General features: G+C 57.6%; 300 protein-coding genes and 5 pseudogenes. 126 read left to right on the top strand and 179 right to left on the bottom strand.

Annotated features, from left to right (window positions below):
* Positions 1 to 261, top strand: a 261-nt coding sequence (locus tag BVK86_RS29985; RefSeq protein WP_208609345.1) for a hypothetical protein, incomplete at its 5' end; no start/stop codon positions are given.
* Between the two features lie 116 nt (positions 262 to 377).
* Here the strand turns inward: BVK86_RS29985 and BVK86_RS14775 are convergent.
* Positions 378 to 1,598: a CaiB/BaiF CoA transferase family protein gene (locus BVK86_RS14775; protein WP_075947121.1), complete on the bottom strand. Its 1,221-nt coding sequence runs from the start codon at positions 1,596 to 1,598 to the stop codon at positions 378 to 380.
* A gap of 13 nt (positions 1,599 to 1,611) precedes the next feature.
* On the bottom strand, positions 1,612 to 2,793 hold the full coding sequence (locus BVK86_RS14770) for an acyl-CoA dehydrogenase (protein ID WP_075947120.1): 1,182 nt from the start codon (positions 2,791 to 2,793) through the stop codon (positions 1,612 to 1,614).
* A 157-nt stretch (positions 2,794 to 2,950) separates the two neighbouring features.
* Here BVK86_RS14770 and BVK86_RS14765 point away from each other — a divergent pair, with 157 nt between their 5' ends.
* The 10 genes from BVK86_RS14765 (at position 2,951) to BVK86_RS14720 (ending at position 12,807) form a co-directional block, all read left to right on the top strand.
* Positions 2,951 to 3,850 (top strand): LysR family transcriptional regulator, encoded by a 900-nt coding sequence (locus BVK86_RS14765; protein WP_075947119.1) that lies wholly within the window; start codon positions 2,951 to 2,953, stop codon positions 3,848 to 3,850.
* Between the two features lie 435 nt (positions 3,851 to 4,285).
* Positions 4,286 to 5,407 carry a Re/Si-specific NAD(P)(+) transhydrogenase subunit alpha gene (locus tag BVK86_RS14760; protein ID WP_075947118.1) on the top strand — a complete coding sequence of 374 codons (1,122 nt, stop codon included), beginning with the start codon at positions 4,286 to 4,288 and terminating at the stop codon, positions 5,405 to 5,407.
* A gap of 15 nt (positions 5,408 to 5,422) precedes the next feature.
* Positions 5,423 to 5,746 carry an NAD(P) transhydrogenase subunit alpha part 2 gene (locus BVK86_RS14755; protein ID WP_003187010.1) on the top strand — a complete coding sequence of 108 codons (324 nt, stop codon included), beginning with the start codon at positions 5,423 to 5,425 and terminating at the stop codon, positions 5,744 to 5,746.
* On the top strand, positions 5,746 to 7,179 hold the full coding sequence (locus BVK86_RS14750) for an NAD(P)(+) transhydrogenase (Re/Si-specific) subunit beta (RefSeq protein WP_075947117.1): 1,434 nt from the start codon (positions 5,746 to 5,748) through the stop codon (positions 7,177 to 7,179). Before BVK86_RS14755 ends, BVK86_RS14750 begins: the two co-directional genes overlap by 1 nt.
* Positions 7,180 to 7,393: 214 nt before the next feature.
* The gene (locus tag BVK86_RS14745) at positions 7,394 to 8,887 is read left to right on the top strand and encodes an acetyl-CoA hydrolase/transferase family protein (RefSeq protein WP_075947116.1); all 1,494 of its coding nucleotides are present in this window, start codon (positions 7,394 to 7,396) and stop codon (positions 8,885 to 8,887) included.
* Between the two features lie 319 nt (positions 8,888 to 9,206).
* On the top strand, positions 9,207 to 9,422 hold the full coding sequence (locus BVK86_RS14740) for a DUF1127 domain-containing protein (protein WP_007902752.1): 216 nt from the start codon (positions 9,207 to 9,209) through the stop codon (positions 9,420 to 9,422).
* A 335-nt stretch (positions 9,423 to 9,757) separates the two neighbouring features.
* Positions 9,758 to 10,075 (top strand): DUF2388 domain-containing protein, encoded by a 318-nt coding sequence (locus BVK86_RS14735; RefSeq protein ID WP_075947115.1) that lies wholly within the window; start codon positions 9,758 to 9,760, stop codon positions 10,073 to 10,075.
* Positions 10,076 to 10,182: 107 nt separating this feature from the next.
* A complete protein-coding gene (locus tag BVK86_RS14730; protein ID WP_075947114.1) occupies positions 10,183 to 10,500 on the top strand; it encodes a DUF2388 domain-containing protein in 318 nt (105 codons plus the stop codon).
* A gap of 28 nt (positions 10,501 to 10,528) precedes the next feature.
* Complete coding sequence (locus tag BVK86_RS14725) at positions 10,529 to 10,849, top strand: DUF2388 domain-containing protein (RefSeq protein WP_075947113.1); 321 nt, start codon at positions 10,529 to 10,531, stop codon at positions 10,847 to 10,849.
* Entirely contained in the window at positions 10,846 to 12,807 is a 1,962-nt protein-coding gene (locus BVK86_RS14720; RefSeq protein ID WP_075947112.1) for a DUF7844 domain-containing protein, read from the top strand. The genes BVK86_RS14725 and BVK86_RS14720 overlap by 4 nt, the downstream gene beginning before the upstream one ends.
* Before the next feature lie 115 nt (positions 12,808 to 12,922).
* On the opposite strand, the gene trpA is transcribed toward BVK86_RS14720, so the two are convergent.
* Both trpA and trpB read right to left on the bottom strand, forming a co-directional pair.
* Positions 12,923 to 13,735 (bottom strand): tryptophan synthase subunit alpha, encoded by an 813-nt coding sequence (trpA, locus tag BVK86_RS14715; protein ID WP_075947111.1) that lies wholly within the window; start codon positions 13,733 to 13,735, stop codon positions 12,923 to 12,925.
* Entirely contained in the window at positions 13,735 to 14,955 is a 1,221-nt protein-coding gene (gene trpB / locus BVK86_RS14710) for a tryptophan synthase subunit beta (RefSeq protein ID WP_075947110.1), read from the bottom strand. The genes trpA and trpB overlap by 1 nt, the downstream gene beginning before the upstream one ends.
* 124 nt (positions 14,956 to 15,079) lie before the next feature.
* Between trpB and BVK86_RS14705 the strand changes: the two genes are divergently transcribed.
* Positions 15,080 to 15,997, top strand: coding sequence for a LysR family transcriptional regulator (locus tag BVK86_RS14705; protein ID WP_075947109.1), 918 nt, complete (start codon positions 15,080 to 15,082; stop codon positions 15,995 to 15,997).
* Here the strand turns inward: BVK86_RS14705 and BVK86_RS14700 are convergent.
* Positions 15,970 to 16,296 carry an ElaB/YgaM/YqjD family protein gene (locus BVK86_RS14700; protein ID WP_075947108.1) on the bottom strand — a complete coding sequence of 109 codons (327 nt, stop codon included), beginning with the start codon at positions 16,294 to 16,296 and terminating at the stop codon, positions 15,970 to 15,972. The two genes, BVK86_RS14705 and BVK86_RS14700, sit on opposite strands and share 28 nt — an antisense overlap.
* 157 nt (positions 16,297 to 16,453) lie before the next feature.
* Between BVK86_RS14700 and BVK86_RS14695 the strand changes: the two genes are divergently transcribed.
* Entirely contained in the window at positions 16,454 to 16,669 is a 216-nt protein-coding gene (locus BVK86_RS14695) for a dodecin (RefSeq protein ID WP_075947107.1), read from the top strand.
* Between the two features lie 119 nt (positions 16,670 to 16,788).
* Positions 16,789 to 17,010: a DUF1161 domain-containing protein gene (locus tag BVK86_RS14690; protein ID WP_075947133.1), complete on the top strand. Its 222-nt coding sequence runs from the start codon at positions 16,789 to 16,791 to the stop codon at positions 17,008 to 17,010.
* A gap of 70 nt (positions 17,011 to 17,080) precedes the next feature.
* Here the strand turns inward: BVK86_RS14690 and BVK86_RS14685 are convergent, their stop codons facing one another.
* Complete coding sequence (locus tag BVK86_RS14685) at positions 17,081 to 18,082, bottom strand: LLM class flavin-dependent oxidoreductase (RefSeq protein ID WP_075947106.1); 1,002 nt, start codon at positions 18,080 to 18,082, stop codon at positions 17,081 to 17,083.
* A 241-nt stretch (positions 18,083 to 18,323) separates the two neighbouring features.
* Here BVK86_RS14685 and BVK86_RS14680 point away from each other — a divergent pair, with 241 nt between their 5' ends.
* Together BVK86_RS14680 and BVK86_RS14675 are read left to right on the top strand one after the other, a co-directional pair.
* Complete coding sequence (locus tag BVK86_RS14680) at positions 18,324 to 18,755, top strand: OsmC family protein (protein WP_075947105.1); 432 nt, start codon at positions 18,324 to 18,326, stop codon at positions 18,753 to 18,755.
* A gap of 172 nt (positions 18,756 to 18,927) precedes the next feature.
* Positions 18,928 to 19,161, top strand: coding sequence for a DUF1161 domain-containing protein (locus BVK86_RS14675; RefSeq protein WP_075947104.1), 234 nt, complete (start codon positions 18,928 to 18,930; stop codon positions 19,159 to 19,161).
* A gap of 6 nt (positions 19,162 to 19,167) precedes the next feature.
* Here the strand turns inward: BVK86_RS14675 and BVK86_RS14670 are convergent, their stop codons facing one another.
* Together BVK86_RS14670 and BVK86_RS14665 are read right to left on the bottom strand one after the other, a co-directional pair.
* Positions 19,168 to 19,587, bottom strand: a complete 420-nt coding sequence (locus BVK86_RS14670; protein ID WP_075947103.1) for a PA0061/PA0062 family lipoprotein — start codon at positions 19,585 to 19,587, stop codon at positions 19,168 to 19,170.
* A gap of 40 nt (positions 19,588 to 19,627) precedes the next feature.
* Positions 19,628 to 20,050 (bottom strand): PA0061/PA0062 family lipoprotein, encoded by a 423-nt coding sequence (locus BVK86_RS14665; RefSeq protein WP_075947102.1) that lies wholly within the window; start codon positions 20,048 to 20,050, stop codon positions 19,628 to 19,630.
* Positions 20,051 to 20,108: 58 nt separating this feature from the next.
* Here BVK86_RS14665 and BVK86_RS14660 point away from each other — a divergent pair, with 58 nt between their 5' ends.
* The gene (locus BVK86_RS14660; RefSeq protein WP_075947101.1) at positions 20,109 to 21,200 is read left to right on the top strand and encodes an aminopeptidase; all 1,092 of its coding nucleotides are present in this window, start codon (positions 20,109 to 20,111) and stop codon (positions 21,198 to 21,200) included.
* A gap of 39 nt (positions 21,201 to 21,239) precedes the next feature.
* On the opposite strand, the gene BVK86_RS14655 is transcribed toward BVK86_RS14660, so the two are convergent.
* Entirely contained in the window at positions 21,240 to 21,890 is a 651-nt protein-coding gene (locus BVK86_RS14655; protein WP_075947100.1) for an HAD family hydrolase, read from the bottom strand.
* Positions 21,891 to 21,918: 28 nt separating this feature from the next.
* On the bottom strand, positions 21,919 to 22,464 hold the full coding sequence (locus BVK86_RS14650) for a gamma carbonic anhydrase family protein (protein WP_075947099.1): 546 nt from the start codon (positions 22,462 to 22,464) through the stop codon (positions 21,919 to 21,921).
* Between the two features lie 89 nt (positions 22,465 to 22,553).
* Between BVK86_RS14650 and prlC the strand changes: the two genes are divergently transcribed.
* Positions 22,554 to 24,605: an oligopeptidase A gene (gene prlC, locus BVK86_RS14645; RefSeq protein WP_075947132.1), complete on the top strand. Its 2,052-nt coding sequence runs from the start codon at positions 22,554 to 22,556 to the stop codon at positions 24,603 to 24,605.
* Positions 24,602 to 24,883 carry a YheV family putative zinc ribbon protein gene (locus BVK86_RS14640; protein WP_075947098.1) on the top strand — a complete coding sequence of 94 codons (282 nt, stop codon included), beginning with the start codon at positions 24,602 to 24,604 and terminating at the stop codon, positions 24,881 to 24,883. The genes prlC and BVK86_RS14640 overlap by 4 nt, the downstream gene beginning before the upstream one ends.
* 48 nt (positions 24,884 to 24,931) lie before the next feature.
* Here BVK86_RS14640 and BVK86_RS14635 read toward each other — a convergent pair whose 3' ends face one another.
* Together BVK86_RS14635 and BVK86_RS14630 are read right to left on the bottom strand one after the other, a co-directional pair.
* Positions 24,932 to 25,576 (bottom strand): tyrosine-protein phosphatase, encoded by a 645-nt coding sequence (locus BVK86_RS14635; RefSeq protein ID WP_075947097.1) that lies wholly within the window; start codon positions 25,574 to 25,576, stop codon positions 24,932 to 24,934.
* A gap of 105 nt (positions 25,577 to 25,681) precedes the next feature.
* The gene (locus tag BVK86_RS14630) at positions 25,682 to 25,984 is read right to left on the bottom strand and encodes a hypothetical protein (RefSeq protein WP_075947096.1); all 303 of its coding nucleotides are present in this window, start codon (positions 25,982 to 25,984) and stop codon (positions 25,682 to 25,684) included.
* A 220-nt stretch (positions 25,985 to 26,204) separates the two neighbouring features.
* Here BVK86_RS14630 and BVK86_RS14625 point away from each other — a divergent pair, with 220 nt between their 5' ends.
* The 3 genes from BVK86_RS14625 (at position 26,205) to BVK86_RS14615 (ending at position 29,852) form a co-directional block, all read left to right on the top strand.
* Entirely contained in the window at positions 26,205 to 27,263 is a 1,059-nt protein-coding gene (locus BVK86_RS14625) for a PA0069 family radical SAM protein (protein WP_075947095.1), read from the top strand.
* A 242-nt stretch (positions 27,264 to 27,505) separates the two neighbouring features.
* The gene (locus BVK86_RS14620) at positions 27,506 to 28,237 is read left to right on the top strand and encodes a carbonic anhydrase (RefSeq protein WP_075947094.1); all 732 of its coding nucleotides are present in this window, start codon (positions 27,506 to 27,508) and stop codon (positions 28,235 to 28,237) included.
* 88 nt (positions 28,238 to 28,325) lie between these two features.
* On the top strand, positions 28,326 to 29,852 hold the full coding sequence (locus BVK86_RS14615) for a SulP family inorganic anion transporter (RefSeq protein WP_075947093.1): 1,527 nt from the start codon (positions 28,326 to 28,328) through the stop codon (positions 29,850 to 29,852).
* Between the two features lie 58 nt (positions 29,853 to 29,910).
* Here BVK86_RS14615 and BVK86_RS14610 read toward each other — a convergent pair whose 3' ends face one another.
* Positions 29,911 to 30,561 carry a hypothetical protein gene (locus BVK86_RS14610; RefSeq protein ID WP_075947092.1) on the bottom strand — a complete coding sequence of 217 codons (651 nt, stop codon included), beginning with the start codon at positions 30,559 to 30,561 and terminating at the stop codon, positions 29,911 to 29,913.
* A gap of 381 nt (positions 30,562 to 30,942) precedes the next feature.
* On the opposite strand from BVK86_RS14610, the gene coxB reads away from it, so the two are divergent.
* From coxB to BVK86_RS14590, 4 genes are all read left to right on the top strand, one after another.
* Positions 30,943 to 32,070, top strand: a complete 1,128-nt coding sequence (coxB, locus tag BVK86_RS14605) for a cytochrome c oxidase subunit II (RefSeq protein ID WP_075947091.1) — start codon at positions 30,943 to 30,945, stop codon at positions 32,068 to 32,070.
* An 82-nt stretch (positions 32,071 to 32,152) separates the two neighbouring features.
* Entirely contained in the window at positions 32,153 to 33,739 is a 1,587-nt protein-coding gene (ctaD, locus tag BVK86_RS14600; RefSeq protein WP_075947090.1) for a cytochrome c oxidase subunit I, read from the top strand.
* Positions 33,740 to 33,868: 129 nt separating this feature from the next.
* Positions 33,869 to 34,420, top strand: coding sequence for a cytochrome c oxidase assembly protein (locus BVK86_RS14595; RefSeq protein ID WP_075947089.1), 552 nt, complete (start codon positions 33,869 to 33,871; stop codon positions 34,418 to 34,420).
* Positions 34,421 to 34,445: 25 nt separating this feature from the next.
* Positions 34,446 to 35,333, top strand: coding sequence for a cytochrome c oxidase subunit 3 (locus BVK86_RS14590; RefSeq protein WP_075947088.1), 888 nt, complete (start codon positions 34,446 to 34,448; stop codon positions 35,331 to 35,333).
* Between the two features lie 3 nt (positions 35,334 to 35,336).
* Here BVK86_RS14590 and BVK86_RS14585 read toward each other — a convergent pair whose 3' ends face one another.
* Positions 35,337 to 35,540: a twin transmembrane helix small protein gene (locus BVK86_RS14585; RefSeq protein WP_075947087.1), complete on the bottom strand. Its 204-nt coding sequence runs from the start codon at positions 35,538 to 35,540 to the stop codon at positions 35,337 to 35,339.
* A 70-nt stretch (positions 35,541 to 35,610) separates the two neighbouring features.
* Here BVK86_RS14585 and BVK86_RS14580 point away from each other — a divergent pair, with 70 nt between their 5' ends.
* The 5 genes from BVK86_RS14580 to BVK86_RS14560 are packed head-to-tail and all read left to right on the top strand — an operon-like array spanning position 35,611 to position 39,513.
* Positions 35,611 to 36,351, top strand: a complete 741-nt coding sequence (locus BVK86_RS14580) for an SURF1 family protein (protein ID WP_075947086.1) — start codon at positions 35,611 to 35,613, stop codon at positions 36,349 to 36,351.
* A complete protein-coding gene (locus BVK86_RS14575; protein WP_075947085.1) occupies positions 36,317 to 36,910 on the top strand; it encodes a hypothetical protein in 594 nt (197 codons plus the stop codon). The genes BVK86_RS14580 and BVK86_RS14575 overlap by 35 nt, the downstream gene beginning before the upstream one ends.
* Before the next feature lie 10 nt (positions 36,911 to 36,920).
* Positions 36,921 to 37,994, top strand: coding sequence for a COX15/CtaA family protein (locus BVK86_RS14570; RefSeq protein ID WP_075947084.1), 1,074 nt, complete (start codon positions 36,921 to 36,923; stop codon positions 37,992 to 37,994).
* Complete coding sequence (gene cyoE, locus BVK86_RS14565) at positions 37,982 to 38,881, top strand: heme o synthase (protein WP_075947083.1); 900 nt, start codon at positions 37,982 to 37,984, stop codon at positions 38,879 to 38,881. The genes BVK86_RS14570 and cyoE overlap by 13 nt, the downstream gene beginning before the upstream one ends.
* Positions 38,878 to 39,513, top strand: coding sequence for an SCO family protein (locus BVK86_RS14560; RefSeq protein WP_075947082.1), 636 nt, complete (start codon positions 38,878 to 38,880; stop codon positions 39,511 to 39,513). Before cyoE ends, BVK86_RS14560 begins: the two co-directional genes overlap by 4 nt.
* 119 nt (positions 39,514 to 39,632) lie before the next feature.
* On the opposite strand, the gene BVK86_RS14555 is transcribed toward BVK86_RS14560, so the two are convergent.
* The 3 genes from BVK86_RS14555 to BVK86_RS14545 form a co-directional block, all read right to left on the bottom strand.
* The gene (locus BVK86_RS14555) at positions 39,633 to 39,908 is read right to left on the bottom strand and encodes an HU family DNA-binding protein (protein WP_003213368.1); all 276 of its coding nucleotides are present in this window, start codon (positions 39,906 to 39,908) and stop codon (positions 39,633 to 39,635) included.
* A gap of 194 nt (positions 39,909 to 40,102) precedes the next feature.
* On the bottom strand, positions 40,103 to 41,251 hold the full coding sequence (locus BVK86_RS14550; RefSeq protein ID WP_075947081.1) for an NAD(P)/FAD-dependent oxidoreductase: 1,149 nt from the start codon (positions 41,249 to 41,251) through the stop codon (positions 40,103 to 40,105).
* A 20-nt stretch (positions 41,252 to 41,271) separates the two neighbouring features.
* The gene (locus BVK86_RS14545; protein ID WP_007954349.1) at positions 41,272 to 41,439 is read right to left on the bottom strand and encodes a rubredoxin; all 168 of its coding nucleotides are present in this window, start codon (positions 41,437 to 41,439) and stop codon (positions 41,272 to 41,274) included.
* A gap of 199 nt (positions 41,440 to 41,638) precedes the next feature.
* On the opposite strand from BVK86_RS14545, the gene BVK86_RS14540 reads away from it, so the two are divergent.
* Positions 41,639 to 42,190, top strand: a complete 552-nt coding sequence (locus BVK86_RS14540) for a chorismate--pyruvate lyase family protein (RefSeq protein ID WP_075947080.1) — start codon at positions 41,639 to 41,641, stop codon at positions 42,188 to 42,190.
* The gene (gene ubiA, locus BVK86_RS14535) at positions 42,190 to 43,080 is read left to right on the top strand and encodes a 4-hydroxybenzoate octaprenyltransferase (RefSeq protein WP_075947079.1); all 891 of its coding nucleotides are present in this window, start codon (positions 42,190 to 42,192) and stop codon (positions 43,078 to 43,080) included. The genes BVK86_RS14540 and ubiA overlap by 1 nt, the downstream gene beginning before the upstream one ends.
* 43 nt (positions 43,081 to 43,123) lie before the next feature.
* Here the strand turns inward: ubiA and BVK86_RS14530 are convergent, their stop codons facing one another.
* Complete coding sequence (locus tag BVK86_RS14530; RefSeq protein WP_075947078.1) at positions 43,124 to 43,510, bottom strand: COG4315 family predicted lipoprotein; 387 nt, start codon at positions 43,508 to 43,510, stop codon at positions 43,124 to 43,126.
* Positions 43,511 to 43,662: 152 nt separating this feature from the next.
* Here BVK86_RS14530 and phoB point away from each other — a divergent pair, with 152 nt between their 5' ends.
* The 3 genes from phoB (at position 43,663) to BVK86_RS14515 (ending at position 47,215) form a co-directional block, all read left to right on the top strand.
* Positions 43,663 to 44,352, top strand: a complete 690-nt coding sequence (gene phoB / locus BVK86_RS14525; RefSeq protein WP_075947077.1) for a phosphate regulon transcriptional regulator PhoB — start codon at positions 43,663 to 43,665, stop codon at positions 44,350 to 44,352.
* A 112-nt stretch (positions 44,353 to 44,464) separates the two neighbouring features.
* On the top strand, positions 44,465 to 45,751 hold the full coding sequence (gene phoR, locus BVK86_RS14520; protein ID WP_244160019.1) for a phosphate regulon sensor histidine kinase PhoR: 1,287 nt from the start codon (positions 44,465 to 44,467) through the stop codon (positions 45,749 to 45,751).
* A 123-nt stretch (positions 45,752 to 45,874) separates the two neighbouring features.
* Entirely contained in the window at positions 45,875 to 47,215 is a 1,341-nt protein-coding gene (locus tag BVK86_RS14515) for a hemolysin family protein (RefSeq protein WP_075947075.1), read from the top strand.
* Between the two features lie 20 nt (positions 47,216 to 47,235).
* On the opposite strand, the gene BVK86_RS14510 is transcribed toward BVK86_RS14515, so the two are convergent.
* The 10 genes from BVK86_RS14510 to BVK86_RS14465 form a co-directional block, all read right to left on the bottom strand.
* On the bottom strand, positions 47,236 to 48,135 hold the full coding sequence (locus BVK86_RS14510) for a peptidoglycan DD-metalloendopeptidase family protein (protein WP_075947074.1): 900 nt from the start codon (positions 48,133 to 48,135) through the stop codon (positions 47,236 to 47,238).
* 188 nt (positions 48,136 to 48,323) lie between these two features.
* Positions 48,324 to 48,635 carry a helix-turn-helix domain-containing protein gene (locus BVK86_RS14505; protein ID WP_075947073.1) on the bottom strand — a complete coding sequence of 104 codons (312 nt, stop codon included), beginning with the start codon at positions 48,633 to 48,635 and terminating at the stop codon, positions 48,324 to 48,326.
* Between the two features lie 4 nt (positions 48,636 to 48,639).
* Positions 48,640 to 48,963: a type II toxin-antitoxin system RelE/ParE family toxin gene (locus tag BVK86_RS14500; RefSeq protein ID WP_075947072.1), complete on the bottom strand. Its 324-nt coding sequence runs from the start codon at positions 48,961 to 48,963 to the stop codon at positions 48,640 to 48,642.
* A gap of 261 nt (positions 48,964 to 49,224) precedes the next feature.
* The gene (locus BVK86_RS14495; protein ID WP_075947071.1) at positions 49,225 to 50,139 is read right to left on the bottom strand and encodes a response regulator; all 915 of its coding nucleotides are present in this window, start codon (positions 50,137 to 50,139) and stop codon (positions 49,225 to 49,227) included.
* A 168-nt stretch (positions 50,140 to 50,307) separates the two neighbouring features.
* A complete protein-coding gene (gene phoU, locus BVK86_RS14490; RefSeq protein ID WP_008150055.1) occupies positions 50,308 to 51,069 on the bottom strand; it encodes a phosphate signaling complex protein PhoU in 762 nt (253 codons plus the stop codon).
* Between the two features lie 71 nt (positions 51,070 to 51,140).
* A complete protein-coding gene (gene pstB, locus BVK86_RS14485; protein WP_075947070.1) occupies positions 51,141 to 51,974 on the bottom strand; it encodes a phosphate ABC transporter ATP-binding protein PstB in 834 nt (277 codons plus the stop codon).
* Positions 51,975 to 52,106: 132 nt separating this feature from the next.
* A complete protein-coding gene (gene pstA, locus BVK86_RS14480) occupies positions 52,107 to 53,777 on the bottom strand; it encodes a phosphate ABC transporter permease PstA (protein WP_075947069.1) in 1,671 nt (556 codons plus the stop codon).
* A 16-nt stretch (positions 53,778 to 53,793) separates the two neighbouring features.
* Positions 53,794 to 56,076 carry an ABC transporter permease subunit gene (locus BVK86_RS14475; RefSeq protein ID WP_075947068.1) on the bottom strand — a complete coding sequence of 761 codons (2,283 nt, stop codon included), beginning with the start codon at positions 56,074 to 56,076 and terminating at the stop codon, positions 53,794 to 53,796.
* A 162-nt stretch (positions 56,077 to 56,238) separates the two neighbouring features.
* Positions 56,239 to 57,240 carry a phosphate ABC transporter substrate-binding protein PstS gene (locus BVK86_RS14470; RefSeq protein WP_075947067.1) on the bottom strand — a complete coding sequence of 334 codons (1,002 nt, stop codon included), beginning with the start codon at positions 57,238 to 57,240 and terminating at the stop codon, positions 56,239 to 56,241.
* Between the two features lie 200 nt (positions 57,241 to 57,440).
* Complete coding sequence (locus BVK86_RS14465) at positions 57,441 to 58,739, bottom strand: MFS transporter (protein WP_075947066.1); 1,299 nt, start codon at positions 58,737 to 58,739, stop codon at positions 57,441 to 57,443.
* 362 nt (positions 58,740 to 59,101) lie between these two features.
* Here BVK86_RS14465 and BVK86_RS14460 point away from each other — a divergent pair, with 362 nt between their 5' ends.
* Complete coding sequence (locus BVK86_RS14460) at positions 59,102 to 59,506, top strand: acyl-CoA thioesterase (protein ID WP_007896491.1); 405 nt, start codon at positions 59,102 to 59,104, stop codon at positions 59,504 to 59,506.
* Between the two features lie 72 nt (positions 59,507 to 59,578).
* Entirely contained in the window at positions 59,579 to 60,478 is a 900-nt protein-coding gene (locus BVK86_RS14455) for a D-hexose-6-phosphate mutarotase (protein ID WP_075947065.1), read from the top strand.
* A 75-nt stretch (positions 60,479 to 60,553) separates the two neighbouring features.
* On the opposite strand, the gene BVK86_RS14450 is transcribed toward BVK86_RS14455, so the two are convergent.
* The 5 genes from BVK86_RS14450 to BVK86_RS14430 form a co-directional block, all read right to left on the bottom strand.
* A complete protein-coding gene (locus tag BVK86_RS14450; RefSeq protein WP_075947131.1) occupies positions 60,554 to 61,090 on the bottom strand; it encodes a DUF3299 domain-containing protein in 537 nt (178 codons plus the stop codon).
* Between the two features lie 82 nt (positions 61,091 to 61,172).
* Positions 61,173 to 61,418 (bottom strand): GlsB/YeaQ/YmgE family stress response membrane protein, encoded by a 246-nt coding sequence (locus BVK86_RS14445; protein WP_027926291.1) that lies wholly within the window; start codon positions 61,416 to 61,418, stop codon positions 61,173 to 61,175.
* A 111-nt stretch (positions 61,419 to 61,529) separates the two neighbouring features.
* Positions 61,530 to 62,612, bottom strand: a complete 1,083-nt coding sequence (locus BVK86_RS14440; RefSeq protein ID WP_075947064.1) for a 5-(carboxyamino)imidazole ribonucleotide synthase — start codon at positions 62,610 to 62,612, stop codon at positions 61,530 to 61,532.
* An 11-nt stretch (positions 62,613 to 62,623) separates the two neighbouring features.
* On the bottom strand, positions 62,624 to 63,115 hold the full coding sequence (gene purE / locus BVK86_RS14435) for a 5-(carboxyamino)imidazole ribonucleotide mutase (RefSeq protein ID WP_034149342.1): 492 nt from the start codon (positions 63,113 to 63,115) through the stop codon (positions 62,624 to 62,626).
* A 249-nt stretch (positions 63,116 to 63,364) separates the two neighbouring features.
* Entirely contained in the window at positions 63,365 to 64,273 is a 909-nt protein-coding gene (locus BVK86_RS14430; protein ID WP_075947063.1) for a LysR substrate-binding domain-containing protein, read from the bottom strand.
* A 180-nt stretch (positions 64,274 to 64,453) separates the two neighbouring features.
* Between BVK86_RS14430 and aspA the strand changes: the two genes are divergently transcribed.
* From aspA to BVK86_RS14400, 6 genes are all read left to right on the top strand, one after another.
* Positions 64,454 to 65,878, top strand: coding sequence for an aspartate ammonia-lyase (gene aspA / locus BVK86_RS14425; protein ID WP_075947062.1), 1,425 nt, complete (start codon positions 64,454 to 64,456; stop codon positions 65,876 to 65,878).
* Between the two features lie 406 nt (positions 65,879 to 66,284).
* Positions 66,285 to 67,733 carry an alanine/glycine:cation symporter family protein gene (locus BVK86_RS14420; RefSeq protein ID WP_075947061.1) on the top strand — a complete coding sequence of 483 codons (1,449 nt, stop codon included), beginning with the start codon at positions 66,285 to 66,287 and terminating at the stop codon, positions 67,731 to 67,733.
* Positions 67,734 to 67,899: 166 nt separating this feature from the next.
* A complete protein-coding gene (locus BVK86_RS14415) occupies positions 67,900 to 68,904 on the top strand; it encodes an asparaginase (protein WP_075947060.1) in 1,005 nt (334 codons plus the stop codon).
* Between the two features lie 179 nt (positions 68,905 to 69,083).
* Complete coding sequence (locus BVK86_RS14410; protein ID WP_075947059.1) at positions 69,084 to 70,082, top strand: AraC family transcriptional regulator; 999 nt, start codon at positions 69,084 to 69,086, stop codon at positions 70,080 to 70,082.
* Positions 70,083 to 70,335: 253 nt separating this feature from the next.
* Positions 70,336 to 71,367, top strand: coding sequence for a histone deacetylase family protein (locus tag BVK86_RS14405; RefSeq protein WP_075947058.1), 1,032 nt, complete (start codon positions 70,336 to 70,338; stop codon positions 71,365 to 71,367).
* A gap of 12 nt (positions 71,368 to 71,379) precedes the next feature.
* Positions 71,380 to 72,480, top strand: coding sequence for a polyamine ABC transporter substrate-binding protein (locus BVK86_RS14400; RefSeq protein WP_075947057.1), 1,101 nt, complete (start codon positions 71,380 to 71,382; stop codon positions 72,478 to 72,480).
* Between the two features lie 224 nt (positions 72,481 to 72,704).
* On the opposite strand, the gene pdxR is transcribed toward BVK86_RS14400, so the two are convergent.
* Positions 72,705 to 74,258 carry a MocR-like pyridoxine biosynthesis transcription factor PdxR gene (gene pdxR, locus BVK86_RS14395; protein WP_075947056.1) on the bottom strand — a complete coding sequence of 518 codons (1,554 nt, stop codon included), beginning with the start codon at positions 74,256 to 74,258 and terminating at the stop codon, positions 72,705 to 72,707.
* Between the two features lie 92 nt (positions 74,259 to 74,350).
* Between pdxR and BVK86_RS14390 the strand changes: the two genes are divergently transcribed.
* From BVK86_RS14390 to BVK86_RS14375, 4 genes are all read left to right on the top strand, one after another.
* On the top strand, positions 74,351 to 74,974 hold the full coding sequence (locus tag BVK86_RS14390; RefSeq protein ID WP_075947055.1) for an FMN-binding negative transcriptional regulator: 624 nt from the start codon (positions 74,351 to 74,353) through the stop codon (positions 74,972 to 74,974).
* Between the two features lie 11 nt (positions 74,975 to 74,985).
* Positions 74,986 to 75,432, top strand: a complete 447-nt coding sequence (locus BVK86_RS14385) for a GNAT family N-acetyltransferase (RefSeq protein WP_075947054.1) — start codon at positions 74,986 to 74,988, stop codon at positions 75,430 to 75,432.
* A gap of 17 nt (positions 75,433 to 75,449) precedes the next feature.
* On the top strand, positions 75,450 to 76,121 hold the full coding sequence (locus tag BVK86_RS14380) for a GNAT family N-acetyltransferase (protein WP_075947053.1): 672 nt from the start codon (positions 75,450 to 75,452) through the stop codon (positions 76,119 to 76,121).
* A gap of 262 nt (positions 76,122 to 76,383) precedes the next feature.
* Positions 76,384 to 78,414, top strand: a complete 2,031-nt coding sequence (locus BVK86_RS14375; RefSeq protein ID WP_075947052.1) for an autotransporter outer membrane beta-barrel domain-containing protein — start codon at positions 76,384 to 76,386, stop codon at positions 78,412 to 78,414.
* A gap of 210 nt (positions 78,415 to 78,624) precedes the next feature.
* Here the strand turns inward: BVK86_RS14375 and oadA are convergent, their stop codons facing one another.
* A complete protein-coding gene (gene oadA, locus BVK86_RS14370) occupies positions 78,625 to 80,433 on the bottom strand; it encodes a sodium-extruding oxaloacetate decarboxylase subunit alpha (protein WP_075947051.1) in 1,809 nt (602 codons plus the stop codon).
* A gap of 11 nt (positions 80,434 to 80,444) precedes the next feature.
* The gene (locus BVK86_RS14365; protein WP_056854322.1) at positions 80,445 to 81,860 is read right to left on the bottom strand and encodes an acetyl-CoA carboxylase biotin carboxylase subunit; all 1,416 of its coding nucleotides are present in this window, start codon (positions 81,858 to 81,860) and stop codon (positions 80,445 to 80,447) included.
* A gap of 190 nt (positions 81,861 to 82,050) precedes the next feature.
* Here BVK86_RS14365 and BVK86_RS14360 point away from each other — a divergent pair, with 190 nt between their 5' ends.
* Complete coding sequence (locus tag BVK86_RS14360; RefSeq protein ID WP_075947050.1) at positions 82,051 to 83,013, top strand: LysR family transcriptional regulator; 963 nt, start codon at positions 82,051 to 82,053, stop codon at positions 83,011 to 83,013.
* Here the strand turns inward: BVK86_RS14360 and BVK86_RS14355 are convergent.
* Together BVK86_RS14355 and hexR are read right to left on the bottom strand one after the other, a co-directional pair.
* Positions 82,955 to 83,167 (bottom strand): PA3496 family putative envelope integrity protein, encoded by a 213-nt coding sequence (locus tag BVK86_RS14355; RefSeq protein WP_075947049.1) that lies wholly within the window; start codon positions 83,165 to 83,167, stop codon positions 82,955 to 82,957. The genes BVK86_RS14360 and BVK86_RS14355 overlap by 59 nt on opposite strands.
* Before the next feature lie 161 nt (positions 83,168 to 83,328).
* Positions 83,329 to 84,195, bottom strand: coding sequence for a transcriptional regulator HexR (hexR, locus tag BVK86_RS14350; RefSeq protein WP_007954250.1), 867 nt, complete (start codon positions 84,193 to 84,195; stop codon positions 83,329 to 83,331).
* Positions 84,196 to 84,535: 340 nt separating this feature from the next.
* On the opposite strand from hexR, the gene BVK86_RS14345 reads away from it, so the two are divergent.
* Positions 84,536 to 84,850: a hypothetical protein gene (locus tag BVK86_RS14345; RefSeq protein ID WP_075947048.1), complete on the top strand. Its 315-nt coding sequence runs from the start codon at positions 84,536 to 84,538 to the stop codon at positions 84,848 to 84,850.
* Positions 84,851 to 84,920: 70 nt separating this feature from the next.
* Here the strand turns inward: BVK86_RS14345 and BVK86_RS14340 are convergent, their stop codons facing one another.
* The gene (locus BVK86_RS14340; RefSeq protein WP_075947047.1) at positions 84,921 to 87,791 is read right to left on the bottom strand and encodes an EAL domain-containing protein; all 2,871 of its coding nucleotides are present in this window, start codon (positions 87,789 to 87,791) and stop codon (positions 84,921 to 84,923) included.
* Between the two features lie 258 nt (positions 87,792 to 88,049).
* Here BVK86_RS14340 and uvrD point away from each other — a divergent pair, with 258 nt between their 5' ends.
* The 3 genes from uvrD (at position 88,050) to BVK86_RS14320 (ending at position 91,941) form a co-directional block, all read left to right on the top strand.
* Entirely contained in the window at positions 88,050 to 90,233 is a 2,184-nt protein-coding gene (gene uvrD, locus BVK86_RS14335) for a DNA helicase II (protein WP_075947046.1), read from the top strand.
* 283 nt (positions 90,234 to 90,516) lie between these two features.
* Positions 90,517 to 91,395: a Tim44 domain-containing protein gene (locus BVK86_RS14325; RefSeq protein ID WP_075947044.1), complete on the top strand. Its 879-nt coding sequence runs from the start codon at positions 90,517 to 90,519 to the stop codon at positions 91,393 to 91,395.
* A 138-nt stretch (positions 91,396 to 91,533) separates the two neighbouring features.
* Positions 91,534 to 91,941, top strand: a complete 408-nt coding sequence (locus BVK86_RS14320; protein WP_075947043.1) for an SMI1/KNR4 family protein — start codon at positions 91,534 to 91,536, stop codon at positions 91,939 to 91,941.
* A 21-nt stretch (positions 91,942 to 91,962) separates the two neighbouring features.
* On the opposite strand, the gene BVK86_RS14315 is transcribed toward BVK86_RS14320, so the two are convergent.
* Positions 91,963 to 93,726, bottom strand: coding sequence for a cation:proton antiporter (locus BVK86_RS14315; RefSeq protein ID WP_075947042.1), 1,764 nt, complete (start codon positions 93,724 to 93,726; stop codon positions 91,963 to 91,965).
* A 287-nt stretch (positions 93,727 to 94,013) separates the two neighbouring features.
* On the opposite strand from BVK86_RS14315, the gene BVK86_RS14305 reads away from it, so the two are divergent.
* Entirely contained in the window at positions 94,014 to 94,496 is a 483-nt protein-coding gene (locus BVK86_RS14305) for an acyl-CoA thioesterase (protein ID WP_075947040.1), read from the top strand.
* Positions 94,497 to 94,610: 114 nt separating this feature from the next.
* On the opposite strand, the gene pdxY is transcribed toward BVK86_RS14305, so the two are convergent.
* A complete protein-coding gene (pdxY, locus tag BVK86_RS14300) occupies positions 94,611 to 95,483 on the bottom strand; it encodes a pyridoxal kinase PdxY (RefSeq protein WP_075947039.1) in 873 nt (290 codons plus the stop codon).
* Between the two features lie 118 nt (positions 95,484 to 95,601).
* Here pdxY and BVK86_RS14295 point away from each other — a divergent pair, with 118 nt between their 5' ends.
* Positions 95,602 to 96,015, top strand: a complete 414-nt coding sequence (locus tag BVK86_RS14295; RefSeq protein ID WP_075947038.1) for a DUF3301 domain-containing protein — start codon at positions 95,602 to 95,604, stop codon at positions 96,013 to 96,015.
* A gap of 3 nt (positions 96,016 to 96,018) precedes the next feature.
* Here the strand turns inward: BVK86_RS14295 and BVK86_RS14290 are convergent, their stop codons facing one another.
* The gene (locus BVK86_RS14290) at positions 96,019 to 96,984 is read right to left on the bottom strand and encodes a CobW family GTP-binding protein (RefSeq protein ID WP_075947037.1); all 966 of its coding nucleotides are present in this window, start codon (positions 96,982 to 96,984) and stop codon (positions 96,019 to 96,021) included.
* A gap of 26 nt (positions 96,985 to 97,010) precedes the next feature.
* Here BVK86_RS14290 and BVK86_RS14285 point away from each other — a divergent pair, with 26 nt between their 5' ends.
* Positions 97,011 to 97,367 (top strand): NADH:ubiquinone oxidoreductase, encoded by a 357-nt coding sequence (locus BVK86_RS14285; RefSeq protein WP_075947036.1) that lies wholly within the window; start codon positions 97,011 to 97,013, stop codon positions 97,365 to 97,367.
* Between the two features lie 4 nt (positions 97,368 to 97,371).
* Here the strand turns inward: BVK86_RS14285 and BVK86_RS14280 are convergent, their stop codons facing one another.
* Both BVK86_RS14280 and zigA read right to left on the bottom strand, forming a co-directional pair.
* A complete protein-coding gene (locus BVK86_RS14280; protein ID WP_075947035.1) occupies positions 97,372 to 98,028 on the bottom strand; it encodes a DUF1826 domain-containing protein in 657 nt (218 codons plus the stop codon).
* Positions 98,028 to 99,233 (bottom strand): zinc metallochaperone GTPase ZigA, encoded by a 1,206-nt coding sequence (zigA, locus tag BVK86_RS14275; protein WP_075947034.1) that lies wholly within the window; start codon positions 99,231 to 99,233, stop codon positions 98,028 to 98,030. Before zigA ends, BVK86_RS14280 begins: the two co-directional genes overlap by 1 nt.
* A gap of 141 nt (positions 99,234 to 99,374) precedes the next feature.
* On the opposite strand from zigA, the gene BVK86_RS14270 reads away from it, so the two are divergent.
* From BVK86_RS14270 to BVK86_RS14240, 7 genes are all read left to right on the top strand, one after another.
* On the top strand, positions 99,375 to 99,752 hold the full coding sequence (locus BVK86_RS14270) for a glutamine synthetase (RefSeq protein ID WP_075947033.1): 378 nt from the start codon (positions 99,375 to 99,377) through the stop codon (positions 99,750 to 99,752).
* A gap of 134 nt (positions 99,753 to 99,886) precedes the next feature.
* Positions 99,887 to 100,783 carry a GTP cyclohydrolase FolE2 gene (gene folE2, locus BVK86_RS14265; RefSeq protein ID WP_075947032.1) on the top strand — a complete coding sequence of 299 codons (897 nt, stop codon included), beginning with the start codon at positions 99,887 to 99,889 and terminating at the stop codon, positions 100,781 to 100,783.
* Positions 100,780 to 101,448 carry a metal ABC transporter ATP-binding protein gene (locus BVK86_RS14260; protein ID WP_075947031.1) on the top strand — a complete coding sequence of 223 codons (669 nt, stop codon included), beginning with the start codon at positions 100,780 to 100,782 and terminating at the stop codon, positions 101,446 to 101,448. The genes folE2 and BVK86_RS14260 overlap by 4 nt, the downstream gene beginning before the upstream one ends.
* The gene (locus BVK86_RS14255; RefSeq protein WP_075947030.1) at positions 101,448 to 102,314 is read left to right on the top strand and encodes a metal ABC transporter permease; all 867 of its coding nucleotides are present in this window, start codon (positions 101,448 to 101,450) and stop codon (positions 102,312 to 102,314) included. Before BVK86_RS14260 ends, BVK86_RS14255 begins: the two co-directional genes overlap by 1 nt.
* 11 nt (positions 102,315 to 102,325) lie before the next feature.
* On the top strand, positions 102,326 to 103,201 hold the full coding sequence (locus BVK86_RS14250; protein ID WP_075947029.1) for a metal ABC transporter substrate-binding protein: 876 nt from the start codon (positions 102,326 to 102,328) through the stop codon (positions 103,199 to 103,201).
* Entirely contained in the window at positions 103,198 to 103,758 is a 561-nt protein-coding gene (locus BVK86_RS14245; protein WP_075947028.1) for a gamma carbonic anhydrase family protein, read from the top strand. Before BVK86_RS14250 ends, BVK86_RS14245 begins: the two co-directional genes overlap by 4 nt.
* A gap of 95 nt (positions 103,759 to 103,853) precedes the next feature.
* Complete coding sequence (locus BVK86_RS14240) at positions 103,854 to 104,771, top strand: His/Gly/Thr/Pro-type tRNA ligase C-terminal domain-containing protein (protein ID WP_075947027.1); 918 nt, start codon at positions 103,854 to 103,856, stop codon at positions 104,769 to 104,771.
* Positions 104,772 to 104,823: 52 nt separating this feature from the next.
* Here BVK86_RS14240 and BVK86_RS14235 read toward each other — a convergent pair whose 3' ends face one another.
* Positions 104,824 to 105,345, bottom strand: coding sequence for a DUF3617 domain-containing protein (locus BVK86_RS14235; protein WP_075947026.1), 522 nt, complete (start codon positions 105,343 to 105,345; stop codon positions 104,824 to 104,826).
* A 133-nt stretch (positions 105,346 to 105,478) separates the two neighbouring features.
* Here BVK86_RS14235 and cls point away from each other — a divergent pair, with 133 nt between their 5' ends.
* Positions 105,479 to 106,918, top strand: a complete 1,440-nt coding sequence (cls, locus tag BVK86_RS14230) for a cardiolipin synthase (protein WP_075947025.1) — start codon at positions 105,479 to 105,481, stop codon at positions 106,916 to 106,918.
* Here the strand turns inward: cls and cfaB are convergent.
* The 5 genes from cfaB to hflK (BVK86_RS14205) form a co-directional block, all read right to left on the bottom strand.
* Positions 106,915 to 108,102 (bottom strand): C17 cyclopropane fatty acid synthase CfaB, encoded by a 1,188-nt coding sequence (cfaB, locus tag BVK86_RS14225; protein ID WP_075947024.1) that lies wholly within the window; start codon positions 108,100 to 108,102, stop codon positions 106,915 to 106,917. The genes cls and cfaB overlap by 4 nt on opposite strands.
* 230 nt (positions 108,103 to 108,332) lie before the next feature.
* The gene (locus tag BVK86_RS14220) at positions 108,333 to 110,243 is read right to left on the bottom strand and encodes a cation-translocating P-type ATPase (protein WP_075947023.1); all 1,911 of its coding nucleotides are present in this window, start codon (positions 110,241 to 110,243) and stop codon (positions 108,333 to 108,335) included.
* The gene (gene hflK / locus BVK86_RS14215) at positions 110,240 to 111,298 is read right to left on the bottom strand and encodes a protease modulator HflK (RefSeq protein WP_075947022.1); all 1,059 of its coding nucleotides are present in this window, start codon (positions 111,296 to 111,298) and stop codon (positions 110,240 to 110,242) included. The genes BVK86_RS14220 and hflK (BVK86_RS14215) overlap by 4 nt, the downstream gene beginning before the upstream one ends.
* A complete protein-coding gene (hflC, locus tag BVK86_RS14210; RefSeq protein WP_075947021.1) occupies positions 111,295 to 112,335 on the bottom strand; it encodes a protease modulator HflC in 1,041 nt (346 codons plus the stop codon). The genes hflK (BVK86_RS14215) and hflC overlap by 4 nt, the downstream gene beginning before the upstream one ends.
* Positions 112,332 to 114,290 carry a protease modulator HflK gene (gene hflK, locus BVK86_RS14205; RefSeq protein ID WP_075947020.1) on the bottom strand — a complete coding sequence of 653 codons (1,959 nt, stop codon included), beginning with the start codon at positions 114,288 to 114,290 and terminating at the stop codon, positions 112,332 to 112,334. The genes hflC and hflK (BVK86_RS14205) overlap by 4 nt, the downstream gene beginning before the upstream one ends.
* Positions 114,291 to 114,504: 214 nt before the next feature.
* On the opposite strand from hflK (BVK86_RS14205), the gene lpdA reads away from it, so the two are divergent.
* Positions 114,505 to 115,905, top strand: a complete 1,401-nt coding sequence (gene lpdA, locus BVK86_RS14200) for a dihydrolipoyl dehydrogenase (RefSeq protein WP_075947019.1) — start codon at positions 114,505 to 114,507, stop codon at positions 115,903 to 115,905.
* A 44-nt stretch (positions 115,906 to 115,949) separates the two neighbouring features.
* On the opposite strand, the gene BVK86_RS14195 is transcribed toward lpdA, so the two are convergent.
* Complete coding sequence (locus tag BVK86_RS14195; protein ID WP_075947018.1) at positions 115,950 to 116,423, bottom strand: Lrp/AsnC family transcriptional regulator; 474 nt, start codon at positions 116,421 to 116,423, stop codon at positions 115,950 to 115,952.
* A 146-nt stretch (positions 116,424 to 116,569) separates the two neighbouring features.
* Here BVK86_RS14195 and BVK86_RS14190 point away from each other — a divergent pair, with 146 nt between their 5' ends.
* The gene (locus tag BVK86_RS14190) at positions 116,570 to 117,196 is read left to right on the top strand and encodes a LysE family translocator (RefSeq protein ID WP_075947017.1); all 627 of its coding nucleotides are present in this window, start codon (positions 116,570 to 116,572) and stop codon (positions 117,194 to 117,196) included.
* 3 nt (positions 117,197 to 117,199) lie between these two features.
* On the opposite strand, the gene BVK86_RS14185 is transcribed toward BVK86_RS14190, so the two are convergent.
* From BVK86_RS14185 to BVK86_RS14150, 8 genes are all read right to left on the bottom strand, one after another.
* Entirely contained in the window at positions 117,200 to 119,317 is a 2,118-nt protein-coding gene (locus BVK86_RS14185; RefSeq protein ID WP_075947016.1) for a hypothetical protein, read from the bottom strand.
* A complete protein-coding gene (locus BVK86_RS14180; protein WP_075947015.1) occupies positions 119,304 to 120,500 on the bottom strand; it encodes a DUF3142 domain-containing protein in 1,197 nt (398 codons plus the stop codon). The genes BVK86_RS14185 and BVK86_RS14180 overlap by 14 nt, the downstream gene beginning before the upstream one ends.
* Before the next feature lie 110 nt (positions 120,501 to 120,610).
* The gene (locus BVK86_RS14175; RefSeq protein WP_075947014.1) at positions 120,611 to 122,641 is read right to left on the bottom strand and encodes a 2Fe-2S iron-sulfur cluster-binding protein; all 2,031 of its coding nucleotides are present in this window, start codon (positions 122,639 to 122,641) and stop codon (positions 120,611 to 120,613) included.
* Between the two features lie 62 nt (positions 122,642 to 122,703).
* Positions 122,704 to 123,330: a glutathione S-transferase family protein gene (locus tag BVK86_RS14170; protein WP_075947013.1), complete on the bottom strand. Its 627-nt coding sequence runs from the start codon at positions 123,328 to 123,330 to the stop codon at positions 122,704 to 122,706.
* Positions 123,331 to 123,465: 135 nt separating this feature from the next.
* Positions 123,466 to 124,362 (bottom strand): LysR family transcriptional regulator, encoded by an 897-nt coding sequence (locus BVK86_RS14165; RefSeq protein ID WP_075947012.1) that lies wholly within the window; start codon positions 124,360 to 124,362, stop codon positions 123,466 to 123,468.
* 587 nt (positions 124,363 to 124,949) lie between these two features.
* The gene (locus BVK86_RS14160) at positions 124,950 to 128,102 is read right to left on the bottom strand and encodes a phosphoribosyltransferase-like protein (protein ID WP_075947011.1); all 3,153 of its coding nucleotides are present in this window, start codon (positions 128,100 to 128,102) and stop codon (positions 124,950 to 124,952) included.
* Between the two features lie 207 nt (positions 128,103 to 128,309).
* Complete coding sequence (locus tag BVK86_RS14155; RefSeq protein WP_075947010.1) at positions 128,310 to 129,743, bottom strand: UvrD-helicase domain-containing protein; 1,434 nt, start codon at positions 129,741 to 129,743, stop codon at positions 128,310 to 128,312.
* Positions 129,736 to 131,442 carry an ATP-dependent nuclease gene (locus BVK86_RS14150; RefSeq protein ID WP_075947009.1) on the bottom strand — a complete coding sequence of 569 codons (1,707 nt, stop codon included), beginning with the start codon at positions 131,440 to 131,442 and terminating at the stop codon, positions 129,736 to 129,738. The genes BVK86_RS14155 and BVK86_RS14150 overlap by 8 nt, the downstream gene beginning before the upstream one ends.
* 453 nt (positions 131,443 to 131,895) lie before the next feature.
* Between BVK86_RS14150 and BVK86_RS30155 the strand changes: the two genes are divergently transcribed.
* Entirely contained in the window at positions 131,896 to 132,171 is a 276-nt protein-coding gene (locus tag BVK86_RS30155) for a BPSL0761 family protein (protein ID WP_075947008.1), read from the top strand.
* Positions 132,168 to 132,929, top strand: a complete 762-nt coding sequence (locus BVK86_RS14140) for an SIR2 family NAD-dependent protein deacylase (protein WP_075947007.1) — start codon at positions 132,168 to 132,170, stop codon at positions 132,927 to 132,929. Before BVK86_RS30155 ends, BVK86_RS14140 begins: the two co-directional genes overlap by 4 nt.
* Before the next feature lie 44 nt (positions 132,930 to 132,973).
* On the opposite strand, the gene BVK86_RS29060 is transcribed toward BVK86_RS14140, so the two are convergent.
* Genes BVK86_RS29060 through BVK86_RS14125 form a run of 3 tightly spaced genes read right to left on the bottom strand, consistent with a single transcriptional unit; the run spans position 132,974 to position 137,311 of the window.
* The gene (locus tag BVK86_RS29060; RefSeq protein ID WP_083659333.1) at positions 132,974 to 134,326 is read right to left on the bottom strand and encodes a transposase; all 1,353 of its coding nucleotides are present in this window, start codon (positions 134,324 to 134,326) and stop codon (positions 132,974 to 132,976) included.
* Positions 134,319 to 136,352 carry a transposase gene (locus tag BVK86_RS14130; RefSeq protein ID WP_075947006.1) on the bottom strand — a complete coding sequence of 678 codons (2,034 nt, stop codon included), beginning with the start codon at positions 136,350 to 136,352 and terminating at the stop codon, positions 134,319 to 134,321. The genes BVK86_RS29060 and BVK86_RS14130 overlap by 8 nt, the downstream gene beginning before the upstream one ends.
* Positions 136,349 to 137,311 (bottom strand): PDDEXK family nuclease, encoded by a 963-nt coding sequence (locus BVK86_RS14125; protein WP_231977965.1) that lies wholly within the window; start codon positions 137,309 to 137,311, stop codon positions 136,349 to 136,351. Before BVK86_RS14125 ends, BVK86_RS14130 begins: the two co-directional genes overlap by 4 nt.
* Positions 137,312 to 137,992: 681 nt before the next feature.
* Between BVK86_RS14125 and BVK86_RS14120 the strand changes: the two genes are divergently transcribed.
* Entirely contained in the window at positions 137,993 to 139,636 is a 1,644-nt protein-coding gene (locus BVK86_RS14120; RefSeq protein ID WP_075947005.1) for a TnsD family Tn7-like transposition protein, read from the top strand.
* A gap of 623 nt (positions 139,637 to 140,259) precedes the next feature.
* On the opposite strand, the pseudogene BVK86_RS30145 reads toward BVK86_RS14120, so the two are convergent.
* The 12 genes and pseudogenes from BVK86_RS30145 to BVK86_RS14055 all read right to left on the bottom strand — a co-directional run bounded on the left by BVK86_RS30145 (position 140,260) and on the right by BVK86_RS14055 (position 150,893).
* A pseudogene (locus BVK86_RS30145) lies at positions 140,260 to 140,828 on the bottom strand (tyrosine-type recombinase/integrase).
* A 288-nt stretch (positions 140,829 to 141,116) separates the two neighbouring features.
* A complete protein-coding gene (gene dmeF / locus BVK86_RS14105) occupies positions 141,117 to 142,040 on the bottom strand; it encodes a CDF family Co(II)/Ni(II) efflux transporter DmeF (protein WP_075947003.1) in 924 nt (307 codons plus the stop codon).
* 19 nt (positions 142,041 to 142,059) lie between these two features.
* Entirely contained in the window at positions 142,060 to 142,335 is a 276-nt protein-coding gene (locus BVK86_RS14100; protein ID WP_075947002.1) for a metal/formaldehyde-sensitive transcriptional repressor, read from the bottom strand.
* Between the two features lie 174 nt (positions 142,336 to 142,509).
* On the bottom strand, positions 142,510 to 142,950 hold the full coding sequence (locus BVK86_RS14095; RefSeq protein ID WP_075947128.1) for an EamA family transporter: 441 nt from the start codon (positions 142,948 to 142,950) through the stop codon (positions 142,510 to 142,512).
* 58 nt (positions 142,951 to 143,008) lie between these two features.
* Positions 143,009 to 144,382: an ATP-binding protein gene (locus BVK86_RS14090; RefSeq protein ID WP_075947001.1), complete on the bottom strand. Its 1,374-nt coding sequence runs from the start codon at positions 144,380 to 144,382 to the stop codon at positions 143,009 to 143,011.
* The gene (locus tag BVK86_RS14085; protein ID WP_075947000.1) at positions 144,358 to 145,023 is read right to left on the bottom strand and encodes a response regulator; all 666 of its coding nucleotides are present in this window, start codon (positions 145,021 to 145,023) and stop codon (positions 144,358 to 144,360) included. Before BVK86_RS14085 ends, BVK86_RS14090 begins: the two co-directional genes overlap by 25 nt.
* Before the next feature lie 94 nt (positions 145,024 to 145,117).
* A complete protein-coding gene (locus BVK86_RS14080; protein ID WP_075946999.1) occupies positions 145,118 to 145,552 on the bottom strand; it encodes a hypothetical protein in 435 nt (144 codons plus the stop codon).
* A gap of 28 nt (positions 145,553 to 145,580) precedes the next feature.
* Positions 145,581 to 146,345 carry a COG4705 family protein gene (locus BVK86_RS14075; protein WP_075946998.1) on the bottom strand — a complete coding sequence of 255 codons (765 nt, stop codon included), beginning with the start codon at positions 146,343 to 146,345 and terminating at the stop codon, positions 145,581 to 145,583.
* Positions 146,346 to 146,444: 99 nt separating this feature from the next.
* Positions 146,445 to 147,131 carry a response regulator transcription factor gene (locus BVK86_RS14070; protein WP_075946997.1) on the bottom strand — a complete coding sequence of 229 codons (687 nt, stop codon included), beginning with the start codon at positions 147,129 to 147,131 and terminating at the stop codon, positions 146,445 to 146,447.
* A gap of 79 nt (positions 147,132 to 147,210) precedes the next feature.
* The gene (locus BVK86_RS14065) at positions 147,211 to 148,281 is read right to left on the bottom strand and encodes an ABC transporter ATP-binding protein (protein WP_075946996.1); all 1,071 of its coding nucleotides are present in this window, start codon (positions 148,279 to 148,281) and stop codon (positions 147,211 to 147,213) included.
* A complete protein-coding gene (locus tag BVK86_RS14060) occupies positions 148,278 to 149,858 on the bottom strand; it encodes an ABC transporter permease (RefSeq protein ID WP_075946995.1) in 1,581 nt (526 codons plus the stop codon). Before BVK86_RS14060 ends, BVK86_RS14065 begins: the two co-directional genes overlap by 4 nt.
* Before the next feature lie 21 nt (positions 149,859 to 149,879).
* Positions 149,880 to 150,893 carry an iron ABC transporter substrate-binding protein gene (locus BVK86_RS14055; protein WP_075946994.1) on the bottom strand — a complete coding sequence of 338 codons (1,014 nt, stop codon included), beginning with the start codon at positions 150,891 to 150,893 and terminating at the stop codon, positions 149,880 to 149,882.
* A gap of 340 nt (positions 150,894 to 151,233) precedes the next feature.
* On the opposite strand from BVK86_RS14055, the gene BVK86_RS14050 reads away from it, so the two are divergent.
* Positions 151,234 to 153,171: an LTA synthase family protein gene (locus BVK86_RS14050; RefSeq protein ID WP_075946993.1), complete on the top strand. Its 1,938-nt coding sequence runs from the start codon at positions 151,234 to 151,236 to the stop codon at positions 153,169 to 153,171.
* Between the two features lie 529 nt (positions 153,172 to 153,700).
* Here the strand turns inward: BVK86_RS14050 and BVK86_RS14045 are convergent.
* On the bottom strand, positions 153,701 to 153,898 hold the full coding sequence (locus tag BVK86_RS14045) for a hypothetical protein (protein WP_075946992.1): 198 nt from the start codon (positions 153,896 to 153,898) through the stop codon (positions 153,701 to 153,703).
* 18 nt (positions 153,899 to 153,916) lie between these two features.
* On the bottom strand, positions 153,917 to 154,576 hold the full coding sequence (locus BVK86_RS14040; protein WP_075946991.1) for a carbonic anhydrase: 660 nt from the start codon (positions 154,574 to 154,576) through the stop codon (positions 153,917 to 153,919).
* A gap of 221 nt (positions 154,577 to 154,797) precedes the next feature.
* Between BVK86_RS14040 and BVK86_RS29805 the strand changes: the two genes are divergently transcribed.
* The gene (locus BVK86_RS29805) at positions 154,798 to 154,938 is read left to right on the top strand and encodes a hypothetical protein (RefSeq protein WP_157720449.1); all 141 of its coding nucleotides are present in this window, start codon (positions 154,798 to 154,800) and stop codon (positions 154,936 to 154,938) included.
* Positions 154,939 to 155,106: 168 nt separating this feature from the next.
* Positions 155,107 to 155,433 carry a hypothetical protein gene (locus BVK86_RS14035; protein WP_075946990.1) on the top strand — a complete coding sequence of 109 codons (327 nt, stop codon included), beginning with the start codon at positions 155,107 to 155,109 and terminating at the stop codon, positions 155,431 to 155,433.
* Between the two features lie 299 nt (positions 155,434 to 155,732).
* Here the strand turns inward: BVK86_RS14035 and BVK86_RS14030 are convergent, their stop codons facing one another.
* Positions 155,733 to 155,987 (bottom strand): DUF1652 domain-containing protein, encoded by a 255-nt coding sequence (locus BVK86_RS14030; protein ID WP_075946989.1) that lies wholly within the window; start codon positions 155,985 to 155,987, stop codon positions 155,733 to 155,735.
* 245 nt (positions 155,988 to 156,232) lie between these two features.
* Positions 156,233 to 156,406: pseudogene (locus BVK86_RS30140) on the bottom strand (DUF2188 domain-containing protein); the annotation flags it as partial.
* Between the two features lie 527 nt (positions 156,407 to 156,933).
* Between BVK86_RS30140 and BVK86_RS29980 the strand changes: the two are divergent.
* Positions 156,934 to 157,326, top strand: a complete 393-nt coding sequence (locus tag BVK86_RS29980) for a hypothetical protein (protein ID WP_075947127.1) — start codon at positions 156,934 to 156,936, stop codon at positions 157,324 to 157,326.
* Between the two features lie 184 nt (positions 157,327 to 157,510).
* Here the strand turns inward: BVK86_RS29980 and BVK86_RS14015 are convergent, their stop codons facing one another.
* The 7 genes from BVK86_RS14015 to BVK86_RS30135 form a co-directional block, all read right to left on the bottom strand.
* A complete protein-coding gene (locus tag BVK86_RS14015) occupies positions 157,511 to 158,617 on the bottom strand; it encodes a TniQ family protein (protein ID WP_075946988.1) in 1,107 nt (368 codons plus the stop codon).
* A 451-nt stretch (positions 158,618 to 159,068) separates the two neighbouring features.
* A complete protein-coding gene (locus BVK86_RS14010; RefSeq protein WP_083659331.1) occupies positions 159,069 to 159,707 on the bottom strand; it encodes an antitoxin Xre/MbcA/ParS toxin-binding domain-containing protein in 639 nt (212 codons plus the stop codon).
* A gap of 488 nt (positions 159,708 to 160,195) precedes the next feature.
* Entirely contained in the window at positions 160,196 to 160,546 is a 351-nt protein-coding gene (locus BVK86_RS14005; protein WP_075946987.1) for a copper-binding protein, read from the bottom strand.
* Positions 160,543 to 163,701, bottom strand: a complete 3,159-nt coding sequence (locus tag BVK86_RS14000; protein ID WP_075946986.1) for an efflux RND transporter permease subunit — start codon at positions 163,699 to 163,701, stop codon at positions 160,543 to 160,545. The genes BVK86_RS14005 and BVK86_RS14000 overlap by 4 nt, the downstream gene beginning before the upstream one ends.
* Positions 163,698 to 165,182, bottom strand: coding sequence for an efflux RND transporter periplasmic adaptor subunit (locus BVK86_RS13995; protein ID WP_075946985.1), 1,485 nt, complete (start codon positions 165,180 to 165,182; stop codon positions 163,698 to 163,700). Before BVK86_RS13995 ends, BVK86_RS14000 begins: the two co-directional genes overlap by 4 nt.
* On the bottom strand, positions 165,179 to 166,435 hold the full coding sequence (locus tag BVK86_RS13990; RefSeq protein ID WP_075946984.1) for a TolC family protein: 1,257 nt from the start codon (positions 166,433 to 166,435) through the stop codon (positions 165,179 to 165,181). Before BVK86_RS13990 ends, BVK86_RS13995 begins: the two co-directional genes overlap by 4 nt.
* 99 nt (positions 166,436 to 166,534) lie before the next feature.
* Complete coding sequence (locus BVK86_RS30135) at positions 166,535 to 166,870, bottom strand: hypothetical protein (protein WP_075946983.1); 336 nt, start codon at positions 166,868 to 166,870, stop codon at positions 166,535 to 166,537.
* Between the two features lie 76 nt (positions 166,871 to 166,946).
* On the opposite strand from BVK86_RS30135, the pseudogene BVK86_RS13980 reads away from it, so the two are divergent.
* Positions 166,947 to 167,950 (top strand): annotated as a pseudogene (locus BVK86_RS13980) (arsenic resistance protein).
* A gap of 30 nt (positions 167,951 to 167,980) precedes the next feature.
* On the opposite strand, the gene BVK86_RS13975 reads toward BVK86_RS13980, so the two are convergent.
* Positions 167,981 to 168,307, bottom strand: coding sequence for a hypothetical protein (locus BVK86_RS13975; RefSeq protein ID WP_075946982.1), 327 nt, complete (start codon positions 168,305 to 168,307; stop codon positions 167,981 to 167,983).
* A gap of 916 nt (positions 168,308 to 169,223) precedes the next feature.
* On the opposite strand from BVK86_RS13975, the gene BVK86_RS13970 reads away from it, so the two are divergent.
* Positions 169,224 to 170,549, top strand: a complete 1,326-nt coding sequence (locus BVK86_RS13970) for an OprD family porin (protein WP_075946981.1) — start codon at positions 169,224 to 169,226, stop codon at positions 170,547 to 170,549.
* Positions 170,550 to 170,925: 376 nt separating this feature from the next.
* Here the strand turns inward: BVK86_RS13970 and BVK86_RS13965 are convergent, their stop codons facing one another.
* From BVK86_RS13965 to BVK86_RS13945, 5 genes are all read right to left on the bottom strand, one after another.
* Positions 170,926 to 171,258 carry a DUF2790 domain-containing protein gene (locus tag BVK86_RS13965; protein WP_075946980.1) on the bottom strand — a complete coding sequence of 111 codons (333 nt, stop codon included), beginning with the start codon at positions 171,256 to 171,258 and terminating at the stop codon, positions 170,926 to 170,928.
* A 151-nt stretch (positions 171,259 to 171,409) separates the two neighbouring features.
* Positions 171,410 to 171,604, bottom strand: a complete 195-nt coding sequence (locus BVK86_RS13960; RefSeq protein WP_075946979.1) for a co-regulatory protein PtrA N-terminal domain-containing protein — start codon at positions 171,602 to 171,604, stop codon at positions 171,410 to 171,412.
* A gap of 142 nt (positions 171,605 to 171,746) precedes the next feature.
* Complete coding sequence (locus BVK86_RS13955) at positions 171,747 to 174,914, bottom strand: CusA/CzcA family heavy metal efflux RND transporter (protein ID WP_075946978.1); 3,168 nt, start codon at positions 174,912 to 174,914, stop codon at positions 171,747 to 171,749.
* Positions 174,915 to 174,940: 26 nt separating this feature from the next.
* Positions 174,941 to 176,173, bottom strand: a complete 1,233-nt coding sequence (locus tag BVK86_RS13950; RefSeq protein WP_075946977.1) for an efflux RND transporter periplasmic adaptor subunit — start codon at positions 176,171 to 176,173, stop codon at positions 174,941 to 174,943.
* Positions 176,174 to 176,261: 88 nt separating this feature from the next.
* On the bottom strand, positions 176,262 to 177,491 hold the full coding sequence (locus tag BVK86_RS13945) for a TolC family protein (RefSeq protein WP_408002984.1): 1,230 nt from the start codon (positions 177,489 to 177,491) through the stop codon (positions 176,262 to 176,264).
* A 494-nt stretch (positions 177,492 to 177,985) separates the two neighbouring features.
* Here BVK86_RS13945 and BVK86_RS13940 point away from each other — a divergent pair, with 494 nt between their 5' ends.
* The 5 genes from BVK86_RS13940 (at position 177,986) to BVK86_RS13920 (ending at position 184,783) form a co-directional block, all read left to right on the top strand.
* A complete protein-coding gene (locus BVK86_RS13940) occupies positions 177,986 to 178,660 on the top strand; it encodes a heavy metal response regulator transcription factor (RefSeq protein ID WP_075946976.1) in 675 nt (224 codons plus the stop codon).
* Complete coding sequence (locus tag BVK86_RS13935) at positions 178,657 to 180,084, top strand: heavy metal sensor histidine kinase (protein WP_075946975.1); 1,428 nt, start codon at positions 178,657 to 178,659, stop codon at positions 180,082 to 180,084. Before BVK86_RS13940 ends, BVK86_RS13935 begins: the two co-directional genes overlap by 4 nt.
* A 539-nt stretch (positions 180,085 to 180,623) precedes the next feature.
* Entirely contained in the window at positions 180,624 to 181,883 is a 1,260-nt protein-coding gene (locus BVK86_RS13930) for an OprD family porin (protein ID WP_075946974.1), read from the top strand.
* Between the two features lie 792 nt (positions 181,884 to 182,675).
* On the top strand, positions 182,676 to 183,350 hold the full coding sequence (locus tag BVK86_RS13925; RefSeq protein ID WP_075946973.1) for a heavy metal response regulator transcription factor: 675 nt from the start codon (positions 182,676 to 182,678) through the stop codon (positions 183,348 to 183,350).
* A complete protein-coding gene (locus tag BVK86_RS13920) occupies positions 183,347 to 184,783 on the top strand; it encodes a heavy metal sensor histidine kinase (RefSeq protein WP_075946972.1) in 1,437 nt (478 codons plus the stop codon). Before BVK86_RS13925 ends, BVK86_RS13920 begins: the two co-directional genes overlap by 4 nt.
* 147 nt (positions 184,784 to 184,930) lie before the next feature.
* Here BVK86_RS13920 and BVK86_RS13915 read toward each other — a convergent pair whose 3' ends face one another.
* The 5 genes from BVK86_RS13915 to BVK86_RS13895 all read right to left on the bottom strand — a co-directional run bounded on the left by BVK86_RS13915 (position 184,931) and on the right by BVK86_RS13895 (position 189,964).
* Entirely contained in the window at positions 184,931 to 185,842 is a 912-nt protein-coding gene (locus BVK86_RS13915; protein ID WP_075946971.1) for a cation diffusion facilitator family transporter, read from the bottom strand.
* A 47-nt stretch (positions 185,843 to 185,889) separates the two neighbouring features.
* A complete protein-coding gene (locus tag BVK86_RS13910; RefSeq protein ID WP_075946970.1) occupies positions 185,890 to 186,231 on the bottom strand; it encodes a DUF3703 domain-containing protein in 342 nt (113 codons plus the stop codon).
* 14 nt (positions 186,232 to 186,245) lie between these two features.
* Positions 186,246 to 188,339: a heavy metal translocating P-type ATPase gene (locus tag BVK86_RS13905; protein ID WP_075946969.1), complete on the bottom strand. Its 2,094-nt coding sequence runs from the start codon at positions 188,337 to 188,339 to the stop codon at positions 186,246 to 186,248.
* A gap of 543 nt (positions 188,340 to 188,882) precedes the next feature.
* On the bottom strand, positions 188,883 to 189,527 hold the full coding sequence (locus tag BVK86_RS13900) for a DsbA family protein (RefSeq protein ID WP_075946968.1): 645 nt from the start codon (positions 189,525 to 189,527) through the stop codon (positions 188,883 to 188,885).
* Positions 189,524 to 189,964 carry a disulfide bond formation protein B gene (locus BVK86_RS13895; protein ID WP_075947124.1) on the bottom strand — a complete coding sequence of 147 codons (441 nt, stop codon included), beginning with the start codon at positions 189,962 to 189,964 and terminating at the stop codon, positions 189,524 to 189,526. The genes BVK86_RS13900 and BVK86_RS13895 overlap by 4 nt, the downstream gene beginning before the upstream one ends.
* A 101-nt stretch (positions 189,965 to 190,065) precedes the next feature.
* On the opposite strand from BVK86_RS13895, the gene BVK86_RS13890 reads away from it, so the two are divergent.
* Entirely contained in the window at positions 190,066 to 190,473 is a 408-nt protein-coding gene (locus BVK86_RS13890) for a MerR family transcriptional regulator (RefSeq protein ID WP_075946967.1), read from the top strand.
* Between the two features lie 647 nt (positions 190,474 to 191,120).
* Here the strand turns inward: BVK86_RS13890 and BVK86_RS30520 are convergent.
* The 27 genes from BVK86_RS30520 to rpmH form a co-directional block, all read right to left on the bottom strand.
* Positions 191,121 to 191,513 (bottom strand): DUF6957 family protein, encoded by a 393-nt coding sequence (locus tag BVK86_RS30520; protein WP_075946966.1) that lies wholly within the window; start codon positions 191,511 to 191,513, stop codon positions 191,121 to 191,123.
* A gap of 522 nt (positions 191,514 to 192,035) precedes the next feature.
* Positions 192,036 to 193,706: a TnsD family Tn7-like transposition protein gene (locus BVK86_RS13880; RefSeq protein ID WP_075946965.1), complete on the bottom strand. Its 1,671-nt coding sequence runs from the start codon at positions 193,704 to 193,706 to the stop codon at positions 192,036 to 192,038.
* Between the two features lie 273 nt (positions 193,707 to 193,979).
* Positions 193,980 to 195,704 (bottom strand): TnsD family Tn7-like transposition protein, encoded by a 1,725-nt coding sequence (locus BVK86_RS13875; RefSeq protein ID WP_075946964.1) that lies wholly within the window; start codon positions 195,702 to 195,704, stop codon positions 193,980 to 193,982.
* 15 nt (positions 195,705 to 195,719) lie between these two features.
* Positions 195,720 to 197,189 (bottom strand): ATP-binding protein, encoded by a 1,470-nt coding sequence (locus tag BVK86_RS13870; protein WP_075946963.1) that lies wholly within the window; start codon positions 197,187 to 197,189, stop codon positions 195,720 to 195,722.
* A complete protein-coding gene (locus BVK86_RS13865; RefSeq protein WP_075946962.1) occupies positions 197,189 to 199,354 on the bottom strand; it encodes a Mu transposase C-terminal domain-containing protein in 2,166 nt (721 codons plus the stop codon). The genes BVK86_RS13870 and BVK86_RS13865 overlap by 1 nt, the downstream gene beginning before the upstream one ends.
* Positions 199,351 to 200,208: a TnsA endonuclease N-terminal domain-containing protein gene (locus tag BVK86_RS13860; RefSeq protein ID WP_075946961.1), complete on the bottom strand. Its 858-nt coding sequence runs from the start codon at positions 200,206 to 200,208 to the stop codon at positions 199,351 to 199,353. The genes BVK86_RS13865 and BVK86_RS13860 overlap by 4 nt, the downstream gene beginning before the upstream one ends.
* A gap of 280 nt (positions 200,209 to 200,488) precedes the next feature.
* Positions 200,489 to 202,321: a glutamine--fructose-6-phosphate transaminase (isomerizing) gene (gene glmS / locus BVK86_RS13855; RefSeq protein ID WP_075946960.1), complete on the bottom strand. Its 1,833-nt coding sequence runs from the start codon at positions 202,319 to 202,321 to the stop codon at positions 200,489 to 200,491.
* A 1-nt stretch (position 202,322) separates the two neighbouring features.
* Positions 202,323 to 203,102: a DeoR/GlpR family DNA-binding transcription regulator gene (locus BVK86_RS13850; RefSeq protein ID WP_173668871.1), complete on the bottom strand. Its 780-nt coding sequence runs from the start codon at positions 203,100 to 203,102 to the stop codon at positions 202,323 to 202,325.
* A 201-nt stretch (positions 203,103 to 203,303) separates the two neighbouring features.
* Positions 203,304 to 204,671: a bifunctional UDP-N-acetylglucosamine diphosphorylase/glucosamine-1-phosphate N-acetyltransferase GlmU gene (gene glmU / locus BVK86_RS13845; protein ID WP_075946958.1), complete on the bottom strand. Its 1,368-nt coding sequence runs from the start codon at positions 204,669 to 204,671 to the stop codon at positions 203,304 to 203,306.
* A gap of 114 nt (positions 204,672 to 204,785) precedes the next feature.
* The gene (locus tag BVK86_RS13840) at positions 204,786 to 205,211 is read right to left on the bottom strand and encodes a F0F1 ATP synthase subunit epsilon (RefSeq protein WP_075946957.1); all 426 of its coding nucleotides are present in this window, start codon (positions 205,209 to 205,211) and stop codon (positions 204,786 to 204,788) included.
* A 45-nt stretch (positions 205,212 to 205,256) separates the two neighbouring features.
* The gene (gene atpD / locus BVK86_RS13835) at positions 205,257 to 206,636 is read right to left on the bottom strand and encodes a F0F1 ATP synthase subunit beta (protein WP_075946956.1); all 1,380 of its coding nucleotides are present in this window, start codon (positions 206,634 to 206,636) and stop codon (positions 205,257 to 205,259) included.
* 27 nt (positions 206,637 to 206,663) lie between these two features.
* Positions 206,664 to 207,524, bottom strand: coding sequence for a F0F1 ATP synthase subunit gamma (atpG, locus tag BVK86_RS13830; protein WP_075946955.1), 861 nt, complete (start codon positions 207,522 to 207,524; stop codon positions 206,664 to 206,666).
* Positions 207,525 to 207,574: 50 nt separating this feature from the next.
* Complete coding sequence (gene atpA / locus BVK86_RS13825) at positions 207,575 to 209,119, bottom strand: F0F1 ATP synthase subunit alpha (RefSeq protein ID WP_030132553.1); 1,545 nt, start codon at positions 209,117 to 209,119, stop codon at positions 207,575 to 207,577.
* A 21-nt stretch (positions 209,120 to 209,140) separates the two neighbouring features.
* Positions 209,141 to 209,677 carry a F0F1 ATP synthase subunit delta gene (locus BVK86_RS13820; RefSeq protein ID WP_060540275.1) on the bottom strand — a complete coding sequence of 179 codons (537 nt, stop codon included), beginning with the start codon at positions 209,675 to 209,677 and terminating at the stop codon, positions 209,141 to 209,143.
* Between the two features lie 12 nt (positions 209,678 to 209,689).
* Entirely contained in the window at positions 209,690 to 210,160 is a 471-nt protein-coding gene (locus BVK86_RS13815) for a F0F1 ATP synthase subunit B (protein ID WP_075946954.1), read from the bottom strand.
* A gap of 58 nt (positions 210,161 to 210,218) precedes the next feature.
* On the bottom strand, positions 210,219 to 210,476 hold the full coding sequence (gene atpE / locus BVK86_RS13810; RefSeq protein ID WP_003097235.1) for a F0F1 ATP synthase subunit C: 258 nt from the start codon (positions 210,474 to 210,476) through the stop codon (positions 210,219 to 210,221).
* 133 nt (positions 210,477 to 210,609) lie between these two features.
* Positions 210,610 to 211,479 carry a F0F1 ATP synthase subunit A gene (atpB, locus tag BVK86_RS13805; protein WP_015097443.1) on the bottom strand — a complete coding sequence of 290 codons (870 nt, stop codon included), beginning with the start codon at positions 211,477 to 211,479 and terminating at the stop codon, positions 210,610 to 210,612.
* Positions 211,480 to 211,495: 16 nt separating this feature from the next.
* Positions 211,496 to 211,903 (bottom strand): F0F1 ATP synthase subunit I, encoded by a 408-nt coding sequence (locus BVK86_RS13800; protein WP_075946953.1) that lies wholly within the window; start codon positions 211,901 to 211,903, stop codon positions 211,496 to 211,498.
* A gap of 148 nt (positions 211,904 to 212,051) precedes the next feature.
* Positions 212,052 to 212,924: a ParB/RepB/Spo0J family partition protein gene (locus tag BVK86_RS13795; protein WP_075946952.1), complete on the bottom strand. Its 873-nt coding sequence runs from the start codon at positions 212,922 to 212,924 to the stop codon at positions 212,052 to 212,054.
* A gap of 9 nt (positions 212,925 to 212,933) precedes the next feature.
* On the bottom strand, positions 212,934 to 213,731 hold the full coding sequence (locus BVK86_RS13790; RefSeq protein ID WP_075946951.1) for a ParA family protein: 798 nt from the start codon (positions 213,729 to 213,731) through the stop codon (positions 212,934 to 212,936).
* A gap of 18 nt (positions 213,732 to 213,749) precedes the next feature.
* Positions 213,750 to 214,394 (bottom strand): 16S rRNA (guanine(527)-N(7))-methyltransferase RsmG, encoded by a 645-nt coding sequence (gene rsmG / locus BVK86_RS13785; RefSeq protein WP_075946950.1) that lies wholly within the window; start codon positions 214,392 to 214,394, stop codon positions 213,750 to 213,752.
* Positions 214,391 to 216,289 carry a tRNA uridine-5-carboxymethylaminomethyl(34) synthesis enzyme MnmG gene (mnmG, locus tag BVK86_RS13780; protein WP_075946949.1) on the bottom strand — a complete coding sequence of 633 codons (1,899 nt, stop codon included), beginning with the start codon at positions 216,287 to 216,289 and terminating at the stop codon, positions 214,391 to 214,393. Before mnmG ends, rsmG begins: the two co-directional genes overlap by 4 nt.
* A 551-nt stretch (positions 216,290 to 216,840) precedes the next feature.
* Entirely contained in the window at positions 216,841 to 218,211 is a 1,371-nt protein-coding gene (gene mnmE, locus BVK86_RS13770) for a tRNA uridine-5-carboxymethylaminomethyl(34) synthesis GTPase MnmE (RefSeq protein ID WP_075946948.1), read from the bottom strand.
* Between the two features lie 79 nt (positions 218,212 to 218,290).
* Positions 218,291 to 219,973, bottom strand: a complete 1,683-nt coding sequence (gene yidC / locus BVK86_RS13765; RefSeq protein ID WP_075946947.1) for a membrane protein insertase YidC — start codon at positions 219,971 to 219,973, stop codon at positions 218,291 to 218,293.
* A gap of 2 nt (positions 219,974 to 219,975) precedes the next feature.
* Positions 219,976 to 220,221 (bottom strand): membrane protein insertion efficiency factor YidD, encoded by a 246-nt coding sequence (gene yidD, locus BVK86_RS13760; protein WP_010207715.1) that lies wholly within the window; start codon positions 220,219 to 220,221, stop codon positions 219,976 to 219,978.
* Entirely contained in the window at positions 220,214 to 220,615 is a 402-nt protein-coding gene (rnpA, locus tag BVK86_RS13755; protein ID WP_197677877.1) for a ribonuclease P protein component, read from the bottom strand. Before rnpA ends, yidD begins: the two co-directional genes overlap by 8 nt.
* Before the next feature lie 16 nt (positions 220,616 to 220,631).
* The gene (gene rpmH, locus BVK86_RS13750) at positions 220,632 to 220,766 is read right to left on the bottom strand and encodes a 50S ribosomal protein L34 (RefSeq protein WP_003213577.1); all 135 of its coding nucleotides are present in this window, start codon (positions 220,764 to 220,766) and stop codon (positions 220,632 to 220,634) included.
* A 566-nt stretch (positions 220,767 to 221,332) separates the two neighbouring features.
* Between rpmH and dnaA the strand changes: the two genes are divergently transcribed.
* The 4 genes from dnaA to gyrB are packed head-to-tail and all read left to right on the top strand — an operon-like array spanning position 221,333 to position 227,540.
* Positions 221,333 to 222,850: a chromosomal replication initiator protein DnaA gene (dnaA, locus tag BVK86_RS13745; protein WP_075946945.1), complete on the top strand. Its 1,518-nt coding sequence runs from the start codon at positions 221,333 to 221,335 to the stop codon at positions 222,848 to 222,850.
* Between the two features lie 39 nt (positions 222,851 to 222,889).
* Positions 222,890 to 223,993: a DNA polymerase III subunit beta gene (dnaN, locus tag BVK86_RS13740; RefSeq protein ID WP_075946944.1), complete on the top strand. Its 1,104-nt coding sequence runs from the start codon at positions 222,890 to 222,892 to the stop codon at positions 223,991 to 223,993.
* A 20-nt stretch (positions 223,994 to 224,013) separates the two neighbouring features.
* Complete coding sequence (recF, locus tag BVK86_RS13735; RefSeq protein WP_075946943.1) at positions 224,014 to 225,117, top strand: DNA replication/repair protein RecF; 1,104 nt, start codon at positions 224,014 to 224,016, stop codon at positions 225,115 to 225,117.
* Between the two features lie 5 nt (positions 225,118 to 225,122).
* Positions 225,123 to 227,540 carry a DNA topoisomerase (ATP-hydrolyzing) subunit B gene (gene gyrB / locus BVK86_RS13730; RefSeq protein ID WP_056854376.1) on the top strand — a complete coding sequence of 806 codons (2,418 nt, stop codon included), beginning with the start codon at positions 225,123 to 225,125 and terminating at the stop codon, positions 227,538 to 227,540.
* Between the two features lie 61 nt (positions 227,541 to 227,601).
* On the opposite strand, the gene BVK86_RS13725 is transcribed toward gyrB, so the two are convergent.
* Positions 227,602 to 228,318, bottom strand: coding sequence for a response regulator transcription factor (locus tag BVK86_RS13725; RefSeq protein ID WP_075946942.1), 717 nt, complete (start codon positions 228,316 to 228,318; stop codon positions 227,602 to 227,604).
* Between the two features lie 129 nt (positions 228,319 to 228,447).
* On the opposite strand from BVK86_RS13725, the gene BVK86_RS13720 reads away from it, so the two are divergent.
* On the top strand, positions 228,448 to 229,980 hold the full coding sequence (locus tag BVK86_RS13720) for a sensor histidine kinase (protein WP_075946941.1): 1,533 nt from the start codon (positions 228,448 to 228,450) through the stop codon (positions 229,978 to 229,980).
* Positions 229,981 to 230,162: 182 nt separating this feature from the next.
* Here the strand turns inward: BVK86_RS13720 and BVK86_RS13715 are convergent, their stop codons facing one another.
* From BVK86_RS13715 to glyQ, 4 genes are all read right to left on the bottom strand, one after another.
* Positions 230,163 to 230,942, bottom strand: coding sequence for a lysophospholipid acyltransferase family protein (locus BVK86_RS13715; protein WP_075946940.1), 780 nt, complete (start codon positions 230,940 to 230,942; stop codon positions 230,163 to 230,165).
* A gap of 84 nt (positions 230,943 to 231,026) precedes the next feature.
* Positions 231,027 to 231,566: a D-glycero-beta-D-manno-heptose 1,7-bisphosphate 7-phosphatase gene (gene gmhB, locus BVK86_RS13710; RefSeq protein ID WP_167371508.1), complete on the bottom strand. Its 540-nt coding sequence runs from the start codon at positions 231,564 to 231,566 to the stop codon at positions 231,027 to 231,029.
* A 4-nt stretch (positions 231,567 to 231,570) separates the two neighbouring features.
* On the bottom strand, positions 231,571 to 233,625 hold the full coding sequence (gene glyS / locus BVK86_RS13705; protein WP_075946939.1) for a glycine--tRNA ligase subunit beta: 2,055 nt from the start codon (positions 233,623 to 233,625) through the stop codon (positions 231,571 to 231,573).
* Positions 233,622 to 234,575, bottom strand: coding sequence for a glycine--tRNA ligase subunit alpha (glyQ, locus tag BVK86_RS13700; RefSeq protein ID WP_003187265.1), 954 nt, complete (start codon positions 234,573 to 234,575; stop codon positions 233,622 to 233,624). Before glyQ ends, glyS begins: the two co-directional genes overlap by 4 nt.
* Before the next feature lie 81 nt (positions 234,576 to 234,656).
* Between glyQ and tag the strand changes: the two genes are divergently transcribed.
* The 3 genes from tag (at position 234,657) to BVK86_RS13685 (ending at position 236,454) form a co-directional block, all read left to right on the top strand.
* Positions 234,657 to 235,214: a DNA-3-methyladenine glycosylase I gene (gene tag / locus BVK86_RS13695; protein ID WP_075946938.1), complete on the top strand. Its 558-nt coding sequence runs from the start codon at positions 234,657 to 234,659 to the stop codon at positions 235,212 to 235,214.
* Between the two features lie 40 nt (positions 235,215 to 235,254).
* On the top strand, positions 235,255 to 236,142 hold the full coding sequence (locus BVK86_RS13690) for a lysophospholipid acyltransferase (RefSeq protein ID WP_075946937.1): 888 nt from the start codon (positions 235,255 to 235,257) through the stop codon (positions 236,140 to 236,142).
* Positions 236,143 to 236,214: 72 nt separating this feature from the next.
* On the top strand, positions 236,215 to 236,454 hold the full coding sequence (locus BVK86_RS13685) for a PilZ domain-containing protein (RefSeq protein ID WP_075946936.1): 240 nt from the start codon (positions 236,215 to 236,217) through the stop codon (positions 236,452 to 236,454).
* On the opposite strand, the gene BVK86_RS13680 is transcribed toward BVK86_RS13685, so the two are convergent.
* From BVK86_RS13680 to def, 5 genes are all read right to left on the bottom strand, one after another.
* The gene (locus BVK86_RS13680) at positions 236,445 to 236,741 is read right to left on the bottom strand and encodes a tetratricopeptide repeat protein (protein ID WP_167371507.1); all 297 of its coding nucleotides are present in this window, start codon (positions 236,739 to 236,741) and stop codon (positions 236,445 to 236,447) included. The genes BVK86_RS13685 and BVK86_RS13680 overlap by 10 nt on opposite strands.
* A 138-nt stretch (positions 236,742 to 236,879) precedes the next feature.
* Complete coding sequence (gene trkA, locus BVK86_RS13675) at positions 236,880 to 238,256, bottom strand: Trk system potassium transporter TrkA (protein WP_075946934.1); 1,377 nt, start codon at positions 238,254 to 238,256, stop codon at positions 236,880 to 236,882.
* A 21-nt stretch (positions 238,257 to 238,277) separates the two neighbouring features.
* Positions 238,278 to 239,588, bottom strand: a complete 1,311-nt coding sequence (gene rsmB / locus BVK86_RS13670; RefSeq protein WP_075946933.1) for a 16S rRNA (cytosine(967)-C(5))-methyltransferase RsmB — start codon at positions 239,586 to 239,588, stop codon at positions 238,278 to 238,280.
* The gene (gene fmt / locus BVK86_RS13665; protein WP_075946932.1) at positions 239,585 to 240,544 is read right to left on the bottom strand and encodes a methionyl-tRNA formyltransferase; all 960 of its coding nucleotides are present in this window, start codon (positions 240,542 to 240,544) and stop codon (positions 239,585 to 239,587) included. Before fmt ends, rsmB begins: the two co-directional genes overlap by 4 nt.
* Positions 240,545 to 240,613: 69 nt before the next feature.
* Positions 240,614 to 241,120 carry a peptide deformylase gene (gene def, locus BVK86_RS13660; protein ID WP_075946931.1) on the bottom strand — a complete coding sequence of 169 codons (507 nt, stop codon included), beginning with the start codon at positions 241,118 to 241,120 and terminating at the stop codon, positions 240,614 to 240,616.
* Between the two features lie 171 nt (positions 241,121 to 241,291).
* On the opposite strand from def, the gene BVK86_RS13655 reads away from it, so the two are divergent.
* From BVK86_RS13655 to tsaC, 3 genes are all read left to right on the top strand, one after another.
* Positions 241,292 to 242,317: a LysM peptidoglycan-binding domain-containing protein gene (locus tag BVK86_RS13655; protein ID WP_075946930.1), complete on the top strand. Its 1,026-nt coding sequence runs from the start codon at positions 241,292 to 241,294 to the stop codon at positions 242,315 to 242,317.
* An 81-nt stretch (positions 242,318 to 242,398) separates the two neighbouring features.
* Entirely contained in the window at positions 242,399 to 243,505 is a 1,107-nt protein-coding gene (dprA, locus tag BVK86_RS13650) for a DNA-processing protein DprA (RefSeq protein WP_075946929.1), read from the top strand.
* A 54-nt stretch (positions 243,506 to 243,559) separates the two neighbouring features.
* Positions 243,560 to 244,117 (top strand): L-threonylcarbamoyladenylate synthase type 1 TsaC, encoded by a 558-nt coding sequence (gene tsaC / locus BVK86_RS13645; protein WP_075946928.1) that lies wholly within the window; start codon positions 243,560 to 243,562, stop codon positions 244,115 to 244,117.
* Positions 244,118 to 244,233: 116 nt separating this feature from the next.
* Here the strand turns inward: tsaC and BVK86_RS13640 are convergent, their stop codons facing one another.
* On the bottom strand, positions 244,234 to 245,211 hold the full coding sequence (locus tag BVK86_RS13640; RefSeq protein ID WP_075946927.1) for an NADPH:quinone reductase: 978 nt from the start codon (positions 245,209 to 245,211) through the stop codon (positions 244,234 to 244,236).
* Positions 245,212 to 245,376: 165 nt separating this feature from the next.
* Here BVK86_RS13640 and hemF point away from each other — a divergent pair, with 165 nt between their 5' ends.
* Positions 245,377 to 246,291 carry an oxygen-dependent coproporphyrinogen oxidase gene (gene hemF / locus BVK86_RS13635; RefSeq protein ID WP_075946926.1) on the top strand — a complete coding sequence of 305 codons (915 nt, stop codon included), beginning with the start codon at positions 245,377 to 245,379 and terminating at the stop codon, positions 246,289 to 246,291.
* A gap of 13 nt (positions 246,292 to 246,304) precedes the next feature.
* On the top strand, positions 246,305 to 247,126 hold the full coding sequence (gene aroE / locus BVK86_RS13630; protein WP_075946925.1) for a shikimate dehydrogenase: 822 nt from the start codon (positions 246,305 to 246,307) through the stop codon (positions 247,124 to 247,126).
* A 63-nt stretch (positions 247,127 to 247,189) separates the two neighbouring features.
* Here the strand turns inward: aroE and BVK86_RS13625 are convergent, their stop codons facing one another.
* The 3 genes from BVK86_RS13625 to betC all read right to left on the bottom strand — a co-directional run bounded on the left by BVK86_RS13625 (position 247,190) and on the right by betC (position 251,422).
* Positions 247,190 to 248,758: a SulP family inorganic anion transporter gene (locus BVK86_RS13625; protein ID WP_075946924.1), complete on the bottom strand. Its 1,569-nt coding sequence runs from the start codon at positions 248,756 to 248,758 to the stop codon at positions 247,190 to 247,192.
* A 215-nt stretch (positions 248,759 to 248,973) separates the two neighbouring features.
* On the bottom strand, positions 248,974 to 249,891 hold the full coding sequence (choX, locus tag BVK86_RS13620) for a choline ABC transporter substrate-binding protein (RefSeq protein ID WP_075946923.1): 918 nt from the start codon (positions 249,889 to 249,891) through the stop codon (positions 248,974 to 248,976).
* Positions 249,892 to 249,907: 16 nt separating this feature from the next.
* Positions 249,908 to 251,422 (bottom strand): choline-sulfatase, encoded by a 1,515-nt coding sequence (gene betC / locus BVK86_RS13615; protein WP_075946922.1) that lies wholly within the window; start codon positions 251,420 to 251,422, stop codon positions 249,908 to 249,910.
* 114 nt (positions 251,423 to 251,536) lie between these two features.
* Between betC and BVK86_RS13610 the strand changes: the two genes are divergently transcribed.
* The gene (locus BVK86_RS13610) at positions 251,537 to 252,487 is read left to right on the top strand and encodes a choline sulfate utilization transcriptional regulator (protein WP_075946921.1); all 951 of its coding nucleotides are present in this window, start codon (positions 251,537 to 251,539) and stop codon (positions 252,485 to 252,487) included.
* A gap of 24 nt (positions 252,488 to 252,511) precedes the next feature.
* Here BVK86_RS13610 and BVK86_RS13605 read toward each other — a convergent pair whose 3' ends face one another.
* Positions 252,512 to 253,171: an NAD(P)-dependent oxidoreductase gene (locus tag BVK86_RS13605; protein WP_075946920.1), complete on the bottom strand. Its 660-nt coding sequence runs from the start codon at positions 253,169 to 253,171 to the stop codon at positions 252,512 to 252,514.
* 85 nt (positions 253,172 to 253,256) lie between these two features.
* On the opposite strand from BVK86_RS13605, the gene BVK86_RS13600 reads away from it, so the two are divergent.
* From BVK86_RS13600 to BVK86_RS13555, 10 genes are all read left to right on the top strand, one after another.
* Positions 253,257 to 253,583, top strand: a complete 327-nt coding sequence (locus BVK86_RS13600; protein ID WP_075946919.1) for a DOPA 4,5-dioxygenase family protein — start codon at positions 253,257 to 253,259, stop codon at positions 253,581 to 253,583.
* Between the two features lie 380 nt (positions 253,584 to 253,963).
* Entirely contained in the window at positions 253,964 to 255,271 is a 1,308-nt protein-coding gene (locus BVK86_RS13595; protein WP_075946918.1) for a CitMHS family transporter, read from the top strand.
* An 85-nt stretch (positions 255,272 to 255,356) separates the two neighbouring features.
* The gene (locus BVK86_RS13590; protein WP_075946917.1) at positions 255,357 to 256,124 is read left to right on the top strand and encodes a TerC family protein; all 768 of its coding nucleotides are present in this window, start codon (positions 255,357 to 255,359) and stop codon (positions 256,122 to 256,124) included.
* Between the two features lie 221 nt (positions 256,125 to 256,345).
* Entirely contained in the window at positions 256,346 to 258,004 is a 1,659-nt protein-coding gene (locus tag BVK86_RS13585; protein ID WP_075946916.1) for a Na/Pi cotransporter family protein, read from the top strand.
* Between the two features lie 56 nt (positions 258,005 to 258,060).
* Positions 258,061 to 259,437 carry a M16 family metallopeptidase gene (locus BVK86_RS13580; RefSeq protein ID WP_075946915.1) on the top strand — a complete coding sequence of 459 codons (1,377 nt, stop codon included), beginning with the start codon at positions 258,061 to 258,063 and terminating at the stop codon, positions 259,435 to 259,437.
* Between the two features lie 96 nt (positions 259,438 to 259,533).
* Entirely contained in the window at positions 259,534 to 260,562 is a 1,029-nt protein-coding gene (locus tag BVK86_RS13575) for a DUF5924 family protein (protein WP_075946914.1), read from the top strand.
* Between the two features lie 54 nt (positions 260,563 to 260,616).
* The gene (locus BVK86_RS13570; RefSeq protein ID WP_075946913.1) at positions 260,617 to 261,765 is read left to right on the top strand and encodes an ABC transporter permease; all 1,149 of its coding nucleotides are present in this window, start codon (positions 260,617 to 260,619) and stop codon (positions 261,763 to 261,765) included.
* Positions 261,762 to 262,565: an ABC transporter ATP-binding protein gene (locus BVK86_RS13565; RefSeq protein WP_075946912.1), complete on the top strand. Its 804-nt coding sequence runs from the start codon at positions 261,762 to 261,764 to the stop codon at positions 262,563 to 262,565. Before BVK86_RS13570 ends, BVK86_RS13565 begins: the two co-directional genes overlap by 4 nt.
* 1 nt (position 262,566) lies before the next feature.
* Positions 262,567 to 263,505 carry an MlaD family protein gene (locus BVK86_RS13560; RefSeq protein WP_075946911.1) on the top strand — a complete coding sequence of 313 codons (939 nt, stop codon included), beginning with the start codon at positions 262,567 to 262,569 and terminating at the stop codon, positions 263,503 to 263,505.
* The gene (locus BVK86_RS13555; protein ID WP_075946910.1) at positions 263,502 to 264,128 is read left to right on the top strand and encodes an ABC-type transport auxiliary lipoprotein family protein; all 627 of its coding nucleotides are present in this window, start codon (positions 263,502 to 263,504) and stop codon (positions 264,126 to 264,128) included. The genes BVK86_RS13560 and BVK86_RS13555 overlap by 4 nt, the downstream gene beginning before the upstream one ends.
* A gap of 91 nt (positions 264,129 to 264,219) precedes the next feature.
* Here BVK86_RS13555 and BVK86_RS13550 read toward each other — a convergent pair whose 3' ends face one another.
* The 5 genes from BVK86_RS13550 to BVK86_RS13525 form a co-directional block, all read right to left on the bottom strand.
* Positions 264,220 to 265,449: a nucleoside recognition domain-containing protein gene (locus BVK86_RS13550; RefSeq protein WP_075946909.1), complete on the bottom strand. Its 1,230-nt coding sequence runs from the start codon at positions 265,447 to 265,449 to the stop codon at positions 264,220 to 264,222.
* A gap of 128 nt (positions 265,450 to 265,577) precedes the next feature.
* Complete coding sequence (gene gltP / locus BVK86_RS13545; RefSeq protein ID WP_075946908.1) at positions 265,578 to 266,909, bottom strand: glutamate/aspartate:proton symporter GltP; 1,332 nt, start codon at positions 266,907 to 266,909, stop codon at positions 265,578 to 265,580.
* A 711-nt stretch (positions 266,910 to 267,620) separates the two neighbouring features.
* Complete coding sequence (locus BVK86_RS13535; protein WP_075946906.1) at positions 267,621 to 268,085, bottom strand: inhibitor of vertebrate lysozyme family protein; 465 nt, start codon at positions 268,083 to 268,085, stop codon at positions 267,621 to 267,623.
* Between the two features lie 2 nt (positions 268,086 to 268,087).
* The gene (locus BVK86_RS13530; protein ID WP_003170804.1) at positions 268,088 to 268,252 is read right to left on the bottom strand and encodes a DUF1328 domain-containing protein; all 165 of its coding nucleotides are present in this window, start codon (positions 268,250 to 268,252) and stop codon (positions 268,088 to 268,090) included.
* A 69-nt stretch (positions 268,253 to 268,321) separates the two neighbouring features.
* Positions 268,322 to 268,609, bottom strand: a complete 288-nt coding sequence (locus BVK86_RS13525; protein WP_075946905.1) for a hypothetical protein — start codon at positions 268,607 to 268,609, stop codon at positions 268,322 to 268,324.
* A gap of 379 nt (positions 268,610 to 268,988) precedes the next feature.
* Between BVK86_RS13525 and algB the strand changes: the two genes are divergently transcribed.
* Together algB and BVK86_RS13515 are read left to right on the top strand one after the other, a co-directional pair.
* Positions 268,989 to 270,335 (top strand): sigma-54-dependent response regulator transcription factor AlgB, encoded by a 1,347-nt coding sequence (gene algB, locus BVK86_RS13520; RefSeq protein WP_075946904.1) that lies wholly within the window; start codon positions 268,989 to 268,991, stop codon positions 270,333 to 270,335.
* Between the two features lie 10 nt (positions 270,336 to 270,345).
* Positions 270,346 to 272,136, top strand: a complete 1,791-nt coding sequence (locus BVK86_RS13515; RefSeq protein WP_075946903.1) for a KinB sensor domain-containing domain — start codon at positions 270,346 to 270,348, stop codon at positions 272,134 to 272,136.
* A 3-nt stretch (positions 272,137 to 272,139) separates the two neighbouring features.
* On the opposite strand, the gene BVK86_RS13510 is transcribed toward BVK86_RS13515, so the two are convergent.
* The 7 genes from BVK86_RS13510 to BVK86_RS13475 form a co-directional block, all read right to left on the bottom strand.
* Complete coding sequence (locus BVK86_RS13510; RefSeq protein ID WP_075946902.1) at positions 272,140 to 273,753, bottom strand: EAL domain-containing protein; 1,614 nt, start codon at positions 273,751 to 273,753, stop codon at positions 272,140 to 272,142.
* Between the two features lie 76 nt (positions 273,754 to 273,829).
* Positions 273,830 to 274,609: an N-acetylmuramoyl-L-alanine amidase gene (locus BVK86_RS13505; RefSeq protein ID WP_075946901.1), complete on the bottom strand. Its 780-nt coding sequence runs from the start codon at positions 274,607 to 274,609 to the stop codon at positions 273,830 to 273,832.
* 104 nt (positions 274,610 to 274,713) lie between these two features.
* A complete protein-coding gene (locus BVK86_RS13500; RefSeq protein ID WP_075946900.1) occupies positions 274,714 to 276,750 on the bottom strand; it encodes a diguanylate cyclase in 2,037 nt (678 codons plus the stop codon).
* Positions 276,747 to 277,625 (bottom strand): endonuclease/exonuclease/phosphatase family protein, encoded by an 879-nt coding sequence (locus tag BVK86_RS13495; protein ID WP_075946899.1) that lies wholly within the window; start codon positions 277,623 to 277,625, stop codon positions 276,747 to 276,749. The genes BVK86_RS13500 and BVK86_RS13495 overlap by 4 nt, the downstream gene beginning before the upstream one ends.
* A 14-nt stretch (positions 277,626 to 277,639) precedes the next feature.
* Entirely contained in the window at positions 277,640 to 278,281 is a 642-nt protein-coding gene (gene dsbA, locus BVK86_RS13490) for a thiol:disulfide interchange protein DsbA (protein ID WP_075946898.1), read from the bottom strand.
* Between the two features lie 200 nt (positions 278,282 to 278,481).
* A complete protein-coding gene (locus tag BVK86_RS13480) occupies positions 278,482 to 279,111 on the bottom strand; it encodes a c-type cytochrome (RefSeq protein WP_075946896.1) in 630 nt (209 codons plus the stop codon).
* 46 nt (positions 279,112 to 279,157) lie between these two features.
* Positions 279,158 to 279,448 carry a c-type cytochrome gene (locus BVK86_RS13475; RefSeq protein WP_046818664.1) on the bottom strand — a complete coding sequence of 97 codons (291 nt, stop codon included), beginning with the start codon at positions 279,446 to 279,448 and terminating at the stop codon, positions 279,158 to 279,160.
* A 191-nt stretch (positions 279,449 to 279,639) separates the two neighbouring features.
* On the opposite strand from BVK86_RS13475, the gene yihA reads away from it, so the two are divergent.
* Complete coding sequence (yihA, locus tag BVK86_RS13470) at positions 279,640 to 280,284, top strand: ribosome biogenesis GTP-binding protein YihA/YsxC (RefSeq protein WP_075946895.1); 645 nt, start codon at positions 279,640 to 279,642, stop codon at positions 280,282 to 280,284.
* Between the two features lie 323 nt (positions 280,285 to 280,607).
* Here yihA and polA read toward each other — a convergent pair whose 3' ends face one another.
* Complete coding sequence (gene polA, locus BVK86_RS13465) at positions 280,608 to 283,412, bottom strand: DNA polymerase I (RefSeq protein WP_075946894.1); 2,805 nt, start codon at positions 283,410 to 283,412, stop codon at positions 280,608 to 280,610.
* 74 nt (positions 283,413 to 283,486) lie between these two features.
* Here polA and BVK86_RS13460 point away from each other — a divergent pair, with 74 nt between their 5' ends.
* Both BVK86_RS13460 and BVK86_RS13455 read left to right on the top strand, forming a co-directional pair.
* Entirely contained in the window at positions 283,487 to 283,774 is a 288-nt protein-coding gene (locus BVK86_RS13460; RefSeq protein WP_075946893.1) for a DUF2782 domain-containing protein, read from the top strand.
* A gap of 60 nt (positions 283,775 to 283,834) precedes the next feature.
* Positions 283,835 to 284,788 carry a homoserine kinase gene (locus BVK86_RS13455; protein ID WP_075946892.1) on the top strand — a complete coding sequence of 318 codons (954 nt, stop codon included), beginning with the start codon at positions 283,835 to 283,837 and terminating at the stop codon, positions 284,786 to 284,788.
* 47 nt (positions 284,789 to 284,835) lie between these two features.
* Here the strand turns inward: BVK86_RS13455 and znuA are convergent, their stop codons facing one another.
* Positions 284,836 to 285,756 (bottom strand): zinc ABC transporter substrate-binding protein ZnuA, encoded by a 921-nt coding sequence (znuA, locus tag BVK86_RS13450; protein WP_075947122.1) that lies wholly within the window; start codon positions 285,754 to 285,756, stop codon positions 284,836 to 284,838.
* Between the two features lie 66 nt (positions 285,757 to 285,822).
* Between znuA and zur the strand changes: the two genes are divergently transcribed.
* Genes zur through BVK86_RS13430 form a run of 4 tightly spaced genes read left to right on the top strand, consistent with a single transcriptional unit; the run spans position 285,823 to position 288,625 of the window.
* Positions 285,823 to 286,305 carry a zinc uptake transcriptional repressor Zur gene (gene zur, locus BVK86_RS13445; protein ID WP_075946891.1) on the top strand — a complete coding sequence of 161 codons (483 nt, stop codon included), beginning with the start codon at positions 285,823 to 285,825 and terminating at the stop codon, positions 286,303 to 286,305.
* On the top strand, positions 286,305 to 287,090 hold the full coding sequence (gene znuC, locus BVK86_RS13440; protein WP_008064713.1) for a zinc ABC transporter ATP-binding protein ZnuC: 786 nt from the start codon (positions 286,305 to 286,307) through the stop codon (positions 287,088 to 287,090). The genes zur and znuC overlap by 1 nt, the downstream gene beginning before the upstream one ends.
* The gene (gene znuB / locus BVK86_RS13435) at positions 287,083 to 287,871 is read left to right on the top strand and encodes a zinc ABC transporter permease subunit ZnuB (protein WP_075946890.1); all 789 of its coding nucleotides are present in this window, start codon (positions 287,083 to 287,085) and stop codon (positions 287,869 to 287,871) included. The genes znuC and znuB overlap by 8 nt, the downstream gene beginning before the upstream one ends.
* Positions 287,872 to 287,908: 37 nt before the next feature.
* Positions 287,909 to 288,625, top strand: a complete 717-nt coding sequence (locus BVK86_RS13430) for a PA5502 family lipoprotein (protein ID WP_075946889.1) — start codon at positions 287,909 to 287,911, stop codon at positions 288,623 to 288,625.
* Positions 288,626 to 288,664: 39 nt separating this feature from the next.
* Here BVK86_RS13430 and katE read toward each other — a convergent pair whose 3' ends face one another.
* On the bottom strand, positions 288,665 to 290,824 hold the full coding sequence (gene katE, locus BVK86_RS13425) for a catalase HPII (RefSeq protein WP_075946888.1): 2,160 nt from the start codon (positions 290,822 to 290,824) through the stop codon (positions 288,665 to 288,667).
* A gap of 187 nt (positions 290,825 to 291,011) precedes the next feature.
* Between katE and BVK86_RS13420 the strand changes: the two genes are divergently transcribed.
* Genes BVK86_RS13420 through BVK86_RS13410 form a run of 3 tightly spaced genes read left to right on the top strand, consistent with a single transcriptional unit; the run spans position 291,012 to position 293,527 of the window.
* Positions 291,012 to 292,019, top strand: a complete 1,008-nt coding sequence (locus BVK86_RS13420) for a methionine ABC transporter ATP-binding protein (protein WP_075946887.1) — start codon at positions 291,012 to 291,014, stop codon at positions 292,017 to 292,019.
* A complete protein-coding gene (locus BVK86_RS13415) occupies positions 292,019 to 292,693 on the top strand; it encodes a methionine ABC transporter permease (protein WP_075946886.1) in 675 nt (224 codons plus the stop codon). Before BVK86_RS13420 ends, BVK86_RS13415 begins: the two co-directional genes overlap by 1 nt.
* 60 nt (positions 292,694 to 292,753) lie before the next feature.
* On the top strand, positions 292,754 to 293,527 hold the full coding sequence (locus BVK86_RS13410; protein ID WP_075946885.1) for a MetQ/NlpA family ABC transporter substrate-binding protein: 774 nt from the start codon (positions 292,754 to 292,756) through the stop codon (positions 293,525 to 293,527).
* 74 nt (positions 293,528 to 293,601) lie between these two features.
* Here the strand turns inward: BVK86_RS13410 and BVK86_RS13405 are convergent, their stop codons facing one another.
* From BVK86_RS13405 to BVK86_RS13380, 6 genes are all read right to left on the bottom strand, one after another.
* The gene (locus tag BVK86_RS13405; protein ID WP_075946884.1) at positions 293,602 to 294,219 is read right to left on the bottom strand and encodes a GAD-like domain-containing protein; all 618 of its coding nucleotides are present in this window, start codon (positions 294,217 to 294,219) and stop codon (positions 293,602 to 293,604) included.
* A 49-nt stretch (positions 294,220 to 294,268) separates the two neighbouring features.
* Positions 294,269 to 294,886 carry a GAD-like domain-containing protein gene (locus tag BVK86_RS13400; protein ID WP_075946883.1) on the bottom strand — a complete coding sequence of 206 codons (618 nt, stop codon included), beginning with the start codon at positions 294,884 to 294,886 and terminating at the stop codon, positions 294,269 to 294,271.
* A gap of 36 nt (positions 294,887 to 294,922) precedes the next feature.
* Positions 294,923 to 295,540, bottom strand: coding sequence for a GAD-like domain-containing protein (locus BVK86_RS13395; protein WP_075946882.1), 618 nt, complete (start codon positions 295,538 to 295,540; stop codon positions 294,923 to 294,925).
* A gap of 15 nt (positions 295,541 to 295,555) precedes the next feature.
* Positions 295,556 to 296,902, bottom strand: a complete 1,347-nt coding sequence (locus BVK86_RS13390) for a DUF6861 domain-containing protein (RefSeq protein WP_075946881.1) — start codon at positions 296,900 to 296,902, stop codon at positions 295,556 to 295,558.
* A 324-nt stretch (positions 296,903 to 297,226) separates the two neighbouring features.
* Positions 297,227 to 298,009, bottom strand: a complete 783-nt coding sequence (locus tag BVK86_RS13385; protein WP_075946880.1) for an SDR family oxidoreductase — start codon at positions 298,007 to 298,009, stop codon at positions 297,227 to 297,229.
* Complete coding sequence (locus tag BVK86_RS13380) at positions 298,006 to 298,332, bottom strand: nuclear transport factor 2 family protein (protein WP_075946879.1); 327 nt, start codon at positions 298,330 to 298,332, stop codon at positions 298,006 to 298,008. The genes BVK86_RS13385 and BVK86_RS13380 overlap by 4 nt, the downstream gene beginning before the upstream one ends.
* Before the next feature lie 103 nt (positions 298,333 to 298,435).
* Here BVK86_RS13380 and BVK86_RS13375 point away from each other — a divergent pair, with 103 nt between their 5' ends.
* Complete coding sequence (locus BVK86_RS13375; RefSeq protein WP_075946878.1) at positions 298,436 to 299,365, top strand: LysR family transcriptional regulator; 930 nt, start codon at positions 298,436 to 298,438, stop codon at positions 299,363 to 299,365.
* 81 nt (positions 299,366 to 299,446) lie between these two features.
* Here BVK86_RS13375 and BVK86_RS30130 read toward each other — a convergent pair.
* The 8 genes and pseudogenes from BVK86_RS30130 to exbB form a co-directional block, all read right to left on the bottom strand.
* A pseudogene (locus BVK86_RS30130) lies at positions 299,447 to 299,769 on the bottom strand (cell filamentation protein Fic); the annotation flags it as partial.
* Entirely contained in the window at positions 299,766 to 300,023 is a 258-nt protein-coding gene (locus BVK86_RS13365) for a hypothetical protein (RefSeq protein WP_075946877.1), read from the bottom strand. The gene BVK86_RS13365 and the pseudogene BVK86_RS30130, both read right to left, overlap by 4 nt.
* Before the next feature lie 124 nt (positions 300,024 to 300,147).
* A complete protein-coding gene (locus BVK86_RS13360) occupies positions 300,148 to 301,548 on the bottom strand; it encodes an aminoacyl-tRNA deacylase and HDOD domain-containing protein (protein WP_075946876.1) in 1,401 nt (466 codons plus the stop codon).
* Positions 301,549 to 301,626: 78 nt separating this feature from the next.
* On the bottom strand, positions 301,627 to 303,702 hold the full coding sequence (recG, locus tag BVK86_RS13355; protein ID WP_075946875.1) for an ATP-dependent DNA helicase RecG: 2,076 nt from the start codon (positions 303,700 to 303,702) through the stop codon (positions 301,627 to 301,629).
* Between the two features lie 9 nt (positions 303,703 to 303,711).
* Positions 303,712 to 304,641, bottom strand: a complete 930-nt coding sequence (locus BVK86_RS13350; RefSeq protein WP_075946874.1) for a hydrogen peroxide-inducible genes activator — start codon at positions 304,639 to 304,641, stop codon at positions 303,712 to 303,714.
* Between the two features lie 197 nt (positions 304,642 to 304,838).
* Positions 304,839 to 305,588, bottom strand: a complete 750-nt coding sequence (locus BVK86_RS13345; protein WP_075946873.1) for an energy transducer TonB family protein — start codon at positions 305,586 to 305,588, stop codon at positions 304,839 to 304,841.
* A complete protein-coding gene (gene exbD / locus BVK86_RS13340; protein WP_075946872.1) occupies positions 305,585 to 306,013 on the bottom strand; it encodes a TonB system transport protein ExbD in 429 nt (142 codons plus the stop codon). The genes BVK86_RS13345 and exbD overlap by 4 nt, the downstream gene beginning before the upstream one ends.
* Before the next feature lie 6 nt (positions 306,014 to 306,019).
* Positions 306,020 to 306,994 (bottom strand): tonB-system energizer ExbB, encoded by a 975-nt coding sequence (gene exbB, locus BVK86_RS13335; RefSeq protein WP_075946871.1) that lies wholly within the window; start codon positions 306,992 to 306,994, stop codon positions 306,020 to 306,022.
* 189 nt (positions 306,995 to 307,183) lie between these two features.
* On the opposite strand from exbB, the gene BVK86_RS13330 reads away from it, so the two are divergent.
* Positions 307,184 to 308,041: an SDR family oxidoreductase gene (locus BVK86_RS13330; protein WP_075946870.1), complete on the top strand. Its 858-nt coding sequence runs from the start codon at positions 307,184 to 307,186 to the stop codon at positions 308,039 to 308,041.
* Positions 308,042 to 308,180: 139 nt separating this feature from the next.
* Here the strand turns inward: BVK86_RS13330 and BVK86_RS13325 are convergent, their stop codons facing one another.
* The 6 genes from BVK86_RS13325 to BVK86_RS13300 form a co-directional block, all read right to left on the bottom strand.
* Positions 308,181 to 308,921 (bottom strand): hypothetical protein, encoded by a 741-nt coding sequence (locus tag BVK86_RS13325; RefSeq protein ID WP_075946869.1) that lies wholly within the window; start codon positions 308,919 to 308,921, stop codon positions 308,181 to 308,183.
* A 68-nt stretch (positions 308,922 to 308,989) separates the two neighbouring features.
* A complete protein-coding gene (locus tag BVK86_RS13320; protein ID WP_003229509.1) occupies positions 308,990 to 309,370 on the bottom strand; it encodes a RidA family protein in 381 nt (126 codons plus the stop codon).
* Between the two features lie 25 nt (positions 309,371 to 309,395).
* Positions 309,396 to 311,501, bottom strand: a complete 2,106-nt coding sequence (gene spoT / locus BVK86_RS13315; protein WP_075946868.1) for a bifunctional GTP diphosphokinase/guanosine-3',5'-bis pyrophosphate 3'-pyrophosphohydrolase — start codon at positions 311,499 to 311,501, stop codon at positions 309,396 to 309,398.
* Positions 311,502 to 311,558: 57 nt separating this feature from the next.
* A complete protein-coding gene (gene rpoZ / locus BVK86_RS13310; protein WP_003177259.1) occupies positions 311,559 to 311,822 on the bottom strand; it encodes a DNA-directed RNA polymerase subunit omega in 264 nt (87 codons plus the stop codon).
* A gap of 167 nt (positions 311,823 to 311,989) precedes the next feature.
* A complete protein-coding gene (gene gmk / locus BVK86_RS13305) occupies positions 311,990 to 312,610 on the bottom strand; it encodes a guanylate kinase (RefSeq protein ID WP_007975181.1) in 621 nt (206 codons plus the stop codon).
* A gap of 11 nt (positions 312,611 to 312,621) precedes the next feature.
* Positions 312,622 to 313,485, bottom strand: coding sequence for a YicC/YloC family endoribonuclease (locus tag BVK86_RS13300; protein ID WP_075946867.1), 864 nt, complete (start codon positions 313,483 to 313,485; stop codon positions 312,622 to 312,624).
* Between the two features lie 267 nt (positions 313,486 to 313,752).
* Between BVK86_RS13300 and rph the strand changes: the two genes are divergently transcribed.
* From rph to gltS, 3 genes are all read left to right on the top strand, one after another.
* Positions 313,753 to 314,475 carry a ribonuclease PH gene (gene rph, locus BVK86_RS13295; protein WP_047535109.1) on the top strand — a complete coding sequence of 241 codons (723 nt, stop codon included), beginning with the start codon at positions 313,753 to 313,755 and terminating at the stop codon, positions 314,473 to 314,475.
* A gap of 28 nt (positions 314,476 to 314,503) precedes the next feature.
* Positions 314,504 to 314,872 carry a DUF4870 domain-containing protein gene (locus BVK86_RS13290; RefSeq protein WP_075946866.1) on the top strand — a complete coding sequence of 123 codons (369 nt, stop codon included), beginning with the start codon at positions 314,504 to 314,506 and terminating at the stop codon, positions 314,870 to 314,872.
* Positions 314,873 to 315,196: 324 nt separating this feature from the next.
* Complete coding sequence (gltS, locus tag BVK86_RS13285) at positions 315,197 to 316,405, top strand: sodium/glutamate symporter (protein WP_075946865.1); 1,209 nt, start codon at positions 315,197 to 315,199, stop codon at positions 316,403 to 316,405.
* 102 nt (positions 316,406 to 316,507) lie between these two features.
* Here gltS and BVK86_RS13280 read toward each other — a convergent pair whose 3' ends face one another.
* Complete coding sequence (locus tag BVK86_RS13280; protein WP_053163881.1) at positions 316,508 to 317,287, bottom strand: exodeoxyribonuclease III; 780 nt, start codon at positions 317,285 to 317,287, stop codon at positions 316,508 to 316,510.
* An 82-nt stretch (positions 317,288 to 317,369) separates the two neighbouring features.
* Between BVK86_RS13280 and pyrE the strand changes: the two genes are divergently transcribed.
* Positions 317,370 to 318,014 carry an orotate phosphoribosyltransferase gene (gene pyrE / locus BVK86_RS13275; RefSeq protein ID WP_075946864.1) on the top strand — a complete coding sequence of 215 codons (645 nt, stop codon included), beginning with the start codon at positions 317,370 to 317,372 and terminating at the stop codon, positions 318,012 to 318,014.
* Positions 318,015 to 318,252: 238 nt separating this feature from the next.
* On the opposite strand, the gene argB is transcribed toward pyrE, so the two are convergent.
* The 4 genes and pseudogenes from argB to coaBC form a co-directional block, all read right to left on the bottom strand.
* Entirely contained in the window at positions 318,253 to 319,158 is a 906-nt protein-coding gene (gene argB, locus BVK86_RS13270; RefSeq protein WP_008047078.1) for an acetylglutamate kinase, read from the bottom strand.
* Between the two features lie 17 nt (positions 319,159 to 319,175).
* A pseudogene (locus BVK86_RS13265) lies at positions 319,176 to 320,552 on the bottom strand (phosphomannomutase/phosphoglucomutase); the annotation flags it as partial.
* A gap of 230 nt (positions 320,553 to 320,782) precedes the next feature.
* Positions 320,783 to 321,238, bottom strand: coding sequence for a dUTP diphosphatase (dut, locus tag BVK86_RS13255; protein WP_075946861.1), 456 nt, complete (start codon positions 321,236 to 321,238; stop codon positions 320,783 to 320,785).
* A gap of 5 nt (positions 321,239 to 321,243) precedes the next feature.
* Positions 321,244 to 322,452 (bottom strand): bifunctional phosphopantothenoylcysteine decarboxylase/phosphopantothenate--cysteine ligase CoaBC, encoded by a 1,209-nt coding sequence (coaBC, locus tag BVK86_RS13250; RefSeq protein WP_075946860.1) that lies wholly within the window; start codon positions 322,450 to 322,452, stop codon positions 321,244 to 321,246.
* Between the two features lie 135 nt (positions 322,453 to 322,587).
* Here coaBC and radC point away from each other — a divergent pair, with 135 nt between their 5' ends.
* Positions 322,588 to 323,262, top strand: a complete 675-nt coding sequence (gene radC, locus BVK86_RS13245; protein ID WP_075946859.1) for a RadC family protein — start codon at positions 322,588 to 322,590, stop codon at positions 323,260 to 323,262.
* 66 nt (positions 323,263 to 323,328) lie between these two features.
* Here the strand turns inward: radC and BVK86_RS13240 are convergent, their stop codons facing one another.
* Positions 323,329 to 324,915: an ABC transporter substrate-binding protein gene (locus BVK86_RS13240; RefSeq protein ID WP_075946858.1), complete on the bottom strand. Its 1,587-nt coding sequence runs from the start codon at positions 324,913 to 324,915 to the stop codon at positions 323,329 to 323,331.
* A gap of 446 nt (positions 324,916 to 325,361) precedes the next feature.
* Here BVK86_RS13240 and rpmB point away from each other — a divergent pair, with 446 nt between their 5' ends.
* Both rpmB and rpmG read left to right on the top strand, forming a co-directional pair.
* Positions 325,362 to 325,595 (top strand): 50S ribosomal protein L28, encoded by a 234-nt coding sequence (gene rpmB / locus BVK86_RS13235; protein WP_034147715.1) that lies wholly within the window; start codon positions 325,362 to 325,364, stop codon positions 325,593 to 325,595.
* Between the two features lie 11 nt (positions 325,596 to 325,606).
* Positions 325,607 to 325,762: a 50S ribosomal protein L33 gene (rpmG, locus tag BVK86_RS13230; RefSeq protein WP_007894709.1), complete on the top strand. Its 156-nt coding sequence runs from the start codon at positions 325,607 to 325,609 to the stop codon at positions 325,760 to 325,762.
* Positions 325,763 to 325,950: the final 188 nt, after the last annotated feature.

Raw genomic sequence — 325,950 nt, 5'->3', positions numbered from 1 at the left:
TCTACAGCAGCCTCATTTGCTGTCAAGTGGTTATTTTCAGAAGTTTTCAAGGATTTCCTCAACAACTTCAACCACTTGCGCTTTCGATCTCTCGTCAGCGGGAGGCGAATTCTACAGCGTTACACGCCGCTGTCAACACCTCTTTTTCAACTTCCTTCTGGCTTCGATGACCTGAAGCTACTTGCTGCCGAAAACTGCGTAACTCGTTGTTTACCAAGGAGTTTTCCGTTTCGACTGCGCCGGAAGTGGGGCGAATTATAGACATCTGAAATCTGCCGTCAAGCACTGATTTTGGTTTTCTATCAATAAGTTACGAAGGGGCCGAAAATGGCCCCCGCTACTGACAGCAAAATCGAGCCTCTATATAGAAGGCACCCTCAGAGCACTCCCGCTTCTTTGAAAGCAGCCACCACCCCGGCATCAAGACCAAGGACCCTCTGCAGGACCTCCAACGTGTGTTCACCCAACAATGGCGGCGCATGGCGATACTGGACCGGTGTCTCGGACAAACGAATCGGGCTCGCCACCTGGGGTACCATTCCCGCCAGCGCATGCGGCAATTCAATAGCCAGCCCACGCGCCTTGACCTGCGGATCGGCAAACATCTGCGCCAAATCGTTGATCGGCCCGCATGGCACACCTGCCTGCTCCAGCTGAGCCACCCATTCAGCAGTGGTCTTGAACACCGTCACCTGACGGATCAGCGGAATCAGCACTGCCCGGTTTGCCACCCGCACCTTGTTGGTTGCGAAGCGAGGGTCATCTGCCCATTGAGGCTGTCCAGCCACCTCCGCGAACTTGCGGAACTGCCCGTCATTACCCACGGTAAGGATGAAATCGCCGTCAGCTGTAGGAAAGTCCTGATAAGGCACGATGTTCGGATGAGCATTGCCCAAGCGTTTCGGCGCATTACCCGTCGTCAGGTAATTCATCGCCTGGTTGGCCAGGCAGGCCACCTGTACATCCAGCAGCGCCATATCGATATGCTGCCCGCCACCGTCATGATCCCGGTGCGCAAGCGCAGCGAGGATTGCTACCGTGGAATAGAGCCCCGTCAGGATGTCAGTCAGCGCAACGCCGACTTTTACCGGGCCGGCACCCTCCTCGCCTTCAGGTCGCCCCGTCAGACTCATGAGACCACCAAGCCCCTGAATCATGAAGTCGTAGCCCGCGCGCTTGGCATAGGGCCCGGTTTGACCAAAGCCGGTGATCGAGCAATAGATCAGATCCGGATTAATCGCCCTAAGCGTCTCGTAGTCCAGCCCATACGCTGCCAGACCACCTACCTTGAAGTTCTCGATCAGGATGTCCGACTTGGCGGCCAACTCACGCACCAGCCTCTGTCCCTCCGGACGCGTGAAGTCGATAGTCACCGATTGCTTGTTGCGATTGGCTGACAAGTAATAGGCAGCCTCACTGGTGTTCTCGCCATAAGCGTCCTTTAGGAATGGCGGACCCCAGGCGCGCGTGTCATCGCCATTACCCGGGCGCTCGACCTTGATCACTTCGGCGCCAAGGTCGGCGAGGATCTGCCCAGCCCACGGCCCGGCCAGTACCCGCGATAAATCCAGTACCCGCAGATGCGAAAGCGCGCCCATGGCCGTTCTCCTATTAATAGAACGCCTGAATGCCGGTTTGTGCGCGACCGAGGATCAGCGCGTGGACGTCATGCGTACCTTCATAGGTATTCACCACTTCCAGGTTGACCAGGTGACGGGCAACACCGAACTCATCGGAAATACCGTTGCCACCCAACATGTCGCGAGCCATGCGCGCGATGTCCAGGGACTTGCCGCACGAGTTACGCTTCATCATCGAGGTGATTTCGACAGCCGCAGTACCCTCGTCCTTCATGCGCCCCAGACGCAGGCAACCTTGCAGCGCCATGGTGATTTCAGTCTGCATGTCGGCCAGTTTCTTCTGGATCAGTTGAGTGGCAGCCAATGGGCGGCCGAACTGCTGACGATCCAGGGTGTACTGGCGAGCGGTATGCCAGCAGAACTCGGCAGCACCGAGCGCGCCCCACGAAATGCCGTAACGCGCGGAGTTGAGACAGGTGAAAGGACCTTTCAAGCCACGCACATCCGGGAAAATGTTCTCTTCCGGCACGAACACGTTATCCATGACGATTTCACCGGTGATCGACGCGCGCAGGCCAACCTTGCCATGAATCGCCGGAGTGCTCAGGCCTTTCCAGCCCTTCTCCAGAACGAAGCCGCGGATATCACCCGCATCGTCCTTGCCCCAAACCACAAACACGTCGGCGATCGGGCTGTTGGTGATCCACATCTTGTTGCCGGTCAGGCTGTAACCGCCTTCGACTTTGCGCGCACGAGTAATCATCGCACCCGGATCGGAGCCGTGGTTTGGCTCAGTCAGGCCGAAGCAGCCAATCCACTCGCCCGTGGCCAGCTTCGGCAGGTATTTCTGCTTCTGCGCTTCGGTACCGAATTCATTGATCGGCACCATCACCAGCGAGGACTGCACACTCATCATCGAGCGATAGCCGGAGTCGACACGCTCGACTTCACGGGCAATCAGGCCGTAGCTGACATAGTTCAGGCCGCTGCCACCGTATTGCTCAGGAATGGTTGCCCCCAACAGGCCCACTTCACCCATCTCGCGAAAGATCGCCGGATCGGTCTTTTCATGGCGGAAAGCTTCGAGAACGCGCGGTGCGAGCTTCTGCTGAGCGAATTGTGCAGCAGTGTCGCGAATCATGCGTTCTTCTTCGGTGAGCTGTTGATCCATCAGCAGGGGATCAATCCAGTTGAAGCTAGCTTTACCGGCCATGAGTGTGTCCTCTCGAAACAGGTCAAATAACGTGGACTGATCCTAGGCCGGGCTCGGTTTCTGGGCAAACGAGGATTTCGCATACTGTTGTGCTAATTTCTCACTCCGAAACGTCGCTCAACGCATTTAAGGCGATGTATTAGTGAGGTTGACGTACATGCGCAGGAAGATACCCAGCACAACCGCCCTGATCAGTTTTGAAGCGGCAGCGCGACACGAAAGCTTTACCAAGGCAGCCGAAGAGCTTTCGCTGACCCAGGGAGCTATTTGCCGACAGATCGCCAGCCTGGAGGAGTTCCTTAACGTGGAACTCTTCCGACGCTCACGGCGCGGAGTAAAGCTGACCGAAGCCGGGCTTTCCTACAGCCGCCGGGTTGCCACTCAGCTAGACGCAGTCGAGCGCGATACCTTGTCAGTGATGGGCCAGCAGGGAGCCAACGTGATCGAATTGGCCGTGGTGCCAACCTTCGGCACCCAGTGGTTACTGCCGCGGCTTAAAGACTTCCAGCACAAGCATCCGGAAGTGACGGTCAACCTGACCAACCGTACGCGCCCCTTCCTGTTTGCCGACACCGACTTCGATGCCGCGATTTACTTCGGCGACGCGGATTGGCCGGGTACAGAATCCCACCGCTTGATGGGCGAGAATCCGATGCCCGTATGCAGTCCCGTCTTACTCGGAAAGAAGACCACTCTGACTCCCAGCGAAATCGCAGAATTCCCCCTCCTGCAACAGACCACCCGGCCCTACGCCTGGCGACAGTGGTTCAACTCTCAGCACCTGAATATCCCCCGCGACATGACAGGCCCGCGCTACGAGCTATTCTCCATGCTCGCCCAAGCGGCGATGCACGACATGGGAATTGCGTTGATTCCGCCCTTCCTGATTCAACGCGAGTTGGCCGAGAAACGCCTGGTCATCGCCAACCCTCAGGCGCTCTCCAGCATCAAGGCCTATTACTTGATGATTCCTGAGCGAAAGGTCGAATCTGCCTCTTTAAGGGCTTTTCGAGATTGGCTGGTCAATCAAGCGCATAGCTACAGCCTAGAAGGATAGAGGCCTAGCGCCGCTAGCTGACCCCGTAGTCAATAAATATTTAACCCTACAGATATACGGATATGTCGCATTAACACAAACTGTTTGACGAAGCAGTACAAACGTCCCACAAGCGCCTGATGACGCGGCTTTGCGCCACTATTTAGGGTCAATGCCGCGTCATTCATATGAACGATGTGTAAATTCCTGAATTTCGGCCAGAATCCTTACAAGGCGCGGCCTGCAAGGGATTGAACCGGCCAGTTGCGACATTCGGTCACGGGGTGACTTGTAGTTAATTTTCCGTCACCCGTCATAATCCCTTGAAGGGCACAAAGTTCGCCTGCAAAATGCCGCGCCCCGCCCTGATTTGGCGGGATCGTGCTGATCGGCCGCCCCAGCCGCACCATCCGTAGTGCATGGGTTTACTCAATAAGATCACGCAGGAGATTTGACGTGCACATTGGTGTTCCTCTCGAAACCCAGACGGGTGAAACACGGGTTGCTGCAACCCCGGAAACCATCAAGAAGCTGATCGGCCAGGGTCATAAGGTCACTGTACAAAGCGGCGCCGGCATCAATGCCAGTGTTGTCGACAGTGCCTATGAAGCGGCAGGCGCAAGCATTGGCAGCGCCAGCGATGCGTTTGATGCAGAGCTGATCCTTAAGGTAGTCGCCCCCAGCGACAGCGAGCTCGCACTGATCAAGAGCGGCACCGTTGTGGTGGGCATGCTCAATCCGTTCAGTAATGAAACCATCGCCAAGATGGCCGAATGCGGCATTACCGCGTTTGCGCTGGAAGCTGCGCCACGTACTTCCCGCGCCCAGAGCCTGGATGTGCTGTCGTCGCAAGCCAACATCGCCGGCTATAAGGCTGTGTTGCTGGCAGCCCATTACTATCCGCGCTTCATGCCGATGCTGATGACCGCTGCAGGAACCGTGAAAGCGGCGCGCGTGCTGATTCTCGGCGCCGGTGTTGCCGGCTTGCAGGCAATCGCTACGGCGAAACGCCTGGGTGCGGTGATCGAAGCGTCAGACGTGCGTCCTGCGGTAAAGGAACAAATCGAATCCCTCGGCGCCAAGTTCGTCGACGTACCGTACGAGACCGACGAGGAGCGTGAGTGCGCCGTTGGAGTGGGCGGTTACGCACGCCCCATGCCAGCCAGCTGGATGCAGCGCCAGGCCGTGGCCGTACACGAACGCGCCAAGCAGGCCGACATCGTCATCACCACCGCGCTGATTCCGGGCCGCAAGGCACCGACTCTGTTGAGCGCGGAAACCGTGGCGCAGATGAAACCAGGCTCGGTGGTCATCGACCTTGCCGCGGCCCAAGGTGGTAACTGCCCGCTGACCGTGGCTGACCAGGTGGTTGTCGAGAATGGCGTGACCATTGTCGGCCCGACCAATCTGGCCGGCGCCGTGGCGGCTGACGCTTCGGCGCTGTACGCCCGCAACCTGCTGGACTTCCTGAAGCTGGTCTTCACCAAGGAAGGCCAGTTCGAGATCAACCTCGAAGACGACATCGTCGCCGCGTGCCTGATGTGCCGCGACGGCCAAGTCATCCGCAAAAACGCCTAAGCAGGGATTCAGACGATGGAAGAGCTTATCTCCCCCGGTATCTACAACCTGATCATCTTCGTGCTGGCGATTTATGTCGGTTATCACGTGGTCTGGAACGTTACGCCTGCGCTGCACACGCCCCTGATGGCCGTGACCAACGCCATCTCGGCGATCGTAATCGTCGGCGCCATGCTCGCTGCCGCTCTGACCGTGACGCCACTGGGTAAAACCATGGGCACGCTGGCGGTGGCCCTGGCCGCGGTGAACGTGTTCGGTGGCTTCCTGGTCACCCGCCGCATGCTTGAGATGTTCAAGAAAAAAGCCCCGAAAGCCGTAAAAGAAGAGGCGCCGAAGTAATGAGCATGAACCTTGTAACGACGCTCTACCTGATCGCGTCGATCTGCTTCATTCAGGCCCTCAAGGGCCTGTCGCACCCGACCACTTCGCGTCGCGGCAACCTGTTCGGCATGCTCGGCATGGCATTGGCCATCCTGACGACCGTTGGCCTCATCTATAAGCTGGGCGCCGAGCTGGCCACGGCGGGTATCGGTTACGTAATAGTCGGCCTGCTGATCGGCGGCACCGCCGGTTCGATCATGGCCAAGCGCGTTGAAATGACCAAGATGCCGGAACTGGTTGCGTTCATGCACAGCATGATCGGTCTGGCCGCGGTGTTCATTGCCATTGCGGCGGTAGTTGAGCCGCAATCGCTGGGCATCGTCAAGCAACTGGGCGACTCGATTCCGGCCGGTAACCGTCTGGAGCTGTTCCTTGGCGCAGCCATTGGTGCAATCACCTTCTCCGGTTCGGTGATCGCATTCGGCAAGCTGTCGGGCAAGTACAAGTTCCGTCTGTTCCAGGGCGCACCGGTACAGTTCAGCGGTCAGCACAAACTGAACCTGCTGCTTGGTGTTGCCACTCTGGTCCTGGGCGTGACCTTCATGTTGACCGGCAGCCTGACCGCCTTCGCCTTGATGCTGGCTCTGGCCTTCATCATGGGCGTGCTGATCATCATCCCGATCGGTGGCGCCGACATGCCGGTGGTGGTGTCGATGCTCAACAGCTACTCCGGCTGGGCGGCGGCGGGTATCGGCTTCTCGTTGAACAACTCGATGCTGATCATTGCCGGTTCGCTGGTAGGCTCGTCCGGTGCGATCCTCTCGTACATCATGTGCAAGGCGATGAACCGCTCCTTCTTTAATGTGTTGCTCGGCGGTTTCGGCAATACCGCTGACGCGGGTCCAGCAGGCGCCAAGGAAGCCCGCCCGGTGAAATCCGGCTCGGCTGACGACGCGACCTTCCTGCTGACCAATGCCGACACCGTGATCATCGTCCCGGGCTATGGCCTGGCGGTAGCACGGGCGCAGCATGCGCTGAAAGAACTGACCGAGAAGCTGACCCACCGCGGCGTGACCGTGAAGTACGCGATCCACCCGGTTGCCGGGCGTATGCCGGGTCACATGAACGTGTTGCTGGCCGAGGCCGAAGTGCCTTACGACCAGGTGTTCGAGATGGAAGACATTAACTCCGAGTTTGGCCAGGCCGACGTGGTCCTGGTGCTGGGCGCCAACGACGTGGTGAACCCTGCCGCGAAGAACGATCCGAAATCGCCGATTGCCGGCATGCCGATTCTCGAAGCGTTCAAGGCCAAGACCATCATCGTCAACAAGCGCTCGATGGCCAGCGGCTATGCCGGCCTGGACAACGAACTGTTCTACCTCGACAAAACCATGATGGTGTTCGGCGACGCCAAGAAAGTCATCGAAGACATGGTTAAAGCCGTCGAGTAATTCACCTGGCACTACTGGAACGCCCCGATTCGTCGGGGCGTTTTTGTTTGTGCAAAACATCAGACAATCTGCGCCTTTGTTACCGATCCGGTAACGGTGTTTTGCTTGAAAACCCCGGAATAGACGCCTCGTTTGCGACCTTGGTAGCGGGACACGAGCGAGGAAAATTAACTAGACTGCGCGTCCTGATACCCGTTGCCCGAGATAACAATCCATGTACCGTGACCGTATTCGCCTGCCATCGTTGTTGGACAAAGTGATGAGCGCGGCCGAAGCCGCCGCTCTGATTCAGGACGGCATGACCGTTGGCATGAGCGGCTTCACCCGCGCCGGCGAAGCCAAGGCCGTACCCCACGCACTGGCTGAACGAGCCAAGGTCACGCCGCTGAAGATCAGCCTGATGACCGGCGCCAGCCTGGGCAACGACCTCGACAAGAAACTCACCGAAGCCGGCGTCCTGTCACGACGCATGCCGTTCCAGGTCGACAGCACCCTGCGCAAGGCGATCAACGCCGGCGAGGTGATGTTCATCGACCAACACCTTTCGGAAACCGTCGAGCAACTGCGCAACCAGCAACTCAAGTTGCCGGACATCGCAGTAATCGAAGCCGTAGCGATCACCGAGCAAGGCCATATCGTACCGACCACGTCCGTGGGCAACTCCGCCAGCTTCGCGATTTTCGCCAAGCACGTGATCGTCGAGATCAATCTGGCGCACAACCCGAATCTCGAAGGCCTGCATGACATTTATATTCCGACCTATCGCCCGACCCGCACGCCGGTTCCATTGGTAAAGGTCGACGATCGCATTGGCAGTACCGCCATCCCTATTCCTCCGGAAAAGATCGTCGCCATCGTGGTCACCCATCAGCCGGACTCTCCGTCCACCGTGCTGCCGCCCGACACTGACACCCAAGCCATCGCCGACCATTTGATTGGCTTCTTCAAGCAGGAAGTGAAGGCCGGGCGCATGACCAACAAGCTCGGACCGTTGCAAGCCGGGATCGGCACGATCGCCAACTCGGTGATGTGCGGCCTGATCGACTCGCCTTTCGAAGACCTGACGATGTATTCCGAAGTGCTGCAGGACTCGACGTTCGACCTGATCGACGCCGGCAAGCTGAGCTTTGCATCGGGCAGTTCGATCACCCTCTCCAGCCGCCGCAATGCCGATGTGTTCGGTAACCTGGAGCGCTACAAAGACAAACTGGTGCTGCGGCCCCAGGAGATTTCCAACCACCCTGAAGTGGTGCGTCGCCTTGGGATCATCGGTATCAACACGGCGCTGGAGTTCGACATCTATGGCAACGTCAACTCCACCCATGTCTGCGGCACGCGGATGATGAACGGTATTGGCGGCTCGGGCGACTTTGCGCGCAATGCGCACCTGGCAATCTTCGTGACCAAGTCGATTGCCAAGGGCGGCGCGATTTCCAGCGTGGTGCCGATGGTCAGCCATGTCGATCACACTGAGCATGACGTCGACATTCTGGTCACCGAAGTCGGACTGGCCGACCTGCGAGGCCTGGCGCCTCGCGAACGCGCCCGGGTCATCATCGACAACTGCGTGCACCCGGACTATCGCCAGGCCCTCAACAGTTACTTCGAAACCGCTTGCGCGGCAGGCGGACACACTCCGCACATTCTGCGCGATGCCCTGAGCTGGCACATGAACCTGGAAGAAACCGGGCGCATGATCGCGGTGTAATTGGTACAGATTGCCGCTGACGCAAACACAGTTTCGTCAGCTGGCGATCATCAACCCTATTTTTCTAAAAAACTGTACTTCTGTACTGGTCAATTCCTACAGCCACACCCTACAAAACCCAGGCCAACGCCCAAAAATGCACCAATATGGCGCCGATAGGTACAGTTGCCTCAAATTCGACCAGTACACCCCCTATAAACAGTTAACTGAGCCCTCACAATACAGATGAACTGTATCTACAGAGACTAGGCAAACGAGAGGATCATGGGCACCAGTTAAACCACTACCTAATCCCGCCACAAGCGGAAGGATGTCAACCATGGAACGTACACTCAGTTCCGAACTGTTCTTCGAAGACACTGCTGCAAAAACCCAGGCTTCCATGCCTCTGCGCGTTATCGCCAACCTGATGTTGTGGCAGCGCCGCATCTCCAGCCGCCACCAATTGGCTCGCCTGGATTCGCGTCTGCTGGCTGATGCCGGGATTAGCGAAGCACAACGCTACGAAGAGCTGAGCAAGCCGTTCTGGCGCTAAGTTAGCGTCGCTGGCTCTGACCTGAAGGGTCAATCGCCAGCAACCCGAATTGAAAAAGCAAAACCCGTCGTGAGAAATCACGACGGGTTTTGTCGTTTCCGGGTCCGGAAAAGCAAACCAGTACAGCTTCCAGGATTACCAATAAAACCAGAACAGTTTACTGCTCACCTTGATCTACGCCATCTGGCTTAGTAAGTGTTTTTTCTCCAAGACTGTTCGAACCCGCATACTCCAGCCTAATATCAAGTCAGAACGTGGCGAACGCCGGGTGTCTGGCGTCTGATTGCTCAGTTACTGCGCCATCTCTCTATCCGTTTATCCAAAGGAGTTACACCATGACCCGCCTTCGCCTGCTCAGCGCTGCAGCCCTGCTTGCCGTGGCTGCCAATGCCCACGCCACCAGCTTCATCGTGACCACCGATGCCGTCGTCGGTGCACTCAAAGCCACCTCCGATGCGACCTCCGACGTCACGTCTTCCTTTAAAGACGACAAGATTGTGCTCGCGGCCCGTGACGACGCCGCCAGCTTCGTCGCCAGCGAAGGCGCGATCCGCGGGGTAAAACTGGAGAGCGCGATGGACCACATTCGGCACCAGGCGCCACAACTGATGGCTACCGATGCGCAATTGGCGCAGGCGATCCTGACGATCTAAGCGTTTGCCTTGATTTGGGACACGTCCAACGTGTCCCAATGTTTCCAGGCTGGCTCCAGACCGGGCGTTGCGCTAGCCTTGGGACTCACTTTCAATAGTCGAGTCCCATGGGTTTTCTTTCAAAGACATTCGTCCTCCCCGTGTTTTTTGCGGCCACCTGCTCGGGTTCGGCCTACGCTTTTGACGCTTTCAATCTGTCGACCCAAGGCACCGTAGCCAGTGGTTACGCCACAAGCTTGGTGACCTCCGCGCCCTTCGACCATAAACTGCTGCTCGCCGCCCGGGATGATGCTGCGGCATTCATTGCCAGTGACGGCCAACTGAGAGGCGCACAGCTGGAGTCGGCCCTGTCTTACCTGCGCCGGACCCAGCCAAAACTTCATGCCAGCGACCTTGAACTGGCACAGGCAATTCTCGTCCAATAGCTATCCCAAGTTTCTCCGGAGTCGTTCCATGCGTAGCCCGCTGATTGCCGCCACCCTTGGCCTGCTGTTGTTGGCTGATGTGGCCCAGGCCCATACCCTGGTTGCCACCAGTAACATTCTTATCCGCGCGACTCAGCGCTCACTCGATTTTACGTCCGATACCACCACGTCCATTCGCGATTCGAAAATCGTCCGCGAAGCTCAAGACGACGCCGCCAGTTTCGTCGCCAGCAACGGAGACATCCGTGGTGCGCACCTGGAGTCGGCTTTCAATTTGTTGCGCACGCGCGTTCCGGAAGCCCGAGACGCCAGTGATCAGGATCTCGCTGAAGCCATCCTCGCACTGTGAGGTCTCCAGCAGCCTGGCTGTTGGCCGGCGCCATGTTGCTGCTCGGCAACATGGCCCACGCCGACCTTGAACTCCACCTCAAGACCGAAGGCCTGAGCCCCGCGCAACAGCAGGCCAGCCAGACGTTGCTTGATGAAGCGATGCAGGCCTTGCCGCCGCATTTCATCAAGCAGCTCGACCGGCGTATCGACGTCGGCTGGACCGATAAGATGCCCGCCAACGCCTACGGCCAGGCATCGCCGGTGTCTGAGCTCGATCTGAACCGCAACCTGCTGGCGAGCCTTACGGATGGCAGCGCCGCAACCAAGAAAACCAATCGCCCCCACGGCACTGTGCGCCGCGAAATGCTGGCCACCGTGCTGCACGAACTCACCCACATCTATGATCGCTCGCGCCTTTGGCCCCAGGGGCAACGCACGCTGATTCAACGTTGCACCCGGCAAGACAGCAGCTCAGGACTGGTCGGTATTGCAGATCAATGCCGAGGCCAGTCAGGCCGCCGCTTCACCCTCAGCGACGATCCCCGCCTGCTCGACCTCGCCGGCTGGCCGCAATACGTCGGTCGTCGCGGCGAGCGCGAACAGCACAACCGTCAGATCGCCCGCAGCCCGGACATCTACGAGACCAGCAGCCCCAAGGAGTTCGTCGCGGTCAATATGGAGTATTTCCTCCTCGACCCGAGCTACGCCTGCCGTCGTCCCGCGCTGTACCGCTATTACAAAGAACACTTTGGCTGGGCCCCAGCCGCCAAAAGCGCCTGCGGCAAAACCTTCGCCTTCCTCAACGCCGGCAATGACTTTGCCAAAACGCCACTGGGCCAGGTCGATCCGGAGCGGGTGTACGCCGTCGACTATTTGTTGGCCGAGGCCAATCAGAACTGGGTCAGCCGTTGGGGTCACAGCATGTTGCGCCTGGTGATCTGCGCACCGGGCCGACCACGCGGGCCGGATTGTCGGTTGGATCTGGACCAGCATCTGGTCCTGTCTTACCGAGCCTTCGTCGGCGACGTGCAGTTGTCGAGCTGGGATGGCCTGGTGGGCAAATATCCCTCACGCCTGTTTGTGTTGCCGCTGGCCCAGGTCATCGACGAGTACACCAAGACCGAATTGCGCAGCCTGGCGTCCGTGCCATTGAACCTCTCGCGCAGTGAGATTGAAGGCGTGGTGGAACGCGCCGCCGAAATGCACTGGAGTTACGACGGCAACTACTTTTTCCTCTCCAACAACTGCGCCGTCGAGGAACTGAAGCTTCTGCGCAGCGGCACCAACAACTCAAAACTGGTGTCTCTGGACAACATCATGCCCAACGGCCTGCTGGAAGTGCTGAAAGGGCGCGGGCTGGCGGATACCAGCGTGCTGGACGATCCAAGGGAAGCACTGCGCCTGGGCTATCGGTTCGACTCGTTCCGGGATCGCTATCAAGCGATGTTCGAAGTTTTGAAAAAGCACTTGCCGGTGAAACAGGAAACTGTCGAGGACTGGCTGGACTTGAAGGCTGCGGAACGTCGCACGTGGTTCGAACAGGCCGACTTGCGCACCAGCGCGGCCCTGTTGCTGCTGGAGCAAGCGAGTTTCAGACGTCAGATGTTGCTGGCTCAGGACGAAGTCAAACAGCGTTATCTGGGCGCTCGTGAGCTGAAAAACGGCGGAATGGACAAGGCCAACGCGACGCTGAGGCAAATCCTCGACAACAGTGGCTTTCTTAGCCGACCGGCAGAACTGCTTGGCAGCGGCGGGTACGGCTTGCCGCAACCGCATGAATGGCAGCGCCTGGAGTCGGAAACCAGCCTGCGGCAAAAGCAGCTTCAGGCTTTGACCGGGGATCTGGACAAGGAAGTACGAGCATTGCTCGAGCCGTCTCGAGCAGCGGAAATGGCTGCTAACGAAGCCAACGTGAAACAGATTGGCGAGCACTTGCGCAAGTTGCACAAAGCGTCGGGTGGGCTGGAGTTGCCTTGAGGTTAAAAAAGCAAAGATCGCAGCCTTCGGCAGCTCCTACATGGAAATGTATTCCCTGTAGAAGCGGCCGAAGCTGCGATCTGGCTTTAATTCCTCTGTATCAGGAGCTATATCTTTAGCTGACGCGGGCCTTACGCACGCCGTCGGCCAGCGCCGAGCACAGGCTCAATACGCCATCGATTGCCTGATCCGGCGTTGCGGCATTGGCGATGTGATCGATCAACGCCGACCCCACCACCACACCATCGGCCAGACGTGCGATAGCCGCTGCCTGTTCTGGCGTGCGAATGCCAAAACCGATACTGATCGGCAGATCGGTATGGCGACGCAGGCGAGCGACCGCCTCTTCGACGTGTTCCAGCGTAGCCGCGCCAGCACCGGTCACCCCGGCAACCGACACGTAGTACACGAATCCGGAACTGCCATTGAGCACGGTTGGCAGCCGCACGTCATCGGTAGTCGGCGTGGTCAGGCGGATGAAGTCGATGCCGGCTGCCTGAGCCGGGTCGCACAGTTCGCCGTTATGCTCGGGCGGCATGTCGACCACGATCAGACCATCGACACCGGCTTCTTTCGCTTCGGCGATGAAGCGTGGCACGCCGTACATGTGGATCGGGTTGAAGTAACCCATCAGGACCAGTGGGGTTTGGTTGTTGTCCTTGCGGAACTCGCGGACCATTTCCAGGGTTTTCGCCAGGTTCTGCTTGGCACCCAGGGCACGGATGTTGGCGAGCTGGATCGCCGGGCCGTCGGCCATCGGATCGGTAAAGGGCATGCCCAGCTCGATCACATCGGCACCCGCTCCCGGCAAGCCTTTGAGGATGGCCAACGAGGTCTCGTAACTCGGGTCGCCAGCGGTCACGAAAGTCACCAGAGCGGCGCGGTTCTGTTCCTTGAGTTCGGCAAAACGTGTTTGCAGGCGGCTCATCAGTGTTTCTCCTGCTTGGATTGTTCCATGTGGTGCATCACGGTTTGCATGTCTTTGTCGCCACGGCCGGACAGGTTGACCACCATCAAGTGATCCTTCGGCAGGCTCGGTGCGCGTTTGAATACTTCAGCCAGGGCATGGGCGCTTTCCAGCGCTGGAATGATCCCTTCCAGGCGGCAGCATTGATGGAACGCCGCGAGGGCTTCGTCGTCAGTCACCGAGGTGTACTGAACACGGCCGATGTCATGCAACCAGGCGTGTTCCGGGCCGATGCCCGGGTAATCGAGGCCGGCGGAAATCGAGTGAGCGTCGATGATCTGACCATCCTCGTCCTGCAGCAGGAAGGTGCGGTTACCGTGCAGCACGCCCGGTACGCCACCGTTGAGGCTGGCCGCATGCTTGCCGGTTTCAATACCGTAACCGGCGGCTTCAACACCGATGATTTCAACGCTTTTGTCATCGAGGAACGGATGGAAAAGGCCCATGGCGTTGGAACCACCGCCGATGCACGCCACCAGGCTGTCCGGCAGGCGGCCTTCCTGAGCTTGCAGTTGATCACGGGTTTCCTTGCCGATAACGGCCTGAAAATCGCGAACCATCGCTGGATACGGGTGCGGGCCAGCCACAGTGCCAATCAGGTAGAAGGTGCTGTCGACGTTGGTCACCCAGTCACGCAAGGCTTCGTTCATCGCGTCCTTGAGAGTGCCGGTGCCGGCTACGACCGGAATCACTTCGGCACCCAGCAACTTCATGCGAAATACGTTGGCCTGCTGACGCTCAATGTCAGTGGTGCCCATGTAGATCACGCAGTCGAGACCAAAACGTGCGGCGACGGTGGCCGTTGCCACGCCATGCATGCCAGCGCCGGTTTCGGCAATGATGCGTTTTTTGCCCATGCGTCGCGCCAGCAGGATCTGGCCGATGCAATTGTTGATCTTGTGCGCGCCGGTGTGGTTCAGCTCTTCACGCTTGAGGTAAATCTTCGCGCCGCCGCAGAACTCGGTCAGGCGTTCAGCGAAATAAAGCGGGCTTGGACGTCCGACATAGTCGCGCTGGAAGTAGGCCAATTCTTCCTTGAACGCAGGATCTTCCTTGGCTGCTTCGTATTCGCGGGCCAGATCGAGGATCAAAGGCATCAGGGTTTCAGCGACGTAACGGCCGCCGAACGCGCCAAACAGGCCGTTGGCATCAGGGCCGTTGCGCAGATTAGTCTGGGTCATTTGGGCGCTCCAGTTGAATGCGTGAAAGAGTGCATAAGAGTCAGTGGGGTCCACTCTACCCCTGACATCCCCGACTGAAAACCGATAAGATCGCCACAACCTGTCAGGAAAACTCACAGATAAAATGAGCCACGACCTCCCCCCGCTCAATGCACTTCGCGCTTTCGAAGCGACCGCCCGCCTGAACAGCGTCAGTCAGGCTGCGGAGCAACTGCACGTAACCCACGGCGCTGTCAGCCGGCAGCTCAAGTTGCTTGAAGAGCATCTCGGCGTGAGCCTTTTCATCAAAGAAGGTCGTGGCCTTAAACTCACAGATGCCGGTATGCGCTTACGCGACGCCAGCGCTGAAGCCTTCGAACGCTTGCGTTCGGTCTGCGCAGAACTCACACAAAGCACGGCCGACGCACCGTTTGTGCTGGGCTGCTCCGGGAGCTTGCTGGCACGCTGGTTCATTCCACGTCTCGGACGGTTGAATGCCGACCTGCCGGACCTGCGTTTGCACCTGTCTGCCGGCGAAGGCGATCTCGATCCGCGTCGCCCGGGCCTGGATGCGTTGCTGGTGTTTGCCGAACCGCCCTGGCCCGCGGACATGCAGGTCTTCGAACTGGCCAGCGAACGGATCGGTCCGGTCATGAGCCCGCGTTTCACCGGCTACGAACGCCTGAAAACGGCACCGCCCACGGCCCTGCTCAATGAGTCTTTGCTGCACACGACTTCACGTCCGCAAGCCTGGCCCAACTGGGCACAGCAAAGCTGCCTCGACGCCAAGACGTTGAAGTACGGGCAGGGTTTCGAACATTTATATTATTTGCTGGAAGCGGCCGTGGCCGGGCTGGGCGTCGCGATTGCCCCGGAGCCTTTGGTGGCCGAAGACTTGAAGGCCGGCCGTCTGGTTGCGCCATGGGGCTTTCGCGAAACCCAGGCGCATCTGGCGCTGTGGTTGCCCAAGCGCGCCGCGGACGGGCGCGCCCGGCAACTGGCGCAATGGCTCAAGAATGAGCTGCGCCAGACGGATCAGTCGCCGCGTTTGCACAACAGGTAGGCCGCCAACAGGCCCAGTGCACCGACGGCAACACCCGCTGTAGTCCACGGGTGTTCCTGAGCGTAGTCCCGAGTGGCAATGCCGGTCTCGCGGGTTTTGACCTTGACCTCTTCATAGGCATCGGCGAGCAGATGGCGCGAATGCCGCAGTGCGCTTTCAGCGTTACCTTTGAGCACTTTAAGGGTCTTACGCGACTCGTCCGAGGCGTCGTCCTTCAGGTTTTCCAAGGATTTGAGCAGACTCTCGATCTCCGCTTCCATACTTTGCAATGAGGCTTTACGTAAAGAACTGTTGGCCATGGTGGCTCTCCTGCATTGTTGATGAGTGGCGTGTGTTGATTGGGACTTCAGGGCATCGAGAAAGTGCAGTAAATGTGAACTTCCGTGTCGGATCGGGCGACAGAAGTAAGACAGAAATTCACTGCTAGGCTGTATTCACACCCAAAGGAGAACGCCCATGTCTGACCATCACACCTACAAGAAAGTCGAACTGGTTGGCTCGTCCACCAGCAGCATCGAAGATGCGATTAACAATGCCCTGGCTGAAGCAGCCAAAAGCATCAAGCACCTGGAATGGTTTGAAGTGACCGAAACCCGTGGGCATATCAAGGACGGCAAGGCTGCGCACTTTCAGGTGACGCTCAAAGTCGGATTCCGGATTGCCAGCAGCTGAGTGTCGGCCCGTCTTCTGAACTTGCGCGCTGGCCGATTGCCATAGGACATGGCAAAGCGCCACATAAGTGCGTCCGGCCTATGCTGGGCGCCTCTTTGATCCGACCGGGGATGCAACAGATGAAGAAGTTTATTTTGGCGATAGGTTTATTGAGCCTTGCAGGCACCGCGTTCGCCGACGGTAAGCCATGCGAAGAGCTCAAAGCGGAAATCGCAGCGAAACTGGATGCCAAGGGCGTTGCCGGGTATTCGCTGGAAATCGTCGATAAAGGCGCCGAGGCCGGCGGAAAAGTGGTCGGCACGTGTGAAAGCGGCACCAAAGTCATCGTCTACAAGCGATAGCCTGATTTCTTGAACCAATAAAATAAAAAGCCGACGCCATGGCGTCGGCTTTTTTATGCCGGCTTGACCATCAGCCTTTCATGACTTGTGCCAGCAGTTCGTAAGAATGCAGACGATCGGAATGTTCGTACAGGTCGCAGGTAAAAATCAGCTCGTCAGGCTGAGTCTGTTCGACCAACACGTCCAGTCTGGCGCGGATTTTCTCCGGGCTGCCAATCATCGCCAGGCCCAGGAAGTCACTCACGGCTTCTCGCTCGTGAGGCAGCCACAGGCCATCCATGGTTTTCACCGGTGGGCGCTGAACCAGGCTCTGGCCGCGCATCAGGGCGAGAATACGCTGGAATACTGAGGTGGCCAGATAGTCGGCCTGTTCATCGGTATCTGCCGCCACCAGCGGTACGCCGAGCATCACATAGGGTTTATCCAGGACCGCGGAAGGCTTGAAGTGATTGCGGTAGACGCGAATCGCCTCGTGCATGAAACGCGGTGCGAAATGTGACGCAAAGGCGTAAGGCAAACCCCGTTCGCCTGCCAGTTGCGCACTGAACAGGCTGGAGCCCAACAGCCAGATCGGAACATTCGTACCGGTGCCGGGCATTGCGATAACGCGCTGGTCCGGCGTACGAGGGCCGAGGTAACGCACCAGTTCTGCCACATCTTCCGGAAAATCGTCGGCGCTGCCGGAGCGTTCTCGGCGCAACGCGCGAGCGGTCATCTGGTCCGAACCCGGCGCACGTCCGAGGCCCAGGTCGATCCGCCCGGGATAGAGGCTTTCCAGGGTGCCGAACTGTTCAGCGATCACCAGTGGCGCGTGATTGGGCAGCATCACCCCACCCGAACCAACGCGAATGGTCGATGTGCCACCTGCCAGATAACCTAACAGCACCGAGGTTGCGGAACTGGCAATGCCATCCATATTGTGGTGTTCGGCGACCCAAAAGCGTTGGTAGCCGAGCTTTTCGACATGTTGTGCCAGGTCCAGCGAGTTGCGCAGGGACTGTGCCGGACTGCCATTTTCCCGCACGGGTACCAGATCGAGGGTCGAAAACTTGATATCGGACAGTCGTTTCATAAACCTGCTTCTCCAATTGAGGGCGCAGGTTTTTTCTCGCGAACGAAAACCTGCCGAATCCAAAGGCGTGTTTCATGCAATGAGGGCATATACCCGAGTTTCAATAGCAGGAGGAAAATTCCTACCAAAAAAGCGGACCGATCAGATGGGGTGAACTTTACGCCACGGTCTATCCTCAGAACCCTAGCGAACGAAACCACAAAGGCGCGATGTTTCGCGCCGGCTCTTGGAGGCGACAGGCATGGCTATCATCAAGAAAGCATCGGCCCATTGGGAAGGTGATCTGAAAACCGGCATCGGCTCGATTTCCACGGAAACCGGTGTGCTGCGGGAAGCGCCCTACGGCTTCAAGGCGCGCTTCGAAGGCGGCAAGGGCACCAACCCTGAAGAACTGATCGGCGCCGCGCACGCGGGTTGTTTTTCCATGGCGTTCTCCATGATCCTCGGCGACGCGGGCCTCAAGGCTGACAGCATCGATACCCAAGCCGAAGTCACACTGGATCAGGTGGACGGTGGGTTTGCCATCACGGCCGTGAAACTGATCCTCAAGGCCAAAATTCCCGGCGCCAGCCAGGCGCAGTTCGAGGAACTGAGCAACAAGGCCAAGGAAGGTTGCCCGGTTTCCAAGGTACTGAATGCGAGGATCACCCTGGATGCGACGTTGCTGAGTTAAAACTTGGTAGAGATTGCAGCCTTCGGCATCTACTGCCACCTCAGCCAGGAGCCGCCTAGGCTGCGATCTTTTTTGCCTTGAAACAAAACAACACGCGCAAAACTATGGTCGAATAAATGACAGCAGCAATAAACGCATGCCCCATGCGCGCTGCCTCAAGGGAGCCTCAACCATGAAACGTTTTGCCTTGGTGGTTATCTGTTGCACGCTGGCCACATCGGCCTTTGCCGCACCAAAACCCTGTGAAGAACTCAAGGCCGAAATCGAAGCCAAGATCCAGGCCCAAAAGGTTGCTTCCTATACCCTGGAAATCGTCACTAATGACGAAGTGCACGACCAGAACATGGTGGTCGGCTCTTGCGAAGGCGGCACCAAGAAAATCATCTACCAGAAGAACGATCGCTGACCGACTTCACGGCACACAGTTGATCTGGCGCTCTTCAGCGACGATTTCACGTTTGGCGTTAAACAGGCGTGCCTGCGGGGTGAATGCCATGGATCGGGCTTGCAACACGTAACGCTGACCGGCTTCAAAATGATCGTACTTGATGATCATGTAGCACAGCCGTTCCGTGGAACCGTTGAACAAGTCCGCACCTCCGCCAGGCACTTCAAAATCGAAGCGAACCGTCAGCTCATGGCTACCGGGCGTGACCTGGAAATAACGCCCTTCGCGCAAGCGCTGGTTATCCAGTCGCTCGGCCATCAACAATTTGTCGTTTGGGAAAGGCGTGGAGAAGTCGACCCACGCCATTTGCGGATTAGCAGCCGGCATCGGCGCCGAACAGCCGGCGACCGCGCTTGCGGTCAGTAACAGCATCAACCTGCGCATGATGAGTATCCCGATGTCTGAATACTCAGAATAGCGCCGATCAAGTGCGTTGGCAGCCTGCCGGTGTACCCTGTCCTATGACTTTTCGCTGCTGATCGTAAAGTTTGGCCCACGGACGAAAGCCAATGTTGCCCGCTTGCAGTTGGTAACGTTCACCGGCGTTGAAGTCTTTGAATTTCACGTTCATCTGGCAATCACGCCACAGCGGCTCAGCATCGGGGCCGATATTGGTGGGCTCGACCGGGAACTGGTAGCGAACCGTCAACTCATGGCTGCCCGGCTGCACCTCGAAGTAACGCTTGTCGGTGGCCGCCTTGTTGTCCACCTCCACCGCCAGCAGGGCCGTGTCTTGCTGATGCGACTCCAGATCGATCCATGCCTGCGTCGGATCATGGTGAGGTAATCCGAACCCGGCACAACCGGCCAGCATCAGCAGGCCTCCCGTCAGCATCAACTTGCGCATAGCGGAGCTCCAGTCAAGCGGGATAGTCTTGCGAGCAGACTCTCCAGAGATTTTTATTTTGATCAGGCCGCGTCCAAGCCTTGGGTTACTTGATCGCGTTTTGCGCGTTTTGTTTCCGGGTGTGTTGTTTTTGTTGCTCAACGGTTGCTCCAGCATCAGCTACTACAGTCAGCTGGCCAGCGGTCAGATGCAACTGCTGCGGGCTCGGGAGCCGGTTTCCGAGGTGATTGCCGACCCACAGCGCGATCAGAAACTGCGTGCGCACCTGGCCGAATCGCAGAAGGCCCGGACGTTCGCCAGCCAACAGCTGCACCTGCCGGATAACCAGAGTTACCGTTTGTACGCTGACATAGGCCGCCGTTACGTAGTCTGGAACGTGTTCGCTACGCCGGAATTTTCCCTGAAACCACAAAATCACTGTTTCCCCATTGCCGGCTGCGTGGCCTATCGTGGCTATTACAGCCAGAGCGCGGCTCGCGGTGAAGCGGCGTTGCAGCGCCTGCAAGGCCTGGACGTGTCGATTGGCGGTGTCGAGGCGTATTCGACGCTCGGCTGGTTCGACGATCCGATCATGAGTTCGATGATGGGCTGGGGCGACGAACGTCTGGCCACGCTGATTTTTCACGAACTGGCGCATCAACGCGTGTATGTGAAGGACGACACCGAGTTCAACGAGTCATTCGCCACCTTCGTCGAGCAGGAAGGCACCCGCCAATGGCGCGCATACCGTCACCTGCCACCGGAAAGCGGTGCGAAAGCGCAGCAACGGGATCAGTTCATTCAACTGGTTCTGGACAGCCGAACCCGCCTCGAAAAACTCTACGTCCAGCCATTGCCGCCGGAGCAAATGCGCCAGCGCAAAGCGGCGGAGTTCGAGCATCTGCGCAGCGCCTACCGACAAATGCGTGACCGCCAATGGGCCGGGGACAAACGTTATGACGCCTGGATCAATGCGCCGATGAACAATGCACGGTTGTTGCCGTTTGGCCTGTATGACCAGTGGGTGCCGGCATTTGCTGCGCTGTTCGAGAAGGAGGGCCGCGATTGGGTGAAGTTTTATGCGGCTGCGCAGAAACTGGGGGCGTTGCCGGTAGATGAGCGAAAAATGGCGCTCAACGTGTTGTCGGAATCAAAGAACATCAATGGCTGACAGGCCCCCATCGCGGGCAAACCCGCGATGGCGTACTGACTAGCACTGCAAAAACGCCTGATGCATCTCGTCCAGCGTTTCAAAATGGTAGGCCGGTGCTTCAGCGCTCAACTCTTCCCGACTGCCAAACCCGTACCCTACCGCCGCTGCGTCCAGGCCATTGCTACGTGCGCCGATCAGGTCGTGTTTGCGGTCGCCGATCATCAACGTGCTGGCCGGATCCAGGCCTTCTTCGGCCATCAAGTGCGCGATCAGCTCGACTTTGTTGGTCCGGGTGCCATCGAGCTCACTCCCATAAATCACCTTGAAATGCTTGGCGAAGTCGAAATGCCGGGCGATCTCACGGGCAAACACCCACGGCTTGGAGGTGGCGATGTACAGCTGTCGTCCTTGTCCGCTGAGGGTTTCCAATAGCGGTGTGACGCCGTCGAACACGCGGTTTTCGTACAGGCCGGTGACTTTGAAACGCTCCCGGTAGAAGTTCACTGCTTCCCAGGCCTTCGGCTCATCAAAGTCATAGAACTGCATGAATGCCTGCAACAGCGGCGGGCCGATGAAGTGCTCGAGCCGGGTCAGGTCGGGCTCATCGATGCCGAGCCTGCTCAAGGCGAACTGAATCGAACGCGTGATGCCTTCTCGCGGGTCGGTCAGCGTGCCATCGAGGTCAAATAAAACAGTTTGGTAATGCATGAAAAATCCTGGGTAAGAGAGAAGCGTTTCAGATTTGGTCGTAGCCTTCGGCCAGATGCAGATCCTTGAGCTTCACGTAGTTCGCCGCGCTGTAAGTGAAAAAGGCTTGTTCCTTGTCGGTCAGGGGGCGCACCTGCTTCACCGGACTGCCCACATACAAAAAGCCGCTCTCCAGGCGCTTGCCCGGTGGCACCAGGCTGCCGGCACCGATGATCACATCGTCGCCGACCACCGCGCCGTCCATGACAATGCTGCCCATGCCGATCAACACCCGGCTGCCTACGCTGCAACCGTGCAGCATGACTTTGTGAGCAATGGTCACGTCATCGCCGATCAACAGCGGGAACCCGTCAGGGTTGAACGGCCCGGCATGGGTGATGTGCAGCACGCAGCCGTCCTGCACGCTGGTGCGCGCGCCGATGCGGATGCGGTGCATGTCGCCGCGGATCACCGTCAATGGCCAAACCGAGCTGTCTTCGCCGATTTCGACGTCGCCGATCACCACCGCCGAGCGGTCGACAAAAGCGCCTTTACCCAGCAGCGGCGTGTGGTTCTGATACTTGCGAAGATTCACGATAGGGTTTCTCTCTGTTGCTGATAGCTGCGGTGAACGTCGATTGTAATTAAGATGGCTGCATGTTTCTTCCAGCCAAGGTGCCAACCGTGAGCGTGAACAACCCTCTTTTGCAGTCCTACGACCTGCCGCCGTTCTCCGCGATCCGCGCCGAGCATGTGCAACCGGCCATTGAACAGATCCTGGCTGACAACCGCGCCGCCATTATCGAGATCCTCAAGACCCAGGGCAAACAACCGACCTGGGCCGGCCTGGTGCTGGCGATGGACGAGCTCAACGATCGCCTGGGCGCCGCGTGGAGCCCGGTCAGCCACTTGAATGCCGTGTGCAACAGCGCCGAATTGCGCGAAGCCTACGAGTCATGTCTGCCGGCCTTGAGCGCCTACTCCACTGAAATGGGCCAGAACCGTGAACTGTTCCAGGCCTATGAAGCCCTGGCCAACAGCCCGGAAGCCGCCGGTTTCGATGTCGCGCAAAAAACCATCCTGGAACACGCCCTGCGTGACTTCCGTCTGTCGGGTATCGACCTGCCGGAAGCCGAGCAGAAGCGTTACGCCGAAGTGCAGAGCAAATTGTCCGAGCTCGGCAGCCGCTTCTCCAACCAGTTGCTCGACGCGACCCAGGCCTGGACCAAGCACATCACTGATGAATCCGCCCTCGCCGGCCTGACCGATTCGGCCAAGGCGCAAATGGCCGCCGCCGCGCAAGCCAAAGAGCTGGATGGCTGGCTGATCACCCTGGAATTCCCGAGCTACTACGCGGTGATGACCTACGCCCACGACCGCGCATTGCGCGAAGAAGTCTACGCCGCCTACTGCACCCGCGCGTCGGACCAGGGCCCGAATGCCGGTCAGAACGATAACGGCCCGGTCATGGAAGAAATCCTCGACCTGCGTCAGGAGCTGGCACGACTGCTGGGTTTCGGCAGTTTCTCGGAATTGAGCCTGGCGACCAAAATGGCCGAGTCGAGCGATCAAGTGCTGAGTTTCCTGCGCGACCTGGCCCAACGCAGCAAGCCGTTCGCCGCCCAGGACTTGCAACAGCTCAAGGCTTACGCCGCCGAGCAGGGCTGCCCGGATCTGCAGAGCTGGGACAGCGGTTTCTACGGCGAAAAACTTCGCGAGCAGCGTTACAGCGTTGCCCAGGAAGCCCTTCGCGCCTACTTCCCCATCGATAAAGTGCTGGGCGGTCTGTTCGCCATTGTGCAACGTCTGTACGGCATCGAGATCGCCGAGCAGCAAGGTTTCGACACCTGGCACCCGGATGTACGCCTGTTCGAGATCAAGGAAAACGGCCAGCACGTCGGTCGCTTCTTCTTCGACCTCTACGCCCGCGCCAACAAGCGTGGCGGTGCCTGGATGGATGGCGCCCGCGACCGTCGCCGCACCGCCGAAGGTGTACTGCAAAGCCCGGTGGCGAACCTGGTCTGCAACTTCACCCCGGCTGACAGCGGCAAGCCCGCCCTGCTGACCCACGATGAAGTGACCACCCTGTTCCATGAGTTCGGTCATGGTCTGCATCACTTGCTGACGCGCGTCGAACACGCCGGGGTTTCCGGCATTAACGGTGTGGCCTGGGATGCGGTGGAGCTGCCAAGTCAGTTCATGGAAAACTGGTGCTGGGAGCCGGAAGGCCTGGCGCTGATTTCCGGTCATTACGAAACCGGCGAGCCACTTCCACAGGACCTGCTGCAGAAGATGCTCGCGGCGAAAAACTTCCAGTCCGGCCTGATGATGGTCCGCCAATTGGAGTTCTCGTTGTTCGACTTCGAGCTGCACGCCACCCACGGCGACGGTCGCAGTGTGCTGCAAGTGCTCGAAAGCGTGCGTGACGAGGTTTCAGTCATGCGTCCGCCGGCGTACAACCGTTTCCCCAACAGCTTCGCCCACATCTTCGCCGGTGGTTATGCGGCGGGCTACTACAGCTATAAATGGGCAGAAGTGCTGTCCGCCGATGCGTTCTCGAAATTCGAGGAAGAAGGCGTGCTCAACGCCAGTACTGGCCGTGCATTCCGTGAAGCGATCCTGGCGCGCGGTGGCTCGCAGGAGCCGATGGTGTTGTTCGTCGACTTCCGTGGCCGTGAGCCTTCGATTGACGCACTCTTGCGCCACAGCGGCCTGAGTGAGGACGCGGCAGCATGAGTGAGGGTCCCGTGATTACCAAACGACGCTTTATCGCCGGGGCGGTTTGCCCGGCCTGCAGCGAGCCGGACAAACTGATGATGTGGAACGAGGACAGCGTGCCGCACCGTGAGTGCGTGGCTTGCGGTTATTCCGATACGCTGAATGAACAAGGTCTGTCTGTGCCCAAGGAATTGGGCACCCGGGTCAATACGTCTGCCCTGAAAGCGCCGGATACCAAAGTTCAGGCCGTACAGTTTTTCCCGAACCCGAAGCTGAAAAAGAAAACTGAAGAGTAACTATCAGCTGAGAACGCCTTCCACTGCGCAACGCAGTGGGAGGCGTTGCTACTCGACATGCGCCGATTTGAACCAGTTCTTCATCGAGCACGCCGCGAACGGACTTGTGCTGCAATCGCCATTGACCAACGCCGTGCGCAACTTGTCGACGTCAGCCTGCATCATGTACCGAACCCCATCCCTAAAATGAGTGTTGTCACCAAAGCCACCCTGGGTCATTTCGCTCAGCGCATCTTCCTTGCTCCATCCCTGCACGATCACTCGGTACATGGCCGCGATAAGACCGGTACGGTCGGACCCATGTTTGCAGTGCATCAATACCGGGCCTTTTGCTTCGGCAGTTTGAATGGCACGCAGGGCCTTGAGTATGTCGGCGTCGTCTACATGGTTAGTGCGATACGGCAGTTGTACCAAGTCAATTCCAGGCGTGGACAACCAGATTGAGTCTGATTCAGGGAGAAAACTGATCACCGTTCCGACCTTGAGTTTTTCCAGTAACGGTACTGCTCTACGGTCAGGCAGTGCACTGCGATAAAGCGTCGGCGACATTTGAAACAGGTTGTATTGCACCCCGACCGGTTGAGCCCATTCCGCTGGACGGGGTAAAACAGCGTCATCGGCAAAGACTGTTGTCAGGTTTGAAAATGAGACCAGCAACAGGCACATCGCAGGGATCAAACGTCTAAAGGGCATGTTCGGGTGACCGTCAGGAAAGAAGCTTGGATATTGGGATCAAGTTTGCTTCCTGAACGGTCAAAGGCCTGTGAGCTATCTGTCAAAGAAACGTGAAGCGGTAGATCAAGGATTGACGATCGCCGCGTAGGCCTTGGCCAATGCCTGTAATTTGGCTTTGTCGTCTGCACCAATGACCCCGTTCCCGTCTACATCCTTGTCGACGGTTCCGATGTTGAAAGAGTTGCCAAGATCTTTAGAGATAGCCGTGAAATAAATCGAATCAACCAGAGTTTCGATTTGTTGTTCATTTACCGCATCCCAACTTATTTCTTTACGAGCAAGTTGCAACGAAACAACAGTGTCAGGCTCAGAATGGCTCGGCTGCATCAGTTGAAGAAAAATGCCGCGTTGATTAAAGAAAGACATAAATAAATCCTTTTATTTGTTTAGTGTAGTGGGTGTTACTTGGAGATCCGAATATACGAGTTAACTTTTAAAACAGCCATGATCTATATGTTTCTTCAATTTACTCGTTATAGCGTTAGTGTGATCTGGAGTGTCCTTCAACCAATTTCAGGCTGAACGGTACTGGTCGTTGCGCCCAACCTCGGATACTGTATGGATGAACAGCTAAAGAGACTCACCAATGGCCATTCCTCTACCACCCCGCGGCCGCGGCACCGCGACGAATCCGCACAATCGCTTCGCGCCAAACCATTCGGTGGCCGAGGACGATGGCTGGTATCAGGAAGTGCCAGCGACCCAAGGCACCGAGGTGCGTATCGAGACGGCGAAAACCATCATCACCCGCAATAACTCGCCGGACCTGCCTTTCGATCGCTCGATCAATCCCTATCGCGGTTGCGAGCACGGATGCATTTATTGCTATGCGCGACCCAGCCACGCCTATTGGGACATGTCGCCGGGGCTGGATTTCGAAACCAGGCTAATCGCCAAAACCAATGCCGTGGAGGTGCTGGAACAACAGCTGTCCAAACGCGGTTATCAATGCGCGCCGATCAACCTCGGCTCCAACACCGATCCGTATCAACCGATCGAGCGCGAGTACAAGATCACCCGGCAAACCCTCGAAGTGCTGCTGCGTTACCGGCATCCAGTGACCATCATCACCAAAGGCTCGTTGATCTTGCGCGACCTCGATCTGCTGACCGAACTCGCCCGAAAACGGTTGGTGGCGGTGATGATCAGCCTGACCACCCTGGACGACGAACTCAAGCGTACGCTCGAGCCGCGCGCCGCAGCGCCCAAGGCTCGGTTGCGGGCGATCAGAGTCATGCGCGAGGCCGGAATCCCGGTGGGGGTGTTGTGTTCACCGATGATTCCGATGATCAACGACAGCGAACTCGAAAGCCTGCTCACCGAAGCCCAGGCAGCCGGGGCGCAAAGCGCTGCCTACATGATGTTGCGCCTGCCGCTGGAGGTGGCGCCGCTGTTCGAAGAATGGTTGGCCGCCCACTACCCTCAAAGGGCGGCGCATGTATTGAGCCTGATTCGCCAGAGCCGTGGCGGCGAGTTGTACGACAGCCGCTTTGGCGCACGCATGCGCGGAGAAGGCCCTTTTGCCGATTTGCTGGCGCAGCGTTTTGCCAAGACCATCAAGCGCCTTGGGCTCAATCATCGAGAGGGATTCAACCTGGACTGCGAGGCCTTTTGTCCGCCGGGTCGCCAAATGTCACTGATTTGAGGACAATTGACCTATCGTTGAGTATTGAAGAACGCCCTCGAAGATTAGCCCAGTCACGTTTTTTGTGACCTGGAACACACGCTCTAGAGCGCTTTATTCAGTTTGAGTTAAGATTCGGCCGCTACCTTGTTCATCGAGTGACTGACGGGTCGAGGTCTTCGGCCTGGATGTTTTTTATACAGCCACTGGCTTCACACCGGACTTCACGGAACATTCCCTGACTCCGCCAAAGAGGATGAATCATGAGTGACAAGGATAAACAGCCGTTGGCTGCGTCGGCTTCCGCCCAACCCGAGGCGGAAACCGCCGATGCAGCGCTGCAGCATATCGTTGACGGCTTTTTGCATTTTCATCATGAGATTTTTCCGCAGCAGGAAGAACTCTTCAAAAAACTCGCCACGGCTCAACGGCCGCGCGCCATGTTCATCGCCTGCGCCGATTCGCGCATCGTTCCTGAACTGATCACCCAAAGCTCCCCCGGCGATCTGTTCGTCACCCGTAATGTCGGCAACGTCGTCCCTCCTTACGGACAGATGAACGGTGGTGTTTCCACGGCCATCGAATACGCTGTAATGGCCCTCGGCGTGCATCACATCATTATCTGCGGGCACTCCGACTGCGGCGCAATGCGCGCGGTGCTCAACCCCCAGAGCCTGGAAAAAATGCCCACGGTCAAAGCCTGGCTGCGGCATGCGGAAGTGGCGAAGACCATGGTCCAGGACAACTGCAACTGCGCAAATGAAAGCGAAAGCATGCACATCCTCACCGAAGAGAATGTCATCGCCCAATTGCAGCATTTACGCACTCACCCATCGGTGGCCTCGCGAATGGCTAACGGTCAGTTGTTTATCCACGGTTGGGTCTACAACATCGAAACCAGCGAAATCAAAGCCTACGACGCCGATCAGGGATGTTTCCTGCCGCTCAATGGCAGCCTGCCCCTTCCGGTGGCGACGCCCAAAGCGCGCTTCTAAAACCTCCTAAATCTGTGTGGAACAGTCGAGGCTGCCGATCAGGCAGCCCGGCTTCGCCATGCCTGAAGAAAACTTCGGGAGAATCACCATGCGTGCTGCGCAATTCAAAGCTGTTTTGCCACGGGAGCTGTTGGCTTCTGTGGTCGTTTTCCTGGTCGCCCTGCCGCTGTGCATGGGCATTGCGATCGCGTCTGGACTGCCTCCGGCCAAAGGCCTGATCACAGGGATTATCGGTGGTTTGGTGGTGGGCTGGCTGGCCGGTTCGCCGTTGCAAGTGAGCGGCCCCGCCGCCGGTCTGGCCGTGTTGGTGTTCGAACTGGTGCGCCAGCATGGCGTGGCCATGCTCGGGCCGATCTTGCTGCTCGCAGGTTTCCTGCAACTGGTGGCCGGCCGTTTGAAACTGGGCTGCTGGTTCCGCGTGACAGCGCCCGCCGTGGTGTACGGAATGCTTGCCGGGATCGGGGTATTGATCGTCCTGTCACAGGTCCATGTGATGCTCGATGCAGCGCCAAAACCGTCGGGGCTGGATAACCTCGCGACCTTCCCCGCCGCAGTAGCCCAGGCCTTTCCGTCCGTAGGCTGGCAGGCCGGGTTGCTCGGGTTATCGACCATCGCCGTGATGTGGCTGTGGGAAAAACTGCGCCCGCACTCCCTGCGCTTTATTCCAGGCGCCCTGCTCGGCGTCGGTCTTGCCACTGCCGCCAGCCTGATCCTGTCGTTGCAGGTCAAACGGGTGGAAGTGCCGGCCAATCTGGCGCAAGCCATTGATTGGCTGCAACCGGCAGACCTGCTCAATCTGGCAGACCCTGCCCTGCTCATCGCCGCCTTCGCCGTGGCGTTCATCGCCAGCGCCGAGACCCTGCTCTCGGCTGCCGCGGTAGACCGGATGCACAGCGGCCAGCGCTCGGACTTCGACCGCGAACTGTCGGCGCAAGGTGTCGGCAACATGCTCTGCGGCCTGCTCGGCGCACTGCCGATGACCGGCGTTATTGTCCGCAGCTCGGCCAACGTCCAGGCCGGCGCCACCACACGTTACTCGACGATATTCCATGGGTTATGGCTGCTGGCGTTCGTGTTGCTGCTGTCGAGCGTGCTGCAAAGCATCCCGGTGGCCAGCCTGGCCGGGGTTCTGGTGTACACCGGTTTCAAGCTGGTGGACCTCAAGGCCTTTCGCGGCCTCGGGCGCTATGGTCGGATGCCGATGTTCACCTATGCCGCTACCGCACTGGCCATCGTCTTCACTGATTTGCTGACCGGTGTGCTGATCGGTTTCGGTTTGACGCTGGTGAAACTGGCGCTGAAGGCTTCACGGTTGAAAATCAGCCTGATCGACCTGCCGCAGGACGGCGAGATGGAGTTGCGTCTGGCAGGCGCGGCGACGTTTCTTAAAGTACCCGCGCTGACCAAGGTGCTGGGGAGCATTCCCGCCGGCGCGACGGTGCATGTGCCGCTCAATAACCTGAGCTACATCGACCACTCGTGTCTGGAATTGCTGGAGGAATGGGGCCGGGCGAATGCGGCGAAGGGTTCGAAGCTGTTGATTGAGTCTCGAGGGTTGAAGCGCAGGCTTGAGGGACGAGTACGGACTAACACTGGCATAGGTGCAGCGGGCTGAATATCCCTTGTGGGAGCGAGCATGCTCGCTCCCACAAGGGCACCGTACCGCCTGAAATTCAGGCGACCGTCTGATCCAGCTCCAGTCCTACACCCAGCCGGCGGGACATGCATGGCCAGCGCTTCCACGCGGCGCCGGTCTCTGGGCTGCTCAGCTTCTCGCGATAGGCTTCCACCGACTCCAGCGCGAAACTCTCCTCGCTCAGCATTTCGTCGAAGGCGTGATGCACGACCTCATCGAGTTGGTTGGCAAATTCCTCACCGATCAATTGGTGGGCAATCAGATTGGCGACCGTCATGTCCAAGGGGATCAGTGGCTGGCCGAAGTGCTTGATATACAGGTCGTTGACCTCTTCGACAAAGCGATGCGCCAGATAAGCCTCGTCCAGCAGGCTGTCGAGGCCGACATGGCCGGCCATGATGGCTGGCGGCTGGAGGAAGTATTGTTCGGCGATTTTCAGCACCGGTTTGATCTGTGACTCGATACCCGCTTCCCTGGCGACTTCATTGGCTGCATCCAGCAGATCAGGAACTTCATCAATGTAAGCGGCGACAAAACGCGTCAGCACACCCTTGGCGTCGTTCTCCGGCAACTGGATCGCCGGGTGTAGGTGAGGCAGTTTGCTTTCCAGCTGACGAGTCAGCAGTCCGGTTTCGGCTTCATGTTGTTGGGCTGTTTGGATCTGCTCGCGCAATGCGGCGGTGTTCATGAAAACTCCAGGAAACAAAGGCAATGAAATAGGGAAGACATAACTTAGCTGGCTTACGATAAATGCTAAGACGCATTTGTCATAAATGTTTCATCCTTGAGACGCCCCCGTTATATCGGTTTGCCACCACTCGTCTGCATCCTTCTCCATTCGTGCTCCATTCGTGCCCTGCAACGCAAGTTAATGCTGTTTCAGTTGATTTACGCCTTCACATTGCGAGGTGAGAGTCGCTGTCTATACTCGCTGATGAATGGAGTTAGCTGATGACGCCCGACTGCATATGCAGCAAGGCCCGGTGCTCAAGTTCGTAGTCTGATGCAGCCGCTCCCTTGCCGCAGGTGAAAGCCGGCGGGATAACAAGAACGATAAGGGGAACCCGCAATGATGCGACATCCACATGTCTGGATGGGCCTCCTGTTGTGGTCGATTTTCAGCCAGGCGCAAGCCGCCTGGACTGTGAATATGGCGCCTGGAGCGACTGAAATCAGTCACGCTGTGTTTGACCTGCACATGACCATTTTCTGGATCTGTGTGGTGATCGGCATCATCGTCTTTGGTGCCATGTTCTGGTCGATGATCCTGCACCGCCGCTCGACCGGGCAGGTGGCGGCCAAGTTTCATGAAAGCACCACCGTCGAAATTCTCTGGACCATCGTACCCTTCATCATCCTGGTGGCCATGGCGGTTCCCGCGACGGCGACCCTGATCAAGATGTACGACGCCAGTGAGCCGGACATCGATATCCAGGTCACCGGCTATCAATGGAAATGGCATTACAAATACCTGGGCCAGGACGTCGAGTTCTTCAGCAACCTGGCCACCCCCGCCGACCAGATCCACAACAAGGAAGCCAAGGGCGAGCACTACTTGCTCGAGGTCGACAAGCCGTTGGTGCTGCCGATCGGCGCCAAAGTGCGCTTCCTCGTGACCTCCGCCGACGTGATCCACTCATGGTGGGTGCCGGCCTTCGCGGTCAAGCGCGATGCGATTCCGGGGTTCGTCAACGAAGCCTGGACCCGCGTTGAAAAGCCCGGCATCTACCGTGGCCAGTGCGCCGAGCTGTGCGGCAAGGACCACGGGTTCATGCCGATCGTGGTCGAGGTCAAGGAAAAGGCCGATTACGAGAAATGGCTGGGTGAGCGCAAGGCAGAAGCCGCGCAACTCAAGGAACTGACCAGCAAGGAATGGACCCTCGACGAGCTCAAGGAGCGTGGCGACAAGGTCTATCACACCGCTTGCGTGGCCTGTCACCAGGCCGAGGGTCAAGGTCTGCCGCCGATGTTCCCGGCACTCAAGGGCTCGAAAATTGCCACCGGACCGATCAAGGATCACCTGAGCATTGTCTTCCACGGCAAGCCCGGCACCGCCATGGCGGCGTTCGGCAAACAGCTCTCGGAAGTCGACATTGCGGCGGTCGTGACCTACGAACGTAACGCCTGGGGCAACAACAAGGGCGACATGGTCACTCCGAAAGAAGTGCTTGAGCTTAAACAGGCGGAAAGCAAATGACCCGGTCCATTGCTCACCTCAGGAACCGGTCGGGGCACTACGCCCCGGCCTGCCCAGCCCATCCGGTTAAAGGAGACAGGCCATGAGCGCCGTAATCGATGACCACGGTCATGCCGACCACGCCCACGGCCCTGCCAAAGGCCTGATGCGTTGGGTGCTGACCACCAACCACAAGGACATCGGCACGCTGTACCTGTGGTTCGCGTTTTCCATGTTCCTGCTCGGCGGCTCGTTCGCGATGGTGATTCGCGCCGAGCTGTTCCAGCCGGGCCTGCAAATCGTCCAGCCGGAATTTTTCAACCAGATGACCACCATGCACGGCCTGGTGATGGTCTTCGGTGCGGTGATGCCGGCGTTCGTCGGCCTCGCCAACTGGATGATTCCGCTGATGGTCGGCGCGCCGGACATGGCCCTGCCACGGATGAACAACTTCAGCTTCTGGCTGCTGCCAGCGGCGTTCATCATGCTGGTTTCGACCCTGTTCACTCCGGGGGGCGGGCCGAACTTTGGCTGGACGTTCTACGCGCCGCTGTCGACAACCTACGCGCCGGAAAGCGTGACGTTCTTCATCTTCGCCATCCACTTGATGGGGATCAGTTCGATCATGGGCGCGATCAACGTGATCGCCACCATCCTCAACCTGCGCGCCCCCGGCATGACGCTGATGAAAATGCCGCTGTTCGTCTGGACCTGGCTGATCACCGCGTTCCTGCTGATCGCGGTGATGCCGGTGCTGGCCGGGTGCGTGACGATGATGCTGATGGACATCCACTTCGGCACCAGCTTCTTCAGTGCCGCCGGCGGCGGTGACCCGGTGTTGTTCCAGCACGTGTTCTGGTTCTTCGGTCACCCCGAGGTGTACATCATGATTCTGCCGGCCTTCGGTGCCGTCAGCTCGATCATCCCGACCTTTTCGCGCAAGCCGCTGTTCGGCTACACCTCGATGGTCTACGCCACGGCCAGTATTGCGTTCCTGTCGTTCATCGTCTGGGCGCACCACATGTTCGTGGTCGGTATTCCGCTGGTGGGCGAGCTGTTCTTCATGTACGCCACGCTGCTGATCGCGGTGCCGACGGGCGTCAAGGTGTTCAACTGGGCCAGCACCATGTGGCAGGGCTCGCTGACCTTCGAGACACCGATGCTGTTTGCGGTGGCGTTCGTGATCCTGTTCTCCATCGGCGGGTTCTCCGGGCTGATGCTGGCCATCGCCCCGGCGGATTTCCAGTACCAGGACACGTACTTCGTGGTCGCGCACTTCCACTATGTACTGGTGCCGGGCGCGATCTTCGGGATCTTCGCTTCGGCGTACTACTGGATGCCGAAGTGGACAGGTCACATGTACGACGAAACCCTCGGCAAGCTGCACTTCTGGCTGTCGTTCATCGGCATGAACATGGCGTTCTTCCCGATGCACTTTGTGGGCCTGGCCGGCATGCCACGGCGGATTCCGGACTACAACCTGCAATTCGCCGACTTCAACATGGTGTCGTCGATCGGTGCCTTCATGTTCGGCGCCACGCAGATTTTCTTCCTGTTTATCGTGATCAAGACCATTCGCGGCGGCCCGCCGGCACCGGCCAAACCTTGGGATGGGGCTGAAGGGCTGGAGTGGAGCATTCCGTCACCGGCGCCGTATCACACCTTCACCACGCCGCCGGAAGTGAAATGAACAATTTCTGCCTTGTGGATATTCCTGTGGGAGCTGGCTTGCCAGCGATGGGATCACCGCGGTGTGTCAGACATGCAGCCATCGCTGGCAAGCCAGCTCCCACAGGGTTCTCGGTGGAGGGCATAGTTCATGGCTGATTCGATTTCGATGAAGAAGCTGGTCACTCGGCTATTGCTGGTGGTGGTCGCGATGTTTGTCTTCGGCTTTGCCCTGGTGCCGATCTACGACGTGATGTGCAAGGCGTTCGGCATCAATGGCAAGACTGCCGGTCAGTACGAGGGCGAACAAACGGTCGATGCCTCGCGGCAGGTGCGCGTGCAATTCCTGTCGACCAATTCCGCCGACATGTCCTGGGATTTCTATCCCAAGCACGATGAACTGACGGCCAACCCCGGGGCGGTGAACGAGATGATCTTCATCGCGCACAACCCCACCGACAAGCCGATGAGCGCCCAGGCCGTACCGAGCATCGCGCCGAGCGCGGCAGCAGCGTATTTCCACAAGACCGAATGTTTCTGCTTTACCCAGCAAGTGCTGCAACCCGGGCAGCGGATCGAGATGCCTGTACGTTTTATCGTTGACCGCGACATGCCCAAGGAAGTGAAGCACCTGACGCTGTCCTACACGCTGTTCGATATCACCGCCCGACATCCACCGGTCGCAGTAAACACTGGCGGTTGAGCGTGCCCGATAAGGAGAACAATAAATGGCAACTCATGAGCATTATTACGTTCCGGCCCAGAGCAAATGGCCGATCATCGCCACGGTCGGGATGTTCGTCACGGTGTTCGGCCTGGCTACCTGGTTCAACGATCTGAAAGCGGCGCGGCCCGAATCCCATGGCCCGCTGATCTTTTTCGTCGGTGGCCTGCTGCTGGCCTACATGCTGTTCGGCTGGTTCGGCACGGTGATCAAGGAAAGTCGCGGCGGCTTGTACAGCGCGCAGATGGACCGCTCGTTTCGCTGGGGCATGAGCTGGTTCATTTTTTCGGAGGTGATGTTCTTCATCGCCTTCTTCGGCGCGCTGTTTTATGTGCGCCACGTCTCCGGGCCGGCCTTGGGCGGCGAAGGTACCAAAGGCCTCGCGCACATGCTGTGGCCGGGCTTCGAGTTCACCTGGCCATTGCTGAACAATCCGGACTCCAAACTGTTTCCGCCACCCAAGGACGTCATCAGCCCATGGGGCTTGCCGCTGCTCAACACCGTGCTGCTGGTGAGTTCCAGCGTCACCGTGACCATCGCCCACCACGCCTTGAAAAAAGGTCATCGCGGCGCGCTGAAACTGTGGCTGGCCATCACCGTGTTGCTGGGCTGCGCGTTCCTCGGCTTCCAGGCTGAAGAATACATCCACGCCTACCAGGAACTGGGCCTGACCCTGGGCTCGGGCATCTACGGCGCCACGTTCTTCATGCTCACCGGGTTCCACGGCGCCCACGTGACCATCGGCACCATCATCCTGTTTGTGATGCTGATGCGGGTCATGCGCGGGCACTTCGACAACGAGCATCAGTTCGGCTTCGAGGCGGCGAGTTGGTACTGGCACTTCGTGGACGTGGTGTGGATCGGACTGTTCGTTTTCGTCTACGTCCTTTAGGCCCTACCAAGGGGCGTGGGAAACCAGCTGGCCGCTGAAGAAACCCCAGGCGATCAAGCCGACGGTGATGGCGGCCAGTGCGACACGAACACTCAAGGCAATGACGAGGCGGTTCGAGCTGCTGTCGTCCTTGACCAGAAAAAACAGGCCGCTGAACAGGCTGACAACCGTGGCAATCAGCATCAGGACGATGGCTGTTTTGAGCATGGTGAGACTCCGGGGGACTAGCGATGCACTTGAGTATAGCTATCGCACCGACCGACTTTCTGGCCACGCCATGAAGCGCTTCCGGCCGGGCATCGTGCCGACATTGGTGGTAGCCCTGCTGCTGCCGGTGCTGGTGTCGCTCGGGTTCTGGCAATTGGGCCGGGGCGCGGAAAAAAGTGCGCTGCTGCAAACCTACAGCGAGCGCAGGGTTGCCGAACCAATGGCCAGCACCGAACTGCAACACAGCGCAGACCCGGCCTTTCGCCGCGTTCGCCTTCACGGCCAGTTCGACGCCAGCCACAGCCTGTTGCTGGATAACCGCCAGCGTGACGGCAAGGTCGGCGTCGAGCTGCTGCAACCGTTCCAGGATCAGGCGACCGGACTTTGGCTGCTGATCAATCGTGGCTGGCTGCCGTGGCCCGACCGGCGTACAGCACCGCAATTCACGACACCCCACCAGGCGTTGAGTCTGGATGCCTGGGTCTATGTTCCGCCCGGTGCGACCTTCCAGTTGCAGGCCGATCCCGACACCACGACCTGGCCACAACTGGTCACGGCGGTTGTCCCGAGCAAGCTTTGGACCGCCCTCGACCGTGAAGGCTTCGCCTACGAATTACGTGCAGAAACCGGACCGGCGACTTACCAGGCCGATTGGCCGGTGGTTGCCATGGGGCCGGAAAAACACATCGCTTATGCCGTGCAGTGGTTCGCCATGTCGATCGCCCTGTTCGGCCTTTATCTCTACCTCGGCTGGCACAACGCAAAGGAGAAACACCATGGGAGCGGCCATGAATCCACCCAGCATGTCTGAGGCAAAACCGGCGGTGAACCGGCGCAAGGGACGGGTGCAGTTGTTGTTGATTCTGCTCGGCGTGATCGGGCCGATGATCCTCGCCACCGGCATGTACAAACTGCAGTTCTGGGTGCCGGAAGGTCGCAGCTATCACGGCGAATTGATCGGCAACGGCCAGACCCGCGCCGACCTCGGCGTGCAGGCTGAGGAAGAGCGCTGGCAGTTGCTGGTGACCGCGCCGAAGGACTGCGCGGTGGACTGTCAGCAACTGGTGTATCTGGCGCGGCAGATCCAGATCGGCCTGGGCCGAGAAGCCGGGCGCGCCAGCCATGCGATCGCCGCGGCACAACCGTTGAGCAGCGATTACGAGGCCAAGCTGACCCGCGAATACCCGCAACTGCAACGTTATCCGCTGGACCTCGCCGCGTTCACCAGGACCACCGGTGACCAGGCCGTGCCACAACTGTGGATCATCGATCCCCACGGCAACCTGGTGCTGCGCTACGACCCGTCGGTCAAAGGCAAGGATCTGCTCAATGATCTGCGTCACCTGCTGAAACTGTCGAACATCGGATAAGGGCATCGTCATGGCCAAACCTGGATTTCGCCTCGCGCTGTTTGCCACCTTGCTGGCACTGATTGTGGTGTTGCTCGGTGCCTACACCCGCCTGACCCACGCCGGCCTCGGCTGCCCGGACTGGCCGGGCTGCTACGGCTTTATCAGCGTGCCGAAAAGCGAAGCCCAACTGGCCCATGCCGAATTGCATTTCCCGGACACGCCGGTGGAGGCCCACAAGGGCTGGAACGAGATGATCCATCGCTACTTCGCCGGCACGCTGGGGCTGTTGATTGTGGCCATGGCCGCTCGCGCGTGGACCCATCGCCGGCATCCAGGACAACCGGTGAAGCTGCCGTTGTTCCTGCTGGCGGTGGTGTTTGCGCAAGCGGCGTTCGGGATGTGGACGGTGACGCTCAAGCTCTGGCCGCAAGTGGTGACCGGCCACTTACTCGGCGGCTTTGCCACGTTGAGCCTGTTGTTCCTGTTGACCTTGCGCCTGTCCGGCGTGCTCCCTGCATTGACGGTGCCACGGCGTTTGCAGCACTGGGCGACGGCGGGACTGCTGCTGGTAATCGGGCAAATCGCCCTGGGTGGCTGGGTCAGCTCCAACTATGCCGCTGTGGCCTGCATCGACTTTCCGACCTGCCACGGCCAATGGCTGCCCCCTGCCGATTTCGCCAATGGATTCCACCTGACCCAGCACATCGGCCCGAACTACCTCGGTGGACAACTGGACAGCGATGCGCGCACGGCGATTCATCTCACGCACCGCATCGGCGCGTTGCTGGTGACGCTGGTGCTGCTCGGTCTGGCCTGGCAACTGAAAGTGGTCGGCATGACGCGGTTGGCGGGCCTTGTATTGGTCGCCCTTGCGGCGCAAATCACCTTGGGCATCAGCAACGTGCTGTTCCATCTGCCGCTGCCGGTGGCCGTCGCACACAACGCCGGGGGCGCGGCGCTCTTGCTGACGATGGTGTTGGTCAATTATCACGCTCGAACCAGTCTGGTCCGAGTCAAGCAACCTTCGCGCTGGCGCTTCCGTCCGCGTAAACATTCAGCCGGGCCCATCACAATAAAAGGAGAGATGCCATGGCGATTCTGATCGGCGAACGCCCCAGCCAGGCGATCTGGCGTGACTACCTGGAACTGACCAAACCGAAAGTGGTGGTGTTGATGCTCATCACCTCGCTGGTGGGGATGTTCCTCGCCACTCGCGCCGGGGTGCCATGGACCGTGCTGGTGTTCGGCAATCTGGGGATCGCCCTGTGCGCAGGCGCAGCGGCAGCGGTCAACCATGTGGTGGACCGAAGGATCGATGCCGTCATGGCCCGCACCCACAAACGACCCCTGGCTGAAGGCCGGGTATCACCGGGCGCCGCGCTGACCTTTGCCCTGGTTCTGGCGCTGCTGGGGCAAGCCTTGTTGCTGGCCTTCACCAATCCGCTGACCGCATGGCTGACCCTCGCCTCTCTGCTCGGCTATGCCGTGGTCTACACCGGCTTCCTCAAACGCGCGACGCCACAGAACATCGTTATCGGTGGTCTCGCCGGTGCCGCACCGCCCCTGCTTGGCTGGACCGCTGCCACCGGTCACGTCAGCGCCGAACCGTTGCTGCTGGTGCTGATCATTTTCGCCTGGACCCCACCGCACTTCTGGGCGCTGGCCATCCACCGCAAAGAGGAATACGCCAAGGCTGACATTCCGATGTTGCCGGTAACCCACGGCGAGCATTACACCAAGGTGCACATCCTGCTTTACACCGGCGCGTTGCTGGCCGTGAGCCTGATGCCGTACGTGATTCACATGAGCGGCCTGCTGTACCTGACGTGCGCGATTGGCCTGGGCGCGAGGTTCCTGCAATGGGCCGTGGTGTTGTACCGTGGCACTCGGCCGCACGCGGCGATCAACACGTTCAAGTACTCTATCTACTACTTGTTCCTGCTGTTCATCGCGCTGCTCGTAGACCACTACTTATTGTTGAACCTATGACTCGAACCCAGAAAACCGTCTTCATCCTTGTCGCCCTGATCGCGCTGGTCCTGGGCCTGACCATCAATAAAGTGCTCTCCGGCAAAGGCCAGGGCGACCCAACGGCGCTGATCGACGCAGGCATCATTCTGCTGCCGCAGAGCCGCACCCTGCCGGGCGTGACGATGACCGATCAGGACGGCAAACCGGTTGAGATCAATGAACTCAAGGGCAAGTGGTCGCTGCTGTTCTTCGGCTACACCTTCTGCCCGGACATCTGCCCGACCACCCTTGCCCAGTTGCGTCAGATCAAAAGCGAACTACCGCCCGAAGCGGTGGACAAGTTGCAGATCGTGCTGGTCAGCGTCGACCCGAACCGCGATACGCCGAAACAGCTCAAGCAGTATCTGGGTTACTTCGATCCACAGTTCATCGGCCTGACGCCGACCTCGGTGGAAGAACTGCAAAAAGTCGCCAACGCGGTGAGCATCCCCTTCATCCCGGCGGATACCAGCAAGCCGAACTACACCGTCGACCACAGCGGCAACCTGGCAGTGATCGGGCCGGACGGGACACAGCGCGGGTTTATCCGCGCACCGTTGAACAACGCGAAGCTGGTGGCGCAGTTGCCGGTGATGCTGAACCGCAAGTAACAGCCCCACCAAACCCTGTAGGACACAGTGTTTTCAGGCATAAAAAATGGGCATCCGATTTAATCGATATGCCCATTTTTTATTGCAGTCCTCCCTGTTCGGGAAGGAGATCACCGCAATTACGGATTGACGCTGTCTTTCAACGATTTGCCTGGCTTGAAGGCGACGGTGTTGCTGGCCTTGATTTTGACGGGTTCACCGGTTTGCGGGTTTTTGCCGGTGCGGGCGCCGCGGTGGCGTTGCAGGAAGGTGCCGAAGCCTACCAGCGTGACGCTGTCTTTGCGGTGCAGGGCGCCGGTGATTTCTTCGAGAACGGCGTTGAGAACGCGGTTGGCCTGCTCTTTGGTGAGGTCTGCTTTTTCAGCAATTGCTGCAGCGAGTTCTGGTTTACGCATATTAGTGAAGCCCCTTTGACGGTTTTTTGTTGTTATGTCCGTGCTGCTCTCTGTGGAGCAGCGCCCAAAGCGCCGCAGGTGCTCTACTCTGCGGCAGACGGGAGTGAGGATGGCACGCACAGAGGAGCCGCGCCAGTGTCGACGCGGCCAATGTCAGGGCAAAAGGGGGGTGATTGCGACAGAACGACCGGTATTTACGCCAGCAGCGCCGGAAGCTCTTTGTTCAGGGCCAGTTTCTCCATCACGGCCGCGCCTGTCAGGGCATAACCGAGCAGTTTGCCGTTGGCATCGCGGCATAAAACCTTGATGTCGGCCCCCTGCCCTTCAACCGTCCAGCTGCCTTCCGTACCCCGTGGCGGCGGGGACACCACGACCGGACACACCGGGGTTTTCACGGTGATGGGCATCGGGCCATAGGCGACCGCTGTCGGCTTGCCGGCGAGGGTCTGGGCCAGCGCTCTCGCACAGCTCATCAGGGGCATCACGTACAACAGATTCAGCCCATCGACTTCGGCGCAGTCGCCCAGCGCGTAGATATTGGCATGAGAGGTTTTCAGGTGCCGGTCGACCATCACGCCACGATTGACCTGCAACCCGGCAGCGGCCGCCAGATCGATGCGTGGACGCAGGCCGATGGCCGACAGCACCACGTCGCACGGTATGACCTGGCCATCGGACAGGTGCGCTTCCAGGCCATTGGCAACCCGCTGCAAGCGAGTCAGCACCGGACCGAGGTGGAAACGGGCACCGAGGCTTTCCAGCCCGGCCTGAACCGCTGCGGCCGCTGCGGGGTGCAGCAGGGTCGGCATCACTTGTTCGCACGGTGCAACCAGTTGCACCTCGTAGCCGCCCACGCTCAAGTCGTTGGCGAACTCGCAGCCAATCAGGCCGGCACCGAGCAGCAACACCCGACGCTTGCCCGCCGCCGCGGCGCGAAAGCGTGCGTAGTCTTCCAGGTCATTGATCGGGAATACGCAGTCCGCCGCGTCGCCTTCGATAGGCACGCGCACGGTTTCGGCGCCCCAGGCCAGGATCAGGTCGCGGTAATACACCGCTTCTTCACCGATCCACAGGCGTTTATGGCCAGGATCAATGCCGCTGATGCGCGTGTGGGTGCGCACTTCGGCTTTCAACTGGTCGGCCATGGCCCCCGGTTCGGCCATGCTCAGGCCGTCGGCGTCCTTGTTTTTGCCGAAACCGGTGGAGAGCATCGGTTTGGAGTAAGAGCGCCCGTCATCGGCAGTCAGCAGCAACAGCGGGGTTTCGCCATCGAGCTTGCGAAACTCCCGGGCCAGGTTGTAGCCAGCCAGGCCGGTGCCGACGATCACGACAGGTGCGTTCATTCCTTACTCCTCTAAATGTCTCAGTTGATTTCGATCATTTCGAAATCCATCTTGCCGACGCCACAATCCGGGCACAGCCAGTCTTCCGGCACGTCCTGCCACAGGGTGCCCGGCGCAATGCCGTCATCCGGCCAGCCGTCGGCTTCGTTGTAGATCAGGCCGCAGACCACACATTGCCACTTTTTCATTCAGGTACTTCCTCAGTTTCAGGCTTTTACTGGCGCGAACAGTCGATGGATAAAGCGCTGTTGTCGGGCTCAGGGCGTTTTGTACTGATGGGACCGGCCAGATGCAAGCTTGTTCAGCGCAACGGGCGGCCAGATCACTCAAAGTTATTAGCTGACATGGTAAGCTCGCCGCCTCATTTGCTGCCAATAATGACTCACTGTGCCGCACTCAAAATCCCTGTTCTGGGCGCCCAGAAGCCAACTCGCTCCCCTCCCCGACGCGTCAACCCTCGACTGGTTGTTCGATGAAGGCTCGCTGACCAGACGCCTGATTCATCTGACGAACGATGCGTTCAGCGTCTCGCCGTTGTTCGAAGGCTGGCAACCCCTGCGCGCGGATGAATGCATCGCGCTGGACCTGGCCGAAGGCAGTGAAGGTTGGGTGCGCGAAGTGTATTTGCGCGGTCATGGCCAAGCGTTGGTGTTTGCCCGCAGTGTGGCCTCGCGCAGCGCATTGCAGGGCGACGGCTTGCACATGGATGAACTGGGCAGCCGCTCCCTGGGCGAATTGCTGTTTTGCGACCGCGCATTCCAGCGCCAGGCCATCGAAGTTTGCCACTACCCTCAAGAATGGTTGCCGAGCGAAGTGCGGGCGCCTGAACTATGGGGCCGCCGTTCGCGCTTTGATCGTGGCGCGCTGAGCATCCTGGTGGCTGAAATTTTCCTTCCGACCCTGTGGAACGCCGCCGGCGTCCAACCGGAGAGCCGTTGATGTACCAGAGCCTGCTCAAGTCCCTGAACCGCTTGAACCCACGGGCCTGGGATTTCATTCAATTGACCCGCATGGACAAGCCGATCGGCATCTACCTGCTGCTGTGGCCGACGCTGTGGGCGCTGTGGATTGCCGGCAAAGGCTCGCCGTCGCTGGCCAACATCGTGATTTTCGTCCTCGGCGTGGTGCTGACCCGGGCCGGCGGCTGTGTGATCAACGACTGGGCCGACCGCAAGGTCGATGGTCACGTCAAACGCACGGCGCAACGTCCGTTGACCAGCGGCAAGATCAGCTCGAAAGAGGCGCTGGTGTTTTTTGCACTGCTGATGGGCGTGAGTTTTCTGCTGGTACTGTGCACCAATGCCCCGACGATCTGGTTGTCATTCGGTGGGCTCGCGCTGGCCTTCACCTACCCGTTCATGAAGCGCTACACCTATTACCCGCAAGTGGTGCTGGGCGCGGCGTTTTCCTGGGGCATGCCGATGGCGTTCACCGCCGAGACCGGCGAACTGCCGGCTGCGGCGTGGCTGCTGTGGATCGCCAACCTGTTGTGGACGGTGGGTTACGACACGTATTACGCGATGACTGATCGCGATGACGACTTGAAGATCGGCGTGAAGTCCACGGCCATCCTGTTTGGCGAAGCGGACCGGGTGATCATCCTGACCCTGCAAGGCCTGGCACTGGGCTGTTTGCTGCTGGCGGGGTCAAAATTCGAACTCGGTGGCTGGTTCCATCTGGGGCTGGCGGTGGCGGCGGGCTGCTTCGCCTGGGAATTCTGGTACACCCGGGGCAAGGACCGCATGCGTTGCTTCGAGGCATTTTTGCACAATCACTGGGCTGGATTGGCGATTTTTGTCGGGATCGTGGCGGATTACGGGCTGCGATGACCAAAATCTGCCCCGTTAACCGGGGCAGATGTGCAATCGGGAATTACTTCTGCGATTCGCGAACAACGTGCCAGACGTCCTTCATTTTGTCGCCAGTCATGTCTCCAGGCGCCTTGTCCTTCACGAATGTATACAGCGGCTTGCCGTCGTAGGCGTATTGACTCGTGCCGTCATCACGCTTGATGACGCTCCACTTGCCGTCAGCCGTGGCACCCGCCGGCGCCATCATCGGTGGCCAGTTCTTCGCGCAGTCGTCGTTGCACATCGACTTGCCGCCCGAGTCCTTGTCGAACGTGTACAGGGTCATGCCTTTGTGGTCGACCATCATGCCGTCTTTCATCATCGCCGGATCGGCGGCAAAGGCCAGCGTCGGCAGCGTTAGCGCAGCCGTGACCAGCAATGCCTTCCAGGATTGAGCAAGGTGATTCATGGAAACCTTCCTTTTGCGGTTGTCAGGATTCGGACTTAGAGCTTAGTCCAGGATCATGGCAATCGCCGGTCGACTAAAATACTGTCACACGACTGCAATAATTCCGTTATCTAATGCGGCGCAAGACAGTTAAATGACAAGAGGATTAAGGCATGGTTGGCAGGAGCATTCTGATCGTCGACGACGAAGCGCCCATTCGCGAAATGATCGCCGTTGCTTTGGAAATGGCCGGCTATGAGTGCCTGGAGGCTGAGAACTCCCAGCAGGCGCATGCCATTATCGTTGATCGCAAGCCAGACCTGATTCTGCTCGACTGGATGCTGCCCGGCACGTCCGGCATCGAGTTGGCCCGCCGCCTCAAGCGCGATGAACTGACCGGGGATATCCCGATCATCATGCTCACCGCCAAGGGCGAAGAGGACAACAAGATCCAGGGCCTGGAAGTCGGTGCCGATGACTACATCACCAAACCGTTTTCCCCTCGTGAGCTGGTCGCCCGCCTCAAGGCCGTCCTGCGTCGCGCCGGTCCTACCGATGGCGAAGCGCCGATTGAAGTCGGCGGCCTGCTGCTCGACCCGATCGGCCACCGCGTGACCATCGACGGCAAACCGGCAGAAATGGGCCCGACCGAGTACCGCCTGCTGCAATTCTTCATGACCCACCAGGAACGCGCCTACACCCGTGGCCAGTTGCTCGATCAGGTCTGGGGCGGCAACGTCTATGTCGAGGAACGCACGGTCGACGTACACATCCGTCGCCTGCGCAAAGCCCTCGGCGATGCCTATGAAAATCTGGTACAAACCGTGCGCGGCACCGGTTACCGCTTTTCTACCAAAGCTTGACGGCAGCTACGAGCTACGAGCTGCAGGCTTCAAGCGGCAAGCTAAAAGCTGCTTCTCTGACAAGGACGCGCGTCACGTGAATCAAAACTGGCATGGCACCCTGATTCGCCACATGCTGCTGCTGGTCACCGCCTGCCTGGTGATCGGCTTGATCACCGGCTACTACGGCTGGAGCCTCGCCGCAGGCCTGGGTATTTACCTGGCCTGGACCCTAAGGCAATTGCTGCGCCTGCACGAATGGCTGCGCCTGCACCAACCCGATGAAGCCCCCCCCGATGGCTATGGCCTGTGGGGCGAGGTGTTCGACAGCATCTACCACCTGCAGCGCCGTGATCAACGGGTGCGCGGGCGCCTGCAAGCGGTCATCGACCGGGTTCAAGAGTCCACCGCCGCGTTGAAAGACGCCGTGATCATGCTCGACACCGACGGCAACCTTGAATGGTGGAACCGCGCTGCCGAAACCCTGCTGGGCCTCAAGACCCCGCAGGACAGCGGCCAGCCGGTGACCAACCTGGTGCGCCATCCGCGCTTCAAGGAATACTTCGAGCAGGACAACTACGCCGAGCCCCTGGAAATCCCCTCGCCGACCAATGACCGCGTGCGCATTCAGCTGTACATCACCCGTTATGGCAACAACGAACACCTGATGCTGGTGCGCGACGTGACGCGCATTCATCAGCTGGAACAGATGCGCAAAGACTTCATCGCCAACGTGTCCCACGAGTTGCGTACGCCGCTGACAGTGATCTGCGGCTATCTGGAAACCCTGCTCGACAATGTCGAAGAGGTGAACCCGCGCTGGACCCGTGCCTTGCAGCAGATGCAGCAGCAAGGCGGGCGCATGCAGACGCTGCTCAACGACCTGCTGTTGCTGGCCAAACTGGAAGCCACCGACTACCCGTCGGATAACCAGCCCGTGGCCATCGACGGTTTGCTGCAGTCGATCAAGAGCGATGCGCAGCAACTGTCCGGGCAGAAGAACCAGCGCATCACCCTCGAAGCCGACCCGAGCATCCAGCTCAAGGGCAGTGAGGCGGAATTGCGCAGCGCGTTTTCCAACCTGGTCTTCAACGCCGTGAAGTACACCCCGGCCGAAGGCAATATCCGCATTCGCTGGTGGGGCGACGAGCAAGGCGCGCACCTGAGCGTGCAGGATTCCGGGATTGGCATCGACAGCAAACACCTGCCGCGCCTGACGGAACGCTTCTATCGCGTCGACTCCAGCCGCAATTCCAACACCGGTGGCACCGGCCTTGGCCTGGCCATCGTCAAACACGTGCTGTTGCGCCACCGCGCGCGCATGGAAATCAGCAGCGTACCGGGCCATGGCAGCACCTTTACCTGCCATTTCGCGCCTGCCCAGGTCAGCAAATCCCGAGTCATCAGCACCGCCGACTGATACCGGCCGGCACGCGCCACTAGGCAATCGAACAGTCAGCCGCTACATTGGCTGACTTGTGCCTGGCCTTCAGGCGCGCATTTTTCTTTCCTTTCGAATACACGGAAACCGCAAAACTCCATCATGGACCCTTCCCCTGGCTTGACCCTCGCTACAATTTTCGCCGACTTCGGCATGATTCTTTTTGCTCTGATCCTGGTTTTGCTCAACGGCTTTTTCGTTGCGGCGGAATTTGCCATGGTCAAATTGCGCTCGACCCGCGTCGAGGCCATCGCTGAGCAACACGGCTGGCGCGGCCACATCCTGCGCACCGTGCACAGCCAGCTCGATGCTTACCTGTCGGCGTGCCAGCTGGGTATCACCCTGGCCTCGCTGGGCCTGGGCTGGGTCGGTGAGCCGGCGTTCGCACACATTCTTGAGCCGTTGCTGAGCGCCGTGGGCGTCGAGTCGGCCGAGATCGTCAAAGGTGTGTCGTTCTTCACCGCGTTCTTCATCATTTCGTACCTGCACATCGTGGTAGGCGAACTGGCCCCGAAATCCTGGGCTATCCGCAAACCCGAGCTGCTGTCGCTGTGGACGGCTGTGCCGCTGTACCTGTTCTACTGGGCCATGTACCCGGCGATCTACCTGCTCAACGCCAGCGCCAACACCATCCTGCGCATCGCAGGGCAAGGTGAACCCGGCCCGCATCACGAGCACCATTACAGCCGCGAAGAACTGAAGCTGATCCTGCACTCCAGCCGTGGTCAGGACCCGAGTGACCAAGGCATGCGCGTCTTGGCCTCGGCGGTAGAGATGGGCGAACTGGAAGTGGTCGACTGGGCCAACTCCCGCGAAGACCTGGTGACCCTGGAGTTCAACGCACCGCTCAAGGAAATCCTGGCGATGTTCCGTCGGCACAAGTTCAGCCGTTATCCGGTGTACGACAGCGAGCGCCAGGAGTTCGTCGGCCTGCTGCACATCAAGGATTTGCTGCTGGAGCTGGCGGCGCTGGACCACATTCCCGAGTCGTTCAACCTGGCCGAACTGACCCGCCCGCTGGAACGCGTCTCCCGGCACATGCCGCTGTCACAATTGCTGGAGCAGTTCCGCAAGGGCGGCTCGCACTTCGCCGTGGTCGAAGAGGCCGACGGCAACATCATCGGCTACCTGACCATGGAAGACGTGCTGGAAGTGCTGGTGGGCGACATTCAGGACGAACACCGCAAGGCCGAGCGCGGGATCCTCGCGTATCAACCGGGCAAGCTGCTGGTGCGTGGTGATACACCACTGTTCAAGGTCGAACGCCTGCTCGGGATCGATCTGGACCACGTTGAAGCCGAAACCCTTGCCGGGCTGGTCTACGAAAGCCTGAAACGGGTGCCGGAAGAGGAAGAAGTGCTGGAAGTCGAGGGTCTGCGGATCATCATCAAAAAGATGAAAGGTCCGAAGATCGTGCTGGCCAAGGTGTTGATGCTCGATTGAGCGCTGGTCGCAAGCCCGCTTTATTGCTTGCCCAACGCAAAGTTGGGCAGCATCCCCACCGGCTGATTGAACCGATACGGAATCGACACCAGCCCCATGCCGGTATTGCGCTGCACCACGAAGTGCAAATGCGGCCCGGTGCTGTTGCCGGTGTTGCCCGACAGTGCCAATGCACTGCCTACCGCCACCTTTTGCCCCTCTCGCACCCTGACCGAACCTTGCTTGAGGTGCAGGTACACGCCCATGGTCCCGTCATCGTGCAGCACCCGCACGAAATTGCCGGAGGCATCGGTGCCGCGCCCGCTCTGGCGGTTCTCGGTTTTCACCACCACCCCGCCCCGCGCGGCAATGATCGGCGTGCCCTCTGGCATGGCGATGTCGATGGCATAACGGCTCTTGGGGCCGAAGTGGCTGTAGGGGCCGTTGGCGCCCTGACTGATCCGGAACGGACCACCCCGCCATGGCAAGGGATACCGATAGCCCACCATGGGACCTGAGGGGTCGCCCAGGAAGTAATTGAACTTCGGAACGTAGGCGACTGGCTTTCCAGCCTTGGTCGCCGTGAGCTGCGCCATGCGAACACTGGTGCGCTGCGGTATCACCCGCCGAATGGGTTTGCCCGGTACACCGCTGGCGTTCTTCACCCCGGCAAAACTCAATTCGACTTCGACCGGCGCATACAGGTCATTGCGCACGTATACGCTGTCCACGCCATTCTTCTTCATGATGATCAGGCGCACCTGACGCTCAAGGTGTTCGACCATGCCGTCACGAAAAATAAACGGCTTGGAGTTTTTGCTGGTGGGGAAGTCGCTGTAGGAGACCACGCCATTGGCATCGGTGGATTTGTAGATCGTCGTGGCCATCGCCGAAGCGGCGGCCACGCACAGACCACAAAAAAGCAGTATTCGCGTCAACATGAGGATGAATTCTGTCGAGTAAGACCTGCAATTGAGCCTAGCAGCCGGAATTGACCAGCGTAGTCGACAGTTGTTTCAGAATGGGCATTGCGGGGGATCAACGGTGATCGTACTGGCGCCATCGTGAGCAGACGCGCTCCCACAGAGTTGATGTTGCCTGTGGGAGCGATTGTCTGGCATCGAACGAGTCAGGCCAATTGAAGCGTCTGGGTCGATGGGAAGCAGATGTCGACTTCAAGCTTTGCAGCGGCTGACAAATTCACCAATGCATCCAGAGAAAACTTGTCGATCTTGCCGTTAAGCATGTCGTTGAGCCGTGGCTGGGATATATCAAGACGCTTGGCCGCCTCTTTCTGCGGAAGCTCCCAGGCTCGTATGGTGGTGCAAAGTGTGCGCATCAGTTTGGCACGTAGACGCATATTAGCCGCTTCCTGCGGAGTCTCTTCCAACGCATCCCAAACACTCGAAAAACGCTGGGACGGGTTTTGATGATCCTTCATGGCATTAACCTATTTCCTGATATCTGGCGCGTGCCAGTTCGATGTCTCGCGTTTCGGTTTTTCGAGTGGTCTTTTGAAGGGCGTGCAACACGTAGATTGCCTCCGGTCGGTTAACCACATAGAACACGCGAAACGCCCCCGACTCCTCGGTGATTCGGATTTCGTTGACCCCACGCCCTACTGTTTTCATAGGTCGCCAGTCAAAAGGCTCATCACCGTGTTGCAAAAGATCCAGCTGGAATCCCACAGCCCGGCGCGCATCAACCGGAAACGCTTTCAGATCCTTGAGCGCACTCCCGACAAACACCACATCCTTGTGTCTTCCCATCGACTTCTCCTGTTGGTGGAAGGAAAAGCGTAATAGGCAAAATCGATGTGTGACGTTCTGGACTGTTGCAAGGAGTGGCCGAGCGCAAACCCTTACTCAGCAATCTATATCAAAACCAATATAAATCAAATCACGGCTTGCCCATTCGGCGAGATGGAATAAGTAAAGAACGCGTTGCGAGCAGCCTCGCTTCCACGTGGAAATGCATTCCAGTGCAGGAGCGAGCCTGCTCGCGATGGCGGACTTTCAGGCGACGCGGTCTTAAGCGCCAGGTATGAAGTGCTTCTGCGCCGTGCCACGGGCAATCAGGCGGGAGATGTAGTCGAGCTTCTGCGCGTCCTGGTCGACGAAGCGGAAGGTCAGTTGCAGCCATTCGCTGTCTGGCTTTTGTTCGTGGGCGACGATGGCGTGCAGATAGCCATTGAGGCGCGCCGTTTCGGCGTTGTCGCCCTGCTCCAGGTCGAGTACGGCGCTGTCGAGGACTTGCGGCAGGGTGTCGATGCGCTTTACCACCAGCAGCGCTTCCTTGAGGCTCAGGGCCTTGATCACACATTGCTGGATGCCGTTCGGCAAACGCAATTGACCCTGACCACGGCCTCCGCCGACGGAGGCAGCAGCAGCCACCGGTGCCTTGACCGGCGGGCTGTTGAGCAATCCCCGGGAGGGTGCTGCAGCAGGGGCCGCGGCAGCCGGTGCAACCACGGCGGGTTTGCCGCCGGTCAATGCGCTCAGGGAGTCGTTAGCGAACGCCGGGCTGGTTTTAGTCGCGGCGACGCTGATCAAGGCGTCGAGCTTGCCGACCTTGTGCAGCGCCTGCTTGACCTTGGTGATCAGCTGCTCGTTGGTGAAGGGTTTGCTGACATATCCGGACACGCCGGCCTGAATCGCCTGGACGACGTTCTCTTTGTCGCCGCGACTGGTCACCATCACGAACGGCATGCTTTTGAGGCTGTCTTGCTCGCGGCACCAGGTCAGCAGTTCCAGACCGGACATTTCCGGCATCTCCCAGTCGCACAGGACCAGATCGAACGCTTCCTTCGCCAGCATGGCCTGAGCCTTCCTGCCGTTGACCGCGTCTTCGATCCGCATGCCCGGGAAATAGTTACGCAGGCATTTCTTCACCAGGTCACGAATGAACGAGGCATCGTCCACGACCAAAACACTGACCTTACTCATCCATAACCCCTTTAAAAAATCCCGGCAAGCATACCGCTTTGCTGATGGCACATTGCCAAAAACCTTCAGTCACGCCGGCTCTTTTCGTTCGCGGGTGCTGCTTTTCGAATTCGTGGGCCGCAAACAAAAACGCCCGGCCAAAAGGCCGGGCGCTTTGCTTGGGCAACCTTACTTATCGTCAGCTTTGCCCGGAACATTAGCGGTTTCGCCGCTTGTTCCTTCAACTTCTTCTTTCATGCGCTTGAGGCCCAGGTGACGCACATCGGTGCCGCGCACCAGGTAGATCACCAGTTCCGAGATATTGCGCGCGTGGTCGCCGATGCGCTCCAGCGAACGCAGCACCCAGATAATGCTCAAGACCCGCGAGATAGAGCGTGGGTCTTCCATCATGTAGGTCGCCAGTTCGCGCAGGGCGGTCTTGTATTCGCGGTCGATGATCTTGTCGTACTGCGCCACCGACAAGGCCAGGTCGGCGTCGAAACGGGCAAATGCGTCCAACGCATCGCGCACCATGTTGCGCACCTGGTCACCGATGTGGCGAACCTCGACATAACCGCGCGGCGCTTCGCCTTCTTCGCACAGCTGGATGGCGCGGCGGGCGATTTTGGTCGCTTCGTCACCGATGCGCTCCAGGTCGATCACCGACTTGGAGATGCTGATGATCAGACGCAGGTCCGATGCCGCTGGCTGACGGCGAGCCAGAATGCGCAGGCATTCTTCGTCGATGTTGCGTTCCATCTGGTTGATCTGGTCGTCGATCTCGCGCACCTGCTGGGCCAGGCCGGAGTCGGCCTCGATCAGCGCGGTCACTGCGTCGTTGACCTGCTTTTCAACCAGTCCGCCCATGGCCAGGAGGTGGCTGCGCACTTCCTCGAGCTCGGCGTTGAACTGCGCGGAAATGTGGTGGGTAAGGCCTTCTTTACTAATCATGTTGGCGTCCTTGGAGCGTCCGGTAAGGTGCGGTGGGCCGCAGCGTCAGTTCAGTGAGCAACCACAGCTTCCTAGCCGTAACGCCCCGTGATGTAGTCTTCGGTCTGCTTCTTCGCCGGATTGGTGAACAGGGTGTCGGTGTCGCCGAATTCCACCAGTTTGCCCATGTACATGAACGCCGTGTAGTCGGAAACCCGCGCGGCCTGCTGCATGTTGTGGGTCACGATAACGATGGTGAACTTCGATTTCAGTTCGTAGATCAGCTCTTCGACTTTCAGCGTCGAAATCGGGTCGAGTGCCGAGCACGGTTCGTCGAGCAACAGCACTTCCGGCTCCACGGCGATGGTGCGCGCGATCACCAGACGTTGCTGCTGACCGCCGGACAGGCCCAATGCCGACTCATGCAGACGGTCTTTGACTTCGTCCCACAGCGCCGCGCCTTTCAACGCCCATTCGACGGCTTCGTCGAGCACGCGCTTCTTGTTGATGCCCTGGATACGCAGGCCGTAGACCACGTTCTCGTAGATGGTTTTCGGGAACGGGTTGGGCTTCTGGAACACCATGCCGACGCGACGACGCAGTTCGGCCACGTCTTCGCCTTTGCGATAGATGTTGTTGCCGTACAGGTTGATCGCGCCTTCGACACGGCAGCCATCGACCAGGTCGTTCATGCGGTTGAAGGTGCGCAGCAGCGTGGACTTGCCGCAGCCGGACGGGCCGATGAAGGCGGTCACGCGTTGTTTCGGGATGTTCATGCTGACGTCGAACAGCGCTTGTTTGTCGCCGTAGTACAGGCTCAGGCCCGGCACTTCGATGGCCACGGTTTCTTGCTCGAGGCTCAGGCTCTGTTTGTCGCGACCCAGCGCCGACATGTTGATGCCGTGGGTATGTGCTTCGTGCTGCATGGGAGGCTCCCTGTGCTAACAAATTCGGTTCAGTTTGTTGTGGGAGCGGACCTGCTCGCGAAGGGGCCATCACTGGCGCCAAAAGCTTCGCGAGCAGGCTCGCTCCCACCTGGAAATCAGTGCTTCATCAAATCAGCTGTCCAACGCCTTGTACTTCTCGCGCAGGTGGTTACGGATGTACACCGCCGACAGGTTCAACGTCGCGATCACCAGCACCAGCAGCAATGCCGTGGCGTAGACCAGTGGCCGCGCGGCCTCGACGTTCGGGCTCTGGAAGCCGACGTCATAGATGTGGAAGCCCAGGTGCATGATCTTCTGGTCCAGGTGCAGGTACGGGTAGTTGCCGTCCACCGGCAGCGACGGCGCCAGTTTCACGACACCCACCAGCATCAACGGCGCCACTTCACCGGCGGCGCGGGCCACGGCGAGGATCATGCCGGTCATCATGGCCGGGCTGGCCATCGGCAGCACGATCTTCCACAAGGTTTCAGCCTTGGTCGCGCCGAGGGCCAACGAGCCTTCACGCACGGTACGAGGAATCCGCGCCAGGCCTTCTTCGGTGGCCACGATCACCACTGGCACCGCCAGCAGTGCCAGGGTCAACGAAGCCCAGAGCAGGCCCGGCGTACCAAAGGTCGGTGCTGGCAAGGCTTCAGGGAAGAACAACCGGTCGACCGAACCACCCAGCACATAGACGAAGAAGCCCAGACCAAACACGCCGTAAACAATGGCCGGCACACCTGCCAGGTTGTTCACCGCGATGCGGATCACCCGGGTCAGGGTGTTCTGCTTGGCGTATTCACGCAGGTACACTGCCGCCAGCACACCGAACGGGGTCACGATCATCGCCATGATCAGGGTCATCATCACGGTGCCGAAGATCGCCGGGAAAATCCCGCCTTCGGTGTTCGCTTCACGCGGATCGTCGCTCAGGAATTCCCAGACCTTGCTGAAGTAGAAACCGATTTTCGTGAAGGTGCCCATGGCGTTCGGCTGATAGGCATGAACCACCTTGCCCAGGCCGATTTCGATTTCCTTGCCGTTGGCATCGCGGGCGGTGAGGCTGTCGCGATTGAACTGCGCGTGCAGATCATTCAAGCGAGCTTCAACATCCTGGTAACGGGCGTTCAGCTCAGCTCGCTCGGATTCCATGTCCGCTTGGGCAGCGGCGTCGAGCTTGCCGTCCAGCTCCAGTTTGCGACCGTGCAGACGGACGCGTTCCAGACCGGCGTTGATGGCACCGATGTCGGATTTTTCCAGGGTCTTGAGTTGCGCGGCCAGCTGATTCACACGGTTGATCCGTGCTTGCAGCTCAGGCCAGGCCGCTTCGCCTTCAGCGATGACCTTGCCGTCCTGTTTGACGTTGACCAGGTAACCGTAGAAATTACCCCATTCACGGCGTTCCAGCGCCATCAACTCGACCGGAGTCTTCTGATTGGTCAGCCACTCGCCGACGATCCAGGTGAAGTCGGTGCCGTTCAAATCACGGTTGCCGACCTTGATCAGCTCGCGGGTCATGAATTCCGGGCCTTCGTCAGGCACCGGCAAACCGGCACTCTTCAGGCGGGCACGCGGCACTTCTTCCTTCTGTACGATTTCGCCGATCACCAGGTGATTGGCCTGGCCCGGCACGTCGTAGCTGGCGTGCACCAGGTCCGCCGGCCAGAAGTGACCCAGGCCGCGCACGGCAATCACGGCCAGCAGGCCAATGGTCATGATGACCGCGATGGACACCGCGCCACCGCTGATCCAGACGCCGGGGGCGCCGCTCTTGAACCATCCTTTCAGGGAGTTCTGTTTCACAGACTTCTACCTTTGCTTAAAGCGACGAGTATTTCTTGCGCAGACGCTGACGAATCAGTTCCGCGAGGGTGTTCATGACGAAGGTGAACAACAGCAGCACCAGCGCCGAGAGGAACAGCACGCGGTAGTGGCTGCCGCCGACTTCCGACTCGGGCATTTCCACCGCGACGTTGGCGGCGAGGGTGCGCAGGCCTTCGAACAGGTTCATTTCCATGACCGGGGTGTTACCGGTGGCCATCAACACGATCATGGTTTCACCGACCGCGCGGCCCATGCCGATCATCAACGCCGAGAAAATACCCGGGCTGGCGGTGAGGATCACCACGCGGGTCATGGTCTGCCACGGCGTGGCACCGAGGGCCAGTGAACCGAGGGTCAGGCCACGCGGCACGCTGAACACGGCGTCTTCGGCGATGGAGTAGATGTTCGGGATGACCGCGAAGCCCATGGCCAGACCCACCACCAGTGCGTTGCGCTGGTCGTAGGTGATGCCCAGGTCGTGGGAGATCCACATGCGCATGTCACCGCCGAAGAACCAGTTCTCCATGAACGGGCTCATGTACAGCGAGAGCCAGCCCACAAACAGGATCACCGGGATCAGCAGCGCACTTTCCCAGCCATCCGGGACTTTCAGGCGGATCGACTCAGGCAGGCGGCTGAAGGTAAAACCGGCGACCAGGATGCCGATCGGCAGCAGCATCAACAGGCTGAAGATACCCGGAAGGTGTCCTTCCACATACGGCGCAAGGAACAGGCCGGCGAAGAAACCGAGGATCACCGTCGGCATCGCTTCCATCAGTTCGATCACCGGCTTGACCTTGCGGCGCATGCCAGGAGCCATGAAGTACGCGGTGTAGATCGCAGCAGCAACGGCCAGAGGTGCGGCCAGCAACATGGCGTAGAACGCGGCTTTCAAGGTACCGAAGGTCAGCGGCGACAGGCTCAGTTTCGGTTCGAAGTCAGTGTTGGCGGCGGTCGATTGCCAGACGTATTTAGGCTCGTCGTAGTTCTCGTACCAGACCTTGCTCCACAACGCGCTCCACGAAACTTCCGGGTGCGGGTTGTCGAGCAGCAACGGTTGCAGCTTGTCGCCAGCTTCCACGATCACCCGGTTGGCACGAGGCGACATGCCGAACAGCCCCGCGCCTTCAACCACTTGGTCAACCAGCAAGGTGCGGTGCGCGGTGCTGTGGAACACACCGAGCTTGCCGGAAGCATCGAGGGCGACGAAGCCCTTGCGGCGTTCTTCGGCGGTGATTTCAATGATAGGCGTGGTGCCCATCTGGAAGGCGCGGATCTGCTTCAGGCGCTGCTCGCCATCCGGGTCGCGGGCCATGAACCACTGGGCCAGGCCACCCTTGGAGTCGCCAAGAATCAGCGAGATACCGCCCACCAGCTGTGTGCTGGCGGTGATTTCAGCGTCGCCGTTTTCCAGCAGTTTGTAGCGACCGTTCAGGCTCTTGTCGCGCAAGCTGAACACGTCAGCCTGGGCACGACCGTTGATCACGTATAACCACTGCTGACGCGGGTCGACGAAAATGTTCTTCACCGGCTCGGTCATTTGCGGCAAATCGATGCGCGTCTGCTCGTTGGTGACTTCGCCGGTCATCATGTTTTCTTCGCTGGTCAGCGACAAAACATTGAGTTGCGAACCGGTGGAACCCACCAGCATCAGGGTCGCATCAGTCGCGTTGAGGCTGACGTGCTCCAGCGCACCGCCCGCTTCGTTCACCGCGATAGGCGCTTCGCCATACGGATACTCGATGGCTGGCGAGATGGTTTTCTTGCCGTCCGGATAGGTGACCTTGTACGTGTGACGGAACACCAGAGCCTGACCATTGGACAAGCCTACCGCCACCAGCGGGTGACCTGGCTGATCTTTACCGATGGAGGTTACGGTAGTGCCGGCCGGAACAGGCAAATCGACGCGCTTGAGTTCGGCGCCACTGTCGATATCGAAGAACAATGCCTGGCCTTTATCGGAGACCCGCATGGCCACCTGGTTCTGCTCTTCCAGGGAGATCATCAACGGCTTGCCGGCGTCTTGCATCCAGGCCGGCGTGATCGCGTCCCTGGACGTCAGGCTGGCACCCTGGAACAGGGGCGCAACGACGTAGGCGAGGAAGAAGAAGATCAGGGTGATGGCTGCCAGCACTGCCAGGCCGCCGATGAGGACGTACCAGCGGGTGAAGCGATCCTTGAGCGCGCGAATGCGGCGCTTGCGTTGCAACTCAGGCGTATTGAAATCAATCCGCTTGGGGGGATTAGTAGTCATGTTGGAATTGGCCAGATCATTCATTCGCACACCCTAGCGATCTTGTATGACAGAAAGATGACAGTGCAGTGACGCGACAAATCCGCCGCCCGGTAGAACCGGCAGCGGATTGAGAATTTGGGGTTGCAGGAGCCTCGATTCCCTCGACAGCTCCTGCAGATCCGGGGCTAGCCCCGGATCAGGGTTTTACTTTTTTGCGACTTCAGCGCCGCCTTCTTGCAGACCCAGGTCAGCCAGTGCTTTTGCAGCAACCTTGGCCGGCAGTGGGATGTAACCGTCTTTCACTACAACTTCCTGACCCTGTTTCGACAGAATCAGTTTCACGAACTCGGCTTCCAGCGGAGCCAGAGGCTTGTTCGGGGCTTTGTTGACGTAGACGTAGAGGAAGCGCGACAGCGGGTACTTGCCGTTCAGGGCGTTTTCTTCGGTGTCTTCGATGAACTCGCCGCCTTCTTTCTTGGACAGGGCAACGGTTTTCACGCTGGCAGTCTTGTAGCCGATGCCCGAGTAGCCAACGCCGTTAAGCGAGCTGCTGATCGACTGCACAACCGAAGCCGAACCTGGCTGTTCGTTGACGTTTGGCTTGTAATCGCCTTTGCACAGGGCTTCTTCCTTGAAGTAGCCGTAGGTACCGGATACCGAGTTACGACCAAACAGTTGAACGGGCTTGTTGGCCAGGTCACCGGTCACGCCCAGGTCGCCCCAGGTTTTCACGTCGGCTTTAGCGCCACACAGACGAGTCGAGGAGAAAATCGCGTCGACTTGAGCCATGGTCAGGCCCTTGATCGGGTTGTCTTTGTGTACGAATACGGCCAAGGCGTCCACGGCAACCGGAATAGCGGTTGGCTTGTAGCCATATTTGGTTTCGAAGGCCTGGAGTTCGTTGTCCTTCATTTTGCGGCTCATCGGGCCCAGGTTAGCGGTGCCTTCTGTCAGCGCAGGTGGTGCGGTAGAAGAACCGGCGGCCTGAATCTGGATGTTTACGTTCGGGTATTCTTTTTTGTAGTTCTCAGCCCAGAGGGTCATGAGGTTAGCCAGAGTATCGGAACCAACGCTGGACAGGTTGCCCGACACACCGGTGGTCTTGGTGTAGCTCGGGATAGCAGGGTCAACAGCGGCAACCGCGTTGGCAGTCGCAACGCCAGCAGCGACAAAAGTCATTGCCGCCATCAAACGCTTCAGTTTCATGCCTTACTCCTAGCAGATAGGGTGTGTTAATTCGGGGCCAAGTATCAGCAGGCCGTGTGAACACTCTATGGCTGAAATATGACAATTGGATGAAAGGCCACTATTCGCGTTTTTACCGGATGATTCGGGGCACCCAAATCGCTAGCAGGCTGGCTAGCCTGCTAGCGATAGGACCGGTTCAGCCAAAGAGAACTGCGGGATCAGCGCCCTTTCTTCCAGAGATACGCGCCCACCAGAATCCCGACGCCACACAGCACTGCCACGTAATAGGCCGGGCCCATCGGGCTTTCCTTGAGCAGCAGGCTGACGATCATCGGCGTCAGGCCGCCAAAGATCGCGTACGCCACGTTGTAAGAGAACGACAATCCGCTGAAGCGCACCACCGGCGGGAACGCCTTGACCATCACATACGGCACCGCACCGATGGTGCCAACCAGAAAACCGGTCAGGGCATACATCGGGAAGAGCCAGTCAGGATGATCCGTCAGGCTGTGATAGAAGGTCCAGGAGCTGGCCAGCAACGCCATGCAGCCGAAGACAAAGACACGCCCCGCACCGAAACGATCGGCCAGTGCGCCAGCAATGATGCAACCGAAGCTCAGGAACACAATCGCCACACTGTTCGCTTGCAGCGACGAAGTTGGCGAGAAGTGATAGACCGTCTGCAGAACGGTCGGGGTCATCAGGATCAACACAACAATGGCGGCGGATAACAACCAGGTCAGCAACATCGAAATGGCGATGGCGCCACGATGGTCACGCAGCACCGCACGCAGTGGCACTTCCTCGGCCAGGGCCTTGCGTTGTTGCAGCTCGGCAAACACCGGGGTTTCGTGCAACCAGCGGCGCAGGTACACCGAGAACAGGCCGAACACGCCGCCCAGCAGGAACGGAATCCGCCAGGCGTAATCGGCCACTTCCACCGGGGTATAGAGGCTGTTGATCGCGGTAGCGACCAAAGAGCCCAACAGGATGCCTGCCGTCAGGCCACTGGTGAGGGTCCCGCAGGCATAGCCGACGTGCCGCTGCGGTACGTGTTCGGAAACGAATACCCAAGCCCCCGGCACCTCGCCGCCAATCGCCGCGCCTTGAATCACTCGCATCAGCAGCAACAGAATCGGCGCCCACATGCCGATCTGCGCGTAGGTCGGCAGCAGGCCCATGATCAGGGTCGGCACGGCCATCATGAAAATGCTCAGGGTGAACATCTTCTTGCGCCCCAGCAGGTCGCCGAAGTGCGCCATCACGATGCCGCCCAGCGGCCGCGCCAGGTAGCCGGCGGCAAAGATGCCGAAGGTCTGCATCAGGCGTAGCCATTCGGGCATGTCCGCCGGGAAGAACAGCTTGCCCACCACGGTCGCGAAGAACACGAAAATGATGAAGTCGTAAAATTCCAGTGCCCCGCCAAGGGCCGACAACGATAGCGTCTTGTAATCATTGCGGGTCAGCGGACGTGCGGATTGGGTTGGCTGCGCGATACTTGAGGGCGCTGTGGTCATGGCAAGGGCTTCTCTTATAGTCAGGTCTGCCGCCCCAACAACGCTGGCAAGGCTCGGGCAGGACCGGCACGATAGCAAATTGTTCGAAAAAGCACATAGAGGTGCGTAATTGACGGTCAAAATGAGAACCGGACGGTCGTCTCGGAGTCTACCGACCGATATACTCGCAACTGTGCGACGGCTTGCAAGGGTTGCTGTGCGAAAACGCCTGTCAGGGTCATAGGCGATTTCGCAGAGTTTCCCTTTAGGCGCCTTATGGAAAACGTGACGAACGCAGTATGTTCGGTGCTGAATCGTTTTTCCCGAAGACGGCTACCACCAGCAGCACCAACGAAGAGTCACGGGTCAGAGGCACCCCCGGCATGATAGAGCTCGAACAAGAAGATCCGATCCCGCAAGGCGACCTGGCCTTGCAAATCACCGCACTCCCCCGCGAAACCAACGGCTTTGGCGATATTTTCGGCGGCTGGCTGGTAGCGCAGATGGATTTGGCCGGCACCGCGATGGCCAGCAAGGTTGCCGGTGGCCGCGTGGCCACGGTCGCGATCGACCGCATGGCATTCCTGGTTCCAGTGGCGGTGGGCGCTCAGCTCTCCTTCTATACCCAGGCACTGGAAATCGGCCGCAGCTCGATCCAGATGATGGTCGAGGTCTGGAGCGACGATCCGCTGTCCAGCGAATGGCGCAAAGTCACTGAAGCGGTATTTGTGTTCGTCGCCATCGATGGCAGCGGCCGTACCCGCTCGGTTCCGCCGCGCGCTCGTTAACACCGGTAAGGGTTAAACCCGACGACCGATTCGCGGTCCATTGCAGTCCTGTTACTGATCGAGAGCTGTCCCATGAACACGCCCAACGTTGAAGCCGTCAAACTGGATGAACTGAACTGCTGGCGTATCCGCCACGGTCAGGCCGAATTACTGGTGGCCCAGCAAGGCGCGCACATCCTCAGTTATCAACTGGCGGGTCAGCCGCCGCTGATCTGGCTCAACGATGAAGCGGTGTTCAAGACCGGCAAAAGCATCCGCGCCGGTGTGCCGGTGTGTTGGCCGTGGTTCGGCAACTTCGAGCGCAACCCGCAGAGCGTGAAAGCGATGCGCGTCAGCAACCAAGCACCAGCGGCTCATGGCCTGGTGCGGGCGATGGACTGGGAATTGGGCGGCATCGAAGCCGAGGGCGAAAGCCTGAAAATCGAATTCTTGCTGCCCTGCCCCGAAGGCGGATTGCCAGGCTGGCCGCATCAAGTGGACTTGAAGCTGAGCATTCGCCTGGACGAGCAACTGCACATCAGCCTGACCAGCCATAACACGGGCCAGCAACCAGTCACCATCAGCCAGGCCCTGCACAGTTACTTTGCCGTCAGCGATGTGCGCAACGTGCACGTCGAAGGCGTGGATGGCTTGAGCTACATCGAAACCCTGGAAGACTGGGCAACCAAGAAGCAGTCCGGCGACCTGCGCTTTACCGGCGAAACCGACCGCATCTACCTCGACGCCCCGCCGCTGCTGAGCATCGTCGACCCGGCCTGGGAGCGACGCATCGAACTGACAAGTACGGGTTCGCGCTCGGCGGTGATCTGGAACCCCTGGGTCGACCGTGCTGCCGCATTCAGCGACATGGCCGACGACGGCTGGCAGCGCATGTTGTGCATCGAAACGGCGAATGTGATGGGGGATGTCGTGAACCTGACGCCGGGGGCCAGCCACACCCTCGGCGTCAGCATCGGCAGCAAACCGCTTTAAACCTGCAGGAGCCGGCTTGCTGGCGATGACGCCCTCAAGATCGCTATCGACAGCAAGCCGGCTCCTGCAGTGTTTTTACAGATCCGATTCCTTCACTACTCGCACCTTCGCCGCATCCAGCGCATACGCTGCGTCCGCCAGATCATTGCTGACCTTCTCCACCTTCAGCGTGCCGGTCACCCACAGCGGGGTGTAGATATCATTGAGCTTCAAGCCCTTCGGATAACGCACCAGCACCAACTGGTTAGGTGGCGGAGGCGGCACGTGGATGCAGGCGCCCGGGTATGGCACGAGGAAAAACAGCGTGCTGTTGCCCTTGGCATCGGACTCCAGCGGCACCGGATAACCACCGAGGCGGATGTTCTTGTCGTTCATCGAGGCCACGGTTTTGGTCGAGTACATCACCGCAGGCAAGCCCTTGCTCTGCTTCATGCCACCCTTTTCGGTAAAAGTGCCATTGGCCTCGGGGGAGTCGTGGTCGATTTCGGGCATGGCCTCGAGGGCCTTCTGGTCGGACTTGGGCATCAGTTCGAGCCAATCGGTTTCCGGCAGCTCGCCAGCATGGGCAAGGCCCGAACCGAGAAACAAAAGAGTCAGCAAAAAACGGCGCATGAAAATGCTCGGCAAGGAAAGGAAAACGCCAAGCATTCTAGCCCTCCCGGACTGCGCAGCCGAGAGGACTTTGTCGCTTGAATCAGTTCTTTTTGATCAGGCCGTAGATCACCAGCAACACCACCGCGCCGACCAGCGCCCCGATGAAACCGGCACCTTCGCCGGCGTGGTAAATGCCCAACGCCTGGCCGCCATAAGTGGCCGCCAGCGAACCGCCAATACCGAGCAGGATGGTCATGATCCAGCCCATGCTGTCATCGCCCGGTTTCAGGAACCGTGCGAGCAGGCCGACGATCAAGCCGATAAAGATGGTTCCGATGATTCCCATGGCATTTCCCTCTGAATGATTGGCTATGCGAAAGCCTAGTCAGACTTTCGCATCCTGCCATGAGAGAACGGCGGCACCGCAATGGTTCCGCCGCCGCCACATGAAACTGTTTTACTCGGCGATCAGCGCTTCGACCTTGAGGATCTGCGCGGCGAGGGTTTCGCGGTCTGCACAACGCAGGTTGGCGTGGCCGACCTTGCGCCCTGCCTTGAATGCCTTGCCGTAGTGATGCAGATGGCAATCGGCGATCGCGATAACCTTTTCGGTGTCCGGCACTTTTCCGATGAAGTTGAGCATCGCGCTCTCGCCAACCTTGGCTGTCGAACCCAACGGCAGACCGGCAACGGCCCGCAGGTGGTTTTCGAACTGGCTGCACTCGGCGCCTTCGGTCGTCCAGTGCCCGGAGTTGTGCACGCGCGGAGCGATTTCGTTGGCCTTGAGGCCACCGTCGACTTCAAAAAACTCGAACGCCATCACGCCGACATAATCCAGCTGCTTGAGCACGCGGCTGGAGTAGTCTTCGGCCAGGGCTTGCAACGGGTGGTCAGTGCTGGCCACGGACAGCTTGAGGATGCCGCTGTCGTGGGTGTTGTGTACCAGCGGGTAGAATTTTGTTTCACCATCGCGGGCACGCACTGCGATCAGCGAGACTTCGCCAGTGAACGGCACGAAACCTTCCAGCAGGCAGGCCACGCTGCCCAGTTCGGCGAACGTACCGACCACATCTTCAGGGGAGCGCAGGACTTTCTGGCCCTTGCCGTCGTAACCCAGGGTGCGGGTCTTGAGCACGGCAGGCAGACCGATGGAAGCCACGGCGGCATCCAGATCAGCCTGCGACTGAATGTCGGCGAACGCCGGGGTCGGAATCCCCAGGTCCTTGAACATGCTCTTTTCGAACCAGCGATCGCGAGCGATGCGCAGGGCTTCGGCGCTCGGGTAGACCGGGACGAACTGCGACAGGAACGCGACGGTTTCCGCCGGCACGCTTTCGAATTCGAAGGTCACCAGATCGACTTCATCGGCCAGTTGGCGCAGGTGATCCTGATCGCCGTAATCGGCCCGCAGGTGTTCGCCCAATGCCGCCGCGCAAGCGTCAGGCGCCGGGTCGAGGAAAGCGAAGTTCATGCCCAGCGGAGTACCCGCCAGCGCCAACATGCGACCCAACTGGCCGCCACCGATTACACCGATCTTCATCGTCAACAACCTCAGGCGATGCGTGGGTCTGGATTTTCCAGGACGCTGTCTGTCTGCTCAGCACGGAAGGTTTTCAGCACTTCGTGGAACTGCGGGTGCTTGGCGCCCAGGATACTCGCCGACAACAGCGCGGCGTTGATCGCGCCAGCCTTGCCGATGGCCAGGGTCGCAACCGGAATGCCGGCAGGCATCTGCACGATGGAGAGCAGTGAGTCGACGCCCGAGAGCATCGCCGACTGCACGGGCACGCCCAGTACCGGCAGGTGGGTCTTGGCCGCACACATGCCAGGCAAGTGGGCCGCGCCACCGGCACCGGCGATGATCACCTCGATACCACGCGCCTCGGCTTCTTCAGCGTACTGGAACAGCAGGTCCGGGGTGCGGTGAGCGGACACCACCTTCACCTCGTAAGGGATGCCGAGCTTTTCCAGCATATCGGCGGTGTGGCTAAGGGTGGACCAATCGGACTTGGAGCCCATGATCACGCCAACCAATGCACTCATCGTCGTGCCTCTTCTCTCTGGGCGCCCGCAGGCGCATCAAAAAACAACAAGCCACGCAGAATGCGTGGCTTGATTGTACGAATTATGGCCAGTCGTAACCGGCCGAAGGCCGCGCAGTATACCTCAATGAAGCAGATAAACAGCCCCCTGCGCGACCATCTGTCATCTGCCGCAAAAGCCCGGTTTTATTGACCTGAAGGTCAGCGAAAAGACACCCCCGAATAACCCTGCAGGGTTATTCGGGGGTGTTTAAGAACTTTGTGCGGCGCCGCCTTCGAGCTTGCGCCACAACAACCGCACATTGGCCTTGCGCACGAGGGCGCAGCGGTACAAGCGAATCTCCAGCGGTACATGCCACTGCGGTCCACCGCAAACCACCAACTCCCCGCGCGCCAGTTCCGCGCGCACGCTGAGTTGCGGCACCCAGGCGATTCCGAGTCCTTCCAGCGCCATGCTTTTCAGGCTGTCGGCCATGGCGGTTTCGTAGATGGTGGTGAAGCGCAGCGCTCGCTGGCGTAACAGCATGTTCACCGAACGGCCGAGAAACGCACCGGCGCTGTAGGCCAGCAGCGGCACACTGCCCTCGCCTTCCAGGTCGAACAACGGCTTGCCGTCGGCGTCCGCGGCGCAGACCGGCAACATCTCGGTGTGCCCCAGGTGCAGAGACGGAAAGATTTCCGGGTCCATCTGCATCGCCGCATCCGGGTCGTAGAAGGCCAGCATCAAGTCGCAACCACCTTCACGCAACGCATGCACCGCGTCACCGACGTTGGTCGCGACCAACCGCGTGGCGATGTTCAACCCTTCGTTGCGCAACTGGGCGATCCAGCGCGGAAAGAAACCCAGTGCCAGCGAGTGAGCTGCAGCGACTTGCATGACTTCGCCTTGCCCGCCCTCCAGATGATGCAGGTGGCGCAGCACTTCACCCAGTTGTTCGACCACGGTGCGCGCCGTCACCAGAAACAATTGCCCCGCCGCGGTCAGCTCGATCGGTGTGCGCGAACGATTGACCAGTGTCAGCCCCAACGCCGCTTCGAGGCTGCGGATTCGCCGGCTGAACGCCGGCTGAGTCACGAAGCGTCGTTCCGCCGCCTGGGAGAAGCTGCGGGTGGCGGCCAGGGCACTGAAGTCCTCCAGCCATTTACTTTCCAGATTCATCACGCCCTCCCGGACACGCACCAAATTAGGTCACACGCTCGCCGCACACAGGGCGTCACATGGGTATTATGCCGAATGTGCATAGGTCAGTGTTTAACAGCATTGGCCCAATATTCTCCACAAGCCTAGCATTTGCAGCGTTCCGGCACAGACCGGGTTCATATCGAGATGATTTCTATCATGTCCTCCGCTGCATCTTTCCGCACAGAAAAAGACCTGCTTGGCGTACTTGAAGTACCGGCTCAAGCGTATTACGGCATCCAGACCCTGCGAGCGGTGAACAACTTCCGCCTCTCCGGCGTTCCGATTTCGCATTACCCGAAGCTGGTTGTCGGCCTGGCGATGGTGAAACAAGCCGCCGCTGACGCCAACCGCGAGCTGGGTCACCTGAGCGAAGCCAAGCACGCTGCCATCAGCGAAGCCTGTGCACGACTGATCCGCGGCGACTTCCACGAAGAGTTCGTGGTGGACATGATTCAAGGTGGCGCCGGTACTTCCACCAACATGAACGCCAACGAAGTGATCGCCAACATTGCCCTCGAAGCAATGGGTCACGAGAAAGGCGAATACCAGTACCTGCACCCGAACAACGACGTGAACATGGCGCAGTCGACCAACGATGCCTACCCGACCGCGATTCGCCTGGGTCTGCTGCTGGGTCACGACGCGCTGCTGGCCAGCCTCGACAGCCTGATCCAGTCGTTCGCCGCCAAAGGTGAAGAGTTCAGCCACGTCCTGAAGATGGGTCGTACCCAACTGCAAGACGCCGTGCCGATGACCCTTGGCCAGGAGTTCCGTGCTTTCGCCACGACCCTGGGCGAAGACCTGGCACGCCTGAAAACGCTGGCACCCGAGCTGCTGACCGAAGTAAACCTGGGCGGCACCGCGATTGGCACCGGCATCAACGCCGACCCGCGCTATCAGCACCTGGCCGTTCAGCGCCTGGCCACCATCAGCGGTCACCCGCTGGTACCGGCGGCCGACTTGATCGAAGCCACCTCCGACATGGGCGCCTTCGTCCTGTTCTCCGGCATGCTCAAGCGCACCGCGGTCAAGCTGTCGAAGATCTGCAACGACTTGCGCCTGCTGTCCAGCGGCCCACGCACCGGCATCAACGAAATCAATCTGCCGGCGCGTCAGCCAGGCAGCTCGATCATGCCAGGCAAGGTCAACCCGGTTATCCCGGAAGCCGTTAACCAGGTAGCGTTCCAGATCATCGGCAACGACCTGGCCCTGACCATCGCGGCCGAAGGCGGCCAGCTGCAACTGAACGTGATGGAGCCGCTGATCGCGTTCAAGATCTTCGACTCGATCCGCCTGTTGCAACGCGCCATGGACATGCTGCGCGAACACTGCATCACCGGCATCACCGCCAACGAAGCGCGCTGCCGTGAACTGGTCGAGCATTCGATCGGTCTGGTGACTGCGCTGAATCCGTACATCGGCTATGAAAACGCCACCCGCATCGCCCGCGTCGCGCTTGAAAGCGGCCGCGGCGTGCTGGAACTGGTGCGCGAAGAAGGCTTGCTCGACGAAGAAATGCTCGCCGACATCCTGCGTCCGGAAAACATGATTGCGCCACGCCTGGTTCCGCTGAAAGCCTGAACCGACGCGTTACCTGTAGCACCGCTCACCAGGTCGAGGGACTAGACACCTCTCACCTTTTGAGGGCTTGGAGATCAATCTCCAAGCCCTTTTTTTTAACCGTTTTCCAACAATGCAGAATTTGTGGAAGCCGACGCCTACAAGAAACCGGCGTCGATAGAATCGGTGCATGCACCACAACTGTGCAGACGGATGGCACTCCCATCGGTATAGTGCCGCCCCTCTTCACGTGGGCGGTCGTCGGTAGCGAGACCTGAACCCATGCGAAACCCGAACTAATAACAAACCCGCGATATGAAACCGGGACGGACATCGACCCGCCTGTTGTGCCGAGTGCCAACTGATGTAACTCGATGTGTCTGACCGGCCAGCATTTGCCTACACAAAAAACAGCGAGGAATAATCCATGCTCGAAGTCATTAACGACTTCCTCTCAGGGAAAGTACTGATCGTGCTCATTGTCGGGCTCGGTAGCTACTTCACGATCCGCTCGCGTTTCGTTCAATTGCGTCACTTCTTCCACATGTTCGCGGTGTTCCGTGACAGCCTCAAAAGCAGCGCCGGGCAACTCAGTTCGTTCCAGGCCCTGATGCTCAGCCTTGCCGGCCGTGTTGGCGCGGGCAACATCGCCGGTGTCGGCATCGCCGTGACCCTCGGCGGGCCGGGCGCGGTGTTCTGGATGTGGGTGACGGCCCTGGTCGGTATGTCCAGCAGCTTCTTCGAGTGCTCCCTCGGCCAGCTCTACAAGCGCTGCGACTCCGAAGGCCAGTTCCGTGGCGGCCCGTCTTACTACATTCAGCACGGCCTGCAAAAACGCTGGCTGGGGATGCTCATGGCGTTCCTGTTGCTGGTGACCTTCGGGTTCGCCTTCAACGGCCTGCAAGCCCACGCCGTGACTCACTCGCTGAACAACGCGTTCGGTCTCGACACGACGTACACCGGTGTCGGCCTCGCCGTGCTGCTGGGCTTGGTGTTCATCGGCGGGATCAAGCGCATCGCCAAGGTCGCCGACCTGTTGGTGCCGGTGAAAACCCTGGCGTACATCGGCGTGACCCTTTACGTGATCGTCCTGCAATTCGACCAGGTACCGGGCATGTTGATGACCATCGTCAGGAGCGCCTTCGGTCTGGACCAGGCCTTCGGCGGCCTGATCGGCAGCGCCATCATCATGGGCGTGAAACGCGGCGTGTTTGCCAACGAAGCAGGCCTGGGCAGCGCGCCCAACGTGGCCGCTGTGGCGTCGGTCGAGCACCCGGTGGCGCAAGGTGTGGTCCAGGCGTTCAGCGTGTTCCTCGACACGTTCGTGATCTGCACCTGCACCGCGTTGCTGATCCTGCTCTCCGGTTTCTATACCCCGGGTTTCGAAGGTGACGGCATCGCCCTGACCCAGAACTCCCTGGCCGCCGTTGTGGGCGACTGGGGCCGGATGTTCATTTCCGTGGCGCTGGCGTTGTTCGTGTTCACCTCGATTCTCTACAACTACTACTTGGGCGAGAACAACCTGCGCTTCCTGATCGGTGAAAACCGCAAAGCGCTGATGGGCTATCGTGCGCTGGTACTGCTCCTGATTTTCTGGGGGGCCATCGAGAACCTCGGCACCGTGTTCGCCTTTGCCGACATCACCATGACGCTGCTCGCGTTCGTCAACCTGATCGCGCTGTTCTTGCTGTTCAAGGTCGGCATGCGCATCCTGCGTGACTACGATGACCAGCGCGCTGCCGGGATCAAGACCCCCGTGTTCGATTCGAGCAAGTTCCCGGATCTGGATCTGGATCGCCAGGCCTGGCCGGCGAATCCGCCAGCCGCCGCGCAGGCTCAACCTGAGCGGCAAGGCGCGACCGCAGCGCAACGCTGACCGGTAAATGACGGGCGCATCCCATGCGCCCGTCAGTTAAAGTGCATTACCTGCGGGAGCGAGCCTGCTCGCGATCACTGTTATTGCGCCAACATCAATGTTGAATGATTAACTGCAATCGCGAGCAGGCTCGCTCCCACATGTCATCTCTTGTGGAGACCTCCAGATGATCCCCAATTCCTACCCTGCCGCCCAGCACGTCATGCTGCTCTACACCGGCGGCACCATCGGCATGCAAGCCAGCGCCAACGGCCTGGCCCCGGCGTCCGGTTTCGAAGCGCGGATGCGCGAGTACCTGCACAGCCAGCCCGATCTCGTGGTACCGCAATGGCGTTTTCGCGAGATGTCGCCGCTGATCGACAGCGCCAACATGAGCCCGGGCTACTGGCAGCAACTGCGTGAAGCGGTCGTCGACGCCGTTGAAGTGCACGGCTGCGACAGCGTGCTGATCCTGCACGGCACCGACACCCTGGCCTACAGCGCCGCTGCCATGAGTTTTCAGTTGCTCGGCTTGCAGGCCCGCGTTTGCTTCACCGGCTCGATGCTGCCGGCCGGCGTCACCGACAGCGATGCGTGGGAAAACCTCGGCGGCGCGCTGGTTGCCCTGGGTCAGGGCCTGGCGTCGGGCGTGCATCTGTACTTCCACGGCGAGCTTCTGGACCCGACCCGCTGCGCCAAAGTGCGCAGTTTCGGGCGGCATCCGTTCAAGCGGCTGGCACGTCAGGGCGGTGGTGTGAAGGCGCCTTCGATTCCGGCCCGTCTGAATTACAACCAATCCAGGCAACTGGCGAACGTCGCGGTGTTGCCATTGTTTCCAGGCATCCGCGCCGAGGTGCTGGATGGTTTGTTCGCCAGCGGCATTCAGGGTCTGGTGCTGGAGTGTTATGGCAGTGGTACCGGGCCAAGTGACAACCCCGAGTTTCTCGCCAGCCTCGGTCGTGCACGCGACAAGGGTGTGGTCGTGGTCGCGGTGACCCAGTGCCATGAGGGTGGCGTCGAGCTGGATGTGTACGAGGCCGGTAGTCGCTTGCGCGGCGTTGGCGTGCTGTCGGGCGGCGGCATGACCCGTGAGGCGGCGTTCGGCAAGTTGCATGCGCTGCTGGGTGCAGGGCTTGAAACGCAAGAAGTCCGCCGGCTCGTTGAGCTCGACCTGTGCGGCGAACTGATTTGACCTGACAAAAACCAAACCCTGTGGGCGGGCTTGCCCGCGATGACGGCGGCACATCCGACATTCTCGAGAATGACACACCGCAATCGCGGGCACGCCCGCTCCCACAGAATCGATGCCAGCCCCACCTGTCCCGGCACACAACTTGCTCGCTTTCCAGCATTCAAAGACTGGAAGTCGCCATGCTCCACTCCCATCTCACCACCCTCAACGCCGTTTCGCTGATCCTCAACACCTTCAAGGCCGAAGGCTTGTCCAGTGAGGCGCTATTGGCCGGCAGCGGCATCAGTGCGGCGGATTTGAACCGCGCCGACACGCGCATCACCACCAATCAAGAGATGCAAGTCTGCGCCAACGCTGTCGCACTCAAGCGTGACATCGGCCTGGAACTGGGTCGGCGGATGCACGTCTCCTGCTACGGCATGCTCGGTTACGCATTGCTCACCAGTGCCACCTTCGGTGACGCCTTGCGCCTGGCGATGCGTTATCCGGCGCTGCTGGGAACACTTTTCGAACTGAGCCTGGAGGAAGATGGCGAGCGTGTCTGGTTCGTCGCGGCCGATTATCGCGAGAGCCCGACGATGGCCGTGTTCAATGCCGAGTTCTGCCTGGTGTCGCTCAAGGTCATCTGCGACGACCTGCTCGGTCATCCGCTGCCGCTGCTCGCCGCTCGCTTCGAACACGCCGCGCCCGACTACGAAGCGACCTACGCCGAACACTTCAACTGCCCGCTGCATTTCGAAGCACGGGACAACGCATTCGCCTTCGACAAGCAATGGCTCGACCAGCCCTTGCCATTGGCCGATGTGATTACCCATCAAGCCATGGCCGAACGCTGTCGCAAGCAGAACGTCGAGTTCACCGGGCGCCAGGCGTGGCTGGGGCGAATTCGGCAATTGCTCAGCGCGCAGTTGAATGCCGCGCCTGGGCTGGAGGGCCTGGCCGAGCAGATGAATTGTTCAGCGCGAACCCTGCGTCGACACCTCAAGGACCTGGGGTGCAGCTATCAGGAATTGCTCGATGAATTGCGCTTCGAACAGGCCAAGCAATTGCTGTGCGAGGATCAGTTACCGATCTATCAGATTGCCGAGGCCCTGGGTTTCAGCGAGACCGCGAGTTTTCGCCATGCCTTCGTGCGCTGGAGCGGTGTGGCGCCGAGTCAATTCCGGCCACACGGTTAATCCTGTGAGCGGGCTTGCCCGCGATGACGGCGGCACATTCGACATTCTCGTGAATGACACACCGCTTTCGCGGGCAAGCCCGCAGGTTCTGTATGGCTCGCACTGCGCCAGGGTGCTCTCCTGCCAATGAGGGGCGAATTTCGGTCAGCTTTTTTGGCCATATCGATCCCCTTTTGGCCTTTCCTGCCATTCTCCTAAATCGTCCGCCCCGCAAAACTGTGTTCAACCCGAATCAGCTTGCGGAGAACAAGAAATGCTGACGATTTACTCGAACGATCACCATCTGCATCACGGCCGTTGTGAATTAATAGACGGGCAGCTCAAGCCCTGCTTCGAAATGCCTTCGCGTGCCGACCACGTGCTGGCCCGCGTGCAAAATCAGAACCTGGGCCCGGTGGAAGCGCCCAAGGATTTCGGCCTCGGCCCTATCGAGCGCGTGCACAGCCGCGACTACCTCGATTTCTTCAAAGGCGCCTGGGCGCGCTGGACCGAGTTCAACACCGACGGTGATCTGCTGCCCTACACCTGGCCGGCTCGCACCCTGCGGCGTATCAAACCCACCAGCCTGCACGGCGAGCTCGGCTATTACAGCTTCGACGGCGGCGCGCCGATCACCGCCGGAACCTGGCAGGCCGCGTACAGCGCAGCGCAAGTGGCATTGTCCGCCCAAGCGCGAATCCAGGCTGGCGCACGCAGTGCCTTTGCCTTGTGCCGTCCACCAGGACACCACGCTGCCAGCGACTTGATGGGGGGTTATTGCTACCTCAACAACGCCGCCATCGCCGCCCAGGCCTTCCTCGACCAGGGTCACAAAAAGGTCGCGATCCTTGACGTGGACTACCACCATGGCAACGGCACCCAATCGATTTTCTACGCACGCAGCGACGTGCTGTTCACCTCGATCCACGGTCACCCGGAAGCCGAATTCCCGTTCTTCCTCGGCTATGAAGATGAACACGGCGAAGGTGCCGGTGAGGGCTTCAACTTCAACTACCCATTGCCGGCCGGCAGCGGCTGGGACACCTGGAGCGCGGCGCTGGAACAGGCCTGCAAGGAGATCGAAAGCTACGGCGCGGACATCATCGTCGTCTCCCTGGGCGTCGATACGTTCAAGGACGATCCGATCTCGCAATTCAAGCTCGACAGCCCGGATTATCTGGCCATGGGCAAGCGCATCGCGGCCCTCGGCAAACCGACGCTGTTCGTGATGGAAGGCGGTTACGCGGTCGAAGAAATCGGCATCAACGCGGTGAACGTCCTTGAAGGTTTTGAAAGCGCTCAGTGAGGAATTAAAACAATGAAAAGGCTCAAGCGTCTTATTGTGCCAGCCCTGGGTGCCATGGTGCTCAGCGGTGCCGTGCACGCCGAAGAACGAACGTTGCGCGTCTACAACTGGTTCGACTACATCACCCCCAAAACCCTGGAAGATTTCAAGGCGCAGAACACCCAGACCAAACTGGTCTACGACATTTTCGACACCAACGAAGCCCTCGAAGCCAAGCTGCTGACCGGCAACTCCGGTTACGACGTGGTGGTACCCTCCAACGTGTTCCTCGCCAAGCAGATCGAGGCTGGCGTGTTCCAGCCGCTGGACCGCAGCAAGCTGCCGAACTGGAACCACCTCGATCCCAAGCTGATGAAGCTGATCGAAGCCAATGACCCGGGCAACAAATTCGCGGTGCCCTACATGTACGGCACCATCCTGATCGGTTTCAACCCGGCCAAGGTCAAGGCAGCCCTCGGCGATAACGCACCGGTGGACAGCTGGGACCTGATCTTCAAGGAAGAGAACATCAGCAAGCTCAAGCAGTGCGGCGTCGCACTGCTCGACTCGCCCTCGGAGATCCTGCCGCTAGCCCTGCAACACCTCGGCCTGGACCCCAACAGCAAAAAGCCTGCGGACTACGACAAGGCCGAAGCGCTGCTGCTGAAGATTCGCCCGTACATCACTTACTTCCACTCGTCCAAGTACATGGCCGATATCGCCAACGGTGACATCTGCGTCGCCGTCGGTTATTCCGGCAGCTTCTCCCAGGCGGCCAACCGCGCCAAGGAAGCCAAGAACGGTGTCGTCGTCGACATGCGCCTGCCCAAAGAAGGCGCGCCGATCTGGTTCGACATGCTCGCCATTCCAAAGAGCGCGAAAAACCCGGAAGACGCCTACACCTTCATCAACTACCTGCTGCAACCCCAGGTGATTGCGCCGGTCAGCGACTTCGTCGGTTACCCGAACCCGAACAAGGACGCCACGGAGAGGGTCGACCCGTCGATCCGCAACAACCCGAACCTGTACCCGACTGAAACGGCGATGGGCACGCTCTACACCCTGCAACCGCTGCCGCGGGATGCCGAACGTGCGAGGACCCGGGCCTGGACCAAAATCAAGTCAGGCACCTGAGACGTATCGCTTCAACCGCTTACCCGGACCTGCGCGTGCGCAGGTCTTTTTTATGCGTGCGCCAGCCAAGCGGGGCCTTGGAAGTCAAAGTCCTCTACATACCCGGCAAGGGGAAATGTTCGCCAGAGGCAAGGGTGGCGACGATGAGCACAGGCGGCTTACGCGACCGACTCAGAGAACTGCTGCATGGAGCGAGGGTGGGGCGGGCTGATCACCCGCTCACTTCAGCGAGCCCGCCACACTGTCCGCAATCGCTCCAGTGCCGCCTCGATCTCACGCTCAGGCACCGCAGCAAAGCCCAGCACCAGTCCCGCGCGTTGATCGATCGGGGTGGTGGAGTCCGGCAGCCAATAACTGCTCAAGCCATTGATCTCGACATCGACGCCACGTGCCCATTCGATCAGTTCCTGCTCGCGCGCCACGCTATCGACCGGCACAGTCATGTGCAGCCCGGCGGCGACCGTGGGTAACGGGCCGACGCCGGGCATGTCCAGGGGCCATCCACCCAGCAGCGCATTACGCCGACTCAGCGCTGCCCGGCGCATCCGGCGGATATGCCGCTGGAAGTGTCCGGACGCCATGAACTCGGCCATCACCGCCTGGGTACTGACTTCCGAATGACGCACATCCACGGCACGACGCCGGGAAAACGCGTCCACCAGCCCCATCGGCAACACCAGATAGCCCAGGCGCAGTGCCGGGAATGCGACCTTGCCGAAGGTCCCGACGTACAGCACCCGACCCTGGCGATCGAGGGCTGCCAACGGTGCCAGTGGCGCACCGCTGTAGCGGTACTCGCCGTCGTAGTCATCCTCGACGATCCAGCCTTGAGTGCGCTCGGCCCAGGCCAGCAGCTCCAGACGACGCGCAAGACTCATCACTACGCCAGTGGGGTACTGGTGTGACGGCGTGACATAGGTCAAGCGGCAATCGCTGAGCTGTGCGAGATCACCGCAATTGATGCCCTCACTGTCCACTGCCACCCCGTGCAAGCGCGCCCCGGCCACGGCGAACGCATGCCCTGCCGCGCGATAGCCCGGATTCTCGATCGCCACCCCATCGCCAGGCTCCACCAGCAACTGTGCACAAAGGCTAATCCCCTGCTGCGCGCCACTGGTGATCACAATTTGTTCAGCTGTGCACTGCATGCCCCGGGAACTGCGCAGGTACGCCGCTATCATCCCGCGCAGGCGCTCATCACCGGCGGGGTCGCCATAACACAACTGCTGCAAATCCGGTTTACGCCAGAAAGCCGCATTCAGCTTGGCCCAGACCTCGAAAGGGAACAGATCGAACGCCGGAACACCGACCCTGAATGCCCGTGGCGGACTACTCGGAGGACGCGGTAAATGGTTCTGCTCGACGCGTTCCAGGCCACTGCTGTGGATAACTTTGCTGGATGAAACCACAGGTAAATCCAGCCAATTTGTGGATAAGGCTGTGGGTAAGCCTGTCGATAACCCTGTGGATACTTTTGTGGATACTTTTTTCGCCGGCAAGGCATTTGGCGGCAATTGCGCGACATAGGTCCCGTCGCCGACCCGCCCCTCAATGAAACCCTCGGCATAGAGCTGGTCATAAGCGCGCACCACGCTATTGCGGGAAATCGCCAACGCCGCCGCCAGATCTCTGCTGGCCGGTAAACGGGTGCCACTGGCCAACCGTCCATCCAGCACCCGCCTGCGCAATGCCTGATAAAGCTGTCGACTCAAGCCCTGACGGCGATCAAGTTCAATGCCCGCCGGGTTGAACGACAAAGACAGCAGTTCGCTGGTCATGACAATGGACCTATGAAATTGGTCGTTAATGGCTCTTACAACAGACCAATAGCCTGCCTAGGATGCAGACATTCGCCAAGGAAAATATCTCCATGTACACGCCGCGCGCTTTTGCCATCGACGAGTTGTCCCAACTGCACGAACTGATCCTCGCCACCCGTCTCGCCATTTTGGTGACCCACGGTGACAGTGGCCTGCAAGCCAGCCATGTGCCGGTGCTGCTGCATTGCGAACAGGGCTCGAACGGCACGTTGTATGGGCATCTGGCCAAAGCCAATCCACAGTGGAAAGACCTGCGTGACGGCGCCGAAGCACTGCTGATTTTTTCCGGTCCCGACGCCTACGTCAGCCCTGGCTTCTACCCGAGCAAGGCCGAACACGGCAAGGTCGTGCCCACCTGGAACTACGTCGCCGTACACGCCTATGGCCGCGCCGAAACCTTCAGCGATGGCGGGCGGCTGCTCGACATCGTCAGCACCCTCACCGACCGACATGAAGCCGGCCGCGCCCAACCGTGGTCAGTGGCCGATGCCCCCGCCGATTACATCGACGGCATGCTCAAGGCCATCGTCGGTTTCGCCATTCCCATCGACCGCCTGGAAGGCAAGCGCAAACTCAGCCAGAACCGCAGCCCCGCCGACATCGCCGGCGTACGCGAAGGGCTGGCCGCCAGCCCCGACGTCAACGATCAAGCCCTCGCCCAATTGATGCGCTAAGGAAAATCACCATGGGTCAAATCGACATTCGCCAAGTCACCGCCAGTGATCAAGCGGCCTGGCTGCCGCTGTGGCAAGCCTACCTGCGCTTTTACAACACCGAATTGCCGGACGCCGTCAGCCAGAGCACCTGGCAACGCCTGCTCGACCCGAACGAACCGACCCACGCCGCACTGGCCTGGGCCGACGGCAAGGCGGTGGGCATGGTGCATTTCATCTACCATCGTTCGAACTGGGCCATCGAAAACGCCTGCTACCTGCAAGACTTGCTGGTGACGCCCGAAATACGTGGAACCGGCATCGGCCGCCAGTTGATCGAATTCGTCTACGCCACGGCCAAGGCCGACGGTTGCAACAAAGTGCATTGGCTGACCCACGAAACCAACGCCACCGCGATTCAGCTCTACGAGCGCATCGCCGAACGTCCCGGTTTCATCCAGTTTCGCAAAGCCATTTAAGGTTCAAGGAGAACAGCATGTCGACTTCACTCGCAGATTGGAAAGGCGTCCCGGCGCCTTCGGTCCAACTCATCGAAGGGCGCTTCATCCGCTTGGAAAAACTCGACCCGGCGCGCCACGGCGACGATCTGTTCAACGCCCTGCAAGGCCCCGGTGCCGACCCGAAACTCTGGGACTATCTGCCTTACGGTCCCTTCCCCGAGCGCAGTGCTTTCAACGACTGGCTGAATAACCACGCGGCCAACAGCGACCCGTACTTTTTCAGCGTGATCGACCGTGCCAGCGGTGAAGTGCAAGGCATCCTCAGCTTGATGTCGATCGTCCCGTCTCAGGGCCGCATCGAAATCGGCCACGTCACCTTCGGCGCGCCGATGCAGCGCTCACCGAAAAGTACCGAGGCCGTTTACCTGTTGGCCAAGGAAGCGTTCGCCTTGGGCTACCGTCGCCTGGAGTGGAAGTGCAACAACGGCAACGCCCGCTCCAAATACGCGGCCGAACGCTTGGGCTTCAGTTTCGAAGGGATGTTTCGTCAACACATGGTCGTCAAGGGCCACAACCGTGACACCGCGTGGTACTCGATCCTCGACTCGGAATGGCCGGCGATTGGGGCGGGGTTTGAGCAATGGTTGAGCGATGAAAATCAGACGGGTTCCGGGCAGCGGAAATCGCTTGCCGAGTGCCGCAGCTGAAAGCATCAAATGCAAACAGCCGCAATCATGGGTTGATCGGGCAGTGGCAGATGAGTTTCTGATGGTGCCTAGCCGCAAACGTCCGATTCTGGTGTAAGAAAAAGCGTCTGCCCGAAACCGATAAATACAGCCGTCTTGGTGCGGCTGTATTTTATTCCGCATCACCCGACGACACTCCCTGCAACGTCGCCAGACGCGCCTGACATCGCGCTCGCAGCAGCCCTTTTAGAGTCTGGACTCATCTGAAAAGAGGTCCGACTCGATGCCCGCACATCACAGATACCGACCACAACATCTTGCTTTGGCGATAGCACTTGCCTTGGGTTGCGCTGAATTTGCGCAGGCTCAAGAACCGTTGGATGAACAAGTTCTTCCAACGAAAAAAACGTCGCAGGAGCTGATAAAAGAATTCGATGCGTTCAACAAAACAGCAACGCCCCATAACGTCAAAAAGACACAGAACTGGGGTGAGCTATTGCTTACCGAAAAAGACGATTTGGTAAAGGTCCTCACTCACGAGACTTACGCCGGGATGCTGGAGGGTGGTGCTGGCGTGAACGGCATACAACTCGATGCTGCAAAAGGTGGAACGCTGGGCGAAAGTCGCCAGTTTCAACAGCTCGATGTGAAGAAGGGAGAATGGACGCTGACCGGTTCCGGCGATTTCAGCAAAGGTGCACTGGTTCGCTCAAAAACAATGCTCAACAATGAAGGTCACATCAAAGGCGATGCATGGGTGCACGGTGCCCTCAGAAATACGGGAAGCATCGACGGCCACGTCGACATCTTCGAAAAAGCGACCTTCAGTGGCAACGGAACCGTAGGTGCCTTGAACGTTCAGGGCCACATGCTCGTCAACCGGGCGCAGGGTGCGCCAACGGTAAAAGGCGACATGACCCTCAGTAAAACTGCGGTCGTTTCCTATGAGATCAACCCGGATGGTTCCAGTGAAACCATCAAGATCGATGGCACTGCCCATCTCGGGAACGCGACCCTGATGGTGGTCACGACCGAGGGTGAATTTCCGCTGAACAGTGAGTACACCGTCATTGAAGCCGAAAAGATTGAAGGCAAGTTCGGCGATGTCTCCAGTGATCGTGCCTACATGAAAGCAGAGGCAGAACCCCGTGAAAAGACCGTCGTTTTGCATTACTCCCGCAATGAGGTCCCGATTGAAAATAACGCGATGAATAAAAACAGCGAAAATTTCGCAAAGGCCATTGTCGAACCTGAAGCTGACACAACAGGACAATCGACGAATGCTGCCGTCACCACCCTTCTCGGCGCCAGTACCAAAACCGCTCCGTGGATCATCGAGATCCTGGCCGGCGACAGCAACGCCAACCTCGCCAAAACCACTTTGAACAGTGTTGCCCCTGTGAGCACCAGCATGCTCTCGGCCATGCGCCAACTGGATACCGCAGGCAACGTCGGCAATCAGAGCAACGCGCCTCGCCTGGCGGCCGGCAACAAAGATAATGGTCGGGTCTGGCTACAGGCCTTGGGGCATGGCGGGAAACTTGATCGTAACTTTCAGGACCTGAAATATTCCACCGAAGGTCTGGTGTTAGGCGCCGACTGGGGCCTCGGTGAGCATTGGCATCTGGGCATGATTGGCGGCCAATCCTCCACGCGCATGGACAGCCGTCAGCTTGACGGCGACCTCGACAGTTGGCACCTGGGTGCCTATGCCCTGCGTCAAAGCGGCCCGGTGGCGCTGCGGCTGGGTGCGACCTTCAGCAAGCACGACGGCAGCAACAAACGCGACGTCAACTTCCCTGGTTTCAGGGACCGTCCCAAAGCTCGTTACGACGCCACCACCCAGCAGGCTTTCGCCGAACTAGGCTACAACGTCGGGCGCGGCAACGTCAGCGTCGAACCGTTCGCCAGCGTCGGCTACCAACGCTACCAGCGCGACAGTTTCCCGGAAAAGGGTGGCGCGGCGGCGCTGAAAGTCCACGGGCAAAGCGACGAGAACCTGACCAGCACGCTCGGGCTGCGTCTGGCACAGATCAACGGACTGGATAACGGCATGCAGCTGACGCCGCGCTTCAGCGCCGGCTGGAAGCACACCTACGGCGAACTCTACAGCTACACCCGCCAGCGACTGGTAACGGGCGGTAGCGATTACACTGTTTACGGGGCGCCGCTGGACCAAAACATCCTGACACTCGATGCCGGGCTGGACCTTCGGGTATCCGCCAATAACACCCTGGGCGTCAGCCTCAATGGCGAAGCTGGCAGTGATGGCCGCCATTACGGCGTGACGGGACAATGGCGAATGGCGTTCTGATCAGTCACTGACGCTAGACAAACCCTGTGGGAGCTAGCCTGCTAGCGATTGCGGTGTGTCTTGCAACATGGGTATCAACTGACACTCCGTCATCGCGAGCAGGTTTGCTCCGACAGGGTAGGTGATGCAATCCGGAGCGGATTTTCAGGCGAAAAAAAAGGGGAGCACATGCCCCCCCGAGGTTTAAAGCGTTGTATCGAGGCTGTTAAATCAGCCTTCGATCTCGATCAGGATTTCGCCCGGATTCACGCGGTCGCCCTTGGCCACGTGGATGGCGGTGACTTTACCGGCGATGGCAGCCTGGACTTCGGTTTCCATCTTCATTGCTTCGGTGATCAGCACAGCCTGGCCAGCCTTGACACTGTCGCCTTCCTTGACCAGCACATCAACGATGTTGCCCGGCATGGTGGTGCTGACGTGGCCCGGTGCAGTGGCTTGCTTGCGCTTGCTGCTGCCGCCACCGACGAATTCGTTGAGTGGTTCGAACACCACTTCTTCCGGCATGCCGTCGATGGACAGGTAGAAGTGACGCTTGCCTTCAGCCTTGACGCCGACACCGGTGATGTCGACGCGATAGGTTTCACCGTGGACGTCGATGACGAACTCGGTCGGAACGCCTTCGCCACCGGCCGATGCAACACCGCCAGCCTCAGGAATCGGCAACAGCACTTCTGGTGTCAGGGTGCCCGCGGCACGCTCCTCGAGGAATTTGCGACCAATGTCCGGGAACATGGCGAAGGTCAGCACGTCTTCTTCGGACTTGGCCAGTGCACCGATGTCGGCGCGCAGCTTGGCCATTTCCGGCTTGAGCAGGTCGGCCGGGCGCACGTCGATCACTTCTTCGCTGCCAATGGCCTGGCGACGCAGTTGTTCATTCACCGGTGCCGGCGCCTTGCCGTAGCCTCCTTGCAGATACAGCTTCACTTCGTTGGTGATGGTCTTGTAACGCTCGCCGGCGAGCACGTTGAAGAACGCCTGGGTGCCAACGATCTGCGAGGTCGGGGTCACCAGCGGCGGGAAGCCGAGGTCTTCGCGAACGCGCGGGATCTCTGCCAGCACTTCGCCCATGCGGTTCAGCGCGCCCTGCTCTTTCAACTGGTTGGCCAGGTTGGAAATCATCCCGCCCGGTACCTGGTTGACTTGAACGCGGGTGTCGACGGCGGTGAATTCGCTTTCGAACTGGTGGTACTTCTTGCGCACGGCGTAGAAGTACAAGCCGATCTCCTGCAGCAATTCCAGGTTCAGGCCGGTGTCGAATTCGGTGCCTTTGAGGGCAGCCACCATCGATTCCGTACCTGGGTGACTGGTGCCCGAGGCGAAACTGGAGATCGCGGTGTCGATGTGGTCGGCGCCGTTTTCGATGGCCTTGAGCTGGCACATCGTGGCCAGGCCAGCGGTGTCGTGGGAGTGAATGAACACAGGCAGCGACTGTTCGGCTTTCAATGCCCGAACCAGTTCGCCCGTGGCGTACGGGGTCAGCAGGCCGGCCATGTCCTTGATCGCCACCGAGTCGCAACCCATGGCTTCCATTTGTTTGGCTTGCGCCACGAACGCGTCAATGGTGTGCACCGGGCTGGTGGTGTAGGCGATGGTGCCCTGGGCATGTTTGCCCGCCGCTTTAACCGCTTCGATGGCTACGCGCAGGTTACGCACGTCGTTCATCGCGTCGAAGATGCGGAACACGTCGATGCCGTTGACCGCCGCCTTGGCGACGAAGGCTTTGACCACGTCATCGCTGTAGTGACGGTAGCCCAGCAGGTTCTGGCCACGCAGGAGCATTTGCAGGCGAGTGTTAGGCAACGCCGCACGCAGTTGGCGCAGACGCTCCCACGGATCTTCTTTCAGAAAACGTACGCAGGCGTCGAAGGTCGCGCCGCCCCAGCATTCCAGCGACCAGTAGCCGACTTTGTCGAGCTTGTCGCAGATCGGCAGCATGTCTTCAGTGCGCATGCGGGTGGCGAGCAGCGATTGATGGGCGTCGCGCAGGATTGTGTCGGTAACGTGGATTTTCTTGGTCATTGGAGTATTCCTCACAGGCCTGCGTGGGCGGCGATGGCGGCGGCGATGGCCAGGGCCAGCTCTTCGGGTTTGCGCTTGATCGAGTAGTTGGTCAGTTCAGGGTGGCTTTCAACGAAGCTGGTGTTGAACTGGCCACTACGGAATTCCGGGTTACGCAGAATTTCCTGGTAGTACGCGGCGGTGGTCTTGACCCCTTGCAGACGCATATCGTCCAGGGCTCGCAAACCACGGTCCATCGCTTCTTCCCAGGTCAGCGCCCACACCACCAGTTTCAGGCACATGGAGTCGTAGAACGGCGGAATGGTGTAGCCGGTGTAGATCGCCGTGTCGGTACGTACGCCGGGACCGCCGGGTGCGTAGTAACGGGTGATCTTGCCGAAGCTCGGCAGGAAATTGTTTTTCGGGTCTTCGGCGTTGATCCGGAACTGCAGGGCGAAACCACGGTGGTGGATGTCTTCCTGTTTCACCGAAAGCGGCAGGCCGGAAGCGATGCGGATCTGCTCGCGGACGATGTCGATGCCGGTGATTTCTTCGGTGATGGTGTGTTCCACTTGCACCCGGGTGTTCATCTCCATGAAGTACACCTCGCCCTCGGCGAGCAGGAACTCCACGGTACCGGCGTTCTCGTAACCCACGGCCTTGGCTGCGCGCACCGACAGGTCGCCGATGTAGGCGCGCTGTTCCGGGGTCAGTTGCGGGCTCGGAGCGATTTCGATCAGCTTCTGGTTACGACGCTGGATCGAGCAGTCACGCTCGAACAGGTGCACCACGTTGCCAAAGCTGTCGCCAAGAATCTGCGCTTCGATGTGCTTCGGATTGACGATGCATTTTTCCAGGAACACTTCCGCCGAACCGAACGCCTTGGTGGCTTCGGAAATGACCCGTGGGAAAGCCTGCTCGAGCTCTTCGCGGCTGTTGCAGCGCCGAATGCCGCGGCCGCCACCACCGGAGGTGGCCTTGAGCATGACCGGGTAACCGATACGGTCACCCTCGGTCAGGGCCTCTTCGATCCCCGACACATTGCCTTCGGTGCCTGGAGTCACCGGCACGCCAGCCTTGATCATGCTGCGGCGGGCTTCGGTCTTGTCGCCCATGCGGCGAATCACTTCCGCCGATGGACCGATGAATTTGATACCGCGTTCAGCGCAGATGTCTGCCAGCTCGGCGTTTTCCGACAGGAAGCCGTAGCCAGGGTGCAGCGCATCGCAACCGGTTTCCACCGCCAGGTTCACCAGCTTGCGCGGGTTCAGGTAACCGGCCAGAGGCTCGGCACCAATGCTGTGGGCCTCGTCCGCACGCTTCACATGCAAGGCATGACGGTCGGCGTCGGAATAGATCGCGACCGAGCGAATGCCCATCTCGGCGCAGGCACGCACGATTCGTACGGCAATCTCACCACGGTTGGCGATCAGGATCTTTTTTATCACTTGGAGGTTCCCTTGAGCCGGTGGTACCCACGACCTGCTAGACCAGGTCGACGCGTGACCAAATGTTTCAATTTGGTCGCAGCTCCACACTAGCGCCCACAAGGGATTAACAAAAATGAATAATTATTGGGTCATGCATAAGTAAAGACTTATAGTTGATGCATCAGCCCGCGGCGAGAGTGCGAACAAAATGCGTAAGTCGTTGATGCGTATGACATTGCGTCAATTGCAAATTTTCAATGAAGTGTGCGATCTGAGGTCCTATAGCCGCGCAGCCGACGAAATGTCGCTCACACAACCGGCGGTAAGCCTGCAGATTCGTCAGCTCGAAGAGCTGATTGGTCAGCCATTGTTCGATTATGTCGGTAAAAAACTCTACATGACCGAGGCGGCCGAAGCACTGCAACGTGCCAGCCGGGACATTTTCGGGCGCCTGGAAAACCTCGATATGCAGCTATCGGACATGCAAGGGTCGTTGCAGGGCCAGCTGAAACTGGCGGTGGAATCAAGCGCCAAGTACTTCGTCCCGCACCTGTTTGCCGCGTTCAAGCGCCAGCATCCGGAGGTCAACCTGCAGCTGACGGTGGTCAACCGCAGCCAAGTGATTCGACGCCTCTCGGACAACCGTGATGACTTGGTCATCATGTCCATGGTGCCGCAGGACATGGGCCTGGAGTTCTTGCCATTCCTCAACAATCCTATCGTCGCCGTGGCGCCACCGAATCATCCGCTGTGCCACATGGGGCCATTGCGCTTGCAGGACCTGGAGCCTTATACCCTGCTACTGCGCGAGCCCGGTTCGGGTACGCGGATGGCCTGCGAAGAGTACTTCAAAGAGAAGCGCGTGCACTTCAACCAGACTCAGGAAGTGTCCTCAGCGGAAGCTCAACGCGAGTGTGTGCTGGCGGGTCTGGGCGTGGCGCTGTTGACGCGCCATGCCCTGAACCTTGAGTTGGCAACCGGTGGGCTGATTGAGTTGCCAATAGAAGAGTTGCCGCTGTTCCGCAGCTGGTGCCTGGTACAGGCCAAGGCAAAACGCCTGTCACCGGTGGCTCACGCCTTCCTTGCGTTTGTGCGCAGCGAGCGGGTGCAGATCAGCGCGCTTGTTGAGCGCTTCGACGGGAAACGGTCGGTGCTGCCTGCCAGTAGTTGAGCTCCAGATCTTCAGGAAAATCGCCGATCTCGGCCAAAAGCTGGCGCCGCTCACAGCGATCCTCAATGGCGCGGCGAAACTCCATGCGGCGCTGATCTTCCTGCTGACGACGGGTTTTGACAGCGCTGTTGCGTTCTTCGTAGGGCTGGGCCATTTCGAGTCTCCCAAGGCGAGTACGGGAGTTTCAAGATAGGCGCGAGGGATGACGGTTTGGCGGCCATGAAGTTACAGGCTGATGAAAGTTTGTGGCTCGCTGCTGCACCTGTGGCGAGGGAGCTTGCTCCCTCGCCACAAAGCGCCCCGCGAACACCGGTATCAATCGTCCAGCGCTTTCACCGACTTGGGCGACAACCGCAGACTGCGCAGGCTGCGCTTGACGCTCTTGAGGTGGTTGACCAGGCTCGGCCCGCGCGCCATGGCCACGCCCATCGCCAAGACATCGATCACCACCAGGTGAGCGATACGCGAGGTCAGCGGCGTATAGATCTCAGTGTCTTCGTGCACATCGATCGCCAGGTTGACGGTCGACAGCTCGGCCAACGGAGTCTGGCTCGGGCACAGGGTAATCAACGACGCCCCGCTCTCGCGAACCAGATTGGCAGTGATCAGCAGATCCTTGGAACGCCCGGACTGGGAAATGCAGATCGCCACGTCAGTCGGCTTCAGCGTCACCGCCGACATCGCTTGCATGTGCGGATCGGAATACGCCGCCGCGGTCAGCAGCAGACGGAAGAACTTGTGCTGCGCATCCGCCGCGACCGCGCCCGATGCGCCGAAGCCGTAGAACTCGACACGCTGGGCCTGGGACATCAGCGTCACCGCCCGCTGCAACTCCAGTGGATCGAGCTTCTCTCGAACCTCCATCAAGGTATGCAGGGTCGTGTCGAAGATTTTCAGGCTGTAGTCGGCGACCGAATCGTCTTCATGGATCGCGAACTGTCCGAAACTCGCACCGGCGGCGAGGCTCTGGGCCAGCTTCAGTTTCAGGTCCTGGAACCCGGAACAGCCGATGGCACGGCAAAAGCGCACGATGGTCGGCTCACTGATGCCGACACTGTGGGCCAGGTCAGCCATGGAGCTGTGCATCACGGCCGCAGGGTCAAGCAGCACGTGATCGGCGACCTTGAGCTCCGACTTGCGTAACAGGTGGCGAGACTGGGCGATGTGTTGCAGCAGATTCAAAGGGCTGGACTCTTTGTTATTGGCAGGTGCCGGGGATGTAGCACGCTTGTAGTTATACTACATGAATCGGCTTTTTGCCCGCTCAATGCGTTACCGAATCCCTCGATTTCAGGTGCCCGCACCTCATGTAGCACTCATGGCGCGGGTCCGCGGAACAGGTTTTTCAAGTGAAAAGTTCATTGAGTTACTTATATGAAGACTAAGAAATAACGCAACAGACTCAATTAACAATGACACCTGCCACCTTACAAATCCAAATAACAAAGCCCAACCAAAACAAACTTTAGCTCGCTATATTAGTTTCCGCAGGAAGCAAAACCCAATAAAGGAGCTACAGACCATGATTATTAAAAGCAAAGACTGGACCGCACAAACCGATCGCATGCCAGGCGCCCTTTCGTTCCGTACCTGCGGCACCGTAACCGTTGCCCGCACCGGCATCACACCGAAGCTGGAAATGAGCGCGCTGCAAGACAAGTCCTTCGACCTGCGCCTGGAACTCAAACTTGAAACGTCCAATGAAGTTTCGCTGCAAGTCGAAACCGACAAGTTCGTTGAATACAAATTCCCGGGTAACTCCAATGTGACCGGCGTCAGTATTTTCTACGAAGGCAAGTTGCTGCACCACATTGATAAAGTACTGATTACCCACTAAGAGCTGCTATCGCTTCCGGCAATTCAGGCGTCCCGCAGACTCAGCTACTGAGGCGTGGGATGCCTTCTTCTCAATCAGCGATCTGCGCGTGCAACAAGCCGGCCAGGGTTTCGGCCTCCACCGGGCGGCTGATCAGATAACCCTGCACTTCATCGCAGCGCTCGGCTCTCAGGAAATCAAGCTGTTCGCGCCGCTCGACGCCTTCCGCCACCACCTTCAACGACAAGCCGTGCGCCATGGCGATGATTGCCCGGGTAATCGCCGCGTCTTCGCTGCCCTCGCCCAAGCCACGGATAAACGCCTGATCAATCTTCACGTAGTCCACGGGAATCCGCTTGAGATAGCTCAGAGAGGAATAGCCGGTACCAAAGTCGTCAATCGCCAGTTTCACGCCCAAGTCACGTAGCTGCTGGAATGTTGCAATGATGTGCTCGACGCTATCGAGCAACTGGCTTTCGGTGAGTTCCAGCTCAAGGTAGCGTGGCTCCAGACCGGTTTCTTCCAGCACTTGGCGCACCAGACTGACCAGCTTGCCCTGCCGTAATTGATGCACCGACAGATTCACCGACACCCGAATTGCTTCAAGTCCCTGCCGCTGCCACTCACAGGCTTGCCAACAGGCCTGGCGCAGCACGAACTCGCCAATCGGTCCGATCAACCCGGTTTCCTCGGCCAACCCGATGAAGTCCCCCGGTGGCACCCGGCCCATGATCGGGTGATCCCAACGTACCAACGCTTCGGCGGCATTTAACTTGCCGGTGGCAAGGCACAGTTTCGGTTGGTAAAACACTTTTAACTGTTTGTCTTCGACGGCCTTGCGCAGATGGTTTTCCAGTTGCAAGCGCTCCAGGGTGCTGGCCTGCAAACTATCGGTATAGAACTGGAAATTGTTGCCCCCCAGATGCTTGGCGTGTTGCATGGCCATGTTCGATTGGCTGACCAAGGCCGAAATTTCCCGGGCGCTGTCCGGCAACAGGCTGATGCCCATCGACGCACTGACCACCAACTCATGCCCTTCGATAGTCAGCGGCAACCGCAACTTGCTCGCCAGACGCGTCGCAACCCGCGCGAGGCTCGACAGGTTGCCGTAAGAGTTGAACAGCACCGCAAACTCGTCACCGGACAAGCGGGCGATGGTGTCGGCTTCCGGCAATGCATTCACCAGCCGCCGAGCCATTTTCTGCAACAGCTGGTCGGCGATTTCATGCCCCAGGCTGTCGTTGAGCTGCTTGAAGCGATCCAGATTGATGTGCAGCAACGCCAGGCTGCGATAGCCGCCCTGGCGCACTCGCTGATGCGCTTGGCTGAGTCGTTCGCGGAACATCGAGCGGTTGGCCAGGCCGGTCAATTCGTCGTAATGGGTCAGGTAACGCATGCGCTCTTCCGATTCCCGGCGAGCCGAGAGATCCGCGAAGAAGCCCACGATATGGCTGACATTTCCCCGGGTATCGCGCACCGCATTCAGTTGCAGCCATTGCGGATACATCTCGCCGTTCTTGCGGGTTTCCACCAATTCGCCCTGCCAGGTGCCATGCTGCTCCAGCGCCTGATGAATCGCCGCGTAATGCCGACGAGCATCACGGCTGCAAGGCAACTCAACGACATTGCGGCCGATCATGTCTTCAACGTCATAGCCGGTCACTCGACTGAAGGCCTGATTGATCGCGATCAGGGCGTAATTCGGATCGAAAATCACGATCCCTTCACTGGCAGCTTCGAATACTGTCGCCGCCAATTGCCGCTGTGCTTCCAGACCTTTGCTGACGCTGATGTCGCGACGGGTGCCGACCATGCGGAGCACCCTGCCGTTTTCGGCGCGCTCGACCGCCCGCCCGCGGTCCTCGATCCAGACCCAGTGACCATCACTGTGCCGCACGCGATACTCGATCTGATAGTCCTCGGTTCGCCCTTTCAAATGCTCGACCAGCGCTCTTTTCAGCGCGGGAAGATCCTCCGGGTGCAGCCGCGGCTTGAGGTGACGCAGGATGCCCGTCACCTGTTCCGGCTCCAGGCCGAACAATTCCTGAATCTGTGTGTGGTGAACTTCGTCGGTTTGCAGATTCCAGTCCCACAGCCCCAGCTCACTGGCCTTCAATGCCAGTGCCAGGCGCGCTTCACTCTTGCTCAGCGCCTGATTGGCGGCGTCCAGCTCCAGGCTACGCTGGGCAACGCGGTTTTCCAGATCGATCTGGATTTCTCGCAATTCGTCCTCGGCCCGCCGGCGCTGCTCGATTTCCGTGGCCAGCTTCTGATTGAGCTGATCGCTGCAACTTTGCGCCTGCTGCAAGTGCTCGATCAGCGCCTGATTCTGAAAGCGCCGCATCAGGCCGCGATCGATCAATCGATTGACCTGCCAGGCAACCACGCTCAGTGCGCCGAGCAAAATCAGCCCGAACCAGCCCCACCCTTGCTGCTGTTCGTCACCGCCCCAAAACATATAGGCAATGGCCGGCAACAGGCAGGGCAAGGTAAATGACAGAAAGGCAGGCAAACTGACGGCGTAAGCCACGCTCGCTGAAAGTGCCGCAGCACCGATTAGTCCGAAGACCCAGGCTTGTTGAATGAAGTTATCGGCGGGAACCAGGGCAATACCGGCACCGGCCAGGGTCAGGCCGGTGAGGCCGGAGCCCAGCAAGAACATACGTCGCCAAACGGGGTGGGCCTGTCGATTGGGAATGGCCGAGTCGAAGGCTGCGACCTGAATCACCCGCAATGCCACAAGCGACAGCAGCCAGACCAGCCAGACCGTGACCAGGAAGTAGCGTTGTGGACTCCAGAGTAAACCGGCGCAGACCAGACCATTGATCAACATGAACAGCGTCGGCAGCAAAGAGCCCTGATACAGCAGGCGCGTGCGTTCGACCGCCATTTCCATGGCGTACTGTTTACGGATAACCCGGGGCTGCGCAGCGGGGCCCGACAGGTCGAGGCTGAGGGTCATAGGCAATGTTCTTGTTCTTATAATGATGAGCATGAGCCCGAAACGTCGACGGAGCATACACAAGCAAGTGCCCCGACCAAACAGCTGCGGGTCAAAAAACAGGCAAAAGTATCGGCCAGCCGACCCGGTGCAAACGCCGCCAGCCGAGTGCCACCAACGCTTGTAGACAATGACTGACCGGTCGTCACGCGCGCCTCTTTCATCGGCTAATGCAAAGCGGGGTTTGCCCGGTGTGACGCCGCCCCCTAGAATGCCCCGATGCGCGATGATCTCTCCCTTTTGCTGAACTCCCTCAACGATGCCCAACGGCAGGCTGTAGCAGCCCCCGTGGGTCGTCAGTTGGTCCTGGCCGGTGCTGGCTCCGGTAAAACCCGAGTGCTGGTGCACCGTATCGCCTGGTTGATCCAGGTCGAGAACGCGTCGCCCCACTCCATTCTGTCAGTGACCTTCACCAATAAGGCCGCTGCCGAGATGCGTCATCGCATCGAGCAACTGATGGGTATCAACCCGGCCGGCATGTGGGTCGGCACCTTCCACGGCCTGGCGCACCGCTTGCTGCGGGCCCACTGGCAGGAAGCGGGCCTGAGCCAGACTTTCCAGATTCTCGACAGCGATGACCAGCAACGGTTGGTCAAGCGGGTGATCCGCGAGCTCGGCCTGGACGAACAACGCTGGCCGGCCCGTCAGGCCCAATGGTTCATCAACGGGCAAAAAGACGAAGGTCTGCGCCCGCAACACATTCAAGCCAGCGGCGACCTGTTCCTGGCGACCATGCGCAGCATCTATGAAGCCTATGAGGCGGCGTGCCTGCGTGCCGGTGTCATCGACTTCTCCGAACTGCTGCTGCGCGCCCTCGACCTGTGGCGCGACCACCCGGGCCTGCTGGCGCATTATCAGAAGCGCTTCCGTCACATCCTGGTGGACGAATTCCAGGATACCAACGCCGTGCAGTACGCCTGGCTGCGTCTGCTGGCCAAGGGTGGCGACAGCCTGATGGTGGTGGGCGATGACGACCAGTCGATCTACGGCTGGCGTGGCGCGAAAATCGAGAACATCTACCAGTACTCCGAAGACTTCCCGGACGCCGAAACCATCCGCCTGGAGCAAAACTACCGCTCCACCGCCGGCATCCTGAAGGCCGCGAACGCCTTGATCGCCAATAACACCGGCCGCTTGGGCAAGGAATTGTGGACCGACGGCGGCGACGGCGAAGCCATCAACCTGTACGCCGCGTTCAATGAACACGATGAAGCGCGCTATGTTGTCGAAACCATCGAAAGTGCGCTGAAAACCGGCCTGGCCCGCAGCGATATCGCGATTCTGTACCGCTCCAACGCCCAATCCCGGGTTTTGGAAGAGGCTTTGCTGCGCGAGCGCATTCCGTACCGCATCTACGGTGGCCAGCGCTTCTTTGAACGTGCGGAAATCAAAAACGCCATGGCCTACCTGCGTTTGCTTGAAGGCCGTGGCAACGATGCCGCGCTGGAGCGGGTGATCAACGTACCGGCTCGCGGCATCGGCGAAAAAACCGTTGAAGCCATCCGCGAGCACGCGCGTCACAGCGATGTGTCGATGTGGGAAGCGATGCGCCAACTGGTGGCCAACAAAGGCCTGACCGGTCGCGCCGCCAGCGCATTAGGGGCATTTGTCGAGCTGATCGAGAACCTCGCCGCCAAGTGTATGGAGATGCCGCTGCACCTGATGACCCAGACCGTCATCGAGCAGTCGGGGTTGATTGCCTACCATGAAGCGGAAAAAGGCGAGAAAGGCCAGGCCCGGGTAGAAAACCTTGAGGAACTGGTCAGCGCCGCGCGCAACTTCGAAAACAGCGAAGAAGACGAGGACCTGACGCCTCTGGCGGCATTCCTCGGCCACGCATCGCTGGAGGCCGGTGATACCCAGGCCGACGAGCACGAAGACAGCATTCAACTGATGACACTGCACAGTGCCAAGGGCCTGGAATTCCCTTACGTGTTCCTGGTGGGCATGGAAGAAGGCCTGTTCCCGCACAAGATGAGCCTGGAAGAACCTGGCCGTCTTGAGGAGGAACGGCGCCTGGCTTACGTCGGCATCACCCGCGCCATGCAAAACCTGGTAATGACCTACGCTGAAACCCGACGCCTGTACGGCAGCGAGACCTACAACAAGGTGTCGCGCTTCGTACGCGAAGTGCCGAAAGGCCTGATTCAGGAAGTACGGCTTTCCAACAGCGTCAGTCGACCGTTTGGCGGCAACCAGTCGATGAGCGGCGGCAGCCTGTTCAGCGGCAGCGAGATTCCACAAACCGAATTCAGTCTCGGCCAGGCCGTACGGCATTCGGTGTTCGGTGATGGCGTGATCCTGAACTTCGAAGGCGCTGGCGCACAGGCGCGGGTCCAGGTGAATTTCAGCGAAGGCAGCAAGTGGCTGATGCTGGGGTATGCCAAGCTGGAAGCGATTTAAAGCGCTTTCTCCAGGAGCCAGCCTGCTGGCGATAGCGGTACATCGGTCGATGTTACTTTTGACCTGTGAGTCCGTGATCGCGAGCAGGCTCGCACACATGTTCTGCGTCTTTCCTACAGAACTTATCCACTCCTCCTACAGACCAAAGTTAACAGGCCTTATTGCCCTGATTGAAGCTGAACCCGACCTGTCAGGCAAAAGCCCGAAACACTCTGCCGCTAGCCAGTAACACTTCAGCTGTGCAACATGGCGCGCGTGCCTTCCACAAATGGGAATTCCCTCTATGAAACGTTTTCTTAGCATCGCCATGGCGTTGTGCATCGGCCTGACGATGAGTCTCGACGTCAATGCCGCCAAGCGCTTCGGTGGTGGCAAAAGCGCAGGCGCTGCGCCGACACACCAGACCAGCCAGATGGCTCCTTCTTCTCCAGGCATGGGCGGCGCTGCGGCGACCGCTGGTGCTGCCGGTGCCGCTGGCGCCGCTGCCAAGGCCGGCGGTGCTTCGCGCTGGCTCGGCCCATTGGCGGGCATCGCCGCCGGTGGCCTGCTGGCGTCCATGTTCATGGGCGACGGCTTCCAGGGCATGCAGATCTTCGACATCCTGATCATGGCGGTCATCGCGTTCCTGGTCTTCCGTTTCATCGCCGCCCGTCGCCGCAAGCAGCAGGAGCAATTCGCGCCGGCTGGCCACGCGCCGATGCAGCGTGAAGCATTCGAACAGAAGCCTGCAGGCGGTTCGATCTTCGGTGGTTCGGCAGCCCCTGTCGCCGCTCGTCCGGTGATCAATGCGCCAGCCTGGTTCAACGAACGTAACTTCATTGAAGCGGCGCGCAACCACTTCCAGTCCCTGCAGCAGCACTGGGACGCGAATGAAATGGACAAGATCGCCGAGTTCGTCACCCCGCAAATGCTGGAGTTCCTCAAGCGCGAACGTGCCGACCTGGGCGACGGCTTCCAGTCGACCTACATTGATAACCTCAATGTACAACTGGACGGTGTGGATGATCGCGCCGACAAGACCATCGCCACCCTGACCTTCAGCGGCGTGTCGAAAACCTCGCGTTTCGACCAGGGCGAAGTGTTCAGCGAAAGCTGGAACATGGAACGTCCGCAGGGCGAAAACCAGCCTTGGCTGGTAGCAGGTATCCGCCAGAACGGCTGATTACCCTCCGCGCTTCACTTGCGGCAACAAAAACCCCGGCCTCGGCCGGGGTTTTCTATTTCACGGTTGCATCTATAGCGAGCTACTGTATAAACCGCCCCATATAAACCGCGCCATACAAGCAAGAGGATCCCGGACGTGGAAGAAATCATCGAACAACTGCGTGAAGCCAACGAACCGGTACCGGTCCCCTTGGAATTGCCTGACGAAGACCTGCTGGTGGAAATCGAAGAACAACTGTTCATCGACATCCCGTTTGTTTTCAAAGAATTTCTGCTGACCGTCAGCGACGTGGTCTACGGCGGCCTGGAGCCGGTGACCGTCACCGACCCGCAATCGCACACCTACCTGCCGGACGTTGCCGCCAACGCCTGGGATGTCGGCGTCGATCGCAGCCTGATCCCCATCTGCCAGGACGGCGACGACTACTACTGCGTCGAAGAAGACGGCACCGTGGTGCTGTGGTCCGCCGAAGAAGAACTGGTGACGGAAGAAACCTGGGAATCGGTATGGCACTGGGCGCGGGACGTCTGGCTGGAAAGCTGAGTCAACTGACGCCCCTGCGGGTCAATGCCCTGGCGAATCCTTGTGGTTGTCCAGGGTATCGAGCAACGCCACCTGCATCCGGGTGTGGACGCGGATGAACCAGCGCCACAGCAGCGCCGCCACGGCGGCCGCGACCACGGCGATCAGCACCAGCAACTTGTTGGTCGGCAGAATACTGGCCGACAAGGCTGCCAATAGCAGGAAAATCACCAGCAGCGAGAGAATCGGGATCACTTCGGCGATCACCCGGCGCACTCGCTGCGTGTGGCGCCCCGCCATCTCTGGCTTCACACCCATCTCCGCCAGCAGCATCGACAGCGCCTTGAGCTTGCGATACGCGGCTATCAGGAATGGCAGCGACACCAGCAGCGCCCCGCCCCAAATCAAAGCCTTCTGCCAGCTCGGATCGCTGATCCAATCCTGCAGATACGCGGAAATGCGTTCGGCAAAGTAAGCGCCCGCGAAGAAAATCGCGATCACCAACGCCAGATTGACCCCCACTTGCAGCAAAATCCTCCGGATCATCGACGCCAGCAACGCGCCCTGGCCCTGCGGCTGGATGCTGCGCAGCCATTCACCATACATGCCCAGCACGCGCCCCAGCCTCTGTGGCATCACTGCAGCCAACTTGATCGACAGCGGGTCGGCGGCACGAATCAGATAAGGCGTTAGCAGCGTGGTGATCACCGACACCGCCACTGCCACCGGATAAAGAAAGTTACTGGTGACCTGCAGGGTCATGCCCAGCGCAGCGATGATGAAAGAAAATTCGCCAATCTGAGAAAGACCCATCCCGACGCGCAGTGAGGTCCGTCCATCATTGCCGGCGATAAACGCACCGAGCCCGCAGGACAACATCTTGCCGAGCACCACCGCCACGGTGATGACCGCAATCGGCCAGGCGTACTGCAGCAGGATCATCGGGTCGAGCATCAGCCCGATGGCGACGAAGAAAATCGCGCTGAACAAATCACGAACCGGCTCGATCAAGCGCTCGATTTTCAGCAACTGCCGGGATTCGGCCATGATTGCGCCGATCAGGAATGCGCCGAGCACCATGCTGTATTCGAGCTTGACCACCAGCAGGCAGAAGCCGAAACACAGGCCCAGCACCGTGATCAACAGCATTTCGTTGCTTTCGAATTTCGCCACATATGACAGCAATCGCGGCACCAGCAAGATGCCGATCACCAGTGCGACGATCATGAACAGCGACAGCTTGCCGACCGTGGAAAACACTTCGCCTGAACTGACCGTGCCACTGACGGCGATGCTCGACAGCAACGCGATGATGCCGATCCCGAGAATGTCTTCAACGATCAGTACACCAAAGATCAGCTGCGCGAAGCGCTCGTTCTTCATCTTCAGGTCGTTGAGGGCCTTGACGATGATCGTGGTCGAGGAGATCGCCAGAATCGCACCCAAAAACAGCGAATCCATGGTGTTCCAGTCAAACCAGCGGCCAATTTCGTAGCCGATCCAGATCATCAGCACGATTTCCAGGAATGCCGCGATAAACGCCGTGGCACCGACCTTGAACAGTTTGCGCAGGCTGAATTCCAGCCCCAGACAGAACATCAGAAAAATCACCCCGAGCTCCGCCAGGGTTTTGATGGTTTCTTCGTCATGGATCAGGCCGAATGGCGGGGTGTGCGGGCCAATAATGAAACCGGCAACGATGTAGCCCAGCACCACGGGCTGTTTGAAGCGATGGAAAAGAACGGTCACCACACCTGCGACCAACATGATCACTGCCAGGTCCTGAATAAAACTGATGGCATGCATGATGTGAGGCTCCTTGGTGACATTGTTCATACACCGGGCGTGAGAAACGTCCGAGTGAGCAGTATGAAAATCCGCTATCTGCGTAAGAGTTTTGCCCTCGAGGATAGGCTTTTGAAGGGTAACACCGGGACTTCTGGCAGAAAGGCGGTGCAATATATGGAAACAGATCGATCCGGCGTGACGGCGATCAAGCGCCCGGCGTCCCGATAACTGTTGGTTTGAAAAAACCGCCGAGGCACCCGTAGAGGTGCGCCCCCTCAAACCTTGCCTTGAACCGTGAGAACGCTATGGAACCCGGAAACGCCCAACTGTCGATGACAGTATTGATGACCCCCGACATGGCCAATTTCTCTGGCAATGTTCACGGCGGCACCTTGCTCAAGTACCTCGACGAAGTGGCCTACGCCTGCGCCAGCCGTTATGCCGGCCGCTACGTCGTGACCCTGTCGGTGGACCAAGTGATTTTCCGTGAGCCGATCCATGTCGGCGAACTGGTGACCTTCCTCGCTTCGGTCAACTACACCGGCAACACGTCCATGGAAGTGGGCATCAAGGTGGTGACCGAAAACATCCGCGAGCGCTCGGTGCGCCACACCAACAGCTGCTTCTTCACCATGGTCGCAGTGGATGACCAGCGCAAACCTGCCCCGGTGCCGCCACTGCAACCGCAAAACAGCGAAGACAAGCGCCGCTATATCCAGGCACAGCAACGCCGCCAGATTCGTCAGGAACTGGAAAGGCGCTATCAGGAAATCAAAGGCGACGCCTGAGCTATTCAGTCGGTTTGATGGTGTTCTGTAGATGGCTATCGCGAGCAAGCTCGCTGCCGCAGGGGTTCGGGTATCCTGTGGCAGCGAGCTTGCTCGCGATTGGCCCAACGCTGATTAAAGGCTGATCGACGTCGCCTCGAACCGCACCCGAGGATGGGCAATCCGGTCCTGCGCCCGCACCAGTTCCAGCTCATAGCTGGCGCAGGCCTGGGTCTCCAGCAACACCTCGTGCACCGCTGATGCGGCGAACTCGAAGGCGGCCACCAGGCTATCGCCCAATAGCACACGCGCCAGGAACAATCCGGACGTCAGGTCGCCAACGCCCACGGGTTGACGTGGAAACGCCAGCATCGGCCGTTGCAGGTGCCAACTGCCCTCGGCTGTCACCAGCAACATTTCGAAGACGTCGGGGGTTTTACCCGGGTAGTCCAGATGCTTGACCAGCACGGCCTTCGGCCCGCGCGCCAGCAACGACCGCGCCATCGCCAGGCAATCAAACAGCGATTGCGGCTTGCGTCCCGAAAAACTGTCGAGCTCCAGTTGGTTCGGGCACATGAAGTCAGCCACGGCGGCAGCTTCCTCCAGCAGAAAATCGCTGACTTCCGCAGGCACGCTGCAGCCCTTCTCCGGATGGCCCATCACTGGATCACACAGATACAGCGCTTTGGGGTTCATCGACTTGATCCGCGCCACACCGGTGAGAATCGCCCGGCCCTGAGCCGCGCTGCCGAGATAACCCGAGAGCACGGCGTCGCAATTGCCCAGCTCGCCAATGGCCGCAATGCCTTCCACAAGATCCGGGATCTGGTGCGGCGCCAGCACGTCACCGGTCCACTGACCATATTGCGTGTGGTTGGAGAACTGCACGGTATTAAGCGGCCAGACGTTCACCCCGACCCGCTGCATCGGGAAAACCGCGGCACTGTTGCCGGCGTGGCCGAACACCACATGGGACTGGATAGCGAGCAGATGGGGTGTACGTTTCATGCGGTGAGTTTCCGTAAAACGATTGAGTTCGAGCGGCGCAGTATGCGACTAAACGCAGCCTGTACGACAGACCGGCGACACAGTTAAGCTGACACTCTCTTGTTGGAGCACCCTGTTGATGCTGACCCTTGGAAATATTTTCGTGTTGATGCTGCTCGCCACCGCTGGCGCCTGGCTTTGGCACAACCACGGCTTGCGTGAGCGCGCACTGGAGCGGGTCAAGCAGCATTGCAGCAACCTCGGGATCGAGCTGCTGGATGGCAACGTGGCGTTGAAAAAAATTGGCTTCATCAAGGATGCCAATGGTCGGAGGCGCCTGGCTCGTGTGTACAACTTCGAATTCACCGTCACCGGCGAATCCCGGCATAACGGCACCATCACCCAGTTCGGCGCCCACAGTGCGCAGATCGAACTGGCGCCTTACCCGATGCCGTTTGACGATACGCCTCCGGTCGTCGATGTGGTCAAGCCCAGCGCGCAGGTGATCGAGCTGAACCATTGGCGGCAAGAGCACAACAAGTGGCGGCCTTGATCTTCAACTCAACCGACAATGGGCCAGGCCTCTCTGCAGCACTTCGAGGTCTTGCGGCGCGCTGAAAATCAATTCAATCCGCGAATCCTGACGCCATTCACTGGCTTGCCACGCCACCGCTGAATTATCCAGCGCGTTCGCCGATACCCAGCCTTGCTCACTGTGAACAACCAGCTTCGCACGCCGCCAGCACAGGCTTTCAAGCCAGTGGCCGAGCAGTGCCGAATCGAAGACCTGGCTCGGATGCCAGCGCCAGCCGATACTCCAGCCCCCCTCCTGTTCCTGGCTTAAACAAATCGGCAGCGTCGGGTCGCTCCAGATTGCAGGAAGCTGCGCCAGACGCTTGGGCATCACAAAGTTATCCACACCTGCCACCGCTCGCGACGCAAGACCGGGCAGCTCACTCAAGGGTAGCGCGGCTTGTTGCGTCCAATACAACGGACGCACCGGCAACATGGCACCTATGCGCTGGCGGTCCGCATCCTCAAGCCCTTCAGACTTGTTCATCAGCAACAGCCCCGCACTGTTCAGCGCCTCTTGTTGCGCCTCAGGCAGCGGCTTTCCTGCTGCGAGCGCTTGCGCATCGAGTACCAGCACGCTGGCTTGAAGACTCAGTACGCCTTGCCATGGCGCCTCGCTCAGCTGCTTGAGCAACTGCACCGGATGCCCCAACCCCGAGGGCTCGATGAACAACCGGTCCGGCCGCGCCTTGCGCAGCAAACGGCCGAGCCCGACCTGAAAGGGCGCGCCATTGACGCAACACAAACAGCCACCGGCCACTTCCCCCAGTGCGATACCATCAGCCTCCTGAGTCAGCAGCGCGGCGTCGATGCCAATCTGTCCGAACTCGTTGATCAACACCGCCCAGCGTTCACCGGCGGGACGTTGCGCCAGCAGGTGCTTGATCAGGCTGGTCTTGCCTGCGCCCAAGGGCCCGGCGATGACGTGGGTGGGAATGTTCTGCAACATGATCGAAGGTTTCTGAGGAAATAAGTATGCGGTGGATGGGAGTGTCGTTACTGCTGACGCTTGCGTGTGGTGAGGCGTTGGCACAAGCCTGCGTTGTCCACAGCCAGGCGGAACGCCTTGACGTCCAAGTCTGCCAGCAGAACCGCAACATCCCGGAAAAACTGTTCGCCGACGGCTTCTGCCAGCCAAACCTGGCCGGGCAGAAGGTCGAGGTACGGTACGTCGACCATTGCCCCACTGGCGCGTTCGGCGTGTGCAGCAACGCGCAAGTTGCCAATATGCCTTACCGGCAGGATATTCACTATTACGGCGTGGCCACGGACGCGGCGTATTTGCAGCCGTATTGCGAAGGGCAAAGCCAGGGTACCTGGCTCAAGCCTTGAGCGGTTAGCTCAGCCAGTCGAGCGTGAGGATCAGACGGCGCTCGCCGGGATCCAGATGCGGCGAGCGGTGAATCAGACCGAAGCCTTCATTGCCATGCCATTTTTCGCCTTTGAGCAAGGCGACTTCGCCACTGCCGATCTTCTGGATCAACCTGTCATCCTGAGGTTCAGCGGCGGCCTGGCCCAGTTGACGACGGTCCATGGCGCCTTCCCTCAGCCATTCGCTGCCGAGCCCGGCGTAAGTGGTGATCAACCGTACGGGAACGTGGTCGACGTGAAAGCGCGGGCACATGGCCTTGTCAAGAACCCTCAGGCGCACGCCGATTCGCCGCGCGCCGAGCAGGCAGGCAAACGCGCTGACCAGCCAGGAAACGTCGGCGATGAATCCTTCGTAACCTTCAAGATCACTGAAGTCTGAGGCCAATCCATGGAGATTGGGTTCAGTTTCGTCGTCGACCATTTCCAGGGACAACGATTGCGCCAACGGCTCGTTCAGCGAAAGCAGTAGAGTCGCGAAGTCAGCAATATGCAGCGGGAGTTGGCGATTCCAGACGGCAAGGTTTACGCCGTCATCGAGAATGCCGCTCAGGGATGTTGGTGTTGCTCCCTGCTGCTGGCGGATCGTCCTACCGGACAGTCCCACTGGGGTCAATGTCAGCATCAGGCAGCCTCTTCATGCCAAGGGCCAAACGGATCCGCAAGCAATCGCCAGCCTTCGACTCCCAGTGCCATTTCATCGTCTGTCAGCAGGCACTCATCGAGCGCTGCGGTGAGCATTTTGAAGTCGATGTTCTGGCCGATGAACACCAGCTCCTGCCGGCAATCCCCCGTGTCGCGGGTCCAGTTTTCCATAATGCCGGCCGTGCTTCCCTCGTCCTGCGGCCACTGGTTCTTCGGCACAAAACGCCACCAGCGCCCAGCGAAACCATGACGCATCAAACCGCCGGCCTGAGACCAGCTACCGGCATCCATGTGCTTACTGGCCAGCCAGAAGAACCCCTTGGATCGCAGCAGCTTGCCATTGACCCACGGACGGTCGATGAAGCTGAAAAAGCGTTGTGGATGGAAGGGACGACGCGCCCGATAAGCGCTGGAGGCAATGCCGTACTCGTCAGTTTCCGGTACATGTTCGCCGCGTAACTCGCGCAACCAGCCTGGCGCCTGGGCGGCTTTATCGAAGTTGAATCGACCTGTACTGAGGATCTTTTCGAGCGGTACTTCGCCCATGACCATTGGAATGATCTCCGCCTCGGCGTTGAGTCGCTCCAGGATCGCAATCAACTCCTGGCGATCGCGGCTGCTGATGAGGTCGATCTTGCTGATCAGGATCACGTCAGCGAACTCCACCTGCTCAATCAGCAGGTCGGTAATCGCACGTTCATCTTCTTCGCCCAAAGTCTCACCACGGGAAGCGAGGCTTTCGGCGGCCTGGTAGTCGAGCAAAAAATTCATGCCGTCGACCACCGTGACCATGGTATCGAGCCGCGCGATATCCATAAGGCTTTGCCCGCTTTCGTCGCGGAACGTGAAGGTTTCCGCTACCGGCAGCGGTTCGGAGATGCCTGTGGACTCGATCAATAAATAATCAAAACGACCCTCGCTGGCAAGCTTGCTCACCTCTTCCAGCAAGTCTTCACGCAGGGTGCAGCAGATGCAGCCATTGCTCATTTCAACGAGTTTTTCTTCTGCGCGATTGAGGCTGACGTCGCGCTGGACCTCGCTACCGTCAATGTTGATTTCACTCATGTCGTTGACGATCACCGCGACTCGAAGATTTTCTCTATTACGTAGTATGTAATTAAGAAGTGTACTTTTTCCGGCCCCTAGAAAGCCCGACAGCACGGTCACGGGTAAACGATTTGGCATCAGATGCTCCTCACGGGATTCCCGGTCAAAATGTCGGGCTTGATTTTATGTTATAGTATAACAACACAATCAAGCCACTCTCCTCTTGTCCAGAACGACCAAGGGCTGGATGCTGGCGCTCATTCCGTTCACGAGAATCCCATGCGTAACGCCCTTAAACTTGCATTGATGAGCCTTTCATTGCTGGGTGCTGCGGCAGTTCAGGCGCAAATTCCAGCCTTGGCCAATTGCACCCGAAGCGCCAACTTGCTGGCATGCGTGGATGGCGAAGGCAATGCGTACAGCGTCAATACGGTCGGCAGCACAATCTACTTGCGGGGGTTCGAAGCCGCCGGGAAGCGTTACTGGGCGCAGACCAATAGTCGCTACGGCCAGCTGACGTTCTTCACGGGAATCGCATCCGACGGTGAAGCGTGGGTCGGGTACAACCGGCGTGTCGGCTGGACCACGATCAATCGGTTTTCCAGTTCCGGTGGCAGCAGCGCCAAATTCACCTGCAGCCGAATAACCGGTTGCTAACGCTGGGATTACAGGCGGGATCAGCTCGAGGGATTGCCATCCAGGCAAGATGAAAACCTGTTCATGAAAAAGCTATCGTGGAACGCACTGTTATACTATAACATGTAAATTCAATTTCCATGATGGACCTGCTCATGAATGCGCTGACTCTGCCGGATATCGCCGCGCAGGCCTCACGCCAAGCCCTGCCACTTGAGTGGGTGGGCATGTGCGGCATTGCTCTGCCTGTTTTACTCGATGGCCAACGATTGAGCGCAACTGCCGATGCAGGGGTGAGCCTCGACGATGGAGAGGCACGTGGCATTCATATGTCGCGGCTCTATCTGGCGTTGGAAACGCTCGAGCAGGCAACACTTTCGCCGACACTGCTACAACGGGTATTGCAGCGCTTTCTGGACAGTCATGAAGGCCTGGCAAACAGCGCTTATCTAAAAATCCATACGAATCTGCTGCTTAAAAGGCCCGCACTGATCAGCCCGTTGAGCGGATGGAAGACCTATCCCATCTCCATTGATGCGCGTTTGAAAAACTCGATGTTCCACGTGGAACTAAAAATTGAGGTTGCTTATTCCTCGACGTGCCCTTGTTCAGCGGCGTTGTCTCGACAGTTAATCCAACAGCAATTTGTCGATGACTTCGCCAACAAACCGCTGGAACACGCCGACGTATTGGCCTGGCTGGGATCGACAAAAGGCATCGTTGCGACGCCTCACAGTCAACGCAGCTCGGCGCAATTGAGCCTGCAGCTCGACGACTATCTGGACGAGCTGCCATTGATTGCACTGATCAATGACGCCGAAGCAGCTCTCGGCACTCCTGTGCAGACGGCCGTAAAACGTGCCGACGAACAAGCCTTCGCCCTCGCCAACGGTCAGAACCTGATGTTCTGCGAAGACGCAGCCCGACGGTTGAACATCGCCCTGAAACGCTCTCCCGGCATCAACGGCTTTCACATTCGCGTGATCCACGCTGAAAGCTTGCATGCCCACGATGCTGTCGCTGAAAGTCGCTGGAACCGGGAGTACGCATGATCCACTGTCAGGCATTGCGTTGGGGTGCCCCGGGGCAACCGCTGACACCGCCCCTCGACATCGAACTGCAAGAAGGCAGTTTCACCGCCGTGATCGGTGCCAACGGCTCTGGCAAAAGCAGCCTGTTGAAAGTAATGGCCGGCCTGCAAAAACCTCTCTCCGGTAAGGTTGCACTCTCGGCACCGCATAAAGCTGGGCTGTCGTTCCTGCCACAGCAACAACATCTCGATCGCCAGTTTCCCATCAGCCTCCAGGAGCTGGTCACCGCGGGATTCTGGGGCAGCAAACAATCCTCGGAACAACGCCGCCGGCGACTTCGCGCCGTACTGGAAGATTGGTGCCTGAGCGGTTTGGAGCAACGCCCACTGATGGCGTTGTCCGGTGGTGAATTGCAACGTGCCCTGCTGGCTCGATTAAGCCTCGCCGACGCCCCCTTGTTGTTGCTTGACGAACCTCACGCGGCGCTCGACGAGCACGGCCAAGCGCTGCTGTGGAAGCACCTGCACGCGTGGCATGCCGAGGGCCGAACGCTGGTGGTGGTGTGCCATGACCTGGCGGCAGTGCGCCAACACATTGCGCAAACCCTGCTGATAAAAAGCAGCGGCTGCCTCTTTGGCGCGAGCAACGATCTCATCCGCCAGCAACCACTGACGCAGGTGGCGTAATGCTCGCTGCCACACAGCTTTGGCAACCGTTCCACGAGTTCGTGTTCATGCGCCGGGCGCTGATCGGAGGTTTGCTCCTGGCCTGCAGCACGGCACCGCTAGGGGTATTTTTGATTCTGCGACGTATGAGCCTGATCGGAGATGCGGTGGCTCACGGCATACTGCCGGGTGCCGCACTCGGATTCTGGTTTGCCGGCTTGAGTCTCCCCGCATTGACTGTCGGCGGTCTCGGCGCCGGCCTCGGCATGGCTGGACTGGCTGCCTGGATCACTCGGCGAACCGGCCTGCGGGAAGATGCGAGCCTCGCTGCAATCTATCCAATTTCCCTGGCCAGCGGTGTCCTGATTCTCGGCCTGGCGGGCAAGCGCCTGGACTTGTTGCACCTGCTGTTCGGTTCGGCACTGGCGGTCGATGGCCCGACTCTGACCGGGATGCTATGGGTCTCGGCGGTGAGTTTAATCGCCATGCTGCTGATCTACCGTCCCTTGCTGCTGGACACCCTCGATCCACTTTTCCTGCGCACAGTCAGCCGCCTCGGTCCTTTGGCCCATGGCGTATTCCTGACCCTCGTGGTGTTGAATCTGGTGATTGGATTCCAGGCCATCGGTGCCTTGATGGTGGTCGGTTTGATGATGTTGCCCGCCGCCGCTTCGCGCTTCTGGAGTCGCCGGCTACCGGTCCTGATGGCCATCGCAGCGCTGTTCGGTTGCCTCGCGGTATGGCTGGGGCTGCTGCTGTCGTTTGACTATTCCCTACCCAGTGGCCCGGCCATCGTGCTGGTGGCTGGCGGTTTCTACCTGCTGTCGGTGGTATTCGGACCCGTGCACGGTCTGCTGCACCGCCCGCCTTTGCTCACATCCCAATGAGGTGTTACCCGATGCGCGCTTTACTCGTGCTGTTCAGTTTGATGATGTCGATGTCACTGTCTGCAGCGGAAAAACTTCAGGTGGTCACCAGTTTCAGCATCCTGGCCGACATGACCCAACACGTGGGCGGCGAACACATCCAGATCACTAACATGGTCGGCCCCGACGCCGATGCTCACACCTACGAGCCGACACCAAACGATGCCCAGGCACTGCTAAAAGCCAAACTCATCATCAAGAATGGCCTGGGTTTCGAGCCATGGCTGGATCGACTGGTGGCCAGCAGCGACGCCCAGGCACCTGTCATCACCGCCAGTCGAGGCGTTATCCCACGGGATCTGGATGAAGACGGCGAGACCGTTGCCGACCCACATGCCTGGCACAACCTGGCGAACGCCGAGCTGTACGTCGGCAATATCACCAAAGCACTGATTGCCGCAGACCCGGCGAACGAGGCCGACTATCAACGCAACAGTACCGCCTACCTCAAGCAGATCTACGCGCTGCTTGCCGAGGCCAAGGCCAAACTCGGCGCGCTACCTCCGGGTAACCGCAAGATCGTCACCTCCCACGATGCCTTTGGTTACCTCGGCCAAGCCTACGGGATCGACTTCATGGCGCCTCAGGGTTTGTCGACCGAGCGAGAGCCTTCAGCCGCCGAGGTCGCTGCGCTGATCACCCAGATTCGCCAGGCCAAGGTCAAAGCCGTGTTCATGGAAAACATCAAGGATGCGCGCCTGCTCAAACAGATCGCCGACGAAAGCGGCGCACAGATTGGCGGCACGCTGTACTCCGATGCACTCGCGACAACCGGTCCGGCGAGTACCTTTACCGGACTGTTCGAATACAACCTCAACACCCTCTACAACGCATTGAGCAAGCCATGATTCGCAAGAACCCCTCGGGTGATTTACCGCGGATAGCCGAGTCCGCCTATGTCGACAAAACCGCAATCATTTGCGGCAAAGTGGTGATCGGCGAAAACGTCTTTGTCGGACCCTACGCGGTGATTCGCGCCGATGAAGTCGACGAGAACGGTGAGATGCTGCCCATCAACATTGGCGCCAATTCGAACATTCAGGACGGCGTGGTCATCCACTCCAAATCCGGCGCGGCGGTGACCATCGGTGAGTTCAGTTCCATCGCGCACCGCTCGATCGTTCACGGCCCCTGCACCGTCGGAAATCGGGTGTTCATCGGTTTCAACAGCGTGCTGTTCAATTGCCGTGTAGGTGATGGCTGTGTGGTGCGGCACAACTCGGTAGTCGATGGGCGCGACTTGCCCGAGGCCTTCTACGTGCCCTCCACTACGCGCATCGGACCGAACACCGATCTGTCTCAATATCCGCCGGTGAGCATCAGCGCCTCGGAGTTTTCCGAGGACGTGGCGCGCACCAACGTCGACTTGGTGCGCGGTTACAAAGCCCTGCAAAACGAGTTTTAAGATAAATCGACAAACGTCTACATGACAGCGAACAGGGTTTGGTTCTATGGTTTATCCGCTAGCGCGTGTGATCGAAGCAGTCGAGAACAATAACCATGATCCAGATCACCCTGCCCGATGGTTCATTGCGTGAGTACGACCAACCCCTGACCGTTCATGAAATTGCCGCGAGTATTGGCCTGGGGCTGGCCAGTGCGGCGGTGGCCGGACGCGTCAACGGCGTGTTGGTGGATTGCGAATTCATGGTCGGGGCCGATGCCCGGGTCAGCATTGTGACACCACAGGAGCCAGACGGCCTGGAGATCCTGCGCCGGTCCTGCACGCTGATGCTGGCGATGGCGGTCAAACAACTTCATCCGCATGCACAAATGCGCGCGGGCTCGCCGCTGGGTGACGGGTTCTTTTGCGAGTTCGCTGTCGAGCGAGCCCTGGCCGCGACCGACCTGCCGTTGATTGAAGCACGCATGCAATCTCTGGCAGCGACCAACCACTCGATCCGGCGCCAGACGATATCGAGCCCAACCTCTACAACGACAACGACCTCGGAAAATCTCTCCCTCTACCGCCTCGGTGACAGCGAATACTGGACCACCGGCCCGCATGTTCCCACCACCAAAGTGTTGCAGGCATTCGCCCTGGATCACATCAGCGGCACCTTGCAACAACGGGTCTACGGAACGTGTTGGTCCAGCCACCAGGAACTGCAGTATTGGCGCCTGCCGGCCCATGTCATGGTTGTCAGCATGGATGATCGCCAGACCACCTACGCCCACGCTGTCACCGAGACGCTACGCCGTGGCGGCGTTCGCGCCCTGGCGGATCTGCGTAACGAAAAGGTCCGCTACAAGATTCGCCAGCACAGTCAGACCGTGCCGTATCTGGTGGTGGTCGGGGAAAAGGAAAAGGCAGGCGGGTTCGTCAGTGTGCGCAGTAACCGCGGCGAGGATTTCGGCAGGATGCAGGTTGAGGCAGTGTGCCAGTGGTTGAGTCAGCCCGGGATTACCGGGGGCTGACAGTCGCCTTCGCGGGCAAGTCGGCAATCCGGCCTGCCCGCGAAGCCTCTCATCAGGCCCTTGGTTTGACCGTGCCGCAATCCTGGCCCAGCCATACGGCACGAGTATCGAGGCTACCCTTCTGCTGAATACCGGTGGCGTTGAATGTGCCGTTGACCTTGGTGGTGAACTCACGGTCACTGAGGAACGTGGCGACACCCGCACCCTGTGCTTTCGGACAGCTGAAACGGAATTTCCACTGATTGCCGGTGCGCTCGGTGATTTCCTGTTTGCAGCCCGATTGCGGATCGGTCAGCGGAATATTGTCGCTCTTGACCTGTTCCGGCGTCAGGCAGGCGCGAATGCCTTTGCCACCCATGGTGATGCCCTGTTTTTCCAGTTGCGCGCGCTGTGCAGGGGTCATCTGGCTTTGTATCTGACCGAGGATCAGTTGCAGATCCGGCAGGTTCTGGTCATCGACCTTCATGTTGCTCGAGGTCAATTCCCACAAACCCGGCTGCAGCATCTGCGCCTGAGCGGCCACAGGAAGTGCCAAACCCAGCGTAATGGCCAAACCCAGCAGACGAACATTCATCGTGTAACTCCTGATCAGTAGTGGCCGTTAGACGTCGGCCGCACGCTTCGGTTCATGGCCCAATTAAATAGCGACATTCTGCCCGGAACATGGTCTGTTAAGCATTGAATCTTCAGGAGCAAGGCTGCCCCCAATGGATTATTTCGGACCGCATATTTTCGGCTACACCATTGCCCTGCTGCACTCCCTGGGCACGATCGCAGCCATCCATGCCGTGTTGACCGTTCGAACCGCCCAAGGCTCGATCGCCTGGGCACTGTCACTGGTCTTCATGCCTTACCTGACACTCATCCCCTATCTGGTGTTCGGCCGCAGTACCTTCGACGGTTACATCAAGGCACGGCGCCAGGCCAACGAAGAAATGCGCAAGGCCATCTCAGCGCTCAACTGGCGACCTTGGGTAGAGGAAGCGCTCACCGCTCGCGCGTCCACCGCTTACGCGTCGTTAAGGGCCATGCCGAAGCTCGGGCGCATGCCATGCCTCGCCAACAACGACGTGCGGCTGTTGATTAATGGCCGGGCCACCTTCGATGCGATTTTCGATGCCATCAGCCAAGCAAAAGAAGCCGTGCTGATTCAGTTTTTTATCATTCACGACGACCGCCTCGGTCAGCGACTGCATAAATTGTTGCTGGAAAAAGCCGCCGAAGGCGTCGCGATTTACCTGCTCTACGACCGAATCGGCAGCCACTCCCTGCCCCACAGCTATGTTCAGTCGCTGCGCGACGGCGGTGTCGAGGTCAAAGCCTTCGCCACCCGCAGCGGCTGGCTGAATCGCTTCCAGGTCAACTTCCGTAACCACCGCAAGATTGTGGTGGTCGATGGCATGCTCGGCTTCGTCGGTGGGCACAACGTGGGTGATGAATACATGGGAGAGAAACCACCCTTGGCGCCCTGGCGCGACACCCATGTGCAAGTGCGCGGCCCGGTGGTGGCCTGCATGCAGGAATCCTTTGCCGAAGACTGGTTCTGGGCCGCCCGTTCTTTACCGCCACTGATCCTGCCAGACGTGTACCCGGACGACGGCGTATTGTGCCAACTGCTCGCCAGCGGCCCGGCGGATCCCTACGAGACCTGTTCGTTATTTTTCGTCGAAGCCATATACGCGGCAACCGAACGAGTGTGGATCACCACCCCATATTTCATTCCCGACGAAGCGGTGTTTGCCGCTCTGCGCCTGGCGGTACTGCGTGGGGTGGATGTGCGGATTCTGCTGCCGTCGCGGCCCGACCATCGAATCGTCTACGCCGCCTCCAGCCTCTATGCCTTCGAAGCTGTGCGGGCCGGGGTACGGGTTTTCCGCTACGCGCCTGGCTTCCTGCATCAGAAAGTCGTGTTGATCGACAGTGAAATCAGCGCCATTGGCAGCGCCAACATGGATAACCGCTCGTTCCGTTTGAATTTCGAAGTGATGTTGCTGACGGTCGACAGCACATTCGCCGCCGAGGTGGAGCAGATGCTCAACGACGACTTTGCCCAGGCGCACGAAATTGCCAAAGAAGAAGGCCGGGAGACCCGCCGCCTGCAACAGCTCGGCATGCGGGTCGCCCGGCTCATTTCACCCATTCTTTAAGGGGTGTAAATATCGTCACGCGTCCATGGCAGTTCATGACTGCCATCGGCATGGGCCTTCACCGCGAGAATCTGGTGCAGGTTGATCCAGCCTCGGGCGAAGGCGTAGGCACATCCGGCCAGGTACAAACGCCAGATGCGCAGCGCCTGTTCCGGCACCAATTTGCCGGCGGCTTCAAGGTTGTCCTCCAGGCGTTCGCTCCAGTGGTCCAGCGTGCGCGCGTAATGCAGGCGCAGGCTCTCGACATCGACGATTTCCAGGCCCGCTTCACTGATCTCGGCAGAGATCATCGACAGGTGCGGTAACTCGCCGTTGGGGAACACATACTTCTCGATGAAATCACCGGCACCGCGCCCCACCGGACGTCCATCGGTGTGTTTGGCGGTGATACCGTGGTTCATCACCAGGCCACCCTCCTTCACCGCGGCGAACAGGGTTTTGCAGTACTCGGCCAGGTTGGCGTGACCCACGTGTTCGAACATGCCAACGCTGACGACTTTATCGAATCGACCGTCCTGCGGCAGATCGCGGTAATCGAGCAATTGCAGTTCGACCAAGTCCTCCAGACCTTCAGCCTTGACCCGCTCCCTGGCCAGCGCCAGTTGTTCCTTGCTGAGCGTGATACCAAACACCTTCGCCCCGAACTCGCGGGCCGCATAGCGCGCCAACCCACCCCAACCGCAGCCGACATCCAGAAGATACTCGCCGGGTTGCAGGCGCAGCTTGCGACATAAATGGCGGAATTTTGCCTGTTGAGCCTGCTCCAGGGTTTCGCTGCCGGTCTCGAAGTAAGCGCAGGAATACGCCATGTCGCTATCGAGCCACAGCTGATAAAACGCGTTAGAGAGGTCGTAATGGTAGGAGATTGCCTTGGCGTCGGTTTCTTTGTCGTGGACGGTACGCACAGGCTGACTGTCGTCGTCCTCATTGAGCAACGCCAGGCTCCATTCATCGCAGACGCGGATCACGTCACTGATAGAGCCTTCCAGCTCCAGTTTGCCCTCGACGAATGCTGCTCCGAGCGCGTCCAGGCTGGGATGGGTGAACTGGGTAACCATTTGTGGGTCCTTGACCACAATAGTGACGCTGGGCGTCGGCCCCAGATTGAATTCATGGCCATCCCAGAGTCGCAGGCGTAGCGGTAACTGCAGATTCTGTAAGGCCGGTGGAAGTTGCGCGAGCATGGAAAATCCCCCTTGTTTCAGACGTCTGATCAGAGGTTAGACCATCTTGGAAAAATAGCAGGCTATCGAATTCATAGCCGTTTTCTATGATTCGCGCCGCCAACTCACACACGCCTCGAATACACAGAATGCCGTGTCCTCACCTTAAGTGACTGCGGACACGGCAGACAGTTCTAACGATTTATCTTTCATACAGCGCTGCGATTTAGAGCCATTGGCGACGCAACGTCTCAGTTTTCATCCTTCAGTTTCAGCAAAGGTTCTTGAAACCGCAGCAGGCGTCCGGCGTTGCCCAACACCAGCAACGTGCTGAAGTTGTGCAGTAACGCTGCGATCATTGCCCCTGCCGCACCCAGCCAGCCGAATGCGGCGAAGGCGACGATAGCCAGCGTCCAGCCCAAACCAATGATCACGTTGACCTGCAACGTCTGTCGGCACTGGCGACTCAAGCGCACGCAGGTCCCGAGGCGTCGCAAGTCGCTGCCGATCAACACGATGTCGGCGGACGCCAGTGCAATGTCCGCCCCGCCAGCACCCATCGCCACTCCGACCACACCGGCCTTGAGGGCCAGGGAATCGTTGATGCCGTCGCCGACCACCATCGGCCGAAAACCACTGTCGATTTCCTTGAGCACGCGATTGAGTTTGTCCTCGGGCAACGCTTGCGCCTCAACGTCGCGGATGCCGACATCCCGCGCGAGGGTCTGCGCCACACTGTTGCGGTCACCGGTGAGCAACAGTTGCCGGCCCAATCCCAGCTCGCGCAATTCGCTCAAGGCGAACTTCGCTTCAGGTTTGACGCTGTCTGCGAGTAGCAGCCAGGCGAGGAATTCACCGTTGAGCGCCAGCCCGGCGATCGGTCCGTCATGCTCGGGAACGGCTGAGGGGGTAATGCCCAAAAGAGCGAACAGCTCGGGTCGTCCGAGTGCAGCCTCGCCCTGCTCGGTCATCGCCACGACGCCTAGCCCCTGACGTTCGTGAAGGTCCGAGAGCAGCACAAAGTGCTCCTGCGTCACCAGCCCGGCCAGCGCCCGGCTGACCGGGTGACTGCTGGCGGAACCGAGACTGGCGGCAAGTTTCAGCACATGACTGCGATCCTCCAGCGGACTATCGATCGATTGCAGGCGCAAAGTGCCGAAGGTCAGGGTGCCGGTCTTGTCGACCACCAGCGACGTCAGGTCGGCCAGCTCTTCAAGAAATGCCGAACTGCGGATCAGAATCCCGTGTCGTGCAGCCACTGCCACACCGGCAATCGCCGTCGCCGGCGCCGACAACACCAGTGCACAGGGACAGGCCGCCACCAACACTGCGAGCATCGCCTGGGCATCGTTGGTAACGAACCAGGTCACCGCTGCCAGCAGCAACACCAGCACCATGTAACTACCGGCGTAACGCTCAAGCAATCGCGTGATCGGTGGCTTGGAGCGCTCGGCGTTTTGCATCAGCGCGATCACTTTGCCGAGGGTCGAATCTTGCCCGGTGCGAGTGACCTCGATGCGCAGCAAACCGTCGAGGTTGATTGCCCCGCCAAACACCGACATGCCGATGCCCGCTTCTATCGGTACCGATTCACCTGTAATCGACGCGGTATCCAGGCTCGCCTGTCCGGACAACACCCGGCCATCCGCCGGTACACGATCACCGGCGCGCACCTCCACCACGTCGCCCGCCTTGAGCGTGCCGTTGTCGACTTCGATAATGGTGCCGTCGGCCATTACTTTGCGCGCGTGACTGCGGGTCAGTTTGCCAAGAGCCTGAATGGCTTCCTGCGAACCGATGACGCTGCGCTCTTCCAGCACGTGGCCGAAAATCATGATGATTGGCAGCAACGCCGCCGTCAGCAGATCGCCCGTGGCCCAGGCACCGAGCATGGCCAGGGCGATCAACTGATCAGTGATGCCATGCAGGCTCGGATAACGCAGGCTATACCACGCCGAACGCATCACCGGGACGGCCACCAGCAACGATGCAAAACCCAACAGCAACTGGCTGACACCGGTCTGCTCTGGCGACATCCAGCGCCAGAGCAGACCCAGCGCGAGCAATCCGAGTGCGAGCATCGCCAGGGTTAATTGGCGAGCGGCGCTGCGTTGTTCGGCCGAAGACAACAGGCTCGGTGCAGCCGCGGTTTGCGCAGTCATTGTGCAGCTCCCTGAATGATCAGGCGGGAATCGTCTTTGGGATTGACCGTGGTCACCGAACCCGCCTGACCGAGAATTTTCGGCATTCGCTCACGGTAGATCCGCAGCAACATTTGCGGGTCGGTGCCTTGCTGTTGTGCCTTGGCCAGGCTCAATACCGTGGCCGTATCCGCCGACGCTTTCGCCAGCCGTTCACTGGCCTGAGCATGAGCGACTTGCAGCGCGCGGTCGGCCTGTTCGTTGGCCGTCTGAGTCAGCTTTTCGGCTTCAGTGCGCGCGTTCGCCACCGCTTTGTCGGCCTGCTGACTGGCGGTGAGTACGGCATTGAAGGCATTCACTGCGGGCCCCGGCAAACTCGACTGGACGTCGACGCGAGCGACTTCAATCCCCAGCCCTTGCCCGGTTGCTGTCAACTCTGCCAAGCGTTGATTGATGCCCTGCACCAGATCACCTCGCAGACGCTCCCGTCGTTCGGCAGCCTGGTTGTCAGCGCCGATCAACTCCGGACGCGCCACCAGAATAGTGTCCAGATCGCGAGCAGCGGTCAGCGCGACGGCGCTGCGAGTCACCAGTCGATCCAATGCCGGCAGTACGTGTTCGCCTTGCAGCACGAAGGCATACGGCTCGGTGACTTTGTAGAAAACCCGTACATCAAGTTGCACCACCCCGGCGTCACCGGTGAGCAAATATCCGGAGCCCGCCAGCGCATCGCTGATCGGCGTGGCGAAACTGGCGACGCGATCAGCCTGTAGCGCCGCATCGCTGCGCAGCAGATTTTCCACCCGTCTTTCGATGACCCGGTCCGCCGCCGGCAACAAGATCACCTGCTCAAACGGGCGTGGCCAAGCCAATAACAGACCTGCGTTCTGGATGCGATCCAGTGCGCCGAAATGCAAAACCACCGCGCGACTCTGCGGATCAATCTGCCGCACATTGGAAAACGCCCAGGCCAAAGCTGCCAGAACCGTCACCGCGTACAACGCAAGAAATGCCAAACGCCCGGCCTGAATCCAGGGGCTGCTCAGTTCATTTGTTCCACGTGGAACCAGACTCATGGTTGCGATCCAGGCTTGGTTTCGAGCGTGGGCGGACCGTCAACCAGCACGCGGAATGGTGCAGCATCGGTGCGCAGGATCAGTTTTGTCCCCGGCGTTACCACGGTGCCCAAGGTATCGAGTGAACGCAGCAGGTTGTAGAGCTGCGGCGACCCGGCGTATGCACGACCGTAAATCTGCGCCGCTTCGACGCGGGACTGCGCCTCAATGTCCGCCGCTTTCACCGTGGCATCGGCTTGCACGATTCGCGCGTCACGTTCTGCTGCCGAGCGAATTTGCGCCGCTTCACGCTTGCCGATAGCGGTGCGCTCGGTGGCAATGGTTTCACGCTCGGCGCGCATGCGATCAACCGTCGCCGTGAGCGTCACCGAAGGCAAGGTCAACCGCTCGATGCCGACTTGCAGCACGCGAACGCCATAGGTGGTGAGCAACTGCTGATCGATTTGCTGGCGCAACTGCGCTTCGAAATCCGCGATGTGCACCTGATTGGCGTCGGTGTTCACCAGGTTAGCCAAGTCGAAACTGCTGGCTGTTGTCTCCAGCGCCGAGCCAATGAAGGTCCGAATTTGTCGCGCGGCTTCATCGGGTTGATTCTGCACGGCGCGCATGAAGCGCTGCACGTTGTCCGGATCACCCTGCACCTGCCAGGCGACGTACGCCTGAACAATGATGCGCAAGCCATCCCGCGTCCCCACATCCTGCAAACCACTGGACGTGGTTCGCAGCCGAAGATCCACCGGAATCGCTGCTTCGAAAGGTGCAGGCCAGCGCCAGCCGAGACCCGGCTCCAACAGGACCCGCGCCGGATTACCGAAGCGCGTGATCACCGTCGCTTCGCCCGAACGCACCTGTACCAGGCTGGCTGCCGCAACCGCAAACGCAACGAGCAATGCCGCCCAGCCCATTCGCCGCCAGGGAAACGGGCCTGCCTCCTGTGGGTCGCCATGGTGGTGATGGTGATGACCGTGATGGTGCCCGCCATGGCCATGATCGTGGCCGGCGTGATCCGCGTGATCGTGAGTATGCGACTGGCTCAATTGGCAGCTCCTGGCTGAGCGGTTTTAGGCGGCGCCACAGGGTCGGCCGGCAACGTGAACGTACGGAGGTCGATAGTCGGTGCATGGCTGCTGCCGCCCAGACGATGATCGAGCACCAGCAACCTGGCGTTGGCCAGCCCCTGGGAGAGTTGACCGAGATATTGCTCAAGCACGAAGGCTTGACCGGCACTGGCATAGGCCTTCTGCTCGGCACTGAATTTCAGGTCGGCGGCTTGTGCATTAGCGTTGATTTCCCGCGCACTGGCGGTCGCTTGATCGCGGGCAACACTGGCCTGTAATTGCGCCTGATTGGTGGCTTCGGCGGCGGCACCACGCTCACGGGCAATCAATGCCTGCACGCCAATCTGCGACGCTTGCACAGCGTGATACGCGTTGGCTGCGCCCGCAGGCGGGTGAATCGCTTCGACCACCGTGGCGAGGATTTCCACGCCGCTGTCGAGCCTTTGCAGATCTGCCTGTACGGCGCGGCCGATCTCTTGCGCCAGCCCTACCCTGTCTTCACCAAGCAAGCCATCGAGGGTGCGCGAGGCGAAGTCGTGAACCAGAATCCGGCTGGCCGTACTGCGGATCAATGTTGGCACGTCAGCGCTGTTATAGGTCGCTGCCAGTGCTGCCTGATCGGTCAGGCCAATGCGATAGACGAAGCGCACGTCCATGTTGACGATCTGGAAGCTCTGCTTGTCGGCGCGGCCGCTGGCGATCACCTGGGATTTGTCGTTCACATGGCTGGCGTCCCACAACCGGTTGGCCGTGAGCGGCGCCGGACCTTCGGCTGGCGACAGCTGTGTCGGAGCGGATGCTTCGCCAACGCTGGTGGCCAACTCGTGTACCACACCGTTTTCAACATTCAGGACCCGACCCAATGGCCAAGGTAAACCGGCGTGCAAGCCAGGTCCAAACACCTCCACCGGTTTGCCAAACCGTTCGTAGATGCCGCGGCCTTGCAGCGGTATTTCGTGCAGGCCGGTCAGTGACCAACCGACCATGGCAACCATGGCAAGCACCGGCAAAAACGCCCGCCGCATAAAAGTGAATGCCCAGATTTGCCGCAGATCGATGCCAAAGCGGTTGTGCAGTTCGTGTTGCAACGCCAGCAAAGGTTGTGGCGGCCAACGCAGCAGGTCGGCGACAAAACTGCGCGCCAGCAGCGCGGGTTCGACTTGCTCGCGGCGCGGACTGAACAAAGACAGCACCGCACGCAGCAGCCACTCCACGGCAACAAGCCCAGGCAACAGGCCAATCAGAACCGCCAGCCGCACAGGCCAAACCGACGTTTCACTGCCAAACAGCAAGCACAACGCGCCCAACACCAGGCTGATGATCGTGACTCGGGTCATTTGCGCCAAGGCGGCGGCTTCAGGCCATTGCGCGGGGCTTTCCTGGGCCAGATGACGCTCCAGCACCAACAAACCGAACGCAAGCAGTAAGGCCAGGGCAGCGCCAATGGCGGCCGACAATCCCAGCGCAGCCGCTGGCAACGAGAGGTTCCAGGCTTGCTCGACGCAGAGCACAACCAACAAGGCCCACCCCCCCAGCCACAGGGTTGGCGCACCGATCTGAGTGAGCGTGATCAACCAGCGCTGACTGATTTTATCCAACAGCCGTTCATACCAACCCGTCGGCGTGTCGACTTCCTGCGCACCAACCTCTGCGACCGCGGGATTGATCGCCCGGGCACGCCATTGCGTCACCCACCATGCAGATTGAAAGCCCGCCACTAACACCAGCAGCGCGGCGCTCTGGTTAAACAGCAACGCCGGCCAAAGCGATTGCGGCGCAAACAGCCCGACAAAAAAACCGCACAACACGCCGATTGCCGCCAGTACGCCCAAGCCGATCGCGAGTTGACGCAAGCGCCGTCCTTGAACAATCGCCTGCTGAAAACGTGGCAGCCCCGCTACCTCAGGCCCCTCTACATCTAGGTCGACTTGCATAGCGCTCCAGTGGTTATCTTTGCTCACGTCGAATTTCGTTACCATATAACGAAATCGGTGAAATTTTCGTGCTAATTCGCAGTATCTAACGAGGCTCAACCTGTCGCTTGGCTGAAGCCTTGACCGAAAGGCGTCGGAACGCACATATTACGTTCGTAATTTTACTCAAAGGCTACGGTTACCCATCGATCCCTTTCAATCCAGGAGAAGATCCATGAGCACTTACGATGTCGTGATACTCGGCGGTGGACCAGGCGGTTACAACGCAGCGATCCGCGCGGGTCAACTGGGTTTGAAAGCCGCTTGCGTGGAAGGTCGTGCCACGCTTGGCGGCACATGCCTGAACGTGGGGTGCATGCCGTCCAAGGCATTGCTGCATGCATCCGAGCTCTACGACGCGGCCATGGGAACGGAATTCGCCAACCTGGGGATCGAGGTCAAACCCAGCCTCAATCTCGCGCAGATGATGAAGCAGAAAGATGAAAGCGTGACCGGGCTGACCAAGGGCATCGAGTTTCTCTTTCGCAAAAACAAGGTCGACTGGATCAAGGGCTGGGGGCATATCGACGGGCCGGGCACAGTCAGCGTCACTGACGCAGCTGGCGGCAAGACTGAGCTGAGTGCCAAGGACATCATCATCGCCACGGGCTCCGAACCCACGCCCCTGCCCGGCGTCGAGATTGATAACAAACGTATCCTCGACTCCACCGGTGCCCTGTCACTGGCCGAAGTGCCAAAACACCTGGTCGTCATCGGCGCCGGCGTGATCGGTCTGGAGCTGGGCTCGGTATGGCGGCGCCTGGGCGCGCAGGTCACGGTCGTCGAATTTCTCGACCGGATCTGCCCCGGGGTGGATGGTGAAGCTGGCAAAACCCTGCAACGCTCGCTGAGCAAACAAGGGATCAGTTTCAAGTTGAGTTCGAAGGTGACGAGCGCAACCACGTCAGCCACGGGCGTGCAGCTCAGCGTCGAACCCGCCGCGGGTGGAACTGCCGAAATGCTCGAAGCCGATTATGTGCTGGTGGCCATCGGACGCCGACCTTATACACAGGGCCTGGGGCTGGAGAACGTTGGTCTCGCCACCGACAAGCGCGGCATGCTCGCCAACAAGGGGCACCGTACCGAAGCCGCTGGCGTCTGGGTCATCGGTGACGTGACGTCAGGGCCGATGCTCGCGCATAAGGCAGAGGACGAAGCCATGGCGTGTGTCGAGCAGATCGTCGGCAAGGCCGGGGAGGTCAATTACGGTCTGATCCCCAACGTGATCTACACCAAGCCGGAACTGGCCAGCGTTGGCAAAACCGAAGAGCAACTGAAAGCCGAGGGCCGTGCCTATAAGGTCGGCAAGTTTCCCTTCACCGCCAACAGCCGGGCGAAGATCAATCACGAGACCGAGGGCTTCGCTAAAGTCCTGGCCGATGAACGTACCGACGAAATCCTCGGCGTGCACCTGGTCGGCCCGAGCGTCAGTGAAATGATTGGCGAATATTGCGTGGCCATGGAGTTCAGCGCCTCTGCCGAGGACATCGCCCTGACGTGCCATCCGCATCCGACCCGTTCTGAAGCCTTGCGCCAGGCTGCGATGAATGTGGAGGGGATGGCGACGCAGATGTAACACCCGCAAAAGATCGCATCCCTGCAGGCTGCGATCTTTTCGCTTTAATCTGGCAAATGCGTCAACGGTAATGGCCCCGGCGCTTTCACTGTGTGGATCGCAAAGTTGCTGCGGATATCGCTCACGCCGGGCAACTTCAACAGGCATCCAGTCAGAAAGCGGTCGTAGGCGCGCAAATCCGGCACCACCACTTGCAAGAGAAAATCCGATTCGCCGGACACCAGAAACGCCGAAATGACCTCTGGCAACGCCGTGACCGCCAGGCGAAACGACTCCGCCTGTTCGTCGTTGTGACGTTCAACCTTTACGCCGACAAACACGGTCAATCCAAGACCCGCTTCATCGCGATCGAGGTTCGCCTGATAACCCCGTATCACCCCAGCCTCCTCAAGCATACGGACCCGTCGCAAACAGGGCGACGCCGACAGGCCGATCTCTTCAGCCAGTTGCACATTGGTCAGGCGACCGTCCCGCTGTAATGCAGCGAGAATCTTGCGGTCGTAGGCGTCCAGTTTCATGATTTGGCAGATCCCGATGGTCGAATGGGCATTGATTGGCAGATTATGCCAAGGTTAACCGTTTCAGACGCAAACTACGCAAGCACCTGCCCTGCCCTCGCGCCCTAAACTGGCCCTACCAAATCGACAACGAATGGGGGAGCGACATGGCGGGACTCTGGATGTTTTTCATGGCGTTGGCGGTGGTCTATCTATTGCCCGGCCCCGACATGATCCTGCTGTTGCAGACCGGCACTCGTCAGGGCAAAGGCGCGGCACTCGCCACAGCGGTGGGGTTGGCGGTAGCGCGAAGCTGTCACGTGGTGCTGGCGGCGCTGGGGTTGGCGGCGCTGTTCAAAGCGGCACCCTGGACGTTCGACGTGGTGCGCCTGGCGGGTGCGGCGTATCTGCTGTGGATCGGTATCCACTGCCTGCGAACAACGATGCTACCGACATTGAGCAGCCATCAACCGATCGAGAAAGCGCGCTGGCGCGAAGCGATCCGCCGCGGCCTGCTGACCAACCTGCTCAATCCCAAGGCGCTGCTGTTTTGTTCCGTGTTGCTGCCGCAATTCATCAACCCACAGGCCGGCCCGGTGCTCGCGCAATTTGCAGTGCTGGGCGGAGTGTTGGTCGGCGTCGGTTTACTTTTCGACAGCGCCTACGCCTTGAGCGGCGCAGCGCTCGGCCGTTGGTTGCAACGCAGTCCTTCAGCCCAGCGCCTGCAGCAATGGTTGTTCGGCAGCCTGCTGATCGGTTTCGCCGTGCGGCTGGCCTTTGTCCAACAGGCTTGAGCCTTACTGCGCTTTGCGCCGGCGGCGAATGATCAGCAGCATCGCGGCGGCTGCTACAGCCGCTACGCCACCCAGTTGCAATGGAGTCTTGTAAGGCCGCACTGCAGAGCGAGCGGCATCAGTAACCTGGGTGACATAACGTTTGTCCGCGTTCTCGAAATCCGGATACGGGCACTGATGACCGAAGTCGGCCGCCCACTCCACAAACGGCCCCTCTTTGACATAGCGCTGATACAGCGCACTTTGATCTTCCAGGCTGCTGTTCCACCCGGCCGCCTCACACAGCACAGCGGCAAATGCCTGGCTGGTATGCGGCAAGTGATCCGCCGCGCGATTGGCCAGGTCCGTGGCGACAAACCGGTAGTGATAACGCTGGTCAGGCCGGGCCGCGCTGGCTTGCTGGCGTTTCACTTCGTCTTCGGACACCAGCGGCCCGACTTTCAACTCAGTGCTTTCAAGGCTGTAGCTACCGCCGAACGTGGCGTAGTCCGGAGCCATTTCATAGCCGAGGATATCCATGCCCCATTCACGTGCCGTCCACGCGGCATTAAACAAGGCAGCAGCGCGACGGGTCGGCCACCAAGCGGCATCGGCCGCCAGACGTTGCTCGCCATAGAGCCTGGCCTTGTGGCGCAGCCCGTCGTTATCGAAATAGGCCGGCGCCTCTTCATAATGCCCTTCACGCAACAAACGCCGACCGAGCAAATTGCGCAGGCTCGCCGCCACCGGCAGCGGCACGTAGTTATCACGCTGCTGTTGGGTAAGCGGCGGGGGTGCCGGGACTTGAGTGTCGACGTAGTGCTTGAGTTCTTCGAGGGTCAGGACACGCTCGGCAACCGTCGCCGCGTCGAACCAATAGATACTTTGGCTGCGATAGAGCTGGTCGAACGCCTGCAGGTAATCCCCGCGTTGCAGGGCCAGAATCGCGCTTTCGCCATCCACCCGACATTTGGGTTGCAGCGTTTCATAATCGAAGTCCGGCGTCCGGCGATCACCCCACGACTCATTCTTCGGAAAGGCTTGCGCCGCTTTGGCATACGCCGCAGCCGCCGCTGTTTTATCGCCATCACGCAGCGCCAGCTTGGCGCGTAACCACCAGGCCAGCCCGCCGTCGCCAGCCTGTTCAAGGAACGCCTTGGCGCTGGCGTAATCGCCTTGTTGATAATTCACCGCTGCCAGCCGATCCGCGTTGTCGAGACTGCCGCGCGTACTGTTTTGCAGCGATTTGATGAGCTTCGATTCATTCGCCGGTTGTTCACTGAAGGACCAGCCCAGTCGGCTGATCAACGATGCCGTCACCAACTGCTGCACCGGTTTATGCTTGAGCAATTGAGCCAGTTGCGCCTCGGGCATTGCCGACAGATCGGCCATCAACACCTTCAACGAGGTGTAGCCCACCGCTGAACCGTGAAGGTTTTGCGTGGCATAAAGTTCGATGGCGCTGTCCCAGTCGCCCATAGTGCGGGCAACCCGGGCCTCTTCACCGAGACTGGCGACGCCCAGTTCCAAGGGATCACTGAAGCCGTCGATACTCAGCTGCCGGGTTTGCTCGAAAGCCTTGCGCGCTTGCGTCAGCAGGTCGGAGGCCGCACCTGCTTCCGTGCTCATGGCGAACAGCGCCCGGCCCAAGGAATACGCAGCCCAAGTGCTGCGCAGCGCCCGTTGGTTCGCAGGTAACGCGAGCACTTTCTGAAAGTACTCTGCGGCCAAGCCATGATCAGCAACTGCAAATGCCACGGCCCCGGCCAGATAAAGCCTGACCTCAATCGGCAGACTCGCGCCTTGCTCTTCGACCTGGCGAGCATCGGTGAGCCCGCGCAGCTGTTTCACCAACGCCTGTTGCTCAGCGGTCAAACCGCTTTGCTCGGCCTGGCTGCGCTGTTCTGCGTATTCAGGTTCTTCCATGCTGTAGGCGGTAGCGCTGACATTTTGCAACCCGGGAATGGCATGCCCCAGGCGACTGACTTCAAAGTTGAAGTTGCCTTCCGGCAGTTCCGCCAGCGACTGGTCCCGGTTGTCCAGCAAACGCATGGGAAAATCCGGCCCGCACGCCAACGCTGATCCCAGCGGCAGGCTAAGGCTCAGGCAGAGCAGATGACGCGGCCAGTTACGGGTGAACATTCGAAGCTCCTTGATCAATTTTCGAGCAGCGCGCCCAACCGATGGCGCGTTGCCCTCCGGCCGCTATTCGACCGTCACGCAAGCGGGTGAAGGTAAGCAGATCCGGACTCTGTTGCAATGCATAACCGGCCAGCGCATCGGCGCCTTCGCAACCCTGCACCGCCAGCGTCACCCGTTCTGGCCAGGCGTTGTCGAGGTTGCCGAGGTTCTCGATAGCGATGTCATAGAGGCCTTCATCAGCCGAGAGTTTCAGCGACAACTGACTATCGAGAGCGTCACCACGAGACACTGCGCGCAGCGTCGTCAGGCTCCAGGCGCGACGGTCATTGATCAATGGCAGGCGAAACCAGATCAGGCCAGCCAGATGCGCTGGAGGATCATTGCGCAATTGGATTGCAAGCTCGCTCAGTTGCTGCGGATCGGCCAGCAACTCACGGCGCTCGCCATCACGTTCGAGGCGCACCTCACTCTCCACGATGGGCGCACCGCTGGCGCTCGACAACAACGCCACACCGTAGGCCGGCAATGCCAGGTAGAAGGGTTTTGCGCTGATGCGACTCCAGGCTTTCGCCCACTGCCGCGCTTGCTCGGGATCAAACAAACCACGACGCGGATCACTCACCGCGTGCACCTGCAGCACACTGCTGTCGACGGTGGATAACAGCGCCGGCAACTCAGGACTGTCGAGCCAGGCCGGCAACGCCGTGATGCTCAGGGGCAACGACGCTGGCAACACCGCGCGTAATTGCGTGAGGAATTCACGGTAGCCGGGTAACCGGGAAATGCCCGCGTCGTGATCGATTTCCACACCGGCAAGGTGCAGCCCCTGAGCCTGCCACTCAATAACCACCTGCTGAATCTGCACCGTGACTTCATCCTGATTCAACGACTTGAGCTGACCATCGAGGCGAATCACCGCGATCAGCGGGCGTCCATCTCGCTTGAGCAACAGCGGATCGATTCGCGCCCGACTCAAGCCCGCCTGGGGGAAAGCCTGCAGTGCCAACACACGCAAGGTGGAAAAGTCCATGCGGCTGTCTGCCAGGGCCGCTTCATGGGCTGACGTCCATTGTCGTTGCCAGATGTAGAGCTGTTGATCGAGTGCTGGTGTGCCCTTTTGGTCGCAGCCAAGTAGCAGCGCCAACGTTGTCAGCAAGATGATCAAGCGAGAGAAAAAAACCATGAAACGCCTATCCCTGAAATGCAGAAAGGGCCAGTCACGGCCCTTTTTCGTTCTGCCTCTACCCTACTCAGCCAATGCCCAGCGAGCAATGCCGGCCTGCCGTGGCTCCATCAAATATCCAGCACCAACGGCTGCGAACCCTGGGCAGGAATCGCGCAACAAATCAGCACATGCCCTTCATCCGGAATCTCCGCCGGTGGCAGTGGATAATTCACCTGGCCGCTGATCAGGCGTGTTTTGCAGGTGCCACAAGAGCCACCACGGCAACTGAATTCCGGGCGCAGGCCACGGCTTTCCGCCAACTCGAGAAGACTGCCGCCGTCGGGTTGCCAGCGAGCCTCTTTGGCTGACCGTTGGAATACCACGGGCACAGAAGAAGTGGCTGCTGGCGGTTGCTCGATCACAACGGCGTCGGGGTCGGCCTGACGGCGCAAAGTCGAAGGACCAAAAGTCTCGGCGTGGATCCGTGAATCGCGGATGTCCAGTTCACGCAGTCCATCGTACAACGCCTGAGTGAAACTGCCTGGACCGCACACCACGAAATCCACCTGATCAAAGTCCTCCACCTCAAGCAAGTCTTTGAGCACCGCCACATCGATACGTCCGGATAGATCGTAGTCATTGCCTACCTGAGCTTCCGGCTCTGGCTGACTAAGCAGACGCACAACCTTGACCGCATTGCCGGCACTTTCAAGCAAGCGCTCCACCTCTGGACGAAACGGCTGGTCGGCAAGTGTGCGCGAACTCTGCAAAAACAAGGTCGGGCGAATGCGGCGGGTGCGCAAGCCTTGATAAACCACTTCGCGCAGCATCGACAGCAGCGGCGTAATGCCAACGCCTGCGGCCAACAACACCAATGGCCGGCGCTCGTGTGGCTCCACGGTGAAATGGCCTTGGGGGGCGCGGGCTTCCAGCACATCACCGACGCGAATCTGCTCATGCAGATGCGACGACACTCGCCCGTCACGTTTCACGCTGATACGGAAAAAATCATCCGACGGCGCACTCGAAAGGCTGTACGTACGGATATGCACATCGCCATCTATGTTGAAGCGCAACGGTAGATGCTGGCCGGCTTGAAACAACGGCAACCCTGCACCGTCTGCCGGCTCCATGTAGATCGAACGAATGTTGTGGCTCTCAGCTTCAATGCGCACCACACGCAATGGCCGCCATTGATCACCTAAAGCCTTGGCCTCCAGACGGGCCTTGGCTTGGGGCCAGGTGCCTGTTAGCAAACTGGTGGGTGAAACACCGTCAAAGCGCCAGCGCAATGCAAGCGCGGCAGGTCGACGCACCACATGTTCCACGTGGAACGTCCAAATCCGTTCAGCACCCTGGAAGGCTTCGACTTCTGGACCTTCGAGCGTTATTTCTGTACGCCCGCTGAGCTGCAACAGATCACCGGAGATGAAATCGATAAATAACAACCCGGCCCGAGGATTAACCAGCAGGTTGCCCAAGGTATTGAAAAACAGGTTGCCGGCGAAGTCCGGAATGGTCAGGCGATCGCCGTCCACGCGAACGAAACCTGACTGGCCGCCACGGTGGGAAACATCCACCGAACGCACCCCCTCAATATCGACATAGCTGGCGACGAAGAACGTATCCGCCTCGGCGATCATGGCTTTGGCCGCGTCGTCCAGCCCATTGAAATACTGCGCGGGACGGGTGGCCGGATCCGCTAGCGACACCGTACGGAACTGCCTTAACTGGATGTACTGCGGACAATTACCGTAGGACTGATCCACCGTCACATCAAAACCATTTTCGGACATCGCGCCGATATGGCCATTGATGCGGTTGCGTCGCCGGGTATGAAGTTCGATGCCCAGCAGACCAATTGCCGAGCCGTCACGCAATTGCGCAGGGTCATCCACCGTCGGCCGGCTACTGAAATGCAACAACTGAGGCTCAGGCGAATGAACGAAACCTGGTTCACCTTCGAGCAGGCTGGCCCACGGTTTTCCATCCGCATCCACCGCCCCGTACACCATGAACGGCAGCTGCTCATAAAAGCTGCGGTGCTGGTCAGGCATGTGATCGCGAATAACCCTGCGACCTAGCACCTCCATTCTCTCGCTGACCCCGATGCGAGCCTGCATCTCAATTTCGCCAGCATGCCACGGTGAACGTTCCATTACGGATTCTCCCCTGCGCCAGCGGCACAGCGTGAAGGGCCCGGGTTTCCGGGCGCCAGACGTCAGGCAGTTTTTTGCAGGCCAACGACGGTACGCGGCATGCCGACAAAACCAGGCAAGGCTTCAACTCGAGCCAACCAAGCGCGGATGTTAGCGTAGTCGTCCAGCGAGACATTGCCTTCCGGTGCATGGGCGATGTAGCTGTAGGCCGCCACGTCAGCGATGGTAGGTTCGCTGCCAGCAAGGTATTCAGTGTTGGCCAATTCTGTATCGACGATCTTCAGCACGCTGTGGGCGTATGGAATCACTTCCTCCGGGTTGTAAGGCGCGCCAAACACCGTAATCACCCGGGCCCTGGCTGGACCAAAAGCGATAGGACCCGCAGCCGCCGACAACCAGCGCTGCACTTTGGCGGCGCCGACCGGATCGGCAGGCAGCCAACGACCATTGCCGTATTTTTGCGCCAGATACACCAGAATCGCATTGGAATCCGCCAACACCACACCTTGATCATCCAGAACAGGCACCTGACCAAAGGCGTTCAGCGCCAGGAACTCGGGCTTCTTCTGTTCACCTTTGGCGAGGTCGACGAAAATCAGCTCGGTCGGCAGTTGCAGCAGGGAGAGCATGAGCTCCACACGATGTGCGTGGCCGGAACGGGGAAAGTTGTAGAGTTTGATGGCTTGCATGATCGACTCCGCGTTTGAGTGGTGTTGTTCTGGGAGATCAGCACCTTGAGCGGCCATCATCCAACACTCCCCTAAACAACAGAATAACCAGCGAACGCAATCCATTATTTCAGCCAGCGCAATAACGCGTCAGACCTAAAAGGCCGGATGTTCCCTCAACGCTGTGACGGTAAAATCGACAAAACTGCGAACTCGCGCCGCCGCCTTGCGCCCACCCTGATACACCACGTGGATTGGCAAGGGCGGCATTTCGAAATCCGCCAGGACAATTTCCAACTCCCCGGCCGCAACTTTGCTCGACACCTGATAGGACAAGACCCGGGTGTAACCTAAACCCAGACAAGCCGCAGTAATCGCCGCCTGATTCGCCGTGACCACCAACCGTGGGTCGGCCCGCACGGAGATGGGCTCGCCCCCGTCCAGAAACGGCCAGCTTCTTGATTGGCCGATAGCAGATGTGGCGATCAGCGGTTGTTGAGCCAGCTCTTGCGGATGGGTTGGCCGCCCATGTTCAGCCAGAAACGCTGGTGATGCACAGACCACTCTGCGCACTTCGCCCACACGAATGGCGTGCTGATTACTGTCGGGCAGTTCACCGATGCGCACCGCCACATCAATGCCCTCCTCCACCACACTCACTATCCGGTCAACCAACAGCGCATTGATCGTGACGTCCGGAAATTGCGTAAGAAAACTCACCATCAATGGTGTGACGAAGAGCTCACCAAATAACACCGGGGCCGTAATCGTCAGTTGCCCGCGGGGCTGAGCATGGCTGCCAGCTGCCGAATCTTCGGCTTCCTGCACCTCAGCAAGAATTCTCCGACAGTCTTCAAGATAACGCTGACCCGCTTCACTCAAATGCACACTGCGCGTGGTACGCGTGAGCAAAGGCGTGCCGATACGTTTCTCCAGCGCCGCCACCGCTCGGGTGACACTGGCCGCCGACAGGCCCAAACGCCGCGCCGCCGCCGAAAACCCCTGGTCCTTGGCGACGGCGGAGAAGACCTGCATTTCCTGGAAGCGGTCCATGGCGTGTCCTCGATTCAGATAAAAAAATCGCAACCCATGGGCTGCGATTTTTGAAGTTGATCCTACGAAATAAAGTCTGTCTGATCGAGCCCTGCAAATCCAAGGGTTCGTCAGTGAACGAGTCAAAAATAAAGTCTGTAGCAGCACCAATTTTTTAGGCTTTTCCGTTCAACCTACTAAATAAAGTCTGTCTGAAACATGCAACCAATTGATTAAAATCGGGTTTTCTCAGAAAAACAGGAGACGCGCCGAGCGCGAGCACAATGGAGTGTTGGCGCTGATGCCTTTTTTTAACTAACTGCCGAAAAATCGCTGACCTAGGCACCCTTCAGGGTATGGCAGTCTGTGCTGGGAATCTATTTTTATGGTTGGGACAATTCTAAAGAGGTGGATCAATTCGGCATCAGCGCAAACACACTGAGTTCACATCGAGCTCAACGACCGAAACTCTTCTGACGTCACCCACCATGCTACTTATCTCTTCCGTCACCGCAGCCAACAGAGTCGACCAGCCTCCGGAGCCTTGCGGTGAGGCCGGTCGGAGGCAAGTCCTCATAATCCCTTGGTAAAGGCTACAGACTCAGCTTCTAAATTCGTTTGAAAATCGGTACCCATTTAGGATTTTCTCCGCTACACCAGATAATAGGCAATGTATTGTTCGGGCAATTATCTTTAAATACAACTAGTAACTGTGAGTCCGCGTAACCCAAAGGATGGCGGGACTGGAGCTTCGACCCATATTTGCGCGCCATTACTTGTGCCTTATGCTTATCCCCCTCATCAAATAGCTGTGACACCTGTGAAAAAGCTCTGTCCCCGTCGTCAAGGACATCACAAACCTTGAGTTCTACACGAAATGGAAACTCACCAGAGTCTATAACTTGTAAGACTTTTTCTACACCACTTCGAAGTCCGCATATAACCCCGACTACTACTAGGATATCTCTTTGCGAAATTATCGCGCCTGCTGCCTCGCTAAACTCGCGCAGGCAGTCAATAATAGTAGTACCAGAACCTATTATATCATCGATAAAGACGACTGCTTTAGTTTGCTCATCGACACTCAAGGCCTTTGGAATATCAGCAGGGCTCTTTACACCATTTGAAATAATTCCATTTTCTGAAACATACATCCGTAGATAGGAGGAACCACTTTTAGAAGGTGGACCGAAAGCGCTTACAATAATATCGCGCCTGAAACGCTCCCCACTCTTAACAGAATAAACAACTTCCCGCCTGACCACGTCATGTATTATTTTTAGTTTTTCTCTGACTCTAGCCTCTCCATAAAAGTTTATATTCTCTAGAATTTTGAATGCTAGACAACGCTCAGCATTACTCTCGAATTGGGCTAGCCACGCTCTAATTTCGCTTGAACCAACTCTACGCCCTCTATAGAGCTCCCAACCATCTGCCAATGAAATCAAGCTGGAATCTGGTATATATGCGGCGCTCTCTCTGGCCTCAAAAGCACTCAACGCTTCTTCATCAGCAAATGCAGCCCTTAATGTATGAACGCCTTTCTCTACTAACCATCGCTCAAATAGCTTTGGCTTAATTCTCAAGCTACCTTCTTCTTCAACGAGAATATTTCGGCTAACAAAACTATCAAGCATTTCCTTTTGAACGCCAAAGTCTGCGCCTCCAACCATCATTTTTTTATCTACGGTGCCATGTTCTCGAAGTTTGTCAGCAAAAGATATTAAAAACCTTCTACGCTCCGTCTCAATAAGATCTCGTCGCTCAGGATCCTCTACTCTGATACCATCACTCCAAAAGTGATTTAAATTAATCGCCTCCATGGTTTGTACGCTATCCCTGACTGCATCCTCAATCTCATCCGCAGAAATAAATGAACACCGTCTATCACACATTTTCTTATATAGTACTTTCGCAACAAACTTTGTGTAAAACGGATTACCTTCAGTTGCCTCATAAAGCTTCAAAATCGCTTCATCGCTATACTCCATAACATCACGCACCGGGGTTACTAAAAGCTCTTTGAAGTCCTCCCAGTACTCTGACTTATTAAAGTAACCGACATTGGACGCATCAAACTTGTTCAGTTTATCCGTACTCTGCATGATGACCCCCATGTTCTCACCACCTACAAGTATTAGGGACACTCGTCCCTCGCCGCTCTCACCACTGAAGCTTCTCAAATTATGAAAAAATGAATCACCCTCAGTAGTATAAGGATAAAGCTGAGAAGGAATCTCATCGAATTCGTCTATTATTAATACGATCCTGAAATCGGGATGAGCGTGAACAATATCTTCTATACATGAAACTAGTGGAGATAAAGATGAGTCTACCTTGTATCTTTCTGGATCAATTGGAACATGCCGAGCTAACGAGCGAATCACCTTATCGCCTAATGATTTTATAAATCTACCCGGTGAAGTCTTATCGAGACTTCCAGTTTCAATAAAGATCGCGATGTGATTGGCTTTGGCCTTAAATCTATTCTGTATAGTTTTAGCCAAAGAAGTTTTACCTACCCGTTTCTGACCGTAAATTATTGAAGATTCGCCCTTTCTCAGAGAAAGTTTAGAGTAGATATTCTCCAGCATCTCTTTACGGCCAATCAGCTCGTCTTCGCTGTCAACAGATTCTAAACTATACGGCTGTAGGTACTTTATTTTCTGCCAATCTAAAGTCCCATTCTGAGGGATGACGAGGAGTTCAAAATCAACTTCAGTACGATCACCAGAATAGTCTGTCCAAGACATTAAACCTAAAATACTTGGTGTTCTATAGGTGTCACAATTCGACTTCATATTTACAATAAATTCATGTATCCCTACATCCAAAGCCCCCAAAGACAACTCCTGAGATTCAACATCAATGCTGCTGTCCACCTCCAGAATATTTATTTGAACGTTGTATGCGATACCTGGTCCAACATTTACCAAATTCAATCTGTAAGAAAACACCTCACCTACCGTGTGGAGAGGATATTTCCTGTCAGTTCCGACTATAGCCAGCTCGGCGGACTGTTGTGACCCACTAAGTTCAAAGTGCTGTGCAGTTACAGAAAGCACTTGATGTATTATTTTACTAACAAATGCTTCAACATATATATTCGCACCGTGCCTACGAATATCTTCGTCATATTTTGTAATTACCTCCTCAAGCCTTGAGAAAGATTTTGACGAATTTACCCTGTCAGATTCAATGTAACCATCTAAAGCATTGAATACTTCCGCCACACGCTCAGGCGACACTAAGGATCTATCATAGATCTGACTTTCAGAAAATATTTTCGTTAAAGGACTATTCAAAAGCTTTTGGTATCTACGACGTACCTCCGAAGCAGTTTCCACGCTAATCATTGATCCAGCTAAATCTTCAAATTCTCTTAACTGGATCGATTCAACTTCTTCCATTTTCCGAAATAGATCATGATTAGCGACTTTCCCTGTAAGCTTTAAAATCTTATAGATATCTTTAGAATAAACGTCATCCCACAAGGTTGAGACCTTTAACCGTAATGTAGTATCTTCCCAAAGAATCTTAGAATGCTGACTGACAACTCGTAGCAAACAAGAAGCTACCATTTTTTTTATAGCTTCGCCGTTAGCGGTGTCAAAAACTGAAACTAGTGGATGCCTCTCATCCAAACCCAAATAAAGACATATCCTTCGAAAAAAAACATGTAAGCCTTCAATTGAGTTAGCTTTCGTAAACTCTGTGAAATCTTTTTCTATTTCGTTGCTTCCTACAAGTATCCCTTTCATTGATATCCCTTTCCGATTAAATTATGCAGTTAGTTTAAAAGTTTAGATCGTGGATCCAACGGTGCTTGTTCTGAATACAGAATAAAGCCACTACATAGTGATAGCTCTTCCCGGCTCGCGAGCCAACTTCAAAACACGCTCCCGCAGGTTGATTTTTTCAGCTCAGACGATGCATCCCAGTCATCAACTGAAATGGCATAGGCATATTCAATATGCTGGTAGATGTCGGCATGTCCCAATGATTGTCAGAGATTTCGCCCCCCGGGTCATCGCGACATATAAATCCTTCGCATCGAGCAAGTCGGCATCGAGAATGACGGCGTGGTCATACTCAAGTCCCTTAACCAGCAACGTCGTTCCAATCAGCTTGCGGTGGCTGATCGGCCGTCCGGAGTGCCTCATTTCACGCTGATACAGTAAACCAGCCTCCACCAACGTCGCAGCTTGGACATCAATATGGATCGTGAGGACGCTGAAGAAGCGATAAAGCAAATCACGGCGATAGGCTGATGTTTCAGGGTTGCTTTTCAATACCTGGAAAAAAGCCCTAAGATTGCTGCTGGATGGATCAGTCAGATAATCATTCGCCGCCTGGAGTACCAGCGGATATTTGGTAGTTTGGCGAAGCTTAGTCACCTCGCCTCGTCTTGTACCTGCCGTTAGCGTGCCACGTACGCCTGTGAAGCATTTCATCGCGAACGTCACTGCGAGCAGAAAGCCATCCTGAGCGCTCTTTACAGACCCAAGCTTTTTGAGGAATAAGTGCAGATCTTTCCCTTCGATTTCCTCGATTGACGAAAAGCGCCCGGCCATGGATTTCGCCAAGAGATGTGTTTTGTTCTTGGACTGCTGATCGCCACCGTGCATAGCGATGACGCTCTCATTATGGTTCAACAGCCCACAGAGCACCGAGTACTGTTTAGCGGCCAGATACTCGGGCTGGGTGTGAACACTAATTACGCTCGGCGGCAGTTTGGCCAGAAGGTCAATCTTTTGGCCGAGCTCAATCTTTCGCCTTGTCACTTTTAGCCACTCGCCAAGGGCTGGACTTTTCGCGTTGATCCATCGCCAAGGGACCTCCAGCTGTCCCAAGCAAACAAATTCTGGGTAGATGCTGGCTTCCCAATCAACGGGCTTGCCGTCGTCAAAATCGAATATGGCTTGCAGGGGGTCGCCTAAGAGTCGACTTGGGAGAAATTCTGCCAGGCTGCAGACCAAGTCATGCTGCAAGTCCGAGCAGTCCTGGTACTCGTCGACGTAAAGACCTATATAGCTGGACGACACAGCCTCACGAATGAACCTCTTCCCCAGCAAACGGGAGCAGCACTCGTACAACTTACTCCACTGCTTGCTAGTCGGGTTTTCAATTTTCCACCCCGATGCCTTCGGGTACGCCAGACAGAGTCGAAGTGCCCAGCTAGCGATCGTGTCGACCTGGAACTGGGAAGCGCGAACGCCCAAGTCCGCCATTTTGGTTTTTATCGAATTCACGCCGGCAAAAGTGTGCGTCAGGATAAGCTGCCGGCCACCGGACGCTCGCACGGCCATTGCGATGAGATGAGTCTTTCCAAACCCCGCTGGCGCGATTACATAGCCCTTGGAGGTACAGTCGTTGAGCTTGATTGCGAGGTCTTCAGACACGCTTCGCCCACTCCCAAAGCCTTCCCAACTCTACGGCGAGATTTGTTTTGCCGAACACCGGATCGTTGAAAGCGGCACTCACCGCCTTGAACCACAAGTCGCCTCTAGTGGTGTCCTTGAACCACCCCGCGCTCTTTGCTGCAGCACCGATTGCAGTCCGCAGCTTGGGGCTATCTGGCCACTCGCGGATGTCAGGGTCCAGCACGTCCTGATACTGCGATCGCACTTGGTCGTAAACCGGGTAGAAGAGTTCGACTTGGGCAAGCGTCAAACTAGCAAGTACGGAAGCCCAGGGCAGATCCACAAAAGCCCGTTCTTCAAGCGAAAGTTTGTCGCTCCAGACGTAGGTGGGAATTCCTATCGCCACAAGCCCAGCAGCATCAGCGGCTGAGAACTGCTTCTCGGCATCGCCATCAGCTAACACCGACACGTCATAGCCAAGCTTTTTGAAGGCAATGGCCATGCCCTTCACTTTGCTGGCTCCCTTGGAGTCCAGCAAGGCCACACCGTGATACGACAATGGATCTTGCCCATTCTCGAGCTGGTGATCGTCAAAGCCCCTTATGAAACCTACCTCGGTAGCGCCTTCACATACGACTAACTTCTTGGCCAAGAAAGCTTCAGCGCTAGAGCGAATCTTCCCCTGAACCTCATGCTCTTCGAGGCCTTTCTCAGCAGCTGAGACAATCGTCACGACCCCGCCATTGCTGTGGACGATATGAAGGTCCTGCACCGTGAGTTCGCGAAGCACCATAGGCGAATGAGTGGTTAGGAAATACTGCCCGCGTTTGTCATCCTTGATGTGCTTGATGAGACGTGTAATGCGATGGGGTTCGAGGCCGAACTCCAACTCATCGAACAAGGTGATATGCCCTTCCTCCAGGCCCGCTTTCTGGATTCCACACTGAAGCATCCGGCGAGATCCCAGACCTAACTGGCGCAATGGGATTTCGCCGTCATGCAGGGAAAGACCGCCGACTTTCAGATTGATTGACGCCAAGTCGAGATGGGCCTTATAGGCATCAAGTACGGGGACACCTAAGAGCTTCGCAATCTCCTGCGATTTTGTTGCTGCAGTGTCGAAGTTTGTTAGGGTGACAGCCCGGTCGACATCGAGCGAACTTCTGGCAGTCCTCGATGCATTGGCCAATAGCTCGCTCAAGCTCTGCGCCGCAGTAAGCTTGGCAAGAGCTGTTCCGTTGGCCCAGGAAAGCTCTCGTTCACTAAATACTCCGATGAGGCCCACGCCCACCTTGTTTCTGTCTGCCTGTTTGAACAGCACTCCGTCTGGATTGCGATCGCACACGACTGTCCACTTCGGCTCCAGGTCTTTGTCGACAGTAAGCCGGGCAGTCAATACGCTTTCAAAATGATCATCTGGCTCGTCATGAAGCTTCTGAGCTGCCGCGTCCCAGCCCCGTAGGTGAAGCCCGTACTTATTGAGTGCACAGAAGTCCGCTGCCAAATGCCCGATTGTGATCTCAATGACAATGGGATCAGCGATCTTGCATTGGTAAAAATCTGAGTCGCTGAGAGCCAGATTCCACTGGGGATGGAACGTGTACCTGATGGCTTCCAGGATTGTGGATTTTGAGGAGTCGCCCTTGCCTATGAGGCAAAAAATGTCGGCTGTTGGCACGTTCCAATCAAGCGCTTTCACCCCTCGAAAGTTCTTGATCACGATCTTTCTGATTTTCACCGGCCAGCATCCTTCTGAACATAATCTATGAGTAACGGCGAAACGCGTTTGTAGCGCCTCACCTGGCTCCCAGGAGGGCAGCGGGAGTGGCCATTCGCCTTTACCCATCATAAATACATTCTGCGAGTCGGGGGAACTGTTCATACGAATCCGTCGTGGATCGTGTTATCTCGCGGGTTTCACCGACACCAGCTCTATGTATCTGAATTTCTTGCGAGCGGCTTTCGTCGCATCAAGCTCGGCTTGGAGCGTGCTCAGGCTTATCATCCCTGGTGAACGGCCGAAGTGACCCGATGATCAAGTCGTCTTCCATCGAGGGCGCAACATCGGCAGGCACGGAACAAGATGCAGATCGGCCTGTTATGCCCTTAGGTCAACCCGAGAGAGCTAAATTGACGACCTGCGGAGCATGAAAACCCAAGTACTGCTGCGCGATGATTCTGAGGCCTCAATATGACCATGCCGAATGAACGCACTCGGGCTGTCATCCAAACGAGAGAGTTTCTGCTCGAGCTATCCCGAGACTCCTCGTTGCCAGAGCGTATACGCCGTGACGCCAAGTTTCTCCTGCGTCACTACCCAGACCAGTTCCAGATGCTCCTTGCTGGACGGATTGAAGAATCATCAGGTTCTGACGTATCCCCATCGGGTCCAGTCTTCAGCTCCTCAATCGAAAGCAGCTATCACTCCCCTATCGTTTACGGTACAGACGCGAAAAACCCCAGATGAACGATCGGGATAGAGCCGCCGGAGCTTTGGCCACCGCTCGAAAAGTCGTGTTTTTCACCGGCTCCGGCATCTCTGCGGCAAGAGGAATTCCAACATTTCGAGACAAACTCACAGGCCTTTGGGAAAAACACGACCCTGAAAGATTGGAAACGGCACAGGCTTTTCGAGAGAACCCTCAACTGGTTTGGGGCTGGTATCTGTGGCGGCGCTCTCAAGCTGGCCAGGCCCAACCAAACGCCGCTCATCTTTCGATTAGTCGACTGGCGGCCACCGGCAAACAGGTTTCGGTCATCACTCAGAATATCGATGACCTGCACGAGCGCGCGGGGTCTCAGAACGTCGTGCATTTGCACGGCAGCTTGATGAATCCGATCTGTTTTGCCTGCAAGCGTCCGGCGGTAATCACAATTGATCAGCTTCAGGTTTCTGCAGAAGGAGAATGGGTAGAGCCGCCCCGGTGCACACGGTGCAATGGGAAGCTCCGGCCTGGAGTTGTGTGGTTTGGAGAGGATCTGCCTGCGGGAGCCTGGAAAGCAGCAATGGCCGCGGTCAGAAATTGCGACGTCCTGATCTCCGTGGGAACGTCAGGAAAAGTCAGGCCTGCGGCGGATATTCCTGAAATCGCATTGGCATCAGGCGCGACAGTTATCCACGTCAACATCGCAGACGTTTGCCTGAGAGCCCCAAACGAATTGATGCTGATGGGCTCGGCCGCGCAGGTGATGCCTGCGCTATTGCAGGTGACACCCTCGAGATAGAGCTGGCAGCAGCTCAGCAGGATGTGCTCATGCTTTCATCCCACTTACTTTGCAGGCCCTCGCGGCTTAGTCGACCCTTTGGATTCGAATAGCAGTCGGTTGTATGCATCCTCCAAGCCCTCCCGAGTTTGCTTGGGTAAGGCTGGTTTCTTCTCACGTTCGGGCTTCGAAGATGGGTTGGAAGGTGATCCTGGCGGATGGAGCTGCTTGAAAGTCTTAAGCTCTTCGGCTGTCAGGGATGACACAAAAGCCCTCTCGCTCACCCGTGCAGCACGATCTTCCTTGCTGAAGCTCAAGACGTTTGATGGCACCGGCACCGGGAACGGACAACGAAGGTCAGGCCTGGCTCCGGTTTTATTCTTATGAACGCTGATGCGAATTAGCTCCTCGACATCGTCCCTACTGCTGGAGTAAGAGGCTGAAAGGTATGCATTGTTGACGTCCTCCAAAGTAATCGTATGGCGACGGGCCGCCCGGGCTTCTAAATACGCCACCTTGATCAGTTGGACCGCCAGACGCTTTATACCGAACGTCCAGCGATACAGCTCATGTATAAGGGCGGCTGGATCTGCAGATACGCGCCGTCCGCTCACCCGGATGCATTCTCGAACATATTCCTCCCAAGCCTTCGAGTCAGGATGGTCCGGCAGCATTACGCGGGGCTCGGAAAGAAGCCGTTGCTTATCCTCACTATTCCTTGTCAGCAATTTGTGACCCAAGCTGTAGTTCGCCACATAGACCATCGGGACCCCAAGCCCTGCCATGGTGAGGAGGATATCGGTGACCCGGGCTACGCCTTGACCAGTGCTCTGATGCTGCATCTCTTCGAGCATCATTAGTGACACACCGTCACGATTGACCCTACGCCGGCACTCCGTCAGCAGCTTTGATGTGTTCGCTCTAACTCCTGTCGCGTCGCCGCCGAGGAAGTCTTCTAACAACTGCCTGCCGCCAGCCTTACCCCTTGCGCTGGCGTACCAGTACGAGATTAAGGTATGTGGTTCATGGTAATGGACGGATGCATAAGGTGCAGGTCCAGGCATTACCTTCTTCAGCCCACTGATAGTTTGGCTCTTCCCAACGCCAGCAAGGCCGGTGAGGCATATAGGAAACGCCTCATCCTCGGGGGGGTGATATAGCCGCCGCTGATATTGCTGGTCAGTGGAAAAACTCTCGGCCGAAAAGCTGCGCGCACGATCAACGCTGTCTTTGATGAAGTCCAAAGAAAACTGGTTGGGAAGGAAAATCGTCTTGAGGGCCTCAGACAAACGTTCAGCGGCCAATGCGGGGCTCAACTCCTCAAGACCGGTCACCGGATCAGGATGCACTGTAACCAACCGCTGGATATCAGCCAGCGTGTCCGGTCCGTCAAATCGCGTGGAAAAGATGTTAGTCATGGCCTTTCCCCATCAACCGCTTCTGGTCAGCGGCATCACGCTCGGCCGCTCCGCCCTTCGCAGGACGTCCCAGCCTGCGGGTACCACTGTCCCAGGCTTTGCCTGTTGCGTGAAGAAACTGGGCATTGCGATCCTGGAGGATCGCGGGCTGTTCTTCACGAAGCTGAGCCTTCCCGCGCAGCCGATTCTCATTGAGCACTTGAAGATCCGACAGCGAAATATCGACACTGCTGGGATGGACGCTCGCCGGCTTTACAAAGTCGAGTTCATACAAGACGCCTTCTAACTCGATCCAGATATGTCTGACACACATGGTCATCACATAAGCTGTGACAGATATCTGGCCATTGAGCGCAATCCTGTCAAAAACTTCGGTATCAATTAGCTTTGAAGAGTTGTACTTGCGGCCATAAAAATAAACCCCACTCCTTTTTATGTGCGCCGGATGAGGAGTCAGGAATTCTCTCACGGCGTAGTCAAAACTAACCTCCGTCCCCGCATCGTAACCAAGATCACTATAGAACTTGTAAATATTATGTGGGGTTGGACTGAAGCCCCCCTCCAACATCTCAGGCGTCATCTTCCCTTCAGCATCTGAAGCATGGTTATCGTAAATAGCTTGAAGAATATGCCGCTTGGACATCTCGACAAAGTTGAGCGAGCTATGAAAATGTGTTGGCTGATCATTGTCAGACTTGGTCCGAGGGTGTGACGATTCAACCGTCGCTTTCGACTGACCCGAGTGGGTAGGAGTCAGCTCAAGCCTGGATAACCAACTCATCATTTCGCCACGAGCGACTGCTTCTGAACGGATCGGTACGCCCATGGTAGAGCCGGGCCCACGGTCGAAGACGATGTTTTGTGGCAGACCGTAAGTGGGCCATTCCTCCTCTCTAATCGTCAATCCGAACAACGAGGCAAATTTGACCTTCCTAATGGCCATCGAAAACAGGGCCATGCGATAAGCTTCCATGTTTTCCTTGTTTTCGGAGAATCCCAAGGCGACGACGGCTCCAGACAGGCCACAGACTCCTCGAACCACACAGGCTGAATCCATAGCGGAACCTTCTAGCAAGCCAGATATCTTGCCTTTGGGGTTGTAACCATCAAACTCAACAAGTTGGTTTACATTGACCAAGTCATGAGAAAAGCTTCCAATAAAACCGGACTTCGCTCGAGCCCCGCTCGGACCTCTACGTGCTTTCCTATACGCCTTGGTGCTTATCACCTGACCAAGATAATAGTCGTACTGTCCTTTCGTGGGAAATGGCTTACCTTCGGGTTGATAGAACTTCTTTTTTCCTTTCGAGGTTGTTAAAGGAACACAACCGAACTCACCCACCAGCACGTCACCAAAAATCTCAGCGTCAGATTTGGTTTTATCATTATATTTAATGAATCCGTTTATGATAGAAGCCTGCATTTCGGGCGTAGCAGGGAATCGGGATTTGAGTCCCGACTTAGGCGGCCTTCCCAATATTTTCCCGTCTGCTGCCTGTACCCTTTTGCCTTTCCCGCAGCGGTCGAATTTGGGCATAAGCGCCCATTTCGAGCGGCCGAACACCAGATAGGTAAAAAACCAAAACCTCAACCGGGCGCCGACCTGCTTAGGTGACAGCTGATCGGCATGGGCGTTAATAACCGATTCGGGCCTATCGCTCGAGAGGATATCCTCCGAATTTTCTACCAAATTAGCTATGGCGAGGTAACGGTTGTTGACCATTTCATCGTAGCTTTTTGTCGGTCTGACTCGATCTTTTTCCAATTGGTCTACAGAAGTACCGCTGATGCCTTTCAACCAGGGAGGTGTGGGGTCACTGCCACATTCCACAAGATCACCATTGGTCAACGCCAGATCAAATTCAGGCCGGGAAAACGTTAGCAAGCTCGCAGTGGTGCCTTTTTCATCAAAAAATACAAGGCGCGCCCTGTTTGCCTTGCCGTCACTTGCAAGGAAATAGTATTCGACATCCTTCGTCAGCCCTTTGAATCCCTCAGGTGCTTTCAGCTTGGAGCCAGTGATCATTCGGGCAATCCAGCAAAAAGTGAGCCATAGACTTGCAGAACATCCGGCGCATCCGTCACCAATGGATGATCGATAAGAATCGGCTCAAACAAACTGACCCGTAGCTTACGCTCCCATATGTCTTTGTAGATCTTCGTCAGAAACAGATCACGCCGCCCCCACCGCTTTCCATACGTTAAGGCAACAGACGCTACCGGCCTCCCATGAGCGACACAGTCACCGACGTCGTGAGCAAAGTCCTCGAGAAGATTAGATTCGAGGCTGATTTCGCGATCATGATAGCCATATAGAAGATCCAAGTTGGTCACCAAGACTGGATCCAGCAGGTCCCTAGAAACCCTCACAGTCCTGATACCTGCACTATGGTAGTACGCCTCCTCCAAGGCATGCCGCAAGCGAGCTTTCTCGCGGTCTTCTTTCTGTTTCGCTAGGCTCTTCAAGCTTCCACGAGCGACCTCATCAAAATCCATCGCACTCAACTTCACTGTCCAATTCACAGCGTAGGGGACTGAGCCTTGCGGTTGAATATAGAGAAGCAGATCGCCCAGGTAGGGGTGGGGAACCCTCTGGCGTTCACCATCACCGTATGTCACGACTACGGTCGCGTGTTTAAGCCCGATTTCCTCTGCTATTAATGATGTTCCCTTGACTGGCAGAAGTTCCAGTCCGGCAGCTAAGGGGTGCCCTTGAAGTGGATGAACGTATGGAATTGGGTTGAGCATTTTCTGCTCGTGTAACTCAAATACATCGGGATTATAAAGAGCTAGTTGAGCAAAGATCCTTTCAGGTGTAGAAAGAAGATGCAGTGCCCGGACAAGCTTCCTGCTATTAAGGCGGCAAATACGAGAGCCCTTGGGAGCTTCACTAGGAACTGCGTAAATTCCGGCTAAGTAGTTATCTCCCCACTTGAAGCGGCCTTGTCGACCTATAATGCGAAATAACGATTTTTTAAGATTCACTAATTTTATCCATCGTCCATTCAATCGTTAGCAGGCAACGTATAACAGTCCACCTGTATCGGATGAATAAGCAGTCCAATAGCGCATTGGCACGCCGAGGGCTACACCACGCGCAATTTACTTTTCTCGGGATGAGCGGAGCCGTGCAGGGCTTGACGCCCTACGCTAGTGAATGGACAATGGATTCGTCAGGAGTCGAAAGCTGACTTATCCTCAGAGGCCCAAGGTCACACTTGGGCCTTTGTCTATCTGGCTCCTGGGTTTTCTATCCAGTTTCCATGTTGTTTTCCTCAGGCCTGATTAATAGGCCGGCAACTATCTAATTTCAGCTGGCTGCACCTTGGCAGCTACCTCTACGCTAATTAGGCAGAACTTGCGCCTTTCGTAACCGTTACTTAACGCAGCATGGTACCGCCGAAAAATGGCAACTGACAACTGGAATAAATAAGCTAAGTTCCGCCGCCGCCGGCGGATTTATGCTGAAACTCCAGTATTTTCGGTGCTTGGAGAGCCAAAAACCAGTCTGTCTAGATGATAAAGAAATAAAAAACAGGTGGTAGATTCCATCAGTTATGGGACCTCTGATTCGCGCATAACCATCCGCCGTTAAGGCGGAATGGATGCGAAGCATCAGTTGCCGGCCGCTATACTAATTTCCTCGGACCCCGACTAGGAGGCCGCATGAGCGCCGCTTCAGATCAGGAAAGGGTAGAAGGCCCATTCCCTCGGCTGGACTGGCTACCCGACGAAACACTGTTCAGCTTATGCAGTCGACAGCATCTGGTGATGGGTAACTTAAGCCCTGCAACGACATCCATCGCTGTGTTGGGCCTGCGCCAACAATTTATAAAACATGATATTCCCTGTGGAATTGCAGCGTTAGAAACAACGGGGTTCGGGTACTGGGGCACTGCGGAATCTATTCTTCTTAATCACACAATATTTTCTTTATTCGTTCCATTTCAAAATGAAGTTAAAATTGAAGACGCGATAATAACTGCAAAAAGCGATCGCATTGACTCAATTAAATATCGACTTGGCCTGGTATCGAGTGGCTTTGGCGCTGAACACCCATTGAAAGCATGTCCGTACTGTATGCGCGAGGATGTGCACGTCCATGGCATAGCGTACTGGCACCTCACACACCAATATCCAGGTGTGCTGATCTGTCCACGCCATCAAGCTTGGCTCATGGCGTCCACCAAAAGTAGACGGTGGTCGGGTCGGTTTGAATGGTCGCTACCTGCCGAGAAATTCTTGATCGAACAGGCCTCATCCCAGAAACTCTGGTCACGTCCAGTTTTTTTGGCCTTGGCGGACAATGTCATCGACCTTGCGGCCATCGGACGAGCGACGTTTTTCGAACCTTACGCCGTCGCCGCAGCCTATCGAACAGCTGTACTTCAAGGGAGCAGAGCTGCGTCACTGTTCGAGCGAACAGAGCCGCTTCGCCGCTTTCATCTTTTTGAATCATTGCCGGCAGACAAAAAAGGCTCGGAGTCTTTTGTAAACCAGCTCGTCCGTTCCCCCCGCAGAAGCATTCATCCTCTGAAACATCTGGTTCTGATTGATTGGCTATTTGATGATCTGCGCTCGTTCCTAGAGGCCTATAAGGTTGAAGTGGCCAGATCAGCCCAGAAAGTGGAAAGCACTCCATCGCGGGCTCCTGACAGGCGAGTCTCGCTATCAAGCTCTGGGGCTCCTGCCAAAAACGCTCTCAGGCCCAAACGACTAAAAGGCCAGCTCAGAGAGGATCTGCTGTCAAAACTGGCTGAGGGCGTATCGAAACAGGTGCTTTGTGAAGAGTTTCAAATCACAGTCTCCACGATCAATAAGCTGCTACGTGCCCATCCAGCGACCTATGCCGCAGCACTTAAAGCTAGGCATCGCCGCGAGATTGATGAGCACAGAAGTCAGTGGCAAAACCTGCACGGTTTGTATCCTGAGCTGGGAGTCCAGGCTTTGAGGAACACAATGCCCCCTCTCTACGCCTGGCTTTACCGAAACGACAAAGACTGGCTGATAGCTGAAGCGCAAACCTTCTCCAAACCTGCGCACGTGAACAAGCCCCATGTTGACTGGGAGGCCCGGGATTATCGGCTACTGAGCATGTTACGAACGGCGTTCGAGTCGATCGCTTTACCGCAGCGCGGTGCGGTCACAATGGCCCAGCTGTGCGCCATGATCCCCATGCTCTCGACTTGCCTGGAAAATCGGGACCAATACCACGAATCCAGAGCATACTTGTCTACGGTGTTGGGCCGCTCCAAGCCGAAAGATTTCCTCGACTACATAGAGGCCATCAACGCATCCAAGCGTAGATAGCTAAAGGTTGTCCAAACTAGAAGTCTACGACCTCTGCCTCCAGCGTCATTCCACAGCCGGGTGGTTCGAAAAAAAATCACCTTTCTGCGGGCTTTATACCTTAGCTGCGAGGCATATCAGCACGCCGGTTCTTCTCAAGGATCTCCTACAACGCTGCGTCTGTTTTTGCGCGTTGCTACTTGAAATCTGTGTCCGAATGCCCCTTTGCGGCATTCAAGTTTCAAACTCATACGCATACCTTTCTGCCTTGAAAATCGCGTTCGATTTTTCAACAGAATCAGCCAATAGCAGCTATTCAATAGCGGCCGCTCATTCATCCGACGGTGTAGGCTGTCATCTGGGCCAGCCGAGTGTGGAGCAAGTGTCCGATGAGTGAGACAATGCGAACAACTGTAGTCTGCCAGGATCCAGGCGATGGGAGCGGTGAGATAATCATCGAAATCCCTCCAGACGTACTCAAAGCAATGAGCATCGGTCTCGGTGATTCTTTGCGCATTAAGTTTGTCGACGGGGCGATAGTGCTGGAGCCAGATCGTGACGTTGACGCGAAGTCATAGCGCTAGGTTCGGTAGATAGCGACGAAGTAGACTGCCTCGTCGCTATCCCAATGATTACACTTCCGCCTACTTCGCCATTCCCAGAGCGTCGACTACTTCAATGCTGAGATATCTGACTGTGCCTTCGAGCTTGGTGTGGCATAGCAGTATCTGAACTGCCCTGATATTTTTTGTTCTTCGATGGATCAGCGATGCCTTGGTTCGACGCATCGTATGGGTACCATAAGGTACAGGGTCGAGCCCAATGGAGTTATCCAGGCCCTAACGATGCGGCAGTACTGACGCGTGGAGAGATGGTCCGCCGTACTGATTCGATTCGAAAACAAAAAGTCTTCACTTCTGAGCCGAGCGTGTCCAATCCAGCTTTCAACAGTATGCCGCGTCTGTGCGGTGATCTCGAACTGTACAGGCCTCTGTGTTTTTTACTGCATGACCATTGCCCTAGCCGCGACATCACTCCCATGGGCGACATCACGAACACGTATTTTTGTCAGATCACTTGCACGTAGCTTGCTGTCGATTGCTAGATCGAAAAGCGCTAGGTCTCTCACATTATGGGCGAGCTCAAGTCTGATCCTGATGCCCCGAATAGCGCGCAGGCGAAGAGGTGATTTCTGGCCTATATTAATATGCATTTGTCCTCTTCAAGACTGATGACAGTGGTAGCGTGTCGGGCAATTGCCGGTTAATCGCAATTGGTGGAGAACGACCGATTTCGACCCAAAGCGGTCTCAGATCATCTTCAGCTTACAGGCAGGCGCGTTCAGGTCAGCAGTATGGGTGAGCCAGGTAAAGCCTTTAATTTCAGCGTTTGCTGTTTTTCACGCTTCGGTCAGAGCGGTCATCAACCGATGTTCTATTCGCGCCAGTTCACGTTTCCCTAGAGGCATCACACGTTCCTTAGAATGGTGGGGATTCGCTAATCAGGCCGGTCGAAATTCGACGGTCAGATGGCTAACTTCGTGAACCGGCTTGAGACATTCACGAATGCTGTCGGCGTCCACACCCGCCTGACCCAGCACGCTGACAATAGCCGCATGCGCTTGCGGTCCAACTCGCCAAACGTGCAAGTCCGTGATGGTAGCATCCCCCGGTTTCTCAACCAGTTCGCGGATTTCCTCGGCAACGTGCGCATCTGTTTGATCCAGCAGTACACCTGCGGTGACTCCCATCAAGGTCCATGCCCAACGCGCGATAACGACGGCGCCGACGATGCCCATGACCGGGTCCAGCCATACCCAGCCGAGATATCGGCCCGCAAGCAGTGCAGCGATTGCCAGGACCGATGTCAGCGCGTCTGCGATGACGTGTACGTAAGCCGATTTCAGATTGTTGTCGTTCCCATGATGAGCATGGGTATGGCCATGATCATCATGATCGTGTGCATGACTGTGCCCGTGGCCCAGCAGCAGGGCACTGACTATGTTGACGATCAAACCGGCAATCGCGATAAGCGTAGCGGTACCAAACTGAACTTCCGTTGGCTGCAAGAGACGCATGACAGACTCAACGCCAATGCCAAGAGAAACCATACCGAGAATCAGCGCCGAAGCGAATCCGCCCAAGTCTCCGACTTTTCCAGTCCCAAAACTGTATCGATGGCTGGAAGCGTGGCGTTTCGCGTATCCGTATGCGGCCGCCGCGATGCCTAATGCGCCGGCATGGGTTGCCATATGAAAACCATCGGCCAATAGTGCCATCGAGCCAGTGATATAGCCGGCGGTGATCTCGCCAATCATCATCACAACGGTCAGTGCCACAACCCAAAGCGTACGCTTGGCATTTTCGTCGTGCGCTGCGCCGAGGAACACGTGGTCATGTGTGTGGTTGATGTGCGTGCTAGTCATGAGTGTGTACCTGGATGCGTCACTTGGAGTAACGGCGAATGGCTTCAAGGAGCTCTTCGACGCCCTTGTTACGCTCTTCTTCGCTCAGAGCAGGGTTCGCGACATGCTCCCGCGCATGGTCCTCGATGATTTCCTCCATCAAGCCGTTGATGGCTCCGCGAGTGGCGGCCACAAGGTGCAGTGTCTTGGCGCAATCGAGATCCGATTCTAATGCGCGCTCAACTGCTTGAATTTGTCCGGCGATACGTTTTACGCGCTTGATAAGATCGTTTTTGTTCGCTGCGATATGACCCATTGAATACTCCTTAACTATGTATTCGAGATAATAGGCATACCCCCTATACCTATACAACGTCTCTGGATGAATGGATCATCTATATCTGTGATAGGAAAAGCTTTCAGATTCCAGCCTTCGCGTTACACCACCGGACATGGCGAACACTCCACCACTACTGAAGCACCGCTACCGCTATCGACGCCATGCAAGCGTCACCACACCGAAGGTAATCATGCTGATGCCCATCCACTGGCGAATATCGAGCTTTTCTCCCAGTAGGGTCACTCCCAGTATGGCGACAAGTACCACGCTGAGTTTGTCTACCGGGGCAACCAGGGATGCTTGTCCGAGGTGCAGAGCGCGGTAGTAACACATCCACGAAGCCCCGGTCGCCAAGCCAGACAGGATCAGGAAAACATAGCTGCGCGCCGATATCGTGCCAAGGGCCTGGTATTGTCCGGTCGCGTACACGATCAGCGCCAGGCTGAGTAAAACCACCACGGTGCGTATCAGGGTGGCGAAGTCAGAGTTGATGCCGACAATGCCAATTTTGCCAAAAATAGCCGTCAATGCAGCGAACAGTGCGGACAGCAGTGCCCAGAATACCCACGATGAAAATAACGACGTACCCATTGAAGTCAGCCTGAAGGTGAAGGGGATCGCAGTGCAGCGCACGCCGAGGAAATCCAACTCAGTCGTGCGCGGGGTCCGCAGCATTTGCTTTTTGCAAGCTTATCGAAACACGCAAACCGCTCTGCTGTGCCTCGTTCGAGAAACCTAACTGAACGCGGGCTCCGGTGCGCTCCGCTATCGCCTTGACGATCGACAGGCCCAAGCCGGAGCCTGTTTCATCGGTTCCCAAACTTCGGTAAAACGGATCGAACACCCGCGTGTGCTCGTCTACCACAATACCCGGGCCCGAATCTTTTATCCGAAGGATCGTAGTCTCTTGTATCCGCTCAACCGAAAGGTCAATTCGTCCGCCTTGGGGGGTATAACGGATCGCGTTATCCACCAGGTTTTTAACCAGAATCAACAAATCCATTTCGTTGATGATGACCTGTACGTCCTCGATACTCTCTACGCCGATATCGATGTGTTTGCGTTCTGCCAGCGGCAGTAAATCCTCCAGCACTCGTCGATAGACCGCATGGACTGAAACGGCAGTCTGTAGCCGATCAGTGTTCGATTGCGCGGCAGCAAGTGCCAGCAACTGATGGATCAGATTTCTGCTGCGCTCTATTCCCCGGGATAGCGGTAGCAAGCGCTGACGAGCAGGCTCCGGCATCTGCGTGGCAGCCAGCCGTTCGGCTTGCAGAGACAGGGCGGCCATGGGCGAACGTAGTTCGTGGGCAGCGTCGGCAATGAAGCGACGCTGGTTTTCCATGGACAACGCAACGCGTGCGAGCAAGCGATTGATGGCAACGACGAAAGGACGGATCTCGGTTGGCAAATGGCGCTCGTCGACAGGGTAAAGCGCCTGATCATCGCGTTGATCGATTTCAGCCGAGAGGGTAGCGATGGGGCGGAAAAGCTTGCGCACCAGATCGCCGACCACCAGCAGCAACACGGGGAACAGGATGAGAAAAGGTAGCGAACTCCTCCAGGCGCTCTCGCGAGCCTCCTTATTGCGCGCATCGGTTTCCTGAGCGACCACGATACGTTCACCGCGGGACGTGGTCCTGACCAATACACGAAAATCTTCGCCCGCGACATTCTGCGTTGATAGTCCATTGGCGAGGGTTGTGGGGAAAGGTAATGGCATTGAACTGTCATCGTGGCCGATGGCCTGGCTGCCGTCGATCAGGTACTGCACGATGACCCTGGATTCTTCGTTGTCACCCTCGACTTCCTGAGCCGCGGGATAGTGCAAGGTCATCTGTTGTCGATCAAACAGGACCGCCACCTGACGCAAGGTATCGTCCTGCATTTCGTGAGCTTCGTTGATTGCTGAGACGAAAGCAAAAATCCCGGCCATCAACGCAACGATCAGGATGGCCAGGGACAGCGTCATGGACAGGCGTAATTGAACCGAATCCCTCAACAGTTTTTTGAAACCATCCATCCCATACCTCTGACGTTCTTGATGACATGGCTGCCCAGCTTGCGTCGCAAGGCGTGAATCAGGAATTCCACCGCGTTGCTTTCCACTTCATTACCCCAGCCGTAGAGGCGGTCTTCGAGTTCGCTGCGCGATAGAATGGCGCCTGGGCGGATCAACAGCGCCTGGAGCAGGGCGAATTCACGACTGGACAGCTGGATTGCGGGACTGCCTTCCACGGTGGCTTCTTTGGAAATCAGGTCCAGCGTCACCACGCCGTTGTCCAGCATGGATAACGCATTGCCACCTTTGCGGCGCAACACTGCGCGTATACGGGCCAGGAGTTCCGCCATGGCGAAGGGTTTGAGCAGGTAGTCATCAGCGCCGCCGTCGAGGCCTCGCAGGCGATCATCCAGGCCTTCTCGTGCGGTGACGATCAGCAGTGGCACAGCGTTGTTGCGCCGGCGGATGCTGTCGAGTACATCCAACCCATCCTTGCCGGGAAGCCCGAGGTCCAGCAGCACCAAGTCATAGTGTTGGGTGTCCAGTGTTGCAAGCGCCGTGAGACCGTTAGTCACCCAGTCAGTGGCATAACTCGCATCATTCAGGGCGCCCTGGACTGCGTCTCCGATCATCGGGTCGTCTTCGACCAGCAATATCCGCATTTCCCGCTCCAGAAAAAAGCGCGACGGCCCTGGCTGTCGCGCTTGTATTGAAGCACTTGCTCAAGCGTTTGTCCGGTGCTGTGTCAGCGCTGTACTACTGGCTCTTCATCGAATCGAAGGCATTCAACAGTTCCTTCATTCTGGCCTTGCATTCGCTCTGCTGCGGATCTTTGGCGCGCAAGGCATCGAGTGCGTGGTCGATCGCCTTGTCCACCACATGCCAGTCGCCTGCCGCACGGGGTTTGATCCCTGCTTCGGCGGAGTCCCAGGCGGTCTCCAGAGATTTGATCCGAGCTCTGGCGCCCGTCAGGTCATTTTTATCGACGAGGGTGGAAACGTCGGTTGCAATAGTGCGGAACTCGGAAAGGTCGCCCAGTTTGGAGCCCGATTGAGGTTGTGAAGTGACCGGGCCTGACGATGCGCCCGTATTGGGTTTGTCTGCGGGCTTCGAGCAACCGGCGGCAATGCCGAGCAAAAAGACGGACGCAACGATGGCTATGTGACGAATGATGGTCTGAATCTGGCCCATGACGGTTCCTAGAGTGGCTTCGGGATGTTTACTGAATGGCGGCTTTACGCTTGACGACGCTGATTTGCGCTACGGCAACCAGCATGACAATCACGCACAGGAAGATCGCGCTGGTCCAGGTGGCACCCATTCCCAGGCCCCCATAGGTCTTGGCCTGGGTCAGCAGGTCGCCGAGGGAGGCGCCAAATGGACGGGTCAGGATGTAGGCGATCCAGAACGTCAGTACGCTGCTGCAGCCCATGCGCCAGGCCATCAAGGTGGCAGCGATCAGGGCAGCGAAAATCACGGCGCCGAGGGTAAATCCCAGCCCCAGCGCTTCGGTAGCCAGGTCACCGGCAGCGGTGCCAAGGGCAAAGGTGCAGAGCACTGTCACCCAGTAGAACAACTCCCGTCGCGGGGTGACAATTTCGCGTATCGACAGGCTGTGTTCCACCCAGTACCAGACCAGGAAGTTGATCGCCAGCAAGATGGAAAATACGGCCGTGCTGGCGTATAGGCTCACGTCCAATATGTCGGTCAGAATGTCGGTGATCTGGGTGCCGACGATGCTCACCAATACCACCGTCAGCCAATAGATCCAGGGCGTTAAGGCCCTGGTGCGCATTTGCCAGAACAGTGCGACCGCCAGAAACACTCCCATACCGATGCTGGTCGGTCCCACGCCGAAACCGGCATCGACGGTTAGAAAGTCGGCGCCTGTTTCCCCCACGGTCGTGGACAGGATCTTGATTATCCAGAATGACAGGGTCACCTGCGGGACCTTGTTGAGCCAGCCCGTTGTTGCAGATTTCATCGGCGGATACCCTCTGCTGAGCAGCGCGGAATGTGCGCAGAACAGAAGTTACCTGGCGAGACTTAGATGAGCCTGAGGAGAGGCAAGTCGCCTCGAGGACTATTGACGCGTATTGTTCAAAGCGCACAGCTTGTACCCGATCCCATGCACAGTCTGCAGTAGTGGTTCGTCAAAGGGTTTATCCAAAGCCCGTCTCAACATATGAATGTTACTGCGAAGGCTGTCGCTAGCGGTGCGATGTCCTCCCCAGATCAGATCTTCCAATTCGGTCCGTTTGACAACATGCGGGCTTCTGCGCATAAGCATTTCCAACAGCTTCATGCAGGTAGGGTTCAGCTTGATGGTTGTTCCGGCGCGGGAAACCTCCATGGTATCCAGATCGAACAGCAGGTCGGCGACAACCATGGTCCGATTAACCTTGCCTACACGCCGCGTTACTATTGCTTCGATTCTCGCAAGTATTTCGGACATGGCAAAAGGCTTGGTTACGTAGTCATCCGCGCCTACCTTGAAACCGAGTAAACGATCTTCCAGTTGATCACGCGCACTTAACATGATGATCGCAATGTCAGATTTTGAGTTTTGACGCAGGCTTCTGCAAATCTGATTACCATCGATGCCCGGGAGCATGACATCCAGAACAATCGCGTCGAAGTTTTTCGAAGCGGCCAGATGAAGCCCGCTGAGTCCATCAAGTGCCCCTTCGACGTCATGACCCTTGAGCGCGAAAAACTCCATCAGATTGTCATGAATGTCGTGATTGTCCTCGATAATCAAAATGTCCATGGCATAGCCTTCAGGCGATTGAGCAAGTTAAACAAAACATGCGGTTGATACATCATGTCGGTAAGCCCGCGCATCGAGATCAGGACCGGCTCAGGACATGCGCATGCCCCATGGCCGAGACATGCACCACACTGCCGGCGGGCGGTGCGTAAAGGCCCGAACTGCGCACCATCAGCGATCGACCTGGCAGCTCGCCCTCAGGCGATGGCTGCAGCTCTACCGTCAATGTGCACGAATTGCCGCTGAAGTCGCGCTCGGTCACAACGGCGCGACATCCATGAGCTCCGTCGGACGCGGAGCGTACGTCGACCAGATGCAGTTGTTCGGGGCGCAGCATGATCGTTGCTGAACTGTTGTTCCGGTGGTTGTTGACCAGTACCCGGCCCAGGTCGCAATGGGCCCAGCCGGCTTCGATTCTGGCGGGCATGACCACGGCTTCGCCGAGAAACAGTGCGGTGTGTTCATCTTCGGGGTAGCGGTACAGATCCTGCGGATCGCCAGACTGCACCAGCCGGCCCTGGCGCATTACCGCCAGCTGGTCGGCGAACGACAATGCCTCGCTCTGGTCATGGGTGACCAGAATGGTAGTGATGCCAGCATCGGCCAGCAGCCGCCCGACCAATTTACGCATGGTGGCCCGCAGGCCGGTGTCGAGGGCGGAAAACGGCTCGTCGAGCAACATCAAACGCGGTTGCTGCGCCAAGGCTCGTGCCAGCGCCACGCGCTGTTGCTGGCCGCCGGAGAGTTCATGGGGCCAGCGGTTGGCCATGTTCGCATCCAGGGCCACGCTGTCCATCAGCTCGGCGATCCGCTCGTGTCTAACCGCGCGCTTGCCCGAAAGCCCAAAACCTATGTTGGCCGCCACCGTCATGTGCGGGAATAGGGCCCCGTCCTGGGGTACATAGCCAATCAAGCGCTGATGCGCGGGCACTTCATGGGTCTCGTCGACGAGCGTTTGACCATTGAATGACAAGCGGCCAGTGTCGGGAAATTCGAAGCCGGCAATCATCCGTAGCAGGGTGGTCTTACCGGAGCCGGACGGGCCGACGATCACCGTCCGACTGCCCGATGGTACCGACAGGTTGATGCATTGTAGCGCTTGATGGGCGCCGTACGACTTGGAAATGCAATGGATTTCAAGAGCGTTCATCGGCCAGCCGTGCGTTTGGATTGGTGATAAAGAAGTCCGGTTAACGGAAGCGAGAGCAGGATCATCAACAAGGCGTAGGGCGCTGCGGCGGCGTAGTCAATCTCACTGGTCAGGGCCCAGAAACCGGTGGCCAGAGTGCGTGTTCCATTTGGGGCGAGTAACAAAGTGGTAGTCAGCTCGTTAGTGATTGCCAAAAACACCAGTGCGGCGCCAGCGGCAGCCCCAGGAGCGGCCAGACGCAAAGTGGTCAGCCACAACGCGCGGGCGGGTGAGCGGCCGAGGCTGCGGGCGATGTTTTCCAGCTCGACCGGCGCTTGTGCAATGCCGGCTCGCAGACTCACCAGCGCGCGGGGCAAAAACATCAGTAGATAGGCGAGCAACACGGTGATTGCCGTCTGATAAATGGGCCGGGCGAAATGGATGGTGAGGGTCACCAGTGCCAGGGCCACGACTATCCCCGGCAACGAGCTGGTGATGTAGTTGCAGCCTTCCAGGACGCGTTGCAACCGGCCCGGAGAGCGCGTCGACAGCCAGGCAATCGGGATGGAAGCGCAGGTGGTGAGGGCGGCGCCTGCGACACCCAACATCATGGTCTGTTGCAGCGCCGGCAGTAGCTCCGCCATCTGCCAGACTTGCGTACCGCCAGCGATCAGCCAGTTACCCAAGATGAGCAATGGCACGCCTAACGCCAGCGCGCAGGTCGTAACCTGCAGTGTCAGCGCGAGGAGGCTGGCTGCGGGTTTCAGGCGCACCACCCGCTGCTCGCGCGCGCTGCCCGACCCGACCCGCGCATAACGCGCCGTGCCGCGAGCGGCGGATTCGGCAGTCAACATCACCAGGCAACACAGCACAAGCACACTGGCCAGCATGTTGGCGGCAGGCCCGTTGAAGGTGGACTTGAACTGATCAAAGATTGCCGTGGTGAAAGTGTCGAAGCGGATCATTGCGTACAGGCCATATTCGGCCAACAGGTGCAGGCCCACCAACAACGCGCCGCCGCAGATGGCCAGGCGCAACTGTGGAAGCACCACGCGGAAAAATATCGCCGTGGGTTCAAGGCCCAGCGATTCGGCAACGTCTTCGATGGCCGGATCGAGTCGACGCAGCGTTGCGGCCACCGGCAGGTACAGAAACGGGAAGTAGGCGATTACCGAAACCAGCACTGCCCCGGGCAGCCCGTGAATCGGCGGGACCAGGCTGACCCACGCATAGCTGTGTACGAAGGCAGGCACAGCCAGCGGTGCAGTCGCCAATAACGACCACCAGCGTCGTCCGGGCAAATCGGTGCGCTCGGTGAGCCAGGCCAGCGCCACCCCGAGCGTCACGCACAGGGGAATCGTGATTACCACCAGCAGCACGGTGTTAATCAACAACTCGCCAACGCGGGGTCGGAACACCAGCGGTACGAGCGTTTCCCAGCCGGTCTGAAAGGATACTGCAACGATGCAGGCAATCGGCAGCAACGCCAAAAGCGCCACCAGCACCGCCAGGCCGACCACCCACGCGTTCCCGCTCCCAGGGAAGAGTCCCCGGGAGCGCCGACGCAGATTTGGCGATACCGATGTGTGCACAACCATCGGTAATGCTTCAAGTTTCAATTAAAGCAGCCCGGCCTGAGTCATCAGTTCCACAGCCCTTTTGCTGTCGAGCTTCGACGCGTCGACGGTCGGTGCGTCGAGCTGCTGCAGAGGTACCAGTTTCGGGTTGGATTCGGCATTTATCCCGACTGCGTATTCGAACGACTTACCGGTCTTGAGCACCTCCTGACCGTTTTTGCCAGTGATCCACTTCAGGAACGCCTGGGCTTGTTCCGGGTGTTTACTGGACGCCAGTACGCCGCCGCCCGAGACGCTGACAAATGCCCCCGGATCCTTGTGCTTAAAGTAGTGCAGGGCGGTGTTCTTGCTGTTTTCGCCGGTCTTGTCCTGATCGCCAAAGCTGTAATAGTGGTAGATCAGGCCGCTGTCGATTTGCCCGGCGTTGACCGCTTTGAGCACCGCGCTGTTGCCCCGGTAAGCCGTGGAGTTGGCCTTCATCGCTTTGAGCCACTCCAAGGTGGCGGCTTCGCCCTTGAGTTCCAGCACAGCAGCGACGATGGCCTGGAAGTCCGCACCGGCCGGCGAAGCGGCCCAGCGACCTTTCCATTTCGGACCGGCAAGGTCCATCAGGGATTCTGGCAATTGGGTTTGCGGCAGTTTGCTCGGATTGTAGACAAACACGGTAGAGCGCGCCGCGATCCCAACCCATTTGCCATGCGCCGGCCGGTACGCTGCGCCGACCTGTTCCAGGGTGGTCGGAACCACCGGGGCGAACAGCCCCGCATTGTCTACCAGGACCATGGCCGGGGAGTTCTCGGTCAGGAACACATCGGCCGGCGACGCCGCGCCCTCCAGCACCAGCTGGTTGCCCATTTCGGTATCGTCGCCATTGCGCACCGTGACTTTGATCCCGGTTTCCTTGGTGAAGCCGTCGATCCAGGCTTTGGTCAGGCTTTCGTGTTGCGCGTTGTAGACGACGATGCCATCAGCCTCAGCCGCATGCACTTGACCAATGCCAAGTAGCGCGGTGGCCAGCAAGGTAATTTTGAGGAACGAGGTAATAGGGGAAATCATGCTGATGCAGCTCCTGACTCTTTTTAGAATTCACGCGGAGGATTCGCTGGCATTCAACGCGAATCATTTGCATGTTTGGAAGTGCGGAGAATGTAGGAAGCAAAATGAGAAAAAAACGTCAAAAAAACGGTTATAAATCACTCATTTTTTGCATCAGCTTTGATTTGTGACCTTTCTCTGCTTTTGACGAAATTTTTCTGATTTTCAGTATAGAGTGACCGCCCCTCCAGATAAGTCGCAGCGCACTGCATCCGAAGACATGAACGTCCTCATGCAGTGACCTGTCGGCCAATAGCCACAGCAATTTCCAATAAGGAGGGAGCACAACAAGGAGTTTCTCATGCGGTTACCTGCTTCAGCCCCCCTGCGGTTCCTGCTATTGATCACTAGCCTTTGGCTAGTGATATTTTCCCTCACTCGCCTGGTGCTGCTTGTCACTCATCTTTCAGAAGCGGGTACTGCGTTCGCGTCGATATTTGGTATCGGCCTTTTATACGACCTGAGCTTTTTGCTATATGCAGCCTTGCCGATGAGCCTGTATGTGCTGCTTTGCCCACCGCTCTTATGGGGTTCACGAGCGCACTCGTGGTTTTTGCAGGGGCTGCTGACCCTCAGCGTCTTTGCCATGTTGTTTACTGCGGTGGCTGAATGGCTGTTCTGGGACGAGTTCGGCGTACGCTTCAATTTTATCGCCGTGGACTATCTGGTGTACTCCGACGAGGTGCTGAACAACATCTTGGAGTCCTACCCCATCGGCAAATTACTTGGCGGCCTAGCGGTTATCGCGGTGGTCATCTGTATGGCGCTGCACAAACCTCTACAACGGGTGATTGCTGCCCCGTTGCCTTCCTGGCGCCAACGCTTGCTGAGTATTGCGGCGATACTGGCTTTGAGCGCTGTTGTACTGTTGGCCGTTGACCAGGACACCCCGCGGGGTAAAGGTGGCAATGCCTATCAACATGAACTGGCCAGCAATGGCCCGTACCAATTCTTCGCCGCATTTCGCAATAACGAACTGGACTACGCTCAGTTCTATGGAACGTTACCGAAAAGTGAAGTTGGCCAGCACATCCGTAAAGAATTGGCGGAAGACAATGTACAGTTCATCGGTAAAGAATCGTTGGATGTTCGCCGTACTGTGACCCAGGGCGAAAAGACCCAGCGCCATAACATTATTCTGGTGACTATCGAAAGCTTCAGCGCCAAGTACATGGGCAGCAACGGCAACCCCGGAAAACTGACGCCCAACCTCGACCAGCTGCGCAAAGAGAGCCTGTACTTCAACAACTTTTATGCAACGGGCACCAGAACCGACCGCGGCCTGGAAGCCATTACGTTGTCTATTCCTCCTACGCCGGGGCGCTCTATTGTCAAGCGAGTAGGACGTGAAAGCGGTTTTGCCAGCCTTGGTCAACAGCTCAATCACGCAGGCTATGACACCGTATTCGTATACGGGGGCCGTGGTTATTTCGACAATATGAATGCGTTCTTCGGCGGCAATGGCTATCGGGTTGTCGATCAGTCCAGTATTGATGAAGCTGATATCCATTTCAAAAATGCCTGGGGTATGGCGGACGAAGACCTCTATCAACAGACGCTGAAGCTGGCAGACGAAAACTTCGCCAACAACAAAGCTTTCCTACTGCAATTGATGACCACCTCCAATCATCGTCCTTACACTTACCCTGAAGGCAAGATCGATATTCCATCCGGTGATGGGCGTGACGGCGCGGTGAAATACACTGACTATGCAATTGGCCAGTTTCTTCAAGCCGCGCGAAAAAAGCCTTGGTTCGACGACACTATTTTCGTCTTTGTCGCGGACCATACCGCTGGCAGTGCGGGCAAGGAAGATCTACCGATTCGCAATTACCAAATTCCTTTGTTTATATACGCGCCAAAGCTTGTTCCTTCACGCGAAGACGATCAGCTGGCGAGTCAGATCGATCTGGCTCCAACTCTTCTCGGCCTGTTGAACCTCAACTACGAATCGACATTTTTTGGTCGTGATCTGCTTCAACCTACCACCTTGCCGCCCCGCGTTCTGGTAGGTAATTACCAGCATCTGGGTCTGTTTGATGGTAAAGATCTGGCTATTCTAAGCCCTAGAGGAATGTTGCGGCGTCACGATGACGCGCTGGGCGCCAGTCAAGAGGTGACTGTTCAACTCGAAGACCCACTCATCGTGCGTGCGGTCACGTATTATCAGGTCGCGAGTTATGGTTTCACCCACGGCTTGCTGAACTGGTCCAATAGTAAAAACGCCCAGAAAAATTAGCCCTGCCCGTTGTCACGCCCCGTGCCTGTCTATAGATGCGGGGTATTGACGTGGGTAACGGGTGCTACATTTGTGTAGCAGTGATTACTGACCCGAGTACCGGCTGATTCGTAGTCTCTCAATTGCTTGCAACTAAAATTCGGCGATAGGTCGGCGACCGACATGCTTACCCTCGTGCCGTCGTCCACTTTATTGATGTACGCTTGGAGCTACTATTTAATTCCCGCAAGTACAGACGCCTGGAACATTTTGGCGAATCTTCATCAACCCCAGATGAACTCATCAATCAGCCAACTCTAAATACGCAAAGCAACGCAGCCATTGGCATGTGCGAATGTCTCCTAGTGGGCGGTTGCTGCCTATCGCGAACGGCTGCGATCGACCCATAGCTGCCGGTGACGGGAAGGCAGGAATCGGCCGATCTGTTGAAAAAGTCGGTTTGCCCAAACCGCTCGAATATTGATGGGCGAAAACACCTCTTTTACATGGTACTGGGTGAAATCTGAGTCTGGAACCCTCTGCACAAAACTCAGATTTCAATCTCAAGCGCGTACTTTTCTGCCGTGGAAACCATGGTCGACTTTTTCAACAGAATCGGCCAGTTCCGGTCGTTCGCCAGTCCCGTCGAGCAGTCATTCGAGAGCTGATCTTCCAACTTGTCCGGAAGAAACAATGCCGCTTCTCTGACCTTAGCTGGGGCGAAAATATTCCGGAAGTAGTGCGACAACCCTCTTAGCTCTCGCCATTACATCTGCCTGCCGTTGCGCGCAGTGATCGCAACGGTGGTCGGCGAATCAGCAAGTGAAACGAATTGCCGTGTCGCGCCATCAAGCGCATCAATGCAACCCGCCTCGATGTCGTAGACCCAGCCGTGCAGATTCATGCGGCCCTGCTCGAGCGCGAGGGCCACCGATGGATGGGTACGAAGATTCGCCAGTTGCGCGATCACGTTTTCACGCACGAGGCCGTCGAGCTTTGCGCGAGGCGTGTCGAACTCATACGCCGCGTTAATAGCTTTCGCGGCGTCCGAATGACGTAGCCAGTTAGCGACCGCCGGAAGATGGTCCAGACAGGTGCAGCGGGAAATCGCGCCCATCGCGCCGCAGTCCGAATGGCCGCAGATCACAATGTCCTGTACACCGAGCACTGCCACCGCATATTCGACGGTAGCCGAGACGCCGCCCGGTTCGGGACCATACGACGGCACAATGTTACCGGCGTTGCGAATTACGAACAGCTCGCCCGGTTCGCGCTGTGTAAGGAGTTCAGGCACAACACGACTGTCCGAGCAGGTTACGAACAACGCCTTCGGATTTTGTGTCGTCGCGAGCTGCCTGAATAGCTCGACGCGTTGCGGATAAACCTCGCGCTGAAAGCGCAGAAAGCCGTCAATAATGTCACGCATAAAGTCTCCAAACCCGAATGCCGAACAAGGGCACGAGCATTCAATATGCCATCGTGCCGCTGTGGCCGCCAATTATCGCAAACCACGCGCGCATTGGTACTAACGCTGGTGATACTGCCCAGGCTCTATCACGATTGGCTAACCGCGCACCACTCGAACCTCCAGGCGCCGCTGGACAAGCCCTGCTAGTCTGAATAACTCAAATCTACGAAGCGCAGAACATGCAGATTCACGAAGCGGCCGAAGTGGTTCAAATCGTCGGCGACACGGATGCGAACGAAAAGCTGGCCCAAGGCTGGAAACTGTTGGCCGTGGTTCCAGGGTTGGCACAGGGTTCGAGCCTTAACACGTTGGTGATCTAAGCCTTAGGCAAGCGCAAGCAGGTCGGTGTATCGAGCATCAGCTAATCTGATTATGAAAGGCCTTGCACTTTGACCCGGTGCGGGACTACAACCTCCAGAGCCGATTTACCCCTATCGGCGTTCTAGTTTTATGCACAGACGTCCCTTCGCCGAAATGGGAATCCAGTCATGCGCTACGCCTACGAAGGCCCTGCTACGGTTACCGTCATAGCCATGTACCGGGGCCGAGTTCCCGCCGAATTATCCACCTTGGAATTCCCCGTGGTGGTGAGTTGTGTCGGATCCGATCGCGCCCGAATTGAGTACGGCCACTACCTGCAAGGCCCCAAGGGTGCCAACGTCTTGCGCTTGGTACTGCCTGGCGGGCACATGATGCAAGGCTCGATCATCGATGGGCGCAACGAGCCATTAGGCGGCTGGCTTGAATTCGACGTTGAGGAGCACGAGCTGGCCGTGGATCAACCTGCCAACCTGAACGGTTGGCAATGGATATGAGCGCGCGAACCAAACAGCGATCCATTGGCACCGTTGGGTATGCCGGCGGCGATACGTGCCCCAGGCCAGCAAATTATTGCGGGCAATTAACAGTGCGGCCCCTTTGGAGGACACGTTACGCAAAGCGGATCGCGCCAATGGCTTTGCTTTTGGGCATAGAGACCGTGAGTGCGCTGAATCCAGGCGACGTCGAAGGGTTGTACTTAATGTTGCAGTCTACCGCGCGCCTCAAACCGCCAGCCTAACTGAGCGCTCCAGGGTAGGAATGATTCTCCATCAAACGAGGCAATGCACCGGTGTTATGTCACCAACACCACCGTGCCCTTCGCTTGGCGCGCAGCCATTTCAGAGCGAAGGTCTCCAATCAAATTTGCAATGGCTCGGCTGGACGTCAGTTCGCTGGTCGTGACCGCGGTGACCAGGAGATCGACCCGTCCTGAGGTCGCGTCGAAGACCTTGATCTTCAATGATCCATCTAAATTGACTGAGCAGGTGCAAGAAAGAGGCTGGAATCCACATTCAATAATGTGGCGAAGCTCAAGCGTAGAGATCATGACTTACGTCCATGGGGTCAAGTGAATGGGATATAGCATATTGATAATCGCTACCGATCTACGGATGGGGGCGGAAAATCACATCTCTTTCCGTGTCGTCCGGATGACCGCTGTGGGTCGATTGAAGCGGGGCGAATAGAGAAAACGGAGAAAATCGTACGCTAAGGGTGCAATTGCACCGACTTGCCCTACCTATTGGAATGGGCACTGACCAGCAAATTGCACTTCGTACAGTGTGGCGGCATTCAACCTTTTACGTCCCGGGGATCATTGCCGGGCGTGATGGTGTCTTTTGCCCTGAACTGTCCGTCGCGCCCCTTAGTAGTCATTTCACCACCACCTTGGTTTTGCAGCATGGTGCGCGCGGCTTGCAGCGCCTCTGCCTGAGTATCGTGGACGCTTAAGGCTCGGTCTGAATCGTTGCGCTTGTTTTCCTACGTCCCACCTGGGCGTTGGGAGATGGTGCGGTCTTGGGGTTTGATCATGATGAAACTCCTATGCAGGGGTCTCCATTTATAGATTAGGAAACAGCTCTCTGCCCGCCATCCGCGTTCTTACTGGGTACGATAGGCTGAAAACAACTCTCGATGCCCATAGTGACAGACGGAAATCGGCCGATTGCGTTGAAAAAAGTAGGCCTGCCCAAACTGCTAATCGTTAACTTGTGGAAACGCCTTTTTTGCTGATACGAAAAAACGATTCCGATATCGACAGCGTACTTTTAAGTTGCGCAAACCGTGGCGACTTTTTTTCAACAGAATCGGCTGATTTCTCAGGCTGAGGAGCGCTGACGCACGTAACCGCAGGTTTTGCATTCTGATCTGACGATGGGTAGGCAGTTAGGGATTTGCTTACTTCTATTGGAGCTAGACTAAAGGAAGGCGCTGGGTACAAGGACATTGCAGTGATGAGAGACTCGAATAGAATTTTCACAGCAGAGCGAGAGATGCTGATTCGTGGTCAGAAACATATCCTCGAATCCGGCTTCTTCCTCGATGTTCGTGAGCTTGCTGAGCGATTCTGCGTTCAAGCCGAGTGGCTCGCGCCGGCGCTATCGGTATGGGTCGGAGAGAGCAGGATTTTTAAGATCGAGTACGACGGCTGCAGCTTGTTTCCCAGCTACGCATTCTCGACTAAGGCAAGCATCACCCCTCAAGCGGGGTTGCAAGAAGTAGTTACCATCCTTTCTCAAATGAAAGGGGGATGGGCAATGGCATTCTGGTTTATTTCCCCGAACAGCTTTCTAGGCGGTAGACGGCCCCAGGATCTTCTCGCGCAGATGCCACATCAGGTCGTTCTGGCCGCGCAGGATGAGGTCGAGGGAAATACCCACGGCTGATCAGGATGATTCGCCAAGTCGGTAGGCATGGTAGACATCCTCAAATGACCGAGGCATGCTCGCTTACTCCTTGATCAGTCGAGCTCAGGCAGGGCGTCCCGTTAACTGGTCACCATGCGTAGTTTTACGTTTAGCTTGCTGTGTCGTGAATCTTGCAAAGATCGGCATGCTTGATCTCGTAAAACTAGTACCGAATGTAGATACCCGGCGGTGCATTTTCAACGAGTACAGGTTGCGGTTGAGGACCTTTTCTCTTTGGCCGCTCAAAGTTACAGCAGGGATAATAAACAGGCCGCCAATCCCACACGCCCCAATTTCGTTTAGCAGGGAAAGGGCAGCTCCAAACCCCCACACCATATTTATAGTTCTCTTCGACGAAATGCGGTGATTCCTGATCCCCTGCTTTATAAGTCGACCACAAAGACTCGATCGGTCGAATTTCGTCCCTGTAAGCTTTCACATCCCAGACGAAGTCAGCAAAACTTTCGTAGGTTTCGACTATAGCTTGAATAATAAGATCAGTGGATTGATCAGGTGGGAGGCTGTTTTCAGACCTACAGTTCTTAACAATTCCCAAGCGCCTCTCAATTTCAGTTCCCCAGTGTCTGTCGGGTTCAGAGTTCCAGATTTTTTGTTCGAATACTGCGTCTTTATGGATTTTTTTTTCATTCAAGACCGCTAGTACCGCCTCCTCAGAAAGGTGATGTGTGAATGACAGAATATCCGTAAAAAGCTGAGCTTTCTTCAACTCAAATGGATCTGTGTTCACAGTCACAGGGCTATCTTTTAAATGTCGGCCCTTACAGGTCCTCCACATCACTCCCAGATCATGACCCCCATGGGAAAACTGCTTGTCACAAGCAGGGCATCGTTTGACTAGCTCTACATTGTGCTCCGCACAGACGTTCAGCTTTAAACAGTGAGCACGCCGCCAGAAAGAAAATCCCAAGCGTTCAATATCTTCTGCGACACAAACAGGACAAAAACCTGATGGATTTCTATTGTAATCATACCAACGTGAATAACTCAGATACTCGCCCCGAGAGTAAGAGACATCTTGAATATTTTTAAAAACTGCCGTTAGAGGATAATTAGTATGCCTATGCAGTATTTTGTTTAAGCCGTGACAGCCAAACCATCCAAGTGTATCGGCAATTTTCAAAACATCTACTCGGGTGGCCCATCTTGGGAACTTGCGAAAAACTTCCTCGGAAGAATGTTTTCCTTTAATTAAAAGAGTTCTTTCAACAAAGGAGCGCAGAGTCTCCTCTGGCTGTATCGCTAGCATCATTTTGGGCTTTCATACCTTGAGCTACGCTCAGAAGAGCGAGTAGCGGAGGAAAGCGTCGCTAGCTACCAAACCGGGGGGTAGGCGCCAGCGACAGACTTTATTCAATTCCGACAGACTTTATTTCGTACTTTCAAAGTTGGTGCCCAACAACATAGTTTGACACACGAACATCAATAAAATCAGTCATTTATAGGACCTTCAGCGCTCCCCAGATGACAACATAACTTGACACAACCCATGGTGATATTCGAATGACGGGATGAGTTTATAACAACATAGATTGACACTACCCGCAGGAGCCAATTTAAAGTCGAGACTGGTGCCGAACAAAATATTTTGACACCAGCGGCTCATTGAATTCAGGGGTAAGCGGCTTAACGGAGCACGCTAGCTGAATGAATAGTTGCGGTCGCGTACCCGCTTGTGCTGGTTCTACTTAGCTGCCGTTGGATCAAAATGACATGCCCTCAGCTACCTGAATCAGCATTTCTTCGACCCGATGTGTGCCGTGGGTTGTAGTCAGCATTGCAGTTGGACTTTTGCCCGAAAAACGGGATTTGGGTTTGGAAAGCCATTGTTTGGCCCTTCCCGCATCCCCGAAGATCACCTCGGCCATGGCGGTAATGTGTGCAAAGCGGAACAGTCGATCGCTCTCATCCACCGTTAAGAGCTGATTGCTGGCCAATTTTGTTTTGAGTGTTTTGAGTGGAATGATTCTGTCGCGTTCTTCCGGACTTATGGTTCCAACGTCGCAAAGCGACATGATCATGCTGGCCGAGAAGCCAGCTACGATCATGTCGTGAATGTCCTGATCAGAGGCGTTTGAGGGGATATTTAGAGACGCCTCCAGCCGGATGCGGTAGGCATGATAAGCATCATCACGCAGGACTCCAGCAAACACGGGCTGCACTGATGTTGTGCCATGCGTAGGCTTCAGCACTATTGTGCCATTCACTACCGTAATCGTCAGATCGTCCCCAACACCTACCCCCATTTTGACAAGCAATTCTGGAGGTAAATCAACGATGACATCGCCGCTACCGTCCTCAGTATTCTGGCATTTGACTATCCAACGCTCGCTTTCACTCATGATCGTCCGGCTCTCATTTCGTCATTAGAGAAGACACGTCATTATGCTCGCGCGCAGAGCTGATCTCGTCATTGGATAACCGTGCATAGAGGCAATTCTTGCTGGTTATTGCGACGAGCGGCTGCGCCCTCCGGCGCATCGGCAAAGATGCCAGCGAAAGCTCGACTGCACGCCCGCCGTTTTCACTTTCGAGTGCTACATCGGACGGTAATGGGTCTGCGACAGCCATCGGTATAGTCAGAAAGAGACTCGCCGAAGGGAAGGAAATCAGTCGTAACGCGAGTTGGTGACTTTCCATTGGCTGGAATCACCATCCAACCTAGTCCGAACCTCGACTGCTAGCGACTCAAAACCGCTGTAGACGAAAGGCCGTAATCGGCTAAGCAGCCAGTCAAGTACATCACAGGTGTACCGTTTTTTCTGACCTGCGGATTTAGTGATAATGACCGGCACGACAACGCATGCCGGCCAACTTCACTACTGCTGTTTCACTTTTTAATAGACACAATAGTGGCTTTGCCGCCCTCTAGCCGAAAGGAAAACGATACGCGGTCTCCGATCGACAGCCCTGTCAGTTGATCTTCCGTAACGGAAAAAGCCATGGTCATTGGCGGCCATTGCACAGCTGGAACAGCGCCGTGAGCGATGGTCGCCGTATGCTTCACAGTATCGATAGCCTTGATCGTTCCGTCGGCGGTGGCGACTGGAGCCTGCGTTGTTTCCTGCTTCATCTGCATGCCCTCCATACCGTCCATTTTCATGCCCGGCATATCCTCTGCCAGGGCAGAAAGAGACAGCGCAAATACGGTGCTTGCAACTGCAATCAGGGTCAGTTTCATAGGACGTTTCCTTGAGAGTTAATGGGTTCAACTGAGAGGTGCCGGCGACGCATCAGGCGATAGGCCGCCGGAATGACAAACAGGGAAAGCAAGGGTGCCGTGACCATGCCGCCGACCATGGGTGCAGCAATTCGGCTCATCACCTCGCTGCCGGTCCCGCTGCCCAGCAAAATGGGTAACAAGCCAGCAATGATGACGGCCACGGTCATGGCCTTGGGTCGAACACGCTGCACGGCGCCTTCACGAATCGCCGCCACCAGACCGCGCTCAGTGCGGTCGCCGAGGTCTTCACGTTCGGCCCAGGCGTTCTTCAGGTAGAGCAGCATGATCACGCCGAACTCGGCGGAAACACCGGCCAAGGCGATAAAGCCGACCCCGGTGGCGACTGACAAATTGAACCCCAACAGATAGAGGAACCATGCCCCGCCAGTCAGCGCGAATGGCAGTGTGGCCATGATCAGCAAGGCCTCATCGAAGCGGGCGAAGGTCAGGTAGAGCAACACGAAGATGATCAACAGAGTGGCAGGCACCACCAGTTTGAGTCGTGCGTTGGCCCGTTCCAAAAATTCGAACTGCCCCGAGTAACTCAGGCTCATGCCGGGCTGCAACTTGACCTGTTCACTGACGACCCGACGCAGGTCGGCGACTACCGAGGCAATGTCCCTCCCCCGCACATCGATGTATACCCAACCAGAGGGTCGTGCGTTCTCGCTCTTGAGCATCGGTGGACCGTCGCTGACCTTGACCTTCGCTACGGTGCCGAGGGTGATCTGGCTACCGAGCGGGGTATAGATCGGCAATTGCTCCAAGGCACCGAGCGAGTCACGCCACTCCCGTGGGTAACGCACGTTGATCGGGAAGCGTGCGAGCCCTTCAATGGTCTCCCCGACATTTTCACCGCCGATAGCACCGGCCACGATGGATTGCACATCGGCGATATTCAGTCCGTAGCGGGCGGCGGCTTTGCGGTCGATATCCACATCGATATAGCGACCACCGGTTAGTCGCTCGGCCAGAGCCGAACTGACACCGGGTACACCCTTGGCCACTCGCTCGACGGCCTGAGTCGCGGCATCGATCTCCGTCAGGTTGGTGCCGGTAACTTTCACTCCGATGGGACTCTTGATCCCCGTAGCCAGCATGTCGATACGGTTACGAATCGGCGGTATCCAGATATTTGTCAGCCCTGGGACTCGTACCGCTCGATCCAGTTCTTCCACCAACTTTTCCTGGGTCATGCCTGGACGCCATTGCTCACGTGGTTTGAACTGGATGGTGGTTTCGAACATCTCCAGCGGTGCCGGGTCGGTGGCGGTTTCAGCGCGCCCCGCTTTACCGAAGACATGTTCGACCTCTGGAACGGTTTTGATCAGACGGTCGGTCTGTTGCAGCAATTGCGCTGCTTTCTGCGCCGACAATCCCGGCAGAGCCGAAGGCATATAGAGCAGATCGCCCTCGTCCAGTGGCGGAAGAAACTCACCACCTAAACGCGACATTGGCCATAGCGCACTGACAAAAACCAATAGCGCCACCAGCAACGTGATCTTTGGTCGCCGCAAGACCGCGTCCAGAGCCGGCTGGTAGATCCGGATCAACCAGCGGTTCAACGGGTTCTGATGTTCACTGGGAATTCGTCCTCGAATCCAGTAGCCCATCAGCACCGGCACCAAGGTCACTGACAATCCCGCCGCTGCGGCCATGGCGTAAGTCTTGGTGAAAGCCAAAGGGCCGAATAGCCGGCCCTCTTGCGCTTGCAGGGTGAACACCGGAATGAACGATAGGGTAATGATCAACAAACAGAAGAACAGCGCCGGGCCTACCTCTGCTGCCGCTTCGGTCATTACATGCCAATGACGCTCACCCTTCAGTTCTTCCCCCGGATTGGCCGCGTGCCAGGCCTCAATCTTCTTGTGGGCGTTCTCGATCATCACCACGGCAGCATCGACCATGGCGCCGATGGCGATGGCAATCCCGCCCAAGGACATGATGTTGGCGTTGATCCCTTGATAGCGCATCACGATGAAGGCGATCAGCACCCCCACCGGCAGGGAGATGATTGCCACCAGCGATGAACGCAGGTGCCAGAGGAAGATGCCACAGACCAACGCGACGACGATGAACTCTTCGAGCAGTTTGTGACTGAGATTTTCCACCGCGCGGTCGATCAGCTTGCTGCGGTCGTAGGTGGTGACGATTTCCACTCCGGCCGGCAAACTGCTTTTCAGTTCGTCGAGTTTGGTCTTGACCGCCGCAATGGTTTCGCGAGCGTTCTTGCCGCTGCGCAGAATTACCACGCCGCCAACAGTCTCGCCTTCGCCGTCGAGTTCGGTGATGCCACGCCGCATTTCCGGACCCAACTGGATCGCGGCAACATCGCCAAGGGTCACCGGCACACCGCCCGAACCCAGCTTGAGTGGGATCGCCCGAAAGTCATTGAGCGTCTTCAAGTAGCCGGAGGCCCGCACAATGAACTCGGTCTCTGCCATCTCCAGGACGGCGCCACCGGTTTCCTGATTAGCCTTGCCGATCGCTTCCGTCACCTCGGCCTGGGTGATACCGAGGCTGGCCAATTTGAGCGGATCAAGCTGCACTTGGTACTGCTTGACCATCCCTCCCACCGTAGCCACCTCGGCAACGTTGGGCAGAGTCTTGAGTTCGAACTTGAGGAACCAGTCCTGAAGTGCACGAAGTTGCGCCAGATCGTGTCCGCCACTGCGATCTACCAGCGCATATTGGAAGATCCAGCCAACGCCTGTCGCATCCGGCCCCAACGCTGGTTTGGCGCTGGCCGGCAAGCGACTTTGTATTTGGCTCAGGTACTCCAACACCCGCGAGCGAGCCCAATACAAGTCAGTGCCGTCTTCGAACAGCACGTAAACGAAGCTGTCACCAAAGAAGGAGTAGCCGCGCACGGTCTTGGCGCCAGGCACCGAAAGCATGGTGGTCGCCAATGGATAGGTCACTTGGTTCTCGACGATCTGCGGTGCCTGTCCCGGATACGGGGTGCGGATGATCACCTGAACATCGGAGAGATCAGGTAGCGCATCGATGGGCGTGCTCTGCACCGACCAGATGCCCCAAACCGTGACGAACAGTGTCGCCAGTAGCACCAGGAATCGGTTGGCCACCGACCAACGAATCAGGGCAGCAATCATGGCTGGCCCCCCGATTTGGCCAGGCGCTCGACACGCAAGCCATCGTCGGTCTGGCTCACTGCAATCCGGACCTTGTCGCCCGTTTTGAGGCCCTGCATCAGAGCCGGATTGGCGAGCGGGAAAGTCATCGTCATGCCAGGCATGCCCAGCGTTTTGAAGGGGCCATGGGCGAGTGTGACTTCTTTGTCGTTGATCTCAACGATCTGCCCATCCGCCTCATGAAAACTGGAGGCTGCTGCGTTGGTGGGTGACTGTTCCTCTGAGTTTGCAACGATACCCTTAAGACTGGCCTCCGAGTCGAGCAGGAACTGGCCAGAGGTAACCACCTTCTGGCCCTCTTCCAGACCTTTCAAGATCGCCGTCTTGCCATCGTTTTCCTGCCCGATCAACACTTCAACAGGACGATAGCGGCCAGCGTCTTCAGCGAGCATCACCAGGGCACGTCGACCGGTGCGAATGACGGCCTCGCTCGGCACCCACAACACACTTTGCTCCGTTGAACGATTGAGGCTCACTCGTGCGGTCATACCCGGCCTGAGACGGCCTTCTGGGTTAGGTAACTCGACGCGTACGCGAAGGGTGCGGCTATCCGGATTGGTTTCCGGAAGAATCGCGCTGACGACGCCCTTGAGCACAACCCCAGGGAACGCGGGCAAACGCGCCTCTGCCGCTTGCCCCATGAGGATCGATCCAGATTCAGTCTCCGGAACGGCCAGGGCCAGCCAGACGCTACTCAAACCATTAACGCGTGCCAGTGTCTCGCCGGCGGCCACCGTCATACCCTCGCGCACATTGAGCTCTTGCAGCACACCACTAATAGGGCTGGTGAGGGTCAGGTTTGGTTGGACTTTGCCACTGCGCTCTACTTGAGCAATTGATGCCGCCGGCATCCCGGTGAGCCGCAAGCGCTGGCGAGCCGCTGCCAGCAAGCCCGCATCGCCACTGCGCTTGAGTGCGAGGAACTCTTCCTGAGCGGCAGCCCACTCAGGTACAAGAATATCCGCCAAGGCGGCATTGGCTTTGATCACGTCGCCAGGAGCACGGGCATACACGCGCTCGACGAAACCCACCGTACGGGCTTGAATGACGGCGACGTCCCGCTCGTTGAAGGTCAACACACCGACCACGTCCAGACTCGAAGCAAACACACCTCGACTGACGGTAGCCAGTCGCACACCGAGATTCTGAGTCAGGCTTGGATCAATGCGAACGGCTGCGCTGTCCCCTTTGATGTCGGCGTACTGAGGAACCAACTGCATGTCCATGTAGGGCGACTTACCCGGCTTATCGAACTTTTGCTGCGGGGACATAGGGTCGTACCAATACAGCACTTTGCGTTCGTCCAGAGAGGGGAGGCTCTGCTCCGGGGCTGCACCAGGTACTTCGCTCATTCCCTGCAGAGCGAACCAGTAACCACCGGCGACACCCAATACCAGCGAGAGGCCTACCAACAATGCCCCGTTCCACTTTTTAAGGTTCATTGGCTGGACTCCCCGTAAGCGAAATGCAGACGCGCACTGGTCAGCGCTCGCTGCTCTTCCAGGTCGATCTGTTTGAGGCGGGCTTCGATGAGCTCGCGCCGAGCGGCCACGACGGAGCTCAAATCGCCTTTGCCGGCGCGGTAGCTGGCCATACTGAGCTCGACCTTTTCCTTGGCCAAGGGCAACAGACTGTCCTGGGTTCGATGTACGGCACGATTCAAGCGTTCATAGTCGGCCAGCTCGTCCTCCAGTTGCTGGGTGTGCTCGCGTGAAAGGGCTTCACGCTCAGCCTCAAGCTGGTTGAGTTCAGCGTGCTTGGCCGCAATTTTTGGGTTTTGCCGAGAGTCAGGAAACAGCGGTAGATCCCATGAAAATTGCACGCTGACCATGTCGCCGAACTGTCGGCCGCGATTCTGATAGTCGACTTCCCAGCTCCAATCCGACTGTTTTTCCGCTTCGGCTTCACGGACCTTGGCTTGCGCTTCGCGGGTCATTGGCGCAAACGCTGCCAATTCTGGGTGATGTTGCAGCTTATGAGAGTAGCCAGAGGCTTCGACAGGCCATTCAGGCAAGCTGCCCACAGGTTTGTCATTGGCGGCTGGTCCAATCCAGCGCTTCAGGGCCGCTCGGGCCTGCGCTCTCTGGCGAATCAGATCGTCCTGCTGCTCTTCCAGTTGTGCCGCTTCCTGTTTGGGCGTTACTGCATCAGCAGGTTGAGCGCGGCCGCCGGCAATTTGTGCACGGACGGTATCAGCCAGCAGACGGTTTTCTTTGTAGAAGTCCTGAAAGAGCGCGTCTTTACGCTCAACGGAGTAGCTGTTGATCCAGGCCAACGCCGTGGCCTGACGAACCTTTAGACGTTCGACCCGGCGCTCAGCGGCGGCGCGGTCAATGGCCGCATCAGCGACCTCGATTCGGGCTTTGCGCTTGGCGCTGTTGGGCATCTCCTGACTGACTCCGACCATTCGCATAGTCATGAAGTCCTGGTCGATGCTCCAGCGATCCGGCCCCCCAATGGGGTAGTTCTGTACGCCTAGCAGCAACTTGGGATCGGGTAGTTCACCTGCGGGGATGGCCGCACTACTGGCGGCCTGAATTTTCGCGTCTTGTGCAGTCAGCGACGGCGCATTGTTTTCAGCCAGCTGCAAAGCTTCATCGAGTGTCAATGCGGCAGCGAGACTCGGCAATGCCAGTATGCTTGCCGCCAGGCCGGCCACGAGGGACCACCCTGTGCAAAAGCACTTGGAGTTCATGTTCACGATTCCTGTGATGATCCACTGCGCGCTTCATCAGACATGCACGCAGATATGCCATCCCGCTAACGCGGAATGAGGCTCAGTGTGGTACAGGAATCAAGTGCGTGGCGGTCGCCATACCCCTGACGGGGTTTGTACTGGATGGGAATCTAGGGAGAAGGACAGTATGAGGGGGCTTGATAAGGTGATAGGAGGCTTGATGATCGAGACTTGCAGCATGCCACCCGTCTTGCACTCCTGACCTGGCTTGCAGGGTTTGCCGTGCTCGGTGGGACTCTTCATGTCTTGGCAGCAGTCTTGCCCCATACCGTCCATCATCCCCATGGACTTCATGGGGCAAGGCTCAGTCGGTAGCTGAACACCCGCCATCCCGCTGAGGGGAAGCGCCAAGCTAATCATGAAAATCAGGCAAAACCGAAGATAGCGTTTCATTGGCTGGAGTGTAGCCGGTGAAAATGGAGCTTACAATTCACCCTTTAGTCTCCTTCGTTGGCTGTGACCAACCTCTATTCCGAGCTCATCTCCATTTCCGGACTTAAGGTGCCTAGCCGCTGCAATCGGTGGGTTGATGGCGCCTACAGCAGCGCAAGATCTGGATGCGTTGGTGACCCCGACAATCGCCGTGCTGATGTACGCAATGTTCCTGGCCTTTCTTGAGCTGCGGGATGGCCTTAGCAACAAACGCTTGATGTCGGCTCTGCTCATCGCCAACTTTGTACTGATTCCGATGCTGGTGTTGGGGTTCACCAGAGGTCTTACGGATCACTCGGCAATCCTCGTTGGCACGCTCTTGGTTTTACTGACGCCCTGCATCGACTACGTAGTGGTCTTTACACACACATCCGCAAAGGCGACTCTCGCGGAATCCTTGCGGCGACCCCAATTCTGCTGCTACTTCAGTTTGTACTACTGCCTCTGTATTTGACGTTCATGCTGGGCGGACAGTCTGAGGTTGTGATCTCTATCGGCCCGTTCGTTGAAGCCTTTCTCGTATTGATTGTCGCGCCATTGTTGTTGGCGGTGATTACATCGGCGCTGGCCAAACGGTCGAGAATCGTCGGGGGTCGGAATGCCGCCTGGGCCTGGCTACCTGTCCCTGCAATGGCGGCGGTACTGATCACGGTGGTCGGGTCTCAAATTTCGTCGGTGGCTCGCGACATCGACCGGCTAGCACCGGCCATCCCTGTTTACATCGGCTTTATGCTACCGGCACCTCTGATAGGCGCTTTGGCTTCGAAAGCATTCAAGCTACCGTCGACAACTGCCAGAGCGGTCAACTTCAGCTCATCGACACGTAACTCTTTGGTGGTTCTTCCGCTGGCCCTGGCATTGCCTGAAGAAATTCGAGGGCTTGCTGCCGCTGCGGTGATAACCCAGACGTTGATTGAGTTGATTGGTGAGATGATCTACATACGCGCAATACCGGCACTCGTCTGGCGGAAAAAATCGCAGGCGGTGTCGGTGACCTCACAGGTTTGCGACTCAACTCAAGATGGACCAGTTGCGCGCTGATCACAATCTAGTCAACTACGCACAAGCAATTCAGATTGGTTTGACCGATATTACGTCGAAATACCGAAATTTCTTTTTTTTAGCTTCATTCTTGGCGTCTTGTTCGGCAACAAGCGTGCTCAAGGTATTCGCATCGTAGATAAACACTTCTACATCACCTTCGAACTCCCTCGTAACGTGTAACGTAACCCGAAGCTTCGGGGAGAGAGATTTAGAAAAGGATCTCGGCTTTGGGCTAGGCTCAGCTTTTGATACGACCTCCGATTCAGGCTTTCCCGTGGAAAGCTGTGGTTCCGATTGTTTTGATGAGCCAAACAGGGCCAGGCGCATTTCTTCCTCACTCAGTTCTGCCATCATCTGGAATTCTCTCGTTGCTTAGGAATGAGACATTTTACACAAGGCTGCGCGATTTCAGTCCGATCGACCAGGAACGAACGCCACCTTTGGCATGGTGATCAATAATAATCGTCTGCGGCATGACAATACTGTTTTGGGAACCAATAGAGACGACCTGACTTGCCAATATGTCTCGATGATCGTCCGTTATCGCTGATAACGGCTGCTGGTCCGCGTTAATGATGCATGGAGGTCAAGAAAAGAATTACGACCAAAAGAATGAGACAAACTGAGGCGGCCAAAACAATGACTCTTTCATCCATGGGAAACTCCTAAAATATTCCTGAGAATCTGACCCAACACCAAAAATGTTTCACGGACCTTCAGACTTGAACAGCTTCGTGACTAGCCACGCCACCAAAATTTAGCACCACCCGGCGAGGTGGGAATGATTTTTGATCTTGCCAGGCCGCCGTGCCCGACGGAGTTCGGATCTGCGCCTCCTATTCCAAGGCATGGATGTTGGGTAATCTGCGCCAACGATCCTTATGCCAGTTGGTCGGCTATTCAAATTAAATACCTAAGATCCTGGGGGATCGAGCCGCTCCATTGTGGCTGCACATCAAAGAACATTCTGGCAGTAGGGTCTGTGCAACGTATTGCGTGTGAATGCGATGTTTTGCGCTGCGGGTCATGAGGTGCTCATGGACGAACGTAGCAAACAAGACCTGCACATTGGCTGGTGGATCGCAAGCAAGCCAATTTTATAAAGAGAGCAGATGAACATTACAAAATTGTAATTTTCTAATCATGTCCCCGTTATCTTCAGATTGCAACGATACAGCTCGGCGACGATACGGGAGGCACAACCTGCTTCCCGTAAACAATAATTCCAGCCGAAGAGCTTTCTAGTTCTGCCGAACCTAAGGAGTGATGGATGAATAACAACACAAAATTTTCGATGGCCGCGTTGGCGATCGTTGTCAGTTCTGGCCCTTCCGTGGTATTTGCGGAAGAAAAGGCCGAAGGGTTTATAGAAGGCAGCAGCCTTACGGTTCTTAACCGAAACTACTACTTCAATCGTGATCACCGCAACGGTCAGTCGAGCGCGACAGGCAACGGTTATTCCGAAGCCTGGGCACACGCCATCATTAGTAAATTCGAATCCGGATTTACTCAAGGCACCGTGGGTGTGGGCGTTGACGCGTTCGCCATGATCGGATTAAAACTCGACACGGGTGACGGTCGTAATGGCGGCCGTAGTTCGTTCGATGTACTCCCCGTCAATAGTGAAGGGGAGGCTAGAGACGAATACACCAAAGTTGGTGGCGCGGCAAAAGTTCGCGCCTTTGACACTGTAGTAAAGGTCGGTGACGTATTCCCATCTAACCCAGTTGTTGCCGCCGGTGACTCCAGACTTCTGCCAGAAAGCTTCACTGGTGTAACGGCGACCAACACCAGCTTTGACGGATTGACAGTTCAGGCGGGGCGCCTTCACGCTATGAGCCAGCCAACTTCCAGCAATATGCGCGATAACTTCGCGACATTCTATGCCGGGCCTGTTAACTCGCCGTGGGTCGGTTACTTTGGCGGTGACTACAATCTGAACAAGAACGTGATTGTCAGCCTCTATTCCAGCCGTCTTAAAGACGCTTGGAATCAATATTATGCCGGCACGGGATTGAACTACTCGCTGTCGGATGAACTCTCCGTATTCGGCGGTGTGAACTACTACAAAGCCGTCGACGAAGGCAAAAAACTGCTGGGTGAGTTCAACAACAATATTTGGAGTGCTAAAGTCGGCGTGAAGTATGGCGCACACACTGTCGCACTGTCTCACCAACGAAATAATGGTAACGACGACTTCGACTACCTGCGCCAATCGGATTCCATTTTTCTTGATAACTCAATCCAGTACAGCGATTTCAACTCGCCTAAAGAACGTTCATGGATGGTTCGATACGACTTGGACATGACGACATATGGCGTGCCAGGGTTGTCGTTTATGACACGTTACGGCCGTGGCACCGATGCCGACTACTCGAACGCTAACGCGACCTACATGCGACGCGATGCAGACGGAAATCCGCTGACCGATCAGAAACGCTGGGAGCGCGACATTGAGGTGAAATACGTTGTTCAGACAGGTTCCTTGAAAGACATGTCTTTCCGCCTGCGCCAAGCAAACACTCGTGCAACCGCGTTTGAATCTGACCTGGATGAAGTACGTGTGATTGTTGAGTATCCATTAGCTATCCTGTGATATCCGAACGGGATGACTCGTGCTGCGAGCGTCCCGTCCTCCGAAAAGTTACAGAAATGTCATCTTTCAATCATCTTCACGTTAGGTTACGTTTTTTATACTTATCGTGAGTTGATAGAATTCTAGCTAGCGCATCTGGCTGGGATTCTATAGATAAGTAGCTAGTCTGTGAAAGTCTGAACTCAATGCTGTTCAGTTGTAGTATCCGTTCACCTTTGGAAGCTCCTTTGCTCCTTTGGAAAAGGTGAATTTTTAAGACGTCCTCCGGGACGTCTTTTTTTGGCCTGTCAAAACTTGAGCAAATAAAAAACGCCCGACACCTTTAAATAACGAAGTGGGTCGCGCGTTAATGATTCGTACGATAGCAGCGCAGCTATTAACCGCCTCGTTTACGGCAGTCTCCAGCGACCGTGTAAGTGATCGTATTTAGCTGTCCTTCGGAATCTTCATAAGTCATTGCGGCGGGTACTACTGCGCAGACTTTCGCAGGGCGCACCACACTGATCACCTTCACCACATCCACCTTCATCCCGTACTCGTATTGCTTCGGTACAGGAGCGCTCTTTCCTTGGCTGATCGCGTATTGCTCCATAGCTTTAGTGTTGGCAGCCATCATTTTTTCAAAGGCCTTATCTCCTCCTCCCTCTGCAAATACGCTTGAAGAAATAGCTAAAACTCCGACGAAAGCGAAAATGTTCATAAATTTCATATTCTGCACCTCATCTAATAACAGTTACGAGAATATCAATCTAAACATTGCGACGGCGTGGCACGAAAATTACAAGTATGTAATCAAACCATCCAAAAAAACCCGCCACCAGTAACCTGGGACGGGCTTGTTCCAACCTGCGTAACTACATTTACTTTGCCTTCTCATTCTTTTCGTCACTTGACACCACCGGGGCACTCTTCCCTTCTCGGGCTAAATATTTCTCCATTGCCAAGTCTTTCGCCGCCATCATTTTTTCGAAGGTTCTATCTCCGCCACCCTCCGCCAACGCAACCGAAGAAAAGACTAAAGCACCTGCAAGAGCACATATTTGAGTAAGTTTCATTCTGACACCTCATATAGATAACGCTATTAGGGTATCAATCCGAACCTATCACCACGGTGGCGTCGAGATTACAGATTCGTAATTTAACTCGCGTAAAAAAGCCCACTACCGAAACTCGGCAGTGGGCTTTAAAATCAAAGGACTATACGGCTGCTGTTTTGTCTTCCTCGGCTTCATCCTCATCTCGACGGTGCGCCCAGTGATACAGCGCAGGCAGTATCAGCAGGGTCAACGCAGTTGAAGATAGGATGCCGCCGATCACCACGGTAGCCAGTGGTCGCTGGACCTCTGCTCCGGTACCGGTGGCCAGAGCCATAGGAATAAAGCCAAGGGAGGCCACCAGGGCCGTCATCAACACTGGGCGTAGCCGTGTTAGGGCTCCCTCATTGATTGCAGAGCCCAACGAATGCCCCTCCTCTCGAAGATTGCGGATGAAAGCGATCATCACCAACCCGTTCAGCACCGCTACTCCTGACAAAGCAATAAAACCAACACCCGCCGAGATCGACAGCGGAATATCACGTAGCCACAAAGCCATGACCCCACCTGTCAACGCGAATGGAATCCCGGTGAACACCAACAGGCCGTCCTTGAGATTGTTGAACATCATGAACAGTAGGGCGAATACCAGGAGCAAGGCTACCGGGACGACAATCTGTAAGCGTTTGGCGGCTGATTGGAGTTGCTCGAACTGCCCACCCCAGTTTATCCAATAGCCGGCCGGGATTTGCACCTGCTGATCAATGGCGGTGCTGGCTTCCTGTACAAATGAGCCAATATCCCGTCCACGCACGTTAGCGCTCACAATCACCAGACGCTTACCGTTTTCACGACTGACCTGGTTCGGCCCCAGCACCAGATCCAGGGTCGCCACCTCTGAGAGGGCAATGAAAGCGATCTGATCGGCGTTGCCGTTAAGCAGCGCCGGCACCGGAATCAGCAGCGTGGCCAATTCCTCGAGGTCCTTGCGCATGGCGTCGGATAAACGCACTACCATGTCGAAGCGGCGGTCTCCTTCATACATGGTACCGGCCTGGCGGCCACCAACCGCCACCGCAATGGTGTCTTGTACGTCGCCAACGTTTAGACCGTAACGCGCGGCTTTGTCACGGTCGATGTTAATGGTCAGCACCGGCAGCCCCGTCGTCTGCTCGACTTTGACCTCGGAAGCACCATCGACTTTCTGCATGGACGCCGCAATTTTCGCGGCAGTGCTGTTCAGCACAGCCATGTCATCACCGAATACCTTGACTGCCACATCACTGCGCACGCCTGATATCAGCTCGTTGAAACGTAACTGAATAGGCTGTGAAAGCTCATAGTTGCTACCGGGCATAGCGGCCGTGGCTTTTTGGATATCGGCTATCAAAGTCTCTCGGGATTTATTAGGATCAGGCCATTGAGCCTTGGGCTTGAGCATCACGTAGCTATCAGAGATGTTGGGCGGCATTGGATCTGAGGCGATCTCTGCGGTACCTGTACGAGCGAATATCCGCTCAACTTCGGGCACCTTTGCCATCACCAGTTTTTCGAGACTCTGCTGCATTTCTACCGATTGTGTCAGGCTGGTACCCGGTACGCGCAATGCTTGCAGGGCAAAATCTCCTTCGCTGAGACTCGGCACAAACTCACTGCCCATTCGACTGGCAACAACGCCGCACACAACGATGACGCCGAGTGCCATGGCGAATGCCAGCGACCGATGCTCCATGACCCAGTCAAGCGCGGGCGCATAGACCCGGCGTGCCCCTCGCATGACCGCGTTCTCCTCTTCCTTCACCTTGCCAGTTACGAACATAGCAATTGCCGCAGGCACAAAGGTAACGGACAGGAGCATGGCACCGAGCAAAGCAATCACGACGGTAAATGCCATGGGGTGGAACATCTTCCCCTCAACGCCGGTCAGGGCAAAAATCGGCAGATAAACGACCATGATGATCAACTGACCAAAAATTAGTGGTCGGCGGGCTTCCTTGGCTGCTGCAAACACTTCGTGAAAGCGTTCGGAGCGGGTGAGGATGCGCCCGTGATGTTGCTGTGCATGGGCCAGACGTCGGATGGCATTTTCGACAATCACCACCGCGCCATCGACAATAATGCCGAAGTCCAGAGCCCCAAGACTCATCAGATTGGCGCTGACCTTGTTGGTGAACATGCCGGTGAATGTGAATAGCATAGCGAGCGGGATCACCATGGCAGTAATCAGCGCGGCGCGAATATTGCCAAGGAACAGAAACAGAATCGCGATCACCAGGATCGCACCTTCAATCAAGTTCTTTTTAACCGTGGCAATCGCCTTGTCCACCAAATTGGTACGGTCATAGACGGTGATCGCCACCACCCCTTTAGGCAACGAACGATTGATCTGCTCCAGCTTGACGGCAACGGCCTGAGACACGGTTCGGCTGTTTTCGCCGATCAGCATGAACACCGTGCCGAGTACAACTTCACGACCGTTTTCCGTAGCCGCGCCAGTGCGCAACTCACGTCCAATATCCACGGTCGCTACGTTTTTTATGCGGATTGGTGTGCCGTCGACATTGGCCATCACAATGTTGGCGATATCGTCGGTAGTCGCCACTTGGCCAGGCGCACGAATAAGCAGTTGTTCACCGTTGTGTTCAATGTAGCCGGCGCCGACGTTGGCGTTGTTTCGTTCCAGCGCTGTCACAAGGTCGGTAAGCGTCAGCTTATAAGCCGCTAAACGTTTCGGATCGGGAGCAATCTGATACTCCTTGGCGAACCCGCCAATGGTGTTGATTTCTGCAACTCCCGGAACGTTGCGCAACTGGGGTTTGATAATCCAGTCCTGAATCACTCTAAGGTCGGTTGGCGTGTAGGGGCTGCCGTCCTCCTTGACGGCACCTTCTTCGGCCTCGACCGTCCAAAGGAAAATCTCACCCAGACCGGTAGAGATCGGCCCCATGACAGCTTCCACACCCTCGGGAAGTTGCTCCTTGGCCACCTGCAAACGCTCGTTGACCAATTGCCGGGCGAAGAATAAGTCGGTGCCTTCTTTGAAGATCACCGTGACTTGCGACAGACCCGAGCGTGAGAGGGAACGTGTCTGTTCCAGAGCCGGCAAACCAGCCATCGCAGTTTCGATGGGGAAAGTGATGCGCTGCTCTGTTTCGAGTGGTGAGAAACCTGCGGCGCCTGTATTGATCTGTACCTGGACGTTGGTGATGTCGGGTACGGCGTCGATCGGCAGCTTCTGATAGCTGGCTATACCGAGGCCGGCCATGAGAAAAACCGCGAGCAGCACGATAATGCGCTGCTCGATGGCAAATTGGATTAGGCGTTCGAACATGAGAACCTTCTCGTGGAAGTGGCGGATCAGTGGGCGTGTGTAGCCGAGGCTTTACCCAGTTCTGATTTCAGAATGAAGCTGCCGGCAGCAGCAACTTGAACACCGGGCTCCAAGCCCCCGGTAATTTCGACGAGACCCGCCGCACGACTACCCACTTCAACCGGCTTCGCCTGAAATCCGTCTTCGGTGCGAACGAAAACGGTTGGCTTGTCCTCGACCGTCTGAACGGCCGTTTCCGGCACTGCGACTCTCGCCTGTCGGGTATCGGTCTCAACCAGCACGGTCACAAATAATCCCGGACGCCAGGCGCCTTGTGGGTTGGCAAGGGTCACGCGGACTGTTGCAGTGCGGGTCTGCTCACCCAGCAAGCTTCCGACGTAAGCCACAGTTCCAGCGACTTCGGCGTTCAACTCCGGAGCACTGACCGTGACTGCCTTGCCCACCAGCACCTTGTTCAAATCCTTAGGGGAAACGCCGAAAGTTACCCATACACGCGACAAGTCTGAGAGGGTGAAGGCATTGGTGGTTTCGCTAACAACCTCACCGATACCCAGATGCTTTTCGACCACGACGCCGTCGAACGGCGCACGTAACTCATATCGATTACCGCCGCTGGCCACCGAGCTACCACTGAGTACACTGATTTTTTGTCGAGCATTACTCATAGCTATTTCGGCTTCTTGCAATGCCTGTCGGGCCTGAAGAAAATCCTGCTCGGCGGAGATTTTGTCCTGCCATAACTGGCGCTCACGCTCGTAGGTGGTGCGCGCTAACTCCAAACGGCGTTGCGCAGCGGCTTGCTCGCTACGCTGGTCAGATATTTGCTGGCTGGCGATCATGGCCAATAGCTGACCTTTTTTTACGGGTTGGCCGAGATTGACATGGACCGACTCGACGACACCGGATACCCGGGGCACCACATGTGCAGTGCGGTCTTCATCGAAGCGGACTTCTCCAGGAAAGGGCAATGTGAGGCTGATGCTCTGTGCCTTCGCTTCGACCAACTGAATACCGGCCGAGTTGATCTGCTCGTCGCTCAGTGTCAGATGACCTTCTTCTGCCTCGCCTTCGGCATGCTCGCCTTCAGCTGACTCCTTTGCAGCACCCTCGTTGCCATGATCGTCGTGATCGCCGTGGCCCTGTTCTTCTTGCGCCTGAGCCCCAGTGGATGGTGCCGAGGAGCTACCCATCCAGAGGGAACCGATTCCAATGCCCACCGTCAGGGTCAGTGCGGTGACAAGGATTAGTTTTTTATCCATGGAGACTCCCTGCGCAGCTCAGTTGGCAGCCACGAAATACCATGGCACTGCAACACTGAGCAGCGGCGAAAAATAAGTTATTTGAAATTCAAGGGGCACGAGTGAGCTGGTCGACATCACCAAAAATTCGCTCGATGCGCACCCAGGCGTCTGTCGCCTCTGCAATGGCTTGGATGTATTGGGTGCGTGCGCTGATCAAGGTGCGCTGAGCATCGAGCACGTCCAGGAAATTGAACTTGCCCATTTCGAAACCCCGCGTAGCGGTGTCAACTGCATTTTGTGCGGCAGGCAGGATGGTCTGATTGAACGAGGCGACTTCAGTGTTTGCCGTCATCCACTGATCCAGAGTGGTTTGAATTTCTGTGCGCAGGCGCAACTCACTGGCATTGCGAAGGTCGCGGGCTTGATCGGTACGGCGGGCAGCTGCCAGTACATTGCCCTGGTTACGGTTGAATAACGGAATAGGCATCGACAGCCCCACGACATTCACCCGCTCGCGTTCTCGTTCATCGTATTGGCTACCGACACTTACGGTGAGGTCAGGAATACGCTGAGCTTTCTCAAGACCGAGAGAGGCTTCCCGTTGATCGATTTGAAGCTTTGCCAACCGTAGCTCTGCGGTCTCGCCGATGCGGTTAATCAACAGCGAGGGTTCCGGCACCTCTGGCATCGATTGGCCGGCATCCCCCACAGACACGAACGCAGGCAATGGTGCTCCCATGACCTGAGCGAGCTGTTGATAGGCACTGGCCTCATCCCGCTCGGCCCGTCTCAACTCTAGGCGCACCTCCGACAACTGGACTTCGGCTCGCGTACCTTCAACAGGCGATGACTTGCCGCTCTTAATACGACCTTGAGCAACACGCAAACCTCGCTCGGCGAGCTCAACCGATTGACGAGCCAAGACCAACCTTTGCTGAGCCGTCGATGATTTGTAAAACGCCTGGATGACATCAGCACGCAAAACATTACGTTTACGCTCCAGTTCAATTCCAGCCGCGTCCTGAGCTCGGCTGGCAACGTCTATCCGGGCTCCACGCTTGCCACCCAGCTCAATCGGCTGGTTGATCATCACCGTCGTAGTCCGTGAATTTCGTCGAGTATCTTCAGCTTCCCAAGACAGCTCGGGGTTAGGAATCAAGCCCGCTTGTTGTCGATCTCCTTGAGCAATACCAATCTCCCACTGTGCTGCAGCCAGATCAGGGTTGTTGGCAAAAGCAGCTTCTAGAGCCTGATCCATCGTGAGCCTTTGAGCGCTTGTCGCGAACAAAGGACTGACCAGAAGTGTAAGGATCGCAATCGCACCTGCTCTTAACATGGCTTTATGCATATTTGGGTGCGTAATAAACTTTCTATACCGAAGCAATTCCATCATTCCTAAAACCCTTAAAACATTTTCCATGAGGCGAAATGTAGTTCTCCCCACCTATCAACAAGGTGACTGAAAAATTACAAATACGTTATCCGGCGGCAAGGCTCTATTTTTTGCATTAGTATGAAGACGACGGGAAACGCTGAGCGCTCTGCAACAAATGGAAATAAACAGAACACGAACAAATATTTTTTCTTATGTGTGAACAATCACGACTCGATGAATGGTTTGCAGACATAAAAAATAACGAAATTGATCTAAGCCTTGTTTCATCTGTGGCAGGTATCGGCTTCGCAGTTCGAAATTTAAGGTGCCATACAAGCAGTAAATAAATTTACGTAATAAGCCACCCAAACTAACCACTAAACACTGACAAACTAACAGCCCTGGCTCTCAAATTTAATATTCAATCCGACATATTTATAGAAGGGTGAAAACCTATGCGAATCCTTGTGATAGAGGACGAGCTGAAGACTGCCGAATATTTACATCAAGGCCTGACAGAAAGCGGTTACATTGTAGATTGTGCATCAACAGGTGCAGACGGACTTCACTTGGCACGTCAGCAAGCTTATGACTTAGTAATTCTTGACGTAAACCTCCCCGAAATTGATGGGTGGGGGGTTCTCGAAAACATTCGGCAGACAAGTAGTACTCGGGTAATGATGCTGACCGCACGAGGACGTCTGGCAGATAAAATCAAAGGACTGGATCTAGGTGCCGATGACTATCTGGTCAAGCCATTTGAATTCCCGGAATTACTAGCAAGAGTACGTACACTAATGCGGCGCAGCGAACATATACCGGTTCCGGAGGTGCTTAAAGTCGCGGACTTAGAGCTTGATCAAGGAAGGCACCGCGCATTCCGGGGAACGCAACGCATAGATCTGACAACAAAGGAGTTTGCTCTGCTCCATTTACTAATGCGCCAATCCGGAGAGGTATTGTCTCGCACACAGATTATCTCCCTAGTTTGGGATATGAATTTTGACTGCGACACGAACGTTGTCGAGGTGTCGATCCGAAGACTGAGAGCGAAAATAGATGATCCATTTGAAACCAAATTGATCCATACCCTCCGGGGCGTTGGCTACGTTCTAGAGGCTAGGAAATGAAGCCAGTCAGCCTATCGATGCGGCTGGGGTTGACGGTCAGTATGATGGGAGCAGTGCTAGTAGTGTTTTTAGCGGTACTGGCATATCTGGCGCTTTCCCATGAATTGGATTCACGGGCAAAAGACAGCCTTGAAAAAAAGATGAGCCAGATAGAGCACAGCCTACTGATGGATATCAGTACTCTTGAGATTAGCCAAGAACCTCATGCTTTGTTAGATCAAGTACTAGGGCATGACAATCTCAACCTGACTGTCTTCAATGTAGACATGAGTAAACAGCTCCTAAGTTTTGGAGCAGATATACCTGAACGCTCGGCGACCCTGTCCGAACCAGGCGCCAGTAATAAGCTGTCCTACACCACTGGGTCTGAGGAGGCAGAAACCCACATCCTCGCAGCCTCTAAAATTATGAAGTTGCGGGATGGTGAGTCGGTATCGGTACTACTTACTATTGAGCGTTCTAATGATGAAGCGCTACTTAACGCCTATCTGAACTCGACCATTGTCGCGGTTCCGCTGTTACTGGTTCTGATTGGTATCAGCGCTTGGGCAATTGTTCAACGCGGCCTTTCTCCGCTCAGGGAGTTCCGTAAAGTTGCTGCCATGGTTTCGGCCCAGGACCTTAGCCATCGACTCTCCGTTGTGAAAATGCCGCAAGAGCTGAGTGAGCTTGCTCATGCCATAAACTTCATGCTCCACCGCCTTGATAGCGGGGTTCAGCAACTGTCGCAATTTTCCGATGACTTGGCACACGAGTTGCGTTCACCGATCACCAATCTTATGGGCAAAGCACAAGTAACCCTTTCCCGTGAGCGTCCAGCAGAAGAGTACAAGGCTGTTTTGGAGTCCTGTACCGAGGAGCTGGGACGTGTCACCAGAATTGTTTCTGATATGCTTTTTCTGGCCCAAGTTAGTCATCCAGCAACTCTAGTACCGTTTGAATGCATTTTATTGGAGGACGAAGCATTAAAAGTCATCGATCTTTTCTCTCTGTCGGCAGAAGAAAAGAATGTCAGCATAGGTGTCAGCGGCTGCGGAAAGGTACTCGGTGACCGCCTTATGATTCAGAGAGCCATTTCAAATCTTTTGTCAAATGCGATCCGCCACTGCCCGTCAGGGCAATCAATCTCTATAGCAATAGAAACTCAACCGGAGAAAGTATCCCTGGTTGTAAGTAATCCTGGCGCGGGGATTGAATCTCAGCACCTACCTCATATTTTCGACCGTTTCTATCGCGTGGATACCAGTCGCTCACGAGCAGAGGGTGGCACAGGATTAGGATTAGCAATTGTGAGATCCATCATGAGCCTTCACCAAGGATCTGCAGACGCCAAAATTTTACAGGGCCAGGAAACCATTTTTCGACTCACATTTCCAAAATATAATGCACAAATCAGCTGGAAACCTGAAAAGATTAAAGAGTGAGGCTGTAAAATTCGACTAACTTAATACACATGGATGAATCGTGAATTTATAAAAATCTGCTGCCAAGATTCTAGTCGAAAGATGTATAGCGAAGCTTACTAATAATGAAGCGAGACAAACTGCATTAGAAGTACATTTCGTGCCCCTCTCCCAAGCCCTCGAATCGATTAATGCGATTGGCAGCCAGGTTGCGAGACTCGATCCAACGCATAACATTTCAAAATTGTAATTTTAGAGACATCTCTTCGTTATCTTAAATTTGCAACTATAGACGGCGAACGCGCCCGTAGAAGGCCGTTGGGGGAGAAAATACAAAAAAGTCTGTGGCGAAGAGAAGCTTACCAACTGCTTACAGTAATAAATAGACTGAGTAGCTGGAACAACGAACCGGAGGATAAGTATATCCCCCAAACACACTTGGATGGAGGCTCTATACAGCCGAGTTCTAGGTGAACCCTATGCGCCATAGATTTATCCTCTCACATCTCGTTGGGCCGAACTCTCCAAAAAACAGCTAATAACAGAATCGGAAAAATATGATGAGAAAGACTTTTATTTCGCTGAGTGTCGCGTCGTTCACGCTTAGTTTAAGTCCGCTCGCTTCTGCCGAGTTCCTTAAAGACAGCAAAGCCAATGTCGAACTACGCAATTTCTACTTCAATCGCGACTTTCGGCAAGACACAGCGAGCCAGTCAAAACAAGAGGAGTGGGCACAGGGCTTTCTCATGCGCTATGAGTCGGGATACACGGAGGGTACTGTTGGTGTAGGTTTCGACGCGATTGGCATGTTTGGTCTAAAACTCGACTCCAGTCCTGATAGAACTGGGTCCGGCCTTCTTCCTCGGAGTATCGAATCCCCTCGCCGAGCCCAAGATGACTACAGCAAGCTAGGTGCAACAGCAAAGTTAAAAGTATCGAAAAGTGTTGTAAAGATTGGCACATTGATGCCTAAGCTTCCTACGGTTCAATCCAACGACTCACGCCTGTTACCTCAAAGCTTTCAGGGTGGGCAGCTGAACTCTATGGAGATAGATGGCCTTACTTTGGATGCTGGCCAACTTAAACAGATCAATCTGCGTGATTCCTCAAATAACGAGGACATGACGATTTCAAGCGGCGGAGCTCGAGGGATCATTGTTCGCGGCGGGCAGACCAGCGATGAGTTTAACTTTGCTAGCCTGAACTACAAATGGAACAAGAATATATCCACAAGCTATAGTTACGGCGGGCTCGACGGCCTGTACAAACAGAACATCGTCAACTTCATACACGTCCTTCCTTTGGATGAAAAACAACAATTCAAGAGTGACCTCCGGTACGCACGCTCTACTGACGACGGCAATAGTAACGTAGATAACACCGCGCTCGGAGCTATGTTCACATATGCATTTTACGGCCATCAATTGGGCTTGGGCTATCAAAAGATGATTGGCGACACTGGATACGCCTACATCAACGGATCAGACCCATTCCTAGTTAACTTTGTGCAAATAGGAGATTTTTCAAATAAGGAAGAAAAGTCTTGGCAAGCGCGCTACGATTTCAACTTTGCATCCGTTGGAATCCCCGGTCTGACGTTCATGACTCGATACATTAGCGGTGACAATGTTGACTTGGGGAGTGGCAAACCAAGCGGTAAAGAATGGGAGCGTAACATGGACATAGCTTATATTTTTCAAGAAGGAGCATTGAAAAATCTAGGTATCAAATGGCGTAACGCGACAGTGCGCACAACGAATTTCGGCAACGATATTGACGAGAATCGATTGATTCTTAGCTATACACTCCCACTGTTCTGATCAATTGGGCGATGGTGACATATGGTAGGCTGTATCTATTTTTAACGCCATATGTTCCCTCGCACTATTTTATTACATTTCCAAACTTGCTGAGAAGCGAACATTGCAATGCACATACCGTTGTTTAGAAAACAACTAGGCATCTGCTGTTCAACAATGATTACACCCATTAAACCCTTCTCAAAAACTGTAAGCACCTTGCTAGCTTTTTATACAAAGCCATACACTCGTACCGAACACATCTAAGTTAGACCTATGCGTGCACTGTCTCTCAAAAAAAACACTAACAATGGGACTCGCGCCACTCTGCTTAGAGCTAGAAGTCTCTGTCATCCCATGCAATCGGAGAAACGAATCTTTTGCAGTAGTGCATATACATAATGCGTTCAACATCAGTTCTACAACCATCGTTACTGGGCACACACACTAGCTGAACATACGAAATTATTACTTACGTTCATAAAGAATATAGTTACTCCCTCACTCTAAATTTTGCTCCTCCTATATTTACGGCCTAAAAAATGCAAGAAAGTAGAATTACAATCACCGCGTAATATTATGAAATCATTGACCACCCAAGACCTGCCGAGCGGCACTTGCGTCAGCAAAACGGGCTAATATTTACGCCTAAGCCAGTGAGATCCAGTGCGACATACTGTCGCAAAACCTAGTTTTAGAGCCCACGAACGACATTCTTTGTTGACTCTATAGCAGCTACAGGCTTCAGGCTAAGAGCATTGCAAAGGGCTAATTTTCGTTTTTCGTATTTTTGCTATAAATGGGGTGGCTGTCATGAGAATGCTTGTAGTTGAGGACGAGGCTAAAACCGCCGAATATTTGCATCAAGGATTAACTGAAAATGGCTATGTAGTTGATCGCGCATCGAATGGCACGGACGGCCTTCATCTGGCGCGTCAACATGTCTATGACTTAGTGATACTTGACGTTAATCTTCCAGAACTTAATGGTTGGGGGGTTCTTGAGCATCTTCGCCTAAGCAGTAACACTAGGGTCATGATGTTAACGGCCCGAGGACGTCTGGCGGACAAAATCCGCGGATTGGATTTAGGGGCCGATGACTACCTGGTTAAGCCGTTTGAGTTTCCTGAGCTACTGGCACGGGTACGAACTCTGATGCGTCGCAGTGAGCAGATTCCTGTACCGCAGGTGCTCAAGGTCGCCGATCTGGAACTCGACCACGGACGCCACCGTGCTTTTCGTGGTAATCAGCGCATAGATCTGACAACCAAGGAGTTCTCGCTTCTGCACCTATTGATGCGCCATTCTGGGGAGGTTCTCTCCAGAACTCGGATAATTTCACTGGTGTGGGACATGAACTTTGACTGCGACACCAACGTTGTCGAAGTTTCAATCCGTCGTTTGAGAGCCAAAATCGACGACCCCTTTGATAATAAATTGATCCATACCCTGCGCGGAGTTGGTTACGTGTTGGAGGCGCGCGAATGAAGCCGGCTAGCCTGTCAATGCGGCTAGGGTTGACAGTGAGTATTCTGGGGGCATTGTTGGTAGTATTTTTGGCTGCCCTAGCTTTTTTTGCGCTAACGCATGAGTTGGAAAAGCTGGCCAAACGAAGCCTGGACAAGAAATTTGAGCAGGTCGAACATAGTCTATCCCTATATAAGGATACAGCCGACATAAACTCGAATCCGCACTCCTTGCTGGATCAAGTTATGGGACATGACAATTTGAACCTGGCCATCTATGACTTAGCAAACCTGAGGTCACCTGTGCTGAAAGTCGGGGCGGGCTTGTCGGACCTGCGGATAGAGTTGAAGGCAGCGGTTGCCGCCGTCGACAAGATTTCATATTCCACCAATTCCGACGGCGAAGGCCGACACTTTATTACCGCCTCCAAGCTCATCCGGTTAAAGGACGGTACGAGCGTTCCCGTACTGCTGTCCATCGATTGCGCAAATGATGAAGCACTACTCAGCACGTATTTGCGGTCGACGATCATTGCGTTACCTTTGTTGTTAATACTCATTGGAATGAGTGCCTGGGCGGTAGTTCAGCGAGGTCTCGCGCCACTGAGGGAGTTCCGAAAGGTTGCCGCTATCGTCTCAGCACAAGACCTTAGCCATCGACTCTCTGTGGTCAAAATGCCTCAGGAACTTAGTGAGTTGGCCCACGGCGTCAACTTCATGCTACATCGACTCGATAGCGGTATTCAGCAGCTGTCGCAGTTCTCCGATGACTTGGCTCATGAATTGCGATCCCCCATTACTAATTTGATGGGCAAAGCCCAAGTGACGCTTTCTCGGGACAGGTCGGCGGAAGAGTACAAATCTGTGCTGGAGTCTTGCACCGAAGAATTGGAACGTGTCACTCGAATTGTCTCGGATATGCTCTTTCTTGCTCAGGTCAGTCATCCTGCCGCGCTCGTCCCGTTCGAGATAATTAATTTGGAAGATGAAGCATTGAAGGTCGTCGATCTGTTTTTATTTTCTGCGGAAGAGAAACGGATCAGCCTGAGCGTCACCGGAAGCGGATACACCATTGGAGACAGGTTGATGATTCAGCGAGCAATATCAAACTTGCTGTCCAATGCGATACGCCATTGCCCAGCAGGACAATCCATTTCAGTTGTCATCAAATGCCAAGCCAATCAAGTCTCGCTGCTGGTAGGCAACCCTGGCGCAGGTATCGAACCTCAGCACCTGTCGCACTTGTTCGAACGTTTTTATCGAGTCGACACAAGTCACACACGTGCCGAAGGAAGTACTGGTTTGGGCTTGGCTATTGTGCGATCAATCATGAGCCTTCATCAGGGGAAAGCAGAAGTCGAAAGCTTGCCCGGTAGCATGACCGTTTTCAGTCTGAGCTTTCCAAACCTCGACGGACAGCCCCCCTGGCAGCAGGCGAGAAAGGCTCAGGGGTAAATTGTTGCGTTAAACATTGGTTAATTCGCATACATTAGTTCCCCGTACCACTGGAAATGCTCGGGTGGCTCAGAGAATTATTGTCCGCAAGCCTTCAGAGTATCGCAGCGGCCCCTCCCGCGACATGGAATGTTTACGGGGGTCTTTCTAGTGCTGCATGCCTTCGTTTCCTTCGAGCTTGGCATGAAACTGCGAGTTCTCTAATTGAAGAGTCGTATGGCTAATATGAAATTTCTCGCTCATCAGTCGAGTCACCTCGGCCAATATCTCTTGATCGGGGCGGGAAGGGTGCTGAACGACTAGGTGCGCGCTCATGACATTTTTGCCGCTGGTCAAAGCCCAGAGATGCAAATCATGAATATCCTCAATACCTTCAACCGCCCTGATTGTCGCCTCCACTTCCGCTATGTCGATTCCGTCCGGAACACCCTGCAACAAGATGTTCATGCTTTCTTTGAGCAAAACCCAGGTTCTGGGTAGAACCCACAACCCGATAGCTGCGGCAACGATCGAGTCAACCCAAGTCCATCCGGTAAAGCGAATGATCAATGCTGCCCCTATCACACCTATGGAGCCCAGCATGTCGCTCCAAACCTCAAGATACGCGCCTTTGACGTTAAGGCTTTCGTCACTGGCAGACATCAGCAAGCGCATTGAAACAAGGTTCACAACTAGCCCTATCACTGCGACGATCAGCATGCCTGTCGGTTGTATTTCTGTCGGAGTTTTAAACCGCTGATATGCCTCGTACAGGATGTACACCGCCACCATGAACAACAGAATCGCATTGAAAGCAGCTGCGAGGATCTCAAATCGTGCATAGCCAAATGTCCGTTTTTTATCCGCAGCGCGTTTGGCGATCTGAATAGCGACTAATGAAATAGCAAGGGCAGTGGAATCCGTCAGCATGTGAGCGGCGTCGGATAACAACGCCAAGCTGCCGGTGATGAAAGCACCAATGACCTCCGCGATCATGAAGCTTGTCGTTAGCGCCAGAGCGATCCACAATTTTTTCTCGTGTCCTGCACGTGCTTGACCGTGACTGTGACCGGCGCTCATAGGACTCTCCATGTGTGCGTGAATGGATACGACAATGACTCAGAGGCTCACTCTTCGCTAAGAAGATTTCTCAGTTCTTGAGAAATAGGCATCACCTGAAAAGCACTGACACGGGCGCGACCAGTATTTCCCGATGGCACCCATATTGTTGAAAATAGCAGGGCAGCGAAAACACGTGGTATTTGTCCCACAACCTCTCGGGGATCTCGTGTCCTGATGCCAACATACAACATAAAGACGTGTGACTTTGCATGCAGCAGGGGACGGCGTTGCGTCAGGATGTGGGTACGCTCCAGCCAATGGTAAGCGCGCGCATAATCTTGAGACCTTATGGCTAAACGGGCTTCGCCGAAGCCCTCAAGAATTGCCCCATGCAACATTTCTTTCATGCTACGACTCCGGACTATTTTTTCAGCAAGCGCAGCCCATTAAGTACTACCAACAGGCTGACACCAACATCTGCAAACACCGCCATCCACATCGTGGCCAAGCCCATCAAAGTAAACACAAGGAACACCGCTTTGACGCCCAAGGCGAACGCTATGTTTTGCTTTAGCACCGTGGCGGTTTGTCGGGACAGACGAACGAAAGCCGGGATCTTTCTCAGGTCATCATCCATCAGCGCGACGTCTGCCGTTTCGATTGCGGTGCCGGTACCCGCAGCGGCCATTGCGAAGCCAATCTGGGACTTGGCCAAGGCCGGCGCATCATTAATCCCATCGCCGACCATCCCCACCACGTGACCACTGTTTTGCGACTCACCAATAGCCAAAAGCTTGTCGGCGGGAAGCAAGTTTCCTCGGGCCTCATCAATCCCGACTTGTTGCGCAATTGCCTGCGCAGTGTGTGAGTTGTCCCCTGTCAGCATCATAGTCTTGATGCCTAGCTCGTGCAGTTCCTTGATCGCGGTCTGGCTTGAGTCTTTCACCGTATCGGCAACCGCGAACAGTGCTATGACCTGAGTAGCGTTGCTTAACGCTACAACGGTTTTCCCCTGACGCTCCAGACGATTCAGGGATGCCTTCAGTTGCGGCGTGCAAAGACCCAGCTCCTCGATCAAGCGATGGTTGCCCAGATGATAGAGCTGACCCTCGACGTTCCCTTTCACACCACGTCCTGGGAGCGCTTCGAAACTCTCGACAGACTTGAGCATTGACGCGTCCAGCGCCGCCTGTTTGGTGATGGCCTGTGAGACCGGGTGATCCGAGCGACCGCCCAGACTGGCGGCAATAATCTGAGGGGCTAGTTCTGAAATCTCGGCCAGTGGGATGTAATCGGTCTGGACCGGCTTGCCATGCGTAATGGTCCCGGTTTTGTCGAGTGCGACGAAGCTCAGCTTGGCGCCAATTTCCAGGTAGACGCCACCCTTGACCAAAATGCCCTTGCGAGCCGCTGCCGCCAGACCGCTGACAATGGACACCGGGGTTGAAATGACCAGCGCGCAGGGGCAGGCAACCACCAGAAGCACTAGGGCGCGGTAGATCCAATCAGTCCAGAGCCCGCCTATGAATAATGGGGGCAACACCGCAATGGCCAAGGCAAAGAAGAACACTGCTGGCGTATAGATCTTGGCGAATTGGTCAACAAACCGCTGGGTTGGTGCTCGCGAACTTTGAGCCTCTTCGACCGCATGGATGATTCGAGCCAACGTCGTATTGCTGGCCTCAGCCGTTACTCGGTATTCGAAGGAGCCGGATTCGTTGATGGATCCTGCATAGACGGGGTCATCTACGGTTTTCTCGATGGGTAGGCTTTCCCCCGTGATAGGTGCCTGGTTGACTGTAGAGTTGCCGGAAGAGACAACGCCATCCAGACCGATACGCTCGCCGGGGCGAACCCGCACCAAAGCATCGATCTCGACAGTTTTCACATCCACTTCCAGCCAACTGCCATCTGGCTGGCGAACGGTCGCCCGCTCCGGGGACAAATCCATCAAACCCTTGATTGCGTTGCGCGCACGATCCAGCGATCTTGCCTCTATAAGTTCGGCAACGGTGAACAGGAACATGACCATCGCGGCTTCTGGCCACTGACCGATCAACACTGCACCGGTCACGGCAATGCTCATCAAGGCATTGATGTTCAGATTGAGATGTTTGAGTGAGATCCAGCCTTTCTTGTAGGTCGCTGGGCCGCAGAGCACAATCGCGAACAAGGCTACAACCGCCACCACCCATTCAGGAGCGGCGTTAGTGAAATGCAATACTTCCGCAGCTACTGCCCCAGCGCCGGATAGTATCAGTTTCCACCAGGTACTCTTGCGCGGTGAGGCTATCTGGGCGGCTTGCGGCGCATCGGAGTTGAATGCCTTGCCGTCAGTAGTCAACGGTTCGGCGTGCATGCCAAGCGATGACACAGCCGCTTCAATACTCAAGGTGTCCGGCAGTTCGTGCCAGACCCCCAGAGTACGGTTCATCATGTTGAACTCCAGCTTTTGAATCCCGCTCATTCGAGCGAGCTTGCCCTCGATCATTGTCTGCTCGGAGGGACAGCACATTTGCCCTATACGAAAACTGCTGAAGCGAGCGGTATTGCCGGCATCCGCTGGAGAAGCTTTTGCTGCACAAGTGCTTGCGCCGCCCGCGTCGGATGGCGGGCAGCAAGCGTCGGTAAAGAGATCGTTATCAACCGGGGCGGCAGATTTACTCGGTTCAGCCAGGGTGTACAAGGTGGATGCCGGTGTTACGGCAGCGCAGCTTGATTTGCTGCCATCCGCAGCAGGAGAGCAGCAACCGGAGTCTTCTGCCTTGGTTGGCCCCGGGACGACGTCCGAGGTTTTCGCAGCGCAACAACTGCTCTTGGGCGGGTTCTGGACTGCATTCGTATCGCCAGTCGTTGCGGCGGGTGTACAGCGACCTGTCAGCGCTTTCGAATCAAAAACCTCAACGCTGGCCTGACTTTCAGGTGTTTGCTTATCACCGCAACAACTTTTCATAAGGACACTCTCCACAAGTTATGGTGAAGAGTGAACACCCTATAGCCACTATAAGGTCAAGCGCATTATCGCGACTGCCAAACTTTTTCAACATTGCCATTGTGGCTAGCGCGATTGGTTGATCTCGCTCCAAATCAAATCATAGAGCTGCTGGGCACCGAAGTTGGTCAGCGGCTTACCGTTGACGAAGAATGTCGGTGTCCCGCTTACACCTACGGTTTTCGCATCGGCGGCATCCCGTTCAATAGTGGCTGTGATCTCTGGGGACACCATTTGTTCACGAGCCTTGGCCACGTCCAGGCCTGCCTGAGCAGCAGCGTCCCATGCTGCTGAAGCCTGTGCATCATCATGCCACTGCGGTTGGGCCTCTAGGACAGCTTCAAGTACCGGTGCAAATACGCCCTGCTTGCGTGCGGCCTCCAAAAGCCGGATGGCTTCTTCAGAACCTTTGTGAAGCTTCACATAACGCAGCACAAGACGAACGTCGGTTGGGTGCTGGGACATCATCTTTTTGACGATGGGATAGAAGGCACGACAGCTTTCACACGACGGGTCGAAAAATTCGACAATCGTCACCGGGGCGTTGGCAGGGCCGAAGCTTGGCGAATTAAAGCGCTCCAGAGCGCTGTTTTGCGGCACGGGCGCGGTGGCCTGGGGCACAGTGGAGGCACGATCATAAAAAAATGCAGCGACTGCGAAGCCGACTACGGCAAGGACGCTGATGGCGATGACGACGGTGCGTCTGCTCATACGGTAAATCTCCGGCGGATAAGAACAAGAAGAACAATCAGGAGGCTGAACACGCCCAGCGATAATAATGGCAGTGGAACACCACTGAAGATGGTCATGTCGACGCCAGAGCAGGACGGGCCGGCCCCGCAGGGTTTGATGCTTTCGGGGATCAGTCCGAAATAAAGCAGGTTGTGATACAGCGCGATGAGCCAGCCCATAACGGCTAATGGCAATGCATAACGCCAGACGCCCGCGTCCGACATGCAGCAAGCAACACCCAGCACCAGGACGAGGGGGAACATAAATGCACGTTGAAACCAACAAAGAACACAGGGCACTTGCCCCATGACTTCGCCGACGAACAACACGGCAAGCGTTGATATAAGGGCAAGCAGCCATGCGCAGAGCAGGAGCGCCCATATCCCGGATTGACGTGGTTGGTATGTGGTTTCCATCGGATCAAAGCCCTTTATGTAGCGTGTAAGGTCGAGCAAGGATTTGCTTGTCGCCTGAAGCGAGTAGAATGAAGGTTCTAGCGACTATAAGGTCAAGCGAAATGAGTGCGGCCACTTACACGGTCGGTGCCTTGGCGAAGGCGACCGATACCAAAGCAGTAACCATCCGCTATTACGAGCAGTCAGGACTGCTGCCTTCTGCTGGAAGGTCACCATCGGGCTACCGTTTCTACACGGACGAGGAGCGCAACCGGCTGTTGTTCATTCGCCGCAGCCGCGCACTGGGTTTCAGCCTGGATGACATTCGTGAGTTGCTCGGTCTTGCTGATCGACGCGACGCTTCCTGCGCTGCGGTGGACGCAAAAGTCGAAGGGCAATTAGAGCAGGTGCGAATGCGTATTCGAGACCTACAAGGTTTAGAAGCCGAACTGACACGACTGAGCGTTTGCTGTCAGGGTGGCGTGATTGAGCAATGTCGCATCATTGAATCGCTGTCGAATCGTAGTTAACGTGGCAAAGAGACTTCGTCTGCGCTGAAGTTGTATGAAGCCAGAATCGTTGCTGTTCGGTATGGTCCGCTAGTCTTGATTTACTTACGAGATAAGGGACTGAGGATTGCCGTGCCGTTCGCAGATACGCCATCCAATCAGACAAAACCGCAGGTAGCGGTTCATGGCTGGAGTGAGCCGATGAAAATGGCCCTACATTGATCCATTTGCCGCCTTCATTAGCTTCTCACCAACCTCTATCCCGCGCTCATACAGCACAACGACAGTCTCAGCGGATCAGCGGAGAGCGCTTTATCAATCACAATCAAGACAGGATTCATGCCTGTGAACCTCTGGAAAAATGGTTACAGGTCAAACTTTAATATCAAGAGGCCTAGCTATCTAGATAAAGGCGCCAGCAATTAGATAGCTATGTCATTGATATTTAAGTCTTAATTATGGGTGTATGCGTTTTATTGTACGTTTTTTGATCGAAAAGACGCATGCGGGTCCACAGTTTATTCCAGTTTTCCCTTTGAGGGGACGATCGCTGACACGTGGCCCGCGCCATGTCTTGGTAAGCACCGGGAAAATATAGGGATGGCTGAGTCGAACGAAACCTAAAACGCTGAACGTCGACGGCTGCCACATTGCGCACCAGTGAAACTTCAGTACAGGCTCTGCGCGACGTCCAGGTCTGTTCGTACCCTTCGACCAGGTCCCATCAACACATACACGGTGTTTTTAGTCTCGAACAGGCAATCATGGGTGAAGGAAACACCCAATGAGGTTCTTACCCAATGACCGCGAGGGAAACGTCCTTTGCTATCGTGGATAACACATAAAGCGTTGACCAACGTAGGAGTAACTCCTCTTCTAACAACGGCCTTTAACTGACGGGGGGAGACCGCTATATCAACCACTGTCCAATCAGCGACTAGGCAATAGGCACGTCCAGGGAAGTAAAATCCGACCAGAGCCACGGCGTCTGAATGAGCTAGCTCACATCCAGGTAATCTTTCGCCACCGGAAAGCAGTTCGACTAGGCCCGCCAGATTCATTCGTCCCTCCGACTCACCTCAAAAATCGAGTCGAATAATCAATCACACCAGTCAGCATAGCTGCGCGTAAAGCGCCTAGTCTTAACGCCGATGAACAGCACGCAAAATTTGACTCATCTCCTCGAAAGCTGATGCTTAGCCCGGTCGCTATGGTCTGATTCACCCCGCGATACCTCTGATTCGCGGGTTCACGTTTTCAAGACCTACAGCTCTACGTATCTCTCGCCTCACTGAACACCACTATTTCGATCGGTGGTGTCGCCGGCTGGAGTGGCTTACGCCAGTTACCGACGTCATATTGCCCATGCTTGAATCCCACTTCGGGATAGGTGCAAATGGGAGTGAAGCCGGGGCGTCATGAATACTGACGTCTGCGGCATTGAGTGGGGCGATATCGGCGCGTCCAATGCCCCGTCGATATGCAATTGGCGTCGGTATAAATAGTGACATCCACTGCCCAGCAATACGCCTCAGAGATCATCGGATCCACAGCAGTGCTGTGCCATTCCATAAAAAAATCTACTAGAGCTTTGAATTGGACGCGATCATCTCCATGTATGCATTGCCACCCATGGGAATATCATAACCTGGTGGCCCTTCCCATTGCCGCGAGACGCCGGTATTTCTAAGCATAACTTCACCATCAATACCTTCCTTAACCATGTTGTCTAAATCCCACTCGAAGTGATTTATGAGAGCTTGGCAAGCCACATGAGGTACTGTAGTCAATAATTTTAAGCTGGAGCTGTTTGGGGGTAACTTAAGCCTTGCGATCTCCGACATCGTCCATATCATTCTCCGTAACCGGAAATGCCAAAGAGATTCTAGATGAAGCTCAAGTTGTTCTGACACCAACGGAAACGACTTACGAGTCGCACGCTCCCTACTTACTTTTCGCGGCAAAAGTGCAAGCATGTTACCGATATTTACTCGAACCTGTTTTTGGGCGATGCGGTACAAATTCTCAACGCCTTCTTTAAGAATAGTTGCGTATTTTTCGTCCTCATCGCTCACCACCGACTCGACACTGTTCTTCTGCTTTACGCCCCTTGTAATTTCACTCAATAACCAGTCTTTATCGTTTTCGTTGAGCCAGCGTGTTACTTGATAAGCATTGACCCAAAGATAGTCCATACCAATACCTGGCTTAACCTCAAGTAGTATTGAGATTTTTTCTCGATAAGCCTTTTTTTTACTTTCTGGCAAAGCTTTCTCTTTTAGACGGACCGTCGGGTTTGCCGAGCTAGTAAGTAGAGACTCTTCTGCCAAGCATTTCTCAAATTTTTCTGCACTACCAAATAGATGTAGAGATATTAGAAGATGCCGCGCCAGCGGCATATCGATTTGACCTCTTGTTGTTGATAGTCGAATCCATTGACGTCGGATACCGGCTGCGTATGCTAGGTCAATTTTCGAAATAGTATCATCGCCAAACTTATCACGAATACTGCTAAATAATTTAGCAGTGCCAATCAGATTCCCATGAACAAACCCACGCTTCTTTGCTTGACGTCGATAACAGGCAGCCAAAATCTTATAATCCACCGATGGCAGATTGCGTTGCAGAATATCATTTACAAAAATTGCATACTCTCGTTCTTCAGATGAGGCTAGTAAACGGTTCGCAGGTTTAATAGCGTTCCACCCACAAACACAATCTTCGGTTAAATTAGGTAATAACTTGTTTCTACGAAAGAAAGGGTGAGAACAATTCGGACAAGATTGAAGAAGTTCCTCGCCGTGCCGCCAGCAGGCCGTAACGCCCGGTACATGATGAGCTCGGTGCCAATATGCGTAACCTGACTCTATGATGTCGGCTTGCACACAGGCTAAGCAAATCTTTGCTCTGCTATTTTTAGTGCCCTCCCACCTAGGCACACGAGCAACATCTGACAAAACTCTGTCCCGTTCCTTAGATGGGTCTTTTGATAACCCTATAAAAGGCTTGTATGCAGGAAAATAAGTATTAATTTCAAGCAATTCATTAAAGTTGCTTTCTTTAACTCCAGGTAATCGAGACGCAAGATTCCCTAATTGCTTTGGTATAAACGAAAGTTGAAATGGGGCAACGTCAAAAAGATCACGAAACGTTTCTGCCTCGGTTTTGTTTCCGGACAAAAAATGGTACCTCGTAATACGAGATAACAGGGTCTCGTCGGGCATCGATATTGGAAAAAAAAGAATGCTGGACATGAGTAGCCGACTTTCTAGCGTGGGTTCAGGTAGGACGCAAGTCCTGTGAAGGAGTACTTTTATCACATATCACCCTGTACCCAGGCAAGGATTTTTATGAACGCAACACAGTAGCTAACAGCCACCAACTACTACTTTAAAAAATCAGCCCATTTTTATTCGGTTTCACAATATAATACCGAACACATATAAATACCCTTCGTGTATTGCTTCGCCAAAACCTCACACAGGGAATCTACGCACTGCTCATTTACGGGGCTTCTGGCGACGGAGTTACAGAACAATATCCATACGAGAATCAGAATGCCGTCCCCCTGTGCGCGGTTTTCTGATACACGCTGTTCGATATATCGATGATTGAGTAATTGGTTTGCCGTCCAGTTTTAGCTTACGCTCGGCCCAGCTCAAACGCCTCCTATGGAATGCATCCAGGGTTTCGCATTCGGCTGCTAGGGCAGCTGCACAGTGCGGCAGCTTGTTGAGCTGCTTTTCAAACCTAGACAACATATGAAGCTCTCTGCCTATTTTTGTCCGTGAGATACGGACAGGTTTTCCTGGAAGCGTTCGTAACATTTCAGCGCATTGAACCACTTCGTTGGCAAGGTTACGGTCGAGGTCTTTGAATCTTTCTGCCTGCTGTCCACACGGTCTGTGGGCTTTACCTAGCTCTTGTGTACGCTCGGACAGCCATTGCCGATCGTTTCGATGAAGCCACACATAATCTCGACACTCATGAGCTAGGCGAGCTATGTAATCCCCCTCAAATCGATTCCTCCTATCACCCAGCTGTTTCGAAAGCCTCGCCTCTTTCCATCGGCCTGGTCCATCCGAAATCGTGCGTATCGCTCGGTAAACGCACGCAACCGAGCTCCCCGTTTCTGACGCTATGGTCTTCGCGTCAGCCCCCGAGAGTGCCCGCGTCCAGATCGCTTCAGATGCCTCACTCATATACTCATTGGCGCTTGCCCGATGGATTTGAGGTCCGTTGGCCGCGCGATCCCTAGAAGTTTCGGTATTGCCTGTTCGGTTAAGCGGCCCGGTAATAGGCCCGTTCTGCCGCAGTATCCTTTCCATGTCGACCTTCAGCGCGCAGGCCAGCAGGATAAATTTCAGCGGATGATGGGTGCCCCTCGGCTTACGCAAAAGCTTCACAACCCAGGCCGCCGGTATATCCGCAGACGATTTGCTCAGTATCGAGTACTCCCCTAAGGAGGGGAGAGCCTCAAAGAACGCAGACATGTGCCGCGCCAATCTGGCTAAGTGCAGCCGACCAGTGTCGGAAGCCATTTCCAAGGCAATAGCGCTATCCAGAAACACCGATCGAATCGCATCAGGAGATAATGGAGGAACATCGGTCTCAAGCACCTGCATCGAACGCCGTGCTATTTCGTGCAGAGCACTTTGTAGATTTTGAGGGATGTCTAACGAAATGGAGTGAGACTGAACGTCCTCATCGTCCGGCAAGTGCATTCTTCGAGAATTTCGGCTCAACCAGCGGTAATCAAGGAACTTCAACGGGGTTCCATGGTGTGGACAGATCAAAACGCCTGGAAGCTGATGCACACGGTGCCAGTACGCTGCTCCCACACAGGCCATGTCCTGGTTGATACAGTCGAAGCACAATCGCACTCTCGAAGCGAACTCGAGTCGACTCGCGATTAACCCCAACCTTAGCATCAACCCCTCGCCATTTCCCGCCATCAAGGTATTGGCGTCGTCCACCTGTTGCTGGGTCAAAAAAGGTTCGTAGTAGGGCAGCTGCGTATGGCGCTTTATAACCCCGGCTAGCGATAAGCCTGTGCCACACGGCAGCGCCTCGGCAAGCTCAGCTAGTCGACATGGAAAAGCCACGTTCTGCGAGAAGAAGTTTGCGGACTGCGCTCCATCGAAAACTGCTCCGCAGCTACGTACGCCACAGAGCCGGGCGTATCTTGAAAGGACGCTGTGAAGCGTCTCATCGTGAAACACGGCCGGAAAGAAATGGAATTTGAGCCCCATTTCGTCACCTTTTATTCACCCCTTCCGATACAACGGAGAGAACTCAAATAGATCTCTGTTTATCCAACCGGCGCTCTTCAACGCCTCAATGGAGTCTTCACTTTCACTTAGCACATGTGCCTCTGACGTCTCAACCGCTACCGCCGCAGGCGACTGCGATTTGACTGGGTTAACGGGCGCCACATTAGGTTTTGGCGCACTATTGTCGCTGCGACTGATGACACTGCGCAGCAACGCCAGTCGCTCCGGCCGAGCCAAACCATCGAACGCCATCATGTCGCTTAGTTGATCTTCAATCGGAAGCAAATCGTCGAACTGCCGCATCCGTTTCGGATCTCGGCTTCGCAGGGCGGACAAAGCTGGCTTCAATATTTGCATCTTGGTGTTGCTCACCAACGCGATTGTCTCGGCGGTAACGCATTCCGAACCACTCTGGATCGCATACCTCTGACTGAGCACCAAAAGCTTCACCAAAAAATCGGTGACGCCTTGTGTATGCTCATACAGCGCATCAAACACATCCTCGGTCAGTTCGACCGGCTGCTGGTACCACTGATAGCTCCACAGGTTTTCAACGAGCATTCGCCACTCGTCATCGTCCTTCTCAAAGCGTTTAAATTCGAGTACCCCGACGCCGCAGCAACGCCGTGCGTTGCGCATGACGTCCGAAAATAGGCTAATCATCGAATTTGTCCCGATGAACACCACGGGAATGCCGATGTTGTTCACTAGATGGAGGAAGAAATTCAGCATGTTGTCCTTGCCCCCAGTTTTCGCCAGGTGCAGGTTCTGTAGTTCGTCGATCAACAGAGCTCCGATGAAAAATGTACTCGCAACCTGCTCCATTTGTTGCAACGAGTCATTGATGTTCCGAGCCCGATGCCGCTTGTAGTAATCCTCATCACCTAACGCTCGCCCGACCGCATAGAAGAATTGCTGACAGAAGCCTGCCAGCGACCCATCTCGGGGGCAGTCAAGCTTGAGCCAGGTGATCTGGGTATGAACGAACTGCTTTCCTTCATAACGCTCGTGTCGGATCGTTTGAGGGTAGAGACTCAAAATGGCTTCGAGGGCGGTGGACTTCCCAATGCCACTAAGGCCAACCAGACTGAACGTTTCGGCAGTGGACTTGAATCCATCGTGGTAGCGCTGTGCACCCGAAAGCGAGTGTAGATGTCTGACAGTGTCTGGAGAAGTCGGGTTGCGTCCGACGTACCCTCGTCGGACCAGCAATGAAAATACGGACTCCAGATCCATGTGGACAATCAGAGGCTGAACCACCGTCCTCAACCGGTCGATACAGTGGATCCGAGTCGAACGGTCAAGGGCGAGCTCTTCTGGATCAACAGGACGAGGAAAATTCGAGATCAGTTGGATTGCTACCTCTTCTGAGAAGATAGGTGGCAGCGCTTCGATGAGCGGATTTCCCGCGTAGTCCGCTATCGCCTGCTTGGTGTAGCTTGCGAAAACTTGGGCGCCTTTCATTAGTTTTGTCCTGGGCGGAGTCGTTTGAGCATATCGATGACCTGAGCGCTGCGAGGGCCGGCAAAGTTCTCCGAGCGTTCTGGGGCGGTCTCTGCCTTCTGCCCAGGCGGGTCAATCCTCACACCCTCTGGCACATGGGCGGTCTCCCGCTCCTTGAGGCGTTCAACAGCGCGGTTCTCACGAATATTTCCAATCATCTCGGCCTTGGTCGCAGGGGCTGGCTCTTCTTTTCGCTCAGCCATCGCACCACTGACGATTTGATTAACCTCTTCTAGAAGCGAAATCCGACTCTCCAACTCAGCGCGTTTATGAGCCGGTGGAGCCTGGCGGTAAGCTTCGAGCAGGTCGAAAATTTCATCGGATCGATAATCAGCATACTTGTGATCGGACTTACGCAAATCGCAACGGATGAACTGTTTGTTGTCGCCCCGGATCCAAATATGTGCCGCGGAATTTGGGTCATACCAACACTCTATAGACCAAACCCCGCGGCTACGGGCTTTCGCAAACCAGTTGTTCTCGATCGCTACATCACAGACATAATGCATCCCTCGGAATAGCACACCACCCTTTTGCACCGTTGCTTGCTCGCGCGGAAGCAAATGGAGATAGACCAGCTCATCGGGATGATTGTTCGGTTCGACGTGGCCATTTTCCATCGCCCAAGTCCAAATACCTACCGGCGTCGGATCGACACCGTCGTTCATCATCTCTTGAGTGAGCCTGTCGGGCTGCCGGTTGAAGCGGTTATAGTGAAGGACACACTGGATGATGATCTTAGTGAACTCTTTCATGCTCAGCGTCGCGTCGAGTCGGTAATCTCGCTCGCCACGCTCCTTCTCCCTGGCCGCTACGCCACCTGGTAGCCACCTGATGCCCGTCAAATCGTTCAGGATACCGAACCGACTCTCCACCATCGACTTCCAGTCCGGCCGGTAAGGCGGAGCGATTCCCAGCTCGATATTCAGGCCAGTGGCAAGACCTTCAGCTGCTTTCCCCAACATCTCGCCTCGATCAGCGTAGATGTGATGCGGGAGGTGGTGACAGGCCCATTCTTCGGGATCGATTGTGACCCCGTTGGTAGCGCAAAACTGAACCTTCGAAGTGAAAGCGTTGAACAGCGCTTGCCTGGCTCCGTTCCAGCTCGGCCCCTCCAACCCGATGTAGAGACCGACGATCATGCCGGAGAAGCTATCGATGACGACGTACACCACCGGCCGTCCAATGAGCATCCGCCTGGAGTAGCCGTTCACGAGATAAATGTCAGCAATGGTGGCATCGATCTCAAACTGATGGCAGGGGCCACGAAGCCAGTCACGCACGGTTCCAGAAAGGGGGCGGCAATCTTTTAGCCACTTCCGCATTCCCTTACGCCCGCGTTCAGTTTCAACTTCGTCGAAATATTGCTTTCCCCAATAATCGAACTGCCTGAAGGAAGGAATTTCCGAATCGGGTAGGAGGCGACCACCCGATTCTGGATTTTTCGAAAGGTCTTTCGCTGTGTAGAACCTTCTAAGCATCTCGACATAGGCGCTGGTTATCGTAGAAGTCTTATCCCCTACGAATAACGAGTAACCGACACGGATACAGCGCTTATCCACGGCATCAATAAGCTTGGTCGGCGAAACGGCAATACCTTGGTATCGTGGTTTTCTGCCGGGCGGTTTTGCGGGATCATACTTACGCTCAGGAACTCCGACGCCCGCGTAGTTTTTCAAGAGCGCATTTCGAACCTGGCCATTGATCCAGTAACGGTACAGAAGTCGATAGATACTCTTGCGCTGCATGCCAAGCTCAACAGCTCTACAGCCCACCATTCGCCCCATCTCACCGGAAGCAAATATCTGACCTGGGTAATCTGAGTCGATCAGGGGCGCGATGATGTTCCACTTTTCATCCCTTTCCCGCTTCTTTTTCTCATCCAAGTCATCCTCTAGCACTAAGAGAAACTCAGGCGTAACAATCTTGGCTGACTTCGTATCGCCTGCTATGACGGAGCCGCGAAGCTCTTCCAAGCCCAAACCAATCGGTTGGCGTGGCGGGTCCGTTAATTGGATCAAAACTACCGCATCGTATCGCTCATTGAGATACAAGACCCTAACGATGCCAGGCACGACGGAAAACTCAGTGACCGGTTCAAAAATATCATTGACCTGGACTTTCATGATAAGCCCTCCGCCGCCAGTGAAATTTTTATTGGGCTTTCGATAATTTCAAAGGTTGGTAGTGGTGCAGTCATTTGAATGGGAGTACCAACCAAATCTACCTTGATCGACTTGGCCCATATCAGGTGATGATATAAAGCTCGACAATCTTGATAGGAGATAAATAAACGTGCGGCAATCTTTCGCAGACTTTCAGCCGTACTCCACGGGTACGGACGGCAGCTAGTTAAGTGCTCCAGAAAATCGGAATGTAATGAGGGCTCAGCCAAGGCGCGCGGCAGCTGAGCAAACTTCCTGAGCAAGCCTAAATTCTTGATCAAATCGGGACTGAACATTTCTTCAGTGACAATGGCCCAATCGACGTGTTGACCAGCCCAGAAGCGTTTTTCGATCTCAAGTTTTTCCAACGTTCTCCTGGCTTGTTTGCCTTCGAGGTCGCTGCGGTATTTGATTGTTCGGGCTACGGATTTAAAGCTGCCATCGGACTTTTTTATTGTTAATAAAAAATCCGTGGTCATAACGTAAGGAAGCACTGTCTTCGGATACTTGGGGTATCGCACTCCGATAGAGCTAGCGATTGCTTGAGCACTTTCTCGCGGCAGCAATGGATACTGCTCGCGTATATCCACAACATTTTCCGAAAACTCACATACCAAAAAATAGGCGCGTTCTAGGTCAGAAAAGAGGTGATGGAGGCGATCGATCTTCACACCTTGGATCTTGTGGGAGCGTCCTCTGGAAGGCACATCTTGGACGCGCAGCCACGGCAGATAACTGGCACCAGCTCCGCTACCGAATCCATTCGTAATGTGCCTTTGAATGTCTATCTCTGACGAAAACCTACGACCGCGCAATGCTTCCTCCTTCGTCCGCCGTGACCGCCTCTCCTCGCCCTGAAAAAATAGTTATAGGAAAAATTCGCTCACCATCTGCCGATGGTATAGCGCTTTCTAGCCTACTCCCGGAGCGAAACGAAACGGAGAATCTAGACCGATGGCTCAGCCCAGAAATGGAAACCCCCGTAAATACGGGGGTTTAGGCTTTGTGTCAATCTATGTTGTGTCGTGTCAACCTTTATTGTTTTGTGTCAATCTTTATTGTTAGAAGCCAAAAGTTTGATCAGCTGTGGATAACTTATTCCACAGTCACCGATTTCGCCAGATTGCGTGGCTGGTCAACGTCGGTGCCTTTCAGCACGGCCACGTAGTACGACAACAACTGCAGGGGGATGGTGTAGAGGATCGGCGACAGGATGTCGTGGATATGCGGCATCTGCACCACGTGGGTGCCTTCACCGTTGGTCATGCCGGCCTTCTCGTCAGCGAAGACGATCAGCTCGCCACCACGGGCGCGAACTTCCTGAAGGTTGGACTTCAGCTTTTCCAGCAGTTCGTTGTTCGGTGCGACCGTCACCACCGGCATATCGTTATCCACAAGCGCCAGCGGGCCATGTTTCAGCTCGCCCGCCGGGTACGCTTCGGCATGGATGTAGGAGATTTCCTTAAGCTTGAGCGCCCCTTCCATCGCCACCGGGAATTGCGCACCACGGCCAAGGAACAGCGTGTGGTTCTTCTCGGCGAACAGTTCGGCGATTTTCTCCACGGTGGCGTCCATCGCCAGTGCCTCTCCGAGGCGAGTCGGCAAGCGACGCAGCTCTTCGACCAGGGTCGCTTCGACGCCCGCCGCCAACGTGCCGCGAACCTGACCCAACGACAGGGTCAGCAACAACAGGCCAACCAATTGCGTGGTGAACGCTTTGGTCGATGCCACGCCGATTTCGCGACCGGCCTGGGTCAGCAGGGTCAGGTCGGATTCGCGCACCAGCGAGCTGATGCCGACGTTGCAGATCGCCAGGCTGGCAAGGAATCCCAGCTCTTTGGCATTGCGCAGCGCTGCAAGGGTGTCGGCGGTTTCACCGGATTGGGAGATGGTGACGAACAGCGTGTCTGGCTGCACCACGACTTTGCGATAGCGGAACTCGCTGGCGACTTCGACCTGGCACGGGATACCGGCCAACTCTTCGAGCCAGTAACGGGCAACCATGCCGGCGTGATAACTGGTGCCACAGGCGACGATTTGCACGTTGCGTACTTTGGCGAACAACTCGGCCGCTTGCGGGCCGAACGCCTGAACCAGCACTTGGTTCTGGCTCAGTCGACCTTCCAGGGTGCGCTGCACCACGGACGGTTGTTCGTGGATTTCCTTGAGCATGTAGTGACGGAACTCGCCTTTGTCGGCTGCCTCGGCACCGTCGCTGTATTGCACGGTCTGGCGCTCGACCGCTTGGCCGGTCACGTCCCAGATCTGCACGCTGTCACGACGGATCTCGGCGATATCGCCCTCTTCCAGGTACATGAAGCGATCGGTAACCTGGCGCAGGGCCAACTGATCGGAAGCGAGGAAGTTTTCCCCAAGGCCCAGGCCAATCACCAGCGGGCTACCGCTGCGAGCCGCAACCAGACGATCCGGCTGCTGAGCACTGATGACCGACAGGCCATAAGCGCCATGCAGTTCTTTGACGGTCGCCTTGAGGGCTACGGTCAGGTCGCGCAGGTCCTTGAGCTTGTGGTTCAGCAGGTGCGCGATCACTTCGGTGTCAGTGTCAGAAGTGAACACGTAACCCAAACCTGTAAGTTGCGCGCGCAGGGCTTCGTGGTTTTCGATAATGCCGTTGTGCACCACCGCCAGATCACCGGAAAAATGCGGGTGAGCATTGCGCTCGCACGGCGCGCCGTGTGTAGCCCAGCGGGTATGGGCAATCCCCAGGCGCCCCACCAGCGAACTTTCGACCAATGCCTGTTCCAGTTCGCTGACCTTGCCCGGACGGCGCAGGCGCTCAAGCTTCTCGTCATTGGTGTAGACCGCCACGCCGGCGCTGTCATACCCACGGTATTCCAGACGCTTCAGGCCCTCGACCAGGATGGCGGTGATGTTACGTTCTGCGACTGCGCCAACAATTCCACACATGCTATTTCTCCTGACTGACAGCCGCGCAAATCAAAGTGATACCGCGGGCCTGAATCTGATTGCGTGCCTCAAGTGGCAGGCGATCATCGGTAATAAGGGTATGGACGCTGCTCCAGGGCAGTTCCAGGTTGGGAATCTTGCGGCCGATTTTGTCGGCCTCCACCATCACGACTACTTCGCGGGCGACTTCAGCCATGACCCGGCTCAGCCCAAGCAATTCGTTGAAGGTGGTGGTACCGCGAACCAGATCGATGCCATCGGCACCGATGAACAATTGATCAAAGTCGTAAGAGCGTAGTACCTGCTCCGCAACCTGCCCCTGAAAGGACTCGGAATGCGGATCCCAGGTGCCGCCTGTCATCAACAACACCGGCTCGTGTTCAAGTTCACTGAGCGCGTTGGCGACATGCAGGGAGTTGGTCATGACCACCAGACCCGGTTGCTGACCGAGTTCCGGAATCATCGCCGCCGTCGTGCTGCCGCTGTCGATGATGATGCGCGCATGTTCGCGGATTCGCGTCACTGCGGCGCGGGCAATCGCCTGTTTGTACTTGGAAACCGGCAAACCGATGTCGGCCACCAGTTCCTGGGGCATAGTGATTGCGCCGCCATAACGACGCAGCAACAGCCCATTGCTTTCCAGTGCAGCCAAGTCCTTGCGAATCGTAACTTCAGAAGTTTCGAAGCGCTTGGCCAACTCGTCCACGCTCACTTCGCCCTGTTCATTGAGCAAGGCAAGAATGTTATGACGGCGTTGGGGTGTGTTGCGCTTTGACATGATCTGGTAAGTTTCGATTCGAAAGATAACGGAAGCAATCAAAACCTATTGGTGAACCTTCGTCAAGCGCGGCTCGACAAAAATCTCTGTGGATAACCCACAAAAAAGATCGCAGCCTAAGGCAACTCGTGCATGGAGATTTAATCCACCGTGCTGGAGCTGCCGAACGCTGCGATCTTTCAGTTCTAAAGCGCTGTGGATAACTCAGCTCTTCTTGATCTTCTCCGGCCGCTTCCAACCGTCGATGTTCTTCTGACGAGCACGCCCTACTGCCAATTGGGATTTGTCCACAGTCGAGGTAATTGTCGATCCCGCCGCCGTGGTCGCACCATCGAGGATATCCACAGGCGCGACCAATGAGTTGTTGGAACCGATGAACACATCTTCGCCCAACACGGTTTTCCACTTGTTGGCGCCATCGTAGTTGCAGGTGATGGTGCCGGCACCGATGTTGGTGCGGGCGCCGATCTCGGCATCGCCCAGATAAGCCAGATGTCCAGCCTTGGCACCTTCGCCCAGGTGCGCATTTTTCAGTTCGACGAAGTTACCCACATGGGCCCGTGCTTCCAGCACCGTGCCCGGGCGCAAACGCGCGAATGGACCGGCGTCGCTGCCTTCACCGAGAATCGCACCTTCGATATGGCTGTTCGCTTTGATCACCACACCTTTGTGCAGGGTGCTGTCCTTGATGACGCAGTTCGGGCCAATCTCCACGTCGTCTTCGATGACCACTTTGCCTTCGAGGATTACGTTGATGTCGATCAGCACATCCCGACCCACAGTCACTTCGCCGCGAACATCGAAACGCGCAGGGTCGCGCAAGGTCACGCCTTGGGCCATCAAACGCCGACCGGCACGCAGTTGGTAGTGACGTTCAAGCTCGGAAAGCTGCTTGCGGTCATTGGCGCCCTGCACTTCCATCGCGTCGTGAGGTTGCTCGGTGGCCACGACCAGACCGTCCTTGACCGCCATTTCGATTACGTCAGTCAGGTAATACTCGCCCTGGACGTTGTTGTTCGACAGACGCCCCGTCCAGTCGGCCAAACGATCCGCTGGAACCGCAAGGATGCCGGTGTTGCCTTCGTTGATGGCGCGTTGAGCTTCGGTGGCGTCCTTGTGTTCGACAATGGCAGCGACCTTGCCGTCAGTGCCACGAACGATTCGGCCGTATCCGGTCGCGTCGTCCAGTTCGACGGTGAGCAGGCCCATCTGTCCTGGCGCCACAAGCTTGAGCAAGCGCTGCAGGGTTTCGACTTCAATCAACGGCACATCACCGTAAAGAACCAGCACGGTGTCCGCTTCAATGAATGGCACTGCCTGGGCCACGGCATGGCCGGTCCCCAGTTGTTTGTCCTGAAGGACGAAATTCAGATCCTCAGCGGCCAAGCGTTCACGCACTGCATCGGCTCCATGGCCGATCACCACGTGAATGCGCTGTGGATCAAGTTGTCGCGCGCTGTGGATAACATGGCCGAGCATCGAGTTGCCGGCAATCGGGTGTAAAACTTTCGGCAAGGCCGAACGCATACGCGTGCCCTGGCCAGCAGCAAGAATAACGATTTCAAGAGACATGACTGGCTACCAATCCTGGGTGGTCAGCGACTGCGACCATCGTGGTGAACGTCGGAAAAGAAAAAAGGGTAGCCGAGGCTACCCTTTTTAATCAATCACACAACAAGCGCAACCTTAGTGGCCGAACTTCTTGCGGATCTGCTGGACGGTGCGCAGCTGAGCTGCAGCCTCGGCCAGACGTGCGGAAGCAGAACCGTAATCGAATTCTGCGCCACGTTCATGCAAGGCCTTCTCGGCTGCCTTAACGGCTTCCTGAGCGGAGGCTTCATCCAGGTCGGCAGCACGTTGCACGGTGTCGGCAAGAACCTTGACCATGTTCGGCTGAACCTCGAGGAAACCACCGGAGATGTAATACACCTCCTCTTCCCCGCCCTGCTTGACCAGGCGGATGGGACCTGGCTTCAGATTAGTGATCAGCGGCGCGTGACCCAGAGCGATACCAAGATCACCCAGTGCACCGTGCGCAATCACCATCTCGACCAGACCGGAAAAGATTTCTCCTTCCGCGCTGACGATATCGCAATGGACTGTCATAGCCATCTGATTGCCTCAACCTAAATTAGCGCCCGTTGCCGGGCGCCGGGATTACAGTTTCTTGGCTTTCTCGATCGCTTCTTCGATGCCGCCAACCATGTAGAACGCTTGTTCTGGCAGGTGGTCGTAGTCACCGTTGAGGATGCCTTTGAAGCCAGCAATGGTGTCTTTCAGGGAAACGTATTTACCCGATGCACCGGTGAAGACTTCAGCCACGAAGAACGGCTGCGACAAGAAACGCTGGATCTTACGAGCGCGGTTTACCAACTGCTTGTCGGCTTCCGACAGCTCGTCCATACCCAGGATCGCGATGATGTCCTTCAGTTCTTTGTAACGCTGCAGAACGTACTGAACGCCGCGAGCGGTGTCGTAGTGGTCCTGGCCGATTACGTTCGGGTCCAGCTGGCGCGAAGTCGAGTCGAGTGGATCGACCGCTGGGTAGATACCCAGGGAAGCGATGTCACGGGACAGAACGACGGTAGCGTCCAAGTGGGCGAAGGTGGTCGCTGGCGACGGGTCGGTCAAGTCGTCCGCAGGTACGTATACCGCTTGGATCGAAGTGATCGAACCTTCCTTGGTCGAAGTGATACGTTCTTGCAGAACGCCCATCTCTTCAGCCAGGGTCGGCTGGTAACCTACTGCGGAAGGCATACGGCCCAGCAGTGCGGATACTTCAGTACCGGCCAGGGTGTAACGATAGATGTTGTCGACGAACAGCAGAACGTCGTTACCTTCGTCACGGAACTTCTCGGCCATGGTCAGGCCAGTCAGAGCTACGCGCAGACGGTTACCCGGCGGCTCGTTCATCTGACCGTAAACCAGTGCCACTTTGTCCAGAACGTTGGAGTCCTTCATCTCGTGGTAGAAGTCGTTACCCTCACGAGTACGCTCACCCACACCGGCGAACACGGAATAACCGCTGTGCTCGATGGCGATGTTACGGATCAGTTCCATCATGTTTACGGTTTTGCCTACACCGGCACCACCGAACAGACCGACTTTACCGCCTTTGGCGAACGGGCAAACCAGGTCGATAACCTTGATGCCGGTTTCCAGCAGGTCGTTGCCGCCTGCCTGTTCAGCGAACGAAGGCGCTGGACGGTGAATACCCCAACGCTCTTCAGTGGCGATAGGGCCAGCTTCGTCGATCGGGTTGCCCAGAACGTCCATGATCCGGCCCAGGGTTGCTTTACCAACCGGTACGGAGATGGCTGCGCCAGAGTCGGTAACTTCCAGACCGCGCTTCAAGCCTTCGGTGGAACCCATCGCAATGGTACGAACCACGCCGTCGCCCAGCTGCTGCTGAACTTCCAGGGTGGTTTCAGCCGCGCTCACTACTTTCAGCGCGTTGTAGATGCTCGGTACGCTGTCGCGTGGAAATTCCACGTCGATAACGGCGCCGATGATTTGAACGATACGTCCGCTACTCATAGCTGGATCCTCTGAATATTTGAACCGTTAAACCGCGGCAGCGCCGCCGACGATTTCCGAGATCTCTTGGGTGATCGCAGCCTGACGCGCCTTGTTGTAGACCAGCTGCAATTCGCTGATCAAATCACCGGCGTTGTCGGTAGCGTTCTTCATCGCGATCATCCGCGCAGCTTGTTCAGCCGCGTTGTTCTCGACCACCGCCTGGTAGACCTGCGACTCAACGTAGCGGACCATCAAGCCGTCAAGCAGCTCTTTGGCATCCGGTTCGTAGAGATAGTCCCAGTGGTGCTTGAGTTCTTGATCCGGGGTAGCCACCAGTGGAATCAACTGCTCCACGGTAGGCTGTTGCGTCATGGTGTTGATGAACTTGTTGGACACCACGGACAGGCGGTCAATACGGCCGTCCAGGTAGGCATCCAGCATCACCTTGACGCTGCCGATCAGATCATTGATCGACGGCTCTTCACCCAGGTGGCTGATAGCTGCAACGACGTTACCGCCGAAGTTGCGGAAAAAGGCCGCACCCTTGCTACCAACGACACACAGATCGATCTCGACGCCGTTTTCGCGGTTTACCGCCATGTCCTTGACCAGGGCCTTGAACAGGTTGGTGTTCAAGCCGCCGCACAGACCACGGTCACTGCTCACTACGACATAACCAACACGCTTGATTTCGCGGTCGATCATGAACGGGTGGCGGTATTCCGGGTTGGCGTTGGCCAGATGCCCAATTACCTGGCGGATACGCTCCGCATAAGGACGGCTAGCAGCCATGCGCATTTGTGCCTTGCGCATTTTGCTGACCGCCACTTTTTCCATGGCGCTGGTAATCTTTTGCGTGCTTTTGATGCTCGCAATCTTACTGCGAATCTCTTTTGCGCCTGCCATGTAACACCTATCAGGTTAGCAAGCGGGAGCCTTGCGGCTCCCGCTGCGGCTTACCAGGTTTGGGTGGCCTTGAACTTCTCGATACCGGCTTTCATGCCAGCGTCGATTTCGTCATTGAAGTCACCTTTCACGTTGATCTTCGCCATCAAATCGGCGTGATCGCGGTTGAAGAAAGCAATCAGCGCTTGCTCGAAGCTGCCGATTTTGGCGATTTCAACGTCAGTCAGGAACCCACGCTCAGCGGCATACAGCGACAGCGCCATGTCAGCGATCGACATTGGTGCGTATTGCTTCTGCTTCATCAGCTCGGTAACGCGCTGACCATGCTCAAGTTGCTTACGGGTCGCTTCGTCCAGGTCAGAAGCGAACTGGGCGAATGCCGCCAGTTCACGGTACTGAGCCAGAGCGGTACGGATACCACCGGACAGCTTCTTGATGATCTTGGTCTGAGCGGCACCACCCACACGGGATACCGAAACACCGGCGTTCACTGCAGGACGGATGCCCGAGTTGAACATGGCCGATTCCAGGAAGATCTGACCGTCGGTGATGGAAATCACGTTGGTCGGAACGAACGCGGAAACGTCGCCAGCCTGGGTTTCGATGATCGGCAGTGCGGTCAGGGAACCGGTTTTGCCGGTCACTGCGCCGTTGGTGAACTTCTCTACGTATTCTTCCGAAACGCGGGATGCGCGCTCCAGCAGACGGGAGTGGAGATAGAACACGTCGCCTGGGTAAGCTTCACGGCCTGGTGGACGGCGCAGCAGCAGGGAAATCTGGCGGTAAGCCACTGCCTGCTTGGACAGATCGTCATAAACGATCAGCGCGTCTTCACCGCGGTCGCGGAAGAATTCACCCATGGTGCAACCGGAGTACGGTGCCAGGAATTGCAGCGCAGGAGATTCCGAAGCACTGGCAGCCACGATGATCGTGTTGGCCAGGGCGCCGTTTTCTTCCAGCTTGCGAACCACGTTGGCGATGGTCGATTGCTTCTGACCGATGGCTACGTATACGCAGAAAATGCCGCTGTTCTTCTGGTTGATGATCGCGTCGATCGCCAGAGCGGTTTTACCGATCTGACGGTCACCGATGATCAGCTCACGCTGACCACGGCCGACAGGAATCATGGCATCGACAGCCTTGTAGCCAGTCTGTACAGGCTGGTCTACCGACTTACGCCAGATCACGCCTGGAGCAACTTTCTCGACCGCGTCGGTCTCGGTGTTGCCCAGTGGACCTTTGCCGTCAACTGGGTTACCCAGTGCGTCGACAACGCGACCCAGCAGTTCCTTACCAACCGGAACTTCCAGGATGCGGCCAGTGCACTTGGCGCTCATGCCTTCAGCCAGAGACTGGTATGCGCCCAATACAACGGCACCTACGGAGTCTTGCTCCAGGTTGAGTGCCATACCGAAGACGCCGCCCGGAAACTCGATCATCTCGCCGTACATGACGTCGGCCAGACCGTGAATCCGCACGATACCGTCAGATACGCTGACGACAGTGCCTTCGTTACGGGCTTGGGAGGTCACATCGAGCTTGTCGATGCGGCCCTTGATAATTTCACTTATTTCGGAAGGATTGAGTTGCTGCATTGCTCTGCTGCCCCTTCAAACTCAAGATTTCAATGCTTCGGCAAGTTTCGCGATTTTGCCGCGAATCGAGCCATCGATAACCAGGTCGCCGGCGCGGATGACAACGCCCCCAATAAGGGATTTGTCTTCCTCGACTTGCAGGCGCACTTCCCGGTTGAGTCGTGCACTGAGAACCTTGGCGAGTTTGTCTTGCTGTTCTTGGTTCAATGCAAAAGCACTGGTCACTTCTACGTCTACCGATTTCTCTTGTTCGGCCTTGTACAGGTCAAACAGAGCGGCGATCTCCGGCAACAGCAGGAGACGTTCGTTTTCGGCAACGACGTTGATGAAGTTCTGTGCCTTGGCATCAAACTTGTCGCCGCACACGTCAATGAACGTGGCGGCCTTTTCTGCGCTCGTCAGTCGCGGGGCCTTGAGCACGCGCTGCATGGTGTCGTCTTGCGACACCGCTGCTGCCAGGCCGAGCATGGCTGACCAATTGGCCAGTTGCTGGTGGGCCTGAGCGTGCTCGAAGGCCGCCTTAGCGTAAGGTCGGGCCAACGTGGTCAGTTCTGCCATGATCGCCCTCGCTTAGATTTCAGCAGCCAGTTGGTTAACCAGCTCTGCGTGCGCGTTTTGATCGATTGTGGCACCCAGGATCTTCGCAGCACCGCCAACGGCCAGGCTACCCACTTGGGCGCGCAGCGCGTCTTTGACGCTATTCAGTTCCTGTTCGATCTCGGCCTGAGCCTGAGCCTTCACACGGTCAGCTTCGACGCGAGCCTGTTCACGGGCTTCGTCGACAATCTGGGTACCGCGTTTCTTGGCTTGCTCGATGATTTCAGCTGCCTGAGCTTTCGCTTCGCGCAGTTGATGACCCGCTTTCTCTTGGGCCAACTCCAGGTCGCGAGCTGCTCGGCTGGCAGCGTCCAGACCATCAGCGATCTTCTTTTGACGTTCGTGCAGAGCCGCGATGACCGGAGGCCATACGAACTTCATGCAGAACAATACAAAAATCAGGAACGCAACGGACTGGCCAATCAGGGTCGCATTAATGTTCACGCCAACACCTCGCAGTTACGTTGTCCATCACACCAAATTACCCGGAAGATCCGAGTAATCAGCCAGCGATCTGACCAACGAACGGGTTCGCAAAGGTGAAGAACAGAGCGATACCAACACCGATCATGGTTACGGCGTCGAGCAGACCGGCAACGATGAACATTTTAACTTGCAGCATTGGAACCATTTCTGGCTGACGCGCTGCGCCTTCCAGGAACTTGCCGCCCAGCAGGCCGAAACCAATTGCGGTACCCAGTGCGCCCAGGCCGATCAACAGTGCAACAGCGATAGCGGTTAGACCAACTACAGTTTCCATCTTTCCTCCCGACTTTTACGTCGTATGGTTTAGGTTTTTTAGATTAAAGCGGTAAAACAAATCGTTTCAGATGCCCCGTGAGGAGCCCCTTCCCGTTTTACCGGGAAGGACATCAGACTAGTCGAGACTGGCCTTAATGGTTTTCTTCGTGTGCCATCGACAGGTAGACGATGGTCAGCATCATGAAGATGAACGCCTGCAGGGTGATGATCAGGATGTGGAACACAGCCCACGCCCACTGCAGAACAACGCCCAGGCCACTAAGCCAGAGCAGACCGCTGCCGAACATCACAGCAATCAGAATGAACACCAGCTCGCCGGCATACATGTTGCCGAACAGACGCAGAGCCAGGGAGATCGGCTTGGCGATCAGGGTCACGAATTCCAGCAGGAAGTTCACCGGGATCAGCAGGGCCTGAACGAAGATGTTCTTGCTGCCGAACGGGTGCAGGGTCAGCTCGCCGATAAAGCCGCCGAGGCCCTTGACCTTGATGCTGTAGAAAATGATCAGTGCGAAAACCGAGAACGCCATGCCCAGGGTCGCGTTCGGGTCGGTAGTCGACACGGCGCGGAACGGGATGTGTGCATCGCCGGAGATCAGGATGGCCAGCTGAGGAATCCAGTCGACCGGTACCAGGTCGACGGCGTTCATCAGGAACACCCAGACGAAGATGGTCAGTGCCAGCGGTGCAATCACCGGGCTACGGCCATGGAAGCTGTCTTTCACGCTTCCATCGACGAATTCGACCAAAACTTCAACGAAGTTCTGCAAAGCACCTGGCTGACCGGACGTCGCCTTCTTTGCCGCCATGCGGAAAAGAAGAACGAAGATCAGACCCAATGCGACCGACCAGCCGAGCGTATCGACGTGGAAAGCCCAGAAGCCCATTTCTTTGGCTTCTGCTGCGGTGTGGGCAAAGCCCCAGCCGCCGGTAGGGTGCTGACCGAAGGTCAGGTTCTGCAAGTGGTGCTGGATATAGCCCGAAGCGGTTGTTTCTGCCATGGTTGCCTCAAACGCCCTAAGGTCTCGAAAGTCTTGTTCTCATCAGCAGGGGAGCGAACCAGCTGACCGACTGAGTCAGCACGAAGGCACCGAATACTGCTATCGGCGCCAGTGGCTTCACACCTGCAAACACCAGTGCAAACAGCACTGCCGTCAAAATCAGTTTCCCCGCCTCGCCGGCATAAAACGACCGGACGATGGACTGGGCTGCTCGGGCGCCGGAAAACCGAAATGCCCTGTGAGCGAAATAAATATTGGGCAGCAAGGCTATCAGGCCTCCGCAAAGTCCCGAGTATCCGGCAACGACTCCGTGCCATTGCCAGAGCGCCAAAGCGGCAATGAGCAAGACAACGAACTGAGCCATTAACACCGGAAAAACCGCCAGGCGATGGAAAGGCAAGCGGTTTGGCGTGCGGGTTTCCATCACTATTGCTCTCCAATGGTCGGCTGCCGAAATTCAATAACTTGGCATAATTTGTGCCGACAAAATGCGCGCAGAGTATAGGGGCGGTTCTGCCCCTATTCAACTGTCAGGTAGTGATTTCCGACTGCGCGCTACATGAGGAAATGTTTCAGCGGATATGTGCAAGCACGCCTTGAAGCTCATCCAGTGAGTTATAACCGATCACCAACTGTCCCTTTCCCTTCTTGCCGTGGCGAATCTGCACCGCAGAGCCTAGGCGCTCGGCCAGGCGCTGTTCCAGACGAGCGATATCCGGGTCCGGTTTTGCCGGTTCCACAGGCTCAGGTTTACCACTCAACCACTGGCGAACCAGTGCTTCAGTTTGGCGCACAGTCAGTCCGCGTGCGACAACATGTCGCGCCCCTTCGACCTGTTGATTATCCGGCAGACCGAGCAAAGCACGGGCATGCCCCATTTCCAGGTCGCCATGGGACAACATGGTCTTGATGACTTCCGGCAGCGAGATCAGGCGCAACAGGTTGGCCACGGTCACCCGCGACTTGCCCACAGCTTCGGCCACTTGTTGCTGGGTCAGCTGAAATTCCTGCTGCAAACGCTGCAACGCCACCGCTTCCTCGATCGGGTTGAGGTCTTCGCGCTGAATGTTCTCGATCAGTGCAATGGCAATGGCGGTTTCATCCGGCACATCGCGGACCATGGCCGGAATGGTTTCCTGCCCGGCCTGCTGACTGGCGCGCCAGCGGCGCTCACCGGCAATGATTTCAAAGCGGCCACCGCCGATTGGACGAACCACGATCGGTTGCATCACGCCCTGGGCCTTGATCGACAGCGCCAACTCTTCGAGGGCCTGAGGATCCATATCGCGACGCGGCTGGTATTTGCCGCGCTGGAGCAGGTCCAGCGGCAAGTGTTGCAGCTCACGGTGATCGGCTTGCGCCGCTTGTTCTTCCAGCGAGCTGACGGTCGGACCACTCAGCAGTGCATCCAGTCCACGTCCGAGACCTCGTTTCTTGACGGCCATGGGGATTCCTTAAGTTGCCTGAGCGGCGGCAATGCGTGAGTTTTTGCGCTGACGACGAACCATTTCGCCCGCCAGCGCCAGATAGGCAACAGCGCCGCGCGATGCTTTGTCGTACGCCAACGCCGGCATGCCGTAGCTTGGCGCTTCGGCCAGACGGATGTTGCGTGGAATGACCGTGTCGTAAAGCTGATCGCCGAAATGTTCCTTGAGCTGCGCCGAGACATCGTTCATCAGGCTCAGGCGCGGGTCGTACATGGTCCGCAACAAGCCCTCGATCTTGAGGTTCGGGTTCAGCAACTCAGCGATACGCTTGATGTTATCCACAAGGTCACTCAGACCTTCGAGTGCAAAGTACTCGCACTGCATGGGGATAATTACGCCATCGGCGGCCACCAGTGCGTTCAACGTCAGCATCGACAATGACGGCGGGCAGTCGATCAAAATGTAGTCGTAGTTTTCACGGATCGGCGCCAGCGCACTGCGCAGACGGCTTTCCTTCATCTGCATTTCCAGCAGAACCACTTCCGCGGCCGTCAGGTCACGGTTGGCCGGCAACAACTGGTAACCACCATGTTCGGAGTAGTGCATGGCTTGGGCCAGGTCGCATTCACCGATCAACAGATCGTAGACCGAGTTTTCCAGGCCGTGTTTATCCACACCGCTACCCATGGTGGCGTTGCCCTGTGGATCGAGATCGATCAACAACACCCGGCGCTTGGTGGCGACGAGGGATGCTGCGAGGTTGATGCAGGTGGTGGTCTTGCCCACACCACCTTTCTGGTTCGCTATCGCGAATACCTTAGCCATTCTTGCTTGTGTTCCCAATCATGCCGTGCGGCGCAGTATCAGCAGATGGCGTTGGCCTTGGCAACCGGGTACGGCCAGGGCGTGTTCGCTATCGAGGTGGAAGTCTGCCGGCAATGCTACCAGCTCATCGGCGGGATGAACGCCCTTCATTGCCAGCCAGCGTGTATCGGTATCGCCCAAGTGGCGAGTCCAGTTGGTGAAGTTCTCCATGCTGCTGAAGGCCCGGGAGATGATCCCGTTGAAAGGCTGCGCAGGCTGGAAAGCTTCAACACGACTGTGGATAACTTGCAGGTTATCCAGTTTGAGTTCGAGTTTGACCTGGGTCAGGAAGCGGGTTTTCTTGCCGTTGCTGTCCAGGCAGGTCACTTGCGACTCCGGAAACAGGATGGCCAGCGGAATACCCGGCATGCCGCCGCCGCTGCCGACATCCAGCCAGCGTCCATTTTCGATGAACGACATCACACTCAGGCTATCGAGCAAATGCCGAGAGACCATTTCATCGGGATCACGCACGGCAGTCAGGTTGTAGGCCTTGTTCCATTTGATCAACAGGGCCAAGTAACCCAGCAGCTGCGCATGCTGGGATTCTGTCAGCGTGACACCAAGCTGGCGGGCACCTGTGGATAACTCTTCTGCGTGTTGCGAAGTGACCAACGAACTCAAGCGCTTTGCTCCAACTGACGGCCCGCGCCGCGTTTTTTCAAATGAATCATCAACAGCGAAATGGCTGCCGGCGTGACACCCGGGATGCGCGACGCCTGGCCCAATGTCTCTGGACGGGTCGCACCGAGCTTGCTCTGGATCTCTTTGGAGAGACCGGAAATGTTGGTGTAATCGATATCAACAGGCAATTTCGTGTCTTCACTTGCGCGTAGACGAGCGATTTCATCCTGTTGACGATCGATGTAGCCGGCGTACTTGGTCTTGATTTCCACCTGTTCCGCGACTTGTGGATCTTCTGCGCCACCGCCAGTGACCGAGATCAGACCAGCGTAGTCGATTTCCGGACGGCTCAAGAGATTGAGCAGGTTGTATTCGTGAGTCAGCGGTGTGCCGAATTTTTCGGAAATCGCATCGCCTTGCTCGGTACCCGGGCGTACCCAAGTATTTTTCAGACGCTGTTCTTCCAGTTCGATGCTTTCGCGTTTTTTGCAGAAAGCCGCCCAACGCACGTCATCCACCAGACCCAGTTCGCGACCTTTTTCGGTCAAGCGCAGGTCGGCGTTATCTTCGCGCAGGATCAAACGGTATTCGGCACGGGACGTGAACATCCGGTACGGCTCTTGCGTACCCAAGGTAATCAGATCATCAACCAACACCCCGATATACGCTTCATCGCGACGCGGACACCAGGCGTCTTTGCCCTGCGCACGCAACGCGGCGTTGGTACCGGCCAACAAACCCTGGGCGCCGGCTTCTTCGTAACCGGTGGTGCCGTTGATTTGCCCGGCGAAGAACAGACCGCCGATGACTTTGGTTTCCAGACTGTATTTCAGGTCGCGGGGGTCGAAGTAGTCGTACTCGATGGCGTAGCCCGGACGCACGATGTGCGCGTTTTCCATGCCGCGGATCGATTGCACGATCTGCAATTGCACGTCGAACGGCAAGCTTGTGGATATCCCGTTCGGATACAACTCGTTTGTCGTCAGACCCTCCGGTTCGATGAAGACCTGGTGGCTTTCCTTGTCGGCAAAGCGGTGGATCTTGTCTTCGATCGACGGGCAGTAACGCGGGCCGATGCCTTCGATCTCACCGGCAGCCGAATACATCGGCGAACGGTCGAGGTTCGCGGCAATGATTTCGTGGGTGCGCGCATTCGTGTGGGTAATCCAGCAGCTCACTTGTCTCGGATGCTGCTCTTTGGAGCCCATGAACGACATGACCGGAATCGGCGTATCGCCCGCCTGCTCGGTCATCACCGAGAAATCCACAGAACGGGCGTCAATACGCGGCGGCGTACCGGTTTTCAAACGACCCACACGTAATGGCAGTTCACGCAGACGGTGAGCCAGTGCGATGGAGGGTGGATCACCGGCGCGACCACCGGAAAAGTTCTGCAAACCGATGTGGATAAGTCCACCGAGGAACGTGCCGGTGGTCAACACCACGGAGTCGGCGAGGAAACGCAGACCCATTTGCGTGACAACACCACGGACTTGTTCCTGCTCAACGATCAGATCATCAGCAGCTTGTTGAAATATCCACAGGTTCGGCTGGTTTTCCAGGCTTTCGCGGACAGCGGCCTTGTATAGAACCCGGTCTGCCTGCGCACGGGTTGCGCGCACCGCCGGACCTTTACGGCTGTTCAATACGCGAAACTGGATGCCGCCCTTATCGGTAGCCATGGCCATCGCACCGCCGAGGGCGTCGATTTCCTTGACCAAGTGGCTTTTGCCGATCCCGCCGATGGCCGGATTGCAACTCATGGCGCCGAGGGTTTCCACGTTATGCGTCAGCAACAGGGTTTTGACCCCCATACGTGCTGAGGCCAGTGCTGCCTCGGTACCGGCATGACCGCCGCCGATGACGATCACTTCAAAACGGGAAGGGAAATCCACCACGCACCTCGTGCCTGCTTAAGTAGGTAATTCAGGAATAGTTTGAGCTCAGGTTTTTGGACCTGGTCGACAAGTATAGGGACTTCGCCCTTCCTAAAGAACCCTTTGCACAAAATTTAACCAGCTGTGGAGAAGTCCGGGTTATAGAAATTAAAAAGAGAGAAATTTATTAAATCTTTGTTTTTATGTTTATTTCTACTGACCGACCTTTCTGTGGATAGATCTCTACAGGCCTTTATTTTCAATATGTACAGAGGTTCAAAACCCTGTGGTCATGTGCCAGGGAGGCCCTTGGATAACCGGTGTAAGCCTGTGGATTAAAGTACCTGTTATCCACAGATGGGTTTATCTTCAGTTTTCAGGCCCTGTTATCAACTGCCCTTAGCGACGGTTATTCACAGGGCTTAATCCACAGAAATCTGCCTCGATGGGCAAAACGCGGACACACAAACGCCGCTCAAGCAGAAGGAATTCGCTCAGCACTCGGTGATGTTCAGGAAAAAGAAACAACAGACAGGCACGGATGGCCTGTCTGTGGACAACAAAAGGGGTTATTTACCGATGCAGAAACTGGAAAAGATGCGACCCAACAGGTCATCGGAACTGAACGCGCCGGTGATTTCCCCGAGGGACTGCTGAGCCTGACGCAAATCTTCGGCGAGCAACTCGCCAGCACCCGCCAGTGTCAGCTGCGCGCGGCCGTGTTCGAGCGCGGCACTGGCATGACCCAACGCCTCAAGATGCCGTCTACGGGCACTGAAACTGCTTTCCGACGTCTGTTCATAACCCATGCAGGCCTTGAGGTGATCCCGTAGAAGATCCAGCCCTTCGCCGGCGGATTTCGCACTAAGACTGATGGTGACATGTCCATCCTCGCTGACCTCCAGTGCAATGGCTTCACCGGTCAGATCTGCCTTGTTGCGGATCAGCGTTACCTTCGCCGGGTCTGGACGGGTTTCGAGGAATTCTGGCCACAAAGCGAAGGGGTCAAGCGCTTCAGGAGCAGTGGCGTCCACGACCAACAGCACGCGATCGGCCTCGCCAATGGCTTTCAATGCGCGTTCGACGCCGATCTTTTCCACATGATCGTCGGTATCTCGCAAGCCCGCGGTGTCGACCACGTGCAGTGGCATGCCATCGATGTGGATATGTTCGCGAAGAACGTCTCGGGTAGTCCCGGCGATCTCGGTCACGATTGCGGCTTCGCGACCTGCCAGCGCATTGAGCAAGCTCGATTTGCCGGCGTTCGGGCGGCCGGCAATCACCACCGTCATGCCGTCGCGTAGCAATGCACCCTGCCCGGCCTCGCGCATCACGGTGGATAACTCGTCGCGGACTTTATCGAGCATGGTCAAGACATGGCCATCGGCGAGGAAGTCGATTTCCTCTTCCGGGAAGTCGATCGCGGCTTCGACATAAATCCGCAGACCGATCAGTTGTTCGGTGAGGTTATGCACACGGGTGGAAAATGCGCCTTGCAAAGAACGCAGGGCATTTCGGGCAGCCTGTGCCGAACTGGCTTCAATCAAGTCAGCGATGGCTTCGGCCTGCGCCAGGTCGAGTTTGTCGTTGAGGAATGCGCGCTCGCTGAATTCTCCTGGTCGGGCCAGTCGGCAGCCCAGTTCCAGGCAACGCTGGAGCAGCATATCCAGAACAATCGGCCCGCCATGTCCCTGCAGTTCCAGCACATCTTCACCCGTGAACGAATTCGGTCCCGGAAAATACAGGGCGATTCCCTGGTCCAGCACCTCTTCGTTTTCACTCAGAAACGGGCCGTAATGAGCGAATCGCGGTTTAAGATCGCGACCGCAGAAGGCTTTGGCAGCAGCTCCCGCCAACGGCCCGGAAATACGAACGATGCCAACCCCGCCGCGACCTTGAGCGGTGGCGACGGCGGCGATGGTTTCACGCGAAGCGCTCATAAACCGGTATCCAGACAAAAGTGACAGATAGCAAAACGCCCCACTAGGGGGCGTTTTGAGTGGTTATCCACAGAGTAAATTACGCCTCGGCTTTTTTGGTAGCCGCTTCGATCTTACGCGTGATGTACCACTGTTGTGCGATGGACAGCACGTTGTTCACAACCCAGTACAGCACCAGACCGGCCGGGAACCACAGGAAGAAGAAGGTGAAGATGATTGGCATCATTTTCATGACCTTCGCCTGCATCGGATCCGGAGGTGTCGGGTTCAGCTGCTGCTGGATGAACATGGTTGCACCCATGATGATCGGCAGAATGAAGAACGGATCCTTGATCGACAGGTCAGTAATCCACAGCATGAACGGCGCTTGGCGCATTTCAACGCTTTCCAGCAGAACCCAGTACAACGACAGGAAAACCGGCATCTGCACGAGGATTGGCAAGCAACCACCCAGCGGATTGATCTTCTCTTTCTTGTACAGCTCCATCATGGCTTGCGACATTTTCTGCCGGTCATCGCCATGTTGCTCTTTCAGGGCAGCCAGTTTCGGGGCCACTGCACGCATGCGCGCCATGGATTTGTAGCTGGCAGCCGACAGCGGGAAGAAAATCCCTTTGATCAGCATGGTCAGGAAGATGATCGACCAGCCCCAGTTACCCACAATGGCGTGAATGTGTTGCAGCAACCAGAAGATTGGTTGAGCGATGAACCACAGAATGCCGTAGTCCACTGTCAGTTCCAGACCTGGGGACAACTCTTTCAGAACAGCCTGGCTTTTCGGACCCGCGTACAGAATGGCACTGGTTTCAGCCTTGGCACCCGGTGCAACGGTCAGCGAAGGACCGGTGTAGCCGATGATGTAGTTGCCTTTGCTGTCTTTACGGGTCTGGACGATATTGTTTTCGCCCTTCGCCGGAATCCACGCCGTCACGAAGTAGTGTTGCAACCAGGCAACCCAACCACCGGTAACGGTTTCTTTCAGCTGCGCCTTGTCCATGTCCTTCATGGACACTTTCTTGTACGGCTCGGAACTTGTCCACAGGGCGGCGCCCAGGTAAGTGGCTGTGCCGGTCGCGGTGCTGGAAGAAGGATCGGAACTGGCATCACGCTTCAGTTGCGCGAACATCGCGCCGGACCAGGGCTGTGCGCTCTGGTTGTCGATCAGGTAGGAAACGGTTACGTCGTACAGGCCGCGTTTGAGGGTGAAACGCTTGATGTAGTTGACGCCGTCTTTGCTGAACTTCAGGTCCACGACCAATTGGTCCTGACCGTCAGCCAGTTGATAAATCTTCTTCTCGGCGGAGTACACGGGACGACCGGCAGGACTTGCGTCCGGGCCGTTGCTGCCAATCAGGCCACTTTGCGCCAGATAAGTCCGCTCGTTGCCGTTATCGAACAACTGGAAAGGGATTTCCGGATGGTCCTGGCGACGTGGATACAGCGGCAATTTCAGCTGGGCAACATCACCACCTTGTGGGTCGACTGCCAGATCGAGCACATCCGTTTTGATCTGGATGAGATCAGTACTGGCGGCTACCGGAGTTTCGGCAGGGGCGCTGGTATCGTTTGCGGCGTGTGGAATGTCGTCACTGACGGACGCTTTATTGCCAGTTGCCGTATCGGGGAGGCCCGGTGCGGTCGTACTGGAAGCAACATTCTGAGTCGGCAGGGCAGCCTGGCCATAGTCCTGGTTCCATTTAAGAACCATAACGTAGGACACGATTGCCAGGGCGACGATCAGGATCGTGCGTTTGATATCCATGATTACTCGGCCATCGAAGAAGAACGGGAGGTAGGGATAGGTGGAACCGGGTCATAACCACCGGGATTCCACGGATGACAGCGACCTAAACGACGAAAGGTCAGCCAGCCACCGCGAAGAAGGCCATGATTTTCAATGGCTTCTAACGCGTAGCAGGAACAACTGGGGTAGAAACGACAGTGACTGGCCATCAGGGGACTAATGGCATAGCGATAAAACTGGATCGGAACGAGTGCCAGTTTACGCATCTGGACTGTCTACCCCTACAGTTTCGGTTTTGACTGCTGGTACCGGCGTGCTACGTGCCAGACGTTTCCAGAGCTTGCCGAAATGCTGAATCAATTCGGGGTTTTCTACGTCACCCAAACCTTTGCGCGCGACGATAACGATGTCCCAGCCGACCAGTAAATCCTGGTTAAGGCGAAACGATTCGCGCATCAGACGTTTGAGGCGATTGCGCTCGACGGAGAGCTTTACGCTCTTTTTCCCGATAACCAGCCCGAGACGGGGGTGATCGAGATCGTTGTTGCGCGCAAGGAGCAGGAGATTTTTCCCCGGAACCTTGCCGGTAGGGGAGTCAAAGACTGCCTTGAAATGCCGGGGAGTAAGCAGACGCTTTTCCCGACTGAAGTCCTGACTCACCTCCAGTGCCGGATTATCAAACTGCCAGACGCGCACGACCTTTGGCGCGACGACGCGACAGGACGGCACGACCGTTCTTGGTAGCCATGCGAGCACGGAAACCGTGGGTACGAGCGCGTTTGATAGTGCTTGGTTGGAAAGTACGTTTCATTGTCGTGTTACCTGGTTCGTCCACAACGGGCCGGAATGGCCCCCGTTTTAAGAGACCGGGGATTCTAGAGAAAGCAAGCCTCTAGGTCAATTTCCAACCAGCGTTTCCTTATAAATAGATCTCGGCAGCTTTGGCCGGTACGAACTCACCGCTAAACATAAAAATAAAGAAGGAGAGTATTTAAAGCTTTTCTGTAAAGCTTATAAAAGCTTAGCAAGCGATTATCTGTGGATAACTACGTTCAACCCTTGTTATCCGTAATGTACAGAGAATGACAACTACAGTGGAAAACCGTGTTCAGCCTGTGCCGCACTGTCGGATAACCTGTGTGTCAAAGTGCGCCTTATCCACAGGCAGGTTACCCACAGACTTTCACCCCGAGTTGTGCAATGAGCTTAGACCCGGTTATCCACAGAGCTTATACACAGACCATTGGTCGTCTTTTTGGCGTATAAATCGCTGATTCTTCTTGTTCGATGGACCACCTACGTGTGGATAAGTCGGCGTCTGGTCGCTACAATGGCCGCTTGTTTTTGCCTCACCGGCTTTCAACTTAGGGGATATCCGTGTCAGTGGAACTTTGGCAGCAGTGCGTGGAGCTTCTGCGCGATGAGCTGCCTGCCCAACAATTCAACACTTGGATCCGTCCACTACAGGTCGAAGCCGAAGGCGACGAGTTGCGTGTCTATGCGCCCAATCGTTTTGTCCTGGACTGGGTCAACGAGAAATATCTCGGTCGCGTGATGGAGCTGCTGGACGAGCACGGCAATGGCATGACGCCCGCGCTTTCCTTATTAATAGGCAGCAAACGCAGTTCAGCGCCGCGTGCAGCACCGAATGCTCCGCTTGCCGCAGCTGCGTCCCAGGCTCAGGCCGCGTCAGCACCTGTCAGCACACCGCCCCCGGCTCCAGCGCCGGCCAAGCGTGCAACGCAAAAAGTCGCCGAAGTCACTGAGGAAGAGCCGTCCCGTGACAGCTTCGACCCAATGGCCGGCGCCAGTTCGCAACAGGCACCGGTTCGCTCCGAACAACGCACCGTGCAGGTTGAAGGTGCGCTCAAGCACACCAGTTACCTGAACCGTACTTTCACCTTCGAAAACTTCGTTGAAGGTAAGTCCAACCAATTGGCCCGGGCTGCAGCCTGGCAAGTGGCGGATAACCCCAAGCACGGTTACAACCCGTTGTTCCTGTATGGCGGCGTAGGTCTGGGTAAAACCCACTTGATGCACGCAGTGGGTAACCATCTATTAAAGAAGAATCCGAATGCCAAGGTTGTGTACCTGCATTCCGAGCGCTTCGTGGCGGACATGGTCAAGGCTCTGCAGCTAAATGCGATCAACGAGTTCAAGCGGTTCTACCGTTCGGTGGATGCTTTGCTGATCGATGACATTCAGTTCTTCGCCCGCAAAGAGCGTTCCCAGGAAGAATTTTTCCACACCTTCAACGCCCTGCTTGAAGGTGGCCAGCAGGTCATTCTCACCAGTGACCGCTATCCGAAAGAAATCGAAGGCCTTGAAGAGCGCCTGAAATCTCGCTTCGGCTGGGGCCTGACGGTTGCCGTCGAGCCGCCGGAGCTGGAAACCCGTGTGGCGATCTTGATGAAGAAAGCCGACCAGGCCAAAGTCGAACTGCCTCACGATGCAGCGTTCTTTATTGCCCAGCGCATTCGCTCCAACGTCCGTGAGCTGGAAGGTGCGCTGAAACGCGTGATTGCTCACTCGCACTTCATGGGGCGCGATATCACCATCGAGTTGATTCGCGAATCCCTGAAGGATCTGTTGGCGCTCCAGGACAAACTGGTCTCTGTGGATAACATTCAGCGCACCGTCGCCGAGTATTACAAGATCAAGATTTCCGATTTGCTGTCCAAACGCCGTTCTCGTTCGGTCGCCCGTCCACGTCAGGTTGCCATGGCGTTGTCCAAGGAATTGACTAACCACAGCCTGCCGGAAATCGGCGATGTGTTCGGCGGACGCGACCACACGACGGTTTTGCACGCCTGCCGCAAGATCAATGAACTTAAGGAATCCGACGCGGACATCCGCGAGGACTACAAGAACCTGCTGCGTACACTGACTACTTGATGAACACCAGCGCAGCTTATTAAGGCAAGGGACTAGACCATGCATTTCACCATTCAACGCGAAGCCCTGTTGAAACCCCTGCAACTGGTCGCAGGCGTCGTCGAACGCCGACAGACCTTGCCGGTGCTCTCCAACGTGCTGTTGGTTGTCGAAGGCCAGCAACTGTCGTTGACCGGTACTGACCTGGAAGTCGAACTGGTCGGTCGTGTTCAACTCGAAGAGCCTGCTGAAACCGGCTCCATCACTGTGCCTGCGCGCAAGCTGATGGACATCTGTAAAAGCCTGCCAAACGATGCGTTGATCGACATCAAGGTTGACGAGCAGAAGCTCGTGGTGAAGGCCGGCCGTAGCCGTTTCACGCTGTCGACATTGCCAGCCAACGATTTCCCGACTGTCGAAGAAGGCCCGGGCTCGCTGACCTGCAGCCTGGAGCAAAGCAAGCTGCGTCGCCTGATCGAGCGCACCAGTTTCGCCATGGCTCAACAGGACGTGCGTTACTACCTCAATGGCATGCTGCTGGAAGTGTCGGCCGGCATCATTCGCGCCGTGGCCACCGACGGCCACCGTCTGGCGATGTGCTCGATGCAGGCCGATATCGGGCAACCGGATCGCCACCAGGTCATCGTGCCGCGCAAAGGTATCCTTGAGCTTGCACGTTTGCTAACCGAACCGGACGGCATCGTCAGCATCGTACTGGGCCAGCACCACATTCGCGCCACCACCGGCGAGTTCACCTTCACCTCAAAACTGGTCGACGGTAAATTCCCTGATTACGAGCGTGTTCTGCCAAAAGGCGGCGACAAGCTGGTACTCGGTGATCGTCAGGCTCTGCGCGAAGCATTCAGCCGTACTGCGATTTTGTCCAACGAGAAGTACCGCGGTATCCGTCTGCAGTTGGCCAACGGTCAGCTGAAAATCCAGGCGAATAACCCGGAGCAGGAAGAAGCGGAAGAAGAAGTAGGCGTTGAGTACAACGGCGGCTCCCTGGAAATCGGCTTCAACGTCAGCTATCTGCTCGACGTATTGGGCGTGATGACCACCGAGCAGGTTCGTCTGATTCTGTCCGACTCGAACAGCAGTGCGCTGGTGCAAGAGTCCGACAACGACGATTCGGCTTACGTCGTCATGCCGATGCGTCTCTAATCATGCTCAGCAGAAGCTAGATGTCCTTAAGTCGCGTCTCGGTCACCGCGGTGCGCAATCTGCACCCGGTGACCTTCTCCCCCTCCCCCCGAATCAATATTCTTTACGGCGCCAACGGCAGCGGCAAAACCAGTGTTCTGGAAGCCATTCACCTGCTGGGGCTTGCCCGTTCGTTTCGCAGCACCCGGCTGTTACCGGTCATTCAGTATGAGCAACTGGCGTGCACAGTATTCGGACAGGTCGAACTGGCCGAGGGAGGGCAGAGCGCTTTAGGCATCTCCCGGGATCGTCAGGGAGAGTTCCAGATCCGTATCGATGGACAGAACGCCCGTAGCGCTGCGCAGTTGGCCGAGATACTGCCGCTGCAGTTGATCAACCCGGACAGCTTTCGTCTGCTTGAAGGGGCACCGAAGATTCGCCGCCAGTTTCTCGATTGGGGTGTGTTCCACGTGGAACCCCGATTCATGGCGACATGGCAGCGCTTGCAGAAGGCTCTGCGTCAGAGAAACTCCTGGCTGCGGCATGGTACACTTGACGCCGTTTCGCAGGCGGTTTGGGACAGGGAACTGTGTCAGGCCAGCGCTGAAATCGATGAATACCGCCGCGCCTACATCAAAGCCTTAAAACCAGTCTTTGAACAGACCTTGAGCGAATTGGTTGAGCTTGAGGGCTTAACGCTCAGCTATTACAGAGGCTGGGACAAAGACCGAGAGTTGGGCGCTGTGCTCGCCGGGTCCTTGCAACGGGACCAGCAAATGGGTCATACCCAGGCCGGACCACAACGCGCTGATTTGCGTCTCAGACTGGGCGCTCATAATGCCGCAGACATCTTGTCTCGTGGACAGCAGAAGTTGGTGGTCTGTGCTTTGCGAATTGCTCAAGGGCACTTGGTGAGCCAGGCACGACGCGGTCAGTGTATTTATCTGGTGGATGACTTGCCGTCCGAACTGGACGAGCAGCACCGCCGCGCGCTTTGCCGCTTGCTGGAAGACTTACGCTGCCAGGTGTTCATCACCTGTGTAGATCACGAATTATTGAGGGAAGGCTGGCAGACGGAAACGCCAGTCGCTCTGTTCCACGTGGAACAGGGCCGTATCACCCAGACCCACGACCATCGGGAGTGAAGGCATTGAGCGAAGAAAATACGTACGACTCAACGAGCATTAAAGTGCTGAAAGGCCTGGATGCCGTACGCAAACGTCCCGGTATGTACATTGGCGACACCGACGATGGTAGCGGCCTGCACCACATGGTGTTCGAGGTGGTCGACAACTCGATCGACGAAGCGCTCGCCGGCCACTGTGACGATATCAGCATCATTATCCACCCGGATGAATCCATCACCGTTCGCGACAACGGCCGTGGCATTCCGGTAGACGTGCACAAAGAAGAAGGCGTTTCTGCAGCCGAGGTCATCATGACCGTGCTGCACGCCGGCGGTAAGTTCGACGATAACTCCTACAAAGTTTCCGGCGGTCTGCACGGTGTAGGTGTTTCGGTAGTAAACGCCTTGTCCGAACAGCTGGTTCTGACTGTCCGTCGTAGCGGCAAGATCTGGGAACAGACTTACGTTCACGGCGTTCCGCAAGAGCCGATGAAAATCGTTGGCGACAGCGAAACCACCGGCACCCAGATTCACTTCAAGGCTTCCAGCGAAACCTTCAAGAACATCCACTTCAGTTGGGACATCCTGGCCAAGCGAATCCGTGAACTGTCCTTCCTCAACTCCGGTGTCGGCATCGTCCTCAAGGATGAGCGCAGCGGCAAGGAAGAGCTGTTCAAGTATGAAGGCGGCCTGCGTGCATTCGTTGAATACCTGAACACCAACAAGACTCCGGTCAACCAGGTGTTCCACTTCAATATCCAGCGTGAAGACGGCATCGGCGTGGAAATCGCCTTGCAATGGAACGACAGCTTCAACGAGAACCTGTTGTGCTTCACCAACAACATTCCGCAGCGCGATGGCGGTACTCACTTGGTGGGGTTCCGTTCCGCACTGACGCGTAACCTGAACACCTATATCGAAGCTGAAGGCCTGGCGAAGAAGCACAAAGTCGCCACCACCGGTGACGATGCCCGTGAAGGCCTGACCGCGATCATTTCGGTAAAGGTACCGGATCCGAAGTTCAGCTCCCAGACCAAAGACAAGCTGGTTTCTTCCGAAGTGAAGACCGCGGTCGAACAGGAAATGGGCAAGTACTTCTCCGACTTCCTGCTGGAAAACCCGAACGAAGCCAAGCTGGTTGTCGGCAAGATGATCGACGCCGCCCGTGCCCGTGAAGCGGCGCGCAAGGCCCGTGAAATGACCCGTCGTAAAGGCGCGTTGGATATCGCAGGCCTGCCGGGCAAACTGGCGGACTGCCAGGAAAAAGACCCTGCCCTGTCCGAACTGTACCTCGTGGAAGGTGACTCTGCTGGCGGCTCCGCCAAGCAGGGACGTAACCGGAAGACCCAGGCCATTCTGCCCCTCAAGGGTAAAATCCTGAACGTCGAGAAAGCACGCTTCGACAAGATGATCTCTTCTCAGGAAGTCGGCACCTTGATCACTGCGCTCGGCTGCGGCATCGGTCGCGAAGAGTACAACATCGACAAGCTGCGTTATCACAACATCATCATCATGACCGATGCTGACGTCGACGGTTCGCACATCCGTACCCTGCTGCTGACCTTCTTCTTCCGTCAGCTGCCGGAGCTGATCGAGCGTGGCTACATCTACATCGCTCAGCCGCCACTGTACAAAGTCAAGAAAGGCAAGCAAGAGCAATACATCAAAGACGACGACGCCATGGAAGAGTACATGACGCAGTCGGCCCTGGAAGATGCGAGCCTGCACCTGAACGAAGAGGCCCCGGGTATCTCCGGTGAAGCCCTTGAGCGTCTGGTGAATGATTTCCGTCTGGTGATGAAGACCCTAAAGCGTCTGTCGCGCCTGTACCCACAGGAACTGACCGAGCACTTCATCTACCTGCCGGCCGTGAGCCTGGAGCAATTGTCTGATCACGCAGCGATGCAGGATTGGCTGGCTCAGTACGAAGTGCGTTTGCGTACCGTCGAGAAGTCGGGCCTGGTCTACAAGGCCAGCCTGCGTGAAGACCGTGAACGTAACGTCTGGTTGCCAGAGGTCGAGCTGATCTCCCACGGCCTGTCGAACTACGTCACCTTCAACCGCGACTTCTTCGGCAGCAACGACTACAAAACCGTCGTATCCCTCGGCGCTCAACTGAGCACTCTGTTGGACGACGGCGCGTACATCCAGCGTGGCGAGCGCAAGAAGCAGGTCACCGAGTTCAAGGAAGCCCTTGAGTGGTTGATGGCTGAAAGTACCAAGCGTCACACCATCCAGCGATACAAAGGTCTGGGTGAAATGAACCCGGATCAGCTGTGGGAAACCACCATGGACCCTGGCTCGCGCCGCATGCTGAAAGTGACCATCGAAGACGCCATTGGCGCGGACCAGATCTTCAACACCCTGATGGGTGACGCGGTCGAACCTCGTCGTGACTTCATCGAAAGCAACGCTCTGGCAGTTTCCAACCTGGACTTCTGATCCCGGTCGGCGCCAACAAAAGGCCAACGCATCTGCGTTGGCCTTTTTTATTACCTGCCATTTACTCGCTCGCTAGCGTCACGCTCTCCAACCGATACCCGTACCCATAAATCGTCAGCAGTTGCCAACCACGATCAGCCGTCAGGCCAAGTTTGTTGCGCAGGCGGTAGATGTGGGTGTCCAGTGGGCGCGATGACGATATTTCTTCGTGGGGCCAGAATCTTTCGTACAGATAGTCCCGCGACAACGGTCGGCCGAGGTTGCTGAACAGGCAGTGTGCCAGGCGGTACTCGCGCTCGGTCATGACGATCGGTTTGCCGTCGCGAGTGACGGTCAGTTCGGCATCGTCGAATACCAGGTCGTTGAAGCTCAAGGTATCAGAGGTCGCACGTTGTTGGCTGTGCCGGCGCAGCACTGCGCCCACCCGCGCTTTCAGTTCGTTGGGGCGAAACGGTTTGCTGACGTAGTCGTCGGCGCCGGCATTCAGGGCCTGGACGATATCGTTTTCGCCGTCTCGGCTGGTGAGCATGATCGCGGCCGGTGGTGCGTCCATGTGTTCACGGCTCCAACGCAGCACCTCCAGGCCGGTGAGATCAGGCAGTTGCCAATCGAGGATCAGCAGGTCGAACGTTTCCCGGCGCAGTTGTCGCAGCAGGTCTTCCCCGCGTTCGAAACTGTGCAGTGACCAGGGTTGCTCGCCAGCGTCCGCCATCTGCTGCAGGGTTTGTTCGACGCGGCGTAGTTCAGCGGGCTCATCGTCCAATATCGCAACACGCATACGCGATGGTTCCTTCACTGGGTCGTTAAGGAAGCGGCCACCCTTGGACGGCGTCCGCTATGATTCTTGGGTCTACATCTTCAGATCGGAGATCTATGAAACCATTCACCCTGCCCTGCCGTTATTCCCATGAATAGTCCACGCCGTGGGGAAAGCCGTGAGCCGAGCCAGGTTGAGCGATTATTTCGCCAATTGGTGCGCGAGTGGTTGTGGATCAGTCTAGTGCTCCTGCCGCTGACTGCACTGCTGTCCTATCGACTTCAAATGAATCTGAACGACGCATCGCCAGGCTTGAGCGCGCTGCTGTCGGTGGCCCTGGTGGCTTGTGTTCTCGGGCTGCTGTTGTGGCGTCCGCGGCTGGCGCTCTGGCTGACGTTGAGTGGCATGCTGTGTGCCTTGCTGACCAGCGCCGGCCTCGCAGAGTTGAGAAAATGGTGGTCTCCGACACCTGCGTTGCTGAGCATGCTGTTAGCGTATTTGATCTGGAACTGGCGGCGGCTTAGTGTCGTGCTGACCTATTTTGGCTGGGAGCTGGCGCGTCTGGACAGCGAACCGAAAGTGTTTCCGGAGCGCCGGCGTGCTCACTTCCCGAGCGGGGATCGTTTGCAGAAGCAGGTCATGGCGCTAGAGCAAGCCATGAGCCGGACGCGAGATACCCATCGTTTCATCGCCGACGGGCTTGAGTATCTGCCCGTAGCCACCTTGATCAGTGACCCCCATGGGCAGATTTTGCTCAGTAACCGTAAAGCACGGGATCTGTTCGGCGGCAGCCTGGTGGGAGATGGCGTGCTTGAACAGTTGGTTAGGCTGGGTTACCCGGGTGTCAGCCCCGCTCCGGGCTCGCATTTATCCACACTGCCGTTGCTGGAGTTCCGTGACGTAAGAGAACGCAGCTTGCGCCTGGAACGCGCTGAGTTGTTACCGGCAGATGGCGAAATGCCGGCCGGCTGGCTTTGGAGCCTGACGGACCTGAGTATTGAACGCGACGCGCAAGAGCAGCGTGCAGTCATGTTGCGCTTTCTCTCCCATGATTTGCGGGCACCGCACTCGGCCATTCTTGCGCTGCTCGATGTGCATCGCCATCAAGTGGGCGGTGACACGCAGCTCTTCAATCAAATCGAGCTTCAGGTGCGTAGGGCTCTGGACCTGACGGACGGCTTCGTGCAACTGGCAAAGGCCGAGTCTGATGCCTATCACTTTCAACCCAGCCTGTTTGCGATGCTGGTGCTGGATGTGTTCGATCAGGCACTGCCCCTTGCGCAACACAAGCAGATCCAACTGGTGCACGAAGTGGAGGATGAGGCTCAGGAGAGCCTGGTGATGGCAGACCAGGCTTTGTTGACCCGGGCGCTGTTCAATCTGTTGGAGAACGCGATCAAATACAGCGCTGCGGGCACTCGTGTCAGTTTGCGCGTCAGGCACAGCAGCGACTGGTTGACCTGTGAGCTCATCGATCAGGGAAAAGGCATTGCCGCCGAAGAGTTGCCCGAGCTATTTAGCCAGTATCGACGCTTCTCTTCTGCCCAGGGAATCGACGGCGTGGGCCTGGGGTTGTCGATGGTGAAGGCGGTGGTGGATCGCCATGGGGGGCGAATTGAATGCTCCAGCGTGGTCGGCGAAGGCACCTGTTTCCGGCTCGATTTTCCGTTGCTTTTAGAGTGAATCCAGAGTGTTTTCGCGGGCATAAAAAAACCGGCTATATCAACCGGTTTTTTTGCGCCCGTAAAAACTTATGCACGGTTTCATGATTTTTATAATTTTATAAAAATTCTAATAAAATCATAAAGTTATTGATATTTAGCGACGCTTTTCAGCGAAACGGTACACAGCTTATCCACAGAATCTCAGACAGCCACCGAGTCCGTGGAAACCGGCGCTTTCGGAGCCGGCGGCAGCGAGCCCATTTCGCGCTGCATTTGCTCGTTCCAGGCTTGAACCCGATCGTTCAAATCAGCAATGGCTCGCGGCCCGCTGCCCTCGGCATACATAGGCTCGCCGATGATTACGGTAATCACGCCGGGACGCTTCGCCCAACCGGTTTTAGGCCAGAACTTGCCGGCATTGTGCGCAATCGGCAGCACCGGCAGGTCGGCGTTGACCGCCAAAGCGGTACCGCCGCGGGAGAATTTTCCGATCGTGCCGTATGGAACGCGCGTGCCTTCAGGGAAGATCAATACCCAGACATTGTCCTTGAGTAGCTCGTCGCCCTTCTTGGCGACATGCTTGAGAGCGGCTTTGGGGTTATCACGGTCGATGGCGATTGGCCGAAGCATGGCCATCGCCCAACCGAAAAACGGCACATAAAGCAGTTCACGCTTGAGCACCTGGCTCAGCGGTGAAAAATAGGCGGAAAGAAAAAACGTCTCCCAGGTGCTTTGATGGTTCGACTGGATCACGCAGGGACGATCCGGCACGTTGTGCTCGCCCTTCACTTCGTAGCGAATACCCAGGAACACCTTGCTCAACCACAAAGCGCAACGGCACCAATAGACATTGATGAAGCGATAACGCGCCTTGAACGGCAAAAAGGGCGCGATAAAAAAACTCAGGCTGCACCACAGCAAGGAGCTGGTGCCCAGCAGCAGGTAAAAGAGAAAGGTCGTGATGGCCTGCAATATCGACATGGTGACGTTTACCGTTGCGGGCAACACCCGCCTGTATAAAGCGCACTCCTGATCAATCCTTTATCAGGAAATTTCAGAAGCACTCTAATTGTGGATAAGTTCTGCGGCAATCGCCGCCAGATCGTCAAAAATCAATGTGCCGACCGGAAGGGTTTTACCCAAAGTCTTTTCGCCTTTCCCGGTCTTTACCAAAACTGGCTGTGAATCGACGGCTTTGGCGGCTTCCAGGTCACCGAGACTGTCGCCGACGAACCAAAGATTGGTCAGCGATACGTTGTAATGTGCGGCGATGCTTTTCAGCATCCCGGGTTTCGGCTTGCGGCAATCGCAGCCTTCGTCCGGCCCGTGCGGGCAGTAGACGATCAGGCCGACTTCACCGCCCTGCTCTGCCACCAGCGAGCGCAGGCGCCCGTGCATGGCATCCAGGGTGGCGATGTCGTAATACCCTCGAGCGATGCCCGACTGGTTGGTAGCGACCGCTACCGTCCAGCCGGCCTTGCTCAACTGCGCGATGGCTTCGATCGAACCGGGAAGTGGAATCCACTCCGCCACCGACTTGATGTAAGCGTCGGAGTCGTAATTGATCACTCCGTCCCGATCGAGAATCAGCAGTTTCAACAGCAGCCCCTCAGCCCAGCAGCGAAATGTCGGCGACGCCGAGGAACAGGCCACGCAAGCGCGCCAGCAACGCATAACGGTTGGCACGAACGTTGGCATCTTCAGCGTTGACCATCACCGCCTCGAAGAACGCATCCACCGGCTCGCGCAACGCCGCCAGGCGTGCCAGCGATTCGCTGTACTGACGAGCGGCAGCCATCGGCTGAACGGCCTGGTCTGCCTGCTGGATCGCCGAGTACAGGGAGAACTCGTTGGCGTTGTCGAAGTACTTGGCTTCTACCACGGTAGGAACGGAACCTTCGACCTTGCTCAGCAGGTTCGATACACGCTTGTTCACGGCAGCCAGAGCGGCGGCTTCCGGCAATTGGCGGAAGGCCTGTACGGCTTGCACACGCTGATCGAAGTCCAGCGCCGAACCCGGCTTCAGGGCACGTACCGACAGGTAGGTCGCGACATCGACGCCTTCGTCTTCGTAACGCGCACGCAGACGATCGAAGATGAACTCCAGCACCGAATCGTTCAGGCCGGCAGCCTTGACCTTGGCGCCGAACGCAGTCACGGCGAAAGCCACGGCGTCGTTCAGGTCCAGATCGAGTTTTTTCTCGATCAGGATACGCAGCACACCCAGCGCAGCACGGCGCAGTGCGTAGGGGTCTTTGCTGCCGGTTGGCAGCATGCCGATACCGAAAATACCCACCAGCGTGTCGAGCTTGTCGGCGATGGCCACGGCCGCACCGGTCAGGGTGGACGGCAATTCAGCCCCGGCACCGCGCGGCATGTACTGCTCGTTCAGCGCCAGTGCAACGTCTTGCGGCTCGCCATCGTTGAGGGCGTAGTAGTAACCGGCGACGCCTTGCATCTCCGGGAACTCGCCGACCATTTCGGTCGCCAGGTCGCACTTGGACAGCAGGCCTGCACGGGCAGCCCACGAAGCGTTGCCGCCGATGCGTGCCGCGATGTACGCGGCCAGTTTGGAAACACGTTCGGCCTTGTCGTAGACGCTGCCGAGTTTTTCCTGGAACACCACGTTCTGCAGGCGCAGGTTGAAGTCTTCGAGTTTCTGCTTCTTGTCTTGCTTGAAGAAGAACTCGGCGTCGGTCAGGCGTGGGCGAACCACTTTCTCGTTACCGGCAATGATCTGCTGCGGGTCCTTGCTTTCGATGTTGGCCACGGTAATGAAACGTGGCAGCAACTTGCCGTCGGCATCCAGCAGGCAGAAGTATTTCTGGTTGTCCTGCATGGTGGTGATCAGCGCTTCTTGCGGTACGTCGAGGAAGCGCTCCTCGAACGAGCACACCAGCGGCACCGGCCATTCGACCAGCGCGGTCACTTCATCGAGCAGGTCAGGCGGCACGATCGCGGTGCCTTCCTGGCGGGTCGCCAGTTCTTCGGTGCGCTTGCTGATGATCTCGCGACGCTCGTTGGCATCGGCCAATACATAAGCGGCACGCAGGTCGGCCAGGTAGCTGGACGGCGAACCGATGCGCACGTTTTGCGGGTGATGGAAGCGGTGACCACGGGAATCGCGGCCGGACTTCTGGGCGAGGATCGTGCAGTCGATGACCTGGTCACCGAGCAGCATCACCAGCCATTGGGTCGGACGCACGAATTCTTCCTTGCGCGCGCCCCAACGCATGCGTTTCGGGATCGGCAGGTCGTTCAGCGAGTCTTCGACGATGGTCGGCAACAGGCTGGCGGTCGGCTTGCCAGCGATGCTTTGGCTGTAGCGCAGTTTCGGGCCGCTCTGATCGATTTCGCTCAGGTCGACGCCGCACTTCTTGGCAAAGCCCAGTGCCGCTTGAGTCGGGTTGCCTTCGGCATCGAACGCGGCCTGACGTGGCGGGCCATCGAGGTTGATGCTACGGTCCGGCTGCTGAGTGGCCAGTGCGGTAATCAGCACGGCCAGGCGGCGCGGGGCGGCATAAACGGTTTTGGTCTCGTAGTTCAGGCCGGCAGCTTGCAGGCCCTTGTCGATACCGGCGAGGAACGCCTCGGCCAGGGTGTTCAGGGCCTTGGGTGGCAGTTCTTCAGTGCCCAGTTCAACCAGAAAATCCAGAGCACTCATTGTGCAGCCTCCAGCTTGGCCAGTACTTCATCACGCAGGTCCGGGGTCGCCATCGGGAAGCCCAGCTTGGCGCGAGCCAGCAGGTAGGCTTGCGCAACGGAACGCGCCAGGGTGCGTACACGCAGGATGTATTGCTGGCGCGCGGTCACGGAAATGGCCCGGCGTGCATCCAGCAGGTTGAAGGTGTGGGATGCCTTCAACACCATTTCGTAGCTCGGCAACGGCAGTGGCTGATCGAGCTCGATCAGGCGCTTGGCTTCGCTTTCGTAGAAATCGAACAGTTCGAACAGCTTGTCGACGTTGGCGTGTTCGAAGTTGTAGGTGGATTGCTCCACTTCGTTCTGGTGGAACACGTCGCCGTAGGTCACTTTGCCGAACGGACCGTCAGCCCAGACCAGGTCGTAGACCGAGTCCACGCCTTGCAGGTACATGGCCAGACGCTCAAGACCGTAGGTGATCTCGCCGGTCACCGGGTAGCACTCGATGCCGCCCGCTTGCTGGAAGTAAGTGAATTGCGTCACTTCCATGCCATTGAGCCAGACTTCCCAGCCCAGACCCCAGGCGCCGAGGGTCGGCGATTCCCAGTTGTCTTCAACGAAGCGGATGTCGTGGACCAGCGGGTCCAGGCCGACGTGCTTGAGGGAGCCCAGGTACAGTTCCTGGAAGTTGTCCGGGTTCGGCTTCAGGACTACCTGGAACTGGTAGTAGTGCTGCAGACGGTTCGGGTTTTCGCCGTAGCGGCCGTCAGTCGGACGACGGCTTGGCTGCACGTAGGCGGCGTTCCAGGTTTCCGGGCCAATGGCGCGCAGGAATGTTGCGGTGTGGAAAGTGCCGGCGCCTACTTCCATATCGTAGGGCTGAAGTACCACACAACCTTGCTCGGCCCAGTATTGCTGGAGGGCGAGGATCAAGTCTTGGAAGGTACGCACGGCTGGCGTAGGCTGGCTCACGAAATTCACCTGTTTCTTGGGCTGCGATTTAAAGAGCGGGAGTATACCCGATTCATTGCTGCGCACGCCCCCTGGAGCCTTATGCCACGCTGCTTTTGGTGTTCTGAAGATCCGCTGTACATGGCTTATCACGATCAGGAGTGGGGCACGCCGCTACGCGATGCGCAGGGTTTGTTCGAGTTGCTTTTGCTCGAAGGGTTCCAGGCCGGCCTTTCCTGGATCACTGTGCTGCGCAAACGCGAGCATTATCGGCACGTCATGTTCGGTTTTGACGTGCAGCGCGTGGCGCAGATGAGTGATGCCGAAATCGATGAGTTGATGCTGGATCCCGGGATCATCCGCAACCGCCTCAAACTCAACGCGGCCCGGCGCAATGCCCAGGCTTGGCTTGCCCTCGAAGATCCGGTGGCGTTTCTCTGGTCCTTCGTCGGGGGCCATCCTGTGGTCAATCATTTCAAGGATCGCAGCGAAGTGCCGGCCATCACGCGTCAGGCAGTGGAGATGAGCAAAGGCCTGAAAAAAGCCGGTTTCACGTTCGTCGGGCCGACCATTTGCTATGCCCTGATGCAAGCCTCGGGCATGGTCATGGACCACACCCAGGATTGCGATCGCTACGCGCAGCTGGCGAACGGCGGTTAGAATGGCCGGTTCACGCACAGCACAAGATCAGGAGTGACCTGTGGATAAGTTTAAAGGCGCCTTGCTGGTAGGTGCTCTGCGGCTGTTTGCCTTGCTCCCGTGGCGAGCGGTGCAGGCCGTAGGCTCGGCGATTGGCTGGATGATGTGGAAATTCCCCAATCGTTCCCGCGACGTGGTGCGGATCAACCTGTCCAAATGCTTTCCGGACATGGAACCGGCGGAGCGTGAGCGCCTGGTCGGCCAGAGCCTCAAAGACATTGGCAAGTCGCTGACCGAAAGCGCCTGCGCCTGGATCTGGCCGGCCCAGCGCTCCATTGATCTGGTGCGTGAAGTCGAAGGCCTTGATGTGTTGAAGGACGCACTGGCCTCGGGCAAAGGCGTGGTCGGCATCACCAGCCACCTGGGCAACTGGGAAGTGCTCAATCACTTCTATTGCAGCCAGTGCAAACCGATTATTTTCTACCGTCCGCCAAAATTGAAGGCGGTGGATGAGTTGCTGCAAAAGCAGCGCGTGCAATTGGGCAACAAGGTCGCCGCTTCCACCAAGGAAGGCATCCTCAGTGTGATCAAGGAAGTGCGCAAAGGTGGTGCAGTGGGCATTCCCGCTGACCCGGAACCGGCCGAATCCGCCGGGATCTTCGTGCCGTTCTTCGCCACTCAGGCGCTGACCAGCAAGTTTGTGCCGAACATGCTCGCGGGTGGCAAAGCGGTTGGCGTGTTCTTGCATGCGCTGCGGTTGCCGGACGGTTCGGGCTATAAAGTGATCCTCGAAGCGGCGCCGGAAGCGATGTACAGCACCGATACCGAGACTTCCTGCGCCGCGATGAGCCAGGTGGTCGAGCGTTATGTGCGTGCGTATCCGAGCCAGTACATGTGGAGCATGAAGCGCTTCAAGAAGCGTCCGCCGGGCGAAGAACGCTGGTACTGAGTTGATTGGCATGATCTGTGGATAACCTGGGGATCGGGGTTATCCACAACCGTTCAAGAAAGGGCGCAGAAGATGTCCGAACACCGCAAATCGTTTCGCATCAAGATCAGCCACCACAGCTTTGGCGAATGCCTGGGCCAGACGCGTAACCTGTCGACCACAGGCGTCTACGTCATGCATCCAGGCTTGTCGGCGTTGCCAAAGGGCGCGGTGGTGTACGGACAAGTGCAGGACTTACCCACAGGTGCGCCGCGCGTGCGCATGGAAGTGGTGTTGGTGGATGCCGAAGGCATCGGTTTGCGCTATCTCTGATCGGCGCGGTCCAGCTTTTTCAGGAATACCGTCATTTCTTTTTCCGCCTGCTTGTCGCCGTGGGCGCGAGCGGCTTCCAGGCCCCTCTCCCAAGCCAGGCGTGCGGCCGCATGGTCCACCAGCGCCAGGTGCGCCTTGCCCAATAGTTTCCAGGCTGCCGAATATTTCGGGTCGATTTCCACACAACGCTGGAAATGCTCCACAGCCTTGGCATTTTCCCCCAAATCCAGATAACCCTTGCCCAGCCCGAAGCGCAGCAATGAGTTATCCACACCCTTGGCGAGCATTTTTTCCAGGGATTCGATCACAGGAACGTTTCCAGGTCAGTGTCGTTTTCGAAATCGCATCGCCAGCAAGCCGGCTCCTACAGGTTTTGCGCGCTTCTCTGTAGGAGCTGGCTCGCCAGCGATGGCGGTCTAAAGCATTCAGAAAAAGCTCAGTCCTACATGGAACAGCTTCTCCACATCGCGAATATGCTTTTTATCCACAAGGAACAGGATCACATGGTCGCCGGTTTCGATCACGGTGTCGTCGTGGGCGATGATCACTTCTTCGTCGCGGATGATCGCACCGATGGTGGTGCCCGGTGGCAAACCGATGTTCTCGATGGCTTTACCGATCACCTTGCTCGATTTGGCATCGCCATGGGCAATGGCCTCGATGGCTTCCGCCGCGCCCCGGCGCAGTGAGTGCACGCTGACGATGTCGCCGCGTCGGACATGGGCCAGCAAGGTGCCGATGGTCGCCAGTTGCGGGCTGATGGCGATGTCGATATCGCCGCCCTGGATCAGGTCGACATAGGCCGGGTTGTTGATGATGGTCATCACCTTCTTCGCCCCCAGACGCTTGGCCAGCAGCGACGACATGATGTTGGCTTCGTCGTCGTTGGTCAGGGCCAGGAACAGGTCGGCGTCGGCGATGTTCTCTTCCATCAGCAGGTCACGGTCGGAAGCACTGCCCTGCAACACCACCGTGCTGTCCAGCGTGTCGGAGAGATGGCGGCAGCGCGCCGGATTCATCTCAATGATTTTCACCTGATAACGGCTTTCGATGGCCTCGGCCAGACGCTCGCCAATCTGGCCGCCGCCCGCGATGACGATGCGCTTGTAGGTCTCGTCGAGTCGGCGCATTTCGCTCATCACCGCGCGGATATTCGCTTTGGCGGCGATGAAAAACACCTCGTCATCGGCCTCGATCACCGTATCGCCCTGGGGCAGGATCGGCCGGTCACGACGAAAAATCGCGGCCACGCGGGTTTCGACGTTCGGCATGTGCTCACGCAGCTGGCGCAATTGCTGGCCCACCAACGGCCCGCCGTAGTAAGCCCGCACCGCCACCAGTTGCGCCTTGCCTTCGGCGAAGTCGATCACCTGCAGGGCACCGGGGTGCTGGATCAGGCGCTTGATGTAGTTGGTGACCACTTGCTCCGGGCTGATCAGCACATCCACTGGAATCGCTTCATTCTGGAACAGTTGCTCTTCGCGGGTCAGGTACGCGGCTTCGCGCACCCGAGCGATTTTGGTCGGCGTGTGGAACAGGGTGTGGGCGACCTGACAGGCGACCATGTTGGTTTCGTCGCTGTTGGTCACCGCGACCAGCATGTCCGCATCATCCGCCCCGGCCTGACGCAACACGGTCGGGAACGAACCGCGGCCCTGGACGGTGCGGATGTCCAGTCGGTCGCCGAGGTCGCGCAGACGCTCACCGTCAGTGTCGACCACGGTGATGTCGTTCGCTTCGCTGGCCAGGTGTTCCGCCAGCGAACCGCCGACCTGCCCTGCGCCGAGGATGATGATTTTCATCCAGTCACTCCCTTAAACCGTTTAGCCGCGTGCAGCGGCGATCTTGATCAACTTTGCGTAGTAGAAGCCGTCGTGACCGCCCTCTTGGGCCAGCAATTGGCGACCGTGGGGTTGCTTGATGCCGGCCGCCGTGGCCAGGTCCAGCTCACGGGCGCCCGGTGTGCGGGCGAGGAACGCTTCGATGACTTCGGTGTTTTCGGTCGGCAGCGTCGAGCAGGTGGCGTAGAGCAAGATGCCGCCCACTTCCAGGGTCGTCCACATGGCGTCGAGCAGTTCGCCTTGCAACATCGCCAACGCGGCAATGTCGTCAGGTTGGCGGGTCAGCTTGATGTCCGGGTGACGACGAATCACCCCGGTGGCCGAACAGGGCGCATCGAGCAAAATGCGCTGGAACGGTTTGCCGTCCCACCACGCCTGGGTGTCGCGACCGTCGGCGGCGATCAGCTCGGCGCTGAGTTTCAGGCGTTCGAGGTTTTCACGCACGCGCAGCAATCGCTTGGCCTCCAGATCCACCGCCACGACGCCGGCCAGTTTTGGCTCGGCTTCAAGAATGTGGCAGGTTTTGCCGCCCGGTGCGCAGCAGGCGTCGAGCACTCGTTGGCCCGGTGCCAGATCCAGCAGATCGGCCGCCAATTGCGCGGCTTCGTCCTGCACGCTGATCCAGCCATTGGCGAACCCCGGCAGGCTGCGCACATCGGCTGGGGCCTCGAGCACGATACCGTCGCGGCTGTAGACACAGGCTGTTGCGGCGATACCGGCGTCGGTCAGCAAGCCCAGGTAGGCGTCGCGACTGTGATGACGGCGGTTGACCCGCAGAATCATGGGCGGATGCGCATTGTTCGCCGCGCAAATGGCTTCCCATTGCTCAGGCCAGAAAGCCTTGAGGGATTTTTGCAGCCAGCGCGGATGAGCGGTGCGCACCACCGGATCACGTTCCAGCTCGGCGAAAATCGTTTCGCTGTCACGCTGGGCATTACGCAGCACAGCGTTGAGCAAAGCCTTGGCCCAGGGCTTTTTCAGCTTGTCGGCGCAACCGACGGTTTCGCCGATGGCGGCATGGGCCGGAACGCGGGTGTAGAGCAGCTGATAGAGACCCACCAGCAGCAATGCTTCGACATCGGCGTCGGCAGCCTTGAACGGTTTCTGCAGCAACTTGGCCGCCAGCGCCGACAAACGCGGCTGCCAGCGAGCGGTGCCGAAGGCCAGGTCCTGGGTGAAGCCGCGATCCCGGTCCTCGACCTTGTCCAACTGCGTGGGCAGCGAGCTGTTGAGCGAAGCTTTGCCGCTCAGGACGGCGGCGAGTGCCTTGGCGGCGGCCAGACGCGGGTTCATTGAGCGTCCGCCGCTTGACCGAGTACCGTGCCGACGGCGAACTTCTCGCGACGGCTGTTGAACAGGTCACTGAAGTTCAAAGCCTTGCCACCGGGCAGTTGCAGGCGCGTCAGGCACAGGGCCTGTTCACCGCAGGCGACGACCAGACCGTCCTTGCTGGCGCCGAGGATTTCCCCCGGGGCGCCTTTGCCTTCGGTCAGGTGCGCCGCCAGCACTTTCAGGGCTTCGCCGTTCAAGGTGCTGTGGGTGATCGGCCAAGGGTTGAACGCGCGGACCAGACGTTCCAGTTCAACCGCCGGGCGCGCCCAGTCGATGCGTGCTTCGTCTTTGTTCAATTTGTGTGCATAGGTGGCGAGGCTGTCGTCCTGCACTTCACCCTCCAGCGTGCCGGCGGCGAGGCCGGCAATCGCCTGGACCACGGCCGGCGGACCCATTTCGGCCAGTCGATCGTGGAGGCTGCCACCGGTGTCATCGGCGCTGATCGGCGTGGAGACCTTGAGCAGCATCGGCCCGGTATCCAGGCCGGCTTCCATGCGCATCACGGTCACGCCGCTTTCGGCATCGCCTGCTTCCACGGCACGCTGGATCGGCGCCGCACCGCGCCAGCGCGGCAGCAGCGAAGCGTGGCTGTTGATGCAGCCCAGGCGCGGAATATCCAGCACCACTTGCGGCAGGATCAGGCCGTAGGCGACCACCACCAACAAGTCTGGTTTCAACGCGGCCAGTTCAGCTTGCGCGTCTTCGTTGCGCAGGGTGGGCGGTTGCAGCACCGGGATGTTGTTTTCCAGTGCCAACTGCTTGACCGGGCTGGGCATCAATTTTTGCCCACGGCCGGCCGGACGGTCAGGTTGGGTGTAGACCGCAACGGTCTCGTAGGGGCTGTTCAGCAGGGCCTTGAGGTGTTCGGCGGCGAATTCCGGGGTGCCGGCAAAGACGATGCGCAGTGGCTCAGTCATGAAAGCTCTCGATTACACAGCAGCTTGAAAAGAAAAAGGCTTGCCGCAGCAAGCCTTTGAAGAGGGGCATCAGGCGTTCTGGCGATGGAGCTTTTCCAGTTTCTTCTTGATGCGGTCGCGTTTGAGCGTGGACAGGTAATCGACGAACAATTTGCCGTTGAGGTGGTCGCATTCATGCTGGATGCACACCGCGAGCAGATCTTCGGCGATCAGTTCGTAAGGCTTGCCGTCGCGGTCCAGCGCCTTGACTCTGACCCGTTGCGGGCGATCGACGTTTTCGTAGAAGCCCGGCACTGACAGGCAGCCTTCCTGATACTGGCCCATGTCGTCGGTCAGAGGTTCGAGCTCGGGGTTGATGAACACTCGCGGCTCGGTGCGGTCTTCGGAAAGGTCCATCACGACGATACGTTTGTGCACGTTGACCTGGGTCGCGGCGAGGCCGATGCCTGGCGCTTCATACATTGTTTCAAACATGTCGTCGACCAACTGACGCACTTCGTCGTCAACTACGGCCACAGGTTTGGCGATAGTGCGCAGGCGCGAGTCGGGAAATTCGAGGATGTCTAAAATGGCCATAAGCTTGATTACTGCACGTGTGAAGTAAAGTCGGGTCGATGGCCTGGCGGGTCCGAAGATGCAGGCTACCGTTGTAAAACGTAGCTCCCTTCTTTTGATTAGCAAGCCGGGAGCGAGCCACTGACGGCTCTGGCGTTTCACGCGAACGCACATAATAAAGGGATTCAGCGCATGAGGAAATCACTACTCGCCTTGCTCCTTCTGGCCTCGGCCGGTTTGGCGCACGGGCAAGTGCAACTTCGGGAAGGTTTTCCACAGCAATACACGGTGGTATCGGGGGACACACTCTGGGACATCTCGGGTAAATACCTCCGTGAGCCGTGGCAGTGGCCGCAGTTGTGGCAAGCCAATCCGCAGATCGAAAACCCCAATCTCATCTATCCCGGCGATTCGCTGACGCTGGTCTACGTCAATGGCCAGCCACGCCTGACCCTCAGCCGGGGAACGTCGCGGGGCACCATCAAGCTGTCGCCGCGGGTGCGCACCAGCCCGGTGGCCGACGCGATTCCGAGCATCCCGCTGAAATCGATCAACAGCTTTCTGCTGAGCAACCGCATCGTCGACAAAGCCGAGGATTTCGACAAGGCGCCGTACATCGTCGCCGGTGATGCCGAGCGCGTGCTCAGTGGCACCGGGGACCGCATCTTTGCCCGCGGCCACTTCGATCCGGCGCAACCGGTGTATGGCATCTTCCGCCAGGGCAAGGTCTACACCGATCCTCAAACCCAGGAATTCCTGGGGATCAATGCTGATGACATCGGTGGCGGCGAAATCGTCGCCACCGAAGGCGATGTCGCCACGCTGGCGCTGCAACGCACAACCCAGGAAGTACGCCTCGGCGACCGCTTGTTCAGCGGCGAGGAGCGCTCGATCAACTCGACGTTCATGCCCAGCGCTCCAAGCAGTGAAATCGATGGTTTGATCATTGATGTGCCGCGCGGCGTCACGCAGATCGGTGCGCTGGATGTGGTCACGCTGAACAAAGGTCAGCGCGATGGTTTGGCCGAAGGCAACGTGCTGGTGGTGATGAAGACCGGGGAAACCGTGCGTGATCGTATTACCGGTCAACCGCTGAAAATTCCCGATGAGCGGGCCGGCCTGCTGATGGTTTTCCGCACCTACGACAAGCTCAGCTACGGGTTAGTGCTGAACGCATCGCGCTCGCTGGCGGTGATGGACAAGGTGCGAAATCCGTAAGCGTGCTTCACAAGTTACCAACAGAGTTATCCACAGCTTATTCCCGTTTGTACGGGTGCTCATAACGATCAAGGATGATCCATGTCGCGGTCTGCTGCTACACCGGTTTCCCCTGCGGAACTGGAAGCTCGTTTACGTCTGCACCGTTTGCCGGAACTCGGACCGGTGCGTTTCAAGAAGCTGCTCGAGGCCTTCGGTTCGGCATCAAAAGCCATCAGCGCACCGGCCAGTGCCTGGCACGCGCTCGGCTTGCCACTGGCGTGCTCCGAGGCCAGACGCTGCGCTGAAATCCGCGATGGGGCGAGCCACGCATTGGCCTGGCTGGAGCGCCCGGGCCAGCATTTATTGATGTGGGACCAATCCGACTACCCGGCGTTGCTGGCGCAAATCAGCGATGCGCCGCCATTGTTATTCGTGGCGGGCGATCCCGGTATCCTGGAAAAACCACAGCTGGCGATGGTGGGCAGTCGTCGCGCCTCACGGCCGGGCATGGACACCGCGGCGGCGTTTTCCCGCAGTCTGGCCAGCGCCGGTTTCGTCATCACCAGTGGTTTGGCGCTGGGTATCGATGCCGCCGCGCATCAGGCTGCATTAGACGTCGGCGGGCAAACGGTCGGTGTGCTTGGCACGGGTCTTGAAAAGTTTTATCCACAGCGCAATCGGCGGCTGGCGGACGCCATGATCGCCTCCGGCAGCGCGGTGCTTTCGGAGTTTCCACTGGATGCCGGCCCCACCGCTAGCAACTTCCCGCGGCGCAATCGCATCATCAGCGGTTTGTCCCTCGGCGTGTTGGTGGTCGAAGCCAGCGTGGCCAGTGGTTCGTTAATCACGGCCAGGCTGGCGGCGGAACAGGGGCGTGAGGTTTACGCGATTCCCGGGTCGATCCACCACCCCGGCGCCCGGGGTTGCCACCAGTTGATCCGCGACGGAGCGATATTGGTAGAGACCATCGAACATATCCTCGAAGCCCTGCGAGGTTGGCAGCAACAACCGTTGTTCACAGAAACCTGCGAGGCTGCGACCCGCCATCCCCTGTTGATGCTGCTGCATGCGGCGCCTCATACCAGTGAAGCACTGGCCGTCGCCAGCGGCTGGGCGTTGCCCAAAGTGTTGGCGGCATTGACGGAACTGGAGATGGACGGCAACGCCGTGTGTGAAAACGGGCGCTGGTTTGCGCGGGTGAGCTAGGTTTTATAAACAAGATCGGTAAACTGCGCAGAGCCTTATTCTGGAGTGTTTTTCATGGTCAACAGTTGGCGTGTGCAGCAAGCCGCACGAGCAATTCGCGCAGGGGCGGTGATTGCCTACCCAACCGAAGCTGTCTGGGGCCTGGGTTGCGACCCGTGGGACGAAGAGGCAGTGGAGCGTTTGTTGCTGATCAAGGGCCGGGCGGTGGATAAAGGCCTGATTCTGGTGGCCGACAACATCCGTCAGTTCGATTTCCTGTTTGAGGACTTCCCCGAGCTCTGGATGGACCGCATGGCCAGCACCTGGCCGGGGCCGAACACCTGGCTGGTGCCGCATCAGAACATGTTGCCGCAATGGATTACCGGCGTGCACGAGACCGTGGCGCTGCGGGTCAGCGATCACCCGCAGGTGCGGGAATTGTGCGCACTGGTCGGGCCGCTGGTGTCGACCTCCGCCAACCCGCAAGGCCGCCCTGCGGCGCGAACGCGGGTTCGTGTCGAGCAGTATTTCCGTGGACAGGTTGATCTGGTGCTGGGCGGGATGCTGGGCGGGCGCAAAAACCCGAGCGTGATTCGCGATCTGGCGACGGGGCATGTTGTGCGCCCGGATTGAGACCGAGGCGCTGCCATTCGCGAGCAGGCTCGCTCCCACAATGGACCGTTGTCGAAGACAAAATGTGTGTCCACTGAAGTTCTAATGTGGGAGCGAGCCTGCTCGCGAAGGCGTCCTCAAGGCAATAACACAACCGAGCCCGTTGTCCGCCGCGCCGACAACTCCGTCTGCGCCTTCGCCGCATCCGCCAGTGGATAACGCTGGCTGATGTCCACCGTCAGCTTGCCGCTGATGATCATCTCGAACAGCTCATCGGCCATCCGCTGCAGGTTCTCGGCGTTGTTTGCATAAGTGCCCAGCGTCGGTCGGGTCACGTACAGCGAGCCCTTACCCGCCAGTATCCCCAGGTTCACCCCGTCCACCGCACCGGACGCATTGCCGAAGCTCACGACCAGTCCCCGAGGCGCGACGCTGTCGAGCGACGTCAGCCAGGTGTCCTTGCCCACGCCGTCGTACACCACCGGGACCTTTTTGCCATCCGTCAACTCCAGTACGCGCTGTGCAACGTTTTCATGGCTGTAGTCGATGGTCGCCCAGGCGCCGTTGGCCTTGGCCAGCGCGGCTTTCTCTGCGGAGCTCACGGTGCCGATCAGCTTGACGCCCAGGGCCTTGGCCCATTGGCAAGCCAGCGAGCCGACACCGCCGGCGGCCGCGTGGAACAGAATGGTTTCACCACCCTTGAGTTCGTAGGTCTGGCGCAGCAGGTACTGCACGGTCAGGCCCTTGAGCATCACGCCTGCGGCCTGTTCGAAGCTGATGGCGTCCGGCAGGTGAACCAGATTGGCCTCGGGCAACACGTGAACGTCGCTGTAGGCGCCCAAAGGTCCGCTGCCGTAAGCAACACGATCGCCCACCTTGAACCGCGTCACTTCACTGCCGACCGCCTCGACCACGCCCGCCCCTTCCGAGCCGACCCCCGATGGCAGAGACGGCGGCGGGTAGAGGCCGCTGCGGTAATAGGTATCGATGAAGTTCAGGCCGATAGCCTTGTTGCTCACCCGAACCTGCTGCGGCCCGGGCTCGGCGGGTTGGTAATCCACATAATCGAGCACTTCGGGGCCACCGTGGGCACGGAACTGGATACGCTTTGCCATCTGCACTCTCCTGAGATCGTTTCTACCAAAGCGTCCTATCGGACTCCTAAGCTTGATCTTCGTCAACTGCGACGAGCACATCGGCGGTGGTATGCTACGCGCCCATTTGCGCAGGCCCCGCTCCGATGGAGCGCCGCGTAGCTTTGCCCGATCCAAGGTGATGCCATGACTACCCGCACCGAGGCCGTAAAAGCCTATCTGCTCGACCTGCAAGACCGCATTTGTGCTGCCCTGGAAGCCGAAGACGGTGGCACGCACTTCGTCGAAGACGCCTGGACCCGGCCTGCCGGCGGCGGTGGACGTACGCGGGTGATCGAAAACGGCACGGTCATCGAAAAGGGTGGCGTCAACTTTTCCCACGTCTTTGGCAGTGGCCTGCCACCGTCCGCCAGCGCCCACCGCCCGGAACTGGCCGGCCGTGGCTTCGAAGCGCTCGGGGTGTCGCTGGTGATCCACCCGCATAACCCACATGTGCCGACTTCCCACGCCAACGTGCGGTTTTTCATCGCCGAAAAAGAAGGTGAAGAACCGGTCTGGTGGTTCGGTGGCGGTTTCGACCTGACGCCCTACTACGGCAATGAAGAAGACTGTGTGCATTGGCACCGTGTCGCCGAACAGGCCTGCGCGCCGTTCGGTGCCGACGTCTACCCACGCTACAAAGCCTGGTGCGACAGTTACTTCCACATCAAGCATCGCCATGAACCACGGGGCATCGGCGGTCTGTTTTTCGATGACCTGAACGAGTGGGACTTCGACACCAGCTTCGCTTTCATGCGTGCGATCGGCGATGCGTACATCGACGCCTACCTGCCGATCGTGCAACGGCGCAAGAACGACGCGTTCACGGCCCGGCAACGGGAGTTTCAGGAATACCGTCGTGGTCGCTACGTGGAGTTCAACCTGGTCTACGACCGCGGCACACTGTTTGGCCTGCAATCGGGCGGGCGTACCGAATCGATCCTGATGTCGCTGCCACCACAAGTGCGCTGGGGTTATGACTGGAAAGCCGAACCGGGCAGCGAAGAGGCGCGCCTGACTGAATACTTTCTGCAAGACCGCGACTGGTTGGCCGAGGCCTGAACGAGGAATCCTGATGGACCGTTATGTCGTATTCGGTAACCCGATTGGCCACAGCAAATCGCCGTTGATTCATCGCCTGTTTGCCGAGCAGACCGGGCAGAAACTCGACTACAGCACCTCGTTGGCACCCCTCGACGATTTTTCCGGCTGTGCCCGGGCGTTTTTTTTAGAAGGTCGTGGCGCGAACGTCACCGTACCGTTCAAGGAAGAAGCCTGCCGCCTCGCGGACACCCTGACCGCGCGGGCCCAACGGGCTGGCGCCGTGAACACCCTGAGCAAACTGGCCGATGGCAGCTTGCTGGGCGACAACACCGACGGCGCCGGGCTGGTGCGGGACTTGACGGTCAACGCCGGGTTCAGCCTCAAGGGCAAGCGCATCCTGCTGTTGGGGGCCGGTGGCGCCGTGCGCGGTGCGCTGGAACCCCTGCTCGCCGAACACCCGGCATCTGTGATCATCGCCAACCGTACGGTGGACAAGGCCGAGTTGCTGGCGGAACTGTTCTGCGATCTGGGGCCGGTATCGGCCAGTGGCTATGACTGGCTGCAGGAGTCGGTGGACCTGATCATCAATGCGACGTCCGCGAGCCTGACCGGCGATGTACCGCCGATTGCCGCCAGCCTGATCGAGACGGGCAAAACCGTTTGCTACGACATGATGTATGGCAAGGAGCCGACGTCGTTCTGCCGTTGGGCCCGCGAACACGGCGCGGCGGTGTCGATGGACGGCTTGGGCATGCTGGCCGAGCAAGCGGCCGAAGCCTTCTTCCTGTGGCGCGGCGTGCGTCCGGATACAGCGCCGGTGCTGGCCGAACTGCGCCGACAGTTGGCTCTCTAGGCCTTTGTGGCGAGGGAGCGAGCTCCCTCGCCACAGGGTTCAGTGCGTTTCCCCTGCGGTGGTTCAGTCTTCAAACCGAATCGGGCATTTCTCCGCGCCTTCAAGCTTGCGCAGCTCTTCCACCACCTGCGGCCGGGCCTGGCGCAAGGTCAAACTGCGATCCTGACGCAGCAAGCGCCGGGCTTCCTGATGCAGCATTTCCACCCCTGAATAGTCGATGAAATTGATCTGCTGTGCCTCGATCACCACGCGCGCGCCGTGCATGCGCTGCAGGCGCACTTGCAGGTAATGGCTGGCACCGAAGAAAATCGAGCCGCCGACCCGCAGGATGTCTTCATCGCCCTCGCACACATGCTGGACCCGCGGTTGCGAGGTGCGTTTGAGGTAGAAAAACAGCGAGGCCAGCACCCCGGCGTAAATCGCAGTCTGCAGTTCCAGCAACAGCGTGGCGACGCAGGTCAGGGCCATGACCACGAATTCGGCGCGGCTCACCCGCAGCAAGGCACGAATGCCGCGATGGTCCACCAGGCCCCAGGCGATCAACAGAATGCTGCCGGCCATGGCCGGGATCGGAATGTGCGCAATCAAACTCGCGCCGAATACCGCAAACAGCGCCACCCACAACGCCGAAAAAATCCCTGCCAGCGGTGAGCAGGCCCCTGCTTCGTAACTGAGGCCGGAACGGGTGAAGGAACCGGCTGACAGCGATCCGGAAAAAAACGCGCCGACGATATTCGACAGGCCTTGGGCGCGAACTTCCTGGTTGGCGTCGAGAAGTTGCTGCGAACGTGCGGATATCGAGCGGGCAATCGACAGGCTGGTGACCAGCCCGAGCATGCCGACGGCGACGGCGCTGGGCAGCAGGCGCAAGATCAAATCGAGATCCAGCGGCAGCGGACTGAAGGGCGGTAGCTTGCCGGTGAAGGCGCTGACCAGTTGCACATGGCCGAACATCGATGGCCACAACCACACAAGCAATGCGCCCAGCACCAGGGTAATCAGCAGCGTTGGCCACCGTGGCAGCCACAGCTTGAGGACCACCCCCACCCCCACCGTGGCCAACCCTAGCGCCAGCGAGGCTTTGTCTGTTTCGCCGAGATGGCGAAGCAGAGTGATGAAACTGTCCAGGGCGGTGGCCTGGCTCGGCAAGTCCAGCCCCAGCAGGTTGGGCAGTTGGCCGACGGCAATCACCACCGCCGCGCCGAGGGTGAAGCCGAGCACCACCGAGTGGGAGACGAAGTTCACCAGCGCGCCAAAACGCAGCAATCCCAGCAGCCACTGGAAAATCCCCGCCAGGAAGGTCAGCAACAGGATCACGGTGACGTAGTCCTGCGTCGCGGGTACGGCCAGAGGACTGACGCTGGCATACAGGACAATGGAGATCGCTGCCGTAGGACCGCAGATCAAATGCCACGACGAACCCCACAGACAAGCAATCAGCACCGGAATGATCGCCGCATACAGCCCGTATTCTGGTGGGAGACCGGCGATCAGCGCGTAGGCAATTGATTGCGGCAAGGCGAGAATCGCACCGCTGAGGCCGACGATCATGTCACGACCGACGCTGGCGCGGGTTTGCCGGGGCAACCAGGTGAGAAAGGGGAAGAGTGAATGCCGGCTGGGAAAGGCCATGGGTCCTCTCGGGTTAAGTTTTGCGCAAGGGTATCAGCACCAGCCAATCATTGTGGCGAGGGAGCTTGCTCCCGCTGGAGCGCGCAGCGCTCCCAATCCAGTCAACGCGAATAGTCAGCCTTATCGAGTCGTCCGGGCTTGCGTCTGCTACGCAGCCGAGCGGGAGCAAGCTCCCTCGCCACAGGTAATCACTACAGTCCCTTGCCAGGTAAGCGTTACAGCTTGGCTTTGACCGCTGGCAACGCATCCTTGCCATCCACGGTCTTCACGCCCTCCAGCCATTTATCCAGCACCGCCGGATTGGCCTTGATCCACGCCTTGGCGGCGTCAGCATTGCTGACTTTCCTGTTCACCACCTCGGCCATGATGCTGTTCTCCATCTCCTGGGTGAAACTCAGGTTGGTCAGCAATTTGCCGACGTTCGGGCAGGCCTGTGCATAACCTTTGCGGGTCAGGGTGTAGACGCTGCCGGTGTCGCCGAAGTATTTCTCGCCGCCCTTCAGATAATGCATTTTCAACTGCACGTTCATCGGGTGCGGGGTCCAGCCGAGGAAGGTCACGAATTTCTGTTTTTTCACCGCGCGGGACACTTCGGCCAACATCGCCTGCTCGCTGGACTCAACCAGTTTCCACTGGCCCATGTCGAAATCGTTCTTCTTGATGATCTCCTGCAGGGAGATGTTCGCAGGTGCGCCGGAACCGATGCCGTAGATTTTTTTGTCGAACTTGTCGGCAAACTTGTTCAGGTCGGCAAAGTTATGCACACCCGCGTCCCACACGTAGTCCGGTACCGCAAGGGTGAACTCGGTGCCGTCGAGGTTCTTCGCCAGTTGCGTAACATCGCCAGTGGCGACGAACTTGTCATAGAAGCCCTGCTGCGCCGGCATCCAGTTACCCAGGAACACATCGACCTGGCCGTCCTTGAGCCCGCCAAAGGTAATCGGCACCGCGAGGGTGTCGACCTTGGCCTTGTAGCCCATGCCGTCCAGCAGAAACCCGGTGATGGCATTGGTCGCGGCGATGTCGCTCCAACCCGGATCGGCCATTTTCACCGTCTCGCATTGATCGGCGAACGCCGATGCACTGCCAAGAGCCAAGAGCCCGACCGTCAGTACTGTGGATAACCTTTGCATGGACTTCCCCTTAACATTATTGGTTTTGGCAGGGTTGTGGATAACGTGCTTTACGCTCCAGATCGTCGAGGTCGATATGGTTACGCATGTATTGCTGACTGGCGTCCACCAGCGGCTGGTGATCCCAGCTCTTCAGCTTGCCGATGGTCAGGGCTTCGGCAACAAAACGCCGACGCCGCTGGCTTGCGAGCACCTGTTGGTGGATCGCCGGAATGTCCCATTTGGCCCGTGCCTCGGCGAGAAAATCGTCGAATAGCTGGCGATGTTGCGGCGATTGACTGAGTTCCTCCTGTTCGCGCGGGTCATTGTGTACATCGAAGAGTAGGCAAGGGTCATCTTCGCTGTAGATGAATTTGTAAGCACCGCGACGAATCATCATCAACGGGCCGATGGTGCCTTCGGCCATGTACTCGCCGAAGACTTCGTCGTGACCGCCCTGCCCTTGCAGATGCGGAACCAAAGAACGGCCGTCGAGTGGCAGGCCGTGCTCCAGCGAGCCGCCCGCCAGTTCGACGAACGTTGGCAACAGGTCGGCGGTTGAAACCGAGGCACTGACCCGGCCCGCGCCGAATTGCCCTGGCGCACTGATCAACAGGGGCACTCGCGCCGCCATTTCATACCAGTGCATTTTGTACCAGAGGCCGCGCTCGCCGAGCATGTCGCCGTGGTCGCCGGAGAAGACAATGATGGTGTCGTCGATCAAGCCCGTGTCTTCGAGCGTTTGCAGGAGTTTGCCGACATTGCTGTCGATATAGCTGCAGGCACCGAAATAAGCGCGTCGCGCGTCGCGAACCTTATCCACAGGCAACGGTTTGTCCCACAGGTCGTAGACCTTGAGCAGGCGTTGGGCGTGTGGATCGAGTTCAGTCTGTGCCGGCGTCACAGGCAACGGGATGTCGGCGTCGTCGTACAAATCCCAGAAAGCCTTGGGAATCGTGTACGGGTCGTGTGGGTGAGTCATCGACACGGTCAGGCAGAACGGCTGGTCGCCATCCTCGCGAATGTGATCGAACAGGTATTGCTGGGCCTTGAAGACCACTTCTTCGTCGAAATCCAGCTGATTGGTCCGCACGCACGGTCCTGCTTGCAGCACCGACGACATGTTGTGATACCAGGTCGGACGCACATCCGGCTCGTCCCAGTTCACCGCCCAACCGTAGTCGGCCGGGTAGATATCGCTGGTCAGGCGTTCTTCATAGCCGTGCAACTGGTCCGGTCCACAGAAATGCATCTTGCCCGACAGCGCGGTGCGATAGCCGAGGCGGCGCAGGTAGTGAGCGTAGGTCGGTACATCGGCCGGGAAATCCGCCGCATTGTCATAGGCGCCGATCTTGCTGGGCAACTGGCCGCTGACCAGGGTAAAGCGCGACGGCGCGCACAACGGGCTGTTGCAGTAAGCGGAGTCAAACACCACGCCTTCGGCGGCGAGGCGGCTCAAATTAGGCAGTTTGATAGGCGAAGGGCCGTAGAACGGCAACATTGGCGCGGCCATTTGATCGGCCATGATGAAAAGAATGTTCTTGCGCTTCATGTGATCGCGGCATTCCATAGTGGATGTTTATGCGAGAGTGCTGGGATCGAGGATGGAACCCCTACTCTTTGCGGTAAAGCCCATGCGCGGCAATGACTAGGATAAGCACAGCTTATGTATGACGCCCTCGGTGACCTGTCCCTGGATCTGCTTCGCGCATTCGAAGCAGCGGCTCGCCAACGCAGCTTCACGGCCGCCGCCAATGAGCTTGGCACCACTCAGCCTGCCATCAGCCAACAGATCAAAAGGCTTGAAGAACAATTGGCCACGCGGCTGTTCGACCGCATTTATCGCGGCATAGAACTGACCGAGGCAGGCATGATCCTTTTCGAGCAGGTTCAGCTCGGATTGCAGAATATCGATGCGGGATTGAATGCAATCAGCGCACAGCATCAACATGAAGTGCTGCAAGTAGCGACCGACTTTGCCTTCGCGGCCTACTGGCTGATGCCGCGCCTGCACCGCTTTCACGCGGCCAATCCGCAGGTGGATGTGAGCCTGGTCACCAGCGAGCGCAGCCACAACATGCTGCGCACGGATATTGATGTGGCAATCCTGTTCGGTGACGGGCGTTTCAAGCAGGGTGAAGGCCGCTGGTTGTTCAGCGAAGAGGTATTTCCGGTGTGCAGTCCACAGCTCCTGGAGGGGCGTGCCCTGCCCTTGCCCGCCCAGTCATTGCTGGAGTTGCCGCTGCTGCACTTGCGTGGCGAGAACAGCAGCAACTGGTTTGACTGGAGCGGTGTGTTCCGAGCGTTGGGCATCACCTCGGCTCCGGCCCCCGGCCAGTTGCGCTTCGACAATTACACCCTGTTGATACAAGCGGCGATAGGTGGCCAGGGAGTCGCCATTGGCTGGCGGCACCTTGTGGATAACTTGCTGGCGCAAGGTTTACTGTGCCGGCCGATTGACGAAACGCTGATGTCACGCCTGGGCTATTACGTGGTTGTGCCCCAGCGCAAACGGCGCGGGGCGCTGATTCAGCAGTTCGTGGACTGGTTGATGGAAGAGCAAGCCTGCAGTGCGCAATCACTGACGGGGCTTTCGTTTCCTTCGATTGCAGTTTGAACGATCAGCAGATCGTCCGAAAGATTATGAAGTCGCCACAAAACTCACATGCTCACCGACATGCAGGTTCAGGTGCAGCTCATCGGCAATGCCCTTCGCCGTGCGGGCCAGGCGTTGCAGTGGTTCGGCCAGGCCGGGCTCAAGGTTGCCGCTGATTTGAGTGAAATGCTCAATGGTGAGTCCCGCCACCCCGCGTGGGGCGTTCACCATCGTCCATTGCAAGGCACTGCTTTGCAGCGCTTCGCGGATCTCTTCGGCGGCATGGCGCTGCAATCCGTCCTCGATCTCCGGATCGTCCAGCACCTCGAAATCTCCCACCACAAACAACCGTGCGATGCCCGCGGCCTGCATGCCCTCTATCAACGCATCGACTGCCAGCACTTGCTCGACGGGGCCGGGCACAATGGTTTTTTCCACGTGCTCACTGTTGAATGGCAATCCGGGCGCGTCCAGTAAACAGATGACGGCCGAACTGCCTGCCATGCTTTGCTTCACGCGCTGCGCCTCGAACAGATCACCCGTCTTGGTGCGCAACCCCGGACGTGGCGCCAGCGCTGTCAGGTCGTCGAGAATGGCGATCACTTCATGTTGGCGCCGAAGCATTTCAGCCATCAGCGCACTGCCCAGGCTACTCATGGCACCATAAAGCACCACTTTCACCACCGGCGTTTCGGCGTTTTTCATGGCTGAACTCCCTTGTTTTCCTGCGTATATGGCGTGTGACATGCAGGGAGCGACAAGGGTTCGACTGAGTTTTGGAGGGATTCACATGCACCGGATCAAGGGCTATCACGCTCACGTGTATTTCGACGCCAGCACCATCGATCAGGCGCGCGCCTTGTGCGAGCGAGCCGCGCAACGGTTCCCATTGAACATGGGGCGCGTGCACGAGCGCCCGGTCGGACCGCATCCGGACTGGAGTTGCCAACTGGCGTTCGGGCCGGAGTTGATCGGCGACGTGCTGCCGTGGCTGGCGCTCAACCGCAAAGGGTTGGTGGTGTTCGTGCATCCAGACACCGGCAACGACTTGATGGATCATCGCGATCACGCGATCTGGATGGGCGCGGTCCGGCCACTGGACCTGTCTATTTTCTGATCAGAGCGATTTTTCGGCTTCACAGGCAAAGGCTCAGCCAGGTGCAGCCACGGCAGGCGAATGTCGGCAATGGCCTCAACCCGGTATCTCGTCTGCCGCAGTCCGACGACCGGTTGCACATCCGGTCAATGCTTTCATCGCCGAAAGCTGGCTGAAAGCTTCCCCGATTAGGATCGCCCCCACTACCGGCAACAGACCGGTCGGCCAATGCCAGCGCTTTATCGCTCGCACAGCCCATTTAACAACAACAATGGTGATTCTGATGTCCTCCTCTATCCGCCGCTTCGCTGCAACTCCGCCCGTACGTTTCGTGCTTCCCGTTCTGCGCTGATCCGCCCGATCCGCTCATTCCCTAGCCGCGCTACGCCTGGAGTATTCCCATGCTGACTTTCCTTGGCTTCGCCATGGTCATCACGTTCATGTTCCTGATCATGACCAAGCGCCTGTCCGCGCTGATCGCCCTGATCATCATTCCAATCGTCTTCGCCCTGTTCGGCGGTTTCGCTCCGAAAATCGGCCCGATGATGCTCGAAGGCATCACCAAGCTCGCGCCGACCGGCGTGATGCTGATGTTCGCGATTCTGTACTTCGCCCTGATGATCGACTCCGGTCTGTTCGACCCGGCCGTGCGCAAGATCCTCAAAATGGTCAAGGGCGACCCGTTGAAAGTTTCGGTCGGCACCGCCGTACTGGCGCTCGTCGTTTCCCTCGATGGTGACGGCGCGACCACTTACATGATCTGCGTGGCCGCCATGCTGCCGCTCTACAGTCGCATCGGCATGAGCCCGCGGATCATGGCCGGTCTGATCATCCTCGCCGGTGGCGTGATGAACATGACGCCATGGGGTGGCCCGACCGCCCGTGCCGCCAGTGCGCTGCACGTGGACCCGTCGGCGATCTTCGTACCGATGATTCCGGCCATGGCGGCGGGTGTGGTGGCGATCCTCGCCATCGCCTATTTCTACGGTAAGCGTGAGCGTGCCCGTCTGGGTGAGCTGCACCTGGTGGGCGATGAAGTCGACCACAGTGAAATCAGCGTCTCGCAGTTCCCGGATGCCCGTCGTCCGAAGCTGATCTGGTTCAACGGCGCCCTGACCCTGGGCCTGATGTGCACCCTGATCGCCGGCCTGCTGCCGCTGCCGGTGCTGTTCATGGTGGCGTTCAGTATCGCGATGATCGTCAACTACCCTTGCCTGCAACAGCAGAAGGATCGCGTCGCGGCCCACGCCGGTAGCGTGCTGGCAGTGGTCGGGCTGATCTTTGCCGCTGGCATTTTCACCGGTATCCTGACCGGCACCGGTATGGTCGATGCGATGTCGAAAAGCCTGCTATCGGTGATTCCGGATTTCCTCGGTCCTTACCTGGCAGTGATCACGGCGCTGGTGAGCATGCCGTTCACCTTCTTCATGTCGAACGATGCATTTTATTACGGCGTGTTACCGGTTCTTGCCGAAGCCGCCAGCCATTACGGTATAACCGCGGTGGAAATGGCACGTGCCTCGATCGTCGGTCAGCCCGTCCACTTGTTGAGCCCGCTGGTACCCTCCACTTACCTGTTGGTGGCCCTGGCCGGGATCGATTTTGGTGATCACCAGCGCTTCACCCTCAAGTGGGCAGTGCTGGTGTGCATGTGCATACTGGTTGCCGCATTGCTGATGGGGATTTTTCCGCTGTTCAGCACTCTATAAGCCCAAGACTCATCACAACGGGTCCAGGCTTCGCTGTTTGAAGCCCGGGCCCGTTGTGGTTTAACAATCGCTCAAAGGAATACACATGGAATGGCTGACCAACCCTGAAATCTGGGTTGCCTTCTTCACCCTGACCGCCCTGGAAATCGTCCTGGGTATCGATAACATCATCATGATTTCGATCCTGGTCAGCCGCATGCCCAAGCACATGCAGGCGCGCACCCGGATTTTCGGTCTGGCCCTGGCCATGATCACGCGAATCCTGTTGCTGCTGTCCATCACCTGGGTCATGCGCCTCACCGCCGATCTGTTCGAAGTGTTCGGTCAGGGCATTTCCGGACGTGACCTGATTCTGTTCTTCGGTGGTCTGTTCCTGCTGTGGAAGAGCTCGCAAGAGATGTACCACGCACTGGAGGGTGAAGACGAAAGCAACGAAGAACCTTCGGGCAAGGGCGGCAACTTCCTGTACACCATCATCCAGATCGCGATCATCGACATCGTGTTCTCGCTGGACTCGGTCATCACCGCGGTCGGCATGGTGTCCCATGTGCCGGTCATGGTGGCGGCGATTATCGTGGCCGTTCTGGTGATGATGCTGGCCGCAGGCACCATCAGCGACTTCATCGACAAGCACCCGTCGCTGAAGATGCTGGCACTGTCGTTCCTGTTGGTGGTCGGTACCGTACTGATTGCCGAATCCCTGGATGTGCACGTACCGAAAGGCTACGTCTACTTCGCCATGGCGTTCTCGCTGGCGGTGGAAGCGATCAACATCAAGATGCGCACCGCGATGGCGAAAAAACGCAAACAGCAGGACCCGGTGAAACTGCGCAAGGACATCCCGGGCCAGTAACCCGGTAGTTCGCAAAACCCTGTGGGAGCGAGTTCGCTCCCACAGTTGTTTTGGGTGGCTGCAAGACCGTGACTTCATGACAGTTTTGTTTCAATCGCGCCTTTAGCTATGCGATGCTGGCGCCCGGACCGTTAGCCAACTACAGCTTAAGTACAGAACGTAGATCGTCGCGCGGCACCGCCAACTTGTTCCTTTGGGGCGCCACACCACAGGGGGTCGGTATGCTCACCCTGCTCAATCTGCTCTCCGCCGTGGCCTTGCTGATCTGGGGCACGCACATCGTCCGAACCGGCATCCTGCGGGTTTACGGTTCCAACCTGCGCCATGTCATCAGCCAGAACATGTCCAGACGCTGGCTGGCGTTCATTTCCGGGATTGTCGTCACCGCGATGGTGCAGAGCAGCAACGCCACGGCGATGCTGGTCACTTCATTTGTCGGTCAGGGCCTGATGGCGCTGACGCCGGCGCTGGCGACCATGCTTGGCGCGGATGTCGGTACGGCGTTGATGGCACGGGTGCTGACGCTCGACCTGTCATGGCTGTCGCCGCTGCTGATTTTCCTCGGGGTGATTTTCTTTCTCTCGCGCAAACAGACCCGCCTGGGCCAGATGGGCCGCGTCGCGATCGGTCTGGGCCTGATCATTCTCGCCCTGCAATTGATCGTCGAAGCCGCGGCGCCCATCACGCATGCCCAAGGGGTGAAGGTAATCTTCGCCTCGCTGACCGGTGACATCCTGCTCGACGCCCTGGTCGGTGCGCTGTTCGCGATGATTTCCTACTCCAGCCTCGCGGCAGTGCTGCTGACCGCCACGCTGGCCGGCGCCAGCGTAATCAGCCTGCCGGTGGCCATCGGCCTGGTAATCGGCGCCAATATCGGCAGCGGTATTCTGGCGTTCCTGAGCACCAGCATGCAGAACGCTGCCGGACGCCAGGTGGCGCTGGGCAGCCTGTTGTACAAACTGATCGGCCTGGTGCTGATCATTCCTGTGCTCGACCCCTTGGTGCACTGGATCGACAGCCTGGACTTCAGTCCCCAGGAAATGGTCATTGGCTTCCACCTGCTCTACAACACGGCGCGCTGCCTGGTCCTGCTGCCCAGCGTCGGACCGATGGCCAGGTTTTGTGCCTGGGTGCTGCCAGAGCGTCCGCAAGCCAACGGCACCGCCAAACCGCGGCATCTGGACCCTACGGCGTTGGTCACACCGAGCCTGGCGCTGGCCAATGCGGCGCGGGAAACCCTGCGTATGGGCGACCTGATCGACAACATGCTCGAAGCCATGCTCGATGTGTTGCATGGCAAGCAAACCGCCGTGACTCAGGAAGTGCGGCGCATGGCTGAGGACGTGGAATCGCTCTACAGCGCGATCAAGCTCTATCTGGCGCAAATGCCTCGCGAAGACCTCAGTGATCAGGACAGCCGGCGCTGGGCGGAAATCATCGAACTGGCGATCAATCTGAAACTGGCGAGCGACCTGATCGAGCGCATGCTGCGCAAGGTGCAGCAGCAGAAAACCTCGCAACGCCGGTCGTTCTCCGAGGTGGGCCTGGAAGAGTTGGCAGGTTTGCACAGCCAGTTGATTGCCAATCTGCGTCTGGGCCTGTCGGTGTTCCTCAGTGCCGACCCGCAAAGCGCCCGCCAATTGGTCCGTGAAAAACGTCGTTTTCGCGCACAGGAGCGGCGCCTGGCCCACGCCCATGTCAGCCGTTTGCAACGTAAGATCGTGCAAAGTATCGAAACCAGTTCGCTGCACCTGGAGTTGATTGCCGACATGAAACGGCTGAATTCGCTGTTTTGCAGCAGTGCCTATGTGGTACTGGAAACGTCCGACAGCGGCGCGCTGGTTGTCGACGATTTGACTGACACCACGCATTCTCCCTGAACGTCCACAGTGGCTTGAAGTCTGTTGAACTCACGCTGGCCGTATGGAAGCTCGTTATGCGTTGTCTGTTGTTAGCCTGTCTGTTGCTCGGCTCATTCCCTTCGTTTGCCCTGGATCGCTTTCAGGTCGAGGGCTACTCCTTGCGCAACGGCCTGCAAATTCTGCTCAAGCCCGGTGCCGAACGCGGGCATGTGGCCATCCGCCTGGTAGTCGGCGTCGGCATCGACGATTTCAACTGTGCGGAAAAAGAGTTGCCGCACCTGCTCGAACATTTGCTGTTCAGTGGCATCGACGCCAGCGGCGAAGGCGGACTTGAAGAGCGGATGCAAGCGCTGGGTGGCGAATGGAACGCTTACACCAGCAACGCCGACACCACGTTCGTGATCGAGGCCCCGGCGAAAAACCAGCGCAAAGTTCTTGATCTGCTCTTGGCGTTATTGACCCAGACCCGGTTCGACGACAACGCCATCAACGCCGCCAAGCAAGTGGTCGAGCGCGAAGACGGCGGTCACTACACGCATTTGCAACGCTGGCTGGATCGTCAGGACCTCGGCCATACCGCGAGCAAGCAACTGGCCGTGGAACTGGGCCTCAAATGCTCCGAACGCGCAGAAGTCGAGCAACTGACCCGCGAGCAATTGGAGAAAGTCCGCAAGGATTGGTACGCGCCCAACAACATGACGCTGATCGTGGTCGGTGACCTCGATCGTTTGCTGCCGGCCTATCTGGAGCGCACCTACGGCACATTGGTCCCGATTGAACCGGGTAACCACCTGCCGCTCCCGCAAATCCAGGCCAGCGCGGCTCACGAGCGCGTTCTGATGCGCGGTTTTCTCGGTGGCGGGGCCAAGCTGCACTGGCTGGTGCCGGAACCGGTGCTGGAGGATCAGCACGACCAAACCTTCGACCTGCTCAAGGACTACCTCGACTGGGCGCTGTATCGCCAGCTGCGGCTGGCGCACAGTTTGTCCTACGGCCCATGGGCCGAGCGTGAGGTGTTCGGTGGCGTTGGTTTCATGAGCCTCAATGCCGACCTTGAACGCGACGACGTGGACGAGGCCCTGGCGGTGCTGGACGACTTGAAGGCTCAGCTACTCAAGGACGGCCTGAACGCCGAGACCTTCAACCGTCTCAAACAGGCTGCCATTGCCCGCCAGGCCTGGGCCGTACAAGGCAACAGCGCGCTGGCCGATTACTACTGGAGTGCGCTGGGAGACTACGACAACGGCCGTTTCACCAACCCCACCAAAGAGCTGCAAGCGGTATCCCTCGCCGAAGCGAACAAGGCGATGCGCGAACTGCTCCTGCAACCGGGGTATGTGCGGATTGAAAAGCCGCTGCTCAGCTATGACCAGTTGATGTGGGCGATTGTTGGATGGGTGGGGGTGTTGGTTTTAGCGCTGGCGGGTTGGCAGATTTACCGTCGGCGATAGGTACTTCTTGTGGCGAGGGAGCAAGCACCCTCGCCACGCCGTCGCGCCAGCGGTACCCTGTCAGGGATTTTTCCTACGACTGATGTGAATCGCCGAATGCCGACCCTGACCCTCTACGTACAGCGCATCCTCGAACTGATGAAGCGCTACCCCGGGGTCATTGCGCTCGGTGGTTTTGTTTCCGGGGTCGGCAGCTTCATTCTGGTGGATCGCCAACAGGGTCTGGCGAGCTGGATCACCACCATCATGCTGATCAGCTGGATCTGGCTGATGCTGGAAAACAGTCTGACCAAGCTGTTCACCCGGATTTTCAAGCGGGAGATTCCCCAACCCTTGCTGCGTTACGCGACGCAGATGATCCATCAGGAAAGCCTGTTCTTCGTCCTGCCGTTCTTTTTCATCACGACCACGTGGAACAGCGGCCAGTTGTTCTTCACCGGGTTGCTGGGCATTGCCGCGCTGATTTCCATCGTCGACCCGCTCTACTACAAATGGCTGGCGCCGCGGCGTTGGGCGTTCCTCGCGCTGCATACGTTGACACTGTTCGCCGCCCTGCTCACTGCGTTGCCGGTGATCATGCATCTGACCACGTCGCAAAGTTTCAAATGGGCGCTGGGCATCGCCGTGCTGTTGTCGTTCCCGAGCCTGGCGTCGATCTTTCCGATCCGTACCGTGCGCAATGCGCTGGCCATTCTGAGTATCACCATCGGCATCGGCGGTGTGGGTTGGGTGCTGCGCTCATGGGTGCCGCCGGCGACGCTGTGGATGACCGACGTGGCCATCAGCACACAGATGCAGGATCGCACGCCCGGTGCCAGTCTCGATGAGGTCAGCGTCGAGCAGATCCGCGGCGGTGGTTTGTACGCTTACACCGCGATCAACGCACCGCGTGGCCTCGACGAGCGGATTTATCATGTGTGGCAGTTCAACGGCAAAGAGGTCGACCGCATCCCGCTGGACATCCACGGTGGGCGCAAGGAAGGCTACCGGGCCTGGACCCACAAGCAAAACTTTCCCGGTAACCCGGCGGGCAAATGGCAGGTCCGGGTACTCACTGAAGACGGCCAGTTGATTGGCGTGTTGCGCTTCAAGGTGGCGGACAGCACACCGGTCAAAGAAAAGTAAGGCAGTTCGTGCTATTACGTAGGTCAGCGAAATAGCCGAAAAAGCACGGAGCTTATGACCAGCAGCACATTGGCCGGCAATGCCCAACTGGACACCTCGCACGCCCCTGCTCAGATACGGGTGACGGGGGACTGGACGCTTGCCCATTACGCCGACCTCAAGCGCCTGAGCGATAAGCTCGAAGGCCAATACGACGACAGCACCCACATCGACCTCAATGGCCTCGGCGCCCTCGATACCGCCGGCGCGTCGTTGCTGGTGGAGTTGCTGGGCTCCGAGCGTCTGGGCCGATCCGCCGAACACCCCGATTGCACCCTCTCCTCTGCCGACCGCGCGTTGCTGCAAACGGTCTACCAGTCGTTGACGGATTTCTGCGTACCGATCAAAGAGCCGGAAATCAGCGTCGGCATTCAGCTGCTGACCCGTATTGGTCGCGCCGTGGACAGCGTCTGGCAAGACACCCTGCAACTGCTGGGTTTCGTCGGCCTGATTCTGGAAACCATCGTCCGCGGCCTGTTCCGCCCCAAACGCTGGCGCATCACGCCAATGGTTGCGCACATTGAGCAGACCGGCCTGGACGCCGCGCCCATCGTTGCCCTGCTGACGTTTCTGGTGGGCGCTGTCGTCGCGTTTCTTGGGGCAACCGTTCTAACCACGTTCGGCGCCAGCGTATTCACCGTGGACCTGGTGGCGTTTGCCTTCCTGCGTGAGTTCGGTGTGTTGCTGACTGCGATCCTCATGGCAGGGCGCACCGCCAGTGCGTTCACTGCGCAAATCGGCTCGATGAAGGCCAACGAAGAAATCGACGCGATCCGCACCCTCGGCCTTGATCCGATGGAGTTACTGGTCGTGCCGCGTGTCCTCGCCTTGCTGGTGGCGTTGCCGATGCTGACGTTTCTGGCGATGGTGTCGGGGATTGTCGGCGGCGGCGTGGTCTGTGCGGTGTCGCTGGATATCTCGCCGGCGATGTTCCTCTCGCTGCTGCAATCGGACATCGGTGTTCAGCACTTTCTGGTGGGGATGGTCAAAGCGCCCATTTTCGCATTCCTGATCGCCGCGATCGGCTGTCTGGAAGGCTTCAAGGTCAGCGGCAGCGCTGAGTCCGTCGGTGCGCACACCACGTCCAGTGTGGTGCAGTCGATTTTCGTGGTGATCGTGCTCGACGCCGTCGCCGCGCTGTTTTTCATGGAGATGAGCTGGTGAATCGTCGACCCCGAGCGCCCGCCGAGGCGGTCATCGAAGTCCGTGGGCTGTGCAATCGCTTCGGCAGTCAGAGCGTGCACGAAAACCTCGACCTGGATTTGTACAAGGGCGAGATCCTCGCTGTGGTCGGCGGCTCCGGCAGCGGCAAGTCGGTGTTGCTGCGCAGCATTGTCGGCTTGCGCCAACCCAGCGAAGGCAGGGTCGAGGTGTTCGGGCAAAACCTGCCGACCCTGCCGGAACACGAGCGCTCGCTGATTGAACGGCGCTTCGGTGTGCTGTTCCAGAAAGGCGCCCTGTTCTCTTCCCTGACCGTGACCGAGAACGTCGCCCTGCCCCTGATCGAACATGCCGGCCTGAGCCGTGACGATGCCGAACATCTGGCGGCCGTGAAACTGGCCTTGGCCGGGTTGCCGCTGTCGGCGGCGGATAAATATCCGGCCTCTCTGTCCGGCGGCATGATCAAACGTGCGGCTCTGGCGCGGGCCCTGGCGCTTGACCCGGACATCCTGTTTCTCGACGAACCCACCGCCGGCCTCGATCCGATTGGTGCCGCGGCGTTCGATCAGTTGATCCTGACCTTGCGCGATGCCTTGGGCCTGAGCGTTTTCCTGGTGACTCACGACCTCGACACGCTCTACACCATCACCGACCGGGTGGCGGTGCTGGCGCAGAAGAAAGTGCTGGTGGCCGACGCCATCGACAAGGTGTCGGAAACCGACGACGCGTGGATTCACCAATACTTCCATGGCCCTCGCGGCCGCGCGGCATTGACAGCCGCACAACAGCTCAACGAGGTCTGACATGGAAACCCGAGCCCATCATGTATTGATCGGCCTGTTCACCGTGATTGTGGTGGCGGGCGCCCTGCTCTTTGGTTTGTTCCTGGCCAAATCCAGTGTCGACACTGAGTTCAAGGATTACGAAGTGGTGTTCAACGAGGCGGTCAGCGGCCTGTCCAAGGGCAGTCCGGTGCAGTACAGCGGGATCAAGGTGGGCGACGTGGTGTCGTTGCGCCTGGACCCGAAAGACCCGCGCCGGGTGCTGGCGCGGATCCGCCTGGGCGGCGATACGCCGGTCAAGGAGGACACCGAGGCCAAGCTGGCGCTGACGGGTGTCACCGGGACCTCGATCATCCAGCTCAGCGGTGGTACGCCACAGAGCCCGACGCTCAAGGGCAAGGACGGCAATCTGCCGACCATCGTCGCCTCACCCTCGCCCATCGCCCGATTGCTCAACGACAGCAACGATCTGATGGCCGGCGTGACCTCGCTGATGCACAACGCCAACCTGATGTTTTCCACGGAAAACATCGCGCGCATCAGCAAGACCCTTGACCATCTGGAGCAAACCACGGGTGTGATTGCCGAGCAGCGTGGCGACATTCGTCAGGCCATGCAGCAACTGGCAATGGTCGGCAAACAGGCCGGTACCATGATGGAACAGACCTCGGCGCTGATGCGCAACGCCAATGGCTTGCTCAGCGATCAGGGCAAACAGATGTTCGGTAGCGCCGAGCAGGCCATGAAGTCGCTGGAAAACAGCAGCGCGACGATCAACACGTTGCTGACCGCCAATCAGGACTCGATCAACAAAGGCATGCAGGGCCTCAACGGTCTTGCCCCGGCGGTGCGCGAGCTGCGCGAAACCCTCACCTCGCTGCGCGCCATCTCTCAACGTCTTGAGGCCAACCCCAGCGGTTACCTGCTCGGCAGTGACAAGCACAAGGAATTCACTCCATGAAGTTGCACTTCATCGCCCTCCTCGCCGGCTTCATGCTGATCAGTTCCTGCTCGATCCTGCCCAAGCCCGAGCCCTTCGATATCTATCGCTTGCCTTCGGCCCAGAGCCATGCGGCGGGCGCTCATGGCGCGGCGCAGCGCTGGTCATTGCGCCTGACCAAGCTGCAGGCCAGTGAAGCATTGAACAGCCCGAACATAGCCGTCATCCCTCAGGGCGACGTGATCAGCAGCTATAAAGGCTCGCGCTGGAGCGACCCGGCACCGGTGCTACTGCGCAATCGCCTGCTCGATGGATTCCAGCGCGATGGTCGCGTCTCGCTGCTGAGCACCGATGACAGCATTTTCCAGACAGACCTGGAGCTGGGCGGCGTCCTGCAAGCCTTCCAGACCGAATACCAGGGCACGAGTGCCAGCGTGGTGGTACGCGTGGATGCGCTGCTGGTGCGCAGCTACGACCAGCACATCCTCGCCAGCCGCCGCTTTGAAGTGCGCCAGCCGCTCAGTGATGTGAAAGTACCGGCGGTGGTGGCCGGGTTTGGCCTGGCCAGTGATCAATTGACGGCGCAGGTGGTGAATTGGGCGGTAGAGCAAGGCCACAAACTCGCGCCGCCCGCGATACCTTGAAGGTCTCGCGGACCATATCGCTGGCAAGCCAGCTCCCACAGGAACTGCGCGGTCTCTGTGGGAGCTGGCTTGCCAGCGATAAATGTTGGGTTCACCCGAAGAACCAGTAGCAAACCCCGATGGCACCCAGCACGCCGGCCAGCTCCGCCAACAATGCACACCCCACCGCATGCCGCGCCCGCTGGATGCCCACCGCCCCGAAATACACCGCCAGCACATAGAACGTGGTTTCGGTACTGCCCTGCACCGTCGCCGCGACCAATGCCGGGAAACTGTCCACGCCGGACGTCTTCATGGTTTCAATCAGCATCGCCCGGGCGGCGCTGCCAGAGAACGGCTTGACCATGGCCGTGGGCAGCGCGTCGACGAAACGCGTATCCCATCCAGCCCACTCCACCAGATGTCGAATGCCGTCCAGGCCAAAATCCAGCGCCCCGGACGCCCGCAGTACGCCCACCGCACAGAGCATCGCCACCAGATACGGCAGCAGATTCTTCGCCACGTCGAAGCCTTCCTTGGCGCCTTCGACAAACGCCTCGTAGACCTTCACTTTACGCATCGCGCCGATGATCAAAAACATCATGATCAGCCCGAATAACGTCAAATTGCCGAGGATCGACGACAAACCGGCCAGCGCCGTAGCCGACAGGGTCCCCAGCACCGCCATGAAACCGCCCAGGAGCAGGGCACCCGGAATCAGATAGGCCAGCACCACCGGGTCCCAGACGCGCAAGCGTTGCATGAATGCCACCGCGAGGAAGCCAACGATGGTCGAGCAACTGGTGGCCAGCAGGATCGGCAGGAACACCAGCGTCGGGTCAGGTGCGCCTTGCTGGGCGCGGTACATGAAGATCGTCACCGGCAGCAGGGTCAGGGACGAGGCGTTGAGCACCAGGAACAGGATCTGCGCGTTGCTGGCGATGGTGGCGCTGGGGTTGAGTTCCTGCAGGGCCTTCATGGCTTTCAGGCCGATCGGCGTGGCCGCGTTGTCCAGGCCCAGGCCGTTGGCGGCGAAGTTCAGGGTGATCAGGCCGATGGCGGGGTGGCCGGGCGGGACTTCCGGCATCAGGCGCAGGAACAGTGGGCCGAGGGCTTTGGCCAGCCACTCGACGATGCCGGCTTTTTCGGCGATCCGCAGAAAGCCCAGCCAGAGGGTGAGGGTGCCGAACAGCAATACCATCACTTCGACCGACAACTTGGCCATGGCGAAAATGCTTTCCACCATCGCCGCGAAAATCCCGGCGTTACCGCCGATCAGCCACTGCGCCAGCGCCGAAATCGCGGCCACGATGAAGAAGCCAAGCCACAGGCCATTAAGCATCAGTCAAATCCCCCAAAAGATGCGCGAATGATAGCGGGGTGGCCAGAAACGACAAACCCCGGATTTCTCCGGGGTTTGTTTGTAAGGCTGACTCGAAAGCGGTGGGGAGCCACCACAGGGGGCGGCGATCAGTTGCTGGAAACTTCACCCACCGGCAGCTTCTCTTTGCTGCGCCAGTGCGGCAGTGAGTTCCAGTAGCGCTGGCCTTTGGCATCGTCGTACATGCCTTCCCAGCGCGAGATAACCAGTACGGCCAAGGCGTTGCCGATCACGTTCAATGCGGTACGCGCCATGTCCATGATGCGGTCGACACCGGCGATGAAGGCCAGGCCTTCCAGCGGGATTCCAACGCTGCCCAGGGTGGCCAGCAGCACCACGAAGGACACGCCCGGTACGCCGGCGATGCCTTTGGAGGTGACCATCAGGGTCAGGACCAGCAGCAGTTGCTGGCTGATCGACAGGTCGATGCCGTACAGCTGAGCGATGAAGATGGCCGCGATGCTTTGGTACAGGGTCGAACCGTCGAGGTTGAACGAGTAACCGGTCGGCACTACGAAGCTGCAGATGGCTTTTGGCGCGCCGTAGGCTTCCATTTTCTCGATCACGCGCGGCAGTACGGTTTCGGAGGAAGCGGTGGAGTAGGCCAGCACCAGCTCATCCTTGAAGATGCGCATCAGCTTGATCACCGAGAAGCCGAACAGGCGGGCGATCAGACCCAGTACCACGAAGGCGAAGAAGGCGATGGCGACGTAAACCAGGATCACCAGTTTGGCCAGCGGCAGCAGGGACGCGAAGCCGAAGTTGGCCACGGTTACCGCGATCAGTGCGAAAACGCCGATTGGGGCGTAGTTCATGATCATGTGGGTGACCTTGAACATGCTTTCCGACACGCCCTGGAACATCGTGACCAGTGGATCGCGCAGTTCGGGTTTGAGGCTCGACAGACCGAGACCGAACAACACCGAGAAGAAAATGATCGGCAGCATCTCGCCGCGCGCCATGGCTGCGAAGATGTTGGACGGGATCAGGTTGAGGATGGTTTCGATGAACGCGTGTTCATGCTGCACCTCAGCTGCAGTCGCCTGGTACTTGGAGATGTCCACGGTACCCAGGGTGCTCATGTCGATGCCGGCACCCGGATGGAACAGGTTGGCCAGCAGCAGGCCGACAACGATGGCAATGGTGGTGACGACTTCGAAGTAGATGATGGTTTTGAGGCCGATACTGCCGAGCTTCTTCGCATCGCCCACGCCGGCAATGCCGACGATCAGCGAGGAGATCACGATCGGGATCACAATCATCTTGATCAGACGGATAAAGATATCGCCTGCCGGTTGCAGGACGTTGCTGATCCACCAGGCTTTCTCGGCACTGAAATGGTTGAGCAGCGCACCAATTGCAATCCCCAATACCAGACCGATGAGGATCTGCCAGGCGAGGCTAAGCTTTGCCTTCTTCATATCTTTACCCTTACTTCAGTTTGACTCGGGCAGGTGCAAGAGCTGGTTCGCTTGTGGCGAAAAAGTCGATGCATCTGCCCCCGTATAAGGAGCCCCGGAGCGCTTGTTAATGGCTCTCTGGCAGGCGAAAAAAGGCGCAACTATTCCGATGCAAGGAAGCGACGTCTAATGCCGTAAACGACTACCCTATGCCGAATCGGCATGAGGTCTTTTAGCTGTTAGCGACGTCGCAATCGGTTCGAATGTGACATTTCGGCAGGCATAAGTGCCGTGAACCGGCCATCACAGAGCAGAATGTGTGTTTTTTGATCAATTGATCAGGCGGCGGATTTCAGGAAAATCCCACAAGGCACTGAATGGATTTTTGGCTAAGCGCGGGCAATATTTCTCGATATACGGTCGCGGAAAATCACCGGGAACTGTTTTTTTCAAAAAGCAGGCGGGGGCTTTTCGAGGATGCGGAGAAAACGGCGGCGTTCGCTCTGTTTCGATTGCTGGGGTAAGTAAGCTCTCCGCAAGTCCGTCGAGCCATCATCGACCGGCGAACTTGCGTCGCAGCTTTTCCTGACCCAGTCCTTGCGCAGGCACTCCCTGTACCCGTAGGTCACTCCGCCCCTGAAACAGGCAGAACGTCCCGACCCCTTGGTCATGCGCCAACCTTCCTCAGGTGACGCAGATGAAAAAAGCGAGGCTTCTTTCTACGTCGGAAACTCAATACCAGTTCGGATCTTTCCTAAGCTGTTCCATCAACAAGTCCTGCATGCCCTGATCCGGTTTCCCAAGGAAACGGTAGTTGGCATGTCGGGTTGGCGACTTGTCAGCAGGCAACCCCGAAGGTACCTCGACCAGCATGGCGTAGGCATCCTTCTTGTCGAAGCTGACCGCGACAATCAAGCGTTTGTCAGCGCAGGTCGCCTGTGATTCACACAGCGGTCCTACCAGATACTTGTCGCCGTCCTCTTCAACGGCATTCATTTGTTCGGCATCGCCGGACAGGTTCATCACCCATTCCGGCAGGCGTTCCTCTTCCTTGACGACGCCTTGCCAGGTTTCCCGGTACTGCGGGTCGGCGTTCAACAGCTCGTTGACCCGTGCCTGGCCATCATTGGCAGCAATTGCCATGGCACTACCGCCCAGTAGCAGGGCGGCTGCCAGTGTCTTTAACGAAAGGCTCATGTTCAGCCTCGGCCGCGACGGCCAAAGAAGAACGAAGCAATGAACATCACCAGGAACACGACAAAGAGAATCTTGGCGATACCCGTGGCGGTGCCCGCGATACCACCGAAGCCCAGTACGGCGGCGACAATGGCAATGATCAGGAACGTGATTGCCCAGCTCAACATGGTGATTCTCCTTACTTTTCCATTTAAAGGTGCTTGTCCCGGCGCATCGGTGGCGCCAAGTTTGTGTAATCAGAAAACCCAGCGCTCCTGACGTGGCATCTCATTCACAGGCTGGGCCTGGTCGACGTCCATCATCCGCAGGGCGCTGCTGTCAGTCATAGCGCTGGTGGCGGCTCTGAAATGGGTCTGGGTAGGGTGTTGAAACGACACGCGTGGCGCCGCTTCCTGCTGGCTTAACTCCCAGCTCAGGAATTGCTGGCCGGCAATCAGAGTGACCAGCAGCGCAAAAACGCAAAACAAGCCTTGCTGGATATGCAGTGGCGAGACACGTAATTGGGCGGCACGTTGACGATTCATCCTGAGGCTCCTCCCACGCGGGGTATCGGGTTGAGGGCGGTTGTTGTTGCCCTGCGTTACTCAGGTTATTGCAGTCGGCATGCCAGCTTTTTTAAGTTTAAAAAATCTTTATAAATCAATAGTTTATGTAATTTTGACAGGCGCGTTCGCTGGCATAGTGCACGATGGCCCTTCATGCGCCCGTGCGAAATGCACGATTGATTGCAAGCCATCGCATTATTTTTGAATTGAGAGCAGGACGTTACTGTCAGAAAAGGACGCAACCCATTGCGGCAGCAGATAGCTACCCTGGGATGGCATTAATAGATCAGAATAAACCATGCAACTTGCCCGATTTTTCCGGGACTAACCAAGATCATTCATTAAGGAGCGTAGGAAAATGGAATCAGCCACTGAGCATCAAGGCCGTATTCTGCTGGTGGATGATGAGTCCGCCATCCTGCGAACCTTCAGATACTGCCTTGAAGACGAAGGCTACAGTGTTGCAACCGCCAACAGCGCCGCCCAGGCCGATGCGCTGTTACAGCGTCAGGTGTTCGACCTGTGCTTCCTCGATCTGCGTCTGGGCGAAGACAATGGCCTCGACGTGCTGGCTCAGATGCGCATTCAAGCACCCTGGATGCGGGTCGTGATCGTCACCGCGCACTCGGCGGTGGACACTGCGGTGGATGCGATTCAGGCCGGCGCTGCCGATTACCTGGTCAAACCGTGCAGCCCCGATCAATTGCGTCTGGCCACGGCCAAGCAGCTGGAAGTGCGGCAGTTGTCGGCGCGTCTGGAAGCGCTGGAAGGCGAGATCCGCAAACCCAAGGACGGGCTGGATTCCCATAGCCCGGCCATGAAAGTGGTGCTGGAAACCGCGCGCCAGGTGGCCGGAACCGATGCCAATATCCTGATTCTCGGCGAGTCCGGCACCGGTAAGGGTGAGTTGTCCCAGGCCATTCACGGCTGGAGCAAGCGCTCCAAGAAGTCTTGCATCACCATCAACTGCCCGTCGTTGACGGCCGAACTGATGGAAAGCGAGCTGTTCGGTCACAGTCGTGGAGCCTTTACCGGCGCCAGCGAAAGTACGCTCGGTCGCGTCAACCAGGCCGATGGCGGCACGCTGTTTCTCGATGAGATCGGCGATTTTCCTCTGGTTTTGCAGCCAAAGTTGTTGCGATTTATCCAAGACAAAGAATACGAGCGCGTCGGCGACCCGGTCACTCGCCGCGCCGATGTACGCATCCTCGCCGCCACCAACCAGAACCTGGAAGACATGGTCCGCGATGGGCGTTTTCGTGAAGACCTGCTCTATCGCCTGAATGTCATCACCTTGCACCTGCCGCCACTGCGCGAGCGCCGTGAAGACATTCTCAACCTGGCCGATCGCTTTCTCGCCCGCTTCGTCAAAGAGTACGCGCGCCCGGCGAGGGGGTTCAGTGATGAGGCCCGAGAGGCCATGCTCGGTTACCGTTGGCCGGGCAACATCCGCGAACTGCGCAACGTGGTGGAGCGGGCGAGCATTATCTGTCCACAGGAGCGCGTCGAGATCACTCACCTGGGGATGGCCGAAACACCGGTCAACAATGCCCCGCGCATTGGCGCGGCACTGAGTCTGGACGAACTGGAAAAAGCCCACATCGGCGCGGTTCTCGCCACCGCCGGTACGCTGGATCAAGCCGCGAAGACCCTAGGCATCGACGCATCGACCCTGTATCGCAAACGCAAACAGTACAACTTGTGAGCGACCATCGATGAAACTGGCGATGAAGTTACGCACCCGCCTGTTTTTAAGCATTTCCGCGCTGATCACCGTAGCGTTGCTCGGGCTTTTGCTGGGGCTGGTCAGCGTCATGCAGATGGCTGGAAGCCAGGAAGCACTGGTGCGCAACAACTTCGCCACCCTGGATCTGGGCATCAAACTGCGCCAGACGCTGGGCGATCAGTTAGTCATCATGCTCAGCGAGCGCCCTGACTCCCAAGCCTTCGAAGCCTCCAAGCAGCGTTATTTCGACTTGCTGGACCAAGGGATCGCTCAGGAACCAAAGGACATTGGCAACGAAAACGGATTCAAAAAAGCCAAGGAGGATTACCTGAGCTTTGTCCGGGCCTTTGAAGTGTCGTCGGATACAACTCATGTGCTGTCCGGCAACGATGAGCTCACTGAACGATTCAATGCGCTGCGCAATGGCTTGATCAACGAGCATAAGCGCGCCCTGGATAATATCGGCATGACCGAGCGCAAGGCGCGTGAGCGGGCACTGCTGGTTGCCGGCCTGCTCGGTTTGGTCGGTCTGGCGGTGTTGATCATCGGCTTCGTCACCGCTCACGCCATCGCCCGGCGTTTCGGCGAGCCGATCGAGGCGCTGGCAAAAGCGGCGGATCACATCGGGCAGGGGAATTTCGACGTCATGCTGCCGGTCTCTTCGGCTGTCGAGCTCAATCAGCTCACCCGGCGCTTCGGCATCATGGCCGAGGCACTGCGCGAGCATCAGGCGACCAATGTCGATGAATTGCTGGCCGGTCAGCAGCGGCTGCAGGCGGTGCTCGACAGCATCGACGATGGCTTGCTGATGATCGACCGTCAGGGCCATCTGGAGCACCTGAACCCGGTCGCACAGCGTCAACTGGGCTGGGACAGTGATCGACTCGGTCAAGGCCTGGGCGCGGCGCTGGAGCGTCCCGAGCTTGATGAGCAGCTGCAACTGGTGCTTCGCGGCGGCACGCTGGAGCGGGCGCCGGAAGATCTGAGCATGGAGGTCGATGGCGAGACGCGGCTACTGACCTATAGCCTGACGCCAGTGAGTCACACTCAGGGCCATATCCTGGGCGCAGTCATGGTGCTGCATGACGTGACCGAACAGCGTGCATTCGAACGGGTACGCAGCGAGTTCGTGCTACGCGCCTCTCATGAGCTGCGCACGCCGGTCACCGGCATGCACATGGCATTCGGCCTGTTCCGCGAACGGGCGCACTTCCCGCAGGAATCCCGTGAAGCCGATCTGCTGGACACGGTGAACGAAGAGATGCAGCGCCTGATGCAGTTGATCAACGACCTGTTGAACTTCTCGCGTTACCAGAACGGCCTGCAAAAACTGACGTTGGCGCCATGCTCCATCGAGGATCTGCTGGAGCAGGCGCAGCTTCGCTTCGCCAGTGCAGCTGCAGAGAAGGGCATCGAGTTGTTGATTGAGGTGCAGACTCCACTGCCACGTTTGCAGGCCGACCCACCGCAATTGGAGCGGGTGCTCGATAACCTGATCGACAACGCGCTGCGCCATACCGCTGCCGGCGGCTTGATCCGTTTGCAGGCGCGACGCCATGGCGACCGGGTAATCATCAGTGTCGAGGACAACGGTGAAGGCATTGCCTATGGGCAACAGGGACGGATCTTCGAGCCTTTTGTCCAGGTGGGCCGCAAGAAGGGCGGCGCCGGTCTCGGTTTGGCGTTGTGCAAGGAAATCGTGCAGTTGCATGGCGGTCGGATGGGCGTTTACTCGCGGCCAGGGCAGGGTACCCAGTTCTACATGGCACTGTCGGTTTAGGCTCTACGCTTCGTCATCCAGGCGCCGGTTGGTCAACCGGCGGCCACGGGTAATCAGCTCGATGAACTGCACGGCGCTCAGGGCATGGGCGAACAACCAGCCTTGTCCGAACTTCACGCCTTCACTGCTTAGCAGCGCTGCCTGTGATTCATGCTCGATGCCTTCGGCAATCACCTTCAGGTGCAGCGATTGCGCCATATGAATGATGTGTGGGGCCACGCCACTGCTGGCGGCGTCGTGGCCCAGCGCGTCGATGAAGGCCTTGTCGATCTTCAGGCAGTCCACCGGCAGGGTTTGCAGGTAGGCAAGACTGCAATAGCCTGTGCCGAAGTCATCAATCAGCACTTGATGCCCGACATCGCGCAAGGCTTGCAGGTTTTCCCGGGCCACCACCACATCGATCAGGCCCCGTTCGGTCACCTCGAAGGCAATCTGTTTGGCTGCGACGCGGTGCAGCGTCAGTAAGCGCGCCATCACCTGGCCGATGCGCGGGACCATCACATCGCACGCCGCCAGGTTGACCGAAATGTACAACTGCGGGTTGGACCGTAGCAGTTGCCCGAGCTGTTCCAGCAGGCGTTGCAGGACGAAGTCGGTCATCTGGCGGATCTGCCCGGTGTTCTCCGCCATTGGAATGAACAGGTCGGGGCTGGTCAGGGTGCCATCGGGCCGTCGCCAGCGTAGCAGCGCCTCGGCGCCGACGCAGTTGCGGCTGTCGAGATCGAAGATCGGTTGATACAACACTTGCAATTCGCCCCTGCGGATGGCGCCGGTCAATTCGGCGTCCAGTGACTGGCGTTGGCGCACCAACAGGAACACCAGGAAACCCACGCAGGCTGCCAGCAGCAGGCAAGCTGGAATCAACCACCACCACACCGGCGGAATGTGCGTACCGCTGCGCGGGCTGATCAGCACCAGTTGGTATTCCGGATTATCGGTGGGCATGCGGTAAATCAGGCGGGTATGCGTGACCTGCAAGGCGTCGCGTTTTTTGGGTGGCCAGGCTTCAGAGGGTGGCCACGCCTGTGAAACACCCAGTACCGGGATCGCCCGCGTGCCGTGGTCGAGGATCACCAACAGGCTGCTGCCCGGTGACAGGTCGACCATGTCGGTCAAGTGTCCGCGAGACGTCGCGACACGGAAATTGCCGCGCCCGAGCATCAGCGCGGCACGGTTCTCATCGGGTTCGGTGGTGGTGTTCAACCAGTAGCTGTAGGTCGGCCCTTTGATGTCCGGTGCCCGGGCCAGCGACAAGCCTACCTGTCGTGGGCGATTGGAACAGATTCGCAAGTCGTCCATATAGGCCGCTTCATACACGAATCGATAGTTGAAGCTGACCTGCTGCAACGTGGCGATCATTTCGTCATCGCAGCTTCGCAGCGGTTGAGCCTCCAGGTCGTCGAGGCTCTCGCGCAATTGGCCGAACAACTGCTCAAGGCGAGCGAGAAACCGTTCGCCCTGGGCGTTCATTTGCTGGCTCTCTTGTTGTTCGAGCTGGTGGATGGCGACGAAATAACTGCCGGCCATCATCATCGTCGCGCTCAGGACAGCAGCCAGCATCGCCAAAAACCAGGGGCGAAAGAACCAACTACGGAATGTCTCGCGAGCAGCAGGCATTGTGGAATATCCGACGAATTACCAATGAGTTATAGCTGCTGATGGAAAAAACGCGCTGACCGTCGGGCGGGCGTCATTATTTTGTCTGATTCAACACCTGCAGCAGCGCTGCCGTTTGGGCGTCCGGCGTACCATCGAAGCGGGTCGGGCGGAAATGCATCTGGAAGGCGGCGAGGACATGCCGTGTGGCGACGTCCAGTTCGCCGGTCTGGGGTGTTTCATAGCCCATGCGTGCCAACTGCGCCTGATACCAGGAAATGCTCGGCAGCTGCGTTTCGAATGGCGCTTGCTGCCGGGCGACAGCCTGCTCGTCCGGCCAAATGCCAATGCCTTCGCCAGCCAGGCGTTTCCAGGGGAACAGTGGGCCTGGATCGAGTTTGCGCAGTGGTGCGATATCGCTATGACCGATAATGCTGCGCGGGCTGATGTTGTAACGCTGGCTGATGTCCTTGAGCAGGACGATCAATGACTGGACTTGCGCCTCCGTGTAGGGATACCAGAGGCGTCCTGTCGGGCTGTCCTTGAAACCCGGGTTGACGATTTCGATACCCAGAGAGCTGGAGTTCAACCAGGTGCGGCCTTGCCACTGACTCTCACCGGCATGCCAGGCGCGCAGATTTTCATCCATCAGCTTATAAATGGTCGCGTTCTTGTCGTCGCCGATCAGGTAGTGGCTGCTGACTTCGCCGTGGGTTAGCAATTGCAGCGAGCGCTCCATTGAGGCGGAGGTGTAGTGAACCACCACAAACTGGATGCGGCTGTCGTGGTTGGTCGATGGGTGACTGGTGTCGTAGCGGGGGCCGCTGGCACAACCGGCCAAGACGATGAGCGACACGATGAGGGCAAAATATTTCATGGCGAAAGGCAATACACGCAAGACAGTAATGCAACAGTGTAACGTACTGCCTTGCATGCCGCGGGCAATCGCGATCATTTAAACAAAATGGAACAAATTGCCGCTTAACCCAGTTCTACCCGGTTGCGTCCGGCATTTTTTGCCCGATACAGCGCCTGATCGGCTCTTTTGAGCACCAGATCGCTGTGTTCACCGGGTTTGAATGCCGTCATCCCCATGGAAATCGTGATCGTGACGCGCTCGCCCTTGAAGTGGAACGGGCAGGCTTCGATGGATGCCCGCAGGTGTTCCAGCAGTTTCAGTCCGGTGGCCGGCACTGTCGACGGCAATAAAAGAACAAACTCTTCTCCGCCGAATCGGGCAATGAAGTCTGTTCCGCGCAGACGCTTGCGCAGCACTGTGGCGATGATCTTCAGCACTTTGTCACCCGCCAGGTGCCCGTAATTATCGTTAATGCGTTTGAAATGATCGAGGTCGAGCATCGCCAGCAGCAAGGTATTGCCGTGTTGCTGCCACTGGCCGATTTCGTGTTCCAGCCGTTCGCTCCAGGCTGCGCGGTTGGGCAGGCCGGTGAGCGGGTCGATCAATGCTTTCTGCCGCTGTTCTTCGAGGTGCTCGCGGAAACCCGAGGCTTCCTGCTCCATGTGCGCCACCCGTTCGGCCAGGCTTTGCAGGCGGGCGGCTACTTCCTGCTCGCGTTCGTCGCGTTGCCTGCGGTGCTCGTCCATGGTGCCAAGCAAACCTTCCAGATGGTTTTCCAGAACGTGCTTGAGGTCTTCCAGGTCCGCCGCTTCGTGCATGCTGGTTTGCAGACCGTCGACCTGTTCGCGTATTTGCGAATCCAGCGCATGCGCTGCCGAGCGGCTGTCGGCATGATCGGCGCTGGCAGCTTGCAGATTGCTCTGGAACGACTCCAGACGTTCATTGAGTCGTAGCAAATAGGCTTCGAATTCGTGCTGGCCGCTGTCCGAAATCGCCAGCATCAATGTTGCAAAATCGTCGAGGATTGGCAGCAACTCGTACCAGTTCAAGCCATTTTTCAGGCGATCGCGCATTGATTCCGCTTGAGGGCGATGGCGTTCGGGTAGCGTGAGATCGTCAAGCAGGCCGAGCAGGGTGTCCTCGATGTGCCTGGCGACCGAGCTGTAAGACGGTTCGGGGGAATCCGGCAGCGCGTAAAACATGTCGTGCCCGAGGTGCTCGGGATCATCGGGTGTTGCGACATCAGAAAGTGGTGGCGATGCTTCGGGTAGCGGAGCAGGGGTCAGCTCGTCCGGATTGACGTTCGGTTCAATCTGGCTCGCGGGCTCGACGATAACGGCAGGAGGCTCCTCAGGCTGTTGAGCGTCCACTGCACGATCAGCCTCGGGCGCATCGTGCGGTTCAGTGATGGGTGCAACTATCGGCGCGACGGCGACGGGTTCTGCGGGAGCTGTCGATGCCGGGAGTGGCTGTGGATCGATGACCGCTGGCGATTGCACTGGCATTGGTTCGGCTATGGATGGGACTTCGCCGGTATTTGCCGGAGTCACTGTAACCTGAGGCGGCGCCATTAATTCGGCAGGGTACGCGTTGACGGCTTGTTCGGCCGGGGCGGTGACGCGTGGTTCATCAGCGTCGCGATGCCCGAATAATCGCTGCAGCAGGCCTGGCCGTTCCGGTTCTGCGGCGTTGTCCAGTTGACTCAGGGCTTTACCCTGCAGGCCGCTCAGTTCGCTGAGCAGCAATGGAATCTCGCGGGCCTGGCTGGCACGGCTGTCCAGTTGCTTGGCGAAGTTCTTGAGGGGGCGGCTTACTTCACGGGGCAGCGGCAACGTTTGCAGCTGGGTGACGAGTGCGTTCAACGCGGCGCTGGTCTGGTTGACCCGGGTTTCCCGACGTTGCTCGGAGTCGAGCACGGCTTTTTCCAGGCGCGGGAGCAGGGCGGCGAGGCCGGCGTCCATGTCGTCGGTGCGCACGACTTCGCGCATTTCCTTCATGCATTGGTCAACGGCGCGATCGGTGCCCTCTGCTGCCAGGGTGCTGCGCACAAGTCCGCGACGCAACAAGTCGAGCCGGGCATCCCAACGGCGTTCGAGCTTTTCCTGTTGTTCGATGCTTTGGAGGTATTTCTCTTTCCAGCGCTGTGCTTCGTCGCTCATTCAGGGGTTCCGCGATGGGCAGGACTCAACGCGGGCAATGCATCGGCCGTGAGCGAACCCGGCAGACGAATCTCTACCGCGACCGGCAGGTGATCGGAAATGGGTTGGGCCAGCACCTCGACCTTTTCCAGGGTCAGGCTCGGGCTCAATAGGATGTGGTCCAGGCAGCGTTGCGGACGCCAGCTGGGGAATGTCGCTTCCAGTTGCGGGGCGAGCAGGCCAAGGTCGCGCAACGGAGAGTTTTGCAGCAGATCGCTGGCGTGGGTATTCATATCGCCCATCAGGATCTGGTGTTTATAGCCGCCGATGACTTCGCGGATATAAGCCAATTGCAGGCTGCGCGCGCGTGCGCCGAGCGCCAGGTGCATCATCACCACCACCAGCGCTTCCGGGCCCTCGCCGAAACGCACCAGGATCGCCCCGCGACCTTTCGGCCCGGGCAGCGGATGATCTTCGATCGCCCACGGACGCAGGCGGCTGAGCACGCCGTTGCTGTGCTGGCCGAGGCGTCCGAGATTGCGATTGAGTTGTTGATACCAGTAGGGAAAGGCGCCGAGCTGGGCCAGGTGTTCGACTTGATTGACGTAGCCTGAACGCAAGCTGCCGCCATCGGCTTCCTGCAAGGCGACCAGATCGAAATCACCCAGCAGATTGCCGATTTTTTGCAGGTTGTCGGCGCGCCCGGTATGGGGTAGCAGATGCTGCCAGCCACGGGTCAGGTAATGCCGGTAGCGCTCGGTACTGATACCGACCTGAATATTGAAGCTGAGCAAGCGCAGACGGCTGTCTGCGGGCAGGCCCGTCGATTCCAGATGATGTTCGTTGACCCGCGGATCATGCAGGCCAACGACGCGTTCAGTACCCCAGCGGCGCATGGCAGGTGCTGCCCTTAGTTGGCGGCAGCCTTGTTAGCCGCTCGCTCTTGATCGACCAGTTTATCGGCCAGTTGCAAGGCTTGCTCGGCGCCGCCGGCAGAACCCACGTCAAAGCGATACTTACCGTTGACGATCATGGTTGGCACACCAGAGATTTCATATTTCTTTGCAAGCTCTTTGGCTTTGTTGATCTGGCCCTTGATGGCGAAGGAGTCAAAGGTAGCGAGGAACTTGTCCTTGTCGACGCCCTGGGTGGCCAGGAAGTCCGCCATGTCGTTCTTGTCGGTCAGCTTCTTGTGTTCTTTCTGAATGGCTTCGAACACCGCGGCGTGCACCTTGTGCTCGACGCCCATGGCTTCGAGGGTCAGGAACATCTGGCCGTGTGCGTCCCAAGGACCGCCGAACATGGCAGGAATGCGAACGAAGTTCACGTCGGAAGGCAGCTTCTCGACCCAGGGATTGATCACCGGCTCGAACGCGTAGCAGTGTGGGCAGCCGTACCAGAACAGCTCCACCACTTCGATCTTGCCAGGCACGGCTACCGGAACCGGATTGCTCAGTTCGACGTAAGGGGCGGCTGGGGCTTCGGCGGCCTGGGCAGTCATGCCGAACAGGCTGGCAGCGACAAGTGCGGCGCTGATGATCAGATTACGCATGCTTTACTCCTGGACAAATTTTATCGCCTCGCGCGACCTGTCTTCAGACAGATTCTGGCGGGCCTGAGTTCTGTAGTGTAACGGCAGCGGCCACAAAAAAGGGCGGCCAAAGCCACCCTTTTTATACTTGCTGCGACGGATTAATCGAGCGTTAACGTTGCAAGCGATGAATGCCTTGCGCAACGCTCGATCCGCCGGTCTTAGTGAAGGCCCTGAATGTAGCTGGACACTGCGGCGATGTCTTCGTCGCTCAGTCGCTTGGCGATGGTCCGCATGGTCATCGCATCGCCATCATTGGTGCGGCCACCTTCTTCCTTGCGGAAATCGGTCAGTTGCTTGGCGATGTATTGAGCGTGCTGGCCCCCCAGGTGCGGGAAGCCGGCGGCTGCGTTGCCAGCGCCATTTGGCGAATGGCAGCCGGTGCAGGAGGGCAGGCCCTTGGCCAGGTCGCCGCCGCGGAACAGTGCTTCACCGCGTGCCACGATTTTCGGGTCGGCGGCGCCGACGCTGCCTTTCTGGCTGGCGAAGTAAGCTGCGATGTCTGCCATGTCCTGATCGCTCAGGTTGGTCAGCAGACCGGTCATTTCCAGAACGGTGCGCTTGCCCGACTTGATGTCGTGTAACTGCTTGGTCAGGTAGCGTTCACCCTGGCCTGCCAGTTTTGGAAAGTTTGGCGCCATGCTGTTGCCATCCGGACCATGGCAGGCGCCGCAGACGGCAGCCTTTGCCTGGCCTGCGGCGGCATCACCAGGTTTTACCGGCTCACCTGCGGCATAGGCAACGCCGGAGATCCCCACGGTCAACAGCAGACTCACGATCAATTTGTTCATCAGCTAATCCAACTACGGCTAAGGGTTAAAGAGTTATGGACCGGGTTTACTCGCTCATCCACTGGATGATGGCTTGGTAATCCTCGGCACTGCAGTCCATGCACAAACCACGCGGCGGCATCGCCTTGAAACCCTGGGTCACGTGTTGCACCAGCGTCTCCATGCCTTTCGCCAACCTCGGCGTCCAAGCCTCCTGATCGCCCTTGCGGGGCGCCATGGGGAGTTGGCCGGAATGACAGGCACCACAAACACGGTTGTACACAGCTTCCGGATCCTGTGTAGCCTGAGCGCTGTAAAGCGGTATCAGGACACCGGCAGCTAGCAGCCATTTCGTCATAAAACGACCTTTTCAGGGTTGAGAGCGTTCTGCGTTCTAATGCGCAATCAAGGTCTATCGCTCCCGTGAACTTCATCCAGCATTGGGACAAAGCGCACACAAAATCTGCGGCATTATATACTGGCGTCACTGAAACGGAAGCGACACTGCTTGCCGGACCCATTCCTGGCGCCGCCCACATCGGAAATCCCATGCAACTCAAGAATCCCATCCTCGGTCTGTGCCAACAGTCCACCTTCATGCTCAGCGCCGCCAAAGTCGACCAATGTCCGGATGACGAAGGCTTTGAAGTCGCCTTCGCCGGGCGTTCCAACGCCGGCAAGTCGAGTGCGCTTAACACCCTGACCCACGCCAGTCTGGCGCGCACCTCGAAAACCCCGGGGCGCACGCAGCTGTTGAACTTCTTCAAGCTAGACGATGAACGCCGTCTGGTCGACCTGCCGGGCTACGGTTATGCAAAAGTACCGATCCCGCTCAAGCAACACTGGCAGCGTCACCTCGAAGCCTACCTGGGTGGTCGCGAGAGTTTGAAGGGGCTGATTTTGATGATGGACATCCGTCATCCAATGACCGACTTCGATTTGTTGATGCTTGATTGGGCCGTCGCCGCTGGCATGCCGATGCACATTTTGCTGACCAAGGCTGACAAGCTGACCTACGGGGCTGCGAAGAACACGCTGCTCAAAGTGCAGTCGGAAATCCGCAAGGGCTGGGGCGATCTGGTGACCATTCAGCTGTTCTCGGCACCGAAACGCATGGGGCTGGAAGAGGCCTACACGGTATTGGCAAGCTGGATGGAGCTGGCGGACAAGGGCTCCGAGGCCGAGGCTCAGTAAGCGTCTAAAACTGCCTGTGGCGCGCTCAGGCAGTTTTCTGCGGGCAAAAAAAACCCCGGACTTCTTATGGGGAGGGGGAAGTTCCGGGGTTCAAGTTCTAGACCGCTAGGGCGGGGTCCAGATATCTGCCAACACTTAACACAACATAGGAGCATCGAAGGGCTTCACCAGCCATTCAGTATCTCTGAGTGGCATTTCTCCAGATTAGTTCAGATTTTTTTCAAATGCCTTTGGAATAACCCCAAGCATTTTCTGGACTAAGCACCCTTCGACCCTTGTGCCGCGACACTACGTCGCGGCACAAGCGCTCTATTTCAGTCGGCTCAGTGAGCCTCATCCCAGTTGTTGCCTACCCCAACTTCCACCAGCAGCGGAACATTGAGCTGCGCAGCGCCACTCATGTGCACCCGAATCTCATTGCTGACCTGATTGACCAAGTCTTCACGCACCTCAAGAACCAATTCATCGTGCACCTGCAGAATGACCTTGGCATCGAGGCCAGACGAAGCCAGCCATTCATCTACCGCCACCATGGCTTTCTTGATGATGTCTGCCGCCGTGCCTTGCATCGGTGCGTTGATCGCCGTGCGCTCTGCAGCGGCGCGTTCTTGCGGTTTGTTGGAGTTGATCTCGGGCAGGTACAAGCGTCGCCCGAAGAAAGTCTCTACAAACCCTTGCTCCGCCGCCTGCGCGCGGGTGCGGTCCATGTATTGGCGAACACCCGGGTAGCGGGCGAAGTAAGTGTCGATATACGCCTTGGCTGTCTTGGTATCGACACCAATGTCTTTACCGAGTTTCTGCGCCCCCATACCGTAGATCAGGCCGAAGTTGATCGCCTTGGCGCTGCGACGCTGATCGGAAGTCACCTCTGTCAATTCGACCTTGAAAACCTCGGCGGCCGTGGCAGTGTGAACGTCCAGGTTGTGGCGGAAGGCGTTCATCAGGCCTTCGTCCCCGGAAAGGTGGGCCATGATCCGCAACTCGATCTGCGAATAGTCCGCCGCCAGCAATTTGTAGCCGGCCGGGGCCACGAAAGCTTGACGAATGCGCCGCCCTTCGGCGGTACGTACCGGGATGTTCTGCAGGTTCGGGTCGCTGGAAGACAGACGACCGGTGGACGCCACGGCCTGGTGGTACGACGTGTGAATCCGCCCGGTGCGGGGGTTGATCTGCTCCGGCAAGCGGTCGGTGTAGGTGCTTTTCAGCTTGCTCATGGAACGATATTCCATCAGCACTTTAGGCAACCGGTAGTCATCCTCGGCCAGCTTGGCCAGCACTTCTTCAGCAGTGGATGGCTGGCCCTTGGCGGTCTTCTTCAGCACCGGCAGGCCGAGTTTCTCGTAAAGAATCACGCCCAGTTGTTTCGGTGAGCCCAGGTTGAACTCCTCGCCGGCGATCTCGAAGGCTTCGCGCTCCAGCGCAACCATCTTGTCGCCCAATTCGATGCTCTGCACGCCCAGCAGGGCGGCGTCGACGAACGCGCCTTGGCGTTCGATGCGCGCCAGCACCGGCACCAGAGGTATTTCGATGTCGGTCAGCACACGGGCGAGGCTCGGGATCGCGTTCAGCTTTTCGATGAGTGCCTGATGCAGGCGCAAAGTGATGTCGGCGTCTTCGGCGGCATACGGGCCGGCCTGTTCCAGGGCAATCTGGTCGAACGTCAGCTGTTTCGCGCCCTTGCCGGCGATGTCCTGGAAGCTCACGGTAGTGTGGTCCAGGTACTTCAGCGCCAGGCTGTCCATGTCATGGCGGGTCGCCGTGGAGTTGAGCACGTAGGATTCGAGCATGGTGTCGAACGCGATGCCACGCACCGTGATGCCGTTCGCTTGATCGCCGCCGATGGCGCAGTTGGCGAGGATGTTCATGTCGAACTTGGCGTGCTGGCCGACCTTGAGTTTGTTCGGGTCTTCGAGAATCGGCTTGAGCGCACGCAGAACAGTGTCGCGATCCAGTTGCTCGGGTACACCGATGTAGGAGTGGGTCAGTGGAATGTAGGCCGCTTCGTTGGCCTGCACTGCAAACGACAGGCCCACCAGTTGCGCCTGTTGAGCGTCGATGCCGGTGGTTTCGGTGTCGAAGGCGAACAGTTTGGCGTTGTTCAGTTTTTCCAGCCAGACATCGAAGCGCGCCTGATCAAGGATGGTTTCGTAAGCAGCTTCTACAGCGACGGCCGGTGCTTCGGCTTCGGGTGTGCTGAACAGATCAGCGGCCGGCGCAGGCTCGGCGGCACTGCTCAGCTCCAGGCGTTTGGCGTCGCGATCGAGGTCGTTCAGCCAGCTCTTGAATTCCAGCACGGTGTACAGCTCGTAGAGTTTGTCCGGATCTTCGGCGCCCATCTTCAAGTCATCGAGACCGATGTCCAGGGGCACGTCGACCTTGATGGTTGCCAGTTGATAGGAGAGGAAGGCCATGTCCTTGTGCTCTTCGAGCTTGGCCGGCAGGGTCTTGGCACCGCGGATCGGCAGCGTCGGCACAATATCGAGCTGCGCGTAGAGCTCGGTCAGACCGCCGTTCACGCCCACCAGCAGGCCGGAAGCGGTCTTCGGACCGATACCCGGAACGCCCGGGATGTTGTCGGACGAATCGCCCATGAGCGCCAGATAATCGATGATCTGCTCGGGAGCGACGCCGAATTTCTCCTTCACGCCCTCCACGTCCATGCTGCTACCGGTCATGGTATTGACCAAGGTAATGTGGCCATCGACCAGCTGTGCCATGTCCTTGTCGCCGGTGGAGATGATCACCGGACGGTCAGCCGCAGCGCTGCTGCGGGCCAGGGTGCCGATCACGTCATCGGCCTCGACGCCTTCGACGCACAACAGCGGGAAGCCCAGGGCGATTACGCTCTGGTGCAGCGGCTCGATCTGCACGCGCATGTCATCGGGCATGCTCGGACGGTTGGCCTTGTATTCGGCGTACATGTCATCGCGAAAAGTCCCACCCTTGGCGTCGAACACCACGGCGAAGGGACTGTCCGGGTACTGCTTGCGCAGACTCTTGAGCATGTTCAACACGCCCTTGACCGCACCGGTCGGCAGGCCTTTGGATGTGGTCAGCGGTGGCAGCGCGTGAAAGGCGCGGTACAGGTAAGAAGAACCGTCCACCAGGACGAGGGGGGCTTGGCTCATGAGCAGGATCAACCTTTTCGGCGGGTCCGGCGCTAGAATAGCGGGACCGTTGACGACAAAGGGACAAGGTTATCATGCGCACACTAAATCGCCTGTTGCTGGCTGGCTTGTTTGCAATCGCACCATTGGCCGTGATGGCGGCGGACGATGCGCCTTCGGCAGATCCGGATGTCACCATTCGCACGGAGGGCGATAAAACCATTCAGGAGTACCGCCAGAATGGTTTCCTGTATGCCATCAAGGTCACCCCGAAAGGAGGCAAGCCATACTTCCTGGTGCGAGCTGATGGTTCGGAAGGCAACTTTATTCGCTCGGATCAGCCGGATATGCTGATTCCGTCATGGAAGATTTTCGAGTGGTAATGGTTTCTTAAATTCAATCGGCGTTGGCTCAACAGCAGCGCCCGTACTGGCAGCTTAAACATGTCTGTGTTCACCCCCCTGGCTCGGCCCGAGCTGGAAGCTTTTCTCGCCCCTTATGGCCTCGGCCGCCTGCTTGATTTCCAGGGGATTGCCGCCGGTAGCGAAAACACCAATTTCTTCATCAGCCTCGAGCAAGGTGAATTCGTCCTGACCCTGATCGAGCGCGGCCCGGTCCAGGAGATGCCGTTCTTCATCGAGTTGCTCGACGTATTGCATGAGGCCGACCTGCCGGTGCCTTATGCGATCCGAACCACCGACGGCGTGGCGTTGCGCGAACTGGCCGGCAAGCCTGCGCTGTTGCAACCGCGCCTGGCCGGCAAGCACATCAAGCAGGCCAACGCGCAGCATTGCGCGCAAGTGGGCGAGTTGCTCGCGCACCTGCACCTGGCCACCCAGGCGGGAAACATGATCAAGCGCAAGACCGATCGTGGCCTGGACTGGATGCTGGAGGAGGGCACGCAGTTCCTGTCGCACGTGAATGCCGAGCAGAAGGCGTTGTTGCAGCGGGCGCTGGAAGAAATCACCCAGCAGAAAGAGAAAATTCTGGCGCTGCCTCGCGCCAACATCCACGCGGACTTGTTCCGCGATAACGCGATGTTCGAAGGCACGCACCTGACCGGGCTGATCGATTTCTATAACGCCTGTTCGGGCCCGATGCTCTACGACGTGGCCATTGCCTTGAACGACTGGTGTTCCGATGACGACGGTTTGATCGACGGAGCGAGAGCGCGGGCCTTGTTGGGCGCTTATGCGGCGCTACGTCCGTTTACCGCCGCTGAGGCCGAGTTGTGGCCGACCCTGTTGCGGGTGGCGTGCGTGCGGTTCTGGCTGTCGCGTTTGATCGCGGCCGAGTCTTTTGCCGGTCAGGACGTGTTGATCCACGATCCGATGGCGTTCCAGTTGCGCCTGGCTCAGCGGCAGAAAGTCAGCATATCGTTGCCGTTCGCCCTTTAAGTTGTGGCGAGGGAGCCAGCTCCCTCGCCACGGGGTCATTGCATTGATTAAAGCGACTCCAGGCACCCTGCCAAATCATTCCCCAATTTCTCCAGCACCTGCTCATACCCCTGAGCAGTCGCTGCGGTGTACCCGCCCAACGCATCCAGCTCCGCCAGTTTCACCGGCAGGCCCGCCACCAGGGTTTCCGCCAGGCGCGGGCGCAGTGGCGGTTCGCTGAACACGCAGGTCTTGCCGACTTCCTGCAACCGCGCACGCATCGCCGCTACGTGCTGGGCGCCAGGTTGTACTTCCGCCGCGACGCTGAATACGCCCGCATGCTTGAGGCCGTAAGCGTCCTCGAAGTAGTCAAAAGCCTCGTGGAACACGAAGTAAGGTTTGCCTTCAATGCCTGTCAGGCGTTTTTTCAGGCGAGCGTCGAGTGCATCCAGACGCTCATCGAACGCCTTGAGGTTGCTCTGGTAGCGCGCTGCGTTGGCGGGATCGGCGGCGCTGAGGTCGGTGGCCATTTTCGTGGCGATAACCCGGGCGTTGACCGGTGACAGCCACAAATGCGCGTCGAGGCTACCCGGGCGATGATCGTGGTCATGATCGTCGGCTTCTTCGGCGTGGGAGTGGTTATCTTCGGCGAAGTGACGCAACTTCAATCCCGGCAAATCCTGAACGGCAACGCTGGGCAACGTACGCCCCTTGAGCACCCGCGGCAGAAACCCTTCCATATCCGGACCGATCCAGTACAGCAGATCGACCGACTGCACCTTCCGTACGTCGGAAGGGCGCAAGGCGTAGTTATGCGGCGAAGCACCTGGCGGCAGCAAAACCTCCGGAATCGCCACGCCGTCCTGCACGGCGGCGGCGATCAGTTGCAGCGGCTTGATACTGGTGAGGACTTTGACCTCGGCTTGCGCTGAACCGATCAGCAGAAAACTTGCGATAAATGCGACGAAGATAGAAAAAAGTCGGGACACGATGACCACTCGAAGAGGCGAGAACGGGTAACATAATAACGTCTCTCACAAAACTCGTCGCCGCTCATGCCTAAAACACCGATTGCCAGCCGTCCCCACGACCACTCTCATTGCGTGCACAGCGCTCTGTCGGAGGCCGATGCCTTGTGCGCACGTCAGGGTTTGCGCCTGACCGCGTTGCGCCGGCGGGTGCTGGAGCTGGTGTGGCAAAGCCACAAGCCATTGGGCGCCTACGACATTCTCGCGGTGCTCAGCGAGCAGGACGGTCGCCGTGCTGCGCCGCCCACCGTGTACCGCGCGCTGGATTTCCTGCTGGAAAACGGCTTGGTGCACCGCATCTCTTCCCTCAACGCCTTCATCGGTTGCAATCACCCGGAGCACGCTCATCAGGGCCAGTTCCTGATTTGCCGGGAATGCCACGCCGCCATTGAGCTCGAACAGAAATCAATCAGCGACGCGATTATCGCCAGCGCCCAGGATGTCGGGTTTGTCGTTGAAGGCCAGACCGTCGAAGTGATCGGTCTCTGCTCGGGTTGCCAGGGGGCTTGATGAGCAACGCGCTGATCCGTCTCGAACAGGTTGCCGTAACGTTTGCCGGGCAGCCGGTACTGGACAACATCGAGCTGAGCGTCGAGCCGGGGCAGATCGTCACCCTGATCGGCCCCAACGGCGCAGGCAAAACCACACTGGTACGTGCGGTGCTGGGTCTGTTGAAACCGGATAGCGGCAGCGTCTGGCGCAAGCCGAAACTGCGAGTCGGCTACATGCCGCAAAAACTGCATGTCGATCCGACCCTGCCGTTGTCAGTGTTGCGCTTCTTGCGCCTGGTGCCAGGCGTGGACCGCGCAATGGCCTTGGCCGCGCTCAAGGAAGTTGGCGCCGAACAGGTGATCGACAGCCCGGTGCAAAGTGTTTCCGGTGGTGAAATGCAGCGCGTACTGCTGGCTCGCGCTTTGTTGCGCGAGCCGGAATTGCTGGTGCTCGACGAACCGGTGCAAGGCGTCGATGTAGCCGGCCAGGCTGAGCTCTACAGCCTGATCACCCGGCTGCGTGACCGCCACGGCTGCGGTGTGTTGATGGTCTCCCACGACCTGCATCTGGTGATGAGCACCACCGACCAGGTGGTGTGCCTCAATCGCCACGTCTGCTGCTCAGGCCACCCTGAACAAGTCAGTGGCGATCCAGCCTTCGTCGAGCTTTTCGGAAAAAACGCACAGAGCCTGGCGATTTATCACCACCACCACGACCACGCCCACGATCTGCATGGCTCGGTGGTCAAGGCGCCCGCGTCGGGCCATAACCATGTTCACGGAGATAGCTGCAAGCATGGCTGATTTTCTGCTCTACGCCCTGCTTGCAGGCCTGGCTCTGGCAGTCGTCGCGGGCCCGTTGGGGTCTTTCGTGGTCTGGCGGCGCATGGCTTATTTCGGCGACACCCTGTCCCACGCGGCGTTGCTGGGGGTGGCGTTGGGTTTCCTGCTGGATGTCAGCCCGACCGTTGCGGTGACCGTAGGCTGCTTGCTGTTGGCGGTGTTGCTGGTGACATTGCAACAGCGCCAGCCGCTGGCGTCCGACACACTTTTGGGAATTCTCGCACCCAGCACCCTCTCTCTGGGTCTGGTGGTACTAAGCTTCATGCACGAAGTGCGGATCGACCTGATGGCCTATCTGTTCGGCGACTTGCTGGCGATCAGCCCGACCGATCTGGCCTGGATTCTCGGTGGCAGTGCGGCCGTGCTGGCCTTGCTGGTCGTCTTGTGGCGGCCATTACTGGCGATCACGGTGCATGAGGAACTGGCCAGGGTCGAAGGTCTGCCCGTGGCGGGCTTGCGCATGGCGCTGATGTTGCTGATCGCCGTGGTGATTGCCGTGGCGATGAAAATCGTCGGCGTATTGCTGATTACTTCGTTGCTGATCATTCCGGCGGCTGCGGCACAACGTCACGCCCGTTCACCGGAACAGATGGCACTGGGCGCGAGCCTGCTGGGCATACTCGCCGTGTGTGGCGGGCTGGCGCTGTCCTGGTTTAAGGACACCCCGGCCGGCCCGTCGATTGTTGTGACGGCCGCCGCACTGTTTCTGCTGAGTTTTGTTCTGCCCCGTCGAGGGGTGTAGACTTGCTCGTTTTTTGCGCAAATAGAGAGTCGCAGGAATGAAGTCGTTCGCCTCCCGTTATCTGCTCCTTGTCGCATTTTCTTTGCTGCTGGGCGCTTGCCAAAGCACGCCACCGGCGGCCCCCGAGGTCCCGGATGCGCGGGCCACGGCCATTGCACAGCTTGAGCAAAGTCTGGCCAGCAGCGAGCTGGCCACCGCCGAAGGTCAATTGGCCGCGTTGCAGGCCGAGTCCCCCAACGACCAGTCCCTTGAGCAATACCAGCGGCAACTGGCCGAAGCCTACTTGCTGCGTAGCCAGATCGTGCTGCAAAAAGGTGACGTGAATGCTGCCGCGACAGCATTGGCCCGCGCCCGCGCGCTGATGCCCAAGGCGCCGGCATTGACCGGAGGCGTCAACGGCCCTATCGCAGAAGCCCGCAAGGCTGAACTGGAGAAAGCCGAAGCAGCGCTCAAAGCTGCGGAAGCCATGCCAAAAGCCAAAGTTATCGACCCGACAGCTGAAAGCACCACGGTGGCGCTGAACATCAACGATATAGGCAAACTGCGTCGTCAACTGGATGCCATCGCCGCCGATGTGGTGAATTATCAGTGCGATGTGACTGTTCAGGCACCGCGCACTGATGATTACCCGTGGCTGGCCAATTTGCTGACCAAGCGGGTGAAGAAACTCGATCCGCAATTTGATCTGAACATCGATAAGCAGATTCTGCGAAGTGTGCCGGCGCAGATGGTTCTCAGCCCGCGCAAACCCTGAAAAAGATCGCAGCCTGCCGCAGGCTGCGATCTTTCGCTATCAGGCTGGAATCGCCTTCGCCTTCGGCTCCCTGTCCCAAACCCGATGCTGCCCGATTGCCGCGAAAAACGCCTTGAACAACTTGGCATCCGATCCGGCGATCAACCCTGCATCCGCCTCCAGTTTCAACACATCCAGTAACTGCTTCGCCTCACCGTGCAGGGCAATCGCCTTCAAATGCTTGTAGGCCTCCAGCACGTAATGAAGCGCCACGCCATCACCGCTCAATGCCTTGATCGACGCCGCGCCGCCGGGCACAAACACCGCGTCGAACGCCACTGAAGGCATACCTTCCATGGAGGCATCCACTGGCAGCGCCTTACCGTCGGCGGTTTTCACAGGGGCCGAGGTCGGTCCCAACAACTTGGCGTGAGCGCCTTCGGCTTCCAGCGCTTTCTTCATCGCATCAATCGCGGCGCCGTCCACGCCATCGGCTGCAAGGATCGCCACTTTGCGGGTTTTGATGTCCGCGGGCAGCAAATTGGCCTGGCTCAAGGCCGGCGAGCGCTCCAGCGATAATGTCGGCACATCGACCGTCCCGGCCTTCGGCACAGGCAACCCAAGGTTCTGCGCCACTCGCTTGGCCAGTTCCAGGTCGATATTGGCCAGGATTTCATTGACCTGCCTGGCACGAATGAACTCACGCTCGACCTTGCCCAGCTCAAAGCTATAGGCCGAAATGATGTGCTCCTGTTCGTGTTTGCTCATGCTGTGGAAGAACAGCCGCGCCTGGGAGAAATGATCGCCGAACGATTCACTGCGCTGACGGATCTTGTTGGCGTCGATGCGCTCCGGATAGCTCTCGAAGCCGCCGTCCTGTGCGGCGGGCGGCGTTTCTTTTGGCCAGCCGCCATCGATGGAATTCGGTTCGTAGGCTGCCCGGCCCTTATCGATGGTGGTGCGATGCAGCGCATCCCGTTGGCCGTTGTGAAACGGTGCTACCGGACGGTTGATCGGTATTTCATGAAAGTTCGGCCCGCCGAGTCGGCTGATCTGCGTATCGGTGTAGGAAAAAAGCCTACCTTGCAGCAAGGGATCGTTGGAAAAATCGATGCCCGGCACGATATGCCCCGGGCAAAAAGCAACCTGCTCGGTTTCGGCAAAGAAGTTGTCCGGGTTGCGATTGAGCGTCATTTTGCCCAGCGGCGTAATGGGCACCAGTTCTTCCGGGATCAGCTTGGTCGGGTCGAGGATGTCGAAATCGAAGGCGTGTTCGTTTTCCTCCTCGATCACCTGTACGCCAAGTTCCCATTGCGGGTAGTCCCCCATCTCGATGGCTTCCCAGAGATCTCGACGGTGGTAGTCAGTGTCTTTACCGGCGAGTTTCTGCGCCTCGTCCCATACCAGCGAACAAGTCCCGGCCGTGGGGCGCCAGTGGAATTTGACGAAGCGCGATTTCCCTTCGGCATTGATCAGGCGGAAGGTATGCACACCGAAGCCCTGCATGCTGCGCAGGCTTTTCGGGATGGCCCGGTCGGACATGGCCCAGATCACCATGTGGGCCGATTCCGGAACCAGGCTGACAAAGTCCCAAAACGTATCGTGGGCCGAGCCGCCGGTGGGGATTTCGTTGTGCGGTTCTGGTTTGACCGCGTGGACGAAGTCCGGAAACTTGACGGCGTCCTGAATGAAAAACACCGGCATGTTGTTGCCCACCAGGTCGAAGTTGCCTTCATCGGTGAAGAACTTAACGGCGAAACCTCGTACATCACGCACGGTATCGCCTGACCCACGAGGACCCTGCACGGTAGAAAATCGTACGAATACCGGTGTTTTCTGGCCAGGATCCTGTAGGAAACCAGCCTTGGTCAGTACGGAGTGGTTCTCGTAGGTCTGGAAGAAACCATGAGCGCCGGTACCTCGGGCATGCACGATGCGCTCGGGAATGCGTTCATGGTCAAAATGCGTGATTTTTTCACGCATGATGAAATCTTCCAGCAACGAAGGACCGCGGGCCCCCGCTTTCAGGGTGTTTTGATTGTCCGCCACCTTCACGCCTTGATTAGTGCGCAAGGCCTGGCCGGTGGCGTCGGAGCGAAAATTTTCCAGGCTGTCGAGCTTGGTGCTGGTGTTGCTGCGGTCCAGGGTATCGGTCCCGGCCATTGCGCTCTTGGGGGCGGCAGGCTTCTTGGTACTCATCAGGCATCTCTCCTCAGGCATTTTCGGGGTGCCTAAGTAGTGACTAGTGCTGTTTTTAGCCGTTCCTTTTATCTGACCTTTGATCGCGTTATTGCCAAATCGCTGGATGAATGCGAAATAAATGCTAAGAACCTCTATACGGACAGGCTAAAATGCGCGCCCGGCTAACCGCTGACCCTTTTCCAACGCGCCCCACAAGGTTCGCTACGTGATCGAGTTTCAAAACGTCCATAAAACCTACCGCGTCGCCGGTAAGGATATCCCCGCCCTGCATCCGACCAGTCTGACGATTGAGAACGGTCAGGTCTTCGGCCTGATCGGCCATTCCGGTGCGGGAAAAAGTACCCTGCTGCGTCTGATCAATCGCCTGGAAAACGCCAGTGGCGGTAAGATCTTTGTCGATGGCGAAGAAATCACGGCGCTGGACGCCAACGGTCTGCGCCGTTTCCGTCAACAGGTCGGGATGATCTTCCAGCACTTCAACCTGCTGGCGTCCAAGACCGTTGCCGACAACGTCGCGCTGCCGCTGACGCTGGCCGGTGAAATGTCTCGCGGGGAAATCGACCAGCGCGTGGCTGAGTTGCTGGCGCGGGTCGGTCTGTCCGATCACGCCAGGAAATACCCGGCGCAGTTGTCCGGTGGTCAGAAACAGCGTGTCGGCATTGCCCGCGCCCTGGCGACCAAGCCAAAAATCCTGCTGTGCGATGAAGCCACCAGTGCCCTGGACCCGCAGACCACTGCGTCGGTCCTGCAATTGCTGGCCGAGATCAATCGCGAACTGAAGCTGACCATCGTGCTGATTACCCATGAAATGGATGTGATCCGCCGGGTCTGCGATCAGGTGGGGGTGATGGACGCTGGCGTGATCGTCGAGCAAGGCTCGGTGGCCGAGGTGTTCCTGCATCCAAAACACCCGACTACCAAGCGCTTCGTGCAAGAAGACGAGCAGATCGACGAAAGCGAACAGCGTGACGACTTCGCTCACGTGCCGGGTCGCATCGTGCGTCTGACCTTCCAGGGCGAAGCGACCTACGCGCCGCTGCTGGGTACCGTCGCCCGCGAAACGGGTGTGGACTACAGCATCCTCGCCGGTCGCATCGATCGCATCAAAGACATCCCTTACGGGCAACTGACCCTGGCCGTGACGGGCGGTGACATGGAAGCGGCCTTCGCCCGCTTCACCGCAGCCGATGTCCACATGGAGGTGCTGCGCTAATGGAAGCCCTGACAAGTTTCTTCGCCAATATCGACTGGTTCGAAATCTGGCTGGCCACCGGCGACACCCTGCTGATGCTTGGCGGTTCGTTGTTGTTCACCGTACTGCTCGGCCTGCCGCTGGGTGTGTTGCTGTTCCTCTGCAGCCCGCGTCAGTTGCTCGAAGCCAGAGGCGTCTACGCGATGCTGTCGTTGGTGGTGAACATCCTGCGTTCGCTGCCGTTCATTATTCTGTTGATCGTGATGATCCCGTTCACGGTGCTGATCACCGGCACCTCGCTCGGTGTTGCCGGCGCGATCCCGCCGCTGGTAGTGGGCGCCACGCCGTTCTTCGCGCGACTGGTGGAAACCGCCCTGCGTGAAGTCGATCGCGGCATCATCGAAGCGACACAGGCCATGGGCGCGACCACGCGGCAGATCATCACCAACGCCTTGCTGCCGGAAGCCCGTCCGGGCATCTACGCTGCGATTACGGTGACAGCCATCACACTGGTGTCCTACACCGCCATGGCCGGTGTGGTCGGCGCGGGTGGCTTGGGTGACCTTGCGATCCGTTTCGGCTACCAGCGTTTCCAGACTGACGTGATGGTCGTCACGGTGGTGCTGCTGCTGGTACTGGTTCAAATACTGCAAACCGTCGGCGACAAACTGGTCGTCCACTTTTCCCGTAAGTAAGACTTGAGCCGGCCATTCGCTGGCAGGCGCCAAACGGGCGCCTCACATGGAGTTAGCTGAATGAAAAAACTACTCGTCGCGTTCGCTGCCGTTGCAGCGTTTTCCGCCCACGCCGCCGACACCCTGACGGTCGCGGCCACGCCGGTCCCGCACGCAGAAATCCTCGAATTCGTGAAGCCAGCGCTGGCCAAAGAAGGCGTGGACCTGAAAGTGAAAGTCTTCACCGACTACATCCAGCCGAACGTGCAGGTGGCGGAAAAACGCCTGGACGCCAACTTCTTCCAGCACCAGCCGTACCTCGATGAATTCAACAAAGCCAAAGGCACCAACCTGGTGTCGGTAGCCGGCGTGCATCTGGAGCCGCTGGGCGTTTACTCCAGCAAGTACAAAAAACTCGATGAACTGCCGAGCACCGCCACCGTGGTGATCCCGAACGACGCCACCAACGGCGGTCGTGCGCTGTTGCTGCTGGCCAAGGCTGGCTTGATCCAGTTGAAGGATGCGAACAACATCCTGTCGACCGTCAAGGACATCACCGCCAACCCGAAGAACCTCAAGTTCCGTGAACTGGAAGCCGCCACCATCCCGCGCGTGCTCACCCAGGTCGACCTGGCCTTGATCAACACCAACTACGCGCTGGAAGCCAAACTCGACCCGGCCAAGGACGCACTGGTCATCGAAGGCAGCGACTCGCCATACGTGAACATCCTCGTTGCCCGCCCGGACGACAAAGACAGCGAAGCGATGAAAAAACTGGTGGCTGCACTGCACAGCCCGGAAGTGAAAGCGTTCATTCTTGAGAAGTACAAAGGCGCGGTCGTGCCGGCGTTCTGATCCGAAGCACGCGCTACGAAAAAGGGGACGCTACAGGCGTCCCCTTTTTCGTTTCCGATCTGCCGTAGCCTGCCTTAGAAGTCTGAAAAACTGTATGGCTGAAGCTCGGCTATTTGGGAGAGCAGGGTGAGATGTTCCACCGCCTTCACTTTCTCAAGATGATCAAGGGTATCCGGACCGCCGAGCATGAGGGCTGGGACGAAGCCGTACATCTCGTCGTGGCGGAGGGTGCCGAGTTTTTTCTTTGTTGGTATGAACAGGTCGCCATAATCGTTGGAGTCCACATTTCTGGAAAGCAGAAAAGCCTGCAGTTCTCTGTCCATATCGTCATTAATGATTTCGAGATTTTTGACTACCACACGAGAAAGTACGCTGGTTATCTTAAGCGAAAATCCGGTTTTCTCGCCCCAGAGATACAAGTCGCCAAAGGCGCTCCGAGCAATCAGATGGTATGTGTCAACCTCTTCAAAACGAGTTCCTTCAATCCAAGATGCCACCACACCCTCGTATTCTTGTGGATTAACGATCCAGAAAATACCGCCGCCATAACCGCACCAACCGTGTTCCGCCCAGTATTCAAGCAACTGATTAGGCAGCTTGCCTTTGTAGTGTTCAATACTAGACGTCGGTACTTCTCGCCGATCAATGGGTCCACCAAACGTATCCAAAAAAATGGAAAAAAATTCGTCCATTCAAAATCCCTTGAATTTCACCCAGCCGAGTAAATTGCGTGTCTAACCTTTACAGGTCCGAAAAACTGTATGGCTGAAGCTCGGCGATTTGGGACAGCAGGGTGAGATGTTCCACCGCCTTCACTTTTTCAAGATGATCAAGGGTATCCGGGCCTCCGAACATTAGGGCTGGAACGAAGCCGTACATTTCATCATGACGCAGGGGGCCGAGCTTTTTCATTGCTGGTTTAAAAAAGTCGCCATAATTGTTGTATCTAACTTCCGTGGAAAGAAGAAAATTTTGCAGCTCTTTATTCAACTGTTCCCCTGAAAAAATCGAGGTATGGGTTGTATATCGTGAAAGGCAACTTGTGATTGTGAGCGAAGCACCCGTTTTTTCACCCCAAAGATGCATGTGACCAAAGGCACTGCGTGCGATGAGATAATAATTATCCAGCGCTTCAAATTTAGTTCCTTCAATCCAAGATGCTACAACCCCCTCATACTCCTGCGGGTTCACGAGCCAGAAAACTCCCTCACCATAGCCGCACCACCCGTGCTCGGCCCAGTACTCCAGCAATTGAGTGGGCAGCTTGCCTTGGTAGCGATCGATGCTGGAAAGCGGCACTTCCCGCCGATCGATTGCCCCACCGAATTTCTCTAAAAATCTGGAAAAAACTTTGTCCATTCAGTACCACCTTAGTCCTTGGACGACTCCTATCGTCTACAGATCCGAAAAACTGTAGGGCTGGAGTTCAGCGATTTGGGACAGCAGGGTTAAATGTTCCACCGCCTTTACTTTCTCAAGATGATCGAGGGTATCCGGGCCGCCGAACATCAGCGCTGGAACGAAGCCGTACATCTCGTCGTGTCGCAGGGGGCCGAGTTTTTTCTTTGCTGGTATGAAGAGGTCGCCATAATCATTTGTTTCCACATCCATGGTTAACAAAAAATCTTGGAGTTCTCGATCCATTTGTTCATTTGAAATTTCACAGTTGTCAAAAATAAATCGCGAAAGAAAGCTAGTTATCTGAAGAGAAGATCCCGTTTTCTCGCCCCATAGGTACAAATCACCAAAGGCGCTACGAGCAATCAGGTGATATTTGTCCTTTTCTATTAGTTTTGTTTCTTCAATCCAGGATGCCACCACTCCTTCATATTCCTGAGGATTGACGATCCAGAAAATCCCGTCGCCGTAACCAGACCAACCATATTCTGACCAATAATGCAATAACTGATTGGGTAGCTTGCCTCTGTAACGCTCAATGCTTGACGCAGGAACTTCATGCCGATCAACAGGTGCGCCAACTTTCTCTATAAACCTAGCAAATACCTTGTCCACGATACCTTCCTTTAATCAGCACTTATGTAATTTCACATTAAGAAAAGTTGACTCTCGCATCAAGGGGGGAACGTTCTCAGCAGCAGCTTTCAAATTTGCGATTTTTGGCCTCCATTGGGGACCGATGCTTGAATTTACTTGTCGATCACCAAAGTCCGCAATGATGTCCTTACCGCCAGCCCTCAAATCAGGATTATGCAAGCCTGCGAGGTTTGACATCGTTTTCTTGGCCATTTTGATTGCGGCGTCTTCCGCTTCAAGTGGATCTAGGTGTCGATAGTCCTTTAAAAGTCGTTTGATTAACGTATCTTCTAGTTTCTTTCGCGACCGTCTAGCAACCGCCCGACTCCGCTTCACCGGATTAGCAATATTCTCCAAATACTCATCTACCGTCAGCCGATTCAGCCCGTCTTCCTGCCCCTTCAACTGCCGTTCGAACTCTCCGATTTTAGACGCTGGCAGCTTGTCCGCTTTGAAGCATTCGACTTTATGAAGCGGCATCGCGTTCGGCTTGTCACGGGGCGGGTTTTTGTCTTTGCCCGGTGGGTGATTCGGCGGTGGTGCAGGGTCCTGATGGCTCAGAGCGCCCCGGCGCGGTGCTGAGGTTTGCAGGTCGGGGCGTTTTTTCAGGGCGTCTTCGTGCTTGAGCATCCATTCGCCTAACCGCGCGCCTTTGGGGCTGGCGCGCATCTCCTGGGCAAGGACGCCCGCATTGCCTCGACCACGGGTGAGGTAAGCCACGATGGCGCTCAGCAGCAGGACAACAACCTCCACATGGCCTCGTGCAATCTCTTGGGCGGCGCTGTATCGGGCGGAGGAATCATCCGGCCTGAACGGGTCTAAACCGCCCTCACTGCGTGGGCCGTTCCACGCGATGTGGATGCCACGCCAGTAATAGTCGCCAATGCGTGGCAAGCCTTCGGTGAAGAACTCGGCAATGGACGTCAGGCCCAGAATTCCCAATATCCACGTGCTGACTTGCAAGCCCATCGCAGCGCCGGCCGCTCCCATGGGGATGGCGCCTGCTCCACCGAGAAATGCACCGGTCCCTGCGCCGATGGCTCCGCCGATCAATACACTGCCGGCAACGATCATTGCCATTTGAGCGACGACTTCGATCAGCTCGTTAAGGACGCTGGCGATATCGATGTCAGCGAAGCGTTGTCTCAATAAGCGAGCCGCTTCCCATTCAGCCTCGATGAAGGCAGACCTGACGCAATTGACCCGACGGATATTGAGCGAGACGGAGGGCGCGGGTTCGTTGAAGTGAGTGCGATACCGGGCGCCTCCCTGGTAACCCATCTCTCGAGTGATGCGGTTTTCTATCTCGTGCCACGTGGGCACCCTGTGCCATAAAAACATCAATTGTCTCCCTGACAATTCGCTCCTTGGATGCACGCATCAAGTTGTACGTGGGCAAAGGACCGAGGCACAGGGGGGGCCGCATGACTCAAAAGATCAAATCGGACGCGTCCTACACGCGTTGCGGAAACAGGGAAGTTAACTGTGTTGGTTTTTGTGCTCCCAACTGTGTGCCGGGCGCCATAACGAGAAAAACCCCGAAGGTGAAGAACACACCGATCGGGGTTGTTGACTGCCAGGTGAGGCGCCGAGAACATCCCGAGAGATGCGCGGAAGCGGCAAGCCCTGAGGGCTCGCCGTCGTTCAGTTGATGGCGGCTATCGATTACAGCGTTGAGAGGGTACCGCCGTCGATACGGTGTTCGGATCCAGAGATCGAGGCGGCCCGTGGGGACGCAAGGAAGGCGATCAAATCCGCAACCTCTTGAGGTTTGGCCGGCCTGCCCAACGGGATTCCGCCTATCGACTCCATAACAATTCGTTTGCCGCCTTCGTAGTCGGTTCCCGCTTGTTCAGCCAACCGCTCGGCAAACCTTACGGACGCCTCGGTCTCTATCCACCCTGGCGCGACACTCAGCACACGAACGCCTTTGGGCATTACTTCTCTTGCAAGGGACTTGCTGTAAGTGGTGAGTGCAGCCTTGGCGGCGGCGTAGGCGGTAGTGGACTCAGGCAGAGGCATCATGCGCTGGATCGAGCTCACATGGATGATGACGCCTGAGCCTTGGGCCAGCATGGATGGCAGTAATGCGCGGTCCAGGCGTACAGCAGGCATCAGATTCAAATTCAGTTCTGCTAGCCAGTGCTCGTCACTGATGGCGGCAAAGCCACCACCGGGAGTGCTTGAGCCTCCGACCACGTTGATCACGATATCGACACCACCCCATCTCTCAAGGACAGTCTGCGCGAGGTGAGCAACGCCTTTAGCCGTGGTCAGATCTGCACTGATATAGGTGACGCCATCCACCGGTGGTACTGACACGTCGCGCGCTGATGTCGCCACCCTTGCGCCTGCCTCCACGAAAGTCTGAACGACTGCAGCGCCAAGGCCCATCGTGCCGCCGGTGACCACTGTGCGCAGGCCATCGAGTTGAAGGTCGAAGTTCATGCTGTTACCTCCAGCGATGCGATCAGGCCGCGTTCAAGACGAAAGCGGTACGACAGAACGGTCGGGCTGCCTGGGAAATGGCCGCTGACCCTGGCGCGGACGAGTTGCGATCCGTCCTCTCGCTCAATGGTAAGGGGAACGGTGGTAGCGCTGTACTTGAGCGATGCCTCGGCCATGAACACCTTGATGGCGTTGATACCCGTGTAGGTGTGTCCGAAGTCCTTCATGACGGCGTGCGCCGTGAAGCAATGCGCCAGTGCGTCGGGGCTATGTTCAGCCGCGAAGTACGCAGCGATTGGCTCGGGTAAGGTCAAGGTAGTCATGTTGTCGGCTCCATGGGGGGGTGGTGAAAGCCTAGGATGCGTAGCGGACAGAATTAATTAAATCGCCTAGAATCAGCATTGGCCATGTAGAGAACAATGCATAATGCGTGGATCCGAATTTGCTGAACTAAAAGCCTTCGTGGCCATCGTCGAGCGCCAGAGCTTCGCCCGAGCGGCAGAGCATCTGGGTCTCTCACCCTCCGCGCTCAGCCAGACCATTCGGCATCTCGAAGCTCGCCTTGGCGCACGCCTGCTCAATCGCACCACTCGCAGCGTTGCTCCATCGGCGAGTGGTGAGCTGCTCTACAGCCGTATTGCTCCCTTGTTTCGAGAGATGGCTGTTGCCGTTGCCGAAGCCAGTGAGGCGACAGGGCAGATAAGCGGCACGCTGCGTATCAATACGCCGGGGATCGCCGCCAGAATCCTCATCGCGCCTCGGCTGGCACGCTTCCATCAGGCCCACCCTGATGTGCTGCTCGACATCGTGGTAGACGACGCACTGGCCGATGTCGTGCTCGGCCGTTTTGACGCGGGTATCCGTGTAGGTGGCCGGCTTGAGAACGACATGGTGGCCGTCCGCCTCACCCCGGACTTGAACATGGTCGCTGTGGCATCTGCGGACTACCTCGCATGTCGTGGCACGCCCCAGTCACCTGCCGAGTTGCAGGATCACGCCTGCATCAACTGGCGGTTGCAGATGGACGGCAGACCCTATCGCTGGGAGTTCCAGGAGCGAGGGCAGCCAATGGAGGTGGCGGTCGATGGCCCCGTCGTCACCAATCATCCTGACATCGGTATCGCTGCGGCCCTGCAAGGGCTGGGCATTGCCTATCATTTCAAGGAAGAAGGCGTAGGTGAGCTCATGGCCCAGGGGCGGTTGGTCCAGGTTCTCGCTGACTGGTCGATCTCGCGCCCAGGGCTGTTCCTCTATTACCCGAATAGACAATACCGACCAGCCGCCCTGGGTGCGTTCATAGACTGTCTATTGGATCGCAACTCGTTCAATCGTCCCTGTTCCGAAAACCATCGGTGATAAGCGCCAGGCAAATGGGGAGCGAGAATATGTCATTGAGCATCTCAAGCCGACAGAGGACGCGACGGTGGCCTGTTGCGCGACAGACATCTTGATGGCGTTCGGGTGCTCGAAAATGGTGTGCCGGGGATCGTCGCGTGAACCCTTGAAGACGGCGAGGTGAGGTACAAGTTCGTTGCGGTCTTTGCCAGCCCAGGGATAAAAACAGGAGAACAGGATTTCGTGGACCTTGAGCACGGCCCTGTAGTCGATTGGCTTTTTTGGGCCAAATAGGAAAGCGCATCTTCGATGCTCAGTTCGAATGAAAGATGCTCGGATTCTTTTACTTCGGTAGGGTCTTTCAGTTGCAGCGAGTTACGTAGATAGCCAGCCGTATCGAAGTCGCCGAACGGATCAAAGGTCATGCGCTACGTTTCTGTGCGCGCCTTTCCTGAAGATAGCGTCCTTGAAGTGCAAGCGTTTCAGATTTGCTCAGAACGCCTTTTTTCTTCAGATTGACGAGCATCTGTTCAATGCCATCCAACTCAACGATATCGCCAGCCATGCGAGTGATGGTCACGGCCATGCGGCTCATGCCATCAGGATCGGCAGTGATAGGGTGGTCTTTAGCAAGTTGGCGGACTTGGCTTGCAACACTGACAGCAGCTGTTTGGTTTATCGAAAAAGCCCTCTGTTTGCAGTCAAATCATAGCCGTGCGCTTGTTCTTTGTCAGACCGAGGTGGCGGCTTCGCGAGCAGGCTCGCTCCCACAGGATTGAGATGATCCGGTGGGAGCGGGCTTTCTATGCCTGGGAGAATTGCGAAGCCAGTTCGCGCAGCAGCACTTCGGCTTCCAGCACTTTGCTGACGACGTCGTTGGCTTTTTCGCGGCTCAGGCCGAGGCGCTCGAGCAGGGCATCGGGGATGTCTTCGTCGGGGCCGGAACCGATGCCGCGGCTGCGCAGCAGGCGTACCGACAGGCACACCAGATTCGGGTACTCGGCGTAGGCGCCGTCGTATGCCGGGTCGTGCTGGAAACGTAGCGCGGTGGCCAGTTCATCGGGCATGTCCCAATAGCGCATCAGCCATGAGCCGATCTGTTCACGGCTGATGCCCAGCAGGTGTTGCTCGATGTAGCTGTGGCACAGGTGCGGGTTGACCTCCAGGTGGCGGCAGATCAGCGAGAAGTGCGGCGGGAACACGTGGGCGAGCAGCAGGTAGCCGAAGTTGTGCAGCAGGCCGGCCAGGTAAGTAAGGCCCGCTTCCGGGCGCTGGGTGCGCGGCATGGCGCGGGTCAGGCCTTCAATGACGGCCGCGGTGTAGATCGATTGCTGCCAGTACGGCGTGCTGTGTTGCGGCTGGTCTTTGGGCAGGCTCAGGGTTTTGCCCAGGGCCAGGCCCAGCGCCAGGTTGATCACCAGGTCGAAACCCAGCACCCGGACGATGGCGTCTTCCACCGAGCGGATCTTGCCCGGCGAAGCGTAGTACGGCGATGCCGCCCAGCTCACGACTTGGGCGGCCAGCGCCGGGTCGGTTTCGACCACGCCGGTGATGTCATCAATGGTTGCATTGGGGTCGACGCGCAGCTTGATGATTTTCTGCGCGGTCTCGGCCAGCGGCGGAATCTCGATGGTTGCTTCCAGGCGTTGCTGGATGCGTCGTGCGGTGAACGCTTGCACGGCCTGGGTGATTTCCTCGCGGTCATCGTCGGGGCGGTCGAGGTTCGGGCGGATGCGGGTCAGCGCTTCGCCGAAGTTGGCGGCGCTGGCCTTGCTGAGCATGGATTTGAATGCTTCGCTGGTGATTTCCAGCAGCACGCCCGGCTCGCCCGAGTTAACCAGCACACTCGGTTCGCGCAGCAGGCTTTCATCGTACAGGCAGGGCGAGCTGGTGAGCGATGGCAGGCCTGGCAGCAGGCTCAGGCTGTGTTTGCCGAGCATCTTTTCCAGGCGCTCAGTCGATACGGCTGTGAGGCGGCGGCCGGTGAGCTCGGTGAGGCGATTGAGGTCGAGCAACTGGCTCTGCGGGAACAGCACCATCAGCGCGCCGACGGCGTCATCGAGCAGTACCGCCTGCACCTTGCGCGCCGGGTTCAGGCCGTGATGGTCCAGGACTTCTTCGTAGGCAATGCCCAGTCTGCCCAGCAACATCCGTATAACCGACGGCGCGTGCGGAGGTTCGGGAGCTAGGGCTGCTTCGGTCATGGTCTGTATCCGTGTTAAAACAATTGCAGGAGTATAACCAGCTCTGTAGGAAGGAGCTGATAGAAACTGCGACGATGCTCACACTTGGCCGTATTGCTGTCCATGGCGTAGCCAGCGGTCGAGCAACGGGCTGACGTGGTCGGGCCAGCGCTCCAGCAAGGCTTGGGCGGCATCACGCACCGCGGGCAGCAAGTCGGCATCACGCATCAGGTCGGCGACCTTGAATTGAAGCAGGCCGGTCTGCCGCGTGCCGAGCATTTCGCCGGGACCGCGCAGTTCGAGGTCTTTTTCGGCGATGACGAAGCCATCATTGGTTTCGCGCATGATGCCCAGGCGCTGGCGACCGATCTGTGACAGCGGCGGATGGTAGAGCAGCACACAATGGCTGGCGGCGCTGCCGCGACCCACGCGACCGCGCAACTGGTGCAGCTGTGCAAGGCCCAGCCGCTCGGGGTTTTCGATGATCATCAGGCTGGCGTTGGGCACGTCCACACCGACTTCGATCACCGTGGTGGCCACCAGCAGTTGCAGGTTGCCGGCCTTGAACTCGGCCATCACCGCGGCTTTTTCCACCGGCTTCATTCGGCCGTGGATCAGCCCGACCTTCAGCTCGCCGAGGGCGGCGGTGAGGTCCTCAAAGGTAGTTTCCGCCGCTTGGCAGGTCAGCTCTTCGGACTCTTCAATCAGCGTGCACACCCAATAGGCCTGACGCCCTTCGGCGCAGGCGCTGCGCACCCGCTCGATGACTTCGACGCGCCGGGTATCGGTGATCAGCACGGTGTTGACCGGGGTTCGGCCGGGCGGCAGTTCGTCGAGGATCGAGGTATCGAGGTCGGCGTAGGCGCTCATGGCCAGTGTGCGCGGGATCGGCGTGGCGGTCATGATCAACTGGTGCGGGCACATCCGCCCGCCGACGCCTTTTTGCCGCAGCGCTAATCGCTGCTGCACGCCGAAGCGGTGTTGTTCGTCGATGATCACCAGCGCCAGGTTCTTGAACTGCACCTCGTCCTGGAACAGCGCATGCGTACCGACCACCATCGGCGCGCCGCCGGCGATCTGTTCCAGTGCGGCCACGCGGTTTTTGCCCTTGAGCTTGCCGGCGAGCCATGCGACTTCAATGCCCAACGGTTCGAGCCAGCGCTTGAACGTGATGAAATGCTGCTCGGCGAGAATCTCGGTGGGCGCCATCAACGCGACCTGATAACCCGCCTCCAATGCCTGGAGGGCGGCGAGGGCGGCGACCACGGTTTTACCTGCGCCAACATCGCCCTGAATCAGCCGCAACATGGGCTCGTGCTGGCTGAGGTCGTAGGCGATTTCGTTGCCGACCCGCTGCTGCGCACCGGTGGGATTGAAGCCGAGATTGGCCAGGTATCTGGCCGGCAGCTTCGTCGCTTTGGGCATCGCCGGTGCGCGCAAGGCGCGCATGCTTTCGCGCAGACGTTGCTGAGACAGTTGATGGGTCAGCAGTTCTTCGAAGGCCAGACGGTGCTGCGCCCAATGATGGCCGAGCGCGAGTTCGTCGACATCGGCATCCGCCGGCGGGTTGTGCAGATAGCGGATCGCGTCGGCCAGGGGCGCCAGTTGATAGTCCCGGGCCAGTTCCTTGGGCAGCCAGTCAGGCAGGCTGCTGGGGCCGAGCAAGGTCAGGGTTTGCATGCACAGCTGGCGCAGGCGCTGCTGCGTCAGGCCTTCGGTGAGCGGGTACACCGGGGTCAGGGTTTCATCCACGGGCGGCGGCTCGTCGCCAGTAATGGCGCGGTACTCCGGGTGGTAGATTTCCAGTCCTGAGGCGCCGGGCCGTGCTTCGCCGTAGCAGCGAATCCGCGTGCCGCGCTTGAGGCCTTCTTTCTGCGCATTGCTGAAATGATAGAAGCGCAGGCTAAGGCCACCGGTGCCGTCCTGCAGGCGCACCACCAGGCTGCGACGGCGACCCATGACCACGTCGGCGCCGCTGACGGTACCTTCGATCACCGCATCCTGCCCTGGGCGCAGGGCACCGATCGGCACCACGCGGGTGCGATCCTGATAACGCAGCGGCAAGTGAAACAGCACGTCCTGGAGGTTTTCCAGGCCGACCTTGGCCAGTTTCTCGGCCATGGCTTCGCCGACACCCTTGAGTGCCGTCACCGACACTTGCGACAACTCGGTCATGGCGTTGGCTTAACCGGCCGTTACCGGTGCCGCAGGCTTGGCCACCGAGCACAGGCGAATGGAGTCAGCGAGAATCTCGATTGCCTTCGGACGCGGGAAGCTTGCGCGCCAGGCAATGGCCACGGTGCGGTAAGGGACCGGTGCCGACAGCGGCCGGACTTCGATCACGCCGGGAGCATAGTGGTGGCTGTCGACCGCCGACAACGGCAGGATCGAGATGCCCAGACCGGACGCGACCATGTGCCGAATGGTTTCCAGCGAACTGGACTCAACCGTGGTGTGCTTGGCACCGTCGTTGCCTTTGGTCAGCGTCGGGCAGGCCTCCAGCACTTGATCGCGGAAGCAGTGGCCTTCACCGAGCAGCAGCAGGCTCTTGTCATTAAGCAGGCTGGCGTCGATGGATTCTTTTTGCGTCCATGGGTGCTGAGCCGGCATCAGGACGTAGAAAGGCTCGTCGTAGAGCTGCAAGGTCAGCACGTCGGCTTCGCTGAACGGCAGGGCGATGATGATCGCGTCGAGTTCGCCGTTGCGCAGTTTGTCGCGCAGTACGTGGGTGAAGTTTTCTTCGATGTACAACGGCATCTGCGGGGCAACCCGGTGCAGTTGCGGAATCAGATGCGGGAACAGGTACGGGCCGACGGTATAGATCGCACCGACTTTCAGCGGAGCGGTCAGCTGGTTCTTGCCGGCTTGTGCCAGTTCGCGGATGCCTTGGGCCTGCTCGAGCACCTTTTGCGCCTGAGCCACAATGCCTTCGCCAACCGGAGTCAGGCGCACGGCGCTTTTGCTGCGCTCGAAAATCAGCACACCGAGTTCGTCTTCAAGCTTTTTCACGCCCACCGAGAGTGTCGGCTGGCTGACGTGGCAACGCTCGGCCGCGTGGCCGAAGTGCTGCTCTTGGGCGAGGGTAACGATGTAGCGTAATTCTGTCAGAGTCATAGCAAGCGTCCATGAAGTTGCGGGCCAAGCATACCGGCTGCAATCGATAGACGCACGTTATCAGACAGTATGTGCTGAGTGACACCGGCCAATGCGAAAGGCAAAAAAAAGATCGCAGCCTGCGGCAGCTCCTGCAGGGTCCTAAACAAACCTTTTCAGGCGCTGCCGCAGGCTGCGATCTTTTGATCGGCTGGTTTTTACCGGCGGCGTTTTTCCAGCGAGTAAACAAACGGTGCAACGATTTCGATGGAGCCATTGGTCAGCATGTCGGTCGGTGGCTTGGGCAGCGGCTGGGCGCGGCGGATCATGTCCAGGGTAGCCCGGTCCAGATCGGCGTTGCCGGAGCGGCTCACCAGTTCGAACGACAATACGTTGCCTTCGGCATCCACGACGAAGCGCAGACGGTTCAAGCCTTCCTTGCCCCGCGACTGTGCACTGGCCGGGTACTTTTTGTACTTGGCCAAATGCGCGAGCAGCGTGCCTTCCCAGCTGGCCTTGGCGGCCACTTGTGCGGGTGAAGGACCTGGAGCGGGTTGAGCGGATTTCTCCGTCGGCGCCTGGGTCGGTTGCGCGTCGCTCGGTTTTTCCTCGGACGGTTTTTCCTTCGGCGGCTCCGGCTTTTTCTCCACCGGCTTGGGCGGTTTCGGCTTTGGCTTGGGCGGCTTGGGTTTGGGTACCGCAATCTCGGCTTTCGGCGCTTCGGCCAGCTTCGGTATTGGCAGTTCTTCCACCGGTGCCGGTGGCTGTGGCGGCGTTATCACCTTTGGCGGTGCCGGCGGTGGCGGGGCCGGAACCGGGGCCAGCTCGACCATCATTGCCTGAGGCGGCAATTCGATGGGCGGGCGAGCGGTCCAGTTCACGGCCAGCGCGATGGCCAGGGCGTGAACGCCCAGCACCACGGCCAGGCTACCGCTGTAACGCGTCAGCTTATGGCGCGTCTCGATCATTTCTTGACTGCCGTCTCGAGCCCGACCAGGCCGACTTTCAGGTAACCGGCCGAGCGAAGGTTGTCCATCACGCTCATCAGGTCACCGTAATCCACGCCTTTATCGGCCTGGAAGAAAATCGTCGTGTCTTTCTTGCCGTGGGTCTTGGCGTCGAGGGTGGCGCCCAGTGTCTCGGCCTTCACTTCCTCTTCGCCGAGGAACAGGCGTTGGTCTGCCTTGACGCTGAGGAACACCGGTTTCTCGGGCCGCGGCGCCGGTTTGGCGGTGGAGGCGGGCAGGTCGACCTTGATGTCCACGGTGGCCAGCGGCGCCGCCACCATGAAGATGATCAACAGCACCAGCATTACGTCGATGAACGGCGTGACGTTGATTTCGTGGTTTTCGGACAGATCGTCGTCTGCCCCTTCTTTCAAATGCAGGCCCATGGCCGATTACCCCACTTTCACCATGTGCGGTTGCGAGCTGCGCTCAGGCTGGTGATCGAGGTCACGGCTGACCAGCAACAGGACTTCTGCCGACGCGTCGGACACCTGCGCCTTGTAACCGGCGATGGAGCGGGCAAACACGTTGTAGATGACAACCGCAGGAATCGCCGCGACCAGGCCCAGAGCAGTCGCCAGCAGGGCTTCGGCAATGCCGGGGGCCACAACGGCGAGGTTGGTGGTCTGGGTTTTGGCGATACCGATGAAGCTGTTCATGATGCCCCATACGGTACCGAACAGGCCGACGAATGGCGCGGTGGAACCGATGGTGGCGAGGACGCCGGTGCCGCTGCTCATGTTGCGGCCGCAGGCGGCTACAAGGCGCTCGAGGCGGAAGCTGACGCGTTCCTTGATGCCTTCTTTTTCGCGGCTGCTGGCCGACAGATGCATTTCTTCCAGCGCATCATGGACCAACAGGTTGGCGAGGGTGCCTGGTTTGGTCGCAGAAGCGCTGGCTTCCTTAAGCGTGGCGGCTTTTTTCAGGTGGGCGATTTCGGTGCGCAGGCGACGCTTGGCGCCCATCAGCTCAAAGCCTTTGGCAATCCAGATGGTCCAGGTGATGATCGACGCGATGGCCAGGCCGATCATCACGATTTTCACGATGATGTCGGCGTTCTGGTACATGCCCCATGGCGACAGGTCATGGGCCATGCCCAGGCTGTTGTCGGCTTCGAGGACTTGAGGAGCGTCGTCGCCCAGCGCGTCTTGCGCCGGTACTGCCTGGGCCGGGTCGGTCGCGGCAGGTGCGGCAGCAGGGGTTGTATGATCGGCCGGAGCGGATGCAGCGGCGGCCGGGGTGGCTGGCGCTTGTGCGTCGGCGAGTGCGGCGGTCGGCGCCAGCATCAGGCTGAGCAGCAGTGCGGCCACTGCGCCCCAGGCGCGAGGTCGTTTGGTTGGCGAAGCGGAGAGTTGATTGCGTGTCATGCTGGCCGGACCTGAGAGAAAAAAACGGGTTATGTTCTTCCAGGCCTCGAAGGGCCGAGAACAAAAGTGGGGTGCATTATTGCAAGTAATTCTTGTTAACAAAAGTAATAGAGTATCTTTTTTTCCTTCATTGCTAGCCGCTCGTCCATTGCCGGGGCTAGTCTGTCCGTTTCCAAGGGGAGTTTTCTGATGTCCGCGCCTTCTGTATTAATCGCCGGTTGCGGTGATGTCGGCAGTCGTCTGGCCACGCAGTTGTTGGCTGGCGGGTGGGAGGTTCACGGCTTGCGGCGCGACGTTTCACGTTTGCCCGATGGCGTGATCGGCGTTGCCGGCGATCTGTTCAAGAAAGACTGCCCACAGACCTGGCCAATCGGTGCCGTGGATTATCTGGTATATTGCGCAGCCGCCACCGATCACGACGAAGCCGGCTACCGCGCCGCTTATATCGAGGGCTTGCAGCATGTCCTGGAGTGGCTGGGCGACTATGGACAGGTGCCCAATCGCATTTTGTTCGTGTCCAGCAGCAGTGTTTATGGCCAGCAAGGAGGCGAGTGGGTCGACGAGGCTTCGCCGACTCTGGCGTCCGGCTACTCGGGACGCGTCATGCTGGAAGCTGAACAAATCGCCCTCAACAGCGGCATTCCCGCCAGCATTGTACGGCTGACCGGTATTTACGGGCCGGGCCGTGAATGGTTGCTGACCCAGGTGCGTCGCGGGTATCGCGTGGCGGTCGATCCTCCGCTCTATGGCAACCGGATCCATGCCGACGATGCTGCAGGGCTGATGGCGTGCCTGCTTGAGGCGGATCGACGCGGGGTAAAACTCGATGATGTCTACATCGGCGTCGATGACGCGCCAGCGCCGTTGGCGGAGGTAGTGGGTTGGTTGCGCGAGTATCTGGGCGTGACCGATTGGGCCGATGACGCCAGCGTGCGGCGCACGGGCAGCAAGCGCTGCAGCAATGCGCGGGCGAAAGCCCTGGGCTGGACGCCGAAGTATCCGAGTTTCCGCGAAGGTTATGCCGCGATCATCGACGGGAACAGCTGACCTCCGGGAACGCATAACAACTGTGGGAGCGAGCCTGCTCGCGAAGAGGTCGCAACATTCAACTTATCTGTCGACTGTTACACCGCTTTCGCGAGCAGGCTCACTCCCACATGGGGATCTTCCTTGAAGCAGATCCGGGTTACTGTTTTTCGAGCAACCACTTGCGATCGCCCGGCGTGAACTGCGGCATTTCGTCCGCTTGAGCGGTGTTCACCGTCTGGAAGATTTCCAGCTCTTTGCCTTTGCGGGCAAAGATCCAGGCGTTTCCTTGTCCGTTCAGTTGCAGCCACATATTGTCGTTGCCGCCACTCATCGAGGCGCAATCACCTGCCAGGCACAGGGCATAGCGGTCGCTGCCTGGCAAACCGGTCACCTGGCCGTCAGCCTGAAACTGCACGGTATTGCCTTCGCCGGGGCCGCTGACGACTTTCCAGCTGCCGCCCATGTAGGCCGAATACAGTGCGCGTTCGAAGCTGGCGCCGATCGGTGCGCCATCCGGAACCGGAATCAAGGCGCGGTCAAAGACTTGGGCCGATTCATTTTCAGTCGCGGTCTGGCTCAACTGTTTGCCGTCGCGCTTGAGCTCGCTGCCGGAGCTGCCATAAAAGTCGACTTTCCAGGCGCCGGACTCTTCGCCTAGCAGCTTGCCGTCGACATTTTCAAAACCATTGGTGTAGCGGGCCTGACCGGCCTTGGTGTTGACGTCCCATTCCAGGTTCGGGCCATAGGCCTGGAGCGCTTCGCGCAGGGGAACACCTTTAGATGCAGCGTCAATCGCCACCTGGTTGATCCAGGTGCCGCTGATATCACGGTCGGCAGGGTCGCTGGCACATCCGCCCAGGAACAGGGCGAGCAGCGAGAGAGCAAGCGCTTTGCGCATGGGTGGAATCCTTTCAAGCTTTCTTTACAGCAGAGCAATTGGCGCAGCCCGAGGCTGCGCCGCACGCATTACTCGATGACCAGGATGGCATCCATTTCAACCTGCGAACCCTTTGGCAGGGCTGCTACGCCGATGGCGGCGCGAGCCGGGTAAGGCTGGTCGAAGTATTTGCCCATGATCTCGTTGACCTTGGCGAAGTGGCTCAGGTCGGTGAGGAAGATGTTCAGCTTGACGATGTCCTTGAACGAGCCGCCAGCAGCTTCAGCCACGGCCTTGAGGTTCTCGAACACCTGGACGGTCTGGGCTTCGAAGCCTTCAACCAGCTCCATGGTTTTTGGGTCCAGAGGAATCTGACCCGACATGTAAACGGTATTGCCAGCCTTGATCGCCTGGGAGTAAGTACCGATGGCGGCCGGGGCCTTGTCGCTGGTGATAACAGTCTTGGTCATTGATGACTCCTTGTAAGGGGCTGGCTTAGGCGCGCATGCGGGTAATGCGAATGACCCCGGTGAGGGCGCGCAGTTTCTTGATCACACGGGCCAGGTGCACGCGGTCGTGCACGCTGACCACCAACTGGACCACGCTGATGCGACCATCGCGTTCGTCCATGCTGATTTTCTCGATATTGCCGTCGGCCGCGTTGACGCTACTGGCCAGCAGGGCGATCAGGCCGCGCTGGTGTTCCAGCTCGACGCGCAGCTCGACGTTGAATTCGCCGGTGACATCCTTGGCCCATGAGAGCTGGATGCATTTTTCCGGGTTATGGCGGATTTCGCTGATGTTGCGGCAGTTGTCCAGGTGCACGACCATGCCTTTGCCTGCGGACAGGTGGCCGACGATCGGGTCGCCCGGGATCGGCGTGCAGCACTTGGCGTAGCTGAGCACGAGGCCTTCGGTACCGCGAATCGCCAGCGGACCTTCCGGGCTTGGCAACTGTTCGCCTTCGCCCAGCAGTCGGCGGGCGACGACATAGGCCATGCGATTGCCCAGGCCAATGTCTTCCAGCAAGTCTTCGATCAGTTCGAGACGGTACTCGACCAGCATCGCCTTGACCCGCTCGGCCGGGATTTTCTCCAGCGAACTGTCGAAACCGTTGAGGACCTTGTTCAGCAGGCGTTCGCCCAGGCTGATGGATTCGGAGCGACGTTGCAGCTTCAGCGCGTGGCGGATGTGCGTACGCGCCTTGCCGGTAACCACGAAATTGAGCCACGCCGGGTTCGGCCGGGCGCCGGGAGCGCTGACGATCTCGACCGTGGAGCCGCTTTGCAGCGGTTCGGACAGGGGCGCGAGACGGCGATTGATCCGGCAAGCGATGCAGCTGTTGCCGACGTCGGTGTGCACCGCATAAGCAAAGTCGACCGCCGTGGAGCCTTTGGGCAGCTCCATGATGCGGCCTTTAGGCGTGAACACGTAGACCTCGTCCGGGAACAGGTCGATCTTCACGCTTTCAATGAATTCCAGCGAGTTGCCGGCACGTTGCTGCATTTCCAGCACGCCTTTGACCCACTGGCGGGCGCGGGCATGAGTGCCTTTGGGCTGCTCGTCGCCGCTGGATTTGTACAGCCAATGGGCGGCGATGCCGTTGTTGGCCATTTCTTCCATTTCACGGGTGCGGATCTGAATCTCGATCGGAACACCGTGCATGCCGAACAGGGTGGTGTGCAGCGACTGATAGCCGTTGGCCTTGGGGATCGCAATGTAATCCTTGAAGCGCCCAGGCAACGGTTTGTACAAATTATGTACAGCGCCTAGCACGCGGTAGCAGGTATCGACCTTGTCGACGATGATCCGGAACGCGTAAACGTCCATGATCTCGTTGAAGGCCCGACGCTTGCCGCGCATTTTCTTGTAGATGCCGTAGAGGTGTTTCTGGCGGCCGCTGACCTCGCCCTGAATGCCATCGATGGCCAGGCAGTGGCTGAGGGATTCCTCGATCTTGTTAACGATTTCCTTGCGGTTGCCCCGGGCGCGTTTGACGGCCTGGTAGATCCGCGCGGAACGCATCGGGTGCATGGCTTTGAAGCCGAGGTCTTCGAACTCTATGCGGATGGCGTGCATGCCCAGCCGATTGGCGATGGGGGCATAGATTTCCAGGGTTTCCTTGGCGATGCGCCGGCGTTTCTCGCCGGACAGCACTTCCAGCGTGCGCATGTTGTGCAGGCGGTCGGCCAGCTTGACCAGGATTACCCGAATGTCCCGCGCCATGGCCATGGCCATTTTCTGGAAGTTTTCGGCCTGGGCTTCGGCCTTGGTCTCGAAGTTCATCTGGGTCAGTTTGCTGACCCCATCGACCAGTTCGGCCACGGTTTCGCCGAACTGCGCTTGCAACGCTTCCTTGGCGATACCGGTGTCTTCGATCACGTCATGCAGCATGGCGGCCATCAGGCTCTGATGGTCCATGTGCATGTCGGCAAGAATATTGGCCACGGCAAGAGGATGCGTGACATACGCCTCACCGCTACGGCGGCGTTGGCCGTCGTGGGCTTGTTCGGCGTAGAAATACGCTCGGCGGACCAGGTTGACCTGGTCATTGCCGAGGTAGGTCGATAAGCGATCGGCGAGAGCGTCTATGCTCGGCATGATAAATCCTGCCGCAGGCTGTGACCCTGCGCCGTGCTACGTCGACCAGGCATAGGCTTAGACGGCCTCGTTGGACTCGTCCTCGAACGCTGCGAACAGCGGTTCGTCTTCGACGATTTCAGCGTTGGCGATGAACTCGTAGCTCATCAGGCCTTCAGCGATTTCACGCAGGGCGACAACGGTAGGCTTGTCGTTTTCCCACTGAACCAGGGGCTCTTTGCCGCCGGTGGCCAGTTGACGGGCACGCTTGGTAGAGAGCATGACCAGCTCAAAGCGGTTTTCCACGTGTTCTAGGCAGTCTTCAACGGTTACGCGGGCCATGGTATTCCTCGGAGCGAATGCAATATGCGCGCTGCCCGGTTGGGCGAGCGGACTCAACAGTTTAAAAAATCACCAGCGTTTAGGGAAGCGCTGATTTTTTGACCAAGCCCTTCAACGCGCTGCAAGTACCAATGTAAAGCCCTTGCAGCGGTTTTGGGAAGTGCTCTTTAGCCGAGCAATTCAGCCAGCAATTTGCCGTGACGCTGCTGCTGGCGTTTCTGAATCAGCTGATTGGCGCGGAAAATCGCCTTCAGGTCGTGTAGCGCGTGGGCGAAATCGTCGTTGATGATCAGGTAGTCGTAGTCGACATAGTGGCTCATCTCGCTGACGGCTTCGCGCATCCGGCCATCGATGATTTCGTCGCTGTCCTGGCCGCGATTGGTCAGGCGCTGGTGCAGGGCCTGCAATGATGGCGGCAGAATGAAGATCGAGCGGGCCTGGGGCATCAGCTTGCGCACTTGCTCGGCGCCCTGCCAGTCGATCTCCAGAATCAGGTCGTGACCTTCATCCAGGGTCTGCTGCAAGTGGCTCTGCGAAGTGCCGTAGAGGTTGCCGAACACTTCGGCGCGCTCGAGGAAATCGCCGTGCTCGATCATCTTCACGAACTCGCTGCGGTCGACGAAGTGATAGTTCACGCCGTTCACTTCACCGGGGCGCATGGCACGGGTGGTGTGGGAGACCGATACGCGGATCTCCGGATCGGCGTCGGTCAGGGCCTTGACCAGGCTGCTTTTGCCCGCGCCCGATGGGGCGGAAATGATGTACAGGGTGCCGGTGCTGTGGGTCATGTAGGGTTGCCTTACTCAATATTCTGCACTTGTTCGCGCATCTGCTCGATCAACACCTTGAGGTTGACCGCAGCCTGGGTGCTACGCGGGTCGAAGGCTTTGGAGCCCAGTGTATTGGCTTCGCGGTTGAGCTCCTGCATCAGGAAGTCCAGGCGCCGCCCGGCAGCGCCGCCGGACTTGAGTACACGGCGAACTTCAATAATGTGAGTGCTCAGGCGATCCAGTTCTTCGGCGACGTCGCTTTTTTGCGCGAGCATGACCATTTCCTGCTCCAGGCGCTGCGGGTCCATGTCGGCCTTCATGTCGGCGAAACGGTCGAGCACTTTCTGGCGCTGGGCGGCGAGCATCTGCGGAACCAGCTCGCGCAAGGTCACCACGTCTTCCTCAATGGATGTCAGGCGTTCGTTGATCAGCCGTGCCAGCTCCGCGCCTTCGCGCTCGCGGCCGGCCTTCAGCTCTTTGAGGCCCTGATTGAACAGCGCCAGCGCCTCGGCATTCAAGGCTTGCGGGTCGGTGGCATCACCCACCAGCACGCCGGGCCAGGCCAGGACTTCCAGCGGATTCAGCGCGGCCGGATTCTTGATCAGGCCGGCAATGGTCTCGGCGGCGGCGACCAGCTGCGCTGCGCGCGCCTGATCAACCTGCAATGGTTTGCCGGTATTTTCTTCGGTGAAGCGCAGGGTGCATTCGAGTTTGCCCCGGGATACACCTTGACGCAGGGCTTCACGGACGGCGCCTTCGAGGTCGCGAAAGGACTCCGGCAGGCGCAGGTGGGGTTCCAGGTAGCGGCTGTTGACCGAGCGCAATTCCCAGCTCAGGGTGCCCTGGACGCCGGCGCTTTCGACGCGGGCGAAGGCGGTCATGCTGTGCACCATGGAGGTACCTCGCAATGCAAATCGGCGCGGAACTGGCATTCCGGCAATCCGATATCAATGAATTAAAGCCGACTGGCAGCAAAGGCGCAGGATTGTAGCGCAGTGGCGCCAATGCGCCCAAACACACGGAGTGACAAACGGCTGCAGGTCGTCGGGCACGGGCCGTTCAGAGCCTTCGCTCGTCCGCGGATTTTTTTAGAAGTGCCCAGGCGTGGCTTGCAGCTCTATAATGCTCCGCAGTTTTCCGTCCCCGTACAGGTATCCCTTATGAAACGTCCAAGTGGTCGCGCTGCCGATCAGCTTCGCTCGATCCGCATTACCCGCAACTACACCAAACACGCCGAGGGATCTGTACTGGTCGAGTTCGGTGATACCAAAGTCATCTGCACCGTCAGCGTTGAAAACGGCGTGCCGCGTTTCCTCAAAGGCCAGGGCCAGGGTTGGTTGACCGCCGAGTACGGCATGCTGCCGCGTGCCACCGGTGAGCGTAACCAGCGTGAAGCGAGCCGCGGCAAGCAAGGCGGCCGCACCCTGGAAATCCAGCGCCTGATCGGCCGCTCCCTGCGCGCTGCGCTGGACATGTCCAAGCTGGGCGACGTCACCCTGTACGTCGACTGCGACGTGATCCAGGCCGACGGCGGCACCCGTACTGCGTCCATCACCGGCGCCATGGTTGCCCTGGTCGACGCCTTGAAAGTGATCAAGAAGCGCGGCGGCCTGAAAGGCGGCGACCCGCTCAAGCAAATGATCGGCGCTGTGTCGGTGGGCATGTACCAGGGCGAGCCGGTACTCGATCTTGATTATCTGGAAGATTCGGCAGCCGAGACCGACCTGAACGTGGTGATGACCAGCACGGGCGGTTTCATCGAAGTCCAGGGCACCGCCGAAGGCGCCCCGTTCCAGCCTGAAGAGCTGAACGCCATGCTGGAATTGGCCAAGAAAGGCATGAACGAAATCTTCGATCTGCAAAAGGCTGCGCTGGCTGACTGACCGGATTGTTCCACGCAAGGAGGACGTTATGAGTGATGAGCAGCTGCCACTTCCCACGCCGAGCCGTGAGGTTCGCCAATGGGCCATGTTTTGTCACTTGTCCGCCTTGCTCGGGATCTGGATCCCGTTCGGCACCCTGATCGGCCCGTTGATTCTCTGGCAGATGAAGCGTGAGATGGATCCGTTCGTCGATGCGCAAGGCAAGGAAGCGCTGAACTTCCAGATCACTGTCGCCATTGCTTCCACCATTTGCTTGCTGCTGATGGTGGTGATTGTCGGCTTCTTCCTGTTTGGTCTGGTGGCAATAGGGGCATTGGTGCTGACGATTATTGCCGGCGTGAAGGCTAACGAAGGCTTCCCGTACCGTTATCCGTTCACGTGGCGATTGATCAAGTAAGTCAGTACACTTCTGCTGAATAAAATGCCCCGCTTGTCGGGGCATTTGTATTTTTATTATCAAATAATTTCTGTAGTAACTTGCACTTACTTCTTTACACCTTTGGTCACAACTGTAAAGCCCTAGGCCTGTCCATATCCTTGGCAACGGGACTTGTCGATTGTTAAAGTTGCTCCAAGTAATATTTATCAGAAATATTTCGATATATTCAGTCCATTGATGGACTCTGAAAGTAACCATAACCAGCGTTGAGAACATTCAACCTGTTCATGAGGCGTGTCCAGGTAAACAGTTCGCCCCTGAATGAATATCCAAGAATGACCAATGATTCAGCTTGATTTTTACGGAACACTTGTCGCCGCTTCCTTGGTGCTTTTATTAGGTCGCGGACTTGTCACACGTGTCGGATTTTTACGCGCTTACAATATCCCTGAACCTGTAGCGGGCGGCCTGTTGGTTGCCTTGGTTCTTTTGATATTGAGATTGCTCGATATGGAAGTCCGATTTGATACCTCTCTACAAACTCCATTGATGTTGGCGTTTTTCGCCACCATTGGCTTAAGTGCAGACTTCGCCAGCCTGAAGAAAGGCGGACGCGTAGTGGGGATTTTCCTGTTGGCGGTGACCGGGCTGCTGGTGGTGCAGAACGCCATGGGTATCGGGCTCGCGACGGCGTTGGGCCTTGATCCGCTGATGGGCTTGCTGACGGGCTCGGTGACGTTGGCGGGTGGCCACGGCACAGGTGCTGCGTGGGGCGCGACCTTCAGTGAAAAGTACGGTCTGGCTTCCGCCTCGGAGCTCGCCATGGCCTCTGCGACATTTGGACTGGTGCTGGGTGGTTTGATCGGTGGGCCGGTTGCTCGCCTGCTCATCAAGCGTACGCAGGTGCCTGGCTGCAATGGACAGGAAAAGCCGCGGATGCCAAAGGGTTTTGAGCAGCCGAACAAAGAGCGTTCGATCACGCCATTTTCATTTATCGAGACACTTGCACTCATCGCCGTGAGTTTGTTGGCGGGCAATCTCCTCAATGGCATGCTCCGCGAAACCGCATTTGAGTTACCGACGTTTGTATGTGTATTGTTCGTGGGTGTGATCTTGCGCAACGGACTTTCTGCGTTTGGCTTGTATCAGGTGTTTGAGCGCGAAGTCTCTGTATTGGGCAATGTCAGTTTGTCGCTGTTTTTGGCGATCGCGCTGATGTCGCTCAAGTTGTGGGATCTGGCGGCGCTGGCTTTGCCGATCTTCATCATTCTGGCCGCGCAAACGCTGGTCATGGCTCTGTTTGCGATATTCGTGACATTTAGAATCATGGGCAGTAACTACGACGCGGCAGTGCTGGCAGCGGGACATTGCGGCTTTGGATTGGGAGCCACGCCAACGGCCATCGCCAACATGCAAGCGGTGACACAGCGCTACGGACCTTCGCAGATTGCGTTCCTGGTAGTGCCAATGGTGGGAGCGTTTTTCATCGACATTGTTAATGTCATTGTCATCAAGTTGTATTTGGCGCTGCCGTTTTTCGGTGCGGCTTAAAGTTCAGCTCAGTTAATCCAGCTCAAAAAAATGCCCGTATCTACCGATACGGGCATTTTTTATATTCGAACCACGTCGAACTTCTCTATCAGCGACAAGCTTTTAGATTGTCAGCGTCCAATCGTAGTCCACGATCAGCGGCGCATGCTGCGAGAACCGCGGCTGACGTGGCAGGCGTGCGCTGCGTACAAAGCGGCGCAAGCCCGGGGTCAGCAGCTGGTAGTCGAAGCGCCAGCCGAGGTTGAGCATCTCGGCCTGCTCGTTATCCGGCCACCAGCTGTACTGATCGCCTTCACGGCTGACTTCGCGCAGGGCATCTACATAACCCATGTTGCCGACAATCTCGTCCATCCAGGCGCGTTCTGGCGCCAGGAAGCCCGGGGATTGCTGGCTGTCGCGCCAGTTCTTGATGTCCAGCTTCTGTTGCGCCACGTACAGCGAGCCACAATAAATGTACTCGCGGCGTTTGCGCCGTTGCTTGTCCAGGTACTTGGCGAAGTCATCCATGAGCTTGAACTTCTGGTTCAAGTCCTCATCGCCGTTCATTCCGGAAGGCAGCAACAGGGTTGCAATACTGACTTTGTCGAAATCTGCTTGCAGGTAGCGCCCGTAGCGGTCGGCCGTCTCGAAGCCGAGACCGCTGATGACAGCCTTCGGTTGCAACCGCGAGTACAAAGCCACGCCGCCTTGGGCGGGAACTTCGGCGTCGCAGGCATAAAGGAAGTATCCATCCAGTTGGAAGGCTGGATCGTCCAGTTCAAAGGCGGAGGCACGGGTGTCCTGCAGGCAGATGACGTCGGCATTCTGTGCCTGCAGCCAACTGAGCAAACCTCGCTCGACTGCAGCCTGAATACCATTGACGTTCACACTGATGATCCGCATAAATGGCCCCAAAAATCGCGTGCGTGTATGATACACGGCGTCAAGCTAATTAGCTAAATCCGTGGTATTTGGGGTTTTTTTCATGCAAGCGTATCAGCGCGATTTCATTCGTTTTGCCATCGATCGCGGCGTTTTGCGCTTCGGTGAGTTCACCCTGAAGTCCGGGCGCACCAGTCCTTACTTCTTCAATGCGGGCCTGTTCAACTCGGGTTCCGCCCTGGCGCAGCTGGGTCGTTTCTACGCCGCTGCCATTGCCGAAAGCGGGATTTCTTTCGACGTTCTGTTCGGTCCGGCCTACAAAGGCATTCCTTTGGCGGCAACCACTGCCGTGGCATTGGCCGAGCATCACAACCGTGACCTGCCATGGTGTTTCAACCGCAAGGAAGCCAAGGCCCACGGCGAAGGCGGCAGTCTGGTCGGCGCACCGTTGACCGGCAACGTGCTGATCATCGACGACGTGATCACCGCTGGCACCGCGATCCGTGAAGTGATGCAGATCATCGCCTCCCAGGACGGCGCCAAGGCCGCCGGCGTGTTGATCGCCCTGAACCGTCAGGAGCGTGGCAACGGTGAATTGTCAGCGATCCAGGAAGTGGAGCGTGATTTCGGTATCCCGGTGATCAGCATCGTTTCGCTGAACCAGGTGCTGGAGTTCCTGGCCGACGATCCGCAGCTCAAGCAGCACTTGCCAGCCGTGGAAGCCTACCGCGCCCAGTTCGGCGTTTGAGGGCAATCCCTGTGTGAGGGCAGCTTTCGTGGCGAGGGAGTTTGCTCGCCCTGGCGTGCGTAGCGCTCCCGAGACACTTCAACTCGGTTTATCCGTTGGGCCGCAACGTTCCGGGGTGGCTTCGCCACCCAACGGAAGCAAGCTCCCTCGCCAGGAAAGGCAGTTGTTTACAAGAGTCGCAGGCAAAAAAGACCCCGCTCAGCCAGGCTGAGCGGGGTCTTTTTACATGTGCTATCGCTTAAGGACGCTTGCGATTGCTGATCAAGGTGCCCACACCGGTATCGGTGAAGATTTCCAGCAGGATCGCATTCGGAACGCGACCGTCGATGATCAGCGAGCTGCCCACGCCACCCTGAACGGCCTCCAGCGCGCAACGGATCTTCGGCAGCATGCCGCCGTAAATGGTGCCGTCGGCGATCAGATCGTCGACTTGCTGGGTTGTCAGGCCGGTCAGGACCGTGCCCGACTTGTCCATCAGGCCGGCAATGTTGGTCAGCAGCATCAGCTTCTCGGCCTTCAACGCTTCGGCGACTTTACCGGCCACCAGGTCAGCGTTGATGTTGTACGACTCACCGTTGGCGCCGACACCGATTGGCGCGATCACCGGGATGAAATCGCCTTTGACCAGCAGGTTCAGCAAGTCGGTGTTGATGCCGACGACTTCGCCTACGTGCCCGATGTCGATGATTTCCGGTGTGGTCATCTCTGGCGTCTGGCGGGTGACGGTGAGCTTCTTCGCGCGAATCAGCTCGGCGTCCTTACCGGTCAGGCCGATGGCGCTGCCGCCATGGCGGTTGATCAGGTTAACGATGTCCTTGTTGACCTGGCCACCGAGGACCATTTCCACCACGTCCATGGTCGCGGCGTCGGTCACGCGCATGCCGTCGACGAAATGGCTCTCGATCGACAGGCGTTTGAGCAAGTCACCGATTTGCGGGCCACCGCCGTGAACGACCACCGGGTTGATGCCCACGGCTTTCATCAGCACGATGTCGCGGGCGAAGCCGGTTTTCAGCTCCTCGCTTTCCATCGCGTTGCCGCCGTATTTGATCACCAGCGTCTTGCCGACATAGCGGCGAATGTAAGGCAGCGCTTCGGACAGGACCTTGGCGGTGTTGGCGGCGGCTTCGCGTTCGAGGGTCATTCAGGGCTCCGGGTGAATCAGAACGGTAGTTGGAGATCAGGTGCAACACGCTTCAACTGGACGTGGAAAACGTCCTTGATGCGCGACAGTTCTGCCTCGTCATCGGCCTCGAAACGCAGGACCAGCACCGGTGTGGTGTTGGAGGCGCGAACCAGGCCCCAGCCTTTGGCATAGTCGACTCGCACGCCGTCGATGGTGGTCAGGTCAGCGCCTTCGCCCCACTGCGCGTCGTGCAATGCATCAATGATGCTGAATTTGCTCTCTTCGGTCACATGGATATTGATTTCCGGCGTAGAAATATCGTTCGGGAAGGTCGCAAACAGTTCTTCGGCCGAGGATTCTTCCTTGCTGAGGATCTCCAGCAACCGCGCGGCGCTGTAAATACCGTCGTCGAAACCGAACCAGCGCTCCTTGAAGAAGATGTGCCCGCTCATTTCGCCGGCCAACAGGGCGCCGGATTGTTTCATCTTCTTTTTGATCAACGAATGACCCGTCTTCCACATTAGCGGACGACCACCGTATTCCTTGATCAGCGGGATCAGGCGGCGCGTGCATTTGACGTCGAAGATGATTTCAGCATTCGGGTTGCGCGCCACGACGTCGCGGGCGAACAGCATCAGCAGACGGTCCGGGAAGACGATGCTGCCGGTGTTGGTCACAACGCCCACGCGGTCGCCGTCGCCGTCGAAGGCCAGGCCGATGTCGGCGTTGGTTTCCTTGACCTTGGCGATCAGATCGATGAGGTTTTCAGGCTTGCCCGGATCCGGGTGGTGGTTCGGGAAGTTGCCGTCGACTTCGCAGAACAGCGGGATCACTTCGCAGTTCAGCGCTTCGATCAGTTGCGGGGCGATGACGCCGGCCGCACCGTTGCCGCAGTCCACGACCACTTTCAAACGTCGGTCCAGCTTGATGTCCTGGACGATTTCGGTGCTGTAGCGGTCGAGGATCTCGACTTTGGTGATGCTGCCCTGGCCGCTGCTCAGGTTGTTGGTCTTGAGGCGGTCGTGCAGGGCCTGGATCTGTTCGTTGGCCAGGGTGTCGCCGGCGATCACGATTTTGAATCCGTTGTAGTTCGACGGGTTGTGGCTGCCGGTCAGCATCACGCCGGATTTGCCGGCCAGTACGTTGGCGGCGTAATACAGCGCAGGGGTCGGTACCAGGCCGACATCGCTGACGTGGCAGCCACTGTCGGCCAGGCCTTGAATCAATTGTTCAACCAGCTCCGGGCCGGACAGGCGACCGTCGCGGCCAACGGAAATGTTCGGCTCATTCTGAGCCAATGTCTGGGCACCGATGGCGCGACCGAGCCAGTAAGCCGTTTCGGCGTTCAAAAATTCCGGGACGGTGCCGCGAATGTCATAGGCGCGGAAAATGCTGTCGGGAAACTTGGGGGCGACTTTGGCCGGGGTGTTCATCTGTGGAAATGCTCCATCTCAAAGGTGGCTGGACAGGTCACCGAAATATTTGGCGACAGGTTCAAACTGAAGGGTATGACGGCGTTTTCCACAGAGAGTTCGTGGTGTGAAAGGGCCATGCCGGCAATGTCAGCGGCTTTTCGACCGGCCAATACCTCGATTTTGTGGCGAGGGAGCAAGCTCCCTCGCCACATTGCATCTCTATCGGATCATCGGGTACCGGTATGGCCGAAACCGCCCGTGCCGCGCTCGGTTTCCACAAACTCTTCAACCATTTCGAAATGCGCCTGAACCACAGGCACCAGCACCAGTTGCGCCAGACGTTCGCCGACCGGCATGGTGAATTCGGTCTGGCCACGGTTCCAGCAGGAAACCATCAGCGGACCCTGGTAATCGGAGTCGATCAGGCCCACCAGGTTGCCCAGCACGATGCCGTGCTTATGGCCCATGCCCGAGCGCGGCAGGATCAGCGCGGCAAGGTTCGGGTCGCCGATGTAGACCGACAGGCCGGTGGGGATCAGCACGGTTTCCCCCGGCTTGATCACGATGTCCTGTTCCAGCATGGCGCGCAGGTCGAGGCCGGCGGAGCCTGGCGTGGCGTATTGCGGCAGCGGGAATTCGGTACCGATGCGAGGGTCGAGGATCTTGGCTTGCAAAGCGTGCATGTAAATTAAACCTGGTTCAGACGTTCGGCGATAAAAGTGATCAGCTGGCGAGCAATCTTGCTCTTGCTGGTCTGGGCGAAAAGTGTGGCGTGAAGCTCACGGTCGATCACGCTGCAGGCGTTTTCTTCGCTGTTGAAGCCGATGCTCGGGTTCGCGACGTCGTTGGCGACGATCAAATCGAGATTCTTGTCTTTCAGCTTGCGGGCAGCGTAATCGAGCAGATGTTCGGTTTCAGCGGCGAAACCGACACTGAATGGACGGTCAGGGCGTGTAGCGATGCTGGCCAGAATGTCCGGATTGCGGACCATTTGCAGGACAAAGCCGTCGCCGCTTGTAGGGTCTTTCTTGAGTTTTTGTGGGGCCACTACTTCCGGGCGGTAATCCGCAACCGCAGCCGAGGCAATGAAAATGTCGCACGGAATCGCGGCTTCACACGCGGCGAGCATGTCGCGGGCGCTGACCACATCGATGCGCGTGACCCGATCCGGCGTCGGCAGGTGCACGGGGCCACTGATCAGGGTGACTCGGGCACCGGCTTCTACCGCGGCTTCGGCCAGGGCGAAGCCCATTTTGCCGGAGCTGTGGTTGGTGATGTAGCGCACCGGGTCGATGTTTTCCTGGGTTGGGCCTGCGGTAATCACCACGTGTTTGCCGGTCAGCGCCTGACGCTGGAAGCAGTCGGCGGCGAGTTGCGCGAGGTCGGTGGCTTCGAGCATGCGCCCAAGGCCCACGTCGCCGCAGGCCTGGCTGCCGGAGGCCGGGCCGAAAACTTTGATTTCACGGCTTTCGAGGGTCTGCAAATTGGCCTGGGTCGCAGGGTCGCGCCACATGGCCTGGTTCATTGCCGGGGCAACGGCGACAGCGGCGTCTGTGGCCAGTACCAGCGTGGTCAGCAGGTCATCGGCGATGCCTTGGGCCAGACGCGCGATCAAGTCCGCGGTGGCAGGCGCGATCAGTACCAGATCGGCCCATTTCGCCAGTTCGATGTGGCCCATCGCGGCTTCGGCCGCCGGGTCCAGCAGGTCCAGGTGCACAGGGTGCCCGGACAGGGCCTGCATGGTCAGCGGGGTAATGAATTCGGCACCGCCGCGGGTCATGACCACGCGTACTTCGGCGCCCTGGTCCATCAGGCGGCGAACCAGGTCGGCGCTCTTGTAGGCAGCAATGCCGCCGCCGACGCCCAGAACAATGCGTTTCCGATACAGCCGCTGCATAGGCCTGCCTTTCAATTCGAGGATGACTGCGTTGCGAACCCCCCTCCCCAGGAGTGAATTCGCCCGCAAAAAAGATGGGCTACGATATCACAGCGACCGCTACGGAACAGCGGCGCCCACAGACAGGGAGGTGCTATGAGTATTCGTGATTGGCCGGCGGCTGAGCGGCCGCGGGAGAGATTACTGACGCTGGGTGCGGCGAGTCTTTCAGACGCCGAGTTGCTGGCGATTTTTCTGAGAACCGGTGTATCCGGCAAAAGCGCGGTGGATCTGGCGCGGCATCTGCTGATCCAGTTTGGCAGTTTGCGCGCATTGCTCGAAGCCGATCTGGTCACGTTCAGCCTGCACCTGGGGCTTGGACCCGCGAAATTCGCTCAGTTGCAGGCAGCGCAGGAAATGAACAGGCGTCATTTGTCCGAGCGTGCGCGGCAAAAGCCGGTACTGGAAAGCCCGCACGCCGTTCGCGAATACCTGAAATCGATGTTGCGCCACGAGCCGCACGAAGTGTTTGGCTGCCTGTTTCTGGACTCCAGGCATCAGGTACTGAGCTTCGAAGCGCTGTTTCGTGGCTCCATCGACAACACCAGCGTGCATCCGCGGGAGGTGGTCAAGCGTGCGCTGGCAAACAACGCCGCTGCCTTGATCCTTTGCCACAACCATCCATCGGGCAACACCGATCCCAGTCAGGCCGACCGAATACTGACCAAGCGCCTGCAAGAGGCGCTGGAATTGATTGATGTGCGGGTGCTCGACCATTTCATCATCGGTGACGGTGATCCGCTGTCGATGGCCGAGTATGGCTGTATGTGAGCAGACTGACGCGAACCTTGCAGGAGCCAGCAAGCCGGCTCCTGCAAGGTTTTGCGTAGGGTTGGGCTATTTGAGGTTGACCTTCGAGTAATCCTGACGGCCAAACGGACTGACCGAGTAGCCCTCGATGTTTTTACGAGTCAGGGCGAAAGCGGTCGGATGAGCCAGCGGCAGCCACAGCGCCTGTTGCTGGATCTGCGTCTGCGCCTGTTCGTAGAGCTTGGTGCGCACACCTTGTTCGCCGGTGGTCTTGCCAGCGCTGATCAGCTTGTCCAAGTCCTGGTTGCAGTAGCGCGCGAAGTTGGTGCCGGACTTGACCGCCGCGCAGGAAAACTGCGGCGTGAGGAAGTTGTCCGGATCGCCGTTGTCACCGGCCCAACCCATGAACAGGATGTCATGCTCACCGGCCTTGGCGCGGCGGATCAGCTCGCCCCATTCGATCACCCGGATTTCGGCCTGAATGCCGATTTCCGCGAGATCGGATTGCAGTAACTGGGCGCCCAGGCTCGGATTAGGGTTCAACAGGCTGCCCGAGGGGCGTGTCCAGATGGTTGTCTGGAAACCGTCCTTGAGCCCGGCCTTGGCCATCAATGCCTTGGCTTTCTCGACATCATGGGGATAGCCCGGCAGAGCCTTGGCGTAACTCCAGGTGTTGGGCGGGTACGGGCCGCTGGCGGGCTCGGCGGTGTCTTCGAACACGGCTTTGACATAATTGGCCTTGTCGAAGGCGAGGTTGATCGCCTGGCGCACTTCAGGTTTGTCCAGCGGCGGGTGCTGGCTGTTGAGGGCGACGAACGCGGTCATGAAGGCGTCCGTCTTTTCCACTTTAAGCGTCGGCTCTTTCAGCGCGGCTTGTACATCCAGCGGCTTGGGCGACAAGGCAATCTGACACTCGTTGCGGCGCAGTTTCTGCAAGCGCACGTTGGCGTCCGGGGTGATGGCGAAGATCAGCGGATCGACCGAAGGCTTGCCACGGAAATAGTCCGCGTTGGCCTTGTAGCGGATAGACGCGTCTTTCTGGAAGCGGGTGAAGACAAACGGGCCGGTACCGATTGGCTGGTTGTTGAGCTTTTCCGGGGTCCCGGCCTTGAGCAGCTTGTCGGCATATTCGGCCGAATAGATCGAGGCGAAGCCCATGCTCAGGGTCGGCAGGAACGTCGAATCCGGGTGGTCGAGGGTGAAACGCACGGTCATCGGGTCGAGTGCGTCGATTTTCTTGATCAGTGCCGGCAGTTGCATCGATTGCGCATGCGGGAAGCCGCTCTGGGCGACTTTGTGCCACGGGTTGGCCGGGTCGAGCATGCGGTCGAAGCTGAACTTCACGTCCTCGGCGGTGAGTTCGCGGGTCGGGCTGAAATACTCGGTGCGATGAAATTTCACCTGTGGGTGCAATTTGAAGATGTAGACCAGGCCATCCGGGCTGACTTCCCAGCTGTCGGCGAGGCTGGCGACCACTTTGCCGCTGGCGGTGTCGAAATCCACCAGGCGGTTCATCAGCACGTCGGCCGAGGCGTTGGTGGTGGTCAGCGAATTGTATTGCACCACGTCGAACCCTTCGGGGCTGGCCTCGGTGCAGACGCTCAGGGCGGCGGCCTCGGCCAGTGGGCTCAGCAACAGAGGGGCAAGCAACAGCGGTAGGGCAGCGAGGCGCATGGTCGGATTCCTTTACAGATCGAAGGCCCATCTGCAAGTGCAGTCTGGAAAAGGCCTACCCTAGTGGGCTCTATTGCAAATGACTATCCCCTTTTTCATTTTGAGGGGACTATAGGCGCCTGATTTGAGTGAGCCTTGATTGAGAAAACGCTGGGATTGGCGTGTCGGATGTTTCTCTGCGACGAGCGGTCAGAATCGACGATAGCCTTTATCCAAAGCGCCTGGCGCGCGAAAAGTGGGGTTTTTATCCATTCAAGGCACAGCGAATGTTGTTGCTCTCCAGTCTTTCTGGTATAAAGCAGCGCTCTTTTCTAGGGGCCCGGTTCCTTCACTGTAGGTGTAGCCGGTAAGACCTCTAAAGAAACGCGGCGCCTGGCGCCAAATGACTGAGAGATTAAGCGGCCAACCCATGCCGGGTTGGGCATGTGGTTTTAGAGGGCTGAGGCATGTCTAGAGTATGTCAAGTTACCGGTAAGGGTCCGGTGACTGGGAATAACATTTCCCACGCAAACAACAAAACCCGTCGTCGTTTCCTGCCGAACCTGCAGCATCACCGCTTCTGGGTTGAAGAAGAGAAACGTTTCGTGCGTCTGCGCGTATCTGCCAAAGGCATGCGTATCATCGACAAGCGTGGCATCACTGCCGTGCTGGCCGAAATCCGCAAAGCCGGCAAGATCTAAGGGAGCTAATCATGCGTGAATTGATTCGTTTGATTTCGAGCGCCGGTACTGGTCATTTCTACACTACCGACAAGAACAAGCGCACTACTCCGGACAAAATCGAGATCAAGAAATTTGATCCGGTTGTTCGCAAGCACGTGATCTACAAAGAAGGCAAAATCAAGTAATTGATTTTTCCCTCTTACGAAAAAGGCCCGTATCGCGAGATACGGGCCTTTTTTGTTGCCTTGTCCCGTCCTGAATAAGGTTTACACCTTCTGACTTCTTTTCAGGAAGGTGCAATGGATACGGGCACGAAGCGCAGTCAGCGTGATTACACACTGACTTTTAAATTATCGGTTGTCGACCAGGTCGA

Origin of the sequence: Pseudomonas reinekei, from assembly GCF_001945365.1 — a bacterium.
Lineage (GTDB): Bacteria > Pseudomonadota > Gammaproteobacteria > Pseudomonadales > Pseudomonadaceae > Aquipseudomonas > Aquipseudomonas reinekei.
The sequence above is the reverse complement of the archived record's forward strand: the minus strand, read 5'-3'. Positions and strand labels throughout refer to the sequence as shown.

Coding starts and splice junctions, on each gene's coding strand:
- BVK86_RS14075 (WP_075946998.1), bottom strand. CDS start 146,345: ATGAAATCTGCAACAACGGGCTGGCTCAACAAGGTCCCGCAGGTGACC.
- BVK86_RS14185 (WP_075947016.1), bottom strand. CDS start 119,317: ATGTTCACCCGTAACTGGCCGCGTCATCTGCTCTGCCTGAGCCTTAGC.
- BVK86_RS14655 (WP_075947100.1), bottom strand. CDS start 21,890: ATGCATTACCAAACTGTTTTATTTGACCTCGATGGCACGCTGACCGAC.
- gltP (WP_075946908.1), bottom strand. CDS start 266,909: ATGAAGAAGGCAAAGCTTAGCCTCGCCTGGCAGATCCTCATCGGTCTG.
- BVK86_RS13685 (WP_075946936.1), top strand. CDS start 236,215: ATGTCCGAACACCGCAAATCGTTTCGCATCAAGATCAGCCACCACAGC.
- pdxR (WP_075947056.1), bottom strand. CDS start 74,258: ATGACCAGCGAACTGCTGTCTTTGTCGTTCAACCCGGCGGGCATTGAA.
- dut (WP_075946861.1), bottom strand. CDS start 321,238: ATGCACGCTTTGCAAGCCAAGATCCTCGACCCTCGCATCGGTACCGAA.
- coxB (WP_075947091.1), top strand. CDS start 30,943: ATGATGCGACATCCACATGTCTGGATGGGCCTCCTGTTGTGGTCGATT.
- fmt (WP_075946932.1), bottom strand. CDS start 240,544: ATGACTGAGCCACTGCGCATCGTCTTTGCCGGCACCCCGGAATTCGCC.
- BVK86_RS14190 (WP_075947017.1), top strand. CDS start 116,570: ATGGCGGGACTCTGGATGTTTTTCATGGCGTTGGCGGTGGTCTATCTA.
- BVK86_RS13590 (WP_075946917.1), top strand. CDS start 255,357: ATGGAATGGCTGACCAACCCTGAAATCTGGGTTGCCTTCTTCACCCTG.
- BVK86_RS14690 (WP_075947133.1), top strand. CDS start 16,789: ATGAAGAAGTTTATTTTGGCGATAGGTTTATTGAGCCTTGCAGGCACC.
- BVK86_RS14615 (WP_075947093.1), top strand. CDS start 28,326: ATGCGTGCTGCGCAATTCAAAGCTGTTTTGCCACGGGAGCTGTTGGCT.
- BVK86_RS14175 (WP_075947014.1), bottom strand. CDS start 122,641: ATGGAACGTTCACCGTGGCATGCTGGCGAAATTGAGATGCAGGCTCGC.
- BVK86_RS14515 (WP_075947075.1), top strand. CDS start 45,875: ATGGACCCTTCCCCTGGCTTGACCCTCGCTACAATTTTCGCCGACTTC.
- glmS (WP_075946960.1), bottom strand. CDS start 202,321: ATGTGTGGAATTGTTGGCGCAGTCGCAGAACGTAACATCACCGCCATC.
- BVK86_RS13555 (WP_075946910.1), top strand. CDS start 263,502: ATGAAGTTGCACTTCATCGCCCTCCTCGCCGGCTTCATGCTGATCAGT.
- BVK86_RS14040 (WP_075946991.1), bottom strand. CDS start 154,576: ATGCGTGACATTATTGACGGCTTTCTGCGCTTTCAGCGCGAGGTTTAT.
- BVK86_RS14430 (WP_075947063.1), bottom strand. CDS start 64,273: ATGAATCTGGAAAGTAAATGGCTGGAGGACTTCAGTGCCCTGGCCGCC.
- BVK86_RS14470 (WP_075947067.1), bottom strand. CDS start 57,240: ATGAAACTGAAGCGTTTGATGGCGGCAATGACTTTTGTCGCTGCTGGC.
- BVK86_RS13390 (WP_075946881.1), bottom strand. CDS start 296,902: ATGTTTTTATGGCACAGGGTGCCCACGTGGCACGAGATAGAAAACCGC.
- BVK86_RS14005 (WP_075946987.1), bottom strand. CDS start 160,546: ATGAAACTGACCCTGATTGCAGTTGCAAGCACCGTATTTGCGCTGTCT.
- cfaB (WP_075947024.1), bottom strand. CDS start 108,102: ATGCTCGCGCAACTTCCACCGGCCTTACAGAATCTGCAGTTACCGCTA.
- atpB (WP_015097443.1), bottom strand. CDS start 211,479: ATGGCAGAAACAACCGCTTCGGGCTATATCCAGCACCACTTGCAGAAC.
- BVK86_RS14080 (WP_075946999.1), bottom strand. CDS start 145,552: ATGGGCCAGATTCAGACCATCATTCGTCACATAGCCATCGTTGCGTCC.
- rsmB (WP_075946933.1), bottom strand. CDS start 239,588: ATGAACCCGCGTCTGGCCGCCGCCAAGGCACTCGCCGCCGTCCTGAGC.
- BVK86_RS13455 (WP_075946892.1), top strand. CDS start 283,835: ATGTCTGTGTTCACCCCCCTGGCTCGGCCCGAGCTGGAAGCTTTTCTC.
- BVK86_RS29060 (WP_083659333.1), bottom strand. CDS start 134,326: ATGACTAACATCTTTTCCACGCGATTTGACGGACCGGACACGCTGGCT.
- BVK86_RS13360 (WP_075946876.1), bottom strand. CDS start 301,548: ATGACCGAAGCAGCCCTAGCTCCCGAACCTCCGCACGCGCCGTCGGTT.
- BVK86_RS13910 (WP_075946970.1), bottom strand. CDS start 186,231: ATGAAAGAAATGTTGCATGGGGCAATTCTTGAGGGCTTCGGCGAAGCC.
- pdxY (WP_075947039.1), bottom strand. CDS start 95,483: ATGAAACGTACACCCCATCTGCTCGCTATCCAGTCCCATGTGGTGTTC.
- BVK86_RS14745 (WP_075947116.1), top strand. CDS start 7,394: ATGTACCGTGACCGTATTCGCCTGCCATCGTTGTTGGACAAAGTGATG.
- BVK86_RS14015 (WP_075946988.1), bottom strand. CDS start 158,617: ATGATGCTAGCGATACAGCCAGAGGAGACTCTGCGCTCCTTTGTTGAA.
- BVK86_RS14570 (WP_075947084.1), top strand. CDS start 36,921: ATGGCCAAACCTGGATTTCGCCTCGCGCTGTTTGCCACCTTGCTGGCA.
- BVK86_RS14610 (WP_075947092.1), bottom strand. CDS start 30,561: ATGAACACCGCCGCATTGCGCGAGCAGATCCAAACAGCCCAACAACAT.
- BVK86_RS14420 (WP_075947061.1), top strand. CDS start 66,285: ATGCTCGAAGTCATTAACGACTTCCTCTCAGGGAAAGTACTGATCGTG.
- BVK86_RS13350 (WP_075946874.1), bottom strand. CDS start 304,641: ATGACTCTGACAGAATTACGCTACATCGTTACCCTCGCCCAAGAGCAG.
- BVK86_RS13960 (WP_075946979.1), bottom strand. CDS start 171,604: ATGAAACTTACTCAAATATGTGCTCTTGCAGGTGCTTTAGTCTTTTCT.
- trpA (WP_075947111.1), bottom strand. CDS start 13,735: ATGAGCCGCCTGCAAACACGTTTTGCCGAACTCAAGGAACAGAACCGC.
- lpdA (WP_075947019.1), top strand. CDS start 114,505: ATGAGCACTTACGATGTCGTGATACTCGGCGGTGGACCAGGCGGTTAC.
- BVK86_RS14725 (WP_075947113.1), top strand. CDS start 10,529: ATGCGTAGCCCGCTGATTGCCGCCACCCTTGGCCTGCTGTTGTTGGCT.
- BVK86_RS13935 (WP_075946975.1), top strand. CDS start 178,657: ATGAAGCCAGTCAGCCTATCGATGCGGCTGGGGTTGACGGTCAGTATG.
- rpmB (WP_034147715.1), top strand. CDS start 325,362: ATGTCTAGAGTATGTCAAGTTACCGGTAAGGGTCCGGTGACTGGGAAT.
- BVK86_RS14235 (WP_075947026.1), bottom strand. CDS start 105,345: ATGAATGTTCGTCTGCTGGGTTTGGCCATTACGCTGGGTTTGGCACTT.
- BVK86_RS13525 (WP_075946905.1), bottom strand. CDS start 268,609: ATGAATCGTCAACGTGCCGCCCAATTACGTGTCTCGCCACTGCATATC.
- BVK86_RS14355 (WP_075947049.1), bottom strand. CDS start 83,167: ATGGCCCAGCCCTACGAAGAACGCAACAGCGCTGTCAAAACCCGTCGT.
- rpoZ (WP_003177259.1), bottom strand. CDS start 311,822: ATGGCCCGCGTAACCGTTGAAGACTGCCTAGAACACGTGGAAAACCGC.
- BVK86_RS13640 (WP_075946927.1), bottom strand. CDS start 245,211: ATGGCAAAGCGTATCCAGTTCCGTGCCCACGGTGGCCCCGAAGTGCTC.
- katE (WP_075946888.1), bottom strand. CDS start 290,824: ATGCCTGAGGAGAGATGCCTGATGAGTACCAAGAAGCCTGCCGCCCCC.
- BVK86_RS13595 (WP_075946918.1), top strand. CDS start 253,964: ATGCTGACTTTCCTTGGCTTCGCCATGGTCATCACGTTCATGTTCCTG.
- BVK86_RS14385 (WP_075947054.1), top strand. CDS start 74,986: ATGGGTCAAATCGACATTCGCCAAGTCACCGCCAGTGATCAAGCGGCC.
- BVK86_RS13530 (WP_003170804.1), bottom strand. CDS start 268,252: ATGTTGAGCTGGGCAATCACGTTCCTGATCATTGCCATTGTCGCCGCC.
- recF (WP_075946943.1), top strand. CDS start 224,014: ATGTCCTTAAGTCGCGTCTCGGTCACCGCGGTGCGCAATCTGCACCCG.
- BVK86_RS13550 (WP_075946909.1), bottom strand. CDS start 265,449: ATGCTTAATGGCCTGTGGCTTGGCTTCTTCATCGTGGCCGCGATTTCG.
- BVK86_RS14405 (WP_075947058.1), top strand. CDS start 70,336: ATGCTGACGATTTACTCGAACGATCACCATCTGCATCACGGCCGTTGT.
- BVK86_RS13570 (WP_075946913.1), top strand. CDS start 260,617: ATGACCAGCAGCACATTGGCCGGCAATGCCCAACTGGACACCTCGCAC.
- yidD (WP_010207715.1), bottom strand. CDS start 220,221: ATGCGTAAACTGGCACTCGTTCCGATCCAGTTTTATCGCTATGCCATT.
- rph (WP_047535109.1), top strand. CDS start 313,753: ATGAAACGTCCAAGTGGTCGCGCTGCCGATCAGCTTCGCTCGATCCGC.
- BVK86_RS13560 (WP_075946911.1), top strand. CDS start 262,567: ATGGAAACCCGAGCCCATCATGTATTGATCGGCCTGTTCACCGTGATT.
- BVK86_RS14410 (WP_075947059.1), top strand. CDS start 69,084: ATGCTCCACTCCCATCTCACCACCCTCAACGCCGTTTCGCTGATCCTC.
- BVK86_RS13410 (WP_075946885.1), top strand. CDS start 292,754: ATGAAAAAACTACTCGTCGCGTTCGCTGCCGTTGCAGCGTTTTCCGCC.
- hemF (WP_075946926.1), top strand. CDS start 245,377: ATGACTACCCGCACCGAGGCCGTAAAAGCCTATCTGCTCGACCTGCAA.
- BVK86_RS14440 (WP_075947064.1), bottom strand. CDS start 62,612: ATGAAGATCGGTGTAATCGGTGGCGGCCAGTTGGGTCGCATGTTGGCG.
- BVK86_RS14575 (WP_075947085.1), top strand. CDS start 36,317: ATGGGAGCGGCCATGAATCCACCCAGCATGTCTGAGGCAAAACCGGCG.
- BVK86_RS13415 (WP_075946886.1), top strand. CDS start 292,019: ATGGAAGCCCTGACAAGTTTCTTCGCCAATATCGACTGGTTCGAAATC.
- BVK86_RS14465 (WP_075947066.1), bottom strand. CDS start 58,739: ATGACCACAGCGCCCTCAAGTATCGCGCAGCCAACCCAATCCGCACGT.
- BVK86_RS13380 (WP_075946879.1), bottom strand. CDS start 298,332: ATGACTACCTTGACCTTACCCGAGCCAATCGCTGCGTACTTCGCGGCT.
- BVK86_RS14050 (WP_075946993.1), top strand. CDS start 151,234: ATGCGGTTACCTGCTTCAGCCCCCCTGCGGTTCCTGCTATTGATCACT.
- phoB (WP_075947077.1), top strand. CDS start 43,663: ATGGTTGGCAGGAGCATTCTGATCGTCGACGACGAAGCGCCCATTCGC.
- BVK86_RS14285 (WP_075947036.1), top strand. CDS start 97,011: ATGCGGTGGATGGGAGTGTCGTTACTGCTGACGCTTGCGTGTGGTGAG.
- BVK86_RS14680 (WP_075947105.1), top strand. CDS start 18,324: ATGGCTATCATCAAGAAAGCATCGGCCCATTGGGAAGGTGATCTGAAA.
- BVK86_RS14055 (WP_075946994.1), bottom strand. CDS start 150,893: ATGATTTCCCCTATTACCTCGTTCCTCAAAATTACCTTGCTGGCCACC.
- BVK86_RS14585 (WP_075947087.1), bottom strand. CDS start 35,540: ATGCTCAAAACAGCCATCGTCCTGATGCTGATTGCCACGGTTGTCAGC.
- BVK86_RS14250 (WP_075947029.1), top strand. CDS start 102,326: ATGCGCGCTTTACTCGTGCTGTTCAGTTTGATGATGTCGATGTCACTG.
- argB (WP_008047078.1), bottom strand. CDS start 319,158: ATGACCCTCGAACGCGAAGCCGCCGCCAACACCGCCAAGGTCCTGTCC.
- betC (WP_075946922.1), bottom strand. CDS start 251,422: ATGAAGCGCAAGAACATTCTTTTCATCATGGCCGATCAAATGGCCGCG.
- BVK86_RS13840 (WP_075946957.1), bottom strand. CDS start 205,211: ATGGCTATGACAGTCCATTGCGATATCGTCAGCGCGGAAGGAGAAATC.
- BVK86_RS13480 (WP_075946896.1), bottom strand. CDS start 279,111: ATGAACAAATTGATCGTGAGTCTGCTGTTGACCGTGGGGATCTCCGGC.
- BVK86_RS13330 (WP_075946870.1), top strand. CDS start 307,184: ATGTCCGCGCCTTCTGTATTAATCGCCGGTTGCGGTGATGTCGGCAGT.
- BVK86_RS13955 (WP_075946978.1), bottom strand. CDS start 174,914: ATGTTCGAACGCCTAATCCAATTTGCCATCGAGCAGCGCATTATCGTG.
- BVK86_RS14460 (WP_007896491.1), top strand. CDS start 59,102: ATGATAGAGCTCGAACAAGAAGATCCGATCCCGCAAGGCGACCTGGCC.
- cls (WP_075947025.1), top strand. CDS start 105,479: ATGGATTATTTCGGACCGCATATTTTCGGCTACACCATTGCCCTGCTG.
- BVK86_RS13625 (WP_075946924.1), bottom strand. CDS start 248,758: ATGGCCTTTCCCAGCCGGCATTCACTCTTCCCCTTTCTCACCTGGTTG.
- BVK86_RS14455 (WP_075947065.1), top strand. CDS start 59,579: ATGAACACGCCCAACGTTGAAGCCGTCAAACTGGATGAACTGAACTGC.
- dmeF (WP_075947003.1), bottom strand. CDS start 142,040: ATGACTAGCACGCACATCAACCACACACATGACCACGTGTTCCTCGGC.
- BVK86_RS13475 (WP_046818664.1), bottom strand. CDS start 279,448: ATGACGAAATGGCTGCTAGCTGCCGGTGTCCTGATACCGCTTTACAGC.
- BVK86_RS14635 (WP_075947097.1), bottom strand. CDS start 25,576: ATGCCCTTTAGACGTTTGATCCCTGCGATGTGCCTGTTGCTGGTCTCA.
- pyrE (WP_075946864.1), top strand. CDS start 317,370: ATGCAAGCGTATCAGCGCGATTTCATTCGTTTTGCCATCGATCGCGGC.
- BVK86_RS14620 (WP_075947094.1), top strand. CDS start 27,506: ATGAGTGACAAGGATAAACAGCCGTTGGCTGCGTCGGCTTCCGCCCAA.
- BVK86_RS13905 (WP_075946969.1), bottom strand. CDS start 188,339: ATGTGCTGTCCCTCCGAGCAGACAATGATCGAGGGCAAGCTCGCTCGA.
- BVK86_RS13320 (WP_003229509.1), bottom strand. CDS start 309,370: ATGACCAAGACTGTTATCACCAGCGACAAGGCCCCGGCCGCCATCGGT.
- BVK86_RS14100 (WP_075947002.1), bottom strand. CDS start 142,335: ATGGGTCATATCGCAGCGAACAAAAACGATCTTATCAAGCGCGTAAAA.
- BVK86_RS14755 (WP_003187010.1), top strand. CDS start 5,423: ATGGAAGAGCTTATCTCCCCCGGTATCTACAACCTGATCATCTTCGTG.
- spoT (WP_075946868.1), bottom strand. CDS start 311,501: ATGCCGAGCATAGACGCTCTCGCCGATCGCTTATCGACCTACCTCGGC.
- BVK86_RS30135 (WP_075946983.1), bottom strand. CDS start 166,870: ATGAAACGCTATCTTCGGTTTTGCCTGATTTTCATGATTAGCTTGGCG.
- algB (WP_075946904.1), top strand. CDS start 268,989: ATGGAATCAGCCACTGAGCATCAAGGCCGTATTCTGCTGGTGGATGAT.
- BVK86_RS13585 (WP_075946916.1), top strand. CDS start 256,346: ATGCTCACCCTGCTCAATCTGCTCTCCGCCGTGGCCTTGCTGATCTGG.
- atpE (WP_003097235.1), bottom strand. CDS start 210,476: ATGGAAACTGTAGTTGGTCTAACCGCTATCGCTGTTGCACTGTTGATC.
- BVK86_RS14640 (WP_075947098.1), top strand. CDS start 24,602: ATGAGTGAGGGTCCCGTGATTACCAAACGACGCTTTATCGCCGGGGCG.
- BVK86_RS13375 (WP_075946878.1), top strand. CDS start 298,436: ATGCGTGGATCCGAATTTGCTGAACTAAAAGCCTTCGTGGCCATCGTC.
- BVK86_RS13510 (WP_075946902.1), bottom strand. CDS start 273,753: ATGCCTGCTGCTCGCGAGACATTCCGTAGTTGGTTCTTTCGCCCCTGG.
- BVK86_RS14510 (WP_075947074.1), bottom strand. CDS start 48,135: ATGTTGACGCGAATACTGCTTTTTTGTGGTCTGTGCGTGGCCGCCGCT.
- BVK86_RS14245 (WP_075947028.1), top strand. CDS start 103,198: ATGATTCGCAAGAACCCCTCGGGTGATTTACCGCGGATAGCCGAGTCC.
- BVK86_RS14500 (WP_075947072.1), bottom strand. CDS start 48,963: ATGGGAAGACACAAGGATGTGGTGTTTGTCGGGAGTGCGCTCAAGGAT.
- BVK86_RS13945 (WP_408002984.1), bottom strand. CDS start 177,491: ATGTTAAGAGCAGGTGCGATTGCGATCCTTACACTTCTGGTCAGTCCT.
- BVK86_RS13325 (WP_075946869.1), bottom strand. CDS start 308,921: ATGCGCAAAGCGCTTGCTCTCTCGCTGCTCGCCCTGTTCCTGGGCGGA.
- BVK86_RS30520 (WP_075946966.1), bottom strand. CDS start 191,513: ATGAATCTGGCGGGCCTAGTCGAACTGCTTTCCGGTGGCGAAAGATTA.
- BVK86_RS14445 (WP_027926291.1), bottom strand. CDS start 61,418: ATGGGAATCATCGGAACCATCTTTATCGGCTTGATCGTCGGCCTGCTC.
- BVK86_RS14165 (WP_075947012.1), bottom strand. CDS start 124,362: ATGGACCGCTTCCAGGAAATGCAGGTCTTCTCCGCCGTCGCCAAGGAC.
- BVK86_RS14530 (WP_075947078.1), bottom strand. CDS start 43,510: ATGAATCACCTTGCTCAATCCTGGAAGGCATTGCTGGTCACGGCTGCG.
- BVK86_RS14390 (WP_075947055.1), top strand. CDS start 74,351: ATGTACACGCCGCGCGCTTTTGCCATCGACGAGTTGTCCCAACTGCAC.
- BVK86_RS13975 (WP_075946982.1), bottom strand. CDS start 168,307: ATGATGGCAGAACTGAGTGAGGAAGAAATGCGCCTGGCCCTGTTTGGC.
- glyS (WP_075946939.1), bottom strand. CDS start 233,625: ATGAGTGCTCTGGATTTTCTGGTTGAACTGGGCACTGAAGAACTGCCA.
- BVK86_RS14670 (WP_075947103.1), bottom strand. CDS start 19,587: ATGCGCAGGTTGATGCTGTTACTGACCGCAAGCGCGGTCGCCGGCTGT.
- rpmH (WP_003213577.1), bottom strand. CDS start 220,766: ATGAAACGTACTTTCCAACCAAGCACTATCAAACGCGCTCGTACCCAC.
- BVK86_RS13290 (WP_075946866.1), top strand. CDS start 314,504: ATGAGTGATGAGCAGCTGCCACTTCCCACGCCGAGCCGTGAGGTTCGC.
- BVK86_RS13950 (WP_075946977.1), bottom strand. CDS start 176,173: ATGGATAAAAAACTAATCCTTGTCACCGCACTGACCCTGACGGTGGGC.
- BVK86_RS14345 (WP_075947048.1), top strand. CDS start 84,536: ATGATTATTAAAAGCAAAGACTGGACCGCACAAACCGATCGCATGCCA.
- BVK86_RS14505 (WP_075947073.1), bottom strand. CDS start 48,635: ATGAAGGATCATCAAAACCCGTCCCAGCGTTTTTCGAGTGTTTGGGAT.
- BVK86_RS13895 (WP_075947124.1), bottom strand. CDS start 189,964: ATGGAAACCACATACCAACCACGTCAATCCGGGATATGGGCGCTCCTG.
- BVK86_RS14325 (WP_075947044.1), top strand. CDS start 90,517: ATGAAACGTTTTCTTAGCATCGCCATGGCGTTGTGCATCGGCCTGACG.
- hflK (WP_075947022.1), bottom strand. CDS start 111,298: ATGAGTCTGGTTCCACGTGGAACAAATGAACTGAGCAGCCCCTGGATT.
- BVK86_RS14270 (WP_075947033.1), top strand. CDS start 99,375: ATGCGTAACGCCCTTAAACTTGCATTGATGAGCCTTTCATTGCTGGGT.
- BVK86_RS14010 (WP_083659331.1), bottom strand. CDS start 159,707: ATGAGTGAAAGCGAGCGTTGGATAGTCAAATGCCAGAATACTGAGGAC.
- BVK86_RS13535 (WP_075946906.1), bottom strand. CDS start 268,085: ATGAGCCTTTCGTTAAAGACACTGGCAGCCGCCCTGCTACTGGGCGGT.
- BVK86_RS30155 (WP_075947008.1), top strand. CDS start 131,896: ATGACCATGCCGAATGAACGCACTCGGGCTGTCATCCAAACGAGAGAG.
- BVK86_RS14120 (WP_075947005.1), top strand. CDS start 137,993: ATGAGCGCCGCTTCAGATCAGGAAAGGGTAGAAGGCCCATTCCCTCGG.
- tag (WP_075946938.1), top strand. CDS start 234,657: ATGCCACGCTGCTTTTGGTGTTCTGAAGATCCGCTGTACATGGCTTAT.
- ubiA (WP_075947079.1), top strand. CDS start 42,190: ATGTACCAGAGCCTGCTCAAGTCCCTGAACCGCTTGAACCCACGGGCC.
- BVK86_RS14295 (WP_075947038.1), top strand. CDS start 95,602: ATGCTGACCCTTGGAAATATTTTCGTGTTGATGCTGCTCGCCACCGCT.
- BVK86_RS14750 (WP_075947117.1), top strand. CDS start 5,746: ATGAGCATGAACCTTGTAACGACGCTCTACCTGATCGCGTCGATCTGC.
- BVK86_RS14400 (WP_075947057.1), top strand. CDS start 71,380: ATGAAAAGGCTCAAGCGTCTTATTGTGCCAGCCCTGGGTGCCATGGTG.
- gmk (WP_007975181.1), bottom strand. CDS start 312,610: ATGACCCACAGCACCGGCACCCTGTACATCATTTCCGCCCCATCGGGC.
- BVK86_RS13820 (WP_060540275.1), bottom strand. CDS start 209,677: ATGGCAGAACTGACCACGTTGGCCCGACCTTACGCTAAGGCGGCCTTC.
- BVK86_RS14315 (WP_075947042.1), bottom strand. CDS start 93,726: ATGCATGCCATCAGTTTTATTCAGGACCTGGCAGTGATCATGTTGGTC.
- BVK86_RS14280 (WP_075947035.1), bottom strand. CDS start 98,028: ATGCTGACATTGACCCCAGTGGGACTGTCCGGTAGGACGATCCGCCAG.
- pstB (WP_075947070.1), bottom strand. CDS start 51,974: ATGCAGCACGAAGCACATACCCACGGCATCAACATGTCGGCGCTGGGT.
- BVK86_RS13875 (WP_075946964.1), bottom strand. CDS start 195,704: ATGGGGCTCAAATTCCATTTCTTTCCGGCCGTGTTTCACGATGAGACG.
- BVK86_RS14700 (WP_075947108.1), bottom strand. CDS start 16,296: ATGGCCAACAGTTCTTTACGTAAAGCCTCATTGCAAAGTATGGAAGCG.
- BVK86_RS14130 (WP_075947006.1), bottom strand. CDS start 136,352: ATGATCACTGGCTCCAAGCTGAAAGCACCTGAGGGATTCAAAGGGCTG.
- BVK86_RS14475 (WP_075947068.1), bottom strand. CDS start 56,076: ATGAATGATCTGGCCAATTCCAACATGACTACTAATCCCCCCAAGCGG.
- BVK86_RS14070 (WP_075946997.1), bottom strand. CDS start 147,131: ATGGACATTTTGATTATCGAGGACAATCACGACATTCATGACAATCTG.
- BVK86_RS13940 (WP_075946976.1), top strand. CDS start 177,986: ATGCGAATCCTTGTGATAGAGGACGAGCTGAAGACTGCCGAATATTTA.
- BVK86_RS13655 (WP_075946930.1), top strand. CDS start 241,292: ATGAGGAAATCACTACTCGCCTTGCTCCTTCTGGCCTCGGCCGGTTTG.
- BVK86_RS14380 (WP_075947053.1), top strand. CDS start 75,450: ATGTCGACTTCACTCGCAGATTGGAAAGGCGTCCCGGCGCCTTCGGTC.
- znuB (WP_075946890.1), top strand. CDS start 287,083: ATGGCTGATTTTCTGCTCTACGCCCTGCTTGCAGGCCTGGCTCTGGCA.
- BVK86_RS14765 (WP_075947119.1), top strand. CDS start 2,951: ATGCGCAGGAAGATACCCAGCACAACCGCCCTGATCAGTTTTGAAGCG.
- BVK86_RS14625 (WP_075947095.1), top strand. CDS start 26,205: ATGGCCATTCCTCTACCACCCCGCGGCCGCGGCACCGCGACGAATCCG.
- phoR (WP_244160019.1), top strand. CDS start 44,465: ATGCTGCTGCTGGTCACCGCCTGCCTGGTGATCGGCTTGATCACCGGC.
- BVK86_RS13880 (WP_075946965.1), bottom strand. CDS start 193,706: ATGTCCAGCATTCTTTTTTTTCCAATATCGATGCCCGACGAGACCCTG.
- BVK86_RS13515 (WP_075946903.1), top strand. CDS start 270,346: ATGAAACTGGCGATGAAGTTACGCACCCGCCTGTTTTTAAGCATTTCC.
- trpB (WP_075947110.1), bottom strand. CDS start 14,955: ATGACCCAGACTAATCTGCGCAACGGCCCTGATGCCAACGGCCTGTTT.
- BVK86_RS14340 (WP_075947047.1), bottom strand. CDS start 87,791: ATGACCCTCAGCCTCGACCTGTCGGGCCCCGCTGCGCAGCCCCGGGTT.
- BVK86_RS13385 (WP_075946880.1), bottom strand. CDS start 298,009: ATGAACTTCGACCTTCAACTCGATGGCCTGCGCACAGTGGTCACCGGC.
- BVK86_RS14495 (WP_075947071.1), bottom strand. CDS start 50,139: ATGAGTAAGGTCAGTGTTTTGGTCGTGGACGATGCCTCGTTCATTCGT.
- BVK86_RS13990 (WP_075946984.1), bottom strand. CDS start 166,435: ATGAACTCCAAGTGCTTTTGCACAGGGTGGTCCCTCGTGGCCGGCCTG.
- BVK86_RS13720 (WP_075946941.1), top strand. CDS start 228,448: ATGAATAGTCCACGCCGTGGGGAAAGCCGTGAGCCGAGCCAGGTTGAG.
- BVK86_RS13925 (WP_075946973.1), top strand. CDS start 182,676: ATGAGAATGCTTGTAGTTGAGGACGAGGCTAAAACCGCCGAATATTTG.
- BVK86_RS13505 (WP_075946901.1), bottom strand. CDS start 274,609: ATGAAATATTTTGCCCTCATCGTGTCGCTCATCGTCTTGGCCGGTTGT.
- exbB (WP_075946871.1), bottom strand. CDS start 306,994: ATGACACGCAATCAACTCTCCGCTTCGCCAACCAAACGACCTCGCGCC.
- cyoE (WP_075947083.1), top strand. CDS start 37,982: ATGGCGATTCTGATCGGCGAACGCCCCAGCCAGGCGATCTGGCGTGAC.
- tsaC (WP_075946928.1), top strand. CDS start 243,560: ATGGTCAACAGTTGGCGTGTGCAGCAAGCCGCACGAGCAATTCGCGCA.
- BVK86_RS13725 (WP_075946942.1), bottom strand. CDS start 228,318: ATGCGTGTTGCGATATTGGACGATGAGCCCGCTGAACTACGCCGCGTC.
- BVK86_RS14160 (WP_075947011.1), bottom strand. CDS start 128,102: ATGAAAGGGATACTTGTAGGAAGCAACGAAATAGAAAAAGATTTCACA.
- BVK86_RS13795 (WP_075946952.1), bottom strand. CDS start 212,924: ATGGCCGTCAAGAAACGAGGTCTCGGACGTGGACTGGATGCACTGCTG.
- dprA (WP_075946929.1), top strand. CDS start 242,399: ATGTCGCGGTCTGCTGCTACACCGGTTTCCCCTGCGGAACTGGAAGCT.
- BVK86_RS14290 (WP_075947037.1), bottom strand. CDS start 96,984: ATGTTGCAGAACATTCCCACCCACGTCATCGCCGGGCCCTTGGGCGCA.
- BVK86_RS13280 (WP_053163881.1), bottom strand. CDS start 317,287: ATGCGGATCATCAGTGTGAACGTCAATGGTATTCAGGCTGCAGTCGAG.
- BVK86_RS14305 (WP_075947040.1), top strand. CDS start 94,014: ATGGAACCCGGAAACGCCCAACTGTCGATGACAGTATTGATGACCCCC.
- glmU (WP_075946958.1), bottom strand. CDS start 204,671: ATGTCTCTTGAAATCGTTATTCTTGCTGCTGGCCAGGGCACGCGTATG.
- BVK86_RS14220 (WP_075947023.1), bottom strand. CDS start 110,243: ATGACTGCGCAAACCGCGGCTGCACCGAGCCTGTTGTCTTCGGCCGAA.
- yidC (WP_075946947.1), bottom strand. CDS start 219,973: ATGGATATCAAACGCACGATCCTGATCGTCGCCCTGGCAATCGTGTCC.
- BVK86_RS13460 (WP_075946893.1), top strand. CDS start 283,487: ATGCGCACACTAAATCGCCTGTTGCTGGCTGGCTTGTTTGCAATCGCA.
- BVK86_RS14140 (WP_075947007.1), top strand. CDS start 132,168: ATGAACGATCGGGATAGAGCCGCCGGAGCTTTGGCCACCGCTCGAAAA.
- atpD (WP_075946956.1), bottom strand. CDS start 206,636: ATGAGTAGCGGACGTATCGTTCAAATCATCGGCGCCGTTATCGACGTG.
- BVK86_RS13800 (WP_075946953.1), bottom strand. CDS start 211,903: ATGGAAACCCGCACGCCAAACCGCTTGCCTTTCCATCGCCTGGCGGTT.
- znuC (WP_008064713.1), top strand. CDS start 286,305: ATGAGCAACGCGCTGATCCGTCTCGAACAGGTTGCCGTAACGTTTGCC.
- BVK86_RS14675 (WP_075947104.1), top strand. CDS start 18,928: ATGAAACGTTTTGCCTTGGTGGTTATCTGTTGCACGCTGGCCACATCG.
- BVK86_RS29805 (WP_157720449.1), top strand. CDS start 154,798: ATGCAGATTCACGAAGCGGCCGAAGTGGTTCAAATCGTCGGCGACACG.
- rpmG (WP_007894709.1), top strand. CDS start 325,607: ATGCGTGAATTGATTCGTTTGATTTCGAGCGCCGGTACTGGTCATTTC.
- BVK86_RS13965 (WP_075946980.1), bottom strand. CDS start 171,258: ATGAAATTTATGAACATTTTCGCTTTCGTCGGAGTTTTAGCTATTTCT.
- BVK86_RS14195 (WP_075947018.1), bottom strand. CDS start 116,423: ATGAAACTGGACGCCTACGACCGCAAGATTCTCGCTGCATTACAGCGG.
- BVK86_RS14260 (WP_075947031.1), top strand. CDS start 100,780: ATGATCCACTGTCAGGCATTGCGTTGGGGTGCCCCGGGGCAACCGCTG.
- BVK86_RS14775 (WP_075947121.1), bottom strand. CDS start 1,598: ATGGGCGCGCTTTCGCATCTGCGGGTACTGGATTTATCGCGGGTACTG.
- BVK86_RS13575 (WP_075946914.1), top strand. CDS start 259,534: ATGCCGACCCTGACCCTCTACGTACAGCGCATCCTCGAACTGATGAAG.
- BVK86_RS13610 (WP_075946921.1), top strand. CDS start 251,537: ATGTATGACGCCCTCGGTGACCTGTCCCTGGATCTGCTTCGCGCATTC.
- BVK86_RS14000 (WP_075946986.1), bottom strand. CDS start 163,701: ATGATTGCTGCCCTGATTCGTTGGTCGGTGGCCAACCGATTCCTGGTG.
- BVK86_RS14170 (WP_075947013.1), bottom strand. CDS start 123,330: ATGCAAGCCATCAAACTCTACAACTTTCCCCGTTCCGGCCACGCACAT.
- BVK86_RS14730 (WP_075947114.1), top strand. CDS start 10,183: ATGGGTTTTCTTTCAAAGACATTCGTCCTCCCCGTGTTTTTTGCGGCC.
- BVK86_RS14550 (WP_075947081.1), bottom strand. CDS start 41,251: ATGAACGCACCTGTCGTGATCGTCGGCACCGGCCTGGCTGGCTACAAC.
- mnmE (WP_075946948.1), bottom strand. CDS start 218,211: ATGAGCGCTTCGCGTGAAACCATCGCCGCCGTCGCCACCGCTCAAGGT.
- zur (WP_075946891.1), top strand. CDS start 285,823: ATGCCTAAAACACCGATTGCCAGCCGTCCCCACGACCACTCTCATTGC.
- BVK86_RS13430 (WP_075946889.1), top strand. CDS start 287,909: ATGAAGTCGTTCGCCTCCCGTTATCTGCTCCTTGTCGCATTTTCTTTG.
- purE (WP_034149342.1), bottom strand. CDS start 63,115: ATGAGTGCATTGGTTGGCGTGATCATGGGCTCCAAGTCCGATTGGTCC.
- aroE (WP_075946925.1), top strand. CDS start 246,305: ATGGACCGTTATGTCGTATTCGGTAACCCGATTGGCCACAGCAAATCG.
- BVK86_RS13400 (WP_075946883.1), bottom strand. CDS start 294,886: ATGGACAAAGTTTTTTCCAGATTTTTAGAGAAATTCGGTGGGGCAATC.
- BVK86_RS13870 (WP_075946963.1), bottom strand. CDS start 197,189: ATGAAAGGCGCCCAAGTTTTCGCAAGCTACACCAAGCAGGCGATAGCG.
- BVK86_RS14065 (WP_075946996.1), bottom strand. CDS start 148,281: ATGAACGCTCTTGAAATCCATTGCATTTCCAAGTCGTACGGCGCCCAT.
- BVK86_RS14665 (WP_075947102.1), bottom strand. CDS start 20,050: ATGCGCAAGTTGATGCTGACGGGAGGCCTGCTGATGCTGGCCGGTTGT.
- BVK86_RS13240 (WP_075946858.1), bottom strand. CDS start 324,915: ATGCGCCTCGCTGCCCTACCGCTGTTGCTTGCCCCTCTGTTGCTGAGC.
- BVK86_RS14030 (WP_075946989.1), bottom strand. CDS start 155,987: ATGATCTCTACGCTTGAGCTTCGCCACATTATTGAATGTGGATTCCAG.
- BVK86_RS13405 (WP_075946884.1), bottom strand. CDS start 294,219: ATGGACGAATTTTTTTCCATTTTTTTGGATACGTTTGGTGGACCCATT.
- BVK86_RS14060 (WP_075946995.1), bottom strand. CDS start 149,858: ATGGTTGTGCACACATCGGTATCGCCAAATCTGCGTCGGCGCTCCCGG.
- BVK86_RS14180 (WP_075947015.1), bottom strand. CDS start 120,500: ATGGTTTTTTTCTCTCGCTTGATCATCTTGCTGACAACGTTGGCGCTG.
- BVK86_RS14360 (WP_075947050.1), top strand. CDS start 82,051: ATGCGTAAGTCGTTGATGCGTATGACATTGCGTCAATTGCAAATTTTC.
- BVK86_RS14450 (WP_075947131.1), bottom strand. CDS start 61,090: ATGCGCCGTTTTTTGCTGACTCTTTTGTTTCTCGGTTCGGGCCTTGCC.
- folE2 (WP_075947032.1), top strand. CDS start 99,887: ATGAATGCGCTGACTCTGCCGGATATCGCCGCGCAGGCCTCACGCCAA.
- choX (WP_075946923.1), bottom strand. CDS start 249,891: ATGCAAAGGTTATCCACAGTACTGACGGTCGGGCTCTTGGCTCTTGGC.
- dsbA (WP_075946898.1), bottom strand. CDS start 278,281: ATGCGTAATCTGATCATCAGCGCCGCACTTGTCGCTGCCAGCCTGTTC.
- BVK86_RS13915 (WP_075946971.1), bottom strand. CDS start 185,842: ATGAGCGCCGGTCACAGTCACGGTCAAGCACGTGCAGGACACGAGAAA.
- BVK86_RS13790 (WP_075946951.1), bottom strand. CDS start 213,731: ATGGCTAAGGTATTCGCGATAGCGAACCAGAAAGGTGGTGTGGGCAAG.
- BVK86_RS13600 (WP_075946919.1), top strand. CDS start 253,257: ATGCACCGGATCAAGGGCTATCACGCTCACGTGTATTTCGACGCCAGC.
- uvrD (WP_075947046.1), top strand. CDS start 88,050: ATGCGCGATGATCTCTCCCTTTTGCTGAACTCCCTCAACGATGCCCAA.
- BVK86_RS14255 (WP_075947030.1), top strand. CDS start 101,448: ATGCTCGCTGCCACACAGCTTTGGCAACCGTTCCACGAGTTCGTGTTC.
- aspA (WP_075947062.1), top strand. CDS start 64,454: ATGTCCTCCGCTGCATCTTTCCGCACAGAAAAAGACCTGCTTGGCGTA.
- dnaN (WP_075946944.1), top strand. CDS start 222,890: ATGCATTTCACCATTCAACGCGAAGCCCTGTTGAAACCCCTGCAACTG.
- BVK86_RS13920 (WP_075946972.1), top strand. CDS start 183,347: ATGAAGCCGGCTAGCCTGTCAATGCGGCTAGGGTTGACAGTGAGTATT.
- BVK86_RS14415 (WP_075947060.1), top strand. CDS start 67,900: ATGATCCCCAATTCCTACCCTGCCGCCCAGCACGTCATGCTGCTCTAC.
- trkA (WP_075946934.1), bottom strand. CDS start 238,256: ATGAAAATCATCATCCTCGGCGCAGGGCAGGTCGGCGGTTCGCTGGCG.
- BVK86_RS13300 (WP_075946867.1), bottom strand. CDS start 313,485: ATGGTGCACAGCATGACCGCCTTCGCCCGCGTCGAAAGCGCCGGCGTC.
- hflK (WP_075947020.1), bottom strand. CDS start 114,290: ATGCAAGTCGACCTAGATGTAGAGGGGCCTGAGGTAGCGGGGCTGCCA.
- radC (WP_075946859.1), top strand. CDS start 322,588: ATGAGTATTCGTGATTGGCCGGCGGCTGAGCGGCCGCGGGAGAGATTA.
- BVK86_RS13890 (WP_075946967.1), top strand. CDS start 190,066: ATGAGTGCGGCCACTTACACGGTCGGTGCCTTGGCGAAGGCGACCGAT.
- yihA (WP_075946895.1), top strand. CDS start 279,640: ATGCAACTCAAGAATCCCATCCTCGGTCTGTGCCAACAGTCCACCTTC.
- BVK86_RS14770 (WP_075947120.1), bottom strand. CDS start 2,793: ATGGCCGGTAAAGCTAGCTTCAACTGGATTGATCCCCTGCTGATGGAT.
- BVK86_RS13605 (WP_075946920.1), bottom strand. CDS start 253,171: ATGAAAAACGCCGAAACGCCGGTGGTGAAAGTGGTGCTTTATGGTGCC.
- ctaD (WP_075947090.1), top strand. CDS start 32,153: ATGAGCGCCGTAATCGATGACCACGGTCATGCCGACCACGCCCACGGC.
- BVK86_RS13930 (WP_075946974.1), top strand. CDS start 180,624: ATGAGAAAGACTTTTATTTCGCTGAGTGTCGCGTCGTTCACGCTTAGT.
- BVK86_RS14705 (WP_075947109.1), top strand. CDS start 15,080: ATGAGCCACGACCTCCCCCCGCTCAATGCACTTCGCGCTTTCGAAGCG.
- BVK86_RS14375 (WP_075947052.1), top strand. CDS start 76,384: ATGCCCGCACATCACAGATACCGACCACAACATCTTGCTTTGGCGATA.
- BVK86_RS29980 (WP_075947127.1), top strand. CDS start 156,934: ATGCTGATTCGTGGTCAGAAACATATCCTCGAATCCGGCTTCTTCCTC.
- BVK86_RS14695 (WP_075947107.1), top strand. CDS start 16,454: ATGTCTGACCATCACACCTACAAGAAAGTCGAACTGGTTGGCTCGTCC.
- BVK86_RS13865 (WP_075946962.1), bottom strand. CDS start 199,354: ATGAAAGTCCAGGTCAATGATATTTTTGAACCGGTCACTGAGTTTTCC.
- atpG (WP_075946955.1), bottom strand. CDS start 207,524: ATGGCAGGCGCAAAAGAGATTCGCAGTAAGATTGCGAGCATCAAAAGC.
- BVK86_RS13995 (WP_075946985.1), bottom strand. CDS start 165,182: ATGAACCTTAAAAAGTGGAACGGGGCATTGTTGGTAGGCCTCTCGCTG.
- BVK86_RS14240 (WP_075947027.1), top strand. CDS start 103,854: ATGATCCAGATCACCCTGCCCGATGGTTCATTGCGTGAGTACGACCAA.
- phoU (WP_008150055.1), bottom strand. CDS start 51,069: ATGATTAGTAAAGAAGGCCTTACCCACCACATTTCCGCGCAGTTCAAC.
- BVK86_RS14590 (WP_075947088.1), top strand. CDS start 34,446: ATGGCAACTCATGAGCATTATTACGTTCCGGCCCAGAGCAAATGGCCG.
- BVK86_RS13715 (WP_075946940.1), bottom strand. CDS start 230,942: ATGTCGATATTGCAGGCCATCACGACCTTTCTCTTTTACCTGCTGCTG.
- BVK86_RS13900 (WP_075946968.1), bottom strand. CDS start 189,527: ATGAGCAGACGCACCGTCGTCATCGCCATCAGCGTCCTTGCCGTAGTC.
- BVK86_RS14085 (WP_075947000.1), bottom strand. CDS start 145,023: ATGCGGATATTGCTGGTCGAAGACGACCCGATGATCGGAGACGCAGTC.
- coaBC (WP_075946860.1), bottom strand. CDS start 322,452: ATGCAGCGGCTGTATCGGAAACGCATTGTTCTGGGCGTCGGCGGCGGC.
- BVK86_RS14595 (WP_075947089.1), top strand. CDS start 33,869: ATGGCTGATTCGATTTCGATGAAGAAGCTGGTCACTCGGCTATTGCTG.
- BVK86_RS13500 (WP_075946900.1), bottom strand. CDS start 276,750: ATGAGCGACGAAGCACAGCGCTGGAAAGAGAAATACCTCCAAAGCATC.
- def (WP_075946931.1), bottom strand. CDS start 241,120: ATGGCCATTTTAGACATCCTCGAATTTCCCGACTCGCGCCTGCGCACT.
- BVK86_RS14090 (WP_075947001.1), bottom strand. CDS start 144,382: ATGGATGGTTTCAAAAAACTGTTGAGGGATTCGGTTCAATTACGCCTG.
- BVK86_RS14035 (WP_075946990.1), top strand. CDS start 155,107: ATGCGCTACGCCTACGAAGGCCCTGCTACGGTTACCGTCATAGCCATG.
- polA (WP_075946894.1), bottom strand. CDS start 283,412: ATGAGCCAAGCCCCCCTCGTCCTGGTGGACGGTTCTTCTTACCTGTAC.
- BVK86_RS13970 (WP_075946981.1), top strand. CDS start 169,224: ATGAATAACAACACAAAATTTTCGATGGCCGCGTTGGCGATCGTTGTC.
- BVK86_RS13680 (WP_167371507.1), bottom strand. CDS start 236,741: ATGCTCGCCAAGGGTGTGGATAACTCATTGCTGCGCTTCGGGCTGGGC.
- BVK86_RS14740 (WP_007902752.1), top strand. CDS start 9,207: ATGGAACGTACACTCAGTTCCGAACTGTTCTTCGAAGACACTGCTGCA.
- BVK86_RS14685 (WP_075947106.1), bottom strand. CDS start 18,082: ATGAAACGACTGTCCGATATCAAGTTTTCGACCCTCGATCTGGTACCC.
- BVK86_RS13495 (WP_075946899.1), bottom strand. CDS start 277,625: ATGCGCCGCTGGGGTACTGAACGCGTCGTTGGCCTGCATGATCCGCGG.
- atpA (WP_030132553.1), bottom strand. CDS start 209,119: ATGCAGCAACTCAATCCTTCCGAAATAAGTGAAATTATCAAGGGCCGC.
- BVK86_RS14630 (WP_075947096.1), bottom strand. CDS start 25,984: ATGTCTTTCTTTAATCAACGCGGCATTTTTCTTCAACTGATGCAGCCG.
- BVK86_RS13345 (WP_075946873.1), bottom strand. CDS start 305,588: ATGATCGAGACGCGCCATAAGCTGACGCGTTACAGCGGTAGCCTGGCC.
- BVK86_RS14555 (WP_003213368.1), bottom strand. CDS start 39,908: ATGCGTAAACCAGAACTCGCTGCAGCAATTGCTGAAAAAGCAGACCTC.
- gltS (WP_075946865.1), top strand. CDS start 315,197: ATGATTCAGCTTGATTTTTACGGAACACTTGTCGCCGCTTCCTTGGTG.
- BVK86_RS14545 (WP_007954349.1), bottom strand. CDS start 41,439: ATGAAAAAGTGGCAATGTGTGGTCTGCGGCCTGATCTACAACGAAGCC.
- BVK86_RS14580 (WP_075947086.1), top strand. CDS start 35,611: ATGAAGCGCTTCCGGCCGGGCATCGTGCCGACATTGGTGGTAGCCCTG.
- zigA (WP_075947034.1), bottom strand. CDS start 99,233: ATGCCAAATCGTTTACCCGTGACCGTGCTGTCGGGCTTTCTAGGGGCC.
- BVK86_RS14560 (WP_075947082.1), top strand. CDS start 38,878: ATGACTCGAACCCAGAAAACCGTCTTCATCCTTGTCGCCCTGATCGCG.
- BVK86_RS14735 (WP_075947115.1), top strand. CDS start 9,758: ATGACCCGCCTTCGCCTGCTCAGCGCTGCAGCCCTGCTTGCCGTGGCT.
- BVK86_RS13580 (WP_075946915.1), top strand. CDS start 258,061: ATGCGTTGTCTGTTGTTAGCCTGTCTGTTGCTCGGCTCATTCCCTTCG.
- exbD (WP_075946872.1), bottom strand. CDS start 306,013: ATGGGCCTGCATTTGAAAGAAGGGGCAGACGACGATCTGTCCGAAAAC.
- recG (WP_075946875.1), bottom strand. CDS start 303,702: ATGACCGAGTTGTCGCAAGTGTCGGTGACGGCACTCAAGGGTGTCGGC.
- oadA (WP_075947051.1), bottom strand. CDS start 80,433: ATGACCAAGAAAATCCACGTTACCGACACAATCCTGCGCGACGCCCAT.
- BVK86_RS14095 (WP_075947128.1), bottom strand. CDS start 142,950: ATGGGTACGTCGTTATTTTCATCGTGGGTATTCTGGGCACTGCTGTCC.